Source organism: Arthrobacter sp. QXT-31 (assembly GCF_001969265.1).
Classification (GTDB): Bacteria; Actinomycetota; Actinomycetes; order Actinomycetales; family Micrococcaceae; genus Arthrobacter.
In genome coordinates, this window is sequence record NZ_CP019304.1 from 2,217,077 (window position 1) to 2,678,449 (window position 461,373).

Genomic DNA, 461,373 nt, shown 5'->3' on the forward strand with positions numbered 1-461,373 from the left:
GTTCCTTCGCAAGCCGGTTGGAAAGGGGCCCGCGGCCGCCGATCGCGGCGGCCAGTTCGCGTGCCTCCTGAAGCGCAGATTCCGCTGCCAGGCGGTTGACAAGGCCCCACTCCAGGGCCTTGTCAACCGAGATGGTCTCTCCGGTGAACAGCATCTCCTTGGCCCTGCCGGGCCCTATGAGGCGGGTCAGACGAAGGGCGCCGTTTCCGGCCAAACCACCTATGCGTGATTCAGTTAGCCCGAGGGAAACACCGGCACGAACCACTCGCAGGTCACAGGCGAGGGCCAGTTCGAGCCCTCCCCCCAGGGCCGGACCGTCCACGGCGGCGATTGTCGGGAAGGGAAGAGCGGCCAGTCGCCGAAGTACCCAGTCCTCAAAGAGGATCTTGCGTTCCGCGGCGCTGTCCCCCAGACCGGCGAAGGTGCGCATGTCGCTTCCTGCACAGAACGCCCGGCCACTGCCCCCGTGCAGGACAAGGGCCCGTACCCCTGATTGCTTCTCGACATGGGTGAGGGCCTTGTCGAGGCTGTGCAGCAGCGTCTGGTCAACGAGATTCAGCGGTCCGTTATCCAGCCGCAGTTCAGCTGTGGCTTCGATGATCTGGACAGTCACCGTAGGTTGGACGTCCGACCGGCCGGGCATGGTTTCGGCCCTCGGGCCAGGGTCCTTGTTCGAACCTGCTGTCTGCGACGCTGTGTAGCCGGTCATGCGTGTTTCTGGGCGGCTTTGGGGACATCGATGCCGTGCAGCACTCCCATGCGTTCAAAGTGGCCGTAGATCCTGTCGACGTAGGTCGCGAACTCCGGCGCGTCGCCAAGGACGATCGGGCGAGGCCGAGGTAGATCGACTTTGATCTCGTCCACTACTTCGCCCGGGCTGGGGCTCATGACATATATCCGATCGGAAAGTCCCACTGCCTCCTCGACGCTGTGTGTGATGAACAGAACTGTAGGACGGCGGCGGAGCCACAATGCTTCCAGATCCATTCGTACTTGGAGCCGGGTCAAGGCGTCCAACGCTCCGAAGGGCTCATCCATCAGAATCACAGACGGATCGTGCACGAGGGTCCGTACGAGGGAGACCCGTTGCCGCATACCCCCGGAGAGTTGGCGGGGATATTTGTTGATCGCGTGCGTAAGCCGCAGTTGATCGAACAGTTCACGTGCCCTTTCTTCGATTTTCTTCTTGGGCAGTCCCCGGATCTCGGCCTGAAGGGTGACGTTTTCGAGTGCCGTGCGGAAGTCGAGAAGCAGGTGGTCCTGGAAGGCAATTCCCACATCCGTAATGGGTTTGGAGACTTTTTTGTCGCCCACTCCGATTTCACCGCTGCTGAGATTCAGAAGGCCGGCGACCATCAGCATGAGCGTGCTTTTGCCGCATCCTGAGGGTCCGACAATCGAGATGAACTCGCCCGGTTGAATGTCGATGTTGATTTCTTTGAGTGCTTGGAAGGGGCGCGGGCTGTCTTCCCCGAATGTCTTTGTTACATTTCGGATGGCGATCGGTACACCGGATGTGACCCGTTCCGATCCTTCTACGGTTGCAGTCATGGTGATTCTTCCTCGGGTTCTGGTTAGGGGGTTACCTGGAGACGAGTGCCAGGGGTCTATGCCTTGCACGGACGCAGCTCGGCGACAGGCGGCAGGTAGTCGTCGGTGTAGTACGACTTCACGTCCTTGCCGGAAGGCAGCAGACCGACCTTGGAGAGCAGGCTTTGGGTGTTTTCCCAGTGCCCGGCCTCGGCTTTACCCACATACTTTGCTCCGCCGCTGCAGAACAGGGGCGTGATGGCCGCAAGTTCTTCGGCGGCTAGCTTTTCGTTCACGTTTGGGAAGATCGTCTTTAGGGACTTGATCGCGTTGTCTCCCTTGTCCAATGCCGAGCTCCAGCCTTTGAGGCTGGCGGCCACGAACTTCTTGACCACGTCGGGGTTTTCCTTGATGTAGCGCTCATTGGCGAAGATCGAGGTGCTGACGGTGGGTACGCCGTTATCTGCAAAGGTGAAGTTGTCGAGCTCGGCGCCCTGGGACTCCAATTGGATTTGATAAGAATCGATCGATCCCAGGATCGCGTCGACTTGGCCCTGCAAGAGGGCCGGCACCAGCGATGTCGCAGGCATGTTGACAAGGGTCACGTCTGATTCCTTCAGTCCATTAGCTTCCAGCAGCAGTGGCAGCATGGTCGTTTGGGACGATCCCGACGGCACGGCGACCTTATGACCGGCGAGATCTTTTACGGACTTGATGCCCGTCTTCTTCAGGGCTGAGACTTCGTTGGGATTCGACTGGTAGATGGTGGCCAGGACCTTCATCGGCGCACCCTTGGCGATGAGTTGGCTTACCGCGACGGCGTCCGCGTAGCCGATCTGGGACTGATTGCTGGATACTAGTTGTGCTGTATTGCCGGACCCGTTTCCTTCCACAAGCTTGACGTCGAGTCCGGCGTCTTTGTAGAGCCCGTCCGAGACGGCGGCCGCGAAGCCGGCATTGGCTCCCCCGGCAGTCCAGTTGAGTTGAAAAGTAACGGGCGTTGTCCCGTCCTGGCCGGCACTGCTTGCCGTTCCCTGTGCTGAGCAGCCGGTAAGTGTAACAGCGGCGGTGATGGCGCCGGCGACCATGAATCGGGCGAGGGAGTTGCGCATATTTGTTCCTTTCAGAGCGTTTTTCGTGTCGAGTCAGTTGTTCTTTGTGCGCTGCCAGGGCGTCATTACCCATTCAGCGAACTCGACGAGGTAATTGATGACGATGCCGATGACGGTGAGCACTACGAGAACCGCGAAAATGAGTTCGGTGTCCAGCGTGCTGGTGCCGCGGAGCAGAACGTATCCAAGGCCTTTGTTGGCTCCGACGAACTCGGCGACGATTGCGGCGGTGGCTGCGATGGTGGCCGATGTCTTGATACCGGAGAAGATGACCGGCAGGGCCGCGGGGAACCGGAGAAAGCGGAACGTCTGCCACCGTGAGGCGCCCATGGAGCGTGTGAGGTACAGGAGGCGCTCGTCCAGGATCTGGAACCCGCTGATGCTTGCCAGGAGCAGTGGGAAGAACGTCATCAGCAGTGTGAGCAGGACCTTGGATTCCATGCCGAAGCCGAGCCACACAAGAAAGAGCGGTGCCACCGCAATTTTCGGTACCAGCTGAAGAAGCATGACCGGGGGGTAGACGATCTGTTTTGCCAGGGGCGAGAGTGCGATGGCCAGGCCCAGAGGAATGGCGGTAACCAGTGTCAGCCCGAAGCCCCAAATGATCTCCAGGAGCGTGATCTGGGCGTTGTCCCACAGTTGCGGCGCCTCGGTGATGAGGCGACGGAACACCTCAACAGGGCCGGGCAGCAGGTACGCGGGGATCTGGAAAAGGGGGATGATCGCCGCCCATACGGCGACAATGGCAACAAAGGTTAGGGGCGGCAAAGCGTTCCAAAGAAGTTTTTTGAGATGCCGGCGGGCCTGGGTGGGGGCCTTGGGTTGGTTGGAAGGTGCCGGGGTGGGGAGGATTCCGTTGTTCTTTCTGTGCTGAAGAACAGTGGCTGTATCCGATGGGGTTGACGTCATTGGCGTTGGTTCCCTTGTTTAGCGGGCGTTGTGTTGGGAGCAGTGGCCCCGCCTTGGCTGAGCTTCAGGATCTGCGGGGGCTTTGCGGGCGGGCCTGCGCACGTCCGCACTGTCCTGCGTCGCCGGTGTGGCGCGCGGAGTCTTCCACTCAACAGACTGGCAGGACGGCTGACGCGTCCCTTAGTTAGGCAGTGGTGTGTCTTGCGGGCTTGGAATCCGGGGTTCGGGGCAGCCGGTACAGAGGCAGGTTCCTCAGGGATTTGGGCATTCTTCGTCCTTGAAGCTTGGTGAACCTGTGCGCTGACGGGCTGCCGTCTCGGTTCATTTTGTCTTGCTGTCGCCATGTCGGTAGGTCGACAAGTCGAGTGTAATCCAGATCTCTGTATCGATAAAGAGCCCGAGCGATTTTTTATTCAACGTTTTTCCGCTCTGTCCTTTTACGCGCACGCTGGGTGTGCTCCGGGATTGAGAGGGGGGTAGTGCGCCTGTCCGGGGGACTGGCTTGGGAGCGCTCTAAGATGGAACTTGATTAGCAGGACGGAGTTAACGGTGGCCGGAGTCACTCTTCAAACCATCGCCGACAAGGTCGGCGTGTCGCGGATGACCGTATCAAATGCATTCTCCCGTCCGGACCAGCTCTCGCCCGCTCTCCGGGAGAAGATTTTTGCTGTTGCGGACAGCCTTGGGTACACGGGCCCCGACCCGGCGGCTCGGGCCCTTAAGCGCGGGAGCACGGGGGCGTTCGGGCTCCTTATTCCGTCTTCGCTTCCCTTCGCTTTTCAGACCCAGGTCAGAACCGAATTTCTTTCTGCGGTTGCCGCCGAACTCGCCTCGACAGGGCTGGCCATGACACTGCTGCCCTCCACTGGCAATGAAGCGGGCACGGCAGAAGTTGTGCCCGCCCGCGATGTCGCGGTCGACGGAGTGATTGTCTACGGTTGCCCCCCGGGCTCCGAGGCAGTCAAGTGCGTACGTGCCCGAGGCATTCCGCTGGTCTACGTCGATCAGGAACCCGTCGAGACAATCCCAAGCGTAAATCTGGACAATTATGGCGGTGCCTACTCTGCTGCCAGCCACCTGACGGACTTGGGGCACCGGGATGTCGGCATACTCACCTTCCGGACCGATGCACGCTCTCTCCCGCGTTATACCGAGAGCGAGCGGGAACGCGGATGGAGGGATGCGCTGGCGGCCGCCGGCGTCACACCGGTAGAAGCCACTGTGCTGGGAGACAGCAGCGACCAGGGGCTGGAAGTTGCGCGCCGGATGCTTGAGGAAAACCCCGGACTGACGGCTGTCCTGTGCTACTCGGACCTCATTGGAGAGTCTGTGTATGCGGCTGCCGCAGCCACCGGGCGTCGGATTCCGTTCGATCTGTCTGTAGTCGGCTTCGATGACAGCCCAACTGCCCGTTTGCTGAGCCCCCCGCTCACCACGGTGCACCAGGATGTTTTCGCCAAGGGGACGGTCGCGGTGGCGGCCATGACCACTGCCGTGCGGAGGCAGCGCTCACCGGGCGGAGACAAACACGTCATCCTTCCTGCACCTCTTGTTGTCCGCGGCAGCACGTCTGCGCCATAGTCGGGTTAGGTTGCCCTCGTCGTGAGGGCTTGCGGGGCTGACTCCATGGCGCGTCTCGCGCCCGCCGAATCACCTTTTGCCACGGCCGTGAAGACGGCCTCATGGTGTTCGATCACCTGCCTCCGGTGGGCCGGTAAGGCGAAACGTTCATCGCGGACAGCTTGCAGCAGGTAGCCCATTTCGCGGGTCAGGCCGGGAAGAAAGGCATTGCCTGCCGACTGCAGGAGAGCCTTGTGGAAGACCAGGTCTTCGCTGACGAGGGCTTCGACGTCCCCGCAGGCCTCTGCCTCCTCCATCCTGAGCAGTGATGCGCGCATCAGGTCGAGGTCGTTCTCGCTGCGGCGGACAGCAGCCAGCTCTGCGGCGCCGGCCTCGAGCAGGGTGCGCAGCTCCAGCACCGAACCAACCAGGGAGTCCGACAGCCCGCGCGACCCGCCGCTGTAGTGGGCGCGTTGTATTGCCCCAAAACTGGTCCACTCTTCGGTCGGGTTCACAAATGTACCCTGCCCTCGCCTGATGGTTACAACGTTTTGAACGCAGAGGATCCTGATCGCCTCCCTGACCGTCAGTCGGCTCACCTTGGATGTTCGTGCAATTTCTGCCTCGCAGGGCAGGGGCTCATGCGGCCGCAGTTCTTCCGCGGCGATGCGGTTCAACAACTCATTTGCTACACCGTCCGCAAGGTATGTATTCACAGCTGCTCCGGGTGGTCGGCGCTCCCAAAGGACACGCCACCGAAAAAGGCCGCCCCTGACACCGGCGGGGGTGCCGATGCCAGGGGCGGTCCTGGCTCCTATTAATCTGTAGCTGACTTGTCCTGGTCCATGGCGGCGTGGCCCCGGAGAGACAACAGTGCCGTCAGCCCGACCACGCAGGCTGCGAGGACGAAGTAGTACGGGGACCGCAGATCGCCGGTCAGGTTGACCAGAAGGGCGGCAGCGAGCGGCGCGGTGCCTCCCGCGATCAGCACTGAGAGGTTGGTCGCCAAGGCGGTTCCGGTGTACCGGACCTCATCCGGGAAGAGCCTCGGGGTGAGGGTGAAAGATGCGACCTGGAGGAAGGCCATGTTCACCATGATGAGCGCATAAGCGGCCGTGGCAATGGCCAGGTTGCCGAGGTTCATCAGTGCCAGGGCGGGGTAGGTGAGAACTGCGTAGCCGATGACGCCGATGAGGGCGACTTTCATGACGCCGATGCGGTCTGCGAGGCGGCCCGTGAATGGCATGAGGAGGACGGCGAAGAGCGTGACTCCGGCGGTGATCCAGAATACGGCGCGGTTGGGGTAGTGCAGGTTTGCCACGAGGTAGATGGCGATGAACGTTGAACCGATATAGGCGGCACCCTGGACGGCGATTCCGATGCCGATGGCTTTCAGCAACGCTCCAGGGTCGGAGCGAAGTGCGGTAACCAGCGGGAAGGCGTGCTTGCCGCTGTGCTTGACGTCCCGGTCAATATCGGGGAGCTTCCGGCGGACGACGTAGCAGATGATGGTCAGGGGCAGGCCGATGAGGAACGGGATGCGCCATCCCCACCCGCTGAGGGCTTCGTCGCTGAGCAGTCCCGCGACGATGCCCACCGCCGCGGAGGCAATAGCGAAGCCGCCGTTGGTTCCCATGGGTATGAAGGCGCCGTAGCGTGCCCGCTTGCCCGCGGGGGCGTTTTCCGAGATGACCGTCGCGGCTCCGCCGACCTCGCCGCCCGCAAAGAACCCTTGGGCCAGACGCACGATCAGGAGAAGAATGGGGGCGAGAATGCCGACCAGCGAGTATGTGGGCAGCAGGCCGACGGCCGTGTTGGCGAGCCCGATTCCGATGATGGTGATCAGCAGGGCTTTGCGCCGGCCGAACCGGTCCCCGACCCATCCGAACACGATTCCGCCCAGGGGCCGCACCACGTAGGAGAGGGCGAAGACGGCAAGGGTGGACAGCAGCGCCGCGACCGGGTCCTGGGTGGGGAAGAAAAGCGGGGCGATGATGGTCGCCACGTAGCCGTACAGGGCGTAGTCGTAATACTCAATGAGCGTACCGACACCGCTGGCCACCATGACGCGGCGTACGGCTGACGGGCTGAGCCTGTCGGATCCGGCGCTTACCTTCTGCGTAGTGTGTTGATCTTGGAGCATCATTGCTCTGTGCCTTTCGTGTGGTGACCGGGCGTTATTCGATGCCGGCGGTAGCGAGCAGGAGCCGCATGCGGTGGGCGGCAAGGTCCGGATCAGGGAAAAGGCCGAGCTGGTCGGCGCCGACAAACAGGTCGGTGAGGTGCTGGAGGGACCGGCACCCTTCACGGCCTGTGACCTGGCGGAAATGGTTCTGGTGGCCGGAGAGCCATGCGATGAACACGGTTCCGGTCTTGTAGCGGTCGGCAGGGGGTTCGAACATTTTAACGGCGAAAGGGATGGTGCTGTTCATGACTTCCCGGAAACGGTTCTCGTCGCCCTTGTCCAATGCTGCGAAGGCCTGGGAGGCGATGGGGCCGATGGGGTCCAGCACGCCGAGCAGACCATGGGAGTGGGTTTTCCCGTTGCCGAGGAGGAGATCAGTGTAGCCGTAGTCGTCACCGGTGAAAACTTCAACGTCGGCCGGGACGAGGGAACGGAACTCCTCTTCGAAGGCCGCGTCGAGGAGGCTGAACTTGACGCCGCGGACCTTGCCGGGGTCTTCGGCGAGCATGGTCAGCACCACGCGCATGGCTTCGCGGGGGTCGTCGTGTCCCCAGTAGCCGCGCAGGCTGGGGTCGAAGACGGTTCCGAGCCAGTGGACGATGACGGGCTTGGTTGCCTTGGCCAGGACGCGGCGGTAGACCTCCAGGTAGTCGTCCTCGCTGCGGGCCGCCCCGACGAGGGCGTGCGAGGCCCGCAGAACAGCGGCACTTCCGCAGGACTCGACGAACTCCACCTGTTCGAGGTACGCGTCAATGATCTCGTCGAGGGACGGGGCGATGCTGGTGAGTTGGTCGGTGCCGGCGCCGGAGACGATGGCCCCGCCGGCTTCACGTGCGGCGTCGTTACCGTAGCGGATCAGGTCCTTCGCCTGGGCCCAGTCCAGGCCGCCGGCACCCCGCTCCGAAGTGTCCATGCCCTCTGCGATGCCGATGCCGTAGCTGAAGAGGTGCTTGCGGAAGGCGATGGTTGCCTCCCAGTCGATGGGTGCCAGGATGCCGGGCTGGTACTCGGCCCGGACGTCGGCGACGACGTGGGCAGCAGCATAGACGGACCGGGAGGTGAACGGGGCGGGGTGGCGTTCAAAGACAGCCGGTTCCTGCATGGAGTGAGTGACGAGCGACCCGTCGGCGTTGGGGATCCGGATCGTTGTGTTCAGGGGTGTGATTGTCACGGTTTCGCTTTCTGATTCTGGGCTTGGATGGAGGTGGCTTACCAGGCGGGGTCGGCGCCGGATTTCTGGTCGTCAAGTTCCCGGCCTATGACGCCGTTTTTCTTGAGCCGGGCGATGTTGTCATCGTCGAAGCCTGCCTGGGTGAGGACGGCGTCGTTGTGCTCGCCGAGGGTTGGGGGAAGGAGCCGGACGCGCCCCGGTGTGTCCGAGAGCTTGACGGGCATGCCGACAAGCTTGACGTCACCGACGCCGGGAATCCGGGCTTCCAGCACCATTTCGTTGTGCAGTACCTGCGGATCACTGAACACCTCGGCGTACTCGTTGACCGGGGCCGCGAGAACATCCTCTGCTTCGTACCGGGCAATGAGGTCGTCCCGGTCGTAGCGCAGGCTGGCCTCGCGGATGATCCTCGTTGTTTCCTCGGTGTGCGCGAGCAGCCCTTCGTTGGTCTGGAACCGTTCGTCCAGCACGATGTCCGGTGCCAGGCCGAGGGCTGTCGCACATTGCTGCCACGGGCGGGGGATGTAAAACTCGCCAATGAGGGTCAGCCACTTCCCGTCCCGGCATTGGTAGGTGCCGTACAGGGCGGTGTTGTGCGCGTGTGCGATGCCGGCGGTCGGGCGGGGGTACTCCTGGCCGTGGGTCAGGTAGGTCGTCCCTTCCTGCAGGTGAGAGGCGACGGCGGCGTTGAGGAGGCAGCTGTCAACAACCTGCCCGCGCCCTGTCCGTTCACGCGCGGCCAGGGCGATCATCATGCCCTGCGCGAACTGCATCGAGGCCAGGTAGTCGATCATGAACGTTCCCGAGGGTGTCGGGGGCCCGTCGACGGCGCCGGTCAGTGCCATCAGGCCCGAGATGGCTTGGGCGGCGAGGTCCTGGCCGCGGCGTTGTGCGTAGGGGCCGGTCTGGCCGTAGCCGGATGCGTAGGCGACGATGATGCGCGGGTTGACCTCCGACAGGTCGTCCCAGCCGAGCCCGAGCTTGTCCATGACGCCGGGGCGGAAGTTGCTGGCCACGATGTCGGCGTCTTTGGCCAGGTCCAGGATAAGTTGGCGTCCTTCCGGATTCTTGAGGTCCACGGACAGGGACCGTTTGTTCCGGTTGGTAGCGGACCAATGGGGAGAGTAGCCGTTGATGGTGGGGAACTGCCGGCGGCCGATTTCGCCGGTGCCGATTCGCTCGATCTTGATCACGTCGGCTCCGAAATCGGCCAGCACCTGCGTGGCGCTGGGTCCCTGTTCGAGCTGGGTGAAGTCGAGGATCCGCACGCCTTCGAATGCGTCGGTCATTGCAGGACCTTCCTTCTGTTGTTTCTATCGGTTCGTTGTTTGGGTTGTGCCGGCCGTAGGACCAGGCCGGTCGGCTCGGGGCGGAAGAAGCGGGGTTCCATGTCCCGGATGCCGCGATCAATGTGTGGTGTGAAGGGCAACAGGCCGAGCACGTCGCGTTCGAGATCCACTCCGGGAGCCGTCTCCGTCAGAGTCAGCCCCTGCTCACGAAGTTCGAAAACTGCCCTTTCGGTGACGTAGACGACGCGCTGCCCGTCGCGAATGGCCCGTGACGCCGAGAAGCTGACGGCATCGACGTCGTTGACGAATTTGGGGTAGCGGCCTTCCTGGACGACTTCGAGGTTGCCGTCATGTATCAGCGTCCGCAGTCCGCCGCCCGTGAAGGTTCCGCAAAAGACGACCGTTTTGGCCTTCTGGGAGATGTCGATGAAACCGCCGGGGCCGATGACCGTGTCGCCGGCCTTGGTGACATTGACGTTCCCGTGCCGGTCGATCTGGGCGAAGGCCAGGCCCGCGAAATCGAGGGCGCCCCCGTCATAGAGGTCGAATTGGGCGCTCATGTCGATGATCGCCGTGGGGTCGACGGCGGTCCCCGAGTCCAGTCCGATGCCGGGCACTCCCCCGTAGATACCCTGCTCTATCGTGAAGGTCACGTCGTCGATGAGACCTTCTTCATGCACGACATGGGAGATGCCATTGGCCATGCCGACTCCGAGGTTGGCCAAGGCACCAACCGAAAGCTCCCCTGCCGCCCGGCGGGCCACGATCTTGCGGTGGTCCAGTGCCATCGGGAGGACAACGCCGCCGGCCGGCGGCCGTGTCCCGGTCCGGGACGGGTCCATGTCCGTGATTGGAGTCTGTTTCGGGAAGTCGGTGAGGACGACATGATTGATAAGGACACCCGGTACCCGCACGCTGGCCCCCGGTAGCGTGCCGCGTGGGACGACCCGCTTTACTTCAGCAATCACAACGCCGCCGGAATTGTGCGCTGCCTGGGCGATGGCAAGGTTGTCACTGAAGGCTGCCTCGTCCTCCATGGTCAGGTTGCCGTCTTCATCCGCCACGGAAGCCCTGATCAGGGCCACATCAACGTCAAAGGACGGGTAGTGAAGCCATTCACGGCCGCCAAGTTCGATGACCTCTGACAGGGAACCAATGGTTGAGTCGTTAAGCCGTCCTCCCGCCTGCCGGGGATCGACGTGGGTTTCAAGACCGATGTCCGTGGTGAGGCCGGGACGGCCGGCCGCGATCTCCCGGTAGAGCAGCGAGATCGTGCCTGCCGGCAAGGCGAAAGCCTCCACGGCGCCGTCGGCAATCATGCGCTGTTGCCGCGGGCTAAGGACGAAATGCGAGCCAATGAAGCGGCGGACCAGACCGGGAACGGCCAGGTGGTCGGTTCCGCGTCCGGTGTGGTCGCCCAGGCCCATGACGTGAACGACGGTGAGCCCGTGCGGCGCCCCGTATTGCCGGTGCCGCCGTTCGACGGCGGCCAGGAGACCTTCCGGGACCTGGAGCAGGGACCCGCTGCCGCCGACGACGACCGTGGCGTCGTTGGCTATTAGGGCGGCGGCCTCATCGAGGCGCAGCATCAGGTCGGGGCGTTTCACAGCATCACATCTCCTCCACATACGTGGAGGCATTCGCCCGTTACGTATGCGGCGTCGGGTGAGAGAAGGAAGGAAGTGGCTGCGGCGACGTCTTCCGGCTTGCCGGGGCGCTGGAGCGGCACGGCGGCGATCCGCCTGGCCCTGGCAGCTCCGGGCACCTCTCCGCGGAGGGCGGACAGTGCAACGTCGGCACGCTCCCACAGCTCTGTATCCACGATTCCCGGGGCCACCGCGTTCACGCGGATGCCGCGTGGGGCGAGCTCCACGGCGAAGGACTTCACGAGGCTCAGCACCGCGGCCTTGGAAGCGGAATAGTGCGGGTAGAACGGCCCGGCGAGCCTGCCCTGAATCGAGGCGATCGCAACCACCGAGGGTGCCTCACTGGATCCGGGTTCGGCAGCGTCCATGCTTCGACCGGCGGTTTGCAGCGCGAATAGCAGTCCGCGGGCGTTGACGTCCAGGACGTCGTCCCATTCGTTTTGGGGCAGGTCGATTCCGCGCTGGAATGTCTGGATGCCGGCGTTGCAGACCAGCAGGTCGAAGGTCGTCCCGAACGCTTTGTTTGTGTGCTCGGGGAGTGCGGCCACGCTGTCGGCATCAAGGACGTCGACGTCCGCGGCGGCCGCGGACGGTCCGATGCTGCTCGCTACCTCCTGCGCCTTGGCAACATTCCGGTCGGTGACGAGAACCTGTGCCCCTTCCTCGGCAAGGCGCCGGGCAACGGCGGCTCCGATGCCTTGGCCGCCGCCGGTGACAACGGCGACCCGGCCGGCGTGTCGGGCGCTCACTGGGCTACTCCGGCAGTATTTGCGGTGTGGCTGGCGGCGACGGCGGCCAGGGGTTCCTTGGAGCAGAGCAAGGCCTTCTTTCCCCGCTGCAGGATGTCGCCGCGCTGGTTGACCAGCTGTACGTCGAAGGTGGCAATTGCCTGGCCGGGTTTGCTGCGGCTGTCCCGCAGTTCTTCGATGACGTAGCCGACGAAGATGGTGTCGCCGACGAAGATCGGGTTGACGAAGCGCCAGTCGCCGATCCCGAGGAACGCGATAGCTGTCTGGCGGAGTTCTCCCGTCCGTGCCCACATGAGTCCGTGGGCGTAGGCGAGGCCGAGCATTCCGTGTGCGACGCGCTGGCCGAACTGGCTTGCATCCGCATATACGTCGGAAGTGTGCAGTTCAGAGAAGTCTCCCGTCAGGCCGGCGAAGCCAACCAGGTCAGCGTCGGTGATGGTCCTGCCAGGACTGCGGAATCGCATGCCGACGTGAAGGTCGTCGTAGGTGTAGCCGAGCGGCGTGCTCATGGGGGTACCTCCGTGGAGAATGGTCGAGAGATTTTGTGACGAAAGAGCGGCGCTAGGAAGGCCTGTGGCGCTAAGGTTGGCCCGGTCAGGAAACAGTTGCCGGCAGTGATGACTGCATGAAGGCGCGGATGATGTCATCGAACGATGAGTCAGCTTCGAGTCCAAGCCCGTTGGCCCGGGTCGTCGTGAACCGGGCGGGCCAACTTCCCACGATCGCGGTGACGTCAGGATCGGCCGTCCAATCGATAAGCGCGCTGAGCTCGTGCCCGGAGACCCTGTCCAAAGCCTCGATCATTTCGCGAGGTGTTGTGGTCAGCGCCGGCAGATTCACGGCCGTCCGGCTGCCCCAAGCGGCGTCGTCCACCGCTGCCGCGCGCAGAATACCTTCGATGGTCCGCTCGGGCGAGGAAAGCGCCAGCTCCGTGTCCGGGGGGACGGGGCACACGGCAGGCAGACCGGCCAAGGGCTCACGAATGATCCCGGACATGAAGCTGGAAGCCGCAGCGTTCGGCGCCCCCGGCCGAACCGAAACCGTCATCAGCCGCACCGAGCGTCCGCGCAGGAATCCCTTGCGGGTGTAATCAGCGACAAGCTGTTCCCCGATGAACTTCTGGATGCCATAGCTGGACTGTGGCCGCGGAAGCGTGTCGTCATCCACCATGCCCACGGAACCCACCGCCGGGTCAGATCCGAAGACCGCCAGCGAACTGGCGAAAACAAGCACCGGCGCACCAGGCAGACGTCGGGCAAACTCCAGAAGGACGCGGGTTCCATCGACGTTCGTCGTCATGCCGAGATCGAAATCCAACTCAGCAGCGCCACTGACAACACCCGCCAAATGGAAGATGCAGTCGACAGGCCCAAGCTGGTCAATCACCTCAGCGAGTTCGCCCGTGATCGTCCGGACTCGTTCATCCACTGCCAGGTCCTGGGCAGGCGGAAACAAGTCAAGAAGCGTAAGCTCCCGCACCGGACCTGCGTCAGAGCCGCCCACCAACACCGCCTCTGCTTCGAGAAGTCGCCGCGCCAAAGCGGTTCCAAGGAAACCTGCGCCTCCAGTAATCAGCACCCTCAAACCCGGCGCAGGGCAATCGTTATCCATGAAAGTCCTCTCAATGATTCGGTGCGTCGCAGGGGCGACGACAAAAGTTCTTGTTCAAGACCACGAACGCAGTAGGCCTCTCTGCGGGACCACGTTCGGCGGACTTAGAAGGCGGAACGCAGAGAAAATGGCGGTCGTTGCCAAGTTCTCGAATCGCTTCTGTATCGATAAAGAGATTTGCATCTCTTTGTCGACATGTCAACAGCTATAGTGAAAATCCCCCGGCAAAGTGTGCCGGTCAGGCCAGCCGCCAGGGAGGCATCCATCGGAATGTCCTAGTAACGCCGGGTTGAAGAGAGAGGCTCTGTCGTCGGAGGCCACCAAGATCGTGTTGCGATGCGGTCGCGAGACATAGCTCGAGGGTTGAAAGACATTGACGCGAGACAGGGCGCCTCGAGCACAGGCAAAGGAAGATGTGGTCTCTTAGGCTTATAAGACGGGGCGGGGTGGAACGCGACGCAGTGGAAGTACACCCCAACCTGACGTCGGGGCGGCCTGACCAGGGAGGATTCGGCCTGTCGACGGAGCTCCGGACTTTGTTTCTGGACACCGAGGCGTCGTCGCCGTCCCTTGCCCGAAGGGTTTCCGTCAAGTCCCGATTCTTTGGACTGTTTCGATGATTCTCGGGCTACCGAACCCGGGTTTCCTGCCCCTCGGACTGTCAGGGTGGAGTCTGAGAGCATCATGATCCACTGTCAATAATCGGAACTTGGGCGTAATTCTGACACCGACCAAGGTCGTCGCGTCGAATTTCGCGCGCCAAATGAAGACGCACGACTGGGGTCCGCAAGTTGCCCCGCGCTGCCCGCCACGCCGTCCAATTCGGCTCTACGGCGAGACGACCTCCGAGGAACCTTTGACGGGTGCGGGCGCGTAGCGGCCCGCAAAGGGGTTCGCGGGGCTGCCGCCGCATTTCCGTGATGAACACGGTCCGGCTTTGCCGCCGTTGGGACCCCGCGGCCGACCAACGGCGCCGAACCAGGTGCGGCCGCCGTCAGCCGCGCCGGCCATCATGGTGGTCGCCATGCTGGTATTGGCGGGGTTTTCGGCAATTCTGAACGGATTAGAAGTAGCTGCGAGAAGCGGCTGCCATACGAACAAAGAAGCACCACCCGAACCCGAGTAAACAAGCAACCTGCAGTTTTCCCATGCCAACTCAAACCTGCCGCGTCGCAACAACCAGCCGTTCAGCTTGAGACGCTGTATGCGCGAGATGCCAACATGTCGCACGCCCGGGGCTCAACTCGTGCGCCAACGGCTTTCGTGGCTGGGTGGCGCACGACTCGGCGGCCCGCGCCTGAAAACTAGGAAGCCCTGTCAGCAGGTGCTGCACTTAGTCAAATTCGCTCAAGAAGATGTCTTCGGTCGGATATCTGTGGGTAAGGCGCTGTCGAAACCAAGGCCCGAAACGAATTGGATCTGTCACGGTAAGTAGAAGCCTACTAGGGTCAAAGGCGACGATGGCTGTCGTCTCCTCAAATGTCAACCCTCCACCCTGCATCAAAGAATTTGGCTCGTGGACTCCATGCGGATCGACATTCGTAGCCGTGGGGATCAGCGCATGGCCAGCTTCATGCGACGCGATCGTGCCCACGAAGTTAGCAAAAGCCAACACCCCAGCCCGCACAATCAACTCGCGGCGTGTCGGCACTCCCACGAAGAATTCGCCGGCGTTTACGGGCGTCCCTCCGAGAGCCGACGCATTTGCATCTTCTGTAGCGAGAGTGTCAAAAATAGCCCGATATATCGGGTGACTGGTGATAAAGCCACCCCTTCTTGTAAATTCGCCCGCAAAAACCTTGGCCAATTTATCAGGGTTGAACGGATCTTGGAGCTGGCGTTCGCAGAAGCCATACTCTGTGTTTGCTGAGTCGTCGTCCAGTCCACCGATCCTTATCATCGTAAAGTTTCCCGGGCCCACGAGTTGTTCGGGTGATGTCAAAACGAAGCGCGCATTCACCCGGTCATAGTTGTTCTTGGCAGTGCGGAGTGCGGCAGTGATTACTGCTGACCTGACTCGGTCATTTACTTCCATTTGTTCCAAGGTAAGCGATGATCCATCAGGATTTGATCGCCGCATTAACCCGAGCCGGGCCAGGTCAATGTCAAAACTTGGTTCAAATCTGAGGAAGAAGAAATGCGGTACAGACAGATCAACGTCTGCGAAGCACGTTGGTGGGACAGTTACTCCCGCACAGTCTCCTCGCTGGAATCGCAGGCGTAGCTTGCCGGGATGCCGAGCGCGTAAAGTAGCCTCGTTTCCATTCCCTACCGGCGCAACGTCTGCGGTTACGGTGCCTCGATACCCGTCCACTGGTTTCAGGCACCATTGCATACTCCCGAAGATGCCCCCGCCTACGGTACCGGCGACAACGGTGACCGCGGTGTCTGATGGTGGGTTGAAACGTAGGGCTGGCCCGCTTGTGGAGATTCTGACGCCGTGGCAGGCCAAGTGCTCGTCGCCGCCGTTTTCCTGGCCGCAGCCTACTGAGAGTGCGTTAACTGCCTCAACGTAGTCGGGATCACCGGGCGCTGTAGGCCGATCCCCTGGCTGAACCCTCGTCCAGGTTGCGAGACCAGTGAGGCCTAACTCATCGATGTTCTCAACGATCAGTTGTTCCTGGCCGTTGTCCTCCGTTCCCACCCTGAATTCGTGTAGTTCATGACCAAAACCGTCACCGCCGAACCAACCGTCGTACCCTCGAATCGCATCCAGCTCAAGTTGTTGAAGATCAGTGTCGAAGTCTCCCGTCGTGAAGTCCGGCAGTACGACGGAAATGGCCGCCAGGCCCTGCTGCTGACGGTTAGCGTTAAAGGCTGCGATGGAATCAAGGAAACGCGATGAGCTACGCACCCGCGCAGGGTACGCAGCCGCTTCGGCGACTTTCTGCTCGAAAAGCTCAATTCCTTTGGCAACATTTAATCTCCAGTTCCATACCTCGTCGGGTGTTGGTTCTGGAATCTGCATCACGCCGACCTTGCCGGTGGGACCGAACAGCGGGCAGAAGTCGTGCCCTCCGTTCGGAAGCGCATCGAATTGCCGTTGCCCGCTCTCCTTGCATGCGATCCGGCGAAGGGTTTCGTGGGGCAGAGCTGCCCCTATATCTGTCCGCAATGGATTTGTGCCATCCATGCCCCCGCTGACGGACGCCGAGACATCACACCCATTAATCATGCCGCTAGCAGAAACAACTACGACACTGCCGCGAATTACATCACCAAAGTCAAGGCTTCCTCCTGGCCCAATGGGAACCTCGAAGACCGTATCGAGATGCACCGGTTGGTGGGGCGGGCAGTCATGAAAAGTGCTCATAACCCTCGCCTGCAGCGTCAGGCCCGATGCCGATCCACCAGCACTGTGGGCAATCACTGAGATAGAGGGCATTTGCGGGGTTGCAGTTATCACATACGGCGGAGGCGGTACCAGCTCGAGGGTGACTTCAGCGAGCCGCCAGCTGACAATAACCGTGAGGCTGGTACGCGGCGTTGGCGGATCCCCCAATGGATTGCCATGGGTTCCAGTGATAACCCGGGTTTCCCCACCTATTCCGCGAACAGTTATGGTGTCACCAGTGGCGTCGCTGACGCCAGGGGGCAATATCAAATTCCCGTTTCCGTCAAACAGAGTACCGACCAATGGCTGACCATCCACCATGACAAATGTATCGTGCGGGCCGGCGCCTACATTCCACTCTATGTTTCCCGCAGGGGCGTCAGTAACCGCAGTTATGATGACTCGCTGACCAGGACAAGGATCATTGATGGATGCGTCGAGGCTGTTCATTCCCATGACGTTTCCCCTCTGAGCGACACGACGGCTCAGCAACCCAATGAAATGGGCTGCGAGGTGTCTATCCGAAAAGGAACTGACATAGCTGTCGAATTAGGTCTTTGTGGAGGGACGCCTCGATGGGAATTCTACGGCGGCGACACCGAACGTGCGAGTGACGATGGATAGGGAATCGACGTTCAGACATTGCTAACTGTGGGTCATCCACGCGGCGTCGGTAGAAATCTCGAGTGGCATGGTGGGTCGCCGAGGCTTCGCACTCGGTTTGTCCCCGTGTCGCCACACTCCGCAAGATAGACGTTTGTCGTATGAGGGCGGTGCCCACGTGGCTGCAGGGCAACCGTCAGATCGCACACTGGCGTCAACGGTCGCAGCTCCGGAGGACCTGGCGAGTTTCGCCGCCACTCCAATCTTGGGTTGATCGTGAGCGGTATCCGGGACTGCGATTCACACAAACTCAATCCCGTCGCCGGCCTTCAGGGTTGCCGTTCTTGCAACCGATCTTGGGCCGCCTCGATGCTGTGAGCTGGCCTGCCGCTGTGCGTCAGTTTGTCAATCTAGGTAGGGGCAGCCATCATGACCAAGCACGATTGAGTTGGGGCAGGCCCACCGCCCTGATAAATGAAGTCGGACACGAGGTCGGCTTCTCCCTCGGATGGAAGGAGGGATGGCTGCACTGTTTCGCAAGAATTCGGAGCCGGGGCAGCATTGGACGATGAGTCGTGGGCGGGGTGGTCAAGTGACATCTCTGCTGACACATTCGCCTCCCTCACGCCGGCTACGCCCCCGGTGGCGGGGGTGCATGACCCAAGAGATGCCAGTGCTGCGGAGACCTCCAGATGATTCCCCTGTCTGGCTACGGGGATAGTTACGAGGGCTGTGGCCCGACGCTTCTACGGCTCGGCCCCCTGGGGATGACATGGCAGCGGATGCTCGGGTATCTTCGCGGTTCCCGATCTGAGCGGAGTCCGGTCCAACCCTCAGGCCCGCCAATAGTTTCGACTATTGGGGCTCCAAGCTGAAAAGAGCCCTATAAGCATCAACGGAGTGGCGGGGCTCTGCGAACTGTCTGCACGTGTGCCTCCGCCTCGTCAGCCGCTGCCGTGCGACACCTTTAGCCCCGCTGACTCAACACTGAAGTTCTCAAAGCGAAGGACTTCGAGAGGAACACCGAGAATTCAAAAAGCTTCCCGAATGGCTGCAAGCGTGGCTCCGCGGAATCATCGTTGGTCGTTTGCAGGCCGCCTGTTTAGCCGTGCATTCAGTGGCTTTGAACCTCGCCAAAGCCACTCTTTCATGCTGTGATGGCTAGTAGTTAAAATGAGACTGTCGCGAGCCATAAATCGGGACATAGGCGTCCTTTCGAGAAAGTATGTTCTAAACCCCGTCCGGGCTGCTGGAAGGTAAACGAAAGTTGACTCTGTTCTCGTTTGTCCCTCTCGAACTGACTTTCCCAGAGACGGTATGGTCCAATGTCATCAATGCTCTCGCCACTGCCTTCTTCACCGCCTCTTTGGTTGCGTGGGGTGCTGCCGTCCTTGTCCATCGTCTGGAGAGCCAGGAGAACCTGCGTCGGGACAACCGATCCAAGACTTTGCTGAAGGAGAGTGAAGACCGGGCCGAACAGCAGAAGCAACTCGACAAGGAACATGATGATCGCCAGCAGCTTAGGGAACACGAGTATCAGATGAGGTCGGCGCTGCGTGAGTCCTACGCCCGGCTTCTAGTCGTCCAGAGACGATCCCGGCAGGAATCCCTGACTCTGTCTCGATTGGGAGAGGGAGAATCCCGCGCCGCTGCGAAGGTTGTTGCTAGACAGGCCCACGACGACTTCATCGACGAGTATCATCGCCTGGCCCTTGATGCCGATCGCTCCATGTGGTTCGAGCTCCGCGCGCTTCGTCACATCCTTGACGACATGCTGAAATACGCCGAGTTAGGAGCCTTTCGGGAATGCGAATCTCTTACGAAAACCGCCAGGGATGCCCGCCAGAATCTCGAAAGAAGCCTAAGGCGACGCTTGGGCCACCCTCCGCTTCAGCGCCGCAACTTCCTAGGGGAAAAGTATGACAAGGCGAGGGGCCTGATGGAACACGCACGTTCCAGGACAAGACACCGTCGAATGACTAGCTGAGCGTTTGCGCCCGGAGAACGGCCGCCGGTCGGGGCAATCGTACTGCGCCTCTTTGGGACCCGGAAGATCTTTGCGGAGCGCTCTGCGGGGATTCTCGAATACAGGGCGACGTGCAAGACGGTGGAGCGATGCATGGGCAGTCAAGGCTGCGCTGTTACAGGGATTTCGGGCTGATCACGGCTTACGTGTCCAATGTAGCCGCTTGTGCACTGTCCACGGCGACAAGGCCGTGCCAGTCTGGGTCTATGAAATCCGACATTGACCAGTTGACCGAGATGAACATCCGTATCGGGCACGAAGAATCTGCTGGCACACGCGAATACTTTGAGGAGAAAGTCCTTGCGGCGGCCTTCGCTATGAGGCGCGGCCTGACGGGCATGGTGGTGGACAGGACAGCTTTCCTAGATGCCGTGAAACCTAGTCCTCCACGTTCGACTCGCATACTCTCCATCTCATTGTTCGGTATGAACCGCGCCACGGTGAACTGCATCGTTACTCAGGAAGGGAAGCAGTATGAGAACTTCCGGCTATTCGTGCGCGAAACTCCCGAAAAACCCTGGAAGCTGCTGGCTTGGGCCAATGAACCGACAACCGCTAGCGGACCGCAGCTGATCCGGGACTATCCGCAATCACCGAGTGACGAGCAGCGACGATGATCAGGCAAGCACACCCCAGCCTGACGTCAGAAACCAGGCACAGGGATGTCAGAACAGGGTCCGTTTCGGCCTTGTCTGACACGGGCTCAAGACGCTCTTAGAGATCAGTCTGACATCACCTGGCCTCACTGAAGCTCTGTTCCGGGTCATGCTGGTCGTCTCGTTGGCTATAGAGTGGCCCGTTTCCCGAACCATCCGATAGCCGCCTCGTGATCGTGACCGCCTCTTGACTTTTAGTTACTGACGGGTAGCTTTAGGGAAGCACTTCGGGACCCCAGCCCGGAGGATTTGCCAAAGAAGCCCCGCACCGCTCTTCGTGAGTCCGGTGCGGGGCTTCCGCTTGCGTGATTCAGGAGAACCGGGCGGGGCGGAACGTGGCCAGCATGGGGTGCTTGTCTCCTGTCAGGATCTCGCCAGCGAGGAGTTCGCCAGCAATGAGTCCGAGTGTGGCACCGGAGTGGGTGAACGCTACGAAGCAGCCGGGCACCTGGCCGAGCTCTCCCAGCACGGGCTCGCCGTCGCCAGGAATGGGCTTGTAGCCGATTTTCCAGCTTGCCGGCTTCAGCTCCGGGTTGCCGGCAATAAGCTTCGACGCTTCATCGGCGAGTTCCTGGACCACATCGTCCGCGATGCTGAACGAGCCATCCGCGTGTTCGGTGATGTGTTCCTCGTACCAGTCGTGGTCCAGAGCGAAGGTGCTGCCCGGGTTTGGGCGGACGGCGGCCCGCGGAGTGTTCATCACGGCCTGGACCTCATGGTCCACCGGCTTGGTCAGCACCAGCATGGATACCGGGGATCCGTTGGGGATCTCCACGCCAAGGGGGGCGACGACGGCGGGCGTCGCTGCCCCGCATGCCACCAGCACCGCGTCGGCGTCGTACGTCTCACCCGCTGCCGTCTCAACGCCCACCGCCCGGCCACCGTCAACGACGACCGACGACTTCCCGGCATTCAGGACCAGCTTGCCGCCGAGCCCATGGAATTCCTCCATCAGGAAATCCACGAGGTCCGGCAGGCTGACCCAGCCCTCACCCGGGTTGAAGATGGCGTTTTCCGGAACAGCGCCCGCATCGATGCCGGGCGTGACCCCGGCGATGTCTCCAGGCGTGAGCAGCTTTGAGTCGTAGCCGATGGACTTCTCGTAGGCATGCCGCGCCTCCGTGGCCTCCCGCTGTCCACCGGCGTTCCACATCAGTCCGCCGCCGAACTGCAGCCACTCCAGACTGGGGTCTGCGGCGAAGAGCGTGCGGTACCTGTCGACGCCGGCAATGCGGAGCTGGTGGTAGGGGGTGGAACGTTCGCCGGCGGAGTTGAGCCAGGAGAGTGAACGGCCGGTTGCTTCGCTGGCCAGGCCGCGTTCGGTCAGCAGCGTGACGGATGCACCTTCGCGGAGCAGGTGGACAGCGGTGGAGACGCCCAGAATACCGCCGCCGATAACGGCGACGTGCTGGGTGGCGGTGGAGGACATGCGTTCTCCCTTTCTGTGGATTTTGGACATGGTTGGGTAGGGACGCGGGGATTTGAGACTGGGTTGCGTCCGGAAAGGATGGGCGGCGGGTCGTCACCGCACCGGGTTGTGAAAGGCGTTGCGGGTCAGGCCAGCGCGTGGATGCCCTCGATGATCCTGAGGACCTCAAGCGGTTCCGCCGGGTCGACGGGAAGGGGGCCCATCCCGCGGAGGGCGGCGGCGAGTTGCACGTAGAACTCGGGGTATGCGCCCCGCTCTGCCGGAACAGGGCTGGTGGCACCGTCCACTCCCAGAAGCCCCCAAGACTCCTGGGGTTCGATGCCGTAGGCGGGGTCGGACGGTTTCGTGCCGGCGGCCAGCGCGGGCTCCTGGGAGTCCAGGCCCCACTTCATGTACCCGGCTTCGGAGCCGAGAACGTGGAAGCGCGGGCCGACCTGGGCTGCCATGCCGTTCATCCATAGCCTGGTGCGGACGCCGGATTCATGCAGGAGGGAGACGAAGGCCTCCGTGTCGGCTGCGTCTGGGTCGGGTCCCCGATTGGCGGTCTCACCATGGCTCCGTGCCACCGGGCCGAACAGCTGGATGGCCTGGTCGATCAGGTGCGCGCCGAGGTCATGAAGGATTCCGCCGCCCTGGGCAAGGGCGGTGCTGTCACGCCAGTTACCGAAGCCCTCCGGCCGCCACCATTCGAACCGTGATTCGAACGTGCGCACCTCCCCCAGACCCTGCCGCTGAAGCAGTTTCCGGAGTGTGAGGAAGTCGGCGTCCCATCTGCGGTTCTGGAACACTGTGAGATGCACACCGGCGTCGGATGCCAGGGCGATCAGCTCCGCGCCCTGGGTGGAGGTGGGCACGAAGGGCTTGTCCACCACGACGTGAAGGCTGTGCGCAATGGCGGCCGCGGCGAGGTCGAAGTGGGTGTGCGGCGGCGTGCCCAGCACCACGAGGTCCAGGTCCGGGGACAGCGCAAACATCTCCTCCGGCGTCGGAACGATCCGCGCCCGGGGGTAGAGCCGCGCCGCCTCGGCGGCCCGTGCCGGATCCGCCGTCACGATCACGTCAAGGGAGTACTGCGGGTCTGCCGCGATCAACGGCGCATGGAAGACCTTGCCGGAGATTCCAAAGCCGACGACGGCGGTCCGGATAGGTGCGGATGTCACCGTCGCCATCACAGCACCTCCGAGAGGAAACGCTGCAGGCGTTCGCTGCGCGGGCTATCGAACAGGTCGGCAGGGGTTCCAGATTCGACGACTTCGCCTTCGTCCATGAAAACAACCTGGTCGGCGACCTTGCGGGCGAAGCCCATCTCGTGGGTGACGACGAGCATGGTCATCCCGCGGCGGCCGAGCCCGGCCATCAGGTTCAGGACGCCCTTGACCAGTTCCGGGTCCAAGGCGCTGGTCGCTTCATCGAACAGCATCACTTCCGGTTCCATGGCCAGCGCCCGGGCGATGGCCACCCGCTGCTGCTGGCCGCCGGACAGGTCGCGGGGGCGGTGGTCGGCGCGCTCGGCAAGGCCCACTTCGGCCAGCCGGCGGCGGGCGCGTTCCATGGCCTCGGCCTTGGGCATGCCCTTGACGCTCCAGAGGGCAAGGGCCACATTCTCCAGCGCGGTGTGGTCCGGGAAGAGGTTGAAGTGCTGGAACACCATGCCGATGCGGCGCCGCAGGGTGTCCGGCTTGACCTGCAGGGCGCTTTCACCGGCCAGCAGCACGTCGCCGCTCTTGGGTTCATGCAGCCGGTTGACGCCGCGCAGCAGCGTGGACTTGCCGGAACCGGACGGGCCGATGATGCAGGTGGTGGTACCAGGGGCCACGGAGAGGCTGACGTTGCGGAGCACGTCAATGTCGCCGTAGGCCATGGTCAGGTTCCGCAGTTCCAGGCTTGAGCCGTGGAATGTTTCGGTAACAGGGGCGGCCTGGCTCCCGCTCTTGCTGGTGCTTGGGCTGGTGAGGTTCATGTGTTGCTCCCGGTGGTGAGCGGCGAGGCCGCGTCGAGTTCCTTGACTTCCTTCAGGCCGGATGTGGGCGCGGTGGGCCGGCGGCGGCCGGTGCGGAACCTGTTGTCGAAGTAGTTGACCAGGTGGGTCAGGGGCACGGTGATCACAAGGTAGAAGATGCCGGCCATTACCAGGGGCGAGAGGTTTCCCGACAGCACGGCGGCGTCCTGGCCGACGCGGAATAGTTCGCGTTCGCTGACCAGCAGGCCCAGGAAGTACACCAGGGAGGAGTCCTTGACGATGGCGATGAACTGGTTGACCAGGGCCGGCAGGACCCGGCGGACGCCCTGGGGAACCACCACCAGGGCCATGGATTTGGCGTAGCTCATGCCCAGGGCGCGGCAGGCCTCACCCTGGCCCTTGTCCACGCTGAGGATGCCGGCACGGAAGATTTCGCCGATGTAGGCGCTGGCGATCAGGCTCAGCGCGATGATGCCCAGGGGGTAGGGCGAGGGCCCGAAGACCGACTGGCTGAACCGGGCGAAGCCCTGGCCGATCAAGAGGATGGTCAGGATGGCGGGCAGGCCGCGGAAGAGGTCGGTGTAGATACGGGCCGGAATACGCAGCCAGCGGGAACGGGAGATACCCATGACCGCAACCACCATGCCCAGCACGACGCCAAGGATGGTGGCGGCCACGGAGATGATCAGCGTGTTGAGAAGGCCAACCCCGAGGAGTTGGGGCAGCACCTCGAGCATTGCTTCAAAATCGAAGAAGGTGCGGCCGATGATGTTGAGCCAGTCCATTGATTGCTCTCAGACGTTAGTTGTTGAATTCGTGAGCCGGGTTGGATGTGTTGTCTGCCGGGCGGGCGGCCTGTACGCGGCCCGCCCGGCGGAGATCCGTTGCCGGACCTGACCCCGCTTACTTGCTTGCGGTGGGAGCCGGCGTGGCGGTCTGCTCGGCCTTGGGCAGGTATTGCTCCGGCATCGGGGAGCCCGGGAACCACTTCTGGTAGAGCTTCTTCCACGTGCCGTCTTCCATTGCTTCGGCGAGGCCCTTGTTCAGCGCTTCCTTGAAAGCGGGCTTGTCCTTAGCGATGGCGAAGCCCGCGGGGGCGTCAAAGGACGGAATGTCCGCAGCGCTGACCAGTCCGTACTGCTCCTGGTAGGCCTTGGCTGCCTCGTAGTCGAGGAAGTGGGCGTCCACGGAGCCGCTGTTGACGGCTGCGATGGCGGTGTTGTTGTCCGGGAAGCGCACCAGGTTGGCGGAGGTGAAGTTCTTGACGGCGTACGCTTCCTGGAGCGTCCCCTGCACCACGCCCAGACGCTTGCCGTTCAGGCCGTCCGCGTCCTTGACGCCGGAGGTCTTGGTGGTGATGACCGTCAGGTAACCGGCGAGGTAGCCGTTGGAGAAGTCGACGGTTTCCTTGCGCTTGTCCGTGATGCCGATGGCAGCGACCCCGACGTCGAACTGCCCGTTGGCTACGGCGGCGAGGAGTCCGGAGAAGTCCTGTCCGGTGAAGACCACTTTGTCTACGCCGGCACGGTGGGCCACGTCCTTGAACAGTTCGACGTCGAAGCCGGTGAAGTTACCCTGTGCGTCGGTGAAGGTGTACGGCTTGGAGTCACCCAGGCTGGCCACCCGGATGGTGCCAGGTTCGATCAGTCCGTACGGGTTGTCGGCCGGGCTCGAGGTGGCGGAGGATGATCCGCCGCAGCCGGAGAGGGCGAGGATGGCCGCCAGGGCTGCCGCAGCCACTGCTGCCGGACGGAAGTTCAGTTTGATCACAGCGTTGTCCAATCGTGGGAGGGAGGGCGGTGCTGTCAGGGCCGCCGAAGGATTTTGGTCGATGAAGCTCTTGCTGAGTCCGGTCTCAGTCCCTACGATTGAGACCGGACTCACATCGATTGCTAGAAATGTAGCGGAACTCACAAGCGGCGTCAACAGCCCCTCTGAAAGGTGAACATGAGCAGTGACGGAGCAAGACGGCGGGACGTAACAGTTGCCGACGTCGCAAAAGCTGCCCAGGTGTCCAAGGCCCAGGCCGCGCGTGCGCTGGGCAACTACGGGGCCGTCAGCGAGGACGTCCGCGAGCGGGTGCTCGCCGCCGCAGAGGAGCTGAACTACCGGCCCAACGAGCTGGCCCGAAGCATGAACACCGGGAAATCGAACACCATCGGGGTGGTCGTGGGCGATATCGAAAACCCGCATTTCGGACTGGCCACCAGAGGGATCACGGACACCGCGAAGAAGAGCGGGTTCAACGTCATCCTGATCAACACGGACGAGGACACCGCCGCCGAAGTGGATGCTGTCCGCGTGCTGCTCGACAAGAGGGTCGACGGCCTGATCGTCGCACCGGCGTCGTCGGTGGAGACCCAGCACCTGCGGCGGGTCCACGAAGCGGGCCGGCCCCTGGTGCTGCTCGACCGCTCGGCAGAAGACCTCGCAGTGGAAACCGTCGCCGTCGACATGACCGTGATCTCCTACGAATCCACCAATTACCTGCTCGACGCCGGACACCGAAGGGTGGCCTTCATCTCGACGCTGCGCTCCGATACCGTTTTTTCCGCCGGAATGCGGCTGGGTTCGTCGCAGATTTCGGACCGCCTGGAAGGGATGCGGCGCGCGTTTGCTGACTCGGGGCACAACTTTCCGGAAGATCTCGTGCGGCTCAATGCCGGTGACGCCGGCTCCATCCGGAAGCTCACGCGTGAGGTGCTGCTGGGCGCAGATCCGGCCACCGCCGTCGTGGCTTCCGATGGCCTGATCGCTCTCAGCGTGGTGGAAGCCATCCAGGAAATGGGACTGCGCATCCCGGAGGACGTGTCATTCCTGATGTATGACGACTTCGCGTGGACCCGCCTGACCACACCTCCGCTGACCGTCGTGTCCCAGCCCGTTTACGAGATGGGAGCCGCGGCGGCGGCCGCCCTGATCCGGCAGATCGAGGGCCGCCCGCCGCTGGTGCCGGCGCCGGAGTTCAATGCCGCCCTGGTCCACCGGGGCTCGGTGGGGGCGGTGCCAGGCACCTCCGGTTCCGGTCCCGCTCATTCAGCGTCGCCGTCGTCCTCCGTCTTGCCTTCCTTCAGGAGCAGCGCAGTGCCCTGATAGGCGGCCAGTTCGAGGAAGAAGCTGTGCAGGTCATCGACCTGGCCCACGGTCTCGCCGCTGAAGAGGTCGTGGACGCTGCTGCCGGGAACCAGGTGGGTGGACTGGATACTGCCTGAGATGTCCTGGCCGGAGAAGTTGAGGACAGTGACCTGCAGGTTTCCGTCCCCCAGCCGGTTGACCATCACGAGCAACCCGCGCTGGGACACCTCCGGCACATCCAGCAGGGTGCTGGTGGCGATCCCGCTCTGCTCCCGCACCTCAAGGATTTTCTGCAGCCGCCGGGCGAAGGAGGCCGGGTCCTTGAGCTGTTCCGGCAGCGGACCGTAGAGGCTGCGGGCCCGCGGCATGCCCGCGGAGGAAGCCTCCGCCTCGGGGCTGGTGCCCATGATGTCGTGCGCACCGCGGTTGATCCAGCGCGTGTCCCCCTGGGCCGTGAGCTCCCGCACCCTCTGGCGGTCCAGGGCCGTGACGCCGGTGAGGTCCCAGCCTGACAGGGCGAAGACGCCGGGCTGGAGGGCGTTGTACATGGACAGCAGGATATGGGCGTCCAGGATTTGGGCCTGCTGTTCTTCGGTGAGGTTCTCCGGGTCCTTAATGCCCAGGGCCGCCATGATGAAGCTCGCCGTGGTGCAGGCGATGCCGTTCGTGGTGAACAGGGCGTTATAGGGGGTCTCCGGGCCGGTCAGCCGTTCCCGCAGGGTTTGCTGCACATGCTCGGCAACTTCGGCGCCGGTGAGTTCCTGGCCGTTGAGTTCGAACACGTCGTCCTTGTGGCCGGCCGCGAAATGGACCAGTTCGTAGGTCAGTTCGTCGTGGTTCTGCAAGGCGTGCACCAGGGACGCCTGGTCCACGCCGATCTCCATGGCAAGCCGCAGCGTCAGGCGCAGGAACTCGGTGTCCGCGGTCACCAGCGCATAGTGGTAGGCCGGCCTGGTCACGAAGTCGTAGGAAAGGTCCGGGCCCGACTCCGAGGTGGCCTTGATGTCGTCGATGGTCAGGTTGAGTTCCTGGAAGGAGAACCCGCCGACCTTGCGGATCATGGATCCGATCAGCTGGTTTGCCGCCTCGGACAGCGGGTGCCCTTCGGACCAGCCCGGCTGTTCCTCGGCGCTTTTCTCCACGCCCAGGAACCCGTTGGCATCCAGCCGGAGCGCACCCGTGCCCAGGTCGAGGAGCGAGTGCAGGGCGTCCCCCACCACCAGTCGCATGCCCGCAAAGGTGGGATCCAGCCAGTTGATGGACGGCTGGCCGGCCTTGAAGTAGTGCAGGTACACCCAGCGGCGGGTCTTCCCGGCCGTGTCCACAATGGGCCGCGTGGCGCTCCAGTTGGTCTCCTTGACCCCTGGTTCATAGAAGATCACGCGTTGCAGCCGGCCGATGATGTACCCGGCCTTTTGCAGTGCCTGCTCCGCGTCCGGGCTGATGTTGACCGAGTCTTCGCCTTCGGGGACGTCGGGCAGCAGGTGCCAGTCCTCTTCCGGGATGTCGATCATGTGGTAGATGCCGGGGTAGTCCCGGAAGTTCATCTCGGCCAGGCGGAAGTCGGCCCCCTTGCCGGTGTGGCCGGGAACAATGTCGTCGATGACGGTGCCGTCATGCTCGACGGCAACCTCGCACATCCGGCGGAATTCATCCTCGGTGCCAAACACCGGGTCGATCGCCATGCTGATGCGGTCAAAGTGCCCGTCCACACTGGGCGTTTGGGTCCAGCCACTGATGCCGCCGGCGAGCTTGACCGGGCCGGTGTGCAGGCCCCTGATCCCGATCTCGCGGAAAGCATCCCACAGTTCAGGATCTCCCAGGGCTGAGAGGAAGGACTGGCCCGGCCGGGTGATAAAGGACAGCGGGTACGCGGTAAACCAGACGGGTGCGCGTTCCACGGCCGCCCGCGGGTTCGGATGGGCGTACGAGTGCTGCCACATGCTGGCCTGGCCGGACAGCTGGCGCGCCATCACATTGGCGTCCCCCAGCATGGCCTGGTTCCGCAGCCACTCGACATAGGCCGCATTCCGTCCGTCGAACTCGAGCGACGGACGGTCGGCAAAGAACTGCCGGCGGCGGGCAATTGGCCGCAGCGCCTTGGGACGGGCCGGATAGAACTGCTCGTCGTAGGTGATGTCAGCGGCCTCGGTTACTTCCGGCGCTTCAGTTGCCCCGGGCACTTCGGGCACTTCCGTCTGCGGACCTCCGGCTCCCGGATCAGCCGGAGCCGCTTCCCCGGGCGGCACCGCTCCTGTGCCGGCCCCGAAACCGTTGGTCTCGCCGTCGAACTCGTCGGCTGCTGAACCGATCTTGCTGAAGCTTGCTTCCCGCACAGACTTCTCCTTTGTCGGTGGTTCCTGCGTGGCACCTCCCCCAGGGGTGTTCTTCAAGTCCTTCCGTACCCCGGCGTCCTGAGAGTATTCACGCTTGTCCGCTCCGCCCACCCTATGCTGACTGGGGCCGGAATCAACAGCTCCCACACGGGCGGTGACGCACACTGTCCTCCGTGGCTCCGTCCCACCGGGTAACAAGGTGGAGGATACGGCTGAGGCGGGCCGGGATCCTGTTCGGATACCGGCCCGCCTCCTGCCGCGTGGTGCTTCGGGTACTAAAACTGGCCGCCGTCGGCCTTCACGGCCAGAACGGGACGGTCGGCCTGCATGAGGATGCGCTGGGCGTGGCTGCCCAGGATGAACTTGCCCACCTGCGTGCGGTGGCGCAGCCCGATGACAATCAGGGAGGCATTTTCCTCCCGGGCGACGTCGAGGAACTCATCAGCCAGGTCATGCTGGTAGGGCGGCTGGATCACCCTGGCCGTGACTCCTGCTTCCTCGGCCCGCCTGGAGGCCTTGGCCAGGACATCGTCCGGTGCCACCGACTTGTCCACCAGGGCGCCTTCCCGGGCGGAGTTGACGATCACCAGCTCCTGGTTCCGGAGCCGGGCCTCGGCGATGCCGGCCGCGAGGGCAGCCTCCCCCGCCGGGGTGGGGACAAATCCAACGATGATGCTCATACCTTTTCCTTGATCTTTGCGGCGGGAGTAACTGCGGACGCCTTGCGCTTGGCCAGCGCGGAGCGGATGGCCGGGAGGGCGGCCACGACGACGAACACGATGAGGAGCGTGGCGGAGATGGGCCGGCCGAAGAAGCCCAGCGGATCACCGCCGAACACCAGCAGCGAACGCCGCAGCGAGCTTTCGAGCAGTTCGCCCAGGACGAAGGCCAGCACCAGCGGGCCGGGCTCGAAGCCGAACTTCTTCATCAGGTAGCCCACGATGCCGAAGACCACCACGAGGGTGACGTCGAACATGCTGTTGTTGATGGTGTAAGCGCCGAGCAGCGTAATCAGCGCCGTGATGGGTGCCAGGATGGCGGCACGGACCCGGAGGATCTTAACGAAGATGCCCACGAGCGGCAGGCTCATGATCAGCAGCAGGATGTTGCCGATGTACATGGAGTTCACCACGCCCCAGAACAGATCAGGGTTCTCGTCCACGAGCTGCGGACCGGGGGTGACGCCCTGGATCAGCAGCGCGCCGAACATCAGCGCCATGGTGGCGTTGGCAGGGATGCCAAGGGTGAGCAGCGGAATAAAGGAAGACGTCGCGGCTGCGTTGTTGGCAGTTTCCGGTCCCGCAACACCTTCCGGCGCGCCCTTGCCGAAACGCTCCGGCTTTTTGGCCCGCTTCTTCTCCATGGCGTAGGAGGCCATCGAGGCGATGGTGGCACCTCCGCCGGGCAGGATGCCCAGGAAGAAGCCGAGCACTGACCCGCGGCCGATCGCACCGGACGCCTGCTTGAGGTCGCCCCGGCTGGGCCATACGTTTGCGACGGCGGAGGGGGCCTTGGCGGCGCGGTGGCGCTCCTCGAGGTTGTAGAGGATCTCGCCGAGGCCGAAAATGCCCATGGCGATCGGGACGAAGCCGATGCCGTCGGCCAGCTGCAGGCTGCCGAAGGTGAACCGGTTTTCACCGGTGAAGACGTCCCGGCCAACCGTGGCGAGCAGGAGCCCGATGGCGGCCGCGATAAGTGCCTTGGCCTTTGCTCCGCTGCTGATGGTGGCCACCAGCAGGATGCCCAGCAGCGCCAGGGCGGTGTATTCGGGTGCCCCGAAGTCCAGGGCGAAGCTGGCCACGATCGGAGCCAGGAAGGTGAGTCCAACGATGGCAGCGGTGCCGCCGACGAACGAGCCGATGGACGCCAGGCCGAGGGCCGTGCCGGCTTTTCCGTGTTTGGCCATCTGGTAGCCGTCAAAGACCGTGACCACCGAGGACGCCTCGCCGGGCAGGCGCAGGAGCACCGAGGTGATCGTGCCGCCGTACTGGGCGCCGTAGAAGATGCCGGCCAGCATGATGATGGCGGTGACGGGCTCCACGTTGTAGGTGAGCGGAAGCAGGATGGCGATGGTTGCCGCGGGCCCCAGACCGGGCAACACGCCGATCAGCATGCCGATAACGACGCCGATCAGGCAGTACAGCAGATTGGTCGGCTCCAGGACGACTGCAAATCCGTTGATCACGGGATTCAGGAAATCCACGGTGGTCTCCTAGAAGAGGTGGGGAATGGAAGTGTTGAGCGCCAACACGAAGATGCCGTAGAAGGCTGCCACCACGAGGGCGCTGACCAGGAGCGTGGAGCGCCAGGTTTCGCCGCCAAGGAACCGCATCCAGATGATGCACAGCACCAGGGCCGGCAGTTCGAAGCCGATCAGCGGCATGAGTGCCACCATCGCGGCCAGGGTGACCAGGCCCGTCAGCGCGGCCAGGGACATGCGGGTGAACTTCTCCGCGTCCCGGTTGCGCCGGCCCATGACCAGCTGGAACAGCCCGAGGGCCGCCAAGACGCAGCTGATCATGAAGGGCCACAGGCCCGGCTGGGGTGCGGACGGTGTGCCCAGGCCCATGGCGATGGACAGGACAACGGCTCCGACGCCAACGCCGATGACCACCAGGGAGGACGCCACGTTGGCCAGCGCGCCGGCGGCAGGGGGCTTTTCTTCCTCCCACTGGGCTGCCAGCTGTTCGGGGGTCAGATCGTCAAGCTCTTCGGCGGGAAGGTTGCTGCCGTTCCCGGCGGGGGAAACAGCGTTCGGGCTGCTCCCCCCGCCGGGTACCGGTGTTGCTGCCTGCACTGGACTCACTTGTTTCCGGCGAGGCTGATGTCGTACTTCTCCACCAGGGCCTTGTACTTGGCTGCGTAGTCCTTCCATTGGGTGACTACTTCCTCACCGGAGATCTCCTTCGGCGTCAGCATGTTCTTCTTGTTGAACTCCTTGTAGGAGTCAGACTTCAGGGTTTCCTGGATGGCGGCGAGGAGCTTGTCCTTGACTTCCTGCGGGGTTCCCTTCGGAGCGGCGACGGCGCGGTACTGCGCGACCGGGACGTCATAGCCGGATTCCTTGGCGGTGGGAGTGTCCGGAAGGAAGGAGTTGCGCTCCTCCGAGAAGACGAGCAGCGGGGACACCTTGCCGGCCTCGATCTGCGGCATGGCCTCGCCGAGCTGGATGGTGGCCAGTTCAACCTGGTTGCCCAGGACGGCGGTCAGGGCGGGCTTGCCGCTGTCGAAGGGAACGTCGGTGCCCTTCACGTTGGCCTGCTTGAACAGGACAGTCTGGGCCAGCTGGCTGCCGGTGCCGACGCCGGTGGTGCCGTAGGTGACGTTGCGCCCGGCGGAGGTTACATCCTTGATGGACTTGAAGCCGGACTTTTCGCTGGCGACCAGCACGTAGTCGTCCTGCGACAGGCCGGTGATGATGTCGAAGTCATCGATGTTGACGGCCTCGTCCTTGGTCACGGCCAGCGGGGTGATGGTGATCAGGGAAGCGGTCAGCAGCAGCAGGTTCTGGCCGTCGGCGGGCTTGCCTGCCACCTCCTTGCTGGCCAGCGCGCCGTTGGCACCGGGCTTGTTCACCACCGGCATCGGGGCGCCGAGCGGCTTGGCCGCACCTTCCGAAATTGCCCGGGCGATGAGGTCCGTGCTTCCGCCCGGTGCCTGGCCCACGGTCAGGGTCACCGGGCCGTTGGGGTACTTGGATGAGTCAGCGCTGCCGCCGGAAACGTTGCCGCACGCGGTCAGGGCCAACAGGGTGATGGCGGACGCCGCGCCAAGAACAGCACGGCGGGTGGGGAAGTGCATCATTGAAACTCCTCATTTGCACCGCGGGCTGCCTCAGCCCGCAGGGGGATGTGAACCCGGTCACTGCCGGTTCGCTAGGACGAGTTTAGGGAGGCGCTATGATGCATGTCTAAGCCCAAATATGCATCAAGTAATACCGGGAGGGCATCATGTTTACCTTCGACCAGCTGACCGGGTTCATCGCCGTCGCCGAGGAACTGCACTTCGGCCGGGCTGCCGAGCGGCTCAACATGACCCAGCCGCCGCTCAGCCGCCAGATCCAGAAGCTGGAGAAGACCGTGGGGGCCGAACTGCTCGAGCGGGACAACCGCCGGGTGGAGCTGACGGCAGCCGGACGCGCGTTTCTTGACGAGGCACGCAGGCTGATGGCGCTGGCCAGCAGGGCACCCGTGACGGCACGGCGGATCGCCTCCGGCCGCCAGGGCCACCTGCGCATCGGATTCACCGCCGCGAGCGGCTTCAGCATCCTCGGGCCCCTGCTCGAGGAGATCGGCGCCATCGTTCCCGAGGTGGACATCGACCTCCAGGAACTCGTGACAGGTGAACAGATCCAGGGGCTCCTCACCGGCGAGCTGGACCTCGGCCTGGCACGGCCGCCCTTCGACACGGAAGTCTTCGACTCCCACCTGCTCTACCGCGAATCCATGGTGCTGGCCGTTCCCGCCTCGCATCCGCTGGCGGGCCTGAAGCGGGACATCCGGAACGAGGACTTCAAGGACGAACCCCTCATCATGCACTCGCCCACGGAGGCCCGGTACTTCTACGACCTCGTGGTCCGCCTGCACGATATCCGGCACGAGAACGCGGTGCACACCGTCAGCCAGATCCTCACCATGGTTTCGCTTGTGGCCGCCAAGCGGGGCGTGGCCTTTGTGCCGCACTCGGCAACGGCGCTGGGCATCCGCGGTGTTTCCTTTCTCCGGCTGGCCAGCAGCGAGGAAGAGCCCGTGGAGCTCCATGCCATCTGGAACCGGGACGCCAAGAACCCCGCCCTGGTGCGGCTGCTGCGAGACCTGGAGTTTGCCGGCGGATAGGCTGCGAACGTTCATGGACTCAATGCGCGGAGGGTATCAATGGATTCAAAAATGCACTTAGACAGGCATGGACGGGGGTCCCTACTCTGAAAAGGAATCACCCCACCTCCGCCGCCTCCGGCACCGACTCCAAGGACATCCCGTGGCAAAACTTTCACCCCAGGAACTGGCCAACACCCTCAAGGACGGGCTGCTGTCCTTCCCCGTGACTTCGTTCGATGCAGAGCTGCAGTTCGACGAGGAGAACTACCGCAAGCACCTGGCGTGGCAGGCCAGCTTCCCGGTCGCCGGCCTTTTCGCCGCCGGCGGCACGGGCGAGGGCTTCTCCCTCACCCCGGCCGAGTCTGCCCGCGTGGTCCGTGCCGCCGTCGAGGAAGTCGGCAACACGGTCCCCGTCCTGGCTTCCGCCGGCGGCTCCACCGCCCAGGCCATCGAGAACGCCAAGGCTGCCGAGGCCGCCGGCGCCGAGGGCATCCTGCTCCTGCCGCCGTATCTGACCGAGGCCGACCAGGGTGGCCTGATCGAGCACGTCAGCGCCGTCTGCAGCGCCACTTCCCTGGGCGTGATCATCTACAACCGCGCCAACGCCATCTACAAGGACACCACGGTGGCCACGCTGGCCGACCGGCACGAAAACCTGATCGGCTTCAAGGACGGCGTGGGCGACCTCGAGCACGACGCCCGCGTCTACGCCAAGCTCGGCGACCGCCTGTTCTACCTCGGCGGCCTGCCCACGGCGGAGACCTTCGCGCTGCCGCTGCTGCAGCTGGGCATGAGCACGTACTCCAGCGCGATGTACAACTTCGTTCCGCAGTTTGCACTCGACTTCTACCGGGACGTCCGCAACAACGACCGCGTGGCCGTCAACCAGAAGCTCAACGACTTCGTCATCCCCTACCTGGACATCCGCGACCGCGTGAAGGGCTACGCCGTCTCCATTGTCAAGGGCGGCCTCGACGCGATCGGCCGTTCCGCCGGCGGAGTCCGTCCCCCACTGCAGAACATGGCGGAAAAGGACCTGGCCGACCTCAAGGAACTCATCGCCAGGGTTTCCTAGTCGACCGTTTCCTGACGGCCCACACCACCTGTATTTAGGAGGAACAACCGTGCCCCTTACCGGACACTCCCTGATCGCTGGACAGACCGTTGCCGGCGAAGGCAAGACAACCTTCGCCTTCAACCCGGCCAGCAACGAACAGCTCGAGCCCGCCTACACCCTGCTCACCGAGGAGCAACTCAGGGCTGCCACCGCCGCGGCGGCCGAGGCCTTCGCGTCCTTCAGCACGCTGGACCCCGAAACCCACGCCGCGTTCCTGGACGCGATCGCGGACAACATCGAAGCGATCGGCGATGAACTGATCGTCCGCGCCGGCCAGGAAACCGGCCTGCCCGCCGCCCGCCTGACCGGCGAACGCGCCCGCACCACCGGCCAGCTGCGGCTCTTCGCCAACGTGGTCCGCCAGGGCGACTTCCGCGGTGTGCGCATCGACCCGGCCCTGCCGGACCGCACGCCCCTGCCGCGCGCTGACATCCGCCAGCGCCAGATCCCGCTGGGCCCGGTCGCCGTCTTCGGTGCCAGCAACTTCCCGCTGGCCTTCTCGACGGCGGGCGGCGACACCGCGTCTGCCCTCGCCGCGGGCTGCCCCGTGGTTTTCAAGGCCCACAACGCCCACCCCGGCACCAGTGAGCTGGTGGGCCAGGCCATCGCCAAGGCCGTCCGCGACGCCGGCCTGCACCCGGGCGTCTTCTCCCTCATCTATGGCCCCGGTTCCAGCATCGGCCAGGCCCTCGTCGCCGACCCGGCGATCAAGGCCGTCGGCTTCACCGGCTCCCAAAGCGCAGGCATCGCGCTGATGCGCACCGCCGCCGCACGCCCGGAACCGATCCCTGTCTACGCGGAGATGTCCTCGCTCAACCCGGTGTTTGTCTTCCCCGGCGCCCTGGACGGCCCGGCCGAACAGATCGATGCACTGGCACAGCAGTACATCACCGCCGTGACCGGCAGCTCGGGTCAGCTGTGCACCTCCCCCGGCCTGCTGTTCGCCCCCGCCGGTGAGGCGGGCGACAAACTGGCTGCCGCCGTCGGCCGCGCTGTTGCCGCCTGCGCCGGCCAGACAATGCTTACTGCAGGGATCGCCGATTCCTGGAACTCCGGCACCCAGGCGCTCGGCGCCGCTGAGAACGTGACCGTCGTCGGGACCGGAACCCCCGGCCCCACCGAGAATGCACCGGCACCGGCCATCTACGGCACCGAAATCCGCGACTTCATCACCAACGAGGTCCTGCACACTGAAATTTTCGGCGCCGCATCCCTGGTGATCCGCTACTCCTCCGCCGAGGAACTCGTCGAGGCGGCCAACCGGCTCGAGGGGCAGCTCACCGCGTCCCTGCAGCTCACCGAAGAGGACTACCCGACGGCGGCACAACTGATCCCGGCGCTGGAGCAGAAGGTGGGGCGCATCATCGTCAACGGCTGGCCCACCGGCGTCGAAGTCGGCCACGCCATGGTCCATGGCGGCCCCTTCCCGGCCACCTCTGACACACGCACCACCTCCGTGGGTACGCTGGCCATTAACCGGTTCCTCCGGCCCGTGGCCTATCAGAATCTGCCGCAGGAACTCCTCCCGGCAGCCCTCCAGGACGCCAACCCGTGGCACCTGAACCGCCGGATTGACGGCACCGTTGTGGCCGCTGAAGAGAAAGAGGAGGTCAACGCATGACCGCCCAGCCGACAATTGCGCGCGTAGAGGTCGTCCCGGTTGCGGGTTACGACAGCATGCTGATGAACCTCAGCGGTGCCCACGGGCCGTTCTTCACCCGGAACGTGGTCATCGTGACCGACTCCGACGGCCGGACCGGCCTCGGCGAGGTCCCCGGCGGCGAGAAGATCCGCACCACCATCGAGGAAGCCGGTGCGCTGATCGCCGGCAAGCCGGTGGCCCGCTACCGCTCGCTGCTGCGCGAAATCACCGCTGAGTTCGCCGACCGTGACGCCGGCGGCCGCGGCCTGCAGACCTTCGACCTGCGCACCACCGTCCACGCCGTCACCGCCGTCGAGTCCGCACTGCTGGACCTGCACGGCCAGTTCCTTGGCGTCCCGGTGGCCGAACTGCTGGGCGACGGCCAGCAGCGGACCTCTGTGCCGATGCTCGGATACCTGTTCTTCATCGGTGACCACAAGCGGACGGACCTGCCGTACCTGGTGGAGGAATCGCCGTCGGACCGGTGGGAAGAACTGCGCCGCCAGGAGGCGATGACTCCCGAGGCAGTTGTGGCGCTGGCCGAGGCGGCGCAGGAGCGCTACGGCTTCAGCGACTTCAAGCTCAAGGGCGGCGTGCTGTCCGGCGACGACGAAGTGGACGTGGTGACGGCGCTGGCCAAACGCTTCCCCGATGCCCGTGTCACCCTGGACCCGAACGGCGGCTGGCTCCTCGAGGAGGCCATCCGGCTGGGCAAGCGCATGCAGGGCGTCGTTGCCTATGCCGAAGACCCGTGCGGCGCTGAAGGCCGCTTCTCCGGCCGCGAGGTCATGGCTGAATTCCGCCGGGCCACCGGGCTGAAGACCGCCACCAACATGATCGCCACGGACTGGCGGGAAATGTCCCACGCCATCCGCAGCAACGCCGTGGACATCCCGCTGGCGGACCCGCACTTCTGGACCATGCACGGTTCGGTCCGGGTGGCGCAGCTGTGCAACGAGTTCGGCCTGACCTGGGGCTCGCACTCGAACAACCACTTCGACATCTCGCTCGCCATGTTCACACATACCGGCGCGGCGGCTCCCGGCGAGATCACCGCCCTGGATACGCACTGGATCTGGCAGGACGGTCAGGGCCTGACCAAGAACCCGCTGCAGATCAAGGGCGGCGCCATCGAGGTTCCGGACGCACCCGGCCTTGGCATCGAGCTGGACCGCGCGGCCCTGGACAAGGCGCACCAGCTGTACCTGGAGCACGGACTGGACGCCCGCGACGACAGCATCGGCATGCAGTACTACATCGACGGCTGGTCCTTCGACCCGAAGCGGCCCTGCCTCGTCCGTTGAGCGCAACTCCCGTACATACAGATAAATAGAAGGGCAGAGTGTGGGCGGCGTCGTCTCCGGAATCCTCATCGTTTCTGCAGTCATCGCCGTCGGTTACCTCGCTGCCAGGTTCCGTATTCTGGGTCCCGAGGTCCAGGGCGCGCTGACCCGCAGCGCGTTTTACATCACTAACCCTGCCCTGCTTTACACCGTCGTGGCCGGCTCGGACATCCGGGCCGCACTCGGAACTGACGCCCCACTGGCGCTGCTTTCAGCAGCGGCAGTGGGGCTTCTTTACTGGCTGCTGAGCTTCCTGTTCTTCCGCCGCCCGGCTGCGGAAACCGCCGTCGGCGCGATGGCCAGCAGCTACGCCAATGCCAACAACATCGGCATTCCGGTCTCGCTGTACGCCGTCGGCACCGCGCAGCATGTGGCCCCGGTGCTTTTGGTGCAGCTCCTGGTCCTGGCCCCCTTCTACCTCACGCTGCTGGGAGTGTTCTCCGGCGCCCGGATCTCGTGGAAGAAGGTGCTGCTCCAGCCGCTGTCCAACCCCATGATCATCGCCTCGGCCCTCGGCGTACTCGTTGCGCTGACCGGCTGGCAGGAGCCGGAGCTGCTGCGGAAGCCGATCGACATGCTGGCCGGCGGGGCGGTTCCGATGGTGCTGCTCGCCTTTGGCCTCTCGCTGGCCGGCCGCGCGCCGCTGCAGAAGGATGACGGCCGCACCGAGACCCTCGTGGCCACGTTCCTGAAGATTGCCGGCATGCCCGTGATCGTCTGGCTGCTGGGGCGCTTTGTCTTTGGCCTCGAGGGGCAGCATCTGCTGGCCAGCGTGATCATGGCGGCCCTCCCCACTGCACAGAACGTCTTCCTGTTCGCTTCCCCCTACGGGCGCGGCATGACTGTGGCCCGGGACGTGATCCTCTGCACCACCATCCTGTGCGTAGGCGCGCTGCTGGTGGTTGCCTGGGCAGCGGGATAGGTGAAGGGCCGTGCAGCGGTCCCGGCCCTTCGCTGAGAGCAGGGTTTTCACAAGGTGCAGGGGCGAATATTGGATATGTCCTTGAAGGGAGGCAGCTTCGGCTCCTTCGCGCAGGACTGCCGGGTCCGGCTTCCTCAGGTGCTGGACCCGGCCACACTGCCGCTTCCGGATGCGGGGATTCAGTCCTGGCCGGTGGTCTCGGAAAACGACATATCAGGGGCGGCCCCATCCGCGGCCGCCACCCAGGCCGTGAAGTCCGCGTACGACATGAACGAGTAGTAGTCGCAGAACCTCAAACGTGCCTTTTCATGCTTGGTCACTCTGACTGAACATCCTCCCTTCTTCTGAGATTTCAACAGCTATAACGCTGTGCGTGGATTGCGCATTCCACTCCTGGTGCCTTGGCCGGTCCATTCCCGCCGCATACTTGTAGTATAAGTTGTTAGCTTGTATCCTAAGTAGGCGGGCGATGTTGCCCCTACTTCCAAGGAGAACCCATGAGCACCGTCGATCTGATCCGGCACGTCAAACTTTCCACCGCACGCCTTCCGCTGGCCGTCCCGATCAGCGACGCCAAGGTGTTCACGGGCCGCCAGAAGCCCATGACGGAGGTCGTCTTCCTCTTTGCGGAAATCACCACGGAGCAGGGCCACACCGGCCTGGGCTTCAGCTACTCCAAGCGCGCGGGCGGTCCCGCCCAGTACGCCCATGCCAAGGAAGTCGCCGAAGGAATCATCGGCGAGGATCCCAACGACATCGGCAAGCTCTACACCAAGCTGCTCTGGGCCGGCGCTTCCGTGGGCCGCTCGGGCGTTGCCACCCAGGCCCTCGCCGCCATCGACATCGCGCTGTACGACCTCAAGGCCAAGCGTGCCGGGCTGCCCCTCGCCAAGCTGCTGGGTTCCTACCGCGACTCCGTCCAGACGTACAACACCTCAGGCGGCTTCCTGAACGCCACCCTCGACGAGGTCAAGGCTCGCGCCACGCAGTCCATCGAAGAGGGCATCGGCGGCATCAAGATCAAGGTGGGGCTTCCGGACACCAAGGAGGACCTGCGCCGCGTCGCAGGCATCCGTGAACATATCGGCTGGGACGTGCCCCTCATGGTGGACGCCAACCAGCAGTGGGACCGCGCCACAGCATTGCGCATGGGCCGCCAGCTCGAGGAGTTCAACCTGATCTGGATCGAAGAACCGCTGGACGCCTACGACTTCGAGGGCCACGCCCACCTGGCCCAGGTCCTGGACACCCCCATCGCCACCGGCGAAATGCTCGCCTCCGTGGCCGAGCACAAGGGCCTGATCGCCGCCGGCGGCTGCGACATCATCCAGCCCGACGCCCCGCGCGTGGGAGGCATCACCCAGTTCCTCCGCCTCGCCGCCCTGGCCGACGAACGCGGCCTGGGCCTGGCCCCGCACTTCGCGATGGAAATCCACCTGCACCTGGCCGCCGCCTACCCGCGCGAGCCGTGGGTGGAGCACTTCGACTGGCTGGACCCGCTGTTCAACGAGCGTCTTGAGACCAAGGACGGCCGCATGATCGTTCCGGACCGCCCGGGCCTCGGCGTCAGCCTCAGCGACCAGGCCCGTGCGTGGACCACCGAGACCGTGGAATTCGGCGCGTAACCTTAAATCCATGAGCCGGAACCTGACCGCGGACCTCACCGCCGACCTTCGCACCCGCATAGTCGACGGCATCATCCAGCCCGGCGAAAAGCTTCCGAGCGAAAACACCCTTATCGGCGAGTTCGGCGTCAGCCGGACAGTCGTCCGGTCTGCACTCACGCGGCTTCAGGCAGAAGGCTTGGTGGAAACCGAACGCGGGCGGGGCAGTTTTGCGCTGACCCCGCCCACGGCGGGTCCGACGTCGGGCCAGCCCGCCAGGGCCGTGGTCACCGCCGAAGACCGGCAGCACCTGCTGGAATTCCGGATCGGCGTCGAATCCGAAGCGGCAGCCCTGGCCGCAGGAAACCGCACGGAGCGGCAACTGGGCGCCATGCGGCAGGCACTGGCAGAGTTCACGGACAGCGTCGAGCATCCCGCCCACGCAATGAAGGCGGACTTTGAGTTCCACAAAGCCATCGCCGCTGCCTCCGGAAACCCTTTCTACACCGACTGCCTGGCGTCCCTCGGCCAGACCATGATCGCCATGCCGCGCACCCGGCTGATGACCGGCGTCGAGCATTACGCACGGGACCACTTTGAGCAGGTGGTCCACGAACACGCGTCCATTTTTGCCGCCATCGCGGACAGTGATGGAGCCACAGCATCTGCAGCAATGCGGAATCATCTGGCAAACTCCCGCCGCAGGCTGCGGGCCGGACGCGAGTAGAGTCCCCGGGCTACGCCCCGCTGAATCACGGGCTTGAGCTGCCAGGATGCGGCAGTGGTTCCTTGTGGGTATCACGCCATGCAATATGTGTGTTGGACGGGCATGAAACCTCCTGCTTACAGTTAACAACGTGCTGTGGCGAGGACCACAACGGCCACCCCGTAGTCCCCCACCGCGTGATCTTGCTGCTCTATCAAAGAGGATTCCCCCAATGCAGTCTGTAGACACTGCTGTCACGGACGTGGCTTCGGCCATGAAGAAGTTTTTCCGGCGCGTGCTGCCCATCATGCTGGTAATGCTCGTATGCAACCAGCTGAACCGGTCCAACATCGGGTACGCCCAGGACCACCTGCAGACTGACGTTGGCATCGGCGCCGCCGCCTACGGCTTCGGCGCCGGCCTGTTCTTCATCGCCTACGCAATTTTCGAGCTCCCGAGCAACGTGATGATGGAGAAGTACGGTGCCAAGGTCTGGCTGACCCGGATCATGGTCAGCTGGGGCATCGTGTCCTTCCTCATGGCGTTCGTCCAGAACGAGGTCATGTTCTACGTTCTGCGGTTCCTGCTGGGCGCTGCGGAGGCCGGCTTCTTCCCGGCCGTCATCTTCTACTTCGCCCGCTGGGTGCCCGCCGGGCAGCGCGGCAAGGCAACCGCCATCTTCATCGCCGGCTCCTCGGTGGCAGCGGCCCTTTCCGGCCCCATCGCCGGCCTGCTCCTGAGCCTGCACGACGTCCTGGGCCTGCGCGGCTGGCAGTGGCTGTTCGGCTTCGAAGGAGCGCTCTCCGTCGTCGTCGGCATCACCGTGTTCTTCTTCCTCGACGCCAAAATCCAGGATGCCAAGTGGCTCACGGCAGCCGAAAAGTCGGCCCTCACCGCAACGATCGAGCAGGAGGACGCGCAGCACACCAAGGCCGGCACCGGCAAGGTCAACCGCTGGAAGATGCTCCTGAACCCGCAGATTCTCCTGCTGTGCGGCATCTACTTCTCGGTCCAGCTCTCCATCTACGCAAACACGTTCTGGCTGCCGACCATCGTCAAGCAGATCCCGGGCACCACGGACCTGTCCGTCGGCTTCCTCTCCTCCATCCCCTGGGTGTGCGCTGTGTTCGCCATGTACTTCGCAGCGAAGTGGCAGGACAAGGCAAAGTCCAAGCGCCCGCTGCTGGTCGCTGCGCTCCTCGTGGCCGCCGTCGGCACGCTCGCGGCAGCTGTCGCCACCCCGGTCCTGGCCCTGGTGTTCCTCGCCATCGCCGCCATGGGCTTCAAGAGCGCGTCGCCGCTGTTCTGGACCATCCCGCAGTCGGCCCTGCACCCGCTGGTCCTCGCCCCGGCCATCGCCGTCATCAACTCGCTGGGCAACCTCGGCGGCTTCGTGGCACCGTTCGGGTTCGGCATCATCAAGGAGCAGACCGGAAGCGTGGTCCCCGGCCTGTTCGCCCTCGCCGCGGCATCCACGGTGGCGGCCATCCTGGTCTACTTCCTCCAGGAGCGGAAGCCAGGCTCCGGCGTTGCGGAGAAGGCATCGGCCCCCGGCGCAACACGGCTGGAGCCGTCAACGGCAAAGTAGGCCATCAGCAGTGACGTGACAGTCAGCGGGGCCGGGTGCCGGCATTCCGGCGCCCGCCTCGCGCGTTTTCCTGTGTGGGCCGCCAGTCCACCCCCTCTGTGCTCTGGCATTGAAAGGACAAGCGCCGTACGCTCGGAGCAATCGCACGCGGCCGGGCGAAAGCCGAACGCTGCTCCCTGCGCTCCGGTCCCCGGCAGGGGCGGTTTCCGGGACAGGCCCGCGAAAACCCGCAGGCCAGCCGGCACAGGGAACGGGGATCCACTCATGCACCAGAGCATCGCGCCAATCTCCCTTGCCGCGGCAGCGGCCATTTTCCTCACCGGCTGCGGCGGACCCGCACCGTCAAGCACGGGAAGTACGACGGCGGAGCCCTCCTCCGCGTCTGCCACACCGACATCCCCCGCACCAACGTCACCGGCGAAGGCCTACACCAACGAGGACCTCACCGCGATCGTCACAGGACTCAAGGACGCGCAGGGACGGGCCCTCACAGTTGTGCCCGCCGCCCAGGTGGACCAGGGGCTCATCGTGGCCCGTGAACTTCTCAAGAACGCTGTCATCACGCCGAAGGAGTGCGGGGTCCTGGCAGACAACAACACCCAGGTTCCCGAGGGCAGCACCTACGCGGCAGGGGCAAGCCTGGCGGCGGAAGCCAAGACAGCAACGATCGTGACGGTTTTCGCCGTCAAGGATCCCGCCGTCATGACGAGCCAGTTCGACAAAAGCGAGGCAGCGATCCGCGACTGCTCCACTTATACGGTCGAATTGAAGGGGCAGAAGATCACCAGTGCCATGAAGACCCTGGAAGTCCCGGTGGAAGCCGAGAAGTCGATAAGCGCCCTGCAGACCCAGACACTCCCCACAGGACAGAAGCAGGCCGTACTGACCGTTACGGGCGTAAAGGGTACTTTGGCTGCCACCGTTGTGAAGACCGGCGCCACCGGGGCTGTGACCGCAAGTGCGGCTCCGGAACTCGCCAGGCTGGTCAGTGCCGCGCTGGCTGCCGGCTGAGGCAGGGTGAGGTCAGGTAGCCGCAGAAACAAGAAAGGACCCCGGGGAATCCTTGGATTTCCCGGGGTCCCGATGCGTGCGCGAGGGGGGATTTGAACCCCCACGCCCTTTCGGACACTGGCACCTGAAGCCAGCGCGTCTGCCGTTCCGCCACTCGCGCGCAACTTCTTCCACTCAGCCCAGCCGGGATCCGGCTTGCGGCCTTGTAAAAGCAGCGAGATCAAGCATAACGGACACCTGCCGCAAATTCCTAATCGGGCCATTGCACCACCTCGCAGCACGGTTTCTGCCCGTGCTGCCGCGGCTGCACGGCCCCTCAAAGGCGCACCCCACGGACGGCTGCCGTCTGTGATCGCGCACACATTCGTGCGGGAAACGTGAACGAATCGAGTCCGCGGCGCGTTGTGGATTAAGGTCTTTCGCAGACGTGGCAAGTAGTATCGGATGTATAAGGGCCCGCTTCCGGCGGGCACGGTTTTAGTTGTGCACGGCCTTTGTTGTGCACGGTATTTTGTTGTGACTGCGTTGCCAGAACGAGTTCCACGGGACGTGCTGTCCCTCAGCAGCAAGGAAAGGAGAGGACCATGGGTCTGCTGGACAAGGTCGAACGCGGCATTGAAAAGGCGGTCCGCGGCGTCTTCTCCACCGGCTCCAAAGCCCAGGTTGAGCCCGTGGAAATCGCGAGCCGCCTCCGCCGCGAAGTGGACCACAAGGCCATCACCATCGCTGCCGGACGTACCCTGGTACCCAACGTCTTCGATGTCCTGCTGAGTGACGAAGATTTCCAGCGCGCCCAGGAATGGGGAACGCCGCTGGCCGAGGAACTCTGCGACGTCGTCATCAACCATGTCCGCAGCCAGGGGTACATCCTCCAGGGCCCGGTCCGCATTTCGTTCCGCCGGGACGAATCCCACCGGGCCGGCGACTTTGAGATCACCTCAAAGACCGAAAAGTCCTCCGGCGCGGCACCGGCCGCCCCGCGGGCCAACGTGCCGGCAGCGCCCAGCCGCCAGCCGGTGCGGCTGCAGCCTGTTCTGGACATCGACGGCCAGCGGTATTCACTCAATGCCCCCTCCGTCGTCCTGGGCCGTTCATCAGAGGCTGACATCCTGGTGGACGACACCGGGGTCTCCCGCCGGCACCTCGAAATCCAGACCCACGGAGGCACCACCACCGCCGTCGACCTGGGCTCCACCAACGGCAGCTACGTCAACGGACAGAAAGTGGCCGGCAGCATGGAGCTCGCCGACGGCTCCACCATCACGATGGGACGGACCAAAATCATCTTCCGCCTCCTGCCCGCCAACACTGGTGGCCGCCCATGAGCGAACTGACCATCACCGCCCTGCGCTTCGGGTTCCTGCTTCTTCTCTGGGTCCTCATCTTCAGCATCGTCTCCGCCATGCGGCGTGACCTTATGATCGGCCGCAAGGCCGCCACCGGCGCGCCCACGGCACGGCAGGTGCGGAAGAACCCGGAACTGGCCGAACCGGCACCGGCTCCGGCCAGGCAACAGGCCCGCCAGCTTGTGGTCACGGAAGGCCCGCTGAAGGGCCGCACCGTCCCCCTGTCTGCCAGTCCCATCCTGCTGGGGCGCGCGCAGGAGGCAACGCTGGTGCTCGAGGATGACTACGCCTCGGGCAGGCATGCCCGGCTCTTTCCACAGGGAAGCCGCTGGTTCATCGAGGACCTCGGCTCCACCAACGGCACCTACCTGGCCGACCAGCAGCTCACCCGGGCCCTCCCCGTGGACCTTGGTGTACCCGTGAGAATCGGCAAGACGGTCATTGAATTGAGGCCGTAGCCATGGCCGCTCCGGACATGCCCGTGGGCGAGGTTCCAGCCTCACCTCGGCCCCTCATCCTGCGCTACGCGGCGCGCTCTGACATCGGCCGTATCCGCGCAAAGAACGACGACTCCGCTTATGTCGGCCGGCACCTGGCCGTCGTCGCGGACGGCATGGGCGGCCACGCGGGCGGTGATGTTGCTTCCGCCGCCACTGTCCTGGACATGATCCACCTGGACACCGACGACTACGATGACGACGCCGGCACAGTGCTGGCTGACGAGATCCAGACCGCCAACTCGCTGCTCTCGGAACTTGTCCACATCAATCCCAAGCTGGCGGGCATGGGCACCACCGTGACTGCCCTGCTGCTGGCCGAGGGCAAGCTGCATTTCGCCCACATCGGCGACTCCCGTGCGTACCGACTCCGCGACGGCGAGTTCGAACAGATCAGCGTCGACCACACGTTCGTCCAGCGCCTCATCGACGAGGGCCGGCTGCGCCCCGAAGAAGCGGAAACCCACCCGCACAAGAACGTCCTGATGCGCGTCCTCGGTGACGTCGATGCGAGCCCCGAACTGGACCTTGCAACGATCGATGTGCAGCCCGGGGAGCGCTGGCTGCTCTGCTCGGACGGTTTGAACTACGTCGCCGGCCATGTCGTGGAGCGCACTGTCCGGGAAACACCGGATCTGCGCGAATGCGTCGAGACGCTCGTCGACCTCACCCTCGAGGCAGGCGCGCCGGACAACGTCACCGTTGTCATGGTGGAAATCGCGGAGGAAACGCCCGACGACGTCAGCACTGCCGCCGTCGACATCATCCCTGATGCGGGACAACCGGAAGCGATCACCGGGACAAAGGCCGCGGCCCCCGAGGCCGGTCCCGCTGCCCCCGACGCCGGTCCCGCTGTGCCCGCTGCCGGGCCGGCAGCTGTGCCGCCGGCTTCCGGGCCAGCCGTTTCGAGCCCGGCTGGCTCGGAACCAGCGGAACCCAAGACCGGCTCCGCGCCCGATGCCACGTCCAAGCCCGAAGGTGCATCCGGAACCCAGGGAGCGGGTGAGGGCGACGGCAAGCCTTCGAGCGAACCGACAACCAGCACCGATCCGCATCTGGGCGAGCACCTGTCCGCCGAGGTGTTGCGCGAGGAGCTTGCCTCCCGCCCGCACATCCTTGTCGGCGCAGCCGTCGCAGCCGCCGAAACCGGCTCAATCCCCAGCATTGCCGGCCGGACTGTCGCACGCCGCGCGGCCACCGTCCTCACGCACAAGTCGGACCAGGCCCGGGAAGAGGCAGAGGAATTCGCGCCGGCCAGGCGGCCGCGCCGCTGGCTCACCCTGGGAATCGCCGGTGCCGCACTGCTGGTTCTCGCCGTCGGGCTGTGGCTCGGCTATGCCTGGACCCAGACGCGCTACTACATCGGTGAATTCGACCAGCGGGTGGCCATCTTCAATGGCGTCTCGCAGCGCCTCGGGCCTATCCAGCTCTCCACTTTGGAAGCGGTCACGGACATCCGGATGGAGTCGCTGCCACAGTTCTCGCAGCAGCGGGTCCGCCAGACGGTCCCGGCCCGGGATCTCTACGACGCGCAGCGGATCGTCAAGAACCTCGAGCGCACGGGAAGCACCGCTCCTTCGGATGAGTGCCTGACCCCGTCCCCGACGGCAACGGCTTCCGCCACCGCAAAGGCCACGACCACCGCCAAGGGGACCGCAACGGCCACTGCCACCGCCACCCCGAAACCGACAGCCTCGGCGACCCCAAAGGCGACCTCAACCGCCAAACCGACGGCATCGCCGACCGCAACAGCCGGAGCGGCGGCGGTACCCACCCCAACCGCAACCTGTGAGGGGGGCCAATGAGCCGCGCCGACACCATGCCCAAACCACGGCGCAACGTGGAACTGCTGTTGCTCGTGCTTGCCCTGTCCGTCAGTATCGGCGCCAACGCACTGATCAGCATCGACGAACAGACCGCGCTGGACACTGACTTCTGGTTCCAGTCCAGCCTGCTCGCCGTGGCGTCCCTGGTGTTCCATGTGGTCCTCCGGCTCCGCGCCAAATATGCCGATCCGGTGATACTTCCGCTGGTGGTCGCCCTCAACGGGCTTGGCCTGGCCATGATCCACCGCCTCGATGCCCCCGGGGACGACGGTAACAACCAGCTGCGGTGGACGCTGATCGCCATGGCGGTCGCCATTGCGGTGATCTGGTTCCTCAAGGACCACCGTGTCCTGCGACGTTTCACCTACATCTCCTTGGCCGTCAGCGCCCTGCTCCTCATCCTGCCGCTGGTGCCCGGCATCTCGGCCGGTGAGATCCTGGGCGCCCGGGTGTGGATCCGGCTCGGCCCGATGACGTTCCAGCCGGGCGAGGTCGCCAAGATCACGCTCGCCATATTCTTTGCCGGGTATCTTTCCTCGAACCGGGACCTCATCATGCTGGCCGGCCGCAAGATCGGCCCCATGCAGTTCCCGCGGTTCAAGGACATGGGGCCCATGATCACCGCCTGGCTCGTGAGCATCGGCGTGCTCATCTTCCAGCGCGACCTCGGATCCTCCGTGCTGTTCTTCGGCCTGTTCATCGTGATGATCTATGTGGCCACCAGCCGGATCAGCTGGGTGGTCATCGGCCTCACCCTGATCCTCGGCGGCGGCTTCGTGGCCTCCCGGGTCTTCTCGCACGTTGGCCTGCGCATCGACAGCTGGCTCAATGCCTTCACGGAGGAAGTCTTCGGACGTTCCCCCGGCGGCAGCGGCCAGATCGTGGAAGGCCTCTTCGGGATGGCCAGCGGCGGGCTTGTCGGCACCGGTCTCGGACAGGGGCGGCCCAACCTGGTGCCCTTCGCCAACAGTGACATGATCATCGCTTCCTTCGGCGAGGAACTGGGCCTCATCGGCCTCTTCGCCATCGTGATGATGTACCTGCTGCTCTTCACCCGCGGCTTCCGCGCGGCACTCGGCACCCGCGACGCCTTCGGCAAGCTCCTTGCCTGCGGCCTGTCCTTCGCGGTTGCGCTGCAGTGTTTCGTGGTGATCGGCGGCGTCACGCGGCTGATCCCGCTGACCGGCCTCACCACACCATTCCTGGCCGCAGGTGGTTCATCGCTGCTGGCCAACTGGATCATCGTGGGACTGCTGCTGATGATCTCGCACACGGCACGCGGCCCGGTGGACACCACACCGATGCAGCCGGGCCGGACCCCGGAGGCGCAAAAGCCGGCGCCGCTGCCCGCCGTCGGAAACCGGCAGGACCGCAACGCCACCCAGACCCTCCCAGACGCTCCCACCGAGGCGGTGAAACACCTGTGAACCAGGCCATTCGACATTCATGGATCGCCGCGGTCGCGATGTTCGCCCTGATTTTCGGTGCGATCAGCTATGTCCAGGTGGTCGGCGCGGACGAGCTGAAGGCCAACCCGTGGAACCGGCGCGCCATCCTGCAGAACTACTGCAACGACCGCGGCGCGATCCTCGTGGGCGGATCCGCCATCGCCGAATCCGTGCCTGGCAATGAATCCTGCAAGTTCCAGCGCCGTTACAACCAGCCCGAGCTGTATGCCGGCCTGACCGGATACTTCTCCCGGAGCTACGGCGTCACCGGCCTCGAGGGCGCCATGGATGCCCAGCTTGCCGGCAGTTCGGACCAGCTGTTCTTTGACCGGATCGGGCAGCTCTTCCTCGGCAACCAGCCCAAGGGCGCATCCGTCGAGCTCACCATTGACCCGGAAATCCAAAAACTGGCGTACGACCTCATTCCGGACGGCCAGCGGGGCTCGATCGTGGTGACGGATCCCAAGACCGGCAACATCCTGGCCATGGTCAGCAAGCCGTCCTACGATCCCAACCTCATCGCCACCCAGGACATCGCCAAGGAGCAGGCCGCCTACAACGAGGCCATCAAGATCCCGGGCATCAACCTGAACCCCTCGGTCAGCGGCCCCACGGGCGCCCTGCTGGCACCGGGCTCGGTCTTCAAGCTGGTGGATACGGCAGCAGCCCTGAGCTCCGGCAAGTACAACGCGGACAGCGTGCTGCCCAACCCGGCCCAGATGAGCTTCCCGGGCATCCAGTACCAGCTGCCCAACTACGCCGGCGGCAACTGCTATACCCGGAGCACGGCCAGCTTCGCGTTTGCGCTGCAGCAGTCCTGCAACACCCCGTTCGCCAGCATTGCCCGGGACCTCGGGGAAAACGCGATCGCCCAGCAGGCCAGCAAATTCGGCTTCGGCCAGGAGCTCGGCGACCAGCTCAAGCTGGACTACGCCAAGAGCATCTTCCCGACGGACCTCGACGCGGCCGGACTGGCGCAGTCAGCCATCGGCCAGCGCGACGTCCGTGCCACGCCGCTCCAGATCGCACTAATGACCTCGGCCATTGCCAACGGCGGCGTGCAGATGGCTCCAAACCTCGTCAAGGCAGTACGTTCCCCGGACCTCAGGGCGATCGACGAACCGAAGCCGGTGGCTTTGCGGACCTCGACCACGCCGGAGATCGCCGGACAGATCACCGAATGGATGACCAGCGTGGTCAGCGAGGGCATCGGCTCGGGGGCGGGCATTCCCGGTGTCCAGGTCGCCGGCAAGACCGGAACCGCGGAGCTGGGGAACGGCCTGAACAACTCGTGGTTCACAGGGTTCGCCCCGGCCAACGATCCGCAAGTGTCCGTCACCGTCGTCATGCAGGGCGTGGACATCACCACCGGAGCACAGCTAACCAGTCCGAACGCAAAGAAGATTTTTGAGGCGGTGTTGAATAAGTGAGGCCTACATCGGGAATCACCCTCGGCGGCAGATTCCAGTTGACCACGCGTATTGCGATCGGCGGCATGGGTGAAGTCTGGAAGGCCAAGGACCTTATCCTGGGCCGGATCGTGGCCATCAAGGTACTCAAAGAGGAGTACACGGGTGACCCCGGCTTCCTCCAGCGGTTCCGCGCCGAAGCCCGCCACACCGCCCTTCTGAACCACGTGGGCATCGCCAACGTCTTCGACTACGGCGAGGAGGAAGGCTCCGCCTACCTGGTGATGGAGCTCGTTCCGGGCCAGCCGCTGAGCAGCATCATCGAGCACGAGCAGGTCCTGTCCCCGGACCGCACCCTGTCCATCATGGCGCAGACGGCTCGGGCCCTGTCCGTGGCCCACGCCCAGGGCCTGGTTCACCGGGACGTCAAGCCCGGAAACCTGCTGATCACCCCGGAGGGCCGGGTCAAGGTCACTGACTTCGGTATCGCGCGCTTGGCGGACCAGGTGCCGCTGACCCAGACCGGCCAGGTCATGGGCACCGCGCAGTACCTCGCCCCCGAACAGGCCACCGGCCAGACCGCCACCGGCGCCTCCGACATCTACTCGCTGGGTGTGATCGGATACGAGTGCCTCACCGGGCACCGCCCGTTCTCCGGCGAATCCCAGATCGCCATCGCCCTGGCCCAGGTCAACGACGCGCCGCCGCCCCTGCCCGAGTCGCTGCCCAGGCCTGTGCGTGCCCTCCTGATGTCCATGCTGGCCAAGGATCCGAAGAACCGCCCGGCCAACGCCATCAAGCTGGCGGAAGCTGCAGAGGCCATCCGCAACGGCGACATCGCCGCGGCCCACGCCGCCGTGCCTGGAATGCTCCTCTTCGAGGGGGGCACCGGTGCCATGACGGCTCCGGTAGATACTGTCACCGCACCCACCGGGGTGATCGGTTCAGAGAAAAACCCGACGGCGGCCACCTCCGCGCTGCCCGTTCTGGGTGCCGCTGCCGCTGGTGCGGCAGCCGGCGGGGCAGCGGCTGCCGCCACCGGAGACTCTCATGGGGCCCCCACCCGGGCGGGAAGCACGCTGTCGCGGGCCGACGCCTTGGCCGCCGAGCGCACCTGGGACCAGGAACCGGAGCAGTACGACGAAGAACCCGCGGACGAGCCGGAGCGGCGGAAGCGCAGCCCCTGGACCTGGCCGCTGATCGCCCTGATCCTGCTGGTGCTGTTCGCCGTCGCCGGCATCCTGCTGAGCCAGGCAGGATTCCTGTTCCCGGGCCAGAACCCGGCTGCCACCACCTCGGCCACGCCGAGCCGCAGCGTGACCACGAGTGCCACGCCCACACCGACGCAGACGACCCCGACCCCGACCCCGACTCCGACACAAAGCACGCCGGACTCGTTCAACATCATCGCCGAAGCGTACCTGGGCCGGCCCTTTACTGACGTCCGGGATGAGCTGAACACACAGGGCTTCCGGGTGGACGGGGAGCAGGTATTCAACGCTGCCGCCCCCGGCACCGTGACCGGAATCAACCCGACGGGTCCGGTCCCGCTAGGAGAAACCATCAAGGTCACGTACTCCAAGGGCCCGGAAAAGGTTCAAGTGCCAGACCTCAACAGCGGTGACACCGAGGCCGAAGTGCGCGCTGCCATTGAGGATGCCGGGCTGCGCTGGCAAAAGGGTCCTGACGTGGACGGTTCAGGGGAGGAGCCCGGCACGCTCGTCCGTACGGAGCCGGGTAGCGGCAGCGAAGTTAATGCCGGATCTGTGGTCACGTATTTCCTCGCCAAGGCTCCCGAAGCTACACCCACGACCACATCTTCCCCGACGCCCACTGTCACTCCCAGCACCCCACTGGGGCAGGGATAGGCCGTGACCACGCCGCGAACTCCGTCACACCGGGAAGACAACATCCCGGTGACCAGTCAGCGCGTCCTGAACGGACGCTATGAACTCGGGGACCTCATCGGCCGCGGGGGCATGGCCGATGTGCATCGTGGCGTGGACACCCGGCTGGGCCGGACGGTCGCCATCAAGCTGCTCCGCCCGGACCTGGCGCGGGACCCCCAGTTCCAGGCCAGGTTCAAGCGCGAGGCCCAGGCCGTGGCAGCCCTGAACCATCCTTCGATCGTGGCCATCTACGACACCGGCGAACACATCGTGCAGGGCGACGCGCATGACCAGGTCCGCGTTCCCTACATAGTCATGGAGTTCGTGGCGGGCAAGACCCTCCGCGACCTGCTCAGGGCCGGTGACATCACCATCGACCAGGCCGTGGAGTACACGCTGGGTGTCCTGTCTGCCCTGGAGTACAGCCACAAGGCAGGGATCGTGCACCGGGACATCAAGCCGGCGAACGTGATGTACTGCGAGAACTCGGACATGGTCAAGGTCATGGACTTCGGCATTGCCCGTGCGGTTGCCGATTCCGCCGCGACGATGACCCAGACCCAGGCCGTGGTGGGCACCGCGCAGTACCTGTCACCTGAGCAGGCGCGCGGCGAAGCCGTGGATGCCCGCAGCGACCTGTACTCGGCAGGCTGCCTGCTGTACGAAACGCTGACCGGCCGCCCGCCCTTCGTGGGTGAAAGCCCCGTATCCGTGGCGTACCAGCACGTCCGCGAGAAGCCAGAACCTCCCAGCACTTTCAATCCGGACATCTCGCACGCGCTGGACAGCGTGCTGGAAAAGGCATTGCAGAAGAACCGTGCCGACCGTTTCCAGGACGCTGCCGCCTTCCGCCGCGCGCTGCGGGCCGCGAAGAACGGGATTGCCGTTCCGGCTCTGGCACCCAGCGAAGCGCCTACGGATCCCAATGACATCCCTGAGCCGCACCGCACACCGCCGACAGAGGCCTTTTCGGTGACCGGAGCCAGCTTCCTCGACGACGCTCCCGCCGGCCGTCTGCGCCGCACCCGGGACTCCGGTGGTGGTGATGATGCCGTGCTGCCGGCTGAGGCAGCAGCCGTGTACGAGACCGCCGAGCACGATGAGCTTCCGCTGGGGCTTCCCCGGGAACGGGAGCGGTCAGGGCTACAGAAGTCCCGCCGTCGTGCCTGGATCACGACGTTTGTGATCTTCACGCTCCTCGTGCTGGCCGGCGGCGGCCTGTGGTTCTACAACTTCCTCAACCAGCCTCCCGCCGCACCCGCGCGCGTCGCGATTCCCGCAGTGGAAGAGCTCTCCGAATCGGAAGCGCTGCAGACTCTTTACGATGCGAAGCTGCGGCCCCAGATCAAACGGGTGCAGCACGACTCGATCGCCAAGGGCACCGCCATTGGGACCGCCCCGCCGGCTGGATCGTCGCTGGAACCGAACTCGGAAGTGGTCCTGAACATCTCGGCGGGGCCGAGCGCCGTCAAGATCCCCGAGACGCTGCCGGGTCGGACGGAGGCGGCAGCCCGTGACATCCTGCGCCAGGCGGGACTGGTGGGCGCACCGTCAACCACCATGGCCAACAGCGCCACTGTTCCGGCGGGCCTGGTGATCACCACCAAGCCTGCACCCGGCCAGCAGGTGGCGGTGGGGAGCACCGTCGAGATCGTGGTTTCCACCGGCAAGGTGGCCATGCCGGAGCTGCGGGGCATGACCCGTGCAGAGGCCGAGGCTGCGCTCAAGGAACTCGGCCTGGTTGCCGTGATCCAGGAGGTGGAGAACTCCCAGGTGCAGCCCGGCAAGGTAACGGGCCAGAGTGACCCGCTCAACTCGCTCGTCGAACAGGGCAAGGCGATTACCGTGACAGTGGCCAAGGCGCCGGCTCCGGAGCCCACGCCGACGCCCACGCCGACACCGACACCGAGCCCCAGCAGGGGCAAGTAGGTTCCGGACGGGTGCGGAAGAGAGGCGCCACATGATCGAGATCCTGACCCCCGCCGAGCTGGCCCGGGCAAAAGAGACAGGCGCCCTGGTTGCTGGCATCCTGCAGTCGCTGAAGCACCGCACCACCGTGGGCACGAACCTCCTGGATATCGACCGGTGGACCGCGGCCATGATCCGCGAGGCCGGCGCCCAGTCCTGCTACGTCGACTACGAGCCATCCTTCGGACGCGGACCGTTCGGACACTACATCTGCACGGCCGTCAACGACGCCGTGCTCCACGGACTGCCGCACGACTACAGGCTTGCCGACGGCGACCTGCTGACACTCGACCTCGCAGTCTCCAAGCGCGGAGTAGCTGCGGACTCGGCCATCAGCTTTATCGTGGGCGACTCTGCGGCTCCGGAGAGCGTCGCGATGATCGACGCGACCGAACGCGCTTTAAGGGCAGGAATAGCGGCCGCCGGTCCCGGGGGCCGCATCGGCGACATTTCCCACGCCATCGGCTCCGTCCTCAGTGAGGCGGGGTACCCGATCAACACCCAGTTCGGCGGTCACGGCATCGGATCCACCATGCACCAGGACCCGCACGTGCCAAACACCGGACGGCCGGGCCGCGGGTACAAACTGCGCCCAGGGCTGTTGCTGGCACTCGAGCCGTGGGTCATGGCCGATACCGCCGAACTCATCACCGACGCCGACGGGTGGACGCTCCGAAGCGCCACCGGCTGCCGGACGGCACACAGCGAGCACACGATCGCCATCACTGACGACGGGGCCGAGATCCTCACGCTGCCAGCGTAGGTTCAGCCGTGAAAACGCACCCAGCAGGCACCCGTGCGAGCAGGCAGGCCTAGTGCTGGATGAGAGGGCTCAGCTTGGCTGCGCGCTCGGCCGCACCCTTCATGCCCAGTGACTCGAGCCAGTTGCCCAGCATCTGGTAGCCGCCCTCGGTGAGCACGGATTCGGGGTGGAACTGGACGCCGCACAGCGGCGCGGAGCGGTGCTGCAGCCCCATGACCACGCCGCTGGCGGTTTCCGCTGTCACCTCGAGGATCTCCGGGATCGTTTCGCGGACGGCGGCCAGGGAGTGGTAGCGCGTGGCCGTCACGGGGGAGGGCAGGCCGGCAAAAACGCTGGCGCCGTCGTGCTGGACCAGCGAGGTCTTGCCGTGCATGAGCTCCGGGGCGTGCGTCACTGTTCCGCCGTACGCCTCGGCCAGGGCCTGGTGCCCCAGGCAGACGCCGAACATCGGCTTCGTCTGCTCTCCGCACCAACGGATCAGCTCGATGCAGACTCCAGCTTCCGATGGCGAGCCCGGACCGGGCGAGATCAGGATGCCGTCGCGGGTTTCCGCCATTTCGATCGCTTCCGCGAGGGTCACATCGTCGTTACGGACCACTGTTGTCTCGGCGCCGAGCTCCTGGAGGTAGCCCACCAGGGTGTAGACGAAGCTGTCGTAGTTGTCCACGACGAGGATCTTTGCTGTGCTCATGGGTTTCTTGACGCACCAATCGTTGAGTCAGTGAATTGGGTGAACTGGGACATCCAGGGGAAAAGGAACTCGACCATCAGGAACAGGGCGCCGGCAACCAGCACCAGCGAGGTGAGGACACGGAGCCAGAGCGGGCCGGGGAGATGACGGAAAATCCAGCCGTACATACCTAGCCTTCCCCCCGTGCGCGCGCCACCTGGGCTGCAATCTCGGCGGGCGGGCCTGCCGAGGCCGGCTGCCAGTGGTCCAGCACCGAATAGGCGATGATCCGTTCCTCCGAGCCGAAGCGGGGATTGCAGCTGGTCATGGTGAGAAGTCTTTCCGTGGGGCGCACTCCGGGCTGATTGGGCACGGGCAGGAGAACATCGGCGTCGCTCGGCAGGACAATCCGGTTGTTGCGGAAGACGTAGACGTAGTAACCGTCCCGCGTCTGGACATAGATCTTGTCCCCGGGCACCAGCGTGTGGATATTGTCCAGCACTGCGCCATGCGTCTGCCGGTGGCCCGCCACCGCGAAATTACCCACGGCGCCCGGCATGGCGGTGTTGCCGTAATGGCCGAGGCCCAGGGTGTCCAGGACGTCGCCGCTGGTGCCTTCAACAATGGGCCGCGTGTAGTTCTCCCCGAACCGGGGGACGTAAATGATCCCGAGGGTGCCGCCGTGCCCGGGAGCCTCACCCACAACAGGCGCTCCATAGTCCTTCGGTCCGGCAGCCGGCGCGCCGCCCGTCGCAGCCGCCGTGGGCGCCGGGCCCACCGGTCCGCCCAGTTCGCGCGCGAAGTCTTTAACGGCGGCGCTCTGCTTGGCATCGGACTCAACATTGGTCCACCAGAGCTGCCAGGCGACAAACAAAAGCAGAACTACGCCGGCAGTGATCAGAAGCTCGCCGAAGATCTGGACGGCTTTCCGCAGGATTACGACGCCGGCGGACGGCTTGGCGGTGGCCGTCACCTTCTCCTGCACTACCACGCGATCTCCTCCAAGGCGGTTGCGGGGCACCAGCGCGGACTGAACTACAGCTAGAATTGGCTGCTAGTAAGACTTCAGACCTGACCAAGAGTGTGCAGACCGCCGGCAATCCCCTTCCAGCAGGATATCAAGCCGCGGTCCATCCTCTTGATTCAGCCGCCAAGGAGGACATGTGCCCGAGTCAAAGCCACGCAAGAAGACTTCCCGTCCGGCCGAGCCCGTTTCCACCCAGGCCTACAAGCCAAATCCCGTCTGGTTCAAGCCCGTCATGTTTGGCCTGATGATCATTGGTCTGCTGTGGATCATCACCTTCTACATCAGCGAGGGCCAGCTGCCCGTGCAGGCTTGGGAGTCCTGGAACATCCTGGCCGGGTTCGGCATTGCGATCATCGGGTTCCTGATGACCACGCGCTGGCGCTCCTGAGCCAACGCGCATGACCGCAGAAGGCATCATCATCGGTGAGGATGGCCTGGCCCGTCCGGTGTGGGCATCCACGGACCCCCTTCTGCGCGAGTATTACGACACTGAGTGGGGCCTGCCCGTCCGGGACGAGCAGGGCCTGTATGAACGCATCAGCCTCGAGGCCTTCCAGGCCGGCCTGTCGTGGGTCACGATCCTGCGCAAGCGCCCGGCCTTCCGTACAGCCTTCGGCAACTTCCATCCCGAAACAGTCGCCGCCTTTAGCGAGGCCGACGTCGAGCGCCTCCTTCAGGATCCCGGCATCGTCCGCAACCGCCTCAAGATCCGTGCCGCCATCACCAACGCCCGGGCCACCATTGCACTGCGGGACGAAGGCGGCCTCGTTGACTTTGTCTGGAACTTCCAGCCGGCGTCGACCCCTGCTCCCGTCACCTACGCCGACATACCCACGACGTCCCCTGAGTCCATCGCCCTGTCCAAGGCGCTGCGGAAGAAGGGCTTCGCCTTCGTGGGGCCCACCACCATGTTCGCGCTGATGGAAGCCATCGGCATGGTGGATACCCACCTCGTGGACAGCCACCGCCGGGGAACCTCGGGCGTCTGGACCTGACCGCATGCCACGCGGCTGCCCTCTGCCTGCCAGCCCAAAGAGGCCGGTCCACAGATGTTGGTAAAGATATCCACAGTGTTGATAACTGCGGCGATCCGATCCGGAGGAAAGGCGCCATGCGCCGGGTTGGCGCCGCCGGACGGCCGAAACTTGCATTTTCCAAGTTATTAACAGTTGTGGAAACGGCTGTGGAAAACCCCTGTTGTCAGCCTTTTTTCGGCCTCACGGGGTGCTGGCTGGTGATGGAAACGCGGTTGAACGCGTTCATGGCGATAGCCAGCCAGCTCACTGCAGAGTACTGCTCGTCGCTGAGGTGTTCCCGCGCGTAGGCCTCCTCCAGGTCGCGTGTGCGGGCGTCCGGAAGAACGGTGATGCTCTCCGCCAGGGTCAGGGCGGCACGTTCCTGGTCCGTAAAAACCTCTGTGTCCCGCCAGGCCGGCAGGACGGCCAGCCGCTGCGTGGTTTCGCCATCCTTGACGGCGTCTGCAACGTGCATGTCAAGGCAATAGGCGCAGCCGTTGATCTGGGATACGCGGACGTTGAGCAGTTCCATGAGCCTGGAGTCCAGGCCGGCCTCAAGCATCGCTTCCTTGGCCTTTAGCCCCAGCCCGTTCAGCGCCCGCCAGGCTGCCGGGTGGTGCTTGTCCAGGAAGATGTGGCTGTGGGTACTCACGTCGTTGCTCCTTGCTGATGCCCTCGTGGCTGTCAGTCCGAGATTACACGGGGACCATGTGCGCGGCCGTGGGTTATCCACTTAGCAACAGGCAACTACCCACAAGTTATCCACAGGTGGGGAAAACTTGTGGGGATTACCGGCTCGAATGCCTGCATCTAGGCGTTGTGGGGTGGTCGAAGGCCGGGACCAAACCTCTGTGAGTTATTAACAGTGTGCATAACCCTGTTGAAAGGGCGCCGGCAAAGCGGCTATGAGAGCCTCCGTATCGCCGTTTATGCCCAGAACACCCAGCAGCTGTGGAATGAGGGCGAAGTTGTCCACTTGCCCACACTCAGAGGCGGCAAAGTTATCCACAGGTGTGGACTAAGGCGTGCATATCGGCCAGAAACCGTGCCAGACCGCGGTTTCCAGCGCCCCTGCCGGTGACTTACAGCTGTGTAAGTTATTAACAGTGTGGAAAACCCCTGTGGAAAACCTACTGGACGTTCCGCCGCCTCCAAGCACAAAAATGCCCCCGCTTCGGAAAGCAGGGGCATTTCGGGGGGAGAGGGCAGGCAGGAGCTTCTAGGACGCCACGAGCACCCGGTACCAGGAAGCCACGACCAGCAGTGCCAGAACGAGCGCCAGGCCTCCGGCCTGGAGGACATTGCGCCGCGGGCTGCGGGGAACGTAGGCGATGGCGGCAGCACACAGGGCTCCGGTGATGAAGCCGCCCAGATGGGCCTGCCAGGCGATCTGCGGCACCATGAAGCCGATGACGCCGTTGATCGCGATGAGGACCCAGAGCTGCTTCGTCTCACCGCCACGGTGGCGCTGCACCACGAGCATGGCGCCGAAGAGCCCGAAGATCGCGCCGGAAGCACCTACCACGCCCACAGGACCGCCCTCAGGCAGAATCGGTGTCAGGAGCAGGTATCCCACTGAGCCGCCGATGGCGGACAGCAGGTACACAGCAAGGAATCGGATCCGCCCCAGCAGCGGCTCGAGCGCTTGCCCGAAAATCCAGAGGGTATACATGTTAAGCACGATGTGGAGCAGGAACCCCTGGGAGTGCAGAAAAGCCGACGTCACCATGCGCCACGGCTGGAACACCCCGTACTCAGGCGTGGCGAACACAGACGCGTAGGCGAGATTCCGGTACACCGCATCACCGGGAATGATCCACTGGAGAACAAACAGCAGTGCGCAGGCGGCGATGATCGCGAATGTCACTGCAGGTTTGCCGGACGCAACGGCACCGCCATAGACGGTCCGTGCTGTCGGCGTCGTACGCTTTGATTCGTTGACGCAGTCAACGCACTGGAATCCGACGGCGGCCGCACGCTGGCACTCGGGGCATGCCGGCCGCCCGCAACGCTGGCAGCTGACATACGAGGGCCGGTCCGGGTGCCGGGGGCACACCGGGACCTGCGCGGACGGCTCCGCCGCCGGAGTTCCGTAGCTCATGTTGCTAGAGCTGCTCGATGTCGATGCTGTTGATGGTCACATCTTCAACCGGGCGGTCGCCCATGCCGGTGCGGACACCTTCAATGGCGTCCACAACCTTCTTGGATTCCTCATCCGCAACTTCACCGAAGATGCTGTGCTTGCCCTGCAGCCAGTCGGTGGGGGTGGTGGTGATGAAGAACTGTGAACCGTTGGTGCCCTTGCCCATCTGGATGCCGGCGTTGGCCATGGCCAGCTTGTAGGGGGCGCTGAAGCTCAGTTCGGGATGGATCTCGTCGTCGAAGCGGTACCCCGGTCCGCCGGTGCCGCGGCCCAGCGGGTCGCCGGCCTGGATCATGAAGTCCTTGATGATGCGGTGGAAGATGGTGCCGTTGTAGAGCGGAGTGCCCGTCTTGTCCTCGCCGGTCTCCGGGTGGGTCCAGGCCTGCTCGCCAGTGGCCAACCCGATGAAGTTCTTAACAGTCTTGGGCGCGTGGTTGCCGAAGAGGTTCACAACGATGTCGCCGAGGCTGGTGTGGATGGTCGCTTTTGCAGTTGCTGTGGCAGTCATACGGCCATTCTTTCACGGCGGGTCAACGCGGACCGGAGCCCTAAAGTCAGTTCCGCGCTCGGTGAAATCCATCGTGAATCCGCCGGAACGATAGCAGCCCAGCTATTCGTGCACGTAGGCTAACAACAGAACCGTCACATTAATCGGGAGGTAGTTGTGAAGAAATCGGATCGTATTGCCCGCGAACTGGAGTTGTCGGTCAGTTCCGCAGTGGAGAACGCAAAAGACCGCGTGGAAGCAGCTGTGGATTGGGCAGTTCCGCGCCTGCAGCATGGTCTTGACACCGCTTCCCCCAAAATCCAGGAGGGGCTGAAGGTGGCGGCCCACAACCTTGCCGATGGAGTCGCCACGGTCACGCCGCGGATCCAGGACGGTCTGGCGCACCTTGCCCCGAAGATCCACGACGCCGTGGAGGGAGCACCGCCCCGGCTGCACGAAGCACTGGACAGGGCCACGCCGGTTATTGCGAACGCCCGGGACCGCGTAGTTGTTGAATACCTCCCCCGGCTCTCCGACCAGATCGGCAGCGCTTCCGAAGTTGTCCACCGGACACTCGAGAGCACTCCCGCCCGTGTGGATGCCGTGGCCCAGAAACTCGGTGATGTTGGAATCATCCACGCCATCCAGGAACAGGCACATGTTGCCGGCGGGCACCTCAAGTCAGCCGCCAACGAGGCAAGCCGTGCAGTGACGGGCAAGGCGCTCGTGGTGGAGCCGCAGAAGCCGAAGAAGCGCGGACTTCTTATCCTCGGTGTGATCACCGCCGCAGTGGCCGCCGGCATCGCGGCATGGAAGGCATCAAAGCCGGTCGAGGATCCCTGGAAGACGCCCGCTCCCGTAACGCCCGCGCCGTCGACTCCGGAAACGACCACTCTGGCTGCCTCCGGCACCGGCGTTGGATCGGCCGCGGAGACGCCGGCGCCGGTTCCGGCCACCCCGGCCGGCGGTTCTGCCTCCGCACCGGCTGATACCCCGCTGGATGCAGCCTTTGCCCTGGCTGCCGAGGAGGAAGCCGACACTTCCGCTGACAAGGCGAAGCACGTTGCCGATTCCGACGCCGGTGAAGCTGCCGCCGACGCCAAGCCCGCGGTGAACGAAGCCGACAAGAAGGCTTAGCCAGCGGCCCGAAAGGGCTGTAGCAGGAGGGGTTCCGCTGCCGCGGGGCCCCTCTTGCTGTCTCTGCGGGAGTGTCTGCCCGCCTCCCTAAGTGACAGTCGAGTGCCGCCGGGATCGAAAGCATCGGTGCTAAGTTTGAGGTGATGTCACCCGATAGATCCGCAGAGGATGCCTTGACTGACACTGAGCCGCGCGTATCGATTGTTATCCCGGCCTACAACGAGGAAAGTGTCATCCGTCAGTGCCTCATCGCGGCGGTGTACCAGTCAGTTCCGGCGCACGAGATCATCGTGGTGGACAACATGTCCAAGGACCGTACGGCATCGATCGTCATGCAGATGCAGCAGGAATATCCGGAAAGCCCCATCATTCTGCTCCGGCAGGACCAGGAGCAGGGACTGATCCCCACCCGCAACTTCGGCCTGGACAGCGCCACCGGTGACATCCTCGGCCGGATCGATGCCGACTCGGTGGTTGAGCCGGACTGGGTGGAGCAAGTGCAGAAGGCCTTCGAGGACCTCTCCACTTCGGCCGCCACGGGGCCCGTGGTCTACTACGATATGCCGATGCGGCGCTTTGGGCTCAAGGCGGATGACAAGATGCGCCAGCTGATGCTGAAGCTGGCCAAGCACCAGTACCACTTCCTGTTCGGGTCCAACATGGCCCTGCGGCGGTCGGCGTGGGAGACCATCCGGGACGAAACCTGCCGGGACGAAAAGGACGAGATGCACGAGGACATCGACCTGTCCCTGCATCTGGCCGACCACGACCTCAAAGTCCAGTACTGGCCGCAGATGGTCTCCGGGATGTCTGCCCGGCGGCTCGAGGACTCACCCCGTGACTATCGGTATTACGTGACCCGCTTCGACCGCACCTACAAGGCCCACAATGTGAAGAAGATGGCCCTCAAGGCGCCGATGGTGGTGTTCTTCTCGGTCTACTTTCCCGCAAAGCTCCTGCGCGCGATCCACACCGTCAACACCAGCCAGCCGGTCCGCCGCGGCGGACAGTAGCCCGGCGCCGCCGGTCCGCCGCGGCGGACAGTAGCCCGGCGCCGTCAGTCTGCCCCCAGCTCCGCCAGCGGGCGTTCCTCCGGCGGCTTGCCCCGCCCGGCCCTGCCGTTCCCGCCTTTACCGTTGCGCTGTCCGGCCACCACGACGGCGAGACCCACCAGGATGAGCGCCAGCCCGGCGTATGTGCCGGCCGGCAGCGCCTCGTTCAGGAACACTGCAGCCAGCAACGCGGCACCAGGTATCTCGAGCAGGATGATCATGGACACCAGCAGCGGGCTCATGGTGGCCAGGAGATGGTTGAACGCTGTATGCCCCACGAGCTGGGCGCACACGGTGATGGCCAGAATCCCCAGCCAGCCGCCTGCGTCGAAGCCGGACAGCGGCTGGTTGGTGGAGACCGCCAGCACGGCCACCAGGGCAGCGCACATGCCGTAGCAGAGGGCCGTGTAGGTCCCCGTGGTCATGCTTTGGCGGGCCCGGCCTCCGGCCAGCGTGTAGATGCCTGCGAGGAGTCCGCCGGCCATGGCCAGGAGGTCGCCCAGCAGCGCGTCCGGGGAGGTGCCCATGTCGAAGCCGGTAATGGCCACCACGCCGCCGAAGGAGATGCCCAGGCCCACCAGGACCTGCCAGCGGTGCCGTACGCCGCGGAAGAGCTGAATGACGGCAATCCAGGCTGACTGCAGGCAGACGAGAGCCGTAGCAGCAGCAACGGAGGTCAGCTGCAGGGAAGTGATGAAGCAGGCGAAATGCAGCGCCAAGGCCACGGCCGCAACGAGCGACCAGCGGAATTCATGGCGGCCGATGCGGCTGAACTGGCGCGGTTCCCGGACCAGGGTGGGGGTGGCCATTACGGCCGCCGCGATGGCATTGCGCCAGAAGGCGATCGCGAGGGCAGTGACGGTGGTGGCGCCCAGCGTAGCGGCGATGAGCGGTCCCGACGAAGCCACGCCCAGGACTCCCAGGGCGGCAATGAAAAGGTTCACGCGTTCCACAGTAGTGGCCCCGCTGGTTCAGCCTGTCGGAGCCACGTCCCCGTTAAGGAACCAGGTACCCGTTAAAGCAAAAGGCCCCGGCCGTTTCCGACCGGGACCTTCCTCATGGTGGAGGCACGGGGACTCGAACCCCGAACCCCCTGCTTGCAAAGCAGGTGCGCTACCAATTGCGCCATGCCCCCATAAGAAGCAACCCGTCCATCATACCCTAGTCGCAGAGGCTGTCTGGCCAGTCTCCGCACCGGGGATCCGGGCTATTCAACCTTGTCGGTTGATTCGCTCCAGACTGTTTTCCGGGCTTCGGATTCCTGCACCTTTTTCTTGTAGAAGAGAGCGCCTGCGACCGCCGCTGCAATGACCAGCAACTTCTTCACATGCACCCCGTTCCGGCATGATTCCTGGGAACCTTGCCTGACTTCGACTTGAACCTGTGCAGGTTCCGTGGGCGTACCAGGACTTGAACCTGGGACCTCTTCGTTATCAGCGAAGCGCTCTAACCGCCTGAGCTATACGCCCCGATGCCTCATCGGGCCGAGACATGACTCTACAGCACATCCCGGCCCGATCTCAAATCGAGGCACTCCAGCGGGGTTTTTCCGCGGAATTACAGGGTTTAATCGTCCGTCAGGGTCACGCCGATGCCGCCAACAAGGGTTGCCGAGATGTTGTACAGCACCGCCGACAGCATGGACAGTGCTGTGAGAAGTACCACATTCACGACGGCGATAATGGTGGCGAACGATGCGACCTGTCCGAGCGACGCGACCTTCTTCAGTTCGAAGCCGCCGCCCTCGGAACCGGCGAGGGTTCCGAGCAGGCTGTCCACCTGGTCAAAGATGCCCGTCAGGTCCAGAACCGTCCACAGCACGATGGCAGCCACCACCGTGACGATGCCCAGCGCGACCGAGAGCAGGAACGCCATTTTCAGGACGGACCAGGGGTCAACCTTGCTGACCAGGAGCCGGGCGCGGCGCACCTTGGCCTTGGGGGCCGGCTTAACCAGTCCCGGTGCACCCGGTGCAGTCTGGGCGCCCTGCGGGCGCTGTCCGGGGGCTGCAGGACGCTGGGCAGGTGCCGCCGGCCGCTGGCCCTGGGGACGCTGGCCTGCCGGCGCACCCTGCGGGCGCTGTCCTGAGGGTGCGGGACGCTGCCCCGGAAGGCCCGACGGCGCGGTCGGGCTCTGCTGGGGGCGCACCGGGGCATTCACCCGGGGAGCGGCTGCCGGCTGACGCATCCCGCCGGGAGCATTACTGTTCGGCTTGGGATATGAGTCGGAATTGCTCACTCGTTACCTCCGGTGTTGTCTTCGTTCGCCCCAGCATCGCCGGACGTTCCTTCTGCTTCATCGGCCAGTTCTGAACCCGCCTCTGCGGCTTCCTCGTCTGGTCCGGCATCTTCAGCCAACGTTACGTCATCAGCGGCGATAGCCAAGATTTCTGACGCAGTGGGTTCACCGGAGTGGTCGGCTTCGGACTCCCGCTCCGCGCTGGCCTCAACTTCCGCTTCGAGGCCCCGCTCGGTGTTGCGGGCCACCTCGATGATGCGGTCGTTCTTGTCGGGCTTCGCAAAGATGACGCCCATCGTGTCGCGGCCCTTGGCAGGGACGCCCGCCACGGACGAACGGACCACCTTGCCGCCGCCCATGACCACGAGGACCTCGTCTTCTTCCTGGACCACGAGGGCACCCACGAGGTCGCCGCGTTCCTCGGCGAGCTTGGCAACCTTGATGCCCAGGCCGCCGCGGCCCTGGAGCCGGTATTCCTCGACGGCGGTGCGCTTGGCGTAGCCGCCTTCGGTCACCACAAAAACGTAGGATCCCTCGGCCACCACGTTCATGGCGAGCAGTTCGTCGTCTTCACGGAACTTCATGCCCGTCACGCCGGATGTGGCCCGGCCCATGGGGCGGAGCGCGTCATCGGTGGCGGTGAAGCGGATCGACTGGCCCTTGCGGGACACCAGCATCAGGTCATCCGTCTCGGAGACCAGCTGCGCGGAAACCAGTTCGTCCTCGTCCCGGAGGTTGATGGCAATGACGCCGGCGGACCGGTTGGTGTCGTAGTCCTCCAGCCGGGTCTTCTTGACCAGGCCGCGCTTGGTGGCCAGCACGAGGTACGGCGCCTGCTGGTAGTCGGTCAGGTCCAGAACCTGGGCGATGTGCTCATCCGGCTGGAAGGCCAGGAGGTTCGCCACATGCTGGCCCTTGGTGTCGCGGCCGCCCTCTGCGAGTTCGTAGGCCTTGGCCCGGTACACGCGCCCGAAGTTGGTGAAGAAGAGCAGCCAGTGGTGCGTGGTGGTGACGAAGAAGTGTTCCACGACGTCGTCGCCGCGGAGCTGGGCACCCTTGATGCCCTTGCCGCCGCGCTGCTGCGAGCGGTAGTTGTCGCTCCGCGTGCGCTTGACGTAGCCGCCGCGGGTGATGGTGACCACCACTTCCTCTTCGGGAATGAGGTCTTCCATGGACATGTCGCCGTCGTAGCCCATCAGGATCTGCGTCCGGCGGTCGTCCCCGTGCTTGGCCACGATCTCGGCGAGTTCCTCGCTGATGATCGAACGCTGGCGTTCCTCCGAGCCGAGGATCGCGTTGTACTCAGCGATCATGGCCTCGAGCTCGGCGTGGCGGTCCTGGATCTTCTGGCGTTCCAGGGCTGCGAGCCGGCGGAGCTGCATGTCCAGGATGGCGCGGGCCTGGATCTCGTCGATGTCCAGCAGCTCCATCAGCCCGTCACGTGCTGCCTCCGTGGTGCTGGAAGCGCGGATCAGGGCGATGACCTCGTCCAGCATGTCCAGGGCCTTCAGGAGCGCACGCAGGATATGCGCTTCTTCCTCGGCCTTGCGCAGGCGGTACCGGGTGCGCCGGGCGATGACATCCAACTGGTGCGTGACCCAGTGCCGGATGAAGGCATCGAGACTGAGAGTACGCGGCACTCCGTCCACGATCGCCAGCATGTTCGCGCCGAAGTTCTCCTGCAGCTGGGTGTGCTTGTAGAGGTTGTTCAGCACCACCTTGGCGACGGCGTCCCGCTTCAGGACGATGACCAGGCGCTGGCCGGTACGGCCGGAGGTCTCATCGCGAAGGTCGGCGATGCCCTGGACCTTCCCGTCCTTGACCAGTTCGGCGATCTTGATGGCCAGGTTGTCCGGATTCGCCTGGTAAGGCAGCTCGGTGACGACGAGGCAGGTCCTGCCCTGCAGTTCCTCGACGTTGACCACGGCGCGCATGGTGATGGAACCGCGGCCGGTGCGGTAAGCGTCCTCGATGCCCTTGTGGCCCAGGATGGTGGCGCCGGTGGGGAAATCCGGTCCCTTGATGCGCTTCAGCAGTTCTTCCAGGAGCTGCTCGCGGCTGGCACCCGGGTTGGCCAGATACCACTGGACGCCGTCGGCCACCTCGCGGAGGTTGTGCGGCGGAATGTTGGTTGCCATGCCGACGGCGATGCCGGAGGACCCGTTGACCAGCAGGTTGGGGAACCGCGCCGGAAGAATGGTGGGTTCCTGGTTCTTGCCGTCGTAGTTGTCCTGGAAGTCGACGGTCTCCTCGTCGATGTCACGGACCATTTCCATGGCAAGCGGCGCCATCTTGGTTTCCGTGTATCGCGGGGCGGCGGCGCCGTCGTTGCCGGGCGAGCCGAAGTTGCCCTGGCCCAGCGCCAGCGGGTACCGCATGGTCCAGTCCTGGATCAGGCGCACCAGCGCATCGTAGATCGCCGTGTCACCGTGCGGGTGGTACTGGCCCATGACCTCTCCCACCACACGGGCGCACTTATTGAAAGCACGGTCCGGGCGGTAGCCGCCGTCGAACATCGCGTACAATACGCGGCGGTGGACGGGCTTGAGTCCGTCGCGGACGTCCGGGAGGGCACGGCCGACGATGACGGCCATGGCGTAGTCGAGGTAGGAGCGCTGCATCTCCGTTTGGAGGTCCACCTGCTCGACGCGGTCGATCAGCAGATCGCCCTCCAGTACCGGCTCCGTGGCGTCCGGAGACTCGGCCGGGACCTCGGGTGTTTCGTCACTCATAGTCTGTAAATTCCGTTTCAGGTATATGTCGGTTCTGGAATATCAGGCGTGAAAACCGCTAGATATCGAGGAACCTGACGTCCTTGGCGTTCTGCTGGATGAAGTTGCGGCGCGATTCGACGTCTTCGCCCATCAGCACGGCGAAGATCTGGTCGGCGGCTGCTGCGTCCTCCATGGTCACCTGCAGGAGGGTGCGGCGGTCCGGGTCCATGGTGGTGTCCCAGAGCTCCGTGTAGTCCATCTCGCCCAGGCCCTTGTAGCGCTGGATGCCGTTTTCCTTCGGAATGCGGCGGCCTGCTGCCTGGCCGGAAACCAGGACCGCGTCACGCTCACGGTCGCTGAACACATAGTCGTGCGGAGCGTTGGACCACTTGATCCGGTACAGCGGCGGCTGTGCCAGATACACGTAGCCGTTCTCGATCAGCGGGCGCATGTAGCGGAACAGCAGGGTCATCAGCAGCGTGGTGATGTGCTGGCCGTCCACGTCGGCATCAGCCATCAGCACGATCTTGTGGTACCGCAGTTTGCTGAGGTCGAAGTCCTCGCCGATGCCTGTGCCAAACGCGGTAATCATGGACTGGACCTCGTTGTTGCCCAGCGCCTTGTCCAGGCGCGCCCGTTCCACATTGAGGATCTTGCCGCGCAGCGGCAGGATGGCCTGCGTTTCCGGATTGCGTCCGCGCTTGGCCGATCCGCCTGCCGAGTCACCCTCCACCAGGTAGACCTCGCACTTCGAGGGATCCTTCGAGGAGCAGTCGGAGAGCTTGCCGGGCATGCCGAAGGACTCCAGGGGGCTCTTCCGGCGGGCATTGTCGCGGGCCTTGCGGGCAGCCATGCGTGCCTGGGCCGCGGAAATCGCCTTGCGGATCACGTCCCTGGCCGGGCCGGGGTTGCGTTCCAGCCAGTCGCCCAGCTGGTCGGTCACCACCCGCTGGACAAAGCCCTTGACCTCGGAGTTGCCCAGCTTGGTCTTGGTCTGGCCCTCGAACTGCGGTTCGGACAGCTTCACGGAGATAACGGCTGTCAGGCCTTCACGGATGTCGTCACCCGTGAGGTTCTCTTCCTTTTCCTTGATGATGCTCTTCTCCCGCGCATAGCGGTTGATGAGCGAGGTCATCGCGGCGCGGAAGCCCTCTTCGTGGGTGCCGCCTTCGTGGGTGTTGATGGTGTTCGCGTAAGTGTGGACGCTTTCGGAGTAGGCCGTGGTCCACTGCAGTGCCATCTCGACGGCGATGTGCCGCTCGGTGTCCTCGGTTTCGAAGGCGATGACGTCCTCGTGGACCACGTCCACCTTCTTGCTCGAGTTCAGGTGCTTGACGTAGTCGAGCAGGCCCTCGTTGTACTGGTAGACCACGGTGCGGTGCTCGGCGAGGACCTCGCCCTCGGTCAGCACGCCGTCCAGGTCAAGGTCGCCGGCTTCGTCGGTGCCGGCAGCCGCCTGGCGCTCGTCGGTCAGGGTGATGCGCAGGCCCTTGTTGAGGAAGGCCATCTGCTGGAAGCGGGCGCGGAGCGTCTCGAAGTCGAATTCCACGGATTCGAAGATGCTCGGATCCGGGTAGAAGGTCTGGGTTGTTCCCGTGTCGGCGGTTTCCTCGCCCTGGACCAGCGCGCCCTGGGGCTTGCCGCCGTCGGCAAAGGACATCCGCCAGACGTGGCCCTGCCTGCGGACCTCGGTATTCACCCGGGTGGAGAGCGCGTTGACCACGGAGATGCCCACACCGTGGAGGCCGCCGGACACGGCGTAGCCGCCGCCGCCGAACTTGCCGCCGGCGTGCAGGATGGTCATGACAACCTCGACCGTGGGCTTGCCCTCGGTGGGGTGGATGTCCACGGGGATGCCTCGGCCGTCGTCCGATACCTTTACGCCGCCGTCGGCCTGCAGCACAATCTCGATGTGGGTGCAGTAACCGGCCAGGGCCTCGTCAACGGAGTTGTCCACCACTTCGTACACCAGGTGGTGCAGGCCGCGCAGTCCGGTGGAGCCGATGTACATGCCGGGCCGTTTCCGTACCGCCTCGAGGCCCTCAAGTACGGTAATGTCGCTGGCGCCGTACTCCCGGGGTGTGGCAGTCTCAGCCGGGTCGCCGGTGTTCCGGGCGTCCTCCGTTGCGGGCTCCACTGCCTCGATGTCTGCATTGTCGTTAGCCACAGGCGCTTTCGACTCCTCTATGTTCGATGATGGCCGGCCTCCGCCCTTTGCCGAAGCAAAAGGCATCCGCCAAAAGGCACGTCACTGGCGGCACCTGCTACCCGGTTGACCGCGGAACCGCTCCCGCGCAGAAAAAAGCGCGGGAAAACGGACTCAGTCAACGTTTCACCGGCGCCCAGTTATCTAGGGGAATTCTATCGTGAAACGTGGGTGATTCCCGCATTGGCGGGGCGTGGGCGCAGCGCAATGTGCCTCTGGCTGGCCATTGGCCCCGCCTGCAAGGCCCCAGCGGTCCCCGTTTTGGACTCCTATACGGCCGACGGCGGTTTGAGCGCCCTGCACGCCGTTTCCGCTTCGGTCACGGAAGGCGCAACCGGCGGTGCTATCCGTACGTGTCCCGGGGCCCCCGCCCGTTGACGGAACGGCCGCCCTTGCGCCAGTTCGGTGCGGCCGGGCCGAGCACCTGGATGCTGGTGACCACCCCGTCGCCGAGTTCGGTGCGGAACTTCTCGAGCAGGCTCATGCTGAGCAGCCGGAGCTGGGTGGCCCAGGCCGTGGAGTCGCACCGCACATGGAGGGTGGTGTCGGTAAAGCTTTCCGGCGTGCAGTGGGCAGCGATTTCCGGTCCCACCAGGGCCGGCCACTCTGCCATGACCGAGCCCACGGCCACCGGCGAGGTCCAGCCTCGCTCGGCGACCAGCCGGCCGACGACTTTGCCCAGCCCAAGGGGGTCGCGGCCCGTGGAGTGGAACTGGCTGAAGCCACGCGTTCCCTGTGCTGCGGTGCGGGGTTTTTGGTTGGCGCCTGTCGGCGCTGCTTTGCGGCGGACTTCACCGCGGGCGGCCGCCGCCTCCCGCATCCTGTTGAGCGCCGCCTGGGCAGCATCGATTTCGTCGGGATCCCGGCCCGGCTGCAGGCCGCCGTCCTTATCCCTGTTCATCGATTCCTCCCGGGATGACCTTCACCCGCCGGCCCGCCAGCTCGTCAGGAATATCGGCGTCGACGGCGGCTGTCACCAGGACCTGCTCGGCGCCGGCAACTATTGCGGCCAGTTTACGCCGCCGCTGGACATCGAGTTCGGCGAAAACGTCGTCCAGGATAAGGATCGGTGCGGAGCCGCCGGTGCGGGCGTCGTCGAGCATGACGTAGTAGGACGCCAGCCGGAGGGACAGGCACATGGACCAGGTTTCGCCGTGGGAGGCATAGCCCTTGGCCGGGGCCTGCCCAAGCACGAGGTCCAGTTCATCCCGGTGCGGGCCAACCAGTGAGATCCCCCGTTCGAGTTCCCTGCGGCGGGACGCCGCGAAGGCCTGGATATAGCGTTCGGCGAGCTCATCAACGGACAGCAAGCGGAGGTCCTCCGCGGAATTTCCCGGCGCCGAGGGTGATGTGGAAGCGCTGGCCGGCTCGCCGTCGTCGTCCATCATGTTCTGCAGGGTTGAGCGGTAGACCGCGTCCGCGGCCTTCGAACCGTCAGTGAGCTGGGCATACGCACTGTTCAGGTGCGGCCGGAGCCGCTCAACGAGTTCAAGCCTGGCGTGGAGCAGCTCAGCACCGGCGCGCGCCATGTGCTGGTCCCAGACATCGAGGGTGGCTTCATGGCCGGCGGTGAATTTGCCGGCGCGTGCCGACTTCAGCAGTGCGTTGCGCTGTTTGAGTACGCGCTCGTAGTCGCTGCGGGTTGCGGCATGCCGGGGAACCAGGCTCACCAGGAGCTCGTCCAGGAACCGGCGGCGGTTCGACGGATCGCCCTTGACCAGGGCCAGGTCCTCCGGAGCGAACAGGACGGTGTGGCAGATGCCCAGCAGGTCGCGCGCACGGACGGGGTTGCTGCGGTTGATGCGTCCGCGGTTGGCCCGGCCACCGTTGATTTCCAGCTCCAGGATGGTGGACTGTTCGCCGCGTACCAGCTTTGCCCGGATCAGCGCCCGTTCGGTTCCGAAGCGGAGCAAAGGGCCGTCGGTGCTGACCCGGTGCGAGCTGAGCGTGGCCAGGTAGCCGATGGCCTCCATCAGGTTGGTCTTGCCGATTCCGTTGGAGCCGACCAGGACCGTGACGCCCGGTTCAAACCGGAGATCCACCTGGGCGTAGCTGCGGAAATCGGTCAGGGACAGGTGTTCTAGGTACACGCGGTGTTCAAAGCCCCCAGCGGGATCACTTGGCCGGACGGGTGGCGTGCCCGCCGAACTGGTGCCGGAGGGCGGACACCATCTTCATCGCGGGGGAGCTGTCCTCGCGGGACTCAAAGCGGGCGAACAGCGCGGCCGTGATCGCCGGTGCGGGAATGGCGTTGGCAATGGCTTCTTCCACAGTCCACCTGCCTTCGCCCGAGTCCTCGACGTAGTCGTCGATGTTCTGCAGTCCCGGATCCTCTTCCAGTGCCTTGACCAGCAGGTCGAGCAGCCAGGACCGGACCACCGTGCCTTTTTGCCAGGCGCGGAACGTGCCGGGAAGATCGCTGATGATGTCCTTGGAAGCGAGGAGCTGGTAGCCCTCGGCGTAGGCCTGCATCAGGCCGTACTCGATGCCGTTGTGCACCATCTTGGCGTAGTGGCCTGCGCCCACCCCGCCCACGTGGACGAAGCTGTCCTCGCGGTCGCCTTCGGGACGGAGTGCGTCAAAGACGGGAAGCGCGCGTTCGATGTCCGCGGGGTCGCCTCCGGCCATGAGGCCGTAGCCGTTCTGCAGGCCCCAGACTCCGCCGGAGACGCCGCAGTCGGCGAAGCGGATTCCCTTTTCGGCCAGAACTGCGGCGTGCTTCTGGTCCTCGGTGAAGCGGGAGTTTCCGCCATCGATCACCATGTCGCCCGGCTGCAGCTTTGTACCGAGCTCGGTGATGACGGCGTCGGTGATTTCTCCGGCCGGAACCATGACCCAGATGAGGCGTGGCGCAGGAAGGGCGGCGATGAGCTCATCCGTGGAGGCCACATCGGTAACCTCCGGGTTGCGGTCGAAGCCGGTGACCTCGATCCCGCCGTTGCGCAGCCGTTCGCGCATGTTGAAACCCATTTTTCCAAGGCCGATCAGTCCGATATGCATGGTGGAACTCTTTCCTGCGAGGGTGGCGGTTTGGGCCCACGCCGCCAGGGTTCCCTGGCCGAGCTTGCGAGGCGAGGGTGGCGGTGGGGATTAGTTGGGCAGGCGCACCGGCATGACGAGGTAGCGGTAGTCGTCCTGGTCTTCGCCGTCGACGTCGTTCTGCGCGGTAATCATGGCAGGCTTCGGTGCAGTGGTGAAGGAGAAGCGCACAAACTTGGTTTCAATCACGCTGAGGCCTTCAACCAGGTAGTGCGGGTTGAACGCAACCGTGATGTCATCGCCGGAGAGCTGGGCCTCGAGCTCTTCGGAGGCCTGGGCGTCCTCGCCGGTGCCGGCGTCGAGGTGCAGTTGGCCCTGGGTGAACGCGAGCCGGACCGGGGTGTTGCGTTCCGCCACCAGGGAGACACGGCGGACGGCTTCCACAAGTTCCTGGGTCTGCACGGTGGCGTGAATCGGGGTGGAATCCGGGAACAGCGAGCGGATCTTGGGGTAGTCGCCGTCGACCAGCAGTGATGTGGTGGTGCGGCCGCCGCTTTCGAAGCCGATCAGCCGGCTTTCGTCGTCGGCGATGGCCAGGTTGATGTCACCGCTGCCGCCCAAAGTTTTGGCAACTTCGTTGAGTGTCTTGGCCTTGACCAGGGCACTGGTGGAGATCCCGGGGGTGACCGGCTTCCACGGAACTTCCCGCATGGCGAGCCGGTATCGGTCAGTGGCCAGGAGGGTGATGAGGTCGTCCTCGATTTCCATCCGCACACCGGTGAGGATGGGAAGGGTGTCGTCCTTGCTGGCCGCGATGATCACCTGGGACACAGCCTGGGCAAATGCATCGCCGGCGACAGTTCCGGTGATGGTGGGCAGCGCAGGCAGCGGCGGATACTCGGCCTCGGGCATGGTGGCGAGGTGGAAGCTGCTTCGGCGGCAGGTGAGGGTCACTTTGTTGCCGTCGGTTTCGATGTCCACCGGTGCTGAGGGCAGGCTGCGGCAAATGTCGGCCAGGAGCCGGCCTGAGACCAGAATGGTGCCTTCGTCCCGGATGTCGGCGGGAATCTCAAGCCTTGCTGAGGTCTCGTAGTCAAAGCTGGACAGGCTGACGGTCCCGGATTCGGCCTTGAGAAGGAGGCCGGAGAGCACCGGTACGGGCGGCCGCGGAGACAACGACCGGGCTGTCCATGTGACGGCTTCTGCCAGGACGTCCCGTTCGACTCTGAACTTCACGGAAGGGTGCCGCCTTTCATTGCTGCTGCCATTTTCTGAACGGGAGCTCGCCAAGAGCCCACAGGACGTTGTCCCCCGGGTCCCGGAACCTGCATGGTCCGCGCATGGCCGACCGCAAACAGACCCAGGGATGGGAGCGCTGCAGACAGCTTAGCCGGAACAACAAGGATTTCCCCATCCCCACCGGTGATGCCGGCTCTGCCGGCGGTCAGGTTGCCGGTGCTTGGAGCGGTGCGGTGGATGTCCGGGAACGAGGTTGTTGTTTGAGGGATTTCAATTTTTTGGGATTAGTAGTGTTAATAACTGCTGTGGAAACTGTGGATAACCCCGGTTTCCGGCTCGGATCCGCGGTTAAGCCCTGTTCATGGGCTGTGGGTTCGGCCTGTTTTAAACAGGCTGTGGATGGGGACAAAATTTTTGGCCTGTTTCGGTGATCCACAGACGGCTTAAGGGTTTTAAGCCCATTAACTGCGGTTGTCCCCTTAACTGTCCACAGGGTTATCCACACGCGCCTGTTAATAAGGTTAAGAACCTTGGATCAGGAGTCGCGCTGCTGCTGCTTTATCCGGTTGGTGAGCTCGGTGACCTGGTTGTAAATCACACGACGTTCCGCCATGAGTTCACGGATCTTGCGGTCTGCGTGGATCACGGTGGTGTGGTCGCGGCCGCCGAGTTCCTGGCCGATCTTGGGAAGCGACATGTCCGTCAGCTCACGGCAGAGGTACATGGCGATCTGCCGGGCGGTCACCAGCGTGCGGGTCCGGGACTTGCTGCAGAGCTCCTCCATGCTGAGCTTGAAGTAGTCCGCGGTCTGCTGCAGGATCTGGCTCGACGTGATTTCCTGGGCGCCGTCGTCGGTGATGAGGTCCTTGAGCACCATCTCCGCGAGGGCCACGTCCACCGGCTGGCGGTTGAGGCTGGCGAACGCGGTGACGCGGATGAGCGCGCCTTCGAGTTCGCGGATGTTGCTGGCGATCTTGGAAGCGATGTACTCCAGTGCGTCGTCCGGGGCGGAGAGCCCTTCGCTGAGGGCCTTCTTCCGGAGGATGGCGATGCGGGTTTCCAGTTCGGGCGGCTGGATGTCCGTCAGCAGGCCCCACTCGAAGCGCGACTTCATCCGGTCCTCGAAGCCTGCCAGCAGCTTGGGCGGCTGGTCCGAGGTGATGACCACCTGCTTGTTGTTGTTGTGCAGCGAGTTGAACGTGTGGAAGAACTCCTCCAGGGTCCGGTCCTTGCCGGCCAGGAACTGGATGTCGTCGATCAGCAGGACATCCACGTTGCGGTACGTCGTTTTGAAGCTGGCGCCTTCGTCGTCGCGGATCGAGTTGATGAAGTCGTTGGTGAATTCCTCGGAGTTGACGTACCGGACGCGGATGCCGCTGTAGAGGCGCCTGGCGTAGTGGCCGATGGCGTGCAGCAGGTGGGTTTTGCCAAGACCTGAGTCGCCGTAGATGAACAGCGGGTTGTAGGCCTTCGCGGGGGCTTCTGCCACAGCGACGGCTGCGGCATGGGCGAACCGGTTGGATGAGCCGATCACGAAGGTATCGAAAACGTACTTGGGATTGAGCCGGCCGAATTCATGCGAGGTGCTCGGCAGCATGGGCTGCGGCTTCTGCTCGATGGACGGGTCGTTGGCGAGGGAAAGCTCGACGGCGGGTTCGGGCTCCTCATGGATGGGCACCAGATCCGTGTCGACGTCGATCGCGCAGCGGATGTCGTCCGAGAAGACATTGCGGAGCGCATCGTCGAGGGCGTCCTTGACCTGGGTCTGCAGCACTTCCCGGGTCAGCTCGTTGGGGACAGCTACCAGAAGGGTGGAACCGATGAGGCCCTGGGCCTGCGCGAGGATGACAAAGCCGCGTTGACGGGGCGAAACGCGATCGTCCTGTTCGAGAAGGTTCACCACGCGCCGCCAGGAACTTCCGACAGTGTTGGCGTGGTTGGCTTCGTCTACTGTCATCAAATTTGGTTCCTCAAAGCTTGCTGCCTGCATTACATGCAGCCGCAAGCCTGGAACCAGGGTGCTGGCCCGGCTTAATCCACAGGGTTATGCACAGTCCGTGGATAATCGGCTACTGAGACACTCTAGGGGATGAAAAGCCTAGAAGATAGCTGGGAAGTGCCTTGTGGATAATTACACCGTTGTGGTTCGAAAACGGCGGTTGTGAGCCGCTTCATCCACAGGTTCTGCGCCTTGTTAGCCACAGCTGGGGAAACACGCCGGGCGGCCTGCTGGTTTGACTACCGACGGCGCTTTGCCCTACCGTTGTGGAGTCCTTTGTGCCTGCTTTCTGACCCCATTTTGGAGTTCCGGACACTTCGTGTGCCCGGCAAATCCGGGGGAAGCATGCACATACAAAACTTAGCGTCGGCCAGTTCTTCCCCTTACTGATCGGGTGGGCGCACCTTTGATCCACTGGAGTAACTAACGTGAGCAAGCGGACTTTTCAGCCGAATAACCGCCGTCGGGCCAAGAAGCACGGCTTCCGCCTTCGTATGCGCACCCGTGCCGGCCGCGCCATCCTGGCCGCCCGCCGTGGCAAGGGCCGCACCGAACTGTCGGCGTAAATACTGACTTGTCGGTTTTCTTCCTTCTGCGAGATTAGCGGTGCTTGCCACCCGGAACCGCCTGAGGACTTCTACCGATTTTTCAACAACTGTACGTTCCGGCGTCCGCAATGGACGCCGGAACGTAGTGTTATATACGGCAACTATTGGACCCGATGAGCCCAGCCGCATCGGCTTCATCGTTTCCAAAGCTGTCGGGAACGCTGTTGCGAGGAACCTCGTTAAGAGGAGACTTAGAGAAGCCGGCGCTGTCTCGCTGCGCGAGTACGGCACCGGATTCGCTATTGTGGTGCGTGCTTTGCCCGCTTCCGCAACAGCCAGCTGGGATGAACTCCTGGCGGACTACAACGCCGCCTTGGAAAACACCATGAGGCGGCTGGCTGGCCGCCTTCCGGCGGTGACCGGAAAACGGCCGGCTGGAACGCAAACGGACGCAACGACACAGGAAGGGACACAGCGTGCTTGACCCGACTGCCGCCGTCGTCCGTTCCTTCAAGTCCGCAGCAGCGGCCGTGGGCAGCTTCATCTGGAACCTGCCCCGCAACATCCTTATTCTTCTGCTCCTGGCGTATCGCAAGGTGGTTTCGCCCTTGTACGGCCAGGTCTGCCGCTTCTTTCCCTCGTGCTCGGCCTATGCGCTTGAAGCAGTTACCGTCCACGGCGCTGTCAAGGGCAGCTGGCTGGCGGCCCGGCGCCTGGCGCGCTGCCACCCGTGGAACGCCGGCGGCGTGGACCATGTCCCCGCCGGCCACCGGGAATGGCCTGAAAACCAGACCCCAAGAATTGTTGTGCTGAATAACCCGGACAAGTACCTGGCTGCTCAGACTGATGGAGAAGGCCGCGCTGCGGCCTGACGAATAGGGATATCGTATGGACTTCTTTGAAACAATCATGTTTCCGTTCAAATGGCTTGTGTCCATCATCATGGTGGGCTTCCATGAGGGCCTGAGTGCCATTGGCATGCCTGAGGCCTCCGGCTGGACCTGGACGCTGTCCATCATTGGTCTGGTGCTGGTCATCCGGGCGGCCCTCATTCCCGTCTTCGTCAAGCAGATCAAGGCACAGCGCGGCATGCAGCTGCTGCAGCCTGACCTGAAGAAGCTCCAGGACAAGTACAAGGGCAAGACCGACCAGCTGTCCCGCCAGGCCATGGCGCAGGAACAGATGGCGATGTACAAGAAGCACGGCACCAACCCGTTCTCGGCCTGCCTGCCCATGCTGATCCAGATGCCGTTCTTCTTCGCACTCTTTACCGTTCTTTCCGGTATCAGCACCGCTCGCGACAAGGGTGAGGGCATCGGTGCGCTGAGCCACCAGCAGGTCACCCAGTTCGACGAATCCACCATCTTCGGGGCCACGCTGTCCGCATCCCTGCTGCACGGCGGCGAAGGCAACCTTACGGCTGTATGGATCCTCTCGATCATCATGATCCTGGCCATGACGGCCTCGCAGTTCATCACGCAGAAGCAGATCATGGCGAAGAACATGTCCGAAGAGGCCATGGCCAGCCCGTTCATGCGCCAGCAGAAGATGATGCTGTACATCCTGCCCATCGTCTTCGGTGTGGGCGGCATCAACTTCCCCATCGGTGTCCTGATCTACTGGACCACCACCAACCTGTGGACCATGGGCCAGCAGTTCTTTGTCATCCGCCGCATGCCGACGCCGGGATCGCCGGCCGCCAAGGCCCTCGCCGAGCGCCGTGCCGCCAAGGGCCTTCCGGCCCTTCCCGTCCTGGGAGGCAAGAAGGCCGACGCCGAAGCGGAAGCAGCTGCCGCCGCTGCGGTTGCGCAGGCCCGGACGCAGCGCATCCAGCCACAACGTAAGAACAGGAAGAAGAAGTAATGTCTGTTGAGAGCTCTGAACACGCACTTTCCGCTGACCCCGGCGAAGACCAGGATTCTGTTGCCGGTACCGTGAATGCGGGCAAGGGCACGTCGGCAAGCCGCCTGGAAGAGGAAGGCGATGTAGCCGCCGACTACCTTGAGGAACTGCTCGACATCGCCGACATCGACGGCGACATTGACATTGAGGTCCGCAACGGACGCACCTACATCTCTATTGTGACCGAGGAAGAGTCCGCCGGGCTTGAGAGCCTCGTGGGGCGCGACGGCGAGGTACTGGAGGCCCTTCAGGAACTCACCCGCCTGTCCGTTCTGTCCGCGACTGAGAACCGCTCCCGGCTGGTGCTCGACATCAACGGCTACCGGAAGGAGCGCGCGGGCCACCTGCAGAAGATCGCCGAGGACGCTGTCGCTACCGTCAAGGAGACCGGTGAGGCCGTCGCACTGGAGCCCATGAGCGCCTACGAGCGGAAGATCGTTCACGACGCCGTCGCCGACCTCGGTTTCGTCAGCGAGTCTGAGGGCGAGGGTGCAGGCCGGCACATCGTCGTTTCGGCCGACTGAACCGTTGGCTGACCTACTGATGGTTGAGATCACGGCAGCGGAGCGCCAGGCGGCGGAGAAGATTTTCGGCGACCGCCTGGACCTTGCTGAACGGTACGTAGAACACCTGGCGACGTCCGGGACCGAGCGCGGACTCATCGGTCCGCGGGAGATCCCGAGGCTCTGGGGACGGCATGTCCTGAACTGCGCGGTCATCGAAAGTGAGATCCCGCAGGGCAGCCACGTGGCCGACGTCGGAAGCGGAGCCGGCCTGCCGGGCCTTTGCCTGGCCATTGCACGCCCCGACCTCGAACTGACCCTCATCGAGCCCCTGGAACGCCGGGTGATCTGGCTGCAGGAAGTGGTTGACGATCTCGGTCTGAGCAACGTCACCATCATGCGCACGCGAGCCGAACTCGCCGTCGGCATGGTCACAGCCGACGTCGTGACCGCCCGGGCCGTGTCCGCGCTGAGCAATCTTGCCGGCCTGACCATTCCACTGCTCGGCGGCGAGGGTGAAGTTGTTGCCATCAAGGGCCGCAGCGCCGCCGAGGAGATCGAGAAGGCCGCCAAGGTCATCCGCAAGCTTGGCGGCGTGGAGACCTCGGTTGTCACCGTTGGCCAGAACCTGCTCGAGGAACCCACCACTGTGGTTCGGATCGTAGTTAAGAAGACCCAAAAGAGCGCCTAGCCCCGCAAGGTGCCGCGGGTCCTTAGGGTGTAGCGGTTAGGCTAGAGAACGGCAGTGAAAGCCGAACGAGAGTGAGTGTGTCCCAGTGACGAGTAGCGAAACCTCCACGCAGCGGATTCCCCCGTTCGTGTCCCTGGGGTCGGCGCGTTCCTTCGGCGTATCGCCGGTCGCTACGACGGTAAGTCAACTTAACCCGGTTGCTGGAACCAGCACTCCGAAGGTTTCACGTGAAACCGCAGGTCGCGGCAATGTCCTGGACACGCTGGATGACTCCAGCCCCATCGCCCGCGAACTCGCCCATGAGAACCGTCGGCGTGAGCGGCTGCTGGGCCGCAACCTGCCGAAACCGGAGAAGACACGGATCTTCACGGTTTCAAACCAAAAGGGTGGCGTGGGGAAAACCACTACCACCGTCAACATCGCTGCCGCGCTTGCCGCAGCCGGCCTGAACGTCCTGGTCATCGACATTGACCCGCAGGGCAACGCCTCCACTGCTCTCGGCATCGAACACCACGCCGACGTCGACAGCATCTATGACGTCCTGATCAACGACGTGGCACTCGAGGATGTGGTGGCACAGTGCCCGGACATCAGCAACCTCATTTGCGCCCCGGCCACCATCCACCTGGCCGGCGCCGAGATCGAACTGGTTTCGCTCGTGGCGCGCGAGCAGCGTCTCCGCCGTGCCATCGACGTCTACGCCAAAGCCCGGGCGAAGAAGGGCGAACAGCGGCTGGACTACATCTTCATTGACTGCCCGCCCAGCCTGGGACTGCTGACCGTCAATGCCTTCTGTGCAGCCGGCGAGGTGCTTATTCCCATCCAGTGCGAGTACTACGCCCTCGAGGGATTGAGCCAGCTGCTGAAGAACATTGAGATGATCCAGAAGCACCTCAATGCTGAACTGGAAGTTTCGACGATTCTCCTGACCATGTACGACGGGCGCACCAACCTGGCCGCCCAGGTCGCAGCTGAAGTCCGGCAGCACTTCCCGAACCAGGTCCTTGACGCTGTCGTACCCCGCTCCGTGCGGATCTCCGAAGCGCCGAGCTACCAGCAGACGGTCATGACCTACGACCCATCCTCCAGCGGCGCGTTGTCCTACCTGGAAGCCGCAGCGGAAATCGCTGAGCGTTAGAATTTTCCAAACACTGCAACAGCCGGAGCCCGGCATAGCCGGGCTCTTCCGATGGAGGGAATCATCCATGAGCGATAAGCGACGCGGGCTCGGTCGCGGTCTTGGCGCACTCATTCCAAGTTCCGCTTCCGCAGGCGCTTCGGGTAACGGAGCAGCTCCGTCGCGCCCTGTGGATCTCTTCTTCCCGGAGGCGCGGAAGACAGCTGAACCCATTCCGGCCGCTGAGCCGGACAAGTCCGTTCTCGGCGATGTGCCCGCTGCCCGGTCCGGCCGTAAGGCTTCGGCCGAGGTTCCTGCCGAAGCTCGTCCGGAGGCAGACGGCGCGTCAGATGGCGTGAAGTCATCCTCCGCCAAGTCCACGGCCAGCAAGTCCCAGGCTTCCAAGGCTGGCCCTGCCAAGCTCGCGGCTGCGGATGCTGAGAACGCCGACGTCGATCTTCCGGACACATCCGGTCCGGCTGAGCCCGCGACTGATGGTGCTTCTGGCGATTCAGCTGCCGCCGGACATAAGGCAGGGTCAGCTGCTGTCTTGGACAATGACGTCGATCTCGTCGAGGTCCCGGGTGTCCGTTTTGCTGAGATTCCGGTTACGGACATCCATCCGAACCGTAAACAGCCGCGTACCGTCTTCGATGAGGACGACATGGCAGAGCTCGTGCACTCGGTCCGCGAAATAGGCGTCCTCCAGCCAATTGTGGTACGTACTTCCACCGAAAAAGGTGGAGAACCATATGAACTTGTGATGGGCGAGCGTCGGTGGCGTGCAGTACAGGCAGCCGGACTCTCCACGATCCCGGCGATTGTCCGTGACACCACCGATGACGACCTGCTCCGCGACGCACTTCTCGAGAACCTCCACCGCAGCCAGCTCAATCCGCTCGAAGAAGCTGCGGCGTATCAGCAGCTGCTCGAGGACTTTGGTACTACGCACGAGCAGCTGGCAGATCGTATCGGCCGCTCCCGCCCTCAGGTGTCCAACACACTCCGCCTGTTGAAGCTGCCTCCGCTGGTGCAGCGCCGGGTCGCCGCCAACGTACTTTCGGCTGGCCACGCCCGCGCGCTTCTCTCGCTCCCCGATGCGGCGTCCATGGAGCGACTGGCCCAGAAGATTGTGGCTGAGGGCATGTCTGTTCGTGCCACGGAGGAAGCGGTCACGTTGCACCGTGAGCCGGCGACGCCGGCGAAGAACAACATTCCCCGTCCGGGGGCGCGTCACGAACGGCTGGACTACCTGGCCTCCTCGCTCTCGGACAGGCTCGACACGAACGTGAAGATCTCGCTGGGTGCACGCAAGGGACGCGTAAGCATCGAATTTGCCAGCGTCGAGGACTTGAACCGCATCATGGATGTCCTCGCGCCAGGTTCAGACAACTAAACCATAATTTAAAGAAGGGCCCGTTCCGTCGAACGGGCCCTTTTCGGTTTGTATGGGAATCCGCTGCTTTTGCGTCGCTGCGCTTCTTCAGAGATGAGGCTGTCCATTAGCCCGTGGCAGATACAGGTGCCCAGTGTGGGGCCGATGGGGCTTGTGTGGCCATCGGCTCCAGCCCATACCGGGCCTCCTGTCGTCCTAAAGGTTTTGTTGTACGTCTGCTGGCCACAGCTGCCGTGACAAGGCACGGGAGCTGGCAGCGCCCCCTCGAACATCCAGGCGAATGAGGAGTCTTGCTTTCGAATCTTTTCCGTGAACTGAGAATTTCGGGTGATGCCGGTTCTTTGCAACGGCCTTGTATTGGGGCGGGACATCCTTTCGGTCTTAGGCCGCGTCCTGGGTTGAGGTCTCTGCGGTCTGCACTTCTCCTAGCTGTGCGCGCAGTCAGGGGCCCTTCGGCGACCTGCTTCTATGCTCTGGCTACTTGTGAACCTATGGGAGATACGGGACGAGCATTGCTGGTCCTTCCGGTGCGCTGGGTGATGCTCGACTAGGCAACGGGCTTCCCCAATGCGTGTTTCACGTGAAACGATCGCCCCTACAGGCCCGCTGCGGCCTTGACTACCAGCGAAGCTCTGCTTTCCCGTTAGATGGAAGAATTGAAGTCCTGAACCCGGAACCACTGAAACCTTCGACTTGGTTTTTGCTTCGACTTGGTTTTTGCTGTGTTGGTGCCTGAGCGTCGAAGCAGGTTCGCGGTGCGCGCGTCTGCCTCATCAGGGACCGGACGCGCGGGCATGACTGCTCTTCTTCGTGGCCTGTTGCCAAGATTCATGCTGGTGATTTGCCGTTGGCTTGTTTTAGTCGCCTGCTTCTTGGGACATTTGGGAATCAAACCGGAGGGCCAATGAGGTGCTGTCCTACTGGCTCTGCGTAGGCTGCCCTGTTTCGTCAGATATAGTTCTCGCGGGCAAGCGCAGGCGCGTTTCACGTGAAACGTCTTCGCTGACTGCTGTTGGTTCGTGCGCGCGGATAGGCGGGGCAGTCGCAGTTTCACGTGAAACCTAGGGGCCGAACCGGCTGTGGCCAACGCTGCCGGCCTAGGCTGACGGTGCAGGTCCAAAGCCACCCGCCCGTCTGCTAGAAGCAATCTAAAGTTCCTGTGTCCTGCGCCCTAGTCAACCTACTGGATCTTGTTGGAGGACCCCACAGCTGACGGATCAGCGCAATGAGCAAATGCGATCAAAGCGCCCGTTTGTGCCACGACGACGCCGTATGGGGGCAGGGTGCGCAATGTCGCACTACGCGGGTGCGCGGATATTCCCCCGTTCGTGAAAGTGGTCGCCAGTGCCTATCGTTGCGTGGGCCATTGAAGATACAGAACTAGTGCGCCAGGCGCTCCGAGCCCAGACGACGTAGCGGTTCTGGGATGATTCTGATCCTCCCTGTTGAGCACGCGGCCTGCTGTGCGATGGGGTGAAATCTTCTAGATAGCGGAATCTGGCACCTTTAGCCGTACGGCCCCCGTAGAGGTCTCACGGTGTGTACGGCTGCTCAGAATCTCCAGGTGCATCATCGCCACTCTGGACAAAACATTAGGACGATGTCGATGGGGCGGGAATAGAGATCCCTTGTTGCGCGGAGCCCCAAAAGAACCAAAACCGAACCAGCGGGAGTAACCAGCGTCCGGAGACACGGTTTCACGTGAAACCGTGTCTCTGCCAGTGGTGAGGTGCCAGCGACACCAACTGGACCTTCGGCGGGGGCGATCGAGTGACGACGCAATGCTGCTCGTCATTCGCGCCGACTCCTGGCAAGCCTCTGTGCGGCCCTCCCAGTGGCCGATGGAACCGCGCACGACTAGGAGGTACTAATCTAAAGAACGGAAAGAGTCGGAAAGTTCACGGAAGGTTCTGGGCTCAGCGATAGCCGAGATGACTCCGATGTTATGGGGCCCTTCCGGAACATTGCGGGGCGCTCAAGGCTATTTTGTCCCCTAGCACTAGCCGCTTAGGGAAGACGACTCCCTCGTTGGAGTGCAACTCACCTTCGCCGTCTATCGCTACTACAAGTGGAGGGCCGGGAAGTTGTGTGTCAGGACTCCGGCGCCTGTGGACGATGGTCGGTGGTAGGACAATTTAGGATGGCCGCTGCCGGTGCTATCCGTTTTCCAGCGTAGAGGTTGCCGGTCTTTAGGACCTTCTTGACTCTGCGCTGCTTTTCGTGTCCCTGACCAGCGTCAGCTTAGGGAACGCCCCAGCCGACGCTCGTCCCCTTCGGGGCTCTTAGTTTCACGTGAAACGCGGAGCGACTCCCCGCCTTGGGTATCCGCGGGCGTACCGTCCCCAGGGCGCGGAGGCGGTAGCATGAGCTTTCCCCGCAGGCAGCCGAGTGGCCGCTCCCCTGGTCTCGGCGCCTTCGTCGCAGCTCCCATGTTCTCGGCGGTACTCGTGCCTCGGTAGGGTCCCCGGCAGTATCACCATTACACGTAAGTCGGCAGTGCAATCACGTCTTCGCTGGTACAGGCGCATCAACGTGCACGTACAGTGCACCCCTTGGAGGATCTGCATTTATTACTGACTTCCTTCCCCAACCGCAGGAAATATGCACCGCATTTCTTCCCTCTGTCGATGTGGCTGCACTGAACACTCCTTGCTAGCCCGGAGTAGGAGAGGGGGCAAGCTATCGCATTATCGATCGGGAAAGCGCTGTGCGTTTACCCCTTGGTAGCTGCAAGCTCGCCTGCTGGGGGTGTTGAAAGGGCCCAAGTTCGCCTGCTGGTGATGTTGAAAAGGCAGTGGATAACCCTGTGGATAACTCTGTGGGTAAACATGGGGATATCCGGCTCTTGTTGCCTCGTGAGTCCGACCGGGATGGGACCGTGGTGGCCCGAGCGAGAAGAGGCCGCTGCCGACAGCAGCTTCCTGTTTCACGTGAAACTACGCGGCCTACGGGGAGCCGCGACTTTTGCGCTCTTAAGACGTGGGAAGGACGCGTAAAATCTAGCCTTTGCGGTTAAACGCAGGTGACTTTAAGCACAGAGTGTGCGACCCTCGGCGCGCCTCCCCGGGTGCAAAGTCGGAGGCGCAGTTTCGCTCCTGGCGCTAGGAAAGACGGGGCCACACATATTTCTGTCTGAGACGTAGTCCACAGAGTCCCCAAGGCCTTGCTTAGCCTGTGGATAACGCTGTGGATTCACTTGTGGATAAGACTGTGAATAATCTCATGCCGACGCTTGGGAAAAAACTGAACGAGGGCGGCGTCTGCCAGCACCAGCCGCTCTACAGGCGCTTTAGTCGAATGCGAGAAGGTCCAATCTACGCGGTACAGCCACGCACCTTGCCTCGAGCAGAGGTGCGCGGGAGTGGATTAGCGGTCCAGAGTAGCTTCGGTCGGCATTGTTCGTGACACCCACTCCCCAAGGAAAAGGCGGTTTGTGATTTTCGAAGCGCCAGCCAGGTCGCACAGAAATCTTCTTACTCGGTGCATGGGACAAGCACGCCATCCGGATGAGCAGCATGCTGGCCAGTTCGGTGTTTCACTGATTAGCCCTCGAGAGTGCAGCTGGTTGTTGCGCTGGCCCTCGGTTGCCTCCCCGCGGTCCAGGGGACGTTAGGGTGTAGGGATTCAGATGCAGGAGCGTCGGCGCTTATGGATGATGGGGTCGATCGTCGGCGCTCGGCAATCTATTGTTCAGAATGCCCATGAGTCCCGGGGGTGCCCGTGGGGCGAACGTTCGATGTCAGCAAAGCACGCGCCGGCCACGAGAACTGCTACCTGTCCCCCCGTGGTGCACAGCGAGATGCGGGAGCCGCGGTCGCTGAATGACCTTCCCAGCGTCCGCGGTAGGCTGCCTTGTTCGGAGGGACTTATCACGTGTCAACGGGTGACCCCTGCTCGCGGCGGTCTCCCGCCGGGTTCGGTCGGAGCCAAGCCTCTAGATCTCGTCGTTGACGGGTGGGTCGCCAGCCGGCGGGGACTGTCGTTCCGGAGCGAGAGCGCTCTCAGGTTATGGTGACGTCAGCAGTATCGAATCATACCTGCCCGTCATAGCTCCAACCCCTGGGATGCTCCCCCGGTAGCGGAACGAGGATTCCAGCCGGCACATGACAAGTCTGCTGATCTTCCCTGTCCCCGGTGTCGGCCAATATTTGGGGACCGCAGGCGAATGGGAACTAGGAAGGTCGCTTAGTAACTGTAGGTGAAGGACCGTACCGTTACGGCCATTCAAGTCCTATTGCAGTGGTTTCACGTGAAACGTCTGCCTGCTCCGGGATACGAATGGAGATTTCCTGCATTCGACTCTCGCGATGATCCAGGCATGTGCACCATCACGCTATTGCTTCCGTGGTCGGCCGTTGTGGTCCCGGGGCTGCAAGCATCGCGCGACTGGAGAGCAGTGACAGAATCAGGCGACGGCCGTTGTGAGACCGCACCGGAGGTGGTCAAGGAAATGTGCGACGTCGGAAGCGGGCAAGTCCGTCCGCACAAAGACTCCAGGCATCGGCTGATCGAGCGGACGAATCCTTTGAGAGTACCTGCCTCAGCAGGGAGCGGCTTTCAGTCGCATTGGGCACGTGCAGTTAGTCGTGCTTCGTTCCCCTTAGCTCCAAGTGCTCAGCAAAGTAGCGAGAGGTACTCCCAACTCGCGGGCAGACGCGCAGAATGGGCGGGTCCTCGATCCCCCGGTACGGGCAGTTCGTTTCACGTGAAACATCTGGGAACGACCACTAGCCATTGGGGGTTCCTGGGATTACTCGCACTGGCCGGTCCCGCATGGGTATGCCCCACGCTGGGTGGTGTTTCACGTGAAACAGCTGGGGTATCTCTCTGCAAGAAACGAGGAGTACAGGCTTGTGCAGACTGGCTCGTTGTGCAACTTCAGGACAATTGTCGACTTCCTGTGCGAACACGCGGGCTTCCGAGAATGAGAACCGAGGATTACCGATTCAGATGTCGTCATCGATGCGGGGAGATGGCTAGGTATGTGGGTGCGTTCATTTCCGAGCTGTGCGCCCAACCGCCTCCTCCCACTCCTGCAATCACCACAGGGCAGGACGGATCACACGCCATGTCTGCCCACGGGAGAATGTTCCCGTTCCCCGGAAGGTCCCGCGCCGCATTTTATCCGCGTGTTTATGACCCGCTCTATGATCGGCACCGTGGATACTGGAGTCACCATTTTCGCGTCGCTCCACTGTCGGCACTGTAGGCTGCCACGCGCACGAGTTCTCGTGGAGGAAGGAACGAGTGACTAACTAAGGGTTGTGGGCGCATCACGGATCTTACGCACCGTACGATTTGCGCCGTGCAGAGCTACTGCGGCGTGGGGTGGGCATCGCCCCCTAATCGGTGCTGAGGCCGGGGCTGCAATACCGAGTGCCCGAAAAGCTCCTCTGACGCAATTGTTTGGTGCCTGCCCTGTTGGGCAATTCTTTACAGGTAGCGACCAACGCCGGGACGCCAAGCGCGTTTGAGCTTAGGGACGGAGCAGGCTGAACGAAGGCGACATTCTCGGCTCGATGAAACCTGTACCAGGAGCGGACGAAGGTGGCAGGCGCTTTGGGTTGATTTACGTCTTTCAGAGCACGACGCGGGTCGTTCACGGCAAGCACCGTTTGGCTTGGAGCCCTGCTTTGTCTGACAGCAAGTGACGAGCTCGAGCTACAGGCGCCGCGGCTCCTTAAGTGTTTGTCCCCTTACGGCTTGAATCGCATCGTCGCCGAGTTCCGCCGCTGCCTGGCGCGCCTCTACTGGCTGTTTCGGCTTGCTTGCGGATGAAGCCGCCACGTCCATACAGGCCCTGCTTCGGCCCGTGGATTTGGCAACGAACGCAGTGCGTCATTCTGGCGCATCGTGGTTTGCGGGCGAAAGGAATAGGTAGTCTGCGGTGAAGTAGCTGTTGATCGGCCAGCACCTCAGCGTTTCACGTGAAACAAAGCGGTGGACTTGGGCGGCTAGCATTTTCTCTTTGACTCGGCTTGCCCAGCCGAAGCAGCGTCCGGCCTCCTGGGCTCGGGCGCCGCTGGAAAGCAGACACTCCTAGTTGCTGAAGAATTGGCGAGGTCTTTGCATTCACGAACCAAGAGCCTCAGGACTGGTTGGAATGGCGACCGTAATTGAAGTTTCTTAGTGGGCGCCGGAACATAGCATGCCGGACAGGCTCGGGAGCATGTGTGCCTCTTAGAGCCGATCTGAAGAGGCTGCCGCAGTTGTGGCGGTATTTCTCAAAGGATCGGCTCGCGGAGTTTCACGTGAAACATCAGCACGCCGTTCATCCCTCCGGCCGACGACCGGTTAGTAGACCGCGCTGCAACGCTCCAGAAGACCCGTACCCCTGGCTTCGGTGGCAGCCCAGAGCGCGACGACGACCATCCGCAACGCGAGGGCTAGCGAGCGAAGAAGTGCTCGACACGAAACCGTTACCGGGCTGCAAATGCACGATCGACACCGCACCACCTCGCGCCAGTCCTGTAGATAGACACAGGGACCACAAAAAAGGTGGCCATCACTCCCCTGGGAGTGATGGCCACCTTGATTAACTCTGATGAGAGTTGCCTGTGAAGTTTCCTCGCACAGGCAAGCCTCGACTAGGACAGAACGTCCGCGAATTCCTTTTCGAAGAACTGCTTTGGCTTCGCACCGATTACCGTGTTCTTCACTTCACCGCCCTGGAACAGGTAAACGGCGGGAATGGAGGTGATGCCGTACTCAGCAGCGATGGCGGGGTTGTCATCAACATTCACCTTGACGACATTGACCTTCTCGCCGTACTCCACCGAGATCTCGTCCAGAATAGGACCGAGCTTCCGGCACGGCCCGCACCATTCAGCCCAGAAATCAACGATTACCGGCTTGTCAGCGGCGAGTACGTCAGTGCTGAAACTTGCATCAGTTACATCTTTAGCGTTGCTCATGACCCTTGTCTCTCTCTTCGAACGGAATTCAGCGCCGGTCAGGCGTGAAGGTCTGCGAGGTAGTGCTCGACGTCGATCGCCGCAACACAGCCGGAGCCCGATGCAGTGATCGCCTGGCGGTAGGTGGGGTCCACGACGTCGCCGGCCGCGAAGACGCCCTTGATGCTGGTGCGCGAGCTGCGGCCCTCGACCGCGATGGTGCCCTCAGCCGTGATCTCGAGGCTGTCCTTGACGAGTTCGGTGCGGGGATCGTTGCCGATGGCCACGAAGACGCCGGTCACTGCCAGCTCCGACTCGGTACCGTCGACCAGGTTCTTCAGCTTCAGGCCGGTGACCTTGTCTCCGCCGAGGACATCCTCGACCGTGGTGTTCCACACGAAGTTGATCTTCTCGTGGGCCAGGGCGCGGTCACCCATGATCTTGGAGGCCTTCAGCGTGTCGCGGCGGTGCACCACCGTGACGGACTTGGCGAACTTGGTCAGGAAGAGCGCCTCCTCCATCGCGGAGTCTCCGCCACCGATCACTGCGATGTCCTGGTCCTTGAAGAAGAAACCGTCGCAGGTTGCACACCAGCTGACACCGTGGCCGGAGAGGCGCTTTTCGTTGGCCAGGCCGAGTTCGCGGTACGCCGAGCCGGTGGACAGAATGACGGCGCGGGCGCGGAAGGTCTCCCCCGTTGCGATCGTGACAGTCTTGATGTCGCCGTCGAGATCCAAGGCGGTGACGTCCTCGAACTGGATCTCTGTGCCGAAGCGGGCGGCCTGCTTTTCGAAGTTCTCCATGAGGTCCGGACCCATGATGCCCTCCGGGAAACCCGGGTAGTTCTCGACATCCGTAGTGTTCATGAGCTCACCGCCCGCAGTGACGGAGCCAGCCAGAAGCAGGGGCTTCAGGTTGGCGCGGGCCGTGTACACGGCGGCCGTGTAGCCAGCGGGGCCGGAGCCGACGATGATGACATCACGTACTTCTGACGCGCTGTTTTCTGCGGTGCTCACTGAACGATGAACCTCTTCCTTTGTCGATGCGCCAGCCTTCCGGCCGGCCACATGGCACAACTGATTGGCAGTATGGAATATTCCAAACGTGTTTGGAGGCAGGCGAAAACGCCCGTGCCTGCACGGAACCACCGCCACGGGACTCTCCACAAGGGTACCGCCTCCGCCAGCCCAGGGCATGCGGGTTACGCCTGGCAGGAACCTGGATTGCCTTCCTGCCTTTGGTGGAGCAGCGTCCCCTACTGGACCTTGATCTCCGCGAGCCTCAAGCCATAGCCAAACCGCGTCTTGGGGGCGGCCAGCTTGGGCAGGTTCTTGATCGAGACAATGACGTACTGGGCGGTCACCGGCTCGGCCAGCGGCATGGTGAGGTCAGGCGAGGTAAAGCTGTTGGTTCCCACCTGCTTTGCCCCGTCGAGTGAAGGCCGGTCATTGGTGTAGACCGTGATGTTGCCGCCCGAGGCACCCAGCTGGTTCAGGGTTATCGAAGAGACCTGGGACGGGCTCTTCAGCTTCACAACCAGCGGGACACCCTCCGGAGCAAGGCCACCCCAGTCCTCGGTGGCGAACTCCATGTCTGACCAGTAGCTGGCCGCGTTTCCGTCGAAGACCTTCCCGAGGTCGTCGTCGTAGTTGGAAGCGAAATCAAAGCTGCCCTGCCGGGTGATCCCTTCAATCGCGGGCGGCCCTGCCGCCGGGGCGGTGGTCTTAGTGGGCGCGCCGCTGCTCGGCTGGGTAGCGGCCGACGGCGACACACTGGTCCCGGTGGTAGCTTCCGCTTGCGGTGCAGGCTTGAAGAGGCTGCCGAGGTTGGTCACGGCAAAGATCAGTCCGACGATCAGGACGGCGGCCAGCAGGCCCCCCACAAGCCACCGCATGGAACGCGGTTCCTTCTGCGGCTCGTCGTCTTCCTCGTCGTAGTAGTCGGCAGCGGGAGCGGCGCCGGTGCGTGCATGGGAAGGGAAGGTGCCGGCACCGCGGTCCTGCCCGTGCGCGTCGCTGCCTTCGTCGTCGTACCCGTCCTCGGGGACGTAGTCATAGTCGTTCTCCGACCACAGCGACACCTTGGACGAGTTGTGCCCGTCCCCGGAAGCGGCGGCTGCACCGGCGGCGGCACCGGCACCGGCCGCAGCTGCACCGCCCGCGCCGCGTGCCGAGTTTCCGGAACGGTTGGTCTCGCGCTGCAGGAGTGCCTGCTCAACGTTGCCGTGCGGGACGGGTTCCCGGTTGGCGTCCTGCTCGTAGCCCTTGCCGGGCTGGACCGGCTGCGGTGCAGTGGTCTCCGGGATGCCCTGTGTATTGCCCCGCGAAGCGGCGGCACCGGCCGTGCCGGCGGCAGCTGCAGCACCGGCGGCTGCAGCACCAGCGGCGGGCCGGGCGGCCGGAAGCGGCGGGACGACGGGAGCCTTCCGCGCCGGTGGTGCGGGTACCTGCTGTGCAGGAGCCTGCGGCCCGCGCCCCTGGGAGACTGCCGAACCCGGGGTGGACCGGCTGGCGGGAGGGCTGGGCGCGGCGGCTGGGTACTGCCCGCCCGGCCGGGTCTGGGCTTCGCCGTAGTTGATGTACCCGGCTTCGACCTCGTCGTCTTCGTCGTAGGTTTCCGGCTCATGGGAGCGCGCCTGGCCGAAGATTTCGCTGCCCAGGGTGTCCGTGAAGAACGGCTCCACATAGGGCGGGTTGGAAGCAACCACAAGGTCCAGCAGATCAGCGGCGGAAGTGTGGTTGGTGATCAGGTAGGTCGTGGCGTCGCTGACCCCAAGGTCAAGGATCTGCACGTTCCCCGGGCGCTCCCCCATGGCCACCTCGCGGGCGCTCTGGGCCACCTGGTCGGCGTTGTAAGGGCCTGCCACCAGGATGCTGACCGGGCGGTTCAGCACCTGGTCCACACCGTCCAGCACCAGATCCTGGTCATGCGAGCTCAGCACTGTGGCCGTGACCTTGTAGCGGCCGCCAAGTACTGATCCGACATCGATCGGGTGGGACACGTGTTCCTCCTAGCCTGTCCGGGAATTGCTTCTGGCCCTGGCGATGCATCGCCAGGGATGGCCTCCGGTAATGCCGGCGGACCCTTGGTCTGCAACTACCCTTGTTCCCCTCGATCCTAGCCGATGCAGTGCAACGGCCGCGGAAGACGGCGCTGGCCGGCTCCCGTGAGGACTACTTTTTCTTCCTCCGCCGGGACGGGAAATGGGGGTTCTGACCGGGGGTTCCCTGGTAGGTCCGGCGGCCCGGAAGAGGGATTTCCCCCCGCAGGACATTCCTACGGGCCGTGCCTGGGGTGTCCTCCTCCGGAAGGTAAGTGACGCCGTCGTACTCCTCCGGCTGGGGCGCAGGCCCGGCACGGAAGGAGGCGGAATCAAACTCGCCGGAAATCCTGGGAATCAGGCCGGTATCCGACGAGACCGTGGCGCGCTCCGGCGTCGTGCGTCCCCCGGATGCTGCCCCGGCGGATCCTGGGGCACCGGAAGCCCCGGCGTTCGCCGCGGCAGAGGGGGCAGCACCGGAACCGCGGCCGAGCCGCCCCAGCAGCGGGCGGAGGAGGTCGGCCAGTTCGGTGACGCGGAACAGCCTTAGCAGCAGCAGGTACGCAGCCAGCATCACGGGGCCGACGACGACGATGGTTACCAAGGCGGCTGGCCGGCTGCTCCAGGCGAAACCGACGGGGCTGTAGCTGCCCATGAGCCACAGGGCACCCACACCGGCAATCGCCGAGCCGAGGGCGGCGTAGCCCATGCGGATGTACGAGTTGATGATCCGGGGACCGTCAAGGTGCCCCAGCAGACGGCGCAGGAAGATGGCCGAGACGATTACCGAGAGGATGTTTCCGCCGGTGTAAAGGACGGCGATGGCGAAAATAATCTGGTCGATTGGCAGGAACTGGATGAAGAACGCGGCAACCACGTTCACCAGGGCCAGCACCAGCTGGATGTAGAACGGCGTGCGGGCGTCTTCGTTGGCGTAGAAGACCCGGGACATCATGAAGTTTGCGCTCATGAACGGCGTGCTGAGCGCCAGGATGGTGAGGGTCTGAGCCAGCATCACGCCGTCGGTGCGCAGGCCGCCGGAGAAGAACATGCCCAGCGGACCGGCCAGGGCGAACAGTGCCAGCGCGCCGAACACCGTGGCCACCGCCATGGTCCGCAGCCCCTGCGACAGGGCTTCCCGGAGTGCCGCCCGGTTGCCCTCCTGGGAGGCATGGGTCATCCGGTTGAACAGCACAGTGGCCAGCGAGAGCGCGATGATCGAGTGCGGCAGCAGGTACAGCTGGCTGGCCACTTCCAGCACGGCGTTACCGGGGAGCATGGCGGCGGCGGGGTCGCCCGCCTCCTGCAGACGGAGGCGCTCGGCGCCGGGGATGGTGGCGATGCGCATGACGTACAGGAAGGCGAGCTGCCCGACGGCGGCCGTCAGGAGCGTCCAGACGCTCAGCTTTGCAGCCTGGCCCAGCCCCACCCCGCGCCAGCCAAAGCGGGGGCGCAGTCCAAGCTTCAGCCGCAGCACGGGAATCAGCAGGATGGCTGTCTGGGAAACGACGCCGAGGGTGGAGAAGCCGGCGACGAAGAACGTCTGCGTGTCACCCCAGTTGTCCAGCGAATGAGGGTTCACCACGTTGGCGCCGAAGATCCAGATGAACATGCCGAGGCCGGCAATGGCCACGATGTTGTTCAGGATGGGTGCCCACATGGCCGGGCCGAAAGCCCCGTTGGCGTTGAGGACCTGCGTCAGCAGCGCGTACAGGCCATAGAAGAAGATCTGCGGCAGGCACCAGAAGGCGAAGGCCACCGCCAGCGCCCGCTGTTGCGGCGAGTAGCCCTGCGTGGTGAGTTCGATGACCGCCGGCGCGAACAAGGTGACCAGCAGGGTCAGGGACAGGAGCACGAGAACTGCCAGCGTGAGCAGCCTGCTGATGTAGTCCGCTCCCCTGTCCGGGGCTTTGCTGGCCTTGATGATCTGCGGCACCAGCACGGCGTTGAAGACGCCGCCGGCCACGAGCAGGAAGATCAGGTTGGGCAGGTTGTTGGCGTTGATGAACGTGTCATTAACTGTCGAGCCCAGGCCCAGCGCCGCACCCAGCATCCAGGTCTTGCCGAAGCCCAGCAGGCGTGAAACCAGCGTCCCGGCGGCCATGATGGCGCTGGAACGGGCCTCGCCGGGCTGCGCGGCGCTGGAGGCAGCCTCGCTGGCGGGCGTCACACCCGGCGGGGTTTCACCCGGCTGTGAAGGCTGGTCGGAGGGCGAATTGACTGCTGACATCGTCTTCATCGTCTCACCCGCGTGCTGATATTGCGGCACACATAGGGGCACCAGGCAGGCATTGCCGGACGGTCAGAGGTGCTCGGGAAGGACTTCGCGTGCCAGGTCGGCGATGCGGCGTTCGTTGGGAAACGAAAGCTTGCGGGCAAGTTCGTGGATGGGAACCCAGGCAACATCAACCGCTTCCTTGTCAGGATCGTTTTCGATGGTGAGTTCGCCCCCGGTGGCGCGCAGCAGGTAGTGGTGCACCGTCTTATGCACACGGTGCCCGCTGACCGTAAACCAGTAATCGATGCTGCCCAGCGGGGCCAGGATGTCACCGTCAATGCCGGTTTCTTCGGCGATCTCACGGACCGCGGCTTCCTCGTTGTTTTCCCGGCCCTCCGGGTGGCCCTTGGGCAGGCACCACTCCAGCCGTCCGCCCCTATTAAGGCGGGCGATGATCGCAACCCTCAGTTCGTCGTCGGACGTGTCCACCACCACGCCGCCGGCGGAGATCTCCTCCACTGTGGGGAGCGAGGCCGGGGCCGAGTGCGGTGCAGGCGCGACGTGGGCACCGATTGCCGACGGCAACGGTGGGTTCGTCCTCCTGCCGGGAGCGCTCGGTACTGGATGGGCCATGGAGTCCACTCTAACGACTCTTGCCCCGCCTTGATGACCGGGACATGGCTTGCAGGTGGACTGCACGTGACGGGCCTTGGCGGCGCCGTCGCACAATGACGGGATTTGGTGCGGTGGGGCCCGGTTTTCTGACAAGCTTAAGTAACTATGGCGCACGCACATCAAAAGACTGATCTTCACACCGTCGACTTCCAGGTGGACCCGGTGGTCCTGGAACTCGGGCAGCGGTTCGTGGATGCCGGTCATGAGCTGTCGCTTGTTGGTGGTCCGGTGCGGGACCTGTTCCTGGGTCGCACCTCCCCCGACCTCGATTTCACGACCGATGCCACGCCGGACCAGACCGTGGCGCTGATCAAGAAGTGGGCGGACAACTTCTGGGAGATCGGACGCGCCTTCGGAACGATCGGGATGCGCAAGGCCGGCTTCCAGATCGAAATCACCACGTACCGCGCCGAAGCCTACGATCCCGAATCCCGGAAGCCCGTGGTGGCCTTCGGCTCCTCGCTCACGGACGACCTTCTGCGCCGCGACTTCACCATCAACGCCATGGCCCTGCGGCTGCCCTCGATGGAACTGGTGGACCCTTTCGGCGGGATCCGCGACCTCCACGGTTCCGTGCTGGCCACTCCCGGCGCCCCCGAGGCGTCCTTTTCCGACGATCCCCTGCGGATGATGCGGGCAGCGAGGTTCGCCTCCCAGCTGGGTGTGGCGGTGCGGGACGATGTCCGCACCGCCATGACGCGGATGGCCGAGCGCATCAGCATCATCTCGGCCGAGCGCGTCCGCGATGAGCTGGTCAAACTCGTCTGCGGCCGGCACCCCCGGGTGGGCATCGACCTGCTGGTGGACACAGGCCTGGCCGAATTCGTGCTGCCAGAGGTGTCCGCGCTGCGGCTGGAGTCCGACGAGCACCACCGCCACAAGGACGTCTACCAGCACTCCCTGCAGGTCCTGGAGCAGGCGGCTGCGATGGAAACTGATTCCGACGGCGCCGTTCCCGGCCCCGACTTCGTCCTGCGGTTTGCGGCACTGATGCACGACGTCGGAAAGCCGGCTACGCGCCGGTTCGAACCGGGCGGTGCGGTCAGCTTCCGCCACCACGACATGGTGGGGGCCAAGCTGACCACGAAGCGGATGAAGGCGCTGCGCTTCGACAACGACACCATCAAGGCCGTCGCCCGCCTTGTGGAGCTGCACATGCGTTTCTACGGCTACGGGGACGCAGGGTGGACAGATTCGGCCGTGCGGCGTTACGTCACGGATGCCGGTCCCCTGCTGGAGCGCCTGCACCGCCTGACCCGCTCCGACGTCACCACCCGCAACCAGCGCAAAGCCGACAGGCTGTCCTTCGCCTACGACGACCTCGAAGCCAGGATCGTGGCCCTTCGCGAGCAGGAGTCCCTGGACGCGGTCCGGCCGGACCTGAACGGGGCACAGATCATGGCGCTGCTGGACCTTAAGCCCGGCCCCGTCGTCGGCAGGGCCTACAAGTTCCTGCTCGAGGAACGGATGGAAAACGGCCCGCTGGATCCTGCCGATGCCGAATCCCGGCTTCGGGCCTGGTGGGCCGAGCAGCCCGAATCCGCTGCTCCTTCTCCTGAGGCTCCCGCTTCCAGCGCTTCTACTTCCGGCGCTTCCGCCAACCCAGCCGCCGACGTCGAATCTTCCCTAACTGAGGAGTCCAAGTGACCGCCGCCAACCTCGCCCGCCCCCAGCTGTGGATCCTGCGGCACGGCGAAACCGAATGGTCCAAGAGCGGCCAGTACACGGGACTGACGGACCTGCCCCTGACTGTGGAGGGCGAGCAGCAGGCAGTCGAGGCGCGCAGGATCCTGGACGCCGTCGATTTCGATCTGGTCCTGACCTCCCCGCTGCGCCGTGCCCGCCGGACCGCTGAACTCGCCGGTTTCCCCGACGCCGTCCATGAACCCCTGGCCGTGGAATGGGATTATGGCGACTACGAGGGCATCAGCTCCGACCTGATCCGCAAAGACAACCCCGACTACCTCATCTGGACCCACGGCGTTCCCAACGGCGAAAAGCTGGAGGATGTAGCCGCGCGGGCAGACAAGATCATTGCCCGCGTGCTGGAGTCGGGGCTGGACAATGTCCTGATCGTGGCACATGGCCACTTTTCCCGGATTCTCACCGCCCGCTGGCTGGAACTGGAAGCTGCTGAGGGCAGGCATTTCCTGCTCGGAACAGCCAAGGTCTGCACGCTCGGCTGGGACAAAAGAACTCCTGTGGTTCTCCGCTGGGGCCTGTAAAAGGATTTTTTCCAGGTTATTTTAGATTTCTCCGAAAATAGATAGTCAACCAGATCATTTCTGGTGTACTTTTATTCCTGACCCCAGAGCGGCCTGCCGGGGTCACCGCGCACGTTGTCCGGCGAGTCAGCCCGGCACCGTCCAGGCAGAAAAGGAGGTTGGGGAAATGATTACTTTGACTAGCGGATGGAAGATGACCATCACCGCGTTCCCGGCCTTCCTTGCTGGCCCGCGCCCTCTTCACGGACTCGCCCAAGCCTGAACCCGACTCCCCTGCCACCTCCCGTCTTTGATGGGAGACAGGCGGGACATTGGCGGACAATTCTGCCCGGGCTCAGGAACTTTGACCCGGGCCCTCTGATGTAGCGGAACGGGCGGTTGCGCAGCTTTCCCATAATTCGGAACCCTGCTTCCCGTTGGCTTGCCGCACTTCTGTTCTCTCGGGTTAATTGCCGCTTTTGCGGACCCATTTCCTTACCGGGCATTTCTTTGCCTTTTTACAGCCATTTCTCCGCATGCCCAAGTAGCTCTAATTGGCATGCCCGAATTGCTTCAGCACTTTTCGAAGGGAGGTGAAAAACCATGCTCCGCAAACTCCAGGAGATTCTTTCGCAACTCCAGTTCGACGGTCAGTTGCTCGACCAGAAACGCGAGGATGTCTACATGCTTATGCATCAGCAAGTGAGCAGCCTGCGCTGACCCCACCGGTAAGCTCGAGACCATGCAGGAGACACAGCCGCCGCCCGATCAAAAGCTCGCGCGCCTGGTGGTGCCGAGCCGCAGCGACCGGCTTCTGCGGAACTTCACCGAGCTCATCGGCGGGCCCCTGGGCGCGCGGTCCGCCCCGGGGGTGGTCGCGCCGGGTTTCTTCACAGTGGAACGCGTGCTGATCATCCTGACTGTGCTCGCCGCCCTGGCCGCTATCGCCGTCAAGGACTACTGCCGCGTGAACGGGTGGGAGACGCCGTCGCAGTTCTATGCGACCTGCTACTCGGACTTTCCTGAACTCTTCCGCAACAGGGGGCTGGCGGACGGGGTATTTCCATTTTTCACGCCGGGCGCCCTTTTCGAGTATCCGGTCCTGATGGGCCTGATCGCGGGGATAACGGCCCGCCTGGTGCCCGGCGAGGGAGTCACGGACGCCCGGATCCTCGGCTATTTCGATGTCAATGCCACCCTGATCGCTGCCGTGTGGATAGTTACCGTGCTGGCCACGGCCCGCATGACGCGCCGGCGTCCCTGGGACGCGGCGATGGTGGCGCTGGCCCCCGGCATCGTATTGGCCGGCACGATTAACTGGGACATGTGGGCGGTGGCCATGCTGGCGCTCGGCATGTACTTCCTGTCCCGTGAGCGGCTCGTGCTGGCCGGCGTCCTGATCGGACTGGGGACCGCCACCAAGCTATACCCCCTCCTGGTCTTCGGCGCGATTTTCCTGTTGGCGCTTCGCACCGGGAAGATCCGCTCCTTCGTGGTTCCTGCAGCGTCGGCCGCCCTGGCCTGGCTCGCCGTCAACCTGCCCATTGCCGCCCGGGACCCGGCCGGCTGGAAGCACTTCTTCGAGTTCACGCAGGACCGTCCCGCCGGCTACAGCTCGCCATGGTTTGCCTACAACCTGGTGGCCGGAAGGGTGCGCTGGACTCCCCTCACCCCGGAGGCCATCAACACGCTGGCCCTGAACGTGTTTCTGCTGGCCTGCGTCCTTATAGCGGTCCTGGCCCTGACCGCCCCGCGGCGGCCGCGGATCGCCCAGCTGACCTTCCTGATCGTGGCGGCCTTCATCCTCACCAACAAGGTCTACTCGCCCCAGTTCGTTCTCTGGCTCGTGCCGCTGCTCGCTCTGGCCCGGCCCAGGTGGCGTGACTTCCTGATCTGGCAGGGCATCGAGGGGCTGCACTGGGCCGCCGTCTGGATGTATCTTGGCCAAGTGACCAGCGGCGGCGTCTCTCAGCACAACATCGACATGCCGTACTACGTCCTGGCCGTAGCGGCACACATGCTGGCCACTGCCTATCTCATGCTGCGGGTCGCCTGGGACATCTGGGACCCGCGCTACGATCCCATCCGGCGCCACTCCATGGATGACCCCCACGGCGGCCCCTTCAACCACGCGCCTGACTGGTTACGGATCGACCTGCTCCGGCCCTCTGCATCGGTGGTTCCCTGGCGTACGGTTGCCCGCGATGCCTGACGTCGCCGTCGTTGGTTCCGGCCCCAACGGACTCGCCGCCGCCGTCGTCATGGCGCGGGCGGGACTAAAGGTGCACGTATACGAGTCGGCCGACCAGCTCGGCGGGGGATCCCGGACCTCGGAGGTCATCGAGGAAGGGCACTGGCACGACGTGTGCTCCGCCGTGCACCCCATGGCACTCGCCTCGCCCTTTTTCCGCGCGTTCGAACTTCCGAGCCGGGTGGACCTGCAGCTTCCGCCCGTGCAGTTCGGATCACCGCTGGACGGCGGCCGTTCTGCCGTGGCTTACCGGTCGCTCGACCGGACTGCCGACGAGCTGGGCCGGGACGGCCACGCCTACCGCAGGCTCCTTGCCCCGCTGGTGCGGCACATTGACGGCGTCGTGCAGACCACGTCCGATCAGTTACTGCGGGTACCGGGCCACCCGCTGGCTGCCGGCATCCTGGGGCTGCGGACCCTTGAGCAGGGCTCGCCCCTCTGGAACCTGCGCTTCCGGCAGGACCGGGCACCTGCCCTGCTCAGCGGGGTCGCAGCCCACGTGGTGGGGCGCCTGCCGTCCCTGTCCGGGGCGGGGGCCGGCCTCCTGCTAAATGCCTTGGCGCACAGCGGGGGCTGGCCCATTCCGGTGGGCGGATCCTCCGCTATCGCCAATGCCATGGTCAAGGACATCGAAGCCCATGGCGGCGAGCTGCAGACGGGTTTCCGCGTCACGTCGCTGGGCGAACTGGAACCAGCGAAGGCAGTGCTGCTGGACGTTGCGCCTCCGGCCCTTGCCCGCATCGCCGGCAGCCGCCTGCCTGCCTCCTACCGCCGTGCGCTGGAATCCTTCCGGTTCGGCAACGGCGCGTGCAAGGTGGACTTCATCCTGTCCCGGCCCGTCCCGTGGACCGCTTCCGAACTGGCAGGAGCCGGCACGGTACATGTGGGCGGCACACGGGCGGACATGACGGAGGCGGAGAACGCCGTGTCCGAGGGCCGCCACCCGGAGCGGCCATATGTCCTTGTCTCGCAGCCATCCGTGGTTGATCCCGGCCGGGCTCCGGAGGGCAGGCACATCGTCTGGTCCTACTGCCATGTGCCCACGGGGTCCACTGTGGATATGGGCCAGGCCGTCATGGACCAGCTGGAACGTTTCGCGCCCGGGTTCCGTGACGTCGTCGTGCGGCACAAGGTCACAACGGCGGCGGAACTGGCCGAGTACAACGAGAACTACGTCGGCGGCGACTTCAGTGCCGGCCTCCTGGATCCCCGGGGGCTGGTGCAGCGGCCGGTTGTCTCGCCCGTCCCTTGGCGGACTCCAGCGCGCGGCGTCTATCTGTGCTCCTCGTCGACGCCGCCGGGGCCGGGCGTCACCGGCATGCCCGGATTCCACGCGGCGAAGTATGCCTTGAAAGACATATTCGGGCTGGACGTCCCGGCACTGGGTCTCTAGCCGCTGCGTCCTGTGCCCGGCCGGAACGGACACGATAAGTCCTTCCCGAGCGTGTCCGTTTCATGTTGCCGTCTTGGCTCATATAGGGGAGCCGCCGGGGGATAATAACGCGGTGGGGAACAACACTAAAAAACTTTCACTTGTCCTTGCCGGCCTTATCCTTGCCGGTTCACTGGTGGCCTGCGACGACGGCCGCGGGGGCGCGGAATCTGCAGCGAAGCAGCTGGCATCCGCGGTCGCCGGCCTGGACCTGCGCCCGGTGGCCTTCGACGGGCGCGATTCGAACGTGGCCCACGACCAGCTCAACCAGGTCTTCAAGGCGCTGGCGCCGGCCAAGCCGTCGGTGGAGGCAGGGGAGCTGACGCTCGACGGCGACACCGCCCGCTTCCCGCTGAATTACAGCTGGAAGATCTCCACCGGCGAGTGGAAGTACACCGTCTCGGCCGACCTGCGGAAATCCGGCGATAAGTGGCTTACAGTATGGTCCCCGGGGATGCTGGTCCCGAACCTGGCCGAAGGGGAGATCCTCAGCAAGTCCACCCAATCGCCACCCCGCGCCGACATCCTCGGGGCCGGCAACCAGAAGCTCGTCACCTTGCGCCCCGTGGTCAATGTGGGCATCGACAAGCCCCAGCTCGGTGGTGCCGATGCCGCAGCTTCCGCAAGGAAGCTCGCCAGTCTGGTGGGCGTTGATCCCGACGCCTATGTACAGCAGGTGGAGGCATCAGGGGCGGAAGCGTTTGTTTCCGCCATCACCCTGCGCAACACCAGCGACCGTGCCGTGACCGACGCCGAGATCGAGGCCATCCCGGGCGGCAGGGCCATCCCCGGCGAACTGCCGCTGGCACCAACACGGACCTTCGCCCGCCCTGTCCTGGGCGCGGTGGGTGAAGCCAGTGCAGAGCAGATTGAAAAGTCCAACGGCGCCCTGACAGCCGGGGACGTCATCGGCACGGGCGGGCTCCAGCAGCAGTACGACGCCCAGCTCCGCGGCACGGACGGCACCGTGGTCCGCGTGCAGCGCGCGGACCTGACCCGCGAAGAGATCCAGTCCGCACCAACGGACCCGCGGCGCACCGTCTTTGAGGTCCAGGCAGTTCCCGGCAAACCGCTGCAGACCTCCCTCGATACGAAGCTGCAGCAGCTCGCCGAAGACACCCTCGCGGACGTCAAGCCGGCGTCGGCCATCGTGGCGCTCCGGCCGTCCACGGGAGAGGTGCTCGCCGCCGCGTCCGGACCCGGAAGCAACGGCTACAACACGGCAATGCTCGGCCAGTATGCGCCGGGATCCACCTTCAAGGTGGTGGACTCCCTGGCCATGATCCGCAACGGATTCACCCCCGACTCGACGGTCGAATGCACGCCCACGCTCACCGTCGACGGCAGGAAATTCAAGAACGCCGAGGGCTACCCCAAGGACTCGCTTGGATCGGTGACCCTGCGGGATGCCTTCGCCCACTCCTGCAATACGGCTTTCATCGCCGCCCGGGACAAGGTCACCCAGGCCCAGCTGGAATCGGCCGCCACCTCGCTCGGGGTCGCCGTGGAGGCCCCGAAGCTGGGTGCCGAGGCGTTCCTTGGCTCCGTTCCCGGCGAGGCTGAAGGCACCGAGCACGCGGCCGCCATGATCGGCCAGGGCAGGGTGCTGATGTCCCCGCTGGCAGCCGCCGTAATGGCAGGTTCCGTGGCCAAGGGCTCCCCCGTGTCCCCGGTCCTGGTGCAGGAGAGCGCCCCCGCATCGTCGTCGGCCAGCCCGGCGGCGACAGCGGAAGGTTCCGCCCCGTCGTCGACCGTCACAGCGGAAGCACCCGCGAAAGCCGCCCAGACCCCGGTGACCCAAGCGGAAGCAGCGTCCCTCGCGGACATGATGCGGGCGGTGGTGACATCCGGCCACGCCGGATTCCTGGCCGAGGTCCCCGGCGAACCCGTGGGTGCCAAAACCGGAACCGCAGAATTCGGTAACGCCAACCCGCCCAAGACGCACGCCTGGATCATTGCCGTGCACGGCGATCTCGCCGTGGCCGTGTTCGTCGAGGAAGGCGGACTTGGCGCCACCACCTCCGGCCCGCTGCTGAAGAAGTTCCTGACCGCCGCCGGGTGACAAAACTCCAGGCGGCGGGGCGTGGGAGAATTGCCCGGTGGCCCATATTGACGTTTCCGGCATCGACTACTTCCTCTCCGACGGCACCCAGCTGCTCAACGGGGTGACATTCAAGGTCCCGGACGGCACCAAAATGGCGCTCATCGGACCAAACGGGACGGGCAAAACCACGCTGTTCCGCATCATCTCCGGTGACATCACGCCGGACGAAGGCGTGATCGGCCGCTCCGGCAACATGGGCATCATGCGGCAGTTCGTGGGCCAGGTCCGCGACGACTCCACGGTCCGCGACCTGCTGGTGTCCGCCGCGCCACCGGCGCTGGCGGCTGCGGCCCGGGCCGTGGATGAGGCGGAACTGGCCATGGTGGAGCACGACGACGAGCCCACCCAGATGCGCTACGCCCAGGCGATCGTCGACTGGGGAGACGCCGGCGGATACGACGTCGAGACCGTCTGGGACGAGGTCTGCATGGCCGCCCTGGGACTGCCCTTTGACCGCGCCCAGCACCGCCGCGCGTCGACCCTTTCCGGCGGCGAGCAGAAGCGTCTGGTGCTCGAGGCGCTCTTCGCCGGCCCCGACGAACTGCTCCTCCTCGACGAGCCGGACAACTACCTTGACGTTCCGGGCAAGCGCTGGCTCGAGGACAAGCTCAACGAATCGAAGAAAACGGTCTTCTTCATCAGCCACGACCGGGAGCTGCTCAACAACGCTGCCGGCCGCATCGTCACCCTGGAGCCGGGGATCAACGGCGCCGGCGCGTGGATCCACGGCGGCGGCTTCGGCTCCTACGTCGAGGCGCGGGCAGACCGGAATGCGCGCTTCGAGGAGCTTCGCAAGCGCTGGGACGAGGAGCATGCCAAGCTCAAGGAACTCGTCAACATGTACAAGAACAAGGCCGCCTTCCGGTCCGACATGGCCAACCGCTACCACGCAGCGCAGACCCGGCTGGCCAAGTTCCTGGAGGTCGGCCCGCCGGAAGCGCTGCCGATCGAGCAGAACGTCCAGATGCGGCTCAAGGGCGGGCGCACCGGCAAGCGGGCCATCGTGGCCGAAAAGCTGGAGCTGACCGGCCTGATGAAGCCCTTCTCCACCGAGATCTGGTTCGGGGACAGAGTGGGCGTCCTGGGCTCCAACGGTTCCGGCAAGTCTCACTTTCTCCGGCTGCTCGCCACCGGGGGCACCGATCCGGAACGGGAACACGTTCCCGTGTCGGATGTCGAAATCGCCGAAGTGCCGCACGAAGGCACCGTGAAACTCGGCGCCCGGATCCGGCCCGGCTTCTTTGCCCAGACCCACGTCCGGCCCGACCTCATGAACCGCACGCTGCTGGACATCCTGCACCGCGGCGACGAGCACCGTTCCGGCCTGGGCCGGGAGGCCGCCGCAGGCGCCCTCGACGGCTACGGGCTGGCCGGCCAGTCGGAACAGAAGTACGAGTCGCTGTCCGGCGGCCAGCAGGCACGGTTCCAGATCCTGCTGCTGCAGCTCTCCGGCGCCACCCTGCTCCTGCTCGACGAGCCCACGGACAACCTGGACCTGCACTCGGCCGAGGCCTTGGAGCGGGCGATCGACCACTTCGAGGGCACGGTCCTTGCCGTTACGCACGACCGCTGGTTCGCCCGCACCTTCGACCGGTTCCTGGTTTTCGGCTCCGACGGCAAGGTGTACGAGTCCGCGGAGCCGGTCTGGGACGAGAAGCGTGTGGAGCGCGCCCGCTAAGCACCCGCATGGCTAGAGTTGTCGAATGACCGCAACCCAGCAGCTTGCCGACCGGCAGGTCTCCTCCGCCGCCCTCGCCACGTTCATCATCTTCGGTGCCAACGGCCTGGTCTTTGCGAGTTGGGCGGCCAGGATCCCGGCTGTCACGGAGATCCTGGGGATCTCGTCGGGGCAGATGGGCACGCTGCTGCTGTGTACCGCCGTCGGATCGCTGATCGCGCTGCCCACCGCCGGGCAAGTTATCAACCGCCTCGGCACCGCCAACACCGTCCGGGCTGCCGGTTTCCTCGCCGCCCTGGCGGGTGTGGGCATTTCCGTGTCGCTGCTCGCTGAATCGGTGCCCGGAACAGCAATCGGGCTCTTCTTCTTCGGCATCGGGATCGGGCTGTGGGACGTGTCCCAGAACGTTGAGGGGGCCGACGTCGAGCACCGGCTCCGCAAGACCGTGATGCCCAAGTTCCACGCGGCCTTCAGCGGAGGAGCCTTCCTGGGTGCGCTGGTCGGGGCAGGTCTCTCGGGACTGGGCGTGGGCCTGCCGGTGCATCTGCTGGTCATCGCCGCGCTGGTGGCGGTTCTGACGTTCGTGGTCCCCCGGTACTTCCTTCCCCACACCGCTCCTGAACAGCCCGCCGACGGCGAGGCCAAGGCGGCGCGGGGACCGTCGGCCTGGCGGGATCTGCGCACCCTGCTGATCGGCGTGGTGGTCCTGGGTGCCACGCTGACCGAGGGTGCCGGCAACGACTGGATTGCCAAGGCGGCGGTGGACGGGCTGGGAACCTCCGAGGCCACGGGTGCCCTGCTCTTCGCTCTCTTCGTGCTGGCCATGACCGCCATGCGTTTCTTCGGCGGCACCGTCATCGACAGGTACGGCCGGGTGGCCGTGCTGCGCGGCAGCATGGCGGCGGCCGCAGCCGGCCTGGCCCTGTTCGTGTTCGCCGGAAACCTCTGGCTGGCGGCCGTGGGCGCTGCGCTCTGGGGAGTGGGTGCTGCCCTGGCCTTTCCGATGGGAATGTCGGCAGCGGCGGACGATCCGCGGCATGCTGCGGCACGGGTGTCCGTGGTGTCCACCATCGGCTACGTCGCCTTCCTGGCCGGTCCCCCGCTGCTCGGCTACCTCGGGGACGTCACCGGAATCCACATGGCACTGCTTGCCATCGGTGTGCCCATCGTGGTCGCCCTGGTGCTTGCCGGTGCCGCCAAGCCGCTTTCCGTCAGGAAGTAACCTGCCTGCCGGCAGCATCTGGAGGAAGCAACCGCGAGCCGCGCAAGCCGAACCGGAACACGCGGCGGTGGCGGCGGTAGGGTGGGGAAATGCGACGAATGCTGCACCGGGGACCGGGCTGGGTTGCCGCCATGGACCGCATGCTGATGCGGGCCATCTCGGGCTTTCCGGGCGGGCACCATGACACCTTTTTCCGCCGGCTCTCGGCCTCGGCGAACAAGGGAAAGCTGTGGTTCGGCGTGGCAGCCGTGGCCGCCGCCATACCGGGGCGCACCAGGCGCGCGGCGCTGCACGGGTTACTGGCCCAAGGGGTGGCGTCGGCCGTGACCAACCTCGTTTTCAAGACCCTCCTTCCCCGCGCCCGGCCGTTGCCGGAACATCTGCCGGTGTTCCGCTTCGTCCATCCCCAGCCCACGAGTTCGTCCATGCCCTCGGGCCACTCGGCCTCCGCCGTGGCCTTCGCGCTCGGCACCGGAATGGTGCAGCCGGCACTCGGAGCGGTGGTGGCTCCGGTCGCAGCCGGAGTTGCATACTCCAGAGTGCATACAGGCGCCCACTGGCCCTCGGATGTGCTGTTCGGTTCGGCGATCGGGGCCGGCGCTGCACTGGTGACAAGGAAATGGTGGCCCGTTCGTCCCCCCACACCCGCCACATCCAGACGGCGGGTGGAGGTAGCCAAGGTCCCGCAGGGCGACGGCCTCAGCATCGTCGTTAATACGCTGGGCGGATCCTTCACGGAGGAGACGGCGGCAGCCCTGAAAGAAGTATTCCCACTCGCTCATATAACGCTCGTGGCACCCGAGGATGACGTTGTCCAGCGCATGGAAGAGGCAGCCACCGTGCCTGGTATCCGGGCGCTCGGGGTGTGGGGAGGCGACGGCACCGTGGGCACCGCTGCGGCGGCCGCCGTCGAACATGATCTTCCACTGCTGGTTCTGGCCGGCGGTACCCTCAACCACTTTGCCCGGGACGCCGGGACGCCATCCATCGTTGAAGCCGTAAAGGCGGCAGAAAACGGGGAGGCGGCCCTGGCGGACGTTGGTGCCGTCGCAGTGGAGCGGGGACTCGCCGATGACCCCGAGAGGGTGGAGCTCACCATGCTCAACACCGCGAGCATCGGGCTGTACCCGAACCTTGTGCGCCGCCGTGAACAGCTTCAGCCTGCCCTGGGTAAACCGCTGGCCGGCGTCGTGGCGATGTTCCGGACTTTCGCCGTGGAGAAGCCGATCACGCTGATGGTCAACGGCGTCCGGCACAGGCTGTGGATCATGTACCTGGGCCGGGGCCGGTACTACCCGAGGGACCACGCCCCGCTCATCCGCCCGGTACTGGACGACGGCGTGCTGGATGTCAGGATGATGACAGCCGATGAGTCCTTCGCCCGGCTGCGCATGCTGTGGTCCGTGCTGACAGGAACGGTGGGGATGTCCAAAATCACCCACCTGAGCGAAGCCACCCGGGTCCGGGTGGAGTGCGGAACAGCGCCCATGGTGCTGGCGGTGGACGGCGAGGCCATACCGGGGGTCCGGGCCGCCGAGTTCACCCTGAAACGCGCCGCCCTGCGCTACTACTCCCCGCAGGAGGACAGCTGACGAACGGCCCCTCATCCCACCGGATGATGAGCGGACCCCTGATTTGCCCCTGAATCATCCCTGAGACCGGCGAATTGGGCGGGCCGCGTCGGTAGCGTGGAACGTGCACACCAGAGAGCATGCCCGCAGCTACGCAAAGGAACGCTTCCATGATTGAGGCAGAAGGCCTGACGAAGGTCTACGGCGACAAAACCGCCGTCGGCGGCGTCAGTTTCACCGTCCAGGCCGGACAGGTCACCGGGTTCCTGGGACCCAACGGGGCCGGCAAGTCGACCACCATGCGCATGATCATGGGCCTGGATACTCCGACGGCGGGAACGGTGACCGTCAACGGCGTACCGTTCGCCCGGCACAAGGCGCCGCTGCGCGAGATCGGTGCCCTGCTGGACGCCAAGGCGGTCCACACGGGCCGCTCGGCGTACAACCACCTGCTGGCCATGGCCGCCACCCACAGCATCCCGCGGAAGCGGGTGCACGAGGTCATCGAGATGACAGGCCTGGCGGACGTGGCCCGGAAAAAGGTCAAGGGCTTCTCCCTCGGCATGGGCCAGCGGCTGGGCATCGCCGCCGCCCTCCTCGGTGACCCGCAGACCATCATCCTGGACGAACCCGTCAACGGCCTCGACCCCGAAGGCGTGGTCTGGGTGCGGAACCTCGTGAAGTACCTCGCTTCCGAGGGACGCACGGTGTTCCTCTCCAGCCATCTCATGAGCGAGATGGCCATGACAGCGGACCACCTGATCGTGATTGGCCGCGGAAAGATCATCGCCGACGCCGCCATCAGGGACATCATCGCGGGCAAGGGACAGAGCCGGACGCGGGTGCGCTCGGACCAGCCGGACAGGCTCATGCACGTCCTCGCCGGAACGGGGGTCTCTGTGGAGCTGCAGGACCACGAACTCCTGGAGGTCACGGGTCTGGATCCCCGCCAGATTGCCCGGGCTGCACTGGACAACCAGGTGCTGGTGTATGAACTCACGCCGCTCCAGGCCAGTCTTGAAGAGGCCTACATGGAGCTGACCAAGGACGAGGTCGAGTACCACTCACTGATCACCACGGGAACTCCGGTTCCTGCCCAGGCCGGAGGCAACTGACCCCATGAGCACAACGACTTCCATCCAGCCCGCCCCCGGCTCCCGCCGCACCGGCACACGGAATGCAGTAAGCCCCGGACCCGGTCCCAGTTTCCTCCGGGTCCTGAATTCGGAATTCATCAAGTTCCGCACTCTCCTGTCCACGCTGATCCTGCTCGCTTCGACGGCCGTCGTGGTGGTGGGGTTCGGCGCACTGTCCGCCTGGGCAACAGGACAGTTCGCGGACCAGGCTGCCGCCGACCCCGAGGCAGCAGCCCAGATGGCTGCGCAGGGCGGCGACCTGGCGGTCAGCGTCCCCACCTCCGGCGCGTCCTTTGCGCAGCTGATCCTTGGCTCGCTGGGCGTCCTGCTCATGAGCTCCGAGTTCACCACCGGCATGGCCCGCTCCACCTTCGCCGCCGTGCCCAAGCGGCTCCCCGCGTTCATTGCCAAGCTGGTGGTGGTTGTGGTCAGCAGCTTTGCCCTGACTGCGGTGTCCGTCTATCTCGCCGGCCTGGTGGCGGTGCCGATCCTGGACAACTACGGCCTCAAGCTCGACCTCGCAAGCTCGCAGTCAGTCAAGCTGCTGCTCGTCACCAGTGCCTACGTGGCCGCGGTGGCCGCAATCGGCATGGCTTTCGGGACGCTGCTGCGGAATTCAGCCGGCGGCATCATGGCACTCGTTGGCCTGTTCTTCGTGGCACCGATCGCGTTCCAGCTCATCCCCGGTGACTTCTTCGAAGAGGCGCGCAAGTACCTTCCGGGAAACACTGTGAACCCGCTGACCGCCGTGGAGCACGTCCCGGACACGCTCGAGGTCTGGCAGGCGGCGCTGGTGCTGGGCGCATGGGTGGTGGTGCCTGTGGTGCTGGCCATGATCCTGCTGAAGAAACGGGATGTGTAGACAAACAAGATGGTCAACACTGTTTCCGTGAAGGACGCGCCAGCCACCCCGGCTGACGCGTCCTTCGCCGAGCTTGCTGCCCGGCGCCGGGGCCGGCTCCGCCGCTACCTGTACCGGCGTCCGCGGGTCATGGACGCGGTGGTCGTCGCCTGCTATCTGGTGCTGGTGCTGCCGACAGTCATCGACGCCGGGCAGGCAGGCCGGTGGGGTGCCATCGCCCTGCTCGCCGCCGTTGCGCTGTCCCTGTTCCTGCGGCGCTACCGTCCGGTGGCCGTCGTGGCATTCATTGCGGCTGCCGAAGTCGGCGTGACCCTGCTCCACCCGTGGGGATCCAACGTGTCTGCGGGACTGTGGTTCTCGCTCTACGCGGTGGCCGTGGTGCACACCCGGCGCTTCGCCCTGGCGACCGCGGCACTGGCCACGGCGCCGGTTGCGTTGCTGTATTTCCTGGCGGCCGTGGGCCCGCTGGAGCGGGAGCTGCCCCACCCGGCCGCCTCGGCCGAGGAGTTCCGTGTGATCACGAGCATCGCGGCCGGCACCAGCATCGCTTTCTCCAACGTCATCGCCACCGGAATCGGCATCTCGGTGCGCCAGCGTCGGGAACACGAGCAGGAGATCGCGGCCTGGGCGGCGCAGGCCGCCCGCCTCGGTTCCGTCACCGAACGCAACCGGATCGCGCGCGAGATGCACGACGTCGTGGCGCACTCCCTGACGGTGATGGTCGCCTTGTCCGACGGGGCCGCCGTCGTGGTCCGGAAGGATCCCGGGCGCGCCGCGGAGGTGCTGGCGGAACTGTCCCGGACCGGGCGCACGGCACTGGCCGACATGCGCCGCGTCCTTGGGGTCCTGCGGGATGATGCACCGGCCGACCCGGCCGCCGGCCAGGCGCCCCGTGAACCCTTCGCGGACAGTGCCAGCCTTGGGAAGCTGCTGGACGGTTTCCGGGCCGCAGGCCTGCCGGTCCATTACTCGCATTCCGGGCCCGCATTGCCGGAGGACGTGGCCTTCCAGCTGACCGTGTACAGGATCGTGCAGGAGTCCCTGACCAACGTGCTGCGGTACGGCCGCGCCCTGAGCCGGGTGGACGTGCTGGTGGTGCGGGAGGATTCCACCGTCACCATTGACGTGCTCGACGACGGCCGGGGCACCGTGGAGGCCGCCATCCCCGGCGGGGGCAGTGCGGGAGCCGGTGCGGCCGCGCGTCCCGGCACGGGACAGGGCCTCCCCGGGATGAAGGAACGGGCCGGAATCTACGGCGGTACGGTGGAGGCAGGCCCGGCCGCCGGCGGCGGCTGGCGCGTGCGGGCGGTCCTGACGCTCAACGGCAGCATCCAGGACGGCACCAGCACCATGCTGGCACCGGCAAGCGGGACGGCAACGTAGTGAACGGCAAATGGGGGGAACGAATGAACGAGTCCGGACGGCTCCGGGTCCTGCTGGCGGATGACCAGCCGCTGCTGCGGATGGGGTTCCGGCTTATCCTGGAGGGCGAGGACGGCCTCGAGGTGGTGGGTGAAGCCTCCGACGGTGCCGACGCCGTCCGCCAGGTGGAGGAGCTCGACCCGGACGTCGTGCTCATGGACGTCCGGATGCCCACGCTCGACGGGATCGAGGCCACCCGTGCCATCACCGGCTTGGGTGCGCGTGCCCGCGTCATCATCCTGACCACCTTTGACCTGGACGAGTACGCCTTCGCCGGGCTCCAGGCCGGTGCATCGGCCTTCCTTTTGAAGGATGTGGCGCCGGCAGAACTCGTCCAGGCCGTGCGGGTGGTGGCGAGCGGGGACGCCGTGGTGGCGCCGCGGGTTACCCAGCGGCTCCTTGAAACGTACGTCCGCGGCGCCGTCCCGGCGGCCGCACCGCCCGCACCCCCTCCCCGCGATCCCCTCCTGGAGGAGCTGACGCCACGCGAAACCGAAATGCTGGAAGCCATGTCCGAGGGGCTGTCCAACGCGGAGATCGCCCACCGGTATTTCCTGTCGGAGGCCACCGTGAAGACCCATGTGCGCCGGATCCTCACCAAGCTGCACCTGCGGGACCGCGTCCAGGCCGTGGTGTACGCGTACGAAACCGGGCTCGTGACGCCGAGTAACCCGGACTACTGACCGCACCCTACTGATCGCACCGGCGGCAGGGGCACAGCATCCGCACAGTAAGGGCCTATGCAGGGCATAGCCGGCTGGAGTTGGATGGGTGCCATGACTAACGGAACCCCCGACGGGCGGCAGTCCCGGCACGAGCCGCACCCCAACCATGACCGCGGGCTCGAATTCGATCTCTCCACGCTGATGTCGCGCCGCTCGCTGGGCCTGTTCCTCGGCGCCGGCACGGCCGCCGCTTTGGCGGCGTGCACGCCGGGCGGGACGTCGTCCGCACCGTCCGGGCCGGCGTCGGCCTCCGGAAGCCCCGCTGCCACCGCTTCGGCGACCACAACGACGACGGCGCCGCCGGCTACCGCTTCCGCGTCACCCACCATGACCCGTGCGATCGCCGAATGCGGCGTGGAGATCCCGCAGGAGACGGCCGGACCGTACCCCGGTGACGGTTCCAACGGCCCGAACGTCCTGGCAGCCTCCGGCGTGGTCCGGCAGGACATCACCTCAAGCTTCGGCGCGTCCACTACCAAGGCGGCCGGCGTGCCGCTGACCGTGACCCTGACCCTGCTCGACAACGCCAACGGCTGCGTCCCACTCGCGGGTGCGGCCGTGTACGCCTGGCACTGCGACAAGGAGGGGCGGTACTCGCTCTACGATTCAGGCCTGGAGAACGAGAACTTCCTGCGCGGCGTGCAGGAAGCGGACGCCACCGGCCAGGTCACCTTCAAGACCATCTTCCCGGGCGCCTACAACGGCCGCTGGCCGCACATCCACTTCGAGGTGTTCGAGTCGATGAACAACGCCACCGCTGCGGGCCAGGTCCTGGCGGTCTCGCAGATCGCCCTGACTGACGCCGCCTGCCGGGAGGTCTACGCCTCCACGGGCTATGAAACCAGTGCCCGGAACTTCCCCAACACCACGCTGAATTCGGACAACGTCTTCGGCGGGGACGGCGGCATCTACCAGCTGGCCACCATGTCCGGCTCCGTCTCCGGCGGCTACACGGCAGGGCTCAACGTCACCATCTAGGGCACCGCTAGACTCGGAGCCATGCCTCTCCATTCCTCAGCAGCAGAGCACATCCGGGACCTGGGCGAGTACGTCAGCGCCTCGCCGTCGAGCTTTCACGCCGCCCAGGAGGGTGCCCGGCGCCTGGCGGCGGCGGGGTTCACCGGCCTGGACGAGGCACAGTCCTGGGACGCTGCGGTGGGCAAATACTTTGTGGTCAGGGACGGCGCGCTCATTGCCTGGGTCACGCCTGCGGGCGCCGGGCCGACCACCGGCTTCAACATTCTGGGTACCCACACGGATTCGCCCTCCTTCAAGCTCAAGCCCAAGCCGACCACGGGCCGTTTGGGCTGGCTCCAGGCCGGCGTGGAGGTTTACGGCGGACCGCTGCTGAACTCCTGGCTGGACCGGGAACTGCAGCTGGCCGGTCGGCTGGTGATGCTGGACGGGACGCAACACCTGACTGCGACAGGGCCGCTGCTGCGCTTTCCCCAGCTGGCCATCCACCTGGACCGTGCCGTGAACGAGGGCCTCACACTGGACAAGCAACAGCACATGAACCCGGTGTTCGGCCTCGGTGATCCCGGCGATGAGGACCTGCTTGCCCTGCTGGCCGGACGGGTTTCCGGCAACGGAAAGCCAGTTGACCCGTCCCGGATCGGCGGGTACGACGTCGTCATCGCGGACACGCAGGCCCCTGCTGTTTTCGGAGCCAGGAGTGAGTTCTTCGCGTCCGGGCGGCTGGACAACCTTTCCGCGACCCATGCCGGAATCACGGCCCTGATCGCGCACGCCGACGCTTCCGACGGCGGTCCCGCTGCATCCGGTGGAACCGCGCCGATCGCCGTGCTCGCCGCCTTCGATCACGAGGAAATCGGGTCAGCCTCCCGGTCCGGAGCCTCCGGCCCGGTACTTGAAGACGTACTTGTGCGGATTTCGGACGGACTGGGCGCGTCGGTGAGCCAGCGGCGGCAGGCGTTTTCGGCGTCGTTCTGTGTGTCCGCCGATGCCGGCCACGCCGTCCACCCCAACTACGCCGAACGGCACGACCCCGTCAACCGCCCTGTCCTCAACGGCGGGCCGCTGCTGAAGATTAACGCCAACCAGCGGTACGCCACCGACGCCGCCGGAGCAGCCTTCTGGGCGCGGCTGTGCGGTGAGGCGGAGGTCCCCTTCCAGGAGTTCGTCTCCAACAACGTGATGCCGTGCGGGTCCACCATCGGCCCGCTGACTGCCACACGGCTTGGGATCAGGACGGTGGATGTGGGGGTTCCGCTGCTGTCGATGCACTCGGCCAGGGAGCTTTGCGGGGTGGAGGATCCGCACCGCCTTGCGCGGGTGACTGAACGCTTCTTTGGAGCCGCGGCGCCGGTCTAGCCGTCACACCCGAAGTTTCGGGGCCGTTACAGAATCACCTCTGGAGCAACATTTGTTGCCTATTTATGCCCGGACTTGGCAGCCTGCCTGTTTTGCACTCCCGTAAACTGTTTGATTGCACAGCCCGGAGCAACCCGCGGCTCATTTAGTGTGAAACGCACATGTGGTGCGCGGCACAGGCACTTTCGCCCGCCCGACCACTTTCCAAAACCTGCAACAAACGAGGTGGCGCAGCCATGCACGCTGACCAACAACTGTCGAAATCCCTAAAGCCCCGGCATCTGTCGATGATCGCCATCGCCGGCGTTATTGGCGCCGGGCTGTTCGTCGGCTCCGGCGCGGCCATCCAGCAGGCCGGTCCCGGCATCCTGCTGGCCTACATGGCCGCAGGCATTGTGGTGATCCTGGTCATGCGGATGCTTGGCGAGATGGCCGCCGCCAACCCGGAAACCGGATCCTTCTCCACCTACGCGGACAAGGCGCTGGGCCGCTGGGCCGGATTCAGCATCGGCTGGCTCTACGCGTGGTTCTGGATCATCGTGCTGGGCATCGAAGCCACGGCCGGCGCGGCGATCATGCACCGCTGGGTGCCCGGCATCGACCAGTGGGTCTGGGCCCTGGCGCTCATGATCCTGCTCACGCTGACCAACCTGGGCTCGGTGAAGTCCTACGGGGAGTTCGAGTTCTGGTTCGCCTCCATCAAGGTCACCGCCATTGTCCTGTTCCTGCTCTTCGGCGCGGCCGCGATCCTTGGCCTGGTCCCCGGCGTTCCGGCCCCCGGATTGAACAACCTCCTGGACAACGGCGGCTTCATGCCCAACGGCCCGGGGGCCGTGCTCGCCGGCATCCTCGTTGTGGTGTTCTCCTTCTTCGGGGCTGAAATTGCCACCATCGCCGCCGGTGAATCCGAAAACCCCGTGGACGCGGTCAAGAAGGCCGTGAAGTCCACCGTCTGGCGCATCCTCGTTTTCTACATCGGCTCCATTGCAATCGTTGTCACGCTGTTGCCCTGGAACTCCGCCAGTGTGGCCAAGAGCCCTTACGTCGCGGTCATCGAACTGTTCGGCATCCCCGGTGCAGGCACCATCATGGACGTCGTGGTCCTCACCTCTGTCCTTTCCTGCCTCAACTCGGGCCTTTACACTGCGAGCCGCATGCTGTTCTCGCTCTCGCAGCGCGGCGACGCCCCCGGGTCCTGGACCCGCATCTCCAAGCGCGGCGTGCCCACCGCCCCGGTGCTCGCTTCAACGGTGGTCGGCTTCATCACCGTGGGCCTGAACTACATCGCCCCGGACACGGTCTTCCTGTTCCTGGTGAACACCTCCGGCGCCATCGCGCTGTTCGTATGGCTGGTCATCGCCACCTCCCAGTTGGTGCTGCGCCGCCGGATGGGGGCCGCCGCCAAGGACCTGTCCCTGAAGATGTGGTTCTTCCCCTACCTCACCTGGCTGGCCATCGGAAGCATCGTTGCGCTCATCATCGGCATGGTGATCCTGGATTCCACCCGCGAGTCCCTCCTGCTTTCCGTTGCACTGGCCGCCGTGGTGGTTGGCTTGGGCGTGTGGCGCTACCGGAAGGGCGGCCCGGAAGGTGCTGCCAGGGAAGCTGCCGCGCCGCAGGCTGAGGAGGCAGGCGTGGGGTCCGGGCCGGCGTCGTAATCCCGTTCAATACCTGACCCAAAAACATCCGTCCGGTTGGCCGTTTCGGCCTGACCGGGCGGATGTTTTGCGTTGCCCGTCAGCCCTGCTGTTCTAGCCGCTCCGCGGGGCGAACATGATGACGGCGACGCCCACGAGGCAGATGGCGGCACCGATGAAGTCCCAGCGGTCCGGGCGGAAGCCGTCCAGCAGCATGCCCCAGGCAAGGGAACCGGCAATGAACACCCCGCCGTACGCCGCCAGGACCCGGCCGAAATGGGCGTCCGGCTGGAAGGCTGCCACGAAGCCGTAGAACCCCAGCGCGGCGATCCCGAGCCCGGCCCACCACCAGGCCTTGTCCTCCCGGACAGCCTGCCAGATGAGCCAGGCGCCGCCGATCTCCGCCGCTGCGGCGAGGGCGAAGAGAATCACGGATTTCAGGATCGTCATGGTTCCAGTATCCCGGTCCGTGTTCCTGGCACCCGAGGAGTGTCCACAGCCGTTCGTCATATGACTGGCGGCGCCGGCAAATTCCCCCAACATTCACAGCATCAGTGAGTCCGACAGAAATCTGGGGAAAATGTCGCAACAACCACCTGTTTCCACGCCTGCCGTGCCCGAACTTCCGGCACATCAACCTGGAACACCGCCCGTCGTTGAAGAACCGGGCTTCCAACAGCCCGGCTTCCAGAAGTCCGCGTCCTCCTTCGACATCCGCCCGTTGTGGACCGGAGCCGCCGTTGCGGTTGCATCGTACGCGGCTACGTTCATCCTCGGCCTGGTGGCTCTGGTGCTCGCCCTCGCCGGCATTGCCGCCAGGCAAGGCAACCAGATTCCGGCACTCGGCGGAACGGTCGCCACGGAGCAAGCACCCGACGCGTGGTCGCAGCTGGGCCAGTTGGCTGCGCAGTTGGCCGCAATGGCGCACTTGGGCAGCGCCGGCACTGCCGTGGAAGGCGCCTTGCCATTCTTCGGATCCATCCGGGGTGAGGGCCACGTTTATGCGGTCCCGGTGACGCTGCTGCTGGTCAGCATCCTGAGCATCTGCCTGGCCAGCCGCCTGGCGGAACTGCGGATTCCTTCCGCTGGCCGTCCGCAGCTTCTGCTCCAGTCTGCGGTCACCGGAGCGGTTTTCTCGCTGCTGGTGAACGGCGCGGCCGCGGCCGCCGCGATCCGCTTCCCGCTTACGGCGGGAGTGAGCATAGATCCCATTTCTGCAGTGAACGGGTGGTCTGTTTTTATCGCCTTCGTTCTCGGTTTCGGGTTGTCTGCACTGTCCCGCAACGCCGTTTTCTCCCGGCGATCGCAGTCACCCACTGCAGCGGGCTGGCGGGCTGCACTAAACCTGCCGGTGGCTGCCGTCGTTATCCATACCGCGGTTTTTGCGACGATCGCCGTACCCGCGGCGTGGATCACGGCTGCCATTTCAGATGGCTGGGCGGCGCTGCTGGCCGGTCCGCTGCTGTTGGGTAACGTGGCCGGTTATGCCCTGGTGGCCGGCCACCTTGGCGGCCTCCATGTACTGGCAAAGACGTCCCTGATTTTCGGGGGACAGCAGGGCCAGAACCAGGACTACATCGTGTACGGTTTCGGAGCCGATGCAGCAGGCTTTGAGGCCGCCGGTGCAGTGTGGGCGGCTCTGGCGCTTGCACTGGCCTGTACGGTCATCACCGGACTTTGCGTTCTGCTGCGCAGGGGGCAGGTTGCCAACGCCGACCCCCGGTCGTGGATGGCCGTGCCCGCTGCGTTCCTCATTCTGGGACTGTTGCTGCTGCCGCTCCTGGCCGTGCAGGCAAGCTTTGACGCGCCGGGACTCGGCGCCGGGGAGTACCTTCTGGCCCCCGCGTGGTGGTCGCCTGTCGTCTTCCTCGCCTGGGGACTGCTGGTTGAGGTTTCGGCCCGCTTCCTGGCGCCTTATCTGTTGCCGGCGGTGCCGGGCAGGCTGCAGCGGCTGGTCCGTGTCTTGCCCGCCGGGCCCTTGGGCTCTCCTGGGGCTGCCGGCGCCGGCCATGCAGGATGGGGCGGGTCCGGCGAAGGGGCAGTGGTGACCTCCGTTCCCGAACAGGCGCTTTCGGCCAGGGGCAGGAAGCGCCTGTTGGTGTCACTGGCCGTCATCGGCGCCGTGGCTGTGCTTGCCGTCGGTTCGGCGATTACCGTCAATGCGGTCAAGCCAGGCCCGGACCAACCCGTGAAGGAGTATGTCCAGGCACTCGTTGACGGCGATGCACGGAAGGCAATGGAAATTCTGGATCCTGACGTGCCCAATGAGGAACGGACCCTCTTGACGAATGAGATTCTCGGCGCCGCGGAGAACCGCATTGACGGCTACTCGATCATTTCGAGCAAGGTTTCCGGTGAGTCGGCGCAGGTCCGTGCCGAACTGCGCCAGGACGGCCGCAAGTACGAGCAAACGTTCACCCTCACCAAGAACCAGCCGGAACTCCTGAACGATCATTGGAAGCTCGAGGCGTTCCCGCTGCAACACGTCACTGTCTCCGCAGACGCGCCCGTTTCCGCCGTTTCGGTCAACGGAGTAACCGTTGCTTCCGGTCATAACGGGGCCACCGCTTTAGGTACGAATATCAGTCTTCCGGCGTTTCCCGGGTCCTACTCGGTAGGTCTTCCGGACAGCGAGAAGTACCTCTCCGCTGAGGAACAGCAGGTGGTGGTCTCGGGCGGGTCGCTGCCACAGGCCCCAGAGACGGTCAGGCTTACAGTGACGGCCTCGGATGCACTTGTGGCTGAGACCTCCCGGCAGGTGACTGCCGCCCTGGCTGCGTGCGAGAAATCCACAGACCTCGAACCGGAGGGATGCCCGTTTTCATGGTTTGCCTTCGGCGATGTACGGAACGTCAAATGGTCGGTCACCACAGATCCTGACTACACGCTTACCCAATCGTTCGACGGTACATGGCGGATCAGCGGCGGCAAGGCCGGTGAGGCAACTGTGAGCTATGAAAGGAATGCCTCGTTCAGCAAAACAAACCCCGAGTGGGAGAAGGAAACGGACCAAGCGCAGTTCTACGTAAGTGGCAACGTCGCGGTCGAGTCGGGCAAGGTCGTGGTCACCCTTTCCCGGTTCTGACGCGATGGTTTTCCACATAGCCGGGCCGCTGCTTCCGGTGCCTCGCCGGGGCCACTAGCGTGGGATCTGTCCGAATCGCGGAATTCCATCCCGATGCACTAAGATAGTGAAGTCTGTGCTGCGCCCTGATCCGTTTTGGATGCGGGCCTGCGCGACATCGCAAATGAACCTCCTGTTACGGAAATACCGTAGCCGCTTAGCCCAAAGGAGGTGGGTTCACATATGCGTCCTTACGAATTGATGGTAATCATCGACCCCGAGGTCGAAGAGCGTACCGTAGAGCCGTCGCTTCAGAAGTTCCTGAACGTCATCACCAACGATGGTGGAACCATCGAAAAGGTTGACATCTGGGGCCGTCGCCGTCTGGCTTACGACATCAAGAAGAAGTCCGAAGGTATCTACGCCGTGGTGAACTTCACCGCGACGCCGGCTACCGCCAAGGAACTTGACCGCCAGCTGGGTCTCAACGAGACCATCATGCGCACCAAGATCATCCGCCCCGAAGAGCAGAAGGTTGTTGCTGAGTAATTTCAGCTCCCAACTTTCATTCTTTACACCGCAGGAACGAACAAGGAGGCAGTAGATGGCAGGCGAAACCACTATTACGGTCATCGGTAATCTCACCAATGACCCCGAACTGAGGTTCACACCGTCAGGTTCGGCAGTAGCGAACTTCACCATCGCATCCACGCCCCGCACCTTCGACCGCCAGTCCAACGAATGGAAGGACGGGGAAACCCTGTTCCTCCGCGCTTCGGTCTGGCGGGAGGCAGCAGAAAACGTTGCCGAGTCCCTCACCAAGGGCACCCGCGTGATTGTTTCCGGCCGCCTGAAGAGCCGTTCCTACGAAACCAAGGAAGGCGAGAAGCGCACCGTTATCGAGCTCGAAGTCGATGAAATCGGCCCGAGCCTGCGTTACGCCAATGCCAAAGTCAACCGCACCCAGCGCTCCGGCGGCCAGGGCGGATTCGGCGGCGGCAACAGCGGCGGATTCGGTGGCGGTGGATTCGGTGGCGGCCAGGGTGGAAACCAGGGCGGCAACACCGGAGGAAGCTGGGGCGGCAACCAGCCCGCAGCGCAGGATGACCCTTGGGCAACGCCCGGCGTCAGCAATGCGGGCGGCGGCTGGGGCAACGGCCCGGATTCCGAACCTCCCTTCTAAACAAACAAACACAAGGTCCGGCGCAGCATGCGTGAAGGCGTGCCATATGGCACGTTTGTGCACGCCGCGATCGGACCACCACCATCCCGTGGATCACGATTCACGGGCTCCCTAGAATAGGAGCTCCACGATGGCTAAGGCTGAACTCCGTAAGCCCAAACCAAAGTCCAACCCCTTGAAGGCCGCTGACATCACTGTCATCGACTACAAGGACGTAGCATTGCTGCGCAAGTTCATCTCCGACCGCGGAAAGATCCGCGCCCGTCGCGTCACTGGCGTCACGGTGCAGGAGCAGCGCAAGATCGCCCAGGCAATCAAGAACGCCCGCGAAGTTGCTCTGCTGCCCTACTCCGGCGCTGGCCGGGGCTAAGGAAAGGGATTAACTAACATGGCAAAGCTCATTCTGACCCACGAAGTAACCGGTCTCGGTGCTGCTGGCGACGTTGTCGAGGTCAAGGACGGTTACGCCCGTAACTACCTGCTGCCCCGCGGTTTCGCCCTGACCTGGTCGAAGGGTGGCGAGAAGCAGGTTGAGTCCATCAAGGCTGCCCGCGCCGCCCGCGAGCACGCTTCCCTGGAAGATGCTCAGAAGCAGGCCGCCGCTCTGTCCGCCAAGCCGGTCAAGCTGGTTGTCAAGGCCGGCGAAAGCGGCCGCCTGTTCGGCACGGTCAAGCAGGCCGACGTTGCCGACGCTGTTGAGGCCGCAGGCCTGGGCAGCATCGACAAGCGCAAGGTTGAACTGCCGGCTCACATCAAGTCGGTTGGTTCCTACCAGGCCAACGTCCGTCTGCACGACGACGTTGCCGCTGTGATCGAACTCGACGTAGTCGCAGGCAAGTAGCCTGTACTGCTGACGGCCCCCGCGGTCGGTTTCCTCCGGGAAGCCGACCGCGGGGGCTTCGTCGTTGCTGTGAAAAATGATCCCGCCGTGGCCGGGGGTCTCAGTCCCCGCGCAGGCTGTAGGTGCTCACGACGTTGCCTTTGCTGGTCCGGTACTGGTCCTTCAGCACCAGCCTTGTCAGTGGGTCGCCTTCCTCGAAGAGCCGCCGCCCGCTGCCGGCCACCACGGGGTGCGTCATGAGGGTCAGCTCATCGAGGAGGCCGGCGAACAGCAGCTGTCGGGTCACCGAGATGCTGCCGCATACAGCGATCTCTCCGCCCTCGCGCGTTTTGAGGTCGGTGATGAACTCCTCCAGCGGTCCCTCGATCCGGCGGGAGTTCTGCCATTCCAGAGGCTCGGACAGGGTGCGGGACGCAACGAACTTTTGCACCGGGTTGATGAAGGCCGCGAAGTCCTCGTCCTGGGAAGCGTTGGGCCAGTACCCGGCCCACTCCTGATAGCTCACCCGGCCCAGGACCACCGTGTCCACGGTGTTGATCATCCTGGTCAGCCCCTTGCCCAGGTCCTCATCGAAGCTGTCGAACTGGAACTTGAACGGGTCCTGCACCACGCCGTCCACGGAGTGGAACAGTCCGGCAGTAACTTTGCGCATCGGGGCCTCCAAAATCCGGTTGTCAGGCATACGCTATTTCGCGGCAGCGGCCATGGGAAGACTTCGCCCCCCGGAACGGCGTCCCTCCGGACTACTGGCTGTGCAGAACAGATATGCCGTAGCGGTAACCGAGACTGATCAGCTCGGCCAGCACGGTTTCATCGACGTCGGCCAGCTTGGTGATGTAGAGGCATCCCGCCCCTGTCTTGTGCTTGCCCAGCTGGCTCAGCAGCGCAGCCGACTCGGGCGCATTGGTGAGGCCATACAGCGACAGGCTGGCCTTGCGCGGCGAAAATCCAACCGCTGCTGTATCCCCTTCCCGCCCGCTGGCGTACCTGTAGTGCACTCTGCCGAACCCGACGATGGTGGGACCCCACATCTCCGGCTCCTGTCCCGTCAGCTCCGCCATGAGGTCCCGCAGGCGCTGGCCATCCTGCCGCCGTACCGGGTGCTTCACGGCCGCGATGAAGTCATCAGCGGAAGCCCCCGTCACCTGTGTCTTGTTCTCCGCCATGAAAGGCAGTGTACTGGCCGGCCGAGGCGCCCTTTCCCCCTGTCTTCAGAACCCGCAGCCGCCGTCGGAATAAAGACCGGCAGTCCCGGGTTGAGCGAGTAGATGCAAATGCATGTAACCGCGACCCAGAGGAGAGCATCATGGAGACCCGCCGCATAACCGTCCTGTCCGCCGGCCTGGGGGTCCCGTCGTCAAGCCGGCTGCTTGCCGACCAGCTGGCCGCCGCCGTCACCGGGAAGCTGGCTGCGGCTGGTTACGAAGTGACCATCGACGTTGTGGAGCTCCGCGAGCTGGCCGTGGACATCGCCAACAACTTTGTCACGGGGTTCGCGCCGCCCCGGTTGGCCGAGGTGATTGCCGGCGTCGAAGCCTCCGACGGGATCATCGCCGTCACCCCCGTGTTCAGTGCCTCCTACAGCGGCCTGTTCAAGTCCTTCATTGACGTCCTCGACCCCAAATCCCTGGACGGCAAGGCAGTGCTCCCGGGCGCCACCGGGGGAACGGACCGCCACCAGATGGTCCTGGATCACGCCATGCGCCCGCTGTTCAGCTACCTGCGCACTCGCACCACGGCCACGGCCGTCTTTGCCGGCCCGCAGGACTGGGGAAACACGGACGACGGCGGGACTCCCCTTTCGCTGCGCATCGAACGGGCCGCGGCGGAATTTAGCCGCCTCCTGGAAGGGGAGCAGCCGGGCCGCAAGCCGGCTCCCCTGGAGTCGCTGCCTTTCGAGCAGTTGCTGGCCGGAATCTCTGGCGGCCAGTAGCGCGAACTAATCGCGTCTTCTGCTCGTTGTGCCGGGCATGAAATGTCCCATTGATTCTTCAGACCTGGTCATGAGCGAACGCAGCGGTGTGGAAATCGACTACTGCCCGCAGTGCCGGGGGGTGTGGCTGGACCGCGGCGAGCTGGACAAGATCATCGACCGCGTCAATGCCGGGGCGGCGGCACCTCCGGCGCCCGTTCCGCCGGCTACCCCCGCGCCCGGCATGGCACCGCCGCCGCTGTACCGTGACTTTGAACCGCGGCGGGATCAGCCGCGGCGGGATCAGCCGCGCTACGATGACCGGAGCTACGGCAAGGGCTACGACCGCGACTCCGACCGCCGCCACCACAAGAAGAAAGAGGGCTGGCTGGGGGACCTGTTCGACTTCTAGCGGCCCGGGCTCCCCGGAGGCGGTTAGTCGTCCAACAGGGCGATGAACTCGCGTGCCTGCTTCATGGTGATGTCCGAGTGCCGGGTCAGGGCGGTGGCGGCCGCCTCGATGTTGCCGCTCTTGGCGAGGGTGCGGATGCGGCCGTAAATCTCGTCATTGAGCATGTTGCTGCTGACCTCCCGGGTGACATCGCCCTTGCTCGCAATGGCCCGGTACCGGTACGGAAACCGCTGCGGCGGCTCGTCGTCGTCCTCGGGTTCGCTGGGCTCCTGGGCGGGCGAGCGGAAAGGCTGCGGGTGGGCCGCCAGCGCGGCTACCGCGTCCCGCGCCGCGCGCAGGCCCTGCCCTGACACCTCGTAGTACAGCTTGATCGCCGCCATCGCCTGTCCCTGGGCGATCAGGGAGTACAGCCGGCGGTGTTCATCCTCGGACAGTTTGGCTGCGGCTTCCCTGGCGAGCTCTGCGGACTCAGCCGGCGGCTGGGCGGGCTCTTTGACGGTCTGCCGGCGCCGACCCCACGCGCGCGCCGCGAGGGCCACGGCGACGCCCGCGGCGATAAGGATCAGGAAGGGGATCAGGAGCGATTCCATGGTTACAGCCGATCTACAAATTGCTTGGCGGTCAAAAGGTTGGAATGGGTGGCCTCGCGCAGGAGCCTGATGGCCTGGAGCTTCTGCCCGTTGCGCACCAGAGCCTGCAGCTGCAAGGCCAGCTGCGGGTTCACCGTGGTCCCGGTCAGCACTGCCGCGAGGTCGGAGCGCTGCGGATTGTCAGGATTGCGGACGGGATCGTGGCCTGGATGGCCCGGCGGCCCGTGCTGCTGGAGCGGCTCGTGGTGTTGGAACTGCCGGTTCTGGCTTGGCAGGGCTGCCGCCTCCATGCGCGCCCGTGCGGCCAGGGCAGCCCGGACCTGGGCTGCGTAGTGGGCTTGGGAGCGCCGTGCCAGTTCCAGCTGGTAGCGGTCCGCGTCGGACATTCCTCCGTCGCGCGGCTTCAGTGCCGTGGCGAAAGCCCAGAGGGCTGCGGCGAGGATAAGGGCAGGAACCAAAACCGTTAGAACGTCGCCCATACCTAGAGCTTAACGCCACATCCGCGTTATCCACAGCATATGCCCGGCTATGCATGGTGCCGCCTCAGGAGGAGCACTCTGCCGCCCCGGATGGGACAGATTCATGCCGGGAGCATGCCTTCCGGGCCGACTCAGGCATATGCCGGTGAGCTGTATCACAAAGCAGGAATCCAGCTCCCGAACACCCGCTTTGGATGTGTAATTACCGGCCGGTATCCCCAGTGGGCGCTTGAGGCTGTGGATGAAGGTTGGCGGAAAAATTAAATCTGTCCACAGGAGAACTGCGGTGTTTCCGCAGGTCAACCCCTATATATGCCGGAAATAAAATTTCTATCCACAGGTTCCCCCACAGGCTGTGCACAAGCAGCAGTCTCTTGTGCACACGTTATCCACAGAGGTGCGAAACTGCGGGCTTTGTGCTTCACCGGCGGGGCGCTAACGTAGCGGAGACACCCCATTCGGGTGGTTTTTCCTTCCGGCCTGAAGACCGGAGCCGGCCGACAACCGGTCTCCGGGGGATTCGTGCTGCCCTGTGGAAAACCTGTGGATGAGGCGTCGCCGGGTTCAGCGGTCCGGACCAGAAAATGTCAGGGCCTGCTGGTGTAGTTGCACCAGCGCGGGCGGCAGATTCTGCCGCGCGGCACCCACGGCACACGGCACACGCCGCAGTCCTCCTGCACGGACTGCGGACACAATGGAGGACGGCAGCTTTGTCAGTTACGCACCTGGACCCAATCGAAGGTACCCGCGAATCCGAGAGCAGCCGCAGGCCTCCGCAGGACATTCCCGCTGAACAGTCCGTCCTGGGCGGCATGATGCTGTCCAAGGACGCTATTGCCGATGTGGTGGAAATCCTGCGCGGACAGGACTTCTACCGCCCGGCCCACGAGACCATCTACGAGGCCGTCATCGACCTCTACGGACGCGGAGAACCCGCAGATGCCGTCACGGTATCCGATGAGCTGACCAAGCGTGGCGAAATCAACCGGATCGGCGGTCCGGCGTACCTGCACGAACTCATTCAGACGGTGCCCACTGCCGCGAATGCGGGCTACTACGCCGAGATCGTGGCCGAGCGTGCCGTGCTCCGGCGGCTGGTCAATGCCGGCACCAAGATCGTGCAGCTTGGCTATGGCCAGGACGGCGAGGTGGAGGACCTGGTCAACCAGGCCCAGGCGGAGGTCTACGCCGTCGCCGAACGCCGCACGGCCGAGGACTACGTCGTCCTGAAGGACGTCATGGAGTCCACCGTGGATGAGATCGAGGCCTCCGGCCACCGCGGCGAAGGCATGGTGGGCGTTCCCACCGGCTTCTACGAGCTGGACGAGCTGACCCATGGGCTGCATCCCGGCCAGATGATCGTTATTGCTGCGCGCCCGGCTGTGGGTAAGTCCACCTTCGCGCTGGACTTTGCCCGCTCCGCCGCCATCAAACACAACCTGAGCACGGTCATGTTCTCCCTGGAAATGGGACGCAACGAGATTGCCATGCGTCTGCTCTCGGCAGAGGCCACCATCGGGCTGCAGGACCTGCGCAAGGGCACCATCAAGGATGAGCAGTGGTCCAAGATCGCCACCACCATGGGACGCATGAATGATGCCCCGCTGTTCATTGATGACAGCCCCAATATGTCCCTCATGGAGATCCGGGCCAAGTGCCGCCGCCTCAAGCAGCAGCACGATCTCAAGCTCGTGATCCTTGACTACCTGCAGCTCATGAGCTCAGGCAAGAAGGTGGAGTCCCGCCAGCAGGAAGTCTCCGAGTTCTCACGTGCGCTGAAGCTGCTTGCCAAGGAGCTGCAGGTTCCCGTCATTGCGCTGTCGCAGCTGAACCGCGGCTCTGAGCAGCGCCAGGACAAGCGGCCCATGGTCTCCGACCTTCGTGAATCCGGCTCCATCGAGCAGGATGCCGACATGGTGATCCTGCTGCACCGCGAGGATGTGTACGACAAAGAATCCCCGCGCGCCGGTGAGGCGGACATCCTCGTGGCAAAGCACCGTAACGGCCCCACCAAGGACATCGTGGTGGCCTTCCAGGGCCACTACTCGCGGTTCGCCAACATGGCCGGTGATGCCGGAGGCGGCGGATTCTAGGCGGGTCCTAGTGAGGCTGCGCCGGCAGCAGGTGGTTGGGGAGCCGGTTGCCGGGGGCGGCTGCCCTGATTTCCAGGAGTTCCCGCGCATGGGCGTGAAGGCGCCTGTCCTCCTCGGACACGGGCGTCCATGGCGGAATGGGGACGGAAGTTCCCTCCGCGTCGCGGGCAACCATCACGGTGAGGCAGTATGTAGTGAGGTTCAGCTCCCGGCCCTTGGGGTCCCCGGAGCGGACATGTACGGCGATGTGCATGCCCTTGGTGCCCGTGTAGACCAGCCGGGCCTCCACCTCCACCACATGGCCGATCAGCAGCGGCCGGTAGAAGCGCACTCCGCCGGAGAAGACGGCCACCGTGTCGCGGCCACAGTAGCGTGAGGCGCACACATATGCTGCCTCGTCGATCCATTTCATGACGATCCCGCCGTGGACTTTGCCGCCCCAGTTCACGTCCGTAGGTGCAGCCATGAACCGGAGTACGACGCGCTCTGCCGTGCCGGCGTCGGTATATTCCTGGGCGCTCATGGCTTCGACAATCTGCTCGCGGATCTTGATCCGAGCCAGGGCGTGGTCCCGCTGCTCCAGCTCCTCCGCCGTCTTCGGTTCAAACTGCGTAACGGGTACGGGTTTGCCGTCCTCGCCAACAGCAACAAAGATCACCATGCACTGACTGCGCATGGTGGCCGGACCGCCCTTCGGGTCCCCGGAGGAAACCACTGTCCGGATATGCATGGAGGAGCGGCCCGTGTAGACGATGGTTGCCGTCACCTCCACCATGTCGCCGCTGTTCACGGGATCGGCGAAGTGGATGTTCCCCACGTAAGCGGTAACGCAGTATGACTTGGCCCAACCGACGGCTGCAGCGTAGGCCGCCTTGTCCACCCACTCCAGCACGGTGCCGGCGTCAACGGATCCGCTGTGGCCCACGTCCATGGGGGCGGCAAGAAAGCGGAGGGTCACTGAATTGGCGGCGGTCTCGCTCATGCTCGCAGTTTACTGACCGCGGTCCTTCGGGCCGATCCGCCCCTTCACAAACAGGTTCCCGGCCGCCACAAGTCCCGCAGGCAGGCCGCTTCACGGCCGGGAAAGCCAAAACGACGGCGGCTGCCCGCCTGGCACAGAAATGCCGGCTGGGCAGCCGCCGTCGCTATTTTCCGAAGACTCCGCAGTTTCTCGAAAGGCTACGCGAGAACCCTGAGCTTAGAGTTGCCGCGGCCGAACATGGCTGCGTCCGCCGAGAAGCGGCCGGCGCCGGCCAGTGCGATGGCAAGCGCGCCGGCGGCCAGGAGGAGGACCAGTTCATAGCCGCCGTTGCCAACGAAGACGCCGGCCGAGGCGTGGACCAGGAAGAATGCTCCAAGCATGTTCAGCGCGAGAAGGGCGGCGAAGACGCGGGTCAGCACACCGAGGATGAGGGCGATGCCGCCCACAAGTTCAAGCGTGGCGACGGCCGGGGCGGCGATTTCGGCGGCCGGAACCCCCATCTTGGCGAAGGATGCCTGCGTGCCGGCGATGGTGAATTCGTTGAACTTCTGCCAGCCGTGCGCGGCGAAGAGGAATCCCGCGATTACGCGCAGGACCGTCAGGGCTGTGGTGGTAAGGGTGGACTGGTTCATGGAGATTCTCACCGTTCAGGTTGATTGGGGGTTGTCTCTTTTGGGCACGCGGTCCGGGGCGTGCCGGTTGAAGCTTCCCTTCCACTGTCCCGAAGTTTTGTTGAAGTGTCAACTAATGTGTCGTGGGTTATCTTTCGGGCTCCGTCCGCTGCCGGCTGGCCATTAGGCTGAATCCGTGCACCAATCGCGTTCCGCCGCCGTTTCAACCCCCAAGCCTGACAGCCATGGGCGTGAAATACTCCGGCTTGCCGTTCCCGCCTTTGGCGCGCTGATTGCCGAGCCGCTTTTCCTGCTTGCTGACTCGGCCATTGTGGGCCACCTGGGCGTTGCCCAGCTGGCCGGCGTCGGGCTGGCCTCTGCGGTGCTGCACACCGCCGTGGGGCTAATGGTTTTCCTCGCCTACTCCACCACGCCTGCCGTAGCGCGGGCGGTGGGGGACGGACAGCTGGGGAGGGCGCTGGCCGCGGGGCGCGACGGCGTCTGGCTCGCCCTGCTGCTCGGGGCAGCACTCGCCCTCGCCGGGTTCCTCGCCGCGGAGCCGCTGATTGAGCTCATGGGTCCTGGCCCCGAAGTGCGCATCTTCGCCGTGGACTACTTGCGCTGGTCCATGCCTGGGCTCGTCGCCATGCTGCTGATCTTCGCCGGCACGGGTGTGCTGCGGGGACTGCAGGACACCCGGACGCCACTGGTGGTGGCGACGGCGGGTTTCTCACTGAACATCGTGCTGAACCTGGTGCTGGTTTACGGGCTCGGGCTGTCTGTGGTCGGATCGGCGGTGGGGACCAGCATCGCGCAGTGGGCCATGGCCGCGGTGTATCTGGTGATGGTGCAGCGCAACGCCCGTCAACACGGCGTTAGCCTGCTCCCCGACTGGCATGGGATCCGCGCCATGACCAAGGTTGGCTCCTGGCTGATGCTGCGGACACTCAGCCTGCGCGTCGCCATCATGGCCACCGTGCTGGTGGTCACGGCCCAGGGTGCCGTGAACCTGGCGGCCCACCAGCTGGCCATGACGGTCTTTACCTTCCTGGCCTTTGCGCTGGATGCGCTGGCCATTGCGGCGCAGGCGCTGATTGGAAAGGAACTGGGCGCGTCCAATGCCGGCAAAGCGAGGATCCTGACCCGGACGATGATCCGCTGGGGCACCGGCTTCGGCGTGGTCACCGGCGTCCTGCTCGCCCTGGCGGCCCCGTTCACGGGGGCCCTCTTCACGTCTGACGCCGGCGTCCAGTCGGTGCTGACGGCGGCCCTGTGGGTGCTGGCCGCAGGCCAGCCCCTGGCCGGGTACGTGTTCGTCCTCGACGGGGTGCTGATTGGCGCCGGTGACGCGAAGTATCTGGCGATTGCCGGCGTCGTAAATCTGGCGGTGTACCTTCCCCTGTTGCTGGCGGTACCGCTGGTGGGGGCCGACGGCGCGGCGGCGCTGGTCTGGGTGTGGGCAGCCTTTTCGCTGGGGTACATGTTTGCCCGCGCCGTGACCCTTGGCCTGCGGGCCAGGACGGACCGCTGGATGGTGCTCGGCTCATAGCCACCCGGTTCCAGGATTTGCCGCGCCAGGATTCGCTGCCAGAGGCGGGCGCACTAAACTGGAGCGGTGACTTCCCCCGCGAACCCTGCTGAATCCGACGTGCCTTCCCCCTCGGCGGAACTGTGGAAGCCTGCCCTGCTGCGGGCTGCCGCCGCGCTGGTGTTCGGTGCCGTGACCGTCTTTTGGGCGGCCCCGTCCGTGGCCGGGATGTCGCTGGCGGGCGGTGCGTACGTGCTGGCCACCGGTCTGATTCTGCTGTGGGGCATTCCGTTCACCGGTTTCCTTCGGGACGCCCCGGCCGGCCGCATTCTGTCCGCCGCGGGCGCCGCCCTGACCGGCGCCGGAGTGGCCCTGCTGTTCCTGCACGGCAACCTGGTTTTCGCAGTGCTTGCCGCCCTGGGCCTGGCCGTGGCCGCCGTGGCCGAACTATATCTGGGCATCCGGTTCCGCGGACGGCACGTCCTGGCCCGCGACTGGCTGGCCTCCGGGGTCATCGGACTGGGGACGGCCGGCACCCTGCCCTTCTTTGTGGGGCTCGGACCGCATGCGCTGCTGGGGGTGGCCGGCGGCGGGGCCATCATTTCGGGAGTGCTCTGGATCCTGGCCGGCCTCTCGCTCCGGCACGATGCGCGGGCGGCTGCGTCAAAGGCCGTAAACTAGTACCAGGGGTTCTACTCGTTGTAGAACAACCGGCACCCCTTCAACACCAGCACACAGCACAGCGGACAGGCCGCATCGCGCCGCCCGCACGGGAGGAATCACCTTGGCACACCAGAAACCAGGAGAACCGCGCAACCTGCGGACCTCGGTGAAGGGACCCCTGATGTTCTCCGCCTTTTGGGCTGTGGTGGCGTTCTTCGCGGTGCTGATCTTCGCCTCCGGTGGCAGCGCGCGGTCGCCGCGGTTCGACCTCGCCTTCACCGGCGCCGGCATCGCCTTCATTGTCACCCTGGTCATCGCCGCCATGCTGTCGATGAGCTACAAGGAAAACGCCGACCACCTCGGCAAGGGATCCGGCGTGAACCTGAGCTCCGCCCGCAAGCCATCGCACGGACACGGGGGCCACGGCGGTCCGGAAACCCCGGGCCGTCCGGACGCCCCGGGTGCGCCGGGCACCAGGGGTCCCGGCGAAACGGGTCCCGACGGCGGGGCCTCCTAACGCTCGACTTTTACTCTCCGCAGCCGCCCTTATTCTCCGCTCGCGCGGCGCGCCCGGTAGGCGGCCACATGGGCACGGTTGGCGCAGTTTCCGGTGTCGCAGTACCTCTTGGACCGGTTGCGGCTGAGATCAAGGACTGCCGCATCGCAGTCCTCGGCGGCACACACCAGCATGCGGTCCATTTCCTTGCTGCGGATCACGTCAACCAGGGCCATGGCAGCCTCTGTGCCCAGCCGGTCCGACAGCGGTGCATCGTGCGTGGTGGCGTGAAGGTGCCAGTCCCACTGGTCGTGTTTGAGCAGCTGGGGGAGTGCGTGGGCCTCGCGCAGCAGCCGGTTCACGCCGGCCACGGCCGTGTCCTCGTCGGCGGTCCACAGTCTTGCCAGCTCGGTGCGCAGCGCGTGGATGCTTGCCAGCTCGGCGTCGTCGTGCGTGCGGGAGCCGCTGAATCCTTCCTGCTGCAGGAACTCATCCAGGTCCTTCAGCGTGGGCAGGTTCTCCGCGCCGTTGGCGGCCGAGTTGATGAGGTTCACCACAAAGCGCAGTGACAGCTCCGTGTCAGGGGCAAAGACCATCTTGACTCCTTACAGTCCGGGGGAGTAGTGTCAGGACCAATACCCCACTTTACTCCTGACGGGAGGCATCCGTGCCCGCATCAAACACCCGCGCCACCGTGACGCAAACGGCCTCCACCCCGGCGCGGACCACCGCCAAGGCAGCTGCCAGGCCCTCGGGCTTCCTGGCGTCAGGATTGGGTATTGCGCTGTTTTCCTCGGCCATCTTCGGGCTTTCCGGCTCCTTCGCCAAGGCGCTGCTGGAAAGCGGCTGGACGCCGGGGGCCGCCGTCACGGCGCGGCTGACTGGCGCCGCGCTTATCCTCGCGGTTCCCGCTGTTCCGGCGCTTCGAGGCCGCTGGCACCAGCTGCGGTCGAACTGGGTGACGATTGTCCTCTTTGGACTGATCGGCGTCGCCGGCTGTCAGCTGTTCTACTTCAACGCCGTGGCCCGGTTGTCCGTCGGCGTGGCGCTGCTGCTCGAATACCTCGGCCCGGTATTGATCGTGCTGTGGCTTTGGGCAGCCAGCCGTAAACGGCCGCGCTCCCTTACCATCGCTGGGACGCTGCTGTCCCTGGGTGGGCTCGTGCTCGTCCTGGACCTCACGGGTTCGGTGAAGGTCGATGCCGTGGGCGTGCTCTGGGGCCTCGCCGCGGCGGTCTGCCTCGCTATCTACTTCTTCCTCACCGCCAAGGAAAACGACACGCTGCCCCCCATCGTCCTCGCATCGGGCGGGCTCCTGGTAGGCGCCGCAGTCATGTGGCTGACGGCGGCCACCGGCATCCTGCCCATGGCCATGACCACGGCGGACACCACGCTCGGCCCGTGGACCACGCCGTGGTGGGTTCCCCTGGCCGGTCTTGTGGTGCTGGCCACCGTGCTGGCGTACGTTTCCGGGATCATCGCTGCCCGCGCGCTTGGCACCAAAGTTGCCTCTTTTGTGTCCCTCACTGAGGTTCTGTTCGCCGTGCTTTGGGCCTGGCTGCTGCTGGGGGAACTGCCCGGTGCCATCCAGCTGGCGGGTGGACTGCTGATCGTGGGCGGGGTGCTCTGCGTCCGGGTGGATGAGCTCCGGGGAGCCAAGGCAGGGGACAAGGGAGCGGTGACCGGACCGCTTGACCACGCGAACGACGTCGAGCCCGTCCCCTAAGTTTCCAGCGGCGGGCCGCTTAGCGGATGATGAACTGTTAATACCGGAGGGCCGGACGCTCGATGCGTCCGGCCCTCCGGTGCGTTCCCGGGTCTAGCCGCGGGAAGCGTCTTCCTGCTGCTGGGCGTTGCGGCTGGCGTGCTTGCCCGCCTCTTCCAGGGCCCGTGCCACCCTCTCGAGGGCCGGAAGGTGGTTGCTCTGCCACTCGTTGCGGAACTGGTCGGCGTCGTTGCCCCTCCACTCGACGCCGTCGAGCGCCCGGCTCAGCTGGTTCTTCTGGTTCTGAATTTCGGTCGAACCATTGGTGAGCCTGGTGCCCAGGTTCCGCAGCGCTTCAACATCTGCACCCAACATAGCCATAACGTATCTCCTTTTTAATCAACGGACCCGATCCAGTCGGCATCCCCCGTGGCCTCCGGCTCGTCCGGAAGATCCATTGCCTAAAAACTATCCTTCCGCCCGAAAGAGTGTCGATGGGCAGCGCTCCCCATGGAGGCCTCCCCATGGGCACGTGCCCCGCTCAAACCCGGGGCCGGAAGGGTCGATCCTCGGCGTTCCAGAGCCTAGCATGAGGGTATGTGCCGGAATATCCGTACCCTCCACAACTACGAACCGCATGCGACGTCCGAGGAGATCCACGCCGCCGCGCTGCAGTACGTCCGCAAGATCAGCGGGAGCACCAAGCCATCGAAGGCCAATGAGGAGGCGTTCGAGCGCGCCGTGCACGAGATTGCGCACGTGACGCAGCACCTGCTCGACTCACTGGTGACGCACGCGCCGGCCAAGGACCGCGACGAGGAAGCAGCCAAGGCGAAGGCCCGCGCGGCTGTGCGCTTCGGGACGGCCTAGGAGGCCGGGGACTGCCCCGCGCGCTACCTGCCGAAGCGGCGCAGCCGGAGGGAGTTGGCCACCACCAGCACTGAACTTGCCGCCATGGCCACGCCGGCGATCATGGGGTTGAGCAGGCCAAGTGCCGCCACCGGAATGCCCACCGCGTTGTAGAAGAACGCCCAGAACAGGTTGGTCTTGATGGTGGCCAGCGTGCGCCGCGACAGCTCAATCGCGGTGGCCACCTGGCCCAGGTCGTTGCCCATCACGGTCAGGTCGGCAGCTTCGATCGCGACGTCCGTGCCGGAACCCATCGCGATGCCGAGGTCGGCCTGTGCCAGGGCGGCGGCGTCATTCACGCCGTCGCCGGCCATGGCCACGGTTGCACCGCGCGCCTGCAGCCGCCGGACGGCTTCCACCTTGCCCTCGGGCAGTATTCCGGCGAAGACATCCTCCGCGGCGATCCCGACGGCGGCGGCCACCTGGGCTGCCACCGCCTCGTTGTCTCCCGTGAGCAGCATCGGCCGCAGGCCCAGGGCCTTGAGTCGTGCCACGGCCGCCCCGGATCCCGGCTTGACCGAGTCCCGCAGCTCGATGATGCCGGCAGCTTCTCCGTCCACCGCCACCCAGATGGCCGTGGCGCCGGACTCCTCCGCATCGCGGAGTACCTGGCCCTGCTCCGCGGTAATCCGCACGCCGTTCTCCAGCAGCCATCCGCTCCGGCCGGCAACCACCAGGCGGTCTTCAACGGTTCCCACCACTCCGCCGCCGGGGGCGGAACGGAAGCCGTCGACGGCGGGGAGGGCGGCGCCGTCGTCCGTCCCACTTCGGCTGTGGCTGCTGGTGCTGTGGCTGCCGGTCAGGCGCATGCCCGTGACGGGCACCTCGGCCCTCGCGGCGGCTGCGATCGCCGCCGCGATCGGATGCTCTGACGCTGACTCGACCGCGCCGGCGAGCCGCAGGACGTCCGGCCCGCTGAACGGGGCAAATGCGGCCACGGCGTCCACGGACAGTTGCCCGCTGGTGACGGTTCCGGTCTTGTCCAGCAGGATCGTGTCCACGGTGCGTGTGTCCTCCAGGACCTGCGGGCCCTTGATCAGAATGCCCAGCTGTGCGCCGCGCCCCGTCCCGGTCAGGAGGCCGACAGGGGTTGCCAGGCCCAGGGCGCAGGGGCAGGCGATGACCAGCACGGCCACGGCTGCCGTGAAGGCGGAGCGGAGTTCAGGCCCGGTGATGGCCGGCCCGGCGGCAAGCAGCCATCCGGCGAACGTGAGGACGGCGATGACCAGGACCACTGGCACGAAGACCGAGCTGATGCGGTCGGCCAGCCGGGCGATCGGCGCCTTTCCGGTCTGCGCCTGGGTCACGAGCCTGCCCATCTGGGCCAGGGTGGTTTCCGCCCCGACCCGCGTGGCCCGGACCAGCAGCCGGCCGGACGTGTTGATGGTGGCGCCGGTGACAGGGCTGCCCGGACCAACGTCCACCGGGATCGATTCTCCGGTGACCAGCGAAGCATCCACGGCTGAGACGCCGTCAGCCACAACGCCGTCAGTGGCGATCTTCTCACCGGGGCGGACAATGACGAGGTCCCCGACGGCCAGCTGGCTTGCCGGAATCTTCACCTCCGTGCCGTTTTTCAGGATGGAGGCATCCTTCGCGCCCAGATCAAGAAGGGCCTTGAGCGCATCGCCGGCCTTCGATTTGGCGTTGGCTTCCAGGTACCGGCCCAGCAGGAGGAAAGTGGTGACGACGCTGGCCACCTCGAAGTACAGGCCGCCGGAATCCGCGCCCATCTGTTCCATGCCGGGGTGCTCGGTCAGGCGGGGGTCGGCGAGGAGTTGCCAGGCAGAAAACAGGTAGGCGGCGATGACGCCGAGGGACACCAGGGTGTCCATGGTGGAGGCGAAGTGGCGCGCGTTGATGGCGGCCGCCCGGTGGAACGGCCATGCTGCCCAGCTGACAACCGGCAGCGCCAGGGCGCCCACCACCCAGCCCCAGTTCGGGAATTGGAATGCCGGGAACATCGAGATCAGAAAGACCGGCACAGTCAGGACCGCGGCGACAACCAGGCGCGGCTTCAGGTCCGCCGCCTTGCCGCCGTGGTTCATGTGGTCTTCGTGCTGCGTCGTGGCGTCCTCCGGCGTGCGGACCTCCGCGTGCTCGGTGGCTGCGGCCTTCTGCAGGGTTAGCTCCACGGAGCTCTCGTGGGCCGGCTTCCTGATCCTTGCCTTGTAGCCGGCCGAGGCTACCTGGTCGGTGATCTGCTGGTCCGTGATGCCGTCGGGAACCGTGACGTGGGCCGTTTCCAGCGGGAGGTTGACGGTGGCCTGGACGCCTTCGAGCTTGGCGAGCTTCTTTTCCACCCGGTTCACGCACGAGGCGCAGGTCATGCCCTCGACGTCGAGTTCGATCACCCGGCTGGCGGTGCCTGCGGGAGGGTGTTCGGTGCCCATTGGCCGGTCCTTGTCTGGTTGTGCTGCGTTTAAAGGTCTTGCTCTGTGGAAGTGGAGGGGTTATGCCTCGTTGGCCACTACCAGGTAGCCGGCCTCGGCCACCGCCTCGCCAATTTCCGACGGCGAGAGCTTCTGGGTGGAGGTGATGGTGACGGTGGAAATTCCGCCCGCATTGAGGTCGATGTCGATCTCCTCGACGCCGGCGAGTGCCTCAAGTTCCTCGCTGACGGCCGATACGCAGTGCCCGCAGGTCATGCCGGAAACGTGGACTTTGGTGGAGATGGTGCTCACAGCTGGCTCCTATTTGGTGCGCTGACCGGGTTGGTCAGCCGGGTGGATGGGGGTGTGCCGTTAGCGGAGCAGGCGCCCGATGGCACCCGCGGCCTCTTTGACCTTAACGTCGATGGCTTCAGCCCGCAGATCAGGATCGGGCTCGGCGACCGCCCCGACGACGCAGTGGCCGATGTGCTCCTCCACGAGGCCCAGGCTGACGGCATGCAGGGCCTTTGTCACAGCCGCGACCTGCGTCAGGATGTCGATGCAGTACTTATCCTCCTCGACCATCCGGGCGATTCCTCGGACCTGGCCCTCGATCCGGCGGAGCCGGCGCAGGTAGGCGTCCTTGTCGGCAGTGTAACCATGCTGCCCGGAGTCAACGGCCGCTTCTTCGTTGGGCGCTCCAGGCGCCCGATCTGAAGTCTCCATACCCCAAAACTATACCCCTAGGGGGTATGCGTCAAGGAGGGTGCGGGAGGTCACTGCTCGCGCGAAGAATGATGTGGGAACGGCGGCGCCCGGCGCTGCGGCGGTGTTTGGGTAAGGGTTTCCGGGCAACAAAAAGCTCCGGAGCGCGTTATTGGGGGATACGCACTCCGGAGCAGTCTTTGGGCGGGCTCTGGTGGCCTGCCTGAATTAGCTTACTTGCCGGTAGCGAAGTTGGCCACCGCATCGAATAACTACTTTCGCTTTACTTTCCCGCGCCCGGTCTTGAGCCGGCAGCAAGCCGTCGCCCGGCTATTCGCCCCGGTCCTCATGCGCGGCCATTCGGAACGGAACCACCAGAACGGGCCGGCTCTGGTGGTGGGTGAGCCACGCGGCCACGGAACCGTTCAAGAATTCGGTCAGGCGGTGCCCGAAACCCCGCTCCGGTGTGCCCACAATGATCATCGGGGCATTGACCTCGGATGCCAGCCTGCCGAGGGCCCTCGCCGGGTCCCCGGCCAGCGTGCGCAGGGTCCATGCAGGTCCGCCATTCCGGACGGCCGATGTGATGGCGGACTTCAGTTCAGTCGTAACAGAGCGGATATCGTCGTCGTCCCTGTCCGGATGGAGGGAGAGGCGGTGCGCGGAGCGCGCGGGATCCCACTCCACCAGGTAGCTTGCCTCATCCACGTAGGCACATAGCAGCGGGGCGGACAGCTTTTGGGCGAGACTGACGGCGGTCTTGAGGACCTCCGGATGCTGCCCGGGAACCATGCCCACGAGGAGGGGAGGCGGGCCGCTGAAGCGCTCTGCATCCATACTCAATTGTGTGCCCGCGGAGTCGGGAAAGACCAGAGCCGGCCGGGACCTTCGCCCAGCTCAGGGACCGTTTCAGCCCAGCGGAACAGCTCGTGCCCCGGCGGCGACGAGTGTGGATTTTTCCTTGAATCCGTGGCGCGGCGAGCTTAGCGTGGAGACGTAGAAAGGCGGCGTCCCATGCAGATTCACATGTGGTGGCTTGATCTGGACCTGAAAAGCAAGGAGTGGCTTCGCGAACACCTGCGGGCCGATGATGTTCCGCAGTTCGTGATGGAGGGCATTGCCCGGGCAGGGGGTCCGCACCCGGACAGCCCGCAGGCAGTGCTGACCGAAGCGGAGTGGGATTTCATCGAGACGCAGTCCGAGTTTGTAGACTGAGGCTCCGCGCGAACCACCGGCAGCCCGTCCCGGTGCGTGGTGCAGCGCGGTGAGCGCATTCCCCGCTTCATGCTCCATTCCGCGCCGCTCTTCAGGCCCGCAACCCGAGCCCGACGGTGCCCCTGCCGCCGTGCTTCCGGCTGATCTCCTCGGACTGACAGATTGCAGCCAGTACCGGGCAGTGGTTATACGGGCAGTGGTTGTATTCATCACACGTTCGCCGTGCCGTCCCCGGAGCAATGACTCTCCGTCGCATACTGGACTCATGGGGAAGCAAGGCGCAGGAGGATCAGTGGTGGAAACCTTGAAGAGGGTGGTGCGGAACGAGTACTTTCCGGCAGCGGCCGTGCTGACGCTGGTGGTGCTCTTCTGGGTTGCAGGCCTGTTCGGCGGCCTGTCTCTGCTGAGCCGGAGCCAGCCACCGATCGCCACGCTGACATGGCTCCTCTTCGTCTATGCCGCCGCCGTCCTCACGCCCCTGGCCGGAATCCTGGCCGCCGCGGACCTGCTCCGCCGCTGGTGGCGAAACCGCCGTGCGGCGAAATCCGGCACGGCCAAATCCGGCACGGCCAAAGATGACGCCGCCAAGGATGGCGCGGGTATCGGGTCCTAGCACCCGCGCCGTACCCGCGCCGGCAACCGGGGACGCAGGTCCGGACAGCACATCCGGAACGGGCCAACCCGTGGCGGCCAAAACCATTGCACCCCTTCCGCCGGAGTGGTTGCATGGGGTGCATGACTGCCCCTGAGAGTTTCGTCTTAGCAATCGGGACCAAAAAAGGCCTCTGGCTCGCCACCAGCCAGGACCGGAAGCAGTGGTCCTTGTCAGGTCCGCACTTCCTGATGAGCGAGATACCGAGCATCGGCATCGACACTCGGAACGGCCGCACACGCATCATGGTGGGGGTGCGGTCCGAGCACTGGGGGCCCACCGTTGCCCATTCGGATGACCTCGGTGCCAGCTGGACCGAGCCCGAACAGGGTGCAATTAAGTTCCCTGAGGATACGGACGCCGCCGTGGAACGGATCTGGCAGATCTACCCCGACGCCGACTCCCGCCCGGGGGTGGTCTGGGCCGGTGCGGAGCCGATTTCGGTGTGGAAATCGACCGACGGCGGTGAGCACTTCGAGCTGAACCGCGGTCTGTGGGATCACCCGCACCGCAGTGAGTGGGGTGCCGGCTACGGCGGCGCCGCCGCCCACTCAATCGTGGTCAACCCCTCAGGGGACAACGTGCATGTGGCCATGAGCACCGGAGGCGTGTACCGCTCGCTCGACGGCGGGACCTCATGGGAGCCGCGGAACAAAGGCATCTCCGCCTACTTCATGCCCGATCCCAACCCCGAATTCGGCCAATGCGTGCACAAGATTGCCGCGGATGCCGCCGTCGAAGGCCGCCTTTACGCGCAGAACCACCACGGCGTGTACCGCACTGATGACAATGCCGAGAACTGGGAATCGATCGCGGAAGGCCTGCCGGCAGATTTCGGGTTCGTCATGCTGACGCACCCGAGACGGGCAGGCACAGCGTGGGTTGTCCCCTTAAAGGCCGACGGCGAACGCATCCCGCCGGACGGAAAGCTCGCCGTGCACCGCACGGATGATGCCGGCGGGACGTGGAAGCGCCTGGATTCCGGGCTGCCGCAATCAGAATTCAATTCCGTGCTCCGTGACGCGGCCAGCGTCGATTCCGCAGAACCCGCCGGGGTCTACTTCGGAACCCGCGGAGGCTCGGTGTACGCCAGCGCCGATGAAGGTGAAACCTTTGCGGAGGTGGCGTCCCACCTGCCGGATGTGCTGTGTGTCCGCGCCGCCGTTGTGGCGGGTGCCCCGGTAAAGGCGGGTGCTCCTGTATGAGGATGTCCTGCATGAGGATGTGCAGTGGCTGAGATCAGCGTGGTCCTTCCCAGCGTCCTCCAGCCGCTCGCCGGCGGGCAGTCCATACTGACTACACCCGCCGACGGGGCGGTGACTGTGGGCTGGTTGCTGGATTCCGTGACCGGGGATTACCCGGTGCTCGCCAGGCGGCTGCGGGACGAAAGGGGTGCGCTCCGCCGCTACGTGAATATTTACGTGAACGGTGAGGAGGTCCGGCGTCTTCGCGGCCTGGAAACGGAAGTTTCTGCCGGCCAGGAGGTGCTGATTATTCAGTCCGTGGCTGGCGGCTAGCTGACTCAGGCGACGCGCCAAACGCTGCATTCGTCCGTATTGATGGCCTTGCGCATGCCAGTATGGCGATCCATGATCCACACGACGCCGATGCCCGGGGCGGTCTCCTGGACACTGCCGCGGCGGATGATGACGTCGTCGTAACTCGGGCCTACCGACAGGCGGGCCTCGATCTCGTCGCCGCGGTGCAGCTGGTCCAGGGCACGGACCCGGGTGACATGGGGTTTGGCTTCCTTCAACATGGCGTGGCCTCCTGAGCTGGAGCTGGTGCCTGCAATTGCCGGCACCTCCAGTGTGGCGGGGCAATGTTGCGCACGCGTTTCCTGCCCGTTAGCGCCCGGTTAGTTTCCGGAGCCGCCGCGGTTTCCGCACGCTCTCGCCGCCCGCGGGGCCCGGTCGAAAGCTGGTCGAACGCCGGTTGGGGAGCTAGGAGGAGGCCTGCATCCTGTGGCGCATCTCGCCCACGCCGCGCATGTACGTTACGAGTTCATCGCCGGGGGCGAGGAAGCGCTGGGGCACGCGGCCCACTCCCACTCCGGGAGGCGTGCCGGTGAAGATGACATCTCCGGGGAACAGCTGCGTGACTTTGGAGAGGCGGGCGATGATCTCGGGAACCGGGAAGACCATGTCCGAGGTGTTGCCCTTCTGGACCACTTCGCCGTTGATGGCACAGCCGAGTTCGATGCTGTCCGGGTCCTCGAACTCATCCGGGGTGACCAGGAGCGGGCCGGCCGGACCGAAACCGGGAAAGGACTTGGCAAGGCTGTACTGCGGCGCGGGCCCGGCTGACTGCATGGTCCGTTCGGACAGGTCCTGCCCGATGGTGATCCCGGCGACGTAGCTCCAGGCCCTTTCCGCAGGGATGCTTGCTCCGCCGCGGCCGATGACTGCCACCAGCTCGACCTCCCAGTCAACGGTGCCGGGCGGGAGGGTGACGGTGCCGTAGGGGCCGGCGAGGGAGCTGGAGAACTTGGTGAAAACGGTGAGGTCCTGGGGCACCGCAAGCGAGACTTCCGCGGCGTGGGCGGCATAGTTGAGCCCGATCGCGAACACCTGCCGCGGCCGGGGTGCCGGGTTGCCGAAGTCTTTGAACGGGATGTCGGCCAATGGCTTTCCCGGCATGGTTTCGAACGGGCGCGCAAGCTCGAGAAGCTCATCCCAGCGTTCGTAGCAGTCCTGGATCGATGGACCAAAAACGCCACCTGTCACCTGCGGGAGATCGACGGCTTCGTTCTTCGGCGTGACGAGTGTCAGCCGGTTCGCGATGTTGGCCAGGCGCACGGGTTGGTCCTTCGGATGAACTGCTTGGTTGGGTCAGTCTGTGCCGGTGTGCCCCGGCCCGGCCTGTTCGTGGACGCTCTGTTTATGAACGTGGGCCGGGCACACCGGTCTGGTTGTTGGCCCGGAGGCCATCCTTCGCTAGCGCGCTACGTCGAATTCCACGGTGCCCCAGCCCTCGAACGTGCCGGACCAGCGGCCGGCTTCCCGCATGGGGACGGCCTGCAGGCAACTGCCGGGCAGGATGACCTGTCCGGGTTCGAACTCGACGTCGTAGTCCGCGAGGCGGTTGACGAGCCAGGCCAGGGCGGCGATCGGGTTGCCGAGGATGTTGCCGGTGGTGCCGGAAATAACTTCCCGGTCGTTGAACCGCAGGACGCCGCGGGTGTCCCGGAGGTTCAGGTCGGTGAGGCGCCGGGGGGTCCCGCCGAGGAGGATCGCGCCGGTGGAGCCGTTGTCTGCCAGTGTGTCCGGAAGCCCGATGGCCCAGTTCTTGACCCGGGAGTCGATGATTTCGATGGCCGGCAGCGCGTAGTCGATGGCATTGATGACATCGGCGATGGTGGTGTTCCGTCCGCCGAGGTGCCCCTTCAGGACGAACGCGGGCTCGAGTTCCACGAAGGGCTCGATGAACGTGCTCAGCTTCAGGGTGGTGCCTTCGTACGCGAAGCTGCTGGCCAGCAGGTGCCCGTAGTCCGGCTGGTCGAGGCCAAAGGCGTCCTGCATGACCTTGGCGATGTTGCCGAGTTTGTAGCCCACCAGACGGTCACCGTTTTCGACGGCGCGGCGGACGTTGATCTTCTGCACCTCGAACGCGGCATCGGCATCGAGGGACGGCCAGGTTTCGGTGGGGGCGTCGATCGGCTGGCCCTGAAGCCGGGCGGCGCGGAGGGTGCCCGCGATGTCTTCGAGCGCGATGGTGGTCATGCGGGGAGTCCTTAGGTCTTGCCAGGCGCGGGTGGGTTTCCGGCCCCGGACGATGTCTGTTGCGGGGAGCCTGTCCGGGGCCGGAAGTTTGGAATCTTAGGAGGCGTGCTCGGGCTTGCCGTCGATCAGGCGGTTGACCTGCCAGGGGTTGGCGTCCTGCAGGGGTGCCGGACGGAGCTGGTCGGGGAAGTTCTGGTAGGCGACCGGGCGCAGGAAGCGGTCAATCGCGAGCGATCCGACCGAGGTGGTCTTGGCATCCGAGGTGGCCGGGAACGGGCCGCCGTGGACCACGGCGTGGCCGACCTCCACGCCGGTGGGCCAGCCGTTGACGATGATGCGGCCAACCTTGCGCTCCAGCGCCGGGATGAGCGGCGCCGCGGCGGCGTAGTCGTCCCCGGTGATGTGCAGGGATGCGGTGAGCTGTCCCTCCAGCTTGCCGGTGACTGCAACCAGTTCCTCAATGCCCTTGTAGCGGACCACCAGGGAGGCGGCGCCGAAGATTTCCTCATGCAGGACGGGGTTGTTGATGAAGACGTCGAGTTCGGCACTGAAGACAGCCGGTGCCGGCGAGTTCTCGCCCGGTCCCTTCGTGCCCCGGCCGAGGAGTTCGACGTCGGCGGCTGCTTCGAGCGCGTCGTGGCCGTGCTGCCAGGCCGAGGCGATGCCGCCGCTGAGCATGGTCTGGCCGGACAGTTCGGTGATGGCGTCGGTGATGGCGGCGGTGAAGCGGTTCCCCGCGTCGCCTTCCGGGACGAAGACCAGGCCTGGTGAGGTGCAGAGCTGTCCGGAGCTGCCGGTCACCGAGGCAACGTACTGCTTGGCGAGGGTCGCCACGTCGCCCTCCAGCGCGCCGGGGAAGACGTACACCGGGTTGATCGAGGACATTTCGGCGTAGACCGGAATCGGCTCGGGGCGTGCGGCGGCGGTGCGCATGAGGGCGGTTCCGCCGGCCCGGGAGCCGGTGAAGCCGACGGCCTTGATGGCGGGGTCGGCCACAAGGGCCTGGCCGATGCTGGCGCCGGAGCCGTAAACGAGGGAGAAGACACCCGGGTGCAGGCCAAGATCAGCAACCGCCTTGGTGATGGCCTGTCCGACGAGCTCGGCGGCGCCGGGGTGGGCGTTGTGTGCCTTGACGATCACAGGGCAGCCGGCAGCGAAAGCCGAGGCCGTGTCACCGCCGGCGACCGAGAACGCGAGCGGGAAGTTGCTGGCGCCGAACACGGCCACGGGTCCCAGGGGAATCTGCCGCTGGCGGATGTCGGCCCGGGGCAGGGGAGTGCGCTCGGGCAGCGCGGGGTCGATGCGGACGCCGCGGAAGTCGCCGTGGCGGACGACGTCGGCGAAGAGCCGCAGTTGGCCGGTGGTCCGGGCGCGTTCGCCGCGCAGCCGGTCCAGGCCGAGCCCGGTCTCGATCGAGGTCCGTTCGATCAGCTCATCACCGATGGCCTCGATGTTTTCGGCGATCGCTTCGAGGAACCGGGCATGCTGCTCCGGCTCGAGGGCGCTGAAGGAGTCGAAAGCGTCGGCGGCCGCGTCGGTGGCCGCTTTGAGCTGCTGTTCACTGATCAGGGTGTAGGCGGGTTCGAGCTGTTCATTGGTGGCCGGGTTGATGCCATGGGCCGTGCCGCTGGTGCCGGGGGTGGTTTCCCCGGCGATGAGGGAATGTCCTGCAAGTGTCATTGGTGGCGCCTCCTGGGGCGGTCTAAGTCAGTAGAGGTGGCGTTTATGGAAGGAGCGGCAAGCCTAGGCGTTGCCGGCTCCCAGGTGCCAGATGCCGAGGGCGGAAAGCAGTTCGCGCGGGTCCCAGACCACCCATTCCTCGGCGAGCTTGTCGCCGTCGAATTTCAGGAAGGATGCGCCGGTCACGGCGATGCTGCGCCCCGTGGCGGGGACGTCCATGAATTCGCCGGTGTGGGTGCCGGTGGTCTGCCAGTGCACGGCCACCTTGGGGCCGTCCTCGATGATTTCCAGGATTTCGGTGCGGGAATCGGGGAAGGCGGTGTGCATCGCCTCGATGGTCTTCCTAAGGGCGGCGTAGTCCTCACTGCCGGACTTGGACCGGCGGACGTAACCGGGTGCGAGGAGCTGCTCGAACGCCGTGAAGTCCCCGTTTCCCCAGGCGCCGTTCCAGGCCTTGAGGATGGTGTCGCGGCGGCTCATGATGCGCTCCTTGCGGGTTCGTTTTCCGGTGCCGCAGGGGCGGCGGGGACGGGGGCTGGGATTTCGATGGGCAGGTACTGGCCGAACTTGCCGCCCCGGAACAGCAGGGCGTCGCCGGTTCCTTCGCTCATGTTGGTCACGGAGCCGACCACCATGTAGTGGTCGCCGACGACGACCTCGGCGGTCACGACGCAGTCGATGTAGGCGGTGGCGCCGTCCAGGTGCGGGGTACCGAGGGGGCCGGGGGCGCAGGGCAGGCCCTCGAACTTCTCGGGTCCCTTCCGGGACAGCGACCGGCAGATGCTGATCTGGTCGTCGGAGAGGATGTTGGCGGTGAACTTCTGCAGCTTGCGCAGTTTCGGCCAGCTGGAGGAGGACTTGTCCACGCAGAACATCACCAGCGGCGGCTCCAGTGACAGGGACTGGAAGGTGCCGACGACGAGGCCGAGCTTCTCGTCGTCGTCGTTGACGCCGGTGATGGCGGTGACGCCGGTGGGCAGCTTGCCCAGGATCTGGCGGTAAAGCGCGGGGGTGATGTCGCTGTCCGGAGTTTTCTCGGCGGAGGGGGTGATATCCATATCAGTCTTCCTTGATCAGATGGATTGGATCAGGTGGTTCTGTTCAGGCGGTTTCGCGGAAGCTGCCGAAGCGTCCGCCGTGGAAGATGAGCGGGGCCGAAGCCCCCTCAGCGGGTGTCATGGCCAGCACGCTGGCGATGACGACGACGTGGTCCCCGGCCGTGAACTGCTGTTCAACCCGGCAGTCGAACCAGGCAAGGGAACCGTGAAGGTGAGGGGTGCCCCACGCGGATTCGGACCAGGCAACATTGCTGAGCTTGTCCTCGCCCTTGGCGGAGAGCGCGCGGCACACCTGCTGCTGGTCCTCGGCGAGGAGGCTGACGCTGAAGGTGCCGGCCTCGGCGATCTTTGGCCAGCTCGTGGAGGAGCGCATCACGCTGAAAGTCACGAGCGCCGGCTCCATGGACAGCGAGGCGAACGTTCCCACGATCATGCCGTTCTGGGCCCCGGTGACAGGATCCGTGGAGCAGATCGCGGCAACGCCGGTGGGCAGGTGCCGCATGACGGCACGGTAGGTGTCGGAATCGATCCGGCGGGTTTCCAGTACGGGGGCGCTCATGCCTTTTCCTCCGGTCCTGCGGCTTTGAGTTCTGCGTGGATGTTGCGGCCGGTGCGGAGGCCGGATTCGATGGCGCCGTCGAAGAAGCCGGCCCAGATGTTCGCGGTGTCGCTGCTGGCGAAGTGCAGTGCGCCTTCGGACGCCTGCTGTGCGGCGTGGTACTTGGTGAGCTGGCCGGGGCGCTGGATCTGCCAGGTTTCCTCGGCGTAGGGGTCTTCGCCCCACTTGTGGCCGGTGACTTCGAGGACTTCGAGGTCGTCGCGCCAGACTTTGATGGCTTCCTGGACCTGGACGGGGTCGGTGACGTCGATGCGGTTCGCGTCGGCGCCGAAGCCGACCAGCACGGCGTCCGTCTCGCTGACGAATTCGGTGCGGATCACGGAGAGCGGCTTGTCCTGCGCGGAGTAGGCGAAGAACGGCTTGATGGGGCCCTTGACCCGGATCCAGGCTTTGACGCCCTGGGACGCGGTTCTTTCCCGGCTGGGGGCGAGCTTGCCCTCGGACAGGGCGGGCTGGACATCGAGCTTGTGCAGGATGTTCTGGGACAGGGTGATGACCACCTTCTTGGCCTGGATTTCCTGGCCGTCGCCGTAGGCGATGGTGGCGCCGTCGGCGTTGTGGCGGACGGCCGTGACGGGGGCGTTCAGGCGGATGTCGGCGGTGCTGTCCTCGGCGATGGCGTTGACGAGGCCGTCGTTGCCGTCCTTGAGGCGGTAGATCGCGGAGGCCTCGTGCATGAGGTGCCAGTGTCCGGAGGAGCCGGCGGTCCAGCGCAGGGCGTTGACGTAGGCGCACTGGTTCAGGGGGGCGTTGAAGTGGCCCACCCAGGCGGCCTCGTTCGCGTTCCGCTCGTCCTCGGAGAGGTCGAGCTTGTCCAGGATTTCCTGCAGGTTGTACTGGTCCACCTCGGCCAGGTTCTCCACGGTCAGCGGTGCGTCCGGGCGGGGCAGCCACTTCACGGTGTCTTCCAGCAGCCGGGTCATGCCCGGGTCGATCAGCTTCATGAAGTCGTCCAGGTTGCCGCGGCGGACTTCGTTGCCGGCCAGCCAGTAGGTTTCTTCCGAGCGGGGGCCGCGGGAGACCTCCAGGCCGTAGCGGGTGACCTCGGCCCAGACGTGGGGCTGGGTCCAGTGCAGCCAGTTGCCGCCGAGTTCCAGGTTCTGGCCGAGCCGGCGTTCGGTGTAGACGCGGCCGCCGAGGCGGTTCTGGGCTTCGAGGACTACCACTTTGTGGCCGCGGTTGCTGAGCTCGCGGGCGGTGGTCAGGCCGGCCAGGCCGGCACCGATGACGACGACGTCAGTCTGTTCAGTCATTGAAGGATCCTTCGTAGTTTGTGTCGTGATGCTTAGTTGCCGGTGGGTGCGAGCCGGGCGGTGCGCTGTGCCGTGGCGGGGTGGCCGTCCAGGGTGTACTTCTGGCCGAAGAGCTTTTCGCGCAGGGTGACCGGTTCCTGGTCGGCGGCGGGGGCCGGCGCGATCAGGCCCTGGGCGCGCAGTTCGGGCAGAGCGAGTTCGATGAAGTCTTCCCAGCTGCCGGGCTTGGTGATGTAGCTGAGGTTCACGCCGTCGACGTCGGCCTCGTCCCGCCAGCGGCGCAGTTCGGCGGCGACGGTTTCCGGGGAGCCGATGATGGTGGAGCCGGTGCCGCCGACGGCGAGGAACTCGGCGATCTGGCGCGGGGTCCAGTCGCGGTCCGGGTCGGCCTTGGAGAACATGTCCACCATGGACTGGCCGGCCTTGGTGTTGACGGAGCGCAGCGGGGTGTCCAGTTCGTACTCGGACATGTCGATGCCGGTCCAGCCGCTGAAGCGGGCCAGGATCCCGTCGATCGGTGCGGTCTCCACGGCTTTCCGGTACTTGGCCTGGGCTTCCTCGTCGGTGGGGGCGACGATGACGGTGAGGAGGATGACGATCTTGACGTCGCGGGGATCGCGGCCGGCGTCGGCCACGGCCTGGCGGAGCTTGGCCACACTGCGTGCGGTGCCCTCCACCGAGGTCCCCTGGAGGAAAACGGCTTCGGCGTGCTTGCCGCCGAATTCCATGCCCCGGGAGGAGGCGCCGGCCTGGAACAGGACCGGGGTGCGCTGCGGGGACGGCTCGCAGAGGTGGAAGCCGGGCACCGTGAAGTGCTTGCCGGAGTGGTTGATCTGGTGCACCTTGGCCGGATCGATGTACGTGGCGGATTCGACGTCCCGGACAACGGCGTCCTCTTCGAAGGAGCTTTCCCAGAGCTTGTAGACCACGTCCATGTACTCATCGGCCATGTCGTAGCGCTCGGCCGGGGACAGCTGCTGTTCCTTGCCGAGGTTACGGGCGGCAGCCTCCGAGTAGGAGGTCACGATGTTCCAGCCCACGCGGCCGTTGGTGAGGTGGTCCAGGCTGCTGTACTTGCGTGCCAGCAGGTAGGGCGGCTCGTAGGTTGCCGAGCAGGTCACACCGAAGGTGAGGTGCCTGGTCACTGCGGCCATGCCGCTGACCAGCACGGTCGGGTCATTGATCGGGAACTGTGCGGCGTCACGCAGGGCAGCATCGCCGTTTCCGCGGTAGACGTCGTGGTAGCCGACGTTGTCGGCGAAGAAAATGCCGTCGAAACCGGCCTTTTCGAGCGTCTGTGCGATGCCCGTCCAGTACTGGAGGTCCGTGTACCGGTGGCCCTGATCGCCTTCGGCCCGCCAGGAACCGGAGGTCAGGTGACTCGGGGCAAAGACGTCAAAAGCGAAAAGGCTCAGAGGTGCGTTTTTCATGGCAGCGGTGCTTCCTTGGACTCGTGCCGGACACGGCGACAACATTTAAGTGGACGTTCACAAAATGAACACTGTGTTCAATTTAAGGTGTAAGCCACCTCACTGTCAAGGGCCCTATTCCGCGCGGGCAGGTTACGGGAGGCCTGTTGACACGGGATGTGGCGCATGCCATATTTTTGACCATCACGTTCGAAAGATGAACGGCCCCGGGTTTTCAACCCTCCCCAACCTCCGCCGTGCTGATATTGCCGGCGCTCCTTTTCGTTCGAATTGGCACGATCTACAAGGAAGTCCTTCGTGAATACACCTGTTACACCGGCTCCCGGGCCGTCTTTGCAGCCATCAGTCGCACAGGATCCGCACAAAAAGCGGTTCCTGTACAAACTCAGTGCGGTGATCGCCGGGGGCATGTTCATCGACGGCTTCATCCTGGGCGGCATTGGGCTCGTCATGCCGGCCCTGACCTCCGATCTGAACCTGTCAGCCACCTGGCAGGGGCTGATCGGTGCGTCGGCACTGATCGGCATCTTCTTCGGCGGTCCACTCGGCGGCTATTTCGCCGACAAGATCGGCCGTAAGCCCATGTTCATCGTGGACCTCGCCATCTTCCTGCTGGGTTCCGCCGCGCAGTTCTTCGTGGCAGACGCATGGCAGCTGTTCCTAATCCGCCTGCTCATGGGTATGGCCATCGGCGCGGACTACGCGATCGGTTGGCCCCTGCTCGTTGAGTTCTCGCCCGCAAGGCTGCGCGGCAAGCTCATGGCCTTCCAGGAGGTTGCCTGGTATGTCGGATACCTGCTCGCCTATGCGGTGGGGTACTACATGTCCACTTCAATCGACGCCGACTGGCGGATCATCCTGGGCATGAGCACCGTCCCGTCACTCATCGTCTTCCTGCTCCGGCTCGGAACCCCGGAGTCCCCGCGCTGGCTGATCAGCAAAGGGCGGCAAGAAGAGGCGCTTGCCATTGCCAACGAATGCATGGAGGAGGAGGACGTCCGGGACCTGGCCTACGAAAAGCCGCAGCGCCCCAGCTTCCGCAAGCTCTTTTCACCCCAGTACCGCAATGCAACGATCTTCGTCTCCATGTACTGGGTCTGCAACGTCACCCCGTACTTCGCCATTGCCACCTTCGCTCCAATCGTGCTCGAGAGCCTGGGCGTCGAGGATGGCCTGACCGGGGCGCTGCTGCTGAACGGTGTGGTGGTGGCGGGCTCCCTTGCCGCGATGTACCTCATCGAGCGGCTGGGACGCCGCAAGCTGTCCATCCCGCCAATGTGGATCGCTGCCGTCGCGCTGGTGGTCATCGGACTGTTCTCGCACGTCTCGCCGATGGTCATCCTGATCTGCTTCATCGCATTCTCCTTCTTCAACGCCATCTCCACCGCCCTGACCGGCGTCTACCCGGGCGAGGTCTTCCCCACGGAAATCCGCGGGGCGGGCGTCGGCTTCGCAACTGCTTTTTCGCGGATTGGCGCAGCAGCCGGAACATTCATCCTCCCGATGTCAGTGGACAGCCTGGGCGTGGGAACCACGATGCTCATCGCTGCCGGCATCTGTGTGCTCGGTGCTGTGATCTCGCAGTACATGGCGCCGGAGACCAAGGGGCTGAGCCTCAGCGACACGTCCGCACTCCTGAGCAAGTCGGCGGTGAAGTAACACTGCGGCCACTTTCCCGGCTCGTGTGAACGGAAGGGTGCCCTGCCTGGCGTCGGCCGGCAGGGCACCCTTTTCGTGTGAAGCGCGGCAATCAGCTGCGCGCGTAGCCTGAGGGTGAACACCCCGTTCGCTACTTGAAAGGGCATAGGATGGAATGGACAGCACGGGCCACGGCCCTGACCGAACGCGAACCGGGAGCGGACATGGCGGCGGGACAAAGCGCAGCAGAAGCAGACGAAGCACAAGGAAGCGAAGCCTCCAGCCCTGATGAGTCCGTCGACCTGACCAACAAGTCCGTCATCAAGGCGACGGTGCTTCTTAGTGAACTCGGCCGCCACCGGCAGGGCATCACGGTCACGGAACTGGCGCAGGCCGTAGGGATGACGCGACCCACGGCGTTCCGGCTGCTGCTAAGCCTGGAGCAGACCGGCTTTGTGGACCGCGTCGACAACCGCTACCTGCTGGGATGGCAAATGGCCCGGCTGGGGAGGCTTGCCGACCCGTACACCGGTGCTGTGGCCAGGATCCAGCCCGTCCTGGACGAGTACGCGGTCAAGCTTAATGAGACGTTCAGCTTCGCCATGGTGCGTGGCGAGTTGGCGTACGACGTGATTGCGGAGGCATATGCTTCCCGCTACCTGAACGTGTCCCACGTCTACCTTGGGGGCACCTATCCGATCCACGCCAGCGCCACGGGAAAGGTCCTGCTGGCTGAACTGAGTGACGAACGGGTCGCCGCCGAGTTGCCCGAGAAGCTGGAGTCCTACACTCCGCAGACGATCACCAGCCGGAAGGCTCTGGTCAAGGAACTGCACCAGGTCCGGGACCAGGGCTACGCCATCCTTGATGACGAACTCGAAGAAGGCCTCTTTGTGGTCGCGTGCCCCGTCCGTGACGCCGCCAATACCCTGGTGGGCATACTCTCGATTAACGGCCCCGTTCAGCGGCTCAAATCGGATCAGCTGCCCGATACGATCGATCTCCTGCGCCAGGCCGCACAGGACATCGCCAAGGCGCTGTCCTAGTTACCGAATGCCCGCCATCGCGATCAGATGATCGCGTGACGGGTATTTCCATTCCACGTACTGGACCGGGACTCCGGCGCGCTCGGCGACCAGGCCGTGGGTGACACCCTCCGGTCCTTCGCTGCTGCTCACTTCGGTGATGCAGGCGATCATTGCCGCAGTTCGCCGTTCATCACGTTCGCGCAGGATATCCGCTGCCGCCTTGCGCGGCTTGCGTTGTGTCTTCTGGCGCCAATGCGTCATGTCTGAAACTCCGGGGCGTTAGAAGGCGGCGGGGTCCTCGAAGTCCAACCCGGCCCAGGGGGTGCAAGTAAGCACCTCGGAACCGATGGACTGCCGGCCCGCGGTGGCGCCGGTGGCAGTCCGCCCGCCGGTGGCGGGACGGCCGGAACGGGCAAGTGCGGTGAGAAGGATGCGGTGAACGGTGCTCATGGTGGGCTCCTCGCGGACTGCCGGGGGAACCAGGGTTCCCGGATGAGGTATGTGCCTTCCGGAAAGCCGCCGTTGGCTCCCGGAATAAAATGAACGTTACGTTCATTCTGTGAACGTGCATCCATTGTGGCCCCTGTCACGGCTTTTTGCAAGAGACAGCTTTCACCGCCGCGACCACGCCAGCCAGGCCGGCCGGGAGTGCGTCGGTCGCGGACTTGACGGTGAAGTGCATCACTCCTATGCTGAACGCCACGTTCATAGACTGAACGTCTGCCATAACCCTTCATCTCTCTCCCATGGACCAGGAACATGCGCCTTCACACCCAAGCTCCAGCCCGCCACATCACCCGCCTGCCTGCCGCGCCCGTGCCCGACTGGTCCAAGCTGTCACGCCAGGACGCCGTCCGGGTCCTCCTCCGGGACGGCAGGGTCATCGCGGGCCGGATCGACATGATCGCCGTTGACCGCAGCGTCTTTTGGGTTATCCAGTCGGGTGGCCGGGGAAGGGTTATGGTCTGCAGCTCCGATAGGCCGGTGGTGGTGCGTGACGCCTCGGCTGAAGGTTCACGCTGAGCTGCTCCAGAGAACGCGTCCGTACTCGGGACTGTAACTATTGCGCCCGAAGGTGAGCCGTGCCACAATGGAGTCACGTTCATAAGATGAACACCGCGTTCATATTCTTGAATCACAAACGAGTCCATTAGACAAAGAAGTCGGCCGGTACGCAGGTGTGCTGGCGGAACGGAAGAAGGGAAGGAACTATGTCCATCTCAGTAGGTCACCGAGCTATTGCCAGCGTCTTCGGCTGGGGGCATGGCACTGCCCAGCGGGCCGCCGTGACCCTCCAGGCCCCCACGCCTTCGGCGGCAGTGCCGGCGGCGGTCGACGGCGGGGCACTTGTCTGCTCTCCCTGGGAAGGCCTCTACCTTGAGCAGGCCCACCCTGTGACTGCGCGCGGAAACACCGCACACGCCCATGAAGCCACTACGGGCCAGCAGCTGGACTCGTTCCTCAACAGCCTGATGTACGGCGAGTAAGCGCGCTGACAGGGTCCGTGCCATGACAACCATGATTTACGCCGAAGCTGCGAGCGACGACTCATCCACAGCCCCAGCCATGGACGACTGCGACGCCAACACCTGCTTTTTCTGCGCCAGCCCCGAAACGGACTGAGGCGCGACCCGCATAGGCCATTGACCGCCGATTCTTCTGGAACAAGACTTTCAGTGGGCCAGCAGCCCGCCGCCGTCGACCAGGAGGAGCCAGCGATGACCATGCAGGAAACCGAGGAAGAGAGGGCCTACCGGGCCGGCAGGGAGTGGTTCAAGAATGCGGTGGTGTACCAGATCTATCCGCGCAGCTTCGCCGACTCGGACGGCGACGGCGTCGGCGACCTCCGCGGGATCATCGGGAAGCTGGACTACCTGCAAAAGCTGGGGGTCGACGTCGTCTGGCTGTCCCCGGTGTACCGCTCGCCGCAGGACGACAACGGCTATGACATCAGCGACTACCGCGATATCGATCCCGTGTTCGGGGACCTGGCGGCCCTCGACGAACTGCTGGAGGGCCTGCACTCACGCGGCATGAAGCTGGTGATGGACCTCGTCGTGAACCACACCTCGGACGAACACCCGTGGTTCGTGGAATCCCGCTCCAGCAGGAACAACCCGAAGCGGGACTGGTACTGGTGGCGGCCGCCGCGCGGGGGTGCTGAAGCCGGAACCCCTGGCGCGGAACCCAACAACTGGGGCTCCGCCTTTTCCGGGCCTGCCTGGGAGTACGACGAAGCCACGGGGGAGTACTACCTGCACCTGTTCTCCAGAAAGCAGCCGGACCTGAATTGGGAAAACCCGGAGGTCCGGGCAGCCGTCTACGACATGATGAATTGGTGGCTTGACCGGGGCGTGGACGGCTTCCGGATGGATGTCATCAACTTCATCTCCAAGGAGCCGTCGCTGCCCGACGGCCCGAAGGCCGATGGCAAGCTTTACGGCGACGGCGGCCCGCACTTCATCTGCGGACCGCGCATCCACGAGTTCCTGCAGGAGATGCACCAGGAAGTCTTTGCGGGGCGGGACAAGGACCTGCTGACCGTGGGCGAGATGCCGGGCGTCACCGTCGAGGATGCCGTCCTCTTCACTGACCCCGGCCGCCGCGAGGTGGACATGGTGTTCCAGTTCGAGCACGTGGCCCTCGACCAGGAGGGCGGCAACAAGTGGCGGCCCAAGAAGCTGCAGCTTACGGACCTGAAGAAGTCCCTGGGCCGCTGGCAGGAAGGGCTTGCCGGGCGCGGCTGGAACAGCCTCTACTGGGGAAACCACGACCAGGCCCGCGCCGTTTCCCGCTTCGGCGACGACGGGCAGTACCGGGAGGTGTCCGCGAAAATGCTGGCCGCCGTCCTGCACCTGCACCGCGGTACGCCCTATGTGTACCAGGGCGAGGAACTGGGCATGACCAACATGGCGTTCGGCGCCATCAGCGACTACCGCGATATCGAGGTCCTCAACCACCACCGCGAGGCCACCACCCACCTGGGCCACACCGACGCGGAGGTCCTGGCCGCCCTGGCACCGCTGAACCGGGACAACGCCCGGACGCCCGTGCAGTGGGATGCGAGCCGGCATGGCGGCTTCACCACCGGGGCGCCCTGGATCGCCGTGAACCCGAACGCGAACACCATCAACGCGGCGGCGCAGGTTGACGATCCCGGGTCAGTCTTCAGCTTCTACCGCAAGGTGATCGCCCTGCGGCATTCGGACCCGGTCGTCGCCTATGGGGATTTCAGCATGCTGCTGCCCGACGACGAACACATCTATGCGTTCAAGCGCTCACTCCCGGACGCTGAACTGCTGGTGCTGGCCAACTTTTCCGGGACCGGCCGGTCCGCAGCAGCCGACGGTGGTGCCTGGGCTGACGCCGGCGAATGGGGCGACGGCGGCGAATGGGCGACGGTCGAGCTCGTGCTGGGCAACTACCCGGCGGACGCCAATACAGGGCAGGGCGGCACAGGCCGGCAGTTCGACCTGCGCCCCTGGGAGGTGAAGGTGTTCCGCCGCGACGTGTAGCGCAATGCTTCTAGGGTGCCAGCCGGTCACCCGGGCGGTGGACGCGGAACCAGCGGTAGCCGTACCGTCCCAGCTCAACAGTGAAACCGCCGTCGGCCTCCAGCTGAACGTTGCCGCCGTCGAACAGATCCAGCAGGATGGCGTCCCGGTAAGCCCGGGGTGGAGCGTCGTCCGAGCCGATATTCGTGGCGACCTTGACCGGCGCCTCGCCGAAGTTGTGCAGCAGCACCAGGGTGCCCTCCGGCGAGCTGCAGCGGTGTGCGAAAACAGCCGGCTCCGGCTGCTCGAGGATTGCAAACTCGCCCCAGCCCAACTCGGGTGATTCGCGGTACCGCTGGATGAGCGTCGCTATGAAGTTCCACAGGGACTCCGGATCCCGCTTGGCGTCGGCTGCGTTGACCTTTTCGGGGCCGTACTCCCCGCGGGCCAGCGGGACCACCAGCTCGGACGCCTTGGCGCTGGAAAAGCCGCCGTTCTTCTCGCCGTTCCACTGCATCGGGGTGCGGACGGCGGCACGGCCCTTCTGCCGCAGGTCCTCGCCCATCCCGATCTCCTCGCCGTAGAAGAGCACCGGCGTTCCGGGCAGCGAGAACATCAGCGAGTACGCCATCCGGATCCGGTCGGCGTCGCCGTCCAGCATCGGGGGCAGCCGGCGCCGCAGTCCCCGCCCGTAGAGCTGCATGTTTTTGTCCGGCCCGAACGCGGCGAAAACCTCCTCCCGCTCGCCGTCGGTGAGCTTGTCCAGGGTGAGCTCGTCGTGGTTGCGGACGAACATGGCCCAGTGGTTGTCCGGATGCAACTGCGGCCGCGTCTTTAGCGTCTCGGCCAGCGGCCGTGCGTCCTGCCGTGCAAGCGAAAGGTAGATGTGCTGCATGGACATGAAATCGAACTGCATGTTCAGCTCGTTGCCCTCGGCGCCGCCGAAATACTCCAGCTGTTCCTTATAGGGCAGGTTCACCTCGCCCAGCAGTACCGCGCCGCCGTTGCGCCGGTTGACGAAGCTGCGCAGGGCGCCGAGGTAGTCGTGCGGATCGATGTTGGCAGCCTCGTCCTTGGGCGCGCCGCGGGTCTCCAGGAAAAATGGGACCGCATCCAGCCGGAACCCGTCCAGTCCCAGCTCCAGCCAAAGACCCATGGCCTTGGCGATCTCGTTGCGGACCTTGGGGTTGGTCACATTCAGATCCGGCTGGTGCTCCATGAACATGTGCAGGTACCACTCGTCGGTGGCATCGTCCTGGGTCCAGAGCGAGGCCTGTTCACCGGGAAAGATCACTTCCGAGGACGTGTCCGGTGGCGGGTCGCTCCGCCAGACGTAGTAGTCCCGGTAGGGGTTGTCTACGGATTTGCGTGACTCCAGGAACCAGGGGTGCTGGTTGGAGGTGTGGTTGACCACGAAGTCGGCGATCACCCGGATGCCCCGGTCCTTGGCAGTGCGGATGAACTCCACGAAGTCACCCAGCGTGCCCAGGCGGCGGTCGACGTCGAAGAAGTCCGTCACGTCATAACCGTCGTCCCGGTCCGGCGACGGATAGAAGGGCATCAGCCAGATGCAGTTGACGCCCAGCGCCGCCAGGTAGTCCACCCGCTGGGTCAGGCCGGCGAAATCACCGGTGCCGTCGCCGTCGTGGTCAAAGAAGGTCTCGACGTCCAGGCAGTAGATGACGGCGGTCTTCCACCATAGATCCGATGTCTCAGCGATGTTCATGCCACGGGCACCTTCCGCAGCTGCGGCAGGACGCTCTGCGCAAACGCCTCGATGAACGGCGCCTGCTCCTGCCCCACGAAGTGGAGGTACAGCTCGTCGAAGCCGAGGTCCAGGTACTCGCCCAGCCATTCCACGTGGCGGTCCAGGCTGGCCGAAACGTTCACCGATTTCCTGACCTGGGCCTCCCCGACATCGGTGCTGACGCCGTCGAAGTGCGCTGCCGTCGGCAGGTCCCAGGGGATGGGTGGGGCGAAGACATTCGAACGCCACTGGTCCATTGCAATGGCGACGGCGTCCTCCTCCCGGGGAGCCCAGGACAGGTGGATCTGCAGCACGGCTTTCCCCTTGCCGCCCGCGTCCCGGTAGGCCGCGAGCATTTCCGCTAGCTTGTCGGCCGGCTGGTTCACCGTCACCAGGCCGTCAGCCCAGCCGGCGGCCCGGCGGGCGGTGTCCACGCTGATGGCCGGTGCGATCAGGGACGGCGGGGGCGAGGGAAGATCCCAGATCCGCGCCTGCTCCACGGTGACCAGGCCATGGTGCGTCACCTCCTCGCCGGCGTGCAGCCGGCGGATGACGTCCACACATTCCTCCAGCCGTTGCTGCCGGGTTTCCTTCAGCGGCCAGGGGTCGCCCGTGACGTGCTCGTTCATGTTCTCGCCGCTGCCCGGCGCCATCCAGAAGCGGCCGGGAAACATGGATGCCAGCGTGGCCGACGCGTGCGCGATGATGGCAGGGTGGTACCGCTGTCCCGGCGCGGTGACCACGCCGAAGCGGAGGCTGGTGCTGGCGAGGGCGGCCCCGAGCCATGACCATGCGAAACCGGAGTGTCCCTGCCGTGCAGACCACGGTTCGATATGGTCCGAGCACATGGCGGCGTCGAAGCCCGCCTCCTCGGCGAGCCGCACGTCCTTCAGGAGTTGGCCCGGACTGATCTGTTCATGCGATGCGTGAAAACCGATAGCTGCCATCCCTCATGTCTACCGGCGGGGTGCAGGTCGTGTCGAGGGGGTGGCGTCCGGACGGGTGCCGGGCAAGAATGGGGCCTATGCAGCTGCCGGTCATGCCCCCTGTCGCCCCCATGCTGGCCAAATCGGTCGGCGCCATCCCTGAAGGCCGCCTGAGTTACGAGCCGAAGTGGGACGGATTCCGCTCCATCATCTTCCGTGACGGCGACGACGTGGAGATCGGCAGCCGTAACGAGAAGCCGATGACGCGCTACTTCCCGGAGCTTGTGGAGGCGCTGAAAGCCAACCTGCCGCCGAAGTGCGTGATCGACGGGGAGATCGTCCTGGTGGGTGCTTCCGGGGACCGGCTGGACTTTGACGCCCTGCAGCAGCGGATCCACCCGGCGGCCAGCAGGGTCAAGCTGCTCTCCGAACAGACGCCGGCCAAGTTCGTGGCGTTCGACCTGCTGGCGCTCGGCGACGAGGACTTCAGCGGCCGTCCCTTTGCCGAACGGCGCGCGGCCCTGGAGAAGGCCTTCGCCGCCGCCAGCGCCCCGGTCCACCTGACTGCTGCCACCCAGGACCCGGAACTGGCCGGAAAGTGGTTCCACCAGTTCGAGGGCGCCGGCCTGGACGGGATCGTGGCCAAGCCGCTGGACGGGCCGTACCAGCCGGACAAGCGGGTGATGTTCAAGATCAAGCACGAGCGGACCGCAGACTGCGTGCTGGCCGGCTACCGCGTGCACAAGAGCGGCCCCGACGCCATCGGGTCGCTGCTGCTGGGCCTCTACAAACCGGACGGGGAACTTGCCAGCGTCGGCGTCGTGGGCGCCTTTCCGATGAAGCGGCGCAGGGAGCTTTTCGAGGAACTCCAGCCCCTGGTGACCGGCTTCGATGAGCACCCCTGGGCGTGGGCCAAGCAGGAGGAGGGGGCCCGGACACCCCGCAACGCGGAGGGCAGCCGGTGGAGTGCGGGCAAGGACCTGTCCTTCACGCCGCTGCGGCCGGAACGGGTGCTGGAAGTGAAATACGACCACATGGAGGGCGAACGGTTCCGCCACACAGCGCAGTTCGTGCGCTGGCGGACCGACCGGGACCCGGAGTCCTGCACTTACGAACAGCTCGAGGAGCCGGTGAAGTTCGACCTCGCCGAGGTGCTCGCCACCTAGCCCCACGAAAAGGCGGCCCGCCCCGGGAGGGGAGGGCCGCCGTCGTGACCTTCTTTGAAACCGAACCTGCCCAAAACGGTGCGACCCGTCGTGTCGTGGCCCGGCTTGGGGGCCAAACCGGGTCACGACGGCGGGCCGCACCTTGGGCGGCTACTTCAGCCCAAGCTCCTTGGTGGGAACCTTGAAGGTCTCCTTCGCCGTCAGGGCCGAGATGGCGGCGACGCCGCAGATGACCGCGGTGAAGATGCTGATCTGCACCCAGCCGCCGGGCTTGATGCCGCCCATGGCCGCCACGATGGCCGGCGCGAAGCCGGCCATCAGGAAGCCGAGCTGGGTGCCGATGGCCAGGCCGGAGAACCGGACCCTGGTGCTGAACATCTCCGCGTAGAAGGAAGGCCAGACGGCGTTCGCGGCCGCATAGCCGCAGGAGAAGAACGCGATCGCGGCCACGAACATCAGCAGCACATTGCCGGCTTCGAGGCTGAGCAGGAACAGCGGGGTCAGGACCGCGCTGGACAGGGCACCGTAGATGAAAACCGGCTTCCGGCCGATGCGGTCGGCCAGCTTGCCGAACAGCGGCTGGGTGGCCAGGGCCACGAGGTTGGCACCCACCACGAGCCAAAGAGTGATGGTGCCGTCCACGCCGGCAACGGTCTTGGCGTAGCTGATGGCGAGGGTGCCGAACACGGTGGAGACGGCGGCGATGAAGGCGCAGCAAATGACGCGGAGGACGTCGCGCCAATGGGCCGTCAGCAGGTCGGCGACGGGCAGCTTGGCGATCTGGGCGGACTTCTGGGCCGCTTCGAAGGCCGGCGGCTCGTGAAGAGTGCGGCGGATGAAGAAGGCGATCACAACAACCACTGCGCTGAGCCAGAAGGGGATCCGCCAGCCGATGCCGTACTTGATCTCGTCCGGCAGCGCGAGCACCGGAATGAAGACGAGCGCCGCCAGGATCTGGCCGCCCTGGGTGCCGGTGAGGGTCCACGAGGTGAAGAAGGAGCGCTGGTTGTCCGGCGCGTGCTCCAGGGTCATGGAGGAAGCGCCGGCCTGTTCGCCGGCCGCGGAGAGGCCCTGGCAGAGGCGGGCAAGCACCAGCAGGCCCGGAGCCCACCAGCCGACGGTGTTGAAGTCCGGCAGGCAGCCGATCAGGAAGGTGGAGGCGCCCATGAGGATCAGGGTGAACATGAGGACCTTGCGCCGGCCCACCCGGTCACCGTAGTGGCCCAGGACAACGGCACCGACGGGCCGTGCGACGTAGGCAAAACCAAATGTCGCAAAGGACATGATGGCGGCGTTCGCGTCGGCATTCGGGAAGAACACATGCGGGAAGATCAGTGCGGCCGCCGAACCGAAGATAAAGAAGTCGTAGTACTCGACGGCGCTGCCGAGGAAGCTGGCAAGGGCTGCTTTTTTCGGTGTCCCGGCCGGGGCGGCGGTGCCCGGCGTGGTGGACGGAATGGTCTGGCTCATGGTGTTCCTTCGGGGGGACGACATTGTCGCGGGACAGATCGGGGAGTCGCTGCCGCTGTCCTTTGTTGGGGGGCGGTGGAGGTCCTTGGAGAGATCCGGGCTGAGTAGCCGCATGGTGGGAGCTAGTTGTGCGATACAGAAACTATGGCTGTGAGGGCAGTCACCTGTCAAGAAAGTTATTCACCATCTAGAAATAGCTCTCACATTGTGGCAACATCGGGTTATGAGTGTGAAGCAAGCCACAGGCGGTTCCGCCGCAAATATCCCTATTGATGCAGACGCCCCGATCGACGCAGATACCCCGATCGACGCAGATGCCCCGGCCGGGGCGGTAAAGCCCGCGAAGGGCGAGTCCCGCACGGACATGGTGGGCAAGGCGCTGGGCCTGCTGGTGCTGCTGGGGGACGAGCCCCGCGGGGCCAGCGCGGCGGAGATTTCCCGCCGCGCGGACCTTCCGTTCAGCACCACCTACCGGCTTCTGGGCTCGCTCACCCGCGACGGATTCGTGGACTACGAGCCGGATGGCCGCCGCTACCACCTCGGCCTGCGCATCTTCCAGCTGGGCCAGGCGGTCTCCAACCACCACGGTTTTGCCGGCACCGCACTGCCCATCCTGCGACGCGTCACCGAGCAGACAGGGGAGGCCACCATCCTTTCCGTCCGCGACGGCATCCACCACCTCACGGTGAACAAGGTGGACGGCCCGCAGACCTTCCGGGTCACCAGCGATCCCGGATTTCTCGGCGCGCTGCACACCACCTCGGTCGGCAAGGCACTCGTCGCCTTCGCGGAGGACGAAGACCGCGAGCGGCTGCTCGAGGAGCTCCCGCTGGAGCCGCTGACCAGCCTCTCCATCACCGACAGGGATGCGTTCCGCGCCGAAATCGAGAAGGTCCGGCGGCAGGGGTATGCCGTCATGGACGAGGAGAATGAGCTCGGCATGCGCGCCGTGGCCGTGCCTGTCTTTAACTCCCAAGGCGCCGCCTTCGCCTCCCTGGCCACTGCCGTTCCCGTGTTCCGGCTCAGCATGGAGGCCCTGGTGGCGCTGGTGCCCCTGCTGCAGGCGGCTGCGGCCGAGCTGTCCGCCCGGCTGCCGCAGCGATAAATGCTATGCCGGCCTCCGTTTGTTCGTATGTAGAACACTAGTGCAATATATGAACTTTTGCTGTACCGTTATTTCCATCACCCGGTCCGACCGCGCATCACGCGCCAATAATGGCCGGGTGCCTCTGCCGAAGGAGCCGCCCGCATGAGCAATCGAACCGAGTCCTACCTCATAGGGCTTGTCGGTGATGGCGTAATGCCTTCGCTCTCACCCCACATGCACGAGCGCGAAGGTGACATTCAGGGCGTCCGGTACCTCTACCGGCCCATCGACCTGCACGAGCTCGACCTCCCGGCCTCCGCCGTCGGCGACCTGCTGCAAAGCGCCTACCGGATGGGCTTCAACGGGCTGAACATCACCCACCCCTGCAAGCAGCTGGTCCTCCAGCACCTCGACGAAATCGCCCCCGACGCCGAACGGCTGGGCGCCGTGAATACCGTGGTGATCCAGGACGGCCGGTTCATCGGCCACAACACTGACTTCTCCGGCTTTGCCGCCGCCCTCGCGTCCGGGCTTCCGGACGCCGCGCTGGAGCACGTGGTGCAGCTGGGAGCGGGCGGCGCCGGATCCGCCGTGGCCTACGCCCTGCTCACGGCCGGCGTGCAGATGCTGGACCTGGTGGACATGGATCCGGCGCGCAGCGCCGAACGCGCCGCTGAGCTGGCAGGCTTCTTCCCGGACCGCACCATCCGTGCGCGCACGACGGCGGAGCTGCCGCAGCTGATGCCCGCCGCCGACGGGCTGGTGCACTGCACCCCAATGGGCATGGCCGCCCACCCGGGCACGCCGCTGGACATGGCGCTCGTCGAGCCCCGGCACTGGGTGGCGGACATCGTCTACCGCCCCATCGAAACCGAGCTGGTCCGCGAAGCCCGCGCCAAGGGCTGCCAGGTGCTCGACGGCGGACGCATGGCCGTGGGCCAGGCCGCCGACGCCTTCCGGATCTTCACCGGCCTCGAGCCGGACGCCGACCGGATGCGCGCCCACTTCCTGGAGCTCATTGCCGCGGAAGAGGTGGCCGTCTGATGCGCACCGGTATCGCCACCGTCTGCCTCTCCGGCACGCTGAAGGAAAAGATGCAGGCCTGCGCCATCGCGGGCTTCGACGGCATCGAAATCTTCGAACAGGACCTGGTCACCTCCCCGCTGAGCCCCGAGGATGTCCGCAGGATGGCCGCGGACCTGGGTCTCACGCTGGACCTCTACCAGCCCTTCCGCGACTTCGACAGCGTCCCCGGGGATCTGCTGGCAGCCAACCTCCGCCGGGCCGAGGCCAAGTTCCGCCTCATGTCCCGGCTGGGTATGGACACCATCCTGGTCTGCACCAACGTCGCCACCGCCACGATTGACGACGATGACCTCCGCGCATCCCAGCTTGCCGCCCTCGCGAAGCTCGCCGGCGAGCACGGCATTCGGGTCGCCTATGAGGCCCTGGCGTGGGGCAAGTACGTCAACGACTACGAGCACGCCCACCGCCTCGTGCAGATGGTGGACCACCCCAACCTCGGCACCTGCCTGGACTCCTTCCACATCCTCTCCCGGGACTGGGACACCGCCCCGATCGAGGACATCAGCGCGGAGAAGATATTCTTCGTCCAGGTGGCCGACGCCCCCAAGCTCTCCATGGATGTGCTCTCCTGGAGCCGGCACTACCGCGTCTTCCCGGGCGAGGGCCAGTTCGAGCTCGCCAAGTTCATGGGGCATGTGGTCCGCGCGGGCTACACCGGGCCCGTGTCGCTGGAGGTTTTCAACGACGTCTTCCGCCAGTCCGACGTCGAACGCACCGCCGTCGATGCCATGCGCTCGCTGATCTGGCTGGAGGAGCAGAGCGCCAAGTGGCTGGACGCGAACGCCTCAGCCCCGGGCACCGCCGGTGCGATGGGCACTCAAGGCACGGCCCGCCGTCGTTATCCCATGGAACTGGCAACACTGCCGCAGGTGGCAGAGCCTGCAGGCTTCAACTTCGCCGAGGTCAAGGCCGCCGACACCGGCGTGCTGGAAACGGTCCTCGGACAGCTCGGCTTCGAGTTCAACGGCCGCCACCGCACCAAGGACGTCCAGCTCTGGACCATGGGGCACGCCCGCGTGATCATCAACGAACAGGCGCCCGAAGCGGCCGAGCCGGCCATCGCTGCCCTCGGCTTCGACGTCGATTCCCCGGTGATTGCCTCCGCCCGCGCCCAGCAGCTCAAGGCCCCCGTGGTTCCGCGCAAGAGCCAGGCCAACGAGGAGGTGTTCCAGGGCTTCGCGGCCCCGGACTCCACCGAGATCTTCCTGTGCCAGGGCAACCCGGACGGCACCGCTGCCTGGACAGCTGAATTTGGTGAAGGGCTCGAGGTTCCCTCCGGCGCCCGCACTGCCGTGATCGACCACGTGAATCTGGCCCAGCCGTGGCAGCACTTCGACGAGGCTGTCCTCTTCTATACAAGTGCGCTGGCGCTGGAACCGCTGCCGTACGCCGAGGTTGCGAGCCCCAGCGGACTGGTCCGTTCGCAGGTCATGCAGACCGCGGACCGGGACGTCCGCCTGGTCCTGAACCTCGCCCCGCTGATCCAGCAGGAAGGTGCCCGCAAGAGCTACCAGGAGCACATCGCCTTCGCGGTGGATGACCTGGTGGCCACCGCCCGCACGGCCCGCGACCGGGGGCTGGCCTTCCTGCAGATCCCGGAGAACTACTACGAGGACCTGGCCGCACGGTTCGATCTCGACCCCGGCTTCCTGGCCACGCTCCGGGAACTGAACCTGCTGTATGACCGCGACGCCGACGGCGAGTTCCTGCACTTCTACACCGCCACCGTGGGCAGCGTGTTCTTCGAAATGGTGGAACGCCGCGGCCACTACGACGGCTACGGGGCGCCCAACGCGCCGGTGCGGCACGCCGTCCAGTACGACCACCTGCACCAACTGACGCCAAGCAACCGCTGATCGCCCAAGCATTGACCATGAACTCATTGAATTGCCCAACCACAGATTGAAAGGAGGCTGCTGTGCCTGAAGACGTGAATCTGGCAACGTACAACGCCGACGCGCTGACCGAGGACCTGTCGGACGCAGTACCCGCAACCCCGGCCGCCCCGCAGGCCGTCCCCACGGAACTCCCTGCTGAAGCGCAGCGCGTGGAAACCCAGCAGGATCTCAGTGCCGAGATCAAGGCCATCGGAGACGCCTACGCCCGTGCCCTGAAGGGCGGCGCGGCTCCGGAGACGCAGCCGCGGCTGGACTTTCCGCCCTACCGCAGCAGCCTCCTGCGCCACCCCACCAAGAGCCTGCACCACGCGGACCCGGAAACCATTGAGCTGTACTCCCCGGCATTCGGCCACCAGGACGTCCACGCCCTGGAGTCGGACCTGACCATCCAGCACAACGGCGAACCGCAGGGCGAACGCATCATCGTTGCCGGCCGCGTGCTCGACGGCGACGGCCGCCCCGTTGCCGGGCAGCTCGTGGAGATCTGGCAGGCCAACGCCGCCGGCCGCTACATCCACAAGCGCGACCAGCACCCCGCACCGCTGGACCCCAACTTCACCGGCGTGGGCCGCTGCATCACCGGCCCGGACGGTTCCTACCGCTTCACCACCATCAAACCGGGCGCCTACCCGTGGAAGAACCACCTCAACGCCTGGCGGCCCGCGCACATCCACTTCTCGCTGTTCGGCCAGGAGTTCACCCAGCGCATCGTCACGCAGATGTACTTCCCGGGCGACCAGCTCTTCCCGCTGGACCCGATCTACCAATCCATCGTGGACCAGGATGCCCGCGACCGCCTCGTGGCCACCTACGACCACGACCTGACGGAGCCGGAATGGGCGCTGGGCTACAACTGGGACATCATCCTGACGGGCTCCAAGCGGACCTGGACCGAGAACGAGGCGCTGGGCGCGGAAGGCGACGACCATGAGTAACTCCACCAAGCTGGTTCCCACCCCGGGCCAGACCGTCGGCCCGTTCTACGGCTACGCCCTGCCCTTCAACAAGGACCGTGAACTGCTGGCACCGGGGTCGCCGGGCACGATCCGCCTGCAGGGCACTGTCTACGACGGCGCCGGGCACCCCATCCCGGACGCCATCCTGGAAATCTGGCAACCGGACACTGAGGGCAACATCGTCCACCGCACCGGCTCGCTGGTCCGTGACGGCTACACGTTCACCGGTTGGGGCCGCAGCGCCGTCGGCAACACGGGCGTCTACACCTTCACCACCGTCAACCCGGGGCCGACCGAACCGGGCGCGGCAGCCTTCATCTCCGTGGCGGTCTTTGCCCGCGGCCTGATGAACCGGCTCTTCACCCGCGTCTACCTGCCGGAGAACGAGGAAGCACTGGCCAAGGACCCGCTGCTGTCCTCGCTGGACCCGGAGAGCCGCCAGACGCTGATCGCACGCCGCGATGGGGACGGCGGGCTCACCTGGGACATCCGCCTGCAGGGCGAAGGCGAAACCGTCTTCCTTGACTTCCAGCGAACCGAAGCTGAATCGGGAACCCAAGCCGGGGGCGCTGCAAAGTGAGCGGGCTCCTCAGCCCGGTCTCGGCGTCGCCCCTCGTGGAGGCGCTGACCGGCGACCGTGCCGTCCTCGGGGCCATCCTGGCCGTCGAGGCCGGCTGGGCCGCTGTGCTGGAGCAGCACGACCTTGCCCCGTCCGGGTCCGCTGCCGTGGTTGCCCACGCCGCCGATGCCTCCCGGTACGACCTTGTCGATATCTCCCGCCGTTCCCAGGGCGGCGGCAACCCGGTGATCCCGCTGCTGGCCGATCTCCGGGCGCAGGTGAAGGCGCTGGATACCGCCGGTATCGGCGCCGGAAAGGCGGTGCACACCTCGCTGACCAGCCAGGATGTGCTGGACACCGCCCTGATGCTGATGGCCCGCAACACCGTTGAGGCGCTGCTCGCCGATGTTAAGGGCACGACGGCGGCGCTCGCCCGCCTGGCGGAACAGCATGCGGACACGCTGTGCGTGGGCAGGAGCCTGACCCAGCACTCGCTGCCGTTCACGTTCGGGCTGCGGGCTGCGCAGTGGTTCCATGGGCTGGCGGCCGCGGCACGCCGGCTCAAGGTGCTGGAACTGCCGGTGCAGTTCGGTGGCGCGGCCGGAACGCTGGCCGCCGGGACGGTGCTGACTTCCGGCTTCGCCACCGACCGCCATGCGACTGACCCCTTTGCCCTTTCGGACGCGCTGGCCGCCCAGCTGGGACTCGCCGCCGCACCGGCGCCGTGGCACACCAACCGGCTGGCCGTGACGTCGCTCGGCGACGCCGTTGCCGCCGTCGTGGACGCCCTGGGCAAGATCGCCGCCGACGTCCTGTTCCTGAGCCGTCCCGAGGTGGCCGAAGTAGCGGAACCGCGCGCCAAGGGCCGCGGAGTTTCCTCGGCGATGCCGCAAAAGCAGAACCCTGTGCTGTCCGTGCTGGTCCGCAGCGCCGCCCTGCAGGCCCCGGGCCTGGCTGCGCAGCTGCACCTGGCCGCAGCCACCTTCAACGACGAACGCCCCGACGGTGCGTGGCACACCGAATGGCCGGCCCTGCGCCAGCTGCTCGCCCTGGCCCTCGGCGCCGCCGGCCACCTGAGGGAACTCGCCGAGGGCCTGCAGGTCTTCCCGGACGCCATGCGGCGGAACCTGGACCTGTCCGGACCGCTGCTGCTCAGCGAAGGGGTCTCCGCCGGGGTTTCACTCCTTTTCGGGGATGCAAACGCGTCCGCTGCCGACGGGAAACAGCAGCTGCAGGCCGTCGTCGACAAGACGCTCCAGGTTCCGGCCGCCGAACAGTCCGCCACCTACCGCCGGCTGCTCCGGGAGGCCGTCCCCGCGGACAAGCTTTCCGGCGAGCGGCTTGAGGCGCTGCTCGACCCCGCCAGCTACCTCGGGCAGGCAGCCGAGATCTCGCGGCGGATCCTGGCCGCGTTCCCGGACTTCGCGGGTGTTTCAATCCCAACAGCTGCAACCCAACCAGCGTCAACCACACCAGACGGAAACGGAGATTCCCGTGGCTAAACCAGCAGTGAAGGCAGTGCTGCTTTCGCCTCAGCGCGCACTGGGCGATAAACCGCTCCTGATCGTCGGGCCGTCGCTCGGCACGTCCTCCGTGCTGTGGTCCAAAGTCGGTTCCCTCCTGGGCAACGACTTCGATGTTGTCGCCTGGGACCTTCCCGGCCATGGTGTCTCTCCGGCCGCTGCCGAAACCTTCAGCGTCGCCGACCTGGCGGACGCCGTCGTCGAACTTGTCGACTCGATCGCGCCCGGTGAAAAGTTCCACTACGCCGGCGTGTCCTTGGGCGGCGCCACCGGCCTGCAGCTGGGCATCAAGCATGCCGACCGGCTCAAGAGCCTCTCCGTGCAGTGCTCCGGTGCCAAGCTCGGCACCCCCGAGGGCTGGCTGGAACGCGGCGAGACCGTCCGAAGCCAGGGCACCCCGGTGATGATCCAGGGCTCGGCCGAACGCTGGTTCGCACCCGGGTTCATGGACCGCGACCCCGAACTCAGCAGCCGGCTCCTGCACTCGCTGCGCGATGCCGACCGTTTCAGCTACGCCTTCTGCTGCGAGGCCCTGGCCTCCTTCGATGTCCGCGACCAGCTGGGCAGCATCACTGTCCCGACGCAGGTGGTGGCCGGTGCGCTGGATGGGGTCGCCCCGCCGTCGATGGCAGAAGAAGTGGCCGCCGGAATCACCGCGGGCGGTGGCACCGCCTCCGCCGCCACGCTCGGGGGTGTGGCACACTTGGCGCCCGCCGAGGCGCCCGCACACACGGCCGAGCTGATGCGCAGCCTCATCGCCTGGGCCGAGACCCGTGGAGCAGCCAAATGAGCGGCGCCGAAGCTACTGGTACCCGGACCTCCGGCGCTGAGCGCAACGGTGTGGTGCAGCCGGGTGCCACCAGCCAGGAGATTTACGACGGCGGCATGGTGGTCCGGCGCGAAGTGCTCGGCGACGCGCACGTTGACCGCGCGAACGCCAACATGGACGCCTTCACCGAGGACTTCCAGGACATGATCACCCGCATCGCGTGGGGCGGAATCTGGACCCGTCCGGGCCTGCCCCGGCAGATGCGCTCCGCCGTCACCATCACGGCCATGGTGGCGCACGGGCACTGGGAAGAACTGGCCATGCATATCCGCGCGGCCATCACCAACGGGCTGAGCAGGGACGAAATCAAGGAGATCCTGCTGCAGACCGCCATTTACTGCGGAGTTCCCTCCGCGAACACCGCCTTCAAGACAGCCCAGCAGGTCTTCCATGACATGGACACCCCTGCAACTGACACCCCTGCCACGGACAACGCAGCCACCCCTGCAACTGACACCCCACCCAACTAGCTCGCAGTAGTTGTCGTTTTGAGCCCTCAAAACGACATTAAGTGCGAGCCAGTTGGGCCCAGACAATTCGAGGAATTCATGAACCAGGCTTTTGTTTACGACGCCGTACGCACGCCGTTCGGGAAGTTCGGCTCCGGTCTTGCCGGGGTGCGGCCCGACGACCTTGCCGCACATGTGATCAGGGAGTCCGTGAAGCGTGCTCCCTCGCTGGACCCTGAGCGGATTGACGAGGTGGTGTTCGGCAACGCGAACGGCGCAGGCGAGGAGAACCGCAACGTCGCCCGGATGGGCACGCTGCTGGCCGGGCTGCCCGTCTCGATCCCGGGCACCACGGTGAACCGCTTGTGCGGATCGTCGCTGGACGCGGCGATCATCGCGTCGCGGCAGATCAACGCCGGCGACGCGGACGTGGTGCTGGTGGGCGGTGCCGAGTCGATGAGCCGTGCGCCGTGGGTGCTGCCGAAGACGGAAAAGCCGTACCCGGCCGGGGACATGACGCTGGCCTCGACCACGCTGGGCTGGCGCCTGGTGAACAAGGCCATGCCGAAGGAGTGGACCATCTCCCTGGGCGAGGCGACCGAGCGTTTGCGGGAGAAGTACGGGGTGACCCGGGCGCAGCAGGACGAGTTCGCCGCGAACTCGCACAATCTGGCCGCCGCCGCGTGGGACGAGGGGTTCTACGACAACCTCGTGGCCCCGGTCCCCGGCACCGACCTGGTCCGCGACGAGGGCATCCGCCCGGGTTCGTCGGCGGAAAAGCTCGCTGGGCTGAAGACGGTCTTCCGTGCCGAGGCCGACGACGCTGCGTCCGGTGCCACCAAGGGCGGCACGGTCACGGCCGGGAACGCCTCCCCATTGTCCGACGGTGCGTCCGCGGCGTGGATCGGGTCCGAGAACGCCGCCTCGATCCTGGGCCTGGAGCCGCTGGCGCGGATCGCCGGGCGCGGTGCGCACGGCAACGACCCCCAGTTCTTCGGCTTCGCCCCGGTGGAGGCGGCGAACAAGGCCCTCGCGAAGGCGGGCATCGGCTGGGACCAGGTGGGCGCCGTCGAACTTAACGAAGCGTTCGCCGCGCAGTCCCTGGCGTGCATCAATGCCTGGGGCGTCGACCCGTCCATCGTGAACCGGCACGGCGGCGCGATCGCGATGGGCCACCCGCTGGGTGCATCCGGCACCCGGATCCTGGGCACCCTCGCCCGGTCCCTGCAGGCCTCCGGCCAGCGGTGGGGTGTCGCGGCGATCTGCATCGGCGTCGGCCAGGGCCTCGCCGTCGTCCTCGAAAACGTAACCGCTTCTAACGGAAAGGCGTAGGCGATGCTGAATTTCATTGACACCGTCGGGGAGGCCGTCGCGGCCGTCAAGGACGGCTCCACCGTGATGATCGGCGGGTTCGGCAACGCCGGGCAGCCGTTCGAACTGATCGACGCGCTGCTGGAATCCGGCGCCACGGACCTGACCGTGGTAAACAACAACGCCGGCCAGGGCGACCAGGGCCTCGCTTTGCTGATCAAGGAAGGCCGGGTCCGGAAGATGATCTGCTCGTTCCCGCGCCAGTCCGACTCCTGGCACTTCGACGCCAAGTACAAGGCCGGGCAGATCGAACTCGAACTGGTCCCGCAGGGCAACCTGGCCGAACGGATCCGGGCCGCCGGCGCCGGGATCGGCGGGTTCTTCACCCCCACCGGGTACGGCACCATGCTCGCCGAAGGCAAGGAAACCCGCATCATCGACGGCCGCGGCCAGGTCTTCGAAACCCCCATCCACGCCGACGTCGCGCTGATCAAGGCGCTGAAGGCCGACCGGGTGGGGAACCTCGTGTACCGCAAGACGGCGCGGAACTTCGGCCCGATCATGGCGGCCGCGGCGAAGCACACCATCGTGCAGGTGTCCGAGATCGTGCCTACCGGTTCCCTGGACCCGGAGAACATCGTGACCCCCGGGATCTACGTCAACAGCATCGTCCGTATTGATTCCAGCGGGGCCGCCGGCGCCGGCTCCGACCTGAAGGAACAGGTGGCCTGAGATGAGCCTTGTAGAAACGTCCATCCAGACCTCCGAAACCCCGCTGGGCCGTGACGACCTCGCCCGGCTCGTGGCCCGCGACATCGCCCCCGGCTCGTTCGTAAACCTCGGCATCGGCCAGCCCACCCTGGTCTCGAACTACCTCCTGCCGGAACAGAACATCACGCCGCACACCGAGAACGGCATGCTCGGCATGGGCCCGGTGGCCACCGGCGACCAGATTGATGAGGACCTCATCAACGCCGGCAAGATCCCCGTCACCGAACTCCCGGGTGCGTCCTACTTCCACCATGCCGACTCGTTCGCGATCATGCGCGGCGGGCACCTGGACATCTGCGTCCTCGGCGCGTTCCAGGTCTCCGCGACCGGTGACCTCGCCAACTGGCACACCGGCGCACCCGACGCGATTCCTGCCGTGGGCGGTGCGATGGACCTGGCCACCGGCGCCAAGGACGTCTTCGTGATGATGACCCTCCTGACCAGGGAAGGTGCGTCCAAGATCGTTGAAGCGTGCACCTACCCGCTCACCGGCGTCGGCTGCGTGACCCGCGTGTACACCGACAAGGCCGTCTTCCTCACCGGCCCCGACGGCGTCCGCGTCCGCGAAACCTTCGGCTGCACCCTCGAGGAACTCCAGGAACTGGTACCCGTCCCCCTCACGGCAGCACCCGCCGTCGGACAGTGACCACACTGCTCTCCTCTCAGCGCGAACGGACACTTGTGGCCCTTGGCGTGCGCGCCACCGGGGTCATAAGTGTCCGTTCGCGCTTGGCGGCGGCGCCGGAAGCGCCCGTTCGCGCCGATTAGGATTGGTAATCATGACCGACGCAGCAGCAGGGACCCCGCCCCAGGTGGGCCGCCCGCCCAAGGACGCGGCGCCGACGGCGAGCGACCAGTACGTGCAGTCGCTGGCGCGGGGGCTCGCGGTGATCCGTGCGTTCGACACCGAGCACGCCGACATGACGCTCACCGAGGTGGCCGCCCGCACCGGTCTCACCCGTGCCACGGCCCGGCGCTTCCTGCACACGCTCGTTGAGCTCGGCTACGTCCGCACCGACGGCAAGACCTTCGCGCTCACGGCCCAGGTGCTGCAGCTCGGCTACGCCTACTTGTCCGGTCTCTCCCTCCCGCAGCTGGCCCAGCCGCACCTGGAGGAGCTGTCCTTGAAGCTCGGCGAATCCACGTCCGCCGCTGTTCTGGACGGTACCGATATCGCCTACATTGCCAGGGTCACCACGCGCCGGATCATGACGATCGGCATCACGGTGGGCACCAGGTTCCCGGCCTATGCGACCTCGATGGGCCGGGTGTTGCTCGCCGGACTCCCGCCCGAGCAACTGAAGGAGTACTTGGCCGCAGCCGAGATCAAGCCGCTCACCCCGCGCGCCGTCGGCACGGTGAAGGACCTGCTGGCCGTCCTCGATAAAGTCCGGGCCCAGGGCTGGTGCCTGCTGGATCAGGAGCTCGAACTTGGCCTGATGTCCGTGGCCGCGCCGGTGTACCACGGCCCAAAGGTAGTGGCGGCCGTCAACGTCTCGCTGCAGGCCCAGTCCGTGGCAGCCAAACCGGATCCCGAGGCGTACCTTGAATCCGTGCGGAAGGAAATCGTGGCCACGGCAGAGCGGATTTCGGCGGACTTCTCCAGCGGCCGGTAGGTGAAGCAGGCATTGGCTGGTGCCCGGAAACTCTCGCCGGCGCCCTTCAGTCCCGGTGGGGGCGTGAGCGGAAGTATTGGTTGCGGCGGGGTTTTCGTCCCGGGTCGAGTTCTGGTGGTGGTTTGAACCAGGGGACTTCGTTGGTGACTTCGATGGTCCAGTTTTCCTTATGGATCAGGTGGTGGTGATAGCTGCAGAGGAGGACGCCGTTGCCGGTGCTGGTGGGTCCGCCGCGTGACCAGTAGGTGATGTGGTGGGCTTCGCACCAGGGTGCGGGCATGGTGCATTGCGGGAACGCGCAGCCTTGGTCGCGGGCCATGATGGCTTTGCGGATGTGGGGCGGGAAGATCCGTGAGGCGCGGCCGACGTCGAGGATGCGGCCGCCGGTGCCGAGGACGACGGGGATGAGGTCGGCGTCGCAGGCGATTTTGCGGATCGTGGCCGGGTTCACCGGCCCGCTGAACGCGAACAGGGCTGTGCCGTCGCCGGTTCGGGCGGCGTTGAGCGGACCGGCGGAGGCTGGCTGCAGATCCTGATCGCCTTGGGCCCACTGTGTGTCCAGCGCTCCTTGGAGACTGGCGGTGCTGGGCTGGCCCAGCCATTGCTCGACTCTGGCGAGCAGGTCGCGGTAGTCGATGGTGACCAGGATCTGCGGGCGGTGCCGCCGTTGGCGGGCAGGGCGTCGGTGGTGAGGGCGGTTTGGCAGGCGCCGACGAGCCCGTCGAGGCGTTTCTGCCCCTGCGACCGGTGATCCAGGTCGATTTCCGGTACACCCGGGCTGTCCCACCGGGCAAGGACAGCATCAGCATCCGCCGCCCCGCTGGTCCCGCCGCCGCCAGCACCTGGCCGCCATCGCCGTGGCCCCCGTTCCCGCCATCGCCGCCTGCCATTCCCGTCCGTGTTGGGCCGGGGTGCGGGGGTTGGTGGCGGTGTTCATGGCGGTGGTGAGGGTTTCGAACTGTTCGGGGGTGGCGAAGATTTCCAGGTGGTGCAGGCCGTGTTTGGGGCGGCGGATGAAGGCGCCCTGGATCTGGCGGAGCGCGGGTTCGGAGGGTTCGGGGCCGTCCTGGTCGATCGCCTCGGCCCAGTGCCGGGCGACGCGCGTGACGAAGTCGGCGTCATTGTCGATCGCCGTTTGAGTGAGTTCGTGTTCCATCGCGGCGGTGCGGGCGGGGGTGGTGAAGTGCCGGGCCCGGTCCAGGGCGAGGGTGATCGTGGTCGCGGCACGGGAGCTGACCTGGGCGGTGCTGACCGCCGTCGCGAGTTCCCCGTAGCGGGGCGGTAGCTGTTGGCCGCCGAATCCTGCCCTGGGAAGGATGGAGTCGGCCAGGGTGAGGCGGCGGCGGGCCTCGCAGGCGCTGATGCCCAGCCTGGTCCGAAGGAAATCCACGGTATTCCGGGAACCATCAGCATTGGGGTCCGCATCCGGGACGGGAACGGCGTCGGGGACCAGGGGTGCCGCGGCGGCGGTGAGGGCCGCGGTGCGGGACCTCTCCACGGCACCGGCGGCGACTACCTGCAGATGCTCCACCCTCCGGGAGAGCCGCTCAACCCGGTCCGCGAAATCAGCAGACCGGCCAAAGCTCCACAAGGCGGTGTCCTCGGCCGTGATCGCTTCCGACTCCAGCACAGCTATGGCCTGGTCAACCGCGTCCAGCTCAGCAGGGACGCTTTGAAGGGCGGTGGCACCGATGGAAGCGAACCCACCGGCTTGGGCGGAACCCAATCCACCGGCGCCGGGCTGCTCGGCCCGGTCTGCGGCGAATCCCCCAATGGCTTCCATAAACCCATTCTGATCAGGGGGTCTGACATTATTTGCCCCGTCGTCCGGTGTCCAACCGTCGGAAGAGCCGGGGTCGGAAACGGCCCCGCTGAGCCAGCCACCGCCCTCGTCCCCCGGGACGGAAGCGAACCCACCGGCACCGGGCCCTAAGACCCGGTCAGCAGCGAATCCCCCAACGGCTTCCATACACCCATTCTGATGAGGGGGTCGGACATTATTAGCGGTGGCAGGAAGTGCCGGGCGGGCTGGGAGTGTTAACTGCGTTCCTTGACCCCGCACCAGTTGGCGATGAACAGTGCAATACTCTTGGTGATGCGGCGTACCGACTCCACGGACACCCGCTCGTCGAACCCGTGGATCGCTTCGGAAACGGGCCCGTAGACCAGCGCCGGTGTATCCGCGTACAAGGCGAACACGCGCCCATCCAAATATCCGGGCGTCGTAAAGCTGGCGAGATCCCCGTCGAAGACCCGGCGGTGCGTCTGTTCCAGCAGGTTTTCGGCGTCGCTGCCGGGCTCGAGGACATAGCCCTCCGAGTAGAAGCCGGTCCGCGTGGGAACAGCGTGGATGGGCTCAGGTCCCCGGGACAGACCGGCCAGGCACTCCTCCAGCTCCGCCCAGGCCGAGTCGGCACTGATGCCTGGGTAGATGGCGGCACGGACGTCGAACTCGCACCAGGCGGGTACGCTCGACGGCCAGTCACCGCCGCTAATGCCCCCGAAGTTGAAGTTGATGGGATGCTCGAGCTTCTCGAAATAGGGATGGCTGCCGCGATCCGCATTCCACTTCTCTTCAATCTCGCGAAGGGCCGTCATGGCTGTGTACGCCGCATCGATCGCATTGAAGCCGGAGCCCATCTCGCGCGGGTGGGTGGGATTGCCGGTCACACGCACCTTGAACCAGAGAACACCAACATTGGCTCGCACCAGCATGTCCTCCTCTGGCTCCGGGATGATGACGGCGTCCGCCCGGTACCCGCGCAGAAGCGCGGCCAGTGAACCGTTGCCGGTGCATTCCTCCTCAACGACTGACTGGAAGTGGATCCGCCCCGCAGGTTCCAGACCGGCGGTGCGGACGGCGTCGAAAGCAAAGAGATTCGCGGTAAGTCCGGCCTTCATGTCTCCGGCCCCGCGGCCGTAGAGCCAGCCGTCAATGATCGGGGCATCCCACGGAGAGCGGGACCAGGCATCGTAGGGACCCTCTGGAACGACGTCGACGTGGCCGTTGAGAATCAACGACCTGCCTTCCTCGGCGGCTGGCCGGTAGGTTCCGACGACGTTGGTTACCCCCTCGTAGGAGACAGTCACCGGGCCAAAACCCTGGTGCGCGGAAAGTTCCCCCGGGTCCAGCTCCCACCGGTCCATCTCCAGTCCGCGCTGCGCCATCGCAGCATGCAGCAAGTCCTGGGCGCTCCCTTCGTGGGTGCGCAGGGAAGGGTGCCTGACGAGTTCCTGGGTGAACGCCAGCTGCGAATCAAAGGCGGCGTCCACGGCGTCAAGGATCCGGCGTGACTGTTCTTCGGTGATCATGTGGTCCTCTCCGCGGATACGGTGGGAATGCCGTGGGGGAGTACGACGGCGGGAAACGGCTGGGGGAGCCGGCCAACGGACGGCTCCCCCAGGAAAAAGTGATCTTTAGTTGTCGGTCACGATGCGCTTGTCCTGCACTCGCAGCCGCTCGCCGATCAGGCCGCCGGCCGCGGTCATCAGGGCGATGATGGCAAGGATCAGCGCCGCGCCCCAGGATTGGTTGCCGGAGACTCCGAGCATGGCGGTTGCAATCATCGGCATGAAGCCGCTCGTGGCACCGGCAATGTTGTAGCCGAGGGCGACGCCCGAGTACCGCAGCTTCGGCGGGAACAGCTCGGTCAGCAGCGCGCCGTTCACGGCATAGGCCACGCCGACGAGGACGATGCCGATGGTGATGGCCAGAGTGATCATCACCGGAGACTTGGTATCGATCATGGCAAACAGTGGGAATGCCGCGACGGCGGTCAGCAGGCCGCCCCACATAGTCACCTTGCCTGGGCCGATCTTTTCGGCCAGCCGTCCCATGAGGACCGTGATGATGATCTGAGCGACGGCGGCAATCAGGGTGGCGTTGACCATGACACCGCGGGGCACGCCGAGGCTGTTGGAACCGTAGCTGACGGTGAAGGTGGTGATCATGTAGAAACCACCCACGCCCAGCATCGCAGCGAGTACAGCGATAATCAGACGGCCGCCGGCGTGACGGAGGACGTCGAGAGCCGGAACTTTTGCGGTTTCCTCATGGGCGACGAGGTCCTTGAAGATCGGGGACTCCTCCACCTTCATCCGAATCCATAGCGCAACCACCAGCAGCGGGAACGCCAGCAGGAAGGGGATGCGCCAGCCCCAGGCGTCAAAGGTCGCCGAGGGGAACAGCAGCACCAGCGTGAAGGCGCCGGAGGAGAGCAGCGTGCCCACGGGCGAGCCGATCTGCACCAGGGCGGCGAAGCGGCCGCGCTTCTCGGCGGGGGCGTGTTCCACAGCCATGGTGACGGCACCGCCCCATTCGCCGCCCACAGCCAGGCCCTGCACGAGGCGAAGCACGGCGAGCAGGATGGGGGCGGCCAGGCCGATAGTGCCGAAGTCCGGCAGCAGGCCGATCAGGCCGGTGGCGACACCGATCATGACGATCGTGGTCAGCAGGGCCGGCCGGCGCCCGTAGCGGTCGCCGATGTAGCCGAAGAGAATGGCACCAATGGGCCGTGCAGCGAAGCCCACGCCAAAGGTGGCGAACGACGCGAGCAGGGCCGCCGTCGGGTCCAAATCTGTGAAGATGAGCCGGTTGAACACCAGCGCAGCTGCCGTACCGAAGAGGTAGTAGTCGTACCATTCCAGTGCGGTGCCGACGAATGCGGCACGGGCAATGGTGCCTGCATCCTTGCCCGAGATGGTGGGAGGAGCAACTTGTGCGCCTTCAAGTGAGTGTGACGTCGCCACGTGGATGCCTTTCGAACTGTGCGTGCCCCGTCCCGCAGCGTGTGCGGCGGCCGCAGCCTGAAGATTCCGTGAGTTCCCGTCCGGGGAAGCGGAGGGTGGACGCCTAGCGGATAGGGCTGGGCTACAAGTTCGAGAGTAGAGGAGTGCCAATCTCCTAAACAATGACATTTTTCACCCAGAATGCGGCTGTAACGTGTGCATTGTCACAAAGGGGATGATTCGTAGCGGGCAATGGAGACCAGGGCCAAGGCAGCCTGCGCCGGCACCGTCAGATCGAGTCCGATCACCTCCTGCAGGGCATTGAGCCGGTTGACCACAGTGTTCCGGTGGCAGTAGAGCTCTTCGGAGGTCAGTTTGACGGAGCCGGTGCGGCCATAGCTCAAGGCCACGTCCAGGAGGCGCTGGCGTTCATGCGGGCTGCACTTGTCCAGGGCGTTCCGTACCGGCGCGGCAAAATCAGGCAATGTTTTTTCAAGCATCTCCGCAGCGACGCCCATCCAGGTGTCGGCCATGGTGCCCAGCCGGGTGCCGGGTGACAGGTGCGTGGCCAGGACAAGCGCGGATGATGCTGCCTTGGGCACGGCGGCGAGCCCCTCTGCCTTTGGGATATAGCCAGCGGAAAAGTCAGGGCTGTTCTGCAGCCAGGTCTGTTCCTTGCGGACCGTCCGGAACAGATACAACGCACCGGACTTTTCAAACATGAAGGTCCGGCGGTCCGCCTCGTATTGCTGTTGTGCCTGTGTCACGGCGTCCCCGGTCACCGCGAGCACCTCAAAAATGTCTGAGGTCCGAACACCCAGGGCGGAAGCGATGTCCTGCAGGTCTGCCGGATTGGCATGGTCGAAGAGCCGGGTGAGCAGGCGTTGCCGGTAGAGCAGCTTGTTCCGGGCCAGGAGGGCTTCTTCCTCAGCAAAGGCCTGCTGGATGCTGCTGACGTAGCCTTCGACCGTATCCAGCAGGCGGTCCATGTTGGCCACGAGCACATCCATGTGGTCCTCGCGGGCCACCCGCTCCAGTCCCTTCCACAGGACCCGGAAGTCATTGCGGACTGCCTCCAGGAAAGCGTTCAGCGGAACACCCTGGCGCGCCCTGCGGATGGCCACCGCCCGCGGAAGGGCCTTCAGGTCGGGGGGGAGCGGGGCGCCGGCCAGCTGCAGCAGGAACATGTCCATGCTGTCCACCGCTGTCTGGTAAACGTCCTCCTCCGGGACGAGGGCCTCGTCGTAGGACACGGCCTGGAATCGCTCAAGGAAGTCGCGGACCAGGGCGTCGCGCTCCTTCCACAGCCTTTCGATGAGCTCCGCCCACTCGGGTTCGGTAGAGGGTTCCTGTGGAAACTTCCTGACTTTTACTTCCCTGGCTGTGGAGGTCGGCGTGCGGGTGTCCATAGACCCATTTTAGGCATTTGCCCAAGTCTTGGCCTCAAAGCGGCGGCTTTTTTCCATTGAGAACGATATTTTTCCAGTGTTGAATTACAGGGTCAGCAGGCAGCCACCTGCGCCGGCGCAGGGGGTTCCCGACGCCGGTACCACCGCCGGGAACCGCTTCGCGGGACCGGAAAGCGCACATCAACGCACACCACGAGGACTCCATGCTGGTCGATCTCCTAATCCGCAACGCACATATCCTGACCCAGGATCCTGCGCATCCGCAGGCACAGGAGCTGTGGATCCACGACGGAAAAATCATCGCTGTGGACGAGGGCCCTGACTGCGGACTGCAGGCACGGCGCACTATCGATGCGGCAGGCAGCACAGTAGTTCCGGGTTTCAACGACGTCCACGCCCACAGCGTCTGGTTCGGTTTGACCCTGCTGGAGGCTGATCTCAGCGCAGCAAGGAGCCCGGAAGACGTGTACGCCGTCATCGAAGAGGCGTCAGTGCCGCTCGCCGCGAATGAGTGGGTGGTCGCATCCGGCTTCAGCCCGTTGCTTGTGGCCGGCGCCCAGCCTGACCGTGACCGCCTGGACGAGGCCGCCGGGGGCCGGCCCGTTTGGATCAAGCATTCGTCGGGGCACGCCTGCACCCTCAACGGAGTCGCCCTTGACCTTGTGCTTAAGGACGTTGACCCGGACCGTCCGATTGAAGGCGGCGTGATCGTCAGGGACGAGTCAGGGCGGCCCACAGGGCTGCTGGAAGAAAATGCCATGCGCCTGGTCCAGGACCTCATGCTGCCGTATCCGCTGGAGACCATCGAGCGCGCCTTGGACCTGGCCACCACCCATTACCTCTCGGAAGGCATCACCAGCGTCACCGACGCCGGCATAGCCGGCGGCTGGATCGGGCACAGCCCGCGCGAATTCGTGGCCTACCAGAATGCCCGGGATAAGGGCCTGCTCAGCGTTCGGATGCAGCCTATGTTGGTTCTCGACGCTCTGCACCCAGTGACAGGTCACGCCTCGGAGCCGCAGGCAAGGGGCATCGGTGCGGGGATACGCACCGGGCTGGGAGACGACTGGCTCCGCCTGGGGTCCGTGAAGATCTTTAGCGACGGCTCACTGCTGGGCAGTACGGCGTACATGACCGAGGAGTACGTTGGCTGTACCCACAACCACGGCTACCTGCAGATGGATGCCCAGGAGCTCCGCTCGGCCGCACTGGAGGCCTACCGGGCGGGCTGGGCCATTGCGATGCACGCCATCGGCGACCGCGCCATTGACCACGCCATCGACATCATCAGCGAGGCCCAGGAAGCGTACGGGCTCAACTCCCTGCCCAACCGCATTGAGCATGGAGGTGTGCTCCGACCGGATCAGCTGGACAGGATCGCCGAGGCAGGGATCGTGGTGGTTCCACAGCCGCACTTCATCACAGAATTCGGGGACGGCATGGCTCGCTTGCTGGGCCCTCAACGGACAGAGATGTCCTACCCGGCCAAAAGCCTTCTGCAGCGGGGGTCAATTCTGCCCGGAAGTTCGGATCGTCCCGTTTCTGAGGGCCGGCCACTGAACGTGATGCAGTCATTTGTGGAACGCGTGACGCCGTCCGGCGCAGTGTACGGTCCGGCGGAACGGATCACGGCCGCCGAGGCGCTCGCCGCCTACACCACTGGCTCGGCGGCGGCCACCGGAGCGGCCGATACCAAGGGCAGGCTCTCGCCCGGATACCTCGCCGACCTGGTCTTCCTCGACCAGGATCCGACGGCGGTGGCCGCTTCGGATATCGCTGCCACGCAGGTGCTGGCAACCATGGTCGGCGGCCACGTGAGGTTCGGGACGGACAGATTCCCGGCGGCCAAAACAGATACGACAGAACTCGCGCCAGCGCTGAGCGGGAAGGAAACCCCATGAGCACCACCAACGAACAGTTCCTTGACGATTTCAGGGCCATGTCCACGTTCGGGGCGACGGCCGGGGGCGGCGTCGACCGCCAGGCCGGAACGGCAGCGGACCATGAGACCCGCCAGTGGTTCGGCGAGTGGCTGGCGCGGCACGGCTTCGACGAAAAAGTGGACCAGGCGGGCAACCAGTTCGGCACCGTCGAACTGGTTGCCGGCGCACCTTACGTCCTGGTCGGTTCGCACCTGGACTCGCAGCCGCTTGCCGGACGCTACGACGGCGCCTACGGCGTGCTGGCTGCCGCCCACGCCGCGGCCCGCGTTGCCGCGGAAGCCGCAGCAGGGAAGGTGCAGCCGCGCTACAACCTGGCGGTGGTGAATTGGTTCAACGAGGAGGGTAGCCGGTTCGCCCCCAGTATGATGGGCAGCTCGGTGTTCACCGGAAAGCTTGCCCTCGAGGCCGCACTGGCGACTACGGATGTGGCCGGGGAGACCGTCGCTTCCGCGCTGAAGTCCGGGCACCTTCGGCCGGCCCAGGACGCGCCCGATCTGACGAACGTGGCCAACTACGCCGAGATCCACATCGAGCAGGGCCGGATCCTGCAGGAGCAGGACGTCCAGATCGGCATCGTGGACAGGACGTGGGCCGCCAGTAAGTTCCGCGTTACCGTCAACGGGGCGCAGTCGCACACCGGTGCCACCCGGATGGAAGACCGCCAGGATGCCCTGTACGGCGCGGCGCTGATCATTGCGGCAGCACGGGACCTGACCGCGGAGTTTGAACCGGGGATGCTGCACACGTCTGTGTCCGAGATGCAGGTACTGCCCAACTCCCCCGTCACGATTGCCCGCCAGGTGCTCATGAACCTGGACCTGCGCTCGCCGGATGAGGACGTGTTGGCCCGTGCCCGCGACATCCTGGCCAAGTGGATCGGCGACGCCCAAGACCGTTCCCGCACTGAAATCCGGCTGGATCTGACGCACCAGTGGGGGCTGGTGGCCTACCAGCCTGAGGGTGTGGCGCTGGGGACTGCCAGTGCCCGGCACCTTGGCTTCAGTCACATGGACCTCATGACGGTGGCCGGGCATGACTCCACGAACATGAAGGATGCGGTGCCAACGGTGATGCTGTTCGTTCCGAGCGAGGAAGGAATCTCCCACAACGAGGCGGAATTCACCCGTGACGAGGATGCAGTCCGCGGAACAGAGCTTATGACCGAGGTGGTGCGCCGGCTGGTCCGCGGCGAACTCGCGCCAACCGGGAAGAGCAACGCCTAACTGCCGGCTCACCCTCCCGCCCGGCGCCCCGGGGCCATAGACTCTAGCCAACTACGTGCAGCAGCGCCGCTCCGTGAACCGCCCGAAAGGGAACCGAGGGGAGTCACCGCGCCGCTGCACCCGTTGGAAGGACGTGGCGGGTGAAGCTGGGCATAGCGCGGGAGCGCCGGGAAGGCGAACGGCGGGTCGCCGCGACCCCCGAGACGGTCAGGCAGCTCACAGGACTCGGGCTGGAGGTGCTGGTCGAGTCCCGGGCGGGTGTTTCCGCGGGGCATGCCGACGATGAATACCGTCAGGCGGGCGCCCATATCGTTCCGGACCTGGATCCCGCCGGGTTGGACATCGTCGCCCATGTCCGCCCGCTGGAGCTTCCGACGGCGGCAGCCCTCCGCCGCGGGGCGGTCACGGTTGGCTTGGCCTCGCCGTCGTCCGAACTCGCCACGGTCAGAGTGCTCGCCGAACACGGCGTCACGTCCTTCGCGCTGGAACTCGTTCCGCGCATTTCCCGGGCCCAGTCAATGGACGCACTCTCCTCACAGGCGCTCGTGGCCGGCTATCGGTGCGTCCTCGAAGCTGCCATCCGCCTGCCCCGCTTCTTTCCGCTGTACATGACCGCAGCCGGAACCGTCCCGCCCGCGCGGGTGCTGGTGCTCGGCGTCGGCGTGGCGGGGCTGCAGGCGATCGGAACGGCGAAGCGGCTGGGCGCCCGCGTCTCCGCCAATGACATCCGGCCCTCCTCGGCGGAAGAAGTCACCTCCATGGGCGGCACCTTCATCAAACTGGACCTGGAGACGGCGGAGGCAGCCGGCGGCTACGCCCGCGAGCTGAGCGCCGACCGCGGTGCCCTGCAGCGGCAGCTGCTCGCACCGCACGTTGCCGATGCCGACGTGCTGATCACGACGGCGGCCGTCCCCGGCAGACATGCCCCGCTACTGGTGACCCATGAAATGGTGCAGGGCATGCGCCCGGGATCGGTCGTCGTCGACCTCGCAGCGGAATCCGGCGGGAATGTTGAAGGGTCAGTTCCCGGCCGCGACATCCACGTCCCCACCGCCGACGGCAAGGGGACGGTCGCCGTCGTCGGGCTCAAGGACGCGCCGTCGGCCATGCCGGCTGACGCCTCCCGGCTTTACGCGAAGAACGTGGCCAACCTGCTGGCGCTCATGGTCCGGGACGGGACAGTGGCCCCGGATTTCGACGACGACGTGATAGCCGGTGCCTGCCTGACGCACGACGGCGTGGTGCGGCACCAGCCCACCGCTGAAGCTCTCAACGAACTCGCCAGTGAGCTGGCCAACGGACCAGTGAAGGCGTCGGAAAACGAAGGGGTGGCCTGATGGACGGCATCAGCCTGCTGACCATCACCGTGCTCGCGGTGTTTGTTGGCTTCGAAGTGGTGTCGAAGGTTTCCAGCACCCTGCACACACCCCTGATGTCCGGCGCGAACGCCATCCACGGGATCATTCTGGTGGGTGCCATCATCGTTGCCGGCCAGGCAACGCACCCCTGGATCCTCGCGGTGGGGCTGCTGGCGGTGGTCCTTGCCACGGCCAACCTGGTGGGCGGCTTTGTGGTGACCGACCGCATGCTGGAGATGTTCCGCGGCCGCAAGCCGGACAAAGCAGCCTTGCCCGGATCCGCGCCTGGTGCCGCGCCTGGTGCCGGGCAGGGTGAAACCGGGGAGAAGACGGAGGCCCGGCGGTGACCCTCCTCGACCCGAACGTCACCGCGCTGCTCTACCTCGCGGCCGCCGTCTTCTTCATCCTGGCGCTGAAAGGCCTGAACTCCCCGCGGACCGCCCGGCGCGGCAACCTCATCGGCGCCTTCGGTGCGCTGGTCGCCGTCGCCACCGTCTTTCTCTCCACCCGGCTGGACAACGTCCCCCTGATCCTCGGCGCAATCGCCGTCGGTTCCGGCGTGGCAGCGCCCGTGGCCCGGCGCGTCAAGATGACCCAGATGCCGCAGCTCGTGGCGCTGTTCAACGGCGTGGGCGGCGGTGCCGCCGCCCTCGTGGCCCTGCTGGAACTGCCGCATGCGGAGGACGCCTGGGTGCGCGTCGCCGTCGTCTTCACCCTGCTGGTGGGGGCGGTGTCCTTCGCGGGATCGGCCGTGACGTTCGCGAAACTGCAGGAGCTCATGACCACCCGGCCCGTGGTGTTTCCGGGCCTGCCGGTGCTCATGGGGATAGTCCTGCTCGCAGCGGTGGGAACCGCCGCCGCCGTCGTGCTGGGCGGGTCCCTCATCCTGGCGCTGCTGCTCCTGCTGCTGGGCCTGGTGGCCGGCGTGCTGCTGGTCCTGCCGGTGGGCGGCGCAGACGTGCCGATCGTCATCTCGCTGCTTAACGCCTTCACCGGCCTCGCTGTTGCGGCGTCCGGCCTGGTGCTGGGGAACGTGCTGCTGGTGGTTGCCGGCACGCTCGTGGGGGCGTCGGGCACCATCCTCACCCGGGCGATGGCCGCGGCCATGGGCCGCAGCGTGGCCGGCATCCTTTTCGGGGCCTTCCGGGGAGGTTCGACGGCGGGATCCACCGCCGTGAGCGACCGTCCGGTCCGCTCGTCCAGCCCGGAGGACGTGGCGGTGCTGCTGGGCTACGCGCAGCGCGTAATTATCGTTCCCGGGTACGGGCTGGCCGTGGCGCAGGGGCAGCACACCGCGGCGGAGCTGGCACAGGCCCTGGAATCCCGCGGAATCCGGGTGGACTTCGCCATCCATCCGGTCGCGGGGCGCATGCCAGGGCACATGAACGTGCTGCTTGCCGAGGCCAATGTGCCGTACGAATCGCTCAAGGAAATGGGCGAGATCAACTCTGAGTTCCGCACCGCCGACGTCGCGCTGGTGGTGGGCGCGAACGACGTCGTGAACCCGGCGGCCAAGACCACCGCCGGTTCGCCGATCTACGGGATGCCGATCCTTGAAGTGGCGGACGCCCGGCAGGTGGTGTTCCTGAAGCGGTCCATGCGGCCCGGGTTCGCCGGAATCGAGAACGATCTCATGTACGAGCCGCAGACCACGCTGCTGTTCGGCGACGCCAAGGAATCCCTGACAAAGGTGTTGGGCGCGGTAAAGGCCCTGTAGGGTGGGACCTTCGGGACCGCCAGCCCTTCTCGGCGCCCTTTCCGTCAGCGTTCCTTCCCGCCTCGCCGTTACCGAAATGTGACATTTGATGCCCACGTGCGATAGCCTCGGCGGGTGCCTTGGTTCCGCTCAGGGCATTCCCGGGCAGAATGCCGAGCCCTGCCGCTGACCGGGATCCGTTCGCAATGACCCGAAGGCAGGGACGGGGGAACCACGTTAGTACCGGCCTTGCCAGCAAGGCCTAGGGGTTAAGTCCAGACGCTCCGCGCAGCGGGCAATCAGGACCGGGTGACTCCCATCCGAACCCGACAGCTAACCCCGCAGGCATGGGAGAGGCCCATCACCATGTCACGTAAGTCATTCGCGCGCCATCGCGCCACCCCCACGACGTCCATCGCTCTGCAGGGGCTGTCGTATTCCCTCAAGTCCAACGCCGCGACGGTTGCCAAGCCCGCCGCCGCAGCCGCCGTCGCTTCCGGTCTCCTGTTCGGTGCCGGCGCGCCCGCCCACGCTGGTGCCTACGCGCCCGACGCGTCTGGTACTGCCGCTACGCAAGCCGCCACAGGTGCCGCCGGTGCGGTCCAGTCCGCTGCCGGCCAGGCGCTGGCTGCGCCCGCCACGCCTGCAGCCCCCGCCCCGGCAACCGGCGGTTCTGCTGTTGCCGGCGCATCCCACACCGTGGTGGCCGGCGACACCCTCGGTGACATCGCGGCACGCCACGGGGTCAGCCTGGATGCACTCCTCGCGGAGAACGGCCTGTCTCTGGCATCAATCATTTACCCCGGTGACCAGATCCTGATCCCGGGACCGGGCGCTGCTGCAGCACCTGCCGTGCCCGAGGTTCCCGTGGCCCCTGCTGTCCCTGAGGCTCCTGCCCCGGCGGCTCCCGCACCTGCGGCAACCGAGCCCTCCGGCATGGGCATCTACACCGCCTCCGCATCCATAACGCCGGCGGCCGCGCCCCAGACGGCCAGCGGTGTGGGCGCAGCGATCGTGGCTTCCGCCCAGTCGCAGCTCGGTGCCACCCAGGACTGCACCATCCTGGTGGAGCAGGCGCTCCGTTCCATCGGCAAGTCCGTCGGTGACCTCGCGCCCACGCAGTTCTACCAGTACGGCACTCCGGTCTCCTCCCCGCAGCCCGGCGACCTGATGATCAGTGGTGGCCACGTCGGCGTCTACATCGGCGACGGCCAGGCAATCAGCAGCGGCATGAACGGTGTCAACGAAACCATCGTGCACCCGGCCTCCTGGCTCACCGGCTCCACCTACGTGCGGGTGAACGCCTAACAGCGCGGATGTCCGCCCGGCCGGGCGGCAACCGGATACGGCAGCGGCGGATGCTTTGGCATCCGCCGCTGCTGCGTTTAACGGTCGTCGCCGCAGGCTCTGACGGGCGGCCGGGCGGTGCGGTCAGGCTGGCTGACGGGGCTAACTAGCTGTATTGACCACGGACGTTAGTGACGCTCGGCGTGGTTCGGTGACATGAAGAAGACCTCCGGGTGGAGTGGGGCTTGTCTAGAGTCCAATTCCACGCACGGAGGTCTTCATGTCCCACCCTAACGCTCTTCTGACGCCCCGTGGCCGGCTGCAGCTCGCGCAGTGTGTCGTTGACCAATGTTGGAGTCTGCGCCGGGCCGCGGAACGGTTCCAGGTCTCGGTCCCGACCGCTGCGCGCTGGGCTGAGCGCTACCGCGAGCATGGACCGGAAGCAATGGAGGACCGCTCCAGCCGCCCGCACTCTTCGCCTCGGCGGACTGCCACGCGTACCGAGCGGCGGATCATCGCCCTCCGTGTGAACCGCCGGTGGGGCCCTGCCAGGATCGGTTATCTGCTGGGCATCCACCCCTCCACCGTCCATCGTGTGCTGTCCCGCTACCGGCTCGCGAAACTGGCCTGGCTCGATCGCGGCACCGGCAGGGTGATCCGCCGCTACGAACACGACAAGCCCGGGGACCTGGTCCACGTCGACATCAAAAAGCTCGGCCGTATCCCCAATGGCGGCGGACACCGGGTCCTGGGCAGGACCGCCGGGTGGAAGAACAAGACCGGCACCACGGCCAACCGCCGGCCCGGCTATCACTACCTCCACAACGCCGTCGATGACCACTCACGTCTTGCCTACAGCGAGATCCTCACCGACGAGAAAAAGGAAACAGCAGCAGCCTTCTGGTCCCGGGCCAATGCCTGGTTCAACGCCCACGGAATCACCGTCCAGCGCGTCCTGACCGATAACGGGAACTGCTACCGGTCCCGCGCTTTCGCTGAAGCCCTGGGCCCGGACATCAAGCACAAACGCACCCGCCCCTACCGGCCACAAACCAACGGCAAGGTCGAACGCTTCAACCGGACCATGCTCGAGGAATGGGCCTACATCCGCCCGTACCGCTCAGAGGCCGAGCGTGTCGCCGCTTTCCCCGACTGGCTCCATGCCTACAATCACCACCGAGCCCACACCGCCCTCAAAGGTCAGACACCGGTCAGCCGCGTCACCAACCTCTCAGGTCAATACAACTAGCCGCCGTGCGGCGGCAGCGCCTGTGCGGCGCGAACGACGGCGCCCGTCACCTCTGTGAGGCCCGGCGAGTCCAGCGTCCACACCTGCCAGTAGAGCCGGAGGTCCTCGCTCCACGAAGGGTCAAGCTCCACGAGTTCGTTCTCCGGGTCCTGCTGGTCGGGCACCATGCCCCATCCCAGGCCCGCGTGCACCGATTCGACGTACTGGACCGAATCGGGAATGAAGTGCTGCGGGGGCGTGGCGTCCGGGGCGACGCGCGCGAGGACGGCGAGCTGGTGGGTGTCCTTCCGGTCGTACTGCATGACCGGGGCCGCGGCGAGGGCCTCCGGTGTGGGTCCGTCGGGAAACCAGCGGGCCACAAACTCACGTGATGCCTTCGCCCGGTACACCATGATGCCCAGCGGGCGGATAGTGCATCCCTGCACCGGCCGGGGATCCGCGGTAATCGCTGCGACGGCGTCCCCGGACCGCAGGAGATCGGCCGTGGCATGCTCATCGTCGCGAAGCAGCTCAAGGGCCACCCGCCCGCCAAGCGCAATCTCCCGGTAAGCGGCCGGCAGCCACGTTGCGATCGAGTCGGCATTGGCCACGACCGGAACCCGCAGCCGTCCGGCACCGGGCAGTCCGCCACCGTCCGCCTCCGCAGGCGCGGAACCGCGGAGGGCAAGGACCGCCTCGTCGGCGAGGAGCAGGAGCTGGCGGGCCGAGCGGAGGAGCTGCTCGCCGGCCGGCGTTGGCCGGACCGGCTTGAGGCGGCGCACCAGGACGCTTCCCACCGAGCGTTCCAGGGCTTTGATGCGCTGGCTCACCGCTGAGGGCGTGAGGCGAAGTTCGCTTGCCGCGGCATCGAAGGTTTCGTGGTCGACCACGGCGGCCAAGGCCCTGAGCTGATCGAGTTCCATGAAGAGATTCTAATGGAACTGCAGAAAAAATGAATTGTGTTTAAGATTCTCGAGCCGTACCGTCGAAGGCATGATCCCCTTCCTGACCGGTTTCGGCGCCGGCCTCAGCCTCATCGTCGCCATCGGAGCCCAGAACGCGTTCGTCCTGCGGCAGGGCCTCAAGCGTGAAGGCGTGCTGCCCGTCGTCCTCATGTGTCTCGTGAGCGATGCTGTCCTGATCTTTGCCGGCGTCGGCGGGATTGGTGCGCTCATCCAGAGCGCCCCGGTCCTGCTCACTGTGGTGCGCTGGCTCGGCGTCGCGTTCCTTCTTTCCTATGCGGTCTTCGCTGCCCGGCGGGCCCTGCGGCCCGGGGCGCTGAAGGCTGCAGATGCTCCAGGCAAGGGGACTGTCTGGTCGGCGGTGCTTACCGCCGCCGCCATCACCTGGCTCAACCCGCACGTGTACCTCGACACGCTCGTACTGCTGGGCTCACTGGCCAACACACACGGCGATCCCGGCAAATGGCTCTTCGGCGCGGGCGCTGCCACGGGCAGCGCACTGTGGTTTCCGCTGATCGGCTACGGGGCGCGCGGCCTCAGCAGCTTCTTCGCGCGGCCCGCTTCGTGGCGCATCCTCGACGGCGGTGTCGCCCTGCTCATGCTCACCCTGGCCTTCTTCGTCGCCACGGGGCACTGACACTTTCAGCACGTGCTCCCGGCGGCAAGTGCCCCGGGCCGTTTTGCCAGGCCGGGCGGCCGGCGGCCGCGTTAAGCGGCGCTCTCCGCCATTCGGTCGAGGATGCCGGTGATGACGTCCAGTGCGGCGGCCAGCTGCAGGTCGGTCGGGGCGCCGTACCCGATGACCAGGCCGTTTTCCGGCGTCCGTCCGAAAAAGTAGCTTCCAAGCGGAACGACCCGGACCCCGAGTGCCAGTGCTTCCTCGGCCAGACGCGCGGCAGGAATGTCCGGCTGGAGCCGGATGACCGCGTGCAGGCCGCCGTCGAGGGCTGCCAATTGCAGGTCTTCCCGTCCTCCGAGCCGGTCGAGCAGGAGTGCGCGGCGATGGGAGTACTGGCGCCGTGCCCGGGCGATGTGGCGCGCGAGGCCGCCGCCGGTGATGTAGTTGGCCAAGGCCGACTGCAGTACCCCGGGAACGGGTGACCCGAGGTCACGCCGGGTGTTTTTTAGGCGCTGCCCGGAGGTGCCGCGCACCACCAGGTAGCCGCACCGTAGCCAGGGGCTCAGCGACTTTGAGAAGGTGCCCACCAGGACGACTTCAGCCGAGGACGGCAACGAGGCGAGGGCGGGCAGGGGCATCCGCCGGTGCCGGAATTCACTGTCGTAGTCGTCCTCGAGGATGAGCGCCCCGTTGGCCTCAGCCCACGCCAGCAGCGCCAGCCGTTCCTGCACCGGCATCCGGCCGCCTAAGGGGTACTGGTGGCTGGGTGTCACCAGGATGGCGTCAGGGCGGGGATCAACGGACGCAAGCTGTGCCGCCTGCGGCCCGTCGACGGCAACCGGCAGGGTTTCCACTGCGGCGCCGGCCGCGGAAAGCACCCGCCGGGCCGTGGGATAGCCCGGGTCCTCCATCAGAACGCGGGGCCGGTCCGCCTGGGCACGGAGTGTTGCGACCGCCAGATGCAGGGCGTCACTGGTGCCCGCTGTGATGATGATGTCGTCGGCACTTACCGTAAGTCCGCGGGACGCGGCGAGGTGATCGGCCACGGCCGTGCGAAGGGCCGGAGTGCCCAGGGCATCCGGTAGCTCAACCTCCACCGGCTCGGCAACGGCCTGCCGCCAGGCGGCCCGCCAGTCGCGGTCCTGGAAGGGGGTGCCCGACGGTCGCCCCGGCGTGAGGTCGATGGCAGCAGTCTGTTCCGTGCCGGATCCTGCTTGCAGGCTTTCCGGGACCATGCCCCGGCCGTCCGAACGGACCGCCACGCGGGTGCCCCCGGAGCCGCGGCTTTCCAGGTACCCCTCGCCGGCCAGTTGCTCGTAGGCGCGGACCACCACCCCACGGGAGACACCCAGTCCGGCGGCAAGGCGCCGCGACGCCGGAAGCGAGTGCTCCGGCCTGAGGGTTCCTTCCAGGATGGCCTCCCGCAGCCGGGCGACCAGTTGGGCGGCAAGCGGAACGCGGCTCTGCTGGTCGAGAACCAGCGGCAGTTCAGCTTCGATCTTGGTCCTCCTAAGTTATCGATTCTTGGATCTATGCTAGGACCAATCCGGCTGTGAGCATGAAGGCTGAACCAACGCTGAACTGAAAAAGAGGACCAGTCCGTGTTTACCGGCCTTTATGCATTTCCCCTCACTCCGCTGGTCGGAGAGATCGTCGACGAAGCCGCCTTTGCGCGTCTCGTCTCGCGCTGCGCAGACGCCGGGGTGGATTCCATCGGCGTGCTGGGGTCGACGGGCATCTACACCTACCTGCTTCGCGAGGAACGCCGCAAGGTTGTGGAGGCAGCCGTTGAGGCTGCCCAGGGGATTCCGGTGGTGGCCGGCGTCGGCGCCATGCGGACCCGTGACGTGCTTGCGTGCGTCGAAGATGCCCAGGCTGCCGGCGCCTCGGGCCTGTTGCTGGCGCCGGTGTCGTATCAGCGGCTGACCGAAGAAGAGGTCTACCGTCTCTATTGCGAGGTCTCGTCCGCGTCCGATCTGCCGGTGGCCGTCTACGACAATCCGGCCACCACGGGGTTCACCTTCACCGATGAACTCCACGGCCGCATCGCCGAACTGCCCGGCATCGCCTCAATCAAGTTCCCGCCCCCGGCACCGGGCCAGGCTGCTGCCCGGATCGCCCGGCTCAGGGCGGTGGTTCCCGGCGGCGTCACACTCGGCATCAGCGGAGACTGGGCGGCAGCGGAGGCAATGCTCGCCGGGTGCGACGTCTGGTATTCCGTCATCGCCGGCCTGTTTCCGCAAACGGCCAAAGTCATTGTCGATTCCGCTGTGGCTGATCCCGCGCTTGAGGCCTCTGCCGCGCTGGAGCCCGTATGGGCGCTCTTCCGCACCTACGGGAGCCTGCGCGTCACTGCCACCATGGCCGAAGTGCTCGGCCTGGTCGAGGCGCCGTGCCTGCCCCGGCCGTTGCAAAGCCTCGACGCCGGAGGCCGCTCCAAGGTGGAGGAGGCCCTGCGCCTCTCGGGCCTCGGCTCCTGAGGACGTGCGGCATGGGTAGTTTGGATCGCAGCATGGCGGAAAAACAAGGACAGGATGCGCGGGGGCAACAAACAGAGCAGGGCCCGACCCCGGCCGGTGGCGGACTGGCCCGCTACGTGGCGGCGGCGGCGGTGGCGCGGACAGCGGATGGCGGAGCGGTCGTAGCGATTGTCCTCATGGTCACAACAGCCGGCGGGCCGGGTTGGCTCGCGGGCCTGCTCGGCGCCTGCATCACCGGGCCCCACTTGCTGGGCCCGCTGGTGGCACGGAGCCTGGACTCCTGCCGCGACGGACGCGTCCTGATCGCGTGGGCGTGCATCGTCCATGGCGCCACCTTGGCGGCTGCCGTGCTGCTGTACCCGGTGGCATGGCCGGTCACCGGCATCCTGCTGGTGGTTTCGGGGCTCGTCGGGCCGCTGTTGACCGGGGGCATCAGCAGCCGGCTTCCTGCGATCGCCGGGCAGGACCGGATCGGCCAGCGCCGCGCCCAGGGCTGGGACGTGGCCACCTACGGCATCGGCGGAACCATCGGTCCGAGCATCGTGGCCGCTGTCTCGGCATGGGCCGGCGCCACTGTGGCCGCACTCATTCTTTCTGCGGCCACACTGGTTGCGGCCGGCGTCGTGCGGTTGCTGCCCTACGCCCCTCCCGCCGCGGCGTCAGCCGACATTCCCGGCCCGTTCCGGACGCTCCGGATCATGGTTTCCTCCGGCCGGCTCCGAAGAATGCTGTACCTGACCGTGACGGTGGCGTTCTCAGTCGCTGCGCTGCCCATCACAGCCGTCGCCTCCGCCGCCATGTTCCAGGTCCAGCCGGCCGCCGCCGGTGTCCTGACGGCCGCTTACGGGCTGGGCGGACTGGCTGGCTCGGCGGCCGTGATGCTCCGGCCGCTGCGCGGTGATGCCGACCGGCTGGTCACCCGGCTCGCTGTGCTGGTAGCCGCGGCGCTCGCCGTGGCCGCACTGTCGGTGTCCTTTGTGCCGGCCGTTGCCGCCTATGCGGTCGCCGGGCTTCTGAACTCATACTTCTTCGCCGCCACACTGGCCGCCCGCAGCGAGTTTGCTCCGCCGCACGTCCGCGGGCAGGTCTTCGTCTGGGTTGGTGCCCTAAAGATCGCCGCCGGGTCCGCAGGCACGGTGGCGGCCGGCGCGGTCATGAGCCCGGAGCCCCGGCTTCCGCTGTTCCTGGTCTCCGCCTTCATTCTGGCCGTGGCCGCTGCCTCGGTCCTGGACCGCCGGAGCGCCGAATGGCCGGAGGCCGCGCCCTGAGCCACTTATTGCGGGCAGAGGGCATGAGGAACTTGCGGCCGGATTGGCGGGTTCGTCCCCAGAACCGGGGAACGCGGCTACGATGTGAGTTCCAAGGGCTTTCGGGCCCTCCGCCGCAGCTGAAGGACGCCATGACAGCCCAGAACGCTTCCTCGCCGCCACGGGCCGCCGTGGTGGTCAACCCCGCCAAGGCTGTTGGCGCCGACCTCAAAGCCTCGCTGTACCGGCTGTGCGAAACACAGGGCTGGGCCGAGCCAATGTGGCTGGAGACCACACCGGAGGACCCGGGCGTCGGGCAGGCGAGGGAGGCACTCGAGGCGGGGGTCGACGTCGTTATGGCCGCGGGCGGCGACGGCACCGTCCGGTGCGTGGCAGAGGCGCTGGCCGGAACGGACACACCCATCGGGCTGGTGCCGCTGGGGACCGGCAACCTGCTGGCCCGCAACATGGGGGTGGACATCACCGACCCCATTTCCGCCGCCTACGACGTCCTGAACGGCACCGAACGGACGGTGGACGTCGCCAGGACCACCTTTGACGGGTCCGACGGCGAGAACGTGTTCCTGGTGATGGCCGGCGTCGGCTATGACGCAGCGATCATGGCCGATACTGTCGACGCCCTGAAGGACCGGATGGGCTGGCTCGCCTACGTTGAAGCGGGGATCCGCAAACTGCCCGGCAAGCCGGTCAGGGCCACGGTCCGCGTGGAAGGCAAGCACCCGGTCAAACGGCGGATCCGCAGCGTGATGGCCGGAAACTGCGGCCGGATCATGGGCGGCATCGAGATTTTCCCGGAAGCCAAGATCGACGACGGCGTGCTGGACCTGCTGGTCCTGGCCCCCAAGGGGCACTTTGGCTGGCTCGGCGTTGCGGCCGGCATCTTCGGCCGCCGGAAGAACCAGAAGGAATCTGCAGAGTATTTCCAGGGCAAGAAGGTTGAAGTGACGTTGGAACAGGCGGAGGAGTTCCAGCTTGACGGCGACCACGTAGGCACCGTCAAACACCTCACCATCTGGGTGGACCCGGGGGCTCTGAAAGTCCGGATGTAGTGCGCTGCTGGCGGCTCCCAAGCCGCCAGCAGCGCAGGGTCAGTCCGCGAGCAGCCGGCCCCACTTTGGCGCGAGCAAGGGGGACCCGGCGAGTTTGAGGCAGTGCCAGAGCGTGACGGCCACGGAGTCGAGCACCGGAACACCCGTGCCCGCTTCGATCTCCGCCGCGATGTTGGCGCCGTACAGGTTGGTGCAGAGGTAGATCAGCGCGTCGGGGGCGTCAGCCGCAAGCTCCAGGGAGCCCGGACGCATCTCGTCGTCGGTGACCCGGCCGAAGGACTCGTTGTCGCTCAGGCCCAGGCAGCGGTGGCTCACGGTCTTGATGCCGTCCCGCTCGTAGGAGCCGATGATGGCGTGGTTGACGTCCTCCGTGTACGGCGTGAACAGGCCGATCCGCTCCGTGCCGAACGTGCGGAACGCCTCCAGGTACGCCAGCGTGGACGTCGTGGCGGGAATGCCGGTGGCGTCGGTGATCTCGTGGACCAGGTCGCGGTCATGCCCGGATCCCAGCCACGAGCCGGAGGTGCCGTTCCACGCGATTACGTCCACGTCCGCCGTCGCCAGCAGCCGGGTGGCCTCGCGCATGACGGCCGGGTCGAACTGCCTGTCCGATGAGTCGTCCAGCGCGATCCGGGTGACCGGGATCCGGGTGAAATGGATGGTGACATCGGTGCGGTCGCCCAGGATCCGGTAGCTCTGCGGCTCCAGGCACGTGTTGGAGGACGGCACGATCATGCCGATCCGGGTGTTGCGTTTGACGGCGGTCATGGCGTGCTCCTAGAGGGTGGCGGGGGACAGATCAGCAATGGCGGCGTGGTGTTCCCGGAAGCCGTTCCGGGCCACGAAGCGGCCCACGGCCCCCGGATCATGGAAGCCCTCCCGGTCCAGCACCACCCGGCCTGCGGAAACCACGACGGCGGGCCACCCCGCCAGTGTGCGGCCGTCGAACGGCGAGAAGTCGGTGCCCATGTGCAGCGCGCCGCCGTCCACGGTCCGCTGCTCGGCGGGATCGAAGAGCACGAGGTCCGCGTCGAAGCCCTCGGCGACGGCGCCCTTCCCCGGCAGGGCGTTGATGCGCGCCGGGCCGGCGGAGAAGACCTCCACGAACTCCTCGACAGTGCTGCCGGCATCAGCCATGGCCGTGAACGTGACGGGCATGCGGGTCTCCACGCCGGGCAGCCCGTGCGGCATGGCGCGGACGTCATCGGTGCGTTCCCGCTTCTGCGTCAGGTCATAGCAGGAATGGTCCGAGGACACGGTGTGGATGGCGCCGGCCGCGAGCCGCTCCTTGAGCGCGGCAACGGTTTCCGGGCTGCGCATGGGCGGGCAGCAGGCGTACCACTCCGGGAAGGCCGAGCCGTAGACGGTGTCATCGAGCGTGAGGTAGTGCGGGCAGGTTTCCGAGTAGGCCTCCTGGCCGAGGGACCGCGCTTCGGTGACCAGGTCCACTGCCCCCGGCGTGGACTGGTGGACGAAGTACACGGGAGCCTTGGTGTACGCGGCCATGGCCAGGGTTTCCTTCACGGAGATTTCCTCGGCCAGTTCGGGACGGGTCCTGTGCAGGTGCTCGATGCCGATCCGGCCGTCGTCGGCGTGCTGTGCGGTGCAGTCGCTGATGATGGGATCGTGCTCGGCGTGGATGTAGGTGAGCCCATCCAGCCGGACCATTTCACGCATTACCTTCAGGATCGTGTCACCGTCGGCCATGGTGGTGCCGCGGTTGGTGGTGTACATCTTCACGGAGCGGACGCCCTCGGCGGCGAGCTGTTCGAGCTGCCACGGCACGGTCTCGTCCCAGCTGATGACGGAGCCGTGAAGCGCCACGTCGCAGCGGGACTCTTGAGCCAGTTCCTTCTTGTTGAGCACTGCCGCAAGCGGGGTTTCGCGGGCGTCGCGGGGGATGCCAAAGTCGATGATCGTGGTGGTGCCGCCCCAGAGGGCAGCGGTTGAGGTGGTTCGGTAATCGTCCAGGGTGCGGAACCGGCCGGTCACCTGGGCCACGTGGCAGTGTCCGTCCACGCCGCCGGGGATCACCAGCAGGCCGCCGGCATCGATGGTGCGCAGCGCCTCGGGTGCGGGTTCTGTGGCGTCAACGAGCTGGCTGATGCGGCCGCCGGTCATCACCACGTGGGCCTGCCGGCGGCCAAAGCTGTTGACCACGGTGCCGTTGGCGATGACGAGTTCGGGGATGCGGGACATCGTTGTCCTCCTGACTGGGAAGCTGATGGGTTTAGTTGGTGGGGGCCGCGGCGTTTGCCGCCGTCTGGGCGGCGGTGAGGGCGGCGTCGAGATGTTCTGACAGGCCCTTGCGGGCCTTGACGGGCGGCGGGACGAAGGCGCCGGCCCGGTGCAGGCCGGACTGGAGTTCGACGATGGCCTCGGCCATCTTGATGCCGGCGGAAATGCCGTCCACCACGGGAACCGGGATCTGGCCGCGGAGTTCGCGGGCCAGTCCCGCCAGGGGCGCGCCGGCGAGGATGACGACGTCGGCCCCGTCCTCGCTGACCGCCTGGCGGCTGAGTGCCAGGAGGGTTTCCTTGAAATCCTGCTGCACGGAGCCGATGCCGTTCAGGCTTTCGTTGATGGAGCGGATGGAGGCCAGCCGCCCGCGGAGGCCGAAGTGCTCCACACAGTCCCGGTACCACGGGCGGATCCGGTCGGAGATGGCAATGATGGAGAAGCGCTGCCCCTGCAGTGCGGCGGCGCAGAGGGCGGCCTCGGTGATGCCGATGACCGGCACATCTGTAAGTTCCTTCAGGGCGGGCATCCCCGGGTCGCCGAAGGCGGCCACCACGATCCCGTCGATCCGGTCTTCCGGGGAAGGGTCCGCGGTGTGTTGGGCGATGATCTCGGCGACGGCGCCCGCCGCGATGAGCGACTCAAAGCGCGTTTCGATGTATTCCACCCCGTGGCCGGCGGTGCGGACCACAAGGCTGGTGCCGGGGGACGCGGAGCGCCGGGCCTCGGACTCGATCAGCGCGGTGACGTCCTCGCTGATGTTCGGGTTGATGACGAGAAGCTTCATTTTTTCTTCCGGTGCAGGGCTGGTTCCGTTTTCTGGAAGTCCTCGGGGAACTGTTCGCGGTACTTGCCGATGTGTGAGGCCGACTGGGCGGCGGCGCGGTCGGGGTCGCCGCTGGCGATGGCCTCGTACAGGTCCCGGTGTTCCTGGATCAGTTCCGGCAGGTCGCTCACGTGGCGGAACAGCCAGTGCATGCGCCCCTGCAGTGGTTCCAGCGCGGATTTGAGAAAGTTGTTGTCGGCGATGCCGGTGATCGCGTCGTGGAATTCGCTGTTGGCACGGTGTGCCTCAATGACGGCGCCCTTGGCCAGGCAGCGGGCGGCCTCGTCCAGCAGCCCTTTCAGGTGCCCGAGGTCCTCAGTCGTGGCACGGGTGGCGGCGAGCCGGCAGGCCAGCACCTCCAGGGACTGCCGGACGTCGAAGAGGTCCTCGACATCCTTGGCGCTGAGGGTGCTGACTTCGGCACCCCGTGCCCCGCGGTCGCTGATGAGCCCTTCCTGGCGCAGCATCCTCAGCGCTTCCCGGACGGGAAGGCGGGAGACGTTGAATTCGGCCGCGAGGTCCCGTTCCACCAGCCGGGTGCCGGGAACGTAATGCCCCTCGAAGATCCTGGTGCGGAGCGTGTCCCGGACAGCCTCGCGGAGGGGGCGTTCCTTGTCCTGGGTGTCTTCTGCGGTAAGCATGGTGCTCCATTCGGATTCTTGGTGGGGCTTGCGTTCCCGGCCGGCGGGGTTGGGGCTTGCTGCCCAGCTTAGACAGGCAGCCGCTTGTTGTAGTTCAGGGTGAGCACCGAGGCCCCCATGATGATCGCGGATCCCACGAAGTAGAGCAATGCCCAGGTGTAGGAGCCCGTGGCGCCGACGATCAGGCCGACGGCGATCGGGGTGACGAAGCCGGAGATGTTGCCGCTGAAGTTCATGGCGCCGCCGAGGACACCGGCGTTCGTCCGGCCGCCCAGGATGGACGGGATGCTCCAGAAGAGCCCCACCCAGCGGAGGAAGAACATCACCACGGAAAGAAGTACGACGGCGGTGGTCGGGTCGGCGACAACGGTCACGCCGATGAGGCCGCCCACCACCACGACGCTGGAAATGCCCAGCAGCGTCCGCATGACGCGGTTGGCGGAGGCACCGGCGGCGCGCCACTTGTCGGCGATGGTGCCGCCGAGGATCTCGCCGACGAAGCCGGCGCCGAAGATCACGAACGTGGACCAGCCGATGGTCTTCAGGTCGAAGCCCTTGGCCTGGGCGAGGTACAGCGGTCCCCAGGTGAGCAGGCCGTAGAACACGCCGTTGAAGCCCAGCCAGCCAAAGCACATGGCCCAGAAGGAACGGAACTTCAGGTAGGGGAGGAGGGCGCGCTTGCCCTTGCTGCCGTCCAGCTCGGCCTCGGCGTCCTCCTCGGCGTGGGACGCTTCGATGTACTCGGCCTCGGCATCATTGACGCCGCGGTGCTGGCGGGGGTTGTCGCGGACGTACCACCAGACGGCCAGGCCCATGAGCACGGTGGCCGCGCCGGCGATGATGAAGGCGGTGCGCCAGCTGCCGGTGGAGGCGATGAGCCCGGCGATGATGATGCCGCCCAGCCCCGCACCGAGGGGAGCGCCGGCGTCAAGGATGGTGGCACCGCGGCCGCGCTCGGACTTGTGCATCCAGATGGCGTTCAGCTTGCCGCCGGCCGGCATGACGCCTGCCTCGGTGACGCCGATGCCCAGCCGGGCGATGAACATGCTGAGGAATCCGCCGGCCAGGCCGGAGGCCGCGGTGGCGGCACCCCAGCCGACGCAGGAGGCGGTCATGACCTTGCGCGGACCAAATTTGTCGATCAGCCAGCCGACCGGAATCTGCATCAGGGCGTAGGTCCAGAAGAAGGCGGAAAGCAGGAGGCCCACGAGCTCCGGGGCGAGGTTGAACTCCTTTTGGATGATGGGCAGTGCCACCGAAATGGAGCCGCGGTCGATGTAATTGACGGCGACAAGGACGAGCAGCAGCAGGAAGAGTTTCCAGCGGACGTTGGTGCGCCGTTGCACTCCGTCCTTTCCGGGCTTGCTGCCGCGGGTATCGGTGGATTGGGCCTGGGATGTCACTGCTTCAGTATCTGGGAGAGACACAGCTTCTCCTTTGCGGGAAGGGTGCGGACGGGAAAGGGGGATGAGTTATTAGGGGGCGGTGCGGCCGCGGTCGGCAGGTGGTTCCGGGCTGGCGCTTCTTTGGGGCCCCGGCAAGTGACTTCTGCCTTTGGGATCCCGCTTTGGGATCCCAAATTCAAGGTAAGGAGTGGCGTGGGACACTGTCAAGGGATTTCGGAAAAGACGGCCGCGGCCCTCCAAAAAACCAATTGTGACTGCCGCCGGACGGCAAGACATCGAAAGGAAGTACGAATGAAGACGGTCCGACTTGGAAACTCCGGCCTGGAAATCAGTGCCGTTGTCCTGGGCATGATGAGCTACGGCGATCCGGGTAAGGGGTCGCACTCGTGGAGCGTGGGACTCGATGAAGCCAGGCCCTTTGTACGGCGCGCCTATGAAGCCGGGATCACCACGTTCGACACCGCAAATGTGTACTCAGCCGGCTCGAGCGAGGAGATCACCGGCATCCTGCTCAAGGAACTGGCCCCCCGTGAAGAGGTCCAGATCGCCACCAAGGTCCACGGCCGGATGCGCCAGGCGCGCAACGGGGCCGGGCTGAGCCGGGCAGCGATCATGCAGGAGATCGATGCGTCCCTCACCAGACTCGGCACCGACTACGTCGACCTCTACCAGATCCACCGCTACGACCCGGTGACCCCGATCGAAGAGACGATGGAGGCCCTGCACGACGTCGTGAAGGCGGGCAAGGCGCGGTACATCGGGGCGTCAAGCATGTGGGCGTGGCAGTTCGCGCAGATGCAGCATGCCGCGGAGCTGCACGGCTGGACCAGGTTCGTGTCGATGCAGGACCAGTACAACCTCCTCGAGCGGGAGGAAGAGCGCGAAATGCACCCGTTCTGCCAGGCGACCGGGGTGGGCGTCATCCCCTGGAGCCCGCTGGCGCGCGGAAACCTGACCCGGCCGTGGGGTGCTGCCGGATCCGGGACCCGGCAGGACACCGACGAGTTCGGCAAGGGACTGTACAAGCAGGACGAGCACGCGAACAAGGCCATCGTCGACGCCGTCGCCGCCGTCGCGGACGAACGCGGCGTGCCGATGGCACAGATCGCTCTTGCCTGGAGTGCGGGCAAGTCCGCCGTCACCGCACCGATCATCGGGGCGACCAAGGAGCGCCATATCGACGACGCCGCTGCCGCCGTCGAGCTTGACCTGACCGAGACGGAGGTCCGGCGCCTCGAGGAGAGCTACACGCCCCGCAACCCCTCTGGCTTCTGACCTGCCCGCAGGGGCTCCCTGTGCGCCAGGATTTCGGCGAGCTCGGCGAGCCGGTGGGCGCGGGCCGATTCGGCGGGTGTAAACGGCTCGCCGGGACGGAAGAAGGTGATGGGCCCGTGCCAGGCGGTGGGAATCTTCAGGATGGTGCCGGCGTCGTTCGTTTCGGCGCCGCTGGCCTGGACGTGACGGGCTGACTCGCTGCCGGGGTCGAGGATCCTGGCGGACAGCAGTTCCGCCACCGCCAGCGGAAGTTCCCCCGGAGCGGCGGCGATCCGGGCGGCCAGGCTCAGGGCCTTGGTCTGGCCGTCGGCCATGGCCAGGGCGGTGGTGGGCCAGACCTGGGTGCTCCGTCCGCCGCCGTCCGCCAGCGCCTCCAGCAGCTGGCGCTCGCTGACCCCGCCCGGGGCGGACAGCACGAATTCGTCCATGACCCCGCCCCGGATTGGGTGGACGTGGATGCCCAGGATGTTGGTGTCCAGCAGCGCCAACGACCTGGTGATCCGCTTGAGGGAGCCGGGCTCGTCGCGGAGAACGGTCCTGGCCCGCCACAGTGCAGGGGCCGTGCCAAGCCTCCGCCGGTGGCGGAGTGCAGGGGCGTGGAGCCACCGCCGCAGGATCCGTGCGGCGGACGGTTCGGCCACCCAGATCACCAGGACGGTGGCCGTCAGCGTCAGGACCAGCACTTTGGCCACGTAGGGCAGGTGCGTCTGGACTACCAGCGCGTGCACCAGCAGTTCGATCGGGAGCATGACGGCGACATTGGCCAGGGTGAGGCGGGTCTTGGTCGGCTCGGGCATCTGCCCGCAGACTTCACAGCTGAGTTCGGAGGGCTTCATGCTGCCAGCCTGCCCGGCGCCTGTTACAGGAGGATTGCCCAGGCGTTCCGATCCCGCGAAACATCCGTCCGACTGGAGTTTTTGTACAGATAATGGCCTCTGATGGGGCTTTTTCGGCCAATATCTGTACAAAAACTCGGCTCCTTTCCGGGCCTCTGGCCAGCCTCCGGCCCGGTACCTAGACTGAAGGGACCAGCGTGCGGAGCTCCCGTACAACGGCCTGCTCGCACGAAAAAAAGTCGACTCGTGGAGAGCACCGCCATGTCCATCAGCATCAGTCCAGGCCATACACGCCGCCGTGCCGCCGCGGGATTCCTCGCCCTCGCCGCGCTTCTGGTCCCCGCGCCGGTCGCTTCCGCCGGGGACACGGATTCAGACGATGTTGCCCCGGTCATCCTGCTCGACGGCGCCAAGGGCGCCGAAGGCATCGCGGCCGCCGGCAGCACCAGGTTCTTTGCCGGTGACCTCATCACCGGGGACATCTACCGCGGCGACATCCGCAGGGACAAGGCGACCAGGTTCATCGATGCGCCCGAGGGCAGGATGGCCGTGGGCATGAAGGCGGACCGGCACAACGACCTGCTGTTCGTGGCCGGCGGCCCGACCGGCCAAGCCTACGTATATGACACGGACACGGGAAAAACGGTGAGGACCTACCAGCTGACCAAGAATGAAGCCTTCATCAACGACGTGGCGCTCACGGACCGCGGCGCCTGGTTCACCAATTCGCGCCAAGGTGAGCTGTACTTCATCCCGGTGGACGACGACGGCGACCTCGGCAGCGTCCGCACGCTGCCCCTTAAGGGCCCTGCGGCAGATACCAGCAAGCAGTTCAACCTCAACGGCATCGCCTACTCGCGCGACGCGCGCCGCCTGGTTGTGGCCCACTCCGGCAACCAGACGCTGTACACGGTCAGCCCGCGCACCGGCAACAGCACCGAGATCACCGGTGTGAAGGTGGCCAACGCCGACGGCGTCCTCGTCAAGGGAGACACCGTCTGGGCCGTGCAGAACTTCTCCAACCAGATCAGCCGGCTGCGCGTGAATTTCCACGAGTCGACGGCAAAGCTGCGTGAGGTCATCACCAGCCCGAACTTCAACATCCCGACGACGGCCGCACTGTTCGATGACACCCTCGCCGCCGTCAACGCCAAATTTGGAGTGCCGGACGCCACGACCTTCGAAGTGGTCACCGTGGACGCACGCACCAACGCCACCAGGTAGGGCCGTCCCGCCCTAAAGCCGCGCCCCCTTAAACTGGTAAGCGGACGCCAGGGCCGCCGTCGTCAGTTCCAAACTGCAACGAAAGGCGCGATTCCCCCTTGAAGCTGCTGGCCGAGATGTTCACCCTTGCCCCGGCAAACAAGGACCATCATGTTGCCACGCGGTGTGCCGTGGGCGTCTTCGTGCCGCTGATCACCCTCGTGCTGCTGGGCCGCCTGGACCTGGCGATTTTTGCGTCCTTCGGCGCCTTCACCGGGATCTACGGCCGCGGCGAGCTGCACCGCAAGCGTTTCTTCATCCAGGTCCGGGCCGGCGCGCTCATGCTGCTGGTGATTCTCCTGGCCACCCTGACCGCCCGCGCCGTGCACGCCGGCGGTGTCTCCCCGGTGGCCAGCACCTGGCTGCAGGTGCTGGCCACCACGCTCGTGGCCGGCGGCTGCTCGCTGGTGATCGCCCGGTGGCGGCACCGGCCCGCCGGCTCGCTGTTCCACATCTTCGCGTTTGCCGCGATCGCGTCCATTCCCAGCCAGCCACCGCTCTGGCAGTGCATGCTGGTGTCCGTCCTGACCACGATCTTCTGCCTGGCGGTGGGGCTGTCATCCCGCGTATTGCGCAGCCACCGGACCCCGTGGGAGATGCCGCCGCCCGTCCGGCTGACCGCCGAGGAGAAGCGGGCAGCCAGTCTTGAGGCGCTCGGCTACCTCGTGGCCGCCGGACTCGCCGGCACCCTGGCCACCCTCGTTGGTCATCGGCTCGGCTTCGGGCACAACTACTGGGCCATGGTGGCGGCGGTGGTTCCGCTGGTGGGACGCACCACGCGGCACCGCATCGCCCGCGGTGTCCAGAGGATCATCGGCACGGTGCTGGGGCTGATCCTGCTGGCGGGCATCCTGTTGCTGCAGCCCGTGCCCTGGCAGACCGTCCTGGTGATCGCCATCTGCCAGTTCGGTGCCGAGCTCTTCATCGCCCGGAACTACGTGCTGGCGCAGATCTTCGTGACGCCACTGGCCCTGAGCTCCACACTGCTCGTCTCACCTGCAGCGCCCGGCATCCTGCTCCGGGACCGCATCGTGGAGACGGTCATCGGCGCTGCAGTCGGAATCGCCGTGGTGCTGGCGCCCGCCGTGTGGACCCGGCTGGCGCGGCGGGCGCCGGCGGGGGTAGCGGGGCGGTAAAACGCTATTCGGCCACCCGCCGCGCCCGCGGGGGCCGGTTGCCGGGTTTAGGAACGCCCGACGCCGGACGCCTGGCCGGGCGCCGGCGCGATGGCGTGGGGGACGGTCACCAAAGCGAGCACACCCAGCAGCGCGGCACCGGCGAAGACGTAGAAGCCCCACGGGTAGGCGACGCCGGCGGCGACCAGCGTTCCCGCGACGGCCGGTCCCATGATCGCGCCAAGACGCCCGACTCCCGCCGCGAAACCCAGGGCCGTGCCGCGGAGCCGTGCCGGGAAGAGCTGGCTGACCCAGGCGTAGACGAGGACCTGCGAGCTGAAGACGAAGACGCCGGTCACGAACACGGCAGCGTTGAGCAGGAATTCGCTCTGCATCTTGATGCTGAGGACGGCGAGGAAGAGGGCGGACAGGCCGAACCAGAGGAGCACGATTTTCTTGGTGCCGTGCTTGTCGGCCAGGATGCCGGCCACGATCAGGCCCACAACCGCGCCCACGTTGAGCACCAGCAACAGCACCAGGCCGGTGCTCACGGTGTACCCGGCGGAGGACATGAGCTGCGGCAGCCAGGTGTTCAGGCCGTACACCAGCAGGAGCCCCATGAAGGATGCCACCGCAATTCCCAGGGCAACCAGCGGATACGGCTTGCGGGTGAGGTCGCGGAAGCTGGCACCGTCGTCGGTCTGGTCGGCTGCCAGCAGTGACGCCGGCGCGGCCTCGGGCTCTGCCGCCGGAACGGCGATGTGACGGTGCGGCCGGGCCGGCCCGCCCCGCCGGGCTTCTGCGGTTTCACCGGCGGCAATGATTTCGCCCTTGACCTCCGTGCCGGCTTCGACCAGGGGCAGGGTCTCAGGCAGCCTGAACCACAGGAACGGCACCAGCACGAACCCGGCAACCCCTCCCACCACGAACATGATGCGCCAGTCCGGCACCACCAGGATGGCCAGGAACGCGGTGGCCACGGCACCCACGTGATAGCCGGTCATGGTCCGGGTGGTGGACTTTCCTGCCGTTCCGGCCGGGGCGTAGTCGTTCATATAAGCGAGGGCCGCGGGCAGGCAGGCGCCGAGCCCCACGCCTGCGAGCAGCCGGAAGATACCGAACATGGCGACGTTGGGGGCGAAGACCACTGCGAGGGTGAACAGGGAGAACCAGGCGACGCACGCAACCAGCAGCCGGCGGCGTCCGAAGCGGTCCGAGAGCGGTGCGATGAAGAGCGCTCCGATGCCCACGCCGACCAGGGAGATGGTGGCGGCATAGGTGGCTCCCACGGCGTCGAAGCCGAGGTCCTGGGTCTTGATCAGAGTGGGAATGACGGTGCCCAGCACCACCAGGTCGAATCCGTCCAGCACCATGGCCAGCCAGCAAAGCCAGACGGGCCATTGGGAGCGGCGGGCAACAGAGAGCGTTGACATGGGAACCTCATTGTCCGGGTAGAGCTTTTTATGGAGTCGACGGCGGGGCTGCAGCTGCCGGTCTCGCATTTCGACATGAGAGTTGTATCACCAGGGGGTGTAATCTGGGACAACTCAAACCATTCAATGGAAGCGGGAGTGCGGTGGCCAATTCGGTTTCCGGGGATTCGGTGGTGGACCGCGTGGTGCGTGTCATCGCTGCGTTCCCTGCCGGCGCCACGGTCCTGCAGCTGTCCGAGCTGGCGGAGCGCGCGGATCTTCCCCTCACCACCGCCCACCGGCTGGTGCGGCAGCTTGCTGCGCACGGGCTCCTGGAAACGAGTCCGGGCGGGTCCGTTCGGCTGGGGCTGCGGCTGTGGGAGCTGGTGAACCGCAATTCACCGACGCTGGCACTCCGGCAAGCGGCGATGCCGTTCATGGAGGACATCCAGCACGTCCTCAACCAGAACGTAAACCTGGCGGTGCTCGAGGGCTGGGAGGCCCTCTTCGTGGAACGGCTCTCGCGCCGCGGATCAGTTGCCAACCGCGCCCAGATCGCGGGCCGGATGGCAGTCCACGTGTCATCGGCCGGGCTGGCACTGATGTCGCACCAGCCCAAGCACGTCCAAGTCGAGTACCTGGACCAGTTTGCCGATCCCGCCGGAAAGGTGAGCCGTGAGGAGGTGCGTGCCCTGCTGGCCGAGGCTGCGAACCAGGGGTTCGCCGAACTGGCAGGCGTGATCGATCCGGACACCTGGGGTATTGCCGTTCCCGTCCTGAACGGCCAGAAGCGCGCCGTGGCGGCGATCGGCGTCGTCGTTCCCCTGCGGGAGATGCGCATGCAGGCCCTGGTGCCGGCGCTCCAGACGGCGGCGCGGGGCATTGCGCGCCGGCTCAGCGAAGGTGCCGGCTGACGTCATTCGGCGCATGTGCTTCCATTCAGCGGAATAGCTGTAACGCCGAACACAGCTCCCGGCGCACACTGTTAGCCAGCAACCACCTTCCGCCCGGGCCCCGGCCTTTGGGCACACGCGACGGAGCGAGGAACACCATGGCACGACAGATCATCACCACCCAGGTGGCCATTCTGGGCGCAGGCCCTGCGGGGCTCATGCTGTCCCACCTGCTCGCCAAGGCCGGCATCGAATCGACCGTGATCGAAGTCCGCAGCCGCCAGGAAATCTCCGAGACAGTCCGCGCCGGCATCCTGGAGCACGGCACAGTGAACATGCTGGTGGAGGGCGGCGTGTCCGACCGTGTGCTGCGCGAAGGTGACCGGCACGACGGGATTGAGCTCCGGTTCAACGGCGAGAGCCACCGCATCGACTTCAAGGAACTGGTGGGGGAGTCGGTCTGGCTGTACCCGCAGACCGACGTCTTCATGGACCTCGCCGCCCGCAGGGAAGCCGACGGCGGCGACGTGCGCTACAGCGTCACCGACACCACCATCCACGGCATCGAGGACAATCCCAAGGTTTGGTTCACCGACGCTGACGGCACGGAGTACGAGCTGCAGGCGGATGTCATCGCCGGGGCGGACGGCTCACGCAGCCACTGCCGTTTCCAGATCCCCGAGGCGCACCGCAAGTGGTACTTCCACGAGTACCCGTTTGCATGGTTCGGGATCCTCGCCGAGGCACCCCGCAGCTCCGACGAGCTGATCTACGCCAACTCCGAGAACGGCTTTGCCCTCATCAGCCAGCGCACCGAAACCGTGCAGCGCATGTACTTCCAGTGCGACCCCAAGGAAAGCGTCGCCGACTGGAACGACGAGAGGATCTGGGCCGAGTTCCGCAGCCGGGTCAACGGCAACGGCTTCGAACTCAAGGAAGGCCCGGTCATCGACAAAATGGTCCTGCCCTTCCGCAGCTTCGTGCACACCCCCATGAGGCACGGCAAGCTGTTCCTGGCCGGCGACGCCGCGCACACCGTGCCGCCGACGGGCGCCAAGGGCCTGAACCTGGCCATCCATGACGTGAAGGTGCTGTTCGAAGGGCTCGACAGCTACTACAACAGCGGCTCCACGGCATTGCTGGACTCGTACAGCGACCGGGCCCTGGACCGGGTATGGAAGGCCCAGCAGTTCTCCTACTGGATGACCACCATGCTGCACACCCCCGCCGACGCCGGCGACTTCGCCCGGGCCCGCCAGCTCGGCGAACTGAACTCCGTGGTGTCCTCCCGGCACGGCCAGGCGTACCTTGCCGAGGCCTACACCGGCTGGCCCTCGGCCTAGCCGCGCCGTCGAGCCGGTGGCTGCCCGGGTGGCGTCCCGCCGTCGGGCTTAACATCGGTCCATGGAAGCCATAACCATCATCGGCGGCGGCATCGCCGGCCTCGCGCTCGCGGCCGGCCTGGACCCGCAGCGCTTCGACGTCGCCATCCATGAGCAGCGGTCCGGTGTGCCGGCGGTGGAGACGTCACTGGCCATGTGGCCGGAGGCGCCGGCGGCACTGGCGGTTCTCGGCGTGCTGCCGCAGATCAGGGAGGCGGGGACCACCTTCGGCGGGATGGCCCTGCGCGACGCCGCCGGCACTGCCCTGGTGGCACCCGAGGTGCGCGGGGTCATGGGCGTCTCGCGCGCGGACCTCATCCGGATCCTCGACGCCGCCGTGCCCGCCTCCGTGCACCGTGTCGAGGGCAGAGTGGATGATATCCCCGCCACAGGACCGCTGGCATCGGGCCTGCTGGTGGGGACTGACGGCGTGCACAGCGTGGTCCGCCGCGCCTTCTGGGGCACCAGGTCGCAGGCCAGGCTGACGCCGTACCTGGCATTGCGCGGCGTCCTTCCGGCGCCCGTCCAGGACAACGCCGGCGGGGAATACTGGGGGCGCGGACAGCTGTTCGGCATCACGCCCGCGGCGGGCGGCAGGACCTACTGGTACGCCTCGTTCCGCTCCGGCCTGGGCCCGGCAGGCGTCGATGTTGCCCAGGCCCTGGAACAGGCACAGGAGTGTTTCGCCGGAAGCGCGCCGGCCGTCCGGACCGTTTTGGAGCAGGCCACGCCAGAGGCCACGCTCGCGCAGCGGATCTGGACCACGCCCGGCCTCCGCAGCTTCATGCGGCCGGGCGCCGTCCTGGCCGGCGACGCCGCCCACGGCATGACGCCGAACCTTGGCCGCGGCGCCTGTGAGGCGATCGTGGACGCTGTCACGCTGGCGGAGCTTCTGAATGCCAGGCCCCTGGAAGACGCGCTCAGGGCCTACAACCGGCAGCGCGCGCTTCGGACCCAGCTGCTCAGGCTGGCCTCCTCCGCGATGGCGGGCGTAGCCCTCACCGAACGGGGACAGCCGCTGCGCGACCGGCTGCTGAAGCACGCCGCGCCTTAAAGCTCACGGCGCGTAGTGAACGGACGACGGCGGGCCGCTAGTCCTGCTGAAGCGTTTCGGTGAGGTGGTGGGTGGGGATGCGGTCGCGGTCGTACGTGATTTCGGTGTAGCCGTGCGGTTCCGGCTTGCCGGTGGGGCTCAGGTTCACGAACACGATCTCCTCGATCGTGAGGATGCTCTGCCGCGTGATCATGTTGCGGACCTCGGCTCGCATGGTCAGGGATGTGCGGCCGAAGCGCGTGGCGGTCAGGCCCATCTCGATCAGGTCACCCTGGACCGCGGAGCTGACGAAGTTGATTTCGGAGATGTACTTGGTGACCGCGCGGCCGTTGCCCAGCTGCAGGATGGCATAAATCGCCGCTTCCTCATCGATCCACTTCAGCAGGCTGCCACCGAACAGCGTGCCGTTGGCGTTGAGGTCCTCGGGCCGCACCCACTTGCGGGTGCGGAACGTGATGTCTTTGGTTTCCATAGCGCGAGATTAGCCGACGGCGGCCTGCCCCACCGGAGTGTGACGGCCGCCGTCGTTGTTCGAAACCGCGGCGGCTCAGGCCATGGCCGTGTGCGCTGCGCTGCGGGAATTGAGCTTCTTGGCGAAGCAGTACGAGTGCTCGACGCCGATGTACGGGCCGAAGTTGGGAACCTGGCTGAAGCCGGAGTTCGCGTAGAAGTTGCGGCCGTCAGTCTGCACCGAGCCGGCCTCCGCCGTGACCCGGGTAATGCCCTGGGCAAAGGCCTCGGCCTCGAGGGCAGCCAAGATGGAGCTCGCCACGCCTGAACCGCGGGTGTAAGGCAGAACGTAGAGGCGCTTGATTTCCGCAGTCCCGGAATCGAGCAGCCGCAGGCCGCCGCAGCCCACCGGCTGGCCTGACCCCTTGTCGTAGGCTACGAGGAACACCGCAGTGTCCGCCTCGGACGGTTTGGGCCCCGGCTCGTGGTCGGCAAACCCGAACCGGGCATCGAGTTCGGCCTGCTGGGCGGCCCGCAAGTCTGCGCCGACCGGGTTGGACCAGCTGACTTTCCGGATGTTGAGCCGGGGGTTGGTCTGCATCTGAGCCTCGATTCGCCGAAGGGGTGATGCAGATCAAGGCTAGAAGCGCGCCGTTACCGCGGTGTTTCCTGCCGGTAAGCGGCATGGGAACACTTGGCGCCGCGCTGTTACGGACGGGCCATGTGACTAGGGCCGGACCAGGGTCCGCAGGAGCTTCAGGGCCACCGAGATCGAGGCGATGTCCACCTGACCGGGCCTGGTGACCTCGGCGAAGGTGTCCTTGATCCGGGCCAGCTGCTCCTGGTGTCCGCGCTCCCAGGCCACGATGCGTCCGATCGGGTCGGGGGCGGACGGGTCGGCGTCCAGGGTGTGCTGCATGACCGAGACCGTCATGTCCGCCACGGCGGAATAGACGTCGTCGCGCAGGGCCACCCGGGCGAGGGCTTCCCACCGGTTCTGGCGCGGCAGGTCCGTGATGCGCAGCAGCAGGCTCGCGGCGCCGATGCGCTGGAACACCGTGTAGTAGAGGTCGGCGATCGTGGCGATGGGCTCCCGGATCTGTTCCGACACGAGCGAGATGTCCAGCAGCCCGAAGCTCTCCAGCATGTCGGAAGCCCGCAGGCCCAGCTCGTGCGGCAGCCCCACCTGGTCCCAATGGGCGAGGCGGTCCTGCACGCGGTCCAGGTCAGATCCGCGCAGGTAGTCCACAGTGCGGGTCCGCAGCATCTCCAGCGTTGGCATGATCCTTGCCAGGGACGCTGTGATGGGCTGGTCCCGGTGGTCGTGGGTCACGTACCAGCGGGTGGCCCGGTCGAGTATCCGGCGCATGTGCAGCGCCACCTCGGCCGCATGCTCGGTGGGAAACTGGGGCGGAAGGGCGGCAATCCGGTCCACGAACCATGGCAGGTCGTACACTTCACGGGCCACCACGAAGCCCTTTGCCACCGCCGCGGGGGTGGCGGTCGTTTCCTCGATGGCGCGGAAGGCGAAGGTGATGCCGCCGAGGTTGATCATGTCATTGGCCACCACGGTGCAGATGATCTCGCGGCGCAGCGGGTGGCTGTCCAGCTCGGCGTCGAAGCGCTCGGACAGCTGGTGCGGGAAGTAGCTGCGGAGCACGCCCCGGAACCAGGGGTCATCGGCGAGGTCGCTGGCAACGAGGTCGGCGGCGAGCTCGATCTTGGCGTAGGCGGCCAGGACGGACAGTTCCGGGGCGGTCAGACCGTGGCCGGAACGGAGCCGTTCGTGAAGCTCTTCGGTGCCGGGCAGCGCCTCGATGCCGCGGTCGAGGTCCGCGGCGGTCTCCAGCCAGTCCATGGCCCGTTCGAAGCCGGGGCTCCAGTTGGCCACCAGGTGCCGGTCGTTGAGCAGCAGCACGTTCTGGTCCGTATTGTTCCTGAGGACCAGCCGCGCCACCTCCTCCGTGAGGGAATGCAGGAAGCCGGTCCGTTCAGCGGGGTCCATCCGGCCGGCCGCAATGACCCGGTCCAGGAAGATCTTGATGTTGACTTCGTGATCGGAGCAGTCCACCCCTGCGGAGTTGTCGATGGCGTCGGTGTTGAGCAGGACTCCGGCCAGCGCGGCCTCGATGCGGCCGCGCTGGGTCACCCCGAGGTTGCCGCCTTCGGCCACCACCCTGGCCCGCAGCTCGGATCCGTTGATCCTGATGGGGTCGTTGGCCTTGTCGCCGACGTCGGCGTTTGTTTCGGTTCTGGCCTTCACATAGGTGCCGATCCCGCCGTTGTAGAGGAGGTCCACCGGTGCCCGGAGAATTGCCTGGAGGAGTTCCTGCGGCGCCAGTTCGGCGGTGCCGGGCTCCAGCCCCAGGACGCGCCGGACCGGCTCCGTCACCGTGATCGACTTGGCCTGACGGGAGTAAACGCCGCCGCCCGCACTGATGAATGCCGCGTCGTAGTCGGCCCAGGACGAGCGGGACAGTCCGAAGAGGCGCCAGCGCTCGAGGAAGGAGGCCGCCGGGTCCGGGTCGGGGTCCAGGAAGATGTGCCGGTGGTCGAAGGCTGCCACGAGGCGGATCTGCGGGGAGAGCAGCATGCCGTTCCCGAAAACGTCGCCGCTCATGTCGCCGATGCCGGCCACGGTGAAGTCCTCGCTTTGGGTGTCGAGCCCCAGCTCCCTGAAGTGCTCTTTTACCGACTCCCAGGCACCCCGCGCGGTGATGCCCATCTGCTTGTGGTCGTAACCCACCGAACCGCCTGAGGCGAAGGCGTCCCCCAGCCAGAACCCGTATTCGCCGGCGATGAGGTTTGCGGTGTCTGAAAACGTAGCGGTCCCCTTGTCGGCGGCCACCACCAGGTAGTAGTCGTCGCCGTCGTGGCGGACCACGCGCTCGGGCGGGACCACTGTTTCCCGGCCTTCTGTTGAACGGGCACCGCTTTGTCCGACGGCGGGCAGGACCAGGTTGTCGGTCAGGTCCAGCAGGCCGCGGATGAAGATCCGGTAGCACTCCTGGCCCTCGGCCAGCCAGGCCGCCCGGTCACCGGCCGGATCCGGCAGCCGCTTGGGATAGAAACCGCCCTTCGCCCCAGTGGGCACGATGACGGAGTTCTTGACCACCTGTGCCTTCACCAGGCCAAGGACCTCGGTGCGGAAGTCCTCGCGACGGTCCGACCAGCGCAAACCGCCGCGCGCCAACGCGCCGAAACGCAGATGAACGCCCTCCACGCGCGGAGAATACACCCATATTTCGTACTTTGGCCGCGGCAGGGGCGAACTGTGGATCGCGGCCGGGTTGAGCTTGATGCTCAGGTGGGGCTTGCCCTGGTAGTAATTGGTCCGAAGGGTGGCCTCCACGAGGTTCATGAACGTCCGCAGCAGCCGGTCGGCGTCGAGCACGGGAACGTCGTCGATGGCAGCCAAAAGTTCCTGCCGGGATTCTGCTGTGGCGTGGAGCCTTTCGTCAGCGTCCAGCTGCGGATCGAACTTGGCGGCAAACAGCTTCAGCAGGGCACGCGTGGCGCGGACGTTGGCCAGCAGTGTTTCGGCGATGAACCCGTAGGAATTGGTGGTTCCCAGCTGCTGCAGGTACTTGGCGTAACTGCGCAGGATCACAACCTGCCGCCAGGGCACCCCCTCACGGATCACCAGTGCGTCAAAGCTGTCGGACTCGCTGTCTCCCCTCATCGCCGCGGAAAAGCAATCCGCCAGCCGGCCGCCCACCCGGGCGGGGTCAACGCCGCCGGGATACTTCACGCCGAGGTCGTACAGGTGCAGCTCGCGGCCACCGCGCCGCAGGCCGAAGGGCCGCTGGTCCAGCACCTCCACGCCGAGATTGTGCAGGAACGGTAGGAAGGTTGTGAGGCTGCGGGGCCGGGTGAGATAGAGCCTGATCCGGGAGCTTCGGGCAGCGGCCGGGGAGGCGCCGGCAGGCCGGGCCGGGGCATAAACGGTCAGGACCGGATCATCCGGGTCCCGGCCGCCCTTTCCCTCCAGGTCAAACTCCTCGAACTTGCCGATGTCCCGGATGGCCTCGTCCGGGCCGTACTCCGCGCGGTAGCTGGGCGGAAAGGCGCCGGACCAAAGTCCCGAAAGCCTGGCTGCCTTAGGGCCCGGAAAGCGGTCCCTGAGTGCTTCGTCCAGCCCTTCAGCCCAGGAGCGCGTGGCAGACAGGACCTGCCGTTCCAAGGTGGTGGCAGCGACGTCCGGGGTCGCACCGGGCGCCAGCAGGAGCCGGAAGAAAACGCGGGCCATGGGGGAATCCCCCAGCCGGACTTCGAACTCCATGTCCTGCGGCCGGAAGGCGTGGCGGAGGACATCCTCGATCCTGAGCCGGACGGCGGTGTTGTAGCGCCGCCGGGGCAGGAACACCAGGGCGTGGACAAACCGTCCCGGACTGTCCGGGCGCAGGAAGAGCCGGGTCCGGCGGCGCTGCTGCAGGTCAAGGATGTCGCTGGCCAGCCGGGCCAGGTCATCGACGCCGATGGAGAACAGTTCATCGCGTGGAAATGACTCAAGGACCGCCAGTGCATCCTTGCTGCGCTGAGACCGGGGCGTGGATTCGAGGTGTTCCAGCACCGCGGCCAGTTTGTCGCGGATCACCGGTATCCGCCGCACGGACTGGCTGGAAGCGCCAGGGGTGAAGAGGCCAACGAAGTGCCGCTCGCCGGTCACCGTACCCGCGGCATCAAACATCGGAAGCCTGAGCTCGTCCAGGTAGGAAGCCCGGAGAACCCTTGAGCGGAGAGCGCAGGTGGTGAGCGTCAAAACCTGTCCGTGCCAGGACGCTTCCTCGTGTCCGCCGTCCACGTGCGCACCGCCCTCCGGTTGGCCGCCGTCGTCCGCCTGTCCGCCGTCGTCCATAAGGGGACGGCGCAGCAGTCCCAGCGCATTGCCAGTCCGCGGCTCCGCGTCTTCCTTGCGTTCCGCGTACCCCAGGAACGTGAAGTTGCCGTCGTCCAGCCACCGCAGCAGGTCACGGACCTGGTCCGGCGGTGGAGCGGACGACGCGGGGAAACTGTCCACGGAGGCAATCGCAGTAGTCACGGCATCCTGGATGGCAGCGGAGTCCTCTGCAGCCGCGCGGACATCCTCCAGTACCCGGCGCAGATTGGCGATGAGCGCGGCAGCCCCGGATTGCCCGGATTCGTCCGGTTCTCGGGACTGTCCGGACTGTCCTGACTGTTCGAAATGCGCGGGGACCCGGTCGATTTCCACGGCCACCCAGGTCTCGGTGGCGGTCCAGGCGCCGGCCGTTTCGCCAGACGCGCTGGCCGGTTCCTGTTCGGGCAAAGACCCAGCGGCCAGCCCCGACCTCGAAGGTCCATGCCGCAGGTCCAGGAGCTGGTGGGTCCGGGAGTCCCGCCGTGCCAGGAAGGTGGGGTGCACCAGCAGCCGGATCGCCGCGTCCCCGCGCGTCAGTTCAGCCGCGACCGAGTGGACAAGGAAGGGCATGTCGTCCGCGACGATGGCCACGACCGTTGCGTCCGGATCGTTCAAAACGCCGACGGCGGCCTGTCCCGGTGCGCGCTCCGCCGCCACAGACAGGTGGTACAGGGCGCGCTGGCGCAGGATGCCGAGGCTGTAGTCCGCGATGTCTTCCCCGGACACGTGCTCGTAGTAGTCGGTCAGGAACGACTCGCCGGGCAGGAAGGGGCCGCCCCCGCCGTTTCCGTCCCTCGGCACCGTTTCTTGCGCCATGGCAGTGCGCCTCCACCGTGGGGGAGCCGCCGCAAGCCGCGGTTTCCGGTCCTGTCCCCACGCCTGCTCTCATGATGGCCGCCTCCCGGACGCGAGTCCAGTGCGGCGGGCTCCCGGGGCGGCCCGGACTTAGCCGGTGGTCTTTCCCATCGGGTCCTCGGCGGTGGGGTCGGCCAGGGCAAGGCCGCCCACCGGGCTGGCGTCCCAGTGGATCAGGTTCCAGCCGCCGTCGGGGTCGCCTTCCAGCGCCACAATGCCGGTGTTGGCCAGGATGTGCCGGGCGGCGAACTGCATATCGATGTTGTCCGCGCGGTGGCCTGCCCACACGCGGATCGCGGCACCATGGCTCACCACGGCGGCTGCCCCGGTGCCAGCGGCTTCTGCGGCCACCTTGGCGATGGCCGCGTCGTAGCGCCCGAAAAACTCGTGCCCGTCCGGTCCGGCAGGCATCCTGCGGTCAAAGTCGCCGTCACTCCAGGCGAAGACGGTGCTCATGTACCGCCGGTGGGACTCATGGTCCGTCAGCTTTTCGAGCGCGCCCGCCTCGATTTCGTGGATGCCGTCCAGGATCTCCACCTCGAGGCCGAGCTCGCGGCTCAGCGGTTTGGCGGTGATCTGCGTGCGGAGCAGGGTGGACGCGTAGAGCGCGCTGATCGGCTCGTTCACGAGGGCCCGCGGCAGGGCCTCTGCCTGACGCTCGCCGAGTTGGGTCAGGCCGGGACCCGGGTGCGCTGTGTCCAGCTGCCCCAGCACGTTTCCGGGAGTTTCGCCGTGGCGGATGAGCAGCAGCCTCATGGTTTTCGCGTTCCTTGTCATCGTCGAAAAAGGTTGGCGGGATGGGCCGCCTGCAGCGGAACCGCTGCCTTGCGGGCGCCGCCGGAAACGAAAGCGGTGCCGGGCCGCAGGGCCCGGCACCGCCGTCGTACTTATTTGAGGTGGTCCACCAGCTGGTCCGCGATGCCGGTGTACTTGCCCGGCGTCAGGGCCAGCAGCCGTACCTCGGCATCAGCGGAAAGGCCCAGGCTCTGGACGAACTCCTGCATCCGGGCGGCGTCCACGCGCTGGCCGCGGGTGAGGTCCTTAAGCCGCTCGTACGGGTTTTCCATGCCTGCGACGCCCGCGATCGCCTCCGCGCGCATTACCATCTGGATCGCCTCGCCCAGGACTTCCCAGTTGGTGTCGAGGTCCTCGGCGAGCACGCTCTCCGCGACATCGAGCCGTTCCAGGCCCTTGGCCACGTTGGAGATGGCCAGCAGGGAGTGCCCGAACGCCACGCCGATGTTGCGCTGGCTGGAGGAGTCCGTCAGGTCGCGCTGCCAGCGGGACGTGACCAGGGTGGAGCCCAGCACGTCCAGCAGGCCGGAGGAGATCTCCAGGTTGGCCTCGGCGTTTTCGAAGCGGATCGGGTTGACCTTGTGAGGCATCGTGGAGGAGCCGGTGGCGCCTGCCACGGGGATCTGGGCGAAGTAGCCGATGGAGATGTAGCTCCAGATGTCCGTGCAGACGTTGTGCAGGATCCGGTTGAAGCGGGCGACGTCGGCGTACAGCTCGGCCTGCCAGTCGTGGCTTTCAATCTGCGTGGTCAGCGGGTTCCAGGTCAGGCCCAGCTTCTCCACGAACGACTTGGCCACCTGCTGCCAGTCGGCGCCCGGGACGGAAACCACGTGGGCCGCGTACGTGCCGGTGGCACCGTTGATCTTGCCGAGGTACTCGGTCCTGGCAATCCGGTCCAGCTGCCGGTTCAGGCGGTGCGCGATGACGGCGAGTTCCTTGCCCAGGGTGGTGGGCGTGGCGGGCTGGCCGTGGGTGCGGGACAGCATCGGAACGGCGCGGTTGTCCTCGGCCATCTTGCTGATCTGGGCCACGAGGGCTCGGGCGGCGGGCAGCCACACGTCCTCCACAGCGCCCTTCACGCCCAGGGCGTAGGACAGGTTGTTGATGTCCTCGGACGTGCAGCCGAAGTGCACCATGGCGGTCAGGTTCTCAATGCCGATGGCGGGCAGGCGGCGGCCGATGTAGTACTCCACGGCCTTCACGTCGTGGACGGTGACGGCTTCGATTTCTGCCAGCTCGGCGACGGAGGAGGCATCGAATTCGGTGACGATGGCCCGCAGCTGCTGCTGCTGGTCCCCGGTCAGGGGGCCCGCGCCGGGAAGGACGTTGTCCCCGGTCAGGTGGATCAGCCACTCCACCTCGACGGCGACGCGGTCGCGGTTGAGGGCTGCCTCGGACAGGTAGTCAACGAGGGGGGCTACGGCGGACTTGTAACGGCCGTCCAGCGGGCCGAGCGCGATTTGTTCCCCTGACGCGGCGAGGGCCAGGCGTCCGGAGGGCGTACGGGTATCAGCTGTGGCGGCAGTTTCAGGCATGACCTGATTCTTTCATGAAGTTCTGTGCCCGCTGAAGCGCAGGATTCCGTGTGACCTGTCCCCCACAGCCCCGCCGCCGGGCACTTCTCCACATGGACGACGCCGGCCGTTCCGCCACCGCGGTACTGCACCTTAGCGTCGTGGTCAGGAATTGCGGAAGGGGCGGTGCCGGAGCGCCGGCCCCGCAGGATTGGGGGTATCCGAATGAGCGCCAGCGTCCCGGCAGGCAGCGTCACGGCAGCGGACGCCGCGGCATGTTCGTCGCGCAGCTATGAGGTCCAGCTGCTGGCCGGGCGGGTGGAGGCCTGCGCGGAACAGGTCGATGCCGTGCAGGCCAGGTTTAGGCAGCTCCAGCTGATGGACTGGCAGTCACCCGCAGGGCTGGCGTACCGCTCCAGCCTGGGGATGCAAGCCGTTTCCCTTACCCGGGCCCGGGAGAGAGCGCTTGCCGCCTCCCTCGCCGTGCGGCGGCACTCCGTGCAGGTTGCCCGCTCGGCCCTCCCGGCCGCCGCAGGTGATTACTGATGTCGGGGACGATTCCGGGAGGCGGCGGGCAACCTGTTGAAGCCGGGCAGCTACGTTCCGTCGAGCCCAACTCCGGCGGCACGATGTCCGTGCGCGGCGGAGTGGGCGGGATCTCCTTCCAGCTCGAGGAACTGGATGCGGGGGCGCGGGGGCTCGAGGCGCTTGCACGCGATCTGGCTGCGGTGGAACTGGGCCTCTACAGGGTCTGGGGGGAACTGGGAAGCTACCAGCGGGATGAGCCGTTCAGCGGGGCGGAGGCCCTCACTGCAGTCTGGGAGGGGCAGCGTTCCGTGGCGGCGGTGCGCGAGGAGCTGGAGCGCCTGGCCGGAAGTGTGCGCGCCTGCCAGCTGGAGTACAGCGCCGCGGAGGGCGCAAACGTGCTGGTGGCGCAGCTCGGCCTCGACGCCCCGTGGCTGACCGGGCGGTGGCTGGCCGACTTTGCCCTGTCGGGGGACTGGCGCCCGAACAGGGCCAGCACGGAAGCCATGACCGGGAACGACCGTCCGCAAGGCGGCGCGATCCTGGCCGCGCTCCTGGGCACGCGGCCCGGCGAGATCGATGCCGCAGCCCGGATGGCCCTGGCCTCCGGCGGGGGGACCAGCGTGCCGGTCCTCCTTAGGATGCTGCTGGACAGGGTGAGGCCGGATCTGAGGCCGCGGCCCGTCACGGCAGTGCAGGTCACGGGACCAGCGAAGGGATCCGCGGACACTGCCGTGGACACATCCCCGGCGGGTCTTCTGGCCCGGGCCGGGGCGGTCGAGGATGCAGGGAGCGGACAGATCGAGGTCATCCAGACTTCCAACGGCGGACGGGACGCGTTCATCGTGATCATTCCCGGAACCCAGCCCGGCAACATGGGCGGCCCCAACCCCTTCGACGAGGTCGGCGTCGGTGAATCGCTGGGGTACGGTTCGGAGTACACGGCCGCTGCCATCCGCTCCGCACTGCGGCAGGCCGGCGCGGAAGCCGGGGACCAGGTGGTGGCCGTCGGGTACAGCCAGGGTGGAATCCACGCCATGAACCTGAGCCGGGACAAGGCCTTTCTGGCCGAGTATGACCTCAGGTACGTGCTGACTGCTGGATCGCCGGTGGGTGCGGTAACCCCGGAGCCCGGCGTCAGCAGCCTGCATCTGGAGCACCGGCAGGACTGGGTCCCGGGCAGCGAGGGCCTTCCCAACCCGGACACCAGGGACAGGGTGACGGTAACGCTGAACGGGCTGGTCCGGACGCCTTCCGGCGAGGACGCCGGCCTCGGCCCCGGTCACCGGCTGACCAACTATGAGGCGGGGGCCCGGGCTGTCTCGGAGAGTTCCGACCCTTCGCTGGTGGCGTCCACCGCCGTACTTGCCGGCGTGGTGGGGGCCGGAGGGGCAGCCACCGCCACCCGCTTCCAGCTGATCCGCGCGCCACAGCCGGCGGTGCCCGCCCCTCCGCTGTCACTGCCCGGCGCGGGCAGAGCAGTGCTTCCCGGGCACGTCCTGCCCGGGGGTGGTGCCAGCGGCAGCGGCGGTATCAGTGGTGCCGCGGGCGTCAGCGGTGGCGGGCCCGTCAGCGGTGGCGGGCGCCGGGCACCCGGTCTGCCACCAGCGAAATGATCGTGATGATGATGGCGGCCAGGACGGCGGTCCAGAAGAACGAATCGATCGTGAACTGCACGGGCGTGTAGCTGCTGATCCAGGAGGTGAGGTAGAGCATCGCGGCGTTGATCACGACGGTGAACAGGCCCAGCGTGAGGATGGTGATGGGCAGGGCGAGGAAACTGACCACGGGCCGCACGAAGGCATTGACCAGGCCGAAGATCAGCCCGATGAACAGGTACGCGAGGACGATGCCGGCGGCATCGGTTCCCTGGCTCACTCCGGTCTTCGCCACAGCTTCCGTGGCGGCTGTGGTGGAGATATCCAGGCCGGGCAGAAGCCAGCTGGCAATCCACAGCGCCAGGCCATTAATGATCACGCGCATGATGAAAGACCGCATGCGCCCATGCTGTCACACCCCCAAGGTCAGGCGGCCGGTCAGGGGCATAGGCTAGGTGGCATGACTTCCTCAGAGACTACGGCGGGGGGCCTGAGGCCCCGGCCGGTGGTTGACCGGCTGCCCCGTTACGCCGCCGGCAAGCCGCCCGTCGCCGTCGATGGCCTTGCCAGCTACAAGCTGTCCTCGAACGAGAACCCGCTGCCGCCCATTCCGGCCGTCGTGGAGGCCATTGCGGCGCAAACCGACTTCAACCGTTACCCCGATCCGCTGAGCACCAGGCTGCGCACGGCGCTCGCCGGATTCCTCGACGTTCCGGCGGAGGATATCGTCACCGGTGCCGGCAGCCTCGGCGCCCTCACCCAGTTGCTGAGCACCTTCGCCGGCCAGAATGACGACGGAAAACCGGACGAAGTGATCTACGCCTGGCGGTCCTTCGAGGCCTACCCCATCTGCGTCGGGCTGGCCGGGGCAGAGAGCGTCCGGATTCCCGTGACCGCAGACGGGCGGCATGACCTGGACGCCATGGCCGCAGCCGTCACAGCCCGGACCCGGGTGATCCTGCTGTGCACCCCCAACAACCCCACCGGGCCCATCCTGACGGCAGAGGAAACCGAGCGGTTCATCCAGGCCGTTCCCTCGGACGTCGTCGTCGTCATCGACGAGGCCTACCAGGAGTTCGTCCGGGTCGGGGACGCCGTGGACGGCATCAGCATGTACCGCAAATACCCCAATGTGGTGGTGCTCAGGACGTTCTCCAAGGCGCACGGACTCGCCGGCCTGCGGGTTGGCTATAGCGTTTCCCAGCCCCAGCTCACCCAGCACCTGCGTGTCGCCGCCACCCCGTTCGCGGTCTCGCAGATCGCTGAACAGGCCGCCGTGGTGTCCCTGCAGAACTTCGACCAGGTTGTAGAAAGGGTACAAAGCCTGGTGGATGAAAGGGACCGGGTGACGGCAGGCCTGCGGGACCTTGGCTGGACTGTTCCGGACGCCCAGGGAAACTTTGTCTGGCTCGAGCTTGGCGAGAACAGCGCGGAGTTCGCCCAGCTCGCCGGGGAACGGGCGCTGTCAGTGCGGGCCTTCGGAAACGAGGGGGTCCGGGTCAGCATCGGCGAGGTGGAAGCCAACACGCGGTTCCTCGAGCTCTGTGCGGTTTACACAAAACCGCCGCGGCGTTCCTAGCGCTTAACAAACAGCCGTGGCTACCTACGCCGGATAAAGTAAGGAACAGTAAGCCAAATATATATGCCTCACCGGGAATGCATTCCGTTTGAGGCATATATCCCAGCGACATTGCAACGCATCCGGATGCGGCAGGCAAGGAGACGGTATGGGCGCACATCTGCCCTCCACCGAGTTCGATGGAACGGAACTGGACGACCAGCTCGAGGCGCAGGCCGAGGCTGCCCTGGGCGCGCCTCCGGCTGAGATGGTCCAGCTTCTGGGCCCTGACGGCACGCTGGGCACGGACCCCGTGTTCTCCGAGTACGCCGGCCGCCTCGATGCCGAAAGGCTCCGGGGTTTCTACGCGGACATGGCTGCCATCCGCCGATTCGACCAGGAGGCCACGGCACTGCAGCGGCAGGGCCAGCTGGCGCTGTGGGTTCCCCTGACAGGCCAGGAGGCGGCGCAGATCGGATCCGGCCGGGCCAGCCAGCCGCAGGACTACATCTTCCCCACCTACCGTGAGCACGGCGTCGCCCTGACCCGCAACGTGGACCTGGCCGAACTGCTCCGGCAGTTCCGCGGCGTCTCCAACGGCGGCTGGAACCCCAAGGACACCAACTTCCACCTGTACACCCTGGTGCTGGCTGCGCAGACTCCGCACGCCGTCGGTTACGCCATGGGCATCCAGCGCGACCAGCGTCTGGCTGCGGTCCAGGGAGTGGACGGCTCAGCCGAACCGAAGGCGGCTGTCATGGTCTACTTCGGCGACGGCGCCAGTTCCGAGGGCGATGTCCACGAGTCCATGGTCTTTGCCTCCTCCTACAACGCCCCCGTGGTGTTCTTCTGCCAGAACAACCACTGGGCCATCTCCGTTCCCACCGCAGTGCAGACCCGGATCCCGCTCTCCAACCGTGCCAAGGGTTACGGCTTCCCGGGCATCCGGGTGGACGGGAACGACGTCGTGGCGGTCCACGCCGTCACCGAATGGGCGCTCGAGCACGCGCGCCAGGGCAACGGTCCGGTGCTGATCGAGGCCTTCACCTACCGGGTGGGCGCCCACACCACGGCAGACGATCCCACGAAGTACCGCGAGTCCTCTGAAGAGGCCCTGTGGCGGGAAAAGGATCCGCTGGACCGGCTGGAGAAGTACCTCCGCGCCGAGGGCATGGCTGACGACGCCTTCTTCGCCCGGGTTGCCGCCGAGGGCGACGAACTGGCCGCCTACATCCGCAAGTCCACCTACGAGTCGGACGCCCCGGACATCAGGACAGCCTTTGCCAACACCTACGTCGAGGCGCACCCGCTCGTGGCGGAGGAACTGGCGTGGTTCGAAGAGTACAGTGCGGGCTTTGCCGGCGAGGACGAGGGAGAAGGTGCGGGCCGCTGATGACCACCATGACCATTGCCAAGGCCATCAATGAGGGCCTGCGCGCCACGCTCAGCAACAACCCCAAGTCGCTCCTCATGGGCGAGGACATCGGACCCCTCGGCGGCGTCTACCGCGTCACTGACGGCCTGATCGGCGAGTTCGGGCCGGACCGCGTGGTGGACACACCGCTCGCGGAATCAGGCATCGTGGGCACCGCGATCGGCCTGGCGCTGCGCGGCTACCAGCCCGTTGCCGAGATCCAGTTTGACGGCTTTGTCTTCCCCGGCTTCAACCAGATCACCACCCAGCTGGCCAAGATGCACTCGCGCAGCAACGGCAACCTCACCGTCCCGGTGGTCATCCGCATCCCCTACGGCGGCGGCATCGGCTCCATCGAGCACCACTCCGAATCACCGGAAGCGCTCTTCGCGCACACCGCCGGGCTGCGCATCATCACCCCGTCCAACCCCCACGACGCCTACTGGATGATCCAGCAAGCCGTGAACTGCCAGGACCCGGTGATCTTCTTCGAACCCAAGCGCCGCTACTGGCTCAAGGGCGAGGTGGACACCGAGTCCGCCGGTCTGTCCGAGGATCCGTTCAAGGCCCACGTGGTCCGGGAGGGAACCGACGCCACCGTGGTGGTCTACGGCCCGCTCGTCCCTGTGGCCCTTGCCGCCGCCAACGCCGCGGCGGAGGACGGGCACAGCATTGAGGTGATCGACCTGCGCTCCATCTCGCCGATCGATTTCGACGCCATCGAAGCCTCCGTCAAGAAAACGGGACGGCTGGTCGTGGCGCATGAGGCTCCCACCTTCGGCGGCATCGGCGGCGAAATCGCCGCCCGGATCAGCGAACGGGCCTTCCTGTCGCTGGAAGCGCCGGTCATCCGGGTGGGCGGCTTCCATATGCCGTACCCCGTGGCGAAGATCGAAGAGGATTACCTCCCGGACATCGACCGCATCCTTGAGGCGCTGGACCGCACCTTCGCGTACTGAGGCCGGCACACACCAGCGCCTGCAGACTCTTGCCCACAAAAGCCTCCGCATCTCCCGGAGGGCCCGAGCTTTCGAATCCGAGGATCCCATGACGCTTAACAAGTTCAACCTCCCCGACGTCGGTGAGGGCCTGACCGAGGCGGAGATCGTTTCGTGGAAGGTCAAGCCCGGCGACGAGGTGGCCATCAACGACGTCCTGTGCGAGATCGAAACGGCCAAGTCCCTGGTGGAACTGCCGTCTCCCTTTGCCGGGACCGTCACCGAGCTGCTGGTCCCGGAAGGTGCGACCGTCGACGTCGGAACTGCCATCATCAGCGTTTCTGACACGATGCACGGTGACCCCACGCCAGCCGACGCTCCTTTGCCGGCGGTCCAGGCCGATGAGTCTGCGCCGATGTACGGAAAGCTCCCGGCCGACGGCGGAGCTGCCGCCGGCGGCCTTGCCGCCGGACCGCTGGTGGGTTCCGGTCCGAAGGCCGACGCCGTGAAGCGGCGCCCGCGCCTGACGCGGACAGCGATTCCGGCAGACACAATGCACGGTGCTCCGGAGGTCGAACCTGTCCAGCCCCGGTCCGCCGAGGAAGTGCTCTCGGACGGTCCGGCCAGCGCCGGGCCGGTGACGGGGCATGCCGTGACGCGGCGGCCGGAGTGGACTCCCGCCATCGAGGCCGGGAAGCCGACCCTCGGCGGGGCCATCTCCGGACTCATGAACAGGGTGCTGGCCAAGCCGCCGGTGCGCAAGATTGCCCGTGACTTGGGCATCGACCTTGCCGACGTCGTGGCCACGGGCGCGCGCGGCGAGGTGACGCGCGAGGACCTGGTCAGCTACCAGGCCCAGCGTGATGCGGAGGTGGACAAGGCCGACACCTTCTGGGGAACTTCAGGCCGTCCGCAGGAGCAGCGGATCGAGCGGATCCCGGTTAAGGGCGTCCGCAAGGCCACCGCGAAGGCCATGGTGGAGTCGGCATTCTCCGCGCCGCACGTGAGCATCTTCGTGGATGTGGATGCCAGCCGCACCATGGAATTCGTCAAGCGGCTCAAGGCTTCGCGGGACTTTGAGGGCATCAAGGTCTCCCCGCTGCTCATCCTGGCGAAGGCAGTCATCTGGGCGGCGGCCCGGAACCCCAGCGTCAACGCCACCTGGGTGGACAACGCGGACGGCAGCGACTCCGCCGAAATCCACATCAAGCACTTCATGAACCTGGGCATCGCCGCGGCCACCCCCCGCGGGCTGATGGTCCCGAACATCAAGAACGCCCAGGACCTGTCCCTCAAGGAACTGGCGCTGGCCCTCAACGAGCTCGCCACCACCGCACGTGCCGGCAAGACCCAGCCCGCGCAGATGCAGGGCGGCACCCTGACCATCACCAACATCGGCGCCCTCGGCATCGATACCGGTACCCCGATCATCAATCCGGGCGAAGTGGCCATCGTGGCGTTCGGCACCATCAAGCAAAAGCCGTGGGTCCTGGACGGCGAGGTCATTCCGCGCTGGATCACCACGCTCGGCGGATCCTTTGACCACCGCGTCGTGGACGGCGACCTCTCAGCCCGCTTCATGGCCGACGTCGCCGCCATCCTGGAAGAGCCGGCACTGCTGCTCGACTAGCCCGCCAGGCCGCCCGCCCTGCCCGACTGCACGGCCTGCTCGACGGAAGGGGGCCCGGCGGGGTACCCTCCGGGAAAAGGGGGATGGACCGGACAGGCAGGGACGGGGTTCCCATGGACGAGGATCGCGGGATCGTCAGCATCCGAGTGAAGAACCGCGTGGCCAGGGTCATCACGGAGGCCCTTCAGCCGCCCATCACTGTGGGGCTGCTGCTGCTCCTCAGCCCGGCAATGGAACCAGGCTATCCGGGCACCGTCTGGTTCGGCGCGGTGGCGGTGCTGTTTGTATGCGTGCTGCCGCTGGCCGCCGTCGTTCTCCTGGTCCGGCTGGGCAAGGTGACGGACCACCACGTCAGTGACCGCAGGCAACGGGCTCCGGTGCTGGCCATGTCGGTGGTGTCACTGCTGGCGGGGCTGGCCGTGCTCCTTGCCATCAACGCCCCCTACAGCGTCATCGTGGTGGTGCTCGCGATCGTGGGCGGCGTGGTGGTTCTCGCCGTCATCAGCCTGTTCTGGAAAATCAGCGGGCATGCCGGTGCCATCGCACTGACAACGGTCATCTCGGTGCTGATCCTGGGCGTCCAGTGGCTGCCGTTGCTGCTGCTGGTTCCCGCCGTCGCCTGGTCCCGGGTGGTGCTGCGCGCCCATACGGTGGCGCAGGTTGTTGCCGGTGCCGTGGTGGGCGGCGGTGTCACCGCCGGGCTCTGGTGGCTGCTGCGCGAGCTTCTGGTCCGGCTCGGCTGAGGCTTAGTAGGCGGCGTAGGAGTTGGCCAGCAGCTGGGCCATGGCCGGATCGGTGGACAGGCCGGCCATGCTCACCGCTGCGGCCAGCATGACGCCACATACGGCAGCGATGCCGGTGCTCACGAGCGTGAGGAACTTCCAGTCCTCGCGCACGACGCTCTTCAGCGTCTCCGGCAGCTGCAGATCGGGGGAGATGACGTTGGGGGCGCTGTCCACGGTGCCATCGTCGAGGAGGGCGATGACGCGGCCGGCAGAGCGGTCCACGCGCATGGCGCTGATGTGGTTGCCGTGGCGGGCGAGGAGGATGTCGTGGCCGACGAGGTGGCGCCGCTGGAGTGTAAGCACAGTATTCCCCTGAAAGGTAGTTTTTGGGTTGTCCGCACCATCGGGGGCACCTCCAATTTTATCTTTCGAGGCATGCCGGATTGCCGGAAAACGGGGTGAGACTGCCCACCCGCCCGGGTGATCCGCGTCAAATCAGGCTGTACTGTGCCGGGCTGGCTCCGGTTAATCCGCTCCGTAGGTGTTTGCGATGTAGACGTCGCAGGAGGCACTGTGGGCGACGCTGTTGGCCACACTGCCCAGCACGCGTCCCAAGCCCTGCATGCGGCGGTTTCCCACCACGATCATCTTCGCCTCGAGGCGGTCCGCCTCCCTGACCAGGGCCTCGGCCGGCTTGCCCCGCGCCGCGGCGTACGTGATGTTCAGCCCGCCGCCGGCCAGGCCGGCCGCCACATCCCGGGCCACCTTTTCGGCTTCCCCGGCGTCTGACACGATCCATTTGTCACTGCCGCTGCCGAAGACCTCGGTCCGGTCGGTGTCGAACGCGGACACGACGTGGAGCCGGGCGTCCAACGCTGCGGCCAAATCCCGCGCCACTTCCGCCGCCTTGTGGGCGGTCGCGCTTCCGTCAACACCCACGATGATGGTTCCCGCCATGGCGATTCTCCTTTGAATACCGTGAATAAGGCTTGCTGGTCCGTTCGCTGCTCCAGTTTAGGCCAGCGCGTCTATGGCCTCCTGCAGCACCGGTGCCAGGCGCCGTACACCCTCGGTAATGGCCTCCGGCGGAACCGCGCTGAACGCCAGGCGGAGCTTGTTGGACGGCTCATCCGAGTGCGTGAAGGCGGCGCCGGGAATGAAGACGACGCCGGCATCGATCGCTTTTTGGAGCAGGGGATAGGTGTCCACGCCCTCGGGCAGCGTCACCCACACGAAGAACCCGCCCTGCGGCCTGGTCCAGCTCAGCCCCTCCGGCATGTGCTCCTCCAGCGCCGCCAGCATTGCGTGGCAGCGCTCCGCATACAGCCCGCGGTACGTCTCGATCTGGCCCTTCCAGTCGTAGTCCCGAAGGTAGGCCGAGACGAGCATCTGGTTCAGCGTCGGCGGGCAGAGCGTCACCGCTTCGGAGGCCAGGTAGTAGCGCCGCTGCAGGTGGGCCGGAACCAGGGCCCAGCCGATGCGCAGGCCCGGGGCAAAGATCTTGGAGAACGAGCCCATGTAGATGACGTCGTCGGGGTTGCCTGCCCGCAGCGGTGCCAGCGGCTCGCCGTCGAACCTCAGCAGGCCGTACGGGTTGTCCTCAAGCACCAGGATGTTGGCACGGCGGCAGATGTCCACGATCTGCTGCCGGCGCTCCTTTGCCAGTGTGATGCCTGACGGGTTGTTGAAGTTGGGGATGGTGTAGAGGAACTTGATGTTTTTCCCGGCGGTCTGGAGCGCCGCAATCCTGGCCTCGAGAAGCTCAGGCACCAGGCCGTCGTCGTCCATGGGAACGGCCTCCACCTGGACCTGGTAGGCCTCGAACGTGTTCAGCGCCCCCACGTAAGTGGGTTCCTCTACGAGGACCACGTCGCCGGGGTTGCAGAACACCTTGGTGGCCACGTCCTGCGCGGACTGCGAGCCGGCGGTGATCACCACGTTCTCCGGCCTGGCGTCCAGGATGCCCTCCGCGGCCATGACTTCGCAGATCTGCGTTCGCAGTTCCTCCGTGCCCTGGCCGCCGCCATACTGAAGAGCCGTGAGGCCGTCCTCGGCGATGATCCGGGAGGCTGTGCGGGCGAGCCTGTCGAGGGGCAGGGACTGCAGGTAGGGGCTGCCGCCGGCCAGCGACACCAGGCCCGGCCGCATGGAGATGTCGAAAACGTCCCGGACCGCCGACTGCTTGATGTTCGCGGCGCGCTCGGAGAAGAGTTCGTCGTGGCGGTGGGCTGATGTCGCGGCCCGCTCGATGGCGTCAATGGCTTCGGCGGGGAGGACGGCTGCGGCGGCGTCGAGTGTCTCGTGGGTCACAGTCCCAGAGTACAGCCTTTGGTTGCTGGTTAGGCAACAGCTGTTGACGAAAGAATGTGCTGGTTTTCCAGGCTGGGACCCGCCCACGGCTTTACCTCCGACGCCACAAGGCATGGAATGGAGCCATGACGTCACCCGAGCCCTCACCCGCAATGTCAGAGCCAGCAGGATCGCAGTCTGCAGCGTCGCAGTCTGCCGCATCGCAGTCCGCCAGGGCGGACGCCTTCCGCAGCATGCACGAGGGCGGCGCCGTTCCCCTGGTGCTCGTGAATGTGTGGGATGCGGCATCGGCGCGCCTGGTGGAGAAGGCGGGCGCGCGGGCCATTGCCACCTCGAGTTCGGCCATCTCCTGGAGCCTCGGGTTCCCTGACGGCAGCCACATGCCGCCGGGCCTGGCATTCGACGTGCTCCGCAGGATTGCCGCGGCCACGGGCGTCCCGGTAACGGCCGACATCGAATCCGGGTATGCGGGCTCGGACGGCAGCTTCGACGACGGCCGGCTCCGGCAGACCGTGGCGGCTGTGCTCGAGGCCGGCGCGGTGGGAGTGAACCTCGAAGACTCGGGCGGTGTCCGCCTCACGGCCATCGGCGAGCAGGCCCGCCGCATCCGTCTCGTCCGCAGCATCGCGGCGGACTCCGGCGTCCACCTTTTCATCAATGCCCGGACGGACACGTACCTTTCCGGGCAGTTCGGGGATTCCGCCTTCGACGAGACCCTGGCGCGGGCCGAGGGTTATCTTGCCGCGGGGGCCGACGGCATTTTCGTTCCCGGCGTGACGGATCTGCACGTCCTGCATGAACTCAGCCGGCGGATACCTGCGCCGGTGAATGCCCTCGCAGGCGTCGGTTCGGCGTCGGTGGGCGAACTGCACGACGCCGGTGTGCGGCGGGTCAGCATCGGCGGCAATGCGGCCAAAGCGGCATATGCTACGGTCTCCCGCGTGGCGGCCGAAGTCCTGGGCGACGGCAACTGGTCGGAACTTGCCGGGGCACCGAGCCACGCCGACATGGATGCCCTGTTCACCCGGCAGGACGGCTAACGGAGGCCAAGAACTTCTGCCAGCGGCACGCCGCTGACATAGATCTCCGCCCGGACGGCCCCCACGGCCGTGACGGCCGTATGGGTGAGCTGCGCTTCGATCCGCGGCAGATCGCAGACGCCGCCGGGCTGGACCGCGCCAGTCAGGTTCACCACCACAGTGGTGCCGTCGAGGTAGCCGGAGACGTACTGGAGCGAGGACGCTGACAGCGCGTTGTACAGCCCGCTCGCCGGCGGTGCGTCCGGACCGGACAGCAGCCTGCTCATGGCGGCCTGCAGCGGCTCGCTGATGGAGGAGTCCGCGTTGCGGACCGCCACCAGGCTGTCATTGCAGCCGAAGCGCACGCCGGACCTCCCGCCGTCATCGATCGCCACGTAGTAGACAGCAGTGCCTGTTCCAGTCCCCGGCGACGTGGAACCGGGCAGCGCAGAACCCGGTGCTGTAGAACCCGGTGCTGTGGAACCCGGCGCTGTGGGGCCGGCGGAAGCCGGGCCGGCTGCGGCACCGGAAGCAGGAGCCGGCTGCTGTCCGGCTTCGCCCGGCAGCTGTGCCTGCGGGTCGGGGATGCCGAGGCCGCCGGACGGAGGCCCGCCCGGCCCTGATCCACCGGCGGCGGGGGCGCCGGCCGTCTGGCCGCCGGGGTCCGATCCTCCGGGGACTGCCGACGCCGTGCCGGTGGGAGGAACGGCTTCAGAAACCCCTGCCACCGTTCCCTCGCCTTTGGTGCCGGAACCGGAAGCCAGGCCGGAGCCCGCGCCGGGCAGGCTGGCCGGAGGCGCCGGGCGCGGTTCGGGTGCCGCCGCAGGGGAGCGCCCGGCGTCGTACACGTTCTGGGAGGGGGCACAGGAGGCGAGCCACAGGGGGAGTGTCAGGCAGAAGGCGGCAACCGCCGTAGTCAGCGGTCTGACTCCCCAGCTTGACTTCATGACTGCACCGCACTCCCTGCCCCGGCACGCCCCGTACCTCAACGTTACGGCGGGGCGCCGGGCCGGGGAACGCTGCCCGGGTGTCAGTTTGGCCGCAGCTCAGTCACGGATTGGTTGCAGCTGCCGTGGCTGCCCTGCACCGTGCCCGGAAACGCCGCACGCCCCGGGCCTCCAGTGCAGCGGAAGGCCGGGGCGTGCGGAAGGGAAGGCGCTGCTTAGGCGGCTGCGCCGGCAGGCTCGACGGCGGCAAGGGCATCGAAGAGGCCCTTGATCTGCTCGACAACCTCGGCGTCGTCCTTCGGGTGGGTTTCCGCGAAGCGGACCATGGAGCCGGGGACGGCGAGCTTGGCGTCCTCCAAAACGCGGGCGCCGGCAATGCCGACGGCCTTGCGGGCCTCGTCCTGGGCCCAGACGCCGCCAAACTGGCCGAAGGCGGTACCGACGACGGCCGTGGGCTTTCCGGCGAGGGCGCCGGCGCCGAACGGGCGGGACAGCCAGTCGATGGCGTTCTTCAGCGAGGCGGGCATGGTGCCGTTGTGCTCAGGGGTGACCAGCAGCAAAGCGTCGGCCTGGCCGGCTGCCTCGCGCAGGGCGGTGGCGGCGGCGGGGACCTGGCCTTCGACGTCGATGTCCTCGTTGTAGAACGGGATGTTGCCCAGGCTCTCGTGGATCACAATCTCGATGTGTTCGGGGGCGTTCAGCTGGATGGCTTCGGCAAGCTTGCGGTTGTGGGAGTCGGCGCGGAGGCTTCCCACCAGTGCGAGTACGGTGCTCTTGGACATGTGAACTCCTTGGGTCCTGCCGCGGAACGCTCCGCGGCGAGTGGTTCTTGGAGGCGTTTGGTGCCTTCACCCAGACTAAACGGACTACGGTCCGGATACTATTCCCGGGTCTAGAATATTTTTTGTGAGCCTCATCCCAATCCGTTCCGGATCCGCGCCTGGTGCCGGGTCCGCGCCGGGATCTTCTGCCTCCGGGGCGGAACGCAGCGATGCTGCCCGCAACCGGGAGCTGCTCCTGTGTGCTGCCCGGCAGCTCGTGGAGGAATGCGGGGCCGACGGCCTGACCATGGACAAGCTGGCGGAGCGGGCAGGCGTGGGCAAGGGAACTGTGTTCCGCCGCTTCGGCAACCGGGCCGGGCTCATGATGACCCTGCTCAGCGACGCTGAGGCCGAATTCCAGGGCCGCTTCATGTTCGGACCGCCGCCCCTGGGGCCCGGAGCGCCGCCGCTGGAACGGCTGATCGCCTTCGGCGCCGAACGCATCCGCTACGTCATGGAGTACGGCGAGCTGGCGAGAGCGGCTGAAGCATCCCTGCACAACAGGTTCGAGGCCCCGCCGGCAGTGCTGTGGCACCGGCACATCGAGTACCTGTTGCGTTCGGCGGGCTTTGACGCGGACCCGTGGCTGATGGCCATGTCCCTCAGCGCCACCTTGGAACCGGAACGGCTCCTGCACGCTGTCCGCGGCCAGCATGTTTCACCCGAGCGGCTGGCAGAGTCCTGGCGCGAGCTGGTTACCCGCATCCTGCGAAGCGCGGAAGGCTGAATACCTGATAGCCGAATCCGGCTGAAGCAGGACCGGTCCAGGGGGTAGCGTGGCAGCATGAGCACCGAATCCTCCGCCCCCATCCGCACGGCTGTCGTGGGCTTCGGCCTGTCCGGCCGGGTTTTCCATGCCCCGCTGATCGCCACGAACCCCAGCTATTCGCTGGAAGTCATCGCCACCTCGAACACCGGCCGGCAGGCGTCTGCCCTTGAGCATTACCCGGGTGTGAAAACAGTGCCCGACGCCGAGGCCGTCCTTGCGCTGGCCGCCGACCTTGATCTGGTGGTGCTGGGGACTCCGCCGGCCACTCACTACCCGCTGGCCAAGGCCGCGCTCGAGGCCGGCCTCGACGTCGTCGTGGACAAGCCGTTCGCCGTCACCAGCGGCCAGGGGCAGGAGCTGATCGCGCTCGCGGAGCGTCTGGGGCGGGTCCTGACGGTGTTCCAGAACCGCCGCTGGGACGGGGACTACCTCACCGTCAAAGCCCTGCTCGACGGCGGCGTGCTGGGGGAGGTCATCCGGTTCGAATCACGCTTTGAACGGTGGTCGCCCGAGGTTTCCAAGGCGTGGAAGGCGGAGGCCACGGCGGCCGACGGCGGCGGCGTCCTGTTCGACCTCGGCACCCACCTCCTGGACCAGGCCCTGCAGCTCTTCGGCCCGGCCACGGTGGTCCATGCCGAGCTCCAGGCCCGGCGTCCGGGTGAAAAGACGGATGACGACTGCTTCGTGGTCCTGCGGCATGAGAGCGGTGTGCTCAGCCACCACTGGATGAACATGCTCTGCGCCCAGCAGGGGCCGCGCTACCGGGTCCTCGGTTCAAGCGGCGGCTACACCAAGCACGGCGTGGACCCGCAGGAGCCGTACATCGTGGCCGGCGGGAGCCCGCTGGATGCGGAGTACGGCGTGGAGGCCGCCGAATGGGCCGGGCAGCTGGGCCGCGACGGGCACCTCGACCGGCTGCCGACCGAACGGGGGAATTACCCCGAGTTCTACCGGATCCTCGCAGCCAAGATTTCCGACGGCGGCGCCGCTTCCTCCTTGCCGCTGCCGGTGGACCCGGCCGGCCCCGTCGAAGTCCTGAAACTGATCGAGCAGGCCAGGTCGCTTTAAACACCCATCGGCTGCTCCCCACCGGCCCCCTCGCCTCGCAAGCTCGGCCAGGGAACCCTGCCGATGTGGGCCCAATCTGCCGTATTGGAGGTCCAAAAGGGCAGGTACGGAGCAGCCGATGGTGCCGGAGCTTACGCGGAGACCAGTTCGTGCCAGTCCGCCACGAGGGGCAGGTTGTGCGCCTCAGAGACGGAGTGGTGTGCCACGTGGCCTGCGGCGATGTTCAGGCCGGCGGCGAGAGCGGGGTCCTTCTCGAAGGCTGCCTTGACGCCGAGGTTTGCCAGGGCCACACCGTAGCGAAGCGTGACGTTGGTCAGCGCGTAGGTGGAGGTGTTCGGGACGGCGCCGGGCATGTTGGCCACGCAGTAGAAGATCGTGTTGTGGACCTTGTAGGTGGGTTCCTGGTGCGTGGTGGGGTGGGTGTCCTCGAAGCAGCCGCCCTGGTCCACGGCGATGTCCACGAGCACCGAGCCCGGCTTCATCCGGGCCACGAGTTCGTTGGTCACCAGCTTGGGGGCCTTGGCGCCGGGGATCAGGACGGAGCCGATCACGAGGTCGGCGTCCACCACGGACTTCTCGATCTCGTACTTGTTGGAGGCCACGGTCTTCAGGCGGCCCTGGTACTGGGCGTCCAGTTCGCGCAGCCGGTTGATGTTGATGTCCAGGATGGTGACGTCGGCGCCGAGGCCCAGCGCCATGGCGGCGGCGTTGGTTCCCGCTACGCCTGCGCCCAGCACAACGACCTTGGCGGGACGGACACCCGGAACGCCGCCGAGCAGAACACCCTTGCCGCCGGCAGGCGCCATGAGGGAGGTCGCACCCACCTGGACGGACAGCCGGCCGGCCACCTCGGACATGGGTGCGAGCAGCGGCAGCGTGCGGCCTTCCTGGACGGTCTCGTAGGCGATGGCGGTGACGCCGGAGTTGATGAGCTCCTGGGTCAGCTCGGGCTCGGCGGCCAGGTGCAGGTAGGTGAAGAGGATCAGGCCCTTGCGGAAGCGGTGGTATTCGGCCTTGATGGGTTCCTTGACCTTCATCACCATGTCCGCGCGGGACCAGACCTCGTCGGCGTCGGCGATGATTTCGGCGCCCGCGATGGCGTATTCCTCGTCGGTGATGCCGGAACCCAGGCCCGCGCCGCGCTCCACCAGGACCGAGTGGCCGTGCGTGCGGAATTCGTGAACGCCGGCGGCGGTGATGGCGACGCGGAATTCGTTGTTCTTGATCTCTTTGGGGATACCGATGATCATTTTTTGGGCTCCAGATTCGATGGCTGCAAAGGCCGGAATGTGTGCGGGAAGTTGTGATTCCAGAATAGATCCCGCTGTGAGGCGCACTACAGGAACCGGATGCCCCGCCCTGAGTTCAACCGCGGATTTCCGGGGTTTTCAAACACGCTGGCTCGACGATTGTCGATCCCCGGGGCGTCAGGTGTCGCCTGATGTCCGTTCGCCCGGAGGCTGCTGCGCGACGTAGTCTTTCACCATGCAGCAGGATGTGGAGCAGCTCGTGGAGCGGGTGGCCCTTAAGTTGGGCCGGGGGCTTTCCCTTGAGGACCTTGACGGCGTTTTGCTCGCCTACAGCTCCAACCAGTCGCACGCGGACAGGGTCCGGGTGAACTTCCTGCTCAGCAAACGCGTGCCGTTGGACGTCAAGAACTGGCAGCTCTCCCACGGCATCGCCACCGCGGTGCGGCCGGTGGTGGTGCCCGCGAACGAGGAACTGGGAATGCTCGGGCGCGTGTGCGTCCCGCTTCTGGTGCGTGGATTCCGGGTGGGTTATCTGTGGGTGCAGCAGGACCTGGAGGAACAAAGCGCGACGGCGATTCTCGCCGAACTGCCGGGCGTCCGGGATGAGCTGGACCTGCTTTCCGGACTCCTGCTGGATTCCAACACTGCGGAATCCGAGTTCCGCCGGAACCGCGAACGGGAGTTCCTGGCAGCCTGCGCCGGGGAATCGAATGCGGTTGCCGCGGTGGCGGGCTGGAAGGAAGTGCAGGACCGTGGGCCCTGGCAGCTGGTGACGGTACTCGACGCCGACGGCTGGAGGGCGGGTCCGGACCCGATCGCCTCGACGCTCATCCACCGGGCCGCGGCGCTGCAGGCGACTATCGGCGTGGATGCCGCACTGTTCAGCGCCGGCGCGGAAACCCATTCGGTGGTCCTCTTCCGGGAGTCAACCGGGCGCGCCAGCCAGGCGCAGGTCCTGGTGCACTACCAGCTTGAGCTGGCCAAGCGTTCCGGCAGGTCCGTGGAGCGGATCATTCTCGGGACCAGCGAGGGTTTCACCCGGACCAAGGAGCTGGCGGAAGCCTACCGGCAGTCCAGGATTGCTGCCCAGGCTGCTGCCGTTGACCCGCGGCTCGGTGAGCTGGTGGATTGCCGGGCCACGGGGATTTACCAGCTGCTGGCATCGGCAGGCGGCGGGGCGGGGGTCTGGAGCGACGCCGGTTCCGTGAACTTCCAAGCCCTTGAGGACCACGACCGGAACGGGGAGCTGCTGCCCGTGCTGGAACTGCTCTACGACAATGACGGCTCCGTCCAGGACGTCGCGGAAAAACTCCACCTGCACCGGAGCAGCATCTACAACCGCCTGGGCCGGATCCGTCAGCTGCTGGGCGTGGATCCGCTCAAGGGAATGGTTCGGCTTGAACTGCACGCCGCCCTGAAGGCGCGGCGATGGGCGGCAAGGCCAAGGATCTGACGCCAGGGAGACGGTGGGTGGGCCCACGCTGGCGAGGGACCCGGCCGTGGGCCCACGCTGGCGAGGGACCCGGTGGGGACTAGGCGGCGTTGCCTTCGCCGCCGGGCAACTGCTCGGAAGGACGCTCGCCGGCCCGGTCCCGCGTGGCGCCGTCGGGAAGCTGTTGCGGCAGGCCCGGAAGCTGCGTCCGGGACTTGGCGACGCGGCTCTGGACCCACAGGGAAACTGCCACGAAGACCACGCAGCTGGATGTGAAAATTGCGGTGTTGCTCAGGCCCATGACCATTCCGAGGACAGCCGCCACACCCATAGCGGCGATGCCCGCCACGATGTGCAACCCCCTGAATCTCACCACGAATAAAGAGTAACCCCGCCTGCCAGCCGGAACCCCCGGTTCCGGGCGATCGTTGCTTGATCCTTATCACCGCGTCATCTTGAAGCGGCTAGTCCCGGAGGGTAATCAGCTTCCAGGGCAGGCGTGCGGGGTCAGCGGGGGAGACGTCAACAGAAATGTCGGCCCGCGCCATGTCCTCTTCGAGGAACAGGGTTCCCGTGGCGATGCGTGCATTGTTGGACGCGATGACCCGCCCGTTGGGTCCGAGCAGGACAACCACCGGTTCCCTGAGCTGAAGGGCGCGGAGGAAGACTCCCTCAAGATTCGCCAGGGTCAGGTCGCACCCAAGGATCTGCGTTCCCTGTGCAGTGGGCGCGGGAACGCAGAGCGTGATGATGCTGACGTTGATGCCGCCGAAGTCAACGTACGGCCCCACGGCTACGGGGTGTCCGCTGGCGGTCGGGATGGTGAACCACTCACGCGTGGTGTAGTCGTAGTAGTTCAGCGAGTCCGGGTTGAGGTCATGGGTGACGAAACGCGGTTCGCCGGTGCGTTGGGTCCGCCACCATTCCAGCCAGTGGGTTGTTTCCTGGAGGCTCCCCGGCGCGTAGGCGATTCCGGCCCCGATGATGAGATCCGAGTGCTGCTTGATGAAATTAGCCAGCTCCTGCTTCAGGAACAGGAATTCGCTGCGCCGCGGAACGCCTGGCGCGGCGGCGGCCGCGGCGGTGACGGAGCCGGCGATCTTCTCCAGATCGACGAAGACGCGGCTGATGCTGGAGGAGAGCACGGCGGCCGTCCGCTCAAGGGCTTCTTCTACAGTCTCCACGTCATGCACCTTCTTCGGGCCGCATCTTCAACCTCAGATGCTGCTCTATCAAGTATTCGGTCTCGTTGCGGCTGTGCCGTTCGGCGGCACTGGCGGCCGCGTCACCGTCCCGCGCCCTGATGGCTGCCACAATGGCGGCGTGGTCCGCCACGGACGTGGCGTCGTTGCCTGACTCGCCGGAGTGTCCCCACCACAGGGTCATCAGTTCGGCTTCAAGTTGCAGGGCAACAGAGGTCAGCTTGCTCGACTGGGCGGCGATGCTGACGGCGACGTGGAACCGGCTGTCCATGCGGCGCCGCGCTCGCGCATCTTCGGCGTCCCGGTGGCGTTTCGCCAGGTCTTCGAGGTGCTCGACGTTTTGGGGGTCGGCGCGGCTGGCGGCCAGGCGTGCCGACATTGACGAGATGGCAGCGCCCAGGTCCCCGAGGTCCCTCAGGGTTTCGGTGCTGGTATCCCGGAGCTTGTCCTGAAGCTGGGAGTCGGTGAATTCGATCTGGCGGCGGATCACACTGCCGCCGCTGCGTCCCCGGCTGGTTTCGATCAGGCCCTTGGTCCGTAGGGCGGCGAGGGACTGCCGGAGGGTGATCGGGGAGATGCCCAGTTCGGCGGCCAGCACAGACTCCGTGGGCAGCCTGTCACCTTCGGTCAGGATGCCCATCAGAATGGCGGTTTCGATCTGGTAGGAGACCTGGTCCGCCCTGCCCAGCCCCTCGGGCTCGCTGCCGCGAAGCAGCAGGAGCAGGTCAAGCGCGGAGGTTGAAATTCCCACACTTGCCATTCCAGGGCCTCCTCCCGCCACTTTCCCGATTACCTTCAATCTTTGCACGTTTAACGGTTTGGACCACGAACCCGGGTAAAGCGCTACTTTCCGTGCCCGCCGCCGGAGGTCCCGCCGTCGGAAGTTTCCGCATGCTCAGCCGCCTGCTTCTTTTTCTGCCCTTCCAGCCACGCCATGATGGCGGCCAGCCTGATGCGGCGGTGGGTGCCGCGGTATTCCACGGGTATCTCGCCCCGGTCCGTCATGTTCCGCAGGTACGTGTGGGAGATGCCGGCCAGTTCGGCTGCCTGTGAGGTGGTGAGCATTTCCTCCACGCTGCTGACAGTCACCGCTTCACCGCGGCTGAACCTGGCCAGAAGGTCGACGACGGCGTCCCTCGCCTGGGGCGGGAGGCGGTGGACGGTACCGTCCACGAACACGGTGATGTCGGTGCCGCCGTCGAGAGCGCGCTGCAGCACCAGCGCATCCTCGGCGGGAAGGGCGGGCGCCACCCTGGGAGCAATCAGAGCCATGGCAGAAGCCTAACTGCTGTCACAGCCGGGCCGGTTATGGCGTGAACCGAATGTGCCGCCGCGCCGGATATGCTCTGCGGATGAGACTTGGCGAGGGAGTTGCTGTAACAGCGAACGGCCTGACGGGCCGGCTGTACTCTTCGAACGTGGCTTCGGCTGGTGGCCGCCCGGCCTTTGTGCTGCTCCACGGCATTGGCGTCTCGCACCGTTATCTGGCCCGGCTGCACCTTGAACTCGCCAAGAGTGCCGCGGTCTATTCCTTCGACCTGCCGGGCTTCGGCGGTACACCCCGTCCCGGGCATCAGGTGACCGTCGGCGAGTATGCGGCCTTCGTGGCGGCGGTCCTCTCGCAGCGGGGCGTGGAGTCCTGCATCGTGGTGGGACATTCCATGGGGGTCCAGTTTGCGGTGGAACTGGCGCTTCAGGCGCCCGGGCTGGTGACCCGGACAGTGCTCATGGGCCCCGTGGTGGATCCCGCGCGCAGGAGTGCGGCCTGGCACGCGCTGGCGCTCACCCGGGACGCCCTGTTCAGTGAGCCGCCGTCCACCAATGCCGTCGTTTTCACTGACTACTTCCGGGCCGGATTCCGGTGGTACATGACCGAACTTCCCGTGATGATGGAGTACCCGCTCGACGTCCGGGTGCGGGGCGTGGCACAGCCGGTGCTCGTGCTCCGCGGGGGCAGGGATCCGATCGCCCGGCGTCCGTGGTGTCAATTCCTCGCCGCGAACGCACCGGACGGTGCCTTTGCCGAGGTGCACGGGTGCGGGCACGTTGTCCAGGAGACCGCCACCGAAGATGTTGCCCGGATCATCCGGGGCTGGTCAGGCACTGCAGCCGAGGGCTCCGCGGCAGCCGGCGGCGCCGTGACTTAAACGCCGGCGTGAAGGCGTGAAAGCCTGAAATGCCGGCAGATGCCCCGGAATTCCGGGGCACCTGCCCGCATTCGATCCCTATCCTGCTGGGCGGGAACTACAGTCCGAGTTCCTCCAGGACGGGCAGCTTCTCCCGGACCCAGGCCCGGGCCTCGACGGCACTCGGCGCGGACAGGGCCAGCTTGGCCAGCTCCTGGGCCTCAGCCAGCGTGACGGTCTTCAGCACGGCGGCCACCGCCGCCAGTGAGCGGGCGGTCATGGACAGTGTGGTGACCCCCAGGCCGGTCAGGACGACGGCGAGGGCGGGATCCGCCGCGGCCTCGCCGCAGACGCCCACCGGCTTGTTGTGTCCCTCGGCCCTGGAGCCCTCAACGGTCAGGCCCACCAAGCGCAGCACGGCCGGCTGCCACGGCGTGTTCAGCCCGGCGAGGGGACCCAGCTGGCGGTCGGCGGCCATGGCGTACTGGGTGAGGTCGTTGGTTCCCAGGCTGGCGAACGCGACTTCGCGCAGGATGGTGTCGGCGGTGAGGGCGGCGGACGGAACCTCCACCATCACACCCGGCGTCTTGATGCCGGCCTCGGCACACATGGTGGCGAAGCGGGCGGCTTCCTCTGCCGTCGAAATCATCGGGGCCATGACCCACACGTCAGCCTCCGACTCCGCCTCGGCCTTCGCGATCGCCTCCAGCTGCCGGTCCAGGACGCCCGGAGTGGTGAAGTCGGTGCGGTAGCCGCGCACGCCCAGGGCCGGGTTGGGTTCGGTGGAGTCGGTGAGGAACGGAAGCGGCTTGTCTGCGCCGGCGTCCAGGGTGCGGAGCACCACCTTCTTGCCGGGGAAGGCGTCGAACACGCCCTTGTAGGCGGCGGCCTGTTCCTCAACGGTGGGCTCGGTGTCCCGTTCCAGGAAGCAGAACTCGGTGCGGAACAGGCCCACGCCCTGGGCGCCGAGCTTGGCCGCAGCCTGGGCGTCCTTGGCACCGCCGACGTTGGCGAGGAGGGGCACCAGGTGGCCGTCCGCCGTCGAGCCCGTACCGCTGAATTCGGCGAGCAGGGACGCAGTGGCGGCCCATGCCTCCGCGGCCGCACGCAGCGACCCGTCCGGGTTCGCCGTGATGGAACCGGCGGCGCCGTCAACGTAAACCTCAGTGCCGTCGGGGAGCTCGTCCACGCCGACGGCGGCCACGACGGCGGGCAGGCCGAGTGAGCGGGCGATGATGGCGGTGTGCGACTGCGGACCGCCGCCGGCGGTCACGAGTGCGAGGACCTTGTTGGGATCGAGGGTGGCGGTGTCTGCCGGGGCCAGGTCCTCGGCCACCAGGATGAAGGGTTCGTTCGACGACGGGATGCCTGGGGCGGGGACGCCGCGCAGTTCGGCAACGATGCGGGCGCGGACATCCAGGATGTCGGTGGCGCGTTCGGCCATGTAGCCGCCGAGGTTGTGCAGCATCTCCGAAACCGAGGAACCCGATTCCCAGATGGCGCGCTGCGGTGAGGTCCCCCGGGCGATCAGCTTCGCGGCGCCCTTGATCAGCATGGTGTCCTTGGCCATCAGTGCCGTGGCTTCCAGGACGGCCTTGCCATCACCGGTGGCGTGGTCCGCGCGGGCCCGCAGCTCATCATGGACGGCACCCGCTGCAGCCTTGAGCGCTGCCGTTGCCTCTTCGGGTGTGGTCCCGGCAGCCAGCTGTTCGCCGGCCGGAGGTTCGCTGATGGGCTTGGGCATCTGGCGGATCGTTCCGATGATGCGGCCGGGGCTGACGCCTACTCCTGGGAAGTTCTGCACTGAAGGTCCTCATTCTCTGCCGGTAGCCAGGCCCGCCCGTGTCTGCCCGGGGAGCCCGGAAGTTCGGAACGGCTGCGTCCGATGCTGCTTTGCGGTGCCTGAAAAAATTGTATGTGATTCAGTTCATATAGCGTTGCTATAGGTGCTAGGGTAGCGGTTATGAGTTTCGATGGCCAGCTTCCGCCCAAAATGAGGCTGTTGCGTGCGGCAGCCGAACTGCTGGCCAAATCCGCGGGGGCCGCTGTTTCCACCCGCCAGATCACGCAGCTGGCGGGCGTTACGGCGCCCACCCTCTATCACCACTTCGGTGACAAGGAGGGCCTGTTTGACGCAGTTGTCGCCGCGGGCTTCGAAGAGTATGTGGCGGGCGAGAGGGACTTCGCCCCGTCCGGACAGCCGCTGGTGGACATCCGGCGGATGTGGGACAACCACGTGCAGTTCGGGCTCAAGCAGCCCGAACTCTATCTGGTCATGTTCGGTAACATCCGCCCCGAGAGCCGCCCGGCCATCGTCGCCGACGCGGAGGGTCTCCTGGAGGAAATGCTGAATAAGGCCGCTGCGGCCGGACAGCTGAACGTCCAGCCACGGGAAGCAGCCAGGAGCATCCTGGCGGCCAACGTGGGCGTGACGCTCATGCTGATCGCAGAACCGGCCGTGGAGCGGAACCTGGAGCTGTCCACGATGACCCGGGACGCCATGATCTTTGCGGTGTCCAGGGACCAGGGGCGGGATGCGGGACCGGAGGACTCCGGAAAGTCATCAGTGGTGGTGGCTGCCATTGCGCTGAATGCGGCGCTGCAGGCATCCCACTCGGACCAGCTCACCAGCTCGGAACTCAAGCTTTTCCTCGAATGGCTCCACCGGATCTCCACCAGTTCCACCAGCTAGTCGAAACTATCGGACCATCCTGCGGTGCCGCAGGGACCACGTTAGGAATTCACATGGCAACAGAGACAGTTGCAAAACCCAAAACCAGCGCGCGGGTGCATGTCCAGAAATTCGGGACTTTCCTGTCCGGGATGATCATGCCCAACATTGGCGCCTTTATCGCCTGGGGCCTCATCACCGCGCTCTTCATTGAGAAGGGATACATCCCGGTTCCGGAACTCGGTGGCTTCGGCACCAATGCGGCCGGGGAGCCCAACGTGGGCCTTGTTGGCCCCATGATCACCTACCTGTTGCCCCTCCTGATCGGCTACACCGGCGGCAAGATGGTCCATGATGTCCGGGGCGGCGTCGTCGGTGCCATCGGCACCATGGGTGTGATCGTGGGCGCCGGCATTCCGATGTTCATCGGCGCCATGATCATGGGCCCGCTGGGCGGCTGGACCATGAAGAAGCTCGACGCGATCTGGCACGGCAAGATCCGCCCGGGCTTCGAGATGCTGGTGAACAACTTCTCTGCCGGCATCTGGGGCGCCCTGCTGGCCCTGCTTGGCTTCTACGGCATCTCGCCGCTGGTCAGCGCCTTCAGCACGGCTGCCGGAAACGTGGTTCAGTTCCTGGTGAACAACGGGTTGCTGCCTCTGACCTCCATCTTCATCGAGCCTGCCAAGGTCCTGTTCCTCAATAACGCCATCAACCACGGCGTGCTGACCCCGCTGGGCATCCAGCAGTCGCTGGATCAGGGCAAGTCCATCCTGTTCCTGCTCGAGGCCAACCCGGGCCCGGGCCTTGGGCTGCTGCTCGCCTACATGTTCTTCGGCCGCGGCGCGGCCAAGGCCTCGGCTCCCGGCGCTGCCATCATCCACTTCCTGGGCGGCATCCACGAGATCTACTTCCCGTACGTGCTGATGCGCCCGCTGCTGATCCTCGCCACGATCGCTGGCGGCATGACGGGCATCGCCACGCTGGCAGTCACAGGCGCCGGCCTTGTTGCCCCGTCCGCCCCCGGTTCCATCATTGCCGTGCTCGCCCAGACCTCCCGCGACAGCTACTTCGGCGTCATCCTGTCGGTCGTGCTGGCCACCACGGTCTCCTTCCTCGTCGCCTCCGTGATCCTGAAGACCACGCGCCACAGTGACGAGGACGATCTCACCGCGGCCACCAGCCGCATGGAGTCGATGAAGGGCAAGAAGAGTTCCGTTGCCTCCAACCTTACCGGGGCTGCGGCCGGCGGCGGCGTGGGCGTTCTGGCCGGCCCGATCAAGAACATTGTGTTCGCGTGCGACGCCGGCATGGGCTCCAGTGCCATGGGCGCCTCCGTGCTGCGCAACAAGATCAAGGCTGCCGGATTCCCGGAGGTCAATGTCACCAACGCGTCCATTGCCAACCTCAATGACACCTACGACGTTGTGGTCACCCACCAGGACCTGACCGAGCGGGCCAAGCCGGCAACATCCAGTGCCGTCCACGTTTCGGTGGACAACTTCATGAACAGCCCGCGTTACGACGAGATCGTCGAGATGGTCCAGCGCAGCAATGCAGAAGGCGCGGAAGCTCCCGCCACCGGCACGGCGGGCACCGCCGCTCCGGCTGCAGCCACCACAACCGAAACCGCCGCTGCCCCCGAAACTGCTGCGGCGGTTTCGGACATCCTGGTGCCGGAGAGCGTGGTCCTGACCGGCTCCGCCTCCACCCGGGACGCCGCGATCGACGAGGCGGGCCGGCTGCTCCTGGAGCGCGGTGCCGTGGACGAGGACTACATCCGCGCCATGCACGAGCGCGAGGAGTCCGTCAGCACCTACATGGGCAGCTTCCTGGCCATCCCGCACGGCACCAACGCCGCCAAGGACCACATCCGTAAGTCTGCAGTCTCGGTGGTCCGCTACCCCGACGGCATCGACTGGAACGGCAAGCAGGTCAAGTTCGTGGTGGGCGTGGCCGGTGTCAACAACGAGCACCTGCACATCCTGTCCTCAATCGCGAAGGTCTTCACCAACAAGGCACAGGTGGCGCAGCTTGAGGCGGCGACGACTGTGGACGAAGTCCTGGAGCTGTTCGGAAAGGTCAACGCATAGTGAAGGCTGTACATTTTGGGGCCGGCAACATCGGCCGCGGGTTCGTCGGGCTGCTGCTGCACGATGCCGGGTATGAGGTGGTGTTCGCCGACGTCGCGGATGCCCTGATCGCCCAGCTCGCCGAGGCGGACAGCTACAGCGTGCACGAGGTGGGGGAGAACCCCGCCACCCGCACGGTGGACAACTTCCGGGCGGTGAACTCCGGCACCCAGGAGGCACAGCTCATCGAGGAAATCGCGACGGCGGACATCGTTACCACGGCGGTGGGTCCGCACATCCTGAAGTTCGTGGCCCCCGCGATCGCCAAGGGAATTGCCGCCCGCGCGGCGGGGCTGGCGCCGCTGCAGGTGATGGCCTGCGAGAACGCCATCAATGCCACGGATATCCTTCGCGAGTCGATCGTCTCGTCCTGGGACGAGGCGGCCGGATCGCTGGGGGACTCGGCCGTGTTCGCCAACACGGCCGTGGACCGCATCGTGCCCAACCAGGAGCCAGGGCAGGGCCTGGACGTCACGGTGGAGACGTTTTACGAGTGGGTCATCGACCGCACGCCGTTCGGCGGTGCTGCTCCGGTGATTCCGGGCGCCACCTTCGTGGATCAGCTCGGGCCATACATCGAGCGCAAGCTGTTCACGGTGAACACGGGGCACGCGTCCGCGGCGTACTTCGGCTTCGAGGCCGGGCTGGAGAAGATCTCCGACGCCATGGCGGACGAGGACGTTGCCGCGGACGTCCGTTCCGTGCTCGACGAGACCAAGCAGCTGCTCGTGTCCAAGCACGGCTTCAGCTACGACGAGCAGGAAGCCTACGTCCAGAAGATCCTGGCCCGCTTCACCAACCCGCATCTGCCGGACACCGTGCACCGCGTGGGCCGTGCTCCGCTGCGCAAGCTCAGCCGGCACGAACGCTTCATCGGCCCCGCCGCGGAACTGGCTGAACGCGGAATTGTCCCCGAGGCGCTGCTCGGGGCCATCGCGGCCGCCCTCCGGTTCAATGACCCCGCCGATGCCGAGGCCGTCGAACTGGGCCAGATCCTGTCTTCGTCCGAGCCGGCCGCCGCCACCGAGCGCATCACCGGGCTGGCGCCGGACCACCCGCTCTTCGCCGCAGTCTGCGGGCTCGTCGAGGAGCGCAAAGCGGAGGACGTCACGGCCCCGGCCTAGGCACCGGCCGCGGGCTGTCTCCCGGCTGCACACCGGAACTGGATGAAACGGCGACGCCGGAACTCAAAGCGAGTTCCGGCGTCGCGCGTTTAAACCGTGCCCTTGTAACCGTGCCTTACGGGACGCTCTATCACGTTCTGCCGCTTTTTTCGGGACCCTCTCTCAGATCCTGCGGCGTTTTTCCCGACGCTCGCGCACGTCCTGTCCACGGCCGGCCAATCCGCTCTGGCAAGTGAGAGGGGGTCGGGAGTAACCCTGCAGGATGTGAGAGGGCGTCGGGAGTAACCCTGCAGGATGTGAAGGAGGGTCAGCTTGCCTGGAGGCTCTTGGCGGCTGCCTGGACGGCCTCGCGCAGCGGTGTGGTGGGGCGGCCGAGCAGGGCACTGAGATCGCCGGTGGTGACCAGGAGATCGCCGCGTGCGATGCCAAGGTCGCTGTCCGCAAGGATGGCTGCATACGCCTCCGGCAGTCCGGCTTCCACCAGGACGTCGGTGTACTGCTCTGCGGGCAGGTTCCGGTACGTCACGTCCTGCCCGGATGCTGCACTGACTTCCCCGGCCAGCTCACTGAGGGTGAAGGCCTCGTCGCCGCCCAGCTCGTAAACCTTGCCGGCCTCGCCGTCCCGGAGCAGTACCGCTGCGGCCGCTGCCGCGTAGTCGGCCCGGGCCGCCGCGCTCACCCGACCGTCGCCGGCGCTGCCCAGAACGGCGCCATGCTGGAGCTGAACCGGAAGCTGGCCGGTGTAGTTCTCCAGGTACCAGCCGTTGCGTAGCAGGACGAACGGGACCCCGGAGTCGCGGAGGATCTCCTCGGTGGCGAGGTGCTCGGCGGCCAGCTGCATGGCCGTGGTGTCCGCGTTGGCAATGCTGGTGTAGGCGATCAGCCCGACGCCGGCTTCCTTGGCCGCTTCTACCGCGTTCCGGTGCTGCTCCACGCGCTGGCCTACTTCGCTGCCTGAGACCAGCAGGACCTTGTCCGCGCCCGCGAACGCCTGGCGCAGCGAGTCCGGCTGGCTGTAGTCGATGCTGCGGACCTGGACGCCGCGTTCGCCGAGGTCAGCGATCCTGTCGGTGCTCCGGCCTGCGGCCACAATCTGCTCCGCGGGAACCCCGCTGTCCAGCAGTGCTTCGACAACAAGGCGGCCGAGCTGGCCGGTGGCTCCGGTGATGACGATGGTCATGATGGTCCTTTCTGAGGTGACTGTCAGTGGTGCCAACCGCACTGCTTCCCGATTACTTCCCAAAAGAGAGTACGCACTTTGAGGTAAGGTACTGGCATGAAGGTAAGTCCCCCGGTCGACGCGTTTCCCTCCGCCGGCGGCATCTTCCCCGCGGGATGCCCCAGCCGGACGGTGCTGGACCACGTCACCAGCAAGTGGGGTGTGCTGATCCTCGTGGCCCTGTCCGAAGGTCCCCAGCGCTGGAGTGAACTCCGGCGCCGGGCCCAGGGCATCAGCGAGAAGATGCTGGCCCAGACGCTGAAGACACTCGAGGCAGACGGGTTTGTCCGCCGGGCTGCCCAGCCGGTCATCCCTCCCCGGGTGGACTACAGCCTGACCGGCCGCGGCGAGGAGCTCGCCGCCCTGCTGCTGCCGCTCGTGTCCTGGGTGGCCGAACACGCCGAGGAGATCGTGAACCGCCCCCGCTGCTAGCAGGCCATGCAGCGGTGGGGGGAAACCTGCGCCGGAAACAAAAGACGCCCAGGTTTCCCGGACACGGTCCGCAGGGAAACATGGGCGTCTTCCGTTTCATGCCGGGGGAGCCAAGAGCCGGTCAGACCTTGACGGACCCCTTCGGAACAAACAGGGTCTCAGCCTGTTCCAGCGACATGCCGTTCGTCTCCGGCACCTTGTACATGACGAAGAAGAACGAGGCCGCCGCGAAGAGCGCGTACATGGCGTACGTCAGCGGCAGCGAGCCTGCGGCCATCACGGGGAAGCTCAGCGTGATGGCGAAGTTGGCGATCCACTGGGCAGCGGCGGCCAGGCCCAGGGCGCGGGCTCGGATCCGGGCCGGGAAGATCTCGCCCAGCAGCACCCACACCAGCGGTCCCCAGGAGGCGCCGAAGCTGATCACGAACACATTGGCGGCAACGAGGGCGACAGGTCCCCAGGCGCCGGGCAGCGTGATGTCGGAGCCCGTGCCCGTGGCCGAGGCGAAGGCCAGGGCCATGGCACCGAGGGAAACGGCCATGCCAACCGAGCCGGCCAGCAGGATGGGACGGCGGCCGATCCTGTCCACGAGGGCGATGGCCACGAGCGTGACCAGGATGTTGGTGACGGACGTGGCCACCGAGATGGCCAGCGAATCCTTCTCCTGGAAGCCCACGGCCTTCCAGAGCGTCGTGGAGTAGTAGAAGATCACGTTGATGCCCACAAACTGCTGCAGGACGGAGAGGGTAATGCCGATCCAGACTACCGCCTGCAGGCCGAACGACTTGCCGCGGAGGGATCCCTTCAGGCCGGCGAGCTGGTCCTCCTCGATTGCCTCGCGGATTTCACGCAGGTGGCGGTCCGTGTCCTCGTCCGGGGCGATGGAGTCGAAGACCTTCCGGGCCAGGTCCTCCTTGCCCTGGACCACCAGGAAGCGGGGGGACTCAGGCAGCGTGTAGGAGATCACGCCGTAGAGCACGGCCGGAACAGCGGCGGCCAGGAACATCCAGCGCCAGGCCTCGATGCCCAGCCAGAATGCCTGGTGTGCTCCGCCCGCAGACGTCGCGAACAGGGCGTCGGACAGCAGAGCGGCGAAGATACCCGTGGTGATGGCCAGCTGCTGCAGCGACGCGAGCCGGCCGCGGACGTGCCGCGGTGAAATTTCGGAGATGTAGGCCGGCGCGATCACCGAGGCCAGACCGATGCCGAGCCCACCCACGAGGCGCCAGAAAATGAGGTCCCAGACGCTGAAGGCGAAGCCGGTTCCGAGGGCGCTGACGAAGAACAGCAGTGCCCCCAGCTTCATGGCGGGGATGCGGCCGTAGCGGTCAGCCACCTTGCCGGCCAGGTAGGCGCCGGCCGCACAGCCGAGCAGCGCCACGGCCACGGCGAAACCGGTGACGGCCTCGCTCAGGGCGAATTCGTCCTTCATGGCATCCACGGCGCCGTTGACCACGGAGGAGTCGAAGCCGAACAGGAAGCCGCCCACAGCGCCGGCAAGCGCCAGCCAGATCACCCGCTTGGGAATCCTGGCGGTTGTTTGCTTGTCGGTGGACATAGTTCTCCCTTGGTTTGGGGGTTGGTGGATGCGGTGCAAACGTCGTCGGCTGCGGAAACCGGCCCTGTCGGCCGGCGCACACGCGCCTAACAGTGTGCCACCTCACGGCGCGCTGATCCACTTCGGAACGCAAGACGACGACGGCGGGCGGTCCCGCCGTCGTCGTCCGTTTGGTGCGGTTTAAGGCGGATTCCCGCGGAATAAGGAAACGGCAGGCACCCGGGAAGGTGCCTGCCGTAACGTAATGCGGAAGTAGACCGGGAGCGCCTAGTGGGCGGCCGCGGGCTCCTGGGCCACTGCCTTGGGGTCGGTCAGTTTCTTGTTCGGCAGCGCGAAGCTGATGAGGAAGGCGACGCCGGTGAGGATGGCGGCGGTGAGCATGACGGCGTCGATCGACTGGGCAAAGCCCTCGGTGATGGGCCGGGTGAGCACCGGGTTGGCGGAGTGCAGCCAGCTGGTGTCATTGAGGGAGTCGTTGCTGGCACCGTTCCTGAAGAACTCGTACAGCTTGGCGTTGGCGGGGTCGGCGGCAACGGCGGGGTCCTGGAGGACCTTGAGGTAGGCCGCGTTCTGCATGGCGTCCTTCATGGCGTTGGCGATCCTGTCGGCGGCCAGGCTGAACAGCATGGAGATGAACACCGCCGTGCCCACGGCGCCGCCCATCGAGCGGAAGAACGCGGCGGTGGAGGTGCCCACACCCATGTCCTTCGCGGGCACCGAGACCTGCATTGCGAGGGTGAGCGGCTGCATGCAGAAGCCCAGGCCCAGGCCGAAGAAGACGGCGATCAGTCCTGGGACCCATAGGTCGGTGTCGGCGCCGAGCGAGAGCCCCATGACGACGGCGGCGGCGGTCAGGATGGCGGTGCCCGCGATCGGGAAGATCCGGAAGGTGCCCGACGCCGAGATGGTGCGTCCGGCGGTGATGGAGCCGGTCAGGATGCCGATGGTGAAGGTGATCATCATCAGTCCGGCTTCGGTGGGTGTGAGGCCCTTGACCAGCTGCAGGTACATGGGCAGCATCGCGATGGCGCCGAACATGCCGATGCCGATGATGAAGTTCAGCAGCGAGGACAGCCCGAAGGTGATGTTGCGGAAGAGGCGCAGCGGGATCAGCGCGTAGTCCCCGGCGCGCCGTTCGGCCAGCAGGAATGCAATGATGCCGGCCACGCCCAGGCCGTAGCAGGTGAGGGAGCTGGCCGACGTCCAGCCCCAGCTGCGGCCCTGTTCGGCGACGAGCAGCAGCGGCACGATGGCCAGGGTGATGGCGGCGGCGCCCCAGTAGTCGATCCGCTGCTTGAAGTGCCTGGCGGGCAGGTGGAGGTAGAGGAACACGACAACCAGGGCGGCCAGGCCGATGGGCAGGTTGATGAAGAAGACCCAGCGCCAGCCGTCGAAGCCCAGGATGTTCTGGGAACCGGCGAAAGCGCCGCCCACCACGGGGCCCAGCACCGAGGAGATGCCGAAGACGGACATGAAGTAGCCCTGGAACTTCGCCCGGTCCTTGAGCGGGACGATGTCGCCGATGATGGTCAGCGCCAGGGCCAGCAGGCCGCCGGCGCCCATGCCCTGGATGCCGCGGGCGATGGCCAGCTCGGTCATCGAGTGCACCGAGCCGGCATACAGCGAGCCGGCCAGGAAGATGACGATCGCCGCGAGGTAGAGCGGGCGGCGGCCGAAGATATCGCTGAGCTTGCCGTACAGCGGTGTGGTGACCGTGGACGTGATGAGGTACGCGGTGGTGGCCCACGCCTGCAGGGACAGCCCGTCCAGGTCGTTGGCAATGGTGTAGATCGACGTGGACACGATGGTCTGGTCCAGCGAGGACAGGAACATGCCGAGCATCAGCCCCACCATGACGGTGATGGTCTGCCGCTGTGTCAGGGTCTCTCCGGGTGCGGGTCCTGCGGTGGTTTTGGACATGGCTGCTCCAGGGTCAAGAGAAAGGGGATCGCATTTGATAGTTGCTTTCAGTAACTATGTTACTTGCAACTTTGTTCCCCGGAGCAACCAAATTTTTCCGGACCCTTCCTCAGCGCTCGACGAGGATGCCGTCCGGGTCGCACCAGATCGTGGCGCCGGCGCGGATCGTCACGCCGTCGATCAGCACGTCCACGTCGGTCTCGCCCGCCCCCGCCTTGGCGCTCTTGCGCGGATTGCTGCCCAGGGCCTTGACGCCGAGGGGGAGTTCGGCGATCGCCTCACGGTCGCGGATGGCGCCGTTAATGACGACGCCGGCCCACCCGTTTGCCACGGCGCTCGCCGCGATCAGGTCCCCCATCAGTGCGGTCCGCAGGGAGCCGCCGCCGTCGACGACGAGCACGGCGCCGTTGCCGGGTGTGGCCAGAATGCTTTTGACGAGGGCGTTGTCCTCCAGGCAGCGCACCGTCCGGACGGGGCCGCTGAAATGCGTGTGGCCCCCCAGGGACTGGAACTGCAGGGAGATGGAGTTGAGTTCCTCGCCGCGCTCGTCGTAGAGGTCGGCGGTGTTGACGGCGGCATTGGCAGGCGAAGCGGTCATTGGTTCTCCTCAGCGAATATCGGTGGGCTGGTATGCCTAATTATCCGCACGGCCTCCACGTCTTGCCTCCCGGCGCATAGCATCGCGGGCCGGTATAACCGGCGTACGGGTCGGTGACGGGTGCCGGAGCAGCGGGCGGTGCGTATGCCGGCGGAGTGTAGGCAGGTGGAGCAGGCGGAACATAGACTGGAGGGAGGTTTCTGATGCGTTCTGCCTCGGCGGCGGCGGCCGCTTCGGCATCTGCCTTGGCCTTGGCCGCCGCTGCAGCCTCAGCCGCGGCCTTTGCCGCCGCCGCCTTGGCTGCGGCTTCAGCTTTCACCTTGGCGGCCTTCGCTGCTGCTGCGGCATCAGCAATGCTTTTCTTCTTACTCTTGATTGCTGCCTGGCGCGCTTTCGCCGCTGAAGCAGCGGAGTTCAGTCGTGAGACGAGCGCAGTCAGCCTGGATGGCTCGTACGCGGCCCAATGGACTTTGTTTTTAGCTGCTGCGGCTGTCTTGAGTGCAGCAATTGTCGCAAGAGCAGTTACAAGGCCCGCATTGGATTTATCGAGTGCTGACGTCGATTCCGATACGGGGAGGGAAGTGATGGTTTCCACCGCCGCCACTGCTTTCTCAACCTGCTGAGCGGGCAGGCAGGCGAGATCTGTGGAGTTTAGTCCGACGGCGCGCGTATGGGCCTCTTCAAAGGCATCCACAACCGCCGGATAGAACTTGCGATTCGGCTCTATGAGCACGGGAACGCCCAAGCCTTGGCGTGCGACTTCGGCATTGATCAAAGTTCCTTTTGAATCGAAAACGCCGGCGAGTGTCCGTCCGTACTTGTCGGTTGGCTCTTCGTCGAGCTCCAGTCTGACCGACGAGCCGACTGGAAGGAGTTGTTCCAGAGCGGCCGTAGCTTCGGGTCCCAAGCACTCCACCGGCGCGTTCGGGTCCTTGGTTTCCGGTGTATCTACGTTGAGCAGGCGAATAGTCTTCTCCCCTGCAGCGGTCGTTGCTACAAATGTGTCTCCGTCGATGACACGAATGACTTTAGCCTCGCTGGCTGCGTTGTTCGGGCTAGCGTTGGAGGCCGGCTGGGAGTTATTGCCTGTGCATGCCGTGAGCGTCAGCGCCGCTATGGCCGTAACAGAGGCGGATTTGAGCAGGACGCGATGTCCTGCGTTTTGTGATGTCAATGTGCATTCCCCCATGGAATGAGCGATGTGTGTTCTGCCGGAAATACCCCCGTGGCAAGAGGCTGGCAGAAGGGCATTCTATTGCCGCAATGAACGAACTTTTAATCGTGCCGGCGATAGTCTGATTCCATCATCATGACGTTCCAAGGGGAGACCGCAATGAGCCTGTCCGACATACCCGGTGCGGTACCCGACCCCGGCCTGGTGGGCACCCGGCGCTCCGCCGCGCTCGCTGAACCGACGGAACGCGTCAGGCCGCTCTGGGTCACGGGCGTGGTGCTGGTCAACCTCGGCATCAACGCGGCATTTTTCGGCCCCATCCAGGTGCTCCTCGGACAGCAGGCGGAACATTTCGACCCCGGGCAGAAGGAAGCCATCCTCGCCCTGGTCACCGGTGCCGGCGCAGCGGTGTCGCTGGTGGCGAATCCGCTGTTTGGCGCCTTCAGCGACCGCACTACGTCCCGGTTCGGCCGTCGGGTGCCGTGGGTGCTGGCGGGCGCCGTTCTGGGTGCCGCGGCGCTGGTGGGCCTGGCGGGCGCGCCGAACGTGGCGGCGATGACGCTGCTGTGGTGCCTGGTCCAGGCAGGCTGCAACGGTGCCTATGCCGCGATCACCGCGGCCGTTCCTGACCGCGTCCCCGTCCCGCAGCGCGCGACTGTGGGTGGGCTGGCGGCGATGGGGCAGACGGCCGGGATCCTGGCCGGTGCGGTGATTGCCGCCGTCGTGAGCGGAAACTTCGTGCTGGGCTACATCATCTGTGCGACGGCACTCGTGGCTGGCGTCGTGATGTACCTGGTCAAGAGCGACGACGACCCCCTCCCGGCAGGGGCTGCCCAGCCAATGAACTGGGCGGGCTTCCTGCTCGGGTTCATCAGGCCGCTGCGGCACCCGGACTTCGCCTGGGCCTGGATCACCCGGCTGCTGGTCAACATCGGCAACCACATGGTCACCCTGTACCTGCTGTTTTTCCTGGCGGACGCCGTGCACCTGAAGGAGACCACCGGCCTCGAGCCTGCCTTCGGCGTGCTGGTGCTGACCGGGCTGTACGCCGTGTTCGTGATCATCACCAGCGTAATAGGCGGCAGGCTCAGCGACAGGATGGGCAAGCGCAAGCCGCTGGTCATCGCCTCGTCCGTAATCATTGCGCTGGCATCACTGATCCTGGCCTTCGCCCCCACCTGGACGGGCGGCATCATCGGTGCCAGCGTTCTGGGGATCGGGTTCGGCGCGTACCTCGCCGTGGACTTTGCACTGATCACCCAGGTGCTTCCCAACGCAGCCGACCGCGGCAAGGACCTGGGCGTCATCAACATCGCCAACTCCCTGCCGCAGGTCATCGCCCCGGCGCTGGCGTGGCCCTTCGTCACGCTGTGGGGCGGCTACGTGTCCCTCTATGTAGCCGCGGCCGTCATCGGCCTGCTGGGCGCGGTGTTCGTGGTGAAGATCAAGGGCGTTGACTAGCTTCCGCTCCCAGGAAACCCGAAGAGTGGGTGCCGTATAGTGGAAGGCGAATTGCGGCAGGACCGGGAATGGGGCTCTTCCTGACTGCACCAGGAATCCCAACCTCCGGACTGATGATGCTTGACTCTATGCCTGATCTTCCGCCCATGGCCGCCCCGCCCTCCCTTCCCCGGCAGCTGCGCCGCTACAACCGGATCCTGGAGGTTGCCGCCGGCTTCGCGCGGAAGGGCCTCAAGTCCGTAACCCTCTCCGAGGTGGCTGCGCAGGCCAACGTTCCGCTCGGCACCCTGTACCGCTACTTTCCCTCCGCCACGCACCTGATGCTGGCCCTTTACCGGCACCAGCTCGGTGAGCTGAAGACGGGGACCGGGGCCGTCCGCATCCATGCACTCTCCGGCGTTGCCATGGAAATCTTCCACATGCGCGTCATGCAGCCTGCCGTTGAGCAGTGCCTCAGCCAGGGCGTGTACATCAAGGACCGGGACACCACCGGCCTGCTGCGCGAGATCGACTCCCTGGCGGAACGCGCCGTCACGGCGGTCTGCGGGGACGCGGCTGTGGCCCGGGTCCTGCTGCTGACGGTCGCCGGTCTAGTCCAGTCGGTCCGCTGCCGCCGACTTTCCCTGTTTGAAGCCGAGGAGGACCTCAAGAAGGCCTGCTCGCTGCTGATGCCCACGCCCCGGCTGGCACGGAACACCGCGTAACTGGTCTAGACCGGGCGGTCTTAAAAGCCGCAAGAAACGGTGACATAAGCCACAGCCGGACCGAAAATCAGCCGTTTTCGGGCCAGGCCCGTCCCAACTGGCGTCCAGTGGGCCTTTGTCCTGTCTAATATGGCACTACCGGAGTGGCCAGTACCCCGCACCTCCCCAGGCTTTCCGGCGGAACCCGCACCCTTGGGCCGCCAGCAAAGCGCGTACCTGACCATCTTGAGCCCCGAATGCTCGAGCCATAATGTGCCGTGCGCCCACGGCTAGCCACAGGAGACAACGACGTGTCCACTGAAACCATTGCTCCGATTGACACCAGTGCAGCCGCAGAGCTGACTGACCAGGAAATTTTCGCTGCCCACGAGGGCGGCAAGCTTTCCATCGCCAGCACCGTTCCCCTCAGCAACAAGCGCGACCTTTCCATCGCCTACACGCCGGGCGTTGCCCAGGTCAGCCGCGCCATCCACGCCGACCCGGAGCTTGCCAAGAGCCACACCTGGGCCCAGCGCCTCGTGGCCGTCGTCAGCGACGGCACGGCCGTCCTTGGCCTGGGAAACATCGGCGCCAGCGCCTCGCTGCCCGTCATGGAGGGCAAGTCCGCCCTGTTCAAGGCCTTCGGCGAGCTGGACTCCATCCCGCTGGTCCTGAACACCACCGACGTGGACGAGATCGTGGAGACCCTCGTCCGGCTGCGCCCCAGCTTCGGCGCCGTCAACCTCGAGGACATCGCCGCCCCGCGCTGCTTCGAGCTGGAAGAGAAGCTCATCGAGGCCCTGGACTGCCCCGTCATGCACGATGACCAGCACGGCACCGCCGTCGTGGTCCTCGCCGCGCTCACCGGAGCCGCCAAGGTCACCGGCCGCGGGCTCGAGGAGCTCCGAGTCGTGATCTCCGGCGCCGGCGCCGCAGGCATCGCCATCGCCGAAATCCTGCTCACGGCGGGCATCGAGGACGTGGTCCTGCTGGATTCGCGCGGCGTGATCAACTCCGGGCGCGCCGACATCGCCGCCGACCCCGCCAGCAAGAAGGCCCAGATGGCGCAGCGCAGCAATCCGCGCGGCATCTCCGGCGGTCCGGGTGAGGCGCTGCTGGGCGCAGACGTCTTCGTCGGCGTCTCCTCCTCCAAGCTGGACGAGGAGCACCTGAAGCTGATGAACCACAGCTCCATCGTGTTCGCACTGTCCAACCCGGACCCGGAAGTCCTGCCCGAGGTCGCGTCCAAATACGCCGCGGTAGTGGCCACCGGCCGCAGCGACTTCCCGAACCAGATCAACAACGTCCTGGCGTTCCCCGGCATCTTCCGCGGCGCGCTCGACGCCGGTGCGCGCCGCATCACCCCCGAGATGAAGGTTGCCGCAGCCCGCGCCATCGCCGAACTGGCCGATGACAAGCTGTCCGCGTCCTACATCGTGCCCAGCCCGCTGGACCCCCGCGTGGCGCCCGCTGTCACGGCCGCGGTCGCCGCGGCCGCCGAAGCCGAAGCCGAAGCCAACTAAGGCTGCAGCCACCTAAAGGGCGGCGGCTGCAGCGGCTGCCGGGAACGGGCTGACTGACGTCCGACGGCGGTGCCTCCCCTGCGCGGGAGGCACCGCCGTCGTCGTTCCTGGCAAACTCCGTTCCCTAGACTGGGGGCATGAATGCCCAAACCCTTGTGACCGTCCTGTGCGGCCTGGCCATCTTGGTTGGCGTTGCCGGCACTGTTATCCCGGTGCTGCCGGGCAGCTTCCTGATCGGCCTGGGCCTGCTGGCGTGGGCAATCTGGGGCGGTGAGGGCGTGACCGGCTGGGTGGTCTTCGCCGTGGGCATGGTGTTCGTGCTGGCAGGCATGGCGGCCAGTGCTGTCCTCGCCGGCCGCAAACTGAAGGAGCACCGGATTCCCAGCCGGAGCGTCGCGGTGGGGGTTGTGCTGGGCATTGCGGGCATGTTCGTCATTCCCGTCGTGGGGCTGTTCGTGGGCTTCGCTGCCGGTCTGCTGCTCAGCGAAGTCCTGCGTACGCGCCATTTCCGGGCAGCGCTGACCTCCAGCTGGGCGGCCCTGAAGGCGACCGGACTGGGAATGCTCGCGGAGTTTGGCCTGGCCTGCCTCGCCGCCAGCACCTGGCTGGTGGGCGTGTGGGTGGGCGCCGCTTCGGCCTAGTTCCCGCTCGCTATTAGCATGGAGGAATGAGCGCGGGGCAGTTTCCAGGACCGATCTACCGCGACACGCGTGACCTCACGCCATTCGGCGGGGGCAAGGTCCGCACCCCGGTGCGCGAACTGGCCGAGGGCATGGGCGGACTCATCCACGGCATGCTCGGCGGCGGGGACGGGCGGATCAGCGTGGACGGCAGCGTCCCGCGGCTCAAGCTGCTGCCCGGAAAAGCGGCCAGGACCGTGTACGACGCCATCTTCTTCAACACCGACCCCAACCGGCTCATCGCGGCCGGCCGTGCTTATCCCGGCTGGGCCGGGCTCTGCTGCGTGATGGCCGGCCTCCTCGCGTACAGGCAGGGCGGCTACCTGCGTGCCGCCGAGCTGCTGCAGCGGGGGCTTTCCATCAGGAACGACGACGAGGCCAACCAGTTTGCCGCCAGTTACCTTACGCGGGTGGTCACCCGGGTGGAGGTGGCCGAACGCATCGTGGTGCCGGTGCTGTTCAGCGAGGAGTCGGTGTTCCTCGCACTCTCGCATTCCCTCCGGGAAACGGGGCAGACCGAGGCGGCCCTTGAAACGCTGGTCCGGCTACCGCCATCGTTGCCCACCGCGCTGGCGAGGTGTGCACTCGCCGCCGACCTCGGCCGGGACCAGGAAGTGGTCGTCTGGACCGAGGGGCTGATGAACGCCGACGATCTCTCCGCGGCGCTGCTCCTGGTGCGCGCGCGTTCCCTGCGCCGGCTCGGCGCCCATGCCCAGGCCCAGCAGGCTCTGAAGGAAGTTCTGCGCCGGCAGAAGACCAGCATGTCCCTGCGCAACGACGCCCTGACGGACCGGGCCCTGATGCTGCTGGACAACGGACGGAAGTCCCTCAACCCGCGGGAATGGCAGCGCGGCCGGCAGGCCGAGCTCGAAACCTTTGAAGTCATCCGCAAGGACATCGAGGCGCGCCGGGCCTGGGAACAGAAGTGGAAGCAGTTCGGCGGCGACTGAGGCCGTTCGCGTTGCCGGCAACGGCAGCCTCTTGTGGGCGACAGGGGGCCGCGCTACAACGGAGCCATGACTGACGCAATCAGGCAGTGGATGGAAAAGTACATCGCGGCGTGGGAAACGAATGACCCGGAGGACATCCGCGCCCTCTTCACCGAGGAGGCCGTCTACGCCACCCGGCCCTATGACCCCGACCCGTGGCGTGGCCGGGAACAGATCGTGGAACGCTGGATCGGCTCGGCGGACGAGCCCGAAGACTGGAGGTTCGAGTGGTCCCTGCTGGGCTCCGACGGGGACCTCGCGTTTGTGCAGGGCCGCACCACGTACCTTGATGACCGGCCCAACTACGAGAACCTGTGGGTCATCCGGCTCGATCCGGACGGGCGGGCGTCCAGCTTCACCGAGTGGTTCATGGAGCAAAAAGTCTGACCCGGCTTCCGGGCGGGCCGGCTTAGCCCGCGGCTTACGCGAGCCGCAGGCTTAGCCGAACCGCAGGGCCGGAAGCAGCTGTTCGGACAGCAGCGCGGCGCCAAGGACCACCATGATGATCCCGCTGGCCAGCGTGACGCTGCGGGCCGCGTTCGGCCGGGACTGCAGGAGCTTCCGCGAGAGCAGCGCCACGCACGTGTATACGAGGGCCGCAAGCAGCACGAACGTCAGGCCCAGCAGGCCGGACTGCACCGGCACCGGCAATGGCGCATCAGCGCTGACGAACTGCGGCACGAGGGCCAGGAAGAACAGCAGCCCCTTGGGGTTGATGCCGCTGGTGCCCATCCCCTGCAGGAAGGAGCGGAGCTGGTTCTGCCCCGGATTTCCGACGGCGGCCGCTGAGCTGAAGCTCGCACCGCGCCACGACCGGATGGTGACGGTTCCCAGCCACAGCAGGTAGAGCGCGCCGGCCACGGTGATCCAGCCCAGCAGGCCCGGCACGCTTGCCAGGACTGCGGCCAGCCCCACGACCATGAGGAGCGTGTGCAGCACGTATCCGCTGCACAGCCCGGCCACCGCGGGCACAAAACTCCGGCGGCCGAGGCCGGCCGTGATGGAGTAGGCCCAGTCCACTCCCGGGGTGCAGGCCAGAGCGACCGCGACCACGATGAAGGCGAGGAAGAGCTGGGGATTCATGGCGGGCTCCTGCGTGTTTGGCGGTATGAAAAGCCTAGGCAAAACCGCGCCAGATGTGCTTTCAAATTTCGCGCGGATCGCTGCTGCAGGAGTAAGATTTTTGCGTGATCGACCACATCGATAGAAGTATTTTGCGGCACCTCAAGGAGGACGGCAGAATTACTGCCACGGCGCTGGCCTCGAAGGTGGGGCTGACCGTGGCCCCTTGCCACCGCCGGCTCCGCGACCTCGAGCAGTCCGGCGTGATCCGCGGCTATAAGGCGGACATTGACCCGGCCGCCGTCGGGCTTGGCTTTGAGGCGATTGTGTTCGTGACCCTCCGGCAGGTGGACCGCCCCACCATGGAAATCTTCGAGAACAGGGTGGCGGAGAACCCGAACGTCGTGGAGGCGCAGCGGCTGTTCGGTTCCCCGGATTACCTGCTGAAGGTGATCGCTGCGGACCTGCCCTCCTACCAGCGCTTCTACGACAGCGAACTGACGGTCCTGCCCGGGGTGGAACGGCTGACCTCAACACTCGTGATGAAGAACCTGAAATCCAACGCAGGGCCGCCGGTGTAGCCGGCCTGCCGACAGACCGAAAGAACACTTGGGGCCCCTGATCCGTGTGGATCAGGGGCCCCAAGTGTTCGCTCGCGCTGGACTGTCTCCCCTGCTCAGCGGGGGTTCAGCACGACGTTCTGGAAGGCGCCCTTCCCGGTGCCGGTGTGGAGCCAGAGGGCTCCGTCGGCCGACACGGAAACGACGTTCGGGTTGCCCGTTCCGGCGAAGCGGCCCACGCTGGCCAGGGACTTGTAGGCGTTCCAGCCGGTGCCCAGCTGGCTGCTGGCGAGGAAGCCGGACGCGCCGTTCCCGGGGTAGAGCCAGAGCGTGCCGTCAGTCTTAGCGGCCATCAGGTCAGCCTTCCCGTCACCGCTGAAGTCATTGGCCGCGATGACCTGGCTGAAGCCTGCCCAGCCGGAGCCGATCTGCTTCGGGGCAAGGAAACTGCCAGTCCCGTTGCCGGGGTACAGCAACAGCTTGCCGTCGGTGGTCTGTCCGATGACGTCCGTCTTCCCGTCGCCGGAGAAATCGCCGGGGGCGAGGAACCGGGCGAAGACCTGCCAGCCCAAGCCAACCTTCTTAGGGGTCTGGAAGACGCCCGTTCCGGTCGTGGGGTAGAGCCACAGCGAGCCGTCGGGCTTCCTGGCCAGGAGGTCGGGACCGCCGGCGCCGTTGAAGTTTCCGGCGGACACCACCTGGTCGAAGACCTGCCAGCCGGTGCCGATCTGCCGGGATGCGCGGAACCCGCCCGAGCCGTTGCCGGGGTAGAGCCGCAGGGCGCCCTGGGTGGTCCGGGCCAGGATGTCGGGTTTGCCGTCGCCGTCGAAATCGCCGGCTTCCCAGACCTGGCTGAAGCCGCCCCAGCCGCTGCCGATCTTCAGCTTGGTCGCGAAACCGCCGCTGCCGTTGCCCGCGTAGGCGGTGATGGCGCCGGTGGTGCTGGCAGACAGGACGTCCGTGAGCCCGTCAGAGGTGAAGTCCTGGCCGGCGATCAGCTGGGTGCTGCCCCAGCCTGTGGCCAGGGTCCGGCGGGCCAGGAAGCCGCCGGTGCCGTTGCCCGGGTACAGGTAGACCGTCCCGGTGCTGGAGCGGGCGAGCAGGCCGGGACCCGTGGCGAGTCCTCCCGCCGCGGTGACGGCGGTGAAGCCGTTCCATCCGGAGCCGATCTGCGTGACAGCCAGGAACCCTCCGGTGCCGTTGCCGGGGTACAGCCACAGCGTTCCGTCGGTGCGCATGGCCAGCAGGTCGGCACGCTTGTCGCCGGTGAAATCACCGGGGGCGATGATGCGGAGGAAGCCCTCCCAGCCGGACCCGATCTGCTTGCGGGCCAGGAAACCGCCGGTGCCACTACCGGGGTACAGCCACAGATCTCCGTTGGATGTCCGGGCAATGAGGTCCGTTTTCCCGTCGCCGTTGAAGTCACCGTTGCCGAAGACGGTGTTGAAGCTGTTCCAGCCCGTGCCGATCTTCACGGCCGTTCCGAGCTTGTTGCCGCCCAGGCCGGGGAGCAGCAGGAGCGAACCGTCCGCTTCGCGGGAGATCAGGTCCGGTCGTCCGTCGCCGTTGAAGTCGCCGGCGGAGAACTGGATCTTGGTGTACCGGGCAGGGTCGGCGTCGATGGTCACAGTGGCCGACGTGGCCGTGACGGAGTTGACCGTGACCCGGGTACCCGCGTGCGTTCTGAACGTGCTCCCGGCCTGCCAGGTGTGGTTGGTGGCGTAGGACGCGCTGAACGGAATGGTGGACGGCATCAGCACCAGGGAGGACGCGGCTGTGGCGCCGCCGCGCTGGACCACCTTCACGCCGCGGTTGCCGGAGGGCCCGCTGGCCAGGTAGGCGTCGTAGCCGGCAGGCTGCCGGAGCTCCAGGTAGTAGACCTCCCTGCTGACCGGGTCGGTGAACTTCACTGCCCGGTAGGCCTGCTTCGTGTCGCCCCAGGGCTTCAGTGTGTAACTCTTCACGCCTGAGGCCACGCCGAGGTCGCGGATGTCGGTGGCAGCGCCCAGGCCCTTGGCGTCCCAGAAGGGCGCGCTGATCACCGGCATGCTCGAGCTGGAAAGCCCCATCACGTCCGTGCTGTCCCCGTATTCCCGGATGTAGCAGGAGGAGTCGGTGAACTGTCCGGTGCTCGTCACGCCCACGTCGGAAACACCGCTGGCGCACTGCAGGGCGTCCGCGTGCATGGATCCCAGCACGTGTCCGAACTCGTGAGCCATCACGCTGTTGGTGACGCCGCTGATCTGCGGCATCAGCACGCGGCCGCTGTTGCCGGAGCTACTGAAGCCGAAGCCCCAAGCACCACCGGCGAGCGTGGTCGTCGGGACAAAAACCACCAGGGCCTTGTTGGTGGCGTAGGCCCACTTCAGCTCGGCGGTGATCTTGTCCATCATGTCGTAGTAGGAGTCCGTCGACCTGGCCGTCTTGGAGGCATGCGTTGTCCGCTCGGTCACGGTCATGGAGATGCGGCCGCCGGACATCGCCTTCCAGTAATTGCTGGAAGCCGCCACCGCCGCTTCGGCCTGGGTCATTGAAACCACGCCTTTGTTGTCCACCAGGGTGGCGACGACGAGCTTGACCGAGAGAGGAGCCGTCGCTGTCCCGCCCGCCTCGGCCTGCAGGGCCAGTCCTTCCGGCGGACCATCCGTGGGTACACCCATTGCGGATTCGTAGACGTGGTGCTCGTGCTCCGAAGTGGACTCGACCGGCAGGGACGTGCCGCTTCCGGAAGGGTCTGTGGCCGCGGTAGCGGCGGCGGGCAGCGAGACGAGGCCCGCGGCGAGAACCAGCAAACCGGTGACCGACGCGATTGAACGGGAAAAAGAGCGCATTGAGTTCCTAATTGAGACCGACCCCCCGGCGGAGACCCTGAGTGAACAATGCATCCCCCGCTTGCCCAGCGCTGCGGCGGATGCGGAATCAGGCTACCGTAGCCATCGCAGGACAGCCGCCGGAATATCCGCAGTTTTCCCCAATGATTAGCGCAATATCGGCGCGCCGCCCCTGACGGATGGAATCAGTGTTCTAGGAGACCGGTGGTCCGGTAGGGAATCACCTCACGCAGGAACATGCTGGTGGATGTCCGCACGATTCCCGGGCAGAGCCGGATCTCCTCGGAAACCCGGTACAGGTCATCGGGACTCGTGGCCACCACCCGGATCAGCAGGTCTGTATCGCCGGCAGGGGCGTGGCATTCCAGCACCTCGGGGATTTCACGCAGCGCGGCGATGGCCTCGTTGAGATGGCTCTGGTCCAGTTCGGCGCTGACCGCAGCAGCAACACCCCGGCCCAGGGCTGCAGGCAGCACCCGGCTGCTGTTGGGCCGGAGGGCGCCCGACGCCGTCATCCGCTCCAGGCGCGACTGTACAGTTCCACGGGCCAGGCCCAGCCGCTGCGACAGGACCATGATGGGCAGCCGGGGATCCTCGTCCAGGGCGGCAAGGATTCGCCTGTCAATGGCGTCGAGCTGCTGCAATCTGATCACTTCCTGTCCGCTTCCGGGCGCACGACTGGTCAGATTGACCACTGCGACCCGTGCCTGTTGCGCCTACTGTAGGGCTTCTGCTCAGATAGTGGCAACGCAGGCGGTGGTTACCCCCACAGCCGGCAGGCTACAGGTTCCCGGCACACCACCCGGATCCCTGGACCACGCTTCCCGCAAGGACGCCGCCGCTGATTGACACTTGTTCACGCATTCGTCTTTCCGCAAGAAGTGCCTCGCTTCCCTGACGGAGTTCCGTCCGGGACAGGCACGGCAAGAGCCCCTGAGCCACCGATTCCCGGCCAACGCCCGGAGCGCGCGGTAGCTGAGGGGCTCTTGTGGTGTTCGGCATAGGGTGGAGGACATGAGTCATGCAGGCCGTTTCGCCCCCAGCCCGTCCGGTGAGCTGCATGTGGGAAACCTCCGGACGGCCATCCTCGCCTGGCTCTTTGCCCGCTCCACCGGCCGGCGGTTTCTGCTGCGCGTCGAGGACCTCGACCGGGCACGGGCAGGGGCCGAGGCCGTGCAGCTGCGCGACTTGGCCGCCGTCGGAGTGACCTGGGACGGCCCGGTGGTGCGCCAGACAGACCGCGAGCCGCTGTACACGGCCGCCATCGGACAGTTGGCGGCGGGCGGCCTGACCTACGAATGCTTCTGCACCCGCCGTGAAATCCAGGAGGCGCCCTCCGCCCCGCATGCACCGCAGGGCGCGTACCCCGGAACCTGCCGGGAACTGTCGGCGGCGGAGCTTGAGTTCAAGCGCTCCACCCGGCCGGCGGCGATCCGGCTGCGTTCCTCCGTCTCCGAATGGACAGTGGAGGATGCGCTGCACGGGACGTTCACCGGGATGGTGGATGACTTTGTGCTACGCAGGAATGACGGCGTGACCGCATACAACCTTGCCGTGGTGGTGGATGATGCCGAGCAGGGCATAGACCAGGTGGTCCGGGGCGACGACCTCCTGCCCTCAACGCCCAGGCAGGCATATTTGGCCTTCCTGCTGAATATGCCCGTTCCGGAATACGCGCACGTGCCGCTGGTAGTGAATGCCGACGGCGCGCGGCTGGCCAAACGGGACGGCGCAGTCACCCTCGCTGACCTCGCCGCCGTCGGAATCCCCGCGGAAGCCTTACGCCGCACCATCCTGGAGTCGCTGGGCCTGCCGGGCGCATCACTTGAGGAGGCCCTGCGGGAGTTCAAGCCTGCCGCGCTGCCGCGTGAACCGTGGGTGTGGACCGGTTTGTAGTGGCGGGTCCGCTGCCGGGCCTGTCCAGACCCGTGGGCTTCAGGCGGTCTTGCGCCGGTGCTCCATCTTCTCCAGCGCGGCGTGCAGCAGGTCCGTACTCCGGCGTTCATCGATGACGATCGAGGCGCCGAGCGCAGCCACGATGATCAGCAGGCAGACGGGAACGGAAACGCCCGCGGCCGCCAGTGCCACGCTTCCTGCGAGCACAAGCAAAACGCCCGTGGTCACGGCGATGAGGGTGCGGTCGACGCACGTCATCACGCTGAAGAGGGCTGTCAGCGAGACTTTGAACAGTGCAACGGGAATGGCGATGGTGGCGACTGCCGCGGCCGCGCTGATGTGCGCGGCATGGTCGATGTAATACGCCGCGACGTGCAGGCCTGCCCCGGTGGCGGCAATGGCGGCGAAGATCGGAATGTGGCCGTAGCCGAAGAAGTACGAGCGGTGGCGCTGCAGGTGCAGGGCCCGGCCGGCAGGCAGGATGAAGTAGATCCACCACATGCCAAAGGCGAGGGCCGTGCCGCCGACACCTACCAGGGCCGCATCAACAGACCAGCCGTGGTTGGACACGATGGCCCGGAGAGTGGCGACTGCGCCAATCAGGCACTCACCGAGGGCAATGATGGCCAGCAGGCCGTAGCGTTCGGCAATGTGGTGGGCATGCCAGGGAGTTCTTGCGTTCCGCTCGGCCCAGTACGGGGTGCCCAGTTCCAGGACATACAGCGGTGCGATCATCAGGAAGGTGGTCAGCACGTCGGCCTGGATGAACAGCACCGCGACCCACCCCAGCTGGACCACTGCCAGGTAGCGGGCGTAGCGCAGGCACGTCGTCCGCCGGGCCGGGTCCTGCCTGGCGGCGCGCAGCCACTGGGAGATCAGTGCCAGCCGCATGATGATGTAGCCGCCCACAATGATGGTGTTGTCCACGTACTTCCCCTCAACGAGGGAGTGGAACATGGGTTCGATCCCCATGGTCAGGACCAGGACGCCCAGCAGCTGGACCATGGTGACCACCCGGAACACCCAGTCGTCAGTGTCGTACGCGCTGGCGAACCACGTGAAGTTGATCCAGGCCCAGATCACCGCAAACATCGCAAAGGAAAAGCCGAGCAGGCCGACGCCGAAGCGAGCCTCCGCAATCTCATGCGCAAACTGGTTGCCAGCCACGCCGAAGGCGATTACGAAGGTCAGGTCGAAGAAGAGTTCCAGGGGGGTGGCTGTCCGGTGAGGCTGGTGCGGGTCGCGGCCGCCCATGCGGGCCACCGCGTGCCGGAGGGGATTAGAGGGCATGGATCAAAGGTATCGCGGGTTCCCCACCCTGCAACGCGGAGTCATTTAGCGCCCAATCCGGGCCCTGAATTGGGCCGTATCTGACTCCGCGTTGCTTTGGAAGACGCGGGCAGCCTAGACCCGGCCCAGGGCGTCGATGTCCTCCAGGAACTCCTGGTGCACCTCTTCGCTGACGGTGGTGCGCGTGTCCGCGATGGCATCGAGGTAGTCCTCGGTGGTAGGACCCTTCCGGACCGCCTCGCGGACGGAAACGCCGCCCCCGGAAGCCAGCCCGCCGTCGCCGCCATTGCCGTAGACGGATTTCTCCAGCGCCCGCTGGGAGGCACTGCGTGCCGCAAACTCAATATCCGCAGGGGAGAAGCCCTTGGTGCGGTCCACGAGCTGCTCCACGTCCACGTCGTCCACCACGGCGGCGGGGATGAAGCGCTGCCACATGGCTTCGCGGGCCTGCGGGTCGGGCAGGCCGATGGGGATCACGTAGTCGAACCGCCCGTGCCGCAGGAAGGCGGAGTCGAGCGCGCGGATGAAGTTGGTGGCGCACACCAGCAGGCGGCCCGGCTGCTCGCGGAAGGCCGGGATGATCTTGAGCAGTTCGTTGGTGACGCCCTGCAGCGGCGAGGGCGGGTCGCCGGCGCGCTGGGACGCGATCTCCTCCACCTCGTCGATGAACACCACCGCGTGCTCGAGTTCCGAGATCTCCAGGAAGGTCTCCCGCAGCGCGCCGGCCAGGCCCTTGGGGTCCGAGGCCAGCCGGGACGGAAAGACCTCCACGAACGGCCACTCCAGCCGGGAGGCGATGGCCTTGGCGAACGTGGTCTTGCCCGTGCCCGGCGGCCCGAACAGCACCACGGCCCGCGGCGGCACCACACCGAATTCGTCGGCGAGGTCGGCCTCGGCCAGCGGCAGGACCAGGCGGCGCTCCAGCAGCTCCTTCTCACGGCGCATGCCGGCCACGTTCTCCCACAGGTTCCGGGCGAGGATGCGGCCGCCCAGCTGGCCCAGGGGCTCGAGTTCCTGGCGCTGCACGGGGATGGTGCGCTCGAAATAGCGCAGGTTCTTCTTGAGCACGAAGCCGCGGCTCAGGAAGGCCTCCACCCTGGTCTCCAGCTCGGGCATCAGGGCGGAAAGCTTGTTCAGCCCGTGCGGGGCCATCCGGTTTTCGACGGCGGCCAGCAGCGAGGTGCCGATGCCCCGGCCGCGGAACTCGGGCAGCGTGGCCAGGAAGACGATCCAGCCCTGGTCATGCGCGGCACGGCCGACGGCGGCGCCCACCACCTGCTCGCCCTGCACCGCGACCACGGCGTGGTCCTTTTCGCAGGAGGCCAGCACCTCCGAGAGCGCATACACAGGCTCGACGTTGGTGGCCTTCAGCGACTCCCAGAGGTGCAGGATGCCGTCCAGGTCCGCGGAGTGGAAGTCCCGGATCCGCCAGTTGGTCATGAGGTATCTCCCGTGGTTCGACGTTGAGCCATTTTTGAGCTGCCTGGTTTTCGGGCTGCTCAGCCGAGCATAGGCGATGGCACGCCGGCACGGGGTTGCAGGTGCGTTGCGTTACGGGGACGCGTCAGCGTGTGGCCGCGTCTGTTGTTGTGCCGTGCGCCATGCCTTTATTGGCATCCTTGGAGGCGGCGCCCCTGCGGAAATGGTGGGTACGGTGGTGGTCATCCTTGGTGTGCACCACCAGGACCGGGCACTCGGCATGTGCCACGCAGGCGGTGCTTACCGAGCCCAGATGCAGCCCCATGAACCCGCCATGGCCGCGGCGCCCCACCACCAGCATCGCCGCGCCGGCCGCCGCCTCCACCAGAGTCGCCGGGGCCGGGCCGCGCACCAGTTCACTGGTCAGCGTTTCAGGGACATCCGGCCCGTACGCCTTCTCGAGGGACTCGGCAAGGACCTTGGCCGCCGAGGCCTCGAACGCCTCGAAATCCGGCGGGATGTACCCGGCATACATTTCCGGGAAGTGCCAGCAGGCCACGGCATGGACATGGGCGCCCAGGCCGGGTGCCAGCCGGGCCGCCAGACGGAGGGCCTCCACCGAGGAGTCCGAACCGTCCACGCCAACAACCACTTTGCCTTCAGCATCCATCGTTGTTCTCCTTTGCAACATCGACTTTGCAACACTGGACTTTGCAATCTGGGCCGGACGCCCCGGTTACGGATAGCGCGGTTACCTCCGCTGCAGCGGCTGCATCTGCAATGCGACGCCGGCGGCCGCGGCGTCCCGGAACAGGGCATCGATCTGCACCACGTCCCGGCCTGCCCGCTGCAGCAGGCTGGCCGCCACGCCGGCACGGTAGCCGCTGGCGCAGTGCACCCAAAGGCGGCCATCGGGCAGGTCGCCAAGGCGGTCCAGCAGTTCGTGCAGCGGGACGTTTATGGCACCGGCGAGGTGGGACTTGGTGAACTCGTCTTCACGTCGGACGTCAAGGATGATGTCGCCGTCGGGCTTTTCATGGACGACGGCGGGCCAGCCGGCCCGGGGATAGGAGGCAACCGGAGCGCGCGGGGCGAGCTCGCGGGGTTCTGTTCCCACCGCGGCATCAGGACGGTCGATGCCGATGCGGGAAAGGTCCCGCACTGCGTTTTGCAGGTCTTCGCGGTCACCAACGAGCGTCAGCTTCTCGCCCCACGGCAGGACCCAGCCTAGGTAGGAGCTGAAGCTCCCGCCCGAGCCGTACTCGAAGCTGACGGTGCCCTGCAGGTGGTTGCTGGCGAACAGCATGCGGTGGCGCAGGTCAACCACCCACTCGCCCCTGGCCAGCCGGTCCGTCAGTTCCTCGGCGCCGAGTGACTCCGGCAGGCTGAGGTCAGCCGGCTCGGGGCCGGTCATGTTGATGGGGGCCATGTGCGCGTAATAGGACGGGTAGGCGGACAGATTGGCCATGAGCTCCGCCGCGAAGTGCTCCGGATCGGGGTCCGTCAGTGCGTGGTTGGCTGTCCGCTGCTCCGCGATGGTTGAGGCATCCGCGCGGGCGGCCGGCCCGATCGAACAGAACGAGCCGAACCCGTGGGTGGGGTAGAGTGCGGCATCGGGGCCGGCTTCTTCCGCGAGCCGGTGCACGGAAGCGTACTGGTCCCGTGTCAGGCCGGGGGTGTCTCCGGGGCCGAGGAGATCGGTGCGCCCCACGGAACCGAAGAGCAGGCTCCCGCCGGAGAACACTGCACGGGCACGTCCATCCGTGACGATGTAGGACAGGTGCGTGTGGGTGTGTCCCGGAGTTGCCACGGCCCGGAGCGTGAGCCCGCCGATCTGCACTTCCTGCCCGTCCGCCACGGGTTCCCGTTCATAGCCCACCGGATCAGCGGCGTTCACCAGATACTTGGCGCCGTGGGCGCGCGCGAGGATCAGGCCGCCGGTGAGGTAGTCGTTGTGGACGTGGGTTTCGGCCACGTGGGTGATCTGCACCCCGGCCTTCCGTGCGGCCTCCTCGATGCGGTCCGTGTCCCGCTGGGCATCAACCACCAGCCCCACGCGGCCGTCGTGGACCAGGTAGCTGCGGTCCCCTAGCTGCGGGGTTTCGATGACGACGACGTCCATTGATCCGGCCCTTCGATGCACCGGAGCGGCACCGCCCACCGCGGGCCACACCCCGGATGCCTCAATGGTAGGCCGATTGGGATCAGATGTAGCCCGCTGAACTTGAGTTCCCGGCATTTCTGCGCCGCTTTCCCGGTGGGGCTGGCTGCCGGGCCGGGCCGCGGCGTCGGCGTCCTCAGGGAGAGGAAAGCGGTGCAGAAGAGGCCGGTTATGCGGGCTGTCACAGGGTCAGCCGGCTGCTGGTTTGATGTTTTGGTTGACGTGGAACAGGTTGCCGGGGTCGTATTTGGCCTTCACCTGGGCCAGCCGGGCGTAGTTTCCCGCATAGTTGTCCTCGATGTGGGGCTGGTCGTCGGCATCGAGAAAGTTCACGTAGCCCGCGCCGGCACCATGGGCGTGGAGTTCACTGTGGTAGTCCCGCACCCACTTCGTATTCGCTTCGTTGTCGGCGGGGTCCTCCCACATGCCGGCGATGGCCACTGCGAAGTTGACGTCCCTGTACGGGAAAGCCGTCTCATCCCGGCCAACCCGCTGGACGGCCCCATTAATCGGGTAGTAGTGGTTGGCCGTCTGGACGCTTGGAATGGCCCTTGCGAACTTCTCGGCAACGCGGATGGCGTCATCATTGAGCTGCGGCAGGAACTCTGCTTTCCAGTAGGCCTGCAGGCCCTTGGGAAGCATCGGGTCGAAAAGTGTGTTGAGGACCGTGTAGGGAAGCGGTCCCACGAAAGAGCCGGCAACGGGCGCTATCTCGAGGAACTTCTGCCAGTGGCGCTCGCCCTCGTCATGGGGGCCGGTCCAGCCGCCCACCAGGACCACCACGGGCTTTCCGTGATACTCCTCCGGCAAGAACGGGACGGGTGGCCCCTGGTGGAAGCCCAGGAACACGCCCATGTCCTCAGGTGCCGTGGCGATGTACTCCCGGTAAAACCGGGCCACAGTGTCCGCATGCTCCAGCAGGTAGATGATCACGCCGCCGTAGAGAAGATCTACGGGATGCAGGTTGAACTCAAGCGAAGTCACGACGCCGAAGTTGCCGGTCCCGCCGCGAAGCGCCCAGAAGAGGTCCTCATTTTCCCTTGCGCTGGCGACCACGAAGTTCCCGTCGGCTGTCACAACGTCAGCCGACCTGAGGTTGTCGCACGACAGGCCGTACTTCCGGGCAAGGTACCCGATCCCTCCGCCCAGGGTAAGCCCTGCAACGCCGGTCGATCCGATGATGCCGCCCGTGGTGGCCATGCCGAAGGCGCTTGTTGCATGGTTGAAGTCCGCCCATGTCGTTCCGGCTTCGGCCCGTGCCGTGGACGTGGCAGGGTCCACGCGCACTCCTCGGCAGCCGGCAAAGTCGAGGACGAGGCCGCCGTCGCAGGTCCCAAACCCGGGCGCACTGTGGCCGCCGCCGCGCAGTGCCAGGTCCAAGCCTTGGTCACGCGCGAAATTCACGCCGGCAATGACGTCCGCTACTTGCGACACGCGTAGGATCGCCGCAGGGCGTTTGTCGATCGTTCCGTTGTAGACAGCCCTGGCGTCGTCGTAGTCTGCCTGGTCAGTCGTGATGACTTGGCCCCGCACTTTCTCCTGCAGGGTTTGGAAGGAGCTGCTGTCCATGGGGTACTCCGATTCATCCGGGGCGCTGGTCCCGGGACCTGGTACGCAGCCGGGGTGCGGCGGCGCACGGTTGCTGTGATTGCAGCCGGTGTGGGCGGGCATCATGCAGGGGTAACGGCCAGGACGGTGGCCGTCCACACCGGCAGAGACCGGATGCACCTTGGCAGGCGGCAACGTCGCGCGGTCTGCCGTGGCGTGATTCGGATACGGGGCTGATGCCCGCATCGACGGGTGATGGGCGGGCGGCCCAAAGGGTTACAGCATGGCCAGTAAGGTACTCCTGCCCCAAACAGCGGTCAACATCCGAAACCAAACGGCTTAAGCGCGAACGGACACTTGTGGCCCTTCGGGTTGGGGCCACAAGTGTCCGTTCGCGCTATGTTGCTGGGAGGTGCTGCCTCGCGGGTTAGATCCGGTCCGCGCCGCCCGGGCCCGGCCGGTTGGCGACCACGGGGGACATGCCGGTGAAACCTTCACGGGCCTCGGCGATCTCGTGGATCCGCTTGCGGCAGGCGTACCAGCCGGCCACCATGAGCGCGATGGCGATGAGCGTGACCACGAGGGTCAGCGGCGAGTCGATGAAGACCATGACCAGCACGCCGACCAGGAACAGCAGGGACAGGTAGCCGGTGTAGGGCGCACCGAACATCCGGAAGGAAGGGCGCTTGAGCCAGCCCTTGTCCGCCCAGCGCTTGAGCTGGAGCTGGCACAGGACGATGGTGGCCCAGGTGACAATGATGCCTACGGAGGCGATGTTCAGGACGATCTCGAAGGCCTGGGACGGGACGAGGTAGTTCAGCGGAACGCCCAGCAGGGAGACGCCGGCGGTGATGGCGATGCCGCCGTAGGGGACGCCGGCCTTGTTCATGCGCTGGGCGAACTTCGGGGCGGAGCCGGCCACGGACATGGAACGCAGGATCCGGCCGGTGGAGTAAAGGCCGGCGTTGAGCGAGGACAGGGCCGCGGTGAGGACCACGAGGTTCATGATGACGTCCACGCCCTGGATGCCGATGGAGCCGAAGAACGTCACGAAGGGGCTGACACCCTTTTCGTAGGACGTGTAGGGCAGGAGCAGGGCCAGCAGGATGACGGAGCCGACGTAGAACACGGCGATCCGGAAGACCACGGAGTTGATGGCCTTGGGCATGATCTTTTCCGGGTTTTCGGTTTCGCCGGCGGCGGTGCCGACGAGTTCAATGGACGCGTAGGCGAACAGGACGCCCTGCATCAGGATGATCATGGGCAGCAGGCCGTTGGGGAAGATGCCGCCGTTGTCGGTGATGAGGCTGAAGCCCACCTCCTGGCCGGCCACCGGGGTACCGAAGATGACGAAGTAGGTGCCAACGATCAGGAACGCGACCAGTGCGGCGACCTTGATCAGGGCGAACCAGAATTCAAGCTCGCCGAAGACCTTGACCGAGACAAGGTTCAGTGCAAGCACCACGACGAGCGCGATCAGCGCCCAGGCCCACTGCGGCACCGCGCCGATCCAGGGGACGTAGTTGCCGAAGAAGTTCATGTACAGCGCTGCGGCGGTGATGTCCACGATGGTGGTGGTGGCCCAGTTGATCCAGTAGAACCAGCCGGAGACGAAGGCCGCCTTCTCGCCGAAGAACTCGCGGGCGTAGGAGACGAACGAGCCCGACGACGGGCGGTGCAGCACCAGTTCACCGAGGGCACGGAGGATGAGGAAGGCGAAGAAACCGCAGACGGCGTACGCGATGACCAGGGACGGTCCGGCGGCGTTGAGCCGGCCGCCGGCGCCGAGGAACAGCCCTGTTCCGATCGCACCGCCGATGGCGATCATCTGGATCTGCCGCGGCTTCAGGCTTTTGTGGTAGCCCTTGTCTTCGGCATGGAGAAGGGTCTCAGTGGCATGCGCCTGGGCCGGGACCGTATGGTCCGTGATGGGTTGGTTACTCATGGGGGTCCTTTGATTTCCTGTTGGGGGAGGAAGACTGGGCCCACAACCGCCGGGTTCCCTGACCGAGCTTGCGAGGTTAGGGGGCGGGTGGGGACTACTTGCTGAGGTTGGCAAGGCGTTCGGGGCTCAGGAGCTCCTGCAGCTGGGTTTCGGTGAGCAGGCCGTGTTCCAGGACCAGCTCGGCCACGCCGCGGCCGGTGGCCAGGGCTTCCTGCGCGATGGCGGTGGCGGTGGCGTAGCCCAGGTGCGGGTTGAGCGCGGTCACCAGGCCGATCGACTGTTCCACGGTGAGGCGGAGCCGTTCGGTGTTGGCGGTGATGCCGGTGACGCAGCGGGCCGTAAGCGTGCGGCAGGCCGCCTCGAGGTGCGAGATGCTCTTGTGCAGGCTGTGCACGATGACCGGTTCGAAGGCGTTGAGCTGGAGCTGGCCCGCCTCGGCGGCCATGGTGATGGTGACGTCGTTGCCGATGACCTCGTAGGCCACCTGGCTGACCACTTCCGGGATCACCGGGTTGATCTTGCCGGGCATGATGGAGGAGCCGGACTGGACGGCGGGCAGGTTGATCTCGCCGAGGCCGGCGCGCGGTCCGGAGGACAGCAGGCGGAGGTCGTTGCAGATCTTGGACAGCTTGACGGCCACGCGCTTGAGCACGCCGGAGAGGTGGACGAACGCGCCCACGTCCTGGGTGGCCTCGATGAGGTCGACGGCGGTGACCAGCGGCAGCCCGGTGATCTCGGCAAGGTGGCGGCAGGCGGCCTCCGCATAGCCGGCAGGGGCATTGAGCCCGGTGCCGATCGCGGTGGCGCCGAGGTTGATCTCGTGGATGAGCAGGTCCGCTTCTGCCAGCCGCTGCCGGTCCTCGCCGATGGTGACGGCGTAGGTGCCGAATTCCTGGCCCAGGGTCATGGGAACGGCATCCTGGAGCTGGGTGCGGCCCATTTTCACCACGGTCCGGAACTCCATGGCCTTTTCCGCGAACGCCTCCTCGAGTTCCGCCAGCGCTGAGAGCAGCTCGCGGGCGGCGAAGATCGTGCCGAGTTTCACCGCTGTGGGGTAGACGTCGTTGGTGGACTGGCTGAGGTTCACGTGGTCGTTGGGGTGCAGCCGCGCGTAGTCGCCCTTGGGGTGGCCCAGGATTTCCAGGGCGCGGTTGGCGATGACCTCGTTGGCGTTCATGTTCGACGACGTTCCGGCCCCGCCCTGGATCACGTCCACGACGAACTGCTCGCTGAGTTCGCCGTTCATCACATCGGTGCAGGCCTGTTCGATGGCGGCGGCGCGTTCGGCGTCCAGCAGCCCGAGTTCCAGGTTGGTCCGGGCGGCCGCGAGCTTCACGGCGGCAAGGCCGCGGACCAGGTGCATGTTAGTGGAGAGCGGCTGGCCCGTGATGGGGAAGTTTTCCACCGCGCGGAGGGTGTGCACGCCCCAGTAGGCGCTGGCGGGAATGTCGCGGTCACCGAGCAGGTCGTGCTCGGAACGCGTGCCGGACAGGGGTGGGGCATCCGGCAGGGTCTGGGTTTCGGTCATGTGAGTCCTTAAAGAACGTCGTCGGTCGGGGACAGGAAGGGAAAATCTGCGGCCTGCAGCAGGCCCACGGGGCGGCCACCGCCCAGGACCGCTCCGGTGGCGATGCCCGCAAGGGCGGAGGTGTCGACGTCGAGCGCCTCCAGCGCGCGGACGGTGACGGGCATCCGGGCCCGGTCACCGCCGTCGGAAATCTTGACGGCGACGGCGCGGCCGTCCGGCAGGCCCACCAGCTGGATGCCTTCGAAGCCGTCCTTGGCCAGCGCGCCGGGCAGGAGGCGCATCAGCTCCGTGACGTCGCGGCCCTCGCCGGCCACCATCTCCGGGTGGCGGCGCATGGAATGCGCGACGGCGGCTTCCGGGCTTTCGGCGGCGGCTGCACCGCCGTCGAACATTCCGTCCGGCAGGTCGGCGGAGGCGAGGCGGCCGAAGGCGCGGGCCATGCCCGCAAGAGTCAGGGCGAACAGGGGGGTGCCGCAGCCGTCGGTGCTGATGCCGGCAGGCTCCTCGCCGGTGAGTTCCGTGACGGTTTCGGCGACGAGCTGTTGCAGCGGGTGGGACGGGTCGAGGTAGCCCTGCACCGGCCAGCCGTTGATGACGCAGGTGGCGGCCATGGCGGCGTGTTTGCCGGAGCAGTTCTGTGCCAGCTGGGTGGGCCGTCCGCCGCCGCGCAGCCACTCCTCGCGTTCGCGGACGCCGTAGGGGAGGTCGGTGCTGTTTTCGAGGGCCGCGGGGGTGAGCCCGTGGAGTTCCAGGATGCGGCTGGCGCCGTCGAGGTGCCGGGCCGCACCGGAGTGGCTGGCCGCGGTGAGGGCCAGCAGGTCGGCGGGCAGGTCCAGTCCGGCGCGGACCATGGCTACGGACTGCAGCGGCTTGAGGGAGGACCGGGGGTAGAACGGGGCACGGGGTTCGCCGGCGGAGAGCAGGGCGCGGCCGCCGGGCGCGGTGGCGACCAGGGAGCCGTAGTGCACGCTTTCGACCATGCCGTTCCGGGTCTGGAAGGCGAGGGGCTCGTGCTTCGGAAGACGTGCAGCGGAGGCTGCGGCATTTGCAGGCGCGGCCGATTGAGGGCTTGCGGGCATGGCGGGGGAGGGCATGGAGTCCTTGGGTGGTGGGTTTGCTGCTGGCGTTTACTGGTTGAGGATGGAGTCGAGCGCTTCGCCGACGGCGCGCAGGTGCCCGGCCATCGCGGCGCTTGCGTCTGCCGCGGACCCTGCTTCGATGGCGTCGAGGATGAGTCGGTGCTCGACGTCGGAGGCGTGCTGGCGGTCGGCCACCATGTTAAGCGTTTCGGACTGGTGTGCGAGGGCGTCGCGGATGTCCGCCACCACGCTCTCGAACACCTTGTTGCCGCTGGCGCGGGCGATGGCTGCGTGGAAGGCTGAATCGAGCGCGACCCACGCTTCGGGATCTGTCTCCGCGGCCATGGACGCCATCATGCCGCGAAGGACTTCCAGGTCCTCGGCGGTGCGGCGCTCCGCGGCGAGGCCTGCTGCGGGAACTTCGATATGCGGACGTGCCTCGGTGAGGTCCCGGGCCGAAAACTGGCCCAGGATGAGGTCGTTGGCCACATGGTCGGCCACCACGAACGTTCCCCGCCCTGTCTTGGTCACCGTCAGGCCCAGGGCGGTGCAGGAGCGCAGCGCCTCGCGGATCACGGAGCGGCTCACCCCATATTGCGAGGCCAGGGCGGCTTCCGAACTGAGCTTGGCGCCGACGGCCAGCTCGCCGCTTTGGATATCGCCGCGGATGGCGTTGAAGACAGCTTCGGCCGCGCTGAGGCGGGCCAGCGGAAAGGTGATGGATCCGGGTTGCTGTCCGGCTGTCCGGCTGTCTGACAGGTTCACGGTTAAGAATATGGCACGGGTCACAGCCGGGTGTCAAACGCCTGCTGTTCGAGAAGCAGGGGGCCAGCAGTCCAGGTAGATGGGCTCAGCCCACCCGCGCATGCCCCTCTATGGTCCGCAGGACCCCGAAGAGCTTGACGACGCCCTCCTCGCCGAAAAGAACATCGGGTCCTGCCGGAGCCAGTTCGTTGTAGGGGGAATCGAACAGCGCCGCAGGCGGAACGGTTCCGTTTTCCACGAGATGGTTGGTCAGAACCTGCAGGAAATCAAGCTGTTGGGCTGTCAGGGTGGTACCGGCCACGAATTCCCCCAGCGCTTCCTCCACGGCTTCCCGGTCCAGTCCCACAAGGGACCGGACAAAAACGCCAAGTCCGTCGCCGGCGGCGCGTTCCAGGTCTTCCGCCGAGCCGAGGCCGCTTTCCAGGAGGATCTTTTCCAGTTCCTCGAGGTCCAGGTCGGTCAGCTGCTTGTTCCGCCGCAGGCGCTGGATGGTTGCGTGATCCTGGTACTTGCCGAGATACAGCTTGGCCTTCTCCCGGTACCGGGCAAGGTCGACATAGCCGTTTGAGGCTCCCACGAGCTCCACCTCCTCCAGCTCGCCCAGCGCGTCCTCGAAGGCCGTGTACACCACGGTCCGCTTCCGTTTTTCAATGAGGTGGACCAGTTCACGCAGGCGCGTTCGGATGCCTTCCAGCCACTCCGGAGCAACGGATTCCCATTCGCCATCGTCGAGGACTGTCTCGATCAGGGGCAGCTCCGCGGCGATGGCCGGAACGTTGGGCTGGTCATGCAGCGCCGCGGCCACCGCCTGGATCTTTGTGCGGAAGGGATCGAGGGGCTTGCCAGTCAGCGAGGCAAGCTCGGCCTGAAGCACAAGGTAGTCGAACCGCTTCGCTTCCTCGGTGTCAGGCAGTGCACCGATGGAAGCCAAGCGCGCCATCTCAGTTTCCAGTGCATCGAAGTCGGCCTCAGCCAGCGACGTCCAGGTCGCTTCATCCGAGAAGTGGTCCACCCACCGGCGGGCTGGCTTAACCAGGAAATTGTCGTGCGGCAGCCGCTCGACGGTGTGCCGCAATGAATCACGGACGCCGGCGGCGTAGTCGACTGATGAAGCCGAGTCCGGGTCGGTTGTCTGGCGCAGGATCTGGGCGCGGGTGGCAAACGTGCTCTCAGCAAGGGACTTCCCCAGCGAGCCCTCATTGCCGGGCATGCCAGCGTTGAAGTATTCGGCGTTCCGGCAGAGGTCGAAGATGAAGAAGTCGGTCTTGTCCTCGCCGGGCCCGAAGAGATCAGGGCAGAGTCGCGTTCCGCGACCCACCATCTGCCAGAACTTTGTCTTCGACCGGACCATCTTGAAAAAGACCAGGTTTACGGCTTCCGGAACATCCACGCCTGTATCCAGCATGTCCACTGAAATGGCGATGTGTGGATCCTTGTCCCGGCGGGAGAAGTCGTCGATGAGGGTCTGGGCATAGTTCACCTGGTAGGTGATTACCCTGGCGAAGTGGCCTTTGAAGTGCGGATAGTTGTGGTCGAAGCGCCGCGCGATGAAGTCGGCGTGCTGGTTGTTCTTTGCGAAGATGATGCTCTTGCCCAGGCGGTCACCGCCGGCAACTTTGTGCCCGCGGGTGATCAGGACTTCGAGCGCCTTGTCCACGGTGTCGGTATTGAAGAGCCAGGAATTTACGACGGCGGCGTCCACCTCTTCGGGAATCTCGCCGTCCTCATTCCATTCGAGCTCGTCCCACTGCTCTTTTTCGTGGTCAGGCAGGTCGTCGTACCTGATGCCTTCATACGGGAACTTCAGCGGCACGGGAACGACGCGGGGCGGCACGAGGTAGCCGGCTTCGATGGCTTCATTGAGTTCGTAGGCGAAGGTGGGAACGTTGTCCTCGATGTCAAAGAGGCTGTAGGTGTTCCTGTCGACTTCGGATTGCGGCGTGGCCGTGAGGCCGACGAGAAGCGAGTCGAAGTACCGGAAAATCGCCCGGTACTTCTGGTAGACGGAGCGGTGTGCTTCGTCCACCACGATCAGGTCGTAGTGACCGATCCCGAACCGGCGTTTGCCCAGCGCTCCCTCGGTCTTGTTGATGAGGTTCATCATGGTCGGATAGGTGGCCACGTGGATCCGGCTGTCTGCCTCTTCGCCTGAGCTGAGGATCACCGGCCCCGAGCCCGGCAGGTGCGTTTTGAATGCGTTCGCGGCCTGCTTCACCAGGGCGATGCGGTCCGCGAGGAAGAGGATGCGCTTGGCCCAGTTGGCTTCCTGGAGGATCTTGGCGAGGGCCACCACGGTCCGGGTTTTGCCCGTGCCTGTCGCCATCACTACCAGGGCCTTGCGTTCGTGCTGGTTCTCGAACGCCTGGGTGACGGCGCGGATGGCGTTGTGCTGGTAGGGGCGTTCCACGATCGCGTTGTCGATCTGCTGCTGCGCGAGGGGTTTGCGGATGCTCCGGCGGTCGACCAGCAGCTGCAGCTGGTCGCGGGTGTGAAAGCCCTGGACCTGGCGTTCGACGTACATCGTGTCGTCCCAGATCCAGGTTTCGTAGCCTGAGGTGTAGTAGATGACGGGCCGGCGGCCGTAGCGGCGTTCCAGGCAGTCGGCGTAGAGCTTCGCCTGCTGCTTGCCGACGTGGGGGTCTTTCGTGGTCCGTTTGGCTTCGACGACGGCGAGCGGCAGCCCGTCCGCTCCCCACAGGACGTAGTCCACGGCACCCGTGCCGGTGAGGGAGCCGGATGCCGTGGGCATGGTGTCCACCTTGAACTCGCGGTCCTCAGGATTGGCCAGCGGCCAGCCGGCTTCATGGAGGTCGAGGTCGATCAGGTGGCGGCGGGTCAGCGCCTCGTCATAGTCGTGGCGGTCCGGTACCGCCTGGTTCTGCTTCTTGGCCTCGGCGACGGCCTCCTGCAGCTCTTTGAGCTGCTGCTCCAGATCCGCATTCTGCCTGGCAGCCTTAGCCAGGGCCTCGTCCTTGCCTTTGAGCTCGGCCTCCAGCTTCTGGAGCTGTTCCGGGGACTGCTGGCTGACTGGTGCTTTAGGCGAGGGGGCTAGGTGGCCGGCGTCGAACGCCAAGGACGGCGGCAGTTGGCTGCCGTCCTTGGCATAGTTCCGGGCGAGCCAGTAGCAGACATGGTGGAGTTCCCGCAGCACGATTTCAGCACCCTGAACCGTAGGGTTGACTGTGTTGTGGACCGCGTTGTTGCCGGCCTTGCGGATGATGGTGAGCTTGCTACCGATGGCCCCGCCCACAAGATTCTTGAAGGCAGGCTCGCTGGTCAGCGCATTGAGGTCGTCCTTGTAGGGGTGTGTGAGCTGGGGCTCCACCTTGTACAGCCACTCGACGATTCGCTCAATGGTGTAGCGGCCGTAGAACACGGATGCCCGCGGATCGATCCGGGCGAACTGCTCGGCCTTGCGGGCGTGCTGGGCGATGCCCGGCCACTCCGGCACCAAGAAGCTGAAGTTGCTGTTGACTGCCCCCACGCAGTTATCTCCGATCCCCGCCGCGATTTGATTGGGACTAGTCAATCATGGCTAGCCGACACTCCGGCATGAAAGGGTTTGTTTGGTAGCCTTTCGTGTCTTTTGACGAGCTTGGTTCTGTTTCTGTACTTGCAGAAACAGATCGGCCTATAGTGCGTGTGCACCCCCAGATGCTTCGGCTACTGGTTAGAAGGCTCCGAGTCATCGGGGCCTTCGGAATTTAAGGACCATTTGGCGGGCCGGTGATCACCCAACTGCGGACACAACATCCCGAAAAAGGTGATGGCCTTGCTGGTATTTCCAATGTCCGTCGAATTGAAGCCGGCCAACTACCAGGCCCGGGGCTATACCTAGTTCCCTTGCGAAATTGACGGCATCCGACGGAGTCCTGAGAGAACCAAGGCGTGCGGCGTCTCGTTGGGAAATGATGGAGTTCCGGGCATAAGTATCGGCGGCAATTTCCCTGGGATCGTCTTTGGACTCGGCTGGGCCTTGAAGGAGGAGGTCGTCGTGCCGGTCATTCAGGACGTGGTGAATCTCATGCATCAGACTGAACCAATACTGGGAGTCGTTGCGGCCCCGGAGTGACAGTTGGATGCGTGGGCGACCTCCTACCCAGCTGGTGGCTCCGTGTGCCCGGCACCCCGGCACCTCGGGAACGTACAGAAGCTCGACGCCTGCTCGGGTAAGTTTCTCGCCCACCTGTCGCCGGTATTCGATGGGGTCCAAACTACTTAGCTTTGGCAATTCGGCGGCGATGCTTCTCAGCTTGCCGGCATCGTATTGTGGAAAGTCCTGGCTCCGGCGATGAGATTCGATCTCTCCAACACGCAACCAAGTTGCTACCGCTGGCCAGCTCACATCGTGCGAAAGCTGCTGTCTGAATGCCGCAGCGGGTGCAGCGAACCTGGACTCGAGCGCTTTCCAACTGCCGACTTCAAAAAATGCCAACACTTCCCATACCAACCGACCCGGTTCGCGCAAGGTGCCCTTGATGAAGCCCTGCTTGCGCAGAAACGAGGTGACGGTCGGAGGCAGTTCCTTGGCATGTGCGGCAAGTTGCTCTTCGAATGCAAGCCGTGCGAGGTCCGCCCGAAACACTGCTTCCGCATTGAGCCAGAACTTTATGGAATATCCGGTGACCAGTGAAAGCTTGGCGGCAACCTCTGGGGAGAGGGTAGCAGCCCCGCTGAGTAGCTCACTGATGTGCTTGCGACTCAAACCGGCTGCGTCGGCGAGTTCCTGTTGCGTCTTATTGTTATCGTCCAGCCACTCGCGGAGGAAACTGCCAGGGGGGACGGCGTAGTCGGTTTTGGCGGCCATGGGTTCCTCTCTTCCTAGTGGTAGTCATCGATATCTTCGACGGTGACTGCTGTGACTTCTGCTGCGTCACCCCCAGGGCCCGGCGTGACGAGCATTCTAAAGTTGCCTGAAATTTCACCGGCCCACATCGGGGCCAGATTGCCCGTCAGAGGATGCCAGTGGCCTGGACCATGACGGAGTTCTTCAAGAGTTTCTGCGATCTCAAGTTCCTTGAGGCGCATTTTGATTTTTGGCACCCACTGCATCTGGTACTTCTTCTTCAACTCACGATCGGAAGTCAGCACTTTTTCGAGCTTGCTACTTGAGAAACTAACGTCCATGTACTGTAACCGATCTGGTTACATGATACAGAGCCTGACTGACAAAGTCAGTGGGAACGCTATGTCGATCACCACTCATCCACAATCCCCCCCCGTGCAGTAAATCACTTGCCCGCCCTCAGAATGTTCCGCTCCGGGCGACCAACGCTCTTACTCGAAGAAGTCCTCGTCCAGTTCCACCACGTCGTAGCTTTGCTTCACCTGGACCCCCACGCGGTACTTGATCATGAGGCTAACGAGCCGCGTGCCGTCGATGAGGATGGTGCGGGTGGGGATGTTAGCCGCGTAGTCCTTGGCGCCCTGCGAGAATTTGCTTGTCGTGATGAACACACCCTTGGACGCCGAGACGCCGTGCAGGGCGCCCACGAAAGCCTGGATGGCTTCCCTGCCCACAGTGTTGTCAGCACTGTAGCGCTTGGCCTGGATGTACACACGGTCGAGGCCGAGGGCGTCCTGGTCGATGACGCCGTCCACACCGCCGTCGCCGGAGCCGCCGATACGCCGGCCCCGCTGTTCCGCTCCTCCGTAGCCCATGGTCAGCAGCAGTTTTACGACGGCGTCCTCAAAGAAGTCCGGGTGGCCTTCCCGAAGTCGCTTCAGCAGCGCCGCGCCCACTTCTTCCTGGATGCGGTTGATGCCATATTCGATCTGCTCCACCGGCTCGAGTTCTTCGACATGCTCAGGCCCAGCCGCCGCCGGTTGCAGGCTTTCCGCGTTCTGGGCCTTGGGCCAGTACTGCGCGAAAATCTCGTGCGCCTGGCTGTAGTTGATGCCGTCAGGATTCTCTTGGAGCCACTGTCTTCCTGCATCGGTGATGACGTAGTGGCCTTTGATGGGTCGGTCGATCCAGTTCGCCCTCGTGAGGTGGCTGAGGACCCATCCCATCCGCTGCTCGTAGCGAAGTCCGCCGGAATTGAGCGTCTCCTCCCTGGCCGTCTCGGTAAGTCCGGCTTCATCAGCTGCCTTGCGGAACAGATCTTTGCGGTGGAGCGTTTCGCCGGCGGCCAGCGCCTTCAGGACGGGGACGATCAACGCCGGCCAGATCGGAACTTCCGTAGCGGGTGCCTCGGGCTGGGTTTGGGACATCACAATTCTCCGTTGAAGGCGCGGTGCTGAAGTGAAGCGAAAAGGGCGTCGAGCTGTGCGAGGTGCTGGCGGTGCTTTTCCTTTAGACGTTCGACGGCGGCGACTCGGGTTGCGAAGGATTGCTGCAGTTCGAGCGAGGGCACGGGAATCTGCACGGTCATTAGTTTGGCCTTGGAGATGTTGGACATCGAGGAAGCGGAGCCGCCCGCGAGCCCTTGAATCGTGGACCGTTGTCGAGGGTGAGCAAGCACAGCCTGGAGATACTCGGGGATAAGCATCCGCTGATCTTCGATTTGAAGCCTGAAGATAAGATCCGGGAGAAGCAACTTAGGGCGGGTGGAACGTACAAGTGCGACTGCAGCGACTAGTGCGGGAGTATTTTTCCGACTGAACAGTACGTCGCCCGGGCGCACTTCATGCCGCCGGTCAGGCTCACCTGTTACGAGCGCCTTGTGCTCGGTGTCGTCAAACTCCTGCTTGGTGACGGCACTCAGCTTCAGAACCCCCCATTCATTCGGGAGCGCCGGTCGGTCGTCACACACGGGGCTCTGGCCACTTTCGATAGCCCCCAAGAGCTCACTTAAAGGTGTCTTGTTGTTGGCGCTGGTCGGATCGCCAAACAAGGAGTGGAAGATGGACTGGGTGAGGGTGTCGAGGTGGGCGAGTGCCTGGCGGCGCTTGGCACGTAACTCGTCGGCCTTGTCCAGGATCGCCGCGATCCGCCGTTGCTCGTCGAGGGGCGGAAGAGGAACGCTGAGACCGGCGGTACGCTTCAGATCAAGGTTGGAAATGTTCGTTGTCTGGTTTCCAAAGCTTCGAATCCTCGTCTGCACCATGTCAGATGTGAACCAGCGGTAGAGATACCGCGCCTCAATGACACGTGAATGGGGGCGCAGGACAGAGACGAAGCCGCCGAAGGTTGAGGGACGCTCCAGCTCCGGGATCCAACAAGCTTTCCCGACGAGATTCCAGCTATTGGCACTTGAAACTAGAAGATCGCCCGTGCGCAGGAACTGATCATCGCGCTTGACCATCGAGGTGGGTAGTGACCATACGTCTCGCCGGTCCAGTTCTTCTTGGACGTTTTTCGTCCGCATACAGTCGACATTCGTCCCAGAGGCTTCCTCGATATCCGCTGGCTTGAAGGTGACACCGCGGATAAACGAAGCAACATCCCCCAGTTTGGCGCTCTTCACTTCAGCAGCTCCCGCAGCTCAGCCATACCCTGTGAGATCTCGGCTTCGAGCTGGTCCAGCGCAGCCAAGATTTCTTCGGGCGCAGCATGCTCCACGTCCTCATGCTCGATTTCCCGGTACCGGTTCAGCGACAGGTCGTAGTCATTGTCCGCGATCTCGGACAGCGGCACGCAGAATGACTGTTCCGTCCGCGCGCGGGTGAGTTCCGCCGTCGTACGTTCCTTCCAGCGGGAGAGTACCTCGGGGAGGTCGGAGGAGCCGAGCGGCGTGCGCTTATCGTCGAGGGAGAAGCCGTCGGAGCGGACATCGTAGAACCAGACGTTGTCCGTGCCGCCGGAATTAGTCTTGGTGAAGAACAGGATGGCCGTGGACACACCGGCGTAGGGCTTGAACACGCCGGAGGGGAGCTTCACCACGGCGTCGAGCTTGTGGCCCTCCACGAGCGTCTTCCGCAGTTCCTTGTGCGCCTTCGTGGACCCGAACAGGACACCGTCGGGAACGATCACCGCCGCGCGGCCGCCCGGCTTGAGCAGGCGGATGAAAAGCGCCAGGAACAGCAGCTCGGTCTTCTTCGTCTTGACCAGGGTCAGCAGGTCCTTGGCCACGTTGTCGTAATCCAGGCTGCCGGCAAACGGGGGATTCGCGAGGATGACGTCGTACTTCTCCTCCTCGGTGCTGTGCAGGTCCGCGAGGGAATCCCGGTAAGAGATGTCCGGGTTTTCGACGCCATGCAGCAGCATGTTCATGGAACCGATGCGCAGCATGGTGTTGTCGAAGTCGAAGCCGTGGAACTGCTGGTTGTGGAAGAACTTGCTGCTCTCCGCGTTGGTCAGCAGGTTTTCGTGGTTCTTCCTGAGGTATTCACCGGCCTGGACGAGGAAGCCGCAGGTACCGGACGCCGGATCGCAGATGGCCTCGTTGGGCTTCGGCGCAGTCATCGCGACCATCATGTCGATGATGTGGCGCGGCGTGCGGAACTGACCGTTGGTGCCGGCCGAGGCAAGCTTCGAAAGCATGTACTCGTAGAGGTCACCCTTGGTGTCGCGGCCATCCATGTTGATGCCGTCGATGATGTCCACAACCTGCTGCAGGACGCCAGGATTCGGGATCTTGAACTGCGCATCCCGCATGTGGTGGCTGTACGTGGACTCCTCGCCATTGCTCAACTTGGGGAGTTCGTTGCGCAGGAACGGGAAGATCGCCTCCGAGAACACCGTGAACATCTCATCCCGGCCGAAGCCCTTAAAGCGGCTCCAGCGCAGGTCCGCATAGGGCCGGCCTTTCGGGTCGCTCCCGGAGGGGAAGACTGGGTTTTCGATGGGCTGTCCCAGCAGGTTGGCCTTCTTCTCGGCCAGGGTCTGCCGTTCATCGAGCCGCTTCAGGAACAGCAGGTACGTGATCTGTTCGATGACCTCAAGCGGGTTAGAGATGCCGCCGCTCCAGAACGTGTTCCATACTTTGTCGACTTGGGACTTAATTTCACCGGTGATCACCCATGAGAGTTTAGTGGGCAGGACTGACAGCCAAGAACGAGCGATGGCGGTGTAAGGGGTCATCACCGGCCGGTACGTTCGTTCCGATCCGGCTCTTGTGCAGCGCCTGAGATCGCGAGTACCTTGGAGCTAAGCAGCAAAACCGGCACGATCGTTCCTAGTTTCGGAGGGGGGAGCCGTGGCCAGTCCCTTTCCCGCCCAGCTCGCAGCGGCCGTGCGCACCCGCCGTGCCGACCTCCGGCTGAGCCAGCAGGACCTGGCCGACATGGCCGGAGTCTCCGAACGCTTCGTCCGCTTCGTAGAGCAGGGCAAGCCGAGCCTCCGCCTGGACACGCTGCTGGCGCTGCTGGATACGCTCGGGCTTGAGCTGCAGCTCGCCACCCGGACCAGTGCGGCAGCCCGCGCGCTGGTGGCACAGGCACTGGTGACCCGGCCGCCGTCGGCCTTTCCGCCGTCGTCCGCCCCGCCGGAAGGTGAAGACCCCGGCGAACGGGAGGACCGGCCGTGAGGCACCGCATCGCGGACATCTACAAGCGGGGTGTGCTGGCTGCTCGGCTGGAACGGCACGACGGCGGCACGAAGTTCAGTTATCTTCCTCCCTATCTGCAGAGCGGCCGCCCCGCCGTGGCGAGCTCGCTTCCGCTGTCACAGGAGCCCGTGCTCTCCGGAGCAGGGGCTGCCCCGCCGTACTTCACTGGCCTGCTGCCGGAGGGCCGGCGGCTGAACGCCTTGCGCCGGTCCATCAAGACCAGCGCCGATGACGACCTCTCGCTGCTCATCGCCGCAGGCGGAAACCCGGTGGGCGACGTCCAGATCGTGGGCCACGGGGAGCCGCTGGACCCGGAGGAGCACGCTGTCGAGGTGGACCCGCGCAGGCCTGTGGATTTCGATGAGCTGCTGGGGGACTCGGGCCTGATCGATCCTGTGGCGCTCGCCGGCGTGCAGGACAAGCTCTCCGCCGGAATGATTTCGATGCCCGTTGCCAGCGCCGGGCGCCGGTTCATCCTCAAGCTCAATGCCCCGGAATTCCCGCACGTGGTGGAGAACGAGTTCATCATGTTCCGCTACGCCGCGAAGCTGAGGATTCCGCTGAGCCGGGTGCAGCTGATGCGCGATGTCGCCGGCCGGCCCGGCCTGCTGGTGGAACGCTTCGACCGCGTGCCGCTGGGGAGCGGCGGCACCAACGATGATGACGCAGTGCAGCGCCTCGCCGTCGAGGACGGCGCCCAGGTGCTGAAGCTGTACCCGGCGGACAAGTACAACGTGGGCTTTGGCACGGTGTGCCACGCGCTCGCCGAATACTGCGCGGCGCCGCTGCCGGCGCTGCGGAACCTCGCCATCCAGGCCGCCTTCGCCCTGCTGAGCGGCAACGGTGACCTGCACGCGAAGAACGTGTCCATAGTGCAGCAGCCGCACGGCGAATGGTCCATCGCGCCCGTCTACGACATCCCCTCCACAGTGGTTTACGGGGACAAGACGCTCGCGCTGACCCTCGGGGGAAAGCGCAGCGGCATCTCCCGCAAGCACTTCCTGGCCTGGGCCACCGGGCTGGGGCTGCCTGAACGCACCGCCGCACAGGCCGTGGATCTGGCCCTGAAGGCCGCTGGCCCGCTGCTCGCGGACCTCGAAGCCGGGACGGCCTTTGCCTCTACCGCTGCCGTTTCAGCGGGCTCCCTTTCAACGGGCGACGGCGGCGCCTCGCCTTTTCCGGACATGGTCACCAGAGCGTGGGTCAAGGAGCTCAAGCACCGGCGGAGGCTGCTGGAGGGATAAGACCCGGAAATCCAGGGTTCCACACCGCCGTCGTACCATCGGAGCACCCGCAGTGCCCGAAGCGTATTCCATCGGCTCGGGCGTCCGTCGCCATCCTCCATGGCGAAGTGGATGCGGCCGGGGTGGGTGTTCTCGAGCAGCCAGGTGCCATCCGGGCGCCGTTTTGAGCGGAGCAGCCCGACGGCCTCGTCAAGGCGGCCGTCCGGAGGTCCGCATGAGTCCTGCAAGTACGCGTCCCGGAAGTAGTCAAGAGCGCGCAGCGCGTCATAGAACCAGCGGGTCGGATAGGAAAACCGGAGCCAGTCCGGATCCACGAGTTCCCCAGTGCTCTTGCGCCGGAGCAGCGCACGTTGCAGCAGGTACTCCTCGCCGCGCTTGCGGGCGGCAATGGATTCCGGAGTGCCGCCGGTGCCCCGCTCATGTTCCAGGAGCCCCTCCAGCACGTTGATGGTGGTTGCAAATGACGAGCGCACGGACCCCCGCTCCGCCTCGCAGTTCCAGCCGCCGTCAGTGAGTTGCTCGCCGAGGAGCCGCTGGACGATGCCGTCGACGTTCTCGCCGAAGTACGCCCCGAGGGCCACTGCCTTGCCATTGATGCAGGGCTCCACCTCGCCCTCAAAGAAGGGTTGGCCGCCCTCCTCCCAGCGGCTGTTCTCCCGAACTTTCCGGACAGCGGCGCGGGCTTCCCCGCTGCCAGGGTCGAGTCCGAGGTCGCGCAGAAGGAGCAGACTGTAGGTCGTGGCGGTCCACGGTTGGCCGGCCTCGGACCCGTCATACGGAACCGGGAAGAACGTGCCGCCGTCCCACTGGCCGTCCTCGCCCTGCAGGGCGAGCAGGCGGGCACCCCAACCTTCCACCGCCACACGGGAACGTTCGGCGCGCACCTCTTCCGCGGGTGCATCCGTCAGGTCGCGCAGGACCTGCCACCGGATCGAAGGGTCGGAATCGAGCAGCCAGTCGAGCACGCTTTTCACCGGGCAGGGGCCGGCAGCTAAAGGTGCTGGATGCCCGCGCGCTGCATGGCGTCCTTGTAGACCTCCACGCTCTTGTTCAGGAGCTCCTCCTGCTTGGCCTCGGAAACGGCAAAGGCCCGCCCGCCGAGCGCGCTGGCCTTATAGATTTTGATGCCGTTGTTCTTGAGTGAGGAATGGTAGGTCTTCTCGAAGAGCGTCAGGAAGGTGGCGGCGTCAGTCCCGTGGGCAATGATGGCCGAGACCCGCCTGTTGATCTTCATGAACTGCCGGAAAGGACGGAGGCCATCGGTCTTTTCCTGGACGCTGAGGGCCGAGGGCATGTCCGGTTCGCGCACCCACGGGTAGGCATTCCACGGCATCACGTACCGCGGATCCAGCTCGGCGAGCTCGTAGATCTGGGTGGCCCGGCGGGCGGCCTCGTCGTCGTTGAAATGGGACACGAAACCGGACTCGGTTCCCTTGCCCGGGCTGACCTGGAGGCTGACGATCCGGCATTCGTCCTCGTCATGGACGGGATCGATATAGGGAACGATCGATCCCGGCTTCTTCTCCATGAGTTCGTCGCACAGTTGAGTCACTGCCGCGATGTTCGGTTCCTGTAACAGGGCTTTCTTTTCGTCCCAGTCAATCGTCACGATTACTCCCTAGCTGCAGAGCTTCCAAGAATCAGGCGTCTTAGGCCACTCTACGCTTGTGCCGGAGTGGGCGCGCGGGCAATTCCGACGGCGGCAGCCAGGTTACTCGGCCGGCAGCAAGGTTAGAGGTCGAGGCTCCAGTGAACCCGGATGGCCTCTGCGACCGGGCCGGTGCTGACATCGACCTGGAGCGCAACGGGCGCCGTTCCTGTCTCTTCGATGATGGCGTCACGGTACACGCGGCCGCACGACGGGCACAGGGTATAGAGGTCCTCGTCCTCGGGCCACACGGCCAACCCGGCGGGGACAGGTGTGTCACTGCCGCCGTAAACGGGGATGCCCTCCGAGTTGGCCTGGATCAAGCCCTCATTGCCGACGGTGTTGCCGCAGACGCAGGTGATGGTGGTGACATCATGATCGATGACCTGGGCGAATTCAGTGTCCATAATGACCACTCCGGCGGTGAAGAGAACATCCGTTCTGGTTGTAGCTTATGCCTGCTGCTCCGGTACGGGCAGGGGTCCGCGGGAACGCCTCTCTTCCCAGCGCTGGCCAGAGGGTGCATTCTGTACGTGACACGGTTCCGACAACGAAGTCGGGGAGGCGTTGACCCATGAACGTTAAGATCCGGTCCCTGCGAGTGGCCGGACCGCGCCGCCTTGGGCAGCGGTGGTCCGCCGGGGGGACGTGAGCGCCGATGGACCATACGGCCCCGCATCACCGCCTCAAGATGGTGGTTCACATCGATTCCAACATGGCGCGGGCCTGCATTGAGGTCCGCGGGACCCTGACGCCGGCCAACATCCGGGCACTCTACGTGGTGGCCAAGCGCGCCAGGACGCTGCTGCCTGGCAAGGAGATCGTCCTCGACCTGACTATGGCCCGGGCGACGACGGAGACCATCACCGCGCTCCACGATCCGGTGCAGATCACCGAGCTCAGCGGTGAAGGCACGTCCGACAAGCCATGCCGGCTCAGCATCCTGGATCCCCGGCCAGGTGCCCGCGGGCTTGACCATAAGCATCCGGACCATAAGCACGGCGACCACGCCCACGACGGGCACAAACACGCCGACCACAAGCTCACGGATAAGCCCCGCCGCAAGGCACGGGACAAGGAGCCGGCATGAAACCCGGTCGCATGGTGATGCTCGTCCTGGGCACGCTCGCCGCACTCCTTGGCCTTGGCCTGCTTGCCGGTGCTTCAGGCGTTGGCTGGCTCAACTTCCAGCAGCGGGACGAAGGGTACTTCAGCACCCAGTCGCACCGCTTCGATGCGTCATCTTCCGCAATCACCACCACGGGCCTGGACGTCATGGTCACCGGCAGGCTGCCGGACGTCATTCCGGCGGATACCGCCGGCAGCATCCTGCTCCGCGGATCGGCAGCCACGCCCGGCAAGGGGATCTTCATCGGCGTCGCACCCCAGCAGGACGCGGCGCGCTATCTCGAGGGAGTCAAGCGCTCTGAAATCCGGGAACTGAATTTGCGGCCCTTCAGGGTCGACTACAACGAAGTGCCCGGGACCCGGACCCCTGCCCGCCCCGGAGCCCAAAACTTCTGGGTTGCGTCCGCCGAGGGCACCGGTACGCAGGAACTCAAATGGAACATCCTTCCCGGCAGCTGGACCCTGGTGGTCATGAATGCCGACGCCACCGCGCCGGTGTCCGCGGATCTGCAGGCCGGCGTCCGCTCAGACCTGCTCTGGCCGCTGTTCCTCTGGCTGCTCATTGCCGGGATCGTGCTGCTGGTTATCGGGGTGCCACTGATCGTTGCCGGGGCCATGGGGCTGGGGCGGCACGGGCCGCCGCCGCACGTTCCCCCGGGACAGCATCCTGCCGGACAGTATCCGCCGGGCCAATATCCCGGAACCCCGACGGCGGCACCTCCCGCCGCTGCCGGCGTCACCGGTCCGTTAGCCAGCTCAGCCGTCCCGGGCGGAGGTGAAGGCGCGCGGCAGGGAGGTGCGGGCGTTCCGCCCGGAGCCGGCGGACCTCCGGGCACGCCGCCGGCTTCCTACCCGGCGCCGGGCTATCCGGCCTCGTACCCGGCGCCTGGTTACCCGGCGCCCGGCTCTGCCGCCGGCGGCGGGGACGGCGCACCGCCGCCCGCCGTCGTCGACCGCCTCGAAAACCCGAGGTACCCTGCCCGCCTGACCGGCCACGTGGACCCGGCGCTGTCCCGGTGGATGTGGCTGGTCAAGTGGTTCCTGGCCATCCCGCACCTGATCGTTTTGTTCTTCCTCTGGTTCGCACTGATCGTCACCACGATCGTGGCGTGGTTCGCGATCCTGTTCACCGCCCGCTACCCGCACTCGCTGTTCAACTTCAACGTGGGTGTGCTGCGCTGGAGCTGGCGGGTGTCCTTTTACGCATTCACGGCGATCGGCACGGACCGTTACCCGCCCTTCACGCTGGCCCGCACCGACTACCCGGCCGACTTTGAGGTTGATTATCCCGACCATCTCTCGCGCGGCCTGGTGCTGGTCAAGTCCTGGCTGCTCGCCATCCCGCACCTCCTGATTGTGGGCGTGCTCGCGGGAACCTCACGCACCTGGGTGGCGGCGTCGGACGACGACCTCGCCGGCGGCGCGGGCAGCTACTCGGTGAGCAGCGCCGTCTCCCTGCTCACGCTCCTGGCCTTTATCGCCGGCGTCATTCTGCTGTTCACCGGGAGGTACCTGCGGAGCCTGTTCGACCTGCTGGTCGGGCTCAACCGCTGGGTCTACCGGGTCGCCGCCTACGTGGCGCTGATGCGGGACGAGTATCCTCCGTTCCGCCTGGACATGGGACCCGTCGATCCCGGCGGACCTCCCGCGGCCAGTCCACAAACCACACCAAGGGGCCCATCATGAAACTCACCGTCAACACCTTCGTGAGCCTGGATGGTGTCATGCAGGGCCCGGGCGGCAGGGACGAGGACACCAGCGGCGGCTTCGAATTCGGCGGCTGGCTGGTGCCGCTCTTCGACGAGGACCTGGGCAGGATGGTGAACGGGTGGTTCGCCGAAGCCGACGCCATCCTCCTTGGCCGCACCACCTACCAGATGTTCCAGCCGTACTGGGAGCAGGTCACGGACCCGGACGACTCAGTGGCAAAGGCGCTCAACAGCCTGCCCAAGTACCTGGTGTCCTCAACACTCACCGACGCGACCTGGAACAACACCACCATCCTCCCCGCGAACTTCCTCGAGGCCGTTGACGACCTCAAATCCGGTCCGGGACGGGAGTTGCAGGTCCATGGCAGCTACCGGCTGGTCCGCGCCCTGCACGACGCCGGGCTGGTGGACGAATATCGGCTGGTTATTTTCCCCGTGGTGCTGGGACAGGGCAAGCGGCTTTTCGAACCCGGCATCACGCCGTCGGCCTTTACCCTTGCCGGGAGCAAGGCGACGTCGTCGGGTGCTGTCCACCTGACCCTGCTGCCGGCGGCGTTCGGCGCCGCTGACCTGGAGGTGGGGGAGTTCGAGGTGCGCGAGGGCCGCGAGCAGGTCAAGGACTGACGGAAGCCGCATCCAGACGGCGGGTCAGCCCAGTCCGCGCAGGCGCTCCATTTCGCGGCGGTCCTTCTTGGTAGGCCGCCCGGTTCCGCGGTCCCGCTGCGGCAGCCCGAGCGCCGGCGCCACCGGACGGGGAGGGGTATGGTCCGTGAAACAGTGGGAGGCCGCCTCCGCCCCCACGCGCTTGGCGATGAGCCGGCGGACCTCGAGGATACGCTCATAACCGGGCTGGCGGACGCGCACGGTGTCGCCGGGCAGGAGCGACTGCGAAGCCTTGGCCGGGTTCCCGTTGATGCGGACGTGCCCGGCGCGGCATGCAGCGGTGGCGGCGGACCTGGTCTTGTACGCGCGGATGGCCCATAGCCAGGCGTCGACGCGGACGGTGCTGGGGGCGGAGGGAAGGCTGCTCATGATTGCAGCCGAGTATAGCGGGGCCGCAGCAGACCTAGCCGCCGGAGACTGCCGAACTCACGTCGGTCGGGCTGTCGTATTCCTTATCCGGAATGTTCTGGAGGGCATCCAGGACATTGCTGTCGGCGCCGGATTCCTTGGCCCGGCTGATGAGTGTTTCCTTGCTGGCGGGGTAGTCGATTCCGCCCAGGAACTTCTGGATCTGAATGGGGTTGGGGGCGTCAGCCATGTCAGTACCTTTCGGCTAGTTGTTGGGTGGTTCCGTTCTCTGCAAGCACGACGTCGAAGGCCTCCACGCGGCGGTCCGTAACCGTGGTGGGGGATTCCAGGTGCACGGCACCCGAAGGAAGGATGCCCGCGCCGCCGAATTTTTCCATCACCCGCCACTGGGCCACCACGTCCTCGCCGCAGTGCTCTGCCGGCAGCTGCGGCCAGAACCGGAAGCCGCCGGCGTCCTCGAGAGCCTGCCGCCGGAACATGGTGCAACCGCCCAGCCACGCCACCTTGTACGGAAGCCATTCCCCGGGCTCCAGTCCCAGGTCGGCGCTCACGTGGCTCAGGTTGGCCGCGCTGTGCAGGGGCCAGCGCTGGAAGCCCTCCTCGCCGGGACGGATGCGCTCGGGGGTCACGGGCCCCTGCCACGGTGAGAAGGTAATGGTCTCCTCGGGACGCCGGTCGCCCAGGTAGGAAAGACCCTGGGGGGCCATGCCCACAAAGCCGCAGCCCAAGGTATCGAGGGCATCACCCATCCGGGACAGCGCACCCGGTTCCAGCCACACGTCGTCATCGAGGAACAGCACCTTGTCCGTCCGGGCCTGCTCCAGGACGAACTGCCGGTGTTCGGCAAGGCCGCGGCGCGGGAGGTGGCGGTGCAGCTCCACGGTGGTGCCTTGGGCACGGAGGACCCGAAGCAGGGTGGCGGCCGGCGGATGCTCCCAGGCCGGCGGCCCGTCTGACTGGTCACTGACCACTACCCGGAAGGCAGGGCCGTCCTGCGCCGCGAGCCCCGCAAGCGTAACCGCAAGTTCGGCAGGCCGGTTGCAGGTGGGGATAAGGACATCCAGCGCGGCATCGCTGATGGTCTGGCTGGAGGCCCAGCTGGCAGATGTATGGCGATCCATGATCACCGCCTTTCCGAGACGATAAGTCCGTCGCGAACGATGACTCGTTGGGGCGTTGAGTACGTTCAGTCGGAGGGTCGGTTACGGTGCACTGGTTCAGATACCCAGGGCTCCTGCTGCCTAAACGGGCTGCGGGCGTGTCGGCCGAAATGGATTGCTTGAGGGTGCCGCAAAAGCAGCGAGAGGTGGGATCTCCTCGCCTTCGCCGGGCGAAAGCCTCGAGATCCCACCTCTCGGCGAGTGAGGGGAGTGTGGCCGCTAAATCTACGCGACCAGGACCGCGGCGGCGGACTCCATGTGTTCGTGGATGGTCTTGCGGGCCAGGGAGGCGTCGCCCGTCTCGATTGCGGCAACAATGTCGTTATGCCGGTCCACGCTCATGTTCCGCACGCCCTTGTCGAGTCCGGCGAACATGATGGACATCCGGATGGACCCTTCCAGGGATTCCCACGAGTGCAGCAGCGTCTCGTTGCCGGTCAGGCGGCACATGGTGCGGTGGAAATCGAGGTCCGATTCGACCCGCTCCTCCATGGTGCCGTGGGTGGCAGCCTCCATGGCCTGGATGGCTGTGCGGAGCGAGCCGATAACGTGCTGGCGGTCCGGCAATTCGCACAGGGTGCGGGCCGCCAGGGATTCCAGCGCTGCCCGGACCGAGTAGATGTCGCGGATTTCCTTGGCGGCCAGGTGGCGCACCGAGAGCCGGCCACGGGCGCCCGCGGAGACGAGGCCTTCCTGCTGAAGCTGCCGGAGGGCCTCCCGGAGCGTCCCGCGGCTGATCTGCAGCATCTCGGACAGCTCGGTTTCCACCAGGTGGCGGCCCGGCTCGAGTGCGCCGCTGGTGATGGCGGTGCGCAACGCGGCCAGCGCCTGCTCGCGGAGGCTTTTCTTTTCCAGTCCCAGAAGGGTTGCTGTGGCCATCGGATTCTCCCCAAGGTCAGAGGTCAACTGTCTACAGCTGCCGTGTTAACAATGATGCCACGGCAGGAGCGGCGGGCCAGCTACCGACCCTGCGCTCCTGCCGTGGCTGCGCTCCAGCGGAGGCTGATTCAGCCGAGTTCGGCGAGCACCTTTGCCACGATGCGCTGGACGGACAGGCCATAGCGTTCGTGCAGGGTGGGCAGGGCGCCGGCGTCGAGGAATTCGTCGGGCAGGGCCACGGGCACCACACGCTTGCCGAGGCCGGCGGTGACCACTGCCGAGGCGACCGTCTCGAACAGCCCGCCCACCACGCTGTGGTTTTCCAAGGTGACCGCGAGGCGGTCGGTGTTGATCTCGGCCAGGACAGTTTCGGCGTCGAACGGCTTGATCGTAGGGGTGTGGACGACGGCGACGTCCACGTTGTGTGCCTCCAGGGCCTTGGCTGCCTGCAGGGCACGCATGGTCATCAGGCCGCTGGAGACGAAGACGACGTCGTTGCCTCCGCGCAGGACCTTGGCCTTGCCGAGCTCGAAGGTGTAGTCGTACTCGTCCAGGACCGTGGGGACGTTGCCGCGGAGCAGGCGCAGGTAGGTGGGTCCTTCGCTGGCTGCCAGCTGCGGGACGGCCTGTTCGATATCGATGGAGTCACAGGGGTCCACGATGGTCAGGTTGGGCATGCCGCGGAAGATCGCCATGTCCTCGGTGGCCTGGTGGCTGGGGCCGTAGCCGGTGGTGAGGCCGGGAAGGCCGCCCACAATGTTGACGTTCAGGTTGGGTTCGGCCGCGTCGAGGCAGAGGAAGTCGTAGGCGCGGCGGGCGGCGAACACGGAGTACGTCGAGGCGAAGGGGACCAGGCCGGTTTCGGCGAGGCCCGCGGCGGCGCCGAACAGGAGCTGCTCGGCCATGCCCATCTGGAAGAACCGCTCCGGGAAGGCCTTCGCGAAGATGTGCATGTCCGTGTACTTGCCCAGGTCCGCGGTCAGGCCCACGATCCTGTCGTTCTCCTGCGCGGCCTTGACCAGGGCGTGCCCGAACGGCGCGGACGTGGTCTTCTGGCCGGGATCGGCGAAGGACGCGATCATCGCCGAGGTCTTCAGTTTCGGCTTCGCGGCCGTGGTGGTGGTGCTCATCGGGCGGCCTTTCCTTCGTATCCTGCGGTCAGCTGCTCGCGGCAGGTCTGCCATTCGTGTTCTTCGATGCGCATGAAGTGCGCCTTTTCCCGGTCCTCCAGCAGCGGCACGCCGCGGCCCACCTTGGTGTCGCAGAGGATCACGGACGGCCGTCCGCTGGTGTCGGCCTGGGCTGCTGCATTGTCGAATGCTGCGAGCAGTGCGGCGACGTCGTTTCCGTCCACCCGCTGGGTGTACCAGCCGGCGGCTTCCCACTTTTCGGTGATGGGTTCGGTGCGCAGCACGGTGTCGGTCTTGCCGTCGGCCTGCAGGGCGTTGATGTCCACCATGGCGGTCAGGTTGCCGAGCTGGTGGTGGTGGGCGCCCATGGCAGCCTCCCAAGTGGAGCCTTCGTCCAGTTCCCCGTCGGAGAGGAAGTTGAAGACCCGGGACTCAGATCCCTGGTAGCGCAGGCCCAGCGCCATGCCGACGGCGATGGTCAGTCCGTGCCCCAGGGAGCCGCCGGAGATTTCCATGCCGGGGGTGTAGGTGGACATGCCGGACATCGGGAGCCGGGAATCGTCCGAGCCGTAGGTTTCGAGCTCGTCAACGGGGACGATGCCCGCCTCGGCCAGGGCCGCGTAGTGGCCGATCGCGTAGTGCCCGGTGGAGAGCAGGAACCGGTCACGGGCCTCCCAGTGCGGGTCCTCCGCGCGGAAGCGGAGCTGGTCGGCGTACACGACGGCGAGCATGTCCGCGGCTCCCAGCGCCTGGCCCACGTAGCCCTGGCCCTGGACCTCGCCCATGTTCAGGGCGTGATGCCGGATCCGGTACGCCGCGGCACTGACCCGATCCAGGCGTTCTGTGGCTGTTTCCGTGGTCATTTCTTCCTTCTCGGAGGGGTCGCTGGTGTGCAGTTCCTGCGGGATGGCTTCGTTGACGGTGGTCATTAGGCGTTCACCGACTGGGGCGTGCTTTTGGTGATTTCATCAGCCAGCTGGCGTTCCCGCTTGCCCCACGTTTCGCGGGTGGCGACGGCTGCCCAAAGGCCCACTGCCGCGTACAGGCCGAACAGCATTGCCGGGCCCATCCAGCCGAAGCTGACGAACAGAAGGGTGGTGACGAACGGGGTGAAGCCGGAGACCATGGCGGAGATCTGGTAGGCCAGGGAGGCGCCGGAAGCGCGGGTCTTGGCCTGGAACAGCTCGGGGAACCATGCACCCTGTGCTCCTGCGAGGGAGTTCTGGCAGACGGCGTAGGAGATGACGATCGTGGCGATGATGAAGATGAACAGGCCGGTGTTGACCAGCAGGAACATCGGAATGGCGAACAGCAGGGCGAAGGCGCAGGACCAGATGTAGACCGGGCGGCGGCCGACCTTGTCCGTCAGGCGTGCCCAGGCCGCTGTGGCGATGATGCCTACGGCGGAGGCGATGCAGAGGGCCACCAGGGTCTGGGTCTTGTCGGCGAGCTGCTGCGTGTGGAGGTAGGAAATCATGTAGGTGATGGATACGGCATAGCCGGCGGTCTCCGCCACGCGCAGCCCGATGCCCTTCACGATGTTGCGCCAGTCGGTCTTGAGGACCTCGACGATCGGGGACTTCACGATGTCGCCGCTGTCCTTGACCTCGTCAAACACGGGGGACTCGGGAACCTTGGAGCGGATGATCAGGCCCACAACCACCAGCACGATGCTGGCCAGGAAGGGGATGCGCCAGGCGAGCTCGCCGCCGAGGTTCACGCTGACCAGGAACACCAGGTTGGCCAGCAGCAGGCCCACCGGGAAGCCGGCCTGCACGATGCCCGTGTATTTGCCCTTGGCCTTCCACGGTGCGTGCTCGTAGCTCATCAGGATCGCCCCGCCCCATTCGGCGCCAAAGGCCAGGCCCTGCACGATGCGGACGAAAACCAGCAGGGCCGGAGCCAGCAGGCCCACCTGGCTGTAGGTGGGAAGCAGGCCGATCAGGAAGGTCGCGACGCCCATCAGGATGAGGGACGTGACCAGGACAGGCTTGCGGCCTACCTTGTCGCCGAGATGGCCGCCGATGATGCCGCCCAGCGGGCGGGCAGCGAAGCCGACGCCCAGCGTGGCGAAGGCTGCCAGCGTTCCGGTCACCGGGTCGCCCGTGGGGAAGAACGCGGTTCCGAAATAGAGGGCGGCCGCAGTACCGAAGCCAATGAAGTCGTAGGTCTCGATCACGGCGCCGACGCCCGAGCCGATAGCGACACGCTTGGCGTCCTTGGTGCCGTGGACCGGCCCCCGCATGTTCAGAGCTTCGTTGCTCATGGTGGTTCCCTTTCGAAGAGCGGCTGAACCAGGTCCAGCGCTGTCGACTGTTAACAAGATATGTCCAGTGTGACCGACGTCATGCCGACTGTCAACAGTCACCGTCAGGAGTTGACTGTTAACAGTCGAACGCCCTAATGTGGTGGTAATCACTACCGCCTGCCGGGCACGACCAGAGGATCAACGACGATGTTCCATTCCCGACTCGGGTGCTCATCCATCAGCTTCCGCCACCAGGATCTGCCCGCAGCCCTGCGGACCATGGCCGGGCTGGGTTTCAATGAAATCGACCTGGGCGCCCTTCCGGGCGTCTGCGACCACGTTCCGTATGAGCTCGACGCCGACGCCGTCTCGGCGGTGGCCAGCGACGTGGCGGCGTCGGGCCTCCGCGTACGTTCCGTCAACGGGGACATCGGGGACCTCAATGCAGTGCTCGACGCCGGCCGGCAGGCCGAGCGGGACAGGCACCTTGATGCGCTGCTCACCCTCACGGCGAAGACGGGAGCCAAGGCGCTGGTCCTTCCCTGCGGCGCGCTGAACCACGAGCCCGTCCGGAGCCTCGAGGAGGACCTTGACCTCGTCGCGGCGCAGCTGATCCGGGCGGGGGAGCGTGCGGCGGAGTTCGGTGTCGAACTCTGGACCGAGTCGCTGCACTTCCTGCGCTTCTGCTGGAATCTGGAGCGCGCCGAACTGCTGGCGCAGCGGCTGGCGGGTTCCGGCGTCGGAATTGTCATGGACTTCAGCCACATCGTCGCCGCAGGCGAGGACCCCCTGGAGTACCTTGCACGGCACAAGGGCCGCATCGCCCATGTGCACCTGCGCGACGCCGTGCCCGGGAACATCAACCTCAGCATCGGCAACGGCCAGGCGGATTTCGCCGCCGGCCTGCGGGCCCTCGCGGCCCAGGGCTACACCGGGCACTTCAGCCTGGAACTCGAAACCCGGGACGTCACCCACGACGAACGTCCGGCCGCCGCCGCCAAGGCAGCGAGCTTCATCACCGACCTCATCTGATCCACCCACCACAGAAACCACCTAGGAGCATCATGTCCGCCATTCAGCGCACCGCCGTCCTCACCGGAGCCACCTCGGAGCGGGGCATCGGCCTCACCACCGCCCGCCGCTACGCCAGCCAGGGCTGGGCCGTGGTGATCCTGGACCTCGACGGCGAGAAGTCCGCCAAGGTCGCCACCGAAATCGGCAACGAATTCAACGTCCCGGCCTTCGGCTACGAGATCGACGTCGCCAACGAGGAGTCGGTCAACGCCGCGTACAACGCCGTGGCCGCCGAGGTCAAGAGCGGGTCCCTGCCCGCCGTCGGCGCCCTGGCCAACATCGCCGGCATCACCTCGCCCATCCCGTTCCTGGAAACCACGCTTGACCTGTGGAACAAGGTCATGGCCGTGAACTCCACCGGCACCTACCTCGTCACCAAGGCCTTCCTGCCGGACATGATCGAGAACGGCTGGGGCCGCATCGTCAACATGTCCTCCGTATCCGCCCAGCGCGGCGGCGGCGTCTTCGGCAAGGTCCCCTACTCCGCTGCCAAGGCCGCCATCCTCGGCTTCACCAAGGCACTCGCCCGCGAGCTGGGGGACTCCGGCGTCACCATCAACGCCATCACCCCGGGCGCCGTGGACACCAACATCCGCGTCGGCAGCACCGACGAGCAGGAAGCCGCCATCAACGCCGGCATCCCGCTGGGCCGCAACGCCACCACCGAGGAAGTGGCTGCCGTCATCACCTTCCTGTCCTCGGAGGAGTCCGCCTACCTGACCGGCACCACCATCGACATCAACGGCGGAAGCCACATGCACTAAGCACCCCAGTACTTCTCCCGACCGCCCAGCAGCATGCCAATCCCGCCGCCCCGCCGCACAGAGAGCCAGCCATGACCAGAATCTTCAACAATCCAGCGGACTTCGCCGAGGAAGCCCTTGCCGGCTTCTGCGATCTTCACTCCGGACTGGTCCGCCAGGTTCCCGGCGGCGCCGTGCGCCGCCACCGGCCGGCGGCCCCGAAGGTGGCGGTTCTCGCCGGCGGCGGGTCAGGCCACTACCCGGCCTTCGCCGGGCTCATCGGCCCCGGCTTTGCCGACGGCGCGGTGGTGGGGAACATCTTCACGTCACCCTCCGCGCAGCAGGCCTACGCCGTGGCCAAGGCCGCGGACAGCGGCGCCGGCGTGGTGTTCACCTACGGCAACTACGCCGGCGACGTGATGAACTTCGGCATGGCCAGCGAGCGGCTGGCCGCCGAGGGCATCGCCGTCGAGAACGTCCTGGTGACGGACGACGTCGCCAGCGCCCCGCCGTCGGAAGCGTCCAAGCGCCGCGGCATTGCCGGGGACTTCACGGTCTTCAAGGTCATGGGGGCAGCCGCGGAAGCCGGGGCAGACCTGGCCGAGGTTGTCCGCCTGGGCCGCAAGGCCAACAGCCTCACCCGGACCATCGGCAGCGCCTTTGCCGGCTGCACCTTCCCCGGCGCCGATGCACCGCTCTTCTCACTGACTGAAGGGCAGATGGGGCTGGGCCTGGGGATCCACGGCGAGCCCGGCCTCTTCGACACGGACCTTCCGCCGGCCGCGGACCTGGGCCGCGAGCTGGTCACCCGTGTGCTGGCCGAAACCCCGGACGGGGCAGGGCAGCGGATCGCGGTGATCCTCAACGGACTGGGCTCCACCAAGCATGAGGAACTGTTCGTGCTGTGGGGGACCGTTGCACCGCTGCTCCGCGACGCCGGCTACACCCTGGTGCTGCCGGAAGTGGGCGAGCTGGTCACCAGTCTGGACATGGCCGGCGTGTCCCTCACGGTCACCTGGCTGGATGATGAACTGGAGCCGCTCTGGGCCGCGCCGGCGGAAACGCCGGCGTACCGCCGCGGAATCACCGCGGCACAGTCGGGCAGCATCCTCGCCTCCGAGGCGGCCGACGACGACAGCACCGCCGTCGCCTTCACCGCCACCGCTTCCTCCCGCGGGTATGCAGCCGCGTGCGTCGCCGCACTGGAGTCGGCGCGTGATCTCCTGCATGCGGAGGAGCCGCGGCTGGGCGACATGGATGCGATCGCGGGCGACGGCGACCACGGACGCGGCATGGTCAGGGGCGTCGACGCAGCCGTGGCCGCCGCCGCGGACGCCCTCGCCCGGGGTGCCGGTGCGGGAGACGTCCTGGCCGCCGCCGGGGATGCCTGGGCGGACCGCGCGGGCGGCACGTCGGGAGTCCTCTGGGGTGCCGGCCTGCGTGCCCTCGGCGAGTCGCTGGGCAACAGCGAGGTTCCGGGAGCCGCCGATCTATCGGCAGCCGTGACCGCGTTTGCCGGCCGCATCACCGGCCTTGGCAAGGCCGAGCTTGGGGACAAGACCATGGTGGATGCGCTGCTTCCGTTCGCCGAAACCCTGGCCCGCCGGGCCGGGGAAGGCGCCGGGGCCGAGGCGGCCTGGGAGGAAGCCGCTGCCGCTTCGACGGCAGCCGCCGCTGCCACCGCCACACTGCGCCCGCTGAAGGGCCGCGCCCGTCCGCTCGCGGAGAAGAGCCTGGGCACTGCTGATCCGGGTGCCACGTCCCTGGCCATGGTCTTCACCGTCCTGGGCAAGCACCTGGCCAGCGAAGCGGCCGTGCCCGCTGCGCGCACCGAAGCGGGGGCCGCGGTATGACCGCCGCAGCAGGCCGCCCCGTACTGCGGATCATCGCCGGCGCCGACGAGGCCGGTGTCGACTACAAGGACCGCATCCTGGAGGATCTCCATGCCGATGCCCGGGTTGCGGAGGTGATCGATGTCGGGGTCAACCGCACCGACGAGCCGGACGAGTTCAGCAAGCCATATCCCCATGTCGGCATCACTGCAGGGGAAATGATCCGGGACGGGCACGCGGACCGGGCCATCCTGTTCTGCGGGACCGGGATCGGCGTGGCGATCGCCGCCAACAAGGTGGCGGGCGTGCGGGCAGCCACAGCCCACGACTCCTTCTCGGTGGAGCGGTCCGTGCTGTCCAACAACTGCCAGGTCCTCACCATGGGGCAGCGGGTGGTCGGGCTGGAGCTGGCACGCAGGCTCGCGCGGGAATGGGTGGGTTACACCTTCGACCCCGAGTCGGCGTCGGCCGGAAAGCTGACCGTGCTCAGCGATTACGAGGGGTGCTGAGCACACTTACTCGACGATGACCCGGATCCGCTGCACCGTGTTGTTGCCCATGCCCTGGTAATTCCAGTGCTGCCCCAGCGGCTGCACGGCGCCGGTGGCGTCGGTGGCCCGGCAGGCCAACTCGTGGTGGCCGGGGTCTGCCACCCAGGGCAGGCTCCAGCCGCGCCACGCAAAGGCACCGGCAGGCTTGTCCAGCTGGGCCGGGACCCACTTGCCGTCGATGCCGACCTCCACCTTTGTCACGGCGCCCTCACCGGACCACGCCCGGCCCTGCAGCATGACCGGCCCCCGCGGCAGGTACCTGCGGCGGGTGAAGAAGTCAGGGATGCCAGGCGGAACCATCAGCGACCGGACCCTGATCCGCGAAACCGGAGTGCCGGCGTCGTCCGCGTTGTGCTGGTAGCGGTAGGCGACCGACTGCTGGAAGCCGGTGAACGGCGTCGTGACCACCTGGATGGACTGCAGCCACTTGACGCTGGCCATGCCGTACCACCCGGGGACCACCAGCCGCAGCGGATAGCCATGCTGCGGCGGCAGTTCGTTGCCGTTCATCTTGTAAGCAAGGACGACGTCGGCCCGGGACGCCTCCGAAATCGGCAGGCTGCGCGCGTACTGCTGCCGGACGCCGCCCTGGATTCCGGCGTCGAGGCCCGTGAACACCACCTCGACGGCTTCGGGCTCGACCCCGGCCTGGCCCAGCAGGTATGCCAGCGGCACACCGGTCCACACCGCCGTTCCCACGCCCTCCAGCGTCCAGGGCTGGCTGAGCGGCCGCGGCCTCAGCAGTGAACGCCCGTTGCCCGCGCACTCCATGGTCACCTGGACGCTGATGGCCGGGTCGCGCTTCAGCGCCGCGAGACTCAGTTCCATCGCCCGCTCCACAGCCCCGCCGATCCGCAGGTGCCACGCGCCGCTGACCTGCGGAATATCGAAGTGCGTCAGCACATAATGCAGCCCCGGCGGGGTGACGTCCTCGCGCAGGGCCTCGAGCGGCATCGAGTGGTTCCGTACGGCGAGCTGCAGTTCCTCCCTGGTAAGGGGACCGTGGGTGGGTTCACCGGAATGGGGTGTCAAACCGGACTGCGGTACGGGGCGGGCGGATGGTCGGCGTCGGTAGATCAGCTTGGACATGGCCTTGCGATTCTGCTCGGTGCTGCGGTTTTGTCTGGCGTTGCGGGATGCTGCCAGGGTGCAGCTGCTGTTGGGCGTGCTCCTCCTCACAGGTTTACGCCGCACACATTTGGCCGTCAACCGCCCGCTACAGCTGCGGCAGTTTCACCAGTTCCTCGAGTGCCATCGGGTCCTGCCCGGTGAGCCCGTGCACGTCCGACGTCGCCCCGGCCAGCTCGCCCGCGGCAATCGCCGTGTAGGTGCTGACCCACGCCTCCACCTGCCATGCCGGCGCGCCGTAGGACGCGCGGGAAGCGAACGCCTCCTCAACGGTTTCGTGGTGGTACGTGACTGTCCGGCCGGTGGAGCGGGTGAGCACCTCGGCGGCGTGCGCCAGTGAGATGTCCTCCGGGCCGGTCAGGTCATAGGTGGCCCCGGCGTGGACGGCGGGGTCGCGCAGCACGGCCAGGGCGGCACGGGCAATGTCCTCCCGGGCGACGGCGGCCATCACGCCGTCGCCGGCCGGACCCCGGATGACGCCGTCTTCTCCCGCCAGCATGGGCAGGAAATCCAGGTAGAAGTTGTCCCGCAGGAACGTGAAATCCATCCCGGAGGCCCTGATCCGCTCCTCGGTGGCGTAGTGGTCTCGGCAGCGTGAAGGTGCAGTCGGGCGCCGCCCCGAAGAAGGACGTGTACACGATGTGCTGGACGCCGGCCTCCGCCGCGGCGTCCACGAAGGCGTAATGCTGCTGCAGCCGGTCCTCCGCTTCTGCCGCTGACACCATGAACAGCACCTTGACCCCTTCCAGGGCCGGCCGTGAGAGCACCGGGTCCCCGTAGCTGACCGTCGCCGCCGGGGCATCCGTCAGGTCCGGCGCCCGGCGGGTATCACGCACCAGCAGACGCTGGGAGAACCCGGCGTCGGCCAGCTGCCGGGCCACCATCCCGCCCAGGACCCCGGTGGAGCCGGTGATGGCAAGGTCTGGAAGATCGCTCATATGCTCCTAAGCCTCGCGCGTTGCGGGGGACTTGGTCTGGGCCGGGTCCCGTTCAGCGAGGGCTCCGACGGCGGCGTCGATCTTCTTCAGGACGTCCGGTTCGAGGCGGACACCGGCGGCCGCGGCGCTGTCGGCCACCTGTTCGGGCCGGGAGGCGCCGACGATCGCCGATGCTACGTTCGGGTTCTGCAGTACCCAGGCCACGGCCAGCTGCGGCATGGTCAGGCCGGCTTCCTCGGCCACGGGCCGCAGCTCCTGCACGGCGGCGAGGACGTCGTCCCGCATCCAGCGCTGGATCATCTTGGCGCCGCCCTTGTCGTCGGTGGCCCGGCTGCCCTCCGGGAGGGGCTGGCCGGGCAGGTACTTGCCGCTCAGCACGCCCTGCGCCATCGGGGACCAGACGATCTGGGAAACACCCAGCTCCTCGGACGCCGGGACCACTTCCTCCTCGATGACCCGCCACAGCATGGAGTACTGCGGCTGGTTGGAGATCAGCTGGAAGCCCAGTTCCTTGGCCAGGGCATGGCCGTTGCGCAGCTGCTCGGCGGTCCACTCGCTGACGCCGATGTACAGGGCCTTTCCCTGCCGGACGATATCCGCGAACGCCTGCATGGTTTCCTCAAGCGGCGTTTCGTAGTCGTAGCGGTGCGCCTGGTACAGGTCCACGTAGTCCGTCTGCAGCCGGCTGAGGGAACCGTCAATGGATTCCATGATGTGCTTGCGCGACAGGCCCACGTCGTTCTTGCCTTTGGGGCCAGTGGGACCGAACACCTTCGTGAAGATTTCAACCGACTGCCGGCGTTCGCCCTTGAGCGCTTCGCCCAGGACAGTTTCCGCCGCGGTGTTGGCGTACACGTCAGCCGTGTCGAACGTGCTGATGCCGGCGTCCAATGCCGCCCGCACGCACTGGGTGGCGACGTCGTTCTCCACCTGGGAGCCATGCGTGAGCCAGTTGCCGAACGTGATTTCTGAGATCTTGAAGCCGCTGTTTCCGAGGTATCTGAATTCCATGGGCTTCACGCTAGCGGAGATGGTTGCTCAGGGTAAGGGTCAGGCGCGGGTGCGGACGTCCGGGTGCTGTGCGAGCGACGTCATGGAACCCGTGTCCAGGACAGCTGCGTGTGCGGCAACGGCAGGCTTCCGGGCTGGCCGTGGCGGCTGCGCGGACAGCGCCAGGGCGGACCGGACGGTTTCGCCCTTGCTGGCGTTGCCCTTGCCGGTGTTGCCCGAGCCGGCCGCTTCGGCCGGTACGGCGTCGTGGCGCAGGGCCGATTCCACGAGCGGCGCCACCTGCGTCACGCTGGCCGCGGCCACATCAGGGGGCGGCAAGTCCCGCACCGTGACTTTGACTTCGGGCGCGGCAGCCCGGGCACGCGCCACCGCGCGGGCGTCGGCGGCAGCCACGGCGTCGGCCCAGTCCTTAGCGGGGACGGGCGGCACCGGACGGGCGGCCGTGACCAGGGGGTGGTGGGCGACGGCGTTGCGGAGCGCCTCCTGGAGGCCGGCGCGGGTCCGCAGTTTCTTCCAGTTGACCGGTTTTCGGGGCTCGCGGACCGGGCGCACCTTGGCGGCCTTGGCCTTTGCGGGCACCGTTTCTGCCTCAGGGGGCAGCGGACTGCCGTCGGCGGCCAGCCGCACGATCTCGACGGTTTCGTTCCTGGGAAGACGGCCGAACAGCGCCATCACGATCAGCACCACAAGGCGTCCGAGTCCCGCAATCACCAGGGTGAGCATGACGCTCACGCACAGGCCGAGGAACATGAGGAAAGCAACAGCCAGGGTGCCAAAAAAGGTCAGGTTCAGTGCAATCGTTGTCGGATCTTCCACTTCACCCTCCTTACTTTTCGGCGTTCAATCCACAAGTGATTACGCCGGAAAACAGCCCCTAACCACCTTACGGACTATTTACTGCCGACATGCCCGCATGACAAGTAGCGGCAACTGTTGTTTCGAAGCTGTTATAGGACGCCGCAGTGCGCTGGCGCGGATAGGCTGTTGCAGCAAGCGACGCCAAGACTCCAAGGGGTGCCATGACCGAGCCAGAATCCTTTTCCGGTAACTGCCCGTGCCTGTCCGGCGAGCAGTATTCGGACTGCTGCGGCCGGTTCCACGGCGGTGGGGCGGAGGCTGCCACTGCGGAGCAGCTGATGCGTTCCCGGTACTCCGCATTCGTCCTGCTTGATGCCGGCTACCTCCTGAAAACATGGCACCCCAGCACCCGGCCCGGGGAGCTGGAATTCGATCCGGGCCTGCAATGGCGGCGGCTGGACATCGTGTCCCTCCAACGCGGCGGCCCGCTGGACACGGAAGGCGTGGTGGAGTTCAAGGCTTACTTCCGTCATGACGGCGAGCGCGGTGTCCATCATGAAACCAGCCGCTTCCTCAGGGTGGACCGGCGCTGGTATTACGTGGACGCCGTCGCACTTCACCGGTAGCGGAAGCTGTGATCGCCCTGCCGTGGGCCGGTTCTCCTCGCCCTTCAGTTCTGCCCGCTGCTCAGCGCTCCTCGTAATCTGCCGTAGGGGTAAATCCGGCACGGTCCACCTTGCGGTGGAAGTGCATGCCGGCCATCCCGCCCAGGACGGCGCCCACCAGTGCCACCAGAGCGACCACGACGGCGGCGATGATGCCTGTGGTGGTCACCTGGCCTTCGTTGACCGGAATCCGCGGGAAGCTGTTCAGCTGCGCCAGGATATTGAACTGCTCTCCCGCGATCATGCCGAGCACGGCCACCAGCACAGCGGCAATCGCGGCCCAGATCCATACCATGAACCCCTGCTTCGCGCCATTGAACCTGGCCATCCTGCCGGCGACATAGCCGCCGCTGTAGTAGGAAGCAAAGAGGATGACCAGCAGGACGATGATGCCCACAATGCCCACCGTCTGGTTCGACGCGGCCTGGCCCACAGCGGCATTCACGTCAGTGTTCGTCGCAAGCCCCACGGCGGTTCCGGCCGCAGCGACCAGGGCGGTCAGCAGGACGGCCATGCCTGTGGCGGCCAGCCAGCCAAAGAACGCCGAACCGATTTTGATGCCGCCGAACGCCTCCTTTTCGCGCGCCACAGCCATTTCCCGGGTGGCAAAGGCAGGGTCGTCGGAACGAGACCTGTCCGGGGTGCCGTCCGGTTCGGTGTCCGGTGTGTAGTGGCGTTCCGCGTATGGGGCGTCCGGGCCGGTGGTGTTGAGGGCCCGGGTGTGCGTGTCCGCCGCGTCGGCAGGGCTGTTGCCGGCTGCCGAGCGCCGGGACTCGGTGGCGTCGTAGACAGGAGTGGCCTCCGTGGGAGCGTCTGCCCTACTGCGCTCCGGGGTGCCATGACCAGCAGGGTAGGGCTCAGCCGCGCTGTGTTCGGGCCGGTTGGACTCAGGCCTGATCGGTTCGGACGTGCCTGATTCAGAGGACGTGTGCCGGGGGCGTCTGTCCCCGGAACCGATTGTGCTGCTCATCAGCGAACTCGCTTTCATTGAACGGACCCGGGCTCAGGGACCTGAGCCGGGCAACGCAATGCCGAGGCCAAGGCACTGGCCTCATTTCTAGCTAACTCCGTTCAATGGGCATTAGCAAGGATGCTTAGTATCTTGGTTTGGGCGCGTCTTCCCTTGTCAGAGGCGGTCTTGGGTGGTGCGGAGGCTTCCGCTGGGCGTCAGCGGTAGCCGCGGTGCAGGTTCTCCCGGGTCGATTCCCGGGCTGTCGCGTCGGCGATCCAGGGACCGGTTCCTTCGGACTGGTCCAGCACCCCGGCCTCCAGCCATTGGTAGTCTCCGGCAAGCACCTTGCGCGCGAGGTCGCGGTCGCCGTCGTCGGTATTCCGCCACAGCTGGTCGAAGTATTCGTCCACCCGGACGCGTGCCTGCTCACAGAAGGCGTCGGCCAGTTCAAAGGCCGTGGCGCCCCGCTCAGGAGCGGTCCGGAGCAGCATTTCGGCGCGCGAGCAGCTGGCGGCCATCGCGAAGAGTTCCGCTCCAATATCGACGATCCGTCCCAGGAAGGCCTGTTTGTGCTCCAGGCGGGCCTGCCAGCGGCCCATGCCGTAGAACGTCTGCCGGGCGAGCCGGCGGGAGGAGCGCTCCACGAAGCGGAGGTGCTTGGCGAGCCGGCCGAACTCACTGTACGACCGCGGATCCATGCCGGCGCCCGCCACCAGCTTGGGCAGCCACTTTGCGTAGAAGCCGGAGGCTCCGACGGCGGCCCGTGCCTTGTCCGAAAGGCTCGCCTCGGCGGAGGCCAGGTCCCCGGCCGCGGCGAGGTGAGCATCCACGGCCTCACGGGCTATCAGCAACCGCATGATTTCCGACGAGCCCTCGAAGATGCGGTTGATCCGCAGGTCGCGCAGCTGCTGTTCGGCGGGGACGGCACGCTCGCCGCGGGCCTCGAGGGATTCGGCCGTTTCGAAGCCGCGCCCGCCCCGGATCTGCACAAGTTCATCGGCGATCCGATAGCTGATCTCGGTGGACCACGGTTTGGCCAGGGCGGCCTCGATGCGAACGTCCTTCTGCCCGGCGTCGGCCATTTCCGCGGACAGCTCGAACACGGCGTCGAGGGCGAACGCGGTGGCGGCGATGAACGCGATCTTCTTGCCCACGGCCTCGTGCTTGCCCACCGGGCGGCCCCACTGGGTGCGCGCATTGGACCATTCGCGGGCAATCTTGAGGCTCCACCGGCCCGTTGCCACGCACAGCGCGGGCAGCGAGAGCCTGCCGGTGTTCAGTGTGGTGAGGGCAATCTTCAGGCCCTGGCCTTCCCGGCCCAGCCTGTTGGCGGCCGGCACCCGGACCTTGTGGAAGCGGGTCACTCCATTCTCAATGCCCCGCAGTCCCATGAAGGTGTTGCGGTTCTCGACAGTGATTCCGGGGGAGTCCATTTCCACGACGAAGGCTGTTATTCCGCCCTTGTGCACGGCGCCCGCCGAATCGATGTGGCGCGGCACCACAGCCATTACCACCACGAGCTCGGCGATGACGCCGTTGGTGGTCCAGAGTTTGACGCCGTCCAGAACGTACGACTCGCCGTCGGCACTGGGAACTGCGGTGCTGCCCATTCGCGCGGGGTCGCTGCCGACGTCGGGCTCGGTGAGCAGGAACGCGGTGACGGCCCCCGCCGCGCAGCGCGGCAGGTACGTGCGTTTTTGCTGGGGGGTGCCGAACACCTTCACCGGTTCCGGCACGCCGATGGACTGGTGGGCGGAAAGCAGGGCGCCCAGGCTGGGGTGCACGGATCCCAGCAGCGCCAGCGCCCGGCCGTAGTAAACGAGGGACAGGCCCAGGCCGCCGTACTCCTGCGGAATCTTCATGCCGAACACGCCCAGCTCCGCCAGGCCGCGCAGGTATTCGTCGGGGATCTTCGCGTCGCGTTCGATCGTCCGGCCCGACATGGTGCGGCAGTATTCTGTCAGCCGCGCCATGAAGGCCTCGCCGCGTTCCACGTCATTGGGTTTGGCGGCGGGCCAGGGATGGATGAGGCCGAGGTCAAAGCTGCCGAGATAGAGGCCTTTGGCGAAGCTGGGCCTGGTCCACTCGGTTTCGCGTGCTGCCTCGGCAATGGCGCGGGCGTCCTCCGCGGACGCGCCTGCACCGATCTTCTCGGGCGTAACGGGTGTTTCCGATGCGGGGCTGTCCACGGGCGGAACGGCGCCGGTGCCGTCCGTTGCTGTGCTGTTTCCAGCCGTGCTGTCGGGAACCTGGCGTTCAGCCGCCTGGCTGTCGGTGGCGGAGCTCACGGGGCATCTCCTCTGACCGGATGACCGGCTCAAAGCCCTGGGTCCGCCGCGGGTGGAGAACCCTTCAGCTGTCCCTCAATGCTACCCGCGGGTAGGTTCCGGTGCTAGGGGAAGGCTGCCCCTGAAGTTCCGCGGGAAACTCGACTGCAGCGGCGTGGTGCACCAGCCTGTCCCAGGCGTGGTTGATCCCGTGGACGGTCCTGAGCAGCGCCGCGGCGATGGCCAGCCAGGCCAGCCTCCCCACGCCCACCAGGACGAGCGCGGCGAATGCCGCCACCGCCACGAACAAGACAAGCACCAGGGCAAACATCAGCGTTCCGATGAACACCAAGGTGGCCGTCTCCACTGCACTCAAGTCGAACTGCATGCTTCCCCCTGCGCCGTTGCTGCGGATGGATCAGTAGCTTGAGATTAGGGCCAGGGACGAAGCTTCCTCCAGACTCTCAGCCATGCTGTGGCCGCGTTGATACGGGATCGAGACAATACGCCGCCGTAGGTCACGGAGTGATTGCGAAAACCTCATCTGTCACACCAGTAACGTTGCCCGACGGTCAACACGGCCCGCCTGCCGGACCCGCGGGACCCGCGGCACAGGCCGGTTTGTGGCTCTGCGTTAACCTTGTAGTTGGCAGTTTTCGGGTTTCCGCTGCCCAGACCAACCCCCAGCCGCTAAGGAGAGTGTGTGCCCCGGTCCGCGACGTCCTCTGCTGACGCGATCAGCGCAAGGCTCCGGGACCTCGAGCTCCTCACCAAGGGGCCCGCGTGGGCACTCACCCGTTCGGCCCCGTGGGTGATCGCGGTCCTGCAGGCATCCTTTACCCGCGCCCGGCCGCAGCTTCCGCTGGAAGAATTCCATGCCGACATCGATTCCTTCCTTGAGCAGCTGCGCCGCCAGGACCCGGGGCTGGGCGGCCATGCCAACGGAAAGTCCTTCGGCGATGAGTGGACGCGCAAGCAGTTCCTGACGCGCCGGAACCAGTCGGGGCAGATCGTATACGAGGTCACCGAGCCGGCGGCCCGCGTGCTGGCCTTCCTGGACAGCCTCTCCAGTGACAGGTCCACGCTCAACGGTTCCCGGCTGGGCACGCTCCTGGGTGACGTGGAGAAGCTCGCCAACGAGACCAACCCGGACCAGAGCGCCCGGCTGGAAGCGCTGGAGGAGGAGATCGGGGAACGGCAACAGCTGATCCAGGACATCAGCTCCGGTGACTTCGACGGCCTGCTCGACGACGACCAGGCGGTGGAAGCGGCCGGCAACATCCTGGACCTGGCCGCCAGCCTGCCCGCGGACTACAAGAAAATGCGCGACCGGATCGAGGAGCTCGTGGGCGAGCTCCGGAACCAGATCATCGAGGAATCACTGACCAAGGGCGCCACCATGGCCCAGGTTCTCGAGGCGGACAAGCGGCTGCGCCAGAGCCCGGAGGGCAGGACCTTCCGTTCCTTCACCGCCTTCCTCGAGGACCCGCAGCAGCAGCTGCGCTTCCGCTCGGCCATCGGCGAGGTGCTCAGCCGCCAGTTCGCGGACGACCTTTCGCAGGAAGACCGCGAGACGCTGAAAAACCTGGTGGCGGAGCTCCGGCAGCAGCACAGCCAGATCCAGCGCATCTACGGCAAGCTCAGCGAAAGCCTGAACACCTACGTCCAGAGCGACGACTTCCGCCAGTCAGTGCGGCTCCGCAAGGTGCTGCGGGAGGCCGAACAGGCTATCCGGTCCATGCCCTACGAGCGTGAACGTCCGGGCCTGGTCCGCGGACCGGTGCTGTTCAACGCCGGTTTCGAATCGCTCTCCATGGTCAAGCTCTTCGATCCGGACGAGTTCGCTGCCCCGCCCAAACTGGCCGATCCCATCGCCTTCAGCGACTCGGACCGGGTCCGTTCGCCCCGGACCGCCAAAGCCAGGCCGGAGTCGATCCGCGCCGCGGCGGCCGGCGCCTCCACCCTCGCCGAGGCGTGGGAGCAGCTCCCGCCCGAGGAGCAGCACATCAACTCCATCCGTGCGCTCCTCTCGCACGCACTCCACACCGGCGCCGACTTTGACGCGCTGGCCTGGGAGACCCTCGACTTCGAACAGATAGACGGCACCACCCGCAAGGCGTATCTGCCGGTGGTCACGCTCAAGAAGGACTAGCGATGACTGAAGAGATTACGACAGCGGACGCCGGGACGCCGCTGGCCGAGGACGCTCCGTTCGCCGAGCATGGCGAAACCCCGGCAACGCCGGCTGCTTCCCTCGCCGGCGTCAGCCCCCGCGACACGTTCGTGGACGGTGCGGCGCTCTTCCCCGGTGACACCGGCGTGCTTCCCATGAAGGTGCGCCAGGCCCTCGTGAAGCTGCTGAAGGGGCCGTATGTCGACGGCGGACGGGACGGGAAACTCTGGACCACGCTGCTGGACAACCAGCTGATCCTGCGCAGCCGGCTCTCGGAGCTGTTCCTCACGCTGCAGCTGGACCACGAGCGTAAGATTGCAGTGCTGCGTCCCGTCGATCCCGAAGCGATCGGCGGCAGTGCCCGCTCCAGTATCCTGCGCCAGCAGCGCGCCCTGAGCCGGGTGGAAACGATCGTGCTGCTGCGCCTGCGGCTCCTGCTGGACCGCCACGTCACCGCCCAGACGGACCCCACGATCACCCGCGAGGAAATCGCCGAGCTCGTGGCCCACTACCAGCCAGCCGGCCAGCAGGACGCCCTGCGCGACTCGGATGTGGTTAACCGGGCAATCACCAAGCTTCTCGCCCGACAGCTCCTGCTCACCACGGGCCTGGACGACGTCTACACCATCTCCAACGCCCTGCCCCTGGCCCTCCCGTTCGACAACATAGGCGACATCCCTGCCCAAATCGAAGCCCTGATAGCCGCCACGGCAGACGCCTCAGGGACCGAAGCAATGCTGGAACTCGACGGCGAGACCTCTTCCCCAGACGAGGATGGTGACGAACTTGTTGGTGAGGTAGCGAAAGCCGCATCCACCACGGAGGCGAACGGAACCACCGAAACGGAAGAAGGTGCAGCCAAGTGACTATCGCGAGCATGCTTCCGCTGGGCGACGTCGTCAATCCTGGCCAGATGCGCCTGGCCCAGGTGCAGGTGGTCAACTGGGGCACCTTCCACGGGGCGCACACGATGCACGTGGACCGCAATGGCACGCTGCTGACGGGCAACTCGGGCGTGGGCAAGTCGACGCTGTTCGACGCCATCCTCCGGGTGTTCGACGCCCGGCCGCGCTCCAATGAGGCCGCCGCGCAGCGCTCGGGCGGCGCCGTGGAGGACAAACGGACCACGTTTACGTACATGCGCGGCAAGGTGGGGGACAAGGCCGTCGGCGAGGGTTCGGCCAGCGCGTTCCAGCGTCCCGGGGCCACCTGGTCCGCCGTCGCCCTGACGTTCGACAACGCTGCGGGCACCAGGGTGACGGTGTCGGCGCTGTTCGACCTGCCCAAGAACGGTACGGAATCGAGTGTCGGCAGGTACTACCTGATCGACAACAGGCCGCTGGACCTGTCCGCCATTGAGGACATCGCCGAGAAGCGCTTCACCCGGGCCGCGCTGGAAAACATCTTCCCGGACGCCCAGGTCTTTGACGTGCACAAGGCGTTCGCGGAGCGCTTCCGCCGGCTTCTGGGCATCAATTCGGACCAGGCGCTGCCTTTGCTCCGCGTCATCCAGGCCGGCAAGGGCCTCGGCGGCAGCGTGAACACCTTCTTCCGCGACCAGGTGCTGGACGCTCCGGCCACGCTGGCCGCGGCGGACGACGTCGTGGAGGAATTCAGCAACCTCATGTCCATCCGGCAGCGCCTGGAGGACGTCCGGCAGCAGCGTGACCAGCTGGCTCCGGTCCCCGGCCTGAACAGGGAGTACGCGCAGTCGCTGCTGGACGCGAACCGGCTCCGCGAGCTCGCCGGCGAGGAATTCGAGGCCTACCGCCAGCAGCTCGCTGTCAGCGTGCACGAGAAGACCCTCGCCCGTTTCAAGGCGCTCGCCCAGGCCAAGGCCAAGGATCTTGCAGCCGAACGCGGCGTGCGTGACGGCCTGGCCAAGGAGCTCCGGCAGCTGGAGGCGGAGTACAACAACCAGGGCGGCAACGCCATCTCCTCGATCGAGCAGTCACTGGAGAACGCCCGCGTGGGGCTGAAGCTCCGCCAGCAGGTCGAGGAAGCTGCCCGGCAGGCGCTCACGGACGCCGGCCTGAACCTCGAATGGACCGCGGAGGGCTGGGAGCAGGCCCACGAACAGGCCGCTGCCCGCTCGGCCGAGCTGAAGGACGATTCCGCGGCCCTGCAGGAGCTGCGCTTTGAGGCGTTCGACGCACACGCTGCGAAGAAGCGTGAGCTTGCAGCGGCCGAGCAGGAGCTCGTGTCGCTGAAGACGCGCAAGTCCCTGCTGCCGCCGTCGAGCATTGAAAACCGGGCGGCGATTGCCGCGGCCACGGGCATCCCCGAGGAGCAGATGCCTTTCGGCGGCGAGCTGATCGACCTGGCCGAGGGGCAGGAGCAGTGGCGCCCCGCGGCGGAACGCGCCCTGCGGAACCTGGCCACCACGTTGCTGGTGCCGGGCGAGCACTTCGCAGCGGTCACCCGCTACCTGAACGGCAACACCGTCCGCGGTGCTTTGCGGGCGGTGGACGTGTCCAAGCCGCTCGCCGGGGCGGCGCTCGCGGTGGAGGACGTGGCCGACGGCGACCTGCTGACCAAGCTGGACATTCTCACCACCGGGATCAACGCCGACGCCGGGGAATGGATCCGCGAGCGGATCGCCCTCGACTTCGCCTATCCGTGCGTGGAGAACCCCGACGAGCTGGCGGTGCTGGACAAGGGCCTGAGCCTCGGCGGTGTGGTCAAACGCAACCGGCACACCGTGGAGAAGGATGACCGGTTCACCAGCCGGCAGGATTACGTGCTCGGATTCGACAACGCCTCCAAGCTGGAACTCGTCGCCGGACAGGCGGAGGATCTGCGCCAGGAACTGGCCAAGGCGGCGGAGCTGGCCCAGAGCCGCGAGGAATCGCACCAAGGAATGTCACGGCAGCTCGAGGCCCTGCGCAGGGTGGCCGAGGACAACCGCCCATGGGAACAGGTCTCGGCCGCGGTCGCCGCTGACGAACTTGGCCGCATCGAACAGCGGCTCAGGGACGCCCTCGCCGCCCAGGCCGACCTCGAACCGCTCCGCGCCAACATCGAGACGGTGCGCCAGAAACACCAGTCCAGCACCGAGGCCGCCGCGGTGCTGCAGAGCGAATACAAGGCGCTGGACCAGCAGCTCACCGCCTCCGATGCGATGCTGGAAGCCGCGCGCACCCGCCTGAACCAGGCTCCGCCGTCGGACTCCACCTGCGCGGCGCTGGCGCCGTACTTCGCCGAATTCGGCGACGTCACCGAAATGCATGAGCTGGACAACCTTGCCGGCCGGGTGCGAACCCAGCTGCTCGGCGAGCTGCACGGTGCGGAGTCCCGCGCCCAGGCCACCTCCGAGCGGCTCACTCGGATCTTCGAAGGCTTCGTCCGCGACTGGGGCACCGCCATTTCGGCCGACCACGGCACGTCCATCGGCGCCGTCGGCGAGTTCGAGGCCCGCTACCACGCGATCATCAATGACGGGCTGCCCGCGCAGGAGGCCGAGTTCCGGCAGTTCTTCAACCAGCGCACCCATGAGTCCTTCAGCACGCTGCTCCACCTGCTGGACGAGGAACGCCGGTCCATCACCAGCCGGATCCTGCCGCTGAACGGGATCCTGTCCGAGGTGAACTTCCACGAGGGCAGCTACCTGGAACTCGACATCAAGCAGACCTTGCCCGCCACGGCCAAGCAGTTCAAGGACGCCATCCAGAACGCGCTGAAGACCCGGCATACCCGGCCGGCCAAGGCAGAGACGGCCAAGGCCGAAACTGCCCAAGCGGGCCAGGACGAGGACGCCGAACTGACTGCACGCTACAAGTCGCTGGAGACGCTGGTCAAGCGGCTGGGATCGCAGACCCCCGAGGACCGGCGCTGGCGGGCCGAGGTGCTGGATGTGCGCGGGCACCTGTTCATCCAGTGCAAGGAGCACCGGGAGGTGGACGCGCCGGCTGGGAAGAAGGGCGGCAAACGGACAGAGGTGTTCATGCATGCGGACACCGGTTCGATGTCCGGCGGTGAGCGCCAGCGGTTCACCGCGTTCATCATGGCCGCGGCACTGAGCTACCAGCTGGGCATCGCCGAGCAGGGCTTCACCACGTACGGCACGGTGATGATGGACGAGGCGTTCGTGCTGGCGTCGGAGGAGTTCGCCGGCGCGGGCATCAAGGCACTGCATGAGTTTGGCTTCCAGCTGCTCCTGGCGGCGCCCGAGAACGTCATCGACCTGTCCCGCCACCTGGGCTCGGTCACGGAAATCCTCCGCGACAGGCGCACCAACCGGTCCGGCGTGCTCAGTGCCCCTGTTATTACTCCGAAACCGGGAACAGCAGGGCAGTGGCGGTCCGAGGCCAATCCGGTTGATATCGTGCTGCGGTGAGTAACGCTTTCGTCGCTTTATAACAAATCGATGGATTTATTAAACAGACTCTAGTGTGGGGCTGTTTTGGCGTGCGACTGTGGTGGCTCCACCAGTCTTCGCCAAACGCTTCACAGGGTCATGGACACTCCCATGCGGCGGGCAGAGCAGCCCCTGAGAGCTTGACGGCGTCATTTCGAAAGGCACCATCATGCGCCCTGCGTTCCGCGCCCCCGTTATTACCGCCCTTGCTGCCGCCGCCTTCTCGCTGGCCGGTTGCGGGGCCATGGTTTCGGCAACACCCTCGGCAACCGCACCCGCCGCTTCGTCGTCCGCACCGGCTGCTTCAGCGACGGCATCTGCTGCTTCCGCGTCCTCACCCGCTGCTTCCGCAACGCCATCGGCTTCACCGAGCCCGTCCTCCTCCGCCACTGGCGGTGCCGGCGGTGCTGTCTCACCGGGGACCACGCCGTCGTCCGCGCCGGCGCCCGCCGGGCTGAAGACGTACACCTTCCCGAACGGGCATGTGTCCTTTAAGTACCCGGCCGACTGGAAGGTCGAGCTCTTCACCGGTGCCGGGTCGCCGTCGGAGTCCGCTACCGCCACGGTCATCGACGCCAGCGGCACCAGGCAGGCCACCGTGTACTCCGGAAAGATTGCCGATGGCGTCTCCCACCCGGTGACCCGCACGGTCTTTGAGTCCGCGCCGGTGCCGGGCCTCGCGGCCCAGCCGGCACCCGCCGCCCACTACGCGTTCTACGTGGACCGCATGGACGCCAACGCGACCTACCGCATGCACCTGTCGGCCGGAGCACCCAGGTCAGGACAGGAAGCCGCGCTGGACGGCATTATCCGCACCGCGGACGGCGTCATCCTGGCCGACGTGCAGTTTATCGAGAAGCCCTTCGCCAACGACGCCGCGGCCAAGTCCTGGCTTGCGGGCGCGGAGGGGCAGGCGCTCAAGGCGCTGCTGCTGAGCATCTCCTACAGCTGACGCTCTCTCAGCTCCTGCAGCAAATCAGCCAACGCTCCCGCACTGAGGTGCGGGAGCGTTGCGTTGTGGGCGAGGGGATGAGCGCCGGGGAGGCTAGGAGTGCGCGGCCGTGCAGGCGTCGATCTGGGCCTGCACAATCCCGCCGTAATAGGCGACCAGCTCGTCAAAGTCCCACCCGTCGAAAAGCCCCAGCGTCCGCACGGTTTCCCCGAAGCCGGTCATCAGCGCGGTGACCGTCGATGCATAGCGGCGGTCCGGCGTCGCGTCCCCGATGAGCTTTGCGATGCTGCCAAGGTAGCGTTCGCGCAGTTCGTTCCGTGCGGCTTCAGGATCCGGAGCGTCGTGGACGTTGATCGGAATGATGGCCCAGGGTTCCTGCATGCCGCGTTCCCGGCGCATCAGCACGCGGAAGACGAGAGCGCCGCCGAGCTCGGATGCGGGGACGGTCAGTTCGGTGAGCAGCGATTCGTCCGGCTGCACAGCTGCGAAGAGCTTCGCCTTGGAGATGAAGAGCTTCATCACCAGGGCCGCCGAAACCCCGGCCTCGGCGGCGATGTCCCGGACCGTCACGGCCCGGTAGCCCCGCTCGCCGAACAGCCGCCCCGCCGCGCTGAGGATGGACTCCTGGCTGGGGCTGCTCATGCCGGCACTGGCTCTCCGCCGGCCCGTCGGGCGGTTGCCTGTACTGTGCCGTTCCCCTGTACCGGTTCAGCTGAAAGGTCCACGGTCAGGGAGCGGTTGTCGACGGCGAGCTTCCGGGCCACGGCTTGATGAGTCACGGGATGAAGCATAGTCACTATGTAGCGTCCGGCGGCAGGCAGCGGAAGGGTGTACACGCCGTCGTCGTCCGTCCTGGCGGTGGCCACATGCTCGCCGGTGGCGTGCAGCAGCGTCACCACCGCTCCGGCAACGGGCTCACCGCCGACGGCCGCCCGGCCGCCGATTTCCAGCCGCTCGTGGAGGAGGAAATTCTGCTTCAGCGTCCGGCCGTCGAAATCGAAGACCTCCGCCATCGGCGCCCAGCCCGCGGCGTTGGCCACCACGAGGTATTTCCCGGCGCCCGACAGCGCCACCGAGTAGTTGCCGTCGCTGTCCACGCGGCTCCAGTCCACCGGCTCGCCTTCTGTCCGGAGGACGGTGACGACGGCGGGAGTGAGCGGGCGGTGGTCGGGCGCCAGGACGCGTCCCTGCACCACGAGTTCGGCTGCCGCCGGCACCGCCGGCTTCTCGGCAGCGGTGCGGTGGGCGGCGCGCGGGATGAAGACGGCGGCAAGGACGGAGGCGGCGGACGCCAGTGCGGCCATCCAGAACACGTCCCTGAAAGCCTCAAGCGAGGGGAGTCGGGCGGCGCCGAGCGGTATGGTCACGGAGGTGAGCACGGCGGCGACGGCGGCACTGGAGGTCGCGGTGCCGATGGAACGGACCAGGCTGTTCAGGCCGTTGGCGGACGCGGTCTCCGTGATCGGGACGGCACCCATGATCAGCGTTGGCATGGCGGCATAGGCAATGGCCGTGCCGATGCTCACCACCGTGGAGCCGATGACCACCCACGTGATGGAGTCGTAGAAGAACACCCGGCCCACGTACCCGGCAATCATCACCCCCGCACCCGCCATCAGCGCGGCCCTGCCCCCGAAGCGCCGGATGATGCCGCCGGACACCGGGGCGAACACCACCATGGCCAGGCCGGACGGCACCATGCACAGACCGGCCATGATGACATTTAGTTCAAAGCCGTAGCCGGTGGCGTGCGGAAGCTGCAGCTGCTGGGTGGTGAGGAGCATGTTGGCGAACATGGCGAAGCCGATCAGCAGCGATGCCAGGTTTGTCATCAGGACAGGCCGCCGCGCCGTGGTGCGAAGATCCACCATGGGCTGGCCCACCCTGAGCTCGTAAGGAATCCAGGCGGCCAGCAGGAGCGCCGCGGCGAGGAACAGCAGGAGCACGGGTTCCGAGCCCCAGCCCCAGGCGCCGCCCTTGGAGATGGCCAGCAGCAGCGAACCCAGCGCGGCGGAGAGCACCAGCGCGCCGGCGTAGTCGAAGCGGCCGGGGGTGCGCACCCTGGATTCGGGGACAACGAGCACGACGGCGAGCAGCAGCAGTGTGCCGGCGGCGGCGGAAACCCAGAAGATCGATGTCCAGCCGAGGCTTTCGTAGAGGAGGCCGGCGAGCGGCAGGCCCATGGCACTGCCGATGCCCAGGGTGGCGCTCATCAGTGCCACGGCGGAGCCCATCTTTTCCTTGGGCAGTTCGTCGCGCATGATGCTGATGCCTACGGGGATCAGGGAGGCGGAGAACCCCTGAAGTGCCCGCCCGATGATCAGCCACAGGAACGTGCCGCCCAGGGCGGCCATGACCGAGCCCGCCACCATGATGGCCAGGCACGCAACCATCATTTTCCGCTTGCCGTACATGTCCGCGCTGCGGGACACGATCGGCGTGGCGACGGCGCTCGCGAGGAGCGTCGCCGTCACCAGCCAGGATGCGTCGTCCGCAGTAACCGCCAGGATCCGCGGAAAATCTGGCAGCAGCGGCACCACCAGGGTCTGCATGAGGGCCACGAGTGTGCCGCTGAGCGCCAGGACCGCGGTGATGGCGGAGGGGCTGCGGGCCGGCTTCGGGGCGGGAGGAGCTGTCATGTGGGCAGGCCTTTGCGGGGACGTCGGGCCCGACAAAGGGTGAACGGGCGTTTACTCCTTCAAAGTGAACCACCGTTCACCCTTTCCCTGCAAGACGCTTGCAGCTAGTCTGGCCACTGCGCGCAATTACGTGATGCAAAGCTTTCGTAATCTTCGGAAGGATAGGCTAGCCTTACTTAGGTTCGCTTCATTCACCTAAGGAGTTCCGTGACTTCCCCCCTCTTCTCCGGCCGGCAGGCTGTTACCGGCGGCCCTGCTGCCGGCACCACCCGCCGCTCCCTGTTCAAGACCGCCGGCAAGGCCACCGCTGTCCTTGCCGCTGCGGCGCTTTCCCTGACCGCATGCTCCACCGGGCCGGCGTCGTCCTCCGCGGACACCGGATCCACGGCTTCCGCGAGCGCGCAGTTCCCGGTGACCATCAAGAACGTCTTCGGCGAAACCACCATCGAGGAACAGCCCAAGCGCGTTGTCACCATCTCGTGGGTCAATGACGACATCGCCCTCGCGCTCGGCGTGGTTCCCGTCGGCGTCCCGAAGAACGAGTGGGGCAACAACGACAAGGGCTCCACCCCGTGGAAGGACGCCGCCCTCGAGAAGCTGGGCGCCTCCTTCGGCAGCGACAAGGCCCCGGTCCAGTTCTCCGAGGCCGACGGCATCAACTCCACCGAGATCGCCAAGCTCAACCCGGACGTCATCCTGGCCGCCTACTCCGGCCTCGAAGCCGCGGACTACAAGAAGCTCACCGAAATTGCGCCCGTCGTGGCCCAGCCTGAGCTCGCCTACGGCACTCCGTGGCAGGAAGCCACCACCCTGATCGGCAAGGCCCTCGGCAAGACCGCCGAAGCGGAGAAGCTCGTTGCCGACACCGAGGCCACCATCAAGACCGAGGCCGCCAAGTACCCGCAGATCACGGGCAAGTCCTTCATCTACGGCAACCTGGAGCCGGCCAAGGGCGACGGCGTGAACGTCTACCTCGCAGCGGACAATCGCCCGCGCTTCCTGACCGAGATCGGCATGAAGCCGGCCGCCATTGTGGAGGAGAAGTCCAAGGGCTCCAAGGAGTTCTTCACAGCGTGGTCCGCCGAGAAGGCCAACGAGCTGGAATCCGACGTCTTTGTGACCTGGGTTCCGGATGCCAAGACCAAGGACCAGATCATCAAGGATCCCCTGCTGAGCCAGATCCCGGCCGTCAAGAAGGGCGCCCTGGTTGCCGACTCGGACAACACCCTGACGCTGGCGATCTCCGCGTCGTCCCCGCTGAGCCTGCCGTGGGCCCTGGACAAGTTCCTGCCGCAGCTCGCAGCCGGCGCTGACGCAGCCGCCAAGTAGTTCCCAGCCATGACATCAAGCACGACGGCGGCCTCCTCCGGGAAGCGCGAACGGACACTTGTGGCCCCTGTGGCCGCACCTGTTGGGCCACAACTGTCCGCTCGCGCCCAGCCTGCACGCAAGGTCCGCGGGCCGCGCGCTGCCTGGCTGGTGGTTGCCGTCGTCGTGCTTGCTGTTGTCTGCGGAGCCTCACTCGCCGTGGGCGCCCGCGGCCTGTCCCTCGAAACCGTGTGGCAGGCGCTGACCGAGTTCAACCCGGCGGACGGCGACCACGCCGTGGTCCACGCCCGGATCCCGAGGACCATACTGGGCCTGCTTGCAGGTGCCGCGCTGGGCCTGGCGGGCGCGGCGATGCAGGGCGTGGCGCGCAATCCGCTGGCCGACCCGGGCATCATCGGCATCAACGCCGGCGCCGCACTGGCCGTGGTCACCGGGATCTATGTCTTCGGTATCTCCTCGCTGACCGGCTACATCTGGTTCGCCTTCATCGGCGCCGCCGCGGCCGCCGTCGTCGTTTACCTCATCGCCTCCATGGGCCGGGCCGGCGCGACGCCGGTCAAGCTCGCCCTGGCGGGCGCCGCCCTCAGCGCCGGGCTGTTCTCCCTGATGAACGTCATCCTGGTTTCCAGCCAGGACACCCTGGACCGCTTCCGCTTCTGGCAGGTGGGCGGCATTGCCGGGCGTGACTGGTCCGTGCTGCTGCCCGGCCTGCCGTTCCTCGCCGCCGGGGCACTGATCGTGCTCCTGGCCGGACGGGTCCTCAACAGCCTGGCACTCGGCGACGATGTGGCCCGGGGCCTGGGCCAGAACGTCGGCCTGGCCCGGGCCGTCACCGCGCTGGGCATCGTCCTGCTGTGCGGGTCGGCGACGGCGCTGGCCGGGCCCATTGGGTTCGTCGGCCTCGTTGTCCCGCACGCGGTGCGCTTCCTGACCGGGCCCGACTACCGCTGGATCCTGCCGTTCTCCGCGGTGCTGGCACCGGCACTGCTGCTGGTGTCCGACGTCGTCGGACGCGTAATCCTGCTTCCCGGCGAGGTCCCGGCCGGCATCATGACCGCCCTTATCGGCGCCCCGGTCTTCGTCTGGCTGGTCCGCCGCGGGAAGGGTGCGGGACTGTGACCTTCGATTTGAACACCAGGATGCGCGAACGTACAGATAAGGCCCCAAATGAGCCCGGTCCGGGGCCACAAGTGCCCGTTCGCGCTTCGAACCGGCGAACCAAACTGAACCGTACAGCGGTACTGGCTGCCGGCGTCGTGCTTCTTCTGGCCGCCAGCATCCTGCTGGGAAGCTACACCGTCACCATTCCCGACTTCTTCAAAATCCTCACCGCCCACTTCACGGGCGGCGAGAAGATCCCCGGCGCCAGCTTCATCGTGATGGAAGCCAAGCTGCCGCGCGCTGTCATCGGCACGCTGATCGGCCTGGCGTTCGGACTCTCCGGTGCGCTGTTCCAGACCATGCTGCGCAACCCGCTGGCCAGCCCGGATGTGATCGGCATCAGCTACGGGGCCAGCGCGGCGGCGGTCCTGGCCATCGTGGTTTTCGGTGCCTCCGGTGCCGTGGTGTCCGGCGCTGCCCTGGGCGGCGCCATGGCCGTGGCGGCACTGATCTACGGAATTTCCCGCAGCGGCTCCCTGGGCACCGGCGGCGGCAGCCGCGGGAACGCCGCCGGCAGCCGCCTCATCCTCGCCGGCGTCGGCATCGCCGCCGCGCTGCACGCGATGGTCAGCTTCCTCATGACCCGTGCCGATATCCGCACCGCCGCCGAGGCGCTGATCTGGATCAACGGCTCGCTCAACTCCGCCAGCTGGGACCGCGCGGGGGTGCTGGTCCTGACGCTGCTGGTCCTGGTTCCGGTCGCCGGCCTGCTGGCAGGGCCGCTGCGCATCCTCGAACTGGGGGACGACGCCGCAGCCGGACTTGGCATCCGCGTCGGTGGCACCCGGCTGGGACTGGTGCTCACCGCCGTCGCGCTTGCGGCAGTGGCGACGGCGGCCGCCGGGCCGGTAGCGTTCGTCGCCTTCCTTGCCGCCCCCATCGCGCGCCGCTTCACCGGCCGTTCCAGCCTCCCGGCGTCGGCCCTGGTGGGCGCCCTGATCGTCCTGGCGGCGGACTACTTCGCCGCCAACATCGCCCCGCTGTTGCTGGACGGCACCGTCCTGCCCGTCGGTGTGGTCACCGGCGCACTCGGCGCCCCGTTCCTGCTGTGGCTCCTGGTCACGTCCAACCGAAAGGATGCCTGATGGCTGTTCTGCAAGCCCGGGACCTCACGCTGCAGTACGACCAGCGGCGGGTCGTGGAAAACCTCACGGCGGAGATCCCCGAGGGCAGGGTGACCATGATCGTGGGCGCCAACGCCTGCGGCAAATCCACGCTGCTGCGCGGCCTGTCCCGCCTCCTCAAGCCGGCCGGCGGTACAGTCACGCTCGACGGCAAGGACATCCACTCCCGCCCGGCGCGTGAGCTGGCCCGCACCCTCGGCCTGCTGCCACAGCATCCGATGGCGCCGGACGGCATCACCGTCCGCGACCTGGTGGGCCGCGGACGGTACCCGCACCAGGGCTTCTTCCGCAGCTGGTCGGAGAAGGACGACGCCGCGGTGCAGCGTGCGCTGGAAGCCACCGAAACGCTGGAGCTCGCCGGGCGGAACGTCGACGAACTTTCCGGCGGCCAGCGCCAGCGCGTGTGGATCGCCATGGCGCTCGCCCAGGAAACGGAGGTGCTGCTGCTTGATGAGCCCACCACCTACCTGGACCTCGCCCACCAGGTTGAGGTGCTGGACCTGGTCACCGACCTGAACCGGCAGCGCGGCACCACCGTGGCGATCGTGCTGCACGACCTCAACCTCGCCGCGCGGTACGCGGACCATGTCATCGCCCTGAAGGCCGGGCGGATCGTGGCAGAGGGCACGTCGTCCAGCGTGATCACCGAGGAACTGGTCCGGCATGTCTTCGGACTGGAATCCCGGGTGGTGCCGGATCCGGTGTCCGGCACTCCGCTGATCATCCCGCTCGGCAGGCACCACGCAGACCCAAAAGTTCCGACGACGACCCTGGAGATTGCTTCATGAGTGCAGTACATAACGGTCCCGCCCGCACCTCCACCACGGACCGTCCGGGGATCGCCACCGAGCCGATGACCCTGGCGTTCGATGTCACCGTCTCCGCGGTGCAGGAGCTCAGCCCGAACTTCCGGCGCGTGACGTTGGGTGGCTACTCCCTGCGCGACTTCGGCGTCAACGGAGACAGCCTGGATCTGCGCATCAAACTCATGATCCCCTCGCTGGCGCCGGACGGCACCCGGCTTCCGCTGCCGAAGTTCCGGATGGAGGAGAGCGGCTGGTACCAGGAGTGGCTGGCCATGGACCCCGCCACCCGCGGCTCCATGCGGACCTACACCGTCCGGCAGGCCCGGCTGGACGCCGTGTACCCGGAGATCGATGTCGATTTCGTCATGCACTTCGACGCCGAGGGCAACGGCGGTCCCGCGGCGAACTGGGCGCTGACGGCCAAACCGGGCGACGCACTCACCCTGATCGGGCCGAACAACCGCGCGGCACAATGCGCCACCGCGGAAACGTACTCGGGTGTCGAATGGCGCCCCGGCCTGGCCGGACGCGTGCTCCTCGCCGGTGACGAGACGGCCGTCCCCGCCATCAGCGCCATTCTGGAAAGCCTGCCCGACTACATGACAGGGCATGCTTTCCTGGAAGTGCCGGAGGCCGGGGACTTCCTGGACCTGCAAACAGCAGCCGACGTCGAAATCACCTGGCTGGCACGCGGCGCCTCGATCGGCAGGTCCCGTCCGCACGGTGAGCTCCTTCAGGAAGCGGTGCGGTCGGCTGTCCCCGTGCCCGGCTGGGTGGGCATCAAGTCCGCCGAAGCCGCCGGCCCGGAGCCCGACGACGTGAACGTGGACCAGGAGATCCTTTGGGAAACCCCGGCGCGCCTCGATGCCGCCACCGTGAGCGCCACGAAAAACCCGGACAAGCCCGCCGGAGCCCTGCCGTTCTACGCATGGATCGCCGGGGAAGCCGGGGTTATCAAGGAGATGCGGCGCTACCTGGTGCGCGACGTCGGCATTGACCGGAAGCAGGTGGCCTTCATGGGGTACTGGCGGCAGGGTAAAGCCGAGCTCTGAGTCTCCGAGTTCCGGGCCGCCGGCACAGACGCTCCCTCACCTCCCGTCGCCTGAACCCCGGCGCTTCCTCAGCTCCTGCCGCTTGAACCACCACGCTTCCTCAGCTCCTGCCGTCTGAGCCCCGACGCTTCCGCACCTCGAATGCGTTGGGAGGGCCCGCCGTCGTTCATCTGGGGTTTCCCTGGGTGTTGCTGTGCGTGTGTATCTTGTCCGGGTGGGTGTCTCTCCATTGCTTCCTGACCGGGGAAGGCGGCGCGTATTCGTTGCCTTGGGGGACTCCTTTACGGAAGGCGTGGGCGACCGGAGCTCCAAGCTGCCCAACGGAGTGCGCGGTTGGGCTGACCGGGTGGCGGAGAAACTCGCCAAGGCAGAACCCGGCTGGCACTACGCCAATCTCGCCATCAGGAGCAAGCGCCTGCGCCACATCGTGGACGAACAGCTGGAGCAGGCACTGGCCATGGAGCCCACGCTCATCACCCTCTACGCCGGCGGGAACGACATCCTTGACTTCGGCACGGACATGGACCAGCTGCTGGCCCAATATGAGGAATTGGTGGCACGGCTGGCAGCCACGGGCGCCACCCTGGTGCTGTTCACAGGCTTCGATGTCAAGGTATCCGCCGTGCTTGAACCGCTGAAGAAGCGGAACACCCTGTATAACCGGCGGGTCCGGCAGCTAGCCGCCAAATACGGGGCCGTCCTCGTGGACTACTGGTGCTTCGAGGCCTTCCACGACCGCAGGATGTGGGACACCGACCGGCTGCACATGTCCAAGGCCGGCCACAAGTACCTCGCGGCCCAGGTCCTCGACCATTTGGGCGTGCCGCACAAAATCAGCCTGAAGGAGTGGGAGCCGCCGGCCAGGGTGACGCTCCGCGACTGGGAGCGGCGGCAGCGGCGCTGGGTGAAAGACTGGGTGCTGCCGCTGTTTGGCCGCAAGCTTCGCGGCGTCACGCTGGGCGACAACCTTAGTCCCCGCTGGCCCCAGCCAGTGAAGGTGCCGCGCAAAGGCGGGCTGAAAAAGCTGATGGAGCCGCCGGCCTCCTAGCTGTATTGACCACGGACGTTAGTGACGCTCGGCGTGGTTCGGTGACATGAAGAAGACCTCCGGGTGGAGTGGGGCTTGTCTAGAGTCCAATTCCACGCACGGAGGTCTTCATGTCCCACCCTAACGCTCTTCTGACGCCCCGTGGCCGGCTGCAGCTCGCGCAGTGTGTCGTTGACCAATGTTGGAGTCTGCGCCGGGCCGCGGAACGGTTCCAGGTCTCGGTCCCGACCGCTGCGCGCTGGGCTGAGCGCTACCGCGAGCATGGACCGGAAGCAATGGAGGACCGCTCCAGCCGCCCGCACTCTTCGCCTCGGCGGACTGCCACGCGTACCGAGCGGCGGATCATCGCCCTCCGTGTGAACCGCCGGTGGGGCCCTGCCAGGATCGGTTATCTGCTGGGCATCCACCCCTCCACCGTCCATCGTGTGCTGTCCCGCTACCGGCTCGCGAAACTGGCCTGGCTCGATCGCGGCACCGGCAGGGTGATCCGCCGCTACGAACACGACAAGCCCGGGGACCTGGTCCACGTCGACATCAAAAAGCTCGGCCGTATCCCCAATGGCGGCGGACACCGGGTCCTGGGCAGGACCGCCGGGTGGAAGAACAAGACCGGCACCACGGCCAACCGCCGGCCCGGCTATCACTACCTCCACAACGCCGTCGATGACCACTCACGTCTTGCCTACAGCGAGATCCTCACCGACGAGAAAAAGGAAACAGCAGCAGCCTTCTGGTCCCGGGCCAATGCCTGGTTCAACGCCCACGGAATCACCGTCCAGCGCGTCCTGACCGATAACGGGAACTGCTACCGGTCCCGCGCTTTCGCTGAAGCCCTGGGCCCGGACATCAAGCACAAACGCACCCGCCCCTACCGGCCACAAACCAACGGCAAGGTCGAACGCTTCAACCGGACCATGCTCGAGGAATGGGCCTACATCCGCCCGTACCGCTCAGAGGCCGAGCGTGTCGCCGCTTTCCCCGACTGGCTCCATGCCTACAATCACCACCGAGCCCACACCGCCCTCAAAGGTCAGACACCGGTCAGCCGCGTCACCAACCTCTCAGGTCAATACACCTAGCCATCCGGTTTTAGTCCGGCGGGTTCAGCCCGGCCGGTTCTAGTCCAGCAGGTTCTCGAACCCCGGTGCAGTGCGGTTGGCGGCAAATTCCATGACGTCGAAGTCGGCAACGCCATGCACGTTGAAGGGATCCTTGGCCAACGACTCATCGAGTGTGTTCCGGTCAGCCTTGGAAAGCAGCACGCCGCCCGTCCGCGGAACCTTGCGGCCGGCGGCGATGAAGACGCCTTCGTCGAATGCATCCTTCAGCCAGTCCACGTGGGCATCGAGGTGCTGGTCCACAATCTCTTGGGCAACTTTGTAAGTCAGGGAAACTACGTACATGACCGCCAGCCTACCGCCACAGCCCTGGCCGCCCGGCTGACCGCCGCCGGACCGTGCCTTGAACCGTCAAGCGTCAGTTCTCCTAGGATGGAGTAATGACCGAACCGCGCTGGCTCAACGCCAATGAACGCCGGGCATGGCTTGCCCTTCTCAGCATCAACACCATGCTGCCCGCGTCGCTCGATACCCAGCTGCATGCCGCCGGAAAGGTGTCGCTGTTCGACTACAACGTGCTGGCGATGCTCTCCGAAGCCGAAGGACGGTTCCTGCCGATGAGCGAGCTGGCCGCACGGACCAGCGCCTCCCTCTCCCGGCTGTCGCACGTGGTCACTAAACTCCAGAACCGCGGCTGGGTGGAACGCCGGCCGCATCCCGGCGACGCCCGCGTCACCACCGCACACCTCACCGAACAGGGCATGGCCACGATCGTGGAACTGGCACCGGGCCACGTCGAATCCGTCCGCTCGCTGTTCCTCGACGCCCTGAGTGAGCGTGATGTTGCTGACCTCGCCCGGATCGGCGAAAAGATCGTGGCCCGCTTGGACAGCAACCACTGGATTCTCCGCGAGCGGCAGCAGTAGCGCCAAGAGCAGTAGCCTCCGGGAACCGCAGCCGGCGGCCGCCGCCGGTACCAGCCCGTCTTGGTTGCTCCCGGCAACGGGTGGCAGACTTGCTTCCATGGATTTCACGGCCCGGTACGTTGCCCTCGGAGATTCCTTCACGGAGGGCGTGGGCGACGACGACCCGACGCGGCCCAACGGTGTCCGCGGCTGGGCTGACCGCGTGGCGGAGCAGCTGGCTGCGGCCGACCCGGGCTTCGGCTACGCCAACCTGGCGATCCGTGGCCGCAAGCTGCGCCAGATCCTGGCCGAGCAGGTGGACGCCGCCATCGCTCTTAACCCAACGCTGGTGTCCCTCTATGCCGGCGCCAACGACATCCTCCGGCCCAAGATCGACATCGACGACCTGCTCGTGGACTACGAGAAGGCCGTTGAAAAGCTCACGGCGACCGGCGCCACGGTGGTGCTGTTCACCGGTTTCGACGCGCGGGGCTCCAAGGTCTTTGGCACGATGCGGGGCCGGACAGCCATCTACAACGAGCTGGTACGCGGGATCGCCGGTGACCACGGCGCCCTGCTGGTGGACTACTGGCGCTTCAACGAATACTACGACTGGGGCATGTGGGCCCGGGACCGGATGCACATGTCAGCAGCCGGCCACGCAAACATGGCCAAGCGCGTCCTGACGGTCCTCGAACACGAGCACTCCATCGAGGTTCCGCCCATGACTCCCGTCCCCGAACTCAGCAAGGCGGAGGCACTGCGGGCCAACGCCCGTTGGGTCCGGGAATTCGCCGGGCCATGGGTAGTCCGCCGGGTCACGGGCAAGTCCTCCGGTGACAACCTGAAGCCCAGGTACGCCCAGCTCACCCGGCTCTAGCGGGCGATACCGGACGTGGCTGCGGCGCGTTGGCCCGCCGTCGGACGTCTTTTACCCTGCGGGAACCTGCGGTGGCAAAGCCGCCGAAAACCCACCGTCTTCGGAACTTCAGCAGGCGACGGCGCCGGGGGGCTTTATACACCCTTTCCCGACGGATTGGTCTTTAATTCGCGTGTCTCGTAGACTTGGTTGGCGCCAGGTGGCGCGGAGCGTGTGCAATTGCTCCGGTTTGCGGCGGCTGTAGTCAGTATTCACAGTCCCTTCAGGCCGGTAGTTAGGGGCTCAAGTTGCGTGCATTCCTGTATTCGCCCAGTATCCCGGGACTTCGCAGTGGCCTCCATTGCCAAGTGTCCGTGGCTCATCGCATTCCGCCGCAGTGACCCGGTTCGCCGGTGTTTGCGACCTGCGGAATGTGTGAAGCTGGATGCGGACGTCGCCTGCCGCACGGTGAAGCAGAACTCTGCCCGCCGTTTCATTCATTTTTTCAGAGGAGAGTCGTCATGGCAGCACACTGCCAGGTGACCGGAGCCGAGCCGGGCTTTGGACACAGCATTTCGCACTCGCACCGCCGCAACAAGCGCCGGTTCGACCCGAACATTCAGAAGAAGCGCTACTGGGTTCCGTCCCTGCGCCGTAATGTCACTCTGCAGGTCTCTGCAAAGGGCATCAAGACCATCGACGTACGCGGCATCGACGTTGTCGTCGCCGACATCCTGGCACGAGGAGTGAAGCTCTAGTGGCAAAGGACAAGGACGTACGTCCGATCATCAAGCTCAAGTCGACCGCGGGCACGGGTTACACCTACGTAACCCGCAAGAACCGTCGTAACGATCCGGACCGCCTGGTCCTGAAGAAGTACGACCCCAAGATCCGCCAGCACGTCGAATTCCGAGAGGAGCGCTAAACACATGGCTAAGAAGTCCAAGATTGCTCGCAACGAGCAGCGCAAGGTCATCGTTGAGCGTTACGCTGCAAAGCGCCTCGAGCTGAAGAAGACCCTGGTTGACCCGAACGCGACTGACGAAGCACGCGAAGCTGCACGCCTCGGCCTGCAGAAGCTGCCCCGCAACGCCTCCCCGATCCGTCTGCGCAACCGCGACATCATCGACGGCCGTCCGCGCGGTACCTTCCAGAAGTTCGGTATTTCCCGTGTTCGCTTCCGCGACATGGCCCACAAGGGCGAGCTTCCGGGCATCACCAAGTCTTCCTGGTAATCCAGCATCGCTGATTCCAGCAGCTTGAGGAGGGCCGGCAACCATTTGGTTGTCGGCCCTCCTTTGCGTTTAACGGCTCTTCGTGCCGGGGGTAAGCAGGCGTGACGCACCACACAGAACTGAATTACGACGGCGGCGGGCGCCTTTTTTGCGTATCTCACCTTCTGGCCTGCGGAATCTAGCGGTTTTGGCCGCCCGGGAGCCACGTTTTTGGTTGGGTTGCGGTGGGGGTGGGGTGGGTGTATTGTTTTCTGAGTCGCCGCGAGGGAGACAGCGAAGAGCTGGTAACCGTGGGCGGCCAAATCCCCGAAATCAAGACCGGAATCCAGTGACTCTTTGGGTTGCTTGGGTGTGGTGGGGCTGGTTTTCCTGCTGATGAGAATCCTGAGACACGGATTTGCGTCGGGGAGTGAAACCGGGTAAGTTTGAAAAGTTGCTCCGGAGCGATCCTGAACGTTGGTTTGGGTGGTGCCGGGTGTGTCTGTTGTTTGAGAACTCAATAGTGTGCCAAGTTTATTGATACCGATTTTTTATTGATTGGTTGAATTGCCGGGCCGCCCACCCCCGTGGTGTGGTCTGGTGTTTTGGCTGGTTTCAAATTTTGTGCAGCCGGGTGTGGTGTTATTTCCATTGTGCCTGGTTGTGTCTGTTTTACTTCAACGGAGAGTTTGATCCTGGCTCAGGATGAACGCTGGCGGCGTGCTTAACACATGCAAGTCGAACGATGATCCGGTGCTTGCACCGGGGATTAGTGGCGAACGGGTGAGTAACACGTGAGTAACCTGCCCTTGACTCTGGGATAAGCCTGGGAAACTGGGTCTAATACCGGATATGACTCCTCATCGCATGGTGGGGGGTGGAAAGCTTTTGCGGTTTTGGATGGACTCGCGGCCTATCAGCTTGTTGGTGAGGTAATGGCTTACCAAGGCGACGACGGGTAGCCGGCCTGAGAGGGTGACCGGCCACACTGGGACTGAGACACGGCCCAGACTCCTACGGGAGGCAGCAGTGGGGAATATTGCACAATGGGCGCAAGCCTGATGCAGCGACGCCGCGTGAGGGATGACGGCCTTCGGGTTGTAAACCTCTTTCAGTAGGGAAGAAGCGAAAGTGACGGTACCTGCAGAAGAAGCGCCGGCTAACTACGTGCCAGCAGCCGCGGTAATACGTAGGGCGCAAGCGTTATCCGGAATTATTGGGCGTAAAGAGCTCGTAGGCGGTTTGTCGCGTCTGCCGTGAAAGTCCGGGGCTCAACTCCGGATCTGCGGTGGGTACGGGCAGACTAGAGTGATGTAGGGGAGACTGGAATTCCTGGTGTAGCGGTGAAATGCGCAGATATCAGGAGGAACACCGATGGCGAAGGCAGGTCTCTGGGCATTAACTGACGCTGAGGAGCGAAAGCATGGGGAGCGAACAGGATTAGATACCCTGGTAGTCCATGCCGTAAACGTTGGGCACTAGGTGTGGGGGACATTCCACGTTTTCCGCGCCGTAGCTAACGCATTAAGTGCCCCGCCTGGGGAGTACGGCCGCAAGGCTAAAACTCAAAGGAATTGACGGGGGCCCGCACAAGCGGCGGAGCATGCGGATTAATTCGATGCAACGCGAAGAACCTTACCAAGGCTTGACATGGACCGGATCGCCGCAGAAATGTGGTTTCTCCTTTTGGGGCCGGTTCACAGGTGGTGCATGGTTGTCGTCAGCTCGTGTCGTGAGATGTTGGGTTAAGTCCCGCAACGAGCGCAACCCTCGTTCCATGTTGCCAGCACGTGATGGTGGGGACTCATGGGAGACTGCCGGGGTCAACTCGGAGGAAGGTGGGGACGACGTCAAATCATCATGCCCCTTATGTCTTGGGCTTCACGCATGCTACAATGGCCGGTACAAAGGGTTGCGATACTGTGAGGTGGAGCTAATCCCAAAAAGCCGGTCTCAGTTCGGATTGGGGTCTGCAACTCGACCCCATGAAGTCGGAGTCGCTAGTAATCGCAGATCAGCAACGCTGCGGTGAATACGTTCCCGGGCCTTGTACACACCGCCCGTCAAGTCACGAAAGTTGGTAACACCCGAAGCCGGTGGCCTAACCCCTTGTGGGAGGGAGCCGTCGAAGGTGGGACTGGCGATTGGGACTAAGTCGTAACAAGGTAGCCGTACCGGAAGGTGCGGCTGGATCACCTCCTTTCTAAGGAGCACCTACAGCATGGTGGCCGGGTGTATGCCTGGTGGCTGGTGCTGTCAGGAGTAAAGGCCCGCAGCACAGACGGATGTTCTGTGGCGGGTGCTCATGGGTGGAATATCAATAAATAGCTGCCGGACGGTTCGTTGTCCCTGGTTTAGTACGGTCGGTGCCTTTGCGGGTGCTGTCCTGGAACGGCGGGGCGGGGGTTGTTTGGTTTGGTGTTTGGCACACTGTTGGGTCCTGAGGCAACAGGGCCGGGAGGGGTTGTTCTTTCCCGGGTTGTTTGTTTCTGGTTTCCTGGCTGCACCGATCGCATGCACTGAAAGTGTGTGTGGGATGTGTGGTACGGGGTTGTTGTTTGAGAACTACATAGTGGACGCGAGCATCTTGTATAAGAAGCAATTTCCAAGATATTAGAACCTGGATCTGGCCGGATGCCCTTGTGGGTGTGTGGTTGGTTTCTGTGGTTCTCTCGAGAAAATGTTTTTGATCTTTGTGGTCAAGTTTTTAAGAGCACACGGTGGATGCCTTGGCATTAGGAGCCGAAGAAGGACGTAGGAATCTGCGATAAGCCTGGGGGAGTCGATAACCGGACTGTGATCCCAGGGTGTCCGAATGGGGAAACCCCGCCAGGCGCGTGAGTGACCTGGTGACCCGCATCTGAACACATAGGGTGCGTGGAGGGAACGCGGGGAAGTGAAACATCTCAGTACCCGCAGGAAGAGAAAACAACAGTGATTCCGTTAGTAGTGGCGAGCGAACGCGGATCAGGCTAAACCGTTTCCATGTGTGATAGCCGGCGGGCGTTGCATGGGCGGGGTTGTGGGACTTGTTGTCCTGGTTCTGCCGGACCGGGGAGGTGAGGGTGCTGGTATAGGTGAACGGTCTTGAAAGGCCGGCCGTAGAGGGTGTTAGCCCCGTAACCGTAATGCTGTGCACCGCCTTTGATGAGTATCCCAAGTAGCACGGGGCCCGAGAAATCCCGTGTGAATCTGTCAGGACCACCTGATAAGCCTAAATACTCCCTAATGACCGATAGCGGACCAGTACCGTGAGGGAAAGGTGAAAAGTACCCCGGGAGGGGAGTGAAACAGTACCTGAAACCGTGTGCTTACAATCCGTCGGAGCAGCCTTGTAGTTGTGACGGCGTGCCTTTTGAAGAATGAGCCTGCGAGTTAGTGTTACGTCGCGAGGTTAACCCGTGTGGGGAAGCCGTAGCGAAAGCGAGTCTGAACAGGGCGTTGCAGTGGCGTGATCTAGACCCGAAGCGAAGTGATCTACCCATGGCCAGGTTGAAGCGACGGTAAGACGTCGTGGAGGACCGAACCCACTTCAGTTGAAAATGGAGGGGATGAGCTGTGGGTAGGGGTGAAAGGCCAATCAAACTTCGTGATAGCTGGTTCTCCCCGAAATGCATTTAGGTGCAGCGTTGCGTGTTTCTTTCCGGAGGTAGAGCTACTGGATGGCTAATGGGCCCTACAAGGTTACTGACGTCAGCCAAACTCCGAATGCCGGTAAGTGAGAGCGCAGCAGTGAGACTGTGGGGGATAAGCTTCATAGTCGAGAGGGAAACAGCCCAGACCACCAACTAAGGCCCCTAAGCGTGTGCTAAGTGGGAAAGGATGTGGAGTTGCTCAGACAACCAGGAGGTTGGCTTAGAAGCAGCCATCCTTAAAAGAGTGCGTAATAGCTCACTGGTCAAGTGATTCCGCGCCGACAATGTAGCGGGGCTCAAGTACACCGCCGAAGTTGTGGCATTCACACATGTTCTAAGCCTTTGTGGTTCAGGAGTGTGGATGGGTAGGGGAGCGTCGTGTGGGCGGTGAAGTCGCGGTGTAAACCAGCGGTGGAGCCTACACGAGTGAGAATGCAGGCATGAGTAGCGAAAGACGGGTGAGAAACCCGTCCGCCGGATGATCAAGGGTTCCAGGGTCAAGCTAATCTGCCCTGGGTAAGTCGGGACCTAAGGCGAGGCCGACAGGCGTAGTCGATGGACAACGGGTTGATATTCCCGTACCGGCGAAAAACCGCCCATGTTGAACAGGGGATACTAACCGCCCGAGACCTGCCTGACCGTCCTTTGGACGGAAGGGTTTTGGTGGAGCGCGGGACCTGATCCTGGGAGGCAAGCGTATTAACAGGTGTGACGCAGGAAGGTAGCCGAGCCGGGCGATGGTTGTCCCGGTCCAAGGATGTAGGGCGAACGGTAGGCAAATCCGCTGTTCATGTGCCTGAGATCTGACGGGACTCCCGTAAAGGGGGGATTCGGTGATCCTATGCTGCCTAGAAAAGCATCGGCGCGAGGTTTTAGCCGCCCGTACCCCAAACCGACACAGGTGATCAGGTAGAGAATACTAAGGCGATCGAGAGAATTATGGTTAAGGAACTCGGCAAAATGCCCCCGTAACTTCGGGAGAAGGGGGGCCCCAACCTTGAACGGCACACGCTGCCGGGAGGGGATCGGGGCCGCAGAGACCAGGGGGAAGCGACTGTTTACTAAAAACACAGGTCCGTGCGAAGTCGCAAGACGATGTATACGGACTGACTCCTGCCCGGTGCTGGAAGGTTAAGAGGACCGGTTAGCCCTTCAGGGCGAAGCTGAGAATTTAAGCCCCAGTAAACGGCGGTGGTAACTATAACCATCCTAAGGTAGCGAAATTCCTTGTCGGGTAAGTTCCGACCTGCACGAATGGAGTAACGACTTCCCCGCTGTCTCAACCATAAACTCGGCGAAATTGCAGTACGAGTAAAGATGCTCGTTACGCGCAGCAGGACGGAAAGACCCCGAGACCTTTACTATAGTTTGGTATTGGTGTTCGGAGTGGCTTGTGTAGGATAGGTGGGAGACGTTGAAGCCCGGACGCCAGTTCGGGTGGAGTCATCGTTGAAATACCACTCTGGTCACTTTGGACATCTAACTTCGGCCCGTAATCCGGGTCAGGGACAGTGCCTGATGGGTAGTTTAACTGGGGCGGTTGCCTCCTAAAAAGTAACGGAGGCGCCCAAAGGTTCCCTCAGCCTGGTTGGCAATCAGGTGTCGAGTGTAAGTGCACAAGGGAGCTTGACTGTGAGAGAGACATCTCGAGCAGGGACGAAAGTCGGGACTAGTGATCCGGCGGTACATTGTGGAATGGCCGTCGCTCAACGGATAAAAGGTACCTCGGGGATAACAGGCTGATCTTGCCCAAGAGTCCATATCGACGGCATGGTTTGGCACCTCGATGTCGGCTCGTCGCATCCTGGGGCTGGAGTAGGTCCCAAGGGTTGGGCTGTTCGCCCATTAAAGCGGTACGCGAGCTGGGTTTAGAACGTCGTGAGACAGTTCGGTCCCTATCCGCTGCGCGCGCAGGAAATTTGAGAAGGGCTGTCCTTAGTACGAGAGGACCGGGACGGACGAACCTCTGGTGTGTCAGTTGTACTGCCAAGTGCACCGCTGATTAGCTACGTTCGGATGGGATAACCGCTGAAAGCATCTAAGCGGGAAGCTCGCTTCAAGATGAGATTTCCATACACTTTTTGTGTGAGAGGCCCCCAGCCAGACCACTGGGTTGATAGGCCGGATGTGGAAGCGAGGACTAACGACTCGTGAAGCTGACCGGTACTAATAGGCCAACAACTTGACCCCTCACAAGAAACACAACTGCTTGCGTCCACTATGTGGTTCCCAACCAACAAACCCCCGGCGGGTTTGCCTGGCAGGAACCAAAGATAACTGAATACAACACCACAAGTTGGTAACCACAGTCTTCCCACCCCCGCCGGCACACGCCAAAAAGGGGGTTCGGGTAACAGGGTTACGGCGGTCATAGCGTGGGGGAAACGCCCGGTCCCATTCCGAACCCGGAAGCTAAGACCCACAGCGCCGATGGTACTGCACCCGGGAGGGTGTGGGAGAGTAGGTCACCGCCGGACAACCATTAGGTCGAGAGCCCCAACCAAGCAATTGGTCGGGGCTCTCCCGCATTTAAAACACCACTCTCCCCGGCCCTCAGGCCCCGACATCTGCGTCGGGGCCTGAGCCGTTTAGGGCCGCCGCCCGTCGGCCTGAGTTGGCTCACGGGTCGTGGTTTCGCGGTCGCGCAACGCTCTGACCTGCGGTGATGTCGGCGGAATGGTGCTTTTTCACGCACTAAGGGGTTTTGTTTTAGTGTCACGGTGTGGCGTTCATCAGGAGGGTGCGGACGGCCTCGGGAGCGACGGCCGTGCAGATCGCCGAGTACGTCCGTGGCCGGCAGCGGATTGTGGAGCACGTCGGCTCGGCGCATACGGAGGCCGAACTCGGCATGCTGCTGCAGCGCGCCCGGGAACTGCTGGCCAACCCTGCCCAGGGCGTCCTCGATCTCGGTATCGAGCCAACGCCTCCGGTGAAAGGCCTCGTTACCCCGGTCGGCGATCCGGGTCTGTTCACCGTTCCTGACGCGGCGGTATCAGCCGATCGTGACGGTCCCGGACGTGTGGTCGGCACCGACTCCAGGATCCTGTCCGACGCGCTGGCCGGCGTGTTCACAGCGTTGGGGTTTGATGGGCTGGATGATGAGGTGTTCCGCGACCTGGTGATCGCCCGGGTCGTCGAACCGACATCGCTGCTGGACGCCGGCAGAGTTCTGCGGGACCTGGGCCAACCCGCGGCCAGCTACGCAACGATGAAGCGCACCCTCGGCCGCGCGGCTGCGGGCAAGTACCGGGACCGGATCGCGACCTGGTGCTTCCAGCACGCCAGCACCAGCGGCGACATCTCCCTGGTGCTCTACGACGTCACCACCCTCTACTTCGAGGCCGAAAAGGAAGACGAGCTGCGGAAGGTCGGGTACTCCAAGGAACGCTGCGTCGATCCCCAGATCGTCGTCGACCTGCTCGTGGACCGCGGCGGGTTCCCGCTGGAGATCGGCTGCTTCGAAGGCAACAAGGCCGAAACCTCGACCATGATCCCGATCATCAAGCAGTTCCAGGCCCGCCACCACCTGGCCGACATGGTCGTCGTGGCCGATGCCGGCATGCTCTCCGCGGGCAACCTGCGCGAACTCGACGAGGCGAACCTGCGGTTCATCGTCGGCTCCCGGATGACCAAGGCCCCCACCGACCTGGCCTCGCACTTCCGCTGGCACGGCGACGCGTTCACCGACGGGCAACTGATCGACACCATCACACCCAGAACCGGCCACACGAAGGAGAACAACCCCGACCTCCGTGCCGAACCCGTCTGGGACCCCGCCACGAATCCCGGCTCTTGGCGGGCGGTGTGGGCCTACTCCCGCAAGAGAGCGGTCCGCGACGCGACCACCCTCACGGCCCAGGAGAACCGGGCCCGCGAGGTCATCGAGGGACAGAAAGCGGCCCGGACCCCGCGCTTCGTCAAGACCGCCGGCGGCAAACGATGCCTCGACGAGGCATCACTGACACGAGCCCGGCAACTCGCCGGCCTGAAAGGCTACGTCACGAACATCCCCGCTAACGTCATGACGGCTACGGAAGTCATCGGTTCTTACCACGACCTCTGGCACGTCGAGCAGTCCTTCCGGATGAGCAAAACAGACCTCCGGGCCAGACCCATGTTCCACCGCACCCGCGACGCAATCGAGGCACACCTGACGATCGTGTTCACCGCGCTGGCCGTCTCCCGAACCATCCAGAACAGAACCGGACTGGCGGTTGCCAACGTCATTAAGCAACTCCGGCCGCTGCGCTCGGCGACCATCGCCATCAACGGCACCACTCAGAGGTTCGCCCCCGACATCAACACGGAACAGCAAGCCATCCTCGACGCGATCCAGGAGCCAAAATTTCACGCACTAAGGAAATGAGCCAAGTCAGGTCGGGGCCTGAGCCGTTTAGGGCCGCCGCCCGTCGGGATGTTCCGGCTCCCGGGAGGCAACTGCCAGCCGGTGCGTCAACTACTGACCGCGGTGCGAATGAGCGGTGGTGGCTCCACAACCGGCCGTGCCGGCAGCTCCGCCGGCACCGTTCTGCAGATCCTTCATCCCTATATCCCCCCGCCGTTATCCCCACCGCGCTCCAGGCCGGGTGGCGGTGGCCGTGGCTGTTCAGGCCGCTGACGCCGGCTGTTTGGTTCCCAGGTTTCAGTCCCGGATGTTTTGGTGAGGAACTTCATCCACAGCAGCTTCCGGACGTATCGGGACTGTGGTTTGTGGAGGCCGTGTTGTGGGCGGACATGCTGCGGGCTGTCGGCATCGGGCCAGCAGCCAGGACGTCCGGTTGGCCGGGAGGCCTCCGGGTGAACGGGGTCAACAGCCGCCGGCCCGGGCCAGCATGCCCTACTGTGACGCGGTCCATAAAACTGATTCGGGCCGTGATGACCCGGTTGACCGCCGTGGACGGCCCAAGAACCCCGGTAATTCAAGGGTTTTGCTGTGCGTCCTGCGCGTTTTTGGTTGGGTTGCGGTGGGGGTGGGGTGGGTGTATTGTTTTCTGAGTCGCCGCGAGGGAGACAGCGAAGAGCTGGTAACCGTGGGCGGCCAAATCCCCGAAATCAAGACCGGAATCCAGTGACTCTTTGGGTTGCTTGGGTGTGGTGGGGCTGGTTTTCCTGCTGATGAGAATCCTGAGACACGGATTTGCGTCGGGGAGTGAAACCGGGTAAGTTTGAAAAGTTGCTCCGGAGCGATCCTGAACGTTGGTTTGGGTGGTGCCGGGTGTGTCTGTTGTTTGAGAACTCAATAGTGTGCCAAGTTTATTGATACCGATTTTTTATTGATTGGTTGAATTGCCGGGCCGCCCACCCCCGTGGTGTGGTCTGGTGTTTTGGCTGGTTTCAAATTTTGTGCAGCCGGGTGTGGTGTTATTTCCATTGTGCCTGGTTGTGTCTGTTTTACTTCAACGGAGAGTTTGATCCTGGCTCAGGATGAACGCTGGCGGCGTGCTTAACACATGCAAGTCGAACGATGATCCGGTGCTTGCACCGGGGATTAGTGGCGAACGGGTGAGTAACACGTGAGTAACCTGCCCTTGACTCTGGGATAAGCCTGGGAAACTGGGTCTAATACCGGATATGACTCCTCATCGCATGGTGGGGGGTGGAAAGCTTTTGCGGTTTTGGATGGACTCGCGGCCTATCAGCTTGTTGGTGAGGTAATGGCTTACCAAGGCGACGACGGGTAGCCGGCCTGAGAGGGTGACCGGCCACACTGGGACTGAGACACGGCCCAGACTCCTACGGGAGGCAGCAGTGGGGAATATTGCACAATGGGCGCAAGCCTGATGCAGCGACGCCGCGTGAGGGATGACGGCCTTCGGGTTGTAAACCTCTTTCAGTAGGGAAGAAGCGAAAGTGACGGTACCTGCAGAAGAAGCGCCGGCTAACTACGTGCCAGCAGCCGCGGTAATACGTAGGGCGCAAGCGTTATCCGGAATTATTGGGCGTAAAGAGCTCGTAGGCGGTTTGTCGCGTCTGCCGTGAAAGTCCGGGGCTCAACTCCGGATCTGCGGTGGGTACGGGCAGACTAGAGTGATGTAGGGGAGACTGGAATTCCTGGTGTAGCGGTGAAATGCGCAGATATCAGGAGGAACACCGATGGCGAAGGCAGGTCTCTGGGCATTAACTGACGCTGAGGAGCGAAAGCATGGGGAGCGAACAGGATTAGATACCCTGGTAGTCCATGCCGTAAACGTTGGGCACTAGGTGTGGGGGACATTCCACGTTTTCCGCGCCGTAGCTAACGCATTAAGTGCCCCGCCTGGGGAGTACGGCCGCAAGGCTAAAACTCAAAGGAATTGACGGGGGCCCGCACAAGCGGCGGAGCATGCGGATTAATTCGATGCAACGCGAAGAACCTTACCAAGGCTTGACATGGACCGGATCGCCGCAGAAATGTGGTTTCTCCTTTTGGGGCCGGTTCACAGGTGGTGCATGGTTGTCGTCAGCTCGTGTCGTGAGATGTTGGGTTAAGTCCCGCAACGAGCGCAACCCTCGTTCCATGTTGCCAGCACGTGATGGTGGGGACTCATGGGAGACTGCCGGGGTCAACTCGGAGGAAGGTGGGGACGACGTCAAATCATCATGCCCCTTATGTCTTGGGCTTCACGCATGCTACAATGGCCGGTACAAAGGGTTGCGATACTGTGAGGTGGAGCTAATCCCAAAAAGCCGGTCTCAGTTCGGATTGGGGTCTGCAACTCGACCCCATGAAGTCGGAGTCGCTAGTAATCGCAGATCAGCAACGCTGCGGTGAATACGTTCCCGGGCCTTGTACACACCGCCCGTCAAGTCACGAAAGTTGGTAACACCCGAAGCCGGTGGCCTAACCCCTTGTGGGAGGGAGCCGTCGAAGGTGGGACTGGCGATTGGGACTAAGTCGTAACAAGGTAGCCGTACCGGAAGGTGCGGCTGGATCACCTCCTTTCTAAGGAGCACCTACAGCATGGTGGCCGGGTGTATGCCTGGTGGCTGGTGCTGTCAGGAGTAAAGGCCCGCAGCACAGACGGATGTTCTGTGGCGGGTGCTCATGGGTGGAATATCAATAAATAGCTGCCGGACGGTTCGTTGTCCCTGGTTTAGTACGGTCGGTGCCTTTGCGGGTGCTGTCCTGGAACGGCGGGGCGGGGGTTGTTTGGTTTGGTGTTTGGCACACTGTTGGGTCCTGAGGCAACAGGGCCGGGAGGGGTTGTTCTTTCCCGGGTTGTTTGTTTCTGGTTTCCTGGCTGCACCGATCGCATGCACTGAAAGTGTGTGTGGGATGTGTGGTACGGGGTTGTTGTTTGAGAACTACATAGTGGACGCGAGCATCTTGTATAAGAAGCAATTTCCAAGATATTAGAACCTGGATCTGGCCGGATGCCCTTGTGGGTGTGTGGTTGGTTTCTGTGGTTCTCTCGAGAAAATGTTTTTGATCTTTGTGGTCAAGTTTTTAAGAGCACACGGTGGATGCCTTGGCATTAGGAGCCGAAGAAGGACGTAGGAATCTGCGATAAGCCTGGGGGAGTCGATAACCGGACTGTGATCCCAGGGTGTCCGAATGGGGAAACCCCGCCAGGCGCGTGAGTGACCTGGTGACCCGCATCTGAACACATAGGGTGCGTGGAGGGAACGCGGGGAAGTGAAACATCTCAGTACCCGCAGGAAGAGAAAACAACAGTGATTCCGTTAGTAGTGGCGAGCGAACGCGGATCAGGCTAAACCGTTTCCATGTGTGATAGCCGGCGGGCGTTGCATGGGCGGGGTTGTGGGACTTGTTGTCCTGGTTCTGCCGGACCGGGGAGGTGAGGGTGCTGGTATAGGTGAACGGTCTTGAAAGGCCGGCCGTAGAGGGTGTTAGCCCCGTAACCGTAATGCTGTGCACCGCCTTTGATGAGTATCCCAAGTAGCACGGGGCCCGAGAAATCCCGTGTGAATCTGTCAGGACCACCTGATAAGCCTAAATACTCCCTAATGACCGATAGCGGACCAGTACCGTGAGGGAAAGGTGAAAAGTACCCCGGGAGGGGAGTGAAACAGTACCTGAAACCGTGTGCTTACAATCCGTCGGAGCAGCCTTGTAGTTGTGACGGCGTGCCTTTTGAAGAATGAGCCTGCGAGTTAGTGTTACGTCGCGAGGTTAACCCGTGTGGGGAAGCCGTAGCGAAAGCGAGTCTGAACAGGGCGTTGCAGTGGCGTGATCTAGACCCGAAGCGAAGTGATCTACCCATGGCCAGGTTGAAGCGACGGTAAGACGTCGTGGAGGACCGAACCCACTTCAGTTGAAAATGGAGGGGATGAGCTGTGGGTAGGGGTGAAAGGCCAATCAAACTTCGTGATAGCTGGTTCTCCCCGAAATGCATTTAGGTGCAGCGTTGCGTGTTTCTTTCCGGAGGTAGAGCTACTGGATGGCTAATGGGCCCTACAAGGTTACTGACGTCAGCCAAACTCCGAATGCCGGTAAGTGAGAGCGCAGCAGTGAGACTGTGGGGGATAAGCTTCATAGTCGAGAGGGAAACAGCCCAGACCACCAACTAAGGCCCCTAAGCGTGTGCTAAGTGGGAAAGGATGTGGAGTTGCTCAGACAACCAGGAGGTTGGCTTAGAAGCAGCCATCCTTAAAAGAGTGCGTAATAGCTCACTGGTCAAGTGATTCCGCGCCGACAATGTAGCGGGGCTCAAGTACACCGCCGAAGTTGTGGCATTCACACATGTTCTAAGCCTTTGTGGTTCAGGAGTGTGGATGGGTAGGGGAGCGTCGTGTGGGCGGTGAAGTCGCGGTGTAAACCAGCGGTGGAGCCTACACGAGTGAGAATGCAGGCATGAGTAGCGAAAGACGGGTGAGAAACCCGTCCGCCGGATGATCAAGGGTTCCAGGGTCAAGCTAATCTGCCCTGGGTAAGTCGGGACCTAAGGCGAGGCCGACAGGCGTAGTCGATGGACAACGGGTTGATATTCCCGTACCGGCGAAAAACCGCCCATGTTGAACAGGGGATACTAACCGCCCGAGACCTGCCTGACCGTCCTTTGGACGGAAGGGTTTTGGTGGAGCGCGGGACCTGATCCTGGGAGGCAAGCGTATTAACAGGTGTGACGCAGGAAGGTAGCCGAGCCGGGCGATGGTTGTCCCGGTCCAAGGATGTAGGGCGAACGGTAGGCAAATCCGCTGTTCATGTGCCTGAGATCTGACGGGACTCCCGTAAAGGGGGGATTCGGTGATCCTATGCTGCCTAGAAAAGCATCGGCGCGAGGTTTTAGCCGCCCGTACCCCAAACCGACACAGGTGATCAGGTAGAGAATACTAAGGCGATCGAGAGAATTATGGTTAAGGAACTCGGCAAAATGCCCCCGTAACTTCGGGAGAAGGGGGGCCCCAACCTTGAACGGCACACGCTGCCGGGAGGGGATCGGGGCCGCAGAGACCAGGGGGAAGCGACTGTTTACTAAAAACACAGGTCCGTGCGAAGTCGCAAGACGATGTATACGGACTGACTCCTGCCCGGTGCTGGAAGGTTAAGAGGACCGGTTAGCCCTTCAGGGCGAAGCTGAGAATTTAAGCCCCAGTAAACGGCGGTGGTAACTATAACCATCCTAAGGTAGCGAAATTCCTTGTCGGGTAAGTTCCGACCTGCACGAATGGAGTAACGACTTCCCCGCTGTCTCAACCATAAACTCGGCGAAATTGCAGTACGAGTAAAGATGCTCGTTACGCGCAGCAGGACGGAAAGACCCCGAGACCTTTACTATAGTTTGGTATTGGTGTTCGGAGTGGCTTGTGTAGGATAGGTGGGAGACGTTGAAGCCCGGACGCCAGTTCGGGTGGAGTCATCGTTGAAATACCACTCTGGTCACTTTGGACATCTAACTTCGGCCCGTAATCCGGGTCAGGGACAGTGCCTGATGGGTAGTTTAACTGGGGCGGTTGCCTCCTAAAAAGTAACGGAGGCGCCCAAAGGTTCCCTCAGCCTGGTTGGCAATCAGGTGTCGAGTGTAAGTGCACAAGGGAGCTTGACTGTGAGAGAGACATCTCGAGCAGGGACGAAAGTCGGGACTAGTGATCCGGCGGTACATTGTGGAATGGCCGTCGCTCAACGGATAAAAGGTACCTCGGGGATAACAGGCTGATCTTGCCCAAGAGTCCATATCGACGGCATGGTTTGGCACCTCGATGTCGGCTCGTCGCATCCTGGGGCTGGAGTAGGTCCCAAGGGTTGGGCTGTTCGCCCATTAAAGCGGTACGCGAGCTGGGTTTAGAACGTCGTGAGACAGTTCGGTCCCTATCCGCTGCGCGCGCAGGAAATTTGAGAAGGGCTGTCCTTAGTACGAGAGGACCGGGACGGACGAACCTCTGGTGTGTCAGTTGTACTGCCAAGTGCACCGCTGATTAGCTACGTTCGGATGGGATAACCGCTGAAAGCATCTAAGCGGGAAGCTCGCTTCAAGATGAGATTTCCATACACTTTTTGTGTGAGAGGCCCCCAGCCAGACCACTGGGTTGATAGGCCGGATGTGGAAGCGAGGACTAACGACTCGTGAAGCTGACCGGTACTAATAGGCCAACAACTTGACCCCTCACAAGAAACACAACTGCTTGCGTCCACTATGTGGTTCCCAACCAACAAACCCCCCGGGTTTGCCTGGCAGGAACCAAAGATAACTGAATACAACACCACAAGTTGGTAACCACAGTCTTCCCACCCCCGCCGGCACACGCCAAAAAGGGGGTTCGGGTAACAGGGTTACGGCGGTCATAGCGTGGGGGAAACGCCCGGTCCCATTCCGAACCCGGAAGCTAAGACCCACAGCGCCGATGGTACTGCACCCGGGAGGGTGTGGGAGAGTAGGTCACCGCCGGACAACCATTAGGTCGAGAGCCCCAACCAAGCAATTGGTCGGGGCTCTCCCGCATTTAAAACACCACTCTCCCCGGCCCTCAGGCCCCGACATCTGCGTCGGGGCCTGAGCCGTTTACGGGCCCTTCGCAGATGAGCGTGGTTAGGGCGGTCTGAGACTTCCGCCGCGGCGTTGGACGTTTTCCGGTACGGCGTGGTGCGGCAGGAAAGAGGTCAGGGCCTCTTTGAATTGGTTGCGACCAAGCAAACCAATACCCAAAAGAGACCCTGACATGAATAACTCTATGTCTTGTTCCCACGGCCGGTGGTGCACGCGCGCGGATACGCTGCTCGGTGTTGAGGGCATCCACATCAGCTCTGTCACGGCGACCGGGGCCGGCCTCGTTCTGGGCGTCGAGACCGGGGAAGACGTCACCGGTTGTCCGGACTGCGGCGTCGTTGCCGTGGGCCACGGCCGCCGGCCGGTCCGGCTCCACGACATCCCGTGTTTCGGCCGGCCGGTGCGGCTGCTCTGGGCGAAGCGCGTCTGGCGATGCCCGGACCCTGACTGCCCCAGAACGACGTTCACCGAGGAGCATCCAATGGCGGTATCCCGAGCGAAACTCACGACCAGGGCAGTCGGGTGGGCGACCGATGCGCTGCAGCGTTTCGACACCTCGGTTTCCGCTCTGGCCCATCAGCTCGGCGTTTCGTGGCACACCATCTGGGACGCTGTCCGAGTGGAAGCCTCCCGCCGGATCGCAGCGACGGACCGGCTGACAGGGGTGGACGCGCTCGGGGTTGATGAGCACGTCTGGTCCCACATCGGCCCACCGGGATCCGGCATGGTCACCGGGATCGTGGACCACACGCGCGACGCCCACGGTGTGGTGCACGCCAGGTTGCTGGACCTTGTCCCGGGCCGGTCCGGGAAGGCCTACGCCGACTGGCTCAAAGAGCGCGGGACCGGGTTCACCGCCGGAATCAAAACGGCTGCGCTGGATCCCTTCCGCGGCTACGCCAACGCGATCCGCGACGAGCTGCCCGAAGCCATCACCGTCCTGGATGCCTTCCATGTCGTGAAGTTAGGCTCAGCCATGGTCGATGAGGTCCGCCGCCGGGTCCAGCAGGACACCCTCGGGCACCGCGGCCGCAAGGGCGATCCGCTCTACGGCATCCGCCGGACCTTGCAGATCGGGGCCGAACACCTCACCGACAAACAGGCCGCCCGGCTCGACGCGAAGCTCACCCTCGGGGACCCGGACCACGAAGTCAGCCTGGCCTGGCAGTGCTACCAGAAGCTCCGAAACATCTACCACGCCAGACCGGAGAAGGGCCGCCAACTCGTCAGCGAGGTGATGGCCCAATTCCCGACCTGCCCGATCCCGGAAGTCGCCCGGCTCGGCAGGACACTCAAACAATGGAAGGCAGCGATCCTGGCCTACTTCGACACCTTCGGCGCCTCCAACGGCCCCACCGAAGCGATCAATGGGGTCATCGAAACCACCCGCAGAATAGCCCGCGGCTTCCGCAACTTCACCAACTACAGACTCCGATGCCTACTCGCAGCCGGCGGCCACCGCCCCTACCGAATCAACCAGACAAACCATGCCTAAATGCGAAGGGCCCGTTTAGGGCCGCCGCCCGTCGGCCTGAGTTGGCTCACGGGTCGTGGTTTCGCGGTCGCGCAACGCTCTGACCTGCGGTGATGTCGGCGGAATGGTGCTTTTTCACGCACTAAGGGGTTTTGTTTTAGTGTCACGGTGTGGCGTTCATCAGGAGGGTGCGGACGGCCTCGGGAGCGACGGCCGTGCAGATCGCCGAGTACGTCCGTGGCCGGCAGCGGATTGTGGAGCACGTCGGCTCGGCGCATACGGAGGCCGAACTCGGCATGCTGCTGCAGCGCGCCCGTGAGCTGCTGGACAACCCTGCCCAGGGCGTCCTCGAGCTCGGTATCGAGCCCACGCCTTCGGTGAAAGGCCTGGTCGCCCCGGTCGGCGATTCGGGTCTGTTCACCGTTCCTGACGCGGCGGTATCAGCCGATCGTGACGGTCCCGGACGTGTGGTCGGCACGGACTCCAGGATCCTGTTCGATGCGCTGGCCGGCGTGTTCACGGCGTTGGGGTTTGATGGGCTGGATGATGAGGTGTTCCGGGACCTGGTGATCGCCCGGGTGGTCGAACCGACATCGCTGCTGGATGCCGGGAGAGTCCTGCGGGACCTGGGCCAATCCGCGGCCAGCTACGCGACGATGAAACGAACCCTCGGCCGCGCGGCTGCGGGCAAGTACCGGGACCGGATCGCGACCTGGTGCTTCCAGCACGCCAGCACCAGCGGCGACATTTCCCTGGTGCTCTACGACGTCACCACGCTCTACTTCGAGGCCGAGAAGGAAGACGAGCTGCGAAAGGTCGGCTATTCCAAGGAACGCTGCGTCGATCCCCAGATCGTCGTCGGCCTGCTCGTTGACCGGGGCGGGTTCCCGCTGGAGATCGGCTGCTTTGAAGGCAACAAGGCCGAGACCGCGACCATGATCCCGATCATCAAGCAGTTCCAGGCCCGCCACCAGCTGGCCGACATGGTCGTCGTGGCCGATGCCGGCATGGTCTCCGCGGGCAATCTGCGCGAACTGGACGAGGCGAACCTGCGGTTCATCGTCGGCTCCCGGATGACCAAGGCCCCCACCGACCTGGCCTCGCACTTCCGCTGGCACGGCGACGCGTTCACCGACGGGCAACTGATCGACACCATCACACCCAGAACCGGCCACACGAAGGAGAACAACCCCGACCTCCGTGCCGAACCCGTCTGGGACCCCGCCACGAATCCCGGCTCTTGGCGGGCGGTGTGGGCCTACTCCCGCAAGAGAGCGGTCCGCGACGCGACCACCCTCACGGCCCAGGAGAACCGGGCCCGCGAGGTCATCGAGGGACAGAAAGCGGCCCGGACCCCGCGCTTCGTCAAGACCGCCGGCGGCAAACGATGCCTCGACGAGGCATCACTGACACGAGCCCGGCAACTCGCCGGCCTGAAAGGCTACGTCACGAACATCCCCGCTAACGTCATGACGGCTACGGAAGTCATCGGTTCTTACCACGACCTCTGGCACGTCGAGCAGTCCTTCCGGATGAGCAAAACAGACCTCCGGGCCAGACCCATGTTCCACCGCACCCGCGACGCAATCGAGGCACACCTGACGATCGTGTTCACCGCGCTGGCCGTCTCCCGAACCATCCAGAACAGAACCGGGCTCGCGGTCGCCAACGTCATCAAGCAGCTCCGGCCCCTGCGCTCAGCGACCATCGCCATCAACGGCACCACACAACGATTCGCTCCCGACATCAGCGCAGAGCAGCAAGCCATCCTCGACGCGATTCACGGCCCAAAAAGTCACGCACTAAGGAAATGAGCCAAGTCAGGTCAGAGGTTCGCCCCCGACATCAACACCGAGCAGCAAGCCGTCCTCGACGCGATCCAAAAGCCAAAATTTCACGCACTAAAGAAATGAGCCAAGTCAGGCGGAACACATCGGCTCGGCGCATACGGAGGCCGAACTCGGCATGCTGCTCGAGCGCGCCCGGGAACTGCTGGCCAACCCTGCCCAGGGCGTCCTCGATCTCGGTATCGAGCCAACGCCTCCGGTGAAAGGCCTCGTTACCCCGGTCGGCGATCCGGGTCTGTTCACCGTTCCCGACGCGGCGACGTCAGCCGGTCGTGACGGTCCCGGACGGGTGGTCGGCACCGACTCCAGGATCCTGTCCGACGCGCTGGCCGGCGTGTTCACAGCGTTGGGGTTTGATGGGCTGGATGATGAGGTGTTCCGCGACCTGGTGATCGCCCGGGTCGTCGAACCGACATCGCTGCTGGACGCCGGCAGAGTTCTGCGGGACCTGGGCCAACCCGCGGCCAGCTACGCAACGATGAAGCGCACCCTCGGCCGCGCGGCTGCGGGCAAGTACCGGGACCGGATCGCGACCTGGTGCTTCCAGCACGCCAGCACCAGCGGCGACATTTCCCTGGTGCTCTACGACGTCACCACCCTCTACTTCGAGGCCGAAAAGGAAGACGAGCTGCGGAAGGTCGGGTACTCCAAGGAACGCTGCGTCGATCCCCAGATCGTCGTCGACCTGCTCGTGGACCGCGGCGGGTTCCCGCTGGAGATCGGCTGCTTCGAAGGCAACAAGGCCGAAACCTCGACCATGATCCCGATCATCAAGCAGTTCCAGGCCCGCCACCACCTGGCCGACATGGTCGTCGTGGCCGATGCCGGCATGGTCTCCGCGGGCAATCTGCGCGAACTGGACGAGGCGAACCTGCGGTTCATCGTCGGCTCCCGGATGACGAAGGCACCGACCGGCCTGGCCTCGCACTTCCGCTGGCACGGCGACGCGTTCACCGACGGGCAGCTGATCGACACGATCACACCCAGAACCGGCCACACGAAGGAGAATAACCCCGACCTGCGCGCCGAACCCGTCTGGGACCCCGGTTCATGGCGGGCGGTATGGGCCTACTCGAGGAAGAGAGCGGTCCGAGACGCCACGACCCTCACCGCCCAGGAGAACCGAGCCCGCGAGGTGATCGAGGGACAGAAAGCGGCCCGGACTCCACGCTTCGTGAAGACCTCGGGCGGCAAACGCAGCCTCGACGAGGCATCTCTGACGCGCGCCCGGCAGCTGGCCGGCCTGAAAGGCTACGTAACCAACATCCCGGCAACGGTCATGGCTGCAGGGGAGGTCATCGGTTCCTACCACGACCTGTGGCACGTCGAGCAGTCCTTCCGGATGAGCAAAACAGACCTCAGGGCCAGGCCCATGTTCCACCGCACCCGCGACGCCATCGAGGCACACCTGACGATTGTGTTCACCGCGCTGGCCGTCTCCAGAACCATCCAGAACAGAACCGGACTGGCGGTTGCCAACGTCATTAAGCAACTCCGGCCGCTGCGCTCGGCGACCATCGCCATCAACGGCACCACTCAGAGGTTCGCCCCCGACATCAACACGGAACAGCAAGCCATCCTCGACGCGATCCAGGAGCCAAAATTTCACGCACTAAGGAAATGAGCCAAGTCAGGTCGGGGCCTGAGCCGTTTAGGGCCGCCGCCCGTCGGGATGTTCCGGCTCCCGGGAGGCAACTGCCAGCCGGTGCGTCAACTACTGACCGCGGTGCGAATGAGCGGTGGTGGCTCCACAACCGGCCGTGCCGGCAGCTCCGCCGGCACCGTTCTGCAGATCCTTCATCCCTATATCCCCCGCCGTTATCCCCACCGCGCTCCAGGCCGGGTGGCGGTGGCCGTGGCTGTTCAGGCCGCTGACGCCGGCTGTTTGGTTCCCAGGTTTCAGTCCCGGATGTTTTGGTGAGGAACTTCATCCACAGCAGCTTCCGGACGTATCGGGACTGTGGTTTGTGGAGGCCGTGTTGTGGGCGGACATGCTGCGGGCTGTCGGCATCGGGCCAGCAGCCAGGACGTCCGGTTGGCCGGGAGGCCTCCGGGTGAACGGGGTCAACAGCCGCCGGCCCGGGCCAGCATGCCCTACTGTGACGCGGTCCATAAAACTGATTCGGGCCGTGATGACCCGGTTGACCGCCGTGGACGGCCCAAGAACCCCGGTAATTCAAGGGTTTTGCTGTGCGTCCTGCGCGTTTTTGGTTGGGTTGCGGTGGGGGTGGGGTGGGTGTATTGTTTTCTGAGTCGCCGCGAGGGAGACAGCGAAGAGCTGGTAACCGTGGGCGGCCAAATCCCCGAAATCAAGACCGGAATCCAGTGACTCTTTGGGTTGCTTGGGTGTGGTGGGGCTGGTTTTCCTGCTGATGAGAATCCTGAGACACGGATTTGCGTCGGGGAGTGAAACCGGGTAAGTTTGAAAAGTTGCTCCGGAGCGATCCTGAACGTTGGTTTGGGTGGTGCCGGGTGTGTCTGTTGTTTGAGAACTCAATAGTGTGCCAAGTTTATTGATACCGATTTTTTATTGATTGGTTGAATTGCCGGGCCGCCCACCCCCGTGGTGTGGTCTGGTGTTTTGGCTGGTTTCAAATTTTGTGCAGCCGGGTGTGGTGTTATTTCCATTGTGCCTGGTTGTGTCTGTTTTACTTCAACGGAGAGTTTGATCCTGGCTCAGGATGAACGCTGGCGGCGTGCTTAACACATGCAAGTCGAACGATGATCCGGTGCTTGCACCGGGGATTAGTGGCGAACGGGTGAGTAACACGTGAGTAACCTGCCCTTGACTCTGGGATAAGCCTGGGAAACTGGGTCTAATACCGGATATGACTCCTCATCGCATGGTGGGGGGTGGAAAGCTTTTGCGGTTTTGGATGGACTCGCGGCCTATCAGCTTGTTGGTGAGGTAATGGCTTACCAAGGCGACGACGGGTAGCCGGCCTGAGAGGGTGACCGGCCACACTGGGACTGAGACACGGCCCAGACTCCTACGGGAGGCAGCAGTGGGGAATATTGCACAATGGGCGCAAGCCTGATGCAGCGACGCCGCGTGAGGGATGACGGCCTTCGGGTTGTAAACCTCTTTCAGTAGGGAAGAAGCGAAAGTGACGGTACCTGCAGAAGAAGCGCCGGCTAACTACGTGCCAGCAGCCGCGGTAATACGTAGGGCGCAAGCGTTATCCGGAATTATTGGGCGTAAAGAGCTCGTAGGCGGTTTGTCGCGTCTGCCGTGAAAGTCCGGGGCTCAACTCCGGATCTGCGGTGGGTACGGGCAGACTAGAGTGATGTAGGGGAGACTGGAATTCCTGGTGTAGCGGTGAAATGCGCAGATATCAGGAGGAACACCGATGGCGAAGGCAGGTCTCTGGGCATTAACTGACGCTGAGGAGCGAAAGCATGGGGAGCGAACAGGATTAGATACCCTGGTAGTCCATGCCGTAAACGTTGGGCACTAGGTGTGGGGGACATTCCACGTTTTCCGCGCCGTAGCTAACGCATTAAGTGCCCCGCCTGGGGAGTACGGCCGCAAGGCTAAAACTCAAAGGAATTGACGGGGGCCCGCACAAGCGGCGGAGCATGCGGATTAATTCGATGCAACGCGAAGAACCTTACCAAGGCTTGACATGGACCGGATCGCCGCAGAAATGTGGTTTCTCCTTTTGGGGCCGGTTCACAGGTGGTGCATGGTTGTCGTCAGCTCGTGTCGTGAGATGTTGGGTTAAGTCCCGCAACGAGCGCAACCCTCGTTCCATGTTGCCAGCACGTGATGGTGGGGACTCATGGGAGACTGCCGGGGTCAACTCGGAGGAAGGTGGGGACGACGTCAAATCATCATGCCCCTTATGTCTTGGGCTTCACGCATGCTACAATGGCCGGTACAAAGGGTTGCGATACTGTGAGGTGGAGCTAATCCCAAAAAGCCGGTCTCAGTTCGGATTGGGGTCTGCAACTCGACCCCATGAAGTCGGAGTCGCTAGTAATCGCAGATCAGCAACGCTGCGGTGAATACGTTCCCGGGCCTTGTACACACCGCCCGTCAAGTCACGAAAGTTGGTAACACCCGAAGCCGGTGGCCTAACCCCTTGTGGGAGGGAGCCGTCGAAGGTGGGACTGGCGATTGGGACTAAGTCGTAACAAGGTAGCCGTACCGGAAGGTGCGGCTGGATCACCTCCTTTCTAAGGAGCACCTACAGCATGGTGGCCGGGTGTATGCCTGGTGGCTGGTGCTGTCAGGAGTAAAGGCCCGCAGCACAGACGGATGTTCTGTGGCGGGTGCTCATGGGTGGAATATCAATAAATAGCTGCCGGACGGTTCGTTGTCCCTGGTTTAGTACGGTCGGTGCCTTTGCGGGTGCTGTCCTGGAACGGCGGGGCGGGGGTTGTTTGGTTTGGTGTTTGGCACACTGTTGGGTCCTGAGGCAACAGGGCCGGGAGGGGTTGTTCTTTCCCGGGTTGTTTGTTTCTGGTTTCCTGGCTGCACCGATCGCATGCACTGAAAGTGTGTGTGGGATGTGTGGTACGGGGTTGTTGTTTGAGAACTACATAGTGGACGCGAGCATCTTGTATAAGAAGCAATTTCCAAGATATTAGAACCTGGATCTGGCCGGATGCCCTTGTGGGTGTGTGGTTGGTTTCTGTGGTTCTCTCGAGAAAATGTTTTTGATCTTTGTGGTCAAGTTTTTAAGAGCACACGGTGGATGCCTTGGCATTAGGAGCCGAAGAAGGACGTAGGAATCTGCGATAAGCCTGGGGGAGTCGATAACCGGACTGTGATCCCAGGGTGTCCGAATGGGGAAACCCCGCCAGGCGCGTGAGTGACCTGGTGACCCGCATCTGAACACATAGGGTGCGTGGAGGGAACGCGGGGAAGTGAAACATCTCAGTACCCGCAGGAAGAGAAAACAACAGTGATTCCGTTAGTAGTGGCGAGCGAACGCGGATCAGGCTAAACCGTTTCCATGTGTGATAGCCGGCGGGCGTTGCATGGGCGGGGTTGTGGGACTTGTTGTCCTGGTTCTGCCGGACCGGGGAGGTGAGGGTGCTGGTATAGGTGAACGGTCTTGAAAGGCCGGCCGTAGAGGGTGTTAGCCCCGTAACCGTAATGCTGTGCACCGCCTTTGATGAGTATCCCAAGTAGCACGGGGCCCGAGAAATCCCGTGTGAATCTGTCAGGACCACCTGATAAGCCTAAATACTCCCTAATGACCGATAGCGGACCAGTACCGTGAGGGAAAGGTGAAAAGTACCCCGGGAGGGGAGTGAAACAGTACCTGAAACCGTGTGCTTACAATCCGTCGGAGCAGCCTTGTAGTTGTGACGGCGTGCCTTTTGAAGAATGAGCCTGCGAGTTAGTGTTACGTCGCGAGGTTAACCCGTGTGGGGAAGCCGTAGCGAAAGCGAGTCTGAACAGGGCGTTGCAGTGGCGTGATCTAGACCCGAAGCGAAGTGATCTACCCATGGCCAGGTTGAAGCGACGGTAAGACGTCGTGGAGGACCGAACCCACTTCAGTTGAAAATGGAGGGGATGAGCTGTGGGTAGGGGTGAAAGGCCAATCAAACTTCGTGATAGCTGGTTCTCCCCGAAATGCATTTAGGTGCAGCGTTGCGTGTTTCTTTCCGGAGGTAGAGCTACTGGATGGCTAATGGGCCCTACAAGGTTACTGACGTCAGCCAAACTCCGAATGCCGGTAAGTGAGAGCGCAGCAGTGAGACTGTGGGGGATAAGCTTCATAGTCGAGAGGGAAACAGCCCAGACCACCAACTAAGGCCCCTAAGCGTGTGCTAAGTGGGAAAGGATGTGGAGTTGCTCAGACAACCAGGAGGTTGGCTTAGAAGCAGCCATCCTTAAAAGAGTGCGTAATAGCTCACTGGTCAAGTGATTCCGCGCCGACAATGTAGCGGGGCTCAAGTACACCGCCGAAGTTGTGGCATTCACACATGTTCTAAGCCTTTGTGGTTCAGGAGTGTGGATGGGTAGGGGAGCGTCGTGTGGGCGGTGAAGTCGCGGTGTAAACCAGCGGTGGAGCCTACACGAGTGAGAATGCAGGCATGAGTAGCGAAAGACGGGTGAGAAACCCGTCCGCCGGATGATCAAGGGTTCCAGGGTCAAGCTAATCTGCCCTGGGTAAGTCGGGACCTAAGGCGAGGCCGACAGGCGTAGTCGATGGACAACGGGTTGATATTCCCGTACCGGCGAAAAACCGCCCATGTTGAACAGGGGATACTAACCGCCCGAGACCTGCCTGACCGTCCTTTGGACGGAAGGGTTTTGGTGGAGCGCGGGACCTGATCCTGGGAGGCAAGCGTATTAACAGGTGTGACGCAGGAAGGTAGCCGAGCCGGGCGATGGTTGTCCCGGTCCAAGGATGTAGGGCGAACGGTAGGCAAATCCGCTGTTCATGTGCCTGAGATCTGACGGGACTCCCGTAAAGGGGGGATTCGGTGATCCTATGCTGCCTAGAAAAGCATCGGCGCGAGGTTTTAGCCGCCCGTACCCCAAACCGACACAGGTGATCAGGTAGAGAATACTAAGGCGATCGAGAGAATTATGGTTAAGGAACTCGGCAAAATGCCCCCGTAACTTCGGGAGAAGGGGGGCCCCAACCTTGAACGGCACACGCTGCCGGGAGGGGATCGGGGCCGCAGAGACCAGGGGGAAGCGACTGTTTACTAAAAACACAGGTCCGTGCGAAGTCGCAAGACGATGTATACGGACTGACTCCTGCCCGGTGCTGGAAGGTTAAGAGGACCGGTTAGCCCTTCAGGGCGAAGCTGAGAATTTAAGCCCCAGTAAACGGCGGTGGTAACTATAACCATCCTAAGGTAGCGAAATTCCTTGTCGGGTAAGTTCCGACCTGCACGAATGGAGTAACGACTTCCCCGCTGTCTCAACCATAAACTCGGCGAAATTGCAGTACGAGTAAAGATGCTCGTTACGCGCAGCAGGACGGAAAGACCCCGAGACCTTTACTATAGTTTGGTATTGGTGTTCGGAGTGGCTTGTGTAGGATAGGTGGGAGACGTTGAAGCCCGGACGCCAGTTCGGGTGGAGTCATCGTTGAAATACCACTCTGGTCACTTTGGACATCTAACTTCGGCCCGTAATCCGGGTCAGGGACAGTGCCTGATGGGTAGTTTAACTGGGGCGGTTGCCTCCTAAAAAGTAACGGAGGCGCCCAAAGGTTCCCTCAGCCTGGTTGGCAATCAGGTGTCGAGTGTAAGTGCACAAGGGAGCTTGACTGTGAGAGAGACATCTCGAGCAGGGACGAAAGTCGGGACTAGTGATCCGGCGGTACATTGTGGAATGGCCGTCGCTCAACGGATAAAAGGTACCTCGGGGATAACAGGCTGATCTTGCCCAAGAGTCCATATCGACGGCATGGTTTGGCACCTCGATGTCGGCTCGTCGCATCCTGGGGCTGGAGTAGGTCCCAAGGGTTGGGCTGTTCGCCCATTAAAGCGGTACGCGAGCTGGGTTTAGAACGTCGTGAGACAGTTCGGTCCCTATCCGCTGCGCGCGCAGGAAATTTGAGAAGGGCTGTCCTTAGTACGAGAGGACCGGGACGGACGAACCTCTGGTGTGTCAGTTGTACTGCCAAGTGCACCGCTGATTAGCTACGTTCGGATGGGATAACCGCTGAAAGCATCTAAGCGGGAAGCTCGCTTCAAGATGAGATTTCCATACACTTTTTGTGTGAGAGGCCCCCAGCCAGACCACTGGGTTGATAGGCCGGATGTGGAAGCGAGGACTAACGACTCGTGAAGCTGACCGGTACTAATAGGCCAACAACTTGACCCCTCACAAGAAACACAACTGCTTGCGTCCACTATGTGGTTCCCAACCAACAAACCCCCCGGCGGGTTTGCTGGCAGGAACCAAAGATAACTGAATACAACACCACAAGTTGGTAACCACAGTCTTCCCACCCCCGCCGGCACACGCCAAAAAGGGGGTTCGGGTAACAGGGTTACGGCGGTCATAGCGTGGGGGAAACGCCCGGTCCCATTCCGAACCCGGAAGCTAAGACCCACAGCGCCGATGGTACTGCACCCGGGAGGGTGTGGGAGAGTAGGTCACCGCCGGACAACCATTAGGTCGAGAGCCCCAACCAGTCACCTGGTCGGGGCTCTCCCGCATTTAAGCGGCCTATCCTCTCCGCAGCACGCGGCCAGCGGAAGGCGAGGGAGGGCCTGTGTCGAGGCGCCGGGACGTGACGGAGGGTCAGTGTCAACCCGGCAAGACCTGAGGAAGGGTCTGGTTCGAGGCGGCAGGAGCTGATGGAGGGTTTGGTCTGAGGCGGCAGGAGCTGATGGAGGGTTTGGTGGCCCTTCGCAGATGAGCGTGGTTAGGGCGGTCTGAGACTTCCGCCGCGGCGTTGGACGTTTTCCGGTACGGCGTGGTGCGGCAGGAAAGAGGTCAGGGCCTCTTTGAATTGGTTGCGACCAAGCAAACCAATACCCAAAAGAGACCCTGACATGAATAACTCTATGTCTTGTTCCCACGGCCGGTGGTGCACGCGCGCGGATACGCTGCTCGGTGTTGAGGGCATCCACATCAGCTCTGTCACGGCGACCGGGGCCGGCCTCGTTCTGGGCGTCGAGACCGGGGAAGACGTCACCGGTTGTCCGGACTGCGGCGTCGTTGCCGTGGGCCACGGCCGCCGGCCGGTCCGGCTCCACGACATCCCGTGTTTCGGCCGGCCGGTGCGGCTGCTCTGGGCGAAGCGCGTCTGGCGATGCCCGGACCCTGACTGCCCCAGAACGACGTTCACCGAGGAGCATCCAATGGCGGTATCCCGAGCGAAACTCACGACCAGGGCAGTCGGGTGGGCGACCGATGCGCTGCAGCGTTTCGACACCTCGGTTTCCGCTCTGGCCCATCAGCTCGGCGTTTCGTGGCACACCATCTGGGACGCTGTCCGAGTGGAAGCCTCCCGCCGGATCGCAGCGACGGACCGGCTGACAGGGGTGGACGCGCTCGGGGTTGATGAGCACGTCTGGTCCCACATCGGCCCACCGGGATCCGGCATGGTCACCGGGATCGTGGACCACACGCGCGACGCCCACGGTGTGGTGCACGCCAGGTTGCTGGACCTTGTCCCGGGCCGGTCCGGGAAGGCCTACGCCGACTGGCTCAAAGAGCGCGGGACCGGGTTCACCGCCGGAATCAAAACGGCTGCGCTGGATCCCTTCCGCGGCTACGCCAACGCGATCCGCGACGAGCTGCCCGAAGCCATCACCGTCCTGGATGCCTTCCATGTCGTGAAGTTAGGCTCAGCCATGGTCGATGAGGTCCGCCGCCGGGTCCAGCAGGACACCCTCGGGCACCGCGGCCGCAAGGGCGATCCGCTCTACGGCATCCGCCGGACCTTGCAGATCGGGGCCGAACACCTCACCGACAAACAGGCCGCCCGGCTCGACGCGAAGCTCACCCTCGGGGACCCGGACCACGAAGTCAGCCTGGCCTGGCAGTGCTACCAGAAGCTCCGAAACATCTACCACGCCAGACCGGAGAAGGGCCGCCAACTCGTCAGCGAGGTGATGGCCCAATTCCCGACCTGCCCGATCCCGGAAGTCGCCCGGCTCGGCAGGACACTCAAACAATGGAAGGCAGCGATCCTGGCCTACTTCGACACCTTCGGCGCCTCCAACGGCCCCACCGAAGCGATCAATGGGGTCATCGAAACCACCCGCAGAATAGCCCGCGGCTTCCGCAACTTCACCAACTACAGACTCCGATGCCTACTCGCAGCCGGCGGCCACCGCCCCTACCGAATCAACCAGACAAACCATGCCTAAATGCGAAGGGCCGGTTTGGTCTGAGGCGGCAGGATCTGAGAGAGCGTCGGGTTTGAGGCGGCAGGATGTGATGACGCGTTGGGTTAGAAGCCGCAGAAAGTGATACAGCGTCCCGGGTTAGCCGATCGATTGAAACGCTCCCTCAGATCCTGCAAGTTTTTCACCGACCCTCCTTCAGATCCTGCCGCTATTTTCCTGACGCGCCGGGCTTGAGGCGGCGAGACGTAAGGAGGCATCGGGTTCGAGGCGGCAGGATGTGAGGAAGTGTTTCGTTGGCTCCCGCGGGCAGAGGAGCCGGCGGAAGGAAAGGAAACTGGCCGAAGACCGGCTGAAGGCTGAAAATCCTCGAAATACCGGTGATTTAGGTCAAAAAGTCGCGGAAACACGCGGAATTTGCCCTCCTCATGGGTGCAAGCTGGTAAGTTTTCGAACAGTGGCTTGCACGCACGCCGCGTGAAGGCTCCAGAATCAAGAGCGTCCAGGAGGACATACATGGCTAAGAACCGTAGTGAACTTGTTGCAGAGGTAGCAGGCAAGGCCGGCACCAGCCAGGCAGCCGTCAACTCCGTGCTCGATGCACTGTTCGAGGTTTTCGAATCTTCTGTCGCCGCCGGCGAGAAGATCACCATCCCGGGCTGGCTCGCAGTTGAGCGCACCGACCGTGCAGCCCGCACTGGCCGCAACCCGCAGACCGGCGAAACCATCCAGATTGCAGCCGGCCACAGCGTCAAGCTGACCGCAGGCTCCAAGCTGAAGGCCGCTGTCTCCAAGAAGTAGTCTTTTCGCAGTTCAGGAGGAGCGGCACCCCACGGGTAGCCGCTCCTCCTGCCTTTAACCCCCAGTGCGCCTAACCCTCGATTCGCAGCCTCGGCGGCGGTAGCGGACAATGGATAGGTGCCTGCAGCAGCAAAACCCCTTACTCCGCAACCCGCGCCCGATTCGGGCACGCGGGGCACTGACATGGCCTTCGGCGTTCCGCGGGCGTGGCAGCTGGCCGGACTCGGTGCCCTCATCCTCGGCCTGGTGGCCGCATTGCTGTTCTCCGGCGCCGCTGCCGCCCGTGAGGTTTCCGACCCCGGCGCCCTGGTCCGGTGGGGGCTGCCGGTCAGCAAAACCATCCACAACGTCTCGCTGGCCGCCGTCATCGGCGGGCTCATTTTCGCCGCGGGCATTCTGCCGCACAAGGTCGGCGGATCCCGGTCGAAGGAGGCCGACGCCCCGGAACACCCGGCCTTCACCCGCGCCCTTGCCATCGCGGCCGCTGCAGGCGTGGCGTGGACGTTGTCGGCCATCGCCGTGCTGGTCCTTACCTACTCGGATGTAGCTGGGCAGGGAGTCTCCGGGGACGCCGAGTACACCCGCGCCCTCGTTTTCTTCATGACAGACATCGAAACCGGGCGCGCCTGGCTGGCCGTCACGATCATCGCCGCCGTGGTGACAACCGCCCTCTTCGGAGTCCGTTCACTGACAGGCCTGGCATTCACGCTGCTGCTGGCACTGATCGGCCTGGTCCCCACCGCGCTGATTGGCCACTCCGCCAGCTCCAACGACCATGAAGGCGCCATCAACTCCCTGGGCCTGCACCTGGTAGGGGTCAGCGTCTGGGTGGGCGGCATCATCCTGCTGGCCCTCCTCTCCGGCATCCTCGCCCCGCGCAACGCGGCCACCGCCGCCCGTAGCGGCCAGAGCGGCCAGGCCGGCCACCTGTCCCAGCCGGCAAGCCAGGAAATCACCGAACCGGTCCTCCGCCGGTTCTCCTCCCTTGCTGGCTTCGCCTTTGCGCTGGTCTTCGCCTCGGGCGTCATCAACGCCAGCATCCGGGTGACCAGCTGGACAGACCTGTTCGGCTCGGCCTACGGCCAGCTGATCCTCGCCAAGTCCGCTGCCACATTGGTACTGGGCGGGATCGGCTTCATGCACCGGCAGTGGGTCATCCCGCAGCTGACCCGCGCGGGATCGGCCCTGTCTGCCCGCCGCGTACTGTGGCAGCTGATTCTCATCGAACTCCTCATCATGGGCGCCACGTCCGGGATCGCAGTCGCACTGGGCCGCTCGGCGCCGCCGGAGCCCACCAGCTATGCCCCTGACGCCTCGCCAGCATTCATTCTCTCCGGCTACGAGCTGCCACCCGAGCTGACGCCCGAACGCTGGGTCACCGAATGGCGCCTGGACTGGCTCTGGGTCGCCGTGGCCGTCTTCGGCCTGGCGTCCTATCTCCTGGGCGTGGCCAAGGTCCGCGCACGCGGGGACAAGTGGCCCTGGTTCCGCACCGTGCCCTGGATCATCGGCCTTCTGGTGCTGACCTACATCACGTCGGGACCGCCGTCGGTATACGGCCGGGTACTGTTCTCCGCGCACATGGTGGACCACATGGCCCTCACCATGGTGGCCCCGATCTTCCTGGTGCTCGGTGCCCCCGTGACGCTTGCGCTCCGGGCACTTCCGGCACGGAAGGACGGCTCCCGCGGCCTCCGGGAGTGGCTCCTGCTGTTCGTGCATTCGAAGTTCTCGCAGGTGGTCACCCACCCGCTGTTCGCCGCCGCCAACTTCGCCGGCTCGATCGTGCTTTTTTATTACTCGGATCTGTTCAGCTTCGCGATGCGCGAGCATGTGGGCCACGAGCTGATGAACCTGCACTTTGCCCTGACGGGCTACATCTTCGTGCTCAGCATGATCGGCTCGGACCCGCTGCCCCGGCGTGCGCCGTACCCGCTGCGGCTCCTGCTGCTGCTGGCCACCATGGGCTTCCACGCCTTCTTCGGTGTGGCCATCATGGGCGGCACCAACCTGCTGGCGGCCGACTACTTCGGCAACCTCGGCCGCAGCTGGGGAGGGTCCGCGCTGCAGGACCAGCAAATGGGCGGCGCCGTGGCCTGGGGCATCGGCGAGGTGCCCACGCTGCTGGTGGCGATCGGCGTCGCCATCATGTGGTCGAAATCAGATGAACGCGAAACCCGGCGCACCGACCGGGCCGCGGACAGGAATAATGACGCCGATCTCACCGCTTACAACGATATGTTTGCCAAATTGGCTGAACGCGACGCCAAGCTGGCTGAACGCAACTCAAAGCTGGAAGGACGCTGATGAGCGAAACCGTACGCACCCACCTCCGGGTCCGCGCCTCCGAACTTGTAGGCCGCAACTGGCTGAACACCGGCGGCAAGTCTTTGGACCTGGAAGCCCTGCGCGGCAAGATCGTGCTCCTGGACTTCTGGACCTTCTGCTGCATCAACTGCCTCCATGTGCTGGACGAACTCCGGCCGCTGGAGGAAAAGTACTCCGACGTCCTGGTCACCGTGGGCGTCCACTCCCCGAAGTTCGAGCACGAGGCCGATCCTGTCGCGCTGGCCGCCGCCGTGGAACGCTACGAAATCCACCACCCGGTCCTGGACGACCCCGAACTGGAAACCTGGAAGGCCTACACGGCCCGCGCCTGGCCCACACTGGTGGTCATTGACCCCGAGGGCTACATCGTGGCGCACCTGTCAGGCGAAGGCCACGCTGACGGCCTCGGCGTGCTCATTCCCGAGCTGATTGCCGAGCACGAGGCCCGCGGTACCCTCCACCGCGGCAGCGGCCCCTACGTGGCCCCGGAGCCGACGTCCGGAACCCTGCGGTTCCCGGGCAAGGCCCTCTACCTGCCGTCCGGCCGTGGTTCGCAGTCCGCCAGTTCCGCGCCCGACGGCGGTGCTGCCGCCGGCAGCGCTGCAAACGGTGCCACTGACGCCGGCACCTGGCTGGTCACCGACACCGGGCACCACCGCGTCCTGGAGCTCGGCACCGACTTCCACACCGTGCTGAACACCTTCGGTTCCGGGGAGAAGGGCCACGCCGACGGCGCCGCCGGCACCGCCCGGTTCAACGAACCGCAGGGTCTTGTCCTGCTGCCGGAAGACGTGGCAGCCAAGACGGGCTACGACGTCGTAATTGCCGACTCCGTCAACCACCGCCTGCGGGGGCTGTCGCTGGCGGACGGTACCGTCACCACGCTCGTTGGCAGCGGCGTGCAGCGGCTCCTCGAGACCGGTCCCGCGCGCGTGGACGAGGACGCGGCCGGTTTCACCGGGCGCCTGGGGGACCATCCCCTGGATGTCGCCCTCAGCTCGCCGTGGGACGTTGTCTGGTCCAGCAAGCTGAACGCCGTGGTGATCGCCATGGCCGGCGTGCACCAGATCTTCAGCTACGAACCGCTCACCGGGGACGTCTCGATCATCGCCGGCAACGGGCTGGAAGGCCTGCTGGACGGGCCCGCCCACGAGGCATGGTTCGCGCAGCCATCAGGTGTGGCCGAGGACGCTGATGGAAATATCTGGGTGGCCGACTCCGAGACCTCTGCCCTGCGCAAGCTGGTGATCGACGACGACGGCACCGTCACCGTCGAATCCGCCGTGGGCAAGGGGCTCTTCGACTTCGGGTTCCGCGACGGCGACGCCTCCGCGGCGCGCCTGCAGCACCCGCTGGGCGTCACGGTGCTGCCTGACGGGTCCGTGGCGATCGCCGATACCTACAACGGTGCGGTGCGCCGCTACGACCCCGCTGCCAAAACCGTCTCCACGCTGGCGCGCGGCCTGGCCGAGCCGTCCGACGTGATCGTCGATCACACCCAGACAGCCGGCGCCGAGCCGCTGCTGGTGGTGGTCGAGGCGAACAAGCACCAGCTCGTGTACGTGCCCATCCCCAAGGAAGCACAGCAGGTGGATGAGGGCGCTTCCCAGACGCACCGGCCCAAGAGCCCCGTGGCGCCCGGCCTGCTGGAGCTCACGGTCCGCTTCACGGCACCCACCGGCCAGAAGCTCGACGACCGCTGGGGCGACCCCACCCAGCTGAAGATCTCCTCCACCCCGCCGGAGCTCATCGTGTCCGGCGGCGGGACCTCTGTTGGCCTGCTCCGCACGCTGGAACTGGCCTCCGACGTTCCGGAGGGCGTGCTGCACATTACCGCCCGGGCAGCCGCCTGCGACGGCCCGGAAACCGAGGACGGCGAGATTCCGGACCACGCGGCCTGCCACCTCTACCAGCAGGACTGGGGCATCCCCGTGGTGCTGCAGGCCGACGGCGACACCGACCTGGTGCTGGACCTCCGCGGCATGGACTAAGGTCCCGCGCTGCGAAGCAAAGGCTGCCGCCCGTGACCACGCGTCACGGGTGGCAGTCTTTTGCCGATCCATGCGGCAAGCGAGGTCCTAGAAGGTGAGGAGCGGCGTGACCTTGATGGTGTCGCCGTTGATGTCCAGACGCGTGGTGAAGCTGAAATCGTGCTCCACGTCCAGGGGCGAGACGGCTCCGGTGAACAGGTCGATCTGCTGGGCGGTGATCTTGGCCTTGCCGTCCAGCGGCGCCACCACCCAGCGGCCGTCAAAAGGCTCGATGGTGACCTTCGGGTACTGGGTGATGCTCCACTTGATGGTCCCGTCCACCACGCGGTTATTCGTGACGTGGTAGAACGGGCAGTCGGGCTGGAGCCGCTGCTGCTGGCCGGCTTCCGCCGCGCACTTGTCGAGGAACTCCTTGACCCGGGCGGACACCGCCTGGTTCAGTTCGTCCGTGGCATGCGTGAGCAGGTTCAGCGGCGCGGCGGGGGCCTCGCGGCTGGAGACAGTCGCCCGTGTGGGGGGAGCGGCGAAGTACTGGCCGTTGAGGGACGCCTCGTACTCGCCCGGGTAGAACACCGCAAAGCTGTTGTGGCCGGCGGGCATGTTCACCGGCACGCCGTTAAGCGTCGCCTCGCCGGAGTTCACCACGCTGACGTCCACCGTCGGCAGGGTGGTGGGAACGAAGGACCACTTGTGAAAGAACAGCCATTCGGTGCCGGTGCTCTCCAGCAGGAACTCGGTGTGCAGCTGGCTGCCGTCGATGGTGTAGTCCATCGGCACCATCACCCGGTTGCCGCCGCGCCCCTGTGCGGCGCCGATCTTGACGTTAGTGATCCGCGAGGCCGACGTCTGCAGGGCCGTTCCGTCCAGCATGGCGGGGTCGGCGTCCGGCACTGACGCGCGGAGCAGGCCAAGCGCCCGCTCGCCTTCGCCGTGCTGGAGTGCCTCCAGGTAATCGCGCACGGGCTGCTGCGGACTGGCCACGGAGGAGTTGACCAGATTGACCGAAACGATGGCGCCAACGATGGCAAGCATGAGGCCCAGCAGCCACCCGGCCGCCGTTTTCACCAACGCTTGACTCATTTGCACGCACCCCACGTTACCTGCAACGTCAGGCAACTCTGGAGTAGCGGTGGTCACCGTGACGTCCGTCCACGGGCCAGGAACGCCCTACGGCGGGGCCTCACCCGCCGCTCCCGGCGCTGCCTGACGCTAGCGGCGGCGCCGGGACGAGGTGCCGAAAACGCCCCGCAGGAGTTCCCGGCCAAGCTGGGTTCCCATGGACCGTGCCATGCTTTTCAGGCCGCTGCCGAGGACGCCGCCCAAGGCTCCGGTGATGTCCTCCATCATGCCGCCAGGCGGGGGAGCCTGGCGCCTGGCCGGTGGTGGCACCGTCCCGCCGGGGTGTGTGGACTCCGGCTGCCAGCCGCTGGACGGCCTGCTGCTGGGGCGCCCGAGGATCTCCTCCTCGATGCGGCGGGCTTCGTCGTCGATCGCCACAGGATCAGGATTCCCCGGGACGAACACCTCGGGGGAGGGCGCCGGCGGCTGCCCGGGGGCCGCGGCGCCTGTGGGCGCGCCGGCTTTACCGGTCAGTTTCTCGTACGCCGAGAGATTGTCCACGGCAGTGCCGTACTTTGCGAGCAGCGCCGACCCCGCCACGGTGCTCCGGACCAGTTCGACGGCGCTGGGACCCATCACCGACTCCGGCGCACGCAGGCGGGTCAGGGCCACCGGCGTCGGCGCGCCGTTCTCATTCATGACGGTGATGACAGCCTCGCCGATGCCTGCGGACGTCAGGGTTTCCTCGAGGTCATAGTCGCTGAGCGGGAAGGTGGAGACGGTGGCCTTGAGGGCCTTCGCGTCCTCCGGGGTGAAAGCCCTCAGGGCGTGCTGGATGCGGTTGGCCAGCTGCCCGAGGACGTCCGCCGGGACATCCTTCGGGGTCTGCGTGACGAAGAAAATGCCCACCCCCTTGGAGCGGATCAGGCGGACTGTGGTGGTGATGGCCGCCAGGAAGGCCTTCGAGGCGTCATTGAAGAGCAGGTGCGCCTCGTCGAGGAAGAACACGAGTTTGGGCTTGTCGAGGTCGCCGGCTTCGGGCAGCTCCTCAAACAGATCCGCGAGAAGCCACATGAGGAAGGTGGAGAACACCAGCGGCTTCGTCTGCAGCGTGGGCAGTTCCAGGCAGCTGATGACGCCCCTTCCGTCCGGCGCGGTGCGAAGGAGCTCGGCGGTGTCGAACTCGGGCTCCCCAAAGAAACGCTCCATGCCCTGCGCCTCGAGGGCCACCAGTTCACGCAGGATGACGCCGGCAGTGGCCTTCGACAGGCCGCCCAGTTCCTGCAGCGCTTCCTTGCCTTCGTCGGAAGTGAGGAACTGGATGACCGAGCGCAGGTCCTTCAGGTCCACCAGCTCAAGGTTGTTCTTGTCGGCAAAGTGGAACACGAGCTGGAGGCTGGATTCCTGCGTGTCATTGAGCTCCAGGATGCGGGAGAGCAGGATGGGCCCGAAGGACGTGACGGTAGCCCGGACCGGGATGCCGTCGCCGTCCCCGCCAAGCGCCAGGAACTCCACGGGAAACGTCTTTCCGGACCATGCCTGCCCGATGCTTTCGGTCCGCTTGGCCAGCTTGTCGCTTCCGGGTGCCGCCGTGGCGAGCCCGGAAAGGTCGCCCTTGATATCAGCCAGGAACACGGGCACTCCCGCGGTGGAGAGCTGTTCCGCCATCATGTGCAGGGTGACGGTCTTGCCCGTGCCGGTGGCGCCGGCCACGAGCCCGTGCCGGTTCATCATGGAAAGCGGCAGCCGGACCGGCGCGTCCTTGTGCAGTTCGCCGTCGACGATGGCTGCGCCCAGCTCGATGGTGGCACCCTCCAGGGCGTAGCCCTTTTGGATGGTGGTGACTTTCTCTGCAGTGGACTTGCTGGCCATGGCGCCAGCATAGCGGGAGGTGCCCGGACAGGATATGTGGACAGCATCACCGCACCGGGCAGAAATAACCCGGGCTCCGCCGTCGTTGTTCCCAACATGCCGGACCACCGCGAGGCCGGCAGCTGTGCAACCCCTACGAAAGGCCATCCCGCCGTGACTGTTCCCCTCTCCATCCTCGACCTGGCAACCATCGGCAAGGGCCAGACGGCGGCGGAGAGCTTTGCCGGGAGTGTCGCCATGGCGCAGCTGGCTGAGAAGCTCGGGTATCGGCGTGTCTGGTACGCCGAGCACCACAACATGTCCTCCATCGCGTCGTCGGCCACGTCCGTGCTGATCGCCCACGTCGCCGCGCACACGGACAGCATCCGGCTGGGGGCAGGCGGCGTGATGCTGCCCAACCATTCCCCGCTCACCATCGCCGAGCAGTTCGGCACCCTGGAGACCCTGCATCCCGGCCGGATTGACCTGGGCCTCGGCCGGGCACCCGGCAGCGACCAGAACACCATGCGGGCCCTGCGCCGTGACCCGCATTCCGCCGACACCTTCCCGCAGGATGTCCTGGAACTGCAGGGCTACCTGACAGGGCCCACCCGCGTGCAGGGCGTGGAGGCGACGCCGGGCAGGGGAACCAACGTGCCGCTTTACATCCTGGGTTCGTCCCTCTTCGGAGCGCGGCTCGCGGCCCAGCTCGGGCTGCCTTACGCCTTCGCCTCACACTTCGCGCCGAATGCGCTGCAGGACGCCGTCGCCCTGTACCGCCGGGAGTTCAAGCCGTCGGAGCAGCTGGCGGCGCCGCACGTCATCGCAGGGGTCAACGTGGTGGCCGCCGATGCCGCCTCCGACGCCCAGGAAATGCTGCGGGCAACCATGCGGGCACGCGTGTCGCTGTTCTTCGGCGGCGGGCGCCAGTTCACTGATGACGAGGCGGACATGATCCTGGACTCGCCGCAGGGGCAGCACGTGACGCAAATGATGAAGTATTCGGCCGTGGGCACCCCGGATGCCGTGCTGGATTACCTGGACGGCTTCGCCCGGCATGCCGACGCCGACGAGCTCATTGTGGCGCACCAAAGCACCGGAACGGCAGAGCGGCTCCGCTCGGTGGAGCTTCTGGCGGAGGCCGCGGGGCTCGTCCGCGTCTGACCGTCCGACGGGAGAAATTTTCTCCCGCACGAAGGAACGGGCCCGGCAAAGTTACACGCACGCAATAAACGGGATATTCAGGGGAAACGGCCGCGGCAGACACTTTAGGAGTCCAAGACCGATTGGGGATAATCCGAAGGATTGCCGCGCATGCCCACTCCTCTCAACCAGACCGTGGCCGACTCCGCACTGCTGACCAAATCCCTCCCGCTGGGCTTGCTGCGGGCCTTCGTCCAGTCCGAAGCGGCCGACGACGGGCTCACGCCCCAGCTGCTCGGCGAACTGAAAATCCTCGCCCGCACGCCGGGGCTGCTGGTTGCCTGTAATTACGGCGGAACGCTGTGTGCCGCCGAAGGCATCTCGACGGAGACGCTGCCGCTGGGCGGCGCGGCCATTGCCCTCCGGGCGCTGGCCGCGCTGCCCAACACGCACGCGGCCGTCATCTCAGGCCGCTCCCTGCGTGACCTGGCCGCCGTCTCCAGGCTTCCCGCCGAGGTCCATCTCGTGGGTTCGCACGGGGCGGAGTTCGACATGGGGTTCGCCCACGGACTGTCGCTGGCCACCGAGTCCGTGCTGCAGCAGGCCAACCAGGCACTGCTCGAAGCGGTGGGCGCCCACAAGGGCGTGAGCGTCGAACGGAAGCCCGTCGCGGTCTCGGTCCACACCAGGTCCGCCGCCCCCGACATTGTGGCCAAGTGCACCGCCAAGGCGGAGGAAGTTGCCCGGGCTTTCGGGCTGTTCTTCATTGTGGACGGCTCCGTCCTGGACCTTTCTGTGGTGCAGCCGTCCAAAGCCGAGGCCCTGGACCACCTCCGGGCGCGGCTGGGCGTGAGTGCCGCGCTGTACGCGGGTGATGCCATGAGCGACGAACTCGCCATGGAAACGCTTCGCGGCCCGGACATGGGGCTCTGGGTGGGCGACCTGCCGTCGCCGGCCAAGCACCGGCTGAAGGACCCGGAATCATTCGCGCGGGTGCTGGGGATCCTCTTCGAACTGCGCCGCTCGTGGCTTTTCGGTGAGGACGCGGTCGGCCTGGAACGGCACTCCATGATCGGAAATGGCTCCTCCACGGCACTGGTGACGCCCGACGCCAAGATCTGCTGGATGAGCCACCCGCTGCCGGATTCGGGCTCCCTCTTCGCGCATATCCTCGGCGGTGACGGCGCCGGGCACTTTTCCGTGGAGCCGGTTAAGGCGTCGAGGGTGCTGGGGCAGCGGTACGTGGACAGCACCATGATCGTGGAAACCCGGTGGGCGGACGTCACCGTGACCGACTATCTTGAACCAGCCCCGGAAGGCATCACCAGCCTCGTCCGGGTATTGTCCGGCACCGGCGCCGCAAGGATCGTCTTCGCACCCCGGCCGGACTACGCCAACGCGCCCTTCAGCATGGAGGCCCGCGCTGGCGAGCTGCACGTCGTCGGCACCTCCGACCCCATCATCCTGCTGGCACCCGGCGTCGGCTTCACCGTCACCTCGGACGGGCGGCACGCAACGGCCACCGCCGAGGTCAACCTGCAGCACGGACCGGTGGTCCTCATCCTCCGGTGCGGCGACACCGAAATACAGCAGCCGGCGTCCAACCGGGCGGTGACCGACGAAGCGGACCGCCGGGCCGCCGTCGCACATCACTCCCGGCGCTGGGTGCAGGGCCTGACGCTGCCGGGCGTGAAGCCATCGCTGGTGCGGCGCTCGGCACTGGTGCTGCGCGCGCTGGTCCACGAACCCACGGGCGCGGTGCTGGCCGCTCCCACCACCTCGCTGCCGGAGGGAATCGGCGGCACCCGCAACTGGGATTACCGCTACTGCTGGCTGCGTGACGGCTCCATGACCGTGAACGCCCTGCTGGACCTCGGGTCGACGGCGGAGGCGGAAGGATTCCTCAGGTGGCTGGCCGGCATCCTGGCCAACGCCCCGGGCCCGGAGTGGCTGCATCCGCTGTATTCGGTGACCGGGGCACCGCTGTCCACGGAAGCCATCATCGAGAGCCTGCCCGGATATGCGGGATCGCGTCCGGTCCGGATCGGCAACGCCGCGGACCATCAGGTCCAGCTGGACGTCTTCGGCCCGATTGCCGAGCTGATTCACGGGCTGAGCGAGGCGCAGGAGTCGCTGGCGGAGGGACACTGGGAACTGCTGGTCCAGATGGCCAGTGCCGTGCTGGCCCGGTGGCACGAGCCCGACCACGGCATCTGGGAAGCGCGCCGCGCTCCACGGCACCACGTCTACACCAAGGTGATGTGCTGGGTCACGCTGGACAGGGCGCTCCGTACCGCCGAACGCCACGGCCGCAGCCCCCATCCTGCCTGGGCGGAGATCGCCGCCACCATCCGCGACGAGGTTCTCCGCGAGGGGTGGGATGACAGTTCAGCGTCCTACACCGTGGCCTACGACAGCCCCGACCTTGACGCCGCGGTCCTGCACATCGGGCTGTCCGGCCTGCTCGACGTCAGTGACCAGCGGTTCCTGGACACCGTCACGGCCGTGGAGCGGGAACTCCGGGTGGGCCCCACGGTGTTCCGGTACAAGTACGACGACGGCCTGCCGGGCTTGGAGGGCGGGTTTCACATCTGCACCACGTGGCTGATTGAGGCTTACGTGGCGGTGGGCCGGATCGCCGAGGCCTGGGACCTCTTTGACCAGCTGGTTAACCTGTTCGGGCCCACCGGGCTGCTTCCTGAGGAGTACGATCCGGGCACCGAGACTCACCTGGGAAACCACCCCCAGGCGTACTCGCACCTTGGGTTCATCCGCTGTGCCCGGCTCCTGGACCGGCACCAGCGGGGCTGACTCGGGGCGTGGGCCGGTTGCCTTCGCTGCGGGGTGCTTTACGCCCGGGAGGCGGCGAAGATCTCCGGCGCCCGGCCTTCCCCGGTGGCAAGGTCCGCAAGGATCCGGCCCACCACCGGCGTGAACTTGAAGCCGTGCCCTGCGAAGCCGGCCCCGATGACCACAGGCCCGACCCGGTCCAGCACAAAGTTGTGGTCCGGGGCGGTTGTGTAGGTGCAGCTGATGTCGGTCATGGCGTCGGCGTCCACGCCGGGCAGCCAGTCCCTCGCGTACTGCTGGAGGGCTGCCCGCTGGCGCGGTTCGGGCAGGTAGGACCTCCGGTCCGGATCCACCACGGGCCCCACGCCATGCCAGCCCGCTTTGACGCCTTCGCCGGGGGTCAGCATGCCGTACACGGGGGAGTAGAAGCCGGCGTAGTCGCCGCCCTCGCCGGGGAAGTGGTTGAAGCCCGGCCAGGTGGCGCCGTCGTCGCTGATGCCGAAGTGGGCCGGCTGCTCCTGGGTGACGGTCAGTCGCGGCGTCATGACGGAGCCGGCGAGCAGCTTGGAGGTCCAACCGCCCGCGGTGACCACCGCCTGCCGGGCGGTGAGCACCTCCGTCCGGCCGTCGTCGTCCACGGTGAGCCGGGCGCCGTCGTCGAGTATTTCCAGCCCCACCACCTTCACGCCGTGCCGGATTTCTGCGCCGTTCCGTGCCGCGCTCCGCTGGAACGCCGGAAGGGCGGCCTCGGGGTTGAGCTGGCCGCCGTCGGGCATGTGGAGCACCTGCTGGTCGAAGCGGATGCCGCGCCAGCGCTCTCCGGCTTCGGCGAGCGGAACGAAGTCCGCCCGCAGGCCGGCGCTGTTCAGGGCTGCGTGGATCTCGCCGAGGCGCGGGTCGGGGCCGTGGTTGACGACGCCGGTGCGCGCCAGCAGCTGTTCGCCGCTCTCGTTTTCGAGCTCGGCCCAGAGCTTCAGAGTTTCGGCCAGCATGCCGACGTACTCGGGCTCGGCGTAGGCAAGGCTCAGGTTCCGGGTGGCGCCGTGCGAAGCGCCCTTCAGGTGGCCGGGCGCGAATTGCTCGAGCAGGGTCACGTCACGCCCGCGCGCGGCCAGCGCCCAGGCGGCAGCCGAACCCATGGCTCCGCCTCCGATGATCACGGTGTCCAGGGTGGTGTTCAAGGTTTCCTCCAGTTCGGGCGGCAGCCGCGGGGCGGTCGGGGATAAAGCAGCTGTTATGCCAGCAGCAGGGCCACACCGATCATCGCAAGCACGGCGACGATCGTGGTGATGAGAACGGTGTCCTTGGCGACCGTGAGCCCGGCTTTGTAGCGGCTGGCGGCGACAAACACGTTCTGCGCCGTTGGCAGGGCGGACGTGACCACGACGGCGAACAGGTCGGCGCCATCCAGTCCGAGGGCGAAGCGCGCAAAGACGTACGCAATTGCCGGGTGCACAAAGAGCTTGAAGCCACTGGCCAGCAGGGTATCGGTTCTCCGGCCTGCATCCGCCTGCAGGGGCTTTGACCCGTTCAGGCTCATGCCGAAGGCCATCAGCATGGCCGGAATGGCGGCGCCGCCGATCAGATGGATGGGCTCCAGAAGCAACGGCGGAACCTGGAAGCCTGTGCCGGCGACCAGCAGGCCAAGGGCCGAGCCGACGATCATGGGGTTTTTCACGATCAGCATCAGGAACCGCAGCGGCGTGGTGCGGTGCGAGCTGGTGGTGGCATCGAGGGCCATGAGGAACAGCGGCGTGAAAAACGCCAGCTGGAAGATCAGCAGGGGAGCGACATGGCTGGCGTCACCGAGGACGTACACCGCAATGGGGATGCCGAGGTTGGCGGAGTTGGCCAGCGAGGCGCTCATGGAGGACATCAGCGATTCCGGAACGGAGCGCTTGAGCAGGAACCGGACGATGACAAAAAACAGGGCGGCGGTGCTGACGGCGCCGACGGCCGCCACGAGCAGCGGGGGGGGCGAACACGTCGCGCAGGCTCGCCTTGCTCAGCGTTTCGAAAAGCAGGGCGGGACTGGCCACGAAGAAGGTCAGCCCGCTCAGGACCTGCCGGGCATTCTCGCCGAGGATCCTGCGTCTGCCTACGAACATGCCCACCAGAATGATGGACCAGACCACGAAGAAGCCTGCGAGGACGCCTAGCACGCCGGTGCCACCGGGGGCAGGCTGGGGCAGGGGACGGCATCCACCATCCCAGCCTAATCATATTTATTCGGCCGCGGCTCACCTTGTGGCAGGGATCTCGCCGTGGCGTTGCTGTCCCTAGCTGAGCGCGGCGTTGTTGAGCGCGAACGGCGGCCGCAGCAGCCCCGGCGTGAGGCCTTCCGCGGGATCGTTGCCCAACTGGATGACGCGGTTGTCCTTGTCCACGTGGACAACCCTGGGCTCGTACGCTTTGGCTTCCTCGGTGGTCATCTGGGCGTAGGTGATCAGAATGACAGTGTCGTTCTCGTGCACCAGGTGCGCCGCGGGGCCGTTGATCCCGATGACGCCGGAACCGCGCTCGCCGGCGATGGTGTAGGTCTCGAGGCGGGCACCGTTGGTGACGTCCACAATCGCCACGAGCTCGCCGGGCAGGATGTCGGCAGCATCGAGCAGGTCCAGGTCAACGGTGACTGAACCCACGTAATGCAGGTCCGCGTGCGTGACGGTGGCCCGGTGGATTTTGGACTTAAACATTGTGCGGTTCATAACGTCAACAGTCTAACGCCGGGGTCAACGCTTGGCTGTGAGCCAGGGAACACCCCGTCATACCGCTTCGCCGCCGGTTGCCGCTCCTTCAGGTGCTGCAGGTGCTGCGGGGGCGCCGGAGGCGTCCGCTCCGGTATCGATTTCCTGGGCCGCGGCAATGGAGGCGGCAGTGGAGGCCAGGATTTCACGGGCCGCGAGGATGGCCGGCCGCTGCGCCCCCGAGCGCCGAACCGACGTGAAGACGGTCCGCCTTGGCTTGCCGGGAAGGTCCAGCAGCTGGGCTGTGGTGCCCCGGCCGGTCCACACCAGATCCGGCATCAGGGCGACGGCGTTCCCCGACTCGATCAGGCGGATCTGGGCCTGCAGGTCCGCCGTTTCAAAGCGGACGTCGGGCTCGAAGCCTGCACTCCGGCAGGCCTGCTCGGCCCAGTGGCGCGATGCCGCACCGCGCGGTTCCATCACCCAGGGCATCTCTGCCGTGTCCGCCAGCGCGCCGACTTTGGGCCTGCCCTCGGCGGCCGGCGGAACGGCGAGGCGAATGGCGTCACTGGTGAGGCGTACCCGGTCCAGCTCCGGGTAGCGCGGCGCGGCGTGGCCGGGATACTGCTCGGCGATGACCAGGTCGAAGTCGCGGGCCCAGGTTTCATGCAGCGCCGTCTCGGGCTCGCGCTGGGTCATCTCGATCCGGACGTCGGGGTAGGTCGCGGCGAGCCGGGTCAGCGCGTCCGGCATGAGGGCCAGTGCGGCGGACTGGAAGACGGCGATCCGCACCGTCCCGGAGACGGTGGTCAGCGACGCCGCCAGATCCGCCTCGGCCTGCTCCAGGGTTTCCAGCAGATGGGCAGTGTGCGCCACCAGCACCTCGGCCTGCGGGGTCAGTTGCACGCGGCGGCCGGTTTTCCTGAGCAGTTCCACCCCTACTTCCTTCTCAAGCAGGGCCAACTGTTGGGACACTGAGGAGGGACTGTACTGCAGGGCTGCTGCCACCTCGGCCAGCGTGCCCCGGATCTTCAGCTCGCGGAGCAGCCTCAACCGGCGAACATCAAGCATGGGCTGTTCCTTGGGTTGCATAACTGAATAGTTGGACTAACGAATACTGGTTAGAAGTATGCACTTTATCTAATGCAACACTGCTTGCATACTGAACAGATTGAGTTACCCCCATCACTGGGCGAAATGATGGGCCGCACCTACGCAGGAGTCCCGATGAGTACAACAGATCCCTCGCAGTCAATCCTGAGGCGCAAGCCGATTGACGACATCGAAGTAGAGAACAAGCACAGCGGGCTATTCAGGTCCCTCGGACTTTGGCAGCTGACGGCCATCGGCGTCGGCGGCATCATCGGCGTCGGCATCTTTTCCCTTGCCGGCCTTGTGGCGCACGGAAGCGCCGACACTCCGGGCGTGGGGCCTGCAGTGCTCATTTCCTTCCTGGTCGCCGGCCTTGCCTCGGCCGCGGCGGCGCTCTCCTACGCGGAGTTCGCCGGAATGATCCCGCGTGCCGGCTCGGCCTACACCTATGGCTACGTTGCCCTCGGCGAAATCATCGGCTGGTTCATCGGCTGGGACCTGCTGCTCGAATACATAGCCATCGTGGCCGTGGTGGCCATCGGCATCTCCGGCTACTTTGACGCCTTCCTGTCCGGCATCGGAATCCACATGCCGGCATGGATGACGTCCACGGCCGACGAAGGGAAGGGCGGCATCGTCAACATTCCCGCCATCCTTGTCTGCCTGCTGGTTACCTGGATCCTCTCCCGCGGCACCAAGACTTTCGGCCGCTTTGAACTCGTGGCCGTAGCAATCAAGGTCCTGCTGATTCTCTTCATCATTGGCCTCGGCGTCTTCTACATCAACACCGAGAACTTCAACCCGTTCATGCCCAGCGGCTTCGGCCCGGTCCTGGCCGGTGCGGCAACCGTGTTCTTCGCGGTCTTTGGATACGACGCCATGAGCACCGCGGCCGAGGAGGCCACTGACGGCAAGAAGCACATGCCGAAGGCGATCATCCTGTCCCTGGTCATCGCCATGCTCCTCTACGTTGCCGCGACCCTCGTGCTGACCGGCATGCAGAACTACCGCGACATCGATCCCGCGGCAGGTTTCGCCTCGGCGTTCACCGGCGTCGGGCTTCCTGTCATCGCCACCATCATCTCCGTCTTCGCGGTGCTGTCCATCCTCACCGTGATGCTCACATTCCTCCTCGGCGTCACCCGCGTGTGGTTCTCCATGAGCCGCGACGGCCTCCTCCCCGGCTGGTTCTCGAAGACCGACCGCCACGGCACCCCGCAGCGCGTGACCTGGATCGGCGGCATCGCGTCCGCGCTCCTGGCCGGCGTGTTCCCCATCAAGGCCGTTGCCGACCTCACCAACATCGGCATCCTCGCGGCGTTCGTGGTGGTGTGCGTTTCCGTGATCATCTTCCGCTACACAAAGCCGGATGCCCCGCGCACCTTCCGCCTGCCGCTGATGCCGGTGGTCCCCGCGTTCGGCGTTCTGGCGTCCGCCTTCCTGATGTTCCAGCTGCATTGGGAGACCTGGATGCGTTTCGGCATCTGGCTCCTGGTCGGCCTGGTGATCTACTTCGCCTACGGCAAGCGGCACTCGCTGATGAACCCGAACAGCCCGCGGCACGACGAAGCGGTGGAGATGCACACGCCGGTGTAGCCCCGTCGCCCCTTGCGCGCCATACCCCCGACCCTCCCGCACCCCAGGTGCGGGAGGGTTCGTTCTTTGGCGGCGGGATGTGAGGGGGCGTTTAAAGTTCGACGGCGAAAGCTGAGGGAGCGTTTGAGGTCAGCGACGCTCCATCAGCTCCTGCAGGTTTTTCCCTGACGCTTCCTCACCTCCTGCCGGGAATTTCCAAACGCGTCCTCACCTCCTGCCGTCGCGAGTGCCGGGGCCGCGATGCAGGGCTTACGAAGGGCTTCCAGAACGATCGGTATTTCTAATGTGTATTGCTAAGGAAAGGTCGCTTTATCTTAAGAGAAGTGAGGCCCATACTGATGGATAAGACGATCAAATCGCACTGAAAGAACGAGGAAAGCCATGACCAACACCGCAACGGATCACCGCGTGCAGGCAGGCAAGGGCGCCGCTGTCACCGGCACCGTCGCCACCCCCTCGGCAGGGTCTGACGTCGCTGAAGCGACCGCCCTGGCCAATGACGCAATCGCCCTCGTCCGCCGCTGGCTGACCGAAGCCGCGAAGATGCCCGTGGATGCCTCCGCAGAGCAGCTCGCCGGCGTCCTCAAGGACCCGAACGGCCTGGACTTCACCGTGGGCTTCGTGGATGGCGTGGTCCGTCCCGAGGACCTGCACGTGGCCGCCCGCAACCTTGCCGCCCTGGCCCCGAAGGTTCCCGCTTTCCTGCCCTGGTACATGCGCAAGGCCGTCCAGGCCGGCGGTGTCATGGCACCGGTCCTGCCGCAGGTTGTCATCCCGGTGGCCCGCAAGGTCCTGCGCGAGATGGTGGGCCACCTCATCGTTGACGCCACCGACTCCAAGCTGGGCCCGGCCATCGCCAAGATCCGCAAGGACGGTATCAAGCTCAACGTCAACCTGCTCGGCGAGGCCGTCCTGGGCGAGCACGAGGCCTCCCGCCGGCTCGAGGGCACCCATGCGCTGCTGGCCCGCCCCGACGTGGACTACGTCTCCATCAAGGTGTCCTCCACCGTGGCCCCGCACTCCGCCTGGGCCTTCGACGAAGCCGTGGAGCACGTCGTCGAAAAGCTCACCCCGCTGTTCGCCCGTGCCGCCTCCTTCCCCAACCCCAAGTTCATCAACCTGGACATGGAGGAGTACAAGGACCTGGACATGACCATCGCGGTCTTCACCCGGATCCTGGACAAGCCCGAGTTCAAGAACCTGGAAGCCGGCATCGTGCTCCAGGCCTACCTTCCTGACGCCCTTGCCGCCATGATCCGGCTGCAGGAATGGGCTGCCGCCCGCCGCGCCGACGGAGGCGCCGCCATCAAGGTCCGCGTGGTCAAGGGTGCCAACCTGCCCATGGAGCAGGTGGAAGCCTCGCTGCACGACTGGCCGCTGGCCACCTGGGGCACCAAGCTCGACTCCGACATCAACTACAAGCGCGTCATCAACTACGCGCTGCACCCGGACCGGATCGGCAACATCCGGATCGGCGTCGCCGGCCACAACCTGTTCGACATCGCCTTCGCCTGGCTGCTGGCCAAGAAGCGCGGCGTTGAGTCGGGTATCGAATTCGAGATGCTCCTCGGCATGGCGCAGGGCCAGGCTGAAGCCGTGAAGAAGGACGTCGGTTCCCTGCTGCTCTACACGCCCGTAGTGCACCCGGCCGAATTCGACGTCGCCATCGCCTACCTGATCCGCCGCCTCGAAGAGGGCGCCAGCCAGGAAAACTTCATGTCCGCCGTCTTCGAGCTCAGCGAAAACGAAGGGCTCTTCGAGCGCGAAAAGCAGCGCTTCCTGTCCTCCCTGGAAGAGCTCGACGACGAGGTGCCGGCGCCCAACCGCCTGCAGAACCGCAGCCAGCCGGCAGAGCTGATGCCCCGCACCGGCTTCCAGAACACCCCGGACACGGATCCGTCCCTGCCGGCGAACCGCGACTGGGGCCGGGCGATCCTGGAGCGCGTTCCGGCATCGACCCTGGGCAACGCCTCCGTTGAAGCCGCCACCATAATAGACGCGGACACCCTCAACACGGTGATTGAAACCGCCGTCGAGAAGGGCAAGGCCTGGGGTGCGCTGTCCGGTGCCGAACGCGCCGAAATCCTGCACCGCGCCGGCGACGTCCTCGAGGCCCGCCGCGCGGAGCTGCTCGAGGTCATGGCCAGCGAAACCGGCAAGACCATCGACCAGGGCGACCCCGAGGTCAGCGAGGCCGTTGACTTCGCCCACTACTACGCGGAATCCGCCCGCAAGCTCGACGACGTCGACGGCGCCACCTTCGTTCCGGCAAAGCTGACCGTGGTCACCCCGCCGTGGAACTTCCCCGTGGCCATCCCCGCCGGTTCCACGCTCGCGGCACTCGCCGCCGGCTCCGCCGTCGTGATCAAGCCCGCCAAGCAGGCCTGCCGCAGCGGTGCCGTGATGATCGAGGCCCTGTGGGAGGCAGGCGTCCCGCGCGACGTGCTCACCATGGTGCAGCTGGGCGAACGCGAGCTCGGCCAGCAGCTCATCTCACACCCTGCCGTGGACCGCGTGATCCTCACCGGCGGCTACGAGACCGCTGAGCTGTTCCGCTCCTTCCGCAAGGACCTGCCGCTCCTGGCAGAAACCAGCGGCAAGAATGCCATCATCGTCACCCCCAGCGCGGACCTGGACCTCGCCGCGAAGGACGTTGCCTACTCCGCCTTCGGCCACGCCGGCCAGAAGTGCTCGGCGGCCTCCCTGGTGATCCTGGTGGGCTCCGTGGCCACCTCGAAGCGGTTCCGCAACCAGCTGATCGACGCCGTGACCTCCCTGAAGGTGGGTTACCCGCAGGATCCCACCAGCCAGATGGGTCCGATCATTGAACCGGCCAAGGGCAAGCTGCTCAACGCGCTGACCACCCTCGGCGAGGGCGAGAACTGGGCCGTCGAGCCCCGCAAGCTCGATGACAGCGGCCGGCTCTGGAGCCCGGGCGTGCGCTACGGCGTCAAGCGCGGATCCTACTTCCACCTCACCGAGTTCTTCGGTCCGGTCCTCGGCGTCATGACCGCGGACACCCTGGAAGAGGCCATCGCCATCCAGAACCAGATCGAGTACGGTCTCACCGCCGGCCTGCACTCCCTCAACACCGATGAACTCGGCGTATGGCTGGACACCATCCAGGCAGGCAACCTCTACATCAACCGCGGCATCACCGGTGCCATCGTGCAGCGCCAGCCGTTCGGCGGCTGGAAGAAGTCGGCGGTTGGCGCCGGCACCAAGGCAGGCGGCCCCAACTACCTTGCCGGCCTCGGTGACTGGACCAGCGCCGAAAGCACGCACGGCGCGGCGGCGGGCATTGCCAACCGCCGGGTGCAGCGGCTCGTGGATGCCGTGAAGGGCGAACTCAGCGCCGCCGACACTGAGGCGCTGGAACGGGCACTCGGTTCCGACGCCCTCGCCTGGGCGGACGAATTCGGCACCGCCAAGGACGTCTCCAAGCTGAGCGCCGAGCGGAACATCTTCCGTTACCGTGCGCTGCCGGTCACCGTCCGGCTGTCCGACGGCGAACCCCTCCGGGCGCTCGTCCGTACAGTAGGCGCCGGCGTACTTGCCGGCGCGCCGCTCACCGTCTCCTCCGGCGTCGAACTTCCCGCCCAGCTGCGTGCGGTGCTCACCGGACTGGACATCCCCGTAACGGTGGAGGACGACGCCGCGTGGCTGGCATCCGCGGGCCGTCTCGCCGCGGCGGGCAAGCTGTCCGGCGGACGGATCCGCCTGATCGGCGGCTCTGCTTCCGATCTCGCCGAAGCCACCGGCGGCCGTCCGGACCTGGCGATCTACGCCCACGAGGTGACGGAGGCCGGCCGGATCGAGATGCTGCCGTTCCTGCACGAGCAGGCAGTCAGCATCACGGCGCATCGGTTCGGCACGCCCAACCACCTCTCCGATTCACTGATCTAGGACTACCGCATCTAGGACCGCCGCACTGCCCTTCGCCGAACCATCCCGGCGAAGGGCAGGGCTAAGGCAAACAGAACGGGCGGGCACCACCAGGTGCCCGCCCGTTCTATTTGCCTGTTGTTGCCCTAACCCAAATACCAGCCAGGTGGAGCCCATGATGCGGGAACGCTGTGTGCGGAAAAGTCCTCGCAGCGCGTGCAGGTGTATGCGACTTCGCCCAGCTTCCGGACGGTGCCGTCCTGGCGGTGCTTGGCGGGCACGAAGGACTCAAGGTAGATGAACTCGTCAGTTCCGCACTTTTCGCAGTTCGGCTGGCCGACGTATTCGGCGTCTACGGTCATGGAGTGGCGGGTATAGCGGGGGTTTGCGGCTGTGGTCACGGCATACCTATCCCGGACACGGCGGGCGTCCTTGCCAAGCCTGTCCGTTTTCGAAACCTGCATGTTGACAGCCGCTGCATGACCGCAACAGTCACAGCATAGGCCAGCTGCGAACCGTTATCAATCATTTTCCTGCGGAAGCACTGCCCCCGCCCGCCGCCGGACCCTGCCCAACGCCGCTGAAAAGGCCGCGGTGACGCGGCGCAGCTTGCTAAACCGGCTTCTTGAGGGTCCTTCCCATGATGGCCTGGGTCAGGGCGTCGATGACCTCGGCGTTCGCCAGCGGGTTCCTGATCAGCGTGAAGTCGACGTCCCCCACGGGTGGCAACTCGAAGCGGCGGGTAATGATTTTCAGGTCCTCCGGCACCAGCGAGGACGGCATCACGGCCACGCCGATCCCGGCCCGGACGGCCGCCAGCACGCCGCTGATCTGCTTGGTGGTGCACGTGATGCGCCACGTCCGGCCCACGGATTCGAGGGCGTCGATGGCAAGCTTGCGGCTCAGGCTGGGCGCCGGATAGGCGATCAGCGGGACGGGATGGCCCGGCTCGAGAGCAGTCTGTTCGAGGCCCACCCAGGAAAAGGTGTCGTGCTGGACCACCGTGCCGTCCTTGGCGCCGGCAACCCACTTCACGAAGACGAGGTCCAGCTGGCCGGAATTCAGCCGCTTGTACAGCTGGTCGCTCTGGCCGACCGTGAGTTCGAGGTTGATCTGCGGGTAGATCTGGCGGAACTCGCGCAGGATGCGCGGCAGGCCGGTGATGGCGAGGTCGTCTGCGGTGCCGAAGCGCAGCCGCCCTCGCATGGCGGAGCCGGAAAAGTAGCGGGCGGCGGCATCGTGGGCGGCGAGGATGCTGCGGGCAAAGCCGGCCATGGCGTCGCCGTTGTCCGTGAGCCTGACGTCCCTCGTGTCCCGGCTGATGAGCGTCCGCTTCGCGGCAACCTCGAGTTTGCGGACGTGCTGGCTGACCGTCGGCTGGGCCAGTCCCAGCCGTTCCGCGGCCTTGGTGAAGCTCAGCGTTTCGGCAACGGCGAGGAAGGAGCGGAGCTGCGCCGGGTCGAACATGCGGCCTCCTGTGCCGGGGATGTCATTACGATCAGCAATGATACTTATAGGAGCAATACCCTTCCACAATCAGAGCTGGCCGCCATAGCGTTGAGGGCATCCCCGTCGGCCCGCTCACCTGAGGAACCTCTGTGACACCCCCACCGCCGCCCCTGGCCTCCGTCACCCAAACCGTCGCCGTCGTCAGTGAACGCCTTCCATGGCGGCACACCTTCATCTCACTCCGGGTTCCCAACTTCAGGCTCTTCGCCGCCGGGCACTTCATTGCCGTCATTGCCATCTGGATGCAGCGCATCGCCCAGGACTGGCTGGTGCTCCAGCTCTCGGGCTCGGTGACCGCCGTCGGCATCACGGTGGCGTTGCAGTTCCTGCCCTCGCTTCTGCTGGGACCGTGGGGCGGAATGGTGGCCGACCGGTTCTCCAAGCGCAGGATCCTCATTCTGTGCCAGTCCGCCGCCGCTGTCCTGGCCGCCGCGCTCGCCGCCCTGGCGCTCACCGGACGGATCGAGGTGTGGCACGTCTACATCATCGCCCTGGTGCTCGGGCTGGTCACCGTGCTGGACCAGCCCGCCCGGCAGGTCTTCGTTCACGAGCTGGTGGGGCCACGGTTCCTGCGCAACGCCATCAGCGTTAACTCCACGACGTTCCAGCTGGGCGGCCTGATCGGTCCGGCGATCGCCGGGGTGCTGCTGACTGCCGTCGGGGCCGGCTGGGCCTTTGCGGCCAACGCCGCCGCCTGCTGCTCCACGGTGGCCATGCTCCTGCTGCTGCGCCGCGACGAGCTGTTCGTCAGCACGCCGGCGCCCAAGTCCAAGGGGATGCTGCGCGAGGGCCTGCGGTATGCCCTGAGCAAGCCCACCATCTACTGGCCGTGGCTCATGGTGGGCTTCATCTCCGTGTTCGCCATGAGCCTGCCGGTGCTGCTCGCCGCCTTCGCGGACCGGGTGTACTTCATTGGCGCAGGCGGTTACGGCATGCTGAATGCCCTCGTGGCACTCGGGGCGCTGGCCGGGGCGGTGGCCTCCACCCGGCGCCGGCAGCTCAGGCTGCGTTCGGTGGTTCTGGCGGCCGGCATGTACGGGCTGATGCTGTGCCTATCCGCCGCCGTCCCCACCCTGCCACTCTTCGGCGCCGCGCTGGTGCTGTCCGGGTTCTGGTGCCTGATGTTCCTCACCGCGTCCAACCAGCTGGTGCAGACCAGCTCCAACATGGGCATCCGGGGCCGCGTGATGAGCCTGTACATCATGGTGCTCATCGGCGGCCAGGCCCTCGGCGGGCCCATGATCGGATTCATCGCCGAGCATCTGGATCCGCACGCGGGGCTTCTGGTGGCCGGAGGGGTGCCGGCGCTCGCGGCGGTGACTGTCGCCGTCGTCCTTGCCCGCAAAGGCGAGCTGACGCTCAAGGTGGACCTGCGGAACCGGCGGGGCCCGCTGCGGGTGGTGCGCCGGGCGGCGTGACGGCAACGGCGGGCTGGTGGAACCGGGCACCCTGAAGGGGCGGATTGGAGCGGCTGACGGGAATCGAACCCGCGTATCGAGCTTGGGAAGCTAGCGCTCTACCATTGAGCTACAGCCGCAGTCGCACCGGAAACTGCCCGGGGCAGAACCTAGCTTAGCGCAGTTGGGCGCCCGCGCCGGCCAACCGGAACCCAAGACCCTTGCGCGTCGGCCAACCGGCCCGGAAGGCCTCCCCGTAACTGTTCGGTAAAGGCCCGGGCGGTGCGCCGCCGTGGGGCGCGCAGATGGCTATTCTGAATCTCGTAAGCTGCGGTACCGGGGAAACGGGCTACGCAAGGCAGACCCACGTCGGAAAAGGATCCCCATGGCAGGTGCAGAACACGAGGTCCTCGTTGCGCGCGACGCCATGACGGTTTATTCATTCCTCCTGGACGGCCGCAACCTCCCCAGCTGGCAGTCCGGCGTCCGGAGCGCAGGGCTCAGTTCGGGCAGTGCCGGGAGTGTGGGAGCCCGGTACCAGGTGACCATGGACGGACCCCGGGGACGCCCGGTGGCACGCGATTACGAGATCACCCATGCGCGGACCGGCGCCGAAATCCAGTTCCAGGTGGTGGCCGGCCCGTCGTTCCTGCGCGGGGGCTTCTACCTGAGCACCGAAGGCGCCGGAACCCGCGTGCGGTTCGCGCTGGAGGCACCCGCAAAGGGTTTCTGGAGCTTCGTCCGCCCGGCATACCGGGGCCGGCTCCGTGCGGCCGTTGATCAGCTGGAGCGGCTGCCGGGTGTTATCGAAGAACGCACGATCGCGGACTGAGATTTCCGCTTTCGGCCGGAATGGTATTTTTGAGGGTGTGCTGATCTCTGACCGCGACATTCGTGCCGAAATTGATTCCGAACGGATCGTCCTCGACCCGTACGAGGCCGCGATGGTCCAGCCGTCCTCGGTGGATGTCCGGATTGACCGCTATTTCCGGCTGTTCGACAACCACAAGTACGCCCACATCGACCCCGCCGAAGAGCAGCCCGAGCTGACCCGGCTGGTGGAGGTGGAGGAGGGCGAACCGTTCATCCTGCACCCCGGTGAGTTCGTGCTCGGCTCCACCTACGAAACCGTCACGCTGCCGGACGACATCGCAGCGCGCCTCGAAGGAAAGTCCTCGCTCGGCCGCCTCGGCCTGCTGACGCACTCCACGGCCGGCTTCATCGACCCCGGCTTCTCCGGGCACGTCACCCTGGAACTGTCCAACATGGCCACGCTGCCCATCAAGCTGTGGCCGGGAATGAAGATCGGCCAGCTCTGCTTCTTCCGGCTGTCCTCCGCGGCGGAATACCCCTACGGATCGGGGGAGTACGGCAACCGGTACCAGGGCCAGCGCGGGCCCACCGCCAGCCGCAGCCACCTGAACTTCCACCGCACGGACATTTAGCGGCCGCGTTCTTGCGCTCAGGCCGGGACGGCCTGGGGCCGCGCCGGGCGGGAGAACTTCTTGACCAGCGGTTCGACGTAGCGGGCAGCGAGCGGGCCAAGGACCGCCATAAGCAGGACGTAGGCCGTGGCCAGCGCGGCGAGCTCGTCCGTAACCGCTCCTGACGTCACGGCGAGCCCGGCGATGACAATGGAGAATTCGCCGCGGGCTATCAGGGCCGCTCCTGCACGGAAGCGGCCCGGACGTGCGATGCCTGCCTGCTTGGCGGCCCAGACACCGGTGATGATCTTGGTGGCCGCCGTGAGGACCGCGAGGACAAGCGCCCACCCCAGCACCGGAGGGATGGAGGCGGGGTCCGTATTGAGCCCGAACGCCACGAAGAAGATAGCGGCAAAAAGGTCCCGCAGCGGCTCCAGTATTCGTGTTGCGCTGTGGGCCGTGGCGCCGGAAATCGCGATGCCGAGCATGAAGGCACCCACCGCGGCGGACACCTGCAGCGCGGCCGCCACACCCGATACCAGCAGGGCGGCCCCGAGCAGGTTCAGCAGGAAAACCTCGGAGTTCTCGCTGTGCACGGCTTTGGAAACGTGGTGCCCGTGCCGCAGGGCAACGAGCAGCACCACGGTGACGACTGCCAGCGAGACACCCACGGTCTGCAGGCCGCCCAGGAAGCTGACCCCGGCAAGCGTGGCGGTGAGGATGGGCAGGTAAACCGCCATGGCCAGGTCTTCGAAGACCAGGATGGAGAGGACTACCGGCGTCTCGCGGTTACCGATACGGCCAAGGTCCGTGATGACCTTGGCCGCTATGCCCGACGACGATATATACGTGACGCCGCCCATAACCATGGCGCCGACTACCCCCCACCCCAGAAGGGCAGCCAGGGCGGCGCCAGGAGCGAAATTCAGCACGAAGTCCAGGATGCCGGCCTTCCACGACCTGCGGAGGCCGGTCACGAGTTCCGTTGCCGTATATTCCAGTCCGAGCATAAGCAGGAGCAGGATGACGCCGATCTCACCGGAGAGGTGGGAAAACTCCTTCATGCCGCTCAGCTCCACCACGCCGCCCGCACCGAAGCACAGTCCGCCGACCAAATACAGCGGAATGGGGGACATTCCGATGCGCCCTGCCAGCCTCGCCAACAGGCCGAGGGAGAACACGACTGCCCCCAGTTCGATGAGCGACAGGGCCACGCGGTCCATGAGGGTCAGCCGTTGCGCAGGATATCGGCCGCCGTGTCCAGGCCTTCTTGCGTGCCGACGGCGACCAGCAGGTCACCGGGGTGAAGAACGACGTCGGGACCCGGCGACGGGACCACCTCGCCTTCACGCATGATCGCCACAATGGAAACGCCGCACCGGGTGCGGATGCGGGCTTTGCCCATGGGCTGGTTCTGGAACGGCGAGTCCGCGGCGATGGAGAACTGCCGCGTGGAGATGCCGGGAACCTCCCGGTGGGCCTCGGTCAGGGTCATGGCAATGTGCTGGCCTCCCAGCAGATTGCCCAGGCATGCCGCTTCCTCGCTGGTCAGCGGAATCGAGGCCTGGCAGGTGTCGGGGTCATCCCAGGTGGAGACGAACAGCTCGGTCTGGCCCTCGCGCAGCTCCACCACCCCGATCCGCCGGCCGGATGCAGTCATGAAGTCCTTGCGCCGGCCCAGGCCCGGGAGGTCTGTCTCTTCCATTTGCATACCATCAGCCTAGTCCGCGAACCTGCGATTTCGGTTGGAACTGTGCGCCCTGTGTGGGGCCGCAAGTGTCCGTTCGCACTGGTGCGGGACTTAGGCCTGCGGGACGACGGCGATCTCGGCTTCGCTGGGGGCCTTCACCGGCAGGAGGACCAGCAGGCCGGCGAGCAGCACCACCATGATGCCCAGGATGCCCCACCGCTGCGCTTCCCCCTCGGCCACCAGGGGAGTGGCAACGGTGATGCACAGGGTGAACAGGGCGGGAGCGAGGAAGCTGACGGCGCGGCCGGTGGTCGCGTACAGGCCGAACAGCTCGCCGGATTCGCCCTGCGGCGCCAGCCGGGCCAGGTATGCGCGGGAGGAGGACTGGGCAGGGCCCACGAAGAGGCAGAGGAACAGGCCGAACACCCAGAACGTCGTGGCCCCGGACCATGCCATACCGAAGAACGTGTGGCTGTCATTGCCCAGCACCAGGATCATTGTTCCGGCCACCAGCAGGCCGGTGAGGGAACCGATAATCACGGCCTTGGGTCCCACCTTGTCATCCAGGAAGCCCCCGATTATCGCGCCGAGGGCCGCCACGACGTTCCCGAAGATGGCGAAGAAGATGACCTGCGGCAGGGCGAATCCGAAGGTGCCGGCGGCAATGATCCCGCCGAAGGTGAAGACCGCCGCCAGTCCGTCCCGGAAGATGGCGCTGGCCAGGAGGAAGAAGATGGTGTGCGGGCTGGTCCGGTAGATCGCCCTGATCCTGCGGGCCAGCAGCCCGTAGGATGCCAGGAAGCCGAGTCCGGCGGCCCGCTTTGGCTTGGGAAGCTCAGGAACGGCGAACATCACCGGCAGCGCGAAGATGAAGAACCACAGCGCGGAAAACACCGCCACCAGCCGGATGTTGAGGCTGTCCTGGGTTGAGGCGCCGAACCACTCGAAGCTCGGCTGCACGAAGAGCTGCAGCACAATGAGCAGGGCCACGATGCCGCCGAGGTAGCCCATGCCCCAGCCGAACCCGCTGATCTTGCCGATGTTCCGCGGTGTGGAGATCTGGGCCAGCATGGCGTTGTAGTTCACGCCGGCAAACTCAAAGAACACGTTGGCCAGCGCGATCAGGGACACCCCCAAAAGGAGGAACTCGGGCCGCGGAAACACGAAGAAGCACAGTGCCGTCAGGATCGCGACGGCGGCGGTGTTCACTCCCAGCCAGAGCTTGCGGCGGCCTCCGGTATCCGACCGCTGGCCCGTGACGGGCGCCAGCAGGGCGATGGCCACTCCCGCGATGGCCAGCGCGCCGCCGAGCACCGCCGAGGCCCGGTCCTCCCCGCCGAACGCCTGGGACGTCAGGTAGACGGTGAAGACGAACGTCGTCATGACCGCGTTGAACGCTGCGGAGCCCCAATCCCAGGCCGCCCAGGCCAGCACCCGCCCCTTGCTGGAGGACTGGGATCCTGCTTCGAGTTCCGACGGCGGCTGTGTCGCCTCGGGTGCGGCTGCGGAGTTCATAGGCCGATGCTATCCGCCCATGGCGAACAGAGAGCGAAAACTTTCCCGCAGGCTGGCCAAAACTGCCCTGCGGACTGCTTGAGCGGGGAAACTGTCAGTGGCCCCTTGATAAACTGCATGGACCGAACCCAACGCATGACCGCCAGCTCCAACTTTTGATAACCGAATTCTGACTTTGCGGAGATACCAGTGATCACAGTCCTTGCCGTGCACTTCGCGGTTGCCGCTGTGGCGCCGTTCGTCTTCCGCAAATTCGGCCGGAATTCCTTCTACGCCCTGGCTGCCGTGCCGGCCGGATCATTCATCTGGCTCCTGTCCCAGCACGCCGCCGTCTACGGCACCGGAGCAGTCTCCGGAGGCCACGAAGCCGGGGCAACCGCCGAAACCGTCCCGTGGATTCCCAGCCTTGGCATCGAATTCGCCTTCCGCATGGACGCCCTGGCGTGGGTCATGTCCCTGCTGGTCCTCGGTGTGGGCGCCCTGGTGCTGGTCTACTGCGCACGCTACTTCAAGAACAAGGACAGTTACCTTGGCGGATTCGGCGCGCAGCTGCTGGCGTTCGCCGGGGCAATGTTCGGGCTGGTCACCGCGGATGACCTGCTCATGCTGTTCATTTTCTGGGAACTCACCACCGTCCTGTCCTATCTCCTGATCGGCTATGCGCGGACCAGACTGGCTGCCCGCCGCTCCGCGCTGCAGGCCCTCATGGTCACCACCGCCGGCGGCCTGGCCATGCTCGTCGGCCTGATCATGCTCGGGGCCAGCGCCGGCACGTACCGGATCTCCGCCATCCTCGAACAGGCACCGCAGCTGGTGTCGGGACCGGCCGCGGGAGCCGTGGGCGCCGCCGTCGTCCTGATCCTGGTCGGGGCGGTAACCAAATCCGCGCTGGTCCCCTTCCACTTCTGGCTTCCGGGCGCCATGGCCGCGCCAACGCCCGTGAGCGCCTACCTGCACGCGGCCGCGATGGTGAAGGCCGGCGTATACGTCGTGGCACGCCTCGCGCCCGGTTTCACCGATACCCCCTACTGGCTGCCGATGGTCCTCGGGCTCGGCCTGGCCACCATGCTCGTGGGCGGCTACCGGGCACTGCGCCAGACGGACATCAAGCTCATCCTGGCCTACGGCACCGTGAGCCAGCTCGGCTTCATCACCATGGTGGTGGGGCTCGGAAAGCCCGACGCCGCGCTCGCCGGCCTGGCCATGCTGCTCGCCCACGGGCTCTTCAAGGCCACGCTCTTCCTGGTGGTGGGCATCATCGACCACCAGTCCGGGACACGCGACATCCGCAAGCTCTCCGGCGTTTTCCGCTCCTCCCGGGCCCTCGGCGTGGTGGCCGGCATCGGCGCCGCCTCCATGGCCGGCATCCCGCTGCTGGGCGGCTTCGTGGCGAAGGAATCGGTCCTCGAAGCATTCGTGCACTTCGCCGGCGAGCCGGGATACGGCCCCTGGGGCACCGTGGTGCTTGCGGGCACGGTGGTGGGCTCCGTGCTGACCTTCGCCTACAGCGCCCGTTTCATGTGGGGCGCCTTCGCGGTGAAGCCGGGAGTGGAGCGCACGCCGTTCAAGGCCATCCGGCCCTCCTTCCTGGCGGCGCCGGCAACCCTGAGCGTCCTCACCATCGTGTACGGCCTGTGGCCGGTGCCCGTGGACGCCTGGATCCAGCCGTACGCGGCGCAGTTTGCTGGCGGAACGTCCGACGCCGGCAGTGCGGCAGGTGCCGCAGGGCACCTCGCGCTGTGGCACGGGCTGACCCCTGCCCTCGGGCTGACGGCCGTCACCTTCGCCGTCGGCGCTGCGATGTTCTACGGACGCAACCTGGTGGACCGGATCCAGGGCGCCATTCCGGCGTGGATCGACGCCGACCGCGGCTATCAGCTGACCATCGGCGCCCTGGACGACGCCGCCGTCTGGATCACCGGACGCACGCAGCGGGGTTCGTTGTACTTCTACCTGGCCGTGATCCTCAGTGTCGCCTTCGCGCTGCCACTGTCCGCCCTGCTCGTTGCCAACAAGCCGCTCCCCGAAGGGCTGTATTTCGTGGACCCGAACTCGCCGCTGCAGCTGGTGGCGGGTGCGGGCATTGTGATCGGGGCGCTCGCCGCCGTCCGGGCCAACAAGCGGTTCCTCGCCGTGCTCATGGTGTCCGTCACCGGTTACGGCATCGCCCTGATGTTCGCGCTGCAGGGCGCCCCGGACCTTGCCCTGACGCAGATGCTCGTGGAGACGATCATCCTGGTGGCGTTCGTGCTGGCCATGCGCAGCCTCCCGGCGGAACTGCGGGACCGCACCCGCGGCAAATACCGCGTTGTCCGCGTCATCATCGGCCTGTCCTTCGGCGCCACCATGGTCTTCGCCGCCATCCATGCGATGGGCGCGCGCATCGCCACGCCCGTCTCCCTTGAATTCCCGAAGCTGGCCTATGAGGGCGGTGGCGGGCTCAACATCGTCAACGTCACCCTGGTGGACATCCGCGCCTGGGACACCTTCGGCGAGATCTCCGTGCTGGCGCTCGCCGCGACCGGCGTGGCAAGCCTCATCTTCGTCCGCGGCCGCCAGGACCGGCTGCGCACAGCGTCCGCCGTGGCCGAGGGGACCGTGGGCCGCCGCCACGGCGTGGACAAATCCTCGCGGGACGGCGCCGCGTTGGCGCTGCGGCGCAAGTTCGCGGGGCCGACAGGGGACCCCTGGCTCGTGGCCGGGCGCACGCTGGCACCGGAGCGCCGCTCCATCATCTTCGAAGTGGTCACCCGGCTGGTTTTCCACTCGATGATCATCTTCTCGCTCTACCTGCTGCTGGCCGGCCACAACCTCCCCGGCGGCGGTTTCGCCGGCGGCCTCATGGCGGGGCTTGCCCTCACCCTGCGGTACCTGGCGGGCGGCCGGTTCGAACTGCACGAAGCCACCCCGATCAACGCCGGCACCTTGCTTGGTATCGGCCTGGCCACGGCCGCGCTGTCCGGGGCCGCCCCGGTTCTGCTGGGCGGACAGGTGTTCCAGAGCGCCATCATCGAGTTCTGGCTGCCGGTCTTCGGCGACATCAAGTTCGTTACCTCCACCATCTTCGACACCGGCGTCTACATCGTGGTGGTGGGCCTGGTGCTGGACGTGCTGCGCAGCCTCGGCGCTGAAATCGACGAGCACTTCGAAGAACGTCCCCTGCAGGCGGACGGGCAGGCTGGCGGACAGACGGAAGGGCACGAGGGCGATGAGGCCAGCGAGCCGGTGCCGGCCGGCGCTCCGGCCAGATCAACCCAAGGCGGCGAAGCATGACCGTAAACCTGACCCTGCTCACGGTCATGGGCGCACTCTACGCCTGCGGCATCTACCTGATCCTGGAACGCAGCCTCACCCGGGTGCTGCTGGGGCTGATGCTGCTGGCCAACGCCACCAACCTGCTGATCCTCGCCACCGGCGGCTACGCCGGACTGGCACCGTTCTTCAGCAAGGACACTGACCCCGCCTCCTACAACGACCCCCTGCCGCAGGCACTGATCCTGACCTCCATCGTCATTTCCTTCGCAGTGACGGCCTTCATGCTCGGCATCATCTACAGGACCTGGGTACTTGCCCGCCAAGACGATATCCAGGACGACATCGAGGACCGCCGCGTGGCCGAAACCCCCAGCTTCGACGCGGAGGACGACGCCGTCATCCCGATGGAAACCTCCGAGTTTCCCCTGCCCATGCGCGGACCGGACACCGCCGCCGCGACGGAGCCCTCGGCTCAGCCGGGAGCCACAGTGGAAACCGGCGGGCGGACCCTTTTGGCGGAACACGCGGCGCTGGAGGAAAAGCCGGGATCGGGCAACCTCGTCCCCGGCACGGACACGGCCCCAGGCACGGACACAACCACAAACACAGGCACAACGCCGAACACAGACACTGCCCCAAAAACAGACACCGGCACTGACGGAGGCGCGAAGTGAACCTTGCAAGCCTTGCCCCGCTCGCCGTCGTACTTCCCATTCTGGGCGCGGCGCTGACGTTCGTGCTGATCCGGCATTCCCGCGCGCAGCGCGCCGTGAGCATTGGCCTGCTTTCGCTGACCCTGCTGCTGGAGTGCCTGCTCCTGGCGTCCGTCTGGAACGGCGGCACGGCGGCAGTGAACATCGGCGGCTGGGTGCCGCCGTGGGGCATCGTCATGGTGGTGGACCAGTTCTCCTCGCTGATGCTCGTGGTGTCGTCGGCGGTGAGCCTCGCGGTTCTCGTGTACGCCACCGGGCAGGGCATGGCCGACGGCGACCAGGACGCCCCCGTGTCGATCTTCCACCCCACCTACCTGATCCTCGTGGCCGGGGTCTCCAACGCGTTCCTCTCCGGGGACCTGTTCAATCTGTATGTCGGGTTCGAGATCCTGCTGACGGCGAGCTATGTGCTGATGACCCTCGGCGGCACGGGACCGCGCATCCGGGCGGGCGTCACCTACGTGGTGGTCTCCGTCGTGTCCTCGGTGCTGTTCCTGATCGCCATCGCGATGGTCTACGGCGCCACAGGAACCGTCAACATGGCGGACCTGGCCATCAAGCTCGCGGAACTGGACCAGGGCACCAGGACGCTCCTGCACGTCATGCTGCTGGTGGCGTTCGGCATCAAGGCCGCTGTTTTCCCGCTCTCCTTCTGGCTTCCGGACTCGTACCCGACGGCGCCGGCCCCGGTCACGGCCGTGTTCGCCGGCCTGCTGACCAAGGTGGGCGTCTACGCCATGGTCCGCACCGAAACCCTGCTGTTCCCCGGCGACAGCCTCAACACGCCGCTGATGGTGGTGGCGCTGCTGACCATGGTGGTCGGCATCCTGGGTGCCCTCGCCCAAAGCGACATCAAGCGTCTGCTGTCCTTCACCCTGGTCAGCCACATCGGCTACATGGTGTTCGGCCTGGCGATGTCCTCCGTGGCAGGCCTGGCAGCCGCCGTGTTCTATGTGGCGCACCACATCACCATCCAGACCAGCCTCTTCCTGGTCACCGGCCTGATTGAGCGCCGCGGCGGCAGCTCCTCCGTGGACAGGCTCGCCGGGCTGGCCAAACTGTCGCCGCTGCTGGCGCTGCTGTTCTTCGTTCCCGGAATGAACCTGGCCGGCATCCCGCCGTTCTCCGGCTTCCTCGGCAAGCTCGGGCTGATGCAGGCCGGCGTCGCGCTGGGAACGCCGCTGGCCTATACGCTGGTGATCGGGGGCGTGCTGACGAGCCTCCTCACGCTCCTGGCAGTCGCCCGCGTCTGGAACCGCGCCTTCTGGCGGAAGGCCGAGGACGCGGAGCACCCCGATCCCGTCCTCCTGGCTGCCCCCGCCCCCGAAGGCGGCACCACGCCGGTGCGGCTGCTGCCGCGGACCATGGTGGGCTCCACGCTGGGCCTGGTGGTGCTGGGTGTGGCGCTCACCGTCTTCGCCGGACCGCTCTTCCAGGTGGCCGACCAGTCGGCCGCGGCCATGCTGGACAGATCCTCCTACATCCAGGCTGTGCTCGGTGACGGCGTTGCCGCTCCGGCCCTGGCGCTGAGCGGAGGCGGAAAGTGAGCCGGCAACGGGTGTCCCTGCGGCAGGAACTGCCGCTGCTGGTCTGGCTGGTCATTGTCTGGGGAGCCCTCTGGCAGGACTTCAGCCCGGGCAACCTGCTTTTCGGCGCCCTGCTGGCAATCGCGGTAGCGCGCCTGTTCTACCTGCCGCCAGTGGAGCTGAGCGGCCGCTTCAACGTGCTGCGGGCCGTTCCGTTCGCGGTGGTGTTCCTCGGCCGGGTCGTGGCCGCCAGCTGCCAGGTGTTCTACCTGGCGATGACCCAGGGGCCCAAGGTGACCAACGCCGTCGTCGCCGTTCCGTTGCGGAGCCATTCGGACCTGATGGTGACGGCGACCGGCCACGTGATCTCCCTGATCCCGGGGTCCCTGGTGGTGGAGGTGGACAGATCCACGTCCACGCTCTACATCCACGGACTGAACGTCCGCACCGGGGAGGACGTCCTCAAACTGCGCAAGGAAGTCCGGGACACCGAGGCGGGGCTCATCCGGATCATGGGAACCAAGGACGAGCTTGCCGCCCTCAACCAGGAGGCTGGCAACCAGGAGGCTGGCGCATGATGGAACTGGTCCTCACGGTCACGGCCGTGGCGCTCGCCCTCGCCGCCGCGGGAGCGATCATCCGCATCGCCCGCGGCCCCTCGCTGCTGGACCGGGTTCTCGCCGCGGACGTGCTGCTGGCCATCCTGGGCGCGGCGCTGTGCATCGACATGGCAGTGAACCGGCACCTGAACAACCTGATGCTGGTGGTTGGCATCTCCATTATCGGGTTCATCGGCTCGGTGACCGTGGCCCGCTTCGTGGCCGACAGGCGGGAGCAGCCCAATGAGTCCTGAACCCAATGCCGTGGATACCGTGGTCGACGCTGTTTCAGCCGTGTTCATGGTGGTGGGAGCCCTGATGTCCCTCGCCGCCGCGATCGGCCTGCTGCGCTTTCCCGACCTCATGAGCCGCATGCACGCGGCCACCAAGCCGCAGGTGCTGGGGCTGTTCCTGCTGCTCGCCGCGGTGGGGCTGCAGCTGCGGACGTGGTGGGTGTGGCCGGTGCTGCTCGTGGCCTGGATCTTCCAGCTGCTCACGGTGCCCGTCTCGGCCCACATGGTTGGCCGTGCCGGCTACCGCACCAAGCACCTCCACAAGGAGCTGCTCAGCACCGACGAGCTGGAGGCCGTGGTGCTCAAGGCCGCCAAGGCGGCCCGGAAGTCGGAAGCGGACGACGGCGGCAGCCGCACCGATTAACCCTTAACGCGCCGGGGCCCTGTCTGCTGTTGCAGGCAGGGCCCGGTTGTGTGGTGCGGGTGGTTGGGTTAGCGGGTGGCGACTGCTCCGGTTGCGGTGCCACCGCGGCTGGATTGGACCAGGACGCTGGTGATCTGGTGGTCCCTTAGCCCTGGCTTGGCCCGGTAGGACCAGTTGCCGAGGGTGTCGGCCTGGGCGGTGCCGATCCTGGTGCCTTGGTAGCCGGGTGTGTTGTCGTAGATGACGACGGTGGTGGCCGGGATCAGGACGGCGGTGTTGCCTGCCAGGGTTGAGGTGCCGGTGATCCGCAGTTCAGTGCCGAGGCGGTGGCGGGAGCCGGCGACCGTGACGGTGTCGGTCTGGACGGTGAGGTCCACGGTGGCAGGGGCGCTGCCGATGCCGTTGGCGTCCGTGACGATCAGCTGGAGCTTGATCGGGTCGTTGGCCGGGGCGGTCAGGGGTGCGGTGTCGGTGCTCTTGGCGTAGTAGGGGACGGTGATGGTGGGTTTGGCGGCGGTGTCGCTGGAGAAGGTGACGGTGGGTCCGCTGACCTGGGTCCATTGGTAGCTGGCGGCGCCGGTGGAGGTGCTGCCGTCGAGCTGGACGGTTCCGCCGCGGGTGACGGTGGTGGTTGCCGCGGTGGCCACGGCGGTGGTTTCCTGGGGTTCGCCGGGGGCGGGGCCGCTGCCGGTGTCGACGATGGGGCCGGGGTCCGGGGCGGGGCTGAGCGGGTCGAGTCCGGCGGGGGACGCTGCGCCGCCGGAGATTGTGACGGGCAGGGAGGCGGTGCCGCCTTCTGCTGTCTTGACGGTGACGGTGGCCGGGGGTGCCTGCACGGTGAACGACTTCTCCGCGGGCGCTCCGTCGGTGGCGGGTGCTTCGAGGGTTCCGAGGCCGGTGACGGTGAGCGGGTAGCCGACGGTGGAGACCGCGCCGACGGTGAGGTTGGCTCCGTCGTAGAGGGCCTTGGTGATCATGACGCCGCTGGGTTTGGTGACGGTGATCTGGCTGCTGCTGGAGGGTTTGTCGCCGATGTTGGTGACTTTGACGGTGGTGGGGGCGGTTCCGGTGAGCTGGATGCGGGCGTAGTAGCGGCCGGTGTCGGGGTCGCTGAGCATGGGGGTGGTGTCGAAGGTTCCGTCCTGGCCGTCGACTTGGAGCTGGGCGCCGTTGCCGCTGCTGGCGAACACGTCGATCATGGTCCCGTTCAGGACGGCGCTGTCGCCGTTGACGCCCTGGTTGGTGGAGATTTTGCCCATCAGGGAGAACTGGTCTGTTTCCAGGGCCAGGCCGCCGCCGGTGAGGGAGAACTTGTTGTAGTTGAAGGGGCTGCCGGTGACGGTGTGGTCCTGGGCGGGGTCGCCGAGGTAGCCGTCGGGTGCTGCGGGAGCGGTGGCCGGGTCCCATTTGAGGAACGGGCCGATGTTGCTTTTCAGGGCGGTGGTGAAGTTGCCGATGGCCGGGGAGATGTCTTCGACGAGTTTGCCGTCGCCGGCGTCGTCGGTGTCGATGGTCATGGTGCCGTAGGGGTGCTGGAACGTCAGGGTGGTGTTCGCGGGTGCGCCCTTGACGACGACGCGCTGGCGGCCGAAGACGACCTGGTCGCCCTGGGTGACGGTGTTGGCGAACGCGGCTTCGAGGCCGAGGACCAGGACGGCGCGGCCGCCGCCGGGAAGGTCCAGTTCGGATCCGGCGAGCATGTAGAACGCCTCGTCGGGGAAGTTGTCCGGGAAGGAGATGGGGGCGGTTTCGTCCGGGATGTCCCCTGGCAGGAAGCCGCAGAGCGGGTTTTCCCCGTTGAGGCAGAGCTCGAGGCGGGTCTTGTTGCTGTCCTCGTACCAGGACGGGAAGCCGTATTCGGTGTTGACGGGTCCGACGGCGGTCAGCCCGCCGGAGTTCGTCTGGGTCACCTCGGTGGCGGCCAGTGAGGTGCCGGCACCCGTGGCTGCGAGCAGCAGGGCGGTCGCGGCCGCGATTCCGCGGCGCCGGGACGCGGGGCGCGGGGCCAGATGTCGCGGTGCCGGCCGCTGGGCCGACAGGAAATGCGGTGTGGATACCATTTTGTCTCCTCAGAAAGACGCTGATGGCATCCACTAAAAACAGCGGTGGTTGGAAAAACGTTCGGCTTCCAGCTTGGAAAAACCTTGAGAATCAAGACTTTCTCAAACGGAGTGGGGGACCAGGTTGCCCTGCCTAAGGACTGCAGGACGGCCGGGGCCCGGCCACGCCCCGGGAAGGGACTGCCGGCAACCCGCCCGATGTTGGGGGGCCGGGCACCGAACCGGGGCCGGCGGCCCTGTGCAGTCCTGCCGGCGCGGCGGCCTAGACGATGTCCTGGCTCTTGGCGAAGCGGGTGATGGCCCGCTGCGTGCCGCGGTTGGCCAGGACCTGGATCACGGCGCTCACGGACGCGGAGACGAGGGCGAACGTCAGGGCAGTGCGCAGCGTGGTGGGGACGTCATCCTTGTCGCCCTTGGGGGGCTTCTTTCCCGTGACCTTTTCCCAGATGGTATCGACGGCCTTGGTGCCGGCGAAGCCCGCCAGCAGGCTGATGCCGGTGCCAAGCAGTTTGATGAAGAAACTCATTCCGGAACTCCTCGCGAGATGAACACTGGTCTTTCCCTAGCCTATCGGCATGAAGCGTCAGCCCAGCCGCATGGAACGGTGGATTTCCCGCAGCGCCTCCACCACGAGGCGGTGATCGGCCACCTGCGGCAGGCCGGACACCGTGACCACGGCCACCGCACCCACATCCCGCACATAGACGGGAAAGGCTCCGCCGTGGGCGGCGTAGGTGGACTGGTCGAACCAGGCGTTGTCCTCGATCCGTCCGCCGCCGGCCCTGCCCCGCAGGCCCACCAGCAGCGACGGCTCCTCGTAGCGCAGGGCAGTCCGCTGCTTGGCCCGCACCCAGCCCTCGTTGTCCGGGGTGGCACCCTCGAGCGCCACATGGAAGAGGACCTGTTCGCCCTTGGTGATGTCGATGGCGATGGGCAGGTTCCCTTCCTTGCCGCGCTCCACCAGTTCCAGGCCGAGCGCCAGGGCATCGTCCTTGGTGAACCGGGGAAACTGCAGTTCGGCGATCTCACCCTCGATCTGGCCGATCATGGCTGCCAGGGATTCCGCCGGCTGTTCCTCGGCGGAGTCGGGGTCAAAGGTGGGCAGGGCAGCGGCGCCGGAGTCCTGTTGCGTCATGGCCCCAATGTACTCCGCGGGGCCGTCCCGGCGGCGCAGGGAACCTCCCGGATTGTGACGGCGGCCCCGGGATTCCGGGGACGCCGGGGTGTAAACTGAACCAGCCCACAAGGGCAGATTTATCACGACAGGGGAGCGCCGCCGTCGGGATGCAAAGGCAGCAGCCAGCGCAACCGCGGATGGGCGCTGAGAGTGCGGACCGCCGCAGACCCTCGAACCTGATCCGGCTAGTACCGGCGCAAGGGAGTCGAGTTCTCAGAGTGCCCGGCAGCAGATGGCCCAGCCACCGGCAGCCGGGGTAACGCTTTCCCCTCCTGTTCCTCAGGAGGACCATCATGACAACTGCAGCAATCAAGAAGACCGGCTACAACTGGCGCGTGGCCGACATCGTGGTGGCGGCGCTCATCGCCGTCGCCGGAGGCGTGATCTTCTGGGCCTGGTCCCAGGGCGCCAACGTCATCTCCACTCCCGTGAACGCCGTCTACCCGCCCCTGACCGGCCTGTACGCCGGCGGCTGGATGATCCCGGCGGTCCTGGGCATGCTCATCATCCGCAAGCCCGGCGCGGCCCTGTTCTGCGAAACGGTGGCGGCCACCGGCGAACTCCTGATGGGCTCGCAGTACGGCACCACTGTGCTGATCTCCGGCCTCCTGCAGGGCCTGGGCGCGGAACTCGTGTTCGCCGCCTTCCGGTACAAGAAGTTCAACCTCCCTGTTGCGCTCCTCGCCGGAGCCGGCGCCGGGCTGTTCTGCGGCCTCAACGACTCGTTCGCGCCGTGGGGCTGGAACATCGCCTACGCCGCCGGTGACAAGTTCGCGTACATCGTGTTCTGCGCCATCTCCGGCGCGGTCATCGCAGGCGCCCTGTCCTGGATCGCCACCCGCGGCCTGGCCAAGACCGGCGTGCTGAGCTCCTTCGCTTCCCGCAAGGCCGCCACGGAGCCCGTCTTCAACTGATGCCCGCTTCCCACGACGGCGGCGTCCGCCCCGCCGCGGTACATTCCCGCGGCTGGGGCTGGCGCCACGCCGGCCGCACCAAACCCGCCGTCCAGGCGCTTGACCTGGACATCCGCCCCGGTGAGCGTGTCCTGCTGCTCGGCCCTTCCGGGGCCGGCAAGTCCACGCTGCTCCATGCCCTTGCCGGTGTGCTGGGGGACAGCGACGCGGACGGCTCTTCCGACGGCGCCGACGGTATGGCGGACCAGGACGACGCCGACGAGAGCGGCGAGCTGCTCATCGACGGCGCGCCCCCGCGCGCCCAGCGCGGCCGGGCCGGACTCATGCAGCAGGACCCGGAAACCCAGGTGGTGCTCTCCCGGCTCGGCGACGACGTCGCCTTCGGCGCCGAAAACCTCTCCGTGCCCCGCGATGAAATCTGGCGCCGGGTGCACGAGGCGCTGGACGACGTCGGACTGTCCCACCTGCCGCTGAACCACCCGACGTCGGCCCTGTCCGGCGGGCAGAAGCAGCGACTGGCGCTCGCCGGCATCCTGGCCATGCGCCCGGGACTGATCCTGCTGGACGAACCGACCGCGAACCTCGACCCGGCGGGCGTCCTGGAGGTCCGGGACGCGGTGGGCCGCTGCCTCGACAAGACCGGCGCCACCCTGGTGGTGGTGGAGCACCGGGTCGCCGCGTGGAAAGACCTGGTGGACCGGATCGTGGTCCTGCAGCCGGGCTCCGCCGCGAACGGTGCGGTGCTGATCGACGGGACTCCGGACGAGGTCCTCGAACAGGCGCGGGGGATGCTCACCGCTGCCGGCGTCTGGGTCCCGGGCTACGTTCCGGAAACCCGGCGCCGCTCGGCCGGGACCATCCCGCCGTCCTCCGCCGGGAACATCCCTGGCCTAGGCGGCGGCCAGATTAACGCCGGTCAGCTGCTGCTGGCCGCGGAAAAGCTCGCTGTATCCAGGGAACGGCCCCGCCGCCGTGGCTTCCGTTCCCTGCCGCCGGTGCCGGTCCTGCAGGACGTCACGGCACAGGTCCGGGCCGGCGAGGCGCTGACCGTCACGGGCCCCAATGGCGCCGGCAAATCCACCTTCGCACTGACTCTGGCCGGGCTATTGCCGCCGGTGGACGGAAAGGTTTCCGCGACGGTGGAACTGAGCGGCGGCGCCGGCATTGACCCCTACAAATGGAAGGCCAACCAGCTGATCTCCCGGATCGGCACGGTGTTCCAGGAACCCGAGCACCAGTTCGTCACAGGCCGCGTCCTGGACGAGCTGCAGTTCGGGCCGCGCCACCTGGGCCACGGCGAAGAGCGCGTCGACGAGCTGCTGGAGCGCCTGCGCCTGACCCATCTGGTGGACGCCAACCCGTACACCCTGTCCGGCGGGGAAAAGCGGCGGCTGTCCGTGGCCACCGTCCTGGCGGCGCATCCGCAGGTGCTGGTCCTGGACGAGCCCACCTTCGGCCAGGACGCCAACACCTGGGCGGAGCTCGCCTCGTTCCTGTCCGAACTCCTCGACGCCGGCACGGCCGTGGTGTCCGTTACCCACGACGAGGAGTTCACCCACGTCCTCGGCGGCACCGAGCTGCGGCTGGGCTCCGGCGGCCGGCCCGAGCCGGGACCCGCGGGGTCCAGCCCGGCGAGATCGGAACCGGCGGCGACATGAGGGAAGTACTGACACTCGCCGGAAACCAGGCCGTGCTGACGCGCGCCAATCCGCTGGCCAAATTCGCAGCGGTCTTCCTCATCACCCTTGCGCTGGCGCTGTCCATTGACTGGATGTCCGCCTCGGTTGCCCTCGTGTGCGAACTGCTGGTCTTTCCGCTGGCCGGCCTGACGTTTTCACTGCTGTGGCAGCGCGGCTGGCCGTTGATCCTTGCGGCCGCAGTGGGCGGCTGGAGCACCTCCATCCTGGCGCCGGACAGCGGAAGGATACTGCTCGACGTCGGCCTTTGGTCCATGAGCGAAGGCTCCCTGCAGCTGGGGCTGGGTTTTCTGCTGCGGGGCCTGGCCATCGCCCTGCCCGCGGTGCTGCTCATGAGCTGCACGGATCCCACCGACCTGGCCGACGCCCTGGCGCAGAAGGCGCGGCTGCCGCACCGCTTTGTGCTGGGGACGCTGGCAGCCATGCGGCTGGTCGGGCTGATGGCCGAGGAATGGCAGACGATCGGCATGGCCCGGCGCGCCCGCGGCGTCGGCTCCCGGGGGAACCCCTGGCAGCGGATGCGGGCCACCCTCGGGCAGAGCTTCGGCCTCCTCGTCCAGGCCATCCGCCGCGCCACCCGCCTTGCCGTCACCATGGAGGCCCGCGGCTTCGGCGGTGCCAGCCGGACCTGGGCGCGGGTGTCCACCTACAGCGTGCTGGACGTCTGGGTGGTGCTGGGCGGAGTCCTCATCGCCGGCGGCGCCGTGGCGGCCGCTCTGTGGGCCGGAACGTGGCACATGGTCTGGCTCGAGGGTTCCTAACCCGCGTGGCTCCTAGGGCGCAGGCCGCGCCATGCGGAGCTCGGGCAGTCCTTCCCAGTCCTCGATGGTGTCCCTGGCGCCGGTGAAGACGAAGCCGTTGCGCTGGTAGAAGGCCTGGGCAAGCGGGTTGTCCTCGGCGACCCACAGTGCTGCAGCTTCGTGCCCGATCGTGGCATCAAGCAGTGCCTGGCCCAGCCCCCTGCCCTGGTGGGATGCGAGGAGATAGATGCCCCAGAGCTCGGTTTGCTCCCGCACCCCGTCCTCGGGCGGAAGCGAGCCGGCAAACCCCACCAGCCTCCCGCCGTCGACCGCCACAAAGTGCCGGGCCGCATGCGGGCCGGCCAGGAGGTGGCGCCACATGGCCAGCCGCCCTTCGACGCCCTGGCCCGCCATAAAGCCGGGTGACAGCAGGTGTGCATAGGTCTCGCGCCAGCATTCCAGGTGCAGCCGGGCCAGCGCCTCGGCGTCTTCCGCTGCGGCCGGGCGGACGCTGCAGGTAGGACCCATGGTGCCTGGCGTTCTCAGATGCACGAGTGGTCGTAGTCGAAGCTGCCGGCCACGAACTGGATGAGGACCACCTGGCCGCCGGCGGTAAGGGGCGCCGAGGAACACATGTCCCTGGCGTGGGCGGCGGAGCGGGCGCCGGCAAGCCAGCTGGGCAGCGAGTAGAGGCTGCTGGTCGTTCCCACCTCACCGACAATCTGTGCCCACTGCCGGGCCGCGGAGTAGATGCCGACTCTGGCGCCGATGCTGTGGAAGAAGTCAGTCATGCCCTCGAGATCCGCCCGGTTGGCATTCCTGTCGCCTGACCAGGTGTTGCCCGTCTCCACGTCCAGCCACCAGAGGTAGGTCTCAGGGTCGTCGACGGTGCGGAGGTAGGCGTCGTCGAAGGCTTTCGCGTACCCGTACATGTAGGCGCACGCCGCGTCCTCCTTCCCCTCGCACGTGCCGTAGGGGTTGGTCACGACCTTGCCGCCATACTCGTTGTTCGTCGGCCACCAGGAGCCGCGCAGCCCGGGATTGGCGGTGTTCACGTAGAGCGCCACACGTGGCTGGCCGGTCCCGCCCTCCGCATCCTCCGCCCAGTCAAGCTGCTCGTGGAGGCAGGGATTCGTGGTGTTGGCAAGGCCATTGTTGACCCCGACAATCGCGAACGCAGGGTCATCCGGCAGGGCGCCGTTGCACTGGGGCCAGGAGACATCGTTGCCCAGCTCGGTATCGTCACTACCTGGCGGGGCTTCGTGAGCTGGCTGCGCGGTGTTGTTTGGCTGGGCGGTGTTGCCGGGCTGCGCAGTGTTGTTTGGCTGCGCGGTGGACGCCTTGGGAGACGCCTGAGTGACCGCAGATTCGGGTGCCGGGAACGTGCCGTCGTCGAGCCGTGGTCCCGGGACAAAGCCCACAGCTGCCGCGACCGCAAAGGACACCAGCGCGGAAGCGCGGCGCCCGGCGGGGTGCTTCCTCCGCAAAATGCGGGGACTGAAAATGGACACGGCGGCCTCCGTTCCCTCATGGCCGCAACACGTACCGTTAGCTTGCTCCGGGACATATGCCAGGGTCAAGGCGCGGGCGGCACTTGACCAAGTTGCGGAGGCCTTCACGGATCCTGTCATGCGGTTTTGGCGCGTTATGGAATGTTTATGCATGTAACGGGTAAATCAAGACCCGACAGAACCCTCGGGGACGGCAAAAGGCGACGAAATAACTCACATCTGATATATTTTTCCCATGACTCAACAGACCGCTGAACATGTCGGCATTCTGCTCCGCGACGCCCGCAGCCAGAAGGGGTGGACCCAGGGCCAGCTTGCCGCGGAACTCGGCACCAGCCAGAGTGCCGTCGCACGCATGGAACAGGGAAAGCAAAACCTGAGCCTGAAAATGATCCAGCGACTCGAGGCGATCTTTGGCCGCAGCATCGTCCAGCTCGGCAAGACACAGATGACCCACCTCCGCGTGGAGGGCGGCCGCACGCTCTCCGGCTCCGTGGACGTTAACACCAGCAAGAACGCCGGTGTTGCCCTGCTCTGCGCCAGCCTGATTAACCGCGGCACCACCACGCTGCGCCGGCTGGCCCGCATCGAGGAAGTGAACCGCATCGTCGAGGTGCTGAGCAGCATCGGCGTCGAATGCACCTGGCTTAACGACAACGACCTCCGCCTCCGCCGGCCCGCAGACCTGGATTTGGAATCCATGGACGTCGAGGCGGCACGCCGCACCCGCAGCGTCATCATGCTGCTGGGTCCGCTGCTGGATGAGACCGACGAATACCGGCTGCCCTACGCCGGCGGCTGCGATCTGGGCATCCGCACCGTGGAGCCGCACATGCAGGCCCTGCGGCAGTTCGGTTTGTCCGTGGAGGCCAGCTCAGGCTTCTACAGCGTGCAGGCGCCCCCGACCGATGAACTGGACCGGTCCTTTGTGCTGACCGAGCGTGGCGACACCGTGACCGAGAACGCCATCATGGCCGCCGCCCACCGCTGCGGCACCACCGTCATCCGCAACGCCAGCCCCAACTACATGGTCCAGGACCTGTGCTTCTACCTGCAGCGCCTGGGCGTGGAGATCGACGGCGTCGGGACCACCACGCTGAAGATCACCGGCAAACCGGCCATCGACGTCGACATCGAATACTTCCCCTCCGAAGACCCCATCGAAGCGATGAGCCTGATCACCGCCGGCGTCGTCACCAACTCCGAGGTGACCATCCGCCGGGTGCCCATCGAGTTCATGGAGATCGAGCTGGCCACGCTGGAACAGATGGGCCAGCGGCTGGAGGTCTCCGGCGAGTACATGGCCCGCAACGGCCGAACCCGGCTCGTTGACGTGACCACCAAGCCCTCCGAGCTGCGCGCACCGGAGGACAAGATCCACCCGATGCCGTTCCCGGGCCTGAACATCGACAACCTGCCGTTCTTCGCGGTGATCGCCGGCAACGCCGAAGGCCAGACCATGATCCACGACTGGGTCTACGAGAACCGCGCGATCTATCTGACCGAGCTGAACAAGCTGGGGGCCCGCGTGCAGCTGCTGGACCCGCACCGGATCTACGTCAACGGCCCCACGCGCTGGCGCGCCGCGGAGGTGGGCTGCCCGCCCGCGCTGCGTCCGGCCGCCTGCCTGCTGCTGGCCATGCTTGCGGCCCGCGGCGTCTCCGAGCTGCGCAACATCTACGTCATCGAGCGCGGCTACGAGGACCTTGCAGAGCGCCTGAACACCATCGGCGCCAAGATCGAGTACTTCCAGGACTGACGCTCCTCCCGGCGCGAACGTACACTTGTGGCCCTGTTTGAGGCGCGAACGTACACTTGTGGCCCTTGGGAAGCGTTTTCCAAGGGCCACAAGTGTACGTTCGCGCTTCGTCATGTCCGGGACGTTTCGGCTGGTCTGGCGCACAATGTAGGCATGCGGACTTTTGGCGTGGAGGAAGAGCTCCTGATCGTTGATCCGGACAGCGGGGAACCGCTGGCGCTCGCCGATGCCCTGCTCGCGGGCCGCAAACTCGCCGCCGACGAGGCCCCGGGGCGGCCCCTGCTGCTGAAGAAAAAGGCCGGCACCAAGTTCGACGACGACGAAATGGGCTTGAGTGCCGAACTCAAGCTTGAGCAGATCGAGACACAGACCCGCCCGTGCCTGGACCACGCCGAACTGCTGCGCCAGATCCGTGCCGGCCGCTCCCTGGCGGATGAGGCGGCGCAGGCCCACGGCGCCAGGATCGCCGCCCTGGCCACCTCGCCGCTGGCACTGTCCAGCCACACCACACCGGACCCGCGCTACGCCAGAATGCTGGAGCGGTTCGGACTGACCGCGCAGGAGCAGCTCACCTGCGGCTTCCACGTCCATACATACATCGAGTCACCGGACGAAGGCGTGGCGGTGCTGGACAGGATCCGGGACAAGCTGGCTGTCCTGATCGCGCTCAGCGCAAACTCACCGTTCTGGAACGGTGTTGCCACCGGGTTCGAAAGCTACCGGACGCAGGCCTGGAACCGCTGGCCGTCGTCGGGCCCGTCTGCCATCTTCGGCAACGTGTCCACATACCGCCGGGTGGTGTCCCGCCTGCTGGAGACTGGCGTGGTGCTCGACGAGGGCATGATCTATTTTGACGCCCGCCTCTCCCGGAACCACCCCACCGTGGAGGTCCGGGTGGCGGACGTCTGCCTCCGCGCCGAGGATGCCGCGCTGATCGCCGTCCTGGTCCGCGCGCTCGTGGAATCTGCGTGCCGGGAATGGCGGGAGGGCGTGGAGCCCGCGCCCGTACCCACGGTGCTGCTGCGGATGGCCGCGTGGCAGGCAAGCAACTTCGGACTGCGCGGTGACCTGCTTGACTTCGGCAGCTTCCGGCCGGCGCCGGCCGCGGACGTGGTGCGCTCGCTGGTCGATTACCTGGAGCCGGTGCTGGCCGAGACCGGTGAGCTGGACCTGGTCCGGCAGGGCGTCGCAGAGATCTTCGCGCGCGGCACCGGCGCTGCGGAGCAGCGCAGCACACGCCAAGTGGTTCTGGACAAAGCAGACCCCGACGACGGCGGGCTGGGTGCCGTCGTCGCGCACGCCGTGCGGGCGACGCTGAAGGGAACCGTAGGGTACGTGGATCCCGACGACGAGGACATTCCGGAACTGCTGCGCGTCCGCCAGCTCTGATCCCACCCGCCCTCCAACCACCAAGCACGGAGCGCGAACGTACACTTGCGGCCCCTGTACGCGCGTTTTTTGGGGCCACAACTGTACGTTCGCGCTGGTGGAACGGGCATGTTTCCGATGGTCATTTTCCGGTAAACCACCTGAAATGTCCGCTGGTTAGTGTGGTGGCATCACAGGAGTCGCACGGGGGAAGGACCGGGACCATGCGCGTAGGAATCATCAGGGCTTTGACCACCAGCGACCGCCGGGTGCTCAACTCGCACGGGAAGCTGCTCCGCGAGACCTTCGGCTTCGACGTGACCACGCGGTGTATCCCGGACCAGCCCTCCGGAGTCCATGACCCCGACTCGTTGCAGCGTGCGGCGCCCAAAGTGGTGGAGCTCGCACTGGAGATGGCCTCGGACGTAGACGCGCTGGTCATCAGCTGCGCCGCCGATCCCGGCCTGCCGGAGGTGCGGGCGCTGCTGAACATCCCCGTGATCGGTGCGGGCTCGGCGGCTGCTGCAGCGGCCCTTGCCTTCGGCGGCCGGGTGGGCGTGCTCGGCCTTAAGCACTCGGTGCCCGGGCCCATTTCCGATGCCCTGGGTGACCGCATGCTCTTGATCGACGGCCCCGAGAGCGTGGAGACGCCCGACGGTTTCCTGCTGCCGACCGGCATCTTCGACGCGCTCGCGGCCGCCCACATGCTCGTGTACGCCGGAGCCGACGTCATTCTGGAGGCCAGCACCGGGCTGACGAGCATCGGCATGGCGGACGTCCTGCGGCGCAGGCTGGGGATTCCCGTCATCGATCCCGTCACGGCTGCCGGCTCCATGCTCATCTCCGCGGTGGCTTTCCGCGAACTGCAGTCCGTCTGAAACCGGGCCGCCGGCGTCAGGAGCTCCCTGGAACGGCCGGCCGTGCGAACCTGCTTCGGAGAGTGCCCCAGCCGCGCCGGCTTACCATGCCCACGGCGCGGGTGCACAGCGCCCAGTAGGCCACCCCGGCCACGAGCGATGCGGCCACGGCAAGCGCCGGGCTGGTGCCGGCCAGGAGCGGGTACACCAGCCAGTGCACGAGGTACGCATAGAGGGAAGCGCTGGCCAGGAGCACCGTCAGGCGCTGCAGCCCCCTGGGAACGGGGATGGCGGGCAGCCACGTGAGCAGCAGGAGTCCGGCAGCGAGGGTCAGCTCCCGGTTCGTGTCCCCGAAGAAGCATCCGGGAACCGTGAGGACCGCAAGGAGCGACACCACGCAGCGCTGAAGCGCGGTCCGGGACCGGGCGACGGCCCAGCCAAGAACGAAAAGCCACAGTGTGGGTGACGGGTGGGGAATGCCGGGATCAACGATGTCGTAGCGGGAGAGCAGGGCCAGGCCGGTGAGGGCAAGCGGAAAGAGCAGCGGGAACCGCCGCTCCGCCCGGTCCACCCAGGGAATGGCCAACAGGGCCGCCATACCCAGCAGGATGTAGACCAGCACCTCGATGAACCAGAAGTGCCACTGCGTGGTCACCTCTTCGGGACCGACAACGGAGTTCAACAGCAGGATATTGGCCAGGGTGTACTTGTCGGTCAGCAGGTACGCCACGCCGATGAACGCAATGCTGGGCAGCGCCACCCGTGCCAGGCTGCTGAGCTGGCGCCTGAGCCGCGGGAGCCGTTCCCCGCCAAGCTGGAACCGGGCGAAGTTGTACCCGGCCACGGCCATGAGCACGTGCGCCATCCCCGGCCAGGTCAGCAGCCCGACGTGGGTGCTGACGATGAGCACAATCGCCACGGACCGGAGCACAATGCTGGTCTCAAGCGGGGCAAAGAACCGCCGCATCCTGCCGGCGGCTTTCCGGCCCTGCTGCTGTTCCAGGTCCCGGACCGGCGTCACGTGCCAGTCGGAGGGGAGGCGGCCCAGCAACTGTTCCAGCCTGACGGAGGTGGCCACGTAGGACAGCGAGTCACCGCCGAGCGAAACGAAGGTGTCGCCGTCGGCGATGTCCTCACACTCCAGGGTGTCCCGGAAGATCCGCCGCACGTCGTCAGCCCCGGGGGAGCCGCCGTTATCCTGGCCGTCGGACGCTGCCTTCGACGCTGCTGCTTTCGCCGATGCTGCTTTGGACGGCGTTGCTTTGGGCACTGCCCGGGTTGAGAGGGCAAGAACCGCCGGATAGTCCACCTTCCCGGTGGCCAGGCGGGGGAGATGTTCGACGGCGTGCAGCTCCAGTGCCGCACGGGGCAGCCCGATGCCCTGGGCGAGGACCTTGGCCAGCAGTTGCGTGTCGTGGCTGCCCTCGACCGCCACGACGAGCCCCTGGTCGGTGCCCGCACTGGCCGCCGCAACGCCGAGGTCGGCCAGGATGCGCTCCACCTGGCCCAGGTCCACGCGGAGCCCGACGATTTTGACGAACCGGCTGCGCCGCCCCACCACTTCGTAGACGCCTGCCGGATGCAGCCTGGCCAGGTCGCCGGTGCGGAGTTCGTGGACCGTGCGTCCGGCGCCCAGATCCTCCGGGGTTTCCGCGTAGCCGAGCATCACGTTGGGCCCGGTGTAGACGAGTTCGCCGTGCTCCAGGCCGGAGACCGGCTCGATCCGGAATGCGCCGCCCGGCACCGGGACGCCGATGGCGCCGGGGTGCTCGGCAGCCAGCCCGGGAGGAAGATAGGCCATCCGGGCCGTGGCCTCGGTCTGGCCGTACATCACGAACAGTTCCCAGCCCTTCCGGCGGCCGAGTTCGGCATAGCTCCGCACACGGTCCGGGGCCAGCCGGCCTCCGGCCTGCGTGACATACCGCAGTGAGGGCAGGTCCATTCCGTCAAAGCCCACACGTTCCAGCAGTTCAAAGGTGTAGGGCACGGCTGCGAACGCCGTGGCCTCGCGGGCACGGAAAAGCTCCCAGAAGCAGGGGTCAACAACGGAAAGGTCGGTGAGCACCAGGCCCGCGCCCCGCAGCAGGTGGCTGTTGATCACAGACAGGCCGTAGCAGTAGGACATCGGCAGGGTGGTTGCCGCGCGGTCTGCCGGGCCGATGTTCAGGTACTCGGCAATCGACTCCGCGTTGGCCTGCAGATTGTTGGCGGACAGCCGCACCAGCTTGGGCGAGCCGGTGGACCCGGAAGTGCTGAGCAGAAGCGCCAGGTCCGGATGGAGCTCGTGCCTGCTGCCGGCCCGGCGCTCCTCGAACAGGATCTCTCCGTTGGCGGATCGCAGCACGACGTCGGGGTCGTACACGGCCACCAGGGATTCCAGTGCCGCCGGCTTGTCCTCCGGAAGCAGGATCAGCGGGTGGCCGGCAACCAGGGCGGCGAGGTAGGCCACCAGGGAGTCGACGTCGTTCGCGGCAGCCAGTGCCACCAGGCGGCGCTGGGTGCCCAGGCGCAGGGCGAGGGCATCAACCCTGTCGGCCAGTCCCCGGTAGGTGAGGGTGAAGTTTTCTGAAAGAATTGCGGGCCTGTCCCCGTGGCCTGCGAGATCGGCGGCGAAGGGCACCCGCGCGAAATCAAGCTGCGTGGTCACCGGAAGAGGATAGTAGTTAAGGCTTACCTAAGTAAAACCATTCCCTGGCCTGTTACGGCATGCCATACTCGCTCCGTGAGCGAGTCTTACGAGTTCAGAGCCCCTTTATGGTTGTATCCGGGCGAATCCGCCTGGCATTTCATTACGTTGCCCGTGGATATTGCGGACGAAATCCGTGAGGAGTCCGCGGGGTTCCGCAGGGGGTTCGGCTCTGTGAAGGTGACGGCAGACATTGCGGGCCACCAGTGGCAGACCTCGATCTTTCCGGACACCGGCAGCGGTTCGTACCTGCTGCCGGTCAAGCGGGCTGTGCGGGCTGCTGCCCGCATCGCCGCGGGCGACGACGTCGACGTCCGGCTGGTCGTCATCACCACCTGAGCCGCGGCCGCCAGGAACAGTCCCGCCAGGAACAGGTCCCCAAGAGCAGGCGGCTAGGCAGCCCCGGTCCAGCGGGCCGGGACTGCGGGGGCTGACGGCCTCCAGTGCGCCGCGCTGCTGGTGCCCGAGGCCTCGGCCGGGGTGCGCTTCTTGCCGAATCCCTGCCGGCCGTGGCCGGAGCGGGCTGGAAGAGTCTGGGCCGAGAGAGTCTGGGCCGGCACCGGCGCGGGAACTGCCGCGGAGGCTTCCTGAACCTCCGGTGCTGCCGGCGAGAGGTCCGTGACGAGCCCCGTCCCGGCGCATTCGCGGACGTCGGCGATGCCTGCGGCAGCCGCGCGCTTGTCCGCGAAAGGTGCGGAGATGGCCAGTACGGTTCCATTGGGAGCCATCAGCCGGAACCGGTACTGGGAGTCGGCGTCAACAAAAACTTCAAATACTCCGGCCATGACGTTCCTTCCGGTCAGGGAGGCTGTGCGCAGCGTCGTCGCGGCCACGGCCCCGAACGCATCGCTGCGTCTGTCCTTGGATGGGGTGAACCGACAGGGGTTTGATCGGCTCATCGGTGTTATTAGAGTCTGCCCAGTGCGTATGGAGCCTACAAGACCGTCCATGTAAACCCTGGGTAAACCCTGCTGGTCCACCCACTAAACCGCCCCGGGGCTCCGTTCTCAAGGACGCCCGAAACGATGGGACGTGCAGCGCAACGCGCGTTCACAGCCCGCCATTGGAAGTAACGTCAGATCTGTTTGAGCGCCTGCTCCAGGTCCGCGATGAGGTCGTCCGCGTCCTCCAGTCCGACGGACAGCCGCACCACGCCATCGCTGAGCCCGATCGCGGCGCGTCCGTCCGGCCCCATGGCCCGGTGCGTCGTGGTGGCGGGATGGGTGATGAGGGACTTGGCGTCGCCCAGGTTGTTGGAGATGTCGATGATCTTCAGGGCGTCCAGCAGCGCAAAGGCGGCTTCCTTGCCCGACTGGCCGGCCGTCGTCGCAAGTTCCAGCGTGAGGACGGTGCCGCCGGCCTTCATCTGCCTGGCCGCCAGGTCGTACTGCGGGTGCGACTTGAGCAGCGGGTACTTGACCCAGTTCACGGCAGGCTGGGTTTCCAGCCATTCGGCGAGGCGCAGCGCTGTGGCGGAGGAGTGGTTCACGCGCAGGGACATGGTTTCCAGGCCCTTGGTGAGGACCCAGGCGTTGAATGCGGAGAGCGCCGGGCCCGTGTGGCGCATGAGCTGCTTGACCGGGCCGTCGATGAATTCCCTGGTGCCCAGGATCGCTCCGCCCATCACGCGGCCCTGGCCGTCGATGTGCTTGGTGCCGGAGTAGACGATCACGTCCGCGCCGAGGTCTCCGCAGCGCTGCAGCAGCGGGGTGGCGAAGACGTTGTCCGCCACCACCTTGGCGCCGGCGGCGTGGGCGAGTTCGCTGACAGCCGCGATGTCCACGATTTCCTGCATCGGGTTGGACGGGGATTCGAAGAAGACGGCCGTGGTGGGCACCGAGAGGGCTTCGCGCCACTGCTCGATGTCCGGGCCGTCCACGAACACCGTCTCCACGCCCCAGCGCGGCAGGATTTCGTTGAGGATCACGAAGCAGGAACCGAACAGCGAGCGGGCTGCGACCACGCGGTCCCCGGCGCCCAGCAGGGCACCCAGCGCGGTGAAAACGGCGGACATGCCGGACGCCGTCGCAAAGCACGCCTCGGTGCCTTCGAGGAGGCGGAGCCGCTCCTGGAAGGTGGCCACGGACGGGTTGCCGTAGCGCGAGTAGACAAAGCGCTCGTCTTCGCCGGTGAAGGCGCGCTCGGCGGCGGCGGCGGACTCGTAGACGAATCCGGAGTTCAGGAAGACAGGCTCGGTGGTCTCCTGGAAATTGGTGCGGTCAAGCCCGCCGCGGACGGCCTGGGTATCGGGGCTCCAGCCGGCGGCGTCGTGGTTAAAGGTCAATTTAGTTCTTTCCCAGGTTCGTCGGCAGGCCGCGGTTCTTCCAGCCGTTCACGGTGCGCTCACCGTAGCGGTCGGGCTCGCCCTCGAAGCCTTCGAGGACGTTGTAGGCCGTAAAACCGGCCTGCGTTGCGGCGGTGGCGGCAGCGATGGAGCGCTGGCCGGAGCGGCACAGGAAGAGCAGCTCCACCCGGGTGTCCTCGGGGGCCTGCTGCTTCAGCTGCTCGACGAAGTCGGGGTTGGGAATGCCGCCGGGAAAGGTCCACTGGATGAAGAGGGGATCATTTTCCGTGGCGTTGGTGTCCGGAATGCCGATGTGCGCCCATTCGCCCTCGGTGCGCACATCCACCAGGATGGCGCCCTCCTCAAGCTTGGCCCACGCGTCCTGCGGAGTGATGTCTCCGGCGTAGCTCATGCGTGGCCCTCGTAAACTTCCGCGCTCAGGTCCTCGTCGGAGTCCAGCTGGTCCACGGCGGTGGCGACGGCGGCGTCTGCGGTGGCGATCGCTGCCGGCAGGATGAGGGCCTGGGCCACGATGACGGTGGTGCCGTTGAAGGTGGCGGCAGGGCTGCCGTGCAGCACGTATCCCTCGGCCAGGGCTGCCGAGATACGCTCGCAGAACGCCCGGTCATCCGGCCCCGTGACGAGGCGGTAGGACAGTTTTTCCTCAGGTTTATCCTGCTGGGACGACAGCGTTGCAACGGCGGGGGCGTCTGACACGACGGATCTCCTTTTCTCACGCTTGCAGCTCGAAGGGGTCGATATGCCGAGTATTCACCTGAGGCACCCCGCCGTGGAAGGAGGGTTGCCGACCGGCCAGTCAGGGCTTAATGCCGGTACTCATTACTCCCGAAAAAAGTAACACTGACGACGGCGGCGCGCACCGCCGCCGTCGTCATCTTCCGTAACGGACCCCGCGACTTTCCCTGATCCATGGGACTGCCCGGGTTGCTCGCGTTGCCGTTACAAAGCCCGCGGCCGGGAGGATAATGACGGGAGATGACCCGCCGTAACGCCGGATGAAACCAGGCCGCAGTGAATGATCCGACCGCGAATACAGTGACTCCCATGCTGCACTTTGGATGGTTTGTGGGCCATGGCTTCGGGGTCCAGGGCTGGGGGACACCCGGCTACGGAATCGGCTACGACTGGAAGAAACCGGCCCCCTACCAGCACGCGGTCCGCGAGTTTGAGCGGGCCGGGCTGGACCTGTTCATCATCGAGGACTCGCTAACCGTCCCCGACACCTACGGCGGCAGCGCGGAGGTCTCACTGGCGCAGGCGTCCTTTGCGCCCAAACACGATCCGCTGGCGCTGGTGCCGTACCTGCTGTCCGCCACGGAACACCTGGGCATCGTGCCCACCATCAGCGCGTCCTTCTATCCGCCCTTCACCGCGGCCCGGCTGCTGGCCACGCTGCAGCACTTCTCCAACGGCCAGCTTGGCTGGAACGTGGTGACCTCCGGCAGCGACCTTGCCGCGCAGAACTACGGACTGGACCAGCAGATCGAGCACGACCTCCGCTACGAGAAGGCCGAGGAGTTCGTGGACGTCGTCCGCAAGCTCTGGCGCAGCTGGGAACCGGACGCCATCGTGGAGGACGCCCGGGCGGGCATCTTCGCGGACCACACCAAAGTCCGGCCCATCCACCACGACGGGGAGTTCTTCAAAGTCCGGGGACCGCTGAACACCGCACCGCTGCCGGAGGAACCCGTGCTGGTGCAGGCCGGGGCCTCCCCGCGGGGCAAGGCCTTCGCCGGTGCGAACGCGGACGTGGCCATTGCCCTGGCCCGCGGTGTGGACGGCATGAAGGCGTACCGGGACTCCATCCGTGCCGAGGCCGCCGCGGCCGGCCGGAACCCCGACGACGTCAAGGTGCTGTTCGTCCTGAAACCCACCGTGACCGGATCCCGGGCCGAAGCGGAGGAACTGCGTGCCGCGCGCCGGGAGCTCACGCAGCGGGACATCGACAGCCAGCTCAACTCCATCTCCTACCTCTCCGTCATCGACTTCAAGCAGTTCGACCTCGACGCACCCCTCCCGGAACTGAGCACCAACAGCAACCAGGGAACGCTGGAGCACTTCTCCAAGGCGGCACCGCCGGGTTCCACGCTGCGGCAGATCCTGCAGGCCCGCAGCGGCGGTGCAGGCGACAGCATCATCGGAACGGCCGATGAGATCGCCGACTACCTCGAGGAAACCGGCACCGCAGTGGGCGGCGACGGGTTCCTCTTCTCCGGCTTCGTGGACCCGGCCACCATCCACGGAGTGCTGGACAGGCTGGCGCCCGTGCTGCGCCGGCGGGGACTGCTGCGGACGAGCTACGGCGACGGCGGCTTGCGCCGGAACCTGCTGGACTTTTAGCGCCATGGCAATGGCCGGGGAAAGCAACGGACTGGCGCCGGGCATCAGCCGCGGCACGTTCCTGATCGGGACGGCCCACATCCGGGCCGGCGACCTGGCCGCCGCAGCGGCCGATCCGAGCGTGGAGGTGGTCCTCAGCGCCGAAGCCCTGGAGCTCGTGGGGCTGTCCCGTGAGGTGGTGCAGGCGGCCATCGATTCCGGCCACCGGGTCTACGGCCTCAACACGCTGCTCGGCTCCGGCCGGGACACGGCCGTGGAGCAGGACTCCATCCTCGACTACCAGCTCCAGGTGATCCGCTACCACCACAGCGGCGTGGGCGGACTGCTGGACCGTGATGAAGTCCGCGCCCTCATCCTGGCCAGGCTCATCGGATTCACCCGGGGAGGCTCGGGCGTGCGCCCGGAAACCGCCCGTTTCTACGCCGAATTGCTGAACAGGGGTGTGGTGCCGGCGGTTCCGCGCGACGGGTCCGTCGGCTCATCGGACCTCACGCAGCTCGCGGCGGTTGCCGCCGTCGCCATCGGGGAAGGACAGGCACTGGGTCCCGACGGCGGCCTGCTCGACGGCGGGCAGGCACTCGCCGCCGCCGGGCTGGAACCGCTGGTCCTGGCGCCGGGGGAGGCCCTGGCGCTGGTCAGCGCCAACTCCTATTCCATCGGTGCGGGCGCGCTGGAGCTGCGCCGCATCCGCTGGCTCGCCGATCTGGCGGACACTGCGCTGGCGCTGTCGCTGGAGGCCACTGCAAGGTACGACGGCGGCGGGAACCTCAGTCCCTTCTCGCCGGCTGTGCAGTCGGCCAAGGCCGTGGACGGCCAGCGCGTCTCGGCGGCCAACGTCCGCCGCCTGGTGCGCGGCGGCTGGCTGGACGACCCGCGGCGGCAGGTGTCCGTCCAGGACCCCCTGTCCTTCCGCGCCGCGCCGCAGACGCACGGCGCGTTCCGTGCCCACGTGGCCGCCCTGGCCGAGGCGCTCGAGGTGGAACTCAACGGACGGGGCGACAACCCGCTGGCGGACGTGCCCTCGGGCCGGATGGTGTCCGGTGGCAACTTCCAGCCGATGCAGCTGGCCCTGGCGTTCGAGGCGCTGCGGCTGGGGCTGGCACACGTCGGAATCAGCAGCGAGCGGCGGATCGCCAAGCTCTATCCGCCGCAGCGACTGATCCGGCAGCTCAACCTCGAGGCGGCCCGGGCAGGCACGCCGCTCGCGTCCGAAGACCTGCCGGGACTGCTCTGGTACTCGGCCGCAGGCCTGCTGGCCGAGCTGAAGTTCCTGGCGGCGCCCGCCACACTGGGAGCCCCCACCCTGTCCGCGGACGTGGAGGACCACTCCACGCTGGCTCCGCTTGCCCTCCAGCAGCTGGAGCGCTCAGTCGAGGCCGCGGCCAAGCTCCTCACCATCGAGGCCCTGACGGCGTCCTACCTGCTGGCTGAGGCGCAGGACACGGACCTTCGGGAGGCAGTAACCCGGCAGCTGGGCGCAGGAACCGGCGCCGTCGTGCGGCGGCTGTCGGAGCTGCTCGCCGGGCAGTTGCCGGCGGCGGTGCTGGTGGAGGCTGCAAGGAAGGAGCTGGGGGATTTGCTGGCAGGACTGCCCGAATTGCAGACGCCGTCCCCGGACACCGACGGTGACCGGGGGCCGGATGACGGCGGTCCAAACTATGCGCGAGGAGAATCATGACCACCGTGACGGGGAGCGGCCGCCAGCCGAGGCATGTGGGGCCCATAGTGGATCCGGCCGGGGACGCCGACGCCGTGCTGGCCCGGGTGGGGAACACTCCGCTGGTCCCGCTGGACGTGCTGAGCCGTGGCCTGGGAAGCACAGTTTTCGTGAAGCTCGAATCGGAAAATCCCGGCGGGTCCATCAAGGACCGGACCGCGCTGAGCATGGTCCGGGCTGCCGAGCGCAGCGGCGACCTGCAGCCCGGCGGGACCATCGTCGAAAGCACCTCAGGGAACACCGGAATCGGGCTCGCGCTGATCGGTGCACTGACCGGCCATCCCGTGGTGGTGGTCACCGGAGATTCCATTTCGTCGGAGAAGCTTGAGGCCCTCAACCGGTACGGCGCGCGGGTGGTGTTCACGGACTGGAGCGCGCCGTCGAATTCGCCGGAGAATGCGCGGGCGGTCGCGGCCCGGATCACGGCCGAGATTCCCGGCGCATGGCGTCCACTGCAGTTCGACAACCCGGCCAACCCGCGCGCGCACTACGAGGGGACGGCCCCGGAAATCTGGGAGCAGACGGCCGGCCGGGTGACGCACTTCGTCGCGGGCGTGGGCACCGGCGGCACCATCACCGGAAACGGGCGGTACCTCAAGGAGAAATCAGGCGGCCACGTGGAGGTGATCGGTGCCGACCCCTACGGCTCGGTCTACAGCGGCGGGCATCCGGGCCAGATCCTCGTGGACGGCGTCGGCAACTCCTGGCCCAAGCCTGAATGGCCGAAGGTGTTTGACCTCGGCCTGCTGGACAGGTTCCTGCGGATTCCGAACGACGAGGTGTACACCACGCTGCACCGGCTGCTCAACGACGAAGGCCTGTCCCTCGGGCCGTCGTCGGGCCTGACCGTGGCGGCGGCGCTCCGGGTGGCCAGGGCGGCGCCGCACGGGTCAGTGGTTGTGGCGATCGCCCCGGACACGGGCAGCAACTACCAGAGCAAGGCGTTCAACCCGGTGTGGCTGGCGGACAACCACATCCGCCTGGCCACGGACCTCGCCGAAGACTAGCCCAGTAGTTAGGACTAGCCCAGGAGCGATATCGGGCCCGTGGCAGGCGTTTCGCTCTCGGAACGGATCCAGGCATTCCAGTCCAGCGGGTGGACTGAGGGCCGGCCCAGCAGGTACCCCTGCGCCGCCACCATGCCAAGGCCGGTCACGGCGTCGAGTTCTTCCTGCGTCTCCACGCCCTGGGCGCCAAGGGCGGCGTCGATGTAGTGCGCCAGTTCGTTCATGGCTGCAGCCCTCAAGCGCTGGCCCTGGGAGCTCTCAATGCCCGCAATGAAGCTCCGGTCCAGCTTGATGATGTCCGGGTGAAGCTCCAGGACCTGGTCCATGGACGTGAAGCCAACCCCGGCCCCGTTGACGGCGATCCGCAGTCCGCGCTGCCGCAGGGGAGCGAGGGCGGCAGTCAGCGCCCCGTACTGGTCGAAGGGGATCGGCCCGTTCAGGTCGATGACGATCCGGTCCATGGCCAGCTGGGAATGGTCCAGCAGCCCGGGGATCCTCGGGTCCGCGCACGTTGCCGGGGTCAGGTTCAGGGCGATGAACATGTGCTCCGGCACGGCCTGCGCCGCAGTGAGGGCGCGGTGCAGTGCCGCGAGCTCAAGGTCGGTGCCCAGCCCCACGGATTCTGCCTCGCTGAACCAGTGGTCAGCGCTGGCACCGTCGTCGCTGACGAAGCGGGTGAGGGCCTCGACGCCGATCACGTGGCCCTCCGGAAGCCGGCGGATCGGCTGGAACGCGGTCATCAGCATCTTGTCGGCAAGGATGGCTTCAATCCGGTTCCTGCTGCGCCGGGTGAAGGGCACCGGCTCAGGCACCGCCACGGCCTGGGGCCGTGCCATCTCCGGGATGGCGCCGTTGTCTGCGTTGGCCAACTCCGTGGTGGCGGTGAGGTGCTCGAGCAGCACGTGTTCCGGGTTGTCCGGGTGGGCTTCGAACAGGGCGCGCAGCTGCTGGCGGGTCCACTCACTCGCCGGGTCCGATTCGGCAAGCAGTTCGGTGATAATCTGGCGGGCTTGCCAGCGCACAGTGAGTTCCCCACTGTCCCCCGGCAACGCTGCCTGGGCCCCCCAGCCCGTGGGTAGTGAGGTTGTCAATGCGGGAAGGGCGTTCTCGTCCCAAGACATCGGCTATTCCTTTATACGTACTGGTACCGGCTGAGCCCGGAACCCGGCCAAGCGCCATCACCGCTGCGGGTGCGGGCAGTTGGCCGTGGAAGAAGACTACAACGCAGCTGACCTGCTTGTCCCCCGTTTTTTCGAACCGTGCCAATTCGTTACTGCCGGCTGCCCGGGCCGGGCCCGCGACCCCTGAACCGGCAAATCCTCCGGACCTAGTCGATGCCGGCGAACAACTCGTTCAGCTCGGCGGTCAGCTGCTTCCGGAGCGCCGGCGTGCCGATCTCGCGGCCGTCGATGTGGTTGACGGGAGCCAGGAGCCGGATGCTGGAAATCAGCCAGACGGCGTCCGCGGCCACCAGGTCCTGGGGCTTCAGGGGGCCGTACCCCAGCTCCCAGCCGGCGGCCTTGGCCGCGGCGAACAGGGCGCCCTGCGAGGTTCCGGGGAGAATGCCGCTGTCCAGCTGCGGGGTGACGAGGCGCTTAACTGTTGTTCCGGCGTCGTTCTTCTCAACGTTCGCCAGCAGCACGGTGGATGTGGGGCCCTCCAGCACGCGGCCGTCGGAGGACGTGAAGATGACGTCGTCCGCCCCCTGCTTGTGGGCGTGGCGCAGCGCGGCCATGTTCACGGCGTAGGACAGGGTCTTGGCGCCGAGCAGCAGCCACGGGGCACGCTCGGCAGCATCGCTGTCATAGCCGCGGTCAAGGAGGATGACGTCGATGCCGGTTTCGCGCTGCCGCCGGCCAGCGGCTGCCACGGGGGACACCTGCACCCAGCATGTGGGGGCGGCGGCGCCCTCCACGCCGCGGGTGACGATGAGTTTGACCACTGCCTCGTCCAGCTCCGGGGACGGGGCCGGGTTGTCGGAACGGAACGCCCTGACGCCCGTCTCCACCGCGCGGCGCCAGTGGTCCTGCCCCGGGATCTCAAGATCCAGTGCCTCCGCCGAGCGGGCCAGCCGGTCCAGGTGGGCCTGGATCTTCCGGGTGTGGCCGGCGACGGCGAGCATGGACTCGAACACCCCGTCACCGCGGGTGGCGCCCAGGTCCGTGGCCATCAGCTGCGGCTTTTCGGGATCGGCAAGCCGGCCGTACTCATAGTCCGGATCCAGGAACACCAGCACTGTGTGAGAGGTACGAGAGGTCATGCCTCAAGCTTAGTGCGGCCGGTGCCCGATAGGCTGGCCTCACCGCTCCATACGGAATGGCTGCGAGAGTAAGACATTACGGGGGTTTCAACTGTGTTGTGGCCATTTCCGCTGGCGGAAACACTGCCGGCGTGGCTGATCCTGCTGCTCAGCGGCGTGGATCTGGTCATCAGGGTCCTGGCCGTGGGCATCATCCCGGGCAACCGGCGGCCCACCACCGCCATGGCCTGGCTGCTGGGCATCTTCTTTGTGCCGGCCCTGGGCCTCATCCTGTTCCTCCTCTTCGGCAACTTCAGGCTGTCCCGGCGGCGCACGGAACAGCAGCAGCTGGTCAACGAGCGGGTCCGCGGCAGCGTGGAGCTTTCCCACGTTGCCAGCGAGTATTCCGGCCCCGAGTGGGTGCAGTCCGCGGCCGAACTCAACCGCCGCCTGGGCTCGATCCCCATGGTGGACGGCAACCAGGTGGAGCTCATTCCCGGATACCCGGACACCATCCAGGCCATGGCCGCGGCCGTGCGGAAGGCCAAACGCTTCGTCAACGCCGAGTTCTACATCATGAGCACGGACCACGTCACGGACGACCTGCTCACGGCACTTGAGGAGGCGGCGGACCGCGGCGTCGAGGTGCGCGTGCTGTTTGACCACATCGGGACCCTGCGCGTGAAGGGCTACAACAAACTGCTGAAGCGGCTCAAGGCGAGCCGCATCCAGTGGCGGCGGATGCTGCCGCTGCTGCCCATCCATGGCCAGTGGCGCCGGCCGGACCTGCGCAACCACCGCAAGATCATGGTGATCGACGGCGAAGTCGCCTTCACGGGGTCGCAGAACCTGATCGAGCCCTCCTACAACAATCCCAAACACCGCAAGGCCGGCCGGGAGTGGATCGAGCTGATGGCGTGCCTGCGCGGCCCGATCGTCCCTACTCTGAACGTCGTCTTTGCCACCGACTGGCTCAGCGAGACGGACGAGTCCCTCGAGGACCAGCTGCAGCTGGCGGCGCCGCCCGCCGGACGGGTCACGGCGCAGGTGGTGCCCAGCGGCCCCGGCTTCACCACGGAGAACAACCTCCGGCTCTTCAACACGCTGATCTATTCCGCGCAGCACCGGATTTCCGTGTGCAGCCCCTACTTCGTGCCGGACGACTCCCTGCTGTACGCCATCACCACTGCGGCGCAGCGGGGAGTGGACGTGGAACTGTTCGTCTCCGAGAAGGGCGACCAGTTCCTGGTCCACCACGCCCAGCAGTCCTACTATGAGGCCCTGCTGCGGGCCGGAGTCCGGATCTACCTCTACAAGGCGCCGTTCGTGCTCCACGCCAAGCACTTCACCATCGACGACGAAGTGGCGGTTCTGGGCTCCAGCAACATGGACATGCGCTCCTTCTCCCTGAACCTCGAGGTTTCGGTGATGCTGCTCGGCGAGGACATCGTCAACAGCATGCGCGCCGTGGAGGACACCTACCGCGACATCTCCCATGAGCTCCTGCTCGAGGACTGGATGCGCCGGCCCCTCGCGGCACGGTACGTGGACAACGTCGCGCGCCTCACGGCCACGGTCCAGTAGAAACGGCCGAATGGAGCCTGGAGTTTTTGTCCACTTGTCGCGACCTGGAGGCCCCTGAACCCGCGATAGGTGTACGAAAACTCAGTCCGGGAAGGCGGAGCCGAGGGTGGACAGCACGCCGTAGGCCTTGGTGCGGATCTCCTGGTACTCGTCCTCCGGCACGGAATCGGCGGTGATGGCGCCGCCGACGCCGAGGCTGAGCCGCACCTGTTCACCTGCGCCGCTGTCCTGCACCGTGCCGCTGTCCTGCACCACCAGGGTACGGATGGCCACCGCCAGGTCCGTGGCCCCGTTGAGCGAGAAGTAGCCGATCGCGCCGGAATATACGCCGCGCGGGCCTTCCTCCAGCCGGTCCAGGATGGCCATGGTGCTGATCTTCGGCGCCCCGGTCATGGAGCCGGCCGGGAAACAGGCGGCCACCGCCTCGGCCCGCGGCGAGCCCGGCAGGAGGACGGCATCGATGGTGCTCACCATCTGGTGCACCGTGGCATAGCTTTCGATCTCGCAGAGCCGGCTGACAGTCACCGACCCGGGCTCGGCGAAGTGGCTGAGGTCGTTCCGGAGCAGGTCCACGATCATGATGTTTTCCGCGCGGTCCTTGAGGGACGTAGCCAGGTCCTCGCGGAGGGCGGCGTCGGTTTCCGGGTCAGCAGCCCGGCGGCGGGTTCCCTTGATCGGTTCGGCGCGCATGCCGCCGTCGGACGCTATCCGCAAAAAGCGCTCCGGGGACGTGCTGGCCACGGTGAGTCCGCCGAACCGCAGGTAACTCGCAAACGGTGCCGGATTCCGGCGGCGCAGGGCAAGGTACGCGGCCCACGCGTCCAGCGCCGGCACCTTCGCTTCGAGGGTGGTGGTGAGGCAGACCTCGTAGGAGTTACCTTCCGCGATCTGGTGCTGGGCTTCGGCGATCTTGCGCTTGTAGCTCGCCTCGCTGTCCCATCCGGCGAAGGCCGGGGCAGGGGCCAGTGCCGCGGCGTCTTTCTCCGGCAGGGCGTCTTCCGCCGGAAGTACGACGGCGTTGCTGCCGCCGGCTTCCGCTGCGCCAGCCGCGGCACCAGTCACCGCGTCGCGGGCGCGGGTGAGCCAGTCTGCGGCGTCGGGGGCGTCGAGGGCAAGCAGCCAGACGGTGTTGTCGGTGTGGTCCAGGACCACGGCCCGGCCGGCAAAGACCAGCCCCGCATCCGGTGTGTCCGAGGCGATGTCATGCCCGCCGGTTTCCCGCTTGAGCTCATAACCGAGGAAGCCGAGCCAGCCCAGCGTGAAATCGCACGGGTAGTCCTCGTGCCCGCGGACCGCCTTCCGCCCCCACACCGTTTCCAGCCAGCGGAAGAACGGGCCGGACACGGTGGCCGTGGCGCAGCCTGCGGTGATCCATGTGACACCGGAACTGTGCAAAACAGACTGGCCGAAGGTGCCTCCGTCGTCGGCCAATATGCTGAAGCGGCTGCGTTCCGCAGCGGGGGTCTCCTTGCCGGGAGCGGCCGGGCCGGCGAACCGCAGAGACGAGTCCAGCCAGACCGCATTGCCGGAAGCGCCGTACAGGGCATGGAAAACTGTGGCCGGGTCGGGGCACGCTTCAAGGCGCTCGGACAGCAGGCGCAGGCCGCGCCTCGAAGACAGCTCAGGAACCAGCGCGGTGCTGAGCGCCGGAAGGTACGTGAGCGCCTGCAGGGTGTCCGCCGGGGCGGTGCCGTCCGCGCGGTTGAGCACCCGGACGTGGGCGTGCTGCGGGATGTCGTCCACAGCCAGGAGTTCAGCCTCCTGGCTGGCCCACTGGTCCCAGAACGGCTCGTACGTGTCGCCGTCGCGTTCGAGCGCGCGCAGGCGGCGCTCGCCGTCCGGCGAGTCTGCCCAGATGACGGCGTCCAAAAAGGGCCTGGCCGCCGCCGCTGCCGCCCCCACGCCCTCCACGATCACAATCTCGGCGGGCAGCGTGACCCGCGGGCCGCCGTCGCAGTGGTTGACCCAGTCCCAGCTCACCCAGGTGGCCGCCTCGGCGCGGCTCAAGGGTTCCAGCACGGTGCGCACGTAGCGTTCGATGCCGGCAGCCAGTCCGTCCCAGCCGGGATAAATGTCCTCCAGGTGGAACAGTGAGACCTTGCGGTGATTCCGCAGCCTGGCCGCGAGCTCAATCGCCAACGTTGTTTTACCTGCGCCGGACCGCCCGTCAATGGCGATGATCACAGGTGCGGGGGTCATGAAATAGAGCGTACCTGCTGGCTGTCCTCAAGATGGACGATGTGAAGCTCGCTGCCCGCTGCCGGGCGACCGTGACGCTTGCCCTTACGGCCCCTGCGGTCATCGACGTGCAGCAGGTCATCCATCTGGAGCGCGGCCGGGGCCGTGGCGGCCTCGTGTTCGCCGGCAGCGACGGCGTCCTGTACGTAACGGACAATGCCGGGCACCGCCGCCTGGACCTGGTCCCACACCGCTTCGAAGTCTGCGTGGCCGCCGTACCATGGGTCCTCAATGCCCTGTTCGAGCGGGTCGCAGCCCTCCAGCGCGGGGTCGAAACTGCGGAGCATGCGGACCCTGGCCCGCGCCTCGTCGTCCGGGGCGGAGGCGCGAAGCCATCCGTAGTGGTCCACGTCCAGGGCAAGGATGAGGTGCCGCTCGGCGAACCATTCGGAGCGCCATTCCCTCGCAATGTGCCGGTCGGAGACAAGGTTGTGGGTGGTCAGCTTGCGGGCGGCCCGCGGGTCGATGGGGCGGCCTGCCTCGTAGGCGGTGGTACCCGCGGAGTCAACGACCACCACGTCCTCGAGCCCGGCTTCCATGAAGGCAGCCTCGAGCATCAGCTCGGCCATGGGCGAGCGGCAGATGTTGCCGGTGCAGACGGCGATGACGCGGTATGGGCTCGTCGTTGAGTTCATGGGGATAGCATGCTGGATCAACCGCCCACTTGGCTAGTAAGTGAGCTTATTATCAGCAAGCTTTGTAAAGTTGGCTGGTTTTGCTGTCACAAAATTGCCAAAGCGGCGTCCCGGGCTTTAATGCATGACGGCAAGTGCGACGCCCAAGGCGACGAAGAGGACGCCGAAGATCCTGTTGAGGACCGTTTGGCCGTGGGCGTCGTGGGTGAAGCGCTGGAAGGACTTTGCTGCGGCCGCGAAGAAGAACCACATGACCAGGATGTCGATGAGCACCACCGTTGCCGCAAGGACGGCGTACTGGGGCAGCAGGGGGTTGGCGGGCCGGATGAACTGCGGCATGAAGGCCAGGAAGAACACAATGGCCTTGGGGTTCAGCAGATTGACCCACAGTCCCCGGCGGAACATGGACCAGGCCGGCTCGTTCCTGAGCGCGGCCACCTTCTCCTGGTCCAGGTCCGGTTTGCGCAGGAACTGCCTGATGCCCAGGTAAACGAGGTAGGCGGCACCGGCGTAGCGGATGGCGTTGAAGGCGACGGGGGAGCCGGCAACCAGGACGCCGACGCCCAGGGCCACGACGATGACGTGCAGAACCAGGGCAGCCTGCTGCCCGAGGATGCCCCAGATGGAGCGCCTGAACCCCACGGTCAGCGAGTTGCTCATGGTGTTGATGGCGCCTGCGCCCGGGGTGAAGCTGATGAGGACGCCGGCGCCCGCGAGGGCCAGCCACAGGGAGAGTTGCACCCATCAAGTTTAGTGCGGGTGCAGGGCGCGCGCTTTGGGCACTTGCACGACGCCGGGCACCGGGTCTGTGTGCCGGCGCCGGCCCTATGCCCGGGCGATGACCTCTCCGTTGGGAATGAGGAACCAGCCGTCGTCGGTGGAACCCCAGCGGTGCCAGCCGGCGGAAATGCGCGTGAGGTCCGCCTCCTGCGCGAAGCCGTACTCGAGGGCCTGTTCCGCGAAGGCCGAGTGGAGCACGCGTTCGCCCCACACCCTGGCCTGCCAGCGGCGCTGCTGCCCGGTGGCGTAGAGCCAGTTGCTGCTGCTTGGCGCCACGTCGGTGAAGCCGGCGGCCTGGGCCCACGAAACGAGCCGGCGGCCGGCGTCGGGCTCGGCGCCGTTCCGGCGGGCGATCCGCTGGTACAGCTCCATCCACTCGTCGAGCTCCGGGATGGCCGGGTACCAGCTCATGCCGTGGAAATCCGCGTCGCGGACCGCAACGATGCCGCCGGGCCTTGCCACCCGCCGCATCTCCCGCAGCGCCTCCACCGGGTCGGTGAGGTGCTGCAGGACCTGGTGGGCGTGGACCACATCGAAGGTGTCGTCCTCGAATTCAAGGTCGTAGATGTTGCCCGCCACGAACTCCACGTTCCCGACGCCCCGGTCGGCTGCCAGCTCGCGGGCATGGGCAATCACGTCGGGGGAGCGGTCCAGCCCGGTCACATGCCCGGGGGCAACCAGCAGCGCGAAGTCGCACGTGATGCTGCCGGGGCCGCAGCCGACGTCAAGCACCGATACGCCGGGGGTGAGGTGCGGGATGACGAACGCCGCCGAATTCTCCGCTGTCCGCGCTGCATGGGCCCGGACCACGGACTCGTGGTGGCCGTGGGTGTAGACGTCTTCCGGCTGCTGCGTGCTCATAGGGAAACGCTACTCCGTCTCCGTCTTTCGGGCAGGCAGCGTCCCGGGAGGTTATGGCGCGCCGGAAGCTTCCTTGCCGGCCTCGATTGTGGCCGTGATCATCGCGTCCATGAAGCGGGCGGCTGTCTCGAGTTCCTGCGCCGTGAATGCGGCCATGGCGCTGTCCATGTGGCGGGCAAGGGGCAGGAACATGGCGGAGCCGTCGCGGTATGCCTTGTCCGTCATCCGGAGCTGCACCTGCCGCCGGTCCTGGCCTTCCCGCACCCGGACTAGGTGTCCGGAACCGCACAGCCGGTCGATGAGCGCCGTGGTGGCCGGGGAACTGAGGTTCAGTTCCTTCCGCAGGGTCCCGGGAGTCACGACCTCGCCGCTGGCCGCGTGCCTCATGACGGCGGCCAGCGCGTTGAGGTCCGTCCGGTGCATGTCGTTCCGGCTGCCTGCAGAGTCAACGTAGCGGTTGGCCTCCAGGGTGAACTCCTGAAGCAGCCGGATCAGGGGGTGCTGGGTTCGGGGGCCTGAGGGATAGGGTCCATTGGGCTGCCGCGGAGCGGCAGGCTTCTCCGCCATGGCCGCCTCCTCTCCTCAATGTCGCCTTCCGGAGTTTACCGCCCGGCCGCCGGAGGGGACCGCGCAAGGTATATATCTCTATGATCGAGATAGTTTATGCTGGAACCATTATCGACGACGGCGGAACGGCCGCCACGCCCAGGAGGTCACCGGATGAAGCAGGCAGCCCGCGCTCCACGAGTCCCGTTCTGGCTCCGCTGGCTCATTCCGGTGGTCCTTGTCGTCGGCTGGGTTGCCATAGCCGGCGTCGGCGGTCCCACGTTCGGCAGGCTGGACGAAGTCTCGTCCAACGACCAGGCGACCTTCCTTCCGGCCGGGGCGGAGGCCACCGAGGCCCGCGAGTGGCAGCAAAAGTTCCAGGACTCCGGCGAGGTGCCGGCCGTCGTCGTCATTGAAAGCTCCAGTACCCTCACCCATTCCCAGCTGGGTGCAACCGCCGACCTGAAGGCCAGCATTGAAGACCTTCGGGTGGGCAGTACGGTGGTGGGGCCGGTCCCTTCCCAGGACGGGAAGGCCGTGCAGTTCATTGTCTCCGTTGCCGCAGCGGAGCCCGCCGACGCCGTCGAGGAGTTACGGCGGGAGGTGCGTGCCGGCGCTCCGGACGGCACGCAGACATTCGTCACCGGTCCCGCCGGGCTGGCGGCCGACCTCACCGGAGCTTTCGCCGGCATCGACGGCATCCTGCTGCTGGTGGCGCTGGCGGCGGTGTTTATCATCCTGCTGGTTGTTTACCGGTCCCTGCTGCTGCCCTTCATTGTGCTGCTGACCTCGGTGTTTGCCCTGTGTGCCGCCATCCTGCTGGTGTTCGGCATGGCGAAGGCTGGCTGGATCCAGCTGAACGGACAGAGCCAGGGCATCCTCTCGATCCTGGTGATTGGCGCCGCCACCGACTACGCGCTGCTCTACGTGGCCCGGTTCCGTGAGGCACTTGAGCACACGGCCAACCGCACCGCCGCCGCAATCACTGCCTGGCGGGCATCCTTCGAGCCGATCCTGGCGTCCGGTGCCGCCGTGGCCATCGCGCTGCTGTGCCTGCTGTTTTCCGACCTCAACTCCAACAAGGCGCTGGGACCCGTGGCGGCCGCCGGCATCGTCTGCTCGCTTTTCGCGGCGCTGACCCTGCTCCCGGCCTTCGCCGCTCTTCTCGGACGCGCCGCCTTCTGGCCGTTCCGGCCGAAACTGCAGCCGGAAGATGCGCGCGAGCCGGAACTCGTTACCGGGCTGGAGGGCCAGAGGGGGCTCTGGCGGGCAGCCGGAACACTGGTGTCACGGCGTCCCCGTTCAGTGTGGGTGGCATCCGTGCTCCTGCTCGTCGTTGCATCGGCAGGGGTCATGCAGCTGAAGGCCAACGGCGTGCCGCAGACTGCCGTCATCCTCAGTGCCTCCAATGCTGTCGACGGGCAGGATGCCCTGGCGCGCCATTTCGACGCCGGCAGCGGCAGTCCGGTGGTGATCGTTTCCAGCCAGGCGACAGCCGGGGAAGTCCTCGAGGCAGTCAAGGCCGTCGACGGCGTGGGGGCCGCCTACCTTTTGGCGGAGGGCAGCGTGCCCATTACCGGAGCCCCGGGTTCCCCTGCCAGACCGGCCGTGCGGGACGGGAGGGTGTTGATTAATGCCACCCTCGATTTCGCAGCCGATTCGGACGCCGCGGAGCAGGCCGTGTCAGCCATGCGGAACAGCGTCACCCAAGCGGATCCTGGGGCCCTCGTCGGCGGCGTGACCGCCACCGCGCTGGACACAAACACCACGGCGCAGCGGGATCTTGCCACCATCATCCCGGTGGTTCTCGCCGTCATCCTGGTCATCCTCATGCTGCTGCTGCGGTCCGTCCTGGCGCCCGTCCTGCTGGTGGCGTCCGTGGTTCTTTCCTATGCGGCCGCGATGGGCGTTTCCGCCCTCGTGTTCAACCATGTTTTCGGCTTCCCCGGAGCCGACGCCACGGTGCCTCTGTTCGGCTTCGTGTTCCTGGTGGCCCTGGGCGTGGACTACAACATCTTCCTGATGAGCCGGGTCCGCGAGGAGTCGCTGAAGCACGGGACGAGGCCGGGGATCCTGCGCGGCCTGGGGGTGACGGGCGGCGTGATCACCTCGGCCGGCGTGGTCCTGGCCGCCACGTTTGCTGCCCTGGGCGTCATCCCCATCATGTTCCTGGTGCAGCTGGCATTCATCGTGGCCTTCGGCGTGCTGCTGGACACCGTTCTGGTGCGCTCGCTCCTGGTGCCGGCCCTGGCCTACGACCTCGGCCCGCGCATCTGGTGGCCGGGCAAACTGGCCCGGCGCGAACCGCAGGAAACAACAAAGGCGGCCGAAGTGGCGGAGGCGGGCGTCCGCTAGGGCTTGCGGGAAGTCCCGGTGGCAGTCCCCGCGGGAGCCTCCGCGGGGGTTCCCGCCGGGACCCGCCCTGTACCCCGAGCCGCGGCGAGCTCCGCCCGCCACCATTCCACGGTTTCCCTGGCGGCAGCGTGCAGGGGCGTCGGGTGGAGGCCCAGAAGTTCCTCGCTGGCCTGTGAATCCATCACGAACGTCCGCTGGAACTGGTAGAGCATTTCGCCCAGTTCCCTCATGTCGGGCGAGAAGCGCCCCAGGGCGCGCACCGCCCACCCCGGCACCGCCCGGACCGTCGGCGCCGGCACGCCCGCAGCCCCGGCGAAGGCCTGGGCGATCTGCCGCTGGGTGAGCGGTGCATTGGTGGGCGCGTGCAGCACCCGGTTCCAGAGCCCGGGTTTCGCCGCGGCCCGGATCATCGCCGCTGCCAGATCAGGCACGTACGTAAACGAATGCGGCTGGTCAGCGTTGCCCACAACCTGCAGCGGACGTCGGGCAAGGATGGCCGGCACCATGCGCTCGCCGGCGTGGGCCATCCGGACGCGGGGGCCGAAGAAATCACCGGCCACCACGGAGACCGTGTTGGTGGGGCTCGCCGCCCGCGCCCGCAGCAGCGCCGTCCGGATACCGCGCTTGCCGGCCGCTGCTTCCCTTGGACTGGCTTCCGTCATCACCTCCCGCGGGTTGCTGTAGGAGTAAAGGCTTTCGGGAAAGACGACGACGGCGCCCGCCTCGCCTGCCGCCGCCAGGACCGCCTGTTCGGCGGCCGGCAGCTCCCGTTGCCACGCCGCGGCACTGTAGGAAGAGCCATGGATGCAATGGAAGACCGCAGCCGCGCCTTCGAAGGCGTTCCCCAGCATGCCGGGGCTGGAGACATCCGCCTTCAGCTTCTCGATCTGCGGGTGGTCGGGGCCACTGCCCGAACGGGTGAGGACCCGGACCCGCCCGCCCTGCTCTGCCAGTTGCTCCGCCACCGTCCAGCCGACGGGGCCGGCACCGGAGACCACATAAAGACCGGACATTTGAAAGTTCTCCTTCTTTGCGGGTGGCGCCCTTTGGGGTTGTCCCGACGGGCCGGACCTGGGACCGAGAGCACTGCTCTCGAATTAAAGGATGCTGCCGCCGGGAAGCAAAGTCAAGAGCACTGCTCTCAATTGTTGACACTGCTCTGATCCGTGCCATGCTGGGCTCATGCCATCCACTCCGCAGGCTCCCGCTGGGAAGCAGCAGCGCACCCCCCGTGAACGGGCGCGGGCGCAAACCATCGCCGACATCGTGGAGCTGGGCCGGAAGCACCTGGCCGAACACGGGGCCGCAGCACTCTCGCTCCGCGCCGTCGCCCGCGACCTGGGAGTGGTGTCTTCGGCGGTTTACCGGTATGTCGGGAGCCGGGACGAACTGCTGACCCTCCTGCTCGTGGATGCCTACAACGACCTTGGGGACGCAGTGGACGCAGCCGTCGAATCCGTCCCTGCGGACGATTTCAAAGAACGCTTCGCCGAGCTGGCCCGCGCCGTCCGCGCCTGGGCCCTCCGGGAACCGGCGCGCTACGGCCTCCTTTTCGGCAGTCCGGTGCCGGGTTACCGTGCCCCCGCGGAACGGACCACCGCACCCGGAACGAGGGTGGTCACCAGCTTGGTGCAGATCCTGGACGGCGCACATCGGGCCGGCACGCACCGGGCCGGCACGCACCGGCCCGGCATCAGTGCCGCTGAACCTGCCGCCACGGCTATGCTGCCCGCGCTGGCCGCGGACCTCGGGGCGATCCGGCGTGAGCTGAATGTGGGAGTACCGGACGTTCTGCTGGCCCGCGGCACGCTCGTGTGGACGTCGCTTTTCGGGGCTGTCAGCTTTGAAGTGTTCGGGCAGTATGGCGCCGGAACCTTTTCCGCGCCGGATGAACTGTTCGAGCACCACATTGCCGTGCTGGCTGATCTGGCCGGGCTGTAGGCTGCGTTCGCCCAGGCAGGATGAGGCCGGTCCGGCCCTGTTGCTCCCCGTCCACGCTGGATAGACTGCGACTGCGCCCGGACCAGGCGCGCCAGTCCTTTCGAAGGAGTGATCAAGCGATGACCGAAAGCAGTGAGTCCGGCACTCAGGGTAAGGCCCACACCGGCTCCAGGAATCCGGCCCTCGAGGGGGACAGCGGCCAGTACGTCGAGGGTGACTACGGCGACGCCGGCGTGGCCGGTGGCGAGTCCGCCGCCGAGCCGGAGGGTGAGTACGCGGCCGGAGACTACGGTGAGGCGGGGGCGGTTAGGCCTAACACCGACGTGGAGGAAGGCGAGTATCCAGAGGGCGACTACGGCCGGGCCGGAACCGTCGGCCAGGAGCTGCCCGGAGATGAGGAGGGCGAATACCCTGAGGGTGACTACGGCGCCGCCGGCACAGCCCCGGAAGGTGGCGTCGCCGAAGACCTGAAGGATGAGCTGATCGACGGCCAAACCAATGCGCCCCGGAATGATGACGGGGGCCGGTCCTCCGGAGGCTAGAAGCTGACGGTTCACGCTCGGCGAAATCCAGCTGCCGCCGTCGAAAAACCCCCGGCTTCACGCGGATTATCCGCGCGGGACCGGGGGTTTTCCGCTGCTGCGGGAGTACTTTGAGGCAAAGTTGAGCGTACTGCACTCAACTTCGGATTGACTTAAATTCCGGGCTGAGTAAAGTTGAGTGCAGATCGCTCAAGGAGTGGGCGAACCCCAAGTTTCCAAGGAAAGAAGGAAGCAACACATGTCACGTGCAGTAGGTATCGACCTCGGAACCACCAACTCCGTTGTCTCCGTTCTTGAAGGTGGCGAGCCCACCGTTATTGCCAACGCCGAGGGTGGCCGCACCACGCCGTCGGTCGTTGCGTTCTCCAAGTCCGGCGAGGTCCTGGTGGGCGAAATCGCCAAGCGCCAGGCAGTCAACAACATCGAGCGCACCATCGCCTCCGTCAAGCGCCACATGGGCACGGACTGGAAGGTCGACATCGATGGCAAGAAGTACACGGCCCAGGAAATCTCCGCCCGTGTCCTGATGAAGCTGAAGAACGACGCCGAGTCCTACCTCGGTGAAAAGGTCACCGACGCCGTGATCACCGTTCCCGCCTACTTCAACGACGCCGAGCGCCAGGCCACCAAGGAAGCCGGCGAAATCGCCGGCCTGAACGTCCTGCGCATCGTCAACGAGCCCACCGCGGCCGCCCTGGCCTACGGCCTGGACAAGGGCAAGGAAGACGAACTCATCCTGGTCTTCGACCTCGGCGGCGGCACGTTCGACGTCTCCCTGCTGGAAGTCGGCAAGGACGAGGACGACTTCTCCACCATCCAGGTCCGCGCCACCGCCGGTGACAACCGCCTCGGCGGTGACGACTGGGACAACCGCGTCGTCGAGTACCTGCTGAACCAGCTCAAGGTCAAGGGCATCGACCTGTCCAAGGACAAGATCGCCCTGCAGCGTCTCCGCGAAGCTGCCGAGCAGGCCAAGAAGGAACTCTCCTCCTCCACCAGCACCAACGTCTCGCTCCAGTACCTCTCCGTCACCCCGGACGGCCCGGTCCACCTGGACGAGCAGCTGACCCGCGCCAAGTTCCAGGACCTGACCAAGGACCTGCTCGAGCGCACCAAGAAGCCGTTCCACGACGTCATCAAGGAAGCCGGCATCAAGCTTTCCGACATCGACCACATCGTGCTCGTCGGTGGCTCCACCCGCATGCCCGCCGTCTCCGAGCTCGTGAAGGAACTGGCCGGCGGCAAGGAGCCCAACAAGGGCGTCAACCCGGATGAGGTTGTGGCCGTTGGGGCAGCCCTGCAGGCCGGTGTGCTGAAGGGTGAGCGCAAGGACGTCCTCCTGATCGACGTCACCCCGCTGTCGCTGGGCATCGAAACCAAGGGCGGCGTCATGACGCACCTGATCGAGCGCAACACGGCCATCCCCACCAAGCGGTCCGAGACCTTCACCACCGCTGACGACAACCAGCCGTCCGTGGCCATCCAGGTCTTCCAGGGCGAGCGTGAGTTCACCCGCGACAACAAGCCGCTGGGCACGTTCGAACTGACCGGCATCGCTCCGGCTCCGCGCGGCGTCCCGCAGGTCGAGGTCACCTTCGACATCGACGCCAACGGCATTGTGCACGTCTCCGCGAAGGACAAGGGCACCGGCAAGGAACAGTCCATGACCATCACCGGCGGCACCGCGCTCTCCAAGGAAGACATCGACCGCATGGTCAAGGATGCCGAGGAGCACGCAGCCGAGGACAAGGCACGCCGCGAGGCCACCGACACCCGGAACACCGCCGAGCAGCTCGCCTACTCCGTGGACAAGCTGATCGCTGACAACAGCGACAAGCTGCCGGAAGAGGTCAAGACCGAGGTCCAGGCCGACGTCGACGCCCTCAAGAAGGCCCTCGAAGGCACCGACGACGCCGCAGTGAAGTCCGCGTTTGAGAAGCTGCAGGCTTCCCAGACCAAGCTCGGCGAGGCCATCTACGCGCAGGCTGGTTCCCCGGACGGCGCCACCGGCGCTGCAGGTGCTGAAGGTGCCCCTGCCGGCGGCAAGACGGGCTCTTCTTCAGATGAAGACATCGTCGACGCCGAGATCGTCGACGAAGAAGAGAAGAAGTAACCATGCCGCATCACGGTAACGAAGAAGAGCACAACTCTTCCCGAGACCAGGGCAGCAACCGCGACGAACCGGTCATCCGGGACCACCGCAAGGTGGACCCGGTGACCGGGGAGGCCCGCCACCCGCAGGGTGAGCAGGCAGCCTCCGCCGCATCGGCGGATTCCGACGGCGACGCCCTCGCCCAGGCTGAGGAAATCCTCAACCAGGTCGAGGTGCCCGCCGAGGAATCCGTGGCGCAGGGGACCGAAGCCGCCGCGGCGGCGGAGCTGAAGAACGACCTCCTTCGCCTGCAGGCCGAGTACGTCAACTACCGCAAGCGCGTTGAACGCGACCGCGCCGTGGCAGGGGAGATGGCCGTCATCGGCGTCCTGAACTCCCTGCTCCCGGTGCTGGACGACGTCGACGCCGCCCGCCAGCACGGTGACCTCGCAGACGGCCCGTTTGCCGCGATCGCCACCAAGCTGGAGAACGCGCTGAAGACGTACGGCCTGAGCCGCATCGATGAGACCGGCGTGGAGTTCGATCCGACCATCCACGAGGCCCTCATCCAGCAGCCCGGCGAGGACATCGAGGTTGATACCGTCAGCCAGGTGCTCCGCTCCGGCTACAAGTCAGGTGAGCGGGTCCTCCGCGCGGCACAGGTCATCGTCGCGGTGCCGGCCTAGCATTACCCCATCGAGATGGCAGTTCGCGGCAGTGATTCGAAGGGACATTGCCGTGAACTGCCATCTCGGCTCAGATTTTTGAAAGGAAACGCCATTGGCTAGCCAGGACTGGGTGGACAAGGACTTCTATAAGATCCTTGGTGTTGCCAAGGACGCTTCCGACGCTGACATTAAGAAGGCTTACCGGAAGCTCGCCCGGCAGTACCACCCTGATACGAACTCCGGGGACACTGCTGCGGAGAAGAAGTTCAAGGACATTTCCGAGGCTTACTCTGTGCTGTCCGATCCGGACGAGCGGCAGCAGTACGACGCCATCCGGGCAATGGGCGGCGGCGCGCGGTTTGCCCCGCACGGTGCGGGAAGCACGGCGAACGGCGGCTTCGAAGACCTCTTCGGCGGCCTCTTCACCGGTGGCGGCGGCCGTCACTCCGGCGGGTTCAGCACCGCCGGCGGAGTTCCGCCCGAATTCGCAGACCTGTTCGGCGGCGGCTTCGGCGGTGGCCCGGCCGGTTACCAGCGCGCACCGCAGAAGGGCGCCGACCGGACGGCCAGTACCAGCATCTCCTTCGCCGGATCCATCCGCGGCACCACCATCGGGCTGCGCGAACCCGACGGCGAGGTCATCGACGTCCGGGTGCCGGCGGGCATCAAGGACGGCCAGAAGGTGCGCGTCCGCGGCAAGGGCCAATACGGCCCGGCGGGCAACGGCGATCTCCTGGTCACCGTCAACGTCAAGCCCCATGACTTTTACACGCGCGACGGCGACAACCTCCGGATCCATGTGCCCGTCAGCTTCCCCGAAGCTGCTTTGGGCGCCGACATCGAGGTTCCGACGATCGACGGCGAGCACGTCCGCATGCGCGTTCCCGCCGGCACCCCGTCGGGGCGCACGCTCCGGGTGAAGGGCCGCGGCGTCAAGACGTCGAAGGCCACCGGCGACCTGCTGGTGACGATCGACGTCGCAGTTCCGCAGAACCTGAGCAAGGAAGCCGAGGAGGCCGTGAAAGCATTCGCCGCCGCAACCAACGGCGCGGACGTCCGGCAGGGCCTGGCAGCCAAGGCCCGGCTTTAGCGACAGGTGCCGGCCGTGGACATCAATTTCGATCAGCCGATCTTCGTCATCTCGGTGGTCGCCGAGCTCGCCGACATGCACCCGCAGACCCTCCGCCAGTACGACCGGCTGGGCATCGTCTCGCCCAGCCGGGCGCCGGGCAAATCCCGCAGGTACTCCCAGCGGGACGTGAACCGGCTCCGCGAGGTGCAAAGGCTGTCCCATGAGGGCGTTTCGCTCGAGGGGATCAAGCGCATCCTTGAACTGGAAAACCAGGTGGCTGCACTGCAGCACCGGGTGACCGAACTCAGCGAGGAACTGGCCCGCCGTCGTGAGCCGCTGGAATCCCGCATCTTCGCCGCCGGCACCGCCGGTGATGTGGTGAGCCTGGCACGGGGCCAGCGCCCCCGGCCGCGTTCGCAGGCAGTCGTGGTGTGGCGGCCCCGGGGCGACGCCTAATAATTCCTGGCTGAGCCGCTGCCCATTGCCAGAACTGGGTGCTGTGCCAAAAATAGGGTGCAGCACCGGGACGGGCCCAGCAACCGCAATGTCGCGGTCCCGGCTCCCCGGCAGAAGGGACGCAGGGTCATGACCTATATCAAGGACTTTGACCAGCTGGGACGCGGCGATCTGAAGGAGGCGGGCGGCAAGGGAGCCAACCTCGGCGAGCTGGCCCGGGCCGGCTTTCCGGTGCCGGCGGGCTTCGTGCTCACCACCGCGGCCTACCAGGACTTCGTCAACGCCAACGGCATCGCCGGCCGCATCCTCGAACTCGCGGCCCTTCCCGCCGGTGCTTCAAACGACGACTACGAGACCGCCGCACGGCAGATCCGGACGCTTTTCGCCGAGGGCACGTTGCCCGGGGAGATCAGCGGTGAACTTCGGGCAGCCTACCTGCGGTTGGGTCAGCATATGGCCGCAACAGGAGAAGATGCGGGCATACAGTCCAGCGACGGGGCGCGGGTGGCAGTGCGCTCCTCGGCCACTGCAGAGGACCTCGCCTCCGCCAGCTTCGCCGGGCAGCAGGACACTTACCTGAACGTCGCCGGGCCAGAGGCCGTCGCCGCTGCCGTCATCGACTGCTGGGCCTCCCTGTGGAATGCCCGCGCCATGGCCTACCGCTCACGGAACGGCATCGATCCATCCACCGTGCGCCTCGCCGTCGTGATCCAGGAGATGGTCGACGCCGATGCCGCCGGTGTCCTGTTCACCGCCAATCCCGCCACCGGCCGCCGTGACCAGGCGGTGATCAGCGCCGCCTGGGGGCTGGGTGAATCCGTGGTCAGCGGGGCCGTCACCACCGACGACGTCGTGGTGGATTCAGCCACGGGCAAGGTGGTCCGGCGCCGGACGGCGGAGAAGGACGTGATGACGGTCTACAGCGGGACCGGCACCACTGAGCAGCCCGTGCCCGAAGAGAAGCGCCGTGCGCCAGTGCTCGACGACGGTGCGGCTGCCGCGCTGGCCCGCCAGGGAACGGCCATAGCTCAGCATTTCGGGGTGTCCCAGGACATCGAGTGGGCGCAGGCGGCAGGCGAATTCTTTATCCTGCAGGCCCGTCCGATCACCGCACTCCCCGAGCCCTCGGACGAGGCCCCGACGGAATGGCCGCTGCCTTATCCGAACGGGATGTACTTCCGCGCCAGCATCGTGGAGCAGTTGCCGGATCCGTTGTCGCCCCTGTTTGCCGACCTGATTGACGGCGCCGTGGTGAGGTCCCTAAACGCGCTGCTGGGCGAGGCGTTCGGCAAGAACGTGGTGCGGCCCGGCGACGTCTCGCTGCCCACCGTCAACGGCTACGCCTACTACTACTACAGCAACTCAGGAATGCGGCGGGTCATGGGCCAGTCGCTGACGGCCATGCGGGCACTCGCCCAGGGCAAGGCCAATATGGGAATCAAAGGCTGGCGGGAGCACTCGCACCCCAAGTACCGCGGGACCGTGAAATTCTGGGCGGCCAAACCGCCGTCGGACCGTCCGGCCCCTGAGCTGCTGGAGGGCATTTCCGCGCTGCTGGACGCCGGCGCCGCCTACTACACGGCGGTGCAGTCCATCATCCCCATCGCCGCTACCAGCGAGATCATGTTCCGCAGCTACTACGACAAGCTCGTCCGGCGGCCCGGTGACCCGTCCGCGGAGGTATTCCTCCTCGGCTACGACAGCGAGCCGATCCGGGCGGAGAAATCACTTTACGACCTGGCGGTCTGGACCCGCGAGCGGCCACAGCTTGCAGCCGCCGTCACGGAAGGATCAGGGGCCGACATCGCCGAGGCCCTCCGCAGCGGCACGCCTCCCGCAGGCGCGGACGGCGTCCCCAACGTGGATCCGGGACAGTGGGAGGAGTGGCGTTCCCGTCTCCAGCGGCACTTGGACCGTTACGGGCATGCCGTCTACAACCTTGACTTCGTCAACCCTGTGCCGGCCGATGATCCCTCCGCGCTGCTGGAGACCCTGCGGTACTTCGTGCGGGGACAGGGCAAGGACCCGCACCAGCGCCAGCAATCCTCAGCCGACCGGCGGGCGGAGCAGGCCCGGCTGATCAGCGCCCGGCTGGGTCCCCGCCGTCGGGCCGTTTTCCGCCGGCTGCTGCGGTGGGCGCAGACAGCGGCACCGGTCCGGGAAGACGCACTGGCCGACGTCGGACTCGCCTGGCCGCTGATGAGACGGATGCTGCTGGAGCTGGGGGAGCGGCTCACCGCCTCGGGCGTCATCGCCGCGCCGGCTGACATCTTCTGGCTCCGCCTCGAGGAACTCCGCAATGCCACCGACTTTGGCCTGGCCGCGCCCGGCGCAGCGATCACCGGCGTGGACCGGCCGGCGCTGGGGGAGGCCGTTGAGCAGCGCAAGATGCTATGGCGGGGGCAGCGGAAGGCCGCCGCCCCGCAGCTCCTGCCCGAGAGCCGATGGATGGAGCGGGCATTCGGCAGCATGATGCCGGCGCGTACGGTGCAGCGGGCCGGGGACGTCATTACCGGCGTCGGCGCGAGCTCTGGGCAGGTGAGCGCACCGGCGCGGCTGCTGCACGGTCCTGACGACTTCGCCACCATGCGGCCGGGCGAGGTGCTGGTGGCGCGCATGACCACGCCCGCGTGGACGCCGCTGTTTGCCATGGCGTCAGGGGTGGTCACGGACGTTGGCGGCCCGCTGAGCCACAGCTCAATCGTCGCCCGCGAGTACGGCATTCCCGCCGTTCTGGGAACGGGCGTGGCCACCCAGCGAGTGTCCAGCGGACAGCAGGTTAAGGTCGACGGCGACGCCGGCACGGTTACGCTCGACGGTTCCGGTGCCCCGTAGGGCATCCGAAGTGAGTTTTCCACATAGACCTTATGCAGCGTCGTTTTTCCCCCAGGCCAGTGGCAAGCTCTTCGTATGGAGAACGGCACGGCTGCTGCGGAGGCGTTGGAGGCTATTGGTGCCTCGGCGTTGGCGATGGCTGCCAAGGTCCGGAGGGCCGCTGACCCGGGTGCGGCTGGCGCTGGTTTCGAGCCGGATCCCGTTGACCCTCTTGGGGAGCAGGCGACTGCATTCCTGGACGGTTTGAGCGGGGTGGCCGGGATGGAGGCCCGGCTTGCGGCTGTGAAGGTGGAGCTTGCTGCCGGGTACGTCACGGCGGACGCGGCGATGGCAGTCCCGGTTGGCAGCCCGCAGGACGCGGCCGTTCGGCAGATGGCCGTGAGGGCGGAGGTGGCCGGCGCGCTGACCATTAGCGAAGGCGCTGCCGAACGGCTGCTGGTTGAATCGGACATGCTGACCAGGGAACGGCCGATGACACTTGCCGCGCTGCAGCTGGGCCGCATTTCGTGGCAGCACGCACGGATCATGTGCGATGAGACCGAAGGGCTGTCACCTGAAGCGGCCGCAGCGTTCGAGGCCCACTTCCTGGATCCTGATGCTCCCAACGCGGCCAGGGGCTGCTTTGCCGGAGAGCTGGCACCGGCGAGATTCCGGGCCAAGGCCCGGTCTTGGCGGGAACGGCATCATCAGGACAGCATCGAAAAACGGCACTTCAAGAGCGTGAAGGACCGGCGGCTGGAATTCCGGCCGGACCGGGACGGCATGGCCTGGTTCTCGGCGTACCTGCCCGCGGACCAGGCCACCGGGATCTGGAACCGGACCACTGCCGGGGCGCGTGCGCTTCAAAGGCCTAACGAAACCCGAACCCTCAGCCAGCTCCGGGCCGATCTCTTTTCCACCTGGCTGCTCAAACCAAGCCACGGGGCCGGCGCAATAGACGGAATAGATGGTTCGCCGGCAGGCTCCGGACACGCAGCAGGATCCCCGTCCCCAGGCAGTGTCCCGGACGGTGAGGTGATAACTGGCTCCATCCTCGCTGGAGATCCGCTGGCTGGCGACGTGCAGCCTGGCGATGTGCTGGCTGGCGACGTGCCGTCCCCGCAGGCCCAGGTGCTGGTCACAGTTCCGGTGTTCTCGCTGCTCGGCCGCACCGACGAGCCCGCCACACTCGACGGGTACGGGCCGATCCCGGCGTCCATGGCCCGTCGGCTCGTCGCCGACGGCGCAACGTCGTTCTTCCGGGTCCTGGTCGACCCGCGGGACGGGGCGCCACTGGAGATCGGCCGCACCACCTACCGGCTCACCAAACCCATGCGCCAATGGCTACGCCTGAGGGACGCCAAATGCACCTTCCCCAACTGCAACAACCATTCCCTGGACAACGACGCCGACCACGTCCTCTCCTGGGCCGACGGCGGCGGCACCGGCGTCGCCAACCTCGGCCAACCCTGCCCCAAACACCACAGACTGAAACACGCCACGGCATGGCGACCGGTCGACGCCACCCGCGACAACCCGCCCGGCTGGATCTCACCCGCCGGGCGGTCCAACCGAGCCGAGTATCAGGACTGGGAACCACCCACCTGGCCGGAGAGCTTTGACCCGGGCAACTTCGGGCCGGGCGACTCTGACCCGGGCAACTTTGGGCCGGAGAACTTTAACCCGGGCAACTTTTGGCCGGGCAACTTTGACCCGAACAGCTCTGACCCGGGCAACTTTGGGCCGGACAACTTTGAGCCGGAGAACTTTAGGCTGGGCAACTCCGCGCCCGATAGCTTCCAGCCGGACGTGGCCAAGGACCTTGGCCCGCCCCTGCCTCTCGATCCCGTCCGTGAACGGCCTAGCTGGCCTCCACCGGCCGCAGCGCAGCCTAGGCAAGTGCCGCGGATTCTGCTGGCTACTTACCAGCGGCGTTCAGCAAGCCCTGCCTGGCCAGCAGTTGCCCGGGCGCCAGCCTTCTACTAAGGCAGCCTTCTTCTTCGCCAGCCTTCGATGGTGCCAGCTTTCTACGGTGTCGGTGCCAGCGTCCGGATCGGGGAGCCGTCCAGCCATGCCGCCACGTCCTCGAGCGCGCCGCCGAAGAACGCCCGGTAACTGGCATCGGTGACGTATCCCAGGTGCGGGGCCAGCAGGGTCCGGGGCGCACTCAGCAGGGGATGGCCGGCCGGTAGGGGCTCCTGGTCGAACACGTCGAGCGCCGCCCCGCGGATCCATCCCTCGTGGAGCGCAGTCACCAGCGCCCGCTGGTCCACCAGGGGACCGCGGGCGGTATTCACCAGCACGCCGTCGGGACCAAGCAGCCGCAGCTCACGTTCACCTACCGTTCCCTCAGAACGCGCCGACAACCGCAAATGGAGGGACACGACGTCGGACTCCCGGAACAGCTCATCCTTGCCCACTTTCCGGGCACCTGCGGCCGCAGCCGCTTCCTCGGTGAGGTTCTGGCTCCAGGCCAGCACCTCCATCCCGAAGGCGCGGCCGTAGCCGGCCATGCGGGTCCCAATCTTTCCCAACCCCACAATTCCAAGCGTCTTGCCGGACAGCTCGAAGCCGACGCCGGTCTGCCACCGCCCGCCGCGCAGTGCGGCCTCCTCCTGCGTCAGATTCCGGGCAAACGCCAGCAGTAGCGCCCACGTCAGTTCAGGCGCAGCTGTGGGGGAGCCTCCCGTTCCGGAAACCGTGATCCCCAGCCGGGCTGCTGCCTCCACGTCGATCGAGGCATTGGCGGCGCCGGTGGTGACCAGCAGTTTCAGCTTCGGCAGCTTCTCGAGGATCCGGCCGGGAAACGGTGTCCGCTCCCGCATGGCAATGATGATGTCGGTGTCCCGCAGCGCATCCACAACCTCCGCCTCTGTGGCCAGGTGCTGGTTGAACACCGTGACGGCGACGCCGCGGTGTTGGAGGGAACTCCAGTCGGCGAAGCTGTGGGCCACGTGCTGGTAATCGTCAAGAATCGCGAGCTTGTGCATGCTGTCCTTCTGCCGTGAAATGAGACCTGCGCCTAAACCAAGGAGGCAGGAACCCGCTGGTGCGGGCCCCTACCTCCTGAGGCTAGTCGAGTAGTAACTGGTAAGGGTTCCGGGTCGGCGTGAGTCGGCCGGGGAGCCTGGCTGGCCGGGGAGCCTAGCCAGCCGGGAAAACTAGCCGGGTGAGCTCAGCTCGCCTTGACGGCCAGCACCGGGCAGGATGCCTCCAGCAAAATCTGCTGGGCCGTGCTGCCCATGATCAGCTTTCCAACCGGGGTCCGCTTCCGGAGGCCGATCACGATGAGATCGGCCCGGTACTTCTCCGCGGCCTCCAGCACCTCGTTAGCCGCATCATTGCCACGCACCGGCTGCAGCACCAGGTGCTCAATGCCTTCCTTTTCCAGCCGTGCCGTCACCTCGTTGATGTCCGCGGCCTGGGCATACCGCTTGTCCACGATGGCGTCGCCGCGCGAGGAGTTGATGACGACCAGGCGGCTTTGGCTCTTCTGCGCCTCGGTGATGGCCCGGTCCAGGGCTGCGGTGCCCTCGGCCGTGGGAACGTAGCCGACAATGATGCTCACGATTTCTCCTGTCCGTGGTTGACTCCGTGGTTGGCATGGGTGCTGTCCGAGCGGTCTTTGGCCTCGGCAGGGCCCTCAACACCTGGTGCGGCAGCCGGTCCGGCAGCAGGCCCGGCAACAGCAGGCCCGGCAACAGCAGGCCCGGCAACAGCGGGTCCGCCGGTGGCCGCAAATCCCGCAGGCTGCGGCCGCAGGCGACGCCACATCTTGAACAGGAACGGCCAGAGGAGCACGAGCGCCACGATGATGTAGACCACGACGGCGATCGGCTCGCTCCACAGCCCGGAGACGTCGCCGGCGCTCAGCTGGAGCGTCTGACGCAGCTGCTTCTCCAGGCGGGGTCCGAGGATCACGCCGAGGATCAGCGGCAGGACCGGCAGGCCGTAACGGCGCATCAGGAAGCCCAGCGCACCGAGCACCAGCAGGATCGCCAGGTCGAACGCCTGAAGGTTCACCGAGTAGGCGCCCAGCGTGGCGAAGAAGAGGATGCCGGCGTACAGGTAAGGGCGCGGCAGCCGGAGCAGCTTCGCCCAGACCGGGGCCAGGGGAAGGTTGACCAGCAGCAGCAGGAAGTTGCCGATGAACAGGCTGGCAATCAGTGCCCAGACCAGCGGGCCTTCGTTTTCAAACAGGAGCGGTCCGGGCTGGATGCCGAACTGTACGAACGCCGCAAGCATGACAGCGGCGGTGGCGTTGGTCGGCAGGCCAAGGGCCAGCATCGGGGTCAGGGTGCCCGCCGCGGCGGCATTGTTGGCGGCCTCAGGACCGGCGACACCTTCAATGGCGCCCTTGCCGAACTCCTCGGGGTGCTTGGAGAGCCGCTTCTCCGTCACATAGGAGAGGAACGTGGGGATCTCGGCCCCGCCGGCGGGCAGTGCGCCGAACGGGAATCCGAAAGCTGTGCCGCGCAGCCACGGCTTCCAGGACCGCTTCCAGTCCTTCTTGCCCATCCACGGTGTGCCGACAGGGATGATCTCCAGCGGCGTGCGGCGCAGGTGCGCCGCCACCCACAGGGCTTCACCCACGGCGAAGATCGCCACGGCGACGACGACGACGTCGAGGCCGTCGGAAAGCAGCGGCAGGCCGAAGGTGAGGCGGGCCTGCCCGGAGACGATGTCGAGGCCGACGAGGCCGATCGCCAGGCCCAGCCCGAGGGACGCGAAGCCGCGCAGCCGGGAGGAGCCCAGGACCGCGGTGACGGCCAGCAGGGCCAGGACCATGATGGCGAAGTAGCTCGGCGAGCCGAGGCTCACGGCGAACTGGACCACAGTCGGCGCGAAGACCACAAGAAGCGTGGTGCCGATGGCGCCGGCGACGAACGAGCCGATGGCCGCCGTCGCCAGTGCCTGTGCGGCCCGGCCGGCCTTGGCCATGAGGTTGCCCTCGATGGCAGTGATCACCGAGGACGATTCGCCGGGGGTGTTGAGCAGGATGGAGGTGGTGGAGCCGCCGAACATGCCGCCGTAGTAGATGCCGGCAAACATGATGAACGCGCTGGTCGGTTCGAGGACGGTGGCCACCGGAAGCAGCAGCGCCACCGTCATGGCCGGGCCGATGCCGGGCAGAACGCCGACGGCGGTGCCCAGGATAACGCCGATCAGGGCGTACAGGAGGTTCATGGGGGTCAGCGCCGTCGCGAACCCGTCCATGAGTGAGGACAGGATGTCCATCTAGAGAATCCCTTCAAGGAGACCGGCGGGAAGGGCGATGCCCAGGCCGAGGTAGAAGCCGTAGAAGGTCAGGAGCGCCAGGGCCACGGAGATCAGTCCGTCGCGGATGTAGTGCCGGCTTCCCAGCGCCCAGACGCTGCCCCAGAAGAGCACCGTTCCGGAGATGACCCAACCGGCCCAGTCGATCAGCAGGATATTGGCGATGAAGGCGCCGGCCAGGGGGAGGACGGTCTTCCAGTCGCTCGGGTGGGTCAGGTCAACGTCCTCGCCGCCCTCGGCCTCGCCGCTTCCGCCCCGGAGAACGTTCAGTGCCAGCAACACGGCGCAGACGAGCAGGAGTGCTCCCACGATGATGGGCAGGGCCTTCGGGCCTACCGGATCCGACTGGGAGTACGGCACAACCAGGCGCGCTGCGTCAATGAGAACCAGGGCGCCGACCGCCCCGAGCAGGGCTGCGATGCCCAGCTCGGAGCGGCCTTTGAGGCGGGAGGCCAAGGTGGTCACGCCAATCCGAGCTTCGTCAGCACGTCGGCGACCCGCTTGTCCTGCTCGGTGAGGAAGGTCTTGAATTCGTCACCGGTGACAAAGGCGTCCGTCCAGCCGCGGGTCTTCAGGGTTTCCTTCCAGGAAGCCGACTCGTGCATCTTCTCCAGCGTGGCGATCAATGCGTCGCGGTCGGCGTCGCTGATGCCCGGAGGTGCCACGATACCGCGCCAGTTGGTGAAGACGAGGTCGATGTTGGACTCCTTCAGGGTGGGGGCGTCCACGCCTTCCAGCCGGTTTTCACCGCTCGTTGCCAGGACGCGGATGGACCCGGACTTGATCTGCTGCATGTATTCGCCCGCACCGGAGGCCGCGAAGCCAAGCTTGTTGCCGATAATGGCCGGGAGCAGGTCCCCGCCGCCGTCGTAGGAGACGAAGTTGACCTTGGTCGCGTCGATGCCCACGGCACCGGCAAGCTGCATCGGCAGCAGGTGGTCGGGGCCGCCCGCCGAGGAGCCGCCGCCGACGCTGACCTTGGACGGGTCCTTCTTCCAGGCAGTCACCAGGTCATCGATGGTCTTGTACGGGGAGTCCTTGGAAACCATGATGGCGCCGGGCTCTTCGATGAGCTTCGCGAGCGGGGTGGTATCCGTCAGCTTCGACTCGGACTTGTTGGTGTAGCTGGCGCCGACTACGCCGAGGCCCATGAGCATGGCCAGGTCGCCGTTGCCCTTTTCGTTGACCACACGCGCCAGGCCCACGGTGCCGCCGGCGCCGGCGAGGTTGAAGACCTCGGGGTTGGTGGCCAGCTTCTCGTCTTCGAGAACCTTTGCCGCGGCGCGTGCCGTGGTGTCGTAGCCGCCGCCGGGAGTGTTCGGCACCATGATGCGCAGCCCGGTGAGGGGTGCGGTGCTTGCCCCGGTGGTGGCGGTGCCGGCGTCGTTCTTGCCTGTCGCTCCACAGCCGGAAGCCATCAGGGCGATGCCTGCAGCGACGGCCGCGACGCGCAATGCGCTGAATCCGCGCATGTTGTTCCTCTTCTCGTTGGTCCGTTTGATCGGTGTGCTCCGATGCTAGGGCCGAACGTGATGCGGCTCACGCTTGTGTAACCAGAGAAAGTTAAGTTCATTGCGTTCACGTTTCCGCCCTCCCACAAGGGGGCAAACGGAGTTGCGGGCCCGGTACCGTTAGGTATAGCCCCACCCGCGCACCCACAGGAAGAACAGCAGCACATGACTCGACGGCGAGGAATGTCCCTTGCGGGGCAGTATCTTCGGCTGCAGCTCCTGATCGTGCTGGCGGTTCTCGTGGGCGTTGTTGCCATCTCGCTGGCCCAGTCGGCCGCGGCGTTTGAACGGGTTGAGGGCCGCCAGGCCCTTTCGGCCGCCGAAACGCTGGCAGCCAACCCCGCTGTCCGGAGGCTCCTGCCGGCCGCCCAGCCCCAGAGCGGATCCGTGCTTCCCTCCGTGGCAGAAGCGGTGCGGACCATCTCGGGGTCCTCCCTGGTCGCGCTGGCCCGGACCGACAGGACGGTGGTGACGTCGTCGGACCCGTCGCAGGAGGACCGGCCGCTGGAGCTTGGCGAGAGCGCGGTGATGACCGGGCGGGCGTGGACCGGGGTGGTCCGGACCGGGGCCGGGGAAGTGGTGGCCGCGCACGTGCCGGTGCTGAACGACGCCGGCAAGATGGTGGGGATCGCCGTCGTCGGCAGGAACTACCCGTCAGTGCTGGAACGGCTGGGCGACGCAGTCCCGAACCTGCTGACGTATCTGGGCGTGGCGAGTGTCCTGGGCGTGGCGGGTTCGCTGCTGCTGGCCCGCCGCGTCAAGCGCCAGACGCTCGGCATGGAGCCGGACGAGATCACCGGCCTCGTGGAGAACCGCGAGGCGATGCTGCACGGGCTCAAGGAGGGTGTGGTGGCGCTGGACCCGCAGCAGCGCATCACCGTGGTCAACGACAGTGCCCGCAGCCTGCTGGGCCTGCCGCACGACTGCGTTGGCAAGGATCTGGGGAGCCTTGCGGTGCCGCCGGCGCTTCGCGAGGTACTCACCGAGGACCAGCCCGGCCCCGACCGCCTGGTCCTGGTGGGCGAGCGGCTGGTGGTGCTGAACCGGATGCCGATGCGCTCGCACGGGCGGGTGATCGGTTCCGTCACCACTCTGCGCGACCGGACTGAACTGGCCTCCCTGGAGCGCGAGCTGGGCACCACGCGCACCGCGACGGACACCCTCCGCGCGCAGGCGCACGAGTTCGCCAACCAGCTGCACACGATCTCCGGCCTGATCCAGATCGGCGAGTATGACGCCGTCGTGCAGTTCGTCAACGGCACGACGTCGAACCGGACCCGCCTGAACGACGACGTGACCAGCAGGATCGGGGACCCCGCCCTGGCGGCGCTGCTCATTGCCAAGGCGAGCCTGGCCGCGGAGCGCGGAGTGTCCCTGCAGCTGGCGGAGGAATCCCGGCTGGGCAGGGTGGATGAGGAGCTGTCCCGCGATCTCACCACGGTGGTGGGCAACCTCGTGGACAACGCACTCGATGCCGTCACCAGCGCCGCTGAAGCCAGGGTCGAGGTGCTGATCGGGGAGGACGACGGCGGTGTGCGGGTTGACGTGCGGGATTCGGGACCGGGGGTCCCGGCGGAGGTCATGGACGACATTTTCCGGCAGGGGTTCAGTACCAAGAATTCGCCCGACGGCGGCCGCGGCTATGGCCTGGCGCTCGCCAGGGTGGTCTGCCAGCGCCGGGGCGGGCGGCTCACCGTGCGGAATGACCACGGTGCGGTGTTTACGGCCCTGCTGATGCGCAAGGGCACTGCTGATGCTTAGCACTACTGATGCTTAACGCTACTGATGCTTAACGAGGAGCTGACTTGATCAACGTACTCATCGTCGACGACGACTTCATGGTGGCCAAGGTCCACGCCGGCTTTATCCAGCGGACGCCGGGGTTCGCCGTGGTGGGGGTGGCCCACACCGGTGCGCAGGCTGTGCTTGAGACCAAACGGCTGCAGCCTGACCTGGTGCTGCTGGACATCCACCTGCCCGACATCAACGGCCTGGACCTGATGCACCAGCTGCGTGAGGTGGCGCCCGAACTGGACGTGCTGGTGATCAGTGCCGCGCGCGAGGTGGAGACGGTGCGGAAGGCGCTGCGCGGCGGGATCGTGCACTACCTCATCAAGCCGTTTTCGCAGACCGACCTGCAGGAGCGCCTGGAGCACTACCGGAATACCTACCGGAGCCTGGCTTCGTCCAAGGACGTGGCGGAGCAGTCGGACGTCAACCGCGTTTTCGGGCTGGAGCGCGCGGACCGTCCGCTGCCGAAGGGGTGCAGCGCCGAGACACTCCAGGTGGTGGAGAAGGCGCTGCGCGGCGCCGGCGGTGACGTGTCCGCCGCCGAGCTGGCCGTGCAGGTGGGGACGTCGCGCGTCAGTGCCCGGCGCTATCTGGAGTACCTCAACGATGAGGGGCTGGTGGACGTGACACTCAAGTACGGCGTCGGACGCCCCGAGCGAAGGTATGTGTGGAAGGCGGGGTGAACGACCCGCTCTTTAGCGGCCCGCTCTTTAGCTGCACGGTTTTTAGCTGCACCCGTCAGGGCCGCGCCCTGAGTTCTTCAATCCCCTGCAGCGCACTGACGGTGACCGCATCGATGTCGGCAGTGCCGTCAATGCGCACCAGCAGGGCGCGCCTGCCGTAGCGTTCGATGACGGGCTCGGTCTCCTGCCGGTACAGCTCCAGCCGGTGCCGGATGACGTTCTCGGTGTCATCGCTGCGCCCCTCGGCCTCGGAGCGGAGCAGCAGCCGGCGGACGATCTCGTCGTCGCCGGCGGCGATTTCGACCACCGCATCGAGCCTGTTTCCGGCGGCGTCCAGGATTCCGTCAAGGTCATCCATCTGGCTCACAGTGCGCGGGTAGCCGTCCAGGAGGAAGCCGTTCCTTGCGTCCCGTTCCTGCAGCCGCTCACGCAGCATGGCGGTGGTGAGATTGTCCGGGACGAGGTTGCCGGCGTCGAGGAATCGCTTGATTTCCCGGCCCAGGGGCGAGCCGTTGGCCAGGTGGCTGCGGAACATGTCCCCGGTGGAGATCTCGGGGATGTGAAGCTGTCCGCTGAGCCGGTGAGCCTGGGTGCCCTTGCCGGATCCGGGCGGGCCGATGAGCAGGATGCGGGTCATGCCGATGTTCCGATCTGCCGGGAGAGCACGCTTGCGCCCATTCTTCCGTCCGTCCCTGCCCCCTGCAATGGGTGGGTGCTGGCCGCGGTCCCGGCTGTCCGGTTCAAATGCCGGCGGCGCGTTCCTCCAGCAGCTCCCGGGTGCGCCGGTTCCGGGCCAGCCCGGCCGCCGCAGCGAATTCGGAACGTGCCTCCTCGGTCCGGCCGAGCCGGACCAGCAGTTCGCCGCGGACACTGGGCAGCAGGTGCGTTCCGCGCAGCGCCCCTCCGGAGGCGAGTCCGTCAACGATCACCAGCGCAGCCGCCGGTCCGGTGGCCATGGATACGGCCACGGCCCTGTTCAGTTCCACCACGGGGCTGGGCGCGATCCTGCCCAGTGCTTCATAGAGCAGGACGATGCGCTGCCAGTCGGTGTCGTCGACGCTGGGTGCCGTCGAGTGGCATTCGGCGATCGCGGCCTGCAGCGCGTAGTTTCCACGGCCCCGCCCCAGCGCGTCGCAGCGTCGCAGGGCGGCACGGCCGCGGCCGATCTGCGCCCGGTCCCACCGCGTCCGGTCCTGGTCCGCCAGCAGGACCGGAGACCCGTCGGGGGTGGTGCGGGCGGGGAAGCGGGAGGCCTGGAACTCCATCAGGGCCACCAGGCCGTGGGCCTCGGGCTCGCGGGGGACCAAGCCCGCCAGGATGCGGCCGATCCGCAAGGCCTCCTGCGCCAGGTCCGGCCGGATCCACGCGTCTCCCGCGGTTGCGGCATATCCTTCCGTGAACATCAGATAGACGACGCCGAGGACCGCTCCCAGCCGCGCACCCCACTCGTTGGGCTCGGGAACCTCAAAGGGCACCCGGGCCGCGGCGAGCGTTTTCTTGGCCCGCACAATCCGCTGCTGCACCGTGGCGACAGGCACCAGGAACAGCCGTGCGATCTCCTCCGTGGTGAGGCCGCCCACCACCCGCAGTGTCAGGGCCATCTGCGCCTCCCGGGAGAGGACCGGGTGGCAAGCGGTGAACACGAGCCGGAGAACGTCGTCCTCCAGCGGAACCCAGGTCACGCCGTCGTCGTCTTCCAGGTCCCGGGCCATGGCCCGGTAGCGTTCCTCAAGCCGTTCGGAACGCCGCCATGCATCGATGGCTTTGCGTTTGGCGACGGCGGTGAGCCAGGCGGCAGGGTTGTCAGGTGTCCCGGATGCCGGCCACTGGACCAGGGCCTCAGCCAGGGCTTCCTGCGCCAGGTCCTCGGCCAAACCAACATCCCGGGTGGCACGGGCGAGGGCACCGACGATGTGTGCACCCTCGATCCGCCAGAGGGCATCGAGCCGGCGCCGGACCCCGGCGCCGGCATCAGGGTTCCCCACAGCTTCGCTCACCGCCTGCCCGCTCACTCCCTGCCCGTTCACTTAGCCGGCCAGCGGCTCAGGGCTGGTTCAGCTCCTGGCGCCACACGGCTTCCTTCTTGATGTACTCGTTGTCCGCGAAGTCGGCAAAGTCGTCGGCCTCAGCGATCCGGCGGACCTCAAGCTTCGATCCGGGACCCAGCGGGCAGCGGCTGGCCCATTCCTTCGCCTCCTCCTTGGAAGCCACCTGGACAATCCAGAAGCCGTTGAACAGCTCATGCGTTTCCCCGTAGGGGCCGTCCGTCACCACGGGCGGTTCCTCGGAGAAGTCGACCACGAAGGCCGAGCCCTCGGACAGGTCGGTCAGGCCCTCGCCGGCGAGCATGACGCCGGCCTTGATGAGCTGTTCGTTGTAGGCGCCCATCTGGTTGAGGATCTCCTCGAACGGAACCTGCTTCGACGCCTCGATGGCCTCGTCCGTGGCGCGCATGATGAACATGTACTTCATGGTTCTCTCCTTGCCTTGACGTGGACGCCGTGTGCGTCCGTCTACTATCCCGTCGAACGGGGCGTGCGGAAATCGACAGGTGGTCAGGAATTTTTTTTCAGGGCCGGAATTTTTCAGGCAGTGCCGAAGGGGTTGTCGATGGCGAACTTCCATCCTTCGCGTCCTTTGCGGAGGACGTCGGCCGTCCTGCCGTGGAGGTCCACGTTGCTGCCATCGGCTGCGGTGCCCTTGATGGCCCATTCGGCGATGGCGAGGGCGATGTCGCCCATGACGTAGACATGGCGGGTGGTCATCCTGATGGGCAACCCGGCCTGCAGGAATCCCACCATGGCGTTGACGCTGTCTTCGCCGGTGGTAGGCATGCCCGGCTGGGGAACAAACACGGCATCCGGCTCGAAGAACTCCAGCATTCCGTCAACGTCCCTGGCGTTGAAGCGCGCTGCCCACGCCATGTGTAAAGCATGCGGATCCGTTATTCCCACGGGGCCCTCCCCACGACTCCATCGTCTGAGGTGGGCAATCTATCAGCAGCGGGGTACGGACGCCAGAGGGCAACAGCCAGCCCGCGGGCCGACGCCTGCTACCCGCGCCGGCGGACCTCAATCTGGCCCTCGTTCACCCTGGCCTCGTAGCTGGGCTGCGGCGTGGTTGCCGGCCCGCGGACTATGTGGCCGTCGTCGAGCCGGAACGTGCTGCCGTGCCAGGGGCAGGTGACACAGTCGTCGGCGATCGTGCCCTCATCGAGCGGGCCGCCCATGTGGCTGCACACGCTGTCCAGGGCCTGGACCCCGGCCCCGGAGCGGTACAGCAGGACCGACACCTTGCCGGCATCGACCTTTCGGTGGGCGCCGTCGGCGAGCTCGGATTCCGCAAGGACCGGAGTCCACTGCCTGGGCCCCGTCCTGCCTGCCGTCTTGTTGACGTTAACCGTGTTGGCGAAAACCAGGTGGCCGCCGAGGAATCCGCCGAACATCAGGACTCCGAAGCCGGCCAGTCCAAGAGCCCTGCCGGCGGCCCGGTTGCCGGAGGCCCGGGCCACGGCCGAGGAGGAGAACAGGCAGAGCGCTGCTCCGTTGGCGGCCGCATGGACGAGTCCCACCCGCCGCGACTTGCCCTGCGTGTCGGACCAGTCGTTGAGGCCGGCTGCAGCTGTTGGGACGGCCGTTGCTATTCCCGCGGCCACCAGGATGTCGGCGGCCGGCTCGGAGGCGGGGCCTCCCACGGCATCGAGGAGCGTGGCCATGGACCACGCCCCGATCGGGAAGTCGGTCAGAACCGGATGCAGCGGGTGGCCCAGCAGGGTGCCGCTGAGGGTGTTGCGGACGGGCCGCGGCTGGACGGCTTTTCCCACGGCCTTGGAGACGGCGGCGGCCACCCCGTCCAGCCGGTCAAAGTGTTCAATGGCATCAACTAACGCATGCAGCGGGTTCATGGCGGACTCCTTGGGCCTGGCGGTCAGGACACGTAGTGCACCAAAGTCTGCATCGCCGTGAACGCGATGACAAGGTGCCGGCAGGGCAGTCTCCGGTAACGTAATTGCACATGCCGCTGCCACCGTCCCGAATTTCCCGCGACCCCGCCGCCCCCGTTGCCTCCGTTGCCGAGGGGCTGGTGAAGCCGGTCATGGCGGGCATCGTGACGGCGCTTGTCGGCTTCACTTCCACCTTCGCAGTGGTTCTCTCCGGCCTCCGTGCCGTGGGGGCCGACCCCCGGCAGGCGTCGAGCGGCCTCCTCGCCCTGTGTCTGGTGGTCGGCGCCGGAGTGGTGCTCCTCGCCTGGCGGAGCCGGCTGCCGGTGACCCTCGCCTGGTCAACCCCGGGGGCCGCCCTGCTGGCCGTTGCGGGAGTTCCCGACGGCGGGTGGCCGGCCGCCGTCGGCGCCTTTCTGGTGACCGGGGTCCTGATCGCCGTGACCGGGCTTGTCCGCCCCCTGGGCAGACTCATCAGCAGTATCCCGGCACCCCTGGCACAAGCCATGCTGGCGGGGGTGCTGCTGCCGTTGTGCCTTGCCCCGGTGGAGGCGCTGCAGACCGCTCCGCTGCTGGTGGTTCCGGTCCTGCTGTGCTGGCTGCTGCTTTCACGGTTCGCGCCCCGCTGGGCGGTTCCCGGCGCACTGGCCGTGGCGCTCGCCGGCATCGTGGTGCAGCTGGCTGTTGACGGCCGGGCCGTGCCGGCCGGCGGTCTGCTGCCGGACCTGGCATGGACTGCGCCGTCCTGGTCGGTGGGCGCGGTGGCAGGCATCGCGCTGCCGCTGTACATCGTGACCATGGCGTCCCAGAACGTGCCCGGCGTGGCGGTGCTCGGGTCCTTCGGGTATCAGGCGCCGTGGCGGGCATCCATGCTGGTCACGGGCACAGGAACGCTGCTTGCCGCGCCGTTCGGCGGCCACGCCATCAACCTTGCTGCGCTCAGCGCCGCGCTGGCAGCCGGGGAGGAGGCCGGCGCGGACCGGGGCCGGCGCTGGGTGGCGGGCTTCGTCTCAGGACTGGCGTACCTGCTCCTGGGCGCCTTCTCCGCCGGACTCGCCGCCCTGGTGGCTGCGGCTCCTGCCGGGGTGCTGGAAGCGGTCGCCGGGCTCGCCCTGCTGGGCACGCTCGCAGGGTCTGCGGCCTCGGCTCTCGCAGAGCCGGGGGAGCGGACGGGCGCCGTGGTGGCCTTCCTCGTGGCCGCGTCCGGGCTGACCTTCCTCGGGATCGGGGCGGCGTTCTGGGCATTGCTGGCGGGCCTCCTGGTCCGGGAGGTGCTCAGGGACCGGAGCAAACCGCAAGGCAAAACTGCGGGTTAGTTGCCGGCTGCCCGCCGTGTTCTGTGTTCGGCGGCCGGGTAGACGCCAAGGATCCACACCTCGGTGGTGAAGAAGTCCAGTTCCTCGAGGGCACGGCTGAGCGCCGGATCCTCGGGGTGCCCTTCGACGTCGACCATGAACATCGTCGCCGCGAACTCGTTCCCCACCATGTAGCTTTCAAGCCGGGTCATGTTCACGCCGTTCGTGGCGAAGCCGCCCAGCGCCTTGTAGAGGGCGGAGGGAACGTTCCGCACCCGGAAAACGAAGCTGGTGACCGCCGGGCCGGGCAGTGCTTCCCGGGCGGGGAGTTCCGTTTCCCGGGCCAGGACCACAAAGCGGGTGGTGTTGGAGGGGTCGTCCTCGACTGCAGAGGCCAGGACTTCCAGGCCGTAGAGCTCGGCGGCCAGCGGCGGTGCGAGGGACAGCTTGGTGGGATCGTTCCACTCCCGCACCTCGCGGGCCGATCCGGCGGTGTCGCCGGCGATCACGGGTTTCAGCCCGGCCTCGCGGATCAGTTTCCGGCACTGGCCCAGGGCGTGAATGTGGCTGTGGACCTCGGTGGCGCCCTCGATGGTGCTGCCCGGGATGCCCAGCAGGTCGAAGTGGATGGGCAGGAAGAACTCTCCCACGATCTGCAGGCCGGAGTGCGGCAGCAGCAGGTGGATGTCGGCCACCCGGCCGGCGATGGAGTTCTCGATCGGGATCATGGCCAGATCCGTCGCGCCGCTGGACACCAGCTCGAAGGCGTCCTCGAAGCTGGCGCAGGGAACGCTCTCCAAGGCGGGGAACATCTGCTTGCAGGCTATGTCTGAGTTGGCGCCGGGCTCACCCTGGAACGCAATTTTCTGGGCCACGTTCCGTATGATGTCACGCCCGGCGCCGGCTAATCCAAACGGTGCTGCTTCACCTAAACTGCGCCGCCGCGCCCAAACAGCGCCTCGTCACGCAAACGGCGCCTCCCTACGCGAACAGCTGCTACCTCTTCGCGTAGTCGCTGAACCCCTGCCAGTCGATCACCACGCAGGCTTCATCGCCTACGGTCCAGGCATCATGTCCGGGCGGAATGATGGCGAAGTCACCGGGCCCGTACTCCATCTCCTCGCCGTCATCCATGACCACCTTCATCCGGCCGGAGACGAAGTAACCCTGATGGGCAGCCTGGCAGCTGTCCGTCTTGGCGATGGGTTTCACGTGCTGTGACCAGCGCCAGCCTGCCTCGAACGTGGCACGGCCCACGCCGCCGCCTTCCATGTGCACCAGCTGGAGCTGGCCTTTGCCGTCCTCAAACGGCCGGGTCTCCTCGGGCGAGTCGAAACTCTTGCGGATTAGACCTGGCATCTTAACCTCCTGTAGTGGATTTCCTGCTCCTGGGATGAAGGCTTGGAATGCAGATGCCGCTGTCTGCTACGCCACTTTGTAGGCCCGCCGGAGTGTCATGTCAAGGTCCGAAAACACCGCTCTGGATGCGGGCGATTTAAGTGCGGGCGAGCCGCTCGATGTCCTCACGGAATTCACTGACCATGGATGCGGTAACCGTTGCCTTTGTCTGGCGGACAGCCTCGAGGTAGCTGTCCGTCGTCAGCGTACCCTTCGCTGGTTGCCCGGCCCCGTCCTTTGGCTCCCGCACGGCGCACTCCAATGCGCGCTGCGACGCCTTCCGTGCAGCGCATCATGCTGGCGTTCCGGCCTCCGGGTTTGCTGACGGCGGGTACCCCAGACAGGGCCACCCGCCAGCGCGTGCCCGTTGCCAGTGGCCCCTTACTGGGCGGCGTCGAACCCGGCAAGCAGGCGGCGCGATGCAGTCTGCATGTGCGAGCGCATGGTCGCGGTGACTGCGGCGGGGTCGTGGGCTTCGAGCGCCGTGAAAATTTCGCGGTGTTCCTTCAGTGCGGCGGCGGCGTGGCCTTCGTCGGTCAGGGCCCGGTCAACCCAGATGCGAAGCAGCGAGCGGATGCTTTGCAGCAGCTCCCGGAGCACGTCGTTGCCGGAGCCTACGGCGATCTCGCGGTGGAACGCGGCGTCGGCCTCCACAAAGGCGGCCAGGTCCTCGAGGTTGTCCTCCATGGTCTGAAGGTTGGCGCGCATGCGGTCCAGTGCCGCGTCGTCGATGCGTTCAGCGGCCAGCTGCGCGGCCTGCACCTCGAGCCCGCTCCGGAGCTCCACCAGTTCGCGGGTGCGCGGGGCGCCCAGCATCAGGCCCCAGCTCAGGGTGCGGGGCAGCAGTTCCGAGACGCCGTCCCGCAGATACGTTCCTGATCCCGGCCGCACAATGACGATGCCCAAAATCTCCAGGGCCGCCAATGCTTCGCGCACTGCCGACCGGCCCACGCCGAGGGAGGCGGCAAGCGTCCGCTCGGCGGGAAGTCTGGTGCCGGCTGCGATATCGCCGCTGGTGAAGTAGGCCAGCAGGCGCTCGGCGACCTCGGACACCACCGATCCCTGTTCCATGGGGCCAAGGGCGGCGCTGATCTTGGCCGTAGCGGCTGTGGTGTTTTCGGACATCTTCAAAGCGTAGCAACCGGCTGACCAATTCTCGGGGGGAAAGCGGTAAGAGCAGATAAATCCGTCAACCGGTTGACCAATTTGCCGTTGGAGCCGTATGGTTGATCTCACACGCTTAGCCAATGCCGGTCTCCTTCCGGCGGAGGGCATTAAGACAACCCCCACGCCTCCAGAGCAGGGTGCGGCCGGGGATACCAATATCTAGGAGTCAATGTGGACACCACACAATCGGTGGTCGAACGATCTGCAATCAGGAAAGTGGCGATCCGGCTCGTTCCGTTCGTCGCCTTGATGTTCTTCATCAACTACCTTGACCGCACGGCCATCTCCTTTGCCGGCCCCAACGGCATGAACACGGACCTCGCCCTCTCCGCGGCGCAGTTCGGCTTCGCTTCCGGCGTTTTCTTCATCGGTTACATCCTGCTCGAGGTCCCCAGCAACCTGGCCCTGCACAAGTTCGGCGCCCGGCGCTGGCTGGCCCGCATCATGGTCAGCTGGGGCATCGTCTCGCTCCTGTTCACCTGGGTCGGCAACGTTGAGCAGCTCTACATCCTGCGCTTCATCCTCGGTGTCGCCGAGGCCGGCTTCTTCCCCGGCGCCATCCTCTTCCTGAGCCTTTGGGTTCCGGCCCGGCACCGCAGCAAGATCCTTGCCCTCTTCTACCTGGCACAGCCGCTGACCACCGTCATCGGTGCTCCGCTGGCCGGCCTCCTCATCCAGCAGCACGGCCTCTTCGGCCTCGCCGGCTGGCGGGTCATGTTCTTCGGCGTCGCGCTCCCCGCGATCATCGTCGGCATTATCGCCTGGTTCTACCTGGCTGATTCCCCGGCCAAGGCCAAGTGGCTCACGGCTGAAGAAAAGACGTGGCTGACCGGCGCCCTGGAGAAGGAAAAGAAGGAAACCGTCGCCAGCAACAAGCACGTCAGCGTCCGCACCGTCTTCGGCAACGGCCGCGTCTGGGTCCTGTCCGCCATCTACTTCGGCTTCATCTACGGCCTGTACGCCCTCGGCTTCTTCCTGCCCACCATCATCGCCGGCTTCGAGACCATCTACGGCGCCAAGTTCGATGTCCTGCAGAAGGGCCTCATCACGGCGATCCCTTACCTGCCGGCAGCCGCTGCCCTGTACTTCTGGTCCAAGGACGCCACGAAGCGGGGTGTGAAGACCTGGCACATCGCTGTTCCCGCCCTGGTCGGCGGCCTCAGCATCCCGCTGGCGCTGTTCGCCGGCTCCCCGGCGGCCACCATCGCCGTCATCACCATCACGGCCATGTCCATCTTCGCGGCACTGCCCAACTTCTGGACCGTGCCCACCCAGTTCCTCACCGGAGCGGCCGCTGCTGCAGGCATCGCCCTGATCAACACCGTGGGCAACCTGGCAGGCTTCAGCGCCGGCTACATCACGGGCTGGCTCAAGGACTGGACCGGCAGCTACACGGTTCCGATGTTTGTCGTCGGCGGTTTCATGCTCCTCTCCTGCATCCTCATGGTGGCCCTGAGCCGCTCCGGCAAGGTCAGCCAGGGAGTTGCGGCAGAGGCGCTGGATCCCGCGGGCGCCGGACACCACTCCGAGCCGTAACCAGCACAGCGCCGTAAGCAAAAAAACCAGCGGCACCCCAAGCCGGTTGCGCCCTCCGCCACGGAGGGCGCAACCACACCAACAGCGCCAAACAGATTTCCCACGCCCAACCACCAGCCAAGAGCCACCTCAGGAGAAACCGCATGACCCGCCTGTTCAATGAACCTGCAGCGTTTGCTGATGAGATGATCGAGGGCTTTGTTGCCTCGCATGGCCGGTGGGTGCGGCGTGTTTCCGGCGGCGTGGCCCGCAGCACGAGGAGCACCCGGGACACGGTGGCCTTGGTGATCGGCGGCGGTTCCGGCCATTACCCGGCGTTCGCGGGTCTGGTGGGCCAGGGTCTGGCGCACGGCGCGGCGATGGGCAATCTCTTCGCGTCCCCGTCGGCGCAGCAGGTTTACAACGTGGCCAAGGCCGCGAACAACGGTGCCGGGGTGCTGCTGGGTTACGGCAATTACGCCGGTGACGTGCTGCACTTCACGCAGGCCCAGGACAAGCTCCGCGCCGAGGGAATTGACTGCCGCAGCATCGCCGTGACCGACGATGTTTCCTCCGCCCCGCTGGCCGAGCGGCACAAGCGCCGGGGTATCGCCGGCGACCTGACGGTCTTCAAGGTCGCTGCGGCCGCCGCGGAGGCAGGGCATTCGCTGGACGCCGTCGTGGAGATCGCCGGACGCGCCAATGACCGAACCCGGTCCTTCGGTGTCGCGTTCTCCGGCTGCACTCTTCCGGGTGCGGAGAAGCCGCTGTTCACCGTCCCGGAGGGACGGATGGCCGTGGGCATGGGCATCCACGGCGAACCGGGCATCGATGAAACAGGCATTCCGACGGCGGATGAGCTCGCCGAACTGCTTGTGGGCAAGCTCCTCACCGAGGTCCCAGAAGGCCTTGCGTCGCCTGGCGACACCAACAAACGTGCGCGGGTGGTGCCGATCCTGAACGGCCTGGGCTCGGTGAAGTACGAGGAACTGTTCGTCGTCTACCGCCGCGTCGCCCAGCTCCTGGCCGAGGCCGGCGTGGAAGCGGTGGACCCGCAGGTCGGCGAGCTGGTGACCAGCTTCGACATGGCCGGCACCTCGCTGACCCTGTTCTGGCTCGACGCCGAACTCGAAGAACTCTGGAACGCCCCGTGCGACGCGCCGGCCTTCCGCCGCGGCGCTGTCACCGCACAGGCTCTGAGCGCCGACGAACTCGCCGCCACCGACACCGAGACCACGGTGATCCCGGACGCCACGGACGAGTCCCGCGCCGCTGCCGTGCGGGTCCTGGCCGCCCTCGGCGCCGCCAAGGACGTCATCGACGCGAACGTCGAGGAACTGGGCCGCATCGATGCGATCGCCGGCGACGGCGACCACGGCATCGGCATGGAGCGCGGTGTCCGCGCAGCCGTCGAAGCCGCAACGGACGCCGTCGAACGCGGTGCCGGCGCCGCCACCACCCTGCACCTGGCCGCCGATGCCTGGGCCGACCGGGCCGGCGGCACCTCCGGTGCCCTGTGGGGCATGGCCCTGCGCGCGGTCGGGGACGCGATCGGCAACAGCACCACGCCCGACGCCGGCGCTGTCGCCGCCGGGGTGGCGGAAGCCGCCGCCTCCATCATGGGCTTTGGCAAGGCCAAAGTGGGCGACAAGACCCTCGTGGACGTGCTGGTTCCGTTCCGCGACGCCCTGTCCGCCGCCGTCGGCACTGGGCATTCGCTCACCGACGCCTGGGGAACGGCAGCCTCCGCCGCCCAGCAGGCCGCGGAGGAAACCGCCAACCTGCTGCCCCTGATGGGCCGGGCACGCCCGCACGCCGAGAAGAGCCTGGGCACCCCGGACGCCGGCGCCGTTTCCATGGCACTGATCGTCCGCGCCATCCACAACACCCTCGCCGAGGCGAAAGCCGCAGCAACCACCACGAAGGAGAACGCATGAGCGCCAAACTGCGCCTGGTCATCGGTTCCGACGACGCCGGATTCGAGTACAAGGAAGCCCTGAAGGCGGACCTGGAGGCGTCCGAACTGGTCGAGTCCGTGCAGGACGTCGGCGTGGACGCCACCAGCCACACCCCCTACCCGTCCGTGGCCATCGCCGCCGCCGAACTCATCGCCGCCGGCAAGGCAGACCGTGCCCTGCTGGTCTGCGGCACCGGCCTCGGTGTGGCGATCGCGGCAAACAAGGTCCCCGGCGTCCGCGCCGTCACCGCCCACGACTCCTTCTCCGTCGAGCGTTCCATCCTGTCCAACAACGCCCAGGTCCTCACCTTCGGCCAGCGCGTCGTGGGCCTGGAACTCGCCCGTCGCCTGGCCAAGGAATGGCTCACCTACACCTTCGACGAAACCTCCGCCTCGGCCGGGAAGGTCACCCTGATTAAGGACTACGAAGGTGTCACTTCCTGCTAACCCCGCCACCGGTTCATCCCGGCCGCACGCCAAGGGGCCCAGTGCCATCATCGGCGTGAGCCTGAAGATGTACTTCGGCTACGAACGCACCCTGGACTGGTGCCGGGACGTGGCCCGGATAGCCTCGGCCCACCCGGCCGTGCGCAGTGGGGACATTGAACTGTTCGCCCTGCCGGCCCACCCGGTCCTGCCCGAGTGCGCGCGGATCCTCTCCGCCGCCGGGGCAGCCGCGGGCGCCCAGGACATCTTCTGGGAGGACGAGGGCGCCTTCACCGGCGAGGTCAGCGGCAAGATGGTCGCCGAAACCGGCGGCCGGTACGCCGAGGTGGGCCACGCCGAACGGCGCCGCATCTTCGGCGAGGACGACGACGTGATCGGGCTCAAGACCGCTGCGGCCTACCGCAACGGCCTCACCCCGGTGCTGTGCGTGGGCGAACCCGGCCGCGGTACCGCGGCAGACGCCATCAAGCACTGCATCCGCGAAATCGACGGCGTCCTGAACCGGGCTGAAAGCCTCGCCCGCGCCGGCCGGACCATCGTGGCATACGAACCGCAGTGGGCCATCGGCGCCCCCGAGCCCGCCTCCCCGGAGTACATCAGCGAAGTCATCACCGGACTCGACGCCCACCTGCGCAGCCGCGAAGGCCAGGCGGACAGCAGGGTCATCTACGGCGGCAGCGCCGGCCCCGGCCTGATCAGCCAGCTCGGCCCCGCCGTCACCGGACTGTTCCTGGGCCGCTTCGCCCACAACCCGGCAGCCGTGAAGGACATCCTGGACGAAACCGCGGCACGCCTCGGGCTCCTGGAACCTGCAGGGGGCCGGGCATGAACGCCACAACCGGGCAGGGCTCAAAAATCGGGCTCAGCAGCTACGCGTTCTTCTGGCAGCTCTCGGACCGGGTCTCCCGTCCACTGAGCATCCACGAGGCGCTGGAGCGGACCGCGGAACTGGGTGTGGACCTGTTCCAGATCTGCGACTACGCCCCGCTGGAAACCATGACCGACGAGGAACTGCAGGCCGTAAAGGCCACCGCCGACTCGCTCGGAATCAGCCTGGAGCTGGGCACCAAGGGCATCCGGCCCGAGCACCTGCGGAAGTTCCTGCACATCGCCAGGATCCTGGGCGCACCCCTGCTGCGGACCATGTTCAACACCCCCGGGCACACCCCGACTGCGGACGAGGCCGTGGAGATCTTCACCCAGGTCCTGCCCGAGTTCAAGGCGGCCGGGGTGAGGATCGCCATCGAAACCTATGAGCAGGTCCCAACCTCCCGCATCCTGGAGGTCGTGGACCGCGTCGGAAGCCTGTACCTGGGAATCTGCAGCGACCCGGCCAACACCGTGGCCGCCCTGGAGATGCCGCGTGAGGTGATCGACGCCGTCGCACCCCACGTGCTGAACATGCACATCAAAGACTTTGCGTTCAGCCGCAAAGAGGGGTGGGTCGGGTTCACGTACTCCGGCGCGCCGCTCGGGGAAGGACTCCTGGACTACGACTACATGGTCCGGAAGCTTCAGCCCAAAGAAAGAAACATCAACCAGATCGTCGAACACTGGCTGCCATGGCAGGACTCCGAGGACGAAACCATCCGCCTCGAAAACCAGTGGACCCAGCAAAGCCTCGATTTCCTAAGGAGCAAATGAAATGTCTGCAGAACAGTTGACCGTCGCCGTCATCGGAGCCGGAGGCAAGATGGGGATGCGCGTTTCCCGCAACCTCCAGAAGTCCAGCCACACCGTGTTCTACTCCGAGAACTCACCCGCCGGCCAGGAGCGCGTCCGCGCCGAAGGCCGTGAAATCACCGCCACCGACGACGCTGTCAAGGGCGCCGACGTCGTGATCCTCGCCGTTCCGGACACCGTCCTGGGCGTCGTGTCCGAGGGCGTCGTCCCGCAGATGAAGTCCGGCGCCATCCTGCTCACCCTGGACCCGGCCGCCGCCTACGCCGGCCTGCTCGCCCAGCGCGAGGACGTCGTCCAGGCCGTGGCCCACCCCTGCCACCCGTCCGTGTTCCTGGAGCGCACCACCAAGGAAGAATGGGCCGACACCTTCGGCGGCGCCGGCGCCCCGCAGAACGTCGTCGCCGCGATCGACGAGGACGCCACGGAGGCCACGAAGGCTGCCGCCGAGGCCACCATCCGCACCATCTACGCCCCCGTCATCGACGTCCACTGGGTCACCGTGAAGCAGCTGGCCATCCTCGAGCCCACCCTCGTGGAGACCGTGGCCTGCATGATCGGCACCCTGCTCAACGAAGCACTGCACGAGACCGTCCACACCGCCGGCGTGCCCGAGGAAGCTGCCAAGGCCATGCTGTTCGGCCACGTGCAGATCGCCCTCACCAACGCGCTGCGCGGCTCCAACCCGTTCTCCGAGGCCTGCGAAATCGCCATCCAGTACGGCAAGGACACCATCATCAAGGACGACTGGAAGAAGATCTTCGACGACTCCGAACTCGACAGCGTCATCGCCAAGATGCTCAAGCTCGACGCCGTCAAGCGCTAAACACCGCCTGCCGGTACCGGCCAAACAGCAGTGGACCCATCCCCCGGGGATGGGTCCACTGCTGCGTTAACCAAAAGTTTTCCTGGGCACTCCGTACCGGTTGGTGCCGGAGGACCCGTGTGACTTGAATGGCAGTCCATTTTCCTCCCTATGCAGAAAGCCCTGGCGCCACGGCAAACCCTCCCTGTCGGGGCGGCGCGGCATTTATGCAAACGAATGGATTAGTCGCCTACTTTTCGCTTTATGTCCCGCCTGACCTCGTGTTTCTTCTCACGGGCGGTACCCTTGCGGCCCGCACTCCGCCGTTAATAGCGTGGATCAGGACCCTTCGAACGAGCTAAGGACTGATATGCCCTCGCGAGCCGCCACGGATCCAGATTCCATCCACCCCGGCAGGAGCCGGATACCGGTCCTGGGCCGCCTGACAGCGGGCCTCCGGTGGGACCTGCCGGCCTCCCTCGTGGTGTTCCTCGTGGCCGTTCCGCTGTCACTCGGCATCGCGGCTGCGTCGGGCGCGCCGGTCATGGCCGGGCTGATCGCGGCCGCGGTCGGCGGCATCGTGGCAGGCAGCCTGGGCGGTGCACCGCTGCAGGTCAGCGGGCCGGCCGCCGGACTGACGGTCATCGTCGCCGGCCTCATTGAGCAGTTCGGCTGGCCCGTCACCTGCGCCATCACCGTGGCTGCCGGTGTCCTCCAGGTACTGCTTGGAATGGCCAAGGTGGGGCGGGTTGCCCTCGCCATCGCTCCGGTGGTGGTGCATGCGATGCTTGCCGGGATCGGCATCATCATCGTCCTGCAGCAGCTGCACGTCATGCTCGGCGCCGAAGCAGGCGAGGCCGCACTGCACAACATCCTGGCGCTGCCGGACACGCTCGCCGTCCTGGATCCGCAGGCCGCGTTCCTCGGGGCGGTGGTGATCGCCCTGCTCGTCGGGTGGAAGTACATGCCCGCCGCCGTCCGCCGGGTTCCCGGGCCGCTGGTCGCCGTGGTTGCCGCGACACTGCTGTCGCTGCCGTTCAATTCCGACGTCGACCGGATCACCTTTGATGGTTCGCTGCTGGACGCACTCTCCCTTCCGCACCTGCCGCAGGGGGAGTGGACCGCCATCGCGGTGGGCGTGGTCACCATCGCCCTGGTGGCGAGCGTGGAGTCGCTGCTGTCCGCGGTCGCCGTGGACAAGATGCACCACGGGGACCGGACGGACTTCAACCGTGAGCTTTTCGGCCAGGGCGCCGCCAACGTGACCTCAGGCATGCTGGGCGGCCTTCCCGTCACCGGCGTGATCGTGCGCAGTGCCACCAACGTCGAGGCCGGAGCCCGGACCCGCAAGTCCGCCATCCTCCACGGCATCTGGGTCCTCGTCTTTTCCCTGCTGCTGGCGGGAGTCATCCAGCTGGTGCCCGACGCCGTGCTTGCCGGGCTGCTTATCATGATCGGCATCCGGCTCGTGAAGGTTGCCGACTTCCAGACGGCACGGGTCACGGGTGACCTGGCCGTCTACGCCGCCACGCTGCTCACGGTGGTGTTCGTGAACCTTCTGGCCGGGGTGCTGATCGGGCTGGCGTTGGCCGTGCTGCTGGTCCTGTGGCGCGTGGTCCGCGCCAGCATCCACGCGGAGCCCCTCGGCGGAGCAGCCGAAGGCCGCTGGCGGGTGGTCATCGACGGTTCCTGCACGTTCCTTTCGCTTCCGCGCCTGAGCAGGGTGCTGGCTGCGGTGCCGCCGGCCGCCCATGTCACGGTGGAGCCCGACGTCGACTACCTCGACCACCCCGTCCACGACACCCTGGAGGCGTGGCGCGTGCGGCACGTGAACAACGGAGGCAGCGTCGACATCGAGGAAACCGGCACTGCCACGCTCCACGCGGCCTTGGCGGGAACTCCTGCGCGTGGCTCGTCGCGGTCGGCGCTGCGCGGCGGGTTCGCGCCGTGGCGGAGCTGGCAGCGGGATGGCTTGCCGCTCGGTACAGAGGCAGCCGGGGCGGACGTAGCGGAGGGCGTCCCGGCGCCCGTGCGGTCGGTGCTCAGCGGCGTGGACAGCTACCACCGCCGGCATGCCCACCTGCTCCGCCCGCACGTCCAGGAGCTGTCCACGTTCCAGGACCCGGACACCCTTTTCCTCACCTGCGCAGACTCCCGTCTGGTGCCCAACCTGATCACCAGCAGCGGCCCCGGGGATCTCTTCACGGTCCGGAACGTGGGCAACGTGGTGGGAAGTGACCGGCTTGAACCGTCGGTGGAAGCATCCCTGAAATTCGCCGTCAATGAGCTCTCGGTCAAAAACGTGGTTATCTGCGGCCATTCCGGCTGCGGCGCCATGACGGCCCTGCTCGCCGGACCCGCCCCAGACCAGAAACCGGGGGACCGCAGCCCGGAAGGGCAGGAGGAACGTTGCCCCGTGGAGTCCTGGCTGGACCACGGCCGGCCAAGCCTGCAGTCGTTCCTCACAGGCCACCCCGTCCAGGTGGCAGCGGAGCAGGCCGGATTCGGCGCGGTGGACCAGCTGGCCATGGTCAACGTGGCTGTGCAGCTGGAACGGCTGCAGCAGCACGGCACTCTGCAGGACGCCGTCCGGAGGGGTGACCTCCACGTGACGGGCCTGTTTTATGACATCGCCACGGCAAGGGTCCTGCAGGTCACGCCCACCGGCATCAGCCACCTTGATCCTTTGCCGCACGCCGGGGAGCTGGCGCCCGCCTGACCGCTGGTTCCTGCCGGGAAACCACCGGCGGCATTGGCAGTGCATACACTGCCAATGCCGCCGGTTTTTTCAACTTGTGGGTGCCGGAATCCTCTAGCGGACGCCGGCCTTGTCAGCTGCGTCCTCCGCGGCAACGGAATCCATCCGCTCCGCCGCTTCGAGGCGGCCCCGTACCCGCTTCACCGTTTCCGGTGCCAGGATGGCCGAGACAACGGTGATCACGCCGATGACGCTGAAGTACAGGATTACCCAGCCGGGTTCGCCGTTGCCTGCGTTGAGCAGGGCCACGGCCACCAGCGGGGCGATGCCGCCGGCCAGGACCGAGCCGAACTGGTAGCCCATGGAAGCGCCGCTGTAGCGCAGCTTGGTGGAGAAGAGCTCAGCGAAGAAGGCTGCCTGCGGGCCGTACATCGAGTTGTGGAAGACCGCGAGGCCGATGATGATGGCCAGGGTTGCCAGCAGGGCGCTTCCGGTGTCCGTCATGACGAAGTACAGCGGGAAGAACAGCAGCCCGCCGATCGAGCCGAACAGGTACAGCGGCTTCCGGCCGATCCGGTCGGACAGGGCGGCCCAGAGCGGCACGGCGATCACGCCGATGGCGGAAGCGATCAGAACCGACATGGAGCCCTGGTTGGCACGTTCCGGGCCGAAGGTCCGCATGATGTAGACGACGGAGAAGGTGGTGTACAGGTAGAAGGCGGAGTTTTCGGCCAGGCGCATGCCGACCACCAGCCAAACGCCCTTGGTCTCCTTCTTCAGCGCCTCGCCCAGCGGGTTGTGGGCGGTCTGCTTCTTCGCAATCAGGTCCTTGAAATCCTCGGAGTCCTCGAGCTTCGCCCGCACCACCAGGCCCACAACGATCAGAAGCACGCTCAGCAGGAACGGAATACGCCAGGCCCAGGCGTCGAAGACGTCAGCCGGAACGCTGCCCTTGACGGCGAGGACTGAAGCGTTGGCGAGCAGCATGCCCGCCGGGACGCCCATCTGGGTGAAGCTGCCGAAGAATCCGCGGCGGCCTTCCGGAGCGTGTTCAGTGGAGATGATTGCTGCGCCTGCCCATTCGGCACCGGCGCCGAAGCCCTGCATCAGACGCAGGACGGTCAGCAGGATGGGGGCCCAGACACCGATCTGTGCGTAGGCGGGGAGCAGGCCCATGGCCAGGGTCGCGAAGCCCATCAGCAGCAGCGAGAGCACCAGCATCGGCTTGCGGCCGATCTTGTCCCCGTAATGTCCGGCGAACATGCCGCCGAAAGGCCGTGCCACGAACCCGACCGCGTAGGTGAGGAACGCGAGCAGAAGCCCGGTGGCGGGGTCCTGTTCGGGGAAGTAAAGCCGGCTGAAGACGCCGGTGGCTGCCAGGAGGCCGAAGATGTAGTAGTCGTACCACTCGATGGTGGTGCCGGCGAAGCTGGCAATTGACACGCGCCAAGGCACACGGTTTGCGTTGCCTGTCTTGGATGCAGAGAGCGTCATGGATCTATCTTTCGAAGGTAAAGGGGAATGGAGGGGCCGCGGGTGACCGGGTCACCAGTCGACGGCGATGTACTTGGTTTCGGTGAAGTCCAGCAGGCCCTGGTGGGCTCCTTCGCGTCCCAGGCCGCTTTGCTTGACTCCGCCGAAGGGCGCAGCCGGGTCCGAAACGAGTCCCCGGTTCAGGGCCACCATGCCGCTTTCGATGCGCTCGGACACCCGCAGCCCCCGGCGCAGGTCTTCGGTGAACACGTAGGCAGCCAGGCCGTATTCGGAGTCATTGGCGGCCGCGATGACTTCGTCTTCGGTATCAAAGCCGATGACCGACGCCACAGGTCCGAAAATTTCCTCGCTCACCATGCGTGCATGCAGCGGCACATTCGTCACCACAGTGGGCGGGTAGTAGTAG

387 protein-coding genes, 4 tRNA genes, 9 rRNA genes, 7 pseudogenes and 3 riboswitches (2 of these 410 only partly in view) are annotated in these 461,373 nt (G+C 65.9%); of the genes and pseudogenes, 211 read left to right on the forward strand and 196 right to left on the reverse strand.

The window, feature by feature from the left end; all coding sequences use genetic code 11:
* The 4 genes in view from BWQ92_RS10050 to BWQ92_RS10065 are tightly spaced (at most 56 nt apart) and all read right to left on the reverse strand, a layout consistent with a single transcriptional unit that may run on beyond the window.
* Nucleotides 1–709, reverse strand: partial view of an enoyl-CoA hydratase/isomerase family protein gene (locus tag BWQ92_RS10050; RefSeq protein WP_216639982.1) — the 5' portion only. The gene continues 146 nt to the left of window position 1, outside the view; only the first 709 of its 855 coding nucleotides appear in the window; the start codon lies at nt 707–709; its stop codon lies off the left edge, out of view.
* Nucleotides 706–1,551: an ABC transporter ATP-binding protein gene (locus BWQ92_RS10055; protein WP_076799386.1), complete on the reverse strand. Its 846-nt coding sequence runs from the start codon at nt 1,549–1,551 to the stop codon at nt 706–708. Before BWQ92_RS10055 ends, BWQ92_RS10050 begins: the two co-directional genes overlap by 4 nt.
* Before the next feature lie 56 nt (nt 1,552–1,607).
* A complete protein-coding gene (locus tag BWQ92_RS10060) occupies nt 1,608–2,642 on the reverse strand; it encodes an ABC transporter substrate-binding protein (RefSeq protein WP_076799387.1) in 1,035 nt (344 codons plus the stop codon).
* Nucleotides 2,643–2,675: 33 nt separating this feature from the next.
* The gene (locus BWQ92_RS10065) at nt 2,676–3,410 is read right to left on the reverse strand and encodes an ABC transporter permease (RefSeq protein WP_236783169.1); all 735 of its coding nucleotides are present in this window, start codon (nt 3,408–3,410) and stop codon (nt 2,676–2,678) included.
* A 690-nt stretch (nt 3,411–4,100) separates the two neighbouring features.
* Between BWQ92_RS10065 and BWQ92_RS10070 the strand changes: the two genes are divergently transcribed.
* A complete protein-coding gene (locus BWQ92_RS10070) occupies nt 4,101–5,132 on the forward strand; it encodes a LacI family DNA-binding transcriptional regulator (protein WP_076803642.1) in 1,032 nt (343 codons plus the stop codon).
* Between the two features lie 5 nt (nt 5,133–5,137).
* On the opposite strand, the gene BWQ92_RS10075 is transcribed toward BWQ92_RS10070, so the two are convergent.
* From BWQ92_RS10075 to BWQ92_RS23515, 11 genes and pseudogenes are all read right to left on the reverse strand, one after another.
* Entirely contained in the window at nt 5,138–5,626 is a 489-nt protein-coding gene (locus BWQ92_RS10075) for a FadR/GntR family transcriptional regulator (protein ID WP_236783170.1), read from the reverse strand.
* 9 nt (nt 5,627–5,635) lie between these two features.
* A pseudogene (locus BWQ92_RS24710) lies at nt 5,636–5,827 on the reverse strand (GntR family transcriptional regulator); the annotation flags it as partial.
* Nucleotides 5,828–5,928: 101 nt separating this feature from the next.
* Nucleotides 5,929–7,257 carry an MFS transporter gene (locus BWQ92_RS10080; protein WP_083706272.1) on the reverse strand — a complete coding sequence of 443 codons (1,329 nt, stop codon included), beginning with the start codon at nt 7,255–7,257 and terminating at the stop codon, nt 5,929–5,931.
* Between the two features lie 31 nt (nt 7,258–7,288).
* The gene (locus tag BWQ92_RS10085) at nt 7,289–8,467 is read right to left on the reverse strand and encodes a DUF993 family protein (RefSeq protein ID WP_216639983.1); all 1,179 of its coding nucleotides are present in this window, start codon (nt 8,465–8,467) and stop codon (nt 7,289–7,291) included.
* Between the two features lie 38 nt (nt 8,468–8,505).
* Entirely contained in the window at nt 8,506–9,756 is a 1,251-nt protein-coding gene (locus BWQ92_RS10090) for a CaiB/BaiF CoA transferase family protein (RefSeq protein ID WP_076799389.1), read from the reverse strand.
* Nucleotides 9,753–11,363, reverse strand: a complete 1,611-nt coding sequence (locus BWQ92_RS10095) for an acyl CoA:acetate/3-ketoacid CoA transferase (protein ID WP_172804272.1) — start codon at nt 11,361–11,363, stop codon at nt 9,753–9,755. The genes BWQ92_RS10090 and BWQ92_RS10095 overlap by 4 nt, the downstream gene beginning before the upstream one ends.
* Nucleotides 11,360–12,151, reverse strand: coding sequence for an SDR family NAD(P)-dependent oxidoreductase (locus BWQ92_RS10100; RefSeq protein WP_076799390.1), 792 nt, complete (start codon nt 12,149–12,151; stop codon nt 11,360–11,362). The genes BWQ92_RS10095 and BWQ92_RS10100 overlap by 4 nt, the downstream gene beginning before the upstream one ends.
* The gene (locus BWQ92_RS10105) at nt 12,148–12,660 is read right to left on the reverse strand and encodes a MaoC/PaaZ C-terminal domain-containing protein (protein WP_076799391.1); all 513 of its coding nucleotides are present in this window, start codon (nt 12,658–12,660) and stop codon (nt 12,148–12,150) included. Before BWQ92_RS10105 ends, BWQ92_RS10100 begins: the two co-directional genes overlap by 4 nt.
* 85 nt (nt 12,661–12,745) lie before the next feature.
* A complete protein-coding gene (gene denD, locus BWQ92_RS10110; protein ID WP_216639984.1) occupies nt 12,746–13,762 on the reverse strand; it encodes a D-erythronate dehydrogenase in 1,017 nt (338 codons plus the stop codon).
* An 828-nt stretch (nt 13,763–14,590) separates the two neighbouring features.
* On the reverse strand, nt 14,591–14,788 hold the full coding sequence (locus tag BWQ92_RS23510; RefSeq protein ID WP_157365134.1) for a hypothetical protein: 198 nt from the start codon (nt 14,786–14,788) through the stop codon (nt 14,591–14,593).
* Between the two features lie 307 nt (nt 14,789–15,095).
* Nucleotides 15,096–17,546 (reverse strand): hypothetical protein, encoded by a 2,451-nt coding sequence (locus BWQ92_RS23515; protein ID WP_172804273.1) that lies wholly within the window; start codon nt 17,544–17,546, stop codon nt 15,096–15,098.
* A gap of 1,420 nt (nt 17,547–18,966) precedes the next feature.
* Between BWQ92_RS23515 and BWQ92_RS10120 the strand changes: the two genes are divergently transcribed.
* Nucleotides 18,967–19,686, forward strand: a complete 720-nt coding sequence (locus BWQ92_RS10120) for a hypothetical protein (protein ID WP_076799393.1) — start codon at nt 18,967–18,969, stop codon at nt 19,684–19,686.
* 245 nt (nt 19,687–19,931) lie between these two features.
* A complete protein-coding gene (locus BWQ92_RS10125) occupies nt 19,932–20,342 on the forward strand; it encodes a hypothetical protein (protein ID WP_076799394.1) in 411 nt (136 codons plus the stop codon).
* A gap of 349 nt (nt 20,343–20,691) precedes the next feature.
* On the opposite strand, the gene BWQ92_RS10130 is transcribed toward BWQ92_RS10125, so the two are convergent.
* The 5 genes from BWQ92_RS10130 to BWQ92_RS10150 form a co-directional block, all read right to left on the reverse strand.
* Complete coding sequence (locus BWQ92_RS10130; protein WP_076799395.1) at nt 20,692–21,810, reverse strand: NAD(P)/FAD-dependent oxidoreductase; 1,119 nt, start codon at nt 21,808–21,810, stop codon at nt 20,692–20,694.
* 125 nt (nt 21,811–21,935) lie between these two features.
* Nucleotides 21,936–22,979: a Gfo/Idh/MocA family protein gene (locus tag BWQ92_RS10135; protein WP_076799396.1), complete on the reverse strand. Its 1,044-nt coding sequence runs from the start codon at nt 22,977–22,979 to the stop codon at nt 21,936–21,938.
* The gene (locus tag BWQ92_RS10140) at nt 22,979–23,770 is read right to left on the reverse strand and encodes an amino acid ABC transporter ATP-binding protein (protein ID WP_076799397.1); all 792 of its coding nucleotides are present in this window, start codon (nt 23,768–23,770) and stop codon (nt 22,979–22,981) included. The genes BWQ92_RS10135 and BWQ92_RS10140 overlap by 1 nt, the downstream gene beginning before the upstream one ends.
* Entirely contained in the window at nt 23,767–24,555 is a 789-nt protein-coding gene (locus BWQ92_RS10145) for an amino acid ABC transporter permease (RefSeq protein WP_076799398.1), read from the reverse strand. Before BWQ92_RS10145 ends, BWQ92_RS10140 begins: the two co-directional genes overlap by 4 nt.
* 118 nt (nt 24,556–24,673) lie before the next feature.
* Nucleotides 24,674–25,540: an ABC transporter substrate-binding protein gene (locus BWQ92_RS10150; protein WP_076799399.1), complete on the reverse strand. Its 867-nt coding sequence runs from the start codon at nt 25,538–25,540 to the stop codon at nt 24,674–24,676.
* 177 nt (nt 25,541–25,717) lie between these two features.
* Between BWQ92_RS10150 and BWQ92_RS10155 the strand changes: the two genes are divergently transcribed.
* A complete protein-coding gene (locus BWQ92_RS10155; RefSeq protein WP_083706274.1) occupies nt 25,718–26,863 on the forward strand; it encodes a LacI family DNA-binding transcriptional regulator in 1,146 nt (381 codons plus the stop codon).
* Here the strand turns inward: BWQ92_RS10155 and treS are convergent.
* From treS to BWQ92_RS10180, 5 genes are all read right to left on the reverse strand, one after another.
* The gene (treS, locus tag BWQ92_RS10160; protein WP_076803647.1) at nt 26,803–29,037 is read right to left on the reverse strand and encodes a maltose alpha-D-glucosyltransferase; all 2,235 of its coding nucleotides are present in this window, start codon (nt 29,035–29,037) and stop codon (nt 26,803–26,805) included. The two genes, BWQ92_RS10155 and treS, sit on opposite strands and share 61 nt — an antisense overlap.
* A gap of 419 nt (nt 29,038–29,456) precedes the next feature.
* A complete protein-coding gene (locus BWQ92_RS10165; protein ID WP_076799400.1) occupies nt 29,457–29,861 on the reverse strand; it encodes a universal stress protein in 405 nt (134 codons plus the stop codon).
* Complete coding sequence (locus BWQ92_RS10170; protein ID WP_076799401.1) at nt 29,858–31,384, reverse strand: tripartite tricarboxylate transporter permease; 1,527 nt, start codon at nt 31,382–31,384, stop codon at nt 29,858–29,860. The genes BWQ92_RS10165 and BWQ92_RS10170 overlap by 4 nt, the downstream gene beginning before the upstream one ends.
* A 9-nt stretch (nt 31,385–31,393) precedes the next feature.
* A complete protein-coding gene (locus tag BWQ92_RS10175) occupies nt 31,394–31,978 on the reverse strand; it encodes a tripartite tricarboxylate transporter TctB family protein (RefSeq protein WP_236783171.1) in 585 nt (194 codons plus the stop codon).
* A 5-nt stretch (nt 31,979–31,983) separates the two neighbouring features.
* Nucleotides 31,984–32,985, reverse strand: a complete 1,002-nt coding sequence (locus tag BWQ92_RS10180) for a Bug family tripartite tricarboxylate transporter substrate binding protein (RefSeq protein WP_076799402.1) — start codon at nt 32,983–32,985, stop codon at nt 31,984–31,986.
* Nucleotides 32,986–33,131: 146 nt separating this feature from the next.
* Here BWQ92_RS10180 and BWQ92_RS10185 point away from each other — a divergent pair, with 146 nt between their 5' ends.
* The 10 genes from BWQ92_RS10185 (at nt 33,132) to BWQ92_RS10225 (ending at nt 43,931) form a co-directional block, all read left to right on the forward strand.
* Nucleotides 33,132–34,016 carry a LysR family transcriptional regulator gene (locus BWQ92_RS10185; RefSeq protein ID WP_076799403.1) on the forward strand — a complete coding sequence of 295 codons (885 nt, stop codon included), beginning with the start codon at nt 33,132–33,134 and terminating at the stop codon, nt 34,014–34,016.
* Between the two features lie 142 nt (nt 34,017–34,158).
* On the forward strand, nt 34,159–35,073 hold the full coding sequence (gene kdgD / locus BWQ92_RS10190; RefSeq protein ID WP_076799404.1) for a 5-dehydro-4-deoxyglucarate dehydratase: 915 nt from the start codon (nt 34,159–34,161) through the stop codon (nt 35,071–35,073).
* A gap of 49 nt (nt 35,074–35,122) precedes the next feature.
* Complete coding sequence (locus tag BWQ92_RS10195) at nt 35,123–36,736, forward strand: aldehyde dehydrogenase (NADP(+)) (protein ID WP_076799405.1); 1,614 nt, start codon at nt 35,123–35,125, stop codon at nt 36,734–36,736.
* Nucleotides 36,733–38,061 (forward strand): enolase C-terminal domain-like protein, encoded by a 1,329-nt coding sequence (locus tag BWQ92_RS10200; RefSeq protein ID WP_076799406.1) that lies wholly within the window; start codon nt 36,733–36,735, stop codon nt 38,059–38,061. Before BWQ92_RS10195 ends, BWQ92_RS10200 begins: the two co-directional genes overlap by 4 nt.
* Before the next feature lie 40 nt (nt 38,062–38,101).
* Nucleotides 38,102–39,022: an AEC family transporter gene (locus BWQ92_RS10205; protein ID WP_076799407.1), complete on the forward strand. Its 921-nt coding sequence runs from the start codon at nt 38,102–38,104 to the stop codon at nt 39,020–39,022.
* Between the two features lie 75 nt (nt 39,023–39,097).
* Entirely contained in the window at nt 39,098–39,301 is a 204-nt protein-coding gene (locus BWQ92_RS23520) for a hypothetical protein (RefSeq protein ID WP_157365137.1), read from the forward strand.
* Between the two features lie 218 nt (nt 39,302–39,519).
* Nucleotides 39,520–40,647, forward strand: a complete 1,128-nt coding sequence (locus BWQ92_RS10210; RefSeq protein WP_076799408.1) for an L-talarate/galactarate dehydratase — start codon at nt 39,520–39,522, stop codon at nt 40,645–40,647.
* A gap of 10 nt (nt 40,648–40,657) precedes the next feature.
* A complete protein-coding gene (locus tag BWQ92_RS10215) occupies nt 40,658–41,353 on the forward strand; it encodes a FadR/GntR family transcriptional regulator (RefSeq protein ID WP_076799409.1) in 696 nt (231 codons plus the stop codon).
* A 211-nt stretch (nt 41,354–41,564) separates the two neighbouring features.
* Nucleotides 41,565–42,920 (forward strand): MFS transporter, encoded by a 1,356-nt coding sequence (locus BWQ92_RS10220; RefSeq protein ID WP_076799410.1) that lies wholly within the window; start codon nt 41,565–41,567, stop codon nt 42,918–42,920.
* 264 nt (nt 42,921–43,184) lie between these two features.
* Nucleotides 43,185–43,931 (forward strand): hypothetical protein, encoded by a 747-nt coding sequence (locus BWQ92_RS10225; RefSeq protein WP_076799411.1) that lies wholly within the window; start codon nt 43,185–43,187, stop codon nt 43,929–43,931.
* Between the two features lie 77 nt (nt 43,932–44,008).
* Here BWQ92_RS10225 and BWQ92_RS10230 read toward each other — a convergent pair.
* Nucleotides 44,009–44,091, reverse strand: a tRNA-Leu gene (locus BWQ92_RS10230).
* Nucleotides 44,092–44,515: 424 nt separating this feature from the next.
* Between BWQ92_RS10230 and BWQ92_RS10235 the strand changes: the two genes are divergently transcribed.
* Genes BWQ92_RS10235 through map form a run of 8 tightly spaced genes read left to right on the forward strand, consistent with a single transcriptional unit; the run spans nt 44,516 to nt 55,077 of the window.
* Nucleotides 44,516–45,256, forward strand: a complete 741-nt coding sequence (locus tag BWQ92_RS10235) for an FhaA domain-containing protein (RefSeq protein WP_076799412.1) — start codon at nt 44,516–44,518, stop codon at nt 45,254–45,256.
* Nucleotides 45,253–45,735: an FHA domain-containing protein FhaB/FipA gene (locus BWQ92_RS10240; protein ID WP_076799413.1), complete on the forward strand. Its 483-nt coding sequence runs from the start codon at nt 45,253–45,255 to the stop codon at nt 45,733–45,735. The genes BWQ92_RS10235 and BWQ92_RS10240 overlap by 4 nt, the downstream gene beginning before the upstream one ends.
* 2 nt (nt 45,736–45,737) lie before the next feature.
* Nucleotides 45,738–47,579 carry a PP2C family protein-serine/threonine phosphatase gene (locus BWQ92_RS10245; RefSeq protein WP_076799414.1) on the forward strand — a complete coding sequence of 614 codons (1,842 nt, stop codon included), beginning with the start codon at nt 45,738–45,740 and terminating at the stop codon, nt 47,577–47,579.
* Nucleotides 47,576–49,027 (forward strand): FtsW/RodA/SpoVE family cell cycle protein, encoded by a 1,452-nt coding sequence (locus tag BWQ92_RS10250; RefSeq protein ID WP_076799415.1) that lies wholly within the window; start codon nt 47,576–47,578, stop codon nt 49,025–49,027. Before BWQ92_RS10245 ends, BWQ92_RS10250 begins: the two co-directional genes overlap by 4 nt.
* Complete coding sequence (locus BWQ92_RS10255; RefSeq protein WP_076799416.1) at nt 49,024–50,478, forward strand: peptidoglycan D,D-transpeptidase FtsI family protein; 1,455 nt, start codon at nt 49,024–49,026, stop codon at nt 50,476–50,478. The genes BWQ92_RS10250 and BWQ92_RS10255 overlap by 4 nt, the downstream gene beginning before the upstream one ends.
* Nucleotides 50,475–52,325, forward strand: a complete 1,851-nt coding sequence (locus BWQ92_RS10260; RefSeq protein WP_076799417.1) for a protein kinase domain-containing protein — start codon at nt 50,475–50,477, stop codon at nt 52,323–52,325. Before BWQ92_RS10255 ends, BWQ92_RS10260 begins: the two co-directional genes overlap by 4 nt.
* Before the next feature lie 3 nt (nt 52,326–52,328).
* A complete protein-coding gene (gene pknB / locus BWQ92_RS10265) occupies nt 52,329–54,275 on the forward strand; it encodes a Stk1 family PASTA domain-containing Ser/Thr kinase (protein ID WP_076799418.1) in 1,947 nt (648 codons plus the stop codon).
* 31 nt (nt 54,276–54,306) lie between these two features.
* Nucleotides 54,307–55,077 (forward strand): type I methionyl aminopeptidase, encoded by a 771-nt coding sequence (map, locus tag BWQ92_RS10270; protein ID WP_076799419.1) that lies wholly within the window; start codon nt 54,307–54,309, stop codon nt 55,075–55,077.
* Between the two features lie 49 nt (nt 55,078–55,126).
* Here map and BWQ92_RS10275 read toward each other — a convergent pair whose 3' ends face one another.
* Nucleotides 55,127–55,768: an aminodeoxychorismate/anthranilate synthase component II gene (locus tag BWQ92_RS10275; RefSeq protein WP_076799420.1), complete on the reverse strand. Its 642-nt coding sequence runs from the start codon at nt 55,766–55,768 to the stop codon at nt 55,127–55,129.
* 169 nt (nt 55,769–55,937) lie between these two features.
* Complete coding sequence (locus tag BWQ92_RS10280; protein ID WP_076799421.1) at nt 55,938–56,738, reverse strand: class E sortase; 801 nt, start codon at nt 56,736–56,738, stop codon at nt 55,938–55,940.
* Between the two features lie 172 nt (nt 56,739–56,910).
* On the opposite strand from BWQ92_RS10280, the gene BWQ92_RS10285 reads away from it, so the two are divergent.
* Complete coding sequence (locus BWQ92_RS10285) at nt 56,911–57,162, forward strand: cell division protein CrgA (RefSeq protein ID WP_076799422.1); 252 nt, start codon at nt 56,911–56,913, stop codon at nt 57,160–57,162.
* A gap of 10 nt (nt 57,163–57,172) precedes the next feature.
* Nucleotides 57,173–57,769: a DNA-3-methyladenine glycosylase I gene (locus tag BWQ92_RS10290; RefSeq protein ID WP_076799423.1), complete on the forward strand. Its 597-nt coding sequence runs from the start codon at nt 57,173–57,175 to the stop codon at nt 57,767–57,769.
* 205 nt (nt 57,770–57,974) lie between these two features.
* On the opposite strand, the gene BWQ92_RS10295 is transcribed toward BWQ92_RS10290, so the two are convergent.
* The 3 genes from BWQ92_RS10295 to BWQ92_RS10305 all read right to left on the reverse strand — a co-directional run bounded on the left by BWQ92_RS10295 (nt 57,975) and on the right by BWQ92_RS10305 (nt 60,441).
* The gene (locus BWQ92_RS10295; RefSeq protein WP_076799424.1) at nt 57,975–58,442 is read right to left on the reverse strand and encodes a carboxymuconolactone decarboxylase family protein; all 468 of its coding nucleotides are present in this window, start codon (nt 58,440–58,442) and stop codon (nt 57,975–57,977) included.
* Between the two features lie 567 nt (nt 58,443–59,009).
* Nucleotides 59,010–59,891 carry a rhomboid family intramembrane serine protease gene (locus tag BWQ92_RS10300; protein ID WP_076799425.1) on the reverse strand — a complete coding sequence of 294 codons (882 nt, stop codon included), beginning with the start codon at nt 59,889–59,891 and terminating at the stop codon, nt 59,010–59,012.
* 4 nt (nt 59,892–59,895) lie between these two features.
* Nucleotides 59,896–60,441, reverse strand: coding sequence for a peptidylprolyl isomerase (locus tag BWQ92_RS10305; protein ID WP_076799426.1), 546 nt, complete (start codon nt 60,439–60,441; stop codon nt 59,896–59,898).
* Between the two features lie 156 nt (nt 60,442–60,597).
* Here BWQ92_RS10305 and BWQ92_RS10310 point away from each other — a divergent pair, with 156 nt between their 5' ends.
* Both BWQ92_RS10310 and BWQ92_RS10315 read left to right on the forward strand, forming a co-directional pair.
* Nucleotides 60,598–61,557 (forward strand): hypothetical protein, encoded by a 960-nt coding sequence (locus tag BWQ92_RS10310; RefSeq protein WP_076799427.1) that lies wholly within the window; start codon nt 60,598–60,600, stop codon nt 61,555–61,557.
* A gap of 143 nt (nt 61,558–61,700) precedes the next feature.
* On the forward strand, nt 61,701–62,570 hold the full coding sequence (locus BWQ92_RS10315) for a glycosyltransferase (protein WP_076799428.1): 870 nt from the start codon (nt 61,701–61,703) through the stop codon (nt 62,568–62,570).
* A 44-nt stretch (nt 62,571–62,614) separates the two neighbouring features.
* Here the strand turns inward: BWQ92_RS10315 and BWQ92_RS10320 are convergent, their stop codons facing one another.
* The 12 genes from BWQ92_RS10320 to dnaA all read right to left on the reverse strand — a co-directional run bounded on the left by BWQ92_RS10320 (nt 62,615) and on the right by dnaA (nt 75,942).
* The gene (locus BWQ92_RS10320; RefSeq protein WP_076799429.1) at nt 62,615–63,553 is read right to left on the reverse strand and encodes a DMT family transporter; all 939 of its coding nucleotides are present in this window, start codon (nt 63,551–63,553) and stop codon (nt 62,615–62,617) included.
* A 115-nt stretch (nt 63,554–63,668) separates the two neighbouring features.
* A tRNA-Ala gene (locus BWQ92_RS10325) sits at nt 63,669–63,744 on the reverse strand.
* A 72-nt stretch (nt 63,745–63,816) separates the two neighbouring features.
* On the reverse strand, nt 63,817–63,936 hold the full coding sequence (locus BWQ92_RS23965) for a DLW-39 family protein (RefSeq protein WP_216359080.1): 120 nt from the start codon (nt 63,934–63,936) through the stop codon (nt 63,817–63,819).
* 68 nt (nt 63,937–64,004) lie between these two features.
* Nucleotides 64,005–64,078: transfer RNA gene (locus BWQ92_RS10330), tRNA-Ile, on the reverse strand.
* 97 nt (nt 64,079–64,175) lie between these two features.
* Nucleotides 64,176–64,847, reverse strand: a complete 672-nt coding sequence (locus BWQ92_RS10335) for a DUF3566 domain-containing protein (RefSeq protein WP_076799430.1) — start codon at nt 64,845–64,847, stop codon at nt 64,176–64,178.
* Complete coding sequence (gyrA, locus tag BWQ92_RS10340) at nt 64,844–67,579, reverse strand: DNA gyrase subunit A (RefSeq protein WP_140416402.1); 2,736 nt, start codon at nt 67,577–67,579, stop codon at nt 64,844–64,846. Before gyrA ends, BWQ92_RS10335 begins: the two co-directional genes overlap by 4 nt.
* A gap of 58 nt (nt 67,580–67,637) precedes the next feature.
* The gene (gyrB, locus tag BWQ92_RS10345; protein WP_076799431.1) at nt 67,638–69,728 is read right to left on the reverse strand and encodes a DNA topoisomerase (ATP-hydrolyzing) subunit B; all 2,091 of its coding nucleotides are present in this window, start codon (nt 69,726–69,728) and stop codon (nt 67,638–67,640) included.
* 382 nt (nt 69,729–70,110) lie between these two features.
* On the reverse strand, nt 70,111–70,668 hold the full coding sequence (locus BWQ92_RS10350; RefSeq protein ID WP_076799432.1) for a DUF721 domain-containing protein: 558 nt from the start codon (nt 70,666–70,668) through the stop codon (nt 70,111–70,113).
* Entirely contained in the window at nt 70,655–71,857 is a 1,203-nt protein-coding gene (gene recF, locus BWQ92_RS10355) for a DNA replication/repair protein RecF (RefSeq protein ID WP_076799433.1), read from the reverse strand. The genes BWQ92_RS10350 and recF overlap by 14 nt, the downstream gene beginning before the upstream one ends.
* A gap of 25 nt (nt 71,858–71,882) precedes the next feature.
* A complete protein-coding gene (gene gnd / locus BWQ92_RS10360) occupies nt 71,883–72,767 on the reverse strand; it encodes a phosphogluconate dehydrogenase (NAD(+)-dependent, decarboxylating) (RefSeq protein ID WP_076799434.1) in 885 nt (294 codons plus the stop codon).
* Nucleotides 72,768–72,857: 90 nt separating this feature from the next.
* Nucleotides 72,858–73,982: a DNA polymerase III subunit beta gene (gene dnaN, locus BWQ92_RS10365; protein ID WP_076799435.1), complete on the reverse strand. Its 1,125-nt coding sequence runs from the start codon at nt 73,980–73,982 to the stop codon at nt 72,858–72,860.
* A 538-nt stretch (nt 73,983–74,520) separates the two neighbouring features.
* Entirely contained in the window at nt 74,521–75,942 is a 1,422-nt protein-coding gene (dnaA, locus tag BWQ92_RS10370) for a chromosomal replication initiator protein DnaA (RefSeq protein ID WP_076799436.1), read from the reverse strand.
* A gap of 470 nt (nt 75,943–76,412) precedes the next feature.
* On the opposite strand from dnaA, the gene rpmH reads away from it, so the two are divergent.
* The 8 genes from rpmH (at nt 76,413) to BWQ92_RS10410 (ending at nt 82,141) form a co-directional block, all read left to right on the forward strand.
* Complete coding sequence (gene rpmH / locus BWQ92_RS10375) at nt 76,413–76,550, forward strand: 50S ribosomal protein L34 (protein ID WP_003800212.1); 138 nt, start codon at nt 76,413–76,415, stop codon at nt 76,548–76,550.
* A 40-nt stretch (nt 76,551–76,590) separates the two neighbouring features.
* Nucleotides 76,591–77,016 carry a ribonuclease P protein component gene (rnpA, locus tag BWQ92_RS10380; protein WP_076799437.1) on the forward strand — a complete coding sequence of 142 codons (426 nt, stop codon included), beginning with the start codon at nt 76,591–76,593 and terminating at the stop codon, nt 77,014–77,016.
* Nucleotides 77,009–77,404, forward strand: coding sequence for a membrane protein insertion efficiency factor YidD (yidD, locus tag BWQ92_RS10385; protein WP_172411632.1), 396 nt, complete (start codon nt 77,009–77,011; stop codon nt 77,402–77,404). The genes rnpA and yidD overlap by 8 nt, the downstream gene beginning before the upstream one ends.
* A 16-nt stretch (nt 77,405–77,420) precedes the next feature.
* Nucleotides 77,421–78,395, forward strand: coding sequence for a membrane protein insertase YidC (yidC, locus tag BWQ92_RS10390; protein WP_076799439.1), 975 nt, complete (start codon nt 77,421–77,423; stop codon nt 78,393–78,395).
* A complete protein-coding gene (locus tag BWQ92_RS10395) occupies nt 78,395–78,958 on the forward strand; it encodes a Jag family protein (RefSeq protein WP_076799440.1) in 564 nt (187 codons plus the stop codon). Before yidC ends, BWQ92_RS10395 begins: the two co-directional genes overlap by 1 nt.
* A gap of 19 nt (nt 78,959–78,977) precedes the next feature.
* Entirely contained in the window at nt 78,978–79,628 is a 651-nt protein-coding gene (gene rsmG / locus BWQ92_RS10400) for a 16S rRNA (guanine(527)-N(7))-methyltransferase RsmG (protein WP_076799441.1), read from the forward strand.
* Between the two features lie 85 nt (nt 79,629–79,713).
* A complete protein-coding gene (locus BWQ92_RS10405; protein WP_076799442.1) occupies nt 79,714–80,766 on the forward strand; it encodes a ParA family protein in 1,053 nt (350 codons plus the stop codon).
* Nucleotides 80,767–80,833: 67 nt separating this feature from the next.
* Nucleotides 80,834–82,141, forward strand: coding sequence for a ParB/RepB/Spo0J family partition protein (locus tag BWQ92_RS10410; protein ID WP_076799443.1), 1,308 nt, complete (start codon nt 80,834–80,836; stop codon nt 82,139–82,141).
* 6,587 nt (nt 82,142–88,728) lie between these two features.
* Here the strand turns inward: BWQ92_RS10410 and trxA are convergent.
* From trxA to BWQ92_RS10435, 5 genes are all read right to left on the reverse strand, one after another.
* Nucleotides 88,729–89,055, reverse strand: a complete 327-nt coding sequence (gene trxA / locus BWQ92_RS10415; protein WP_076799444.1) for a thioredoxin — start codon at nt 89,053–89,055, stop codon at nt 88,729–88,731.
* A gap of 38 nt (nt 89,056–89,093) precedes the next feature.
* The gene (gene trxB, locus BWQ92_RS10420) at nt 89,094–90,050 is read right to left on the reverse strand and encodes a thioredoxin-disulfide reductase (RefSeq protein ID WP_076799445.1); all 957 of its coding nucleotides are present in this window, start codon (nt 90,048–90,050) and stop codon (nt 89,094–89,096) included.
* Nucleotides 90,051–90,289: 239 nt separating this feature from the next.
* Entirely contained in the window at nt 90,290–92,035 is a 1,746-nt protein-coding gene (locus BWQ92_RS10425) for an ABC transporter substrate-binding protein (protein WP_076799446.1), read from the reverse strand.
* Between the two features lie 172 nt (nt 92,036–92,207).
* A complete protein-coding gene (murJ, locus tag BWQ92_RS10430) occupies nt 92,208–94,304 on the reverse strand; it encodes a murein biosynthesis integral membrane protein MurJ (protein WP_076799447.1) in 2,097 nt (698 codons plus the stop codon).
* A gap of 72 nt (nt 94,305–94,376) precedes the next feature.
* Entirely contained in the window at nt 94,377–94,877 is a 501-nt protein-coding gene (locus BWQ92_RS10435; RefSeq protein WP_076799448.1) for an NUDIX hydrolase, read from the reverse strand.
* A gap of 195 nt (nt 94,878–95,072) precedes the next feature.
* On the opposite strand from BWQ92_RS10435, the gene BWQ92_RS10440 reads away from it, so the two are divergent.
* The 15 genes from BWQ92_RS10440 to BWQ92_RS10510 all read left to right on the forward strand — a co-directional run bounded on the left by BWQ92_RS10440 (nt 95,073) and on the right by BWQ92_RS10510 (nt 115,566).
* The gene (locus BWQ92_RS10440) at nt 95,073–96,614 is read left to right on the forward strand and encodes a CCA tRNA nucleotidyltransferase (protein WP_076799449.1); all 1,542 of its coding nucleotides are present in this window, start codon (nt 95,073–95,075) and stop codon (nt 96,612–96,614) included.
* Nucleotides 96,611–97,192 (forward strand): histidine phosphatase family protein, encoded by a 582-nt coding sequence (locus tag BWQ92_RS10445; RefSeq protein WP_076799450.1) that lies wholly within the window; start codon nt 96,611–96,613, stop codon nt 97,190–97,192. The genes BWQ92_RS10440 and BWQ92_RS10445 overlap by 4 nt, the downstream gene beginning before the upstream one ends.
* A gap of 721 nt (nt 97,193–97,913) precedes the next feature.
* Nucleotides 97,914–99,383, forward strand: a complete 1,470-nt coding sequence (locus BWQ92_RS10450; RefSeq protein WP_172804274.1) for a glycosyltransferase family 87 protein — start codon at nt 97,914–97,916, stop codon at nt 99,381–99,383.
* Entirely contained in the window at nt 99,376–100,815 is a 1,440-nt protein-coding gene (locus tag BWQ92_RS10455; RefSeq protein WP_076799451.1) for a phytoene desaturase family protein, read from the forward strand. Before BWQ92_RS10450 ends, BWQ92_RS10455 begins: the two co-directional genes overlap by 8 nt.
* A gap of 112 nt (nt 100,816–100,927) precedes the next feature.
* The gene (locus BWQ92_RS10460) at nt 100,928–102,916 is read left to right on the forward strand and encodes a penicillin-binding transpeptidase domain-containing protein (RefSeq protein ID WP_076799452.1); all 1,989 of its coding nucleotides are present in this window, start codon (nt 100,928–100,930) and stop codon (nt 102,914–102,916) included.
* 37 nt (nt 102,917–102,953) lie between these two features.
* The gene (locus tag BWQ92_RS10465) at nt 102,954–104,636 is read left to right on the forward strand and encodes an ABC-F family ATP-binding cassette domain-containing protein (protein ID WP_076799453.1); all 1,683 of its coding nucleotides are present in this window, start codon (nt 102,954–102,956) and stop codon (nt 104,634–104,636) included.
* 25 nt (nt 104,637–104,661) lie between these two features.
* Nucleotides 104,662–105,858 (forward strand): MFS transporter, encoded by a 1,197-nt coding sequence (locus BWQ92_RS10470; protein WP_076799454.1) that lies wholly within the window; start codon nt 104,662–104,664, stop codon nt 105,856–105,858.
* 89 nt (nt 105,859–105,947) lie between these two features.
* The gene (locus BWQ92_RS10475) at nt 105,948–107,450 is read left to right on the forward strand and encodes a bifunctional phosphatase PAP2/diacylglycerol kinase family protein (protein ID WP_076799455.1); all 1,503 of its coding nucleotides are present in this window, start codon (nt 105,948–105,950) and stop codon (nt 107,448–107,450) included.
* A gap of 149 nt (nt 107,451–107,599) precedes the next feature.
* Nucleotides 107,600–108,544: an ABC transporter ATP-binding protein gene (locus tag BWQ92_RS10480; protein ID WP_076799456.1), complete on the forward strand. Its 945-nt coding sequence runs from the start codon at nt 107,600–107,602 to the stop codon at nt 108,542–108,544.
* Between the two features lie 4 nt (nt 108,545–108,548).
* Nucleotides 108,549–109,427, forward strand: coding sequence for an ABC transporter (locus BWQ92_RS10485; RefSeq protein ID WP_076799457.1), 879 nt, complete (start codon nt 108,549–108,551; stop codon nt 109,425–109,427).
* A 9-nt stretch (nt 109,428–109,436) separates the two neighbouring features.
* Nucleotides 109,437–110,810: a sensor histidine kinase gene (locus tag BWQ92_RS10490; protein WP_076799458.1), complete on the forward strand. Its 1,374-nt coding sequence runs from the start codon at nt 109,437–109,439 to the stop codon at nt 110,808–110,810.
* Between the two features lie 23 nt (nt 110,811–110,833).
* Nucleotides 110,834–111,532, forward strand: a complete 699-nt coding sequence (locus BWQ92_RS10495) for a response regulator (protein ID WP_076803650.1) — start codon at nt 110,834–110,836, stop codon at nt 111,530–111,532.
* 93 nt (nt 111,533–111,625) lie between these two features.
* Nucleotides 111,626–112,552, forward strand: coding sequence for an intradiol ring-cleavage dioxygenase (locus BWQ92_RS10500; protein ID WP_076803651.1), 927 nt, complete (start codon nt 111,626–111,628; stop codon nt 112,550–112,552).
* Between the two features lie 21 nt (nt 112,553–112,573).
* Nucleotides 112,574–113,908 (forward strand): M18 family aminopeptidase, encoded by a 1,335-nt coding sequence (locus BWQ92_RS10505; protein WP_076799459.1) that lies wholly within the window; start codon nt 112,574–112,576, stop codon nt 113,906–113,908.
* Between the two features lie 236 nt (nt 113,909–114,144).
* A complete protein-coding gene (locus BWQ92_RS10510) occupies nt 114,145–115,566 on the forward strand; it encodes an amino acid permease (protein ID WP_076799460.1) in 1,422 nt (473 codons plus the stop codon).
* Nucleotides 115,567–115,659: 93 nt separating this feature from the next.
* On the opposite strand, the gene BWQ92_RS10515 is transcribed toward BWQ92_RS10510, so the two are convergent.
* On the reverse strand, nt 115,660–115,995 hold the full coding sequence (locus tag BWQ92_RS10515; protein WP_076799461.1) for a YnfA family protein: 336 nt from the start codon (nt 115,993–115,995) through the stop codon (nt 115,660–115,662).
* Between the two features lie 130 nt (nt 115,996–116,125).
* Here BWQ92_RS10515 and BWQ92_RS10520 point away from each other — a divergent pair, with 130 nt between their 5' ends.
* The 5 genes from BWQ92_RS10520 to rplI all read left to right on the forward strand — a co-directional run bounded on the left by BWQ92_RS10520 (nt 116,126) and on the right by rplI (nt 120,633).
* Nucleotides 116,126–118,630 carry a hypothetical protein gene (locus BWQ92_RS10520; protein ID WP_157365138.1) on the forward strand — a complete coding sequence of 835 codons (2,505 nt, stop codon included), beginning with the start codon at nt 116,126–116,128 and terminating at the stop codon, nt 118,628–118,630.
* A 222-nt stretch (nt 118,631–118,852) separates the two neighbouring features.
* Nucleotides 118,853–119,158: a 30S ribosomal protein S6 gene (gene rpsF, locus BWQ92_RS10525; protein WP_003800148.1), complete on the forward strand. Its 306-nt coding sequence runs from the start codon at nt 118,853–118,855 to the stop codon at nt 119,156–119,158.
* Between the two features lie 55 nt (nt 119,159–119,213).
* Nucleotides 119,214–119,792, forward strand: a complete 579-nt coding sequence (locus tag BWQ92_RS10530; RefSeq protein ID WP_076799463.1) for a single-stranded DNA-binding protein — start codon at nt 119,214–119,216, stop codon at nt 119,790–119,792.
* A 130-nt stretch (nt 119,793–119,922) separates the two neighbouring features.
* Entirely contained in the window at nt 119,923–120,162 is a 240-nt protein-coding gene (rpsR, locus tag BWQ92_RS10535; RefSeq protein WP_003800144.1) for a 30S ribosomal protein S18, read from the forward strand.
* Between the two features lie 18 nt (nt 120,163–120,180).
* Entirely contained in the window at nt 120,181–120,633 is a 453-nt protein-coding gene (gene rplI / locus BWQ92_RS10540) for a 50S ribosomal protein L9 (protein ID WP_076799464.1), read from the forward strand.
* A gap of 100 nt (nt 120,634–120,733) precedes the next feature.
* Here rplI and BWQ92_RS10545 read toward each other — a convergent pair whose 3' ends face one another.
* Both BWQ92_RS10545 and BWQ92_RS10550 read right to left on the reverse strand, forming a co-directional pair.
* The gene (locus BWQ92_RS10545; RefSeq protein ID WP_076799465.1) at nt 120,734–121,285 is read right to left on the reverse strand and encodes a dihydrofolate reductase family protein; all 552 of its coding nucleotides are present in this window, start codon (nt 121,283–121,285) and stop codon (nt 120,734–120,736) included.
* Between the two features lie 91 nt (nt 121,286–121,376).
* Nucleotides 121,377–121,799 carry a DUF1801 domain-containing protein gene (locus BWQ92_RS10550; protein ID WP_076799466.1) on the reverse strand — a complete coding sequence of 141 codons (423 nt, stop codon included), beginning with the start codon at nt 121,797–121,799 and terminating at the stop codon, nt 121,377–121,379.
* Nucleotides 121,800–121,939: 140 nt separating this feature from the next.
* Between BWQ92_RS10550 and BWQ92_RS10555 the strand changes: the two genes are divergently transcribed.
* Nucleotides 121,940–122,566, forward strand: a complete 627-nt coding sequence (locus BWQ92_RS10555) for an FMN reductase (protein ID WP_076799467.1) — start codon at nt 121,940–121,942, stop codon at nt 122,564–122,566.
* Nucleotides 122,567–122,603: 37 nt separating this feature from the next.
* Entirely contained in the window at nt 122,604–122,957 is a 354-nt protein-coding gene (locus BWQ92_RS10560) for a TFIIB-type zinc ribbon-containing protein (protein ID WP_076799468.1), read from the forward strand.
* Between the two features lie 23 nt (nt 122,958–122,980).
* Here BWQ92_RS10560 and BWQ92_RS10565 read toward each other — a convergent pair whose 3' ends face one another.
* Nucleotides 122,981–123,547, reverse strand: coding sequence for a hypothetical protein (locus BWQ92_RS10565; protein ID WP_076799469.1), 567 nt, complete (start codon nt 123,545–123,547; stop codon nt 122,981–122,983).
* 2 nt (nt 123,548–123,549) lie between these two features.
* Nucleotides 123,550–124,026, reverse strand: a complete 477-nt coding sequence (locus tag BWQ92_RS10570) for a hypothetical protein (protein WP_076799470.1) — start codon at nt 124,024–124,026, stop codon at nt 123,550–123,552.
* Between the two features lie 710 nt (nt 124,027–124,736).
* Between BWQ92_RS10570 and dnaB the strand changes: the two genes are divergently transcribed.
* A complete protein-coding gene (gene dnaB / locus BWQ92_RS10575) occupies nt 124,737–126,119 on the forward strand; it encodes a replicative DNA helicase (RefSeq protein WP_076799471.1) in 1,383 nt (460 codons plus the stop codon).
* A gap of 7 nt (nt 126,120–126,126) precedes the next feature.
* On the opposite strand, the gene BWQ92_RS10580 is transcribed toward dnaB, so the two are convergent.
* Together BWQ92_RS10580 and BWQ92_RS10585 are read right to left on the reverse strand one after the other, a co-directional pair.
* Complete coding sequence (locus BWQ92_RS10580) at nt 126,127–127,101, reverse strand: acyl-CoA thioesterase (RefSeq protein WP_076799472.1); 975 nt, start codon at nt 127,099–127,101, stop codon at nt 126,127–126,129.
* Nucleotides 127,102–127,298: 197 nt separating this feature from the next.
* Nucleotides 127,299–127,733, reverse strand: coding sequence for a DoxX family protein (locus BWQ92_RS10585; RefSeq protein WP_076799473.1), 435 nt, complete (start codon nt 127,731–127,733; stop codon nt 127,299–127,301).
* Between the two features lie 175 nt (nt 127,734–127,908).
* Here BWQ92_RS10585 and BWQ92_RS10590 point away from each other — a divergent pair, with 175 nt between their 5' ends.
* The 3 genes from BWQ92_RS10590 (at nt 127,909) to BWQ92_RS10600 (ending at nt 130,420) form a co-directional block, all read left to right on the forward strand.
* Complete coding sequence (locus tag BWQ92_RS10590) at nt 127,909–129,261, forward strand: MATE family efflux transporter (protein ID WP_076799474.1); 1,353 nt, start codon at nt 127,909–127,911, stop codon at nt 129,259–129,261.
* Between the two features lie 66 nt (nt 129,262–129,327).
* Entirely contained in the window at nt 129,328–129,921 is a 594-nt protein-coding gene (locus BWQ92_RS10595; protein WP_076799475.1) for a hypothetical protein, read from the forward strand.
* A 103-nt stretch (nt 129,922–130,024) separates the two neighbouring features.
* Nucleotides 130,025–130,420, forward strand: coding sequence for a hypothetical protein (locus tag BWQ92_RS10600; protein WP_076799476.1), 396 nt, complete (start codon nt 130,025–130,027; stop codon nt 130,418–130,420).
* Nucleotides 130,421–130,449: 29 nt separating this feature from the next.
* Here BWQ92_RS10600 and BWQ92_RS10605 read toward each other — a convergent pair whose 3' ends face one another.
* Nucleotides 130,450–130,995, reverse strand: a complete 546-nt coding sequence (locus BWQ92_RS10605) for a CGNR zinc finger domain-containing protein (RefSeq protein ID WP_076799477.1) — start codon at nt 130,993–130,995, stop codon at nt 130,450–130,452.
* A 98-nt stretch (nt 130,996–131,093) separates the two neighbouring features.
* Here BWQ92_RS10605 and BWQ92_RS10610 point away from each other — a divergent pair, with 98 nt between their 5' ends.
* Nucleotides 131,094–132,125 carry an EamA family transporter gene (locus BWQ92_RS10610; protein WP_076803652.1) on the forward strand — a complete coding sequence of 344 codons (1,032 nt, stop codon included), beginning with the start codon at nt 131,094–131,096 and terminating at the stop codon, nt 132,123–132,125.
* A gap of 93 nt (nt 132,126–132,218) precedes the next feature.
* Here the strand turns inward: BWQ92_RS10610 and BWQ92_RS10615 are convergent, their stop codons facing one another.
* Nucleotides 132,219–132,485 carry a WXG100 family type VII secretion target gene (locus BWQ92_RS10615; protein ID WP_076799478.1) on the reverse strand — a complete coding sequence of 89 codons (267 nt, stop codon included), beginning with the start codon at nt 132,483–132,485 and terminating at the stop codon, nt 132,219–132,221.
* Nucleotides 132,486–132,701: 216 nt separating this feature from the next.
* Here BWQ92_RS10615 and BWQ92_RS10620 point away from each other — a divergent pair, with 216 nt between their 5' ends.
* Complete coding sequence (locus tag BWQ92_RS10620; protein WP_076799479.1) at nt 132,702–132,974, forward strand: DUF2277 domain-containing protein; 273 nt, start codon at nt 132,702–132,704, stop codon at nt 132,972–132,974.
* Between the two features lie 23 nt (nt 132,975–132,997).
* Here the strand turns inward: BWQ92_RS10620 and BWQ92_RS10625 are convergent, their stop codons facing one another.
* From BWQ92_RS10625 to BWQ92_RS10640, 4 genes are all read right to left on the reverse strand, one after another.
* A complete protein-coding gene (locus tag BWQ92_RS10625) occupies nt 132,998–135,406 on the reverse strand; it encodes a heavy metal translocating P-type ATPase (protein ID WP_076799480.1) in 2,409 nt (802 codons plus the stop codon).
* Nucleotides 135,407–135,466: 60 nt separating this feature from the next.
* The gene (locus tag BWQ92_RS10630) at nt 135,467–135,697 is read right to left on the reverse strand and encodes a heavy-metal-associated domain-containing protein (protein WP_076799481.1); all 231 of its coding nucleotides are present in this window, start codon (nt 135,695–135,697) and stop codon (nt 135,467–135,469) included.
* Between the two features lie 60 nt (nt 135,698–135,757).
* Complete coding sequence (locus BWQ92_RS10635; RefSeq protein WP_076799482.1) at nt 135,758–136,111, reverse strand: metal-sensitive transcriptional regulator; 354 nt, start codon at nt 136,109–136,111, stop codon at nt 135,758–135,760.
* Nucleotides 136,112–136,420: 309 nt separating this feature from the next.
* Nucleotides 136,421–136,927: a universal stress protein gene (locus BWQ92_RS10640; protein WP_076799483.1), complete on the reverse strand. Its 507-nt coding sequence runs from the start codon at nt 136,925–136,927 to the stop codon at nt 136,421–136,423.
* Between the two features lie 177 nt (nt 136,928–137,104).
* Here BWQ92_RS10640 and BWQ92_RS10645 point away from each other — a divergent pair, with 177 nt between their 5' ends.
* Nucleotides 137,105–137,305, forward strand: coding sequence for a hypothetical protein (locus BWQ92_RS10645; RefSeq protein WP_076799484.1), 201 nt, complete (start codon nt 137,105–137,107; stop codon nt 137,303–137,305).
* A gap of 65 nt (nt 137,306–137,370) precedes the next feature.
* On the opposite strand, the pseudogene BWQ92_RS24715 reads toward BWQ92_RS10645, so the two are convergent.
* Nucleotides 137,371–137,487 (reverse strand): annotated as a pseudogene (locus tag BWQ92_RS24715) (hypothetical protein); the annotation flags it as partial.
* Nucleotides 137,488–137,600: 113 nt separating this feature from the next.
* On the opposite strand from BWQ92_RS24715, the gene BWQ92_RS10655 reads away from it, so the two are divergent.
* The 3 genes from BWQ92_RS10655 to BWQ92_RS10665 all read left to right on the forward strand — a co-directional run bounded on the left by BWQ92_RS10655 (nt 137,601) and on the right by BWQ92_RS10665 (nt 139,474).
* A complete protein-coding gene (locus tag BWQ92_RS10655) occupies nt 137,601–137,918 on the forward strand; it encodes a hypothetical protein (protein ID WP_076803653.1) in 318 nt (105 codons plus the stop codon).
* A gap of 113 nt (nt 137,919–138,031) precedes the next feature.
* Nucleotides 138,032–139,162: a WD40/YVTN/BNR-like repeat-containing protein gene (locus BWQ92_RS10660; protein WP_076799485.1), complete on the forward strand. Its 1,131-nt coding sequence runs from the start codon at nt 138,032–138,034 to the stop codon at nt 139,160–139,162.
* Between the two features lie 24 nt (nt 139,163–139,186).
* On the forward strand, nt 139,187–139,474 hold the full coding sequence (locus BWQ92_RS10665; protein WP_076799486.1) for a MoaD/ThiS family protein: 288 nt from the start codon (nt 139,187–139,189) through the stop codon (nt 139,472–139,474).
* 5 nt (nt 139,475–139,479) lie between these two features.
* Here the strand turns inward: BWQ92_RS10665 and BWQ92_RS10670 are convergent, their stop codons facing one another.
* From BWQ92_RS10670 to BWQ92_RS10710, 9 genes are all read right to left on the reverse strand, one after another.
* On the reverse strand, nt 139,480–139,716 hold the full coding sequence (locus tag BWQ92_RS10670; RefSeq protein WP_076799487.1) for a hypothetical protein: 237 nt from the start codon (nt 139,714–139,716) through the stop codon (nt 139,480–139,482).
* A gap of 184 nt (nt 139,717–139,900) precedes the next feature.
* Nucleotides 139,901–140,755 (reverse strand): fumarylacetoacetate hydrolase family protein, encoded by an 855-nt coding sequence (locus BWQ92_RS10675; RefSeq protein ID WP_076799488.1) that lies wholly within the window; start codon nt 140,753–140,755, stop codon nt 139,901–139,903.
* A gap of 138 nt (nt 140,756–140,893) precedes the next feature.
* Nucleotides 140,894–141,679 carry a 2-keto-4-pentenoate hydratase gene (locus BWQ92_RS10680; protein WP_076799489.1) on the reverse strand — a complete coding sequence of 262 codons (786 nt, stop codon included), beginning with the start codon at nt 141,677–141,679 and terminating at the stop codon, nt 140,894–140,896.
* A 96-nt stretch (nt 141,680–141,775) separates the two neighbouring features.
* Nucleotides 141,776–143,359 (reverse strand): aldehyde dehydrogenase (NADP(+)), encoded by a 1,584-nt coding sequence (locus BWQ92_RS10685; RefSeq protein WP_076799490.1) that lies wholly within the window; start codon nt 143,357–143,359, stop codon nt 141,776–141,778.
* 63 nt (nt 143,360–143,422) lie between these two features.
* Nucleotides 143,423–143,839, reverse strand: a complete 417-nt coding sequence (locus tag BWQ92_RS10690; protein ID WP_076799491.1) for an ester cyclase — start codon at nt 143,837–143,839, stop codon at nt 143,423–143,425.
* The gene (locus tag BWQ92_RS10695; protein ID WP_076799492.1) at nt 143,836–144,417 is read right to left on the reverse strand and encodes a flavin reductase family protein; all 582 of its coding nucleotides are present in this window, start codon (nt 144,415–144,417) and stop codon (nt 143,836–143,838) included. Before BWQ92_RS10695 ends, BWQ92_RS10690 begins: the two co-directional genes overlap by 4 nt.
* Nucleotides 144,418–144,460: 43 nt before the next feature.
* Nucleotides 144,461–144,976 (reverse strand): flavin reductase family protein, encoded by a 516-nt coding sequence (locus BWQ92_RS10700; RefSeq protein WP_076799493.1) that lies wholly within the window; start codon nt 144,974–144,976, stop codon nt 144,461–144,463.
* A complete protein-coding gene (locus BWQ92_RS10705; protein WP_257787671.1) occupies nt 144,973–146,319 on the reverse strand; it encodes a flavin monoamine oxidase family protein in 1,347 nt (448 codons plus the stop codon). The genes BWQ92_RS10700 and BWQ92_RS10705 overlap by 4 nt, the downstream gene beginning before the upstream one ends.
* Nucleotides 146,320–146,321: 2 nt before the next feature.
* On the reverse strand, nt 146,322–147,719 hold the full coding sequence (locus BWQ92_RS10710) for an LLM class flavin-dependent oxidoreductase (RefSeq protein WP_076799495.1): 1,398 nt from the start codon (nt 147,717–147,719) through the stop codon (nt 146,322–146,324).
* Between the two features lie 297 nt (nt 147,720–148,016).
* On the opposite strand from BWQ92_RS10710, the gene BWQ92_RS10715 reads away from it, so the two are divergent.
* Both BWQ92_RS10715 and BWQ92_RS10720 read left to right on the forward strand, forming a co-directional pair.
* Entirely contained in the window at nt 148,017–149,378 is a 1,362-nt protein-coding gene (locus tag BWQ92_RS10715) for an MFS transporter (RefSeq protein WP_236783173.1), read from the forward strand.
* 149 nt (nt 149,379–149,527) lie between these two features.
* Complete coding sequence (locus BWQ92_RS10720; protein WP_236783174.1) at nt 149,528–150,403, forward strand: IclR family transcriptional regulator; 876 nt, start codon at nt 149,528–149,530, stop codon at nt 150,401–150,403.
* On the opposite strand, the gene BWQ92_RS10725 is transcribed toward BWQ92_RS10720, so the two are convergent.
* Nucleotides 150,404–150,646 (reverse strand): hypothetical protein, encoded by a 243-nt coding sequence (locus tag BWQ92_RS10725; protein ID WP_076799497.1) that lies wholly within the window; start codon nt 150,644–150,646, stop codon nt 150,404–150,406.
* Nucleotides 150,647–150,664: 18 nt separating this feature from the next.
* Nucleotides 150,665–150,835 (reverse strand): hypothetical protein, encoded by a 171-nt coding sequence (locus BWQ92_RS23525; protein WP_157365139.1) that lies wholly within the window; start codon nt 150,833–150,835, stop codon nt 150,665–150,667.
* Nucleotides 150,836–151,144: 309 nt separating this feature from the next.
* Here BWQ92_RS23525 and BWQ92_RS10730 point away from each other — a divergent pair, with 309 nt between their 5' ends.
* The 3 genes from BWQ92_RS10730 to BWQ92_RS10740 all read left to right on the forward strand — a co-directional run bounded on the left by BWQ92_RS10730 (nt 151,145) and on the right by BWQ92_RS10740 (nt 153,900).
* Nucleotides 151,145–151,408: a hypothetical protein gene (locus BWQ92_RS10730; RefSeq protein WP_076799498.1), complete on the forward strand. Its 264-nt coding sequence runs from the start codon at nt 151,145–151,147 to the stop codon at nt 151,406–151,408.
* A gap of 188 nt (nt 151,409–151,596) precedes the next feature.
* Entirely contained in the window at nt 151,597–151,872 is a 276-nt protein-coding gene (locus BWQ92_RS10735; protein ID WP_076799499.1) for a hypothetical protein, read from the forward strand.
* A gap of 231 nt (nt 151,873–152,103) precedes the next feature.
* Nucleotides 152,104–153,900: a glycoside hydrolase family 13 protein gene (locus BWQ92_RS10740; protein ID WP_076803655.1), complete on the forward strand. Its 1,797-nt coding sequence runs from the start codon at nt 152,104–152,106 to the stop codon at nt 153,898–153,900.
* A gap of 10 nt (nt 153,901–153,910) precedes the next feature.
* Here the strand turns inward: BWQ92_RS10740 and BWQ92_RS10745 are convergent, their stop codons facing one another.
* Both BWQ92_RS10745 and BWQ92_RS10750 read right to left on the reverse strand, forming a co-directional pair.
* Nucleotides 153,911–155,605, reverse strand: coding sequence for an alpha-amylase family protein (locus tag BWQ92_RS10745; RefSeq protein WP_076799500.1), 1,695 nt, complete (start codon nt 155,603–155,605; stop codon nt 153,911–153,913).
* Nucleotides 155,602–156,573 carry a TIGR03885 family FMN-dependent LLM class oxidoreductase gene (locus BWQ92_RS10750; RefSeq protein WP_076799501.1) on the reverse strand — a complete coding sequence of 324 codons (972 nt, stop codon included), beginning with the start codon at nt 156,571–156,573 and terminating at the stop codon, nt 155,602–155,604. Before BWQ92_RS10750 ends, BWQ92_RS10745 begins: the two co-directional genes overlap by 4 nt.
* Nucleotides 156,574–156,650: 77 nt before the next feature.
* Between BWQ92_RS10750 and BWQ92_RS10755 the strand changes: the two genes are divergently transcribed.
* Nucleotides 156,651–157,718, forward strand: coding sequence for an ATP-dependent DNA ligase (locus BWQ92_RS10755; RefSeq protein ID WP_076799502.1), 1,068 nt, complete (start codon nt 156,651–156,653; stop codon nt 157,716–157,718).
* Nucleotides 157,719–157,868: 150 nt separating this feature from the next.
* Here the strand turns inward: BWQ92_RS10755 and BWQ92_RS10760 are convergent, their stop codons facing one another.
* Nucleotides 157,869–159,188: an MFS transporter gene (locus tag BWQ92_RS10760; protein WP_076799503.1), complete on the reverse strand. Its 1,320-nt coding sequence runs from the start codon at nt 159,186–159,188 to the stop codon at nt 157,869–157,871.
* Nucleotides 159,189–159,411: 223 nt separating this feature from the next.
* Here BWQ92_RS10760 and BWQ92_RS10765 point away from each other — a divergent pair, with 223 nt between their 5' ends.
* The 12 genes from BWQ92_RS10765 to BWQ92_RS10820 all read left to right on the forward strand — a co-directional run bounded on the left by BWQ92_RS10765 (nt 159,412) and on the right by BWQ92_RS10820 (nt 171,273).
* Complete coding sequence (locus BWQ92_RS10765) at nt 159,412–160,293, forward strand: IclR family transcriptional regulator (protein ID WP_442856756.1); 882 nt, start codon at nt 159,412–159,414, stop codon at nt 160,291–160,293.
* A 144-nt stretch (nt 160,294–160,437) separates the two neighbouring features.
* Entirely contained in the window at nt 160,438–161,319 is an 882-nt protein-coding gene (locus tag BWQ92_RS10770) for a shikimate dehydrogenase (protein ID WP_076799504.1), read from the forward strand.
* Entirely contained in the window at nt 161,319–163,217 is a 1,899-nt protein-coding gene (locus tag BWQ92_RS10775; protein WP_076799505.1) for a bifunctional sugar phosphate isomerase/epimerase/4-hydroxyphenylpyruvate dioxygenase family protein, read from the forward strand. Before BWQ92_RS10770 ends, BWQ92_RS10775 begins: the two co-directional genes overlap by 1 nt.
* 62 nt (nt 163,218–163,279) lie before the next feature.
* Complete coding sequence (gene pcaH / locus BWQ92_RS10780; RefSeq protein ID WP_172804275.1) at nt 163,280–164,194, forward strand: protocatechuate 3,4-dioxygenase subunit beta; 915 nt, start codon at nt 163,280–163,282, stop codon at nt 164,192–164,194.
* On the forward strand, nt 164,187–164,795 hold the full coding sequence (gene pcaG, locus BWQ92_RS10785; protein WP_076799506.1) for a protocatechuate 3,4-dioxygenase subunit alpha: 609 nt from the start codon (nt 164,187–164,189) through the stop codon (nt 164,793–164,795). The genes pcaH and pcaG overlap by 8 nt, the downstream gene beginning before the upstream one ends.
* Nucleotides 164,792–166,276 (forward strand): lyase family protein, encoded by a 1,485-nt coding sequence (locus BWQ92_RS10790; protein WP_076799507.1) that lies wholly within the window; start codon nt 164,792–164,794, stop codon nt 166,274–166,276. Before pcaG ends, BWQ92_RS10790 begins: the two co-directional genes overlap by 4 nt.
* On the forward strand, nt 166,269–167,087 hold the full coding sequence (locus BWQ92_RS10795) for an alpha/beta fold hydrolase (protein WP_076799508.1): 819 nt from the start codon (nt 166,269–166,271) through the stop codon (nt 167,085–167,087). Before BWQ92_RS10790 ends, BWQ92_RS10795 begins: the two co-directional genes overlap by 8 nt.
* Complete coding sequence (gene pcaC / locus BWQ92_RS10800) at nt 167,084–167,596, forward strand: 4-carboxymuconolactone decarboxylase (protein ID WP_076799509.1); 513 nt, start codon at nt 167,084–167,086, stop codon at nt 167,594–167,596. Before BWQ92_RS10795 ends, pcaC begins: the two co-directional genes overlap by 4 nt.
* 78 nt (nt 167,597–167,674) lie before the next feature.
* Entirely contained in the window at nt 167,675–168,907 is a 1,233-nt protein-coding gene (locus tag BWQ92_RS10805; RefSeq protein ID WP_076799510.1) for a thiolase family protein, read from the forward strand.
* Nucleotides 168,908–168,910: 3 nt separating this feature from the next.
* Nucleotides 168,911–169,618, forward strand: coding sequence for a 3-oxoacid CoA-transferase subunit A (locus BWQ92_RS10810; protein WP_076799511.1), 708 nt, complete (start codon nt 168,911–168,913; stop codon nt 169,616–169,618).
* A gap of 1 nt (nt 169,619) precedes the next feature.
* A complete protein-coding gene (locus tag BWQ92_RS10815; protein ID WP_076799512.1) occupies nt 169,620–170,303 on the forward strand; it encodes a 3-oxoacid CoA-transferase subunit B in 684 nt (227 codons plus the stop codon).
* A 133-nt stretch (nt 170,304–170,436) separates the two neighbouring features.
* Nucleotides 170,437–171,273: an IclR family transcriptional regulator domain-containing protein gene (locus tag BWQ92_RS10820; protein WP_076799513.1), complete on the forward strand. Its 837-nt coding sequence runs from the start codon at nt 170,437–170,439 to the stop codon at nt 171,271–171,273.
* Nucleotides 171,274–171,319: 46 nt separating this feature from the next.
* On the opposite strand, the gene BWQ92_RS10825 is transcribed toward BWQ92_RS10820, so the two are convergent.
* The 5 genes from BWQ92_RS10825 to BWQ92_RS10845 form a co-directional block, all read right to left on the reverse strand.
* Complete coding sequence (locus tag BWQ92_RS10825; RefSeq protein WP_076799514.1) at nt 171,320–171,724, reverse strand: HNH endonuclease signature motif containing protein; 405 nt, start codon at nt 171,722–171,724, stop codon at nt 171,320–171,322.
* 351 nt (nt 171,725–172,075) lie between these two features.
* The gene (locus BWQ92_RS10830) at nt 172,076–173,056 is read right to left on the reverse strand and encodes a DUF222 domain-containing protein (protein WP_076799515.1); all 981 of its coding nucleotides are present in this window, start codon (nt 173,054–173,056) and stop codon (nt 172,076–172,078) included.
* Between the two features lie 254 nt (nt 173,057–173,310).
* The gene (locus BWQ92_RS10835) at nt 173,311–174,585 is read right to left on the reverse strand and encodes an ArgE/DapE family deacylase (protein ID WP_076799516.1); all 1,275 of its coding nucleotides are present in this window, start codon (nt 174,583–174,585) and stop codon (nt 173,311–173,313) included.
* Between the two features lie 105 nt (nt 174,586–174,690).
* Nucleotides 174,691–176,022, reverse strand: a complete 1,332-nt coding sequence (locus BWQ92_RS10840) for an MFS transporter (protein WP_076799517.1) — start codon at nt 176,020–176,022, stop codon at nt 174,691–174,693.
* Nucleotides 176,023–176,225: 203 nt separating this feature from the next.
* Entirely contained in the window at nt 176,226–177,410 is a 1,185-nt protein-coding gene (locus BWQ92_RS10845; RefSeq protein WP_083706278.1) for a helix-turn-helix domain-containing protein, read from the reverse strand.
* Between the two features lie 203 nt (nt 177,411–177,613).
* Between BWQ92_RS10845 and BWQ92_RS10850 the strand changes: the two genes are divergently transcribed.
* From BWQ92_RS10850 to BWQ92_RS10880, 7 genes are all read left to right on the forward strand, one after another.
* A complete protein-coding gene (locus BWQ92_RS10850) occupies nt 177,614–179,311 on the forward strand; it encodes an amidohydrolase (RefSeq protein ID WP_076799518.1) in 1,698 nt (565 codons plus the stop codon).
* Entirely contained in the window at nt 179,308–180,576 is a 1,269-nt protein-coding gene (locus tag BWQ92_RS10855; RefSeq protein WP_076799519.1) for a M20 family metallo-hydrolase, read from the forward strand. Before BWQ92_RS10850 ends, BWQ92_RS10855 begins: the two co-directional genes overlap by 4 nt.
* 140 nt (nt 180,577–180,716) lie before the next feature.
* Entirely contained in the window at nt 180,717–181,913 is a 1,197-nt protein-coding gene (locus tag BWQ92_RS10860) for a Re/Si-specific NAD(P)(+) transhydrogenase subunit alpha (RefSeq protein ID WP_076799520.1), read from the forward strand.
* The gene (locus tag BWQ92_RS10865; RefSeq protein WP_076799521.1) at nt 181,913–182,281 is read left to right on the forward strand and encodes an NAD(P) transhydrogenase subunit alpha; all 369 of its coding nucleotides are present in this window, start codon (nt 181,913–181,915) and stop codon (nt 182,279–182,281) included. Before BWQ92_RS10860 ends, BWQ92_RS10865 begins: the two co-directional genes overlap by 1 nt.
* Nucleotides 182,278–183,651, forward strand: coding sequence for an NAD(P)(+) transhydrogenase (Re/Si-specific) subunit beta (locus tag BWQ92_RS10870; protein ID WP_076799522.1), 1,374 nt, complete (start codon nt 182,278–182,280; stop codon nt 183,649–183,651). Before BWQ92_RS10865 ends, BWQ92_RS10870 begins: the two co-directional genes overlap by 4 nt.
* Before the next feature lie 178 nt (nt 183,652–183,829).
* A riboswitch (cyclic di-AMP (ydaO/yuaA leader) is annotated at nt 183,830–183,991 on the forward strand.
* A gap of 5 nt (nt 183,992–183,996) precedes the next feature.
* On the forward strand, nt 183,997–184,938 hold the full coding sequence (locus BWQ92_RS10875; RefSeq protein ID WP_076799523.1) for a LysM peptidoglycan-binding domain-containing protein: 942 nt from the start codon (nt 183,997–183,999) through the stop codon (nt 184,936–184,938).
* Between the two features lie 259 nt (nt 184,939–185,197).
* Nucleotides 185,198–186,166, forward strand: a complete 969-nt coding sequence (locus BWQ92_RS10880; RefSeq protein ID WP_076799524.1) for an IS481 family transposase — start codon at nt 185,198–185,200, stop codon at nt 186,164–186,166.
* Here the strand turns inward: BWQ92_RS10880 and BWQ92_RS10885 are convergent.
* Nucleotides 186,163–187,068, reverse strand: coding sequence for an ArgP/LysG family DNA-binding transcriptional regulator (locus BWQ92_RS10885; protein ID WP_076799525.1), 906 nt, complete (start codon nt 187,066–187,068; stop codon nt 186,163–186,165). The genes BWQ92_RS10880 and BWQ92_RS10885 overlap by 4 nt on opposite strands.
* Before the next feature lie 70 nt (nt 187,069–187,138).
* On the opposite strand from BWQ92_RS10885, the gene BWQ92_RS10890 reads away from it, so the two are divergent.
* Nucleotides 187,139–187,744: a LysE/ArgO family amino acid transporter gene (locus tag BWQ92_RS10890; RefSeq protein ID WP_076799526.1), complete on the forward strand. Its 606-nt coding sequence runs from the start codon at nt 187,139–187,141 to the stop codon at nt 187,742–187,744.
* 71 nt (nt 187,745–187,815) lie between these two features.
* On the opposite strand, the gene pdxR is transcribed toward BWQ92_RS10890, so the two are convergent.
* Nucleotides 187,816–189,225 carry a MocR-like pyridoxine biosynthesis transcription factor PdxR gene (pdxR, locus tag BWQ92_RS10895; protein WP_172804356.1) on the reverse strand — a complete coding sequence of 470 codons (1,410 nt, stop codon included), beginning with the start codon at nt 189,223–189,225 and terminating at the stop codon, nt 187,816–187,818.
* Nucleotides 189,226–189,327: 102 nt separating this feature from the next.
* Here pdxR and BWQ92_RS10900 point away from each other — a divergent pair, with 102 nt between their 5' ends.
* The 3 genes from BWQ92_RS10900 (at nt 189,328) to BWQ92_RS10910 (ending at nt 192,523) form a co-directional block, all read left to right on the forward strand.
* Nucleotides 189,328–190,206, forward strand: coding sequence for a dihydrodipicolinate synthase family protein (locus BWQ92_RS10900; protein WP_076799528.1), 879 nt, complete (start codon nt 189,328–189,330; stop codon nt 190,204–190,206).
* Nucleotides 190,207–190,238: 32 nt separating this feature from the next.
* Nucleotides 190,239–191,474 carry an MFS transporter gene (locus BWQ92_RS10905; RefSeq protein WP_236783175.1) on the forward strand — a complete coding sequence of 412 codons (1,236 nt, stop codon included), beginning with the start codon at nt 190,239–190,241 and terminating at the stop codon, nt 191,472–191,474.
* A 131-nt stretch (nt 191,475–191,605) separates the two neighbouring features.
* Nucleotides 191,606–192,523: a diacylglycerol/lipid kinase family protein gene (locus BWQ92_RS10910; RefSeq protein WP_076799530.1), complete on the forward strand. Its 918-nt coding sequence runs from the start codon at nt 191,606–191,608 to the stop codon at nt 192,521–192,523.
* A 39-nt stretch (nt 192,524–192,562) separates the two neighbouring features.
* Here the strand turns inward: BWQ92_RS10910 and BWQ92_RS10915 are convergent, their stop codons facing one another.
* From BWQ92_RS10915 to BWQ92_RS10935, 5 genes are all read right to left on the reverse strand, one after another.
* Nucleotides 192,563–193,291 (reverse strand): maleate cis-trans isomerase family protein, encoded by a 729-nt coding sequence (locus tag BWQ92_RS10915; protein WP_076799531.1) that lies wholly within the window; start codon nt 193,289–193,291, stop codon nt 192,563–192,565.
* A 9-nt stretch (nt 193,292–193,300) separates the two neighbouring features.
* Entirely contained in the window at nt 193,301–194,722 is a 1,422-nt protein-coding gene (locus BWQ92_RS10920) for an amidohydrolase family protein (RefSeq protein ID WP_076799532.1), read from the reverse strand.
* 31 nt (nt 194,723–194,753) lie between these two features.
* Nucleotides 194,754–195,548, reverse strand: a complete 795-nt coding sequence (locus BWQ92_RS10925) for an aspartate/glutamate racemase family protein (RefSeq protein ID WP_076799533.1) — start codon at nt 195,546–195,548, stop codon at nt 194,754–194,756.
* Nucleotides 195,545–196,228: a GntR family transcriptional regulator gene (locus BWQ92_RS10930; RefSeq protein ID WP_076799534.1), complete on the reverse strand. Its 684-nt coding sequence runs from the start codon at nt 196,226–196,228 to the stop codon at nt 195,545–195,547. Before BWQ92_RS10930 ends, BWQ92_RS10925 begins: the two co-directional genes overlap by 4 nt.
* 68 nt (nt 196,229–196,296) lie before the next feature.
* Nucleotides 196,297–197,655, reverse strand: coding sequence for an MFS transporter (locus BWQ92_RS10935; RefSeq protein ID WP_076799535.1), 1,359 nt, complete (start codon nt 197,653–197,655; stop codon nt 196,297–196,299).
* Nucleotides 197,656–197,925: 270 nt separating this feature from the next.
* On the opposite strand from BWQ92_RS10935, the gene BWQ92_RS10940 reads away from it, so the two are divergent.
* Nucleotides 197,926–198,909 carry an aldo/keto reductase gene (locus BWQ92_RS10940; RefSeq protein WP_076799536.1) on the forward strand — a complete coding sequence of 328 codons (984 nt, stop codon included), beginning with the start codon at nt 197,926–197,928 and terminating at the stop codon, nt 198,907–198,909.
* Here BWQ92_RS10940 and BWQ92_RS10945 read toward each other — a convergent pair.
* Nucleotides 198,879–199,745 carry an amino acid-binding protein gene (locus BWQ92_RS10945; RefSeq protein ID WP_076799537.1) on the reverse strand — a complete coding sequence of 289 codons (867 nt, stop codon included), beginning with the start codon at nt 199,743–199,745 and terminating at the stop codon, nt 198,879–198,881. The genes BWQ92_RS10940 and BWQ92_RS10945 overlap by 31 nt on opposite strands.
* A 246-nt stretch (nt 199,746–199,991) precedes the next feature.
* On the opposite strand from BWQ92_RS10945, the gene BWQ92_RS10950 reads away from it, so the two are divergent.
* Entirely contained in the window at nt 199,992–200,969 is a 978-nt protein-coding gene (locus BWQ92_RS10950; protein ID WP_083706280.1) for an SMP-30/gluconolactonase/LRE family protein, read from the forward strand.
* A gap of 98 nt (nt 200,970–201,067) precedes the next feature.
* Entirely contained in the window at nt 201,068–202,144 is a 1,077-nt protein-coding gene (locus BWQ92_RS10955; protein ID WP_076799539.1) for an FUSC family protein, read from the forward strand.
* 47 nt (nt 202,145–202,191) lie between these two features.
* On the opposite strand, the gene BWQ92_RS10960 is transcribed toward BWQ92_RS10955, so the two are convergent.
* Complete coding sequence (locus BWQ92_RS10960; RefSeq protein ID WP_076799540.1) at nt 202,192–203,556, reverse strand: MFS transporter; 1,365 nt, start codon at nt 203,554–203,556, stop codon at nt 202,192–202,194.
* Nucleotides 203,557–203,699: 143 nt separating this feature from the next.
* Between BWQ92_RS10960 and BWQ92_RS10965 the strand changes: the two genes are divergently transcribed.
* The 3 genes from BWQ92_RS10965 to BWQ92_RS10975 all read left to right on the forward strand — a co-directional run bounded on the left by BWQ92_RS10965 (nt 203,700) and on the right by BWQ92_RS10975 (nt 206,864).
* On the forward strand, nt 203,700–204,449 hold the full coding sequence (locus BWQ92_RS10965) for an IclR family transcriptional regulator (RefSeq protein ID WP_076799541.1): 750 nt from the start codon (nt 203,700–203,702) through the stop codon (nt 204,447–204,449).
* A gap of 137 nt (nt 204,450–204,586) precedes the next feature.
* Nucleotides 204,587–205,771, forward strand: coding sequence for a 4-hydroxybenzoate 3-monooxygenase (locus BWQ92_RS10970; protein WP_076799542.1), 1,185 nt, complete (start codon nt 204,587–204,589; stop codon nt 205,769–205,771).
* A 61-nt stretch (nt 205,772–205,832) separates the two neighbouring features.
* Entirely contained in the window at nt 205,833–206,864 is a 1,032-nt protein-coding gene (locus BWQ92_RS10975) for an FAD-dependent monooxygenase (protein WP_076799543.1), read from the forward strand.
* 37 nt (nt 206,865–206,901) lie between these two features.
* On the opposite strand, the gene BWQ92_RS10980 is transcribed toward BWQ92_RS10975, so the two are convergent.
* From BWQ92_RS10980 to purB, 5 genes are all read right to left on the reverse strand, one after another.
* Nucleotides 206,902–207,336 carry an acyl-CoA thioesterase gene (locus BWQ92_RS10980; protein WP_076799544.1) on the reverse strand — a complete coding sequence of 145 codons (435 nt, stop codon included), beginning with the start codon at nt 207,334–207,336 and terminating at the stop codon, nt 206,902–206,904.
* A gap of 75 nt (nt 207,337–207,411) precedes the next feature.
* Nucleotides 207,412–207,915, reverse strand: coding sequence for a GNAT family N-acetyltransferase (locus BWQ92_RS10985; protein WP_076799545.1), 504 nt, complete (start codon nt 207,913–207,915; stop codon nt 207,412–207,414).
* Between the two features lie 126 nt (nt 207,916–208,041).
* Entirely contained in the window at nt 208,042–213,009 is a 4,968-nt protein-coding gene (locus tag BWQ92_RS10990) for an NAD-glutamate dehydrogenase (protein WP_076799546.1), read from the reverse strand.
* A gap of 129 nt (nt 213,010–213,138) precedes the next feature.
* Complete coding sequence (locus BWQ92_RS10995; RefSeq protein WP_076799547.1) at nt 213,139–213,804, reverse strand: histidine phosphatase family protein; 666 nt, start codon at nt 213,802–213,804, stop codon at nt 213,139–213,141.
* Nucleotides 213,805–213,935: 131 nt separating this feature from the next.
* On the reverse strand, nt 213,936–215,378 hold the full coding sequence (gene purB, locus BWQ92_RS11000) for an adenylosuccinate lyase (RefSeq protein ID WP_076799548.1): 1,443 nt from the start codon (nt 215,376–215,378) through the stop codon (nt 213,936–213,938).
* 204 nt (nt 215,379–215,582) lie between these two features.
* Here purB and BWQ92_RS11005 point away from each other — a divergent pair, with 204 nt between their 5' ends.
* Both BWQ92_RS11005 and BWQ92_RS11010 read left to right on the forward strand, forming a co-directional pair.
* Nucleotides 215,583–215,903, forward strand: coding sequence for a hypothetical protein (locus tag BWQ92_RS11005; RefSeq protein WP_076799549.1), 321 nt, complete (start codon nt 215,583–215,585; stop codon nt 215,901–215,903).
* Nucleotides 215,903–217,498 carry a PE-PPE domain-containing protein gene (locus BWQ92_RS11010; protein WP_076799550.1) on the forward strand — a complete coding sequence of 532 codons (1,596 nt, stop codon included), beginning with the start codon at nt 215,903–215,905 and terminating at the stop codon, nt 217,496–217,498. The genes BWQ92_RS11005 and BWQ92_RS11010 overlap by 1 nt, the downstream gene beginning before the upstream one ends.
* On the opposite strand, the gene BWQ92_RS11015 is transcribed toward BWQ92_RS11010, so the two are convergent.
* Nucleotides 217,452–217,880: a phage holin family protein gene (locus tag BWQ92_RS11015; RefSeq protein WP_076799551.1), complete on the reverse strand. Its 429-nt coding sequence runs from the start codon at nt 217,878–217,880 to the stop codon at nt 217,452–217,454. The two genes, BWQ92_RS11010 and BWQ92_RS11015, sit on opposite strands and share 47 nt — an antisense overlap.
* Nucleotides 217,881–217,940: 60 nt before the next feature.
* Between BWQ92_RS11015 and hisC the strand changes: the two genes are divergently transcribed.
* The 5 genes from hisC (at nt 217,941) to BWQ92_RS11040 (ending at nt 223,763) form a co-directional block, all read left to right on the forward strand.
* A complete protein-coding gene (gene hisC, locus BWQ92_RS11020; RefSeq protein WP_172804276.1) occupies nt 217,941–219,059 on the forward strand; it encodes a histidinol-phosphate transaminase in 1,119 nt (372 codons plus the stop codon).
* Between the two features lie 148 nt (nt 219,060–219,207).
* The gene (gene pdhA / locus BWQ92_RS11025; protein ID WP_076799553.1) at nt 219,208–220,431 is read left to right on the forward strand and encodes a pyruvate dehydrogenase (acetyl-transferring) E1 component subunit alpha; all 1,224 of its coding nucleotides are present in this window, start codon (nt 219,208–219,210) and stop codon (nt 220,429–220,431) included.
* On the forward strand, nt 220,431–221,411 hold the full coding sequence (locus BWQ92_RS11030; protein WP_076799554.1) for an alpha-ketoacid dehydrogenase subunit beta: 981 nt from the start codon (nt 220,431–220,433) through the stop codon (nt 221,409–221,411). Before pdhA ends, BWQ92_RS11030 begins: the two co-directional genes overlap by 1 nt.
* An 88-nt stretch (nt 221,412–221,499) precedes the next feature.
* Nucleotides 221,500–223,020 (forward strand): dihydrolipoamide acetyltransferase family protein, encoded by a 1,521-nt coding sequence (locus tag BWQ92_RS11035; protein WP_076799555.1) that lies wholly within the window; start codon nt 221,500–221,502, stop codon nt 223,018–223,020.
* Nucleotides 223,021–223,133: 113 nt separating this feature from the next.
* Complete coding sequence (locus tag BWQ92_RS11040) at nt 223,134–223,763, forward strand: phosphatase PAP2 family protein (protein ID WP_076803659.1); 630 nt, start codon at nt 223,134–223,136, stop codon at nt 223,761–223,763.
* Between the two features lie 3 nt (nt 223,764–223,766).
* Here BWQ92_RS11040 and BWQ92_RS11045 read toward each other — a convergent pair whose 3' ends face one another.
* The 3 genes from BWQ92_RS11045 to BWQ92_RS11055 form a co-directional block, all read right to left on the reverse strand.
* Nucleotides 223,767–224,108, reverse strand: coding sequence for a hypothetical protein (locus tag BWQ92_RS11045; protein WP_083706281.1), 342 nt, complete (start codon nt 224,106–224,108; stop codon nt 223,767–223,769).
* Nucleotides 224,109–224,270: 162 nt separating this feature from the next.
* Entirely contained in the window at nt 224,271–224,702 is a 432-nt protein-coding gene (locus tag BWQ92_RS11050; protein WP_076799556.1) for a universal stress protein, read from the reverse strand.
* A gap of 57 nt (nt 224,703–224,759) precedes the next feature.
* Nucleotides 224,760–226,055 carry an aminotransferase-like domain-containing protein gene (locus BWQ92_RS11055; protein ID WP_076799557.1) on the reverse strand — a complete coding sequence of 432 codons (1,296 nt, stop codon included), beginning with the start codon at nt 226,053–226,055 and terminating at the stop codon, nt 224,760–224,762.
* A gap of 125 nt (nt 226,056–226,180) precedes the next feature.
* Here BWQ92_RS11055 and BWQ92_RS11060 point away from each other — a divergent pair, with 125 nt between their 5' ends.
* On the forward strand, nt 226,181–227,095 hold the full coding sequence (locus BWQ92_RS11060) for an isocitrate lyase/PEP mutase family protein (RefSeq protein WP_083706282.1): 915 nt from the start codon (nt 226,181–226,183) through the stop codon (nt 227,093–227,095).
* Here the strand turns inward: BWQ92_RS11060 and BWQ92_RS24305 are convergent.
* Together BWQ92_RS24305 and BWQ92_RS11070 are read right to left on the reverse strand one after the other, a co-directional pair.
* Nucleotides 227,092–228,021, reverse strand: a complete 930-nt coding sequence (locus BWQ92_RS24305) for a GerMN domain-containing protein (RefSeq protein WP_236783176.1) — start codon at nt 228,019–228,021, stop codon at nt 227,092–227,094. The two genes, BWQ92_RS11060 and BWQ92_RS24305, sit on opposite strands and share 4 nt — an antisense overlap.
* Before the next feature lie 215 nt (nt 228,022–228,236).
* Nucleotides 228,237–228,803 (reverse strand): NAD(P)H-dependent oxidoreductase, encoded by a 567-nt coding sequence (locus BWQ92_RS11070; RefSeq protein ID WP_076799559.1) that lies wholly within the window; start codon nt 228,801–228,803, stop codon nt 228,237–228,239.
* Nucleotides 228,804–228,927: 124 nt separating this feature from the next.
* Between BWQ92_RS11070 and BWQ92_RS11075 the strand changes: the two genes are divergently transcribed.
* Together BWQ92_RS11075 and BWQ92_RS11080 are read left to right on the forward strand one after the other, a co-directional pair.
* Nucleotides 228,928–229,569, forward strand: coding sequence for a TetR/AcrR family transcriptional regulator (locus BWQ92_RS11075; RefSeq protein WP_377958136.1), 642 nt, complete (start codon nt 228,928–228,930; stop codon nt 229,567–229,569).
* Between the two features lie 57 nt (nt 229,570–229,626).
* On the forward strand, nt 229,627–230,679 hold the full coding sequence (locus BWQ92_RS11080; RefSeq protein WP_076799560.1) for a Gfo/Idh/MocA family protein: 1,053 nt from the start codon (nt 229,627–229,629) through the stop codon (nt 230,677–230,679).
* A 131-nt stretch (nt 230,680–230,810) separates the two neighbouring features.
* Here BWQ92_RS11080 and ald read toward each other — a convergent pair whose 3' ends face one another.
* Entirely contained in the window at nt 230,811–231,929 is a 1,119-nt protein-coding gene (gene ald, locus BWQ92_RS11085) for an alanine dehydrogenase (RefSeq protein ID WP_076799561.1), read from the reverse strand.
* 235 nt (nt 231,930–232,164) lie between these two features.
* On the opposite strand from ald, the gene BWQ92_RS11090 reads away from it, so the two are divergent.
* Nucleotides 232,165–233,382, forward strand: coding sequence for a PucR family transcriptional regulator (locus tag BWQ92_RS11090; protein ID WP_076799562.1), 1,218 nt, complete (start codon nt 232,165–232,167; stop codon nt 233,380–233,382).
* Between the two features lie 79 nt (nt 233,383–233,461).
* Here BWQ92_RS11090 and BWQ92_RS11095 read toward each other — a convergent pair whose 3' ends face one another.
* From BWQ92_RS11095 to BWQ92_RS11110, 4 genes are all read right to left on the reverse strand, one after another.
* Nucleotides 233,462–233,737, reverse strand: a complete 276-nt coding sequence (locus BWQ92_RS11095; RefSeq protein WP_083706283.1) for a hypothetical protein — start codon at nt 233,735–233,737, stop codon at nt 233,462–233,464.
* A gap of 88 nt (nt 233,738–233,825) precedes the next feature.
* Nucleotides 233,826–234,545, reverse strand: a complete 720-nt coding sequence (locus tag BWQ92_RS11100) for a cache domain-containing protein (RefSeq protein ID WP_076799564.1) — start codon at nt 234,543–234,545, stop codon at nt 233,826–233,828.
* Nucleotide 234,546: 1 nt separating this feature from the next.
* Nucleotides 234,547–235,314 (reverse strand): FadR/GntR family transcriptional regulator, encoded by a 768-nt coding sequence (locus BWQ92_RS11105; RefSeq protein WP_172804277.1) that lies wholly within the window; start codon nt 235,312–235,314, stop codon nt 234,547–234,549.
* A gap of 92 nt (nt 235,315–235,406) precedes the next feature.
* Nucleotides 235,407–235,835 carry a helix-turn-helix domain-containing protein gene (locus BWQ92_RS11110; protein ID WP_076799565.1) on the reverse strand — a complete coding sequence of 143 codons (429 nt, stop codon included), beginning with the start codon at nt 235,833–235,835 and terminating at the stop codon, nt 235,407–235,409.
* Between the two features lie 146 nt (nt 235,836–235,981).
* Here BWQ92_RS11110 and BWQ92_RS11115 point away from each other — a divergent pair, with 146 nt between their 5' ends.
* Complete coding sequence (locus BWQ92_RS11115; protein ID WP_236783177.1) at nt 235,982–236,710, forward strand: alpha/beta fold hydrolase; 729 nt, start codon at nt 235,982–235,984, stop codon at nt 236,708–236,710.
* 97 nt (nt 236,711–236,807) lie between these two features.
* Here the strand turns inward: BWQ92_RS11115 and ptsP are convergent, their stop codons facing one another.
* The gene (ptsP, locus tag BWQ92_RS11120) at nt 236,808–238,493 is read right to left on the reverse strand and encodes a phosphoenolpyruvate--protein phosphotransferase (protein WP_076799567.1); all 1,686 of its coding nucleotides are present in this window, start codon (nt 238,491–238,493) and stop codon (nt 236,808–236,810) included.
* 159 nt (nt 238,494–238,652) lie between these two features.
* Here ptsP and BWQ92_RS11125 point away from each other — a divergent pair, with 159 nt between their 5' ends.
* The 3 genes from BWQ92_RS11125 to BWQ92_RS11135 are packed head-to-tail and all read left to right on the forward strand — an operon-like array spanning nt 238,653 to nt 242,616.
* On the forward strand, nt 238,653–239,381 hold the full coding sequence (locus BWQ92_RS11125; RefSeq protein WP_076799568.1) for a TetR/AcrR family transcriptional regulator: 729 nt from the start codon (nt 238,653–238,655) through the stop codon (nt 239,379–239,381).
* Nucleotides 239,382–239,434: 53 nt separating this feature from the next.
* Nucleotides 239,435–241,453, forward strand: coding sequence for a PTS mannitol transporter subunit IICBA (locus BWQ92_RS11130; RefSeq protein ID WP_076799569.1), 2,019 nt, complete (start codon nt 239,435–239,437; stop codon nt 241,451–241,453).
* On the forward strand, nt 241,453–242,616 hold the full coding sequence (locus BWQ92_RS11135; RefSeq protein ID WP_076799570.1) for a mannitol-1-phosphate 5-dehydrogenase: 1,164 nt from the start codon (nt 241,453–241,455) through the stop codon (nt 242,614–242,616). Before BWQ92_RS11130 ends, BWQ92_RS11135 begins: the two co-directional genes overlap by 1 nt.
* Before the next feature lie 307 nt (nt 242,617–242,923).
* Here the strand turns inward: BWQ92_RS11135 and BWQ92_RS11140 are convergent, their stop codons facing one another.
* Complete coding sequence (locus BWQ92_RS11140) at nt 242,924–243,796, reverse strand: SDR family oxidoreductase (protein WP_076799571.1); 873 nt, start codon at nt 243,794–243,796, stop codon at nt 242,924–242,926.
* A gap of 96 nt (nt 243,797–243,892) precedes the next feature.
* On the opposite strand from BWQ92_RS11140, the gene BWQ92_RS11145 reads away from it, so the two are divergent.
* Nucleotides 243,893–244,267 (forward strand): winged helix-turn-helix transcriptional regulator, encoded by a 375-nt coding sequence (locus BWQ92_RS11145; RefSeq protein WP_076799572.1) that lies wholly within the window; start codon nt 243,893–243,895, stop codon nt 244,265–244,267.
* A gap of 121 nt (nt 244,268–244,388) precedes the next feature.
* Here BWQ92_RS11145 and BWQ92_RS11150 read toward each other — a convergent pair whose 3' ends face one another.
* From BWQ92_RS11150 to BWQ92_RS23970, 4 genes are all read right to left on the reverse strand, one after another.
* Nucleotides 244,389–245,825 carry a sugar porter family MFS transporter gene (locus BWQ92_RS11150; protein ID WP_076799573.1) on the reverse strand — a complete coding sequence of 479 codons (1,437 nt, stop codon included), beginning with the start codon at nt 245,823–245,825 and terminating at the stop codon, nt 244,389–244,391.
* A gap of 267 nt (nt 245,826–246,092) precedes the next feature.
* Complete coding sequence (locus BWQ92_RS11155; RefSeq protein WP_076799574.1) at nt 246,093–247,745, reverse strand: MDR family MFS transporter; 1,653 nt, start codon at nt 247,743–247,745, stop codon at nt 246,093–246,095.
* 109 nt (nt 247,746–247,854) lie between these two features.
* Nucleotides 247,855–248,343, reverse strand: coding sequence for a ribonuclease E activity regulator RraA (gene rraA, locus BWQ92_RS11160; RefSeq protein ID WP_076799575.1), 489 nt, complete (start codon nt 248,341–248,343; stop codon nt 247,855–247,857).
* Nucleotides 248,344–248,383: 40 nt separating this feature from the next.
* Nucleotides 248,384–249,517 (reverse strand): thermonuclease family protein, encoded by a 1,134-nt coding sequence (locus BWQ92_RS23970; protein ID WP_076799576.1) that lies wholly within the window; start codon nt 249,515–249,517, stop codon nt 248,384–248,386.
* A 159-nt stretch (nt 249,518–249,676) separates the two neighbouring features.
* Between BWQ92_RS23970 and BWQ92_RS11170 the strand changes: the two genes are divergently transcribed.
* The 6 genes from BWQ92_RS11170 to BWQ92_RS11195 all read left to right on the forward strand — a co-directional run bounded on the left by BWQ92_RS11170 (nt 249,677) and on the right by BWQ92_RS11195 (nt 255,240).
* Nucleotides 249,677–250,978 carry an MFS transporter gene (locus BWQ92_RS11170; RefSeq protein WP_076799577.1) on the forward strand — a complete coding sequence of 434 codons (1,302 nt, stop codon included), beginning with the start codon at nt 249,677–249,679 and terminating at the stop codon, nt 250,976–250,978.
* A gap of 128 nt (nt 250,979–251,106) precedes the next feature.
* On the forward strand, nt 251,107–251,682 hold the full coding sequence (locus tag BWQ92_RS11175) for a TetR/AcrR family transcriptional regulator (RefSeq protein ID WP_236783178.1): 576 nt from the start codon (nt 251,107–251,109) through the stop codon (nt 251,680–251,682).
* Nucleotides 251,683–251,972: 290 nt separating this feature from the next.
* Complete coding sequence (locus BWQ92_RS11180) at nt 251,973–253,184, forward strand: NAD(P)-dependent malic enzyme (protein WP_076799578.1); 1,212 nt, start codon at nt 251,973–251,975, stop codon at nt 253,182–253,184.
* A 137-nt stretch (nt 253,185–253,321) separates the two neighbouring features.
* On the forward strand, nt 253,322–253,825 hold the full coding sequence (locus tag BWQ92_RS11185) for a DUF456 domain-containing protein (protein ID WP_076799579.1): 504 nt from the start codon (nt 253,322–253,324) through the stop codon (nt 253,823–253,825).
* 26 nt (nt 253,826–253,851) lie between these two features.
* The gene (locus tag BWQ92_RS11190; protein ID WP_076799580.1) at nt 253,852–254,814 is read left to right on the forward strand and encodes a tetratricopeptide repeat protein; all 963 of its coding nucleotides are present in this window, start codon (nt 253,852–253,854) and stop codon (nt 254,812–254,814) included.
* 66 nt (nt 254,815–254,880) lie between these two features.
* Nucleotides 254,881–255,240: a nuclear transport factor 2 family protein gene (locus BWQ92_RS11195; protein ID WP_076799581.1), complete on the forward strand. Its 360-nt coding sequence runs from the start codon at nt 254,881–254,883 to the stop codon at nt 255,238–255,240.
* A 51-nt stretch (nt 255,241–255,291) separates the two neighbouring features.
* Here BWQ92_RS11195 and BWQ92_RS11200 read toward each other — a convergent pair whose 3' ends face one another.
* Nucleotides 255,292–255,936, reverse strand: a complete 645-nt coding sequence (locus BWQ92_RS11200; protein ID WP_076799582.1) for a LysE family translocator — start codon at nt 255,934–255,936, stop codon at nt 255,292–255,294.
* Nucleotides 255,937–256,040: 104 nt separating this feature from the next.
* Between BWQ92_RS11200 and BWQ92_RS11205 the strand changes: the two genes are divergently transcribed.
* On the forward strand, nt 256,041–256,496 hold the full coding sequence (locus tag BWQ92_RS11205) for an Lrp/AsnC family transcriptional regulator (protein ID WP_076799583.1): 456 nt from the start codon (nt 256,041–256,043) through the stop codon (nt 256,494–256,496).
* A 95-nt stretch (nt 256,497–256,591) separates the two neighbouring features.
* On the opposite strand, the gene BWQ92_RS11210 is transcribed toward BWQ92_RS11205, so the two are convergent.
* Both BWQ92_RS11210 and BWQ92_RS11215 read right to left on the reverse strand, forming a co-directional pair.
* Nucleotides 256,592–259,306: an FG-GAP repeat domain-containing protein gene (locus BWQ92_RS11210; RefSeq protein WP_076799584.1), complete on the reverse strand. Its 2,715-nt coding sequence runs from the start codon at nt 259,304–259,306 to the stop codon at nt 256,592–256,594.
* A 185-nt stretch (nt 259,307–259,491) separates the two neighbouring features.
* Entirely contained in the window at nt 259,492–259,950 is a 459-nt protein-coding gene (locus tag BWQ92_RS11215) for an Lrp/AsnC family transcriptional regulator (protein WP_172411669.1), read from the reverse strand.
* A 370-nt stretch (nt 259,951–260,320) separates the two neighbouring features.
* On the opposite strand from BWQ92_RS11215, the gene gluQRS reads away from it, so the two are divergent.
* Nucleotides 260,321–261,202: a tRNA glutamyl-Q(34) synthetase GluQRS gene (gene gluQRS / locus BWQ92_RS11220; protein ID WP_076799586.1), complete on the forward strand. Its 882-nt coding sequence runs from the start codon at nt 260,321–260,323 to the stop codon at nt 261,200–261,202.
* Nucleotides 261,203–261,241: 39 nt separating this feature from the next.
* On the opposite strand, the gene BWQ92_RS11225 is transcribed toward gluQRS, so the two are convergent.
* The 15 genes from BWQ92_RS11225 to BWQ92_RS11295 form a co-directional block, all read right to left on the reverse strand.
* Nucleotides 261,242–262,492: a low temperature requirement protein A gene (locus BWQ92_RS11225; RefSeq protein WP_076799587.1), complete on the reverse strand. Its 1,251-nt coding sequence runs from the start codon at nt 262,490–262,492 to the stop codon at nt 261,242–261,244.
* A gap of 114 nt (nt 262,493–262,606) precedes the next feature.
* A complete protein-coding gene (locus tag BWQ92_RS11230; protein WP_076799588.1) occupies nt 262,607–263,932 on the reverse strand; it encodes an ATP-binding protein in 1,326 nt (441 codons plus the stop codon).
* A gap of 124 nt (nt 263,933–264,056) precedes the next feature.
* On the reverse strand, nt 264,057–264,581 hold the full coding sequence (locus BWQ92_RS11235; protein WP_076799589.1) for a universal stress protein: 525 nt from the start codon (nt 264,579–264,581) through the stop codon (nt 264,057–264,059).
* An 81-nt stretch (nt 264,582–264,662) separates the two neighbouring features.
* Nucleotides 264,663–266,033: an MBL fold metallo-hydrolase gene (locus tag BWQ92_RS11240; protein WP_076799590.1), complete on the reverse strand. Its 1,371-nt coding sequence runs from the start codon at nt 266,031–266,033 to the stop codon at nt 264,663–264,665.
* A 228-nt stretch (nt 266,034–266,261) separates the two neighbouring features.
* Entirely contained in the window at nt 266,262–267,641 is a 1,380-nt protein-coding gene (locus tag BWQ92_RS11245; RefSeq protein ID WP_076799591.1) for an FAD-binding oxidoreductase, read from the reverse strand.
* Nucleotides 267,642–268,047: 406 nt separating this feature from the next.
* Entirely contained in the window at nt 268,048–269,565 is a 1,518-nt protein-coding gene (locus BWQ92_RS11250; RefSeq protein WP_076799592.1) for an amino acid permease, read from the reverse strand.
* A gap of 94 nt (nt 269,566–269,659) precedes the next feature.
* Nucleotides 269,660–271,093 carry an aspartate ammonia-lyase gene (locus BWQ92_RS11255; protein ID WP_076799594.1) on the reverse strand — a complete coding sequence of 478 codons (1,434 nt, stop codon included), beginning with the start codon at nt 271,091–271,093 and terminating at the stop codon, nt 269,660–269,662.
* An 8-nt stretch (nt 271,094–271,101) separates the two neighbouring features.
* Entirely contained in the window at nt 271,102–272,187 is a 1,086-nt protein-coding gene (locus BWQ92_RS11260) for an asparaginase (protein WP_076799595.1), read from the reverse strand.
* 33 nt (nt 272,188–272,220) lie between these two features.
* Nucleotides 272,221–272,937: a FadR/GntR family transcriptional regulator gene (locus BWQ92_RS11265; RefSeq protein WP_076803665.1), complete on the reverse strand. Its 717-nt coding sequence runs from the start codon at nt 272,935–272,937 to the stop codon at nt 272,221–272,223.
* A gap of 85 nt (nt 272,938–273,022) precedes the next feature.
* A complete protein-coding gene (locus BWQ92_RS11270; protein WP_083706286.1) occupies nt 273,023–276,421 on the reverse strand; it encodes a DEAD/DEAH box helicase family protein in 3,399 nt (1,132 codons plus the stop codon).
* 246 nt (nt 276,422–276,667) lie between these two features.
* The gene (locus tag BWQ92_RS11275; protein ID WP_076799597.1) at nt 276,668–277,744 is read right to left on the reverse strand and encodes a helix-turn-helix domain-containing protein; all 1,077 of its coding nucleotides are present in this window, start codon (nt 277,742–277,744) and stop codon (nt 276,668–276,670) included.
* A gap of 14 nt (nt 277,745–277,758) precedes the next feature.
* The gene (locus BWQ92_RS23530) at nt 277,759–278,064 is read right to left on the reverse strand and encodes a type II toxin-antitoxin system RelE/ParE family toxin (RefSeq protein WP_076799599.1); all 306 of its coding nucleotides are present in this window, start codon (nt 278,062–278,064) and stop codon (nt 277,759–277,761) included.
* 150 nt (nt 278,065–278,214) lie between these two features.
* Complete coding sequence (locus BWQ92_RS11285) at nt 278,215–279,150, reverse strand: restriction endonuclease (RefSeq protein ID WP_076799601.1); 936 nt, start codon at nt 279,148–279,150, stop codon at nt 278,215–278,217.
* A complete protein-coding gene (locus BWQ92_RS11290) occupies nt 279,150–280,346 on the reverse strand; it encodes a restriction endonuclease subunit S (RefSeq protein ID WP_076799603.1) in 1,197 nt (398 codons plus the stop codon). Before BWQ92_RS11290 ends, BWQ92_RS11285 begins: the two co-directional genes overlap by 1 nt.
* A complete protein-coding gene (locus BWQ92_RS11295) occupies nt 280,343–281,839 on the reverse strand; it encodes a type I restriction-modification system subunit M (RefSeq protein ID WP_076803667.1) in 1,497 nt (498 codons plus the stop codon). The genes BWQ92_RS11290 and BWQ92_RS11295 overlap by 4 nt, the downstream gene beginning before the upstream one ends.
* A 178-nt stretch (nt 281,840–282,017) precedes the next feature.
* On the opposite strand from BWQ92_RS11295, the gene BWQ92_RS11300 reads away from it, so the two are divergent.
* Entirely contained in the window at nt 282,018–282,347 is a 330-nt protein-coding gene (locus tag BWQ92_RS11300; protein ID WP_083706287.1) for a type II toxin-antitoxin system Y4mF family antitoxin, read from the forward strand.
* A complete protein-coding gene (locus BWQ92_RS11305; RefSeq protein ID WP_076799604.1) occupies nt 282,344–283,612 on the forward strand; it encodes a type II toxin-antitoxin system HipA family toxin in 1,269 nt (422 codons plus the stop codon). The genes BWQ92_RS11300 and BWQ92_RS11305 overlap by 4 nt, the downstream gene beginning before the upstream one ends.
* Before the next feature lie 23 nt (nt 283,613–283,635).
* Here the strand turns inward: BWQ92_RS11305 and BWQ92_RS24310 are convergent.
* The 3 genes and pseudogenes from BWQ92_RS24310 to BWQ92_RS11320 all read right to left on the reverse strand — a co-directional run.
* Nucleotides 283,636–284,577 (reverse strand): annotated as a pseudogene (locus BWQ92_RS24310) (hypothetical protein); the annotation flags it as partial.
* Nucleotides 284,578–284,603: 26 nt separating this feature from the next.
* Nucleotides 284,604–285,221, reverse strand: a complete 618-nt coding sequence (locus BWQ92_RS11315; protein WP_076799605.1) for a uracil-DNA glycosylase — start codon at nt 285,219–285,221, stop codon at nt 284,604–284,606.
* 122 nt (nt 285,222–285,343) lie between these two features.
* Nucleotides 285,344–285,667 (reverse strand): hypothetical protein, encoded by a 324-nt coding sequence (locus BWQ92_RS11320; RefSeq protein ID WP_076799607.1) that lies wholly within the window; start codon nt 285,665–285,667, stop codon nt 285,344–285,346.
* A 251-nt stretch (nt 285,668–285,918) separates the two neighbouring features.
* Here BWQ92_RS11320 and BWQ92_RS11325 point away from each other — a divergent pair, with 251 nt between their 5' ends.
* Genes BWQ92_RS11325 through BWQ92_RS11335 form a run of 3 tightly spaced genes read left to right on the forward strand, consistent with a single transcriptional unit; the run spans nt 285,919 to nt 288,721 of the window.
* The gene (locus tag BWQ92_RS11325; protein WP_076799608.1) at nt 285,919–286,350 is read left to right on the forward strand and encodes a hypothetical protein; all 432 of its coding nucleotides are present in this window, start codon (nt 285,919–285,921) and stop codon (nt 286,348–286,350) included.
* A complete protein-coding gene (locus BWQ92_RS11330) occupies nt 286,347–288,074 on the forward strand; it encodes a DUF4389 domain-containing protein (RefSeq protein ID WP_076799610.1) in 1,728 nt (575 codons plus the stop codon). The genes BWQ92_RS11325 and BWQ92_RS11330 overlap by 4 nt, the downstream gene beginning before the upstream one ends.
* Nucleotides 288,071–288,721, forward strand: a complete 651-nt coding sequence (locus BWQ92_RS11335; protein ID WP_076799612.1) for a dihydrofolate reductase family protein — start codon at nt 288,071–288,073, stop codon at nt 288,719–288,721. The genes BWQ92_RS11330 and BWQ92_RS11335 overlap by 4 nt, the downstream gene beginning before the upstream one ends.
* A 24-nt stretch (nt 288,722–288,745) precedes the next feature.
* On the opposite strand, the gene BWQ92_RS11340 is transcribed toward BWQ92_RS11335, so the two are convergent.
* From BWQ92_RS11340 to BWQ92_RS11370, 7 genes are all read right to left on the reverse strand, one after another.
* A complete protein-coding gene (locus BWQ92_RS11340) occupies nt 288,746–289,129 on the reverse strand; it encodes an RNA-binding S4 domain-containing protein (RefSeq protein WP_076799613.1) in 384 nt (127 codons plus the stop codon).
* A 34-nt stretch (nt 289,130–289,163) separates the two neighbouring features.
* On the reverse strand, nt 289,164–289,358 hold the full coding sequence (locus BWQ92_RS11345) for a DUF2795 domain-containing protein (protein ID WP_076799614.1): 195 nt from the start codon (nt 289,356–289,358) through the stop codon (nt 289,164–289,166).
* Between the two features lies 1 nt (nt 289,359).
* Nucleotides 289,360–290,250, reverse strand: a complete 891-nt coding sequence (locus BWQ92_RS11350) for a glycosyltransferase family 2 protein (protein ID WP_076803668.1) — start codon at nt 290,248–290,250, stop codon at nt 289,360–289,362.
* 264 nt (nt 290,251–290,514) lie between these two features.
* Entirely contained in the window at nt 290,515–291,168 is a 654-nt protein-coding gene (locus tag BWQ92_RS11355; RefSeq protein ID WP_076799615.1) for a GntR family transcriptional regulator, read from the reverse strand.
* A 128-nt stretch (nt 291,169–291,296) separates the two neighbouring features.
* Nucleotides 291,297–292,298 carry a transketolase family protein gene (locus BWQ92_RS11360; RefSeq protein ID WP_076799616.1) on the reverse strand — a complete coding sequence of 334 codons (1,002 nt, stop codon included), beginning with the start codon at nt 292,296–292,298 and terminating at the stop codon, nt 291,297–291,299.
* The gene (locus BWQ92_RS11365; RefSeq protein ID WP_076803669.1) at nt 292,295–293,161 is read right to left on the reverse strand and encodes a transketolase; all 867 of its coding nucleotides are present in this window, start codon (nt 293,159–293,161) and stop codon (nt 292,295–292,297) included. The genes BWQ92_RS11360 and BWQ92_RS11365 overlap by 4 nt, the downstream gene beginning before the upstream one ends.
* A gap of 65 nt (nt 293,162–293,226) precedes the next feature.
* Nucleotides 293,227–294,564, reverse strand: a complete 1,338-nt coding sequence (locus tag BWQ92_RS11370; protein ID WP_076799617.1) for an MFS transporter — start codon at nt 294,562–294,564, stop codon at nt 293,227–293,229.
* A 189-nt stretch (nt 294,565–294,753) separates the two neighbouring features.
* On the opposite strand from BWQ92_RS11370, the gene BWQ92_RS11375 reads away from it, so the two are divergent.
* The 4 genes from BWQ92_RS11375 (at nt 294,754) to BWQ92_RS11390 (ending at nt 298,704) form a co-directional block, all read left to right on the forward strand.
* Complete coding sequence (locus tag BWQ92_RS11375) at nt 294,754–295,578, forward strand: sugar phosphate isomerase/epimerase family protein (RefSeq protein ID WP_076799618.1); 825 nt, start codon at nt 294,754–294,756, stop codon at nt 295,576–295,578.
* A gap of 32 nt (nt 295,579–295,610) precedes the next feature.
* Nucleotides 295,611–296,384, forward strand: coding sequence for an SDR family NAD(P)-dependent oxidoreductase (locus tag BWQ92_RS11380; RefSeq protein ID WP_076799619.1), 774 nt, complete (start codon nt 295,611–295,613; stop codon nt 296,382–296,384).
* 71 nt (nt 296,385–296,455) lie between these two features.
* Nucleotides 296,456–298,216, forward strand: coding sequence for a dihydroxyacetone kinase family protein (locus tag BWQ92_RS11385; protein ID WP_076799620.1), 1,761 nt, complete (start codon nt 296,456–296,458; stop codon nt 298,214–298,216).
* Entirely contained in the window at nt 298,213–298,704 is a 492-nt protein-coding gene (locus BWQ92_RS11390) for a ribose-5-phosphate isomerase (protein WP_076799622.1), read from the forward strand. The genes BWQ92_RS11385 and BWQ92_RS11390 overlap by 4 nt, the downstream gene beginning before the upstream one ends.
* Nucleotides 298,705–298,710: 6 nt before the next feature.
* On the opposite strand, the gene BWQ92_RS11395 is transcribed toward BWQ92_RS11390, so the two are convergent.
* The 4 genes and pseudogenes from BWQ92_RS11395 to BWQ92_RS11410 all read right to left on the reverse strand — a co-directional run bounded on the left by BWQ92_RS11395 (nt 298,711) and on the right by BWQ92_RS11410 (nt 302,639).
* Nucleotides 298,711–299,835 (reverse strand): sulfite oxidase, encoded by a 1,125-nt coding sequence (locus tag BWQ92_RS11395; protein WP_076799623.1) that lies wholly within the window; start codon nt 299,833–299,835, stop codon nt 298,711–298,713.
* 127 nt (nt 299,836–299,962) lie between these two features.
* A pseudogene (locus tag BWQ92_RS11400) lies at nt 299,963–300,812 on the reverse strand (SDR family oxidoreductase).
* A 6-nt stretch (nt 300,813–300,818) separates the two neighbouring features.
* A complete protein-coding gene (locus BWQ92_RS11405) occupies nt 300,819–301,823 on the reverse strand; it encodes an aldo/keto reductase family protein (RefSeq protein ID WP_076799628.1) in 1,005 nt (334 codons plus the stop codon).
* A gap of 39 nt (nt 301,824–301,862) precedes the next feature.
* Entirely contained in the window at nt 301,863–302,639 is a 777-nt protein-coding gene (locus tag BWQ92_RS11410; RefSeq protein WP_076799629.1) for a hypothetical protein, read from the reverse strand.
* A gap of 203 nt (nt 302,640–302,842) precedes the next feature.
* Here BWQ92_RS11410 and BWQ92_RS11415 point away from each other — a divergent pair, with 203 nt between their 5' ends.
* Nucleotides 302,843–303,247 carry a YchJ family protein gene (locus tag BWQ92_RS11415; protein WP_076799630.1) on the forward strand — a complete coding sequence of 135 codons (405 nt, stop codon included), beginning with the start codon at nt 302,843–302,845 and terminating at the stop codon, nt 303,245–303,247.
* 61 nt (nt 303,248–303,308) lie between these two features.
* On the opposite strand, the gene BWQ92_RS11420 is transcribed toward BWQ92_RS11415, so the two are convergent.
* The 3 genes from BWQ92_RS11420 to BWQ92_RS11430 all read right to left on the reverse strand — a co-directional run bounded on the left by BWQ92_RS11420 (nt 303,309) and on the right by BWQ92_RS11430 (nt 306,893).
* Nucleotides 303,309–304,256: a TIGR04086 family membrane protein gene (locus tag BWQ92_RS11420; RefSeq protein WP_076799631.1), complete on the reverse strand. Its 948-nt coding sequence runs from the start codon at nt 304,254–304,256 to the stop codon at nt 303,309–303,311.
* 197 nt (nt 304,257–304,453) lie between these two features.
* Complete coding sequence (locus BWQ92_RS11425) at nt 304,454–306,427, reverse strand: acyl-CoA dehydrogenase family protein (protein ID WP_076803670.1); 1,974 nt, start codon at nt 306,425–306,427, stop codon at nt 304,454–304,456.
* A 163-nt stretch (nt 306,428–306,590) separates the two neighbouring features.
* A complete protein-coding gene (locus tag BWQ92_RS11430; RefSeq protein ID WP_076799632.1) occupies nt 306,591–306,893 on the reverse strand; it encodes a hypothetical protein in 303 nt (100 codons plus the stop codon).
* A 315-nt stretch (nt 306,894–307,208) separates the two neighbouring features.
* On the opposite strand from BWQ92_RS11430, the gene BWQ92_RS11435 reads away from it, so the two are divergent.
* The 4 genes from BWQ92_RS11435 to BWQ92_RS11450 all read left to right on the forward strand — a co-directional run bounded on the left by BWQ92_RS11435 (nt 307,209) and on the right by BWQ92_RS11450 (nt 313,987).
* Complete coding sequence (locus BWQ92_RS11435) at nt 307,209–308,657, forward strand: DUF3375 family protein (protein WP_076799633.1); 1,449 nt, start codon at nt 307,209–307,211, stop codon at nt 308,655–308,657.
* Nucleotides 308,658–308,659: 2 nt separating this feature from the next.
* Entirely contained in the window at nt 308,660–309,544 is an 885-nt protein-coding gene (locus tag BWQ92_RS11440; protein ID WP_076799637.1) for a DUF4194 domain-containing protein, read from the forward strand.
* On the forward strand, nt 309,541–313,014 hold the full coding sequence (locus BWQ92_RS11445) for an ATP-binding protein (RefSeq protein WP_076799638.1): 3,474 nt from the start codon (nt 309,541–309,543) through the stop codon (nt 313,012–313,014). Before BWQ92_RS11440 ends, BWQ92_RS11445 begins: the two co-directional genes overlap by 4 nt.
* Nucleotides 313,015–313,204: 190 nt before the next feature.
* Nucleotides 313,205–313,987, forward strand: coding sequence for a hypothetical protein (locus BWQ92_RS11450; protein WP_076799640.1), 783 nt, complete (start codon nt 313,205–313,207; stop codon nt 313,985–313,987).
* Nucleotides 313,988–314,080: 93 nt separating this feature from the next.
* On the opposite strand, the gene BWQ92_RS11455 is transcribed toward BWQ92_RS11450, so the two are convergent.
* Together BWQ92_RS11455 and BWQ92_RS11460 are read right to left on the reverse strand one after the other, a co-directional pair.
* Nucleotides 314,081–314,629, reverse strand: a complete 549-nt coding sequence (locus BWQ92_RS11455; protein ID WP_076799642.1) for a TetR/AcrR family transcriptional regulator — start codon at nt 314,627–314,629, stop codon at nt 314,081–314,083.
* Nucleotides 314,626–316,626 (reverse strand): MFS transporter, encoded by a 2,001-nt coding sequence (locus BWQ92_RS11460; RefSeq protein WP_076799643.1) that lies wholly within the window; start codon nt 316,624–316,626, stop codon nt 314,626–314,628. Before BWQ92_RS11460 ends, BWQ92_RS11455 begins: the two co-directional genes overlap by 4 nt.
* 207 nt (nt 316,627–316,833) lie before the next feature.
* On the opposite strand from BWQ92_RS11460, the gene BWQ92_RS11465 reads away from it, so the two are divergent.
* The 7 genes from BWQ92_RS11465 (at nt 316,834) to BWQ92_RS11495 (ending at nt 324,225) form a co-directional block, all read left to right on the forward strand.
* On the forward strand, nt 316,834–317,955 hold the full coding sequence (locus tag BWQ92_RS11465) for an iron-siderophore ABC transporter substrate-binding protein (protein WP_076799645.1): 1,122 nt from the start codon (nt 316,834–316,836) through the stop codon (nt 317,953–317,955).
* A 9-nt stretch (nt 317,956–317,964) separates the two neighbouring features.
* Entirely contained in the window at nt 317,965–319,074 is a 1,110-nt protein-coding gene (locus tag BWQ92_RS11470; RefSeq protein ID WP_076799647.1) for a FecCD family ABC transporter permease, read from the forward strand.
* A 20-nt stretch (nt 319,075–319,094) separates the two neighbouring features.
* A complete protein-coding gene (locus BWQ92_RS11475; RefSeq protein ID WP_076803671.1) occupies nt 319,095–320,201 on the forward strand; it encodes a FecCD family ABC transporter permease in 1,107 nt (368 codons plus the stop codon).
* Nucleotides 320,201–321,028: an ABC transporter ATP-binding protein gene (locus tag BWQ92_RS11480; protein ID WP_076799649.1), complete on the forward strand. Its 828-nt coding sequence runs from the start codon at nt 320,201–320,203 to the stop codon at nt 321,026–321,028. The genes BWQ92_RS11475 and BWQ92_RS11480 overlap by 1 nt, the downstream gene beginning before the upstream one ends.
* Complete coding sequence (locus BWQ92_RS11485) at nt 321,025–322,098, forward strand: siderophore-interacting protein (RefSeq protein WP_076799650.1); 1,074 nt, start codon at nt 321,025–321,027, stop codon at nt 322,096–322,098. Before BWQ92_RS11480 ends, BWQ92_RS11485 begins: the two co-directional genes overlap by 4 nt.
* A gap of 214 nt (nt 322,099–322,312) precedes the next feature.
* Nucleotides 322,313–323,146 (forward strand): SGNH/GDSL hydrolase family protein, encoded by an 834-nt coding sequence (locus tag BWQ92_RS11490; RefSeq protein ID WP_076803672.1) that lies wholly within the window; start codon nt 322,313–322,315, stop codon nt 323,144–323,146.
* A gap of 110 nt (nt 323,147–323,256) precedes the next feature.
* Nucleotides 323,257–324,225 (forward strand): IS481 family transposase, encoded by a 969-nt coding sequence (locus tag BWQ92_RS11495; RefSeq protein WP_076799652.1) that lies wholly within the window; start codon nt 323,257–323,259, stop codon nt 324,223–324,225.
* A 39-nt stretch (nt 324,226–324,264) separates the two neighbouring features.
* On the opposite strand, the gene BWQ92_RS11500 is transcribed toward BWQ92_RS11495, so the two are convergent.
* Nucleotides 324,265–324,549: a YciI family protein gene (locus tag BWQ92_RS11500; protein ID WP_076799653.1), complete on the reverse strand. Its 285-nt coding sequence runs from the start codon at nt 324,547–324,549 to the stop codon at nt 324,265–324,267.
* A 95-nt stretch (nt 324,550–324,644) separates the two neighbouring features.
* Between BWQ92_RS11500 and BWQ92_RS11505 the strand changes: the two genes are divergently transcribed.
* From BWQ92_RS11505 to BWQ92_RS11610, 22 genes and pseudogenes are all read left to right on the forward strand, one after another.
* Nucleotides 324,645–325,130: a MarR family winged helix-turn-helix transcriptional regulator gene (locus BWQ92_RS11505; RefSeq protein WP_076799655.1), complete on the forward strand. Its 486-nt coding sequence runs from the start codon at nt 324,645–324,647 to the stop codon at nt 325,128–325,130.
* Between the two features lie 97 nt (nt 325,131–325,227).
* Nucleotides 325,228–325,989, forward strand: coding sequence for an SGNH/GDSL hydrolase family protein (locus BWQ92_RS11510; RefSeq protein ID WP_076799657.1), 762 nt, complete (start codon nt 325,228–325,230; stop codon nt 325,987–325,989).
* 500 nt (nt 325,990–326,489) lie between these two features.
* On the forward strand, nt 326,490–326,726 hold the full coding sequence (gene rpmB, locus BWQ92_RS11515; protein WP_003798559.1) for a 50S ribosomal protein L28: 237 nt from the start codon (nt 326,490–326,492) through the stop codon (nt 326,724–326,726).
* Entirely contained in the window at nt 326,726–326,893 is a 168-nt protein-coding gene (gene rpmG, locus BWQ92_RS11520) for a 50S ribosomal protein L33 (protein ID WP_003798558.1), read from the forward strand. Before rpmB ends, rpmG begins: the two co-directional genes overlap by 1 nt.
* Before the next feature lie 4 nt (nt 326,894–326,897).
* Nucleotides 326,898–327,203 (forward strand): 30S ribosomal protein S14, encoded by a 306-nt coding sequence (rpsN, locus tag BWQ92_RS11525; RefSeq protein ID WP_076799658.1) that lies wholly within the window; start codon nt 326,898–326,900, stop codon nt 327,201–327,203.
* A 656-nt stretch (nt 327,204–327,859) separates the two neighbouring features.
* Nucleotides 327,860–329,385: ribosomal RNA gene (locus tag BWQ92_RS11530) — 16S ribosomal RNA — on the forward strand.
* A gap of 494 nt (nt 329,386–329,879) precedes the next feature.
* Nucleotides 329,880–333,007: ribosomal RNA gene (locus tag BWQ92_RS11535) — 23S ribosomal RNA — on the forward strand.
* Nucleotides 333,008–333,177: 170 nt separating this feature from the next.
* A 5S ribosomal RNA gene (gene rrf / locus BWQ92_RS11540) occupies nt 333,178–333,294 on the forward strand.
* The 16S, 23S and 5S rRNA genes sit together here, the layout of an rRNA operon.
* A 245-nt stretch (nt 333,295–333,539) precedes the next feature.
* Nucleotides 333,540–335,183 carry an IS1634 family transposase gene (locus BWQ92_RS11545; RefSeq protein ID WP_076799660.1) on the forward strand — a complete coding sequence of 548 codons (1,644 nt, stop codon included), beginning with the start codon at nt 333,540–333,542 and terminating at the stop codon, nt 335,181–335,183.
* A 1,030-nt stretch (nt 335,184–336,213) separates the two neighbouring features.
* A 16S ribosomal RNA gene (locus BWQ92_RS11550) occupies nt 336,214–337,739 on the forward strand.
* A gap of 494 nt (nt 337,740–338,233) precedes the next feature.
* Nucleotides 338,234–341,361, forward strand: a 23S ribosomal RNA gene (locus tag BWQ92_RS11555).
* Nucleotides 341,362–341,529: 168 nt separating this feature from the next.
* Nucleotides 341,530–341,646, forward strand: a 5S ribosomal RNA gene (gene rrf / locus BWQ92_RS11560).
* Between the two features lie 268 nt (nt 341,647–341,914).
* Entirely contained in the window at nt 341,915–343,237 is a 1,323-nt protein-coding gene (locus BWQ92_RS11565) for an ISL3 family transposase (protein ID WP_157365141.1), read from the forward strand.
* Between the two features lie 149 nt (nt 343,238–343,386).
* Nucleotides 343,387–345,030: an IS1634 family transposase gene (locus BWQ92_RS11570; protein WP_076799662.1), complete on the forward strand. Its 1,644-nt coding sequence runs from the start codon at nt 343,387–343,389 to the stop codon at nt 345,028–345,030.
* A 115-nt stretch (nt 345,031–345,145) separates the two neighbouring features.
* Nucleotides 345,146–346,687: pseudogene (locus tag BWQ92_RS11575) on the forward strand (IS1634 family transposase); the annotation flags it as partial.
* A 1,029-nt stretch (nt 346,688–347,716) separates the two neighbouring features.
* Nucleotides 347,717–349,242: ribosomal RNA gene (locus BWQ92_RS11580) — 16S ribosomal RNA — on the forward strand.
* Between the two features lie 494 nt (nt 349,243–349,736).
* Nucleotides 349,737–352,864 (forward strand): 23S ribosomal RNA (locus BWQ92_RS11585).
* A 170-nt stretch (nt 352,865–353,034) separates the two neighbouring features.
* Nucleotides 353,035–353,151, forward strand: a 5S ribosomal RNA gene (rrf, locus tag BWQ92_RS11590).
* 390 nt (nt 353,152–353,541) lie between these two features.
* Nucleotides 353,542–354,864: an ISL3 family transposase gene (locus tag BWQ92_RS11595; RefSeq protein WP_157365141.1), complete on the forward strand. Its 1,323-nt coding sequence runs from the start codon at nt 353,542–353,544 to the stop codon at nt 354,862–354,864.
* Between the two features lie 492 nt (nt 354,865–355,356).
* Complete coding sequence (locus tag BWQ92_RS11600) at nt 355,357–355,641, forward strand: HU family DNA-binding protein (RefSeq protein ID WP_076799663.1); 285 nt, start codon at nt 355,357–355,359, stop codon at nt 355,639–355,641.
* Nucleotides 355,642–355,824: 183 nt separating this feature from the next.
* Nucleotides 355,825–357,948 (forward strand): cytochrome c oxidase assembly protein, encoded by a 2,124-nt coding sequence (locus BWQ92_RS11605; protein ID WP_236783216.1) that lies wholly within the window; start codon nt 355,825–355,827, stop codon nt 357,946–357,948.
* On the forward strand, nt 357,948–359,960 hold the full coding sequence (locus tag BWQ92_RS11610; protein ID WP_076799665.1) for an NHL domain-containing thioredoxin family protein: 2,013 nt from the start codon (nt 357,948–357,950) through the stop codon (nt 359,958–359,960). The genes BWQ92_RS11605 and BWQ92_RS11610 overlap by 1 nt, the downstream gene beginning before the upstream one ends.
* A gap of 87 nt (nt 359,961–360,047) precedes the next feature.
* On the opposite strand, the gene BWQ92_RS11615 is transcribed toward BWQ92_RS11610, so the two are convergent.
* Complete coding sequence (locus BWQ92_RS11615; protein ID WP_172411781.1) at nt 360,048–361,040, reverse strand: hypothetical protein; 993 nt, start codon at nt 361,038–361,040, stop codon at nt 360,048–360,050.
* A 129-nt stretch (nt 361,041–361,169) separates the two neighbouring features.
* Nucleotides 361,170–362,891 (reverse strand): helicase HerA-like domain-containing protein, encoded by a 1,722-nt coding sequence (locus BWQ92_RS11620; RefSeq protein ID WP_076799666.1) that lies wholly within the window; start codon nt 362,889–362,891, stop codon nt 361,170–361,172.
* Nucleotides 362,892–363,044: 153 nt separating this feature from the next.
* Here BWQ92_RS11620 and BWQ92_RS11625 point away from each other — a divergent pair, with 153 nt between their 5' ends.
* Together BWQ92_RS11625 and BWQ92_RS11630 are read left to right on the forward strand one after the other, a co-directional pair.
* Nucleotides 363,045–364,034 carry an LLM class flavin-dependent oxidoreductase gene (locus tag BWQ92_RS11625; protein ID WP_076803675.1) on the forward strand — a complete coding sequence of 330 codons (990 nt, stop codon included), beginning with the start codon at nt 363,045–363,047 and terminating at the stop codon, nt 364,032–364,034.
* 150 nt (nt 364,035–364,184) lie between these two features.
* A complete protein-coding gene (locus tag BWQ92_RS11630) occupies nt 364,185–366,824 on the forward strand; it encodes a trehalase-like domain-containing protein (RefSeq protein WP_076799667.1) in 2,640 nt (879 codons plus the stop codon).
* A 38-nt stretch (nt 366,825–366,862) separates the two neighbouring features.
* On the opposite strand, the gene BWQ92_RS11635 is transcribed toward BWQ92_RS11630, so the two are convergent.
* The 4 genes and pseudogenes from BWQ92_RS11635 to BWQ92_RS11650 all read right to left on the reverse strand — a co-directional run bounded on the left by BWQ92_RS11635 (nt 366,863) and on the right by BWQ92_RS11650 (nt 370,561).
* Nucleotides 366,863–367,984 carry an FAD-dependent oxidoreductase gene (locus BWQ92_RS11635; RefSeq protein WP_076799669.1) on the reverse strand — a complete coding sequence of 374 codons (1,122 nt, stop codon included), beginning with the start codon at nt 367,982–367,984 and terminating at the stop codon, nt 366,863–366,865.
* Between the two features lie 53 nt (nt 367,985–368,037).
* Nucleotides 368,038–368,965: pseudogene (locus tag BWQ92_RS11640) on the reverse strand (AEC family transporter).
* A 117-nt stretch (nt 368,966–369,082) separates the two neighbouring features.
* Nucleotides 369,083–369,511: an aspartate 1-decarboxylase gene (gene panD, locus BWQ92_RS11645; RefSeq protein WP_172804278.1), complete on the reverse strand. Its 429-nt coding sequence runs from the start codon at nt 369,509–369,511 to the stop codon at nt 369,083–369,085.
* Nucleotides 369,512–369,568: 57 nt separating this feature from the next.
* Entirely contained in the window at nt 369,569–370,561 is a 993-nt protein-coding gene (locus tag BWQ92_RS11650) for a LysR substrate-binding domain-containing protein (protein WP_076799672.1), read from the reverse strand.
* A 156-nt stretch (nt 370,562–370,717) separates the two neighbouring features.
* Between BWQ92_RS11650 and BWQ92_RS11655 the strand changes: the two genes are divergently transcribed.
* Both BWQ92_RS11655 and BWQ92_RS11660 read left to right on the forward strand, forming a co-directional pair.
* Nucleotides 370,718–372,178 (forward strand): amino acid permease, encoded by a 1,461-nt coding sequence (locus tag BWQ92_RS11655; RefSeq protein ID WP_076799674.1) that lies wholly within the window; start codon nt 370,718–370,720, stop codon nt 372,176–372,178.
* Between the two features lie 381 nt (nt 372,179–372,559).
* Nucleotides 372,560–376,084, forward strand: a complete 3,525-nt coding sequence (locus BWQ92_RS11660; RefSeq protein WP_076799676.1) for a bifunctional proline dehydrogenase/L-glutamate gamma-semialdehyde dehydrogenase — start codon at nt 372,560–372,562, stop codon at nt 376,082–376,084.
* Nucleotides 376,085–376,209: 125 nt separating this feature from the next.
* Here BWQ92_RS11660 and BWQ92_RS11665 read toward each other — a convergent pair whose 3' ends face one another.
* Together BWQ92_RS11665 and BWQ92_RS11670 are read right to left on the reverse strand one after the other, a co-directional pair.
* Nucleotides 376,210–376,464, reverse strand: coding sequence for a hypothetical protein (locus BWQ92_RS11665; RefSeq protein ID WP_076803676.1), 255 nt, complete (start codon nt 376,462–376,464; stop codon nt 376,210–376,212).
* A gap of 211 nt (nt 376,465–376,675) precedes the next feature.
* The gene (locus BWQ92_RS11670; protein WP_076799677.1) at nt 376,676–377,530 is read right to left on the reverse strand and encodes a LysR family transcriptional regulator; all 855 of its coding nucleotides are present in this window, start codon (nt 377,528–377,530) and stop codon (nt 376,676–376,678) included.
* 131 nt (nt 377,531–377,661) lie between these two features.
* On the opposite strand from BWQ92_RS11670, the gene BWQ92_RS11675 reads away from it, so the two are divergent.
* Complete coding sequence (locus tag BWQ92_RS11675; RefSeq protein WP_076799679.1) at nt 377,662–378,990, forward strand: MFS transporter; 1,329 nt, start codon at nt 377,662–377,664, stop codon at nt 378,988–378,990.
* 45 nt (nt 378,991–379,035) lie between these two features.
* On the opposite strand, the gene BWQ92_RS11680 is transcribed toward BWQ92_RS11675, so the two are convergent.
* Nucleotides 379,036–379,109: transfer RNA gene (locus BWQ92_RS11680), tRNA-Gly, on the reverse strand.
* A 245-nt stretch (nt 379,110–379,354) separates the two neighbouring features.
* Between BWQ92_RS11680 and BWQ92_RS11685 the strand changes: the two genes are divergently transcribed.
* Nucleotides 379,355–379,801 carry an SRPBCC family protein gene (locus BWQ92_RS11685; protein ID WP_076799680.1) on the forward strand — a complete coding sequence of 149 codons (447 nt, stop codon included), beginning with the start codon at nt 379,355–379,357 and terminating at the stop codon, nt 379,799–379,801.
* 37 nt (nt 379,802–379,838) lie between these two features.
* Nucleotides 379,839–380,414: a dCTP deaminase gene (dcd, locus tag BWQ92_RS11690; protein WP_076799682.1), complete on the forward strand. Its 576-nt coding sequence runs from the start codon at nt 379,839–379,841 to the stop codon at nt 380,412–380,414.
* Nucleotides 380,415–380,431: 17 nt separating this feature from the next.
* Here the strand turns inward: dcd and BWQ92_RS11695 are convergent, their stop codons facing one another.
* From BWQ92_RS11695 to BWQ92_RS11705, 3 genes are all read right to left on the reverse strand, one after another.
* The gene (locus BWQ92_RS11695) at nt 380,432–381,616 is read right to left on the reverse strand and encodes a cation:proton antiporter (RefSeq protein ID WP_076799684.1); all 1,185 of its coding nucleotides are present in this window, start codon (nt 381,614–381,616) and stop codon (nt 380,432–380,434) included.
* A 5-nt stretch (nt 381,617–381,621) separates the two neighbouring features.
* Entirely contained in the window at nt 381,622–382,104 is a 483-nt protein-coding gene (locus BWQ92_RS11700) for a cation:proton antiporter regulatory subunit (protein WP_076799685.1), read from the reverse strand.
* Nucleotides 382,105–382,194: 90 nt separating this feature from the next.
* The gene (locus tag BWQ92_RS11705; RefSeq protein ID WP_076799687.1) at nt 382,195–383,598 is read right to left on the reverse strand and encodes an MFS transporter; all 1,404 of its coding nucleotides are present in this window, start codon (nt 383,596–383,598) and stop codon (nt 382,195–382,197) included.
* Between the two features lie 189 nt (nt 383,599–383,787).
* On the opposite strand from BWQ92_RS11705, the gene BWQ92_RS11710 reads away from it, so the two are divergent.
* The 6 genes from BWQ92_RS11710 to mnhG are packed head-to-tail and all read left to right on the forward strand — an operon-like array spanning nt 383,788 to nt 390,348.
* Entirely contained in the window at nt 383,788–386,871 is a 3,084-nt protein-coding gene (locus tag BWQ92_RS11710) for a Na+/H+ antiporter subunit A (protein WP_076799689.1), read from the forward strand.
* The gene (locus BWQ92_RS11715) at nt 386,868–387,527 is read left to right on the forward strand and encodes a Na(+)/H(+) antiporter subunit C (protein WP_236782930.1); all 660 of its coding nucleotides are present in this window, start codon (nt 386,868–386,870) and stop codon (nt 387,525–387,527) included. The genes BWQ92_RS11710 and BWQ92_RS11715 overlap by 4 nt, the downstream gene beginning before the upstream one ends.
* Nucleotides 387,524–389,113: a Na+/H+ antiporter subunit D gene (locus tag BWQ92_RS11720; RefSeq protein ID WP_076799691.1), complete on the forward strand. Its 1,590-nt coding sequence runs from the start codon at nt 387,524–387,526 to the stop codon at nt 389,111–389,113. Before BWQ92_RS11715 ends, BWQ92_RS11720 begins: the two co-directional genes overlap by 4 nt.
* Nucleotides 389,110–389,670, forward strand: coding sequence for a Na+/H+ antiporter subunit E (locus BWQ92_RS11725; RefSeq protein ID WP_076799692.1), 561 nt, complete (start codon nt 389,110–389,112; stop codon nt 389,668–389,670). Before BWQ92_RS11720 ends, BWQ92_RS11725 begins: the two co-directional genes overlap by 4 nt.
* Nucleotides 389,667–389,945 (forward strand): monovalent cation/H+ antiporter complex subunit F, encoded by a 279-nt coding sequence (locus BWQ92_RS11730; RefSeq protein ID WP_076799694.1) that lies wholly within the window; start codon nt 389,667–389,669, stop codon nt 389,943–389,945. The genes BWQ92_RS11725 and BWQ92_RS11730 overlap by 4 nt, the downstream gene beginning before the upstream one ends.
* Complete coding sequence (gene mnhG / locus BWQ92_RS11735) at nt 389,935–390,348, forward strand: monovalent cation/H(+) antiporter subunit G (protein WP_076799695.1); 414 nt, start codon at nt 389,935–389,937, stop codon at nt 390,346–390,348. Before BWQ92_RS11730 ends, mnhG begins: the two co-directional genes overlap by 11 nt.
* 68 nt (nt 390,349–390,416) lie before the next feature.
* Here mnhG and BWQ92_RS11740 read toward each other — a convergent pair whose 3' ends face one another.
* The 3 genes from BWQ92_RS11740 to BWQ92_RS11750 all read right to left on the reverse strand — a co-directional run bounded on the left by BWQ92_RS11740 (nt 390,417) and on the right by BWQ92_RS11750 (nt 393,543).
* The gene (locus BWQ92_RS11740) at nt 390,417–392,408 is read right to left on the reverse strand and encodes a hypothetical protein (RefSeq protein WP_076799697.1); all 1,992 of its coding nucleotides are present in this window, start codon (nt 392,406–392,408) and stop codon (nt 390,417–390,419) included.
* A 262-nt stretch (nt 392,409–392,670) separates the two neighbouring features.
* On the reverse strand, nt 392,671–392,934 hold the full coding sequence (locus BWQ92_RS11745) for a DUF4235 domain-containing protein (RefSeq protein WP_076799699.1): 264 nt from the start codon (nt 392,932–392,934) through the stop codon (nt 392,671–392,673).
* A gap of 57 nt (nt 392,935–392,991) precedes the next feature.
* Nucleotides 392,992–393,543 (reverse strand): heme-degrading domain-containing protein, encoded by a 552-nt coding sequence (locus BWQ92_RS11750; protein ID WP_076799700.1) that lies wholly within the window; start codon nt 393,541–393,543, stop codon nt 392,992–392,994.
* 119 nt (nt 393,544–393,662) lie between these two features.
* Nucleotides 393,663–393,806: riboswitch (TPP riboswitch) on the forward strand.
* Between the two features lie 72 nt (nt 393,807–393,878).
* On the opposite strand from BWQ92_RS11750, the gene BWQ92_RS11755 reads away from it, so the two are divergent.
* The 3 genes from BWQ92_RS11755 to BWQ92_RS11765 are packed head-to-tail and all read left to right on the forward strand — an operon-like array spanning nt 393,879 to nt 396,957.
* Nucleotides 393,879–394,499: an ECF transporter S component gene (locus BWQ92_RS11755; protein WP_076799702.1), complete on the forward strand. Its 621-nt coding sequence runs from the start codon at nt 393,879–393,881 to the stop codon at nt 394,497–394,499.
* Nucleotides 394,499–396,157: an ABC transporter ATP-binding protein gene (locus tag BWQ92_RS11760; RefSeq protein WP_076799704.1), complete on the forward strand. Its 1,659-nt coding sequence runs from the start codon at nt 394,499–394,501 to the stop codon at nt 396,155–396,157. The genes BWQ92_RS11755 and BWQ92_RS11760 overlap by 1 nt, the downstream gene beginning before the upstream one ends.
* The gene (locus BWQ92_RS11765; protein WP_076799706.1) at nt 396,154–396,957 is read left to right on the forward strand and encodes an energy-coupling factor transporter transmembrane component T family protein; all 804 of its coding nucleotides are present in this window, start codon (nt 396,154–396,156) and stop codon (nt 396,955–396,957) included. The genes BWQ92_RS11760 and BWQ92_RS11765 overlap by 4 nt, the downstream gene beginning before the upstream one ends.
* 12 nt (nt 396,958–396,969) lie before the next feature.
* Here BWQ92_RS11765 and BWQ92_RS11770 read toward each other — a convergent pair whose 3' ends face one another.
* Entirely contained in the window at nt 396,970–397,464 is a 495-nt protein-coding gene (locus BWQ92_RS11770) for a GNAT family N-acetyltransferase (RefSeq protein ID WP_076799707.1), read from the reverse strand.
* A gap of 14 nt (nt 397,465–397,478) precedes the next feature.
* Nucleotides 397,479–398,447 (reverse strand): hypothetical protein, encoded by a 969-nt coding sequence (locus BWQ92_RS11775; RefSeq protein ID WP_076799709.1) that lies wholly within the window; start codon nt 398,445–398,447, stop codon nt 397,479–397,481.
* Between the two features lie 235 nt (nt 398,448–398,682).
* On the opposite strand from BWQ92_RS11775, the gene BWQ92_RS11780 reads away from it, so the two are divergent.
* The 3 genes from BWQ92_RS11780 to BWQ92_RS11790 all read left to right on the forward strand — a co-directional run bounded on the left by BWQ92_RS11780 (nt 398,683) and on the right by BWQ92_RS11790 (nt 402,452).
* A complete protein-coding gene (locus BWQ92_RS11780; RefSeq protein ID WP_076799711.1) occupies nt 398,683–400,206 on the forward strand; it encodes a UDP-N-acetylglucosamine 1-carboxyvinyltransferase in 1,524 nt (507 codons plus the stop codon).
* 153 nt (nt 400,207–400,359) lie between these two features.
* Nucleotides 400,360–401,595 carry a glutamate--cysteine ligase 2 gene (locus tag BWQ92_RS11785; RefSeq protein WP_076799712.1) on the forward strand — a complete coding sequence of 412 codons (1,236 nt, stop codon included), beginning with the start codon at nt 400,360–400,362 and terminating at the stop codon, nt 401,593–401,595.
* Nucleotides 401,596–401,798: 203 nt separating this feature from the next.
* Complete coding sequence (locus BWQ92_RS11790) at nt 401,799–402,452, forward strand: aspartate/glutamate racemase family protein (RefSeq protein ID WP_076799714.1); 654 nt, start codon at nt 401,799–401,801, stop codon at nt 402,450–402,452.
* A 16-nt stretch (nt 402,453–402,468) separates the two neighbouring features.
* On the opposite strand, the gene BWQ92_RS11795 is transcribed toward BWQ92_RS11790, so the two are convergent.
* Complete coding sequence (locus tag BWQ92_RS11795; RefSeq protein WP_076799716.1) at nt 402,469–405,078, reverse strand: AMP-binding protein; 2,610 nt, start codon at nt 405,076–405,078, stop codon at nt 402,469–402,471.
* A gap of 75 nt (nt 405,079–405,153) precedes the next feature.
* Between BWQ92_RS11795 and BWQ92_RS11800 the strand changes: the two genes are divergently transcribed.
* Nucleotides 405,154–405,456, forward strand: a complete 303-nt coding sequence (locus tag BWQ92_RS11800; protein WP_076799717.1) for a DUF1905 domain-containing protein — start codon at nt 405,154–405,156, stop codon at nt 405,454–405,456.
* Nucleotides 405,457–405,509: 53 nt separating this feature from the next.
* Here the strand turns inward: BWQ92_RS11800 and BWQ92_RS11805 are convergent, their stop codons facing one another.
* The 4 genes from BWQ92_RS11805 to BWQ92_RS11820 all read right to left on the reverse strand — a co-directional run bounded on the left by BWQ92_RS11805 (nt 405,510) and on the right by BWQ92_RS11820 (nt 408,118).
* On the reverse strand, nt 405,510–405,902 hold the full coding sequence (locus BWQ92_RS11805) for a YegP family protein (RefSeq protein ID WP_083706454.1): 393 nt from the start codon (nt 405,900–405,902) through the stop codon (nt 405,510–405,512).
* A 290-nt stretch (nt 405,903–406,192) separates the two neighbouring features.
* Nucleotides 406,193–407,401 carry an O-succinylhomoserine sulfhydrylase gene (locus BWQ92_RS11810; protein ID WP_076799721.1) on the reverse strand — a complete coding sequence of 403 codons (1,209 nt, stop codon included), beginning with the start codon at nt 407,399–407,401 and terminating at the stop codon, nt 406,193–406,195.
* Between the two features lies 1 nt (nt 407,402).
* Nucleotides 407,403–407,813: a rhodanese-like domain-containing protein gene (locus tag BWQ92_RS11815; RefSeq protein WP_076799723.1), complete on the reverse strand. Its 411-nt coding sequence runs from the start codon at nt 407,811–407,813 to the stop codon at nt 407,403–407,405.
* Nucleotides 407,810–408,118, reverse strand: coding sequence for a DUF1737 domain-containing protein (locus BWQ92_RS11820; protein ID WP_172804279.1), 309 nt, complete (start codon nt 408,116–408,118; stop codon nt 407,810–407,812). Before BWQ92_RS11820 ends, BWQ92_RS11815 begins: the two co-directional genes overlap by 4 nt.
* Nucleotides 408,119–408,131: 13 nt before the next feature.
* Nucleotides 408,132–408,246: riboswitch (SAM riboswitch) on the reverse strand.
* Nucleotides 408,247–408,466: 220 nt separating this feature from the next.
* Here BWQ92_RS11820 and BWQ92_RS11825 point away from each other — a divergent pair.
* Genes BWQ92_RS11825 through BWQ92_RS11835 form a run of 3 tightly spaced genes read left to right on the forward strand, consistent with a single transcriptional unit; the run spans nt 408,467 to nt 412,486 of the window.
* Entirely contained in the window at nt 408,467–409,762 is a 1,296-nt protein-coding gene (locus BWQ92_RS11825) for an NtaA/DmoA family FMN-dependent monooxygenase (RefSeq protein WP_236782932.1), read from the forward strand.
* A 4-nt stretch (nt 409,763–409,766) separates the two neighbouring features.
* Complete coding sequence (locus tag BWQ92_RS11830; RefSeq protein WP_236782933.1) at nt 409,767–411,440, forward strand: aromatic amino acid ammonia-lyase; 1,674 nt, start codon at nt 409,767–409,769, stop codon at nt 411,438–411,440.
* Entirely contained in the window at nt 411,437–412,486 is a 1,050-nt protein-coding gene (locus BWQ92_RS11835; RefSeq protein ID WP_076799726.1) for a PLP-dependent cysteine synthase family protein, read from the forward strand. Before BWQ92_RS11830 ends, BWQ92_RS11835 begins: the two co-directional genes overlap by 4 nt.
* Nucleotides 412,487–412,500: 14 nt before the next feature.
* On the opposite strand, the gene BWQ92_RS11840 is transcribed toward BWQ92_RS11835, so the two are convergent.
* Nucleotides 412,501–413,508 (reverse strand): EAL domain-containing protein, encoded by a 1,008-nt coding sequence (locus tag BWQ92_RS11840; RefSeq protein WP_236782934.1) that lies wholly within the window; start codon nt 413,506–413,508, stop codon nt 412,501–412,503.
* A 305-nt stretch (nt 413,509–413,813) separates the two neighbouring features.
* Nucleotides 413,814–414,746 (reverse strand): aminodeoxychorismate lyase, encoded by a 933-nt coding sequence (locus BWQ92_RS11845; RefSeq protein ID WP_076799729.1) that lies wholly within the window; start codon nt 414,744–414,746, stop codon nt 413,814–413,816.
* Between the two features lie 96 nt (nt 414,747–414,842).
* Here BWQ92_RS11845 and cls point away from each other — a divergent pair, with 96 nt between their 5' ends.
* Nucleotides 414,843–416,309, forward strand: a complete 1,467-nt coding sequence (gene cls, locus BWQ92_RS11850; RefSeq protein WP_076799731.1) for a cardiolipin synthase — start codon at nt 414,843–414,845, stop codon at nt 416,307–416,309.
* Nucleotides 416,310–416,390: 81 nt separating this feature from the next.
* Here cls and BWQ92_RS11855 read toward each other — a convergent pair whose 3' ends face one another.
* The 5 genes and pseudogenes from BWQ92_RS11855 to BWQ92_RS11875 form a co-directional block, all read right to left on the reverse strand.
* Nucleotides 416,391–418,508, reverse strand: a complete 2,118-nt coding sequence (locus BWQ92_RS11855) for a chorismate-binding protein (RefSeq protein WP_076799733.1) — start codon at nt 418,506–418,508, stop codon at nt 416,391–416,393.
* Nucleotides 418,509–418,648: 140 nt separating this feature from the next.
* A pseudogene (locus BWQ92_RS11860) lies at nt 418,649–419,182 on the reverse strand (low molecular weight protein-tyrosine-phosphatase); the annotation flags it as partial.
* A 117-nt stretch (nt 419,183–419,299) separates the two neighbouring features.
* Nucleotides 419,300–419,923, reverse strand: a complete 624-nt coding sequence (locus BWQ92_RS11865) for a LysE family transporter (RefSeq protein WP_076799735.1) — start codon at nt 419,921–419,923, stop codon at nt 419,300–419,302.
* Between the two features lie 84 nt (nt 419,924–420,007).
* Entirely contained in the window at nt 420,008–420,823 is an 816-nt protein-coding gene (locus BWQ92_RS11870; protein WP_076799737.1) for a methyltransferase domain-containing protein, read from the reverse strand.
* 51 nt (nt 420,824–420,874) lie between these two features.
* Nucleotides 420,875–421,390, reverse strand: a complete 516-nt coding sequence (locus tag BWQ92_RS11875; RefSeq protein ID WP_076799738.1) for a MarR family winged helix-turn-helix transcriptional regulator — start codon at nt 421,388–421,390, stop codon at nt 420,875–420,877.
* A 153-nt stretch (nt 421,391–421,543) separates the two neighbouring features.
* Between BWQ92_RS11875 and BWQ92_RS11880 the strand changes: the two genes are divergently transcribed.
* Nucleotides 421,544–423,724: an MMPL family transporter gene (locus BWQ92_RS11880; protein WP_076799740.1), complete on the forward strand. Its 2,181-nt coding sequence runs from the start codon at nt 421,544–421,546 to the stop codon at nt 423,722–423,724.
* Here the strand turns inward: BWQ92_RS11880 and BWQ92_RS11885 are convergent.
* Nucleotides 423,721–424,737, reverse strand: coding sequence for an NAD-dependent epimerase/dehydratase family protein (locus BWQ92_RS11885; RefSeq protein ID WP_083706289.1), 1,017 nt, complete (start codon nt 424,735–424,737; stop codon nt 423,721–423,723). The two genes, BWQ92_RS11880 and BWQ92_RS11885, sit on opposite strands and share 4 nt — an antisense overlap.
* A gap of 169 nt (nt 424,738–424,906) precedes the next feature.
* Here BWQ92_RS11885 and BWQ92_RS11890 point away from each other — a divergent pair, with 169 nt between their 5' ends.
* From BWQ92_RS11890 to BWQ92_RS23190, 8 genes are all read left to right on the forward strand, one after another.
* Nucleotides 424,907–425,665: a TetR/AcrR family transcriptional regulator gene (locus tag BWQ92_RS11890; RefSeq protein WP_076799742.1), complete on the forward strand. Its 759-nt coding sequence runs from the start codon at nt 424,907–424,909 to the stop codon at nt 425,663–425,665.
* 119 nt (nt 425,666–425,784) lie between these two features.
* Nucleotides 425,785–426,207 carry a hypothetical protein gene (locus tag BWQ92_RS11895; protein WP_076799744.1) on the forward strand — a complete coding sequence of 141 codons (423 nt, stop codon included), beginning with the start codon at nt 425,785–425,787 and terminating at the stop codon, nt 426,205–426,207.
* 238 nt (nt 426,208–426,445) lie between these two features.
* Nucleotides 426,446–428,320: a molecular chaperone DnaK gene (gene dnaK, locus BWQ92_RS11900; protein ID WP_076799745.1), complete on the forward strand. Its 1,875-nt coding sequence runs from the start codon at nt 426,446–426,448 to the stop codon at nt 428,318–428,320.
* A gap of 2 nt (nt 428,321–428,322) precedes the next feature.
* Nucleotides 428,323–428,985 (forward strand): nucleotide exchange factor GrpE, encoded by a 663-nt coding sequence (locus tag BWQ92_RS11905; RefSeq protein WP_076799747.1) that lies wholly within the window; start codon nt 428,323–428,325, stop codon nt 428,983–428,985.
* A gap of 94 nt (nt 428,986–429,079) precedes the next feature.
* The gene (locus tag BWQ92_RS11910; protein WP_172804281.1) at nt 429,080–430,057 is read left to right on the forward strand and encodes a DnaJ C-terminal domain-containing protein; all 978 of its coding nucleotides are present in this window, start codon (nt 429,080–429,082) and stop codon (nt 430,055–430,057) included.
* Between the two features lie 15 nt (nt 430,058–430,072).
* Nucleotides 430,073–430,495, forward strand: coding sequence for a heat shock protein transcriptional repressor HspR (locus tag BWQ92_RS11915; protein ID WP_076803680.1), 423 nt, complete (start codon nt 430,073–430,075; stop codon nt 430,493–430,495).
* A 129-nt stretch (nt 430,496–430,624) separates the two neighbouring features.
* Nucleotides 430,625–433,330, forward strand: a complete 2,706-nt coding sequence (locus BWQ92_RS11920) for a PEP/pyruvate-binding domain-containing protein (protein WP_076799749.1) — start codon at nt 430,625–430,627, stop codon at nt 433,328–433,330.
* A 75-nt stretch (nt 433,331–433,405) separates the two neighbouring features.
* On the forward strand, nt 433,406–435,295 hold the full coding sequence (locus tag BWQ92_RS23190) for an HNH endonuclease signature motif containing protein (protein ID WP_083706290.1): 1,890 nt from the start codon (nt 433,406–433,408) through the stop codon (nt 435,293–435,295).
* Between the two features lie 41 nt (nt 435,296–435,336).
* Here BWQ92_RS23190 and BWQ92_RS11935 read toward each other — a convergent pair whose 3' ends face one another.
* From BWQ92_RS11935 to BWQ92_RS11955, 5 genes are all read right to left on the reverse strand, one after another.
* Nucleotides 435,337–436,299 carry a D-2-hydroxyacid dehydrogenase family protein gene (locus BWQ92_RS11935; RefSeq protein ID WP_076799751.1) on the reverse strand — a complete coding sequence of 321 codons (963 nt, stop codon included), beginning with the start codon at nt 436,297–436,299 and terminating at the stop codon, nt 435,337–435,339.
* A gap of 185 nt (nt 436,300–436,484) precedes the next feature.
* Nucleotides 436,485–436,877, reverse strand: a complete 393-nt coding sequence (locus BWQ92_RS11940) for a universal stress protein (protein WP_076799753.1) — start codon at nt 436,875–436,877, stop codon at nt 436,485–436,487.
* Nucleotides 436,874–438,547, reverse strand: a complete 1,674-nt coding sequence (locus BWQ92_RS11945) for a tripartite tricarboxylate transporter permease (RefSeq protein WP_076799755.1) — start codon at nt 438,545–438,547, stop codon at nt 436,874–436,876. Before BWQ92_RS11945 ends, BWQ92_RS11940 begins: the two co-directional genes overlap by 4 nt.
* Entirely contained in the window at nt 438,548–439,051 is a 504-nt protein-coding gene (locus BWQ92_RS11950; RefSeq protein WP_076799756.1) for a tripartite tricarboxylate transporter TctB family protein, read from the reverse strand. It lies immediately after the preceding gene.
* Nucleotides 439,048–440,058, reverse strand: coding sequence for a Bug family tripartite tricarboxylate transporter substrate binding protein (locus tag BWQ92_RS11955; RefSeq protein WP_076799758.1), 1,011 nt, complete (start codon nt 440,056–440,058; stop codon nt 439,048–439,050). Before BWQ92_RS11955 ends, BWQ92_RS11950 begins: the two co-directional genes overlap by 4 nt.
* A 222-nt stretch (nt 440,059–440,280) precedes the next feature.
* On the opposite strand from BWQ92_RS11955, the gene BWQ92_RS11960 reads away from it, so the two are divergent.
* The gene (locus tag BWQ92_RS11960) at nt 440,281–441,858 is read left to right on the forward strand and encodes a sensor histidine kinase (protein ID WP_076799760.1); all 1,578 of its coding nucleotides are present in this window, start codon (nt 440,281–440,283) and stop codon (nt 441,856–441,858) included.
* Nucleotides 441,859–441,902: 44 nt separating this feature from the next.
* Nucleotides 441,903–442,571: a response regulator gene (locus BWQ92_RS11965; protein WP_076799761.1), complete on the forward strand. Its 669-nt coding sequence runs from the start codon at nt 441,903–441,905 to the stop codon at nt 442,569–442,571.
* 55 nt (nt 442,572–442,626) lie between these two features.
* Here BWQ92_RS11965 and BWQ92_RS11970 read toward each other — a convergent pair whose 3' ends face one another.
* The 5 genes from BWQ92_RS11970 to BWQ92_RS11990 form a co-directional block, all read right to left on the reverse strand.
* The gene (locus BWQ92_RS11970; protein WP_076799763.1) at nt 442,627–443,208 is read right to left on the reverse strand and encodes an adenylate kinase; all 582 of its coding nucleotides are present in this window, start codon (nt 443,206–443,208) and stop codon (nt 442,627–442,629) included.
* Nucleotides 443,209–443,311: 103 nt separating this feature from the next.
* A complete protein-coding gene (locus BWQ92_RS11975) occupies nt 443,312–444,568 on the reverse strand; it encodes an RNA polymerase sigma factor (RefSeq protein ID WP_236782935.1) in 1,257 nt (418 codons plus the stop codon).
* 46 nt (nt 444,569–444,614) lie between these two features.
* Nucleotides 444,615–445,043 carry a YciI family protein gene (locus tag BWQ92_RS11980; protein ID WP_076799765.1) on the reverse strand — a complete coding sequence of 143 codons (429 nt, stop codon included), beginning with the start codon at nt 445,041–445,043 and terminating at the stop codon, nt 444,615–444,617.
* A gap of 113 nt (nt 445,044–445,156) precedes the next feature.
* Nucleotides 445,157–445,495 (reverse strand): YybH family protein, encoded by a 339-nt coding sequence (locus BWQ92_RS11985; protein WP_157365142.1) that lies wholly within the window; start codon nt 445,493–445,495, stop codon nt 445,157–445,159.
* A gap of 128 nt (nt 445,496–445,623) precedes the next feature.
* Nucleotides 445,624–446,475 (reverse strand): Rieske (2Fe-2S) protein, encoded by an 852-nt coding sequence (locus BWQ92_RS11990; protein ID WP_076799769.1) that lies wholly within the window; start codon nt 446,473–446,475, stop codon nt 445,624–445,626.
* A gap of 191 nt (nt 446,476–446,666) precedes the next feature.
* Here BWQ92_RS11990 and BWQ92_RS11995 point away from each other — a divergent pair, with 191 nt between their 5' ends.
* Nucleotides 446,667–447,827 (forward strand): benzoate/H(+) symporter BenE family transporter, encoded by a 1,161-nt coding sequence (locus tag BWQ92_RS11995; RefSeq protein ID WP_172411583.1) that lies wholly within the window; start codon nt 446,667–446,669, stop codon nt 447,825–447,827.
* Here BWQ92_RS11995 and BWQ92_RS12000 read toward each other — a convergent pair.
* The 4 genes from BWQ92_RS12000 to BWQ92_RS12010 all read right to left on the reverse strand — a co-directional run bounded on the left by BWQ92_RS12000 (nt 447,824) and on the right by BWQ92_RS12010 (nt 450,329).
* Entirely contained in the window at nt 447,824–448,681 is an 858-nt protein-coding gene (locus BWQ92_RS12000; protein WP_076799772.1) for a prephenate dehydratase, read from the reverse strand. The two genes, BWQ92_RS11995 and BWQ92_RS12000, sit on opposite strands and share 4 nt — an antisense overlap.
* Before the next feature lie 121 nt (nt 448,682–448,802).
* Nucleotides 448,803–449,165 carry a cupin domain-containing protein gene (locus BWQ92_RS12005; RefSeq protein WP_076799774.1) on the reverse strand — a complete coding sequence of 121 codons (363 nt, stop codon included), beginning with the start codon at nt 449,163–449,165 and terminating at the stop codon, nt 448,803–448,805.
* Nucleotides 449,166–449,301: 136 nt separating this feature from the next.
* Nucleotides 449,302–449,454: a hypothetical protein gene (locus BWQ92_RS23540; RefSeq protein WP_157365143.1), complete on the reverse strand. Its 153-nt coding sequence runs from the start codon at nt 449,452–449,454 to the stop codon at nt 449,302–449,304.
* Nucleotides 449,455–449,585: 131 nt separating this feature from the next.
* Nucleotides 449,586–450,329: a FadR/GntR family transcriptional regulator gene (locus tag BWQ92_RS12010; protein ID WP_076799776.1), complete on the reverse strand. Its 744-nt coding sequence runs from the start codon at nt 450,327–450,329 to the stop codon at nt 449,586–449,588.
* 213 nt (nt 450,330–450,542) lie between these two features.
* Between BWQ92_RS12010 and BWQ92_RS12015 the strand changes: the two genes are divergently transcribed.
* The 7 genes from BWQ92_RS12015 to BWQ92_RS12045 all read left to right on the forward strand — a co-directional run bounded on the left by BWQ92_RS12015 (nt 450,543) and on the right by BWQ92_RS12045 (nt 459,494).
* On the forward strand, nt 450,543–451,907 hold the full coding sequence (locus tag BWQ92_RS12015; protein ID WP_076799777.1) for an MFS transporter: 1,365 nt from the start codon (nt 450,543–450,545) through the stop codon (nt 451,905–451,907).
* Between the two features lie 143 nt (nt 451,908–452,050).
* Entirely contained in the window at nt 452,051–453,823 is a 1,773-nt protein-coding gene (locus tag BWQ92_RS12020) for a dihydroxyacetone kinase family protein (protein WP_076799779.1), read from the forward strand.
* Nucleotides 453,820–454,290, forward strand: coding sequence for a ribose-5-phosphate isomerase (locus tag BWQ92_RS12025; RefSeq protein WP_076799781.1), 471 nt, complete (start codon nt 453,820–453,822; stop codon nt 454,288–454,290). Before BWQ92_RS12020 ends, BWQ92_RS12025 begins: the two co-directional genes overlap by 4 nt.
* Nucleotides 454,274–455,119: a triose-phosphate isomerase family protein gene (locus BWQ92_RS12030; RefSeq protein WP_076799782.1), complete on the forward strand. Its 846-nt coding sequence runs from the start codon at nt 454,274–454,276 to the stop codon at nt 455,117–455,119. The genes BWQ92_RS12025 and BWQ92_RS12030 overlap by 17 nt, the downstream gene beginning before the upstream one ends.
* Nucleotides 455,116–455,934, forward strand: coding sequence for a sugar phosphate isomerase/epimerase family protein (locus BWQ92_RS12035; protein WP_076799784.1), 819 nt, complete (start codon nt 455,116–455,118; stop codon nt 455,932–455,934). The genes BWQ92_RS12030 and BWQ92_RS12035 overlap by 4 nt, the downstream gene beginning before the upstream one ends.
* 1 nt (nt 455,935) lies before the next feature.
* Complete coding sequence (locus BWQ92_RS12040) at nt 455,936–456,796, forward strand: phosphogluconate dehydrogenase C-terminal domain-containing protein (RefSeq protein WP_076799786.1); 861 nt, start codon at nt 455,936–455,938, stop codon at nt 456,794–456,796.
* A 349-nt stretch (nt 456,797–457,145) separates the two neighbouring features.
* A complete protein-coding gene (locus BWQ92_RS12045; protein ID WP_076799788.1) occupies nt 457,146–459,494 on the forward strand; it encodes a SulP family inorganic anion transporter in 2,349 nt (782 codons plus the stop codon).
* A 93-nt stretch (nt 459,495–459,587) separates the two neighbouring features.
* Here BWQ92_RS12045 and BWQ92_RS12050 read toward each other — a convergent pair whose 3' ends face one another.
* Together BWQ92_RS12050 and BWQ92_RS12055 are read right to left on the reverse strand one after the other, a co-directional pair.
* On the reverse strand, nt 459,588–460,967 hold the full coding sequence (locus tag BWQ92_RS12050) for an MFS transporter (RefSeq protein WP_076799789.1): 1,380 nt from the start codon (nt 460,965–460,967) through the stop codon (nt 459,588–459,590).
* Nucleotides 460,968–461,018: 51 nt separating this feature from the next.
* Nucleotides 461,019–461,373: the 3' portion of an NAD-dependent succinate-semialdehyde dehydrogenase gene (locus BWQ92_RS12055; protein WP_076799791.1), read on the reverse strand. The gene runs 1,121 nt beyond the window's last position; only the last 355 of its 1,476 coding nucleotides appear in the window; its start codon lies off the right edge, out of view; the stop codon is at nt 461,019–461,021.

What these genes read in the sequence shown, in the direction of transcription:
- BWQ92_RS10775 (WP_076799505.1), top strand. Translation starts at nt 161,319, where the DNA reads ATGCGCACCGGTATCGCCACCGTCTGCCTCTCCGGCACGCTGAAGGAA.
- dnaK (WP_076799745.1), top strand. Translation starts at nt 426,446, where the DNA reads ATGTCACGTGCAGTAGGTATCGACCTCGGAACCACCAACTCCGTTGTC.
- BWQ92_RS11450 (WP_076799640.1), top strand. Translation starts at nt 313,205, where the DNA reads ATGCGCCCTGCGTTCCGCGCCCCCGTTATTACCGCCCTTGCTGCCGCC.
- panD (WP_172804278.1), bottom strand. Translation starts at nt 369,511, where the DNA reads ATGAACCGCACAATGTTTAAGTCCAAAATCCACCGGGCCACCGTCACG.
- pcaC (WP_076799509.1), top strand. Translation starts at nt 167,084, where the DNA reads ATGAGCGGCGCCGAAGCTACTGGTACCCGGACCTCCGGCGCTGAGCGC.
- rpsR (WP_003800144.1), top strand. Translation starts at nt 119,923, where the DNA reads ATGGCTAAGGCTGAACTCCGTAAGCCCAAACCAAAGTCCAACCCCTTG.
- BWQ92_RS11495 (WP_076799652.1), top strand. Translation starts at nt 323,257, where the DNA reads ATGTCCCACCCTAACGCTCTTCTGACGCCCCGTGGCCGGCTGCAGCTC.
- BWQ92_RS10145 (WP_076799398.1), bottom strand. Translation starts at nt 24,555, where the DNA reads ATGGACTGGCTCAACATCATCGGCCGCACCTTCTTCGATTTTGAAGCA.
- BWQ92_RS11605 (WP_236783216.1), top strand. Translation starts at nt 355,825, where the DNA reads ATGGCCTTCGGCGTTCCGCGGGCGTGGCAGCTGGCCGGACTCGGTGCC.
- BWQ92_RS10875 (WP_076799523.1), top strand. Translation starts at nt 183,997, where the DNA reads ATGTCACGTAAGTCATTCGCGCGCCATCGCGCCACCCCCACGACGTCC.
- BWQ92_RS11920 (WP_076799749.1), top strand. Translation starts at nt 430,625, where the DNA reads ATGACCTATATCAAGGACTTTGACCAGCTGGGACGCGGCGATCTGAAG.
- BWQ92_RS10210 (WP_076799408.1), top strand. Translation starts at nt 39,520, where the DNA reads ATGAGCACCGTCGATCTGATCCGGCACGTCAAACTTTCCACCGCACGC.
- BWQ92_RS10485 (WP_076799457.1), top strand. Translation starts at nt 108,549, where the DNA reads ATGAGCACAACGACTTCCATCCAGCCCGCCCCCGGCTCCCGCCGCACC.
- BWQ92_RS11370 (WP_076799617.1), bottom strand. Translation starts at nt 294,564, where the DNA reads ATGAGCAACGAAGCTCTGAACATGCGGGGGCCGGTCCACGGCACCAAG.
- BWQ92_RS10615 (WP_076799478.1), bottom strand. Translation starts at nt 132,485, where the DNA reads ATGGCTATGTTGGGTGCAGATGTTGAAGCGCTGCGGAACCTGGGCACC.
- BWQ92_RS11615 (WP_172411781.1), bottom strand. Translation starts at nt 361,040, where the DNA reads ATGAGTCAAGCGTTGGTGAAAACGGCGGCCGGGTGGCTGCTGGGCCTC.
- BWQ92_RS10470 (WP_076799454.1), top strand. Translation starts at nt 104,662, where the DNA reads ATGACCGCAACCCAGCAGCTTGCCGACCGGCAGGTCTCCTCCGCCGCC.
- BWQ92_RS10480 (WP_076799456.1), top strand. Translation starts at nt 107,600, where the DNA reads ATGATTGAGGCAGAAGGCCTGACGAAGGTCTACGGCGACAAAACCGCC.
- BWQ92_RS10440 (WP_076799449.1), top strand. Translation starts at nt 95,073, where the DNA reads ATGGCGCACGCACATCAAAAGACTGATCTTCACACCGTCGACTTCCAG.
- BWQ92_RS10750 (WP_076799501.1), bottom strand. Translation starts at nt 156,573, where the DNA reads ATGGCAGCTATCGGTTTTCACGCATCGCATGAACAGATCAGTCCGGGC.
- BWQ92_RS11455 (WP_076799642.1), bottom strand. Translation starts at nt 314,629, where the DNA reads ATGAGCAGCCCCAGCCAGGAGTCCATCCTCAGCGCGGCGGGGCGGCTG.
- BWQ92_RS10745 (WP_076799500.1), bottom strand. Translation starts at nt 155,605, where the DNA reads ATGAACATCGCTGAGACATCGGATCTATGGTGGAAGACCGCCGTCATC.
- BWQ92_RS10455 (WP_076799451.1), top strand. Translation starts at nt 99,376, where the DNA reads ATGCCTGACGTCGCCGTCGTTGGTTCCGGCCCCAACGGACTCGCCGCC.
- BWQ92_RS10180 (WP_076799402.1), bottom strand. Translation starts at nt 32,985, where the DNA reads ATGATGCACTTCCCCACCCGCCGTGCTGTTCTTGGCGCGGCGTCCGCC.
- BWQ92_RS10845 (WP_083706278.1), bottom strand. Translation starts at nt 177,410, where the DNA reads ATGGACACCCGCACGCCGACCTCCACAGCCAGGGAAGTAAAAGTCAGG.
- BWQ92_RS11125 (WP_076799568.1), top strand. Translation starts at nt 238,653, where the DNA reads ATGAGTTTCGATGGCCAGCTTCCGCCCAAAATGAGGCTGTTGCGTGCG.
- BWQ92_RS10060 (WP_076799387.1), bottom strand. Translation starts at nt 2,642, where the DNA reads ATGCGCAACTCCCTCGCCCGATTCATGGTCGCCGGCGCCATCACCGCC.
- BWQ92_RS10235 (WP_076799412.1), top strand. Translation starts at nt 44,516, where the DNA reads ATGGGTCTGCTGGACAAGGTCGAACGCGGCATTGAAAAGGCGGTCCGC.
- BWQ92_RS10350 (WP_076799432.1), bottom strand. Translation starts at nt 70,668, where the DNA reads ATGAACAGGGATAAGGACGGCGGCCTGCAGCCGGGCCGGGATCCCGAC.
- BWQ92_RS11500 (WP_076799653.1), bottom strand. Translation starts at nt 324,549, where the DNA reads ATGTACGTAGTTTCCCTGACTTACAAAGTTGCCCAAGAGATTGTGGAC.
- BWQ92_RS12040 (WP_076799786.1), top strand. Translation starts at nt 455,936, where the DNA reads ATGTCTGCAGAACAGTTGACCGTCGCCGTCATCGGAGCCGGAGGCAAG.
- BWQ92_RS10960 (WP_076799540.1), bottom strand. Translation starts at nt 203,556, where the DNA reads ATGTCAACGCTCTCTGTTGCCCGCCGCTCCCAATGGCCCGTCTGGCTT.
- BWQ92_RS11475 (WP_076803671.1), top strand. Translation starts at nt 319,095, where the DNA reads ATGCGCGAACGTACAGATAAGGCCCCAAATGAGCCCGGTCCGGGGCCA.
- BWQ92_RS11805 (WP_083706454.1), bottom strand. Translation starts at nt 405,902, where the DNA reads ATGGCCGGAGTATTTGAAGTTTTTGTTGACGCCGACTCCCAGTACCGG.
- BWQ92_RS11345 (WP_076799614.1), bottom strand. Translation starts at nt 289,358, where the DNA reads ATGGCTGACGCCCCCAACCCCATTCAGATCCAGAAGTTCCTGGGCGGA.
- BWQ92_RS10855 (WP_076799519.1), top strand. Translation starts at nt 179,308, where the DNA reads ATGAGCACCACCAACGAACAGTTCCTTGACGATTTCAGGGCCATGTCC.
- BWQ92_RS10975 (WP_076799543.1), top strand. Translation starts at nt 205,833, where the DNA reads ATGGAAGCCATAACCATCATCGGCGGCGGCATCGCCGGCCTCGCGCTC.
- BWQ92_RS10815 (WP_076799512.1), top strand. Translation starts at nt 169,620, where the DNA reads ATGAGCCTTGTAGAAACGTCCATCCAGACCTCCGAAACCCCGCTGGGC.
- BWQ92_RS12045 (WP_076799788.1), top strand. Translation starts at nt 457,146, where the DNA reads ATGCCCTCGCGAGCCGCCACGGATCCAGATTCCATCCACCCCGGCAGG.
- BWQ92_RS11945 (WP_076799755.1), bottom strand. Translation starts at nt 438,547, where the DNA reads ATGGACATCCTGTCCTCACTCATGGACGGGTTCGCGACGGCGCTGACC.
- BWQ92_RS11990 (WP_076799769.1), bottom strand. Translation starts at nt 446,475, where the DNA reads ATGAACCCGCTGCATGCGTTAGTTGATGCCATTGAACACTTTGACCGG.
- BWQ92_RS23530 (WP_076799599.1), bottom strand. Translation starts at nt 278,064, where the DNA reads ATGGACGTTAGTTTCTCAAGTAGCAAGCTCGAAAAAGTGCTGACTTCC.
- purB (WP_076799548.1), bottom strand. Translation starts at nt 215,378, where the DNA reads ATGCCTGAAACTGCCGCCACAGCTGATACCCGTACGCCCTCCGGACGC.
- BWQ92_RS11755 (WP_076799702.1), top strand. Translation starts at nt 393,879, where the DNA reads ATGACAACTGCAGCAATCAAGAAGACCGGCTACAACTGGCGCGTGGCC.
- BWQ92_RS11505 (WP_076799655.1), top strand. Translation starts at nt 324,645, where the DNA reads ATGACCGAACCGCGCTGGCTCAACGCCAATGAACGCCGGGCATGGCTT.
- BWQ92_RS10080 (WP_083706272.1), bottom strand. Translation starts at nt 7,257, where the DNA reads ATGATGCTCCAAGATCAACACACTACGCAGAAGGTAAGCGCCGGATCC.
- BWQ92_RS10505 (WP_076799459.1), top strand. Translation starts at nt 112,574, where the DNA reads ATGCCTCTCCATTCCTCAGCAGCAGAGCACATCCGGGACCTGGGCGAG.
- BWQ92_RS10315 (WP_076799428.1), top strand. Translation starts at nt 61,701, where the DNA reads ATGTCACCCGATAGATCCGCAGAGGATGCCTTGACTGACACTGAGCCG.
- BWQ92_RS11195 (WP_076799581.1), top strand. Translation starts at nt 254,881, where the DNA reads ATGACTGACGCAATCAGGCAGTGGATGGAAAAGTACATCGCGGCGTGG.
- BWQ92_RS10645 (WP_076799484.1), top strand. Translation starts at nt 137,105, where the DNA reads ATGCAGATTCACATGTGGTGGCTTGATCTGGACCTGAAAAGCAAGGAG.
- BWQ92_RS11785 (WP_076799712.1), top strand. Translation starts at nt 400,360, where the DNA reads ATGCGGACTTTTGGCGTGGAGGAAGAGCTCCTGATCGTTGATCCGGAC.
- BWQ92_RS23520 (WP_157365137.1), top strand. Translation starts at nt 39,098, where the DNA reads ATGTCCTTGAAGGGAGGCAGCTTCGGCTCCTTCGCGCAGGACTGCCGG.
- BWQ92_RS10515 (WP_076799461.1), bottom strand. Translation starts at nt 115,995, where the DNA reads ATGACGATCCTGAAATCCGTGATTCTCTTCGCCCTCGCCGCAGCGGCG.
- BWQ92_RS10970 (WP_076799542.1), top strand. Translation starts at nt 204,587, where the DNA reads ATGGCACGACAGATCATCACCACCCAGGTGGCCATTCTGGGCGCAGGC.
- BWQ92_RS12050 (WP_076799789.1), bottom strand. Translation starts at nt 460,967, where the DNA reads ATGACGCTCTCTGCATCCAAGACAGGCAACGCAAACCGTGTGCCTTGG.
- BWQ92_RS10520 (WP_157365138.1), top strand. Translation starts at nt 116,126, where the DNA reads ATGTCGCAACAACCACCTGTTTCCACGCCTGCCGTGCCCGAACTTCCG.
- BWQ92_RS10880 (WP_076799524.1), top strand. Translation starts at nt 185,198, where the DNA reads ATGTCCCACCCTAACGCTCTTCTGACGCCCCGTGGCCGGCTGCAGCTC.
- BWQ92_RS11360 (WP_076799616.1), bottom strand. Translation starts at nt 292,298, where the DNA reads ATGAGCACCACCACCACGGCCGCGAAGCCGAAACTGAAGACCTCGGCG.
- BWQ92_RS11460 (WP_076799643.1), bottom strand. Translation starts at nt 316,626, where the DNA reads ATGACAGCTCCTCCCGCCCCGAAGCCGGCCCGCAGCCCCTCCGCCATC.
- BWQ92_RS10530 (WP_076799463.1), top strand. Translation starts at nt 119,214, where the DNA reads ATGGCAGGCGAAACCACTATTACGGTCATCGGTAATCTCACCAATGAC.
- BWQ92_RS11695 (WP_076799684.1), bottom strand. Translation starts at nt 381,616, where the DNA reads ATGGACCGCGTGGCCCTGTCGCTCATCGAACTGGGGGCAGTCGTGTTC.
- gluQRS (WP_076799586.1), top strand. Translation starts at nt 260,321, where the DNA reads ATGAGTCATGCAGGCCGTTTCGCCCCCAGCCCGTCCGGTGAGCTGCAT.
- BWQ92_RS11470 (WP_076799647.1), top strand. Translation starts at nt 317,965, where the DNA reads ATGACATCAAGCACGACGGCGGCCTCCTCCGGGAAGCGCGAACGGACA.
- BWQ92_RS11835 (WP_076799726.1), top strand. Translation starts at nt 411,437, where the DNA reads ATGACCACCGTGACGGGGAGCGGCCGCCAGCCGAGGCATGTGGGGCCC.
- BWQ92_RS11040 (WP_076803659.1), top strand. Translation starts at nt 223,134, where the DNA reads ATGGACGAGGATCGCGGGATCGTCAGCATCCGAGTGAAGAACCGCGTG.
- BWQ92_RS11130 (WP_076799569.1), top strand. Translation starts at nt 239,435, where the DNA reads ATGGCAACAGAGACAGTTGCAAAACCCAAAACCAGCGCGCGGGTGCAT.
- BWQ92_RS10545 (WP_076799465.1), bottom strand. Translation starts at nt 121,285, where the DNA reads ATGCGCAAAGTTACTGCCGGACTGTTCCACTCCGTGGACGGCGTGGTG.
- BWQ92_RS10670 (WP_076799487.1), bottom strand. Translation starts at nt 139,716, where the DNA reads ATGTTGAAGGAAGCCAAACCCCATGTCACCCGGGTCCGTGCCCTGGAC.
- pdhA (WP_076799553.1), top strand. Translation starts at nt 219,208, where the DNA reads ATGGGCGCACATCTGCCCTCCACCGAGTTCGATGGAACGGAACTGGAC.
- BWQ92_RS10305 (WP_076799426.1), bottom strand. Translation starts at nt 60,441, where the DNA reads ATGACTGCCACAGCAACTGCAAAAGCGACCATCCACACCAGCCTCGGC.
- BWQ92_RS11650 (WP_076799672.1), bottom strand. Translation starts at nt 370,561, where the DNA reads ATGCTTGATGTTCGCCGGTTGAGGCTGCTCCGCGAGCTGAAGATCCGG.
- BWQ92_RS11030 (WP_076799554.1), top strand. Translation starts at nt 220,431, where the DNA reads ATGACCACCATGACCATTGCCAAGGCCATCAATGAGGGCCTGCGCGCC.
- BWQ92_RS10820 (WP_076799513.1), top strand. Translation starts at nt 170,437, where the DNA reads ATGACCGACGCAGCAGCAGGGACCCCGCCCCAGGTGGGCCGCCCGCCC.
- BWQ92_RS11985 (WP_157365142.1), bottom strand. Translation starts at nt 445,495, where the DNA reads ATGGCGTGGGCAGCGCGCTTCAACGCCAGGGACGTTGACGGAATGCTG.
- BWQ92_RS11350 (WP_076803668.1), bottom strand. Translation starts at nt 290,250, where the DNA reads ATGGATCGCCATACATCTGCCAGCTGGGCCTCCAGCCAGACCATCAGC.
- BWQ92_RS11655 (WP_076799674.1), top strand. Translation starts at nt 370,718, where the DNA reads ATGAGTACAACAGATCCCTCGCAGTCAATCCTGAGGCGCAAGCCGATT.
- BWQ92_RS11875 (WP_076799738.1), bottom strand. Translation starts at nt 421,390, where the DNA reads ATGGCGGAGAAGCCTGCCGCTCCGCGGCAGCCCAATGGACCCTATCCC.
- BWQ92_RS10925 (WP_076799533.1), bottom strand. Translation starts at nt 195,548, where the DNA reads ATGAAGCTTCTCGTCATCAACCCGAACATCAGCGAGGACGTCACCGCG.
- BWQ92_RS11320 (WP_076799607.1), bottom strand. Translation starts at nt 285,667, where the DNA reads ATGGACACTGAATTCGCCCAGGTCATCGATCATGATGTCACCACCATC.
- BWQ92_RS11340 (WP_076799613.1), bottom strand. Translation starts at nt 289,129, where the DNA reads ATGAGCAGCCTTCCCTCCGCCCCCAGCACCGTCCGCGTCGACGCCTGG.
- BWQ92_RS11750 (WP_076799700.1), bottom strand. Translation starts at nt 393,543, where the DNA reads ATGACGCAACAGGACTCCGGCGCCGCTGCCCTGCCCACCTTTGACCCC.
- BWQ92_RS10450 (WP_172804274.1), top strand. Translation starts at nt 97,914, where the DNA reads ATGCAGGAGACACAGCCGCCGCCCGATCAAAAGCTCGCGCGCCTGGTG.
- BWQ92_RS10680 (WP_076799489.1), bottom strand. Translation starts at nt 141,679, where the DNA reads ATGACCACCATCGCGCTCGAAGACATCGCGGGCACCCTCCGCGCCGCC.
- BWQ92_RS11420 (WP_076799631.1), bottom strand. Translation starts at nt 304,256, where the DNA reads ATGAGCAGCACAATCGGTTCCGGGGACAGACGCCCCCGGCACACGTCC.
- BWQ92_RS11380 (WP_076799619.1), top strand. Translation starts at nt 295,611, where the DNA reads ATGTCCGCCATTCAGCGCACCGCCGTCCTCACCGGAGCCACCTCGGAG.
- BWQ92_RS10250 (WP_076799415.1), top strand. Translation starts at nt 47,576, where the DNA reads ATGAGCCGCGCCGACACCATGCCCAAACCACGGCGCAACGTGGAACTG.
- BWQ92_RS11415 (WP_076799630.1), top strand. Translation starts at nt 302,843, where the DNA reads ATGACCGAGCCAGAATCCTTTTCCGGTAACTGCCCGTGCCTGTCCGGC.
- BWQ92_RS11980 (WP_076799765.1), bottom strand. Translation starts at nt 445,043, where the DNA reads ATGAAGTACATGTTCATCATGCGCGCCACGGACGAGGCCATCGAGGCG.
- BWQ92_RS10490 (WP_076799458.1), top strand. Translation starts at nt 109,437, where the DNA reads ATGGTCAACACTGTTTCCGTGAAGGACGCGCCAGCCACCCCGGCTGAC.
- BWQ92_RS10995 (WP_076799547.1), bottom strand. Translation starts at nt 213,804, where the DNA reads ATGAGGCTGCTGCTCATCCGCCACGGCGAAACTCCCGGAAACGTGCTG.
- BWQ92_RS11015 (WP_076799551.1), bottom strand. Translation starts at nt 217,880, where the DNA reads ATGCGGTCTTTCATCATGCGCGTGATCATTAATGGCCTGGCGCTGTGG.
- BWQ92_RS11955 (WP_076799758.1), bottom strand. Translation starts at nt 440,058, where the DNA reads ATGCGCGGATTCAGCGCATTGCGCGTCGCGGCCGTCGCTGCAGGCATC.
- BWQ92_RS11190 (WP_076799580.1), top strand. Translation starts at nt 253,852, where the DNA reads ATGAGCGCGGGGCAGTTTCCAGGACCGATCTACCGCGACACGCGTGAC.
- BWQ92_RS23510 (WP_157365134.1), bottom strand. Translation starts at nt 14,788, where the DNA reads ATGGCGACCACCATGATGGCCGGCGCGGCTGACGGCGGCCGCACCTGG.
- mnhG (WP_076799695.1), top strand. Translation starts at nt 389,935, where the DNA reads ATGAGTCCTGAACCCAATGCCGTGGATACCGTGGTCGACGCTGTTTCA.
- denD (WP_216639984.1), bottom strand. Translation starts at nt 13,762, where the DNA reads ATGGATAACGATTGCCCTGCGCCGGGTTTGAGGGTGCTGATTACTGGA.
- BWQ92_RS10135 (WP_076799396.1), bottom strand. Translation starts at nt 22,979, where the DNA reads ATGGCGACGGTGACATCCGCACCTATCCGGACCGCCGTCGTCGGCTTT.
- BWQ92_RS11885 (WP_083706289.1), bottom strand. Translation starts at nt 424,737, where the DNA reads ATGTCCGGTCTTTATGTGGTCTCCGGTGCCGGCCCCGTCGGCTGGACG.
- BWQ92_RS12025 (WP_076799781.1), top strand. Translation starts at nt 453,820, where the DNA reads ATGAGCGCCAAACTGCGCCTGGTCATCGGTTCCGACGACGCCGGATTC.
- BWQ92_RS11005 (WP_076799549.1), top strand. Translation starts at nt 215,583, where the DNA reads ATGAGCGCCAGCGTCCCGGCAGGCAGCGTCACGGCAGCGGACGCCGCG.
- BWQ92_RS11740 (WP_076799697.1), bottom strand. Translation starts at nt 392,408, where the DNA reads ATGGTATCCACACCGCATTTCCTGTCGGCCCAGCGGCCGGCACCGCGA.
- BWQ92_RS10890 (WP_076799526.1), top strand. Translation starts at nt 187,139, where the DNA reads ATGATCCCCTTCCTGACCGGTTTCGGCGCCGGCCTCAGCCTCATCGTC.
- BWQ92_RS12005 (WP_076799774.1), bottom strand. Translation starts at nt 449,165, where the DNA reads ATGCCAGGTCTAATCCGCAAGAGTTTCGACTCGCCCGAGGAGACCCGG.
- BWQ92_RS11285 (WP_076799601.1), bottom strand. Translation starts at nt 279,150, where the DNA reads ATGTCCCAAACCCAGCCCGAGGCACCCGCTACGGAAGTTCCGATCTGG.
- BWQ92_RS10130 (WP_076799395.1), bottom strand. Translation starts at nt 21,810, where the DNA reads ATGTCCTCCACCGCCACCCAGCACGTCGCCGTTATCGGCGGCGGTATT.
- BWQ92_RS11090 (WP_076799562.1), top strand. Translation starts at nt 232,165, where the DNA reads ATGCAGCAGGATGTGGAGCAGCTCGTGGAGCGGGTGGCCCTTAAGTTG.
- BWQ92_RS11210 (WP_076799584.1), bottom strand. Translation starts at nt 259,306, where the DNA reads ATGCGCTCTTTTTCCCGTTCAATCGCGTCGGTCACCGGTTTGCTGGTT.
- BWQ92_RS11080 (WP_076799560.1), top strand. Translation starts at nt 229,627, where the DNA reads ATGAGCACCGAATCCTCCGCCCCCATCCGCACGGCTGTCGTGGGCTTC.
- BWQ92_RS11815 (WP_076799723.1), bottom strand. Translation starts at nt 407,813, where the DNA reads ATGAGCTACGCCGGAGACATCACTCCGCAGGACGCGTGGGCCAAGCTT.
- BWQ92_RS11600 (WP_076799663.1), top strand. Translation starts at nt 355,357, where the DNA reads ATGGCTAAGAACCGTAGTGAACTTGTTGCAGAGGTAGCAGGCAAGGCC.
- BWQ92_RS10510 (WP_076799460.1), top strand. Translation starts at nt 114,145, where the DNA reads ATGCACGCTGACCAACAACTGTCGAAATCCCTAAAGCCCCGGCATCTG.
- BWQ92_RS10155 (WP_083706274.1), top strand. Translation starts at nt 25,718, where the DNA reads ATGAGCAGTGACGGAGCAAGACGGCGGGACGTAACAGTTGCCGACGTC.
- BWQ92_RS11035 (WP_076799555.1), top strand. Translation starts at nt 221,500, where the DNA reads ATGACGCTTAACAAGTTCAACCTCCCCGACGTCGGTGAGGGCCTGACC.
- BWQ92_RS11510 (WP_076799657.1), top strand. Translation starts at nt 325,228, where the DNA reads ATGGATTTCACGGCCCGGTACGTTGCCCTCGGAGATTCCTTCACGGAG.
- BWQ92_RS10940 (WP_076799536.1), top strand. Translation starts at nt 197,926, where the DNA reads ATGAAGACGGTCCGACTTGGAAACTCCGGCCTGGAAATCAGTGCCGTT.
- BWQ92_RS11140 (WP_076799571.1), bottom strand. Translation starts at nt 243,796, where the DNA reads ATGACCATCGTCATCACCGGAGCCACCGGCCAGCTCGGCCGCCTTGTT.
- BWQ92_RS10550 (WP_076799466.1), bottom strand. Translation starts at nt 121,799, where the DNA reads ATGGCGGAGAACAAGACACAGGTGACGGGGGCTTCCGCTGATGACTTC.
- BWQ92_RS10740 (WP_076803655.1), top strand. Translation starts at nt 152,104, where the DNA reads ATGACCATGCAGGAAACCGAGGAAGAGAGGGCCTACCGGGCCGGCAGG.
- BWQ92_RS11175 (WP_236783178.1), top strand. Translation starts at nt 251,107, where the DNA reads ATGCCTGATCTTCCGCCCATGGCCGCCCCGCCCTCCCTTCCCCGGCAG.
- map (WP_076799419.1), top strand. Translation starts at nt 54,307, where the DNA reads ATGATCGAGATCCTGACCCCCGCCGAGCTGGCCCGGGCAAAAGAGACA.
- BWQ92_RS11385 (WP_076799620.1), top strand. Translation starts at nt 296,456, where the DNA reads ATGACCAGAATCTTCAACAATCCAGCGGACTTCGCCGAGGAAGCCCTT.
- BWQ92_RS11395 (WP_076799623.1), bottom strand. Translation starts at nt 299,835, where the DNA reads ATGTCCAAGCTGATCTACCGACGCCGACCATCCGCCCGCCCCGTACCG.
- BWQ92_RS10200 (WP_076799406.1), top strand. Translation starts at nt 36,733, where the DNA reads ATGACCGCCCAGCCGACAATTGCGCGCGTAGAGGTCGTCCCGGTTGCG.
- BWQ92_RS10685 (WP_076799490.1), bottom strand. Translation starts at nt 143,359, where the DNA reads ATGACACTTGCAGGACATTCCCTCATCGCCGGGGAAACCACCCCCGGC.
- BWQ92_RS11830 (WP_236782933.1), top strand. Translation starts at nt 409,767, where the DNA reads ATGGCAATGGCCGGGGAAAGCAACGGACTGGCGCCGGGCATCAGCCGC.
- BWQ92_RS11485 (WP_076799650.1), top strand. Translation starts at nt 321,025, where the DNA reads ATGAGTGCAGTACATAACGGTCCCGCCCGCACCTCCACCACGGACCGT.
- BWQ92_RS10300 (WP_076799425.1), bottom strand. Translation starts at nt 59,891, where the DNA reads ATGAGCTACGGAACTCCGGCGGCGGAGCCGTCCGCGCAGGTCCCGGTG.
- BWQ92_RS12020 (WP_076799779.1), top strand. Translation starts at nt 452,051, where the DNA reads ATGACCCGCCTGTTCAATGAACCTGCAGCGTTTGCTGATGAGATGATC.
- BWQ92_RS10475 (WP_076799455.1), top strand. Translation starts at nt 105,948, where the DNA reads ATGCGACGAATGCTGCACCGGGGACCGGGCTGGGTTGCCGCCATGGAC.
- BWQ92_RS11275 (WP_076799597.1), bottom strand. Translation starts at nt 277,744, where the DNA reads ATGGCCGCCAAAACCGACTACGCCGTCCCCCCTGGCAGTTTCCTCCGC.
- BWQ92_RS11110 (WP_076799565.1), bottom strand. Translation starts at nt 235,835, where the DNA reads ATGGCTCTGATTGCTCCCAGGGTGGCGCCCGCCCTTCCCGCCGAGGAT.
- BWQ92_RS10585 (WP_076799473.1), bottom strand. Translation starts at nt 127,733, where the DNA reads ATGAACCAGTCCACCCTTACCACCACAGCCCTGACGGTCCTGCGCGTA.
- BWQ92_RS10245 (WP_076799414.1), top strand. Translation starts at nt 45,738, where the DNA reads ATGGCCGCTCCGGACATGCCCGTGGGCGAGGTTCCAGCCTCACCTCGG.
- BWQ92_RS11405 (WP_076799628.1), bottom strand. Translation starts at nt 301,823, where the DNA reads ATGGAATTCAGATACCTCGGAAACAGCGGCTTCAAGATCTCAGAAATC.
- BWQ92_RS10990 (WP_076799546.1), bottom strand. Translation starts at nt 213,009, where the DNA reads ATGGCGCAAGAAACGGTGCCGAGGGACGGAAACGGCGGGGGCGGCCCC.
- BWQ92_RS11250 (WP_076799592.1), bottom strand. Translation starts at nt 269,565, where the DNA reads ATGAGTAACCAACCCATCACGGACCATACGGTCCCGGCCCAGGCGCAT.
- BWQ92_RS10755 (WP_076799502.1), top strand. Translation starts at nt 156,651, where the DNA reads ATGCAGCTGCCGGTCATGCCCCCTGTCGCCCCCATGCTGGCCAAATCG.
- rplI (WP_076799464.1), top strand. Translation starts at nt 120,181, where the DNA reads ATGGCAAAGCTCATTCTGACCCACGAAGTAACCGGTCTCGGTGCTGCT.
- BWQ92_RS10930 (WP_076799534.1), bottom strand. Translation starts at nt 196,228, where the DNA reads ATGCTTACCGCAGAAGACACCCAGGACAAGGAACGCCCCCTCCGCGAG.
- hisC (WP_172804276.1), top strand. Translation starts at nt 217,941, where the DNA reads ATGACTTCCTCAGAGACTACGGCGGGGGGCCTGAGGCCCCGGCCGGTG.
- BWQ92_RS10495 (WP_076803650.1), top strand. Translation starts at nt 110,834, where the DNA reads ATGAACGAGTCCGGACGGCTCCGGGTCCTGCTGGCGGATGACCAGCCG.
- rpmB (WP_003798559.1), top strand. Translation starts at nt 326,490, where the DNA reads ATGGCAGCACACTGCCAGGTGACCGGAGCCGAGCCGGGCTTTGGACAC.
- BWQ92_RS11150 (WP_076799573.1), bottom strand. Translation starts at nt 245,825, where the DNA reads ATGTCCACCGACAAGCAAACAACCGCCAGGATTCCCAAGCGGGTGATC.
- BWQ92_RS10560 (WP_076799468.1), top strand. Translation starts at nt 122,604, where the DNA reads ATGAAATGTCCCATTGATTCTTCAGACCTGGTCATGAGCGAACGCAGC.
- BWQ92_RS10605 (WP_076799477.1), bottom strand. Translation starts at nt 130,995, where the DNA reads ATGGTCTTTGCCCCTGACACGGAGCTGTCACTGCGCTTTGTGGTGAAC.
- BWQ92_RS11240 (WP_076799590.1), bottom strand. Translation starts at nt 266,033, where the DNA reads ATGGACGTCGTCGTCATCGAAACCCCGCAGCTAGGGGACCGCAGCTAC.
- BWQ92_RS10625 (WP_076799480.1), bottom strand. Translation starts at nt 135,406, where the DNA reads ATGGGCACCGAACACCCTCCCGCAGGCACCGCCAGCCGGGTGATCGAA.
- BWQ92_RS10905 (WP_236783175.1), top strand. Translation starts at nt 190,239, where the DNA reads ATGGCGGAAAAACAAGGACAGGATGCGCGGGGGCAACAAACAGAGCAG.
- BWQ92_RS11705 (WP_076799687.1), bottom strand. Translation starts at nt 383,598, where the DNA reads ATGAACTCCGCAGCCGCACCCGAGGCGACACAGCCGCCGTCGGAACTC.
- BWQ92_RS11670 (WP_076799677.1), bottom strand. Translation starts at nt 377,530, where the DNA reads ATGTTCGACCCGGCGCAGCTCCGCTCCTTCCTCGCCGTTGCCGAAACG.
- BWQ92_RS10985 (WP_076799545.1), bottom strand. Translation starts at nt 207,915, where the DNA reads ATGCAGACCAACCCCCGGCTCAACATCCGGAAAGTCAGCTGGTCCAAC.
- BWQ92_RS11765 (WP_076799706.1), top strand. Translation starts at nt 396,154, where the DNA reads ATGAGGGAAGTACTGACACTCGCCGGAAACCAGGCCGTGCTGACGCGC.
- BWQ92_RS11905 (WP_076799747.1), top strand. Translation starts at nt 428,323, where the DNA reads ATGCCGCATCACGGTAACGAAGAAGAGCACAACTCTTCCCGAGACCAG.
- BWQ92_RS11730 (WP_076799694.1), top strand. Translation starts at nt 389,667, where the DNA reads ATGATGGAACTGGTCCTCACGGTCACGGCCGTGGCGCTCGCCCTCGCC.
- BWQ92_RS10720 (WP_236783174.1), top strand. Translation starts at nt 149,528, where the DNA reads ATGGAATGGACAGCACGGGCCACGGCCCTGACCGAACGCGAACCGGGA.
- BWQ92_RS11770 (WP_076799707.1), bottom strand. Translation starts at nt 397,464, where the DNA reads ATGGGTCCTACCTGCAGCGTCCGCCCGGCCGCAGCGGAAGACGCCGAG.
- BWQ92_RS10225 (WP_076799411.1), top strand. Translation starts at nt 43,185, where the DNA reads ATGCACCAGAGCATCGCGCCAATCTCCCTTGCCGCGGCAGCGGCCATT.
- BWQ92_RS10055 (WP_076799386.1), bottom strand. Translation starts at nt 1,551, where the DNA reads ATGACTGCAACCGTAGAAGGATCGGAACGGGTCACATCCGGTGTACCG.
- BWQ92_RS11185 (WP_076799579.1), top strand. Translation starts at nt 253,322, where the DNA reads ATGAATGCCCAAACCCTTGTGACCGTCCTGTGCGGCCTGGCCATCTTG.
- BWQ92_RS11630 (WP_076799667.1), top strand. Translation starts at nt 364,185, where the DNA reads ATGCCCACTCCTCTCAACCAGACCGTGGCCGACTCCGCACTGCTGACC.
- BWQ92_RS11245 (WP_076799591.1), bottom strand. Translation starts at nt 267,641, where the DNA reads ATGGACAGCAGCTCCTTCCAAACCCTGCAGGAGAAAGTGCGGGGCCAA.
- murJ (WP_076799447.1), bottom strand. Translation starts at nt 94,304, where the DNA reads ATGTCAGCAGTCAATTCGCCCTCCGACCAGCCTTCACAGCCGGGTGAA.
- BWQ92_RS11960 (WP_076799760.1), top strand. Translation starts at nt 440,281, where the DNA reads ATGTCCCTTGCGGGGCAGTATCTTCGGCTGCAGCTCCTGATCGTGCTG.
- BWQ92_RS10290 (WP_076799423.1), top strand. Translation starts at nt 57,173, where the DNA reads ATGACCGCAGAAGGCATCATCATCGGTGAGGATGGCCTGGCCCGTCCG.
- BWQ92_RS11060 (WP_083706282.1), top strand. Translation starts at nt 226,181, where the DNA reads ATGACGTCACCCGAGCCCTCACCCGCAATGTCAGAGCCAGCAGGATCG.
- BWQ92_RS11355 (WP_076799615.1), bottom strand. Translation starts at nt 291,168, where the DNA reads ATGGCCACAGCAACCCTTCTGGGACTGGAAAAGAAAAGCCTCCGCGAG.
- BWQ92_RS10725 (WP_076799497.1), bottom strand. Translation starts at nt 150,646, where the DNA reads ATGACGCATTGGCGCCAGAAGACACAACGCAAGCCGCGCAAGGCGGCA.
- BWQ92_RS10410 (WP_076799443.1), top strand. Translation starts at nt 80,834, where the DNA reads ATGAGCGATAAGCGACGCGGGCTCGGTCGCGGTCTTGGCGCACTCATT.
- ald (WP_076799561.1), bottom strand. Translation starts at nt 231,929, where the DNA reads ATGATCATCGGTATCCCCAAAGAGATCAAGAACAACGAATTCCGCGTC.
- BWQ92_RS11760 (WP_076799704.1), top strand. Translation starts at nt 394,499, where the DNA reads ATGCCCGCTTCCCACGACGGCGGCGTCCGCCCCGCCGCGGTACATTCC.
- BWQ92_RS11430 (WP_076799632.1), bottom strand. Translation starts at nt 306,893, where the DNA reads ATGCAGTTCGACTTGAGTGCAGTGGAGACGGCCACCTTGGTGTTCATC.
- BWQ92_RS10835 (WP_076799516.1), bottom strand. Translation starts at nt 174,585, where the DNA reads ATGATCACCGAAGAACAGTCACGCCGGATCCTTGACGCCGTGGACGCC.
- BWQ92_RS10945 (WP_076799537.1), bottom strand. Translation starts at nt 199,745, where the DNA reads ATGAAGCCCTCCGAACTCAGCTGTGAAGTCTGCGGGCAGATGCCCGAG.
- BWQ92_RS11620 (WP_076799666.1), bottom strand. Translation starts at nt 362,891, where the DNA reads ATGGCCAGCAAGTCCACTGCAGAGAAAGTCACCACCATCCAAAAGGGC.
- BWQ92_RS10920 (WP_076799532.1), bottom strand. Translation starts at nt 194,722, where the DNA reads ATGTCCCGCATCCCCGAACTCGTCATCGCCAACGGCACCGTGGTCAAC.
- BWQ92_RS11715 (WP_236782930.1), top strand. Translation starts at nt 386,868, where the DNA reads ATGACCGTAAACCTGACCCTGCTCACGGTCATGGGCGCACTCTACGCC.
- BWQ92_RS11375 (WP_076799618.1), top strand. Translation starts at nt 294,754, where the DNA reads ATGTTCCATTCCCGACTCGGGTGCTCATCCATCAGCTTCCGCCACCAG.
- BWQ92_RS11330 (WP_076799610.1), top strand. Translation starts at nt 286,347, where the DNA reads ATGAAACCCGGTCGCATGGTGATGCTCGTCCTGGGCACGCTCGCCGCA.
- BWQ92_RS11335 (WP_076799612.1), top strand. Translation starts at nt 288,071, where the DNA reads ATGAAACTCACCGTCAACACCTTCGTGAGCCTGGATGGTGTCATGCAG.
- BWQ92_RS11325 (WP_076799608.1), top strand. Translation starts at nt 285,919, where the DNA reads ATGGACCATACGGCCCCGCATCACCGCCTCAAGATGGTGGTTCACATC.
- BWQ92_RS10500 (WP_076803651.1), top strand. Translation starts at nt 111,626, where the DNA reads ATGACTAACGGAACCCCCGACGGGCGGCAGTCCCGGCACGAGCCGCAC.
- BWQ92_RS11685 (WP_076799680.1), top strand. Translation starts at nt 379,355, where the DNA reads ATGGCAGGTGCAGAACACGAGGTCCTCGTTGCGCGCGACGCCATGACG.
- BWQ92_RS10570 (WP_076799470.1), bottom strand. Translation starts at nt 124,026, where the DNA reads ATGGGCGACGTTCTAACGGTTTTGGTTCCTGCCCTTATCCTCGCCGCA.
- BWQ92_RS11660 (WP_076799676.1), top strand. Translation starts at nt 372,560, where the DNA reads ATGACCAACACCGCAACGGATCACCGCGTGCAGGCAGGCAAGGGCGCC.
- BWQ92_RS12035 (WP_076799784.1), top strand. Translation starts at nt 455,116, where the DNA reads ATGAACGCCACAACCGGGCAGGGCTCAAAAATCGGGCTCAGCAGCTAC.
- BWQ92_RS10830 (WP_076799515.1), bottom strand. Translation starts at nt 173,056, where the DNA reads ATGGAAGCCATTGGGGGATTCGCCGCAGACCGGGCCGAGCAGCCCGGC.
- BWQ92_RS11200 (WP_076799582.1), bottom strand. Translation starts at nt 255,936, where the DNA reads ATGAATCCCCAGCTCTTCCTCGCCTTCATCGTGGTCGCGGTCGCTCTG.
- BWQ92_RS10580 (WP_076799472.1), bottom strand. Translation starts at nt 127,101, where the DNA reads ATGAGCGAGACCGCCGCCAATTCAGTGACCCTCCGCTTTCTTGCCGCC.
- gyrA (WP_140416402.1), bottom strand. Translation starts at nt 67,579, where the DNA reads ATGAGTGACGAAACACCCGAGGTCCCGGCCGAGTCTCCGGACGCCACG.
- BWQ92_RS10240 (WP_076799413.1), top strand. Translation starts at nt 45,253, where the DNA reads ATGAGCGAACTGACCATCACCGCCCTGCGCTTCGGGTTCCTGCTTCTT.
- BWQ92_RS10140 (WP_076799397.1), bottom strand. Translation starts at nt 23,770, where the DNA reads ATGAACCTCACCAGCCCAAGCACCAGCAAGAGCGGGAGCCAGGCCGCC.
- BWQ92_RS10760 (WP_076799503.1), bottom strand. Translation starts at nt 159,188, where the DNA reads ATGAGCCAGACCATTCCGTCCACCACGCCGGGCACCGCCGCCCCGGCC.
- yidC (WP_076799439.1), top strand. Translation starts at nt 77,421, where the DNA reads ATGGACTTCTTTGAAACAATCATGTTTCCGTTCAAATGGCTTGTGTCC.
- BWQ92_RS10980 (WP_076799544.1), bottom strand. Translation starts at nt 207,336, where the DNA reads ATGGAAACCAAAGACATCACGTTCCGCACCCGCAAGTGGGTGCGGCCC.
- BWQ92_RS10850 (WP_076799518.1), top strand. Translation starts at nt 177,614, where the DNA reads ATGCTGGTCGATCTCCTAATCCGCAACGCACATATCCTGACCCAGGAT.
- BWQ92_RS11895 (WP_076799744.1), top strand. Translation starts at nt 425,785, where the DNA reads ATGACCGAAAGCAGTGAGTCCGGCACTCAGGGTAAGGCCCACACCGGC.
- BWQ92_RS10690 (WP_076799491.1), bottom strand. Translation starts at nt 143,839, where the DNA reads ATGAGCCGCCGCGACACCATCCTCAAGGCCTGGAACGGCGCCTGGGGA.
- BWQ92_RS10730 (WP_076799498.1), top strand. Translation starts at nt 151,145, where the DNA reads ATGCGCCTTCACACCCAAGCTCCAGCCCGCCACATCACCCGCCTGCCT.
- BWQ92_RS23190 (WP_083706290.1), top strand. Translation starts at nt 433,406, where the DNA reads ATGGAGAACGGCACGGCTGCTGCGGAGGCGTTGGAGGCTATTGGTGCC.
- BWQ92_RS10805 (WP_076799510.1), top strand. Translation starts at nt 167,675, where the DNA reads ATGAACCAGGCTTTTGTTTACGACGCCGTACGCACGCCGTTCGGGAAG.
- BWQ92_RS10865 (WP_076799521.1), top strand. Translation starts at nt 181,913, where the DNA reads ATGGACGGCATCAGCCTGCTGACCATCACCGTGCTCGCGGTGTTTGTT.
- BWQ92_RS10915 (WP_076799531.1), bottom strand. Translation starts at nt 193,291, where the DNA reads ATGACCGCCGTCAAACGCAACACCCGGATCGGCATGATCGTGCCGTCC.
- BWQ92_RS10660 (WP_076799485.1), top strand. Translation starts at nt 138,032, where the DNA reads ATGGGGTGCATGACTGCCCCTGAGAGTTTCGTCTTAGCAATCGGGACC.
- rpsN (WP_076799658.1), top strand. Translation starts at nt 326,898, where the DNA reads ATGGCTAAGAAGTCCAAGATTGCTCGCAACGAGCAGCGCAAGGTCATC.
- rsmG (WP_076799441.1), top strand. Translation starts at nt 78,978, where the DNA reads ATGGTTGAGATCACGGCAGCGGAGCGCCAGGCGGCGGAGAAGATTTTC.
- BWQ92_RS11995 (WP_172411583.1), top strand. Translation starts at nt 446,667, where the DNA reads ATGGCGGGCATCGTGACGGCGCTTGTCGGCTTCACTTCCACCTTCGCA.
- BWQ92_RS11610 (WP_076799665.1), top strand. Translation starts at nt 357,948, where the DNA reads ATGAGCGAAACCGTACGCACCCACCTCCGGGTCCGCGCCTCCGAACTT.
- BWQ92_RS10125 (WP_076799394.1), top strand. Translation starts at nt 19,932, where the DNA reads ATGAAATCCGACATTGACCAGTTGACCGAGATGAACATCCGTATCGGG.
- BWQ92_RS24305 (WP_236783176.1), bottom strand. Translation starts at nt 228,021, where the DNA reads ATGAAGTCAAGCTGGGGAGTCAGACCGCTGACTACGGCGGTTGCCGCC.
- dnaA (WP_076799436.1), bottom strand. Translation starts at nt 75,942, where the DNA reads ATGACAGTAGACGAAGCCAACCACGCCAACACTGTCGGAAGTTCCTGG.
- BWQ92_RS11780 (WP_076799711.1), top strand. Translation starts at nt 398,683, where the DNA reads ATGACTCAACAGACCGCTGAACATGTCGGCATTCTGCTCCGCGACGCC.
- BWQ92_RS11225 (WP_076799587.1), bottom strand. Translation starts at nt 262,492, where the DNA reads ATGCCCTCTAATCCCCTCCGGCACGCGGTGGCCCGCATGGGCGGCCGC.
- BWQ92_RS10710 (WP_076799495.1), bottom strand. Translation starts at nt 147,719, where the DNA reads ATGAAAAACGCACCTCTGAGCCTTTTCGCTTTTGACGTCTTTGCCCCG.
- BWQ92_RS10105 (WP_076799391.1), bottom strand. Translation starts at nt 12,660, where the DNA reads ATGAGCACGCCGCTCGGCTACACCTACGACGACCTTCACGTCGGCATG.
- BWQ92_RS23515 (WP_172804273.1), bottom strand. Translation starts at nt 17,546, where the DNA reads ATGAACAGCCTCGACGCATCCATCAATGATCCTTGTCCTGGTCAGCGA.
- BWQ92_RS23525 (WP_157365139.1), bottom strand. Translation starts at nt 150,835, where the DNA reads ATGAGCACCGTTCACCGCATCCTTCTCACCGCACTTGCCCGTTCCGGC.
- BWQ92_RS11365 (WP_076803669.1), bottom strand. Translation starts at nt 293,161, where the DNA reads ATGACCACGGAAACAGCCACAGAACGCCTGGATCGGGTCAGTGCCGCG.
- BWQ92_RS11935 (WP_076799751.1), bottom strand. Translation starts at nt 436,299, where the DNA reads ATGCACAAGCTCGCGATTCTTGACGATTACCAGCACGTGGCCCACAGC.
- BWQ92_RS11845 (WP_076799729.1), bottom strand. Translation starts at nt 414,746, where the DNA reads ATGACCTCTCGTACCTCTCACACAGTGCTGGTGTTCCTGGATCCGGAC.
- BWQ92_RS11970 (WP_076799763.1), bottom strand. Translation starts at nt 443,208, where the DNA reads ATGACCCGCATCCTGCTCATCGGCCCGCCCGGATCCGGCAAGGGCACC.
- BWQ92_RS10770 (WP_076799504.1), top strand. Translation starts at nt 160,438, where the DNA reads ATGAGCAATCGAACCGAGTCCTACCTCATAGGGCTTGTCGGTGATGGC.
- BWQ92_RS10565 (WP_076799469.1), bottom strand. Translation starts at nt 123,547, where the DNA reads ATGGAATCGCTCCTGATCCCCTTCCTGATCCTTATCGCCGCGGGCGTC.
- BWQ92_RS11565 (WP_157365141.1), top strand. Translation starts at nt 341,915, where the DNA reads ATGAATAACTCTATGTCTTGTTCCCACGGCCGGTGGTGCACGCGCGCG.
- BWQ92_RS10395 (WP_076799440.1), top strand. Translation starts at nt 78,395, where the DNA reads ATGTCTGTTGAGAGCTCTGAACACGCACTTTCCGCTGACCCCGGCGAA.
- BWQ92_RS10735 (WP_076799499.1), top strand. Translation starts at nt 151,597, where the DNA reads ATGTCCATCTCAGTAGGTCACCGAGCTATTGCCAGCGTCTTCGGCTGG.
- BWQ92_RS11145 (WP_076799572.1), top strand. Translation starts at nt 243,893, where the DNA reads ATGAAGGTAAGTCCCCCGGTCGACGCGTTTCCCTCCGCCGGCGGCATC.
- BWQ92_RS11595 (WP_157365141.1), top strand. Translation starts at nt 353,542, where the DNA reads ATGAATAACTCTATGTCTTGTTCCCACGGCCGGTGGTGCACGCGCGCG.
- BWQ92_RS11070 (WP_076799559.1), bottom strand. Translation starts at nt 228,803, where the DNA reads ATGTCCAAGAGCACCGTACTCGCACTGGTGGGAAGCCTCCGCGCCGAC.
- BWQ92_RS10215 (WP_076799409.1), top strand. Translation starts at nt 40,658, where the DNA reads ATGAGCCGGAACCTGACCGCGGACCTCACCGCCGACCTTCGCACCCGC.
- BWQ92_RS10555 (WP_076799467.1), top strand. Translation starts at nt 121,940, where the DNA reads ATGGAGACCCGCCGCATAACCGTCCTGTCCGCCGGCCTGGGGGTCCCG.
- BWQ92_RS10695 (WP_076799492.1), bottom strand. Translation starts at nt 144,417, where the DNA reads ATGGATATCACCCCCTCCGCCGAGAAAACTCCGGACAGCGACATCACC.
- BWQ92_RS11155 (WP_076799574.1), bottom strand. Translation starts at nt 247,745, where the DNA reads ATGTCCAAAACCACCGCAGGACCCGCACCCGGAGAGACCCTGACACAG.
- rraA (WP_076799575.1), bottom strand. Translation starts at nt 248,343, where the DNA reads ATGACCGCTTCGCCTGCCAATGCCGCCGTCAACACCGCCGACCTCTAC.
- pcaG (WP_076799506.1), top strand. Translation starts at nt 164,187, where the DNA reads ATGAGTAACTCCACCAAGCTGGTTCCCACCCCGGGCCAGACCGTCGGC.
- BWQ92_RS11890 (WP_076799742.1), top strand. Translation starts at nt 424,907, where the DNA reads ATGCCATCCACTCCGCAGGCTCCCGCTGGGAAGCAGCAGCGCACCCCC.
- BWQ92_RS10635 (WP_076799482.1), bottom strand. Translation starts at nt 136,111, where the DNA reads ATGGAGACTTCAGATCGGGCGCCTGGAGCGCCCAACGAAGAAGCGGCC.
- BWQ92_RS11880 (WP_076799740.1), top strand. Translation starts at nt 421,544, where the DNA reads ATGAAGCAGGCAGCCCGCGCTCCACGAGTCCCGTTCTGGCTCCGCTGG.
- BWQ92_RS11390 (WP_076799622.1), top strand. Translation starts at nt 298,213, where the DNA reads ATGACCGCCGCAGCAGGCCGCCCCGTACTGCGGATCATCGCCGGCGCC.
- BWQ92_RS10185 (WP_076799403.1), top strand. Translation starts at nt 33,132, where the DNA reads ATGTTTACCTTCGACCAGCTGACCGGGTTCATCGCCGTCGCCGAGGAA.
- BWQ92_RS11260 (WP_076799595.1), bottom strand. Translation starts at nt 272,187, where the DNA reads ATGCCCTCCCCCGCCATGCCCGCAAGCCCTCAATCGGCCGCGCCTGCA.
- BWQ92_RS10700 (WP_076799493.1), bottom strand. Translation starts at nt 144,976, where the DNA reads ATGAGCGCCCCCGTACTGGAAACCCGCCGGATCGATTCCGACACCTAC.
- BWQ92_RS10640 (WP_076799483.1), bottom strand. Translation starts at nt 136,927, where the DNA reads ATGGATGCAGAGCGCTTCAGCGGCCCGCCTCCCCTCCTCGTGGGCATG.
- BWQ92_RS11230 (WP_076799588.1), bottom strand. Translation starts at nt 263,932, where the DNA reads ATGACCAACTGGCGGATCCGGGACTTCCACTCCGCGGACCTGGACGGC.
- BWQ92_RS12010 (WP_076799776.1), bottom strand. Translation starts at nt 450,329, where the DNA reads ATGTCCGAAAACACCACAGCCGCTACGGCCAAGATCAGCGCCGCCCTT.
- BWQ92_RS11235 (WP_076799589.1), bottom strand. Translation starts at nt 264,581, where the DNA reads ATGGATGCTGAAGGCAAAGTGGTTGTTGGCGTGGACGGTTCGGACTCC.
- BWQ92_RS11010 (WP_076799550.1), top strand. Translation starts at nt 215,903, where the DNA reads ATGTCGGGGACGATTCCGGGAGGCGGCGGGCAACCTGTTGAAGCCGGG.
- BWQ92_RS10275 (WP_076799420.1), bottom strand. Translation starts at nt 55,768, where the DNA reads ATGAGCACAGCAAAGATCCTCGTCGTGGACAACTACGACAGCTTCGTC.
- BWQ92_RS11745 (WP_076799699.1), bottom strand. Translation starts at nt 392,934, where the DNA reads ATGAGTTTCTTCATCAAACTGCTTGGCACCGGCATCAGCCTGCTGGCG.
- BWQ92_RS11825 (WP_236782932.1), top strand. Translation starts at nt 408,467, where the DNA reads ATGCTGCACTTTGGATGGTTTGTGGGCCATGGCTTCGGGGTCCAGGGC.
- gnd (WP_076799434.1), bottom strand. Translation starts at nt 72,767, where the DNA reads ATGCATATCGGACTGATCGGCCTTGGAAAAATGGGTTTCAACATGCGC.
- BWQ92_RS10885 (WP_076799525.1), bottom strand. Translation starts at nt 187,068, where the DNA reads ATGGAACTCGATCAGCTCAGGGCCTTGGCCGCCGTGGTCGACCACGAA.
- BWQ92_RS10765 (WP_442856756.1), top strand. Translation starts at nt 159,412, where the DNA reads ATGAGTGTGAAGCAAGCCACAGGCGGTTCCGCCGCAAATATCCCTATT.
- BWQ92_RS11050 (WP_076799556.1), bottom strand. Translation starts at nt 224,702, where the DNA reads ATGGCGGGAACCATCATCGTGGGTGTTGACGGAAGCGCGACCGCCCAC.
- BWQ92_RS10620 (WP_076799479.1), top strand. Translation starts at nt 132,702, where the DNA reads ATGTGCCGGAATATCCGTACCCTCCACAACTACGAACCGCATGCGACG.
- BWQ92_RS11480 (WP_076799649.1), top strand. Translation starts at nt 320,201, where the DNA reads ATGGCTGTTCTGCAAGCCCGGGACCTCACGCTGCAGTACGACCAGCGG.
- BWQ92_RS11790 (WP_076799714.1), top strand. Translation starts at nt 401,799, where the DNA reads ATGCGCGTAGGAATCATCAGGGCTTTGACCACCAGCGACCGCCGGGTG.
- BWQ92_RS11700 (WP_076799685.1), bottom strand. Translation starts at nt 382,104, where the DNA reads ATGCAAATGGAAGAGACAGACCTCCCGGGCCTGGGCCGGCGCAAGGAC.
- BWQ92_RS10090 (WP_076799389.1), bottom strand. Translation starts at nt 9,756, where the DNA reads ATGACCGACGCATTCGAAGGCGTGCGGATCCTCGACTTCACCCAGCTC.
- BWQ92_RS11855 (WP_076799733.1), bottom strand. Translation starts at nt 418,508, where the DNA reads ATGACCCCCGCACCTGTGATCATCGCCATTGACGGGCGGTCCGGCGCA.
- BWQ92_RS11255 (WP_076799594.1), bottom strand. Translation starts at nt 271,093, where the DNA reads ATGACCGAAACCCAGACCCTGCCGGATGCCCCACCCCTGTCCGGCACG.
- trxA (WP_076799444.1), bottom strand. Translation starts at nt 89,055, where the DNA reads ATGAGCAACGCTAAAGATGTAACTGATGCAAGTTTCAGCACTGACGTA.
- BWQ92_RS11870 (WP_076799737.1), bottom strand. Translation starts at nt 420,823, where the DNA reads ATGAGCACGCAGCAGCCGGAAGACGTCTACACCCACGGCCACCACGAG.
- BWQ92_RS10165 (WP_076799400.1), bottom strand. Translation starts at nt 29,861, where the DNA reads ATGAGCATCATCGTTGGATTTGTCCCCACCCCGGCGGGGGAGGCTGCC.
- BWQ92_RS11170 (WP_076799577.1), top strand. Translation starts at nt 249,677, where the DNA reads ATGAGCCTGTCCGACATACCCGGTGCGGTACCCGACCCCGGCCTGGTG.
- BWQ92_RS10220 (WP_076799410.1), top strand. Translation starts at nt 41,565, where the DNA reads ATGCAGTCTGTAGACACTGCTGTCACGGACGTGGCTTCGGCCATGAAG.
- BWQ92_RS10810 (WP_076799511.1), top strand. Translation starts at nt 168,911, where the DNA reads ATGCTGAATTTCATTGACACCGTCGGGGAGGCCGTCGCGGCCGTCAAG.
- BWQ92_RS10910 (WP_076799530.1), top strand. Translation starts at nt 191,606, where the DNA reads ATGACAGCCCAGAACGCTTCCTCGCCGCCACGGGCCGCCGTGGTGGTC.
- BWQ92_RS11440 (WP_076799637.1), top strand. Translation starts at nt 308,660, where the DNA reads ATGACTGAAGAGATTACGACAGCGGACGCCGGGACGCCGCTGGCCGAG.
- rpsF (WP_003800148.1), top strand. Translation starts at nt 118,853, where the DNA reads ATGCGTCCTTACGAATTGATGGTAATCATCGACCCCGAGGTCGAAGAG.